Genomic DNA, 455052 nt, shown 5'->3' with positions numbered 1-455052 from the left:
GGCGCAGGATGCAGCACAGTCAATGGCGCTGCTGGCCCAGCACTACGCAGCGCATCCGGCATTCGGCGGCTGGTACATCACCGATGAGCCCGCGCAGGTGCCGGCCGATCGTGTGTCCTTCTACCGCGCGATCGTCTCAACACTGAAAGCGGCGACGCCGTCCAGGCCGGTGATGGTGGCGCCCTATCTGGCGTCGTCCAGCGTCGACCCGGCCAGTGTGGCCAGCGCTGCAGCGCGGTTCCGCACCGCCACGGGGGTCGACGTGCAGATCTGGCAGGACGGCATCGGCGCGGCGTCGCACGCGAAACTGTTCCAGTGGGATCGACCGGGCTACTCCACCGAGCAGTACTACCAGGCGTTGTCGGCGCAGCTGGGCGCCAGCGCCGTGTGGGCCGACATCGAGCTGTTCAACCATGGCAGCCCGCTGTTCCTGGACACCGGCAACGGCCTGTCCGGTGCATACCGGTCGGCGTCGGTGCAGCGCATCAACCAGCAGTTGTGGAGTGCGCGTTCGGCTGGCAAGCGCGTTGCCTGGCTCAACCAGTACCACATGTCCGAAGTGGTCGGCCCCGGCCAGGGCTACGGCGAGGCGCCGCGGATGATGAACACCTATCGCGGGTTGTACGGGTTGGGTGCCTCGTACCTCGTCGATCCGGTGCAGACCACCTATCGCTACAGCGTGGCGCCGGCAGCCAGCTATCCCGACAGCAGCGGCCATGAGTTGTTCGACCGCCGTGTAGGCGACCCGCGCAATCCGATGGACGCGGGCTGGGTAGGCGTGCACGGCAACGTCAGCATCACCATCGACCTCGGCCAGCGCCGACGGGTCGACTGGATCGGCCTGCACACGATGACCCGCCAGGCCTGGGGCATCGTCACGCCGACGTCGGTGCAGGTGATGTGCGCCGAGCCGGGAACTGCCGCCGTCCCGATCGGCACGCTGTCGGCACCCTTCACCCAGTCCGGCGTGATGGGCTCGACCGAGGAGGAGTACGTGCTCGGCAATGCAGTTCCCCTGGCCGCGCAGTGCCGCACGCTGGAGCTGCGCGTGGCCAACGGCAGCTGGACCTTCCTCAGCGAGATCGAGATGGCCGCAGAGCAGTAGCGCTTCAGCGACGGCGGGCGTCCTGCAGGCGCTGTGCGAAGGGCCGTTGTTCGAGCGCCACCAGTGCTTCGCGCAGCACCTGCTCCAGCGACTGGCCCAGATCGGCATCGAGGCTGCGTGCCGCCACTGCGGTGGCCTGCCATTGCGCCTGCAGCACAGGCGTCGCGCGCTGCGCGCGTGGGCTCAACTGCAGGATGCGTTCGCGCCCGTCGTCACCGTTGGCAGTGTGCAGCCAACCATCGCGCACCATCGCCGCCACGGTCTGGCTGAGCGCAGAATGGCTGAGCCCGCAGGCCAGCGCGAGGTCCTTGATCCGGCAGGGGCCCTGCGCCATCAGCGTGCGCAGCACCGGCGTGTAGCGCGGCCGGTAGTCCAGGCGCAGGTCCTGGTAGGCCTGCTCGACGGCCGGGTCCAGCTGGTCGAGCAGGGCGCGCAGCAGGGTACCCAGCGTGGCGTGTTGGAGATCCATGACCGGGATGATATATAAGCACTTATATATCTTCAATGCGGGGTGGATGATGGCGGTCTCCTGGATGCTCGGCGCGTTGCTGGCGGCGGCCTGCCCCGCGCAGGACGGGGTCCTGCAGGCGGCCGCCAGCGCCGTGCAGGCGCAGTACCTGGACGAGGCGCAGGGCGCCCGCATCGCCGACGCCCTGCGCAGCTGGTCGACGCAGCAGCGCTATGCGGACAGCTGCTCGGATCCTGCTGCGTTCAGCGCACGCCTGAACCAGGACCTGGACATGTTCGATGGCCACTTCCACGTTGAACGCGTGGACGCGGCGGCCGGCCAGGACGACTGGTTGATGGCCTGGCGCGCCGATGCCCGCAGCAACGGCGCCGGCGTGCGCGAGGTGCGGGTGCTGGAGGGCAACGTTGGCTACCTGCGGTTGAGTACCTTCTATCCGCTGGATCTGGCGCGGCCGAAGCTTGCTGCGGCCTTCATGCTGCTGGCCGACACCGATGGCCTGGTGCTGGACCTGCGCCAGAACGGCGGCGGCGACGATGCAAGTGCCGATCTGCTGGTACGGACGCTGCTGGACGCGAAGATCGGCACGGTGCAGCAGCTGGACCAGCGCGGCCGGCGCACGCCGGTACCGCTGCCGCCGGCGAGCCTGCCCGCCTACCTGAAACCGCTGGTGGTGCTGATCGACCGCCGCACCGGTTCGGCCGCCGAGTTCGTCGCCTACTCGCTGCAGGCCTTGGGTCGCGCGCGGATTGTCGGCACGCGCAGTGGCGGCGCAGCGCATATGTTTGGTGATCCTGTGCTGCTGCCCGATGGCTATCAGATCAGCATTCCCGACCGGCAACCCATCAATCTGCGCACCGGTGGCAACTGGGAAGGCACCGGCGTGAGGCCTGATGTGGCCGGCGGCGACGATCCGCTGTTCATCGCGCGGCAACTGCTGGCGCCTGCGAAGTCGTCAAGATGAACGCACGATTGCATGGCTGTCCTATCGCAGATGCGCGAATGCATGCCTAGAATCGAGGCATCCCGGTAGTTCCCGGGCGCTTCGAGTGAATGGACTCAATGAAGATTCTGTTGACCGGCAGTTCCGGGCGCATCGGGCGCGCGATCTTCGGTGCATTGGCGGCCGCCCACGAAGTGGTGGGGCTGGACCGCAGCCCGTTCGCCACCACGCGCATCATTGCCGATGTCACCGACCGCCAGGCCGTCGCACGCGCGGTAAAGGGCGTGGACGCGGTCATCCATACCGCGGCCCTGCATGCCCCGCATGTTGGCCTGGTGCCGGACGCGGTGTTCCAGCAGATCAACGTGGAGGCAACCGCGCACCTGCTGCAGGCCGCACGCGAAGCCGGCGCACGGCGTTTCGTGCTGACCAGCACCACGGCGCTGTACGGCCATGCCGTGGTAGCCGGTGGCTGCCGCTGGATCGACGAAGACACCGAGCCGCTGCCGCGCACGATCTACCACCGCACCAAGCTGCAGGCCGAGACCCTGGCTGAAGCTGCCGCCACGCCGGGCTTCAGCGTTCGCGTGCTGCGCATGGGCCGGTGCTTCCCGGAACCGCCCGAACGGATGGCGATGTTCCGCCTGCATCGCGGCATCGACGCCCGCGATGTGGCCAGCGCACATGCTGCACTGCTGCTCGACGAAGGCGCCCGTTTCGCCCGCTACCTCGCCTGCGCGCCGACGCCGTTCCGGCGCGAGGACTGCCTGGAACTGGCCACCCACCCGCGCAGCGTGCTGGCCCGCCGCGCGCCGCAGCTGCTGGCCGAGTTCGAACGCCGTGGCTGGCCGCTGCCATTGAGCATCGACCGTGTCTACGACAGTGCCCGCCTGCGCAGCGAGCTGGGCTGGCAACCGTGCTTCGGGCCGGACGACGTGCTGCAGCAGTACGCCGTCGGCAGCATCGAGGTGCTGCCGCGCGCGCAGTGGATCAAGGACCGCGTGGCCGAGTGAGGGCATCGCGACGGGCGGGTAGCTGAGTCGACCCTGAGCAGATTCAGGAATGTGCAGGCCGGTCGCCTCAACCTCGTTGGCGGGCGGCCGCTAACCCGGTGCGCTTCCAGCGCCGGGCCCGCCCGGCGGCCGGTGGCCTGCGCGACGGATCGCGCGCCTGCACGGTGCCTTCGTGGTGCCGGTCGTCCTGAACTGCCTTGCGGACCCTCCCATGTCTTCTTCCCGCTCCGCCGCTGCCCGTCGTCCGGGCAGCATCGCCCACAAGCTGATGCTGGGCACCGCCGCGATCGCGCTGCTGTGCTTCGGCCTGACCGCGTTCCTGATCTACCGACAGGCCAGCGCCAGCCTGATCAGCGCCTCGCGCCAGACCATGACCAGCGAGGCCACCGCCGAAGCACGCCAGGTCTCGGCCGATCTGGGCACTGCCTTCGCCAGCAATGACGCCATGGTCGAGACCGTGCTGGCCCAGCGCGCCCGTGGCGATGTGCCCGATCGCGCCAGCCTGGCCGCCGTACTGGGTGAGCAGCTGCGCACCCATCCGGAATGGCTGGGCAAGAGCACCATGTGGGAGGCTGACGCCTTCGACGGCAAGGATGCGGCGTTCGTCAACACCGAAGCGCACGACGCCACCGGCCGCTACATGAGCTACTGGGCCTGGCATGACGGCAAGCCGCAGCAGTCGCAGATGACCGACTACACCGAGACTGCCAGTGGTTCCGGTGACTGGTACATCGTGCCCAGCCGCGACAAGCTTCCCAAGGTCAGCGAGCCCTATGCCTATGACATCGCCGGGCAGCAGGTGCTGATGAGTACGCTGAGCACGCCGATCATCGAGAACGACAAGTTCCTCGGTGTATTCACCGTCGACTTCTCGCTGGCGGCACTGCAGAAGCACCTGGCCACGCTGAAGCCGATGGGGGCCGGCCGGATCGAACTGCTGTCGCCGAAGGGCGTGGTGCTGGCCTCGGCCAACGCCGCCGAAATCGGCAAGCCGCGTAACGATGCACTGACCCGCAGCATGCTGACCGAGATCGCCGCCGACCGCCCGTTCGAGGCCTTCAGCCCCGATGCGGCCGGCAACGTGCGCGTGTATGTGCCGCTGCGCGTGGGCGATGCCCCGCAGCGCTTCGCGCTGGGCGTGGTGATGCCGCATGCGGTGATCGTGGCCGAAGCGCGCCAGCTGCTGTGGCTGACCCTGCTGGTCGGCGTGATCGCCGCGCTGACCCTCAGCGCCGGTGTCTATGTACTGCTGCGCCGCCTGGCGATCCGCCCGCTGGCCGAAGCGGTGCGCGTGGCCGGCGACGTCGCCGCCGGCAAGCTGGACAGCACGTTGCCGGCGCGCAGCAATGACGAAGTGGGGCGCCTGCTGGACGCGATGCAGGGCATGCGCGGCCAGCTGCAAGCGGTGATGGCCGCGCAGGCCGAAATGGCGCGCCGCCACGATGCCGGTGAACTCAGCTACCGCATGGATGCCGCGGCGTTCCCGGGCGAGTACGGCCGCATGGTGGCCGACAGCAACCAGCTGGTGGCGTCCAGCAATGCGGTCACCCAGCGCCTGGTTGAAGTGATGCAGCGTTATGCCGTGGGCGACCTCAGCGTGGACATGGAAGCGCTGCCGGGCGAGAAGGCGGTGTTCACCGCCGCGATGGCGACCACCAAGAGCAACCTGGCCGCGATCAACGAGCAGATCCAGCAGCTGGCCGCCGCTGCCGCCGCCGGTGATTTCGCCGTGCGCGGTGATGCACTGCGCTTCGACCACGATTTCCGCCGCATGGTGGAGACCCTGAACACGATGATGCAGGTCAGCGACCACAACCTGGCGGCGCTGTCGACGCTGCTGCGCGCGATCGCCGCCGGTGACCTCAGCGCCCGCATGCAGGGCGACTTCCACGGGGTGTTCGCAGTGATGCGCGACGATGCCAACAGCACCGTGCAGCAGCTGACCCAGATCGTCGGCCAGATCCAGCAGTCGGCGGCCAGCATCCGCCTGGCCGCCGGCGAGATCGCCGCCGGCAACAGCGATCTGTCGCGGCGCACCGAACAGCAGGCCGCCAACCTGGAAGAAACGGCCGCGTCGATGGAAGAGCTGACGTCCACCGTGCGCCAGAATGCCGATCACGCGCTGCAGGCCAACACGCTGGCCGGTTCCGCGGCGGGCGTGGCCAGCGAAGGTGGCCAGGTGGTCAGCCAGGTGGTGCACACCATGGAGCAGATCGAAGCGTCGTCGCAGCGCATCGCCGAGATCATCTCGGTGATCGATGGCATCGCCTTCCAGACCAATATCCTTGCGCTGAACGCGGCAGTGGAAGCGGCGCGCGCCGGTGAGCAGGGCCGCGGCTTCGCCGTGGTCGCCAGCGAAGTGCGCGCACTGGCGCAGCGCTCGGCCGGTGCGGCCAAGGAGATCAAGGAGCTGATCGACGCCTCGGTGGCGCAGGTGGGTGCCGGTGCGCAGCTGGTGCACGGCGCGGGCCGCACCATGCAGGAAATCGTCGGCCAGGTCGGCCGGGTCAACGAGATCATGGCCGAGATCTCGGCGGCCTCGCGCGAGCAGTCGGCCGGCATCGAGCAGGTCAACCAGACCGTGGTGCAGATGGACGAAACCACCCAGCAGAACGCCGCGCTGGTGGAGGAAGCCAGCGCCGCCGCGCGGGCGATGGAAGAGCAGGCCGAGCAGCTGGCGGTGGCGGTATCGCGCTTCCGCCTGCAGGCCGAGCCGCAGGTGCCGTCACGCCGCGCAGCCTGAGGCACTGCATGAACGATGACGCCCGGCCAAGGCCGGGCGTCATCGTTGCTCTCGCTGGTGCACCGGACCGCGTCCGGTGACTGCGGTGGCTTAGAACATGCCTTCGAACGGGTTCCAGCTGGCCTTGCCCTTCACCTGCTCCAGGTAGTAGCTGTAGTTGGTGCTGGAGGCGACCAGGAAGTTCATGGCGATGAACAATGCGCGGGCGATGATCTCCGGCAGGAACAGGGTGACGATGACCAGCACGATGTTGATGCCGATCACCACCAGCGCCTTGCGCCACATGCCCAGGATGAACAGGTAGATGGCGCCGAAGAAGAAGGCGAAGAAGTTGATGTTGACCTTCAGGCGGTCGCCGAAGGACAGCGCCTTCCAGGCCTGCTTGAAACCCGGCTCCTTGGGAGCGCCGTGCTGCTGGAAGAAGTTGAAGCGGAACTGCCACTTCGGGCTGAAGCGGGAGAGGTCGACTGCGTTCATTGACGAATACGTCCTTGTAGGAAAACGGTTACATGATACGGGGCGATCGGTTCAGGAAACCAGCCTCGGGCGTCAAAAATGTGACGGGTGGGCCGGTGTGGGGCTGCGGCAGGGCGCCGCACCGTCACCCACCCGCCTTGTTTTTAGGATAGGGTGCGCAGTTCCGCTGCCGCCCCGGCTGGACCCGTGCGGCGGCGGGATGTCCATGGAGGTTGCATGACCACACCTGCTACACCGGAAAACGCACCGGGACCGGTGCTCCTGCCGACACCTGAAGTGGTGCAGGCACAACAACTGCTCGCACGCCAGCAACTGGCGGTGGCGATGGACCGTGCACGCACGGCCGCCACGCGGGATGCGGCACCGGCCGCGCTGGAAAGCGAGTAACCCGCAACACCGTCGATCGCGCTGGCATGTCGCCAGCGCGATCACGGCGCGCGCCGCCGGTCAGAACCGTGCGGTCATGCTCAGGAAGTAGCTGCGCCCGGCCACGAAGTAGTCGGTGGAGCCTTCGGCATACAGCTTCTTGTCCGCCAGGTTGCTGACGCCACCGCGCAGGGTCAGTACCTCGTTGACGTTCCATGCAGCGGTCAGGTCATACAGCGTGTAGGCCTTGAGGAAGGTCGTGGCGGTGCCGGTCTGCTTGCCGGTGTACTGCGCCGACAGGCTGCTGGAGAACACCGTGTTCGGCGTCCAGTCCAGCGACGAATAGCCTGAGAATTCCGGCGTATCGATCAGGTTGCGGCCGGTGGTCAGGTTCTTGGCTTCCTTCATCCACGTGGCCGAGGTGCGCCAGCGCCACTGCTCGCCGAAGCGGACATTGAAGTTGCCTTCCATGCCGCTGGTGCGCGCGCGCTGCACGTTGCTCATGCGCGTCCACCAGATGCCGTTGAAACGGCCCAGCGGCGCGTACTCGATCTTGTTCCGGAAGTCGGTATGGAAGTAGGTCACGCCGACATCGATCAGGTCATTGTCGAAGCTGATGCCGATCTCGCGGTTGGTGCTGGTTTCCGGATCCAGGTCCGGGTTGCCGGCCATGTAGCAGCCGCCGCGGGTATAGCCCAGCGGGATCAGCGAGGTGCAGCCGCGGCCGCCGGACTGGGTGGCCGCGGTGGCCGAATTCTCGGTCAGGCTGGGCGCCCGGAAGCCCTTGGAGACGCCACCGCGGATCGTCCACTGTTCGGCCGGATGCCAGACCAGGTACGCACGCGGGCTGACGTGGCCGCCGAACTTCTCATGGTGGTCCAGGCGCGCGCCCACGGTCAGGGCCAGGGTACGGTGCAGCTTCAGTTCGTCTTCGACGAACAGCGCCCACGTATCCACTTCCAGGTTGGAGCCGCTGACGGCGTTGCCGGCGTAGTCGATCGGCGCGCGGCCGATGGTGTCGGTGTTGGTCAGCTCCTGGCGCTTCCATTGCCCACCCACGGCGAACTGGTGTTCAACGCCCAGCGTGAACGGCGTGGTCAGGCTGCCTTCGATGATCGTGTCGGTGGCCTCGGAACGTCCGGTGGCGCCGATGTCGTTCTTGTATTCGGTCCAGTACGCGCTGAGCTTGGAGGTGCCGAAGCTCCACGTGCCATCATGGTTGAGCGCCAGCGAACTGCGCTTGAGCTCACTGGCACCCCAGGCGCCTTCGTCCTGCTTTTCCAGCGACGCATCGATGAAGGCCTGCTGCACGCCATGGCCGGCTTCCAGCGACAGTTCCTGTGCATCGCTCAGCTTCCACTGCAGCAGCGCATCGACATTGCGGTCCTTCTCGCCGGCGTAGGCATTGCCGTAGACACCGTTGTTGGACTGGTCCGAATCACGGCGCATGCTGTTGGCACCGATGCGCAGGCCGAAGCGTTCGCCCAGCGGGCCGGAGATGGTGGCGCCGATCTGCTGGGTATCGCCGCGCTTGCCATCACCGGGACGGGTATAGCTGTGGGTGGCGCTGCCATTCCATTCGTCGCCGATGCGCCGGGTAATGATGTTGATCACGCCGCCCATCGCGTCAGAGCCGTACAGCGACGACATCGGGCCGCGCACCACTTCGATGCGTTCGATCTGGTCGGGCGAGATCCAGTTCAGGTCCTGGCGGCCGAGGTCGGGGCGATAGTTGGTCGCGGCCGAGCTGCCCATGCGCTTGCCGTCCACCAGCACCAGCGTGTAGTTGGACGGCATGCCACGCAGCTTGATCTTGGACTGTTCGCCGACGGCGCTGAGGCCGCCGGTCACGCCCGGCACGCGGCTGAGCAGGGTGGCCAGGTCGGGCACCGGCTGGCGCTCGATGTCCTCACGGCTGATCACACTGATGCTGGCCGGGGCATCCTTGATCCATTGCTGGCTGCCCGAGGCGGTGACCACCACGGTATCCAGGTCCTTGGTGGAGGCATCGGCGCTGGCCTCTGCAGCGGCCAGGCCGGGCAGGGCGAGCAGGCAGGCGGTGGCCAGAGCGCTGGCCAGGCGGGTGCGCGGCAGGCGCGCGGAACGGGAACGGGACGACGGGGACATGACGGCTTCCATGGGAGGTGGGGTGACCCTGTGGAAGCAGCAGGCGCAGGCAGACAGCAGGCAGCCCCCCCTTCCGTGGGTCGTCGGGCGCGCGGTGTGGACCGGCGCAGCTGGGTGGGTCGCGGCCGTGCGGAAGACGGTGACCTGCCTGGTTAATGAAATGATAACCGTTCGCGTTTGTTACGATCCAGTACCGGGGGCGATGTAATGACATCTGGCCAATCCCCGGCATGATCGCCTGCTATTTGCTGAATGGGGATAAATCCCGGCGTAGACCTTCGCGCTCGGCTTACATTCGGCGCCCTAGACTGGGCCGCATTTTCGATTCCGCCCCGTTGGAGATCGTGTGGGTTCCGGTAGTGACAGACATCGACTGTGCGGCCTGAGGCCGACACAGCCAGGACAAGTGCGGGCGCCGGGAAAGCGCGCCGGGAACCATGGTGCATGCAGCCCGGCCGGGATGGCCGGCCGTGCCGACGGCGCGGAGTAGGCGGCGATGGGGGTGCAGACCATCCATGCGGAAGCAGAAACGCCCCGGCTCGATGCCGGCTGGGCGCTGCTGCCCGCTGAATCTCCCTTGCAGATGCCCGAACAGACCTTGCGCGAAGGCGCGCTGAAGGTCCGGCGGCACCGCACGTCGCCGCGCCTGATCGGCCTGCGCCGGCTGTACATTTTCGGTGGCACGCTCGGCATGACCGCCGTGGCCACGCGGATGATGTGGCGGGTGCTGTCGGCCAATGGCATCAGCGTGCTTGAAGCCTGTCTGCTGGTACTGTTCGTCGGCCTGTTTGCCTGGATCGCGCTGTCTTTCGCCAGCGCCCTGGCCGGCTTCCTGACCGCCGTGTTCGACCGTGGCTACCGCCTCGGCATCGACCCGGACAAGCCGCTGCCGACCGTGCACAGCCGCACCGCACTGCTGATGCCGACCTACAACGAAGATCCGCGCCGCCTGCTGGCGGGCCTGCAGGCGATCTACGAGTCGGTGGCGGCCACCGGCCAGCTCGACCGCTTCGATTTCTTCGTGCTCAGCGATACCCGTCGCGAGGATATCGCCGCTGCCGAGGAGCAGGTGTTCGCCGAGCTGCGCGAGCGGGTGCCGGACGGGCAGACCCGCCTGTTCTACCGTCGCCGTGGTGACAACAGCGGGCGCAAGGCCGGCAACATCGCCGACTGGGTCCGCCGCTTCGGCGGTGCCTACCCGCAGATGCTGATCCTCGACGCCGACAGCCTGATGACCGGCGACAGCATCGTGCGCCTGGTGGCCGGCATGGAGCACAACGCCGACGTCGGCCTGATCCAGACCCTGCCGTCGGTGATCGGCGGCCGTACCCTGTTCGCGCGCATGCAGCAGTTCGGCGGCCGCGTGTACGGGCCGGTGATCGCCCGCGGCGTGGCCTGGTGGCATGGCGCCGAGAGCAACTACTGGGGCCACAACGCCATCATCCGCACCCGCGCCTTCGCCGACCACGCCGGCCTGCCGGCGCTGCCGGGGCGCAAGCCGTTCGGCGGCCACGTGCTCAGCCATGACTTCGTCGAAGCGGCGTTGATGCGGCGTGGCGGCTGGGCCGCGCACATGGTGCCCTACCTCGGTGGCAGCTATGAAGAGGGCCCGCCGACCCTGACCGACCTGCTGGTGCGCGACCGTCGCTGGTGCCAGGGCAACCTGCAGCACGGCAAGGTGGTCGGCAGCCGCGGCCTGCACTGGATCAGCCGCACGCACATGCTGATCGGCATCGGCCACTATTTCACCGCGCCGATGTGGGCAATGCTGATGCTGATCGGCATCGCCATCCCGCTGTTCCAGGAGGGCATCGATTTCAACGCCCTGCTGCACCTGTCGCCCAGCGTCTACTGGCGCGCACAGGACGAAGAGCAGGTGGTGCGCCTGTTCGCCGCCACCATGGCGGTGCTGCTGCTGCCCAAGGTGCTCGGCTACCTGGCGATGCTGCTGGACCCGGTCGACCGCCGTGGCTGCGGCGGTGCGATCCGTGCCTTCGTGTCGATGCTGGTGGAAACCGTGTTGGCCGCACTGATGGCGCCGGTGGTGATGTACGTGCAGTCGCGGGGCGTGGCCGAAGTGTTGTCCGGCCGCGATTCCGGCTGGGACGCGCAGCAGCGTGACGACGGTGGCATCTCGTGGCTGGCACTGATCCGCGGCTACGGTGGCCTGGGTGTGTTCGGCGCCTTCATGGGCGTGCTGGCCTGGGCGGTGTCGCCATCGCTGGCGGCGTGGATGGCGCCGGTGGTGATCGGCATGGTGCTGGCGGTCCCGGTGGTGGCGTTGACGTCCTCGCGTGGCCCCGGCGCCTTCCTGCACCGTCTTGGCCTGCTCGATATCCCCGAGGAGAACATCCCGCCGCCGGTGCTGGTACGCGCCGCGCAGCTGCGCCGGGAAGCGGCCGCGCAACCGCCGCTGTACTGATTGCCCCGCGCCAGCGGCATAATGCGGCTCGAACTTGAAGGAGCCGCATCATGCTGCAAACGGTGGAACAGGAAACCGGCGCCTCGCCGCAGTGGTCGGTGATCTGGCTGCACGGCCTCGGCGCCGATGGCCATGATTTCGCGCCGATCGTGCCGGAGCTGGTGCGGCCGCATTGGCCGGCGCTGCGCTTCGTGTTCCCGCACGCACCGGTGCGGCCGATCACGATCAACAACGGCGTGCCGATGCGCGGCTGGTACGACATCGTCGGCATGGACTTCCGTTCGCGCGCCGACATGGCCGGCGTGCAGGAATCGGTGGCGCAGCTGGACGCGCTGATCGCGCGTGAGATCGAGCGCGGCATTCCGGCGGAGAAGATCTTCCTGGCCGGCTTCTCGCAGGGTGGCGCGATCATCCTGACCGCTGCGCTGTCGCGCACCGCGCCGCTGGCCGGCCTGATCGCGCTGTCCACCTACCTGCCCGAAGCTGAAAGCGCCACGCGTGTTGACGGTGCCGTGCAGGTGCCGGTGTTCATGGCCCATGGCAGCAGCGACCCGGTGATTCCGCAGGCGGTGGCCGTACACAGCGCGCAGGCGCTGCAGGCGCTGGGCCTGGAGGTGGAATGGCACAGCTACCCGATGGCCCACCAGGTCTGTGCCGAAGAGATCCAGGCACTGGGTGACTGGCTGCAGGAACGCCTGGGCGCGGGCTGAGCCATGTCCCCGGCCAGCACACCGCCATGGATGCCGGAACTGTGCCGCCTGCCGCGGCTGGCGGCGATGCTGGGCCTGGCCGAACTGGTGGTGGTGGTGCTGGCCCTGGCCCCGGATGGCAGCCGCCACTGGACCTTCGGCGAACTGCTGTCGGCCAGTGGATTCGCGCTATGGCTGGCGTTGGCGGTGACCGCCTGCCTGTGCCTGCTGCGGCAGGCGCTATCCAGGCTGCCGCAGGTGCTGGGGGCGGTCGCCGCCATCGCACTGGCGACCCTGATCGCGGTGGTCTGTGCCGGCATCGTGCACGCCTTGTACGCGGTGCTGGGTGACAGCTTCGCCAGCGGCATCAGCTTCTGGCGCTTCACCCTTGGGAGTGCAGCAACCACGGCGCTGATCACCGCGCTGGCGCTGCGCTACTTCTATGTCAGCGACCGCTGGGCCGCGCAGGTGCAGGCCAATGCACGCGCCCAGGCCGACGCGCTGCAGGCGCGGATCCGCCCGCACTTCCTGTTCAACAGCATGAACCTGATCGCCAGCCTGCTGCATCGCGATCCCGCGGTGGCCGAACGTGCGGTGCTCGATCTGTCCGATCTGTTCCGTGCTGCGCTCGGTGCAGGCGAGGGCGATTCCACCCTGCGCGACGAATGCGAACTGGCCGAGCGCTACCTGTCGATCGAATCGCTGCGCCTGGGCGAACGCCTGCAGGTGCGCTGGCAGCGCGACGAGCCGCTGCCGTGGGACCTGCCATTGCCGAGGCTGGTACTGCAGCCGCTGGTGGAAAACGCCGTGCTGCACGGCATCTCGCGCCTGCCCGACGGCGGCACCATCGAGCTGCAGCTGCTGTGCGAGGGCAACGAGCTGCAGATCCGCGTGCGCAATCCCGCGCCTGATCCGCAGGCGCCCGGGCTGGCCTTGGCGCGGGGGGCCGGCCATGCCCAGCACAGCATCGGCCATCGGCTGGCCTGGCGCTTCGGCAGCGCCGCGCGGATGACGGCTGGCTGGAGCGAAGGCTACTATGCCTGCCAGGTGACAGTGCCGATCCAGTGAGGGAACGATCGTGAGGGTAGTCATCGCCGATGACGAACCACTGGCGCGCGAGCGCCTGCGCAGCCTGTTGGCGGCGCAGGACGGCGTGGACGTGGTGGCCGAGGCCGGCAACGGCGAGCAGGCCCTGCACGCGTGCGCGGAGCTGCAGCCCGACCTGGTCCTGCTGGACATTGCAATGCCTGGGCTGGACGGCCTGGAAGCAGCCCGCCACCTGGCCAGCTTCGAACCGCGGCCGGCGGTGGTGTTCTGCACTGCCTACGATGCGCATGCGCTGTCGGCGTTCGAGGCCGCAGCGATCGACTACCTGATGAAGCCAGTGCGCGCCGAACGACTGGCAGCGGCGATTGCACGTGCACGCACATTCCTGGCCGGCCGCGATGGCCAGCCGCAGGAACATGGCGGGCAGCAGGCACGCAGCGTGCTGTGCGCACGCCTGCGCGGCAGCCTGCGGCTGATTCCGCTGGACGACATCCACTACCTGCAGGCCGAAGAGAAGTACGTGGTAGTGCACCACGCGCGCGGCGAGGACCTGATCGAGGAATCGCTGAAGTCGCTGGAAGAAGAGTTCGCCAGCCGTTTCATCCGCATCCATCGCAACTGCCTGGTGGCGCGCCACGAGCTGGTGGAACTGCGCCGCGGCTCGGGTGGGCAGGTGCAGGCGGTGCTGCGGCATGGCAGGCAGCCGCTGGAAGTCAGCCGCCGCTGCGTGGCGACGCTGAAGCAGGAACTGCGGCATCTGTGAGTGTTCCGCGCGGCCTGCGGCCGCGACTGCTTACAGATCAACATCAAGATCAACAGCAGGTTGGTCGGCTCATTGTTCTTACGTGCTGGGTCGGGTCGGGGTGGGGTGACGGGACACGCCGTAAACCCATCCATGGGGGCTCGATGGCGCCATCCATGGCGCCAACTGATCTGGCCCCCCGTCCGCGGACGCCAAGAGGCGATACTTTGATCGCACTTGGAGGTCCCCTTATGTCCCGTATCACCCGTCGTAGCTACACCGATGAGTTCAAGCACCAAGCCGTGGAGTTGGCCGAGTCGCTCGGGCCTGCCGCAGCGGCCCGTCAGCTGGAGATGTCGGTCAAGACGCTGGCAAATTGGATTGACGCGGTCCGTGCTGGCCGGTCGTTGACCTCTGAGGCCCGCAGGCCGGCCACTGACCTGGAAAGCGAGATCAGCCGCCTTCGGGCCGAGAACGCCAATCTGAAGATGGAGCGGGAAATCCTAAAAAAAGCGGCGGCGTTCTTTGCCAGAGAGTCCAAGTGAGGTACGCCTTCGTCGCCAGTCAAAGGACTCGCTACCCGACCAGGTTGCTGTGTCGGCTTTTTGGGGTTTCTGTCTCTGGATTCCATGACTACCTGCGCCGCCAGTGTGCCCAAACGTGCGATGTCGATTCGGCCCTCCGTACCGAGCTTCGGGCCATCCATGTGGCCAGCAAACGCAGTTATGGGCGGCGTCGGCTGGTCAGGGCCTTACGAGCCAGGAATCATCCAGTTGGCCACAAGCGCGTGGCACGGTTAATGGCCGAGGAGCGAATCCAGGGCAAGACCAAAGGCCGATTCCGGCCCAAATCCTCCGGCGGCTCATCTCAGCTCGCCCCCAACCTGCTGGATCGGCAATTTGCCCCCGGAACCGGACCGACGGCGTGGGTCGGAGATATCACGTATGTCCCCACCCGCCAGGGATGGCTGCATCTGGCCGTGGTCATCAGCGTCCAGACCCGGCAGGTGCTGGGCTACAGCGTTTCCAGGCGCCTGACTGAAGAACTGGTAGTGAAAGCATTCGCCAATGCCTGGGCTCTGCATCCACAACGACCTGGCCTGATCTTCCATTCCGATCGTGGCGGGCAGTACTGGGGGAACGAGTTTCGCCAGCTGCTGCAGTCCCATGACGTGGTCCAAAGCATGAGCCGGCCTGGCAATTGCTGGGACAACGCCGTGGTCGAGAGCTTCTTTGCGACGCTCAAGACAGAAGAGGCTGCCGAGCCTTACGCCAGTAAGGAACAAGCCAGCCAGTCCATCGCTGCTTACATCCACGGCTTCTACAATCCAGCCCGGCTACACTCGGCGCTGGGCTACCACTCGCCTAACAACTACGCCCGGCAGCTCCGGGCTGCCGCCTGAAACGGCTTCATGGCGTCCGTTTTCAGGGGGCCAGATCAAACGGTCCCGTCACCCCACCCCGGCCCAACCCTCTCGTTCTTCACTGCATCGGACAGCAAGAGCATTGGTGTTATCGGCTTGGAAAGAGGGGTCAGATCCCTTTTCCTGCGGAAAAGGGATCTGACCCCGGAAGCCGTCGGCTGTTGCTTTTGCTTCTGCTTTTTTTTCTTTTGATCTTCCGTGGCTGACGCGCACGGAAACTGTCAGAGGCCGGGGCGGTGGGGGCAGGCGGGGTGTCCGCGGCATGGATGCCGCGGCCAAGCCCCCAAGGACGGGTTTACGGCGTCCCCGCGTGACCCCACCGCCCCGGCCAAGCGCCATAGATCCAGCCGATGCAGCAGCCACGAGGGGCTCCGCCGTTGGCCGTATCCGCGCCGAAGGCGCGATAATGACCGGATGGAAACCGTCCGCATCGCCACCCGCAAGAGCCCGCTCGCCCTCTGGCAGAGCGAACACGTCGCCGACCGCCTGCGCCAGGCCCATCCCGGCCTGCATGTGGAACTGGTGCCGATGAGCACCCGCGGTGACGAGGTGCTGGACCGCTCGCTGGCCGCCATCGGTGGCAAGGGCCTGTTCCTGAAGGAGCTGGAGCTGGCCATGCTGCGCGGTGAGGCCGACTGCGCCGTGCACTCGCTGAAGGATGTGCCGATGGAACTGGATGAACCCTTCGCGCTGCCGGCGATGCTGACCCGCCACGATCCGGCCGATGGTTTCGTCTCCAACCTGTACGCCTCGCTGGACGCGCTGCCGATCGGTGCGCGGGTCGGCACCTCGTCGCTGCGCCGCCAGGCCCAGCTGCGCGCGCTGCGCCCGGATCTGGAATTGCTGGAGCTGCGCGGCAACGTCAACACCCGCCTGGCCAAGCTCGACAATGGTGGCTACGACGCCATCGTGCTGGCCGTGGCCGGCCTGGAGCGTCTGGGCCTGGGCGAGCGCATCGTCGCGCGCCTGCAACCGCCGCAGTGGCTGCCGGCACCGGCGCAGGGCGCGGTGGCGGTGGAGTGCGACGGTGGCAATACGCGCCTGATGGCGCTGTTCGCCACGCTTGATGACGCAGCTACGCGCGCCTGCGTGGAAGCCGAGCGGGCGATGAACCGTGCGCTGCACGGCAGCTGCCACGTGCCGGTGGCGGCGATCGCGCAGTGGCAGGGCGACGACCTGCACCTGCAGGGCCTGGTCGGCAGTGCCAGCGATGGTCGTGCGGTGCGCGCCGAGGCGGTGGGCCCGGCCCGGGATCCGGAGGCGCTGGGCCAGCGCGTGGCGAAGATGCTGCTGGACGCCGGTGCCGGCGAACTGCTGAACGTCTGATCCATCGCAGGTAGTGCCGGCCATCGGCCGGCAACCTCGTGCCCCAGTTGAATGCAGTTGCCGGCCAGCGGCCGGCACTACCGGAAGCAGAACGGGCGCCCTCGGCGCCCGTTCTGCTTATTTGAACTTGTAGACCACGTTCATCGTGGTCAGCGTATCGGTCTTGCGCTTGTCCACAGCAACGTCACTGTTGTAACGCGCCTGCCAGCCGGCCTTCAGTGCCAGGTGCTCGTTCATGCTGACAGAGACACCGAAGTCGTTCTGGCCGAAGGTGTTGTACGAACCGGATTCGACCAGCAGCGTGTTGACCAGGTCGGTGTTGTCGGTCAGCGAGTACTTCATGTCGAACAGGCCACGGCCGATCAGGCCGGTGCGGGTGCGGTCGTCCTCGGTGCTGTGGGTACGGCGCACACCGGGGCCGATCTGCGCGTCGAACGAGAAGCGCTCGGTGTTCCACAGGCGGGTGCCGTAACCCAGACCGAACGAGCTCTGGCGGTCGTAGGTGGCGAAGTCGTCGCGCTCGGTACGCACCGTGGCGGTCAGCTGGCGGTGCTCGCCCAGCTGCAGCGCGCTGCCGGCACTGCCCGTGTAGCGGTTGGCGGTGGTGTTGTTGCGGCGGGTGGTGGTGCCGTCGTCGTTGGTCTCGGTCACCTTGGAGCTGGAGCGCAGGCCGAACAGGTCCATGCTGTGCACCCAGTCGCCGTCGGTGTAGCGCAGGCGAAGGCGGCCGTTGAAGCTCTCGGTGCTGCTGTTGCCGCGTGCCGAGGCAAAGCCGAGCTCGCCACCACTGCCGCTCCACGGCGAGGACATCGCCGCCAGCTCGGAGGCATCCTGTGCGTATGCGAGCGGCGCACACAGCAGCAGGGGGATCAGCAGGGACACGCGCAGGGACATCGAGGCTTCTCCGAAACGGTTAACAGCCGGTGATGATACTGGAAGCGTGATGGCGGTCCGAATCGATCCAATGCGCGCTTCAGCGAACGTTGCCGCGATCGCCTATTCAGGGCAGATCGACACGCAGTGCGGGGTCGTTGAAGCGCGAATAGCGCAGGCGCAGCTGGAAGCTGCGGCCATTGCTGCTGCCGCTGCGCACGATCTGGCGTGGCAGGCCCTGGGTATCCACCCAGTACTCCAGGCGTTCGCCGGGCTGCGCATCACGCAGCCGGTAGTGCCGGGTCTCGACCCCGTCCAGCGCCTGGCTGCCGAGGTCTTCGGCCTTCAGGTCGGCGGGCAGGGCATCGGCCGGCAGCGGGTTGCGCCACTGCTCGAGCAGGCCGGGCGGGGTCGGCACCTGGCGGATCGCGCCGTCGGCCTGCAGGAACATGGTGTCGCCGATGATGGTCTGCGGCCCCGCCGGCGTCTCCACCCGGAAACGATCGGGCGCGACGAAGTCCATGGCGCTGCGCACCGGCTGCGGTGCGCCCAGCACCTCCAGTTCGGCGTGGAAGCTGCGCAGGGCCGCGAAACGCTGGCTGGCGCCCAGCACCGCCTGCGCCGGATCGGCGACGGGTACCGGGGTCCCGGTGCTGGCCGGCGCCGGCGCGCGATCACAGGCGGCCAGCAGCAGGCAGGCCAGCAGGGACAGGGCAGGCAACCGGCGCATCGGGTATTCCATGGGGGTGGGGGCGACCACGATAGCCCAAACGTCCCACACAAGACCCGCGACTCGGACATAATCGGGGGTATGGACCGATACGAACGCATCACCGCCCTGCATCGTCTGCTCAAGTCCGCGCGCTATCCGGTGACGGTGGCGACCCTGCAGGACAAGCTCGGTTGTTCCCGCGCCACCGTCTACCGCGACCTGGCCTTCCTGCGCGATGCGCTGATGGCACCGATCGAGGGCGACGGCGAGGCGGGCTTCCGCTACCAGGCTGACGAGAGCGACCGTTTCGAGCTGCCCGGCCTGTGGCTCAGCTCGGAGGAGCTGCATGCCCTGCTGGCCTCGCAGCACCTGCTGGCGCGGACCGGCGGTGGTGTGCTGTCGTCGGTGCTGGCACCGCTGCAGCAACGCATCGAGAGCCTGCTGGCGGCCCAGGCCGGCGTGTCCAGCTGGCCGGTCGACCGCGTGCGGGTGATTCCGCACCGAGGCCGCAAGTTCGACGAAGGCAGCTTCCGCAGCGTCGCGTCGGCCGTGCTGGAGCGCCGCCAGCTGGCGTTCGAGTACCGCGCCCGTTCCACCGACGAGCCGACCAAGCGCACCGTCTCACCGCAGCGCCTGACCCACTATCGCGACAACTGGTACCTGGATGCCTGGGACCATGACCGCGACGCCCTGCGCAGTTTCGCGGTGGACCGCATCCACAAGGCGCGGGTGGTCGACAGCACCGCGCGCGATGTCGCCGACAGCGAGCTGGACGAGCAGCTCGGCGCCAGCTACGGCATCTTCTCTGGCGCGCCGAAGGGGTGGGCGACCATCCTGTTCAGCGCCAAGGCCGCGCGCTGGGTGGCCGACGAGCACTGGCATTCCAAGCAGCAGGGCCGCTTCCTGGCCGACGGCCGCTATGAGCTGAAGGTGCCGTACAGCGTCTCGCGCGAGCTGCTGATGGATGTGCTGCATTACGGCTCGGATGCCGAGATCGTCGAGCCGATGATGCTGCGCGAGCAGGCCAAGGCGTTGCTTGAGCTGGCCCTGAGCAACTACGAAAAATCCTGACATTCCCCCCGAGAATCCAATCCCCCATGAAGAAGACCCTGTTGCTGCCCCTGCTCGCCGCTGCGCTGGCCCTGACCGCCTGCGGCAAGTCCGGCGAGCCCTCGCAGAAGCTGGTGGTGGCCGCCACGGCCGTGCCGCATGCCGAGATCCTCGAGGTGGTCAAGCCGATCCTCAAGCAGGAAGGCGTGGACCTGGACGTGCGCGTGTTCAATGACTACGTGCAGCCCAACGACCAGCTGGTGCAGAAGCAGGTGGATGCCAACTACTTCCAGACCGAGCCGTACCTGGATGCCTACAACCGTGACCGCAAGACCGACCTGGTGAAGGTGATCGGCGTGCACATCGAGCCGTTCGGTGCGTACTCGCGCAAGGTCAAGTCGCTGGCCGAGCTGCGCGAAGGCGCCGACGTGGTGATCCCGAACGACCCCAGCAACAACAGCCGCGCGCTGATCCTGCTGCACAAGGCCGGCGTGATCGAGCTGAAGGACCCGACCAACGCACTGTCGACCCAGCGCGACATCATCGCCAACCCGAAGAACCTGAAGTTCCGCGAGCTGGACTCGGCGATGCTGCCGCGCGTGCTGGACCAGGTCGATCTGGCCCTGATCAATACCAACTACGCGCTGGATGCCGGCCTCAACCCGACCAAGGATGCGCTGGCGATCGAGAGCAAGGACTCGCCGTACGTGAACTTCCTGGTCGCGCGCCCGGACAACAAGGACGACGCCCGCGTGCAGAAGCTGGCGAAGGCCCTGACCAGCCCGCAGGTGAAGGCCTTCATCGAGACCAAGTACAAGGGCGCTGTGCTGCCGGCGTTCTGACCATGTGGTAGTGCCGGCCGCTGGCCGGCAATCTGCAAACGCCCCGATGATCATGGGGTGCCGGCCAGCGGCCGGCACTACCCTCAATCGACGTGGAAGGCGAGGGTGGCGGCCACCGCCTGCTGCCATCCCGCATACAGCTTCTCGCGCCGGGCCACCTCCATCTGTGGCTCGAAACGCCGGTCCAGGCCCCACTGCGCGGCGATCTGTTCGCGGCTGGTCCAGAACCCCACCGCCAGACCGGCCAGGTAGGCCGCACCCAGCGCGGTGGTCTCGGTCAGTCGCGGCCGCAGCAGCGGCACACCGAGGATGTCGGCCTGGAAACCGGCCAGGAAGTCATTGCCGATCGCACCGCCATCGGCGCGCAGCTCGGTCAGCGCGATACCGGCATCGGACTGCATCGCATCAAGCACGTCCCGGGTCTGGTAGGCCATCGCTTCCAGCGCGGCGCGCACGAAGTGCGCCTTGCGGGTGCCGCGGGTCAACCCGAACATCGCACCGCGTACGTCACTGCGCCAATAGGGCGCGCCGAGGCCGACGAACGCCGGTACCAGGTAAGCGCCGCCACTGTCGGGCACCTGCGCAGCCAGTGCCTGGCTGTCACTTGCACGTTCGATCATGCGCAGCCCATCGCGCAGCCATTGCACCACCGAGCCGGCGATGAAGATCGAGCCTTCCAGCGCGTACTCCACGCGTCCGTCCAGGCCCCAGGCAATGGTGGTCAGCAGGCCGTTGCGCGACCGCACCGCCTGCGCACCGGTATGCATCAGCATGAAACAGCCGGTGCCATAGGTGTTCTTGACCATGCCCGGCTGGAAGCAGGCCTGGCCGAACAGCGCCGCCTGCTGGTCACCGGCGATGCCGGCGATCGGGATCGGGTGGTCGAAGAAGAACTGCGGCCGGGTATGCGCGTATACCGCGCTGGAGTCGCGTACCTGCGGCAGCATCGCGCGTGGGATGTCGAGCAGGGCCAGCAGCTCGTCATCCCAGTCCAGCGTGTGGATGTTGAACAACAGCGTTCGCGCAGCATTGCTGTAGTCGGTCACATGCGCCTGGCCACCGCTCAGGTTCCACACCAGCCAGCTGTCGATGGTGCCGAACAGGAGCTCGCCACGTTCGGCGCGCTGCTGCGCACCTTCCACGTGGTCGAGGATCCAGCGCACCTTGGTGGCGGAGAAATAGGCATCGATCAGCAGGCCGGTCCGTTCGCGGATCAGCGCTTCATGCCCGTCGGACTTCAGCCGCTCGCAGATGGCGTGGCTCTGCCGCGATTGCCAGACGATGGCATTGTGGATCGGCTGGCCGGTGGCACGGTCCCAGACCACGGTGGTTTCGCGCTGGTTGGTGATGCCCAGTGCGGCGATATGACGCGGGTCGATCTGCCCGCGGCTGAGCAGTTCGGTCAACGTGGCATAGACGCTGGTAAGGATCTCGCGCGGGTCATGCTCGACCCAGCCGGGGTGCGGGAAGATCTGCGCGAACTCGCGCTGCGCGCTGCCGACGATGTCGCCGGCACGATCGAACAGGATCGCGCGGGAACTGGTGGTGCCCTGGTCGATGGCCAGCACGTAGCGGGGCGTCATGCAGCGTCTCCGGTAGCGATGGGGAAATCCTAATGCATCGGTCGCGTCGCTCGCGGCCGCCCAGGTAGCTGCCAACCTTGGTTGGCACACGTTGAAACACTGGGGTCAGAGCCCATTCCGTGGGAAAGGGATCCGACCTCGCATCCACGCCTGTAGCCGTGCCACCTGTGCAGCATCCAGCCGCAACCCCAGCTTGCTCCGGTGCCACAGGATATCGTCGCTGTCGCACGCCCACTCGCGTTCGCGCAGGAAGTCCACTTCGCGCGCATGCAGGCCGCCGCCAAAGTCCTCGCCCAGATCGTGCAGGCCCTGTACACCCTGCAGCAGTTCCGCGCTGCGACTGCCATAGGCCCCGGCCCAGCGTCGCGCGATACCGGCGGGCAACCAGGGTGCCAGCGCCAGCAGGTGCGAGCCTGCCTGTGCGGCGTCGCCCCAGTCGCTGCCCGGCAGCGGGTCTCCGCGCGCCGTCCAGGCCGGTCCCATCTGTGGCAGGGCAGGGCGCAGCAGGTCCAGTGCCTCCTCGGCCAGCACCCGGTAGGTGGTCAGCTTGCCGCCCAGTACGTGCAGCGCTGGTGCCGGGTCCACCTGCACCTGAAGGCGGTAGTCGCGGCTCAGCTTCGCTGCGCGTGGATCCGGGTCAGCCAGCAATGGACGGACACCGGCGAACGCCCAGACCACCTCCTCCGGGGCGATGGGGTCACGCAGGTAGCGATTGGCCGCTTCGCACAGGTAGGTCACCTCGGAGGGCAGCACGCTGCAGCGCGCCGGGTCACCGCGATAGTCGGTATCGGTGGTGCCCACCAGCAGGTGGTCGTGGGCGAAGGGCAGCAGGAACACCACGCGTCCGTCGGGCTGCTGCAGCAGGCAGGCGCTGTCATCGGGCCAGGGCCGGCGCAGCACGATGTGGCTGCCCTGCACCAGGCGCAGCGCGGGGCCGCCGCTGCGCGCCTGCATCCGTTCCAGCAGGCCCCCGGCCCACGGGCCCGCCGCGTTGACCACGGCGCGTGCATTCACGGGGTGCGGCTGGCCATCGGCGGATTCCACAACGGCCCGCCACCGGCCCTGCACGGGGTGCAGGTCGGTGCAGCGGCTGCGCACCCGCACCTGTGCGCCCCGCTGCGCGGCATCCAGGGCGTTGAGCAGTACCAGTCGCGCGTCATCGACCTGCGCATCGGCGTAGCTGAAGGCCTGCCGCAGCGTTGGGGAGAGCCACTGGCCGAGCGGATCGCGTTGCAGTTCCAGTGCGCGTGACGCGGGGAAGGCGGGGCCGCGCCGGCCCAGATGGTCGTACAGCCACAGCCCCACGCGCAGCATCCAGCGCGGGCGCAGGTGCGGTTCCCACGGCAGCACGAAGCGCAGCGGATGGACCAGATGGGGGGCCTGCCGGCGGACCACCTCACGTTCGCCCAGCGCCTTGCGCACCAGGCCGAACTCGCCCTGTTCCAGGTAGCGCAGGCCGCCGTGGATCAGTTTGCTGCTGGCACTGGAGGTGTGCGCGGCCAGGTCGTGCTGTTCGCACAGCAGCACGCGCAGGCCACGGCCACTGGCGTCACGGGCGATGCCGGCGCCATTGATGCCGCCACCGATCACCAGCAGGTCGACATCGTCCATCGTGTCTCCGCGCCCCGTGTCTGTACAGTCGAGCATGGCTCGACCCTACAAAGGGCAGTCGAGCAAGCTCGACTCTACAGAACGCAGGTGACGGAAACGACGACGGGCCCCGAAGGGCCCGTCGCGTTGCATCAGTGAAGCGGTGCTGCCTGGATCAGAAGCGGGCGCCGATGCCGAAGCCGACGGTCCACGGATCCATCTTGGCTTCGCCGATCTTCTCGCCGCCAACCTTGATGTCCGGGCGGGCGCGCATGTAGCGGGCGTCAGCACGGGCGAACCAGGTGGAGTTGATGTTCATGTCGACGCCGACGGTGCCGATCACGCCCTTGGCATCCTTGAAGCGGATGTCGGTGTCAGCGCCGTTGCCCAGCTTCTCGTTGCTGAAGCTCGACTGGTAGTAGCCGACGCCCACGAACGGGCGGAACACGTTGTCAGCCTGGCCGAAGTGGTACTGGCCGCTCAGCGCGACCGGCTGCTGCTCGACCGAACCCAGGCGGGCGTTGTTCGGGCCCTTGAACTTGTTGTCGAACTTGTCGGCAGCGCCCCACAGCTCAACGGCCCAGTTGTCGTTGATGTAGTAGCTGAAGCTGACGGTCGGCGCCGGGCCACCGTCGGTCTTCTTCACGCCGGTGATCGGGTCGTTCTTCGGCTGCAGCAGCGAGATGCCGCCAACAACGGCAAAATGCTTGCCCGAAGCGGTATCGGTGGTGCTGCTGTCCTGGGCGAAAGCGGCCGGCGCGAAGGCGGCGGAGGTCAGCAGGGCGAGACTCAGGATACGGATGGAGCGCATGGGGGTATCTCCTAATGTTTCTTGTTTTGGGCCCCCGGTTGCGGGGCGAGCACACCGTAGTCGCCCCAACATGAATCGAATCCGACGCACGTTAAAAAATAGTTTTCCTTGTTCAGCGACGGGTGCGGAATGCCTGTATTCATGGGGTTTTTGGCCGTCGCTGACATTCATGCAGTTGGAGAAGATGTGAGCACAGCAACGTTGTGCATTGGCCTGCAAGCGCAGGTGAACGTGGCATGCCGGGTACTGCTGCTGGGCTCGATGCCAGGCGTGGCATCCCTGCAGGAGCAGCGCTACTACGCGCATCCGCGCAACCGCTTCTGGCCGCTGATGGCCGATATCTGCGGTTTCGACGCGGGTCTGCCCTATGCGCAACGGCTGCAGGCGTTGAACGCCGCGGGCATCGGCCTGTGGGATGTGATCGGGCGCTGCGAGCGACGCGGCAGCCTGGATGCCGACATCGTGCGTGGTACGGAAGTGGCCAATGCACTGCCAGAACTGATCGCCACGCTGCCTGAGCTGACGCTGATCGGCTGCAATGGCGGTGCGTCACTGCAGGCATTCCAGCGCTGGGTGCTGCCGCGGCTGGAGGCCCCGCCGAAGGTGCTCGCGTTGCCGTCGACCAGCCCGGCCAATGCGGCGTGGTCGTTGCCGCGCCTGCGCCAGGCGTGGCAGCCGGTGGCCGACGCGCGGGCGACATGAAGCGGACATCGTCCGGACAATACGCTACCGACTGGTCGCAGCCACGACCCATGGGCAACAGCCTGTCCCGGCTGCGTGCGTACTGAAAACACCTGTAACGGTTGGCGCTGGACCCCGCTGGCCGCACAATAGACGTTTCCCTACACCAGATTGCCGGAGTTATCCCCATGGCCGAAATCAAGGAAGCACTTGTCCCCGATATCGGTGACTACAGCGATATCCCGGTAATCGAGGTGCTTGTCGCCGTCGGCGACACGGTCAAGAAGGACCAGGGCCTGGTGACGCTGGAAAGCGACAAGGCGACCATGGAAGTGCCGTCCTCGGTGGCCGGCGTGGTCAAGGAGCTCAAGGTCAAGGTGGGCGACAGCCTGTCCGAAGGCAAGGTCGTGGCACTGATCGAAGTGGCCGAAGGCGAAGCCGAAGCTGCCAAGCCGGCCGCTGCCGCACCGGCACCGGCCAAGGCCGCTGCACCGGCTGCCGCCACCCAGAGCGCGCCGGCCCCGGCCGCAGCTGCACCGGCCGCCCCGGCTGCCAGCGGTGGCGCGGTTGAAGCGCTGGTGCCGGACATCGGCGACTACGCCGGCATTCCGGTCATCGAAGTGCTGGTCGCCGTGGGCGACACGGTCAAGAAGGACCAGGGCCTGGTCACGCTGGAAAGCGACAAGGCCACCATGGAAGTGCCGTCCTCGGTGGCCGGCGTGGTCAAGGAGATCAAGGTCAAGGTCGGCGACAACCTGTCGCAGGGCAACGTGGTTGCCATCATCGAAGCCGAGGGCGCTGCCGCGCCGGCACCGGCCAAGGCCGCTGCGCCCGCTCCGGCGGTTGCAACGCAGGCCCCGCAGGCCGCTGCTCCGGTTGCCGCCGCCGCTCCGGTTGCTGCCGCGCCGTCGGCCGGTACGCCGAGCAGCCCGCCGGTGCAGTTCAACGCCGATGGCGTGCTGCCGGCCAAGGTGCCGTACGCCACCCCGGCGGTGCGCGTGTTCGCCCGCGAGCTGGGCGTGGACCTGCTGCAGATCAACGGCACCGAGAAGGGGGGCCGCATCACCAAGGGTGACGTGCAGAAGTTCGTCAAGGCCGCGCTCAGCGGTGGCGTGCCGGCAGCTGCCGGTGGCGCCGTCGCCGCCGGTGGTGGCCTGAACCTGCTGCCGTGGCCGAAGGTCGACTTCAGCAAGTTCGGCGAGACCGAAGTCCAGCCGCTGTCGCGCATCAAGAAGATCTCGGGTGCGAACCTGGCCCGCAACTGGGCCATGATCCCGCACGTCACCCAGTTCGAGCAGGCCGACATCACCGACCTGGAAGGCCTGCGCGTGGCGCTGAACAAGGAGAACGAGAAGGCCGGCATCAAGCTGACCATGCTTGCCTTCCTGATCAAGGCCAGCGCCGCGGCGCTGAAGAAGTTCCCGGAATTCAACGCCTCGCTCGATGCCAGCGGTGAAAACCTGACCCTGAAGAAGTACTTCCACATCGGCTTTGCCGCCGACACGCCGAACGGTCTGGTCGTGCCGGTCATCCGCGACGTGGACAAGAAGGGCGTGGTGCAGATCGCGCAGGAAACCGGCGAACTGGCCAAGAAGGCACGCGACGGCAAGCTGGGCCCGGCCGACATGAGCGGCGGCTGCTTCTCGATCAGCTCGCTGGGCGGCATCGGCGGCACCGCGTTCACCCCGATCGTCAACGCACCGGAAGTGGCCATCCTCGGCGTCTCCAAGTCGTCCATCCAGCCGGTCTGGAACGGCAAGGAATTCGCACCGAAGCTGATGCTGCCGCTGTCGCTGAGCTACGACCACCGCGTCATCGACGGCGCCCTGGCCGCACGCTTCACCACGTACCTGTCGCAGGTACTGGCCGACATGCGCCGCGTGCTGCTGTAAGGCACCGCTTCGCCCCCACCGTGCGGCCGCAGCCACTGGCGCGGCCGCGTGAACAGATGCAGTGACAGCCCACCGGCACCGCCGGGCGGGCACGAGGAAAACCCACCATGGCCACGATTGAAGTCAAGGTTCCCGACATCGGCGATTACAGCGATGTGCCGGTGATCGAAGTGTTGGTCGCCGTCGGCGATACGGTGAAGAAGGATCAGGGTCTGGTGACCCTGGAGTCGGACAAGGCCACCCTGGAAGTGCCGTCCTCGGCCGCCGGTGTGGTCAAGGAAATCAAGGTCAAGCTGGGCGACACCCTGTCCGAAGGCGCCGTGGTCGTGGTGCTGGACGCCGAAGGCGCCGCCGAAGCCCCGGCCAAGAGCGCCGCGCCGGCTCCCGCTGCGGCCGCCCCGGCCAGCAAGCCGCCGGTGACCCCGTCGCACCGCGCCCCGGCCGAACCGGCGGCGCCGAAGCCGGCGCTGTCCAGCGGCAAGCCGGCCGACATCGAATGCGAAATGGTCGTGCTGGGCTCCGGCCCGGGCGGCTACACCGCCGCCTTCCGCGCCGCCGACGTCGGCCTGGATACGGTGCTGGTCGAGCGCTACGCCAGCCTCGGCGGCGTCTGTCTCAATGTTGGCTGCATTCCGTCCAAGGCGCTGCTGCACGCCGCCGCGGTCATCGACGAAGTGGCCCATGCCGGTGATTTCGGCGTGGAGTTCGGCAAGCCGACCATCACCCTGGACAAGCTGCGCCAGTACAAGGAAAAGGTCGTCAACCAGCTGACCAAGGGCCTGGCCGGCATGGCCAAGCAGCGCAAGGTCCGCAGCGTGCAGGGCGTCGGCAAGTTCGTTTCGGCCAACGAGCTGGAAATCACCGCGACTGACGGCAGCACCCAGCTGCTGCGCTTCCAGAAGTGCATCATCGCCGCCGGTTCGCAGGCGGTGAAGCTGCCGAACTTCCCGTGGGACGACAAGCGCGTGATGGATTCCACCGACGCGCTGGAGCTGGCCGAAGTGCCGGGCTCGCTGCTGGTCGTCGGCGGCGGCATCATCGGCCTGGAAATGGCCACCGTTTACGGTGCGCTGGGCAGCAAGGTCACCGTGGTCGAGTTCATGGACCAGCTGATGCCGGGCGCCGACAAGGACCTGGTCAAGCCGCTGGCCGACCGCCTGAAGAAGCAGGGCATCGACGTGCACCTGAAGACCAAGGCCTCGGGCGTCACCGCCGATGCCAAGGGCATCACCGTGACCTTCGAAGCCGCCGAGGAAGGCCAGGCGCCTGCGCTGGCGCAGGGCACCTTCGACCGCGTGCTGGTGGCCGTGGGCCGCTCGCCGAACGGCAAGAAGATTGATGCAGAAAAGGCCGGCGTGCAGGTCACCGAGCGTGGCTTCATCCCGGTCGATCGCCAGATGCGCACCAACGTGCCGCACATCTTTGCCATCGGCGACATCGTCGGCAACCCGATGCTGGCGCACAAGGCCACGCACGAAGGCAAGCTGGCTGCTGAAGTGGCCGCTGGCCACAAGAAGGAATGGGTTGCCCGTGTGATTCCGTCGGTGGCCTACACCAACCCGGAAATCGCCTGGGTCGGTGTGACCGAGACCGAAGCCAAGGCCAAGGGCCTGAAGGTCGGCGTGGCCAAGTTCCCGTGGGCCGCCAGTGGACGCGCGATCGGCATCGGCCGCACCGAGGGCTTCACCAAGCTGATCTTCGACGAAGAGACCCACCGCATCATCGGTGGTGCGATCGTCGGCGTGCATGCCGGTGACCTGCTGGCCGAGATCGGCCTGGCGATCGAGATGGGTGCGGAAGCCGAGGACATCGGCCACACCATCCACGCCCACCCGACGCTGAGCGAATCGGTGGCGATGGCCTCGGAAATCTACGACGGCACGATCACCGATCTGTACATGCCGAAGAAGAAGTAAGGCGCCCGCGCCGTTCCGAACGAAAAGCCCTGGCCTCTGCCGGGGCTTTTTTTCTTCGATCAGTGCTGCAGCAAAGGGTGGGGCCGCTGCGCGGGTGGCAGGCATTTCGACAAATGTCCCCGTCGCCCGCCTGCGGCGGTCGCCTCCTCCTTTACTTTGTCCAAACGCCTGCCACCCGCGCAGCGGCTCGGCTTGCGGACAGTCGAGAGCCAGTACCAAAGCCGCCCGGATGCCTGACACGCGGGGTGAGAGGGGCTTGTGTGCGAAGTAAAGGAGGAGGCGTCGGCCGCAGGCCGGCGCCGGGGGACATTCGCACGCAAGCCCCTCTCTCCCCGCGCTCGACCAACCTGCTTCTCTGCTCGACGATGCAACAAAAAACGCGGCCCCGATGTTCCGGAGGCCGCGCCAGGAGAGAGGATGCCGTGGAAGGGGCGGGGGATCAGAACACGAAGCTGATACCGGCCACCGGGCCCTTGAATTCCTGCTTCAGGCCGACAGTGCCGTCGCTGCCCTTCTTGTCCACGTCCAGCTTGAACCAGTCGTAGCCGGCGAACACACCGAAGTTCTTGGTGAAGCGGTAATCGACGATGGCATTGGCGCGGCTCAGGTCGCCCTTGTAGTCATCGAAGCTGCCCCAACGCGTGTTCAGGTACTGGCCCTGCAGCGTGATCATCCAGCGCTCGCCCGGGGTGAAGGTCATGCGCGCACCCACCACCGGCGCGATGCCGTCAGCCTTCTCGTTGAGGAACTGGCCTTCGTAGACGGTGCCCAGGTCGGCGTAGCCCTTGGTGCTGACCTTGGCGTACTCGCCACCGATCTGCAGGCCGAGGTCGAAGGTGTCGGTATCGACGACCGAGTAATCGTAGACCAGGCTGGCCACCTGGTACTTCAGTTCACCCTTCACGAAGCTGCCGGCCGGCACGTTCTCACCGCCGAAGGAAATGCCCTGGTCGCGGGTCTCGCGGCGGTCCTTGTCGTACTTGAAGTAGTTGAACAGCAGGCGCTGGCGATTGCTGATGCGGAACATGCCATCGATGCGCGGCTCCCATTCCTTGCCCCCCAGCTTGAAGTCCTGGTTCAGGGAGACATCCTGGCCAGCCACATTGGTCTTGCCGCGGATCGTGTTGTCCGAATCGATGTTCATCGCACCCAGGCGGATGGCGAAGCGGTCATCGCCTTCGGCGGCATGGGCGGCAGTGGCGAACGAAGCACCGGCGGCGAGCAGGGAGAGGGCGAGCAGGGTGGGTACGGAGCGCATCGAAGAGTCCTTGCAGTGGTTCATCAGAATGAAAACCACTGTGCCGGACAGGCACGTCCACCATCCGTGAACGTATGGTCCACGAGGTGTGCACGGTTCAGCGCTGTCGCGACGATGCAAAAAGATGGCCCCGGAGCCGGGCTTCGGGGCCATCGTGGGACCTGCGGGGCGGAGCGTCGACGAGGTTGCTGCAGGCAGGTCGCAAGATCGGACCGGCGCATCCGGCGAAAGTTCCGCGCCTGCGACCAAAGTTCAATACTGCGGTGCAGCATCACGCGGACGTCATTGTCCCCTGGGTGGCACGCAAAAATGTAACCGTTACCGCAACTTGCGGCTTCCCGGGATGAACAGGCAGCGGTTGTCTCGCAAATTGTCCCATTGCTATAATTTGGCGGCTCGATGAGGCCCCCCTGCTGTAGCCGCCTCAGCCCTCCACTTGCAACCACGCGGGACGTCCTGTGCTGAACTCCGTTGATGCGGGTCGGCGACTGATGCTGCGCGCCGCGGTCTACCCGCTGGCCGCGGTCGCTGTCCTGGCCCTGGCCTTCCTGCTGGTGGGTCCGAAATATGCCCTCGGCGCGCTGGCGTCCGGTGTGGCCATTTCGGCCGGTGGCTGGGTTGCGGCACGGATGGCACTGGGTGGTGGTGCGGTGGCCGCAGGATCGGCGATGGCTCGCCTGATCATTGCGATCGTAGCCAAGTGGGTCGTGGTTTTCGGCGTCCTGCTGGTGGGGTTCCTGGTCTTCAAGCTGCCTGCATTGGCGCTGTTGGCCGGTATCGCCGTCGGCTTGATGTTCCAGGTCCTGGCCATGGCCAGGCGTTGACAGAATTCAATTAACTGAAGGTTCCGGACACATGGCGGGCGAGGCTCTAACCCCTACCAGCTACATCCAGCATCACCTGCACAACCTGACCGCACCGGTCGGCAAGGGTGAGGGTATGTTCTGGCATATCCACGTCGATACCTTCCTCACCGCTGTCCTGATGGGCCTGGTGATCGTTGTCGCGTTCTGGCTGGGGACCCGCAAGGCCACTGCTGGCGTGCCGGGCAAGTGGCAGGCCTTCGTCGAGATCTGCCTGGAGTTCGTCGACCGCCAGGCCAAGGACACCTACCACGGCAAGAGCAAGCTGGTCACGCCGATCGCCATCACGATCTTCTTCTGGATCCTGTTGATGAATCTGCTGAAGATGATCCCGGCTGATTTCATCGCCAAGCCGCTGGAATGGGTGGGCGTTCACTACTGGAAGCCGGTCCCGACCGCTGACGTCAACGCCACCCTCGGCATGGCCATCAGCGTGTTCTTCCTGATGCTGTTCTTCGCGCTCAAGTCCAAGGGCCTGGTCGGCTTCGTCAAGGAATTCCTGACGGCCCCGTTCGGCAAGTGGATGATGCCGTTCAACCTGATCCTCAACATCGTCGAGTGGCTGAGCAAGCCGATCTCGCTGGCGATGCGACTGTTCGGCAACATGTTCGGCGGCGAAATCGTGTTCCTGCTGATCTGGGTGCTGGGTGGTGCCGGTTTCTTCGGTGCCATCGCAGGTGGTGTGTTCGGCCTTGGCTGGATGCTGTTCCACCTGCTGGTGATCCCGCTGCAGGCCTTCATCTTCATGATGCTGTCGATCGTGTACCTGAGCCTGTCGGAAGACGCTCACTGAGTTTCAAGCTTCAACGCGTTTCAACCTTCATCCGTTTCATCACCCTTAGCAACTTAAGTTCCTGGAGATAACCATGTACTTCGCCGTCCTGACCAACTTCGCGCAGATTCAGAGCTCCACCGCCCTTGCCGTCGGCATCATGATCGGCCTGGCCGCGCTGGGCGCCGGTCTGGGTCTGGCCATCATGGCTGGTAAGTTCCTGGAGTCGGCCGCCCGCCAGCCGGAACTGATCCCGGTCCTGCAGGTCCGCATGTTCATCACCGCCGGCCTGATCGACGCCGCGTTCATCATCTCGGTCGCCGTTGGCCTGCTGCTGGCCTTCGCCAACCCGCTGTCGGCTGCCTTTGCTGGCGCCGTCACCAAGGCTCTGGCCGGCTGATACAGCGGTTTGAGACGACCGGGTGCTGATGCACCCGGTTTCGGATGAAGGCCGGATGCGCCGCTACGGCGGCGCGTCCACCCCGAAACCAGCGATCGAGCTAACCATGAATATCAATTTCACCCTTCTTGCGCAGGCGCTGGCCTTCGCTGGTCTGATCTGGATCATCGCGACCAAGATCTGGCCGCCGCTGATGAACGCGATCGAAGAGCGCCAGCAGAAGATTGCTGAAGGCCTCGCTGCTGCTGACCGCAGCCAGAAAGATCTGGCCCAGGCGCAGGAGAAGGTCAACGAAGCGCTGAAGGAAGCCCGCACCAAGGCTAACGAGATCATCGATCAGGCCCACGCGCGTGCCAACCAGATCGTTGATGCTGCCCGTAACGAAGCGATCACCGAAGCCACCCGTCAGAAGGAACTGGCCCAGGCTGAAATCGACGCCGCCGCCAACCGTGCCCGTGAAGATCTGCGCAAGCAGGTGTCCGCGCTGGCCGTGACCGGTGCCGAAAAGCTGCTCAAGCGCGAAATCGACGCCAACGCCCACAAGGCGCTGCTCGACGAGCTGGCCTCGGAGATCTAAGGATGAGCCAGGCCCTCACGCTTGCCCGCCCGTACGCCCGCGCCGCGTTCGCGACCGCGCGCGACGAAGGCGCGTTCGCGCCGTGGTCGGACGCCCTGGCGTTCTCCGCCCACGTCGCCGCCGACCCGCGCGTGGCGGCCCTGCTCGCCAACCCGGAGCTGGGTCGTGACGACGCCGTCGCCCTGCTGGCGCCGGTGTCCCACGGCGAGACCTACTCGCGCTTCCTGGCCATCCTGGCCGAATCGCATCGTCTGCCGCTGCTGCCGGAAATCTCCGGCATGTTCGACGCCCTGCGCGCCGAAGCCGAGCACGTGGTCAAGGCCACGGTGACCTCGGCTTCCGAGCTGTCGGCCGGCGAGCTGGACGCGATCAAGGTTGCGCTGCGCAAGCGCTTCAACCGCGAGGTCGACGTGACCACCGCGGTCGATGCTTCGCTGATCGGCGGCGCCGTGATCGACGCCGGCGACGTGGTCATCGATGGTTCGCTGAAGGGCAAGCTGGCCCGTCTGCAGACCGCGCTCGCTAACTGAATTCATTTAACGTCCGGCCCCGCTGCCGGCACTAGGACTTGACGATGGCAACCACGCTCAACCCCTCCGAAATCAGCGAACTGATCAAGAACCGCATCGAGAAGGTCAAGCTGGCCGCGGAATCGCGCAACGAAGGCACCGTGACCAGCGTGTCCGACGGCATCGTGCGCATCTTCGGTCTGGCCGACGTGATGCAGGGCGAAATGATCGAACTGCCGAACAACACCTTCGCACTTGCCCTGAACCTGGAGCGCGACTCGGTCGGCGCCGTGGTCCTGGGTGACTACGAGAACCTGCGCGAAGGCGACGTCGCCAAGACCACCGGCCGCATCCTGGAAGTGCCGGTCGGTCCGGAACTGCTGGGCCGCGTCGTGAACGCGCTGGGCGAGCCGATCGACGGCAAGGGCCCGCTGGGCACCGACCTGACCGCTCCGGTGGAGCGCGTTGCTCCGGGCGTGATCTGGCGCAAGTCGGTCGACCAGCCGGTGCAGACCGGTTACAAGTCGGTCGACTCGATGATCCCGATCGGCCGTGGCCAGCGCGAGCTGATCATCGGTGACCGCCAGACCGGCAAGACCGCCATGGCGATCGATGCGGTGATCAACCAGAAGGGCACCGGCATCAAGTGCGTGTACGTTGCGATTGGCCAGAAGGCCTCGACCATCGCCAACATCGTGCGCAAGCTGGAAGAGAACGGCGCGCTGGCCCACACCATCGTGGTGGCCGCGACCGCTTCCGAATCGGCTGCCATGCAGTACATCAGCGCCTACTCGGGCTGCACCATGGGTGAGTACTTCATGGACCGCGGCGAAGACGCGCTGATCGTGTACGACGATCTGTCCAAGCAGGCCGTCGCCTACCGCCAGATCTCGCTGTTGCTGAAGCGTCCGCCGGGCCGTGAAGCCTACCCGGGTGACGTGTTCTACCTGCACTCGCGTCTGCTGGAACGCGCTGCCCGCGTGTCCGAGGAATACGTCGAGAAGTTCACCGAAGGCAAGGTCACCGGCAAGACCGGTTCGCTGACCGCGCTGCCGATCATCGAAACCCAGGCCGGCGACGTGTCCGCCTTCGTTCCGACCAACGTGATCTCGATCACCGACGGCCAGATCTTCCTGGAAACCGACCTGTTCAACGCCGGCATCCGCCCGGCCGTGAACGCCGGTATCTCGGTGTCGCGCGTCGGTGGCTCGGCCCAGACCAAGATCATCAAGAAGCTGTCGGGCGGCATCCGTATCTCGCTGGCCCAGTACCGCGAGCTGGCTGCGTTCGCGCAGTTCGCCTCGGACCTGGACGAAGCGACCCGCAAGCAGCTGGAGCGTGGCCAGCGCGTCACCGAGCTGATGAAGCAGAAGCAGTACGCGCCGATGTCGATCGCCAACCAGGCGCTGTCGATCTACGCCGTCAACGAGGGTTACCTCGACGACGTGCCGGTCAACAAGCTGCTGGCGTTCGAAGAAGGCCTGCACGCCCACTTCGCCAACACCCAGGGCGAGCTGATCAGCAAGGTCAACGCCACCGGCGGTTGGGACAACGACATCGAAGGTGCCTTCAAGAAGGGCATCGCCGAGTTCAAGACCACCGGCAGCTGGTAATCCAGCGCTCGTAGAGCGGGGCTCGCCCCGCTCAAACGGTTGAACAACGCGGGGCATCAGCCCCGCGCCACGGGAAACAAGAGATGGCAAGCGGACGCGAAATCAAAACCAAGATCAAGAGCGTGCAGAACACCCGCAAGGTGACGCGCGCCCTGGAAATGGTCTCGGCCTCCAAGATCCGCAAGGCGCAGGATCGGATGAAGACCTCGCGTCCGTACGCGCAGGCGATGAAGCAGGTGATCGGCCACCTGGCCCAGGCCAGTACCGATTACCAGCATCCGTTCCTGGTCGAGCGCGAACAGGTCAAGCGGGTCGGTTTCATCGTGATCTCCTCCGATCGCGGCCTGGCCGGCGGCCTGAACAACAACCTGTTCCGCAAGATGCTGGGCGAAGCCAAGGCATGGCAGGACAAGGGTGCCGAAGTGGACCTGGTGACCATCGGCCAGAAGGCTTCGACCTTCTTCCGCCGCGTGAAGGTCAACATGGTCGGCAGCGTGACCCACATCGGCGACGTGCCGAAGCTGGAATCGCTGATCGGTGTGATCAAGGTCATGCTCGACGCCTTCACCGAAGGCAAGATCGACCGCGTGTACCTGGTCTACAACCGCTTCGTGAACACCATGGTGCAGAAGGCCAGCTTCGATCAGCTGCTGCCGCTGCCGCCGGCTGAGAAGCAGGTCGCTCACCACGACTGGGACTACCTGTACGAACCCGATGCCGCGACCGTGCTCGAGCACGTGATGACGCGTTACATCGAGTCGCTGGTGTACCAGGCACTGCTGGAAAACGTCGCCTCCGAGCATGCGGCACGCATGGTTGCGATGAAGGCGGCGAGCGACAACGCCAACAAGCTGATCGGCACCCTGCAGCTCGTCTACAACAAGGCGCGCCAGGCAGCGATCACCCAGGAAATCTCCGAAATCGTCGGCGGCGCGGCAGCAGTCTGACCGCGTTCGTTCAAAGCACACATTTAGAGGATGCAGCAATGAGTCAGGGCAAGATCGTTCAGATCATCGGCGCGGTCGTCGACGTCGAATTCCCGCGTGAGTCGGTGCCGAAGGTGTACGACGCACTGAAGGTCGACAACACCGAAATCACCCTCGAAGTCCAGCAGCAGCTGGGCGACGGCGTGGTGCGTACCATCGCCCTCGGTTCCACCGACGGCCTGAAGCGCAACCTGGTTGCCACCAACACCAACCGCGGCATCTCCGTGCCGGTCGGTGCTGGCACCCTGGGCCGCATCATGGACGTGCTCGGCCGTCCGATCGACGAAGCCGGCCCGGTGGCGGCCAGCGACAGCTGGGAAATCCACCGTGCGGCCCCGTCGTACGAAGACCAGTCCCCGGCCACCGAGCTGCTGGAAACCGGCATCAAGGTCATCGACCTGATGTGCCCGTTCGCCAAGGGCGGCAAGGTCGGCCTGTTCGGCGGCGCCGGCGTCGGCAAGACCGTCAACATGATGGAACTGATCAACAACATCGCCAAGGCGCACAGCGGTCTGTCCGTGTTCGCCGGCGTGGGTGAGCGTACCCGTGAGGGCAACGACTTCTACCACGAAATGAAGGACTCCAACGTCCTGGACAAGGTGGCGATGGTGTACGGCCAGATGAACGAGCCGCCGGGCAACCGTCTGCGCGTCGCCCTGACCGGCCTGACCATGGCCGAGTACTTCCGCGACGAGAAGGACGAAAACGGCAAGGGTAAGGACGTCCTGCTGTTCGTCGACAACATCTACCGCTACACCCTGGCCGGTACCGAAGTGTCGGCACTGCTGGGCCGCATGCCGTCCGCCGTGGGTTACCAGCCGACCCTGGCCGAGGAAATGGGCGTTCTGCAGGAGCGCATCACCTCGACCAAGAACGGTTCGATCACCTCGATCCAGGCCGTCTACGTTCCCGCGGACGACCTGACCGACCCGTCGCCGGCGACCACCTTCGCCCACCTGGACTCGACCGTGACCCTGTCGCGTTCGATCGCCTCGCTGGGTATCTACCCGGCCGTCGATCCGCTGGACTCCACCAGCCGCCAGATGGACCCGCTGGTCATCGGCCACGAGCACTACGACACCGCCCAGCGCGTCCAGCAGACCCTGCAGAAGTACAAGGAACTGAAGGACATCATCGCGATCCTGGGCATGGACGAGCTGTCCGAAGAGGACAAGCAGGCCGTGTCGCGCGCCCGTAAGATCGAGCGCTTCTTCAGCCAGCCGTTCCACGTGGCCGAAGTGTTCACCGGTTCGCCGGGCAAGTACGTGCCGCTGAAGGACACCATCCGTGGCTTCAAGGCCATCGTCGATGGCGAGTACGACCACCTGCCGGAGCAGGCGTTCTACATGGTCGGCGGCATCGAAGAAGCGGTCGAGAAGGCCAAGAAGATGGCCGAGAAGGCCTGATCCGGGACGGGCGGGAGCGATCCTGCCCGACCTGACGCCGGCGCCGGGCAACCGCCCGCGCCGGTGGACCCCCACGGTGGCATTGCGCCGCCGCGAACAGCGAAGAGATTTGCATGAGCACGATCCGTTGCGACATCGTCAGCGCCGAGCAGGAAATCTTCCGTGGCGAAGCGACCCTGGTCGTGGCCACCGGTGAGCTGGGCGAACTGGGCATCGCGCCCAAGCACGCGCCGCTGATCACCCGCCTGAAGCCGGGCAAGGTGGTGGTGACCACGCCGAACGGCGAGCAGCTGGATTTCGCCATTTCCGGCGGTATCCTGGAAGTGCAGCCGCAGGTAGTGACCGTGCTGGCCGACACCGCGATCCGCGCGCAGGACATCGACGAAGCCTCGGTCCGCAAGGCCAAGGAAGAAGCCGAGCGCATCCTGGCCAACCGCGGCGAAGCGATGGAAGTGGCCGAAGCCCAGCAGAAGCTGGCTGAAGCCGTCGTCCAGCTGCAGGCGCTGGAGCGCCTGCGCAAGAATCTCAAGCACTGAGGTTCGCGCTGCACCCACGAGAACGCCGGCCCTGTGCCGGCGTTTTTGTTTGGGGAGTGTGGCTGGGCCGATCGGGTAGCGTCGACTGTCAGCCGACGCTACCGATCCCGACGTCGTTTCAGCGATACACCACGTAGCGCATCAACAGGAACGACACGCACGCCAGCCCGCCTTCCACCAGCGGCTTGGCCAGCCAGGTGTACTGCAGGCCCAGCGCGTGGTCGACCAGGCTCACCAGCAATGTGCTTGCCGCGGTCAGCAGCAGCCACAGCCCGAAGAAGCGTGCGAAACGCCTCCAGCCCAGCTTGTGCGTGCCGGCCTCGGCAAAGGTGTAGCGGCCGTTGAGCCAGAAGCCCAGCAGCATGCCGGCCAGGCGTCCGGCGACGTTGGCCGGTGCGACCGGCATGCCCAGCGCGGTGGCGACCACGAACACCAGCCAATCGACCAGCAGCTGCACGAGCCCGATCACGAGGTAGGCGCTTCCCTGGCGGACGAGGCTCATCGGGATGGTGAAGGAGGAGGGATGCCCATGTTAACGGCCCACGCTCTAGAATCACCGGCAACGAATCACGGACTGCCGCTCCCATGACCCAAGCCCTGCACGTCATCATCCTCGCCGCCGGCGCCGGCAAGCGCATGAAGTCGGTGCTGCCGAAGGTGCTGCAGCCGATCGCCGGCCAACCGATGCTGGCGCACGTGATCGATGCGGCCCGCGAGCTGCAGCCGGCGGCCATCCACGTGGTTTACGGCCATGGTGGCGAGGCGGTGCGTCAGTACTTCGCCGACCAGCCCGATCTGCAATGGGCCGCGCAGGCACAGCAGCTCGGTACCGGGCACGCCGTCGCACAGGCGATGCCGCAGGTTCCCGATGCTGCGCAGGTACTGGTGCTGTACGGCGATGTGCCGCTGATCCGCGCGCGGACCCTGCGCGACCTGCTGGCGCAGCCGGGGCGATTGGCGGTGCTGGTGGCCGACGTCGATGACCCGACCGGTTACGGCCGCGTGCTGCGTGATGCGGAGGGCAAGGTGGGCTCGATCGTCGAGCAGAAGGACGCCACCGATGACCAGCTGCGCGTGCGCACGATCAACACCGGCATCATCGCCGCAGAATCGACCGCGCTGCGCCGCTGGCTGTCGCAGCTCTCCAACAGCAACGCGCAGGGCGAGTACTACCTCACCGATGTGTTCGCGTTCGCCGCGCACGAGTACACCCCGGCCGAGATGGCGCTGGTGGCCGACGCGCAGGAAGCCGAGGGGGCAAACGATCCCTGGCAGCTGTCGCAGCTGGAGCGCGCCTGGCAGCGCCGTGCGGTGCGTGCGCTGTGCGCACAGGGCGCACGCGTGCGCGACCCGGCACGACTGGATATCCGTGGCACCGTTACCGTGGGCAGCGACGTGCTGATCGATGTCGATGTCGTCCTTGAAGGCAACATCGTGCTCGGTGACGGCGTCACCATTGGTCCGTTCAACCGGCTGAAGGACGTCACTCTCGGCGCGGGCACCGAAGTACGCGCGCATTGTGATCTGGAAGGCGTGGTCACCGAAGGCGCGGCACTGGTCGGTCCGTTCGCGCGCCTGCGCCCAGGTACCGTGCTGGCCGATGGCGTGCACGTCGGCAACTTCGTCGAGACCAAGAAGGTCACCCTCGGTGTCGGCAGCAAGGCCAATCACCTCACCTATCTGGGTGATGCGGTGATCGGCAGCAGGGTGAACATCGGTGCCGGCACCATCACCTGCAACTACGACGGCGTGAACAAGTCGACCACCACCATCGGCGACAACGCGTTCATCGGCTCCAACAGCTCGCTGGTGGCACCGCTGACGATCGGCGAGGGCGCGACCATCGCCGCCGGCTCGGTCATCACCCGCACCGCTCCGGACGGCAAGTTGACACTGGCACGTGCACGACAGGAAACCATCGATGGCTGGAAGCGCCCGGTCAAGAAGCCCTGAACCACGCCTTCCGCACGCCGACGAGCTTGGCGTGCTGCCGGCGATCGAACAGCGTGCCGGTGAGCTGCTGAAGGGCCACGAAGCCTATCCGGTGTTCGCCGGCCACGGCCTGGACCTGCTGACCCTGCAGGACGGCCTTCAGCGTGGCCAGCTGTGGGTAGTCGATGCCGCTGATGGTGGCGTTGCGGGTTACCTGCTGGCTGGCGAACTGTGCGGTGAGTTCCATGTGCTGCAGATGGACGTGGACCCGGCGCATGCGCGTCGTGGCCACGGCCGTGCATTGCTGCGCCATGCCTTGGCGCAGGCCAGGGCTGCCGGCTTTGCTGCAGCGGTGCTGACCACCTTGAGCGATGTGCCGTGGAATGCAGCCTTCTATGCCAGCGAAGGGTTCGACGTAGTGCCTGAGGCGGAGTGGAACGACGGTCTGCGCGCAGTCATGGCCGAAGAGGCCGCGCTCGGCTTTCCGATGCACCTGCGGGTAGTGATGCGGCGCGTCTGGTAGGTGCCGACCTTGGTCGGCACAGCCACGCATGGCGTGGCTCTACCCGATCGGCCCGCTCAGCCCACCGGCAACAGGATCGACACGCACAACCCGCCATCACCGCGGTTCTGCAGCGACACGCGGCCACCGTGCGCTTCCACGATCTCGCGGGTCAGTGCCAGTCCCAGGCCGGTGCCATTGCGCTTGGTCGAATAGAACGGCATCAGTGCGTTCTGCAGCACCTGCTCGTTCATGCCCTTGCCGCGGTCCAGTACATCCAGGCGCAGCCACTGCGGCAGCCGCGTCAGTTGCACCTGCACGTCATCGTTGGGCGGATCGGCCTCGGCGCAGGCTTCATGCGCGTTCTTCAGAAGATTCAGCAGTGCCTGCCCGAACTGCGCGATGTCGATGCGGCTGCTCAGTTCCTCGTCCGGTTCGCGATCCATGGTGAACGGGATCTGCTGGCGCAGGCTGGACAGGAAGGGTGCCCAGTGCACGGTCTGCAGTTGCGGCTGCGGCAGCTTGGCAAAGCGCGCATAGCCACGGATGAAGCCTTCCAGGTGGCGTGCGCGGTCTTCGATGGTGGTGAAGATCTCGGGCAGCCGATCGAAGCGCTCGCGCTGCACCAGCACGCCACCGGAGTGGGCCAGCGAGGCGATCGGCGCCAGTGAGTTGTTGAGCTCGTGGCTGATCACCCGGATCACCTTCTTCCACGTCTGCACTTCCTGGCGGCGCAGTTCGGCGGTGAGCAGGCGTACCAGCAGCAGGTCGTGCGGACGGCCGTTGAGCTGGAAGGCGCGGCGCGACAGGTGATAGACCTGCTCGTCATCCTCGTCGCCGTCCTCGCCCTCGGCATGCACCGCGAACAGGCTGTCGCCGCCACGGGCGATGGCATCGCGCAGCTCCACCGGCACCTGTTCCAGCACCTCTTCCAGGCGCTGGCCCTCCAGCTTCCAGCCACCATGCAGCAGCTTGCGTGCGGCCAGGTTGGAGAACACCACGCGGGCGATGCCATCGCCGCCGGAAGCAATCAGCAGCATCGCCACCGGTGTGTTCTGCACCATGGTGTCCAGCAGCAGTTCGCGCTGCACCAGGCCCTGCCGCTGCTCGCGCAGTACATCGCCCAGTTCGCGGTGCGCCTGCACCAGGTCGCCCAGTTCGTCGTTGCCCGGCCAGTACACGCCGAAGTTGTACTCGCCGTCGCGGTAGCTGCTGGTGGTGCCGGACAGTGCACGCATCAGCGAGCGCACCGGTGCGGTGGCGCGGAGCAGGGTCCACCACATCAGTGACAGCAGGATCACCGCCGACACCGTGGTCACCACCCAGCCATGGTCCATCCAGTACGCCAGCAGCCACGGCAACGCGGCGGCCAGCGCCAGCACCGGCAGCAGGCGCAGGAACAGGCGGAAGGTGAACGAGCGCCGCTTCATTCGCGTGGGATGCCGTGCCGGTCCATGCGCCGGTACAGCGCCTGGCGGCTCAGGCCGAGTTCGGCGGCGGCCTGGGCGATGACGCCGTGGTTGCGCGCCAGCACATCCTCGATGCGCGCACGGTCTGGATCATTGCCGGCGCTCGGTGCCGGGCGCGGTGCAGGTGAAGCACGCGGCAGGTTCAGATCGGCCACTTCGATGTGGTTGCCGGTCGCCAGCAGCTCGGCACGCTGGATCACGTTGCGCAGTTCGCGCACGTTGCCCGGCCACGGGTGCCGTTGCAGGGCCGCGGTTGCAGCATTGGAAAGTGGCTTGCCGGCCGTCAGGAAGCGCTCGGCCAGCGGCACGATGTCGCCCGGGCGCTCGGCCAACGGTGGCAGTACCAGTTCCACCGTATTGAGGCGGTAATACAGGTCTTCGCGGAAGGTGCCGTCGCGGATCATCGCCGGCAGGTCGGCATTGGTCGCGCTGACCACGCGGACTTTGACCTGGCGTTCGCGATTGGAGCCCAGGCGCTCGAAACGACCGGTTTCCAGCACGCGCAACAGCTTCATCTGACCGCCCAGCGACAGGTTGCCGATCTCATCCAGGAACAGCGTGCCTCCGTCGGCAGCTTCGAATTTGCCCTCGCGCGCCTTGCTGGCGCCGGTATACGCGCCTGCTTCGGCACCGAACAGTTCGGCCTCGATCAGTTCCGAGGGCAGGGCGCCACAATTGACTGTGATGAACGAACCCTTGGCCACCAGCGAGTTGGCCTGGATGATCTGCGCGATCTTCTCCTTGCCAGCACCGTTGGGGCCGGTGATCAGCACCGGCAGTTCGGAGCGCGCGACCTGGCAGGCGAGTGCGATGACGCGCTCGCTGGCCGGATCGGCGAACACCGCACCGCACAGCTCGTACTTCTCTTCCAGCGCATTGCGCTGGCGCAGCTCGCGGCTGCGTCGGCGGTCCAGTTCGCGCCGTGCCTCGGACAACTCCAGCAGGTTGTTGACCGTGGTCAGCAGCTTGCGGTCGTCCCAGGGCTTGGCCAGGTAGTCGGCGGCACCGGCCTTGACCAGGTCCACCGCGCTGCTCAGGTGCGTCCAGGCGGTCAGCAGGATCACCGGCAGGTCCGGGTGGCGCGCACGGATCTGTGCGAAGAGGACTTCGCCTTCCTCGCCGGAGGTGGTGTCCTCGCTGAAGTTCATGTCCTGGATCACCAGGTCGACCGGCTGCGACTCGAGCAGGGCCAGCCCCTCGGCCGGGCTCTGCGCCTGCAGGGTGTCGATATCGTGCAGGGAGAACAGCACGTCCAGCGCGGTACCCACACTGGCGTTGTCGTCGATGATCAGGATCGAAGGCATCAAGCGGTTCTGCAGAAAGGGATGGGCGGCGCCGATGGAGCCGTGTTCGTGTCCATACGCCGGGAGAGCCCGGCGCCACCCACCAAGCATAGCCAAACCCGTGGCGGCGCAGGGGCCGCCCTCGGGGGGGGAGTCTTGTAAGCCGGGCCGGCAGCGCGGCCCGGCCGGGACGGGCGTGGCCTCAGCTGCCCCGCGTGGCGACAGCTGGCGGCACCGCGGCGGCGCGGCGGGCTGGGCCGAACACCGCAATCTGGCCCAGTGCCCACAGCAGCAGCGCGCCCAGCGGCAGGTACAGCAGCGGCATGCGCGGTAGCTCGTACATGTTCATCAACGCCAGGTTGATCGCATAGGCGGCGAGCATGCCCAGCACGATACCCAGCGTGGCCAGCAGGAAGTTCTCGGTCTGGAAGTAGCGCAGGATCTGCCCGCGGGTGGCACCGAGTGCGCGGCGGATGCCGATCTGCTTGCTGCGCTGCTGTACCCAGAAGCTGGCCAGGCCGATGATGCCCAGTGCCGTGACCACCAGCAGCGAGATGCACACGGTGATCAGCAGTCCGACCATGGCCCTGTCGTTCTTGAAGTAGTCATTGCGCTGCGCCTCATAGGTCAGCTTTTCACGCACCAGCCGGTTGGGGTCGTTGCGTTCAAGCGCGGCGATCGCACCCTTGAGCACTTCCTCGCGCCGTTCCGGAGCGGTGCGCAGGACGTACGGACCCTGGGTGAAGTCAGTCCGCACAGGCAGCACGATCGACAGCGTGGTGTTGTTGTTGTAATCGGTGGGGGTGGCCAATGAAGCGACGATGCCCACCACGTGCAGTGGCTGCTTGCCCATGTAGAACGTTTTCCCCAGCGCATTCTCACCGGGGTACAGCTTGTCGGCGAGCGTGCGACTGATGATCACCGAGGAGGCGGTGTTGGTTGAAGCGTTTTTCTGTGCGTCCTCGAAGTTGCTGTATTCACTGGACTGGAAGTCACGGCCGGCGGTCAGCTGCAGCCCGAGCGTGGGCAGTCCGCCTTCGCCAAACATGTACATGGTGACGAAGGCGGTCGGGCGTTCCTGCTCCTGCTTCAGCGAAACACTGGTATTGGAGGAGTTTGGGCGGAACGGAAGCTGGTTGACCTTGGCCGCAGCGGTCACCCCGGAAACTGCGCGCAGGGCGGACAGGTCTTCCTGGGTGCGGGCCTGGCCATTGGTCTGCTTGCCGATGCCGCTGACGCGGACGAACACCAGCTCGCTTTCGGCCAGGCCGCTGGTCTGGCTGATCCGTTCAACGCGCTGGGTGACCAGGAACAGGGCATTGCAGACGATGGCGCAGGTCAGGGCGACTTCCAGCACGATCAGGGCGGCGGCCGTCTTGTGACGGCGCAGGGTGCTGAGGATGGGGCGGATATCCATGGGAGGTCCTCGTACTCGTGCTTACTGCGACTTGAGCTGGATGGCCGGGGTAACCTGCATCGCGCGCCAGGCGGGCAGGAAACCGGCGGCGAGGCTGGCGCACAGGGTCAGGCCGATGGCCAGCAGAAGCATGCTGCCGTCCAGGTGGGCCAGGTTCGCGTAGTCCACGGGTTGCTGGCGTACCGCATACAGGCCGAGCAGGGCCAGGCCGATGCCGAGCACGCCGCCGGCAGCGCCGACCGCACCGGCTTCAACCAGGCATTGCAGGAAGATCTGCCCACGGCTGGCACCGAGGGCACGGCGCACGCCGATCTCGCCACTGCGACGCAGGAACTTCGCCAGCAGCAGGCCCACCGTGTTGACCAGGCAGACGCCGAGGAAGCCCAATGCCAGCCACATCTGCAGGCGCACGTCGCTGGGCACGGCGTTCTTGAACGTCAACCACTCCATCACCGGGCGCAGCCGCACGTTGGTGGGACGCTCGAAACGGCCCGCCGCGCGCTGCTGGTCCGAGTAGTTGACCAGGTAGCTGCGATAGTCCTCGACCTTGGCCGGGTCAAGTTCCACCCAATACTGGATCCAGCTGCAGGGTGCGCTGATCGAGTTGCTGCTGCCATCCGGATTCTCGCCGAAGCAGTTCATGTTGCCGTTGCTGCCGAACTCCAGGTCCATCGCAGTGGAGAACGGCACCAGCAGGTCTTCATCCTTGCCGTAGTTGCCGGTGGTCAGATCGAAGAAGTGGGGTTCGGGGTTCCACTTCTTCATCACGCCGATCACCCGCAGAGAGTGGCCACTCAGGCGGATCTCGCGACCCGTGCTGTCCGCACCCTGGAACAGCTTGTCGTTGATCGCTTTCGACAGCACCACCACGCGGCTGCGGCTGTCATCGTCGCTGCTGCTCCAGGCGCGCCCGTACTGCATCGGCACGTCGAACATCGGGAAGAAATCAGCCGACGTCCAGCGCGTATCCACCGAGAACGGCTTGAGCGTGCTGAGCTCCGGTTCCACCGTGCCGCCGCCCGCACTCATCATCGCCTGGCGGACGCCGCGCTTCTCGCGCAGCAGGGTCTCGGCATCGCGCCGGGTCATCTGTTCCTCAGGCTCCTCACCCGGGGTGTAGCCGCCACGCGGGCGCGGCTCGACCTGCACATAGAACAGCTGGTCGCTCTTGCCGGGAATCGGGTCGCCGGACAGGACGTGGAACACCGTCAGCGTGGTCATCGAGGCGCCGATGCCCAGCGCGATGGCGACCACCATCAGCGCGGTCAGGATCTTGTTGCGGCGGAAGCTGCGTACCGCCAATCGGGCGTAGTAGGCGAACATGGGAGTGACCTCACTCGTTGACGGCGACGATGTGGCGCGGCGTGGCCAGCACCGGCTCGCGCACCAGGTCGGTAACCTGGCCGTCGACGATGTGTACGTTGCGCTGCGCGCGCGCGGCCAGTTCCGGGTCGTGGGTGACCATCACGATGGTGGTGCCAGCGGCATTGATCTCCTCCAGCAGTTCCATCACGCCGCGCGCCATCTGCGTATCCAGGTTGCCGGTCGGTTCGTCGGCCAGCAGCAGGCGCGGGCTGCCGGCCAGCGCACGCGCGATCGCCGCACGCTGCTGCTGGCCGCCCGACAGTTCATTCGGATAGTGCTTCATGCGCGAGCCCAGGCCGACCTGGGTCAGCGCCTTCTCGATGCGTTCGCGGCGCTCGTTGGCGCTCATCTTCCGATAGCGCAGCGGCACGTCGACGTTGTCGAACAGGTTCAGGTCGGGGATCAGGTTGAAGCCCTGGAAGATGAAGCCGATCTTCTGGTTGCGCAGGCGGCTGCGGGCGTCATCGCCCAGCGTGCTCACGTCCTGGCCGTCAAGCATGTAGGTGCCGCTGGTGAAGGTTTCCAGCAGGCCGGCGATGTTGAGGAAGGTGGTCTTGCCGGAGCCGGACGGACCGGTGACGGCGACGAACTCGCCTTCCTTGACCTGCAGTTCCAGTGAGCGCAACGCGTGGGTTTCCACCTGTTCGGTGCGGAAGACCTTGGCGACCGAACGCATTTCGAGCATGTACATGGGGTGTCCTCTCTCCAGGATTCAGGTATCAGGTATCAGTTGACGGAGACGCGTTCGGCGTCCTTGAACAGGTCGCTGCCGGAGACCACGATGCGGTCGCCTGGCTGCACACCCGACTTGATTTCCACTTCGCCCAGGCTGCTGACGCCCAGTTCCACCGGACGTCGCACTGCGGTGCGTCCATCCATCACGTAGGCGATGCCGTTGCCCTGTTCGACGAACGGGCCGCGCTCGACCTTCAGCACGTCCTTGCGGGTATCGAGCAGCACGCGCACCGACATCCGCTGGCTCTGGCGCAGGCCCTCCGGCTGCTCACTGGCGAAGCGCACGCGGGCATTGACCTCGCCGTTGACCACTTCCGGCGACACCGCGCTGATCTCGCCCGGGAACGGCTTGCCGTTGCCGCCGGTCAGCTGCGCCGGCATGCCGATCGCCAGGTCACGGGCGAAGCTTTCCGGCACCTTGATCTCGACCTCGAACTTGGACAGGTCGACCACGCCCAGCACCGGCGCATTGGCGGCCAGGTTGGTGGACTGGATGGCCTGCACCTGGCCGACCTGGCCGTCGAAGGGGGCGCGCAGGGTCAGTGCATCGACCTGGCGCTGTACTTCAGCCACCACGGCCTTCTGGCGGTCGGCCAGCAGGCGCTTGTTGCGGGCATCCAGGTCCGCGCCCTGGCTCTGCAGTCGCGCATCGGTGGTGGCGTTGACCAGAGTGATGTCGGCCTTCTTCAGGGAGTCCTTGGCCTTGGCCAGGTCGATCTGCGGCACCGCACCGCCGTCGTAGCCGCGCTGGTAGCGCTGCAGGTCGCGGTCGGCGGCCTGCCGTTCGATCGTGGCCTGGTCGGTTTCCTTGCGCGACTTGGCCCGGGCCAGGGTGGCATCCAGCGCGGCACGGCTGGCCTCGGCTTCCAGGCCGGCCAGGGTGGCCTGTTCCTGGGCCAGCTTGCTGCGCAGTTCCGGGCTGTCGATGATCGCCAGTTCCTGGCCCTTCTTGACCACGTCACCGGCGACCACCTTCAGGTCCACGGTACCGGCCGAGATGGCGTACAGGATCGGGCTGTTGGCGGCGATCACCCGGCCGTCGGCGGCGATGTCACGGACCAGGTCGCCACGCTTCACTTCGGCGATGCGCACGCGGCTGCTGTCGAAGGAGCGGCTGGCGTTGGACCACGCGTGCACGGCCCAGCCGATGCCGGCCAGCAGCACGATGGCGCCCACTGCCGGCCAGCGGTAACGCTGCCAGTTGGCGCGGGTGGCGCCGGCCGGGGCGGAGGAAACGATCTGGTCCTGTGCGGAAGTGTCGCGGATCATCGGGTGCGTGCCTGACGGTGGTAGTTATTACCAAGCATGTAGCGTGCCAACTTTATTTCCTTTCAGGTCAATGGGTTGGGTGGGGCGCTCAAGTGTCCGGGTGTCCGCGGACACCTTTCCGGACACTTTCATTAAGCGGACAGGAGGGGGAAGCCGGACACGCGGGCTAGAATGCGCCGATCGTCTTCAAGGAAACGCGTGACATGTGTGGAATCGTGGGTGCAATCGCCGATCGCGACGTAGTGCCGGTGCTGATCGAGGGCCTGAAGCGGCTTGAGTACCGTGGTTACGACTCCTCGGGCATCGCGGTGATCGACCATGCCGAGCGCCCCGAAGTACGTCGCGTCCGTCGTACCGGCCGCGTATCGGAAATGGCGATGGCAGCCGAAGCCGAAGGCTTCAATGCGGTGCTGGGCATTGGCCATACCCGCTGGGCCACCCATGGGGGCGTCACCGAGGCCAACGCGCATCCGCACATCAGCCAGGGCGTTGCGCTGGTGCACAACGGCATCATCGAGAACCACGAAGAGCAGCGCGAGAAGCTGCGTGCGATGGGCTACACCTTCGAGTCGCAGACCGATACCGAAGTCATCGCGCACCTGATCCACCATCACCTGAAGGGCGGCGACGACCTGCTGGTGGCGCTGCAGCACACGGTGAAGGAGCTGACCGGCGCCTACGCGCTGGCCGTGGTCAGCCGCGCCGAGCCGGAGCGCTTCGTCTGCGCGCGCATGGGCTGCCCGCTGCTGATCGGCCTGGGCGAGGGCGAGAACTTCGTCGCTTCCGACGTCTCGGCGGTGATCTCGGCCACCCGCAAGGTGATCTTCCTGGAAGAGGGCGACACCGCCGAGATCCGTCGCGATGGCGTGCGCATCTTCGACGAGCATGACCAGCCGATCGAGCGCGACGTGCATCTGTCCGATGTGTCGCTGGCTTCGCTGGAGCTGGGTCCGTACCGCCACTTCATGCAGAAGGAAATCCACGAGCAGCCGCGCGCGCTGGGCGATACCATCGAGGCGGCGATCGACGCCGGTGGCTTCCCGGCCGAACTGTTCGGCAAGAACGCCGAAGCGGTGCTGTCGGGCATCGAGGGCGTGCAGATCATTGCCTGTGGTACCAGCTATTACTCCGGTCTGACCGCGCGCTACTGGATCGAAGCCATCGCCGGCCTGCCGTGCAGTGTGGAAATCGCCAGTGAGTACCGCTACCGCGCCGCGTATGCCAACCCGAAGCACCTGATCGTCACCATTTCCCAGTCCGGCGAAACGCTGGATACGATGGAAGCGTTGAAGTACGCCAAGTCGCTTGGCCACAAGCACACGCTGTCGATCTGCAACGTGCCGGAAAGCGCGATTCCGCGCGCCAGCGAGCTGGTCTGCTACACCCGTGCCGGCGCCGAGATCGGCGTGGCGTCGACCAAGGCCTTCACCACCCAGCTGGCCGCACTGTTCCAGCTGACCGTGGTGCTGGGCAAGCTGCATGGCCGCATCGACGCGACGCAGGAAGCGGACTACCTGGAGCAGCTGCGCTTCCTGCCGGGCAGCGTGCAGCACGCACTGAACATGGAACCGCAGATCGCCGCCTGGGCCGAGCGTTTCGCGCGCAAGAGCAGCGCGCTGTTCCTCGGTCGTGGCCTGCATTACCCGATCGCGCTGGAAGGCTCGCTCAAGCTCAAGGAGATCTCCTACATCCACGCCGAGGCCTACCCGGCGGGTGAGCTGAAGCACGGCCCGCTGGCGCTGGTGGACGAGGACATGCCGGTGGTGGTGATCGCCCCCAACGACAGCCTGCTGGAGAAGGTGAAGTCGAACATGCAGGAAGTGCGCGCCCGTGGTGGCGAGCTGTTCGTGTTTGCCGACCAGGACAGCAACTTCAACGAGTCCGAAGGCGTGCACGTGATCCGCACGCCGCGCCATGCCGGCGTGCTCAGCCCGATCGTGCACACCATTCCGGTGCAGCTGCTGGCCTACCACACCGCGCTGGCGCGCGGCACCGACGTGGACAAGCCGCGTAACCTGGCCAAGAGCGTGACGGTGGAGTAAGACGCCACGCGGGCATCGGCAACTGCGCAGGCTTCCAGGAGCCTGCGCAGGTACAGGGTGGAAGCCGGCCACGGTGATCAATGAAGGCACGGTGCGGGCGACAGCGTCTTCACTGCTTGTTGCGCCTCAGAAGCCGCCAGTGGCAACGGCGGGTGCTACCGAGGATGCGCGTCGCGCGGGCGACCATACCGCCAGCTGGCCGATAAGCAGCAGCAGCGCCGCGCCGACGGGAAGATAGAGCGCGGGCAGGCGATCCAGCTCGTAGTGGCTCATCAGCACCTGGTTGATTCCGTAGGCGCCAATCATGCCCAGCGCGATGCCGATGCTCACCAACAGGAAATTTTCCAGCTGGAAGTAGCGCAGGATCTGTCTGCGGGTTGCACCGAGCGCGCGCCGGATGCCGATGCTGCGGGTCCGTTGCGAGACCCAGAAACTGGCGATTCCAAACAGCCCCAGCGCGGTGATCGCCAACAGCCCCATCATGAGTATGGCCAGCAGCCACGCCATGTCACGATCCTTCTGGTAGTACTGCCGCATCACGTCGGTGAAGGCGGCGTGCTCCATGATGACGCGACGGTTGCTGCTGCGTTCGAGCGCTGCGATCGCGGCCTTCTCGACCGCCTCACGCTGTGACGGATCGGTCCGGAGCGCGAACCGGCCCATCGTCAGATCCTTCATCGGTAGCAACAGCGAGAAGCCGGCGTTCTCGATGCCGCCATTGTCGTTTGGCCGGATCAGGCGTTCGACCACGCCGACAATGCGGTGTGGAGAATTGTCAGGGTTCCACGCGTAGATTTCCTTGCCAATGGCACTCTGCCCCGGAAACAGCCTCTCCGCCACGTCCCGGGTGATGATGGCCGATGGCACCCGCAGCGCCGGGCCACCGCTATTGAACTGTTCCCAGTCGACGTATTCGGAGGGAGAGAAATCCCGTCCTTCCACCAGCGTGAGTCCAAGGGTATCGAGCAGATCCTTGCCCAGGTACATGGCGACGTTGAGGCTGGGGCCGCGCTGGTTTCGATCCAGCCGAACCGATCCATTCCAGGCGGAATTGTCGAACGGAACATGATTCAGGCTGGTGGCGGCCTTGACGCCGGCGATCGAGCGCAACTCCGCCAGATCCTGCCGCACCTGCGCTCCGGGGTTCTCACTCTCGCCAATACCCGCGACGTTGATCCTCACGACCTGGTCGTCGGCCAAGCCGGTCGCCCGCTCCATGCGCTCCAACCGCTGGCTGATCATGAAGGTCGCATTGGAGACGATCGCACAGCTGAGCGCGATCTCGAGAATGATCAGAACCGCTTGGATCTTGTTGCGTTTGAGACTGGAGAGGATGGGGCCGATACTCATGGAATCTCCGGAACAGAAGGGTGCGACGTTACGGCTGGATGCAGCAGGCGGTTCATGGTGCAGGCGCGGGCACGCACCGCCGCGGTTCTCCTATTGCAGCTTTGCCTGCACCGAAGGACTTACCTGCATTGCTCGCCATGCGGGAAAAATGCCTGCGGCCAGACTGGCAGAAACCGAAAGTACGAACGTTGCAAGCAGCATCGACATGCCCATGTGCACTTCCGATGCATAGCTGTGGGACTGATGGCGAACCGCCCACAGGCCGATGTTGGCGAGCAGCAGCCCGACGCCACCGCCAACCAGACCGATGGTCCCGGCCTCGACCAGGAATTGCCGGAATATGTCCCGACGAGAAGCGCCCAGTGCACGGCGGACGCCGATTTCAGGCGCGCGTCGCATGAACATCGCCATCAGCAGGCCCACCGTGTTGAGCAGGCATACGAGCAGGAAGCCCAGGGCCACCCAGAGCTGCAGCCGCACATCGGCAGGCACCGCACCGCGCTGGTCCAGCCAGTCCATGACGTTGTGCAACCTGACGTTGCTGGGGCGCTGGAATCGCCCGGCCGCCCGTTGTTGCTCGGAGTAGCTCTGCAGGTACCTTTGATAGGCCTGTGCGCGCTCAACGGTCGGAAGCTCGACCCAGTACTGGAGCCAGGAACATGGCGCATTGAGGGCCTGCGCGCCTTCTGGATCCGCGCTGACGTCGCCCCAGCAGTTCATGCTGCCCTGGATGCCCAGTTTCAGCGAAAGCGCGGTCCAGAACGGCACGAAGACCTGTTCCACGTCGCTGAAGCGATCGTTGGTCATGTCGTAGAACTTCGGCATCGGCCGCCATTGGTCAAGAACGCCGATGATCTGGAACCGGCGACCGGCAACCAGAAGGCTCTTGCCGGTGCTGTCGGAACCGCTGAACAGTTTTTCGTTCAGCGCCTTCGAGATGACCGCAACCTGCGCCCGGCCCTGGTCTTCGGTGGCGCTCCAGCCCCCGCCATATCGGAAGGGTGCCTCGAACATGGGGAAGAAGTCTGCCGAGGTGTACCGTGCGTCGACAATGAATGGCCGGATATGGGATGCCTCCGGTTCAACGGCCACACTGCCGCCAACCATCACCGCCTGGCGGTCAGCCTTGCGATCGCGGAGTAGGGCTTCTGCATCGAACCGGGTCAATTGTTCGGCCGGCTCCCCATCAGCGGCCTGATCGCTCTTTGGGCGAGGATCGAGCTGTGGATAGAACAGGCGCTCGCTTTTGGCGGGAATGGGGTTTCCCGACAGGGCGGAGAAGACCGTCAGCGCCGTCATTGAGCCGCCGATACCCACTCCGATGGCCGCAATCATCAACATCGTCAGGCCCTTGTTACGCTTGAAGCTGCGTAGGGCCAGATTCACATAGTAGGCAAGCACACATCGTCTCCAAGTGTCGCACCTGGGCCTGACCATGCAGCCAGGCCCGTCCGTTGGGTCGCTTCCAAGAGTCAGCTTGCCGGCATCGTCGAGAGCATCGCATCTTGGTCCATTGCCGGTGCTGCGCGTTCCCTTTCAAACTCGTCGGTGAATCCATCCAGCAGGCTCTGCAGCATGCGCGAGGACTCCGTTGGGTGATGGCAATCACCCCGGGTGGAGTACCAGGTGCAGATCAGTCGGATCTTCTCCAGCCCGATCCCTGAATCGGTATAGCTGATGCTTGCACGTTTGGGCGGTGCGGCGTTGACCAGTAGCATCGGGATCTTCCGGGAGCTGGTGGGTTCCACCGAAAGTTGCCAGTCGGTCGCGCTCTCATCAACCCGATCAAGGTTGTCCAGCATGTGATAGGCGCGCCGCGTTCCATCCTTGCAGGGAGCACACTTGCCGCAGGAGTTCTGGTGATAGAACCTGGCGAGGTCGCGTGCGACACCCACCATCGAGGTTCTATCGGACAGTACGATGATGACCCCGCTGCCCAGGCTGCCGCCGATGCCGGCCAGGCTGTCATAGTCCAGTTGCAGGTCCGCGTGTTCCGCTCCGACCGCGGTTCCACTCGTGCCGCCAACAAGTGCTGCCTTCAGGGACCCGTTCCCGGAGATGCCACCGGCGTGTTCATGGATGAGGGAGCCGAGCGCAGTGCCCAGCGGAAGCTCATATAGTCCCGGGCGGGCCACATCCCCGACAACACTGAAGATGGTGGTTCCACTGGCGTACCGGCTGCCGACTGCACGGAACTGCTCGGGACCGAGCCGGATGGCCAGCAGGGCCTGCAGAACGGTCTCGAGATTGTTCACTACCGTGGGTTGCTTCTGGAAACCGCTGCGGGTCGGCATCGCTGGCTTGCCACGTGGACGGCCTGGTCGGCCCTCAAGCAGTTCCAGCAGTGCGGTTTCTTCCCCCGCCAGATAGCCACTTTCAGACCGCTCGATTCGGATGTCACAGGCTGCAGGGTCCAGGAGCTTCTGCATGCGCGCCTCCTGCACAGCAGCCTCCAGTAGTTGCTGCTCATGCTCAAGCGACTGCCCGAGGTGGATGAAGGCGACCTGCGCGCCCACGATACTTGCTGCAAGTGCAACAGCCTCGATGACGGCGTGCGGATTCAGCCTGATCAGTGCGGATTCCTTGCCGCCGCCCAGTTGGCCGGTATTGGCATTGCAGACGAAGAAGCGCGCTGCTGCGCTGTTGTCACGGACCTGCTTCCACTTCACTGCGGTGGGAAAGCCACCGCCCGCCCGTCCGCGCAGGCCGGACGCAGCCAGGCGTGCCAATGCATCTGCAGCGCCCCCTCGCATTGCCTGGGCCAGGGTATCGTAGCCGCCGACGCTGAGGTAGCCGGCGAGGCCCCCGCGGCCGCTTCCACGCAGTTCGCCCAGCAGCGGTCCTTCGACGATGATGTCCTGCGTCGAGTGACTGCTCATGCTTTCAAGTGCATTCGATCCCATGGAATCCGTCCTGTCTGATGATGAACTTCTCTGATGCAGGCATGAGCAGATGTGCGGCGGAGAGAGTTCCTCATGTTCCGCTGCGTCAACGGCTGCCTCCGCTACTTGCGTGCAACCTCTCGCATGGGCCAGTCGTACGGCATGCCGGGGTTGTCGCCATAGGCGACTACGGCACGCTTTCCACGCAGGGCGAACGTCCTGTCCACGCTGACCCACGCCACGCTTTCCCCGGAAGTCAGCAGGGGGGACTGGCTGGTCAGGACAAAAGCCTCACCGTCGGCATTGAATCGAAGCGTCTGGTTCTCAATACGCCCGTGCGCCTGGGCCCCGGGGAACGTACTGGTCGAAAGCGTGATCAGGCCGAACTGCGGGACATAGACAAAGAGGTACCCGATCTCGGTTCTGGAGATGGAAAAATGGCTGGCGATCGCGGCGTTGCCACGATAGAGCGTGCCATCGGTGATCGAGAATCCGGCCGAGGGCGTGAATGTTGAATGGGGCGCTGCCGAGGCACTCATGGCTGCCACGGCAAAGACGATTCCCATCAGGTGAACATGGCGTTTCATGCGATGTCCCTAGTGGAATTTTCTGGTGCGTTGTCAGGATCCCCCCTTGAGCATTGGCTCAAGGGGGGATTTTCAGCCGGCTTTACAGCTGCTGCATCGAGTCATCGCCGCTGCCGCTGCCACCACCCGCACCGCCGCCGCTGCATGCACAGCCGCAACCACATGCGCCTGCAGCTGCCTGCAGGTCCTGCGTACCGGTAAACACCTGAGGATTGAACATGCTGTTTTCTCCTTCGTTGTGTACAACCATGAGCCGTGCACATGCACGGCCCGCCTTTAACCGCAACACGGGCTCACGGCACTACGCACAGACACCTTCCGTGGCGTGAAGCGGCAACTCGCAGTTTGCCCACATGCGGTCGACGGCAAGCTTCTCGAGATGCCTGCAGTAGAGTTCGTTGTGCTTTTCGAACTCACCATAGACATTGAAGGCGGTAGACCTGCACCCGCCGTTGCAGAAGTACTTGACGTCGCAATGCCTGCAGACATCCAGATTGTCGACAACCGCCGTCCTGACGCGACGCATGACGGGCGATGTGTCATAGATCTCCTTGATATCCAGTTCCCTGACGTTTCCGCAGATGAACTGGTCGAAATGCATCGTCTGGCACGGGTATACGAATCCCGCCGGATCAACACTGAACTCACCTTCGCCCACGCCACAGTGGTTGCGCGGCACGACGGGGGATGGGGGCGCGGTCTTCACCGGTTGCGGCGTACGGCCTCGCAGATAGTCCCGGGTACGGTTCTGGGCGAGTCCCCATTCGGCCAGGGTGGGGATCTGCTGGATGCTCAGCTCCTGGTGATCGCCGGCCTGGAACAGGATCGGAGCGAGGCCGTCAACACCGAGATCATCGAGCGCGAACTCGTAGATCTCCTTCATGAACCCGATGTTCTTGTCAGTCAGCGCGGGCACCAGCGAGATGCGTGGGCCGGGCTTGCCGCGCCGCTTGCGAACCTCAACCAGCTTGCGGATGCCGCGGATCGTTGGTGCGAACGTGTTGCGTCCCCGGTAGCGCTCATGCATGTGCCGTTCATGCCCATCCAGGCTGATGGTCACCATGTTGACGAACTCGCAGAGCTTCTCGGCGACCGCATCCTTGATCAGGATGCCATTGGTCAGCACCTCGATCTTGAGCGTGCTGCTCAGGGATCGGGCGTGCTCGAACAGTTCCAGCGCGTCTGGTCTCATCAGTGGCTCGCCACCGGTGAAGACCAGGTGCTTGACGCCGTTCTCGACCAGTCGGGTTATCAGCGCCTTGCTCTCGTCGGTGGTCAGGATCGAAGCGATCCTGCCCTGCTTCTCCATCTTGATCTTGTACTCCCGATCACTCTTGTTGTAGCAGTACGGGCACTTGAGGTTGCAGTTGTTGGTGAGGTGCATGTACACCGTGTGTGCGAAGGCACGAGGACCAAAGGTCGGGCGTTCGCCTTCGTCGTACTCGTCGTGGTGCAGGAAGCCGACGCTGGAAAGATCGTCAACGAACTGATGCACTGCCGTGCGCGCAATGTCCTCGGTCATGCCGAAGCGCTCGACGATTTCGCTGACGATGTCCTCGGTGGTCCGGTACAGCTGCAACCGGGTCAGGATGAAGTGGCCGGAATCGTTCACCCGCACCCATTTGAAGTTGTGCGGGTCGAAGTAGAGGTACCAGCCATCCCGATTCCACATGCGGACGCGGGGGGGGAGCATCACCATGTTCATTGTCGATCCTCTCAGGTCGTTTCCATTCCGATGGGGTCTTTCCCGTGGACGTGCTGCGACTGGAACTGTTGCAGGAACAAGCGAGCGTATGCCCCCTGCGAGGCGATGAGTTCTTCGTGGGTCCCCTCTTCGACCAGCACGCCCTTCTCGATGAGGACGATCCTGTCGGCCAGCATCAGGGTCGACAGGCGGTGGGCGATGATGATGGTTGTCCTGCCCCGGCATAGCGACTGCAGGCTTCGCTGGATGGCTTCCTCCGACTGCGAATCCAGCGCCGATACCGCCTCATCGAGGATGAGGATCCGGGGGTCACGCAGGAACATGCGGGCGAGTGCGATCCGCTGGCACTCGCCGCCCGACAGGGTGAGCCCACGCTCACCTACGCATGTCTCGTAACCTTGAGGGAGGCTGCTGATGAAGTGGTGGGCATTGGCATTGCGGGCAGCGGCGACCACTTCTTCCTGCGTTGCCATCGGCCGTCCGAGGCGGATGTTGTCCAGGATGCTTCCGGTGAACAGGAACGCTTGCTGCTCGACAATACCGATGGCCGCCCGGAGATCTGGAAGCGCGACACTGCGGATGTCGGATCCATCGATCAGTATCTGTCCTGCCTGGATCTCATTGAGTCTTGGCAGCAGGCGGACCAGCGAGCTTTTCCCCGCGCCCGAATGGCCGACCAGGGCGATCGTTTCGCGCCCAGCGATGGTCAGGCTGAAATCCTGGAATACCTTGGATTCGGGTTTGTAGGCGAAGTCGATGGCGCGGAATTCGACCCGTCCCTGGGAGAGCCTGAAGGTCTCTCCATGAGCGTGCTCGGGTTCTTCGTCGAGGAATTCATAGATCCGCTGCACCGCAGAGGCCGCCTGCTGGATGCCGATGTTGGCGGCAACCAACGCGTTGACCGGGGCATACAGGAAGTTCATCAGCGAAAGAATGCCGACGACCTGGCCGAGCGACATCTCACCCTGTGTTACCAGGTGCAGTCCGTACCACAGCACGAAAGCTGTGCTGAGCGAGGTGACCAGGCTGGTGCCGATGCCGCTGACGACGCCGAACCAGTTGGTCCGCACGTAGACGCCTTTGAGTGTTTCCAGTCGCTGCGTCATCAGTTCGGCCTGGCTGTTCTCCTGGCCGAGCGATTTGATGGTGGCCACACCGGCCAGGCGCTCGCTGATCGCTGCGGATGTGGCCGCCTGTTGTTCCTGCATGTCCGCGCTGAGCGAGCGCATGCGCTGGTTGGTGAAAAGACGAATGCAGCCGAATGGGATGATGGTGAGCAGCAGCACCGCGCCCATTCGGGGCTGCAGGTAAAGGATGATCGCGGCGCCGACGACGAAGGTCAGGGCATTGACCGCGATGGTCACGAAGTTCCTGACCAGCGCGCCTTCGACGGCGCGCGCATCGTTCATGAGGCGGGACTGCAGGTAGGTCGAGTGCTTGTTGGTGAAGAACTTGAGCGGGAGTGACTGCAGGTGCCGGAACAGCGTCGATTGCGCGTCGACGATGATCGACTCCTTCAGCGTCAGCGTTACGCTTTCATTGATGTAGGAGAACGCGTGGCGAAGCAGGATGAGCGCAACCAGTGCCATTCCCAGCTGGTTGACGATGCTGAAAGCGCGCTTTTCGACAACGACATCGATGATGTGCATCGTCAGCAGCGGAACGGGCAACTGGAGCAGCACCGACAGGACCATCAGGCTGGCCGCCAGCGTTACGGATGCCTTCCGGTGCCCGATGAAATCCCGCCAGAAGCGCCTGAGCAAAACCGACAGCGCGCTTTGCGAAGCGCGGGGGGCTACATCGGCGTTATGCCGGTTCTTGTCCAATTCCATATGTATGGCTCATGAACATCCTGTTATGAGCGTTAAGTACCTGTGCCATGTAAGGCTGTCAAGGCAGGGTGCGCAATTCTTTTCCTTGTGGATGCGCGAGGAGCGCTGCGGCGCGAGAGCCGATCTGCCCGGATCGGTTGCCGTGCCTCCCTTTCACGCCCATCAGGCTGGGCGCTCACGGCGGAAGTGGTACGCGGTCGGATGATTTTGTCCGGCCTGTCGGCGGGGAGCACGGGATCTTGAGTGCGCAGATCTCGACGCATTCAGCGTCGGTTTCAACCACGGTGCCATTCTCTGGATCGTCAGTAGGTTCCCACGACGAACTGTCCTATCGATGCCGGTAGTGACCGATGGTCGCAGTCGTAGAATCGATTTGACCGAGGTCCGGGTTGAGCGGTTGAGCCCACCTCGTTCGCGTTGCAGCACGTCGTCTGCCGATCCATTCCAAGCGGCAGAGGGGTGCGCCAGACGTGCGCTGAAAGGTCTGTTCCCGGGGAGGGGGCGTATCGGAAGAGCACACTTTTTTGACTTCAGTGACCTGCACCAGGAAACAAGAATGAACGTCCGCGAACTCCTGCAATCCAAGAAAGAAGCTGTCATCACCATCGACGCCGAAGACACCATCGGTGCCGCCGCCCACAAGATGAGCGCGAACAAGATCGCTGCGCTGGTGGTGATGAAGGACGATGCCCCGGTGGGCATCATTTCCGAAAAGGACATCGTGCGTACCCTGGCCGACGACGGCCCGCAGGCCGGCCGTCGGGTGATTTCCAGCCTGCCGTCCACCGGCCTGGAAGGCATTGCGCCGGAAGCGACCCTGAAGCAGGCCATGTCGTTGATGACGTACTCGCGGCGCCGTCATCTGATGGTCACTGAAGGCGCCCGCCTGGTCGGCATCCTCAGCCTGGGCGATATCGTGAAGAACCTGTTGGGCGAGCTGGAACTGGAAAAGGCCGTGCTTCAGGACATCTACATGGCCGCCCACTGAGGCTGCGGCACTGGAAGCAGAGAAGCCGGGCATTGCCCGGCTTCTTCGTTCACGGCATCGGTGAAATCAGAAAGTGACCTTCACCGAGTCGGCGCTGTAGTTCGCCGGGCCGTGGTAGACCACTTCGATGTTGTTGCCATCCGGATCGAGCACGAAGGCACCGTAGTAGCCCGGATGGTAGGGGCGTTCGCCTGGCGCGCCATTGTCGGTGCCGCCGGCAGCGATTGCGGCGGCATGGAAGGCATCGACGGTGGCGCTGTCGCGCGCCTGGAAGGCCAGGTGGTGGCGGCCGGTCAGCTGGCCGGCGGCGGCCTCGCTGCTGGCGCTGGAAATGAACAGCTCGTCGGCCCAGAAGTAATCATCGCCTTCGCCGGCGATCGGGATGCCGATCGTATCGAACACCGCCTGGTAGAAGCGGCGGCTGGCGGCGAGGTCGCGTACGACCAGCTGGATGTGGTCGATCAGGCGGCCGCGGTGCAGTTCCATCGTTTCCATACGAACCTCGCAAAAAAGGGGACGGAGGGGATTAAGTCGCTTCCGGCCCAATAGTGCCAGAAACGACTTAATCCCCTCCGTCCCCTTTTTGTCAGTTGGCGATGATCTCGACCCAGTAGCCGTCCGGGTCCTTGATGAAGGCCAGGTTCTTCATGCGGCCGTCGGTCAGGCGCTTCTGGAAGGTCACGCCGAGGTCTTCGAAGCGCTGGCAGGCGGCTTCGATGTCCGGCACCGACACGCAGATGTGGCCGAAGCCGCGCGGGTCGCTGTTGCCGTCGTGGTAGACCGCGCCGTCCTGGCTCTCGGTACCGTGGTTGTGGGTCAGTTCCAGCACGCCCGGCAGGCCGGCCATCCACGCGCGGCGCTGGGCATCGTCTTCCGGTACCACCGCGCCGGCCGGCACGTAGGCCAGGAAGTACAGGCTGAACTGGGCGTCCGGGAAGTCGCGCTTGTCGATCAGCTGGTAGCCGAGCACGCGGGTGTAGAAGTCCAGCGAGGCGGTGATGTCCTTCACCCGCAGCATGGTGTGGTTGAACACGAAGCCGCTGGTTTCGGCCGGGGCCTGGGCGGCGACGCCGGGGATATCGCGCAGGGCGGGAATGGTCATGGGGGAGGTCCTTCAGACGGGGCCGTTGCCGGCCGGATGGCTTCATTCTACCGGCCCGCACCTGACGGCACCGCGACGTACAATGGGCGGATCGCACCGTTCCGTCCTGATAACGATTGCCCGCCATGTCGCAGCGTGAATGGGTGGCCGCCGCCATCCGCAAGATCGAAGCCGATTTCAACCGTTCCGCCGATACCCACCTAATCCCGCTGGCGCTGCCCGGGTTCGAGGGCATCGATCTGTACCTGAAGGACGAGTCGAGCCATCCCACCGGCAGCCTCAAGCACCGGCTGGCGCGCTCGCTGTTCCTGTATGCGTTGACCAACGGCTGGTTGCGCGAGGGGCGGCCGGTGATCGAGGCCTCCAGTGGATCGACCGCCGTCTCTGAAGCCTATTTCGCGCGCCTGCTGGGCCTGCCGTTCATTGCGGTGATCCCGGCGACCACCTCGCCGGAAAAGATCGCCGCGATCGAGTTCCACGGGGGCCGCTGCCACCTGGTCGAGCGTGCCTGCGACCTCAACTGTGATTCGGAAAAGCTGGCCCGCGAAACCGGCGGCCACTTCATGGACCAGTTCACCTATGCCGAGCGCGCTACCGACTGGCGCGCCAACAACAACATTGCCGAATCCATCTTCAAGCAGATGGCCGAGGAGCCCAGCCCGGTTCCGGAGTGGATCGTGTGCAGCCCCGGCACCGGCGGTACCGCCGCCACGCTGGGGCGTTATGTCAGCTATCGCCGGCATGACACCCGCATCCTGTGCGCGGACCCGGAAGTGTCGGTGTTCTTCGACGGCTACAAGGCTGCCGTGGCCGGTGAACAGGACTGGCGCGGACTGACCTGCAGCGGTGGCTCGCGCGTGGAAGGCATCGGCCGGCCACGGGTGGAGCCGAGTTTCATCCCGACCAGCGTCGATGCGATGGTGAAGGTGCCCGACGCGCTGAGCCTGGCCGCGATGCGCCATGTCAGCCGCCAGCTCGGACGCCGTGTCGGTGGCTCCACTGGCACCAATTTCATCGGCGTGCTGCAGGCGGCGCAATGGATGCGCGAGGCGGGCCACCAGGGCAGCATCGTCAGCATCCTGTGCGACAGCGGCGAGCGCTACGCGCAAAGCTATTACGATCCGTCGTGGTACGCGCGGCAGGGCATCGATGTCGACGGCGCCGATGCACAGTTGGCCGCAGCGGTGGCCGGGCAGGGGTTGCCGGAACTGCCGTGGTGCAGCCTGGAAGCGTTGTAGCGCCCTTGTAACGTCGAGCCATGCTCGACTCCGGGAAAGAGCCGTCGAGCATGGCTCGACGCTACAGATTCAATACCCCGCTGCGGTGAACGCATCCAGCACCGCGTCGCGCAGCGCATCTGGCAAGGCCTCGATGTCCATCGCTCGGTCATCCAGGTGCAGGCTGGGGTCCAGGATGCTGGCGCGGCCCTGGGCCAATGCCTGCAGCCACAGCAGCACGCAGATCACGAACTCGCGCTCGTGACCCAGCTGCAGCTGGCTGGCGCCGCGCTCGACCACTTCGAACGGGTACCACTCCTGGGCGTCGTTGAAGGTGCCGCCCTGCTGCAGCACCGCCTGCAGCTGCTGCAGGTGGCGCGGGGCGTCATCGCCGGCATCGCACAGCGCGGCGATCCAGGTCAGTTCGGCCGGGCTGGCGGACAGCGCCAGCGATCGCGCCGGTGAGGTGGATGCAACTGCAGCCAGACCTTCCATGTGGGGCCTCGTTCGGTACCTACCGCTGCGGACTCCCCCGCAGCCAGAGCTTCGGTGCGTGACCGTAAGGCCGATGTGAATGCCGCGCCCCCTTGTCAGCCACGCCTGCCAGCGCCATATCTACCGGGCTGCCCGCCTGCCGGGCCCGTTTCCTGGAGATCTGCCGTGACCGTTGCCAACCCCCTGCTTGATGTTTCCGGCCTGCCGCGCTTCGAGGCGATCCGCCCCGAGCACGTCGCACCGGCGCTGGATGTGCTGCTGGCTGAGGCCGAAGCCGCCGTCAGCAAGGCCGAGCAGGTGCAGCCGGTGCGCTGGGAGACCTTCGTCGCCCCGCTGGACGATGCCACCGAGCGCCTGTGGCGCGCCTGGGGCCTGGTCGGCCACCTGCAGGGCGTGGTCAACACCCCGGAACTGCGTGAGGCCTACAACAGCAACCTGCCGCGGGTGACCCGCTTCGCCAGCGCGCTGGGCCAGAACCTGGCGCTGTACCGCCAGTACCAGGCACTGGCCGCCAGCCCGGAGGCCGCGCACTTCGACGAGGCCCAGCGCAAGGTGCTGGACAACACGCTGCGTGATTTCCGCCTGGGGGGGGCCGAGCTGGCGCCCGAGGCGCAGCAGCGCTTTGCTGCGATCAAGGAAGAGCTGTCGGCGCTGTCGGCGAAGTTCTCGCAGAACGTGCTCGATGCCACCGATGCGTGGTCGCTGATCATCGAGGACGAAGCGCGACTGAACGGCCTGCCGGAAGACGTGAAGGCCGCCGCGCACGCTGCGGCGGAAAAGGAGGGCAAGACCGGCTGGAAGCTGACCCTGCAGATGCCGTGCTACCTGCCGGTGCAGACCTGGGCCGAAGACCGCGACCTGCGCGAGATCCTGTACCGCGCCAGCGCGCAGCGTGCATCCGAATTCGGCGATGACGCACTGGACAACAGCAGCAACATCGACCGCATCCTCGCCCTGCGCGCGGAGCTGGCCGCACTGCTCGGCTTCGCTTCGTACGGCGATTATTCGGTGGCGACCAAGATGGCGCAGGATCCGGCCGAAGTGCTGGGTTTCCTGCGCGACCTGGCCGCGCGCGCCAAGCCGTTCGCCGCCAGGGACCGCGCCGAACTGGAGCAGTTCGCACGCGAACAGCTCGGCATTGACAGCCTGCAGGCCTGGGACCTGGCATTCGCCGCCGACCGCCTGAAGCAGGCGCGCTACAGCTATTCAGAGCAGGAAGTGAAGCAATATTTCACCGAACCGAAGGTGCTGGGCGGCCTGTTCTCGGTGATCGAGCAGCTGTATGGCCTGCGCGTGCAGGAGGACAGTGCGCCGGTCTGGCATGAAGACGTGCGCTTCTTCCGCCTGGTCGATGCGCAGGGCGCGCTGGTGGGCCAGTTCTACCTGGACCTGTACGCACGCGAAGGCAAGCGCGGCGGTGCGTGGATGGACGATTGCCGCAACCGCCGCGAGCGTGCCGACGGCAGCGTGCAGACCCCGCTGGTCTACCTGGTGTGCAACTTTGGCCGTGGTGCCAACGGCAAGCCGGCGACCTTCAGCCACAACGAAGTAACCACGTTGTTCCATGAGATGGGCCACGGCCTGCACCAGCTGCTGACCCGCATCGGCGAACTGGGTGTGGCCGGCATCAACGGCGTGGAATGGGACGCGGTGGAGCTGCCCAGCCAGTTCATGGAGAACTTCTGCTGGGAATGGGACCACCTGCAGGGCATGACCGCGCATGTTGAAACGGGTGAGCCACTGCCGCGCGCGCTGTACGAGCGCATGCTGGCCGCGCGCAATTTCCACAGCGGCATGGCCACGGTGCGCCAGCTGGAATTCGGCCTGTTCGACATGCTGCTGCACAGCCAGTTCGAACCGGCGCAGGACAGCGTGCTGGCACTGCTGGACCGCGTGCGCGCGGAAGTGGCCGTGAACCACCCGCCGGTCTGGAATCGCTTCCCGCACCAGTTCAGCCATATCTTCGCCGGTGGTTACGCCGCGGGTTACTACAGCTACAAGTGGGCCGAAGTGCTCAGCGCCGATGCCTACGCCGCGTTCGAGGAAGCGCCGCAGGCACTGGCTGAAACCGGTGCACGCTTCCGCGATGAGATCCTGTCGCGTGGTGGCAGCCGCCCGGCGGCGGAGAACTTCAAGGCCTTCCGCGGCCGCGCACCGCAGATCGACGCGCTGCTGCGCCACTCGGGCATGGCGTAAGCCGTTGTGGTGGGTGCCAACCTGGGTTGGCACGTTACCGCTATCCACGCATGGCGTGGATCTACCGGAATGTTCGGACATGGCGTAACGCTTTGGTAGGCGCCAACCTTGGTTGGCGAAAAGCCCAGGCCAACCAAGGTTGGCCTCTACCTGGCGTCCCGGCTTGTGATCATTCGGCGTAGATCATCTTCCGGGTCATGCCGCCGTCGACGATGAAATCCTGGCCGGTGCTGAAGCCGGACAGTGATGACAGCAGGTACACCGCCAGCGCGCCGATGTCCTCGGGGCGGCCGACCCGGCCGACCGGGTGCTGTGCCTGGTCGATGGCCGAGTACTCCGGCGCGTGTCGTCGCGAGGGGGCCTGCCAGGCGGTGGTGCCGACCCAGCCCGGACTGATGCTGTTGACCCGCACCGTTGGGCCGGCACTGATCGCCAGCGCATGGGTGAACGCCACCAGCCCACCTTTGGCCGCAGCGTAGGCCTCGCTGTGCGCTTCGGATTGCCAGGCGCGGGTCGAGGCGATGTTGATGATCGCGCCGGCAGCACTGGCCGTCAGCGCCGGTAGTGCGTGCTTGCTGCACAGGAAGGCACCGTGCAGCGAGGACAGCCGGCGCTGCCACTCGTCCCAGTCCATGTCCTGCAGCAGCGTGCCATGCGGTCCGGCGATGCCCGCGTTGTTGACCAGCCCGTCGATGCGGCCGAAACGCTGCAAGGCGACGGCGATGAAGTCGCGCACGCTGGCTTCGTCGGTGATGTCCAGGCGCTGGAATGCGGTGTCGTCACCGCGCTGCCATTCCGCCAGACACGCATCGCCGGCCTCCACGTCCAGGTCGCCGATCAGCACGCGTCCGCCGGCACCGAGCACCGCCTGGGCGATGCCACGGCCGATGCCGTTGGCGCCGCCGGTGACCAGCACCACCTTGCCCGACAGCGGCGCGGCCGGCCATGCGGCAATCGGCGGCACCGTGCTCACGTCAGGTCTTCGCCACGCAGGCGGCGATGCCAGCCGTCCACGCCGATGCGGTCCAGGGTCTGGATGTTGCGCTCGACGATCACGTCCGGGTCCGGATAGACATCCACCGCGCGCGCCACGCTGTCTTCGCGCAGCAGGTGCAGGGTGGGGAAGGGCGCGCGATTGGTATAGTTGCTGGCGTCGTCCGCGGCCACGCCGTCGAACTGGTAGTCCGGGTGGAAGCTGGCCACCTGCAGGATGCCCTGCAGGTCCAGTGCCTCGATCGCGGCGTCGGCGTTGTCGAGGAAATCGTTGTAGTCGAGGAAATCGGTCAGCACCTGCGGATGCACGATCAACGTGGTGTCGATCTGTTCGGCCGGCGTATCGCGCAGCAGCACCAGTTCCTCGGCCAGCTGCTCAACCAGGGCTTCTGGCGTGGTCGCATCGCTGAGCACGATGCGGACCTGGTCCTTCACATACACCGCCTTGGCGAACGGACACAGGTTCAGGCCGATGACGATGCGCTCCAGCCACAGGCGGGTGGCGGCGATCGGGTCATCGGTGGGCAGGTGGGAATCGGTCATGGCGGGCACGTCGGCTGGCGGGGCCGCCATTGTAGGCGCGTCGCTGGCAACGCGCCGTCGTACCTGCCGCTGGCAGCGCCGGGGCGTGCCCGGCGGATGCCTCAGTCGCGGAAGTTGTTGAACTGCAGCGGCAGCTCGAACTTGCCGGCCTTGAGCACGGCGATGGCGTCCTGCAGGTCGTCGCGCTTCTTGCCCTGCACGCGCAGCTTGTCGCCGTTGATCTGGCTTTCCACCTTCAGCTTGGCATCCTTCAGCGCCGCCGCGATCTTCTTGGCGATCTTCTGCTCGATGCCCTGCTTGACGGTGATCTTTTGCCGGGCCTGGGCCAGGTTGGTCTCGATGTCGCCGAACTCCAGGCTGAGCACGTCGATGCCGCGTGCGGCCAGGCGTGCGCGCAGGATGTCGTTCATCTGCTTGAGCTGGAACTCGGTCGGCGCGGTCTGGTTGATCACATCGCCATCGCGCTCGAACTTGGCGTCCACGCCCTTGAAGTCGAAGCGGGTGCTCAGTTCGCGGTTGGCCTGGTCGATGGCGTTGGTCAGCTCGTGGGTGTCGACTTCGGACACGACGTCGAAGGAAGGCATGGGCGATGCTCCGCAGGATTCAGTGGTGGCCATTCTATCGCGAGGGCCCGCATGACTGCCTTCTGTAGAGTCGAGCCATGCTCGACCGCTGTGTGAAGAACAGTCGAGCATGGCTCGACTCTACAGAAGGGCGGCAGTTGAGCATGGCTCGACTCTACAAGCCGGTGTGGTCGGCGATAATGGGCCATGAACGTGCAACGCTCCCCCTCGCGTGCGGTGGCCTGGATGGTCGCTGCGGTCGCCTGTTTCTCGCTGATGGACGCTGGCATGAAGCAGCTGTCGGCCAGCTATCCGACCCTGGAAGTGACCTTCCTGCGCGGCGCGGCCTCGTTGCCGTTCGTGCTGGTCTGGGTGCTGGCCAGCGCCGGGCCGCGCTCGCTGGTGCCGCGTCGCTGGGGCCTGCACCTGCTGCGTGGCGCGCTGGGCATGGCGATGATCGGCTGCTTCGTGTTCGCCCTGCGCGACCTGCCGCTGTCCACCGCCTACACCATCTATTTCGTCGCCCCGCTGCTGATCGCCGCACTGTCGGTGCCGCTGCTGGGCGAACGGGTCGGGCCGCGGCGTTGGGTCGCCATCGGCATTGGCCTGGTCGGCGTGCTGGTGGTGCTGCGACCGGGCGTCGACGGTTTCATCTCGGTGCCCGGCCTGATGGTGCTGGCCGCCGCCACCGCCTATGCCGTGGCGGCGATCACGGTCAGCCTGCTGACCCGCACCGATACCTCGCAGTCGATGGTGGTCTGGTTCCTGGTGATCATGGCCATCGGCGCCGGCCTGCTGTCCCTTCCCGGCTGGGTGCCGCTGCAGCTGGCGCATGCGCCGCTGATCGCCGGCATGGGCCTGGCCGGGGCGCTGGGCCAGATCGCCCTGACCAAGGCGTTCCAGCTGGGCGAGGCTTCGATGATCGCGCCCCTGGAATACAGCGGGCTGGTCTGGGTGATCGGCTGGGACCTGGCCTTCTGGGGCCAGCTGCCCGATGGCTATACCTGGGTGGGTGCGGCGATCATCGTCGCTTCCGGCCTGTACCTGCTGCACCGCGAGCGGGTGAACCGGCAGGAACCGCCGAAGCCGCTGGATCATCCCTGAGTCGGCTGGGCCAGGGAATGGGGTCAGAGCCCCTGCGGGGATCCGACCCCGGGGTCGGATCCCCGCAGGGGCTCTGACCCCAGCCAACGCGCCGGTGCGGGTGCCTTAGAACCAAAAGGAATAACATTCTGGCCCATGGCGCGGGCGCGCGACCGCCTGCGCTGGTAGGCTGCACGCCCCCTTCCGTCACCCAGCCGGTGAGCCACGCCCGTGATCGAGTTCCAGCGCCTGCACAAATCCTATGCCGTTGCCGGCCGCGAAGTCAGCGCGCTGCAACCGCTGGACCTGACCATCGAGGCCGGTGAGGTATTCGGCATCATCGGCCATTCCGGCGCTGGCAAGTCGACCCTGATCCGCATGATCAACCGCCTGGAAGAACCCAGCGGCGGACGGCTGCTGATCGGTGGCGAGGATGTCACCGCACTGGACGCGGATGGCCTGCGCACGCTGCGCCGGCGCATCGGCATGATCTTCCAGCACTTCAACCTGCTGTCGTCGCGCACGGTGGCCGGCAATGTCGCCTTCCCGCTGGAGCTGGCCGGCACGCCGAAGGCGGAGATCGACGCGCGCGTGGCCGAGCTGCTGCAGACCGTGGGCCTGGAAGCGCATGCGCAGAAGTACCCCGCACAGCTGTCCGGTGGCCAGAAGCAGCGCGTCGGCATCGCCCGTGCGCTGGCGACCCGCCCGCAGATCCTGCTGTGCGACGAGGCCACCAGCGCGCTGGATCCGCAGACCACGGCCTCGGTGCTGTCGCTGCTGTCGAAGATCAACCGCGAGCTGGGCCTGACCATCGTGCTGATCACCCACGAGATGGACGTGATCCGCCGTGTCTGCGACCGCGTTGCCGTCCTCGACGCCGGCCAGATGGTCGAGACCGGACCGGTTACCCGGGTGTTCCTGCATCCGCAGCACCCGACCACGCGCCGGTTCGTCAGCGAATCGGAGCACGTGGACGAAGGGGCGTTGCACCGCGATTTCGACGTGGTGGGCGGGCGCATCGTGCGCCTGACCTTCCTCGGCGGCGATACCTACGAACCCCTGCTCGGCAGCGTCGCGCGCCAGACCGGGGTCGACTACAACATCCTGTCCGGCCGCATCGACCGGATCAAGGACACCCCCTATGGCCAGCTGGTGGTCGCCCTGGTGGGCGGTGACCAGTCCGCCGCGCAGGCCGCCTTCGTGGCTGCCGGCGTGCATGTCGAGGAGCTGCGTCGATGATCATCGCCACTGCCGGCGGTTTCTTCCGCCACCTGGATGCGGGCAAGTGGGCCGACATCGGCCAGGCCACCATCGACACCCTGCTGATGCTGCTCGGTTCGCTGCCGCTGACCGTGGCCATCGGCCTGCCGCTGGGCGTGCTGCTGTACCTGTTCGGTGCGCCGCAGATGAAGCGCCGTCCGTTCGCCTATGGCGTGCTGGCGCTGGTGGTGAACCTGCTGCGCTCGGTGCCTTTCATCATCCTGATGATCGTGCTGATTCCGGTCACGCTGTTCCTGATGGGAACGTCGCTGGGCGTGCGCGGCGCGATCGTGCCGCTGGTGATCGGCGCGGCGCCCTTCTATGCGCGCCTGGTCGAGACCGCGTTGCGCGAAGTGGACCGTGGCGTGATCGAGGCGACCCAGGCGATGGGCGCCACCACCTGGCAGCTGGTCACCCGGGTGCTGCTGCCGGAAGCGCGGCCGGGCCTGATCGCCGGTGCGACGGTCACCACCGTGGCCCTGATCGGCTTCACCGCGATGGGCGGTGCGATCGGTTCCGGCGGCCTTGGTGACCTGGCGTTCCGCGATGGCTACCAGCGTTCGCACACCGACGTGGCCCTGGTTACCGTGGTCCTGCTGCTGGTGCTGGTGCAGCTGCTGCAGATGCTCGGCGACCGCCTGGTCGCGCATTACAGCCGCAAGTAACGGGCGCCGGGCATCGTTCGGGTAGTGCCGGCCGTTGGCCGGCAGCCTGTAGCCTGCAGAGTGTCGATATTGTGCCTGTCATAGCGCCAGGCTCTGGAAGCCGCCACGCCCATCAGGAATCGATATCGCCAGACTGGGACTGGCAGCACATCGCGTTCCTTGGTATGTTCCGTTAAACGTAATACGTTTTGCGGAATGATCCGTTCATTCCGCTGCAAGCAGACCCGCGCCCTGTTTGAAGGAACCTGCCCACGCGCCTGGCGCCAGATCCGGCGAGTGGCGGAACGCAAACTGCAGCTGCTCGACTCGGCACAGACGTTGGCCTTCCTGCGCAGCCCGCCCGGGAATCGTCTTGAGGCGCTGTCAGGCGATCGAAGAGGGCAGTACAGCCTTCGCATCAGCAATCAATGGCGGCTCTGCTTTACCTGGACCGACGGCGGCGCCGATGCCGTGGAAATTGTTGACTATCACTGAGGTGCCCGCCATGAAGCGTCCCCACAACGGCATGCGCGCCATCCATCCTGGCGAGATCCTGCGCGAAGAGTTCCTGCTGCCCCTGGCGCTGAGCGTGAATGCGCTGGCGAAGGCCCTGGATGTGCCCGCAACGCGACTGCACGCCATCGTGCACGGCCAACGCAGCATTTCGGCGGACACTGCAGCGCGGCTGGCGCGGCATTTTGGTGGGGATGCCGCGTCCTGGCTCGCGATGCAGGCGGCCTACGATCTCAAGACATTGCCAACGCGCAGCGAAATCGAACGCCGGGTGCAGCCACGCGCGGCGTGACGTCCGGGCGCACGGACCCGGTTCCGCACCCGCGATCCGATCAACGCGCGTTCGGTACTTCGTAGCCCAGCTTGCCGACCTGTTCCGGATGCTGCGGCACGCGCTTGAGCTTGTCGGTGTTCACGCCGTACTCGTCGCGCAGGCGCTCGGCCAGCTCCTTGTACAGGGCTTTGTCCATGTCCGGCTTGCGCGCGAAGATCCAGGCCATCTCGCGGCCCGGATAACCGATCAGTGCCCACGAGTAGTCGGGGGCGACTTCCAGCACCCGCGAATGGGTCGGCACCACGCGATAGAACCAGGTTCGCCAGCCGTGGTTGCCGCTGTCCGGATCGACGCTGGCACGTGCGCGTATCTCCTGCAGCGGTTCGCCGAAGCCATCACGGTAGCGGTAGGTGATGCCGACCTTGTGCTCGTCGCGCAGCTCGTACTCGTTGACGCTGGCGACATGCCCGCGTTCGATGAAGTTCGGCACGCGGCCGATCACATACCAGGTGCCCATGAAGCGCTTCAGGTCGATCGGCGCCCCCGGGTCGGCCGCGTCGGTGGCGCTGGCGCGGGGCGACGGCGGCTCACTGGCGGCCATGGCAGGACCTGCCAGGGACAGAGCCAGCAGCACGGCGCAGAACGGGCGGATCGAAGTCATGCGGGAGCGGGCTCCAGTGGGCTTGCACGCGCATGGTCGACTGTGTGCACGCGATCCGTCAATGGTGTCGCATCCTGTGAGAAGGGGCTTGCCCAAGCTGTGTTGCATTGTCTACCGGAGAAGCCCCATGAATGCTCGTTCCGTCCGTCGCCCTGCAACTGAACGCGTCATCGAACGCGCCGACCCGCGCCTGCTGCGCGGCGTGCAACAGCTGGCCCTGGCCGGACTGGCGCTGGTACTGGTCTGGCCGGCGGCACGTGGCAGCAGCGCATGGCTGGGCTGGCTGCCGATGTGGCTGGTGGGCATGCCGCTCACGGCCTGGTGGGCGCTGCTGCGCTTTCCGCTGCCGCGCCTGTCATGGCGGCGGCTGGCGCGGCGTACCGGTGGACAGGCGCGCCGTCGGCCGGCTCCCGCCGCACGCGGCCGGCGCAGTCCGGCGGCCACGGCCTGACCTTCGACACGGGGGAGGCTGCGACATTCCGTGCTAGCGTTCCACGGCTTATGACTGCCTGGAGCTGCAATGTCACGACTCGCTTCCGCCTGCCTGTTGGCCGGCATGATGACCGCTGCCTCGGTGGGGACCGCCGTGGCCGCTGAAGACACCGATCGCTACGCCTGGCTGGAGGACGTCACCGGCGACAAGCCACTGTCCTGGGTCAAGGAACAGAATGCCAAGTCCGAGGCGCGCCTGGCGCAGACTCCGGCCTTCAAGCAGATGGAGACCAGCATCCGCGAGGTGCTCGACTCCGATGCCAAGATCCCCGGCGTGCAGAAGATCGGCGACTACTACTACAACTTCTGGAAGGACCAGCAGCACGAGCGCGGCCTGTGGCGCCGCACCACCCTGGCCGAGTACCGCAAGGCCTCGCCGCAGTGGGAAACCGTGCTCGACCTGGATGCGCTGAACAAGGCCGAGGGTGAGAACTGGGTCTGGCACGGCGCCGATTGCCTGCGCCCGGATTACAGCCGCTGCCTGATCGCGCTGTCGCGCGGCGGCGCCGACGCCGACGTCACCCGTGAGTTCGACCTGGCCAACAAGACCTGGATCAAGGACGGCTTCTTCCGTCCGGAGTCGAAGGGTGGCCTCAACTGGGTCGACCGCGACACCGTGTTCGTCTACACCGACTTCGGTGCCGGCACGATGACCACGTCCGGCTATCCGCGCGTGGCCAAGCTGTGGAAGCGCGGCACGCCGATGGCCTCGGCCACCGTGGTGTACGAAGGCAAGCCGGAAGACATGTACATCGCGGCGATGCACGATGACACCCCGGGCTTCGAGCGCAACCTGGTCAGCCGCACGCTGGCGTTCTACAACAACGAGCTCTACCTGCGTGGCGACGACGGCACGCTGACCAAGATCGACGCGCCGAACTCTGCCGAGAAGGGCCTGCACAAGCAGTGGCTGACCCTGGAACTGCGCGATCCGTGGACCGTGGGCGGCAAAACCTACGCGTCCGGTTCGCTGCTGGCGACGAAGCTGGACGACTTCCTGGCCGGCAAGCGCGACTTCGAGGTGCTGTTCACCCCGACCGCGACCACCTCGCTGGCCAGCGCCACCTGGACCAAAAGCCACCTGGTGCTGAACGTGCTGGACGACGTCAAGAACCGCCTGTCAGTGCTGACCCCGGGCGCAGATGGCTGGAAGACCAGCCGCTTCGTCGGCGCGCCGGCCTTCGGCACGCTGGCCGTGGGCGCGGTGGACAGCAATGACAGCGACGCGGTGTGGCTGACCGCCACCGATTACCTGACCCCGACGACGCTGGCGCTGGCCGAGATCGGCCAGGCACCGGAAACGCTGAAGACCATGCCGGCCTTCTTCGATGCCAAGGGCAAGGTGATCGAGCAGCACTTCGCCACCAGCAAGGACGGCACCCGCGTGCCGTACTTCGTGGTGCACGACAGGGCGATGAAGCTCGATGGCTCCAATCCGACCCTGCTGTACGGCTACGGTGGTTTCGAGATCTCGCTGACCCCGAGCTATTCCGGTGGCATGGGTCGCGCCTGGCTGGAGAAGGGCGGCGTGTACGTGGTCGCCAACATCCGTGGCGGCGGCGAGTACGGCCCGCGCTGGCACCAGGCGGCGCTGAAGCAGAACCGCCACAAGGCCTATGAAGACATGGCCGCGGTGGCGCGCGATCTGGTCAAGCGCAAGATCACCACCGCCAAGCACCTGGGCGTGCAGGGTGGCAGCAACGGAGGCCTGCTGACCGGCAACATGCTGACCCAGTACCCGGAACTGTTCGGTGCGGTGGTGGTGCAGGTACCGCTGCTGGACATGAAGCGCTACAGCCACCTGTTGGCCGGCGCCTCGTGGATGGCCGAGTACGGCAACCCGGACACCAGCGACTGGGAGTTCATCAAGACCTTCTCGCCGTACCACCTGTTCAACGCGAAGAAGAACTACCCGCCGGTGCTGTTCACCACCTCCACCCGCGATGACCGCGTGCACCCGGGCCACGCCCGCAAGATGGCGGCGAAGATGATCGACGCCGGCAAGGACGTGACCTACTACGAGAACATCGAAGGTGGCCACGGCGGCGCAGCCAACAACGCGCAGGCCGCGCACATGTCGGCGCTGGCCTACAGCTTCCTGTGGGAGCGGTTGGGCGGCAAGTAAGCAGAACGGAAAACGCCGCCTTCGGGCGGCGTTTTTCTTTGGGTTCCACCTATCCACGCCATGCGTGGATGCCGCTCGCGCGGACGATCAGCCGCTCCAGCGCTTCAACCCACGCGCGATGCGCGCCACCGCCTCCTGCAACCGCGGTACTTCCTGGGTGTACGCCAGCCGCACATGCTGGTTGGCGCGGTGGAAGCCGAAGTCCAGGCCCGGGGTGAACGCCACGTGCTCGGTTTCCAGGAAGTGCGCGCAGAACGCCTGCGCGTCGTCGGTGAAGGCGCTGACATCGGCGTACAGGTAGAACGCGCCCTGCGGCTCGACCTCGATGCGGAAGCCCAGCTCACGCAGTGCGGGCAGCAGGAAGTCACGGCGCTGCCGGAACGCCTCGCGGCGCTGTTCGAAGATCGCCATCGATTCCTCGCTGAAGCAGGCCAGCGCGGCATGCTGGGCAATGCTCGATGCGCTGATGTACAGGTTCTGCGCCAGCTTCTCCAGATCGGGTACCGCTGACGGCGGTGCCACCAGCCAGCCCAGCCGCCAGCCGGTCATGCCGAAGTACTTGGAGAAACTGTTCAGCACGAACGCGCTGTCGTCCACCTGCAGCACGCTGGGTGCATCCAGGCCGTAGGTCAGGCCGTGATAGATCTCGTCCACCACCAGGTGGCCGCCGCGCGCGTGCAGGGTCTGCGACAGGGCGGCCAGTTCGTCGGCGGACAGCACGGTGCCGGTCGGATTGGCCGGTGAGGCGACCAGCGCGCCGACGCTGTCGGCATTCCAGTGCTGTTCCACCAGCGACGGGGTCAGCTGGTAGGCGGTGTCCGGGCCGACCGGCACCAGCTGTGCGCCGCCTTCGACGAGGCGCAGGAAGTGGCGGTTGCAGGGGTAGCCGGGGTCGGCCAGCAGCCAGTGGCGTCCGGGATCGACCAGCAGGCTGCTGGCCAGCAGCAGCGCACCGGACCCGCCCGGGGTGACCAGGATGCGTTCGGGATCGATGTCCAGCCCATAGTGGCTGCGATAGAAGCCGCTGATCGCCTGGCGCAGTGCCGGCAGGCCACGCGCGGCGGTGTAGCGGGTGTGGCCGGCGGCCAGTGCGGCCTGGCCGGCACGCACGACGGGTTCGGCAGTGGTGAAGTCCGGTTCGCCGATTTCCAGGTGGATCACATCGTGGCCGGCCTGCTCCAGCGCCTGTGCGCGGGCCAGCAGGGACATCACGTGGAACGGGGCGATTTCATGGCTGCGCCGGCTGTAGCCCGGCGTGTGGGGCAGGGTACTCATGGAGCCCATGGTACGCCGGCCGGCATGGCCCATGACGATCCGCAGGGTTGCCGCTTGGCCGCGATTGGGGTCAGATCCCTTTTCGGGAAAAGGGATCTGACCCCGCCGAAGACCATTGCATTGATGCGCCTGGAACCTTATCTCATGAAATCCACCCTCTGCCTGTTACTCGCCAGCCTGATGACCACCACTGCTACCGCCGCCACGCCGCCCGTTCCGCCGGATGCCGCCAAGCATCCGCATGTGGTCAAGGCGCCGTTCGGCGCGACCCGCAACGATGACTATTACTGGCTGCGCGACGACAAGCGCGAGAACAAGGAGATGCTGGCCTACCTGCAGGCCGAGAATGCCTACGCCGACCAGCTGCTGGCACCACTGAAGCCGCTGGAAGACACCCTGTACAAGGAGATCGTCGGCCGCATCAAGCAGGACGATTCCAGCGTGCCGGCGCGCGAGCGCGGCTACTGGTACTACAGCCGCTTCGAGACCGGCCAGGACTACCCCATCCACGCGCGCCGCAAGGGCAGCATGGAGGCGGCCGAGGAAATCCTGCTGGACGTCAACGCGATGGCCGCCGGCAAGGGCTACTTCAGCGTCGGCTCGATGGAAGTGAGCCAGGACAACCAGCTGCTGGCCTGGGCCGATGACGATGTCGGCCGCCGCCAGTACACGATCCGCTTCAAGGACCTGGCCACCGGCCAGGTGCTGCCCGATGTGATCACCGGCAGTTCCGGCGACCTGGTCTGGGCCGACGACAACCGCACCGTGCTGTACGTCGAGAACGATCCGGAAACGCTGTTGACCGTGCGCGTCAAGAAGCACGTGCTGGGCACCCCGGCCAGCACCGACACCGTCGTCTACGAAGAGAAGGACGACAGCTTCTACATGGGCATCGGCCGCACCCGCGACGATCGCTTCATCACCATCGGCGTGCACAGCACCGTGTCCTCGGAAGAGCGCTACGCGCCGGCCAGCGACCCGACCACCTTCACCGTGCTGGCGCCGCGCCAGCGTGATGTCGAGTACGACGCCGACCACTACGACGGCCGCTGGGTGATCCGCACCAACGACGGTGCGAAGAATTTCAAGCTGGTCACCGCACCGACCGATGCCACCTCGCGCGCGCAGTGGAAGGACTGGATCGCGCACGACGATGCGGTGTTCATCGAAGGCTTCGAGCTGTTCGACAGCTACACCGCCATCGCCGAACGGTCCGAGGGCCTGGAGCGCATCCGCCTGCTGTTCAAGGATGGCCGCAGCGACTACGTGAAGGCCGATGAGCCGGCGTATTCGATGGGCTTGGGCGACAACACCGAGGCCGATACGCCGTGGCTGCGCTACGTCTACACCTCGATGACCACCCCGACCACCGTGTTCGAGCTGAATACCGCCACCGGCGAGCGTCGCCAGCTGAAGCAGCAGCCGGTGATTGGCTATGACGCCTCGAAGTACGAGACCGACCGCGTCTGGATCACCGCTCGCGATGGCGTGAAGGTGCCGGTGTCGCTGGTCTACCGCAAGGGCTACCAGAAGGACGGCAAGGGTGCGCTGTTCCAGTACGCCTACGGCAGCTACGGCATGTCGATGGACCCGTACTTCAACCAGACCGCGGTGAGCCTGCTCGATCGTGGCGTGGTGTATGCCATCGCCCACATCCGCGGCGGCCAGGAGATGGGGCGCGACTGGTACGAGAACGGCAAGCTGCTGCACAAGCAGAACACCTTCAACGACTTCGTCGACGTCACCCGTGGCCTGGTGGCGCAGGGCTGGGCGGCGAAGGATCGCGTGGCCGCGTCCGGCGGCAGCGCCGGTGGCCTGCTGATGGGTGCCGTGGCCAACCAGGCTCCGCAGGATTACCGGGTGATGGTGGCGCAGGTGCCGTTCGTCGACGTGGTCACCACCATGCTCGACCCGACCATTCCGCTGACCACCAACGAATACGACGAGTGGGGCAACCCGGAGCAGAAGCCGTACTACGATTACATGCTGTCCTACTCGCCCTACGACAACGTGAAGCCGCAGGCCTACCCGGCGCTGTTCGTGGGCACCGGCCTGTGGGATTCGCAGGTGCAGTACTGGGAGCCGGCCAAGTGGGTGGCCAAGCTGCGTGACGACAACACCGGCCACTACCCGATCCTGTTCCGCACCAACATGGAAGCCGGCCACGGCGGCAAGTCGGGGCGCTTCCAGCGCTATCGGGAGCTGTCCGAGTCGTATGCGTTCGTGCTGCAGCAGCTGGGCATCGCCCAGCCGTAACGGCAGAGGGGTGCCGGGCGCTGCCGGGCACCCCGAACCGGTATCCTTGCGGCCATGAGCCTGCCCGAGCCATCTGTACCCCGCGATACCGCCACGCCGCCGCGCGTGGTGCGTTTCCGTTGGGCGTGGTGGCTGCTGGCCTACGTCAGCCTCGGCACCGGCATCGTCGGCATCTTCGTTCCGGGCCTGCCGACCACCGTATTCATCCTGATCTCGGCCTGGGCTGCATCACGTGGGTCCGAACGCCTGCACACCTGGCTGCTGCAGCATCCGCGTTTCGGCCCGGCCATCGCCAACTGGCAGGCGCACGGTGCGGTCAGCCGCTACGGCAAGTGGATGGCCACGATCACCATGGCGGTGTGCGCCGCCATCATGCTGTGGTGCGTGCCGATTGCCTGGGTGAAGTGGTTCTCGATCGGCAGCATGACCGTCGTGGCGATCTGGCTGTGGACGCGGCCGCTACCACCGCCCGCGGATTGAGCACCTGCGGGAGTGCCGGCCGCTGGCCGGCAACCCGATCCCCTGCACGAACCGCTCAGCCGCCAATGGCTATACTCGGGGCATGAAGATCCCCCATCGAAACGCCATCCTGATTCCGCTGGCAGCGGCCTCGCTGCTGCTCCTCGCCGCCTGCGGCAACAAGGGCCCGCTGGTACTGCCGCAGAAGCCGGTGCCGGTGGAAGAAACCGTCGAACCCGCAGCCGAGCCCGCCACCGAGGCGACCCCGGCGGAGACCCAGGGAACCGCTACCCCGGCCACGACCGTGGACCCGGCTGCACCGGCCACCCAGCCGGCACCCGCGCCAGCGAAGAAGGCGGGCAGCGGGAATGAGTAAGGCCGGTTCCAAGGCCCTGCGCTTCAGCAAGATGCACGGCGCGGGCAATGATTTCGTAGTGATCGACCTGCGTGACGGCACTGCGCCGCCCACGCCTGAACTGGCCGCGCGCCTGGCCGACCGCCACACCGGCGTCGGCTGCGACCAGATCCTGACCATCGAGGCGCCGCGTGCGGACGGTTCGGTGGCCTCGTACCGCATCTGGAATGCCGACGGTTCCAACTCCGAACAGTGCGGCAACGGGGCGCGCTGCATCGCCGCCTGGCTGGTGCGCGAGGGCAGTGCGCAGGGCGATGCATTCGTCATCGACAGTCCGCTGGCCAGCCATGAAGTGAAGGTGCTCGGTGATGGGCAGTTCGCGGTGACGATGGGCGTGCCCGCCTTCGAGCCGGCCAACGTGCCGCTGATGGGGTTTGCACACCCGCGCGAGGAATATCTGCTGCCGCTGCAGGGCGAGAGCGTACGCTTCGCCGCGGTGTCGATGGGCAACCCGCATGCGGTGATCGAAGTGGGCCTGATCGATGCCGCACCGGTCGAGCGCGTCGGTGCGCTGCTGCAGCAGCATGCATCGTTCCCGCGCTCGGTGAACGTGGGCTTCGCCCAGGTGATGAGCCCGGCGCATGCCCGCCTGCGCGTGTTCGAGCGCGGCGTCGGCGAGACCCTGGCCTGCGGCAGTGGTGCCTGTGCCGCCGCGGTGACCCTGATGCAGCGTGGCCGCCTGCAGCGCGATGCGCGCATCAGCCTGCCCGGTGGCGACCTGCGCATCCAGTGGCCGGGCGATGGCCAGCCGGTGGTGATGGCCGGCCCGACTGCATTCGTCTTCGAAGGGGAGTGGATCGCATGACCGAAACCGTCGACAAGCTCGGGGCCCATGAAGTCGCTGCCTGGTTGCGGCGTCATCCCGGCTTCCTCAAGCAGTTCCCGGACCTGGCCCTGACCCTGGTGGTGCCGCGCGACGACGGCCCGACCGCGTCGCTGGCCAGCTACCAGCTGGAAGTGTTGCGCGAGAAGAACCGCGAGCTGGCACGACGGTTGGCCGATCTGGGCGCGACCGCCCAGGTCAATGAACGCCTGGCGGTGCGCACGCACCAGCTGACCCTGGCGCTGATGAAGCAGGACAACGCCGCTGACACCCTGCGTGCGATGGCCGCATCGCTGCAGGAAGACTTCGCCGGTGACCTGGTGCGGCTGGTGGTGCACGCGCCGGTGGCCGGGCTGGAGCAGGCCGACTGGCTGCAGGTGATTGCCGCGGACGATCCGCAGCTGGGCCCGTTCCGCGATTGCCTGAACGACGGTGAGCCGATCTGCGGCCGCCTGCAGCCGGAAAAGAATGCCGTGCTGTACGGCGTGCGCAGTGAGGAAGTGCAGACCACCGCATTGCTGCCGCTGCCGGGCGTGGGCCTGATCGCGGTCGGCAGCCACGACCCGAACCGCTTCTATCCGGGCATGGGGACGCTGTTCCTGCGAATGATGGGCGACGCGCTGGTCACCGGCCTGAAGCGCTTCCCCGGCTGAGCAGGGCACGTCGACGATGAGCGCGGTACAGGCCTTCCTGCAGCACCTGCAGGTGGAGCGGCGGATGTCGGCACATACGCTCGACGCCTACCGCCGCGACCTGGACGCGCTGTCGGCCTGGGCCGAGCCGCGTGGCATGGCAGTGGAGGCACTGGATGCCGACGCGGTGCGCCAGTTCGTCGCCGACGAGCACCGGCGCGGCCTGTCGGCCAAGAGCCTGCAACGCCGCTTGTCGGCCTGCCGCAGTTTCTACGCCTGGCTGCTCAAGCACGGGCGTATCGAGGTCAGTCCGGCAGCGACGCTGAAGGCGCCGCGCGCGCCGCGCCGCTTGCCCCAGGTGCTCGACGCCGATGAAGCCGTGCAGCTGGTCGAGCTGGAGCCGCAAGGTGAACTCGGCCGCCGTGACCGCGCGCTGCTGGAACTTTTCTATTCCTCCGGCCTGCGCCTGAGCGAAGTCTGCGCGCTGACCTGGCGTGACCTGGATTTCGACAGCGGCCTGGTCAACGTGCTGGGCAAGGGCAACCGCCAGCGCCGGGTGCCGTTCGGCCGGCCCGCACGCGAGGCGCTGCAGGCATGGCGTGCGGAAAGTGGCGGCGGTCCGGCCTCGCCGGTGTTCCCCGGCCGCAACGGACCGATCAGCCAGCGCGCGGTGCAGATCCGCATCCGCCAGCTGGCGCAGCGCCAGGGCCTGTTCAAGCACGTGCACCCGCACATGCTGCGGCACAGTTTCGCCAGCCATATCCTGGAATCGTCCGGCGACCTGCGCGGTGTGCAGGAGCTGCTCGGCCATGCCGACATCGCCACGACGCAGATCTACACCCACCTCGATTTCCAGCACCTGGCCAAGGTCTACGACGCCGCGCATCCGCGCGCCAAGCGCCGCAGCAGGGACGACAAGGCTGAATAGCCTGCCCTTGATCTGGATCAGGGCAGGTCGGATGCAACCGGCGCACCGTGGCCGCAGGCCACGAGGACACCGCCGCCATGGCGAAGCCCATACCGTTGCATCCCAGACACCCCGAGCGCATCTGCTGGGGCTGCGACCGTTACTGCGCCGCTGAAGCGCTGGCCTGCGGCAATGGCTCCGGCCGCACCCAGCATCCGATCGAGACGCAGGGTGAAGACTGGTACCTCGCCTGGGGCATCGAGCCGAATCCGGACCGGCCTTCGCAGGCCAAGCGCTGAACGGCAGGCGTTCCACGTTCGGGCGGCGGGGTCCGCGCGCATTGCGATGCGCTCGTTAAAAGGGCGCCCTCTTCCCATGGGGCGCCACCAAGCTCTGAACGGCAGCCATCCGCGCAGGCTTGATCGCACCCGGCGCTGTCCCCATGTCCCGTGAACAGCTATCGGAGGCCGCATGGACCCCAGTCAGAACCCCAACGTTTTCCACGCCACCACCATCGTCTGCGTCCGTCGCGGCGAGCACGTGGCCATTGCCGGCGACGGCCAGGTCACGCTGGGCCACACCGTGATGAAGGGCAATGCGCGCAAGGTGCGCCGCCTCGGTCGTGACGGCCAGGTGCTGGCCGGCTTCGCCGGTGCCGCCGCCGATGCCTTCACCCTGTTCGAACTGTTCGAGGCCAAGCTGGAAAAGCATGGCCAGCTGCAGCGCGCTGCGGTCGAGCTGGCCAAGGATTGGCGCACCGAGCGCCGCCTCGGCAAGCTTGAGGCCCTGCTGGCGGTGGCCGACAAGGAAACCTCGCTGATCATCAGCGGCACCGGTGATGTGATCGAGCCGGAGGACGGCATCATCGCCATCGGTTCCGGTGGTTCCTACGCACTCTCGGCCGCGCGCGCACTGATGGCGCACACCGAACTGGATGCGCGCACCATCGCCAGCGAAGCGATCGGCATCGCCGGCGACATCTGCATCTACACCAACCGCAACGTGGTGGTCGAGGAGCTGTGAGGGTTGTGCCGGCCGATGGCCGGCAACCTCATGAGCCCGGACACACGTGCCTGGTTGCCGGCCAGCGGCCGGCACGACCGACAACGCATTCGTGAGCACATCCATGTCGAAGATCGAAGTTTCCTCCGCCACCATGACCCCGCGCGAGATCGTGCAGGAACTGGACCGGCACATCGTCGGCCAGCACGACGCCAAGCGCGCCGTGGCGATCGCCCTGCGCAACCGCTGGCGCCGCATGCAGCTGGTGCCTGAGCTGCGCAATGAAGTGATGCCGAAGAACATCCTGATGATCGGCCCGACCGGCGTCGGCAAGACCGAGATCGCACGTCGCCTGGCCACCCTGGCCAACGCGCCGTTCGTGAAGGTCGAAGCGACCCGCTTCACCGAAGTCGGCTACGTCGGCAAGGACGTCGAGCAGATCATCCGCGACCTGGCCGATACCGCGGTCAAGCTGTACCGCGAACAGGCCAAGGTGCGCGTGCGTACCCAGGCCGAAGAGCGTGCCGAAGACCGTATCCTCGATGCGCTGCTGCCGCGCCGCAGCGGTGGCATCGGTTTTGATCCGGAAGTCGCCCGCAACGAACCGTCGGCGCAGGACAACGAGACCCGCATCAAGTTCCGCAAGATGCTGCGCAATGGTGAGCTGGACGAACGCGAGATCGAACTCGACCTGGCTGCCAACGTCAGCATGGACATCATGACCCCGCCGGGCATGGAGGAAATGGGCCAGCAGCTGAAGTCGATGTTCGCCAACCTTGGCGGCGGCGCCAAGGCGCACAAGCGCACGCTGACCATCAAGGCTGCACGTCCGCTGCTGATCGAGGAAGAAGCCGGCAAGCTGGTCAACGAGGACGACATCCGCACTGCCGCGATCGAGGCCTGCGAGCAGCACGGCATCGTCTTCATCGACGAGATCGACAAGGTCGCCAAGCGTGGTGACAACGTGGGCGGTGGCGACGTGTCCCGCGAAGGCGTGCAGCGCGACCTGCTGCCGCTGGTGGAAGGCTCCAACGTGTCGACCAAGTACGGCACGATCAAGACCGACCACATCCTGTTCATTGCTTCGGGCGCGTTCCACCTGGCCAAGCCCAGCGATCTGATTCCGGAGCTGCAGGGCCGCTTCCCGATCCGCGTTGAACTGGGAGCGCTGAGCAAGGGTGATTTCGTGCGCATCCTGACCGAGCCGAAGGCCGCGCTGACCAAGCAGTACGAAGCACTGCTGGCCACCGAAGGCGTCAAGGTCAGCTTCACCGCCGACGCCATCGATCGCCTGGCCGAGATCGCCTTCCAGGTGAATGAGCGCCAGGAAAACATCGGTGCGCGTCGCCTGCATACGGTGCTGGAGCGCCTGCTGGATTCACTCAGCTACGAAGCGCCGGACCGCGACGGCGAAACCCTGGCCATCGACAGCGCCTACGTCGATGCCCACCTGGGTGAGCTGGTGCAGGACCCGGACCTGAGCCGCTACATCCTGTAACGCCCGATGGGGTCGGATCCCTCGCCGTGGCGAGGGCTCTGACCCGCTCGCTGCAACAGAAAAGGCCGCCGCAAGGCGGCCTTTTTCCTGTGCGGTCAGCGTGATTGCCGCGCGCGGTAGGCCTGCAGCACCTGGTCGATCACCGCACTGGTGCGGGCGGCGCTGATGCCGTTCGAGGGCGAGCGCCCGTTGCCGCGCAGTTCGTCCACGAGGGAGGCAATCAACGGTTGCTGGATCGACGGCGGGTTGGGGATGTCGAACGTCTGCACGCCGGCTTCGGTTTCCAGCTCCATCGGAACGTCCTCGAAGGTGGCAAAGCGCAGCTGCCCACGGTCGCCGGTGATCTCGATCTCATCCTGGCGGCGGAACGCGCAGAAGCTCCATTGCGCGATGCCGTGAGCACCCGTCCCGGTGCGGAAGCACATCGAGACGCTGTCCTCGGCGGCGTAGGCGCCGGTCAACGAACTGGCCAGGCCACGCACATCGCTCAGCGGCCCCAGCAGATGATCCAGCAGGTCCAGGGTGTGCGAGCCCAGGTCGACGAACAGGCCGCCGCCGGCGATCGCCGGATTGGTCCGCCAGAAGTCAGGCGATGCGGCATTCGCCGAATGCGGCCGATGCAGGGTCGCGCGCACGCTGCGCGGCGTGCCGATCGCGCCGCTGTCCAGCAACTGCTTCACCTGTGCGAAGCGGGGCAGGGCGCGGCGGTAGTAGGCGACGAACACCGGCACGCCGCTGCGGGCGCTGGCTTCAATGATGCGCTGGCACTCGTCGTGGTCCATGGCCATCGGCTTTTCGATGTAGACCGGCTTGCCCGCAGCTATCGCCTGCAATGCGTAGTGCATGTGCGTGGAGGGCGGCGTCGCAACGTAGATCGCGTTCACTTCCGGGTCGGCGATGAGTGCATCGGCGTCCGCGTACCAGCGGGGAATCGCATGGCGCCGCGCATAATCCTCGGCCAACGCCGCATTGCGGCGCATGACCGCGGCCACCCGTGAGCCCGGCGTGTTGGCCAGGGCCGGCCCGCTCTTCTTCTCGGTGACGCTGCCACAGCCGATGAAGCCCCACACCACGTTGTCCAGGATCATCAGGATGCGTCCAGAAAAGGGAAGGTCCGCCGGGTTCAACCCAACAGTGAGCGTAATCGATCACCGGCAGAGGCGGAGACATCAGCACCGGTGGGCAGGAAGCAACGAAGCTGCCACTGCCGGGTCCGGATCGCGTCCTTTGCGGTCGGCGTGCTCCACGGCGGATAGACACGGAGGGCGCGCTTTCCGCCCTCGCCATCGCGCGACATCACGCCGCGCTCGATCAGCAGGTCACGACTGAAGATGAACTGCCCGCGCTGTGTTCCGTCGAAGACCGCGATCACCACGAAGTGCACAGCATCGGCTGCATCCAATGGAGCGATATCAGAACCGGGGGCGGGGCGCTTCCACAGGGTTACGAACTGGCCGGTCTTGGTGGGGGTGATCTTCGCGACGCGGAACACGATGCTGTGACCCTCAAGGGCAAAGCGGCAGGCACCGTACTCTGCGCTTTCCGCTTCCGCCACGATCGGTCCGGTCAACTGCAGCCCTGCGGGCAGGTAGAGATCGTGCAGTGCCGCGATGGCGGCAGCAACGCCGCTCATGCTTCCGGCAACGGCTCGGGCACCGTTCCGGGAACGAACACGCCATCCTTCACGTAGGCGGCCAGGGTCATGTCCAGCGCGAGCATGCCATCGCGCTTGAGGTCCATCAGTTCCGGTTCGACCATCGCGCCATGCAGTACGCCCAGCACGGTAGCGTGCAGCATGCGCGCGGCGATCTTGGGGTCGGCGCCTTCGCGCAGCTGGCCCAGATCGCGGGCGCGGCGCAGGGCGCGCTCCATCCGGTCCAGCGCATCGCGGAATCCGGCCTGCTGCATTTCGGTCAGCACCTTGGTGTCCGCCGAGGCGTCGCTGCGCAGCATGATCTCCATGGTCTTGCGCAGGCGCTCGTCCTCGGACAGCTCGATGAACGAGTGGATCATCACCGCGCGCAGGTCGTGCACCGGGGTGTCGCGCTGGTCGGTGGAGGTGCGCTCCAGTTCCTGCATGAAGGGCAGGTGCACGCGCTCGACGATCGCAGCCAGCACCTCGCTCTTGTTCTTGAAGTGCCAGTAGACCGCGCCACGGGTGTAGCCGGCGCGGGCACCGATCATCTCCAGCGTGGTACGGGCCACGCCGTGTTCATGGAAGCAGGCTTCGGCGGCGTCAAGGATGCCTTCCCGGGTTGCCTGGGTGTCCTCTTTGGTCTTGCGGGCCATGGGTGTGGGTACGAGTGCGGGTGAAACGTGGCTGAATTGTACCGGTTTACAAACAAACAAGCATGTATGTATATTTCGCACCCATCATTCCCGTCGTGTGCGTGGCAGGCCGGTCCGGCTCCCACTCCACCCGGGTGGGCGCGATCTGCGGGGCTTTCACCGGAACAAGGGGAAGCCCACTGGTATCAGCTCCCTCTGAGATTCCTTCCTCCAAGAGCCTTTCCGTCATGTTGCTGAGCCGAATCCGACCCTTTGCACTGTCGCTGGCAATCGCCGCGACCGTGGCTGCCTGCGGCGGCCAACCCCAGGCCCCCGAACAGGGCCCGGGTGACGTCACCGTGGTCACGCTGAAGTCCGAGACCGTGGGCCTGACCCGCGAACTGCCGGGCCGTACCAATGCCTTCCTGGTCGCCGAAGTGCGCCCGCAGGTCAACGGCATCGTCGCCAAGCGCTTGTTCACCGAGGGCGGCATGGTCAAGGCAGGCGAGCCGCTGTACCAACTCGACGACGCCAGCTACCGGGCCCAGGCCAACAACGCCCGCGCCCAGCTGGCCCGCGCCGAAGCCACCGCCAATGCCGCCCGCCTGAGTGCCAAGCGCATCACCGAGCTGGCCAAGGTCGATGCGGTCAGCCAGCAGGACCTGGAAAATGCCGTGGCCGCACAGAAGCAGGCCGAGGCCGACGTCGGTGCCGCCAAGGCCTCGCTGGATGCGGCCAACGTCACCCTGGGCTACGCCCGCATCACCGCGCCGATCAGCGGCCGCATCGGCAAGTCCAGCGTCACCCAGGGTGCGCTGGTCAGCGCCGGCCAGGCCAATGCGCTGGCCACCGTGCAGCAGCTGGACCCGATCTATGTCGACCTGACCCAGTCCTCGGCCGAGCTGCTACAGCTGCGCCGCGAACTGGCCGCCGGCCGCCTGCAGGACAACCAGACCCTGCCGGTCAGCATCCTGATGGAAGACGGCAGCACCTTCGAGCACAAGGGCACGCTGGAGTTCTCTGAAGTCAGCGTCGATCCGACCACCGGCAGCTTCGGCCTGCGCGTGAAGGTGGACAACCCGGACGGCCTGCTGATGCCGGGCATGTACGTGCGTGCGGGGATCGGCGGCGGCGTGCGCAGCGACGCGGTGCTGGTGCCGATGCAGGGCATCGCCCGCGATCCGAAGGGCGACACCACGGCGATGGTGGTCGACAAGGACAACAAGGTCGAAGTGCGCCCGGTCAAGGTCAGCCGCACGGTCGGCGACAAGTGGCTGGTCGAGGACGGTCTGAAGGCTGGTGACAAGGTCATCGTCGAAGGCCTGCAGAAGATCGGCCCCGGCATGCCGGTCAAGGCCACCGAGAAGGGCGCTGCGCCGGCCAAGCCGGCAGCGGCCGCCCAGCCTGCCGCCCCGGCCGGCGACGCGAAGTAAGCGGAGAACCCCATGGCACGCTTTTTCATCGATCGACCCATCTTCGCGTGGGTGATCGCCATCATCATCATGCTCGCCGGCGGCCTGGCCCTGTTCAAGCTGCCGGTCTCGATGTACCCCAACGTCGCACCGCCGGCGGTGGAAATCAGCGCCACCTACCCGGGTGCATCGGCCAAGGTGGTCGAGGACTCGGTGACGCAGATCATCGAGCAGAACATGAAGGGCCTTGATGGCCTGATCTACTTCTCCTCCAACAGCTCGTCCAACGGCCAGGCCACCATCACCCTGACCTTCGAGAGCGGCACCAACCCGGACATCGCCCAGGTGCAGGTGCAGAACAAGCTGCAGCTGGCCATGCCGCTGCTGCCGCAGGAAGTGCAGCGGCAGGGCATCAACGTGGCCAAGTCCAGCTCGGGCTTCCTGAACGTCATCGCGTTCGTGTCCGAGAACGGCAGCATGGATGCCAACGACATCGCCGACTACGTCGGTTCCAATGTCGTCGACCGTCTCAGCCGTGTGCCGGGCGTGGGCAACATCCAGGTGTTCGGTGGCAAGTACGCCATGCGCATCTGGCTGGACCCGAACAAGCTGCACACCTATGGCCTGTCGGTGCCGGAAGTGACCGCCGCGATCAAGGCGCAGAACGCCCAGGTGGCCATCGGTCAGCTCGGCGGTGCGCCGTCGGTGAAGGGCCAGCAGCTCAACGCCACGATCAACGCGCAGTCGCGCCTGCAGACCCCGGAACAGTTCCGCAACATCATCGTGCGCGGTGCGCAGGACGGTGCCGAACTGCGCCTGGGCGATGTCGCCCGCGTCGAGCTGGGTGCCGAGTCCTACGACTTCGTCACCCGCTACAACGGCCAGCCGGCCAGCGGCCTGGCGGTCACCCTGGCCACCGGCGCCAACGCGCTTGATACCGCAGCCGGCGTGGATGCCGCGCTGCAGGACATGAAGAGCTTCTTCCCGGCCGGCCTGAAGGCCGAGATCCCGTACGACACCACCCCGTTCGTGCGCGTGTCGATCAAGGGCGTGGTGCAGACCCTGATCGAAGCGATCGTGCTGGTGTTCGTGGTGATGTACCTGTTCCTGCAGAACTTCCGCGCCACCCTGATCCCGACCATCGCCGTGCCGGTGGTGCTGCTGGGTACCTTCGGCGTGCTGGCGATGCTGGGCTTCTCGGTGAACATGCTGACCATGTTCGCGATGGTGCTGGCGATCGGCCTGCTGGTGGACGATGCCATCGTGGTGGTGGAGAACGTCGAGCGCATCATGTCCGAGGAAGGGCTGTCGCCGCTCGAAGCGACCCGCAAGTCGATGGGCCAGATCACCGGCGCACTGGTGGGTATCGGCCTGGTGCTGTCGGCGGTGTTCGTGCCGATGGCTTTCATGAGCGGCTCCACCGGTGTGATCTATCGCCAGTTCTCGGCCACGATTGTCTCTGCGATGGCGTTGTCGGTGCTGGTGGCGATCGTGCTGACGCCTGCGCTGTGCGCGACCATGCTCAAGCCGCTGAAGAAGGGTGAGCACCACGTCGCCCACCGCGGCCTGGCCGGTCGTTTCTTCAACGGCTTCAACCGCGGCTTCGACCGCACCAGCGAAAGCTACCAGCGCGGCGTGCGCGGCATCATCCACCGTCCGTGGCGCTTCATGGGCATCGTGGCGGCGCTGTTCGTGCTGATGGGCGTGCTGTTCGTGCGCCTGCCCAGCTCGTTCCTGCCCAACGAAGACCAGGGTGTGCTGATGGCGCTGGTGCAGGCCCCGGTCGGCGCCACCCAGGAACGTACGCTGGAATCGATCGCGGCACTGGAAAACCACTTCCTGCAGAACGAGAAGGATGCGGTGGACTCGGTGTTCTCGGTGCAGGGCTTCAGCTTCGCCGGCATGGGCCAGAACGCCGGCATGGCATTCGTCAAGCTGAAGGACTGGAGCGAGCGTGACGCCAACAATGGCGTGATGCCGATCACCGGTCGTGCGATGGCGGCACTGGGCCAGATCAAGGATGCCTTCATCTTCGCCTTCCCGCCGCCGGCCATTCCGGAACTGGGTACCGCTTCGGGCTACACCTTCTTCCTGAAGGACAACAGCGGCCAGGGCCACGAGGCACTGGTGGCCGCGCGCAACCAGCTGCTCGGCCTCGCCGCCGGCAGCAAGAAGCTGGCCAACGTGCGCCCGAACGGCCAGGAAGACACGCCGCAGTTCCGCATCGACATCGACGCGGCCAAGGCGACCTCGCTGGGGCTGTCGATCGACCAGATCAACGGCACGCTGGCCGCGGCGTGGGGCAGCTCGTACATCGATGACTTCGTCGATCGCGGCCGCGTCAAGCGTGTGTTCGTGCAGGCCGACCAGGCGTTCCGCATGGTGCCGGAGGACTTCGATCTCTGGTCCGTGAAGAACGACAAGGGCGAGATGGTGCCGTTCAGTGCCTTCGCCACCAAGCACTGGGACTACGGCTCGCCGCGCCTGGAGCGCTACAACGGCGTGTCGGCGATGGAAATCCAGGGTGAACCGGCCCCGGGTGTGGCCTCCGGTGATGCCATGGCCGAGATCGAACAGCTGGCCAAGCAGCTGCCGCAGGGCTTCGGCATCGAGTGGACGGCGATGTCCTACCAGGAACGTCAGGCCGGCTCGCAGACGCCGCTGCTGTACACGCTGTCGCTGATGATCGTGTTCCTGTGCCTGGCCGCGATGTACGAAAGCTGGAGCGTGCCGACCGCGGTGCTGCTGGCGGCTCCGCTGGGTATCCTCGGCGCGGTGCTGGCCAACACCTTCAAGGGCCTGGAGCGCGACATCTACTTCCAGGTGGCGATGCTGACCACGGTGGGCCTGACCAGCAAGAACGCGATCCTGATCGTCGAGTTCGCCAAGGAAAACCTGGAGAAGGGCGCCAGCCTGATCGAGTCGATCATGCACGCCGTGCGTGACCGCCTGCGCCCGATCGTGATGACCTCGCTGGCCTTCGGCATGGGCGTGGTACCGCTGGCGATCTCCACCGGTGCCGGCTCCGGCGCCAAGCAGGCGATCGGCACCGGCGTGCTCGGCGGCATGATCGTCGGCACCGTGCTCGGCGTGTTCTTCGTACCGCTGTTCTTCGTGGTGGTGCAGCGCCTGTTCAAGCGCAAATCCTCGACGTAAGCGAAACGGTCGTGCCGGCCGCTGGCCGGCACGACCTCCTGCCATCCGGCAGTACCGATGGAAGTCATTCCCATGAAAAGTGCATCCCTGTTCCTTTCCGTTGCCGCCGCGCTCGCGCTGGGCGGCTGCTCCACCCTGGCACCGAAGGACACCGCCGTCGCTCCGGCCATTCCGGCGCAGTGGCCGGCCGAGGCCACGCAGGGCCAGGTGGCCGATGTTGCCGCCGTTGGCTGGCGCGACTTCTTCACCGATGCGCGCCTGCAGCAGGTGATCGACCAGTCGCTGCAGAACAACCGCGACCTGCGCGTGGCCGTGCTCAATGTTGAACGCGCGCGCGGCCAGTACCGCGTGCAGCGCGCCGACCGCGTGCCCGGCGTGGCCGTCACCGGCCAGATGCAGCGCCAGGGCACCGACGCCGGTGTCACCGAGCAGTTCACCGCCGGTGTCGGCGTGGCCGAGTTCGAGCTCGACCTGTTCGGTCGCGTGCGCAACCTCAGCGAGGCGGCACTGCAGCAGTACTTCGCCGTGGCTGCCAACCGCCGCAACGCGCAGCTGAGCCTGGTGGCCGAGACCGCGACGGCGTGGCTGACCTATGGCGCCGATGCGCAGCGGCTGAAGATCGCCGACGCCACGCTGAAGACCTACGAGGACTCGCTGCGCCTGGCCGAAGCCCGCCACGAGCGTGGTGGCAGTTCGGCGCTGGAGCTGACCCAGACCCGTACCCTGGTCGAGACCGCGCGCACCGATGCCGCGCGCCTGCGCGGGCAGCTGGCCCAGGACCGCAACGCACTGGCGCTGCTGGCCGGTGGCCAGCTGGATCCGGCGCTGCTGCCGGACAGCATCGAACCGCAGCTGCTGGCGCTGGCACCGCCGCCGGCCGGCCTGCCCAGCGACGTGCTGCTGCAGCGCCCGGACATCATGGCCGCCGAACACCAGCTGCTGGCGGCCAACGCCAACATCGGCGCGGCACGTGCGGCGTTCTTCCCGAGCATCTCGCTGACCGGCAGCATCGGCAGCGGCTCGAGCGAACTGTCCAACCTGTTCGACAGCGGCACCCGCGTGTGGAGCTTCCTGCCGAAGATCACCCTGCCGATCTTCCAGGGTGGCAAGCTGCGCGCCAACCTGGCCATCGCCAACGCGGACCGTGACATCGCGCTGGCGCAGTACGAGAAGTCGATCCAGGTGGGCTTCCGCGAAACCGCCGATGCGCTGGCATTGAATGTCAGCCTGGATGAGCAGGTGAGTTCACAGCAGCGCCTGGTGGAAGCGGCCGAACAGGCCAACCGCCTGTCGCAGGCGCGCTACGACGCTGGCCTGGACAGCTTCGTGACCCTGCTTGATGCGCGGCGTACCGCCTACAACGCGCAGCAGACCCAGCTGCAGGCGCAGCTGGCGCAGCAGGCCAACCGCATCACCCTGTACAAGGTGCTGGGCGGCGGCTGGCACGAGCGCGGGTGAGAGAAAGCCGGCCAGCGGCCGGCTCTCCCTTGATGATCGATGGTAGTGCCGGCCGCTGGCCGGCATTGTCATTTCAGGGGGCCGCTACACCGCCTCATCGTCGCGCCGCGCCACATGGCAGGCGCGCACCCGCGCCAGCGCGTCGCCGGCTTCGCGGGCCATCTGCTCGTACTCGCGGCGGATCTCTTCCAGCCGCTCTTCGTCCAGTTCTTCCAGATCCAACAGTTCGTTGTTGGCCTCTGCGGTGGCACGGATCAGCTCGTCGAGCTTGATCTGCATCGCGGCGGTATCCGCGTTCTGTGTGTGCTGGATCAGGAACACCATCAGGAAGGTGATGATGGTGGTACCGGTGTTGATCACCAGCTGCCAGGTGTCGTTGAAACCGAACACCGGACCGCTGATGCCCCAGATCACCACGATCGCTACCGCAGCCAGGAAGGTCCACGGCGAACCGGTGGCGGCCGCGGCCTTCTTGGCGATCGTATTGAACAGATTGCGTGCTTTCATCGTCGTCGTCCCACTCAGGTGACGAGGATGATCGGCAGTGGCTCGTGCAGGGGCCGTGCAGCCGTCGCGAGGCAGCTCAGGCGCGCAGGCGCGGCGCGTCCTGCAGGCGCACCGGGCTGGTCTGGTAGACGTGCTGCCAGCAACGGTCGACGAATTCGCGGGCCTGGGCTTCGCTCAGGCGCGGCATGATCTGCAGTGCGTACTGGGTCTGGAACATCTCGTCGCGCTGCGCATTGCTGGCGCGCGGCTGGGTGATCAGCGAATCGCAGGCAAACTTGATCCATGGCACGTACGAGCCGAACGAGTTGTGCGGCAGTGCGCCGTCGGCATGCTGGCGGCGCCAGTGGTCAAGTTCGGCGTCAACGTTGATGACCGGGGGAATGGTGGGGACTTCGGCGTGCATGTCGATCCAATCGGTTGAAGTGGATGGGAGTGGGGGTTCATCGCAGTGTGGCGTATGCGCCGGTGCAAGCCGTGTCAGCGCGGCGTGGAGCCGGCGTTGCGATTGCCTATCAATTGCGCGTGCTCGACCGCACCGAGGTCTTCGGCGATGTCGGCCATCGCGTTGCACAGGCGCTCATGGTCGAGCGGATGGCCACGTACCAGTTCCAGCTGCAGGCCCTGGTAGGCGGTCCAGAACAGCGCGCCGCGCTGGTGCAGCGCGTACTGCTGCTGCAGGCGTTCGCGGATGGCATCGAGAACCGGGTCGGGCGTAGGGCGAACGGCGTGCGCGCACATGGCTGGCTCCGCCGGGGGGAGAAGGCCCCGGTAACCCCACCCTAGGCGCGTTGCCCGGGTGGGGTGTTACCGCTGTGTATGCAGGCCTGGCAGCTGACTGTGCACGGGTTCACGGCAATGGCCGCAAACGCTGCCGGCACAAGGGTGTGCTGGCACTGAAGCGTTCATTAAGCGGGTTCAACAGTATGCTGCGTGGTGCTCATTCACCGATGTCTTCGTTCCAGATATCCGGATGACGGCTGATGAAATCGCCGAGCAGGTCGACGCATTCCTGGTTGTCCAGGTCGATCACGTTGACGCCGTTCTCGCGCAGCCAGTCGATGCCGCCCTGGAAGGTGCGCGATTCGCCCACCACCACGGTGCCGATGTTGAACTGGCGGACCAGGCCCGAGCAGTACCAGCACGGGGCCAGGGTGGTGACCATGATGGTGTCCTGGTAGCGGCGCTGGCGGCCGGCCTTGCGGAAGGCGTCGGTCTCGCCATGCACGGAGGGGTCGCCTTCCTGCACGCGGCGGTTGTGGCCACAGCCGAGCAGGCGGCCGTCGTTGTGGTACAGCGCCGCGCCGATCGGCACGCCGCCCTCGGCCAGGCCCTGGCGGGCTTCGGCGATGGCGGTCTGCAGCAGGGCCTGGTAGTCGGGCGTGGTGATCATGCGGGGGCTCCGGTAAGTCGTGGCCCGCCATGATACGGGCAGGGGGTGCCGCTGGCCCCCGGCGGTGCGATAATCGGGGCCATGAGCGAATCCCCCTACAAAGCCGGTACCACCCATTTCGGGTTCCGCGACGTCGCCGCCAAGGACAAGCAGAAGCTGGTCGGCCAGGTGTTCACCTCGGTCGCGCGCAACTACGACCTGATGAACGACCTGATGAGCCTGGGCGTGCACCGGGCGTGGAAGCGCTACTACGTGGCGACCGCGCAGGTGAAGCCGGGCGACCGCGTGCTCGACCTGGCCGGCGGCACCGGCGACATCGCCGCCCTGCTGAAGGAGCGCGTTGGCGCCGAGGGCTCGGTGGTGCTGGGCGACATCAACGCCGGCATGCTGTCGGTCGGCCGTGACCGCCTGACCAACCGCGGCCTGGTGCTCGGCCTGGACTACGTGCAGTGCAACGCCGAAGCCCTGCCGTTCCCGGACAACAGCTTCGACCTGGTCACCATCGCCTTCGGCCTGCGCAACGTGACCGACAAGGACGCTGGCCTGCGCGAGATGTACCGCGTGCTGAAGGTGGGCGGCCAGGCCCGCGTGCTGGAGTTCTCCGAAGTCACCGCGGACTGGTTCAAGCCGATCTACGACTTCCACTCGTTCAGGATCCTGCCCAAGCTGGGCAAGCTGTTCGCCAACGATTCGGACAGCTACCAGTACCTGGCCGAAAGCATCCGCAAGCACCCGCCGCAGGACGAACTGAAGGCGATGATGGGGCAGGCCGGTTTCGAGCGCTGCCACTACAAGAACCTGACCGGCGGCATCGTTTCGATCCACTCCGGCTACAAGCTGTAAAGCGTGTGGGGCCGCCGGGCATGGCCCGGCGCTACCTGTTCTGGTAGGTGCCAACCTTGGTTGGCACACGCTTGCACCGGGCGCTGACACATCCGTGCCAACCAAGGTTGGCACCTACCTGTGGATGCCGACCTTGGTTGGCATGTGCGGGAGGCGCAGGATCAGCCCCGCCCGCCATTACCCCGCACCGCGCAACGCCTGCGGGGCCGCAGGGAGGTACCATTGGGGGTCTGATCCCCGTAACGGTCCCGATTCATGCGTAATCCGCTGATGCTCCTTCCGCTGGCCGTGGCCCTGGCCGCCGGCTGCTCCCAGGAGGCGGCCGCGCCCGCCGCCGCCCCGACTGCCGCAAAGGCTCCCGCCGCCCCCGTGAACGCCGAGAACCGCAGCCACGACGAAAGCTCGTACGCCGAGCCGGACAAGGTCGTCATCAAGGACATCGCGCTGGATCTGAAGCTGGACTTCGACCAGAAGCAGATCGGCGGCACCGCCACCTACACCCTGGAATGGAAGCAGAAGGATGCCAAGCAGCTGGTGCTCGACACCCGCGAGCTGACCGTGTCCAAGGTCGAGGCCGTCGCCGCCGATGGCGCGCGCAGCGCGCTGAAGTTCGAGCTGGCCCCGGTCGACAAGGTGTTCGGCAGCAAGCTGACCATCGAGGCCCCGGAACAGCCGGCCAAGGTGGAAGTGACCTACCACACCGCACCGACCGCTTCGGGCCTGCAGTGGCTGGCGCCGTCGATGACCGAGGGCAAGAAGCTGCCCTTCATGTTCAGCCAGTCGCAGGCGATCCACGCCCGTTCCTGGGTGCCGCTGCAGGACACCCCGAGCGTGCGCTTCACCTACAGCGCGCACGTGGTCTCGCGCCCGGACGTGATGGTGCTGATGAGCGCCGACAACGATCCGAAGGCCGCGCGTGACGGTGACTACACCTTCAAGATGCCGCAGCCGATTCCGTCGTACCTGCTGGCCATCGCCGCCGGTGACCTGGTGTTCGAGCCGATCTCCGGCCGCTCCGGCGTCTGGGCCGAGCCGACCATGGTCAACAAGGCCGCCAAGGAATTCGAAGACACCGAGAAGATGATCGGTGCCGCCGAGAAGCTGTACGGCGAATACCGCTGGGGCCGCTACGACATGCTGGTGCTGCCGCCGTCGTTCCCGTTCGGCGGCATGGAGAACCCGCGCCTGACCTTCGCCACCCCGACCGTGATCGTCGGTGACAAGTCGCTGGTCTCGCTGGTCGCACACGAACTGGCGCACAGCTGGTCGGGCAACCTGGTGACCAACGCCAGCTGGAAGGACATCTGGCTCAATGAAGGCTTCACCACCTACGTCCAGGGCCGCATCACCGAAGCCCTGTACGGCAAGGAGATGGCCGAGATGGAGAAGCAGATCGACCAGACCGACCTGCTGGCCGAAGTGAAGGACATGAGCCCGGCCGACCAGGCGCTGGCGCTGCCGCCGCTGAACGAGCGTGACCCCGACGAAGCCCTCAGCCAGGTGGCCTATGTCAAGGGCTCGTGGTTCCTGGAATTCCTGGAACAGCGCTTCGGCCGCGAGACCTTCGATCCGTTCCTGCGCGGTTGGTTCGATGACCACGCATTCCAGAGCGCGAACACCGACCAGTTCGTCGAGTACATGAAGAAGAACCTGCTGCCGAAGAATCCGTCGGCAGTGACCGAGGCCGAACTGAAGGCATGGCTGGACGAGCCGGGCATTCCGGCGTTCGCGGCCAAGGCGCAGTCGCGCAACTTCAGCAGTGTCGATACCGCGCGCATTGCCTTTGCCAGCGCCGGCACCGTGCCGAGCAGCCAGGTCATCGCCGACTGGAGCACGCAGGAATGGGTGCGCTTCATCGACGGCCTGGGCGCGACCCAGCCGCTGGACAAGCTGGCCACGCTGGACAAGGCGTTCCACTTCACCGGCACCCCGAATGGCGAGATCGCCATGCGCTGGTACCCGCTGGCGATCCGCAGCGGTTACGAGCAGGCCAATGAAGGTGCAGCCGCGTTCATCGAGCGCGTCGGTCGTCGCAAGCTGATCATGCCGATCTACGCCGAACTGGTGAAGACGCCGAAGGGTCTGGAGCTGGCCAAGCAGGCCTTCGAAAAGGCCAAGCCGGGCTACCACCCGATCACCACCGCCTCGGTCCAGGACATGCTGGCCAAGGCCGAAGCCAAGTAAGAAGACGCGCCGGGTATCCCCCGGCGCTTTTCTTTGTAGAGTCGAGCCATGCTCGACTGGCTCTTCAACAGCAGTCGAGCATGGCTCGACTCTACAAGAATGCGAAAACACCAAGGACCTCCGCCATGAAACGACTGATCCTGCTCACCGCCTGTGCCCTGGCCCTGGCCGCCTGCAGCAACCCCGAGGAAGAGCGCAAGGCGCAGGAAGCCGCCGCGGCCGCCGTGCAGGCGCAGAAGGAGGCCAAGGCCGAAGACGTGGCCAAGCAGTACGACATGGCCGTGGCCGCGCAGGACTGGGAACGCGCGCGCCTGCATGGCGCCTCGCTGCTGGACCAGTACAAGGACACCGCCGCCGCCGAGCGCATCGCCGCAGGCTTCGACGAGGTCAAGGCCAAGGGCGATGCCGCGCGCGACCTGCGCCGCATGCAGGCGCTGTGGCAGTACAACCAGATCCCGGTAGGCAGCAAGGGCAACCAGGTTTCGGCGCAGATCTACAGCAAGGAACGAGTGGACGTGGATGGCAGCGGCGCCAAGCCGGTGCAGCTGGTGTTCCGCGATCATCCGGAGTGGAAGCGGCATGCCTACCTGGTGCTGCAGGCCGGCGATTTCCGCTGCCCGCAGTGCACGGTGAAGGTGACCGTGGACGACGGCAAGCCGATTTCCATGGCGGCGTGGCGGCCGAAGACCGATGAAGCCATTGCCCTGTTCATCACCGACCAGAAGGCGCTGTGGAAGCTGGCGCGCAAGGGCAAGTCGATCAGCATCGAGTTCCCGGTCAAGGCTGGCGGCACGCGCACGGCCGTGTTCGAAACCGGCGGTGTCGACGCCAGCCGCATGCCGCAGTGGTGGCAGTGATGATCGCGACGGGCAGCGCAGTGCACGCGTTGTCCGCGATCCGGCACTGGGTGTTCGACATGGACGGCACGCTGACGGTGGCCGTGCATGATTTCGCCGCGATCCGCCGCGCGCTGCAGATTGCCGCGGAGGAAGACATCCTCGACCATATCGCAGCGCTGCCGGATGCACCGGCCCAGGCCAAGCGTGAGTGGCTGCTGGATCACGAACGCGCGCTGGCCGAGGACGCACTGCCGGCGCCGGGTGCGGTGAAGCTGCTGCGTGCGCTGGCAGCCGACGGTTGCCGGCTGGGCATCCTGACCCGCAACGATCATGCGCTGGCGAAGCTGACGCTGGACGCGATCGGGGTTGGGGAACTGTTCGACGATGCCGACATCATCGGCCGCGATGAAGCCGTGCCCAAGCCCTCACCGGATGGGCTGCAGCAGCACCTGCGGCATTGGGGCATCGCAGCGTCGGAGGCGGTGATGGTCGGTGACCACGCCTACGACCTCGAGTGTGGCCGCGCCGCGGGCACGCACACCGTGCTGGTCAACCTGCCGGAAAATCCGTGGCCGGGCCGTGCCGACTGGCATTTCGCCGATTGCCGCGACCTGTTGGCCGCTTGGCAGCAGAAGGGGTAGTGCCGGCCGCTGGCCGACAGTGTCGACCAGGGTCGACACCTACCAACAGCATTCCCGATAGCGCATCGGGTGGAAAGCCCCCTTGTTGTTCAAGGGGGCGCGCCGAAGGCGCGGGGATAAGGTGGAATGCGCGAGCAATCTGGTTACGCGCTAAGCGCGTAGCCAAATTGCTGTTTGAACTGCTCGTTGAACTCATCAAAGGTGAAGCGCTGGTTCTGCGTGCCCGGGTGCTCGACCTTCAGCGCGCCCATCAGGTTGCCCATGCGGCCGATGGTCAGCCAGTCGTAGCCCTTCTGGATGCCGTAGATCAGGCCGGCGCGGAAGGCGTCGCCACAGCCGGTCGGGTCGACCACGCGGCGCTCGTGTGCCGGCGGGATGTCGTAGCTCTTTTCCGGGGTGTGGATGACCGCGCCCTTCGGGCCGCGGGTGGTGATGTAGGCCTTCACCCGGCTGACGATCTCCTTCTCGTCCCAGCCGGTGCGTTCCTGCAGCAGGTTCGACTCGTAGTCGTTGACCACCACGTAGTCGGCCTGCTCGATGAAGGCGCGCAGCTCCGGGCCGTTGAACAGCGGCATGGCCTGGCCCGGGTCGAAGATGAACGGAATGCCGTCTTCGTGGAATTCCTGCGCGTTCTGGATCATGCCTTCGCGGCCGTCCGGGCCGACCAGGCCCAGGGTCACGCCCGGCACGCCACGCACGTGGTTCTCGTAGGAACGCATCATCGCGCCCGGGTGGAAGGCGGTGATCTGGTTGTTGTCGTGATCGGTGGTGATGAACGCCTGCGGGGTGAACAGCTCATCGATCACGCGCACGCGCGACAGGTCGATGCCCAGGCCGTCGAAGTATTCGCGGTACGGGCCGAAGTCCGAACCCACGGTGCCCATCGGGATCGGCTGGCCGCCCAGCAGGTGCAGGTTGTAGGCGATGTTGCCGGCGCAGCCGCCGAACTCGCGGCGCATGCGCGGCACCAGGAAGGACACGTTCAGGATGTGCACCTTGTCCGGCAGGATGTGATTCTTGAACTGGTCCGGGAACACCATGATGGTGTCGAAGGCAAGAGAACCACAGATCAGAGCGGACATCGATGTAAGCCTATGCGGTGAATTTTGGGGTGGGCCGGCCCGGTTCAGCGGGCAAGCAAACGGCGCCCTTGGGCGCCCGACGGCGCAAAGGTTACCCGCTGGTGCCGCTCAGGGCCAGAACCGGGTGAGACCCGATCAGGCCGAAAGCCTGTGAAGACGCGGGTTCAGCTAGTTTTTTCCTTGCTCGGCGGCAGGCGGGTTGCTAGGCTTGTCGGCCTCGAATTCTGCCCATTTTTTCGCCATCCCGCGGCGGGCACGACACCCCTCAGGACTCCTTCCTCAGATGTTCAAGAAACTCCGTGGCATGTTCTCCAACGACCTGTCCATCGACCTGGGCACGGCCAACACCCTCATCTACGTGCGCGGGCAGGGGATCGTGCTGAACGAGCCGTCGGTCGTGGCCGTGCGCCAGGACCGTGCCATCGGTGGCACCCGCTCGGTGGCAGCCGTGGGCGCCGAAGCCAAGCAGATGCTGGGCCGTACCCCGGGCCACATCACCACCATCCGCCCGATGAAGGACGGCGTCATCGCCGACTTCACCTACACCGAGGCGATGCTCAAGCACTTCATCAAGAAGGTGCACAAGTCGCGCGTGCTGCGCCCGAGCCCGCGCGTGCTGGTCTGCGTGCCGGCCGGCTCGACCCAGGTCGAGCGCCGCGCGATCAAGGAATCGGCCGAGGAAGCCGGTGCCCGTGACGTGTTCCTGATCGAAGAGCCGATGGCCGCCGCGATCGGCGCCGGCATGCCGGTCACCGAAGCCCGTGGCTCGATGGTCATCGACATCGGCGGCGGCACCACCGAAGTGGCGGTGATCTCGCTCAACGGCATCGTCTATTCGGCCTCGGTCCGCATCGGCGGCGACCGCTTCGACGAGTCGATCACCAACTACGTGCGCCGCAACCACGGCATGCTGATCGGTGAAGCCACCGCCGAGCGCATCAAGGTCGAGCTGGGCTGCGCCTACCCGCAGGCGGAAGTGATCGAGATGGAAATCTCCGGCCGCAACCTCGCCGAGGGCGTGCCGAAGATGATCAAGATCAGCTCCAACGAGGTGCTTGAAGCCCTGCACGAGCCGCTGTCGGGCATCGTCAGCGCGGTCAAGCTGGCGCTGGAGCAGACCCCGCCGGAACTGTGCGCCGACGTCGCCGAGCGCGGCATCGTGCTGACCGGTGGTGGCGCTCTGCTGCGCGACCTGGACCGCCTGATCTCCGAGGAAACCGGCCTGCACGTGCAGGTGGCCGACGATCCGCTGACCTGCGTGGCCCGCGGTGGCGGCCGTGCGCTGGAGCTGGTGGACATGCACGGCAACGAGTTCTTTGCGCCGGAATAAGCCGTCCCGGCCGTTCCTGCCCGCCGCGCCCTTCCGGGGTGCGGCCCGCCGCGATGGCGGGCCGGCACCGGCGGGGCGCCCGCGTGTTTCCCTTCCGCCTTCTGCCAGTTGAATCGTTGCCGTGCCGCCCTACGCCGGTCCTCCCGTTGCCTCCCGATCCGGTGATGCCGCCAGCCCCCTGAGGTTGCTGGCTTACCTCGCATTGGCCATCACCCTGATCGTGCTCGACGACCAGGCCGGCTGGCTGGCGCGCCTGCGCGAGCAGGCCAACAGCCTGGTGCAACCGGTATGGGCGCTGGCTGGCCTGCCCGGCAAGCTCGGCAACCAGGTCAAGGATTCCGCCGCCAGCCACACCCAGCTGGTGACCGAGAACCGCGAACTGCGCAACCAGCTGCTGCTGGCCAACGCGCGCCTGACCCGCCTGCAGACCGCCGCGCTGGACAACGCCCAGCTGCGCGAACTGCTGAACGTGGCCGAGCGCAGTGGCCTGGACGTGCAGCTGGCGCCGATCCTGGACATCGACCTGGACCCGGTGAAGCAGCGGCTGGTGCTTGATGCCGGCACCCGCGAGGGCGTGCATGTCGGCCAAGCGGTGATCGACGCCGGCGGCTTGATGGGGCAGGTGATCAGCGTCACCGGCGGCACCTCCACCGTGCTGCTGCTGACCGACCCCGACCACGCGGTGCCGGTCACCGTGGCCCGCAACGGCGTGCGCCTGATCGTCTACGGCCGCGGCGACAAGCTGGAGCTGCGCGACATTCCGCTCAGCGCCGGCGTGGAGGTGGGCGATGAGATCGTCACCTCCGGCCTCGGCGGGCGCTTCCCGGCTGGCTTCCCGGTCGGCACCATCACCGGCCTGCGCCCGGACGACACCCACGCCTTCCTGGTCGGCGAACTGAAGCCCGCGGCCCAGCTCGACCGCGGCCGCGACGTGCTGTTGCTGCGCCCGGGCGCTGCGATCCGGATTCCGCCGGAACTGCGCCTGCAACTGGAAGCCACCGCGCCGGGCGGCCCGGCCAGCGCCGCTGCCGCGCCGGCAATGCCTGCACCGGCCGTGGGCCGGTCACCGGCTCCGTCTGCGACGCCGACGGTTGTCCCCGCATCCTCCCTTACCCCCGCGCCGTCGGCGCGCCCCCCTCAACAAGAGGGGGGCTCTCCCCCGGCCAGCTCCACGGTAGTGCCGGCCGCTGGCCGGCAACCGACCACGCCGGAGGCCCAGCGATGAGCCGTCTGCGAGACAACCCGTGGGTGCTGCCGGCCAGCCTGGTGGTGGCGCTGCTGCTGGGCCTGCTGCCGTTGCCGGCGCTGCTGCAGCCGCTACGCCCGTACTGGCTGGCGCTGGTGCTGGCGTACTGGGTCATCGAGGCGCCCGAGCGTGTCGGCCTGGGCATCGCCTTCGCCAGCGGCGTGGTCGCCGACCTGCTGTACGGCGGCGTGCTGGGCGAACAGGCGCTGCGGCTGGTGATGCTGGCCTTCATCCTGCAGCGCTTCCGCGCCCGCATCCGCTTCTTCCCGATGTCGCAGCAGATGCTGGCCATCGGCGGCCTGCTGTTCAACGACCGCATCGTCAGCGCGCTGGTCCACATCGTGGTGGATGAGCCGACCCTGCCGTGGTCGTACTGGTGGGCACCGCTGCTGGGCATGGGCCTGTGGCCGCTGGTGTTCGTGCTGCTGGACGCGGTGCGCTTCGGCAAGCGCGGGCGCTGAGCCATGATCCCGCGCCGCCAGGTCAAGAACCCGCACGCCGAAGCCGAACAGTTCCGCCGCCGTGCGGCGCTGGGCTTCCTGGGCGTGCTGGTCTGCCTGCTGGGCCTGGGGGGCTGGTACTTCAAGCTGCAGGTGCTGGACCACGACGTCTACGCCACGCGCTCGGAAGCCAACCGCATCAAGCCGCGGCCGGTGGTGCCCGGGCGCGGCATGATCTACGACCGCAACGGCCGCCTGCTGGCCGAGAACGTGCCGGCGTTCCGCCTGGACGTGACGCCGGACAAGGTCAAGGACATGGACGCCACCCTGGAAGGGTTGGCGAAGATCATCAACATCAGCCCGGAAGAGCTGGAAGCGTTCAACAAGTCGCGCAAGGCGCGCCGCAAGTTCCTGCCGGTCACGCTGAAGCTGCGCATGAGCGACGAGGAGATGGCGCGCTTCGCGGTCGACCGCTGGCGCTTCCCCGGCGTCGAGCTGGAGCCCTACCTGACCCGCCGCTATCCCTACGGCGATCTGTTCGCGCACATCATCGGCTACGTCGGCCGCGTCGATGACAAGGACCTGGAGATCCTCGGCGAAGGCAACGCTGCGCTGACCCACATCGGCAAGTCCGGCCTGGAGCGCTATTACGAGCAGCAGCTGCGCGGCAAGGTCGGCTACGAGCAGGTCGAGACCAACGTGCAGGGGCGTGCGATCCGCACCATCGGCCGCGTCGCCGCGCAGTCCGGCGCCGACCTGCGGCTGTCGATCGACGCCGACCTGCAGCGCGCCATGGTGGCTGCCTTCGGCGACCAGGAAGGTTCGGCGGTGGCGATGGACCCGCGCACCGGCGAAGTGCTGGCGATGGTCAGCCTGCCATCCTACGACCCCAACCTGTTCGTCAACGGCATCTCGCATGCCGACTTCAAGGCGCTGAACGAAAACCCGTCGCGGCCGCAGTTCAACCGCCTGGTGCTCGGTGGCGTCGCCCCCGGTTCCACGCTGAAGCCGCTGATCGGCCTGGCCGGCCTCGATTCGGGCGTGCGCCGCCCGGAAGACAAGGTGCTGTCCACCGGCATGTTCTACCTGCCGGGCACCTCGCGCGGCTGGGGTGACGCCCACCGTGGCGGCCACGGCTGGACAGACCTGCGCAAGTCCATCGCCGAATCGGTCAACACCTATTACTACAAGCTGGCGCTGGATCTGGGCATCGAGCGCTTCGACCATTACATGGAGTACTACGGCTTCGGCCAGCCGACCGGCATCGACCTCACCGGCGAGATCGGCGGCATCCTGCCGTCGCCGGCCTACAAGCGGAAGAGCCGCAAGGAAGCCTGGTACCCCGGCGATACGGTCAACATCAGCATCGGCCAGGGCGACTGGAAGGTCACCCCGCTGCAGCTGGCGCGCGGCGTCAGCGCACTGGCTGACGGCCAGCTGCGCACCCCGCACCTGGTGATCCAGCAGCGCGACGGTTTCGACAGCGACTGGTCGGCGATGCCGGCTGGCGAGAGCAAGCCGGTCAGCCCCAACCCCAACAACGTGCAGGCCGTGCGCGAGGGCATGATGGCGACCATGCGGCCCGGTGGCAGTGGCTGGCGCGTGGCCGTCGGTGCTCCGTACGTGATGGCCGGCAAGACCGGTACCGCGCAGGTCATCAGCCGCAAGGGCACCGCCGCCGTGAATCCGAAGAGCCTGCCGATGCATCTGCGCCACCGCGCGCTGTTCGTCGGCTTTGCGCCGGCGGACAACCCGGTGATCGCGATCGCGGTGGCCGTGGAAGGCGGTGGCTATGGTGGTTCGGCCGCCGCGCCGATCGCCCGCAAGGTGTTCGACGCCTACCTGCTGGGCAAGATGCCCGAAGGCATGCAGCCACTGGACAGCGAGCGCGGCACCACTGCCATCGGCGCCACCGCGTTCGACAACGAAGACGCCGGCGCGCGCCAGGCCGGCGACCTTGCCGCTGTGCAGCTGGGTGAACATCCGGTACTGATCGGTGTACCCGCACCGGAACCGGCGCCTGTACCGCAGCCGGGTACGCCGGCCGCGGCCGCGCTGCCCGCCACGCCGCGCCCGACCCCCGCGGAGCCCGCACGATGAGAGTGTTCCTGCGCTGGGCCGGCGACATGCTGCGCCGCTTCTTCAGCACGCTGGACTGGGTGCTGTGCCTGGCCCTGGGCGCGCTGATGGTGATTGGACTGGCCACCCTGAAGAGCGCCGGTGGCGACGGCCTGGTGATGGCCCAGGGCGCACGTTTCGCGGTGGGCATGGCCGCGCTGTGGGGCATCTCGCGGGTGCCGATCCTGCGCATCCGCTCGGCCACGCCGATGATCTACGCGATCTCGATGATCCCGTTGCTGGCTGTGTTCGTGCTGGGCACCGGTAAATATGGCCGGCAGTGGCTGGACCTGAAGTTCTTCTACCTGCAGCCGGCCGAACTGCTGAAGGTCAGCCTGCCGATGATGGTGGCCTGGTACCTGCACAAGATGCCGCTGCCGCCGCGCTTCAGCACCGTGCTGACCGCGCTGGTCATCATCGGCGTGCCCACCGGCCTGGTGATGCTGCAGCCGGACTTCGGTACCGGCGTGCTGATTGCCGCCAGCGGCGTGTTCGTACTGCTGCTGGCGGGCCTGCCGTGGTGGTGGGTCGGCCTGGGCGTGGGTGGCGTGGCCGCGGTCGCGCCGGTGGCCTGGTTCTGGTTGCTGCGGCCGTACCAGAAGGACCGCATCATGATGTTCCTGGACCCGGAGATGGATGCACTGGGGGCCGGCTGGAACATCATCCAGTCGAAGATCGCGATCGGTTCCGGCGGCTTCGATGGCAAGGGCTGGGGCGAGGGCTCGCAGTCGCACCTGAACTTCATTCCCGAACAGACCACCGACTTCGCGTTCTCGGTGTTGAGCGAGGAGTTCGGCTGGATCGGCGTGGCCACCGTGCTGGCGCTGTACCTGGTGGTGATCGGTCGCTGCCTGTGGATCGCCAGCCAGTCGCGCGATTCCTATTCACGCCTGCTGGCCGGCGCCACCGGCCTGGCGTTCTTCGTCTATGTGCTGGTGAATGGCGGGATGATTTCCGGGCTGCTGCCGGTGGTCGGCGTGCCGATGCCGCTGATCAGCTACGGTGGTACCTCGGCGGTCTCGCTGCTGGCCGGTTTCGGCCTGGTGATGGCGGTGCGCAGCCACAATCCGGTGCATGGCGGCTACGGTTGAGTCCGGCGTCGGGGTCAGATCCCTTTTCCCACAGGAAAAGGGATCTGACCCCAGAGCTCGGCTACGGAGAGCAGGGGCGTCCTGACAGCTTCACGCAAGCGCCCGTTGCTACCGTGGCCAGCGTGGAATGGAAACGACTGCTTGGCGGCTGCCGTGAGGTGGTGCGCACCATCGATCTGCCGTTGCTGGCTGCCTTGTTGATCCTGATGGGCGCGGGCCTGGCGGTGCTGCACAGTGTGTCCGGGCCGGTGGGTGGCCAGGCAGCGCGCTTTGCCGGTGGGCTGCTGGCCATGTGGCTGCTGTCGCGCGTGTCGCTGCTGCGCCTGCGTGCATGGACACCGGCGTTGTATGCGCTGTCGATGTTGCCGCTGATGGCGGTGTACGTGATCGGCACCGGCAAGTACGGGCAGCGCTGGCTCAACCTGGGCGTGTTCTACCTGCAGCCGTCCGAGCTGCTCAAGCTGAGCCTGCCGTTGATGATGGCGTGGTACCTGCACCGGCAACCGCTGCCGCCGTCGCCGCGCACGGTACTGACCGCCGCAGTGCTGATCGGCGTGCCGGCGGTATTGATCCTGATGCAGCCCAATCTCGGCACCGCCACCTTGGTCACCGCCAGCGGCGTGTTTGCGTTGTTGCTGGCTGGACTGCACTGGGGCTGGGTGGCGACGGGTGCGGCAGGGCTGGCGGTGGCTGCACCCCTGGCCTGGTTCGGCCTGTTGCGGCAGTACCAGAAGGATCGCGTGCTGACTTTCCTCGACCCGGCGGCAGACCCGCTCGGCACCGGCTGGAACATCCTGCAGTCGCGCATCGCGATCGGTTCCGGTGGCTGGGAGGGGCGTGGCTGGGGGCAGGGCACCCAGGCCACGCTGGATTTCCTGCCCGAGTACACCACCGACTTCGCGTTTTCGGTGCTGGCCGAGGAGTTCGGCTGGATCGGCGTGGCGACGCTGTTTGCGCTGTACCTGTTCGTGGTCGGGCGTTGCCTGTGGATTGCAGTGCACGCGCGCGATACGCATGCGCGGTTGCTGGCCGGCAGCCTGGGGCTGGCGTTCTTCGTCTACGTGCTGGTGAACGGCGGAATGATTTCCGGCCTGCTGCCGGTGGTGGGCATTCCGATGCCGCTGATCAGCTACGGCGGGACCTCGGCGGTTTCGCTGTTGGCCGGCATCGGGTTGGTGATGGCGGTACGCGGGCACCGGCCCGTGCACGGGGGATAGGGTTTCCAGCCAACGGCGCAGCCCCTCGTGGGTGGTCGCGCAAAGCAGTTCATGGGTGGGGCCGGGTAGATGGGCTGCGCAGGGGACGCTGCAAGTACGTCCATGTAAGCTCGGTCGCCGCATCCATGCGGCTCACGCCCCTGCGCAGCCCATCTACCCGGCCACGGACAGGTTCCGTGCGCGTCTACCCACGGAGAAGAAAGAGAAGATCAAAAGCGGGTCGCGGCGCTGCGCTTGCTCGTGAGCCGAGCATGGCTATGCCGGTCGTCCTGACCGGCACCCTTCGGGCCGTCGCCATGGGCGACGTTGGCAGCGGCTCCTGCCGCTGCCTTCGGCTCTACAGGAAGCAATGAAGCGGGCGGCCAAGCTGGTTTTGCTTTTGATCTTCTTTTTCTTTTCCGTGGGTGGACGAACACGGAATCTGCCAGCGGCCGGGTGGGTGGGCAGTGCGGGGTGTCTGCGGCATGGATGCCGCGGCCAAGCCCCCATGGATGGGTTCACGGCGTCCCCGCAGTGCCCACCCACCCGGCCAGCCCTCAGCAATCCGGCTTTCAGCGACCAATTCCACCCACGAGGGGCTGCGCCGTTGGCTGGAAACTTCCTGACTCTGCGCAATGCCCGTTGTGGAATCGTTCTCACAACGACGCACAGCAGCACGCGCTCTGACCAATTTCCAGAAAAAATGTTAGCTGGTTCACACTTTTACAGCGCGTTGATCTTGATCAATGGACTTGTCGTAATCGGCCTGCACAATGGCGGCCCGTTCGGCACGGCGCGCCGTCAATCGATGCAGCGCGAGGGGGCGTCGGGCGGGAAGCAGTACTGATCCAACGGGTACAGGGAGCGCGGGGTACTGCCACTGGGGAGCGGCAGCCGCGCAGGTACCGACCGGATCCGGTCGCCGGTTGCGTCTGCGGGGATGGGGACGCAACCGGCAACCTCTATCTGAATGGGGCAGGGTGATCACGACGTCTTCACATTTCCCGCTGAACACGGGCAAATCGTTGTGATTCATGGTGTTAGGGGTTTTAATTCATCCATGACCTGCTAACCTGCGACGATGATTCGACGCACTCTGGCCTGCATGCTCACCCTCGGCCTGGTCGCCTGTGCGACCCAGCCGAAGTCCCCACCGTCTTCGCCCCAGGCCAGCAGTACGCCGCGCCAACCCGCCGCCAAGGCCCATGGCCCGGCCGAGGCTGCGCCCGAAGCCACCGCTGCCACCGCGCCGCCGGTCGATCTGACTCCGGTGCCGTTCGAGGTCGCGCGGGCCCGCTTCATTGCCGATACCGCCAAGCGCTATGGCCTGAAGCCGGAGCAGATCAGCAGCGTGCTCGACCAGGCGCAGGTGCGCCAGCCGATCATCGCCGCGATGTCGCGCCCGGCCGAGCGGGTGAAGCCGTGGAACGAATACCGGCCGATGTTCATCAGCAAGGCGCGCATCGATGGCGGCCGCGCGTTCCTGGCCCAGCACCGTGCCGAACTGGATCGCGTGCAGCAGCGCACCGGCGTGCCGGCCGAAGTGATCGTGGCGATCATCGGCGTGGAAACCAGCTACGGCAAGAATGCTGGCAGCCATCGCGTGCTCGATGCGCTGTACACGCTGGCGTTCTATTACCCGCGCAGCGGCGACCCGGCCAAGCTGGAACGCGAAGTGCGCCGCGAGCTGTTCTTCCGCGATGAGCTGGCCAAGCTGTTCGAGCTGGGCCGCGAAGAGAACCTGGACATCACCACGCTCAAGGGCAGCTATGCCGGCGCGATGGGCATGGGCCAGTTCATGCCGTCCAGCTATCTGGATTACGCCGTGGACGGAAACGGTGATGGCCGCCGCGACCTGTTCACCAGCTACGACGACGTGTTCTCGTCCATCGCCAACTACTTCGTGAAGAAGGGCGGCTGGGTGCGTGGCGGACAGGTGGCCGTGCCGGCCACGCTGGCGCCGGGACGCGAGGAGTTCAATCCGACCGAATGGATGCCGACCTGGTCGATGGCCGACCTGGCGCAGCGCGGCTACCAGCCGAGCGCGTCGGTGCAGCCGGGCGCCACCGCCACCCCGATCACGCTTGAAGGCAGCACCGGCAAGCAGTACTGGCTGGGCTTCCAGAACTACTACGCGATCACCCGCTACAACCTCTCGAAGATGTACGCGATGGCCGTGTTCCAGTTGTCCCAGGCCATCGCCGGACAGGAGCTGCCCCCGGCATGAACATCAGATGGCTGGTCCCAGGCTTGATCGTCCTCGCGTTGGCTGCCTGCAGCAGCGCGCCGAAGAAGCCGGCCACGGCCGGCCATGGTGGCAAGTCGGGTGGCACCCTGGTGCAGGGGCGCGGCTCGCGCCCGGCACACTGTCCGGAAGGGTCGCCGTACGCGGCGGCCAAGGAAGACCTGAGTACCCGCGGCAACTACACCGCCGGTGGCCTGTACAAGCCGGGCGTGCGCGACAGCACGCCGGATTACATTCCCAACGTGGCCTGCATTCCCGAGCCGGAAGTGACCGCCGAGGAGCGCTCGGCGATCGGCAACAAGTCGCCGTACGTGGTGCTGGGCAAGTCGTACAAGGTGCTCGACGATACCCATGACTATGTCGAGCGCGGCACCGCGTCGTACTACGGCGCCAAGTTCCATGGTCGCCTGACCTCCAACCGCGAGGTCTACGACATGTACCAGTTCACCGCCGCGCACAAGACGCTGCCGCTGCCCAGCTTCGCCCGCGTGACCAACCTCGACAACGGCGAGTCGGTGATCGTGCGCGTCAACGATCGCGGCCCGTTCCACGATGGCCGCGTGGTCGATCTCAGTTATGCCGCCGCGGTGCGCCTGGGCATCACCCAGCGCGGCACCGGCAACGTCGAAGTGCGCGCGCTGCAGCCGGGCGAGAGCAACCTGCTGGCGCAGAAACCGTCGCGCCGCGAGCGTCGTGCCGCCGAAGCGGCAGCCGCGGTGGCCAGTGCGCGCCCGGCACCGACCGCGCGCGCAACCGCCGACAGCGATATCGATCGCCTGGTCAAGGGTCTGCCGGCCGATGGCATGCCGGCGCGTGGCCAGCCGGCCACCACCCAGGGTGTGGCCAGCACCGTGCCAGATGTGGCGGTCAGCAGCCTGCCGCCGAGTGCGCCGCTGGTGCGCAGCACTGCACCGGCACCGGTTGCAGTCGCCAGCGCTGCGCCGCGCGCCGTCGCGCCGGCACCGGTGCGCACCGTCGCCGCTACGCCGGCGGCACCCAGCCTGTCGCAGCAGGTGGTGGGCGCGGTGATGGTGCAGGTCGCCAGCTTCTCCAGCCGAGACAACGCCAACCGCGCGATGGGCCAGCTCAATGCCGCCGGCATCGTCGGTGCGACCATCAGCGACATCGCCGCCGGTGGCCGCACGCTGTTCCGCCTGCGCGTTCCCGCCAACGACCATGCCAGTGCGGCGGAACTTGTCGGCCGCATCGCCGGTCTGGGCCTGGGTTCGCCGCAGATCGTCAAGGATTGATCCGCCCGGGCCGGTGCTGCCGGCCCATGCTCCCCCGGCCTTACAATGGCCGTTACGTTCCACCCTCCATTCCCGGCCGTCCCCTGGAGCCTGCTGTCCAATGAATTTCCGTTCCGCCGCCACCGCCCTGGCCGCCACCCTGGTGGTGGGCCTGGCTTCCGCCCAGACGCCGCTGCCGACCCCGGCCACGCCGGCGCCTGCCGCCGCCGCTGCTGCCCCGGCCACCGTCGCCACTCCGCCGGCCCCGGCGCCGAGCGTGTCCAAGGCCTGGGTCCTGATGGATTACGCCACCGGCCAGGTGCTGGCTGGCGAGAACATCCACGAGCAGCTGGCCCCGGCCAGCATCACCAAGGTGATGACGTCCTACGTGATCGCCGCCGAGGTCAAGAACGGCAAGGTCCGTGCGGATGACCAGGTGATGATGAGCGAGCGCGCCTGGCGCGAGGGTGGCGCCGGCACCGATGGCAGCTACAGCGGCTTCCCGGTCAACCAGACCGCACGCCTGGAAGACATGGAAAAGGGCATGGCGATCCAGTCCGGCAATGACGCCGCGATCGCCCTGGCCGAGCACGTGGCCGGCAGCGAAGAAGCCTTTGCGTCGCTGATGAACAGCTACGCCGCCAAGATCGGCATGAAGGACTCGCACTTCGTCAACGCCCATGGCCTGACCGCACAGGGCCACCACAGCACCGCCTACGACCTGGCGCTGCTGGGCCGCGCAATGGTGCGTGATTACCCGGAAACCTACGCGTACAACAAGATCAAGGAATTCCAGGTCGGCAACATCAAGCAGCCGAACCGCAACCTGCTGTTGTGGCGCGATGGCAGCGTGGACGGCATCAAGACCGGCCACACTTCCGAAGCCGGCTACTGCCTGATGAGCTCGGCCCAGCGTGGTGACCAGCGCCTGATCGCCGTGGTGCTGGGTGGTTCGTCGGAGAAGCAGCGTGCCGACGACAGCCTGGCCCTGCTGAACTGGGGCTTCCGCTTCTTCGAGACCCACCGCCTGTACGAGCCGGGCAAGGCCGTGGCCGAGCACAAGGTCTGGAAGGGCACCACCGACAAGGTGCAGCTGGGCGTGGCCCAGCCGATGCTGGTGAGCGTGCCGCGCGGCCGCTACAACGACCTGAAGCCGAGCATCGACGTGCCCAAGACCCTGGAAGCACCATTCACCGCCGGCCAGCAGATCGGCACCGTGAAGGTCACCCTGGATGGCAAGGTCATCGCCGAGGCACCGCTGGTGGCCGTGGCCGCCGTCGAGCAGGCCGGCTTCTTCAAGCGCCTGTGGGACAGCTTCTGGATGTGGTGGGAATCGGAATGATCCACGCCCCGGCGTGGTGAACGAAAAGGCCGGCGAAAGCCGGCCTTTTCTGTTCTGGGATGCCGCTTGCGCATGAATCCTGCCGGATGTGGGTAGTGCCGGCCGCTGGCCGGCTCCTCATGAACCCATCCGGATGTGGGTAGTGCCGGCCGCTGGCCGGCTCCTCATGAACCCATCCGGATGTGGGTAGTGCCGGCCGCTGGCCGGCACCCCATGAACCCATCCGGATGTGCCAACAGCCGGCCAGCGGCCGGCACTACCTCAGCCCCTCGCTTACAGCGAGCGGCTGATGGTGAAGCTGCCGAACACCGGCGACTGGCGCTGGCCATCGAATTCGCGGGTGCTGTGGTAACGCGCGACTGCGAATTTCCAGCGCCCACGCATCACCGCGATGCCGTAGCCGCCCTGGGCCACCACGTGGCGCTTGTCCACACTGTGGCTGCTGCGGAACGTGTTGCCGTCCAGGGTGATGTCGCGGATCATCCACGCCGCGTCGGTGGTCACGAACAGGTGCCATGACCAGCCGTTGGGACGACCACCACGGGTCGGTGCCGTGTTCTCGCCGGCCGGACGCAACGGTGTGCTGCCGAAATCATCGGGCAGCTTCCAGCCGAAACGCACTTCGCCACCGGCATTGGCCTTGGTTTCCAGGTTGCCGATCGCACCACCGTAGTGGCTGATCGCATCCCAGCCCCAGCCGCCGGCATTGACGCTGGCATCGGCCGGCCAGCGGCGCATGCGCTCGTGGGTCAGCATGAACACCGGTTCGTTGTGCAGCTGGTTGTCCCAGCCCTCGAACTTCTTGTCGCCCAGGAGGTTGTGCACCGCGTCCTGCACCTGCTTGCCCTGAGCCCACGGACCGACCACGCCCAGCGTCAGCTGGGTGGTCTGCAGGCGGTCGCCGCTGCGCGCGTTGAAGCCGAAGCTGGCGATCAGCACGCCGGCATACGGGCGGTCATCCTTGATCAGATCGCGGCGGGCCGGGTCGGTCGGGGTGAAGATGCCCTGGCCGATGCTGAAGATCATGTTCTGCTGTTCGAACCTGCCGGGGTGCAGCCCTTCCAGGTACTGGTTCACCCAGCGCGCCATGCGCGGCAGGCAGGGGTCGTCGGTGTAGTCGACCAGGTTCGGCGAGACCAGGGTCAGCTGCGCGCCGTTGGTGTAGCCCTGGTCCTGGTGGCGGCCACCGAACAGGTCGTTGTCGACGCGGAAATTGATCTGCGGCGGGTGGTCGCGCATGGCGTCCGGGCCACACTGTTCGGCCGCCTGGGCGGCAAGGGGAAGGGTAGCGGCCAGCAGGCCGGCCAGCCCGAGGGCTGCGACACTACGCATGGATGGAATGCTCATGGGGAAGGGGGCGGTTTTCTGTCGTTTTCTGCAACGCCACGGTACTCGCGCCCGCGCGTCGGAACGAGCGCGTTGGGATCACTTGTCTGTTCCGAAAACAACATTGTCCGACGGACACAATTTGTTACCCGATCAGGCGCCGGTACCGTTCCACGCAGGCGCCGCAGCTCGCCCTGGGGGTGCTGTGGCCCGGCCGCAGCGGGGGATTGCAGTCAGCTGCGGTTGGGCCTTCGGCCCGGGCGCCGGGGCCGTCTGCAACGCAGCAGGCCGCCCGTGCCGTCTTTGACGTTGATGAATACTCTTGGGTTTGTCGCCCTGCGGCCCGATAATGGGGCCATGGAAATCAAGTCCGACAACCCCGACCACGGCTTCCAGTTCCCCGGCCAGTTCGAGCTCAGCGCCATGGGCCCGGCCAACCGCGGCCTGGAGCATGAGCTTCCCCGTCTGCTGCTGGCTGCCGGCATCGATGTGGTGAACGAACGCATCAGCTGGAAGCATTCGTCCAACGGCAAGTACGTGTCCGTCCGTATCGTGTTCAAGGCCGAGAGCCGCGAGCAGTACGACCTGGCGCACCAGGCACTGCGCGACCACCCGGAAGTGAAGTGGACGCTGTAGCCGACAGCTGCCCGGCCGAAGCCGCCCCGGAAGACCGCGCGCCGCGTCCGGCGGTGGTCCGTGACCTCGGCCGCCAGGCCTATGAACCGGTGTGGCGCGCCATGCAGCGCTTCACCGACCAGCGCAGCGACGCCGACGCCGACGAGCTGTGGGTAGTCGAGCACGATCCGGTGTTCACCCTGGGCCAGGCCGGCAAGGATGAGCATGTGCTGGCGCCGGGCGATATCCCCGTGCTGCACGTGGACCGTGGCGGCCAGGTGACCTATCACGGCCCCGGCCAGATCGTGGTCTATCCATTGCTGCGCCTGCCGCGGCTGGGCATCGGCGTGCGCGACTACGTGTGCCGCATCGAGCAGGCGCTCATCGATACCCTGGCCGAGTGGAACATCGGCGCCGAACGCCGCGAGGGCGCCCCGGGCGTCTACGTCGGTGGCGCTAAGATCGCCGCGCTCGGCATCCGCGTGCGCCGCGGCTGCACCTTCCATGGCCTGGCCTTCAACGTGGCCATGGACCTGGAACCCTTCCACCGCATCAACCCCTGTGGCTATCAAGGGTTGCAGGTGACCTCGGTGGTAGACTTGGGCGGCCCCTCCGGGATGGATGCCGTCAAGCCGGTGCTGCTGGACCACCTGGCCCGCCAGTTCGGCCTGCTGCTGCAGCACACGCCGGAACTGCCCGATCTTTCTGCGGCCGCCTGACCGCCCCCCGGAACTGCCATGACTGAAACCACCGCCCGTTCCATTCCCCTGCAGATCGTGCAGGGCGACTCTCCGTCCGCCGCGCCGTTGCAGGCCGGGGTCAAGCAGCTGGGCGGTGACAAGATCAACCGTTCGCCGGTGCAGTTCGCCGACGCGCCGGTGCTGCGCAAGCCGTCCTGGATCCGCGTGCGCATTCCCTCGGGCAATGCCGTGCAGAACCTGAAGGCCAAGCTGCGCGAGAACCGCCTCGTGACGGTGTGCGAGGAAGCCAGCTGCCCGAACATCCACGAGTGCTTCGGCCATGGCACCGCCACCTTCATGATCCTCGGCGAGGTCTGCACCCGCCGCTGCTCGTTCTGCGACGTGGCCCACGGCCGCCCGAAGCCGCCGGATGCCAACGAGCCGGCCAGCCTCGGCCAGACCGTGGCCGACATGGGCCTGAAGTACGTGGTGGTGACCAGCGTCGACCGCGATGACCTGCGCGATGGCGGTGCCCAGCACTTCGTCGACTGCATCACCGCCATCCGCGCGAAGTCGCCGGGTACCCGCATCGAAGTGCTGACCCCGGACTTCCGTGGCAAGGGCCGCATGGAGCGCGCGCTGGAGATCCTGGCGCAGAACCCGCCGGACGTGTTCAACCACAACATCGAGACCGTGCCGGACCTGTACCGCAACGTGCGCCCGGGTGCGGACTACCAGTGGTCGCTGAACCTGCTGAAGAACTTCAAGGCGCAGCACCCGGACGTGCCGACCAAGAGCGGCATCATGCTGGGCCTGGGCGAAGAGTTCGAACAGATCAAGGCCACCATGCGCGACCTGCGCGCGCATGACGTGGACATGATCACCATCGGCCAGTACCTGCAGCCGACCGCGCACCACCACCCGGTACTGAAGTACTGGACCCCCGAGGACTACAAGGCGCTGGAAGACTACGGCTACGAGCTGGGCTTCAGCCACGTGGCCTCCGGCCCGATGGTGCGCTCGTCGTACCACGCCGACGTGCAAGCCAAGGGCGCGGGCGTCCGGTAAGCGGTTGCCGCCGGGCCACGGCCCGGCGCTGCCAATGGGTGCCACCACCAGCATGGTGGGTGCGGACCGTTGGTCCGCACGCCTTTGCCTGCATTCACAATTTGCTACACCGGCCCCGCTAGGCTGGTTTTCCACCGAGCGCGGCCGGGTGACAAACCCGGCAACTTTCGGCACTGTCGTGGTGTCTGAACACCCTGCAGTCTCCCCCTTGGCAAGGCGCCTTCGAGCACGTCAATGAAATTCAAAGCCCCCGCATTCCTGATGGCCCTGGCGCTGGTCGCGCCGCTGGCGCTGGCGGCCAAGGCCGACTCGCCCGCATTGCCCGCGGCGGCCACCGCCGATCAGGTGACCACCTCCAAGCTGGTGTACGGCCTGTTGTCCGACAGCCGTTACGCCTACCGCCCGCGTGCGCTGGACGAGGCCACCTCCAAGGACGTGTTCAAGCGCTATCTGGAGACCCTGGACGGCGGCAAGCAGTACTTCACCCAGGCCGACGTGGCGCGCTTCGCGCCGTTCGAAGCCAATATCTCCTCGGCCATCCGTGGCGGCGAGCTGGAGCCGGCGTTCCAGGTGTTCGCGGTCTACAAGCAGCGCGTCGGCGAGCGCGTGGCCTATGCGCGCAAGCTGCTCAAGCAGGAACCGGACTTCACCACCGACGAGCGCTTCGAATACGACCGCAAGAAGGTGCCGTGGGCGGCCAGCAGTGCCGAGCTGGATGAGCTGTGGCGCAAGTCGGTGAAGAACGACTGGCTGCGCCTGAAGCTGGCCGGCAAGAAGCCGGACGACATCCGCAAGACGCTGGACAAGCGCTACGCGACGCTGGAGAAGTCGGTCAACGAACTGAAGGGCGAAGACGTCTTCCAGTTCTTCATGAACTCGTACACCAGCGCGGTTGATCCGCACACCGATTACTTCACCCCGCGCACCGCCGAGAACTTCAACCAGGCGATGTCGCTGTCGCTGGAAGGTATCGGTGCGCAGCTGCAGCGCCAGGACGATGTGGTGGTGATCCGCGAGATCATCGCCGGCGGTCCGGCCGCAGTGGACGGCACGCTGAAGCCGGGTGACCGCATCGTCGGCGTTGGCCAGGGCAAGTCCGGCCTGGTCGAGGATGTGATCGGCTGGCGCATCGACGATGTCGTGGCCAAGATCCGCGGCGCCAAGGACACCCAGGTCAAGCTGGAATTCATTCCAGCTGCCGAAGGTGCCGACGGCAAGCACCACACCCTGGTGCTGACCCGGCAGAAGGTGCGCCTGGCCGAACAGGCCGCCAAGGGCGAGACCATGACCATTCCGGCCGCCAACGGCGAGCCGGCACGGAAGATCGGCGTGATCAAGCTGCCGACCTTCTACCAGGACTTCGAAGGCCGCCGCCGCAATGCCGCCGACTATGCCTCGGCCACCCGCGACGTGGCCAAGCTGCTGGCCGGTTTCAAGAACGACAAGCTGGACGGCGTGGTGCTGGACCTGCGCAACAACGGCGGTGGTTCGCTGGATGAAGCGATCGAACTGACCGGCCTGTTCATCGAGCAGGGCCCGGTGGTGCAGGTGCGCGAGTCCGGTGGCCGCGTCACCGTCAACAGCGACCGCAACCAGGGTGTGGCGTGGGACGGCCCGCTGGCGGTGCTGATCAACCGTGGTTCGGCCTCGGCCTCGGAGATCTTCGCCGGTGCCATCCAGGACTACGGTCGTGGCCTGGTGATCGGTGAAACCAGCTTCGGCAAGGGCACGGTGCAGAACATCGTCGACCTCGACCGTTGGCCGAGCGGCGAGACCCAGCGCTTCGGCCAGGTCAAGCTGACCATCGCCCAGTTCTTCCGCATCAGCGGCAGCAGCACCCAGCACAAGGGGGTAGTGCCGGACCTGGCCTTCCCGGCCAGCGTCGATGCCACCGAATTCGGCGAAAGCACCTACGACAACGCGCTGCCGTGGACCCGCATCGCCGCCGTGCCGCACACCCAGTACGGCAACTTCGCGCCGCTGCTGCCGAAGCTGGAGACCCGTCACGACGCGCGTATCGCCACTGACAAGGAATTCCAGTGGTGGAACGAGGACGTGCAGCAGTTCCGCACTGAAGCGGCGAAGAAGTACATCTCGTTGAACGAAGCGACCCGTCGCGCCGAGCGCGAGCGCCAGGACGCCCAGCGCAAGGAGCGCCAGGTGCAGCGCAAGGAACTGGGCCTGGCCCTGGACCCGCTGGCCGACGACAGCAGCGACGATGGCCTGACCGGCAACGAGCGTGACATCGTGAAGGATGCCGCGCGCGAGAAGGCGGCGGAAAAGCGCCCGGACCCGCTGCTGCGCGAGTCGGCCTCGATCCTCGCCGACGCGGTGAACCTGCTGGCCAACGACCGCCCGCTGTCCGCACAGGTGCTGCCGCAGTCCACCGGCGCGGGGCGTTGGGCGGACTGAGCCGGAGACGGCATGTGATACCCGAGGGGCCGGCATTGCCGGCCCCTTTCTGTTTGGGGACCTCGTTCACGGTAGCGCCGGGCCATGCCCGGCGAGCGAACTGCCACAAACGACTTAATCCCCTCCGTCCCCTTTTTCGTGCATGAACCGGGAGCAACGTGGGGGGGCATGTCGACCTGCCGCACACGGGGGCGGGACTACCCTTGGTGCTTCCGTTCTCGCAGGAGTACCCATGCGGGCCTCCCGTCTTTCCAGCGCTGCCGTGGCGCTTACCAGCGCCCTGATCCTCTCGGCCTGTGGGGGCCGTGCCGCCGACAGCACCGTGCTGCGCGAATCCTTCGATTCCGGCGATACCTTCTCGCGCACGGTCGATGGGCGCCCGGGCGACGCCTGCGAGGCGGCGCGCCGCACCCTGCTCAGCCAGGGCTATGCCATCGCACGTTCCGATGATGCACAGGTGGAGGGCAACAAGAATTTCCAGCCGCGCGAGGATGACCATGAGCAGCTGGTGCTACGGATCTCCTGCGCCCCGCGTGGCAGCCAGACGCTGGTGTTCGTCAGCGCAGTGCAGGATCGCTACGCGCTGAAGAAGAGCCCGACTTCGGCCAGTGTCGGTGTGGGCGCGCTGGGCTCGGTGTCGCTGCCGTTCGGCAGCAACGACGACTCGCTGGTGAAGGTGGCCAGCAGCACGGTCACCGACGCCGAGTTCTATCGTCGCTTCTTCCAGCGCCTGGAGCAGTACCTGCCGGCTGCGGCGGGCAAATCTGCGCCATCGCCATCGCCATCGCCATCGCCGGCAGCGGCGCCGGAGCCCGCACCGGCGGTCACGGACCAGGGCTGAGCGTGCGCGGCAAGTGGCTGGGTATGGCCCTGCTGCTGGTGCCAGCGTGGGGCGCCACGGCGTCATCCCTGGACTGTGCGCAGGGCCTGCTGCAGCGGCTGGGGTGGCGCTTCGAAGACGCGGATCTCCGTGCGCCGCAGGTACTCAAGGGGCCGGTGTGTACGCGTGCCTCGCTCGCCGCGGCGCAGGCAGCGGGTGATCTGCGCGTACGCTGGCCGACGGATCTGCCTGCGGGCGAACGACAGGCACTGCTGCAGCAGCTGCTGGAAGACCCTGCCACGGTCTGTGCCTATGCCTTCGAGCTGGGGGCGGCCACGCGGCGCGCGACCTCGGCATTGCAGGGCAATGCCACGTTCCGTTTCTCCGGCCCGCAGCTGGGCTGGATCGGCTTTGGTCTGGGTGGCGCGCCGGCACAAGGCTGGCAGCGTACGCGCAGTTTTGGTCGCGGCTTCGTGCCCAGTGCGGGCAACAGCCATGCGCTGCAGGCGTTCTACAGCGGTAGCGTGCGTGCCGAATGCGGTGTCGGCCGCCAGGTCGCGCAGCTGGCCACCCAGCGCGAGCTGTATGGCGATACCGCGTTCGATACGGAGTTCGCAGCGGATGAACTGTCGATCGGCACCTTCCTCGCGCTGCACGATACCGACAGCATCCTGCTCGGCGCGCATGCTGGCGATTTCTTCGCCGACGGCAAGGCGGTGCGCACGTCGGCGATGGGGCGGCAGGCGTTCGTCGGCGTGCCCGGTTTCATCGAACATGTGTACGACAAGGGCATGCTGGACGACCTGAGCAACCAGGCCGAGAACTTCGTGGTGGTCGAGGTGGGCGAGGGTGCTGCGCAGGCGTTGCAGCTGCACGGCGGCCTGGCCTGGTACGACCAGCGCAATGCCGAGCTGTGGAAACTGGCGCAGGACATCCCGCGCATCGGCCAGCGCTACTTCGAGCGCCTGCTGTTCGACCGCGATCCACACCTGCGCGCACGGCTGGCGCCGCGCTACCACGACACGCTGGCACGCATGGACCAGCTGCTGGACGATCCGTTCTACCAGCAGTTCGTGATCTATGTGCATCCGCGCGGTATACGTCCCATCGGCTACCACATCGCCCGCCTGCTCGATCGTAATCCGCGCACGCCGTTTTCGATCGACCTGGCGGTGCACAATCTGCATACCACGCTCTACCGGCGTTGGCGCGAGGCGCAGCTGCGCCACTGCGCGGCTACCGGCAGGCCAGGCAGCCTGACCCTAGACCCCAACTGAAGGTGAAACAATGGACATTGCAATGATCGGCCTCGGCCGCATGGGCGCCAACATGGCCCAGCGCCTGCATCGCGGCGGCCACCGCGTGGTCGGCTACGACCCGGGCGAAGGCGCCCGCCAGCGCGCCGCGGAGGCCGGCCTGGAGGTGGTTGATTCGCTGGCCGCCGCCGTGGCCGCGCTGCCGGTACCGCGCGTGGTGTGGCTGATGGTGCCGGCCGGCGAAACCGTCGACCAGACGCTGGGCCAGCTGACCCCACACCTGGCCGAGGGGGACATCGTCATCGACGGCGGCAACTCCAACTACCAGGACTCGATCCGCCGCGCCAAGGCGCTGTCCGAGGACGACCTGGGCTACGTCGACTGCGGCACCAGCGGTGGCGTGTGGGGCCTGCAGGAAGGCTACAGCCTGATGGTCGGTGGCGAAGCGTCCGTGGTGGAGCAGATCGCACCGCTGCTGCGCACGCTGGCCCCGGCCGAAGACCGCGGCTGGGCGCGTGTCGGCCCGTCCGGCGCCGGCCACTTCACCAAGATGGTCCACAACGGCATCGAGTACGGAATGATGCAGGCCTATGCCGAAGGTTTCGCGCTGATGGAGCGCAAGCAGGAGATGGAGCTGGACCTGGCGCAGGTGGCCGAGGTGTGGCGCCACGGCAGCGTGGTGCGTTCCTGGCTGCTGGACCTGAGCACCGAAGCCCTCAAGCGCAATCCCTCGCTGGATGGCATCGCACCGTACGTGGAAGACTCCGGTGAAGGCCGCTGGACCGTCGCCGAAGCCATCGCGCTGGACGTGCCGGCGCCGGTGATCACGCTGTCGCTGCTCGAACGCCTGCGTTCGCGTGAATCGAATTCGTTCACCGATCGCCTGCTGTCGGCGATGCGCAATGAATTCGGCGGCCACGCCATCAAGAAGTCGTAAGCACTAAGCCGGGGTCGGATCCCTTTCCGCAGGAAAGGGCTCTGACCCCATGCAGCCAGTCGAGCATGGCTCGACTCTACAAAAGCCTTCTCCGATCGTTGCCACGTCATCCGTGCATGGCGTGGATGTGTCGACCAAGGTCGACACCTACCGTCGGGCGCGGGAATCTGTCGAAGGCGGGGTGGGTCCGGTTGCGGGGACGTGAGCGCCATGGGCCCGAGGCATGCCTCGGGCGGGTTGGGCAGGACGCCCAACCCCGGTCTTGCCGTGTGCGCAGGACAGCGCACACGAGCAAGGCGCGACCGAGCCTACAGGGACGTATTTACGGCGTCCCCCGCAACCGGACCCACCCCGCCATCTCACGGACAGCTTGCTTTTGACGTTGACGTTGCCGTCGATTCGGCAGGTGCAGGGCGCAGCCCTGCCGGTCATCCCAACTGCACCCGCCGCCCTTCGCGCGCGCTGTCCATGCCGGCCTGCAGCAACCGCATCAGCTGCAGCGCCTGCACCGGGCTGACCGTGGCTTCGCCATCGCCGTGCATCGCCGCCGCGAACTGCGCATACAACCGCCGGTAGTCGCCCGGCAGGTTGTCGACCGTCGTGCGCTGCACGTTGTCCTCGGCGTCGCAGCGCAGCAGCTCGCCATGCCGCGGATCAATGCCCCAGCCCGGCGCGCCCGGTGCCACGCCACGGCGCAGCTGCGCTTCCTGCACATCCAGTCCGTGCTTGATCCAGCTGCCATCGCGGCCATGCACTGCGAAGTGCGGCGTGGGCGCCGCTACCAGCGAACCGGCATGCACGATCGCGCGATGCCGCGGGTAGTGCAGTACCGCGTGGAAGTAATCGATGCCGCTGCCGCCTTCGCGCTGCACGGCCAGATCGGCATCGATCGCCTCGGGCCAGCCGAACAGCACCAGCATCTGGTCGAGCAGGTGCGGGCCGAGGTCGTACCACAGGCCACTACCCGGCCCGTCCTGCTCGCGCCAGCGGTCGCGCACCTGCGGGCGGTAACGGTCGAAGTGTGCATGGCACTCGGCCACGTCACCGAGTGTGCCTTCGCCCAGCAGCGCCTGCAGCGTGAGGAAGTCGGCATCGAAGCGCCGGTTCTGGAACACGGTCGCGATGCGTCCGGCATCGCGCGCCGCAGCCAGCACCGTTTCCGCTTCGGCCACATCCAGCGCGAACGGCTTGTCGACCAGCACGTGCTTGCCCGCCGCCAGCGCGGCGATCGCCAGCGGCGCGTGCTGTTCGTTCGGTGTGGCGATCACCACCGCATCCACTGCTGGATCGTCGAACACCTCCTGCGGCGTGGCGCGCACGTGCACGTCGCTGAACGCGCGCAGCAGGGTGTCGCGTTGCGAACTGACGATGCTGTGCAGCACCAGCCCGGGCGTGTGCTGGATCAGTGGCGCATGGAAGACGCGGCCGGCGAGGCCGTAGCCGATCAGGGCCAGTTGCAGGTCGGGGCGCATGGCAGGGCTCCGGCAGTGGGAAGGGCAGGGTAAACGACGGGTGCTGGCCGTCCAAAACTGAACCGTTGCCGTTGGAAACGTTTCGATTCACGGCGGCATGACCGCAACGCCACGCCTGCTCTACGGCGGCTTGTCCAGACTGGCAGCACATCCCGAAGGAGTACGACACGATGAGCAATACCACCCGCACGCTGATTGCTTCCGCCCTGACCCTGGGCCTGGCGCTGTCCTCCTCGGCTGCATTCGCCAAGGATCCGGCCGCGAAGAGCCCGCCGGCCAGCACCCATCCGACGACCCATGCCGATCGCCATGACTCCAACGAGCCGGTGACCGATACCTGGATCACCACCAAGGTGAAGGCCGATCTGCTGGCCAGCAGCAACGTTCCGGGCACTGAAATCAAGGTGGAAACCGTGAATGGCGTGGTCAGCCTGAGCGGTGCCGTGGCCACCCAGGCCGAGAAGGACAAGGCGGTCACCACCGCCAAGGGCATCAAGGGCGTGACCCGCGTCGATGCCGCCGCATTGAAGGTCAGCGCCGCTGCCAAGCGCTGACCCCGGTGGGCGCCCCGGCATGGGGCGCCCGCTCCTGTGTAGCGCCGAGCGTGGGCTCGGCGCTACAGCATCGGATTCCGAACCCGTTCAGGCAACGCCGCTGGAAACTCCAGAGTTGTGACCGCCTGCGCTATATTGCCGGTTCCGCCGCAGCCGGGCTCGCCCCGGACCACGCTTCGCGGCTGTGCTGACGAGGAACTATGGCGCTGGTTTTCAGTGACGACATCTGGGACCGCTGGCGGTTGCCGGCCCTGGCGCTGGCCGCTGCCGCGATCATCGTGGTGCCGTGGTTGACCCTGCGCAAACTGCAGCAGGACAGCGAACAGGCGATGGCCTGGGTCAACCATACCCAGGCCGTTGGCGTGGCGCTGCAACAGCTGCAGGCCGACGTGCGCGATGTCGAATCGGCGGCATTGACCCTGTCCAAGGGCGTGGATGCCCCCGGCCTGCGCGAGCGCATGGCCAAGGCCAACGAGATCCCCGGGCGCCTGGCCGAACTGGGCCGGATGACCCGCGACAATCCGGATCAGCTGATCCGCATTGGCCGCATCGAATCGATGCTGGACGGTCGCTTGGCCGTGGCCCGCGAGCTGGCCCGGTCCGAACCGAACAGCGATCAGCGTGAGCTGGTGCAGGACCTGAGCACGCGTTACCCGATCCGGGGCCTGGTGGAAGAGCTGCAGGCCAGCGAGCAGAAGCTGCTGGCGCTGCGCGCCGAGCAGGCCGCGCGCCAGCGCAAGCAGACTGAACTGGTGTCGTGGAGTTCGCTGGTGATCCAGCTGGCGCTGCTCGGCCTGGTGCTGTGGCTGCTGCAGCGGCAGATCGGCCGCCGCCTGCATGCGGAGCGGCAATCGCTGCGCTCGGCTGCACGCGCGGCGTCGGTGCTGCAGACCGTGCGCGAACCGATCGTGCTGCTCGACCGCGACCTGCGCGTGCAGCTGCACAACCCGGCATTCGCTGAGCTGTACGGCCTGCAGGACGAACGTGCCGACGGCCTGCTGCTGGAAACCGTGGGCGACAACGCCTGGCAGGACCCGGTGGTCCGGCAGCGCCTGGCTGACGTGCTGTCGCGCGGTCGCGAACTCTGGGACTTCGAGCACGAGCAGCGCACCGCCGACGGCATGGTGCGCTACATGCTGCTCAACGCGCGGCGCATGCCGTTGCCCGACACCGACGACGAAGTGGTGCTGCTGACCATCAGCGACGTCACCATGCAGCGCGCAGTGCAGCTGCGCGTGGAAGAGCTGAACCGCCAGCTGGAAGGCAAGGTTGCGCAGGTATCCGAGGTCAACCGCGAGCTGGAGGCCTTCAGCTACTCGGTTTCGCATGACCTGCGTGCGCCGCTTCGCCACGTGGCCGGATTCTCCGACAAGCTGTCGCGCCACCTCGGCGAGGCCGCCGATGACAAGAGCCGCCATTACCTGGAAGTGATCTCCAGTTCGGCCCGGCGCATGGCGGCGCTGATCGACGACCTGCTGGTCTACTCGCGGCTGGGCCGCGCGGCGATGCGCCAGCAGGCGGTGGACATGCAGTCGCTGGTGGCCGATACCCGCGCCATGCTCGATTCCAACCTGCAGGCCGAAGCAGAGAACAGCGGCCATGCGCACCACGTGGAGTGGAGCATCGCGCCGCTGCCGATCGTGGTGGGCGATGAGAACATGATCCGCCAAGTCTGGCTGAACCTGCTCGGCAACGCGGTGAAGTACTCGGGCAACCGCGAGCCGGCGAAGATCCGCGTGGATTACCAGCCGCAGCCCGATGGCGGCCATCAGTTCACGGTCAGCGACAATGGTGCAGGCTTTGACATGGCCTACGCCGGCAAGCTGTTTGGTGTGTTCCAACGCCTGCACAAGGCCAGTGACTACCCGGGTACCGGCATCGGCCTGGCCAGCGTGCGTCGCGTGCTGACCCGTCATGGCGGCCGTATCTGGGCCGAGGCTGAACCGGACGTCGGCGCCACCTTCCACTTCTATCTGCCTCCCGCGATCGACGCGGACAAACAAGGGCCTTCTGCATGACCACTCTGCGCACCATTCTTCTCGCCGAAGACAGCCCGGCTGATGCCGAAATGGCGATCGACGCCCTGGAAGAGGCGCGTCTGGCCAATCCCATCGTGCACGTCGAAGACGGCGTGGAAGTGATGGACTACCTGCTGCGCCGCGGCGCCTTCGCCAATCGCGAGGAAGGCCTGCCGGCGGTGCTGCTGCTGGACATCAAGATGCCGCGCATGGATGGCCTGGAAGTGCTGCGGCAGATCCGTGAGCACGAAGAACTCAAGCGCCTGCCGGTGGTGATCCTGTCGTCCTCGCGCGAGGAAAGCGATCTGGCCCGCAGCTGGGACATGGGCGTGAACGCCTACGTGGTCAAGCCGGTGGACGTGGACCAGTTCTTCGGCGCGGTGCAGACCCTGGGCAAGTTCTGGGCGTTGATCAACCAGGCACCGGAACTCGAGTGAGCCCATGCCCCTGACCGGTCCCGCCCTGGGGGCGCTGCGCATCCTGCTGGTGGAAGACTCACCGGAAGATGCCGAGCTGATGTCCGAACAGATGCTCGACGCGGGCCTGGAAGCCCGCTTCGAGCGTGTCGAGAGTGAGGCGGAACTGCGCCAGGCACTGGCTGCGTTCCAGCCGGACATCGTGCTGTCCGACCTGAGCATGCCGGGGTTCTCCGGTGATGACGCGCTGCGCATCGTGCGCGAGACCTCACCGGAAGTGCCCTTCATCTTCGTCTCCGGCACCATGGGTGAGGAGAACGCGGTGGCGGCGCTGCAGAAGGGCGCCAATGACTACATCATCAAGCATCTGCCGGCGCGTCTGCCGTCGGCGGTGGCGCGTGCGATCCGCGATGCACGCAGCGCGGTGGAGCGTGCACGGGTGGAAACCGAACTGATGCGCGCGCAGCGCCTGGAAAGCCTGTCGCTGCTTGCCGCCGGCCTCAGCCACGACCTGCGCAACATCCTGCAGCCGTTGCTGATCATGCCGGACCTGCTGAAGGCGCGCACCGACGATCCGCAGCTGCACCACCTGGCCGACGTCATCGCCGAGTGCGGCCGCCGTGGCCACGAGATGGCCGAATCGATGCTGTCGTTCGTGCGCGGTTCGCGCAAGCCGAGCGAGCGCATCGAGATCGATGGCCTGTTCGATGCGGTGGCACTGCTGTTGCGCAGCAACGTGCCCGATGCCGTGCGCCTGGAACTGCAGGTGCAGGACGAAGGCCTGGTGGTCGACGCCAACTACACCGAGCTGCAGCAGGTGATGTTGAACCTGGCGCTCAACGCGATCCAGGCGATGCCCAACGGTGGCCGCCTGAGCCTGACCGCCAGCCATGCCGGCGAGCGCGATGGCGTGGACTGGATGCAGATCTGCGTGGCCGATGAAGGCATCGGCATGGATGCGGACACGCTGTCGCACCTGTTCAATCCGTTCTTCACCACCAAGGCCGATGGCACCGGCCTGGGCCTGATTTCCTGCAAGCGCATCGTCGAAGGTGCCGGCGGCAGCATCCATGTCAGCAGCCAGCCGGGGCAGGGCACCTGCTTCGAACTGCGCTTGCCGATGCACGAAGCCAGCGACGGCAGTGAGCCGATCGAGCAACTGGTGGCCCTGGGCAGTGGCCAGTCGATCCTGGTGGTCGATGGCGAGGCCACGCGCCTGTCGCTGCTTGGCAATGCGCTGTCCAGCCAGGGGTATCAGCTGCAACTGGCCTCCGATGGCCCGGCAGCGCTGCGCTGGATGCAGCAGGAGGCGTTGCCGGCACTGGTGATCGCCGATGCCGGTTCCAAGCTGCTGCCGGCCAGCCAGCTGCTGGGCGAGATGGCCACGCTGGGCTATCGCGGTCCGGCGCTGGTGCTGGAGGATGCGGCGATAGCGGTGCCCGCCGACGCGTTCCCTGCCGGTGTTGAGGTGCATGTGCTGCGCAAGCCGCTGCAGATGCAGCAGGTGTTTCGCGCAGTGGCCGAAGCGCTGGGCTGATGCCGCGGTAGTGCCGGCCGCTGGCCGGCATCCGCGTGCGGTGGGATCACTGCGGTTGCCGGCCAGCGGCCGGCACTACCGTTCGGCGGTTTCCCACGGAAAGCGCGGCAGGGCGTCCACCGCCTGTTCCAGCCGCCGTGACCAGTTCTGGTGGATGTCCGCATACAGCGCTGAATCCGCGCCCAGCCGCAGCTGCTGGCCGATGCGCAGTTCACCGTCGCGCAGCAGCGCGAGGTCGATCGGCAGGCCCACCGACAGGTTGGAACGGATGGTGGAGTCCAACGAGACGATGGCGGTGCGCGCCGCATCTTCCAGGTGCGTGGCCGGGCTGAGGATGCGGTCGAGGATCGGCTTGCCGTACTTGGATTCACCGATCTGCAGGTACGGCGTCTCCGGCGAGGCGGCGATGGCGTTGCCGAGCGGATAGATCATGTACAGCCCGGGGCGCTCGCCGGCGATCTGGCCGCCGAAGATCAGCGTGGCCTGGGTGTTGACCCCATCGTGGCCATGTTCGCTGTGGTTGCTGTGCACCTGGCTGTCCACCAGCAGCTGGCCGACGTACTCGGCGGCTTCGAACAGGTGGGCCATGTCGCGCAGGTTGGGCGCGCGCCGTTCGTCGGCATCGCGCCCCAGGCGCGACACCAGCAGCTGGGTGGTGGCCAGGTTGCCAGCCGCCATCAGCACGTAGGCTGCCTGGCCGGGATACTCGAACACGTGCAGCTTGCGGTGCACGCGCACATCGTCCAGCGAGGCATTGGTCCGGGTGTCGGCAGCGAAGACCAGGCCTTCGTCCACCTCGATTCCAACGCAATAGGTCATGTCGGTGCCCTATCATGTGCGTCCCGGATTGTAGGCAGGCCGCCGTGACGACGGCATGTCCACGCCCCCCAAGTGCCGTCACCTGAACCGCATGACCACCGTGCTCCTGAGCCTGGGCAGCAACGTCCAGCCCCGTCGCTACCTCCACGCCGCGGTGGCGGCCCTGCGCGAGCGCTTCGGCGCGCTGCAGGTGTCGCCCGCCTACCGTACCGCCGCGGTCGGCTTCGATGGCCCTGCCTTCCTCAACAATGCGGTGGCGATCGAAACCGACCTGCCGCTGCAGGAACTGGACGACTGGCTGCATGCGCTGGAAGACGCACACGGCCGCGATCGTAGCGGGCCGCGCTTCTCCGACCGGACCCTGGACATCGACGTGGTGTTCTACGGCGACCTGGTGGTGGAAGGCCCCGGCCACCTGCGCATTCCGCGCCCGGAGCTGAAGCATGCCTTCGTGCTGAAGCCGCTGGCCGACATCGCGCCGGGCTTCATCGACCCGGTCAGCGGGCAGGACCTGGCCACGCTGTGGCGTGCGCACAGACAGTTTGGCGAGGCGTTCGAGGTGGTGGACCTGGAATGATGGTGGGTGACGGGGTCAGATCCCTTTTCCCGGCGGGAAAAGGGATCTGACCCCATTGTGGATCCCGGCAACATTTCAACTGACTGTACGCCCGCCATCCACGCGCAGGGTATGGCCAGTGACGAAGCTGGCTTCGGCCACCAGCCAGTAAACCGCTTCGGCAATCTCCTCGACAGTACCGATCCGCGCCAAAGGCGTGCGCGCCAGCAGCGCCTCGCGGGCGAAATCGTCCTTGCCCTGTTCCGGCCACAGGATCGCACCGGGCGCCACCGCATTGACCCGCACCTTCGGCGCCAGCTCCAGCGCCAGCGAGCGGGTGGCCATCTCCAGCGCGGCCTTGGCCATGGTGTAGGCGATGTGGTCGCGCATCGGGTCGGTGCCGTGCAGGTCGGTCAGGTTGACGATGCAGCCCTGCTGGCGGCGCAGGTAGGGCGCCGCCGCCTGGGACAGCAGCAGCGGCGCGCGTGCATTGACCGCATACAGCTCGTCCATCGCCTCGGCGGTGACCTGGCCGAGCGGGGTGGGGAAGAAGTTGGAGGCGTTGTTGACCAGCGCATCCAGCCGGCCGAAGTGGGTGACGGCCTGTTCCACCAGGTCGGCCAGAGCATCGGCGTCACGCAGGTCGGCCTGCAGGGCCAGCACGCTGCCCGGGCGTACGTTGTCGAAATCGAACGCGGCCTGCTGCAGCTCGGCGCTGGAGGTGTTGGCATGCAGCACCACCGACCAGCCGCAAGCGTGGAACTGGCGGGCGATGGCCGCACCGATCCGGCGCGCGCTGCCGGTGATCAGGACCACGGGGTGGGTGTCGCTCATCGAGGGTCCTCCAAGGCTCGGCTATCCTGTGCACCATTGTCACCGCATTCGAAGACGCCATGCAGCCCACCTTCCCCCTGCCCGAAGCCGATGCCCTGGCCCACAGCGACCAGCTGGCGGCCGCCCTGCGCGCCGAAATCCTTGCGCAGGGCGGGGCAATGCCGTTCTCGCGCTTCATGGAGCTGTGCCTGTACACCCCCGGCTGGGGCTATTACAGCGCCGGCGCCAGCAAGTTTGGTGGCAGTGGTGACTTCACCACCGCGCCCGAGCTCGGCAGCCTGTTCGCCGGCAGTGTGGCCAATGCGCTGGCGCCGGTGTTCGCCCAGCTGGGTGCGCAGGCGCGCATGCTGGAACTGGGCGGCGGTACCGGCGCCTTCGCCGAGGCGGTACTGCTGCGCCTGGCCGAGCTGGACGCGCTGCCGTCGCGCTACGCGATCCTGGAACCCAGCGCCGACCTGCGCGAGCGCCAGCAGCAGCGCCTGCAGCAGAACCTGCCGGCGGAGTTGGCCGCGCGGGTGGACTGGGTCGACCGCCCGTTCGAAGAGGACTGGGAAGGTGTGGTGTTCGCCAACGAGGTGATCGACGCGCTGCCGACCCCGCGCTTCCTGATCCGGGACGGCGAGGTCTACGAGGAAACCGTCGAGCTGGACGCCGAGGGCAACTTCATCCGGGGTGCGCAGCCGGCCGACATCCTGCTCAACGGTGCGGTGCGCCATATCGAGCGTTACCTGGAAAAGCCCTTCGCCGAGGGCTACCGTTCCGAGGTGCTGCCGCAGCTGCCGTACTGGCTGCAGGCGGTGGCTGGCGGCCTGCAGCGCGGCGCGATGCTGTTCGTCGATTACGGCTACAACCGCGGCGAGTTCTACCAGCACGACCGCGACGATGGCACCGTGCGCGCGTTCTACCGCCACCATGTGCACAACGACGTGCATCGTTGGCCTGGCCTGCAGGACATCACCGCGTCAGTGGATTTCACCGCGATGGCGGAGGCGGGCCTGCACGGTGGCTTCGAGCTGGCCGGCTACTGCAGCCAAGCCAGTTTCCTGCTCGGCAACGGCCTGGACCAGGTGCTGCTGCTGGCCGAGGAACGCACCGACGAGGTCGGCCGCATCCAGCTGCGCGACCAGGTGAAGAAGCTGACCCTGCCGACCGAGATGGGCGAGCGCTTCCAGGCGATCGGCCTGCAGCGTGGCGTCGACTTCGAGCCGGCCTTCGAGCTGGGTGACCTGAGCTGGCGCCTGTGAGCCACGCGTTGCCGGTGATCAAGCCGCTGCGGCGGCCACGGTTGTGGACCGCACTGTGGGTGACGGCGGTGCTGCTGGTGATCGTGGTCTGCCTGATCCCGCCACCGCCGATTCCGCTGCCGGAAAACAGCGACAAGGGCGAGCACTTTCTTGCTTACTTCATTCTGGCGGGCAGTGCGGTACAGCTGTTCCGGCGCGGACGTCCGCTGCTATGGGTAGGCGTGGGCCTGGTGCTGATGGGGATCGGCATCGAGTTCGCGCAGGGCGCGCTGACCAGCAACCGCACTGCTGACCCGATGGATGCGCTGGCCAATACGATCGGGGTGCTGGCCGGCATGGCTACGGCACTGACCCCGCTGCGTGACCTGCTGCTGCGCTGGCGCGGGTAAAGGCGTGCCAACCAAGGTTGGCACCTACCGGTAGATCCACGCCATGCGTGGATGGAATCAGTAGATCCACGCCGCGCGTGGATGGAATTTCAGTAGATCCACGCCATGCGTGGATGGACTGCCCGGGGTGCCGACCAAGGTCGGCACCCACCAGGACAGAACCGCCGTCATTTCCCCAGCGTGACCTCATCCAGCACCCACATCGCCGGGCGCGTATCGCCGGTGAAGTTGATGCACAGGTCGCCGTTACCCTGGGTGCCCTTCGGCAGCGTCGCACGCAGGGTCACGAAGCCATCGGCATCCGGCTTGGCCGGCAGCGGCACTTCGGCCAGCACCTTGCCGCTGCAGTCGCCGCGACGCACCAGCATCTCGCCATGCGCGCGCTTGGCCTTCTCAAAGCGACGCTTGGGTTCGTCGTGGGCCAGCTGGAAGTAGTACGGGATGCGACCTGCACGCACTTCCACGCTGCCGATGCCGTCCAGCTGCACCTGCGGCCAGCGCCAGCACGGCTGGAAGATGTCCACGTTGAACACTGCACGGGCGCCCTCGCGTGGGCCATCGTCTTCCAGGCGCAGCACCAGCCCCTTCTTGCCTACGCAGCTGAGCAGTTCATCACTGCGGCGGCTGAGCAGCGATTGCGCAGTGAAGTCTGCGACCGTCGGCTTCGCGGCCAGCATCTGGCCCTGGTAGAACGCGGCGGCCCGCACGGTCGCGGGCAGCTGCGCCGTCAGCGGCTGCTGGTACAGCGGCGACTGCGCGGTCACCGGCTGGCCATCGGTGCTGTAGCGCACTTCATAACCCAGCGGATTGGCCAGCGAAACGCTCACGGTGTTCTTCGCGCGATCATCGGTGTAGTCCACGCCTACTTCGAACGGGGTCTGCGCATAGGCCAGGCCCCAGGCACGGTAGCGCTGCAGCTGCGCCGGCAGGCGTGCGAGGAAATCGCGGAAATCGCGGTGTTCCGGCGTGCTCCAGCCGGTCTCGGCCACGGCGGCCAGGCGCGGGAACAGGTTGTGCTGCAGGCGTGCATAGCTGCGCGTGTGTTCGGTGAACATGTTGGCCTGCAGGCCGAGGATGTGCCCGCGCTTGTCGGCGGCCAGTTCGGCCGGCACCGGCTCGAAGTTGTAGAGCTTGCCGAGATTGACCTGGGTCGGACGGCCCGGCGGTTCGTTCGGTGAGGCCGTCTGCAGGTAGTCCAGGTACAGGTAGCCGACCGGCGACATGATCACGTCATGCCCGGCACTGGCCGCAGCCAGGCCACCTTCGGTGCCCTGCCACGACATCACCGTGGCCTGTGGCGGCAGACCGCCTTCGAGGATTTCATCCCAGCCGATCAGGCGCCGGTCGTGTTCCTCCAGGAACGTCTCCAGGCGCTTGATGATGTGGCTCTGCATGGCCATCTCATCCTTGATGCCCAGTGCACGCATGCGCTGCTGTACCTGCTTCGAGGCTTCCCACTGGTCCTTGACCGCCTCGTCGCCACCCACGTGCACGTACCTGGCCGGGAACAGTTCGATCACTTCCTCCAGCACGTTCTCGAGGAAGGTGAGGGTGCTGTCTTCCACGTTGAACAGGTTCGGGAACACGCCCCATTCGCTGATCGGCTTCAGCGGGGTATTGATCGAACCCAGTTCCGGATACGCGGCGATCGCTGCGGTCGCGTGCCCCGGCACATCGATTTCCGGAATCACCTGGATATGCAGCTTCGCGGCATAGGCGATCACTTCGCGGATCTGGTCCTGCGTGTAGAAGCCGCAGTACGGATGCTCCTGGCCGCTGGCCGGATCGATGCCGCCGTCGCCGGCCGGCAGGCGGCAGCTGCCCACTTCGGTCAGCTTCGGGTAGCGCTTGATCTCCATGCGCCAGCCCTGGTCATCGGTGAGGTGCCAGTGGAAGGTATTGAGCTTGTGCGCGGCCATTGCGTCGAGCACGCGCTTGATCTCGTCCAGGCTCTGGAAATGCCGTGCCGAGTCGAGCATGAAACCGCGCCAGCTGAAGCGTGGCGCATCCTGGATCTGCACCGCTGGCAGCACTCCGTTACCGCCGCCGGTAGCGAGCTGGGCGAGCGTGGTCGCGCCATAGAACAGGCCGGTTTCGTTGCCGGCCTGCACCAGCACGCCCTGCGCGGTGCTTTCCAGCGTATAGCCTTCGCCGCTGTCGCGGAAGGTCGGGACGATCTGGAAGCGGATGCTGCCGGTCTTGGCTGCGGCCTTGCCCTTGGCCAGTGCCAGTCGCGGGCCACCGCTGCGGGCCAGTAGATCGGCGAACTGGCTGGCGACGCGCTGCGCGGCTTCGCCTTCGGCCTGCAGCACGGTATCGGCGCGCACGGTGATGCCGCTGCCCTGGCCGGGCCGCACCGTGGCCGGAGCGGGAATCAGCATCAGGCTGCCGGCACGCAGCTGCGGACCCGGTGCTTCAGCAGCCGGCGTGGGATCGGCGGCGAGTGCCGGCAGTGCCGGCAACATCGCGAGCAGGCTGCCCAGCAGCAGTGCGCTGCGCATCCGGGCGCGGGAAGGCTTGACCATCGGAACGACTCCTTGGAACGGTGCGATGAACGCTATACATGAAAAACGCCGGGCCCGGAATGACCCAGGCCCGGCGTGCGTGCACGACTCGGCGATGTTGCCGCCGCTGGATCAGTACTTGAAGCGGAAGTTGAGGTAGTACTGGCGACCGTTGCTGTAGAACGAGGTCGGGATGGCCGCGGTCTGGTAGTACTTGTAGGTCGGGTTGTTGAGGTTCAGGCCATCCAGGGTGATGCTCAGCCAGTCGGTGGCCTTGTAGCTCAGCGAAGCCGACAGCGTGCCGAAGTCATCCTGGTAGTACGGGTTGGTGCCCGACAGGCTGATCAGGAACGAGGAACGGCGGGTATAGCTGACGCGGGCGCCAAAGCGCTCGTTCTCGAAGTAGGCACCCACGTTGTAGGTGTTCTTCGAGGTGCCCAGCAGGTTGTGCGAGCCGTCCGACCAGGTGTGCGAGGTGGTGCCGTTGGCGTAGGTGTAGTTTGCATTGACGCCGAAGTACTCGCCGATCGGCTGTTCGTAGGCCACTTCCACGCCGGTGACCTTGCCGTCGGCATTGATCGGAGTGGAGATCTGGTAGGTCTCAAGCTGGTTGGTCAGTTCGCTGTACAGCTGGCGCGAGACCACGTCGAAGGCGATGTAGTCCTTCAGGTTCATGTGGTACGCGCCCACCGACAGCAGGCCGCGCGGCATGAAGTACCACTCCAGGTTGGCATCCAGATTGGTCGACAGGGTCGGCTTGAGGTTCGGATTGCCACCGCCGCCGGTGCGGTTCAGGTCCGAACCGTACGAGGAGGCACCCAGTGCCGAGTAGTCCGGCAGGGTCTGGGTCTGCGAGGCGGCGACGCGCAGCACCAGCGAGTCATCCAGGTCGAACTTGATGTTGGCGCTGGGCAGTACACGGTTGCGCTTGTTCTGGAAGGCCAGGCGCTCCCACATGCCGAACAGGCTGCTGACATCGGCGTCGGCGGCCTTGCTGACGGCGTTGTAGGTGTCGATGTCCTGCTTGATGTTGACGTAGCGCAGGCCGACGTTGCCGCTCCACCAGTCGCCGCGGAAGTTGGCCTGCACGTAGCCGGCGAAGTTCTTCTCCTTCACCTTCCACTCGGCGCCATAGTTATGGCGACCGGTCGGGCCATCATTCCCGGCCAGCCAGGTGGAGTTGTTGGTCACCGCGTCCTTCAGCGCGCCCGGGGTGAAGTACCAGAGGTTGCGCGGGAAGGTGCCGCCGATGTCACCGGCAAAGCCACTCGGATAGTTGGCCGTGGCACCGTTCTTCAGCGCGCTCCAGATGTCACCCGGGGTTGCACCTTCCGGCGACAGCGCTTCGCGCTTGTGGTCGGCGAAACGCAGGCCGAAGTCGATCGAGCTCAGCACGCCGCCATCATTGAAGTACTGGTTGAAGTCGAGCGTGGCCCACTTCTCCTTGTCTTCAGCCGTGACCTGCTGGTTGCCCCAGGTGCCGAAGCTGGTCACGCCGTTGGGCGAGAGGTCGCCGCCGACATTCCAGTCGATCGGCGAGCCATTGCCGTGGGTGGCCCAGCTGGCGCCGCCGCCGTTGGCCAGGGTGACCTCGGCGATGTACTGGCGCGGCGTCTCGCCGGTGCCCTTGGTGCTGCCGGCCTGGAACTTGGCGGTCAGGCTGTCGCTGATCTGCCAGTCGGCATCGAAGGTGACATAGCTGGACTTGGCCTTCGACTCGCGGTAGATCATGTCGTACACCGCATAGTTGGTGCCCGGCACGCCCTTGTAGTTGGCGTTGGTCAGCACGCCGTCCTTGACCACATAGCCCGGATCCGGCGCCTGCGACTTGGCGAAGCTGTTGCCGAACATCATGAAGTTGCGGTTGTAGTTGTTCGCCTTCAGCTCGGAGCTGAAACCATTCAGGCCCAGGGTGAGGCTGTCGCTCGGCTTGAACTGCAGCGAGACCAGGCCACCCTTGCGCTCACGGGTCTGTTCGAACAGGGTCGAACCCAGCAGGCCCGGGACGTTGACGCCGATCAGGTCCGGATTGGTCTTGGCGACCGGATCGTCCGCGCCGATCTTGAAGAAGCCACCCGGGATTTCCTGCGCTTCACGGCGCAGTTCGCGCTTCTGGCTGAAGCCCTGCACCATCACGCCGAAGGTGCCTTCGTCGTTCTTGTAGTTGAACAGTGCCGAGTACTGCGGGTCGTTCGACTTGGCCTGGTCCGAACGGACCATGCCGATCGAGCCTTCAGCGGTGAACTGCTTGGAGAATTCCAGCGGCTTGCGGGTGATGATGTTGACGGTACCGGTGGTGCCGCCGTCCTGCAGCTTGGCCTGCGAGGACTTGTTCACTTCCACCGAGCTGACCAGTTCCGACGGCAGCAGCGAGTAGCTGACGCTGCGGCCGACGTTGTTGCCCTGGCTGAGCACGAACCAGTCGGCCGAGCCGACGGTGTGGCCGTTGATCAGGGTCTGGGTCAGGCTCGGGCTGGTGCCGCGCAGGCTGACACGGTCGGCTTCGTCGAAGCCGCCTTCATCGGCGCTGGACGAGCTGATGTTGACGCCCGGCAGGCGCTGCAGGGTGTCGGCGACGTTGTGCGCCGGCAGCTTGCCCACGTCCTCGGCGGTGACCACTTCCACGCGCGCATTGGCTTCGCGCTTGGTGTCCAGCGACTTTTCCATCGAGCCACGGATACCGGTAACCGTCACGGTGTCCAGGTCGGTGGCGGTCGGGGCGGCCTGCTGCGCGTGCGCACTGAAGGCGATGCAGCTGACGATGGCGGCCGAAAGCAGGGTCTTGCGGGTGTTCATGATGTCTCTCCTCATCACTCGATTGGATGCCGGCGGCGGTGTTCGGTTACGGTTGCGAAGACATGCGCGGGGCGGCGGCGAAGTCCCGTGCGTTGGCGTGCCACGTACAGCGTGCTGCGATTGCGTTGAAGCCTGTTGCGGTGTCAGGCGGCCGACTGCTGCAGGTACCAGCTGGCAGCGCCGACCACGCCCAGCTGGCCGTGCTCGACGACCTTCACCGGGATGCGTGCCAGCGCTTCGCCCATCGGCCCCTTCTGCAGGTAGCGTTCGACGAAGGTGCTGGCGTGCAGGTATTCGCGGATCTGCGGCAGGATGCCGCCGGCCAGGTAGACGCCACCGTGGGCACCGTAGAACAGCGCCATGTCGCCGATGGTGCTGCCGAGCAGGCCGCAGAACACATCCAGCGCCTGGCGCGCATGCGCATCGGTATCGGCCATGGCCGCGGCGGTGACCGCATCGGGGCTGGCCAGCGTCGGTGCCTGCCCCTGCAGCGCGCACACCGCACGGTACAGGTTCATCAGGCCTGGGCCTGAGATCGCATGCTCGATCGACACATGGGCGCGGTCGCGCTGCATGTGGCGGACGATGGCCATTTCCAGTTCGGTGCTGGCCGCCAGGGTCGGCTGGCCGGCTTCGGTCGGCAGGACCACCGGGCCATGCGCGGTGGGGATCCACAGCGCGGCGCCGAGGCCGGTGCCGGGGCCGACCACCAGGGTCGGGCCACGCGCGGCGGTGTCCGGCCCGCACAGGTGCAGCACGCCGCTGGCGTCCACCTGTGCGGCGGCATAGGCCACTGCTTCGAAGTCGTTGACGATGTAGACCCGCTGCAGGCCGACATCGGCCTCCACCTGGCGTGCCGACAGCGGCCACGGCAGGTTGGCGGTGATCACCGTGCCGTCCTCGCGGGCGTAGCCGGCGCTGGCGACCACGCAATGCGTGGGCCGCGGGCCCTCGCCGAGGAAGTCGGACAGGATTGCGCTGAGGCCGGCATGGTCGGCGTTGCGGTACTTGCGGTATTCCAGCACCTGCACCGGATGGGCGGCATCACCGCTGGCCTGGACCCGGGCCACGCGCACATGGGTGCCACCGACGTCGGCGGCCAGGAACGAGGGCGCGACGCGGGACAGGACATGCGAGGGGGCGGGGTGGCTGGCGGTCACGCGGGCTCCTGCTGCAGGTGGGGCCGGCCCCGGGATTGGGGGCGGCGATTGGGGCGGAGTCTGTAACCCCGCTGACAACGATGTCAACGAGTTCGTGACACTTTCGTTGCTGCGCCGCAACGAATGCGGCATGCGGTAAACGTTTACATGGCGTGAGTGCTGGATTCACATGGGAACCGTTGCAGCACGGGGCTCAAGGCCCGCAGCGCATTCAGCGCGGTGCACGGCAATCGGCTTGCGCAGTGCAGCACGAGGTTCACGGGGGCGTGCAGGGAAGTTGACAAACCGCTGTTGTCCATCGAAAGAATGTGACAACGTTGTTCCCAGCCACTCTCCGACGCCGCGTTCTGCGGCCGTCGCCGCAGGAGCCCTCCTGATGTCCGCCGTCCCCGCTGCAAGCGCGCGCCCGAACGTGGCCACCTCCATCGCCATCGTTGGCGTGTTGTTCTTCCTGATCGGCTTCTTCACCTGGCTCAACGGCCCGCTGATCACCTTCGTCAAGTTGGCCTTCGAACTCAGCGAGGTCGGCGCCTTCCTGGTGCTGATGGTGTTCTACCTGTCCTACTTCTTCCTGGCCCTGCCAGCGTCGTGGATCCTGCGCCGCACCGGCATGAAGAAGGGCCTCAGCCTGAGCCTGCTGGTGATGGCCGGTGGTGCTGCGTTGTTCGGTGAATTCGCCACCCAGCGCTGGTATCCGGGGGCGCTCGGCGGCCTGTTCGTGATCGGTAGCGGCCTGGCGCTGCTGCAGACCGCGATCAACCCCTACATCTCCATCCTCGGCCCGATCGAGACGGCGGCACGCCGCATCGCGCTGATGGGCATCTGCAACAAGATCGCCGGCATGCTGGCGCCGGTGCTGATCGGCACCGTGGTGCTGCATGGCATCGGTGATCTCTCGGCCACGGTGGCCGCTGCGGATGAAGCCACCAAAGCGCAGTTGTTGAACGAATTCGCTGCCAAGATCCACACGCCGTATCTGGCCATGGCGGGTCTGCTGGTGGTGCTGGCAGTGGCCGTGCTGTTCTCACCGCTGCCGGAAATCAAGTCGTCCGAAGCCAACGCCACGCCGGTCGCGGCCGGTGCCGCCGAGCGCCGCAGCATCTTCCAGTTCCCGCATCTGTGGCTGGGTGTGCTGTGCCTGTTCGTCTACGTGGGCGTGGAGGTGATGGCCGGTGATGCGATCGGTACCTACGGCCATGGTTTCGACCTGCCGCTGGACCAGACCAAGATGTTCACCTCGCTCACTCTGGGCGCGATGCTGGTCGGCTACGTGGTCGGCCTGCTGGTGATTCCCACCGTGGTGTCGCAGTCGCGCTACCTGACCTTCTCGGCGGTGTTGGGCGTGGTGTTCTGCCTCGGCGCCTGGGCTACCCACGGCTACGTATCGGTGGCCTTCGTGGCCCTGCTGGGCTTCGCCAACGCCATGATGTGGCCGGCGATCTTCCCGCTGGCCATCCGCGGCCTTGGCCGCTTCACCGAGACCGGCTCGGCCCTGCTGGTGATGGGTATTGCCGGCGGCGCGATCATTCCGCAGCTGTTCGCCGTGCTCAAGCAGCACATCGACTTCCAGCTGGTGTTCGTGCTGCTGATGGTGCCCTGCTACCTGTACATCCTGTTCTACTCGGTGATCGGCCATCGCGCCGGCCTGCCGCAGGACAAGGCCTGATCGGCGATGATGGACGGCAGCCAACCCCAGGGAAAACCCATGCGCAGAGCGACCATCAAGGACGTTGCGGAGAAGGCCAAGGTCTCGCTGAAGACGGTCTCGCGGGTGATCAACAACGAGCCCTCGGTGATGCAGGCCACCCGTGCGCGGGTGCTGCGTGCCATCGCCGAACTCGATTACGAGCCCGATCCGTCCGCGCGCAACCTGCGCAGCGGCACCACCTTCGTGATCGGGCTGGTCTACGACAACCCGAACCCGTACCACATCATCGGCGTGCAGAACGGCGTGCTGGCCGCCTGCCGCGAGACCGGCTTCGGCCTGCAGATCCATCCCTGCGATTCCAGCTCGCCGCTGCTGGCCGATGAACTGGCCGACTGGGTGCAGCGTTCGCGCCTGGCCGGACTGGTGCTGACCGCGCCGATGTCCGAGCGCCGCGACCTGATCCAGGCGTTGACCGCGCGTGGCATCAAGCTGGTGCGCATCATCGCCGCCACCGAAGACCCGGCTGACGGTGCCTGCGTGTTCGTCGACGACCGCGAGGCCGCTTACGAGATCACCGAGCACCTGATCCAGCTGGGGCACCAGCGCATCGGCTTCCTCTGGGGCGGCATCTCGCACCGTTCCTCGGGCGAGCGCTATGCCGGTTACGAAGCCGCGCTGAAGGACTACGGCATGACCGTGGACAAGCACCTGGTGGTGCAGGGCGACTACACCTTCGACGATGGCTTCCGCGGCGCGCGCCGCCTGCTGGCGCTGCGCGAGCCGCCCACCGCCATCTTCGGTTCCAACGACGAAATCGCCGCCGGTGTGCTGGCCGCCGCGAAGTCGGCCGGCATGAACGTGCCGTACGACCTGTCCATCGCCGGTTTCGAGGACAGTCCGTTCTCGCGCCAGTCGTGGCCGCCGCTGACCACCGCCAAGCAGGCCACCGAAGACATCGCTCGCCATGCCGCGCGCCTGCTGATCGCGCAGCTGCGCAGCGACGCCTATGACGATGCGCCCGCGCCGCTGCACAACCAGGGCTTCGTGCCGCAGCTGGTGGTGCGCGGTTCGACCGCGCCGATGCGCCCGGCCGGCGCACGCCCCCTTCCTTCCGATCCTGCCTGAGCCTGCCATGTCGCTGTCAGACCCCACGTCCACCCTGATGTTCGCCGAAGCCGCTGAAGCGGCCGACGTGGTCGCGCGCCAGTTCTCGCGCAACCACGCCACCATGGAAACCCTGGCCGCCAGCCTGCGCGCCGCGCCGCCGCCGTTCGTGGTCACCTGCGCACGCGGCAGCTCCGACCATGCCGCCACCTATGGCAAATACCTGCTGGAAACCCAGCTGGGCCTGGTGGTCGCATCGGCTTCGCCGTCGGTGGGGTCGGTCTATGCTGCGCCGCTGCAGTTGCGCGGTGCGCTGTTCATCGTCATTTCGCAGTCGGGCAAGAGCCCGGACCTGCTACGCAACGCGGAAGCTGCCAAGGCCGCCGGTGCGCGCGTGATCGCGCTGGTCAACGTCGAGGATTCGCCGCTGGCGCAGCTGGCCGACACGGTCATTCCGCTGCATGCCGGTGCTGAAAAGAGCGTGGCGGCCACCAAGAGCTACCTGGCCTCGTTGGCGGCATTGCTGCAGCTGGCCGCGTACTGGAAGCAGGACAGCAGCCTGCGCGCCGCGCTGGATCTGTTGCCGGATGCGATGCGCGAGGCCTGGCAGTGCGACTGGAGCGTGGTGACCGAGGGCCTGGTCGATGCCACCAACCTGTTCGTGCTCGGCCGTGGCCTGGGCCTGGGTGCGGCGCAGGAAGCGGCGCTGAAGTTCAAGGAAACCTGCAGCCTGCACGCCGAAGCCTACAGCTCGGCCGAGGTCAAGCACGGCCCGATGGCGCTGGTCGGTCGTGGCTTCCCGGTGCTGGCCTTCGCTCAGCCGGATGAGACCGGAGCCGGTACCCGCGCGGTGGTCGATGAGTTCACTGCACGTGGCGCGCAGGTGTGGATGGCCGGTGCCGGTGGCAACCTGCCGGTGGCCGCCGCGCCGCACCCGCTGTGCGCACCGCTGCTGACCGTGCAGAGCTTCTATCGCGCGATCAACGCGTTGGCGCTGCGTCGTGGCTTCAACCCGGATCTGCCGCCGCACCTGAACAAGGTTACGGAGACGGTGTGATGGCAACGGTGCTGCGCAACGCCCGCATTCTCGCCGGCGATGAGTTCCGCGACGATCTGGCGGTCGTGATCGAGGATGGCCGCATCAGCGCGCTGCTGCCTGACGCTGCACCGCAGCTGGGCCAGGCCGCCGAGCAGGTGGACCTGGGCGGGGGCTGGCTGCTGCCCGGTTTCATTGATGTGCAGGTCAACGGTGGCGGCGGTGCGCTGTTCAACAACACGCCGGACGTGGCGGCACTGCGTACCATCGCGCAGGCGCACCGTCGTTTCGGTACCACCGCGATGCTGCCGACGCTGATCAGCGATGACGTGGGCGTGATGCGCGAGGCCATCGGTGCGCTGCGCGAGGCCATCGCGCAGGGGGTGCCGGGCGTGATCGGCATCCATCTGGAAGGCCCGTACATCGCGCCGGCGCGCAAGGGCACGCACGATGCCAGCAAGTTCCGCGTGCCGGACGAAGAAGAGATCGCGCTGGCCGCATCGCTCGACAACGGCGTGACCCTGCTGACGCTGGCACCGGAACGCGTGCCGCTGGAGACCATCCGTGCGCTGGTCGAGCGCGGCGTGATCGTTGCCGCCGGCCACACGGCAGGCACCTACGAGGAGATCCGCGAGGGTCTGGATGCCGGCGTGCGCGGCTTCACCCACCTGTACAACGCGATGTCGCCGCTGCAGGGCCGTGAGCCCGGCGCGGTGGGCGCTGCGCTGGAAGACCGCGACAGCTGGATCGGCATCATCGTCGATGGCGTGCATGTGCATCCGGCCAGCCTGCGCGTGGCGCTGGCGGCCAAGCCGCGCGGCCGCCTGCTGCTGGTGACCGATGCAATGCCGCCGGTCGGTGCGGATGATCCCAGCTACGTGCTGTATGGCGAAACCATCACCGCCATCGATGGCGTGGTGCGCAATGCCGCCGGTTCGCTGGCCGGTTCTGCACTGGACATGGCCACCGCCGTGCGCAATACCGTGCAGCTGCTGGGCCAACCGCTGGCCGAAGCGGCGCGCATGGCCTCGACCTATCCGGCGCAGTTCCTCAACGTCGACGACCGCCTCGGCCACATCGCCGAGGGCTACCAGGCCGACCTGGTCCTGCTGGATGACGCCCTGCAGGTGCGTGGCACCTGGATTGCCGGACAGTACGAGGCCGCCTGATGGCCGATCCCTTGAAGGGAAGTATGCCGCCGCGCCGCCTGGGCTCGGTCGATGCCCTGCGCGGCATCACCGTGGCGGCGATGCTGCTGGTCAACAACCCGGGTGACTGGAGTGCGGTGTTCGCACCGCTGCGCCATTCGGAATGGCATGGCTGCACGCCCACCGACCTGGTGTTCCCGTTCTTCCTGTTCCTGGTAGGCGTGTCGATGGCCTTCAGCGTGGCACCGCGCGCGCTGGATGCCGCTGCACGTCCAGCGCTGGCGCGTGGCGTGCTGGAGCGCGCGCTGCGCATCCTGCTAGCGGGTGTGTTACTGCACCTGTTGATCTGGTGGGCACTGCATACCCATCACTTCCGCATCTGGGGCGTGCTGCAGCGAATCGCGGTATGTGCGGCGCTGGTGGGGGTGTTGGCCGTGTATGCCCGTCCGCGCGCACAGGCGGCCGTACTGGTCAGTCTGCTGGTGGGGTATACCGTGCTGCTGCTGGGCGTCGGCGATCTGGCGCCGTGGACCAATCCGGCCAGCCGCCTGGATACCACGCTGTTCGCACCGTGGATCTACCAGTGGCATGCCGATACCGGGCTCGGACATGACCCGGAAGGATTGCTGAGTACGCTGGGCGCGCTGGCCAGCACGGTGCTCGGCCTGATTGCCGGTGGCCTGCTGCGCAACGGGCGTTCGGCGGCATTGGCCGGCCTGGGTGTGGCAACCGGCGTGCTGGGCCTGCTGCTGGCTACGGTGCTGCCGCTGAACAAGCAGCTGTGGACGCCCAGCTATGTGCTGTGGACCGGCGGCCTGGCCGCGCTGGCGCTGTGGCTGGGTCACGTGCTGATCGACCAGAAGAGCTGGCCGGCGCTGGGCCGGCGCTTCGGGGTCAACGCGATCACCGCGTACCTGGGGGCATCGGTGATGTCGGTGGTGCTGATGGCAACCGGCGCCTGGGGCTGGATCTGGCAGCAGCTGGCCAACGCGATGCCGCAGTCGCTGGAACTGGCGTCGATGCTGCAGGCGCTGGTGTTCGTCGCGCTGTGGTGGGGCGTGGCGTGGTGGCTGGACCGGCGGAAGATCTATCTGAAGATCTGACGGCACGGAGTCGGATCCCTTTCCGCAGGAAGGGGGTCTGACCCTTCCCGGGAGGGCACCTCATCCACGCATGGCGTGGATCTACTGTGTGCTGTGTTTCCTCGGTGCATGGGGTGGATCAACCCGGTGTGTCGGCGGTCTCATCCACGCATGGCGTGGATCTACTGTGCGATGTGTTTCATCGGTGAATGGGGTGGATCTACCGGGCGAGGGGCGAACGCGATGGAGGCGGAATGGTCAGTAGATCCACGCCATGCGTGGACGCTCTCCGCGGGCTTGCGATCGCCGCCTTGATGAACGGTTTCAGCCACGTAGAGTCGAGGTGATGCCCGATCAAGTTCGCATCTGAACTGTGATAACTGGCACTCAATTTCACCTATCGAAACCATTCACCACACGGCAGACTGCCTTCGCAGTACCGCATCCCCGCAGTTCCTGATCCCCTGTCCAGGAGTGCTGTATGTCCCGTGCCGTCCCGCGCGCTTTCCGCCCGCGCCGCCTCACTGTTTCCGTGTGGCAGGCCCTGGCTGTCCCGTCCGTCATGCTGCTGACCGCCAGTGTCGCCTGGGCCGGCTGTGACAATGCCACCCCGACCGCAGGCCAGACGGTCACCTGCGATGCCAACGCGCCGAATCCGCAGACCGTCCCCGTCGCTGCCACTGGTGCGGCCGGCATCACCGTCAATGTCGCCAGCACGGCACAACTGCAACAGAGCAGTGGTGGCAGCGCGATTTCGCTGGTCGGGGCCGGCGGGCACCTGCTGTCCAACCTCGGCGCGATCAGTTCGGTGGGTGGCGTGGCGGTCCAGCTTGGCGGTGGCAGCCGCGTCGAAAATACCGGCAGCATCAGCACCGGCAACAACACGGCCCTGCAGTTCGTTGGCGCCGGCGACAGCGTGCTGGTCAACAGCGGAACGATCAGCGGGCGCACCGGCGTACAGTTCGATGCGGGCAACGATCGCCTGGAAATGCAGGCCGGCAGCATCACCGGCGGTGTCCTGCAGGGGGAGGGCAATGATGTGCTGCTGCTGAGCAATGGCACCATCGACAGCGTCGACCAGGGCAGCGGCGATGACCAGATGACCGTCACTGGCGGCACCGTCACCGGTGTGGTGGCGCAGGGCAGTGGCCGCGACGATTTCGTCATGAGTGGCGGCACGATCGGCGCGCTGCAGCAGGGCGACAACATCGATACGTTCCGCATGAGCGGTGGCCGCATCATCGGCGCGTTCGAGGATGGCGACCAGGCGTGGATGACCGGTGGCCGCATCGGCCGCGTCAACATGAAGCTGGACAAGAACCTGTGGGACCAGTCCGGCGGCACCGTGGACGGCAACGTGGTGACCGGCTTCGATACCGACACCATCATCATCTCGGGTACGGCCTACATCGGTGGCAACATCAGCGTCAGCGGCGGCAATGACAGCGTGACCATCACCGACGGCACCGTGCGTGGCCAGGTGCTGCTCAGTACCGGCAACGACACCTTCAACTGGAATGGTGGCGGCATCGTCTACGGCGCGATCGACATGGGCCCGGACAATGACGTGGCCAACCTCAGCAACCTCAACCAGGGCAACCTCGGTGCGATACCGCTGTTCGATGGTGGCAGTGGCATCGACCAGCTCAACCTGAGCAACGTCAAGACCGCGGGCGTAGGGCGTTTCCAGAACTGGGAGACGATCCGCCTGGCCAACAGCACCGAGCTGAGCTTCGATGGTGATCTGGTGCTGGGCGACAGCGGCACCGGCACCGGCACGCTCACGGTGGATGACACCAGTACCGTCTACGCGGGCAGTGGGGGGCATGCCATCCGCCCGTTCAACAGTGGTGCACTGGTGGAGATGGTCAATGCCGGACGCATCGACCTGACCGGTGCCGGCGCCGGGGATGTGTTCACCGTGCGCGGCAACTATCGCGGTGACGGTGGTGGCCTGTACCTGCGCACCGTGCTGGGCGCGGACAATTCCACCAGCGACCGCCTGGTGGTTGATGGCGGTACTGCCACCGGTACCACCGGCATCGGCGTGCTCAATGCCGGCGGCAGCGGCGCGGCCACGCTGGCCGATGGCATCCTGGTGGTGCAGGCCTTGAATGGTGGCCGTACCGCGCCGGGCGCGTTCTCGCTGTTCGCACCGGTCGCGGCCGGTGCCTACGAGTACTTCCTGTTCAAGGGCGGTGTCAGTGCCGGTACCAGCGAAAACTGGTACCTGCGCTCGACGCTGGTGACCGGGCCGACGCCGGCACCCAATGGCGGCGGCAGTGCCACGCCACCGCCACTGACGCCGCCGGTGGCGCCGCCACCGCCGATCACCCCGGCGCCGCCACCGCCGCCCGAAGGCGCTACCGATCCGGACCTGACCGCGGGCGAGACCGCGCCGCCACCGCCGCCACCGGAACCGGCGCCGGTGGCACCGCCCAGCGATCCGGCGGTGCCGGACGTGCCGGTGGCCGGTGGTGCATTGCCCGGTACCGGTGCGCCGCCGACGCCGGGTGCACGCCCCGCCGAGGGCGCAGTGGTGCCGCTGTACCGCGTGGAGACCGCCACCTACGCCGTGGTGCCGCCGCTGCTGCGCGAGACCTCGCTGGCCAGCCTCGGCACGTTCCACGAACGGCAGGGCGAGCAGCGCCTGCTGTACAACCAGGGCGCATTCCGCACTGCCTGGGGCCGGTTGGTGGGGCAGAGCAGCGAGATCCACTGGAAGGGTGATGCGCAGCCGGGCTTCGATGGCGATGTGATGGGCCTGCAGGCCGGTCTGGATGTGTGGGCCGCAGCGTCTGACAATCATCGCAACCAGATCGGTGTATTCGTCGGCCGCACCCGCGCGCAGGGCAAGACCACCGGCCTGGCACTGGGCTGGGAGAACGTGCAGGTGGGCCAGAACCGGCTGGACGACAAGCACGTGGGCCTGTACTGGACGTTCACCGACAGCAGCGGCGGCTATATCGACGCCGTGGCGATGCAGAGCCGCTACGACGGCCGCGTACGTTCCTCGCGCGGGCTTGGCTTCGGCATCAAGGGCGATGGCACCAGCGTATCGGTGGAAGCCGGCAAGCCGCTGCTGCACTTCGGTCAGTCCGCTTGGTGGCTGGAACCGCAGGTGCAGGTGATCTGGCAGCGCACCGCGCTGGACGACCGCCGCGATGAGGTGTCGAGCGTGCGTTTCGACAACGACAATGCCTGGACGGGCCGTGTCGGACTGCGCCTGGCCGGCGATTACCAGTTGGCCGACAACGGCTGGCAGCCGTATTTCAAGCTCAATTACTGGCATGGCCGTTCCGGCGAGGATCGCATCGGCTTCGACGATAACGTGATCGTCAATTCGCAGCGCTCGCGCGCACTGGAAGCCGGCGTGGGTGTGGTCGGGCGCTTCAACCGGACCATCAGCGCCTATGCCGTGGCCGATTACACGCACGAGTTGGGTGGCGACCGCAACGAGAAGCGCCGCATCATCGAAGGCAACATCGGCCTGCGCGCGGACTGGTAGCGCGCGGTACGGATGTCATGACCCGCTCTGGTGGGTGTCGACCTTGGTCGACACGATGCCCTCCGCTGCCATGACGTTGCTCTGGTAGGTGCCGACCTTGGTCGGCACAGAACCTCACCGACACCGCGACCTCCGCGCAGCCGAGCAAAGGCTCGGCTCTACAGCGGCGGTGCGCACGCATCCGGTTCCACCAACGCCCCGGCATGATCAGCCAGCACCACCACCGCATGCAGCAAGCCTTCCTCCACCTGCGGCGGGCACTGCGCCGTCGCATCGTCCATCTCGCGTGCCGACTGTGCGGCCAGCAACACCCCCCCACACGCAGACAACGCCGCCAGACAGCGCGTGGCCTCGGCCAGTTCCCGACCACGCGCCTCGCTGAGTTGCCGCTCGCGCCACGGCTGCCCATCGGCCGCGTGGTTGTGCGCGATACCACGCAACCGCGCGAAGAATGCCGATGGCGGCGCCTGTTCGTGGACTTCGGCGAGCGCATCTTCCAATGCTTCGGCGGCGGTAGTGGACAGCTGCAGGCCGGGTAAGGCTGCGCCGAGCAGTGCCTGCAGGCGTGGATAGGTGGGGAAGGACGTGTTCATGGCGGCAACCTCACAGGGCAAGGCCACCTGCGGGATGCAAGGTGGCGGGCGGTGCGGGTTGGCGTGCCGGTGAAGCTCTTCACGAGGAATGACGCCGGCGGATCCGGGGATCCCCACGCACCGCCCGCCGCAGAACGACGGACGGTGCATTGTTCGGGCCGGCAACGACGTTGCAAGCCCGCTCGTGAAAAGCTTCATTCAGGACGCCAATCCCGGCCAGCGCAGGAAGCGCCGACGGGGCCACCTTGGCGCGTTGTATGCCGCGATGACATGGGCAAAGTTGCAATGTTGTGATCGCCTGGCGCCTGCTTTGCTGCAGGTCGCGGCAGGGTCAGATACGACAGTTCGCGCGTGGCGCAAGCGATCATGCCCCGGTTATGCTGCGGTCCTGATTCAACGACAAGGAAGCGTCGCATGCAGGTTCGCAAGGGAGTGCGTCGCATCGGCGCGCTGATGTTCGTGTTGCTGGCGACCGGCGCCATGGCCGATACGCCAGGCGCGGTCGAGGTACCCTCGCCGGAGGCCCAGGCCGAGATCCTCAACCTGCTTGAACGCCAGGCGCTGTATCGCGACCGGGTGGACTGGCCTGCCACCCGCGTACGCCTGCAATCGGTGCAGGGCGACCCCGTGCGACGGCTGGCCGTTCTGCGCGAAGTCATTGCGCTCAGCACCGGCCACCATGGTGCATGGACCACGACCCAGCGCCAGCGCGAATCCCTTGCACGTGCGCAGCAGGCCGGTGCCGCCGCCGTGGACCGGGCCAGGGCCGCCGATGCGGTGGATGCGCGCATCGGCTGGGTGGTCATCGAGGGCTATGCCTCCATGCCGGGCGCGACGCCGCAGGAAAAGTTCCGCCAGGACATCCAGCGTGCCGCGCGGTGGCAGCAGGTCATCCGCAGCAAGGACGACGGCGCGCGCTGTAGCTGGATCGTTGACCTGCGGGACAACGGCGGTGGCGCCATGTGGCCGATGCTGCTGGGCATGGCCCCGCTGCTGCGCACCTCGATGGTGAACAACGAGGACGTGGGCTCGTTCGAAACCGCGCACGGGCCGCAGCGCTGGACGTTGACGGCGACCGCCGTGCAGCTGGCAGGCAAGCCATTGCTGGATTTCGGCCAGTCCGGTTATGTGCTGCGGCAGCCTGGCGCGCCGGTGGCGGTGCTGTTCGGGCCCCGCACCGGCAGTTCGGGCGAGGCCGCGGTGCTGGCGTGGCGTGGCCGCCCGCAGGCGCGGAGTTTCGGCCAGCCGACCGCGGGTGTCTCCACCGGCAATGTCGCGCACACCCTTGCCGATGGCAGTCGCCTGCTGCTGACCACCAGCGTGATGCGGGACCGCAATGATCGTGGCGATGGGTTGAGGATCGAACCCGACCAGCGCGTCGAGGGTGATGCCGCCACTGTGGCCGCCGCCCAAGCCTGGCTGCTGGCCCAGCCCGCCTGCCAGGGCAACCGGACATGATCCTGATCGGCCAACAGGAACGGGTGCTGATCGTCGGCCCCACCGAAGCGCACCACTGCCTGCGCTGCCAGACGGAAACCGAGTTCGCGCCGCAGCTGCGCTACAAGATGGCGCGCATCGACCTGCTGTTCGGCTTCACCTACCAGCGCCGCTACGAACTGGCCTGCACCCGGTGCGAGCACGGCTGGGTGCTGGATACCGAGACCATGGACCAGCAGCTGGGCGGGGTACCGATCCCGTGGCGGCACCGCTTCGGCCTGCCGTTGATGCTGGTGGGGGTCGCCGCGCTGGCGGTGGCCGGATGGCTGTGGCGGCACGGATACATCGGTTGAGGACCGGGCCTGTTAAAGTCTGCCCTGCAATCACGTACCGGAACCGACCATGGACCACGACACCCCGTTCGAACCCCTCAACGACCTCGAGGTGCGCCTGCTGCAGGCCCAGGACGGCACGCTGACCGCAGCGCAGTTCCTCGACGGCCTGCTGACCTCGACGGCGTTCGTGCTGCTGGACAAGGCCATTGGTGAAGATGGCGCCTGGGACGAGAGCATCTCGCCGCTGGTGCTGACCAGCGAGAGCGGTGAGCCGATGTTCGCGGTGTTCACCGCCCCCGAGCGCGCGGGCCTGTGGCACGAGCAGCTGCCGCAGTTTGCCCATGCCATGCCGATCGCGGTGCACGCGCTGCTGGCCGGAATCGGCGACGGCGTCGGCCTGGTGCTGAACCCGGGCCTGGACGTGGGCATGGAGATGATTCCCGATGCCGTGGCCCAGCTGAAGCAGCGTGCGGCGGCGATCACCCGCGGCATGGCGCACTGAATCCACGGATTGTCTGGTTGCCGGCCAGCGGCCGGCACTACCCATAGCAGTGCGCGTGGCCGTTGCGGATCAGCGGGCGGCGGCAATAGCCCTCACACGCGCCTTGGCCAGTGCTTCACCGATGGCCGGGCCATTCAGATGCGTGGTATCCAGATCCCGCGCCTGCACTGACAGCGCCGCCTGATGCAGGCGCTTGAGCGTTTCGCCCTGTGGGTAGTCGGCGTCCTCGAAGCCGAGCCGGCCGCGCTTGTCGGCCTCGCAGCACAGTGCGATACGGGCCACGCGTTCCGGCCGGCGCAGCGCATCGCAGCGGCCCAGCAGTTCCAGCACGGTGGCATCGCGCAGTTCGTCGATGCGGTGCACGTTCAAGTGCTCGCGGCACACCGCTTCGGCCAGCTGCTGGTGCTCGGAGGGAATCTTCAACCGCGCGCACAAAGTCTTCAGGGGTTTGATGCCGCGCTGCTCATGCATGATGTGGCGCGGCCATTCCTCCGGCGGGGTCAGGCCCTTGCCGAGATCGTGGGTGAGGGCCGCGAAGCCGACCAGGTCATCACCCGGCGCCAGTTTCGCGGCCATGTCGCTGACCATTTCCTGGTGGATGCCGGTATCGACTTCCGGGTGGAATTCGGCACGCTGCGGCACGCCATACAGCGCTTCCAGCTCGGGCAGTATCGGGCCCAGGGCCTGCGCATCGTGCAGCGTGCGCAGGAAGGCGGAGGGCCGTTCACTGACCAGAGCCTTGCGCAGTTCCTGCCAGACGCGTTCCGGCACCAGCGCGTCCAGCTCGCCACTGGCGGCGACCTCGCGCATCAGCGCCATGGTCTCTTCGGCGACGGTGAAGCCCAGTGGCGCGAAGCGCGCCATGAAGCGCGCCGCGCGCAGCACGCGCAGTGGGTCTTCCACGAACGCAGGGCCGACGTGGCGCAACACGCGCTGCTCAAGATCGCGAACGCCACCGTAAGGATCGACCAGCGTGCCGGTCTCCTCATCGCAGGCGATCGCGTTGATGGTGAAGTCGCGCCGCTGCAGGTCTTCTTCCAGCGTCACCGCTGGATCAGCATCGACCACGAAGCCGCGATAGCCACGGCCGGATTTGCGCTCGGTGCGCGCCAGCGCGTATTCCTCGCCGGTCTTCGGGTGCAGGAATACCGGGAAATCGCGGCCGACGGCGGTGTAGCCCTGCGCTTCCATCTGCGCGGGCGTGGCACCGACCACCACCCAGTCGCGGTCGCCGGCAGGGCGCTGCAGCAGGCGGTCGCGTACGGCGCCGCCGACAAGATAGATCTTCATGGGGGGATGATCGCATGGCAGGCGCAGATGTTCCGGCACGACCGATGCAGCGGCATCACGGCAGGCCGCGCCACTCCGGCACGAACAGGCCGGCCACGAACCAAAGCCCGTAGACGATCCACAGGCAGAGGAAATACAGCTTGATCTGCGCTTCGTCCCACAGGCTGCCCCAGCTGTCGATGAAGGCCAGCGACTTCCAGCCTTCCATCCAGGCCGCGCCACCCCAGCGCAGCACCCAGGTGGCGAGCAGGCTCCAGGCGGCGAATATCCCGATCCAGGCCAGCAGGCTCATTGTCTTCCCCTCCCCGGGAGTGGATACCGGATCGTGCCGGCCAGCGGCCGGCACGACCGTGTTGCGATCAATCGCCGCCCTGGTCGGCGTTGGCGGCGCAGCTGAAGCTCTTGCGCTTGTCCACCAGGCGGCCCATCAGGCGGTCGCTCAGCGGCAGCGCATCGCCGTTGAGGCGCCAGTCGTAGATCACGCTGAAGGCCAGCACGCGGGCGACGTACTCGCGGGTTTCCTTGTAGCTGATGGTCTCGATCCACAGGTCCGGATCAAAGCCCGGGCGCTGGCCCTGCCAACGCGCGGTCGGGGCCGGGCCGGCGTTGTAGGCGGCGATGGTCACGTACGGCAGACCGTCGTACTTGTTCATCAGCTGGCGCAGGTAGGCGGTACCGATGGCGATGTTGGTGTCCGGGTCGTACAGGCTGTCGGCACCGCCGTAGCCGGTCAGGCCGATCGACTTGGCCACGCCGGCACCGGTGGCCGGCAGCACCTGCATCAGGCCCATGGCGTTGGCAGGCGAGCGCGCGCGCGGGGTGAAGGTGCTCTCGGCGCGGATCTCCGCGGCCACCCAGGCCGGATCGATCGCGTTGCGCGCCGATTCGCGGCGGATGGTGGCGTCGTGGTGCAGCGGGAAGCGCAGGTCGTACAGGCGCTGCTCCTGCGGCTGCTTGCCGAGCGCGAACACGGCGCGGTCGAACCAGCCGTTGTCCTGCGCCACGCGCACGGCGAGGCGGCGCTGGGTGTCATCGAAGCGGGACAGCGCGCTGTTCCATTCGGCCACGGCCCAGCCGGCGCGATCGATCTGGTACAGCGCCATCGCACGCTGGATGGCCGGATCGCGCGCGATCACCGCCTGTGCCTGCGCGCTGTCGTTCGGCTTCCAAGGGCACAGGGTATAGCCCTGCTGCAGCTTGTCGGCGGCCAGGAAACCGTGGAAGGTCGGTGCACGCGCGGCCTCGCGGAACAGCGGCTGCGCCTGCTGGGCCTGGCCGGTCTTCTCCAGCATGCGGCCTTCGAAGTAGCGCCAGCGCGGATCGCTGCGCTGCTTGCTGCCCATCTTGCGGATCGCGGCCAGCGCCGCTGGCCAGTCGCCGCGCGACATCGCTTCGCGCACGCGCCATTCGTGCAGGCGCTCGTCATACGCCGATTCGGGCACCGCGTTGAGGCGGCGCGCCGAATCCGGAAGGTAGGACGCCACCGTCCACAGTGCGATCTGGTAGAGCACCTGGCCCTGCTGGTCGGCACTCAGGCCCAGTGCCTGCGCATACTGCGGCAGCTGCTGTTCGGTGGCGCCGGGATCGGCCTTGGCCAGCTTGGCCAGGCCATCGGTGGCGATGCGCCGGCTGCGCTCGTTGCGCGGCCAGTTCAACGCGCTGGCGTTGGGCTTGTCGACAAAGGCAGCGTAGTTGTTGGCCAGTGCCAGGTCGGTGGCGGGCAGGCCGCGTGCGGCGCTGCGCATCACTGCCGGCTGTTGCGCGTCGGCGGCGGCATCGATGCGTTCCCAGCGCAGGGCGTCGCTCAGCCCACCCTGGGCCTGCAGCACGGCGAAAACGGCATCACAGCCGTCCGGCAGCGACTTGCCGTTCTTGCGCCACAGATCCTGCGCTTCACTGATCCACTGCGGATCAACCTTGCCGGTCACCTGCCGTGCGGTCAGCTGCGCACAGCGCAGGCCGGCGTTGTCGGTGGGCACCCAGTTGGCGAGCAGGGTCGGCCAGTCCTGGCGGCGTGCGACCGAGGGAAGCCACACGCCGCGGAAGGTGGTAGCCACGGCCTGGCCGTCGTAGCGCTTGAGGAAGGCCTGCGCCTGCGCGGTATCGACAGTGTCGATGTTGCGGCGCAGGTTGGCGTACTCCAGCCAGCCGTAAGCCGGATGGCGGCTGAGTGCAGCGGCCTGGCCGGGATCGAACTGGCCGCGCTCGGCGGCTGCGATCGCGGCCTTGAGCTGCGCGTTCTGGGCATCGAGGGACTGGGCATTGGCGCAGCCGATCAGCAGCGTGGTGGCCAAGGGCAGCAGGGACAGGGCGGTCGAAGAGCGTCGGGTCATGGCGGGCAGCATAGCGGGCAATGGCTGAATTCAGTTTCGCATTGCGTGCACGCCGGGCGTCGGCAACGACAGCTGAATGAACCCGCGCAGGCCACTGCCGCAGGTGATCGCAGGCGTCGTAACGTCGGTCTTGGGCGAACGGCCCGGCTGCAGGGAGCGGCACATGGCGTTCAGTAGCGCAGGAAGAAGCGGCCCGCTGGCGGACATCAATGTCACGCCACTGGTGGATGTGATGCTGGTGCTGTTGATCATCTTCATCGTGACCGCGCCGATCGTGGCCCGGCCGATTGCCGTGCAGTTGCCACAGGCCACCGATCGCACGATCGATCGCCCCGAACCGCCGCCGCCGATCGAGCTGCGCCTGGATGCGTCGAACCAGCTGAGCTGGGATGGCCAGCCGATGGCCATCGGCGATCTGCAGGCGCGCCTGCAGGCGCAGGCCGGCGAGCATGCCGGCAACCTGCCGGAGCTGCGCATCGCCACCGATCCGTCGGCCGAGTACGAAGGCATGGCGCGGATCCTGGCTGCGGCCGAGGCCACCGGCATGGAGCGCATCGCCTTCGTGCGGTGAGTTTCATGCGGTGAATCCCGCAACGGGCGGCCTGCCATCGGCGGGCCGCTCTTCCTGCGAGGGAACGTGGCATGCGATACGGGACACAGCGCGCGACCTCACTGATGGCCACCCCCAATCTGGCACCGCTGGTGGATGTGTTGCTGGTGCTGCTGGCATTGGTGGTCACCACGCTGCCGATGGCGCAGGCGACCGGCCTGCTGGCGTTCCAGCAGCGCACCTCGTGCCCACCCTGGCCGGCGTCCTCGCCCCAGCCGATCAACCTGCGCATCGACGCAGCGGGCGCGGTGTTCTGGAATGGCCAGCCGCTGGATGCCCCCGCATTGCAGCAGTACCTTGCGCAGGCGCAACAGATGCCGCAGCAGCATCGCCCCTGGGTGCACCTGGCGACCGCCGACGACACCGACTACGGAGACATGGCGCGCGTGCTGCTGGCCGTGAGCCAGCATGGGCTACGCGTCGACGCGCCCGGCCACTAGCGCCTGCACCGACAAGTCCCCTTGATGAGCTGTGGCGGATCTCGGCGCGCGCTGTCGCAGCCGGCATCAACGTGGAGGGCGGTGAACAGTACCGTCCGGTTCTAAACGGCCCTCATCTGTCGCAAATGGCCGTCAATTGCGTCAATTCCGCGTGAAAGAGTGTCGATCATCACGCCGTGATTTTTACCGCTTGTTTACAAAGGAGACGCTGCCGCCATGCAGGGGGGAGCGCGGCAGCCCATGTCCCGACATTCCTTTGGAGAGAGAGCGAATGAAGCACCTGCACCACCGCCCGTTGGCGGTTGCCGTCACGCTGTGCGTGATGGCCCTGGCACCCTTGGGTGCCGCTGCACAATCCACCACCAACCTCGACGCGGTGGAAGTCACCGGTACCCGCATCAAGCGCGCTGAGGTCGAGGGCCAGGTCCCGATCCAGACGCTGACCCGCGGCGACATCGAACGCACCGGCCTGAACTCGATCAGCGAGGTGCTGCAGCAGCTCACCGGTTCCGGTTCGGCGCTCAATGCCAAGTTCAATTCATCCGGCAACTTCGGCTTCCCGCCGGATGGCAGCGGCGTGGGTGCTGGTTCGGCACAGGTCGACCTGCGCCACCTCGGTGCCAAGCGCGTGCTGGTGCTGGTCGACGGCATCCGCTGGGTCAATGAGTCGTCGGCATCGGGCGTGGGCGCGGCTACCGACCTCAACACCATTCCGCTGGCCATCGTCGAGCGTATCGAGGTGCTGGAAGACGGTGCATCGTCGCTGTATGGCTCCGACGCCATCGCCGGCGTGGTCAACATCATCACCCGCCGCGACTTCGATGGCGGCCAGGTGACCCTGAACTACGGCGAATACAGCAAGGGCGACGGCACGCAGAAGGGCGTGGACCTGGCGTGGGGCAAGAGTGGCGATCGCTACAGCCTGTTCCTGGGCGCCAGCTGGACCAAGCAGGACCCGGTGTTCGCCCGCGACCGCGAGCAGTCGCGCTTCCCGATTCCGGGCACCGGCCTGGCCTTTGGCAGCGGCGGCATTCCGCAGGGCCGCTTCGCCTTCGTCGACCCCAATACCGGCGCCGAGCAGGACATCGTGCCCAATACCGGTGTGAGCAGCCCACGCTACGACGGCAGCGCCGGCTGCAACCGCACCGACGACTACCACTGCTTCACCAGCGCCGACCGCTTCAACTTCGCCGAATACAACATGGTGTTGACCCCGTCCGAGCGTAAGGGCCTGTTCGGCCAGTTCCGCTTCGACATCACCGACAACGTGCAGTGGTACATCAAGGCGCTGGGCAACCGCCGCGAGTCGACCAACCAGGCCGGCCCCGAGCCGCTGTTCTTCGGCCCCGATGGTGCCACCGGCAACCCGCTGGCCGACAACATCGTGGTCTCGCGCCTGAACCCGTACAACCCGTTCGGCTTCGACCTGGTGTCCTCGGGCAACATGAGCCTGATCGGCCGCCGTCCGGTCGAAGGTGGCGCGCGCGTGTTCAAGCAGGAGGTCAACACGACCTACGTGGCCACCGGCCTGGTCGGCAACTTCCATGCCGCCGACCGCAGCTGGTACTGGGATGTCAACGGCATGTACAGCAAGAACAAGGCCGAACAGACCAATTACGGCAGCTACAACATTTACAACGTCAACATGGCGCTGGGTGATCCGGCGGTGTGCGCGGCGACGCCGGGCTGCGTGCCGCTGAACATCTTCGGCGGCGTCGGCTCGATCACCCCGGACATGCTGAAGTGGATCCAGCCGGTGGTGCGTGATCGCAGCCAGAATGAGCTGAGCCTGTTCACCGCCAACCTGTCCAGCGACCTGTTCACCCTGCCGGCCGGTCCGGTGTCGTTCGCCAGCGGCTACGAGTACCGCAAGTACAAGGGCTGGTACCAGCCTGATCCGCTGACGGTGATCGGCCACTACAACGGCGTGCCGTCGCAGCCGACGTCTGGTTCGTATGACGTCAACGAAGCGTACCTGGAGTTGAGCGTCCCGATCTTCGCCGACTCGCCGCTGGGCAAGAAGCTGGACCTGAGCCTGGCTGGCCGCTACTCGGACTACTCCACTTTCGGCGGCGAGTTCACGCCCAAGTACGGCCTGCGCTGGCAGGTGACCGACGACTTCGTGCTGCGCACCACCTATGCTGAGGGCTTCCGTGCGCCGTCGATCGGCGAACTGTACGGCTCGGCCGCGCGCGCCGACCTGCAGCTGTTCGACCCGTGCTCGGTGGGCCTGGGCGGTACGCCGCCGCGTGGTAGCGCCGGCAACTGTGCCGCGCTGGGCGTACCGGCTGGCTTCCAGCAGGCCAATTCGCAGATCTCGGTGACCACCGGCGGTAACCGCGAGCTGGAACCGGAGCGCTCGCGCAGCTTCAGCACCGGCTTCGTGTGGAGCCCGTGGTTCGGTAACAACGCATCGTGGTCAGAGCGCTTCGACGTGGAAGTGACCTTCTACCGCCATGCCATCGACGGTGCGATCCAGGCCATCAACGCGCAGACCCAGCTGGACCTGTGCGTGGACACGCTCGACCCGGTGTACTGCGATGGCATCACCCGCGCCAGCACCGGCGCGGTCAGCAGCTTCAACAACCGCCTCACCAACCTGGGCTCGATCAAGACCGACGGCTGGGACGTGGATCTGTTCTGGACGTTGCCGCAGAGCTCCATCGGCCAGTTCAAGCTGGCCTGGAAGAACACCTTCGTCGGACGTTACGAAGCCACCGGCGCGGCGGGGCAGAAGCAGCCGCAGAAGCCGGGCGTGGAAGTGGCCGACAGCTCCATCCCGGAGTGGACCAGCAACGCCAGCATCGCCTGGACGATGGACCGCTGGAGTGCGAACTGGACGGTGCGGCACATCTCCGAGCTGACCGAGAACTGCGGCGATGCCGTTGCATTCCCGGTGTGCAGCAACCAGGCCGCCGGCACCAACACGCTCTCGGCCACCACCTTCCACGACATGCAGGTGGGCTACAAGATCGACTGGATGAAGGGGCTGCAGCTGACCGCGGGCCTGAACAACGTGTTCGACAAGGATCCGCCGATCTGCCTGTCGTGCTCGTTGAACGGCTACGACGCCTCGACCTACGACATCCCGCGTGGCCGTTACTGGTACCTGCGCGCGGACCTGCGCTTCTGATGCAAGCGGCCGGTGCCGGGATGTTCCCGGCACCGGTCATCATCGGCGGTCAATCCGGAGTGTCCTGGTCCGGAGCCTCCTGTTCGACACTGTCATGCTGGGGCGCCACGCGGCGAAACGCGGTGCGGGCCCAACCCAGCCCAATCACGATCATCATCGGACCGACTGCGAACCCTGGCAGTGACGGAACGCGGAAGTGCGGCCGGGATTCGATCAACAGGTTGTACAGGATCCAGATCACCAGGATCAGGCCGATTCCCGCGCACGACAGCCCGAACAGCACCTGCGGAACGCCCATTGCCAGGCCCAGCGCCCGCTCAGTGCGGCTGGGTGTGGGGAGGGCCCGCAGTTCCCGGCCGAGGTCGAACCAGAACAGGATCGCGGCAGGCAGGCCGATCAACAGCAGCAGGATGAAATAGCCATTGCCCGTGATGATCATCAGGGGCAGCGACAGGAGCAGTGCCGTGAGCGAGAGACCGAGTTTCGTGCCGGTACGCATGGCCGGTCGTCCTTGAGAGTGGAAGCGCATCATGTGTCCGCATGGCACGGGGCAGGACTGCTGGCCACCGTGTGCGCGAAGCTACACCTGCAAGGTCGCCGCCGCAACGCGATGGCGCCGGGGCAGGCCCGGCGCCATTTCCATCAGAACGCCCAGGTGAACGTCAGCGAGCCATTGCGGCCATCGCCGTACGCACCGTAGCCGTTGATCTGCGACAGGTACTTCTTGTCCAGCAGGTTGTTGAGGTTGGCCTGCACGCTGAACTCCGGCGAGATGCGGTAGCGCACGAAGGCGCTGACCAGTGCGTAGCCGCTCTGCTCGATGCGGCCGTAGGCCGGTACCGGGTAGTAGATGCGGTTCTGCCAGTTGGCACCGCCACCGACGGTCAGTTCCTGCAGCGACTGCGGGGTGTAGCTGGTGAACAGCTTCAGTGCGGTCTGGGGCAGGTTGGTGTTGATGTCGGCGCCGTTGATGTCCTTGGCCACATAGCGCGAAGCACCGAAAGTCGCGTTCCAGCCGGGTGCCAGCTCGCCGTTCAGCTCGAACTCGAAGCCACGGCTGACCGTGCCACGCGCGGCGCGATAGGCGAACTCGTTCTGACTGCCCTGCACGGGTTCACCGGTGGCCTGGCCGACGTTGTCCTGTTCGATGCGGAACACGGCCAGCGAGGCGTTCAGGCGATTGTCGAACCATGCGCCCTTGACGCCCACTTCGTAGCTCTTGCCATCGACCGGATCGAGGTAGCTGCCGTTGCGGTCCTTCAGCGTCTGCGGCTGGAAGATCTCGGTGTAGCTGGCATAGGTGGAGTACGTACCGTTGATGTCGAACACCAGGCCGGCGTAGGGCGTGGTGACCTTGTGCGCGCGGTCGGCGCCTTCGCCCTCGCTCTTCCAGTCGGTGTAGCGGGCGCCGATGATCAGCTTCAGGGGGGCGGCCAGTGACAGGCGGGCGGCCGCGTAGCCGGCCTTCTGGGTGATGGTGCCCTCGCTGGCCAGTGCCAGCGGGTTCCAGTTCGGTTCGCTGATGTTGCCCGTCCAGTTCAGATAGCTGGCGAACGGGTCCCAGGTCTGGCCGGCGCCACCGACCTGGTAGTCGCCGTAGTTGGCGTACTCGCGCTTGTTGTAGCTCAGGCCGGCCATGAACTGGTGCTCGCGGCCGAACAGCTGGAACGGACCATCAACGTAGCCGTCGACGCCGGTGACCTTGCGCTCGGTGTTGTAGAAGCCCGCGGACGGCGAGATGCCTGTGCCGGTGGCCTTGTCGAAGTTCGATGCGCCCGTGGTCCAGTCGTTGTAGGCCGGGTAGAACAGCTTGTCGTCGGCCTTGGTCTCATCGTGCGTGGCACCCACCTTGAACTTCCAGCCGTTGCTGAAGGCGTGCTGCAGGGTGGCGAAGGCGCGCTTGCTGGTGGTATCCCAGTAGGTCCAGTTCGGGCTGGCGTTGAACGATTCGTCGTAGCCCGTGCGCGAGCCATCGGAGTACAGCATCGGGAAGCCGCCCCAGGTCGCGCCATTGGCGCGCTTCTGCTGGTAGTCGTAGCCCACGCTCAACTGCGTATCCGGGGTCAGGTCGGCGTCGATGACGGCGTAGCCCAGCGTCTTGCGCTGGTTGTAGCGGTCCATCTGGCCGTCGGTGTCCAGGTAGCTGCCGATCACGCGGCCGCGCACCGTGCCACTGGCGTTCAGTGCGCTGCCCACGTCCACCGTGGTGCGGGTGCGGCCCCAGCTGCCCACGTTTACCGATACGCTGCCGGCCAGCTCGGCGCTGTCGGCGTGCTTGCGCACCAGGTTCACCGATGCCGACGGGTTGCCGGCGCCGCTGAGCAGGCCGGTGGCACCGCGCACCACTTCCACGCGGTCGTACAGGGCCAGATCGAGGCCGGAGTCACCATAGCTCCAGTTCTGCACCATCTGCGTGGGCAGGCCATCGAACTGGTAGGCGTCGATGTAGAACCCGCGCGCGTAGAACTCGGTGCGCTCGCTGTCGGACTGGGTGCTGGTCACGCCGGTGGTGTTGGCCAGCACGTCGATGATGTCGTCCAGCTTCTGATCTTCGATGCGCTGGTGGCTGATGATGCTGACCGACTGCGGGATCTCGCGCGGCGCCAGGTCGAAGCGGGTACCGGCCGAGGTGCGGCGCACCGAATAGCCTTCGGCGCGTTCGCCCTTGACCACCACCTTGTCGAGCGTGGTCGGGTCGGCGGCGGTGTCGGCGAAGGCGGCCGGGGCCAGGGTGCAGAGTGCAACGAGCACGGCGACGGACAGCCGCTGCGGCTGCGGGGTACGGATGGCGGAACGGGTCATGGGGGTCCTGGACGAGCACGCGCGCTCGGCCGGCATCCAGAAGGCGAGGCGCTACGGGTGGGAAACGGGCGGGTAGGCCGTCCTGGCACCACCGGAAACGAAAGAAATGGTAATACGAACTATTCCTATTTACAAATCGTGAACGAATGGGCCCGCTGCCCCGTGGTATCGAGCTGGCTTGGCGCTACAAACCGGGTTCAGCGCAGCAGCGGCAGTGGATCGCGGGCGCCATCGGCGCCGTAGATGCCCCAGTGCAGGTGCGGCGGCGTGCCCCTGGCATTGCCGCTGTCGCCGACGTGGCCGAGAAGGTCGCCGGCCTGGACCACCTGGCCGCGCGCCAGGCCCTCGGCCCAGTCGTCCAGATGGGCGTAGTAGTAGCGCTCGCGCCCGGGCCCGATCACCCACACCTGGCGGCCACCGAGCCCGCGCTCGCTGACATCCGCGATGACGCCGGCGGTGGCACTGCGTACCGGGGTACCGCGCTTGGCGAAGATGTCGATGCCGGCGTGGGAGCGGTCACGGCCACGCGGTGCGCCGAAGGTATCGGCGATCTGGCGGGGGCGCACACCCTCCACCGGCACCGGAAGTTCGGTGGCCGGAGGCATCCGTGAGAGTGTCCACAGCAGCTTCGGTGCAGCGGCCCACGGGCTGTTCCACAGCATCAACGCGGCGACGATGGCGATGGCCAGCCATAGGCCACGCAGCAGCCAGCGGCGCAGGCGACGGGCAGGGGAGGGCGATGTGTTCATGATCTCCGACGCTACGGAACCGGTAGTAGCGGCACTTCGAAACTGCGCTTCAACGTACCCAGCGCGACCGACGTACGGAAGCGCTCGATGTTGTCATCGCCGCCGAACAACCGCTCTGTGATCGCCTCGTACTCTTCCATCGATGCCGCCGAAAGCAGCAGCAGGAAATCGCCGTCACCGGTGATCGAGTAGCACTGCTGCACGGCAGGATCGTCCTGCACGCGGCGCTTGAACGGCGCCACGCGCTCGCGCTGCTCGCTGACCACGCGCACCTCGACGATGATGGTCAGCGGCCGGCCGATCTTTGCGGCATCGATCACTGCCACATTGGCCGCGATCACGCCGCTGTCCTGCAGCCGCTTGATGCGGCGTTGCACGGCCGGGGGGGACAGGTGCACGGCCTCGGCGATTTCGCGCTGCGGCAGGGTGTTGTCCCGCTGCAGCAGGTCGAGGATGGCGCGGTCGAAGCTGTCGAGCACGGGGGCGGTGGCCATGGCGAGCAGAAGTTGCACGAACGGGCTGTCAATTGAGCCAAGTGCTCGGCGCTGGCGCAATAGACTTTGCCCATGCAGACCTCACGACTTGCGCCGATGTTGCCGGCGCTGGCGGTGCTTGGCTCGGTCACCTCGCTGGCCATCGGCACCTCCTACGCAAAACACCTGTTCCCGCTGATCGGCGCCCAGGGCACCAGCGCGCTGCGCGTGGGCTTCTCGGCGCTGTTGCTGCTGCTGTTCTGGCGGCCGTGGCGCTGGAAGACCAGCCGCGTGGATGCGATCACGATCCTGCGCTACGGGCTCACCCTGGGCCTGATGAACCTGCTGTTCTACATGGCCCTGCGCACGATTCCCTTCGGCATCGCGGTGGCCATCGAGTTCACCGGGCCGCTGACGGTGGCGATGCTGTCATCACGACGACCGATCGACTTCCTCTGGGTGGGCTGTGCGGCGGTGGGGTTGCTGTTGTTGCTGCCGATCGGCGGCGGCCCGGCGCTGGATCCGGCCGGCGTGCTGTATGCGATGGGCGCAGCGGCGTGCTGGGGCCTGTACATCGTGTTCGGCAAGCGTGCCGGCCACCTGCACGCCGGCCATTCGGTGTCGCTGGGGTTGCTGGCGGCCTCGCTGGTGGTGGTGCCGGTGGGCGTGGTGCATGCCGGTGCCGCGCTGCTCGATCCGAAGATCCTGGCGGCCGGCCTGCTGGTGGCGCTGGTGTCCAGCGCGATCCCGATGTCGCTGGAGATGATGGCGCTCAAGCGCCTGCCGAAGGAGACCTTCGGCATCCTGATCAGCATGGAGCCGGCGGTGGCCGCGCTGTGGGCGATGCTGCTGCTGCACGAGCACCTGCACGGGTTGCAGTGGCTGGCGATCGGCTGCACGGTGCTGGCCTCGGTGGGCAGCACGATGACCGCGCGGCGGTTGAAGGTACCGGTGGTGCAGGCCGGGTAGCGCCGGGCCATGCCCGGCGGAGAGCGTGCCAACCAAGGTTGGCACCCACCAGGAATGGTCAGCGCAGGGCGTTGGCCGGGACGTCGATCTGCATCGCCAGCGCGAGGTGATCGGAGAACGCGGCCGGTACGGCTTCCACGGTGCGGGTCTGCAGGCCGCTGCTGACCAGGATATGGTCGATGGCGCGGTCGGGGCGCCAGCTGGGGAAGGTCGGCACGATGCAGCCGGGGGGCTGCAGCCGGGTCTTCTGGTACAGCACCTGCATTTCCGGGCGTTCGGCCAGGCAGTTGAAGTCGCCCATCAACACGGCGTTGGGATGGTCGGACAGCAGCTCGGCGATGAAACCCAGCTGCGACATCCGCGATCCCGCGCCCAGCGACAGATGGGCCACCGCCACCGCCAGGCCATCGGCACCGTCGCCGAACTTGGCCAGCAGCACGCCACGCCCGCCGATGCGGCCGGGCAGGGCGTGGTCCTGCACTTCCACCGGTTCCAGCTTGCTCAGCAGGCCATTGGCGCTGGAGGCGACCCCGCCCATGCGCCGGTTCGGCTGGTGACTCCAGTAGTTGAAGCCGGCGCGCTGGGCGAGGTAGTGAGTCTGGTTGGTGAAGCCCGAGCGCAGGCTGCCCGGGTCGGCCTCCTGCAGGCCGACGATGTCATGTTCGCGCGCCAGGGTGGCGATCGCGTCCAGGCTGCTGCGCTTGCGACCCGCCGGCAGCGCATGTGACCAGCTGCGGGTCACATAGTCGCTGTAGCGGCGGGTACTTGAGCCGGCCTGGATGTTGGCCGTCAGCAAGCGCAGGGTCCGTGTACGGGGGGAATTCACGGCCGGGAAACGCTTCTCTTGGATCAGTGAGCCTGGGCCGCACCGCGTTCGCGGGCGATCAGGTGGTCGGCGATGCGCAGCATGTCCGGGAAGCTCTTGCCCTTCACCAGGTACTTGCCGTTGACGATGATCGACGGGGTGCCGCTGATCTGGCTGCGCTGGGCGAACTGCTTGGCCGAGTTGGTCTTGGCATTCACTGCGAAGCTGCCCATGGTGGCGGCGAACTGCTTCGGATCCACGCCGTAGGCGGTGTAGAACTTGGCGATGTCTTCCACCGAGTCACGGCCGCGCTCGCCCTTCAGGGTCTTCTGCGAGTGGATGGCGGCGTACAGCGCTTCGTGGGTCTTCTCCTGCACGCCCAGGGTCTGCGCGGCGTAGAAGGCACGGGCGTAGTCATCCCAGGTGCCGCCGAACATGGCCGGCACGTAGACGAAGTTCACGTCGCTCGGCAGGCCGGCCTTCCACGGGCCGACCAGCGGCTGGAACGCGGCGCAGGCCGGGCAGACGTAGCCGAAGATCTCGGTTACTTCGATCTTGCCGGCAGCCGGCTGGAACGGCTGGCCGTTCGGGATCACCTGGTAATCGGCGCCTTCCACCGGGGCCGGGCCGGTCAGCGCGGCGGTGGTCGGGGCCGGCGCCGCGGCGGGGGCGGCTTCGGCCGGGGCCTTCTCGCCTTCGGCGGCAGCCGGAGCGGCGCCTTCGCTGCCCGCGGCCGGTGCAGCAGCCGGTTCAGTGGTGGCGGCCGGGGCGGCTGCCGGTTCGGCCGGGGCCGCGGTGGTGTTGGTGCTGCCGTCGTCGGCCTTGCAGGCGGCCAGGATCGGCAGCAGCGCTGCGAGGGCGAGGGCGTAACGGATCTTCATGGAAACGTCTCCAGCATCTGGAATGGTGGGGCCGGCGGCAGGCGCCGGCCAGAGGGAAATGATGACACGCGGCGGCGACAGCGCCGTGTCGGTGGTGGGGCTGGGTTCAGCGGCCGCGGGCAGCGCGGGCCTGGGCGATCAGCGCCGAGGCGATGCGCAGCTGGTCGTCGAAGCTGTTGCCGCGCACCAGGTACTGGCCGTTGATGATGATGGCCGGGGTGCCCGGAATCTTGGTGCGCTGGGCGAACGCGCGCGCGGCCTCGACCTTCTTCTGCACGGCATCGCCGCGCAGGGCGTGGATGTAGCGGTCCGGGGTCACGCCGTAAGCCTTGTAGAAGGTGGCGAGCTCATCGGCCGAGACGTTCTGCATCGGCAGCGAACCCTGTTCGTGCAGGGCCTTGAACACGGCGGCATGGCTGCGCTTGGCCACGCCGACTTCGTCTGCGGCGTAGTAGGCCAGTGCCCAGGCATCCCAGGCACCACCGAAGGCGGCCGGGACCGGGGTGAAGCGCACGTCGGCCGGCAGCTTGGCCGCCCAGGCTTCCAGCTGCGGTTCGAAATGGGCGCAGTGCGGGCAGGTGTAGCCGAAGACCTCGACCACCTCGATCTTGCCGGCCAGCGGCTGGAACGGGCCCGGCTGGGCGATGCGCTCGTAGTCTTTGCCCTCGACCAGCGGGGCATTGGCGGGGGTGGCGGCGTAGGCTGCCAGCGGCAGCAGCACCAGCACGGACAACAGCAGGCGGGAAATCAACCTCATCGACACGCATCTCCGTTGAAAAAAGCAACGCCGGCGCAGCCGCCGGCGTGAAGGAAACATACCGCAGCCGTGGGCCGACGTGGCGGCCCGGGCCGACCAGTGGTGGTCAGGGGGCGGCAGCCGGTTGCACCGGCGGGGTGGCCGCGGCTACGTCATCGGCCTTGTTGTGCAGGCCCTGCAGGTAGCTCGACAGCGCCTGCACCTCCTGCTCGCTGAGCTTCTGGGCAACCGTGGCCATGATCTGGAAGTGCGCCTTGTCGGTCTCGTTGGTCTGGCCGGCCTGGTACTCCTGCAGGCGGCGCGCGACATAGCTGGCGTGCTGCCCACCGAGGTGCGGATAGGCCGGGCCGGGATTGCCGGCACCGCTGGGGCCGTGGCAGGCCATGCAGGCCGGCAGGCCGCGCTTGGCATCGCCGCCGCGGTACAACTGCTGGCCGATCTCGTAGAACTTCATGCCCTTGTAGGGGCCATCGGTCACCGCCGTGTCATCGGCGATGCCGGCGGTGGCCTTCTGCGTGGCGAAGAACGCGCCGATGTCGCGCATGTCCTGCGGGGTGAGGTTCTGCACGAACGGCACCATCGCCACCGCCGCGCCCGAGCTGCGCTGGCCGTTGGCGATCAGGGCCATCTGCTGGGCCACGTAGCGTTCGCTCTGGCCGGCGATGGACGGGTACATCTCCACCGTGGAATTGCCGTCGGCACCATGACAGGCGGCGCAGGCCGTCGCCTTGGTCTGGCCGGCCTTGGCATCGCCCCAGTGGGTCTTGCTGAAATCCACCTCCAGCGAGGCGGTACGGATCGGCCCGTTGTCGGGTAGCGGGGTCAACGTGGTCTGCGCGAACGCAGCAGCGGCAACGACTACAGCAGTGGCAAGGGCGGATACGGCAAGAACGCGAGCGTGGCGCATGCTAAAGCTCCGTATGGACCGGGCCGGGCGGTGGCCGCCGGCATCGCCCGGATTATCAACGCCGTTTCCGCGCACGGTCAACGCAGCAGTGCAGCAAAATGGCCGCAGCGGCCGCCGGCACGGGCGCGCGGCGCCGCAACATGCGATCCTAGGCACATGTCATTGCTCATCGAACGCGCCCGTTACCACCTTTCGGCCCACAACGTGCGGCAGCTGCCGCCCGATGAAGGGGCCGAAGTGGCCTTTGCCGGCCGCTCCAACGCCGGCAAGTCCAGTGCGCTCAACGCGCTGACCCGCCAGAACGCCCTGGCCCGTGTCTCCAAGACCCCCGGCCGCACCCAGCAGCTGGTGTTCTTCCAGGTCACCCCGGAAGCCCATCTGGTCGATCTGCCCGGTTACGGCTACGCCAAGGTGCCGCTGGACCTGCAGGCGCATTGGCAGGCCTTCATCGACAAGTACTTCCGCACCCGCGAGGCCCTGAAGGGGCTGGTGGTGGTGATGGACATCCGCCATCCGCTGAAGGATTACGACCGGCAGATGCTGTCCTACGCCGTGCAGCGTGGCCTGCCGGCGCACGCGCTGCTGACCAAGGCCGACAAGCTCAGCCGCAGCCAGCAGATGCAGTCCCTGCAGAAGGTGCGCAAGGAACTGCACTCGGCCTATGGCGACAGCGTGAGCGTGCAGGTGTTCTCCGGCGAGGACCGCACCGGCGTGGACGAAGCCCGCGGCGTGATCGGCGGCTGGCTGGGGCTGGAATAAGGCCTTTCCGGTCGCCCGGCTGGCAGCCGGGCGCTACCCGATCGGGTGGGTGCCGACCTGGGTCGGCACACCCTCACAACGGCGAATACTCCGCCGGCACCCAGGCATAGGCCTGGCCCTCGCCACGCACATGGCCGAGGCCGGGGAACGGCAGATGCGCACCGGCCACCCACCAACCGTTGGCGGTGGCCTGCTGCAGCAGCCCGCGACGGCTGGCGATGGCCGCCTTGCGGTCCGAATCGGCTTCGAACGCGGCCTCCGGGTGGGCGAACTGCACCGCATGGAAGTGCAGCACATCACCCCATACCAGCAGCGACTGGCCCTGGCTGTCGAACCGGTAGGAGACATGGCCGGGGGTATGGCCATGGGTGTCCATCGCCACCGCGCCACCGGGCAGCGCATCGCCGGGGCTGAAAGTGCGCAGGTGGCCGCTGGCCTGGTACGGCGCGACCGCGTTGCGCGCCAGCGGGAAGGCGAAGCGCACGCCCTTCGGCGCCGTGGCCTCGCTGGCCGGGTTGAGCCAGTAGTCGGCATCGGCCTTGGACAGCCACACGGTGGCATTCGGGTAGGCCGGCTTGCCCTGCGCGTCGAGCACCCCGCACAGATGGTCCGGATGGGCGTGGGTCAGCAGCACCTCGTCCACCTCGGCCGGGTCCACGCCGGAGGCACGCAGGTTGCCGAGCACCTGGCCCAGGCCGGGGCCGAAGCACTGCGCGGTGCCGGTATCGACCAGGGTCAGGTGGTTGCCCTGGCGCACCAGGAAGGCGTTGATCGCGGTCTGCAGGCCCTTCTTGTCTTCGGGTACGTAGCGGCCTTCCAACAGGCGGCTGACCAGCGTTGGCGGCACGTCGACCACTTCCTGCCGGCCCAATGCGACCACGCCATCGAACAGGGCGGTGACCTGCAGCGCACCGACGCGCTGGTGGTAGACACCGGGCACCTGCTGGGTGGGAGCGGGCGAGGTGGCTTCGGCCAGTGCGGCCAGCGGCAGGGACGACAGGGCCAGCAGCAGGGCGCCGCGCAGCGGCAGGTAACGCAGGGTCATGGCGGTTCTCGGTGGATGACGGGCGGTTCCGTTGTGCCCAGCGTGCCGTGGCCGGCGTGTGCACGGCGCTCAAACCACTACGCGGAATGCTCAGGGAGGGGGGGGCTGCAGGGCTGCGCCCTGCACCCGCTACGAGCCAGAGCAACAGCCGAAGCAACAGCGGCTATCCGTGGGATGGCGGGGTGGGTCCGGTTGCGGGAGACGCCGTAAACCCCGCTCCGCGGTCCGGCCCAGCCGCTGGCGGCTGTGCGTTCGGGCGCTTGCGAAGCAGTGCTTCGCAAGCAAAGCGCCCTCACCCATGGGGGCTTGGCCGCGGCATCCATGCCGCGGACACTCCCGCAACCGGACCCACCCCGCCTTCGACAGTTTTCCGCGATCTGTTGGAAATGCTCTTGGGGTCAGATCCGTTTTCCGGAGGAAAACGGATCTGACCCGGGAATTTCATTCGATATCTGACAGATGTGTCGACCAAGGTCGACACCTACCAACAGCCGCCGGAATCTGTCGAAGGCGGGGCACTGTGGGTTTGCGGGGTGTGAGCGGCATGGATGCCGCGACCAAGCCCCCATGGACGGGTTTACGGCGTCCCCGCAAACCCACAGTGCCCCGCCATCCCACGGCATGCACGCTGTTGCTGTTGCTGTTGCTCCGGCTCTTGCACTCGCTTCTGCGGGTGCAGGGCGCAGCCCTGCCGAACCCCCTCAAATGTCTGTGGGAGCCAGCCCGTACTGCTCGGCGAAGCGCTTGCTGAAACTGGCCGCAGACCGGTAGCCCGCGCGTGCGGCGACGGTCTTCAACGGCAGGTCGGTGGTGTAGAGCAGCTGCATGCCATGCGCCAGCCGGGCCTCGGTGAGCAGCTGGCGCAGGCTGGTGTCCTCGGCCGCCAGGCGACGGCGCAGGGTCGCACCGCTCAGCGCGAACTGTTCTTCCACATCACGCGATTGCCAGTCGCGGGCTGGTTCGGCGGCGATGCGATCGCGGATCTGTTCGCCCAGGCTCGGCGCCTGCGGCAGCAGCAGGTTGCCGTGGCCCTGCCGGCACAGGGTCAACACCAGCGAGGCCAGGGCCAGCCGCGCGTCGCTGTAACGACCGTCCTGCAGCGCTTGGCGCCACTGGCGCAGCACCGCGCCATGGTCGATCAGCGGCAGTCGTGCCATCGCCTGGCCAGGGGCGGGGAGTTCCTCGCTCCACAGCGTGCGTGCGGCCGCCAGCACTTCGGCACACAGCGGCACGATCGCGCTGAGGTAGCGGCCACTGCGCGGATCGGGGCTGTTGACCACATCGATGCGGCAGCGCTGGGTCAGCAGCAGGATGTCGCCGGGGAAGAATTCCAGTGACTGGTGTGCGGTGCGCACCTGCTTGCGGCCTTCCAGCAGGATCGCGAACTGCGGCTGCGGAATCTCCACCGAACTGGCGCCATGTTCCCGGCGAGCGGTGATGCACGCATAGCCCTCGGCGCGTGCGCAGCCAGCCAGGCTGGCCATCTCGGCCAGCAGTGCGGTGGCCGGGGGCAGCATGCCGGTCACGAGACGTGGGCACCGAGCAGGCGACCGACGCCTGCGGCCGCGGCCATCGCCAACGCGCCCCAGAACATCACCCGGATTGCGCCGCGAACAGGCGGGGCGCCGCCGGCCTGCGCCGCCATCGCGCCGGTCAGGCACAGGCCGAGCAGGGTACTGGCGGTGGTCATCATCGCGACCTTGTCGACCGGCGCGAGCAGGGCGGTCAGCACCGGCAGCGCCGCGCCACAGGTGAACGCACCGGCCGAGGCCAGCGCCGCCTGCAACGGGCGCGCGCGCAGGGTATCGGTGATGCCGAGTTCGTCGCGGGCATGGGCGCCCAGCGCGTCGTGGGCGGTGAGCTGTTCGGCCACCTGCCGTGCCAGGGCAGGCTCCAGGCCGCGGTGGCGGTAGATCGCGGCCAGCTCTTCCAGCTCGCTGTGCGGGTCTTCGTGCAGTTCGCGCTTTTCCATCGCCAGGTCGGCGTCTTCGGTGTCGGCCTGGGTCTGCACCGAGACATACTCGCCGGCGGCCATCGACATCGCGCCGGCCACGGTGCCAGCCACGCCGGTGGCCAGGATGGTCGTAGCGGAGGCGCCGCTGGCGGCCACGCCGACCACCAGGCCGGCCACCGAGACGATGCCATCGTTTGCCCCCAGCACGGCGGCACGCAGCCAGCCGACGCGCTCGGAGCGGTGCAGTTCGGGGTGTCGTGAATGACGGCTCATGGCTCTGAGTGTACGAGGGTCAAGTGGGCGTCGGTAGGATGCTGAAACCTGCCACCGTCGCATGACGCAACGGGTCGCCACGCTATAGTGCGCCCTTGCGATGGAAGGCCCCGGGCCCCACATCCCCCGCCACTGTCCAGCGAGCCTTCCCCTTGTCGAGCCCCAGCCACGTCGCCGATACCCCCATTACCGACCGCTCGCAGCTGGTGGAGGTGATCGCCTCCGGCGAGAAGCCCCGCGCGCAGTGGCGCATCGGTACCGAGCACGAGAAGTTCGGGTTCCGCCTGGATGACCTGCGCCCACCGACCTTCGAGGGCGAGCGCGGCATCGAAGCCCTGCTCAACGGCCTGGTCCGCTTCGGCTGGGAGCCGGTGCAGGAAAACGGCAACACGATCGCCCTGCTGCGCGATGGCGCCTCGGTGACGCTGGAACCGGCCGGTCAGTTGGAACTGTCCGGAGCTGCGCTGGAGACCATCCACCAGACCTGCGTGGAGACTGGCACCCACCTCAATGAAGTGGCCCAGGTGGCCGGCGAACTGCAGCTGGGTTTCCTCGGCATGGGTTTCCAGCCGAAGTGGAAGCGCGATGAGATGCCGTGGATGCCGAAGGGCCGCTACAAGATCATGCGCGCGTACATGCCCAAGGTCGGCTCGCTCGGCCTGGACATGATGACCCGCACCTGCACGGTGCAGGTGAACCTGGACTACGCCACCGAAGCGGACATGGTGAAGAAGTTCCGCGTGTCGCTGGCGCTGCAGCCGATCGCCACCGCGCTGTTCGCCGATTCGCCGTTCACCGAAGGCAAGCCGAACGGCTACCTGAGCTACCGCTCGCACATCTGGACCGACACCGACGCCGACCGCACCGGCATGCTCGACTTCGTGTTCGAGGATGGCTTCGGTTACGAGCGCTATGTCGACTACCTGCTCGACGTGCCGATGTATTTCTCCTACCGCGATGGCATCTACCACGACGCCAGCGGGCAGAGCTTCCGCGATTTCATGCAGGCCAGGCTGCCGGTGCTGCCCGGTGCGCTGCCCACGCTGCGCGACTGGTCGGACCACATGACCACCGCGTTCCCGGAAGTGCGCCTGAAGAAGTACCTGGAGATGCGTGGCGCCGACGGTGGCCCGTGGAGCCGCCTGTGTGCGCTGCCGGCATTCTGGGTGGGCCTGCTGTACGACGACACCGCACTGGATGCCGCCTGGGACCTGGTGCGGGACTTCACCCTGGCCGAGCGTCATGCACTGCGCGATGGCGTGCCGAAGCATGCGATGAACCTGCCGTTCCGTAATGGCAGCGTGCGCGACCTGGCCCGCGAAGCGGTGAAGATTTCCGTCGAAGGCCTCAAGCGCCGCGCGGCGCGCAACGCCGACGGCCAGGACGAGAGCAAGTTCCTGGACGTGCTGCAGGAGATCGTCGAGTCCGGCCTGACCCCGGCCGAGCGCAAGCTGGCGCTGTTCCATGGCCGCTGGCACGGCGATGTGGATCCGGTGTTCCGCGAGTTCGCGTACTGACCGCGATGCGGGGTTGCCCGCCAGCGACCGGCACTACCAGAAGAAAAACCCCGGCATTGCCGGGGTTTTTCGTTTCCACATCTACCTTGGATCAGGCGGCGTTCTTCATCGTCGCCATGTCGATCACGAAGCGGTAGCGAACATCGTTCTTTGCCATGCGTTCCCAGGCCTCGTTGACGTTCTTGATGTCGATCATCTCGACGTCGCTGACGATGCCGTGCTCGGCACAGAAGTCCATCATTTCCTGGGTCTCGGCCATGCCGCCGATTGCCGAGCCGGTCAGGTGCTTGCGGCCGAAGATCACGCTGCCGCCGGTCAGCGGCGGGTCCAGTTCGGTCAGTACGCCGACCAGGCACATGGTGGCCTCGCGCTTGAGCAGGCCCATGTACGGGTTGGTGTCATGGCCAACCGGGATGGTGTTGAGCAGGAAGTCGAAGCTGCCGGCGTGCGCCTTCATCTGCGCGGCGTCGCGCGAGACCAGCACTTCGTCGGCGCCCAGGCGCTTGGCGTCGGCACCCTTTTCCGGCGTGGTGGTGATCATCACCACGTGCGCGCCGAGTGCCTTGGCGAACTTCACGCCCATGTGGCCGAGGCCACCGAGGCCGATCACGCCGACCTTCTGGCCCGGGCCGACCTTCCAGTGGCGCAGCGGCGACCAGGTGGTGATGCCGGCGCACAGCAGCGGCGCGGCCGCCTTCAGGTCGAGGGTGTCGGACACCTTCACCACGAAGCGCTGCTCGACCACCACGTGGTCGGAATAGCCGCCGTAGGTCGGCGCACCGCTTTCGCGTTCACGGCCGTTGTAGGTCCAGGTCGCGCCTTCGGCGCAGTACTGCTCCAGATCGTGCTCGCAGGCGTCGCAGTGGCGGCAGGAGTCGACCATGCAGCCGACGCCGGCGTGGTCGCCGACCTTGAAGCGGGTGACGTTGCTGCCGACCTCGGTCACGCGGCCGATGATCTCGTGGCCCGGCACCATCGGGTAGATCGAGCCACCCCAGTCGTCGCGGGCCTGGTGCAGGTCGGAGTGGCAGATGCCGCTGTAGAGGATCTCGATACGCACATCGTCCGGGCCGACCGCGCGGCGTTCGAACTCGTACGGGATCAGTGGGTCGGTATGTGAATGGGCGGCGTAACCACGGGCGAGGGACATGGGGAATCCTTGGCAGGGTTTGTCGAAAGGCGTTTTACAATACGCCCCGTGCCCAGCCGCAAGAAGCCCGGATATCGGCATGATTCATCAAGTGAAATTGCACAATCATGGCCACTGACAACCTCTCCCACCTGGCCGCGTTCGCGGCGGTCGCCCGCCACCGCAGCTTCCGCCGCGCCGGCGCCGAGCTGGCGCTGTCGACCTCGGCGGTGAGCTATGCGATCCGCGCGCTGGAAGAACGCCTGGGCGTAGGCCTGTTCCATCGCACCACCCGCAGCGTGGCCCTGACCGAGGCCGGACAGCGCCTGCTCGAGCGCCTGCAACCGGCACTGGGGCAGGTGCATGACGCGCTGGAAGAGATGAACCAGTTCCGCGCCGCTCCGGCGGGCCTGCTGCGCATCAACGCCACCCGTGCGGCGGTGGCGACCCAGCTGGGGCCGCGGCTGGCGCGCTTCCTGCACGCCCATCCCGACGTGCGGGTGGAGCTGACCGAGAACGATGGCCTGGTCGACATCGTCGCCGAGGGTTACGACGCCGGCGTGCGCCTGCATGAGTTCATCCCCGAGGACATGGTGGCGGTGCCGATGGGGCCGCCGTTGCGTGGGCTGATCGTCGGCTCGCCGGACTACCTGCGCAGACGCTCGGCGCCGCAGCATCCACGCGACCTGGCCACGCACGAGTGCATCCGCTTCCGCTTCGCCAGCGGCCATCTGTACAAGTGGCAGTTCGAACGCGAGGGGCAGGCGCTGGAGATCGACGTGCCGGGGCGGTTGACCCTGGGCGAGCAGGGCACCGTGGTCAGTGCCGTGCTCGATGGCATCGGCCTGGCCTATGTGCTGGAAGACACGGCAAGGCCGTACATCGAATCCGGGCAGATGGTGGCGGTGCTGGAAGACTGGAACGAACCGTTCGCCGGTTTCGCCCTGTACTACCCGAAGCAGCGGCAGATGCCCGGTGCGCTGCGTGCGTTCGTGGACATGCTGCGCGAGTGAGTTGCTGCAGGAGTGCCGACCAACGGTCGGCACCCACCGGGGCAGGCCATTGCCGACCGACGAATCGGGATCGGCCGGTAGATCCACGCCATGCGTGGATGGCACCACGCTACGGCCCCTGCAGCACCGGCGCCAACAACACCAGGCAATCACGCAGGTGCACCTCCACCGGCGCATCCTCGGCCACCACGCCGATCACGCGTTCGCGCAGCGGCTCGGCCACGGCCATCGCCAGGATCAGCCGCGCCATGCACGCGGCATCTCCCTTCCGCAGCAGCCCACGCTGCTGCTGCCGCGCCAGCCAGTCGGCCAGCAGCGAACGGCCGCGTTCGATGCCGTTGTCCAGATAGGCCTGCAGCAGCGCGTCCTTGCCGGGAAAGTCGGTGGCCAGCAGCCGGAACACCTGCACCGCCTGCGCCGACAGCGCCTGTGCGCACACCGCTTGCAGGATCGCCTGCAGCAGCGGCAGCACTTCGTCGGCGTTGCGGGCATCACGCTGCAGTTGTGGCGCGAAGCCGTCGGTCCACTCGCGCACCGCCAATCCGACCAGTTCCTCGCGGTTGCTGGCATGGCGGTACACGGTCTTCTTCGCCACCCCGGCGTGCGCCGCCACCGCTTCGATGGTGGTGGCCTCGTAACCCTGTGACAGCAACAGCGCCAGCGTGGCCTGCAGCACCGCGTGGCGGACTTCGGCTTCCGGTCGCGCAGGGCGGCCGCGGCGGCGGGTCGGCGTTGTGGGCTCGGGCAGGGCGGTGCTGTTCATTGCGCCCATCTTACCGCATTGGGTTAATTGCGAAACGTTGAACGTTTCCGTATTGTCAGGCCTCCCAACCCCGCAGGAAACCCCCGATGGATACCGCTGTGAACGCCCGCGCCTGGCTGGACCACCACGATCTGCTGGACCCAGCGCCGATGCACCTGGAAACCGGCATCCAGCGCCGCGAAGACGGCACGCTGCTGGTGGCGGTGCGCACCGATCTGCACGGCTGCAAGGGCCGCATGCTGGACTGGTGGTTCACCTTCTTCGAGACCACCCAGCACATCCGCTGGTGGCATCCGGTCGACCATGTCGAGCATCGCGGCTGGGACGCGGCCTGGCAGCGCGGGCGCAGCTACCACGGCGCTAGCATCCACGCGGTGGAATCGCTCGCTGACATTCCGCCGGTGGCGGCGCGGCTGAAGTTCCATGACCCGCGCACGCTGCTGGTGCCCGAGCGCCTGCAGGTGGCACAGGATGCCGGTGATGTGTCGGCAGTGATCGCCGCACGCATCGGCTTCGGCGATCACGTGCGCCTGGATGCGCACGGTGACCCTTGCGACGGGCAGATGCTGCATGTCGCACGCGATACGCCGTTTGGCTGCGTGCTGCGCAGCCGCTTCGTACTCGGCCTGGACAGCGCCGATCCGCAGCGCGATGCCGGCGATGCAGTCGGCCTGGGCCTGCTCAGGCACTGCTACACGGAGTTCAGTTTCCTGTCGCGCCTGCTGCCGTCGCTGTACTACGGCGAGCGTGCCAACGGCGAAGCAGTGCCGTTGCCGTGGTGAACGGCGCGCCGGTCAGTCAACCAGCGCGTCGTAGCCTTCGCCACTGAACTGGATCAGGCAGAAGCCATGCCCGAACGGATCGGCCAGCACGGCGATGCGGCCCCAGCGACGCTCGCGCACAGGCTGTTCGAGCGTCGCCCCGGCCGCAACCGCACGTGCCAGTGCGGCCTCGATGTCATCCACCACCCAGTCCAGGTGCAGCGGGGTCCAGTGGCGCTCGTAGTCGCGCACGTCGCCATCCTCGGTGGCGGCGCTGCCGGCCTCGTTCTGCAGCAGGTAGAGCGGGGTTGGCCCACCGAGCAGCTCCACGGCGCCCGGGCCGAGGCGGCGGCCGATGCGCAGGCCGAAGGCTGTGGTGTAGAAGGCTTCGGCTGCGGCGAGATCGGGGACGTCGAGGTTGACGATGAATGATGCGGTGGGCGTATCCATGGGCAGATCCGCTGGATGCGGGTGGGCAGTGTACGCCCGCATCCACGCAGGGCGTGGGTCTACTGCGCGCGCGGGTAGTCGAGGTAGCCCGCTTCGCCGCCACCGTAGTAGCTGCTGCGGTCCGGAGTGGCCAGCGCGATGTCGCGCTGCAGGCGCTCGACCAGATCCGGGTTGGCGATGAACGGCTGGCCGAACGCGGCCAGGTCGATGGTGCCGGCCTCGACCAGCTGCAGGGCGCGCTCGCGGGTCATGCCACCGGCCAGGATCACGTTGCCACCGTAGGCCCGCTTGAACTGCTGCAGGAACGTTTCGCCCAGCACCGACTGCCCCGCCTGCAGGTTGTCGTTGAGATGCACATAGGCCAGCCCGCGCTTGCCCAGTTCCTCGGCCAGGTACAGATAGGTGGCCTCGTTGTCGGGGTAGTACGGCATGTCGAAGGTGAGGTTGTTCGGCGCCAGGCGCACGCCGATGCGGTGGGCGCCGATGCGCTCGGCCATCGCATCGACCGTCTCCAGGATCAACCGCGCACGGTTCGGCAATGAGCCGCCGTAGCGGTCCTCGCGTTCGTTGATGAGCGGGTTGAGGAACTGCTCGAACAGGTAGCCGTTGGCGGCATGCAGTTCGATGCCATCGAAACCGGCGGCGATCGCGTTGTCGGCGCCGCGTGCGAAGTCGGCAATGATGCCGGGGATCTCTTCGGTGGCCAGCGCACGCGCCGGGGTGGGATCGGCATGGCCGCGGCTGCCGTCTTCCAGATAGACGAACGAGGTGTTCTTCGCTGCGCTGGCGACCGGCCGGGTACCGGCGCTGACCGGTTGCCCACCCCCGGGCTGCAGCGAGGAATGCGACATGCGGCCGACGTGCCAGAGCTGGGCGAAGATCGTGCCCTGCGCGGCATGCACCGCCTCGGTGACCAGCTTCCACCCGGCCACCTGCTCGGCCGACCAGATGCCCGGCACGTCGATGTAGCCCTGGCCCTGCGGCGAGACCGGCGTGCCTTCGCTGATGATCAGGCCGGCGCTGGCGCGCTGCCGGTAGTACTGCGCGGTGAGCTCATTGGCGACCGAGCCGGGGTTGCGGGCACGGGTCATCGGGGCCATCGCGATGCGGTTGCGCAGGGCGATGCCTGTCAGGTCGAACGGACGGAACAGGGCGGCGGTCATGTTGGTCATCTCGGTGCGGGGAAGAGCGCCAGCGGCGCGATGCACACAGGATGGAGTTGACATGCGGGCGCATAAAGCGCTTCGATCTCCCTTGGTGCGGGACTATTTGTCCCCAATGTGGGATGAGATGATGCTGCCGCTGGAATCGTTGAATGGCCTGGTGACCTTCGTCACCACGGCCCGCTCGGGCAGCTTCACCGAGGCTGCCGACGCGCTGGGCATCTCGCGCTCGGCGGTGGGCAAGGCCATCGCCCGGCTGGAAGCGCGGCTGGGCGTGCGCCTGTTCCACCGCACCACGCGGCGCATCGCGCTGACCACCGATGGCGAGGCGTACTACGCGTCGTGTGCGGCGGCACTGGAAGAAATCTCCGCGGCCGAGGCCTGCCTGGGGTCGGCTGGCCTGCCCAGCGGGCGGCTGCGCATCGACATGCCGTCCTCGTTCGGGCGGCTGGTGGTGCTGCCGGTGCTGTTGCGCCTGTGCCGGCAGTACCCGGACCTGCAGCTGACGATGACCTTCACCGATCACTTCGTCGATCCGGTCGAAGAGGGCATCGACCTGCTGATCCGCTTCGGCGGATTGCACCAGGCCGAGCATCTGGTCGCGCGCCGGCTGGGTCGCCAGCGCCTGGTCACCTGCGCATCGCCGGAGTACCTGCAGGCGCACGGCGTGCCGGCGACCGTCGAGGACCTGGCGCAGCACCGCAGCATCGTTGGTTTCCGCCACGGGCAGCCGGTGGCGTGGCGGGTCGGCAGCGACGATGCCGAGGCCACCTTCATTCCGAACGCGGCCTACCAGCTCAACGACGGCGACGCGGTCATCGAAGGCGCCATCGCCGGGCTGGGCATCTGCCAGATGCCCATTTCACTGGTGCGCCGCCATCTGGATTCCGGCGCGCTGCAATCGGTGCTGGACGAACACATGCAGCGGCACATCGACATCCATGCCCTGTGGCCGCCAACCCGGCACCTGCGGCCGAAAGTTCGCTATGTGGTGGATGAGCTGGCGCGGCTGGCGGGCGAGGGATTGTTCGATTGAGCCGGCCGGGATTGAGTCCGTGACCGTGGCTTGTATACTATCCCCCAGTATAGTTCCGAGGTGGCCCCGGCATGCCGCACTCCCCCGAAGAGAAGAAGAAGGTCCTGGCCCGCGTGCGCCGCATCCGCGGCCAGTGCGATGCGCTGGACCGCGCGCTGGAAGCCGGTGCCGACTGCGGGCCGGTGCTGCAGCAGATCGCCGCCATCCGCGGCGCGGTCAATGGCCTGATGTCCGAGGTGATGGAGGCCCATCTGCGCGAGGAGTTCGGGCAACCCGCAGCCTCCGACGAACAACGCGCCGAGCGCGTGCGCGACATGAGCGCGTTGATCCGCTCGTACCTGAAATAAACGACGGCGCAACATTGCGCTGATCACGCTGTACCCCATTCCCGCCTGATCCTGGAGAAGCCACCATGAAGTCCCGTGCCGCCGTCGCCTTTGGTCCCGGCCAGCCGCTGCAGATCGTCGAGATCGACGTCGCCCCGCCGAAGAAGGGCGAAGTGCTGGTGAAGATCACCCATACCGGTGTCTGCCACACCGATGCGTTCACCCTGTCCGGCGATGATCCGGAAGGCCTGTTCCCGGTGGTGCTGGGCCATGAAGGAGCCGGCATCGTGATGGAAGTGGGCGAGGGCGTGACCAGCGTCAAGCCGGGCGACCACGTGATTCCGCTGTACACCGCCGAGTGCGGCGAGTGCCTGTTCTGCAAGAGCGGCAAGACCAACCTGTGCGTGTCGGTGCGCGCTACCCAGGGCAAGGGCGTGATGCCCGACGGCACCAGCCGCTTCAGCTACAACGGCGAGCCGCTGTACCACTACATGGGTTGCTCGACCTTCAGCGAGTACACCGTGGTGGCCGAAGTCTCGCTGGCCAAGATCAATCCGGAAGCGAACCCGGAGCACGTCTGCCTGCTCGGTTGCGGCGTCACCACCGGCATCGGCGCGGTACACAACACCGCCAAGGTGCAGGAAGGTGACAGCGTGGCGGTGTTCGGCCTCGGTGGCATCGGTCTGGCGGTGATCCAGGGCGCGCGCCAGGCCAAGGCCGGCCGCATCATCGCGGTGGACACCAATCCGTCCAAGTTCGAGCTGGCCCGCGAATTCGGCGCCACCGACTGCATCAATCCGAAGGATTTCGACAAGCCCATCCAGCAGGTCATCGTGGAAATGACCACCTGGGGCGTGGACCACAGCTTCGAGTGCATCGGCAACGTCAACGTGATGCGTGCGGCGCTGGAATGCGCGCATCGTGGCTGGGGCCAGAGCGTGGTGATCGGCGTGGCCGGTTCGGGCCAGGAGATCTCCACCCGTCCGTTCCAGCTGGTGACTGGCCGCAAGTGGATGGGCACCGCCTTCGGTGGCGTGAAGGGCCGCAGCCAGCTGCCCGGCATGGTCGAGGATGCGATGAAGGGCGATATCGAACTGGCACCGTTCGTCACCCACACCATGGACCTGGACAAGATCAACGAAGCCTTCGACCTGATGCATGAAGGCAAGTCGATCCGTTCGGTGGTTCACTACTGAGCCGCGGCATGGGCTGGTTCGATGCCCTGCGCAGGCCGCGTGCGGACGATCCGCGCGCGGCCCTGGTCGATCCGATCGAGCAGGCCCTGCGTGCGCTGGGCTGGGTCGAGGGTGTGGTCGGGCCGCCGCGCGCGGTGGATTCCGCCTTCGGCATCGACGAGATGCCGTTCGAGCACTGGCTGGCGCAGGTGTTCCTGCCGCGCCTGCACGAAGCCCGCGCGGATGGCCAATGGCCGCCACACAGCAACGTGGCGGTGGCGGCATATCGCAACCTGGACGGCCAGCCCGGTGTCGAACCCCTGCTGCGCCTGTTGTCGCAGCTGGATGAACTGATCAATACACGCGCCGGCTGAGGCCGGTACGCAGGAGAGCCCCATGGAACGCATTGAACACCGCGCCTGTTTCGGCGGCTGGCAGGACGTCTACCGCCATCATTCGACCACGCTGGGCTGCGACATGCAGTTCGCCGTGTACCTGCCACCGCAGGCGGAAACGCAGAAGCTGCCGGTGCTGTACTGGCTGAGCGGCCTGACCTGCACCGAGCAGAATTTCATCACCAAGGCCGGCGCGCAGCGCTATGCGGCCGAGCACGGTGTGATCATCGTCGCGCCCGACACCAGCCCGCGCGGTGATGACGTGGCCGATGCCGAAGGCTACGACCTGGGCAAGGGGGCAGGCTTCTACCTCAATGCCACCCGCGCACCGTGGGCGAAGCACTACCGCATGCACGACTACGTGGCGCAGGAACTGCCGGCGCTGATCGAGGCGAACTTCGCGGTGACCGATGCACGCGCGATCAGTGGCCATTCGATGGGCGGCCATGGCGCGCTGGTGATCGCGCTGCGCAACCCGGGGCGCTACCGCAGCGTGTCGGCGTTCTCGCCGATCGTCGCGCCCAGCCATGTGCCGTGGGGGCAGAAGGCGTTCCATGCCTACCTGGGGGACAACCCGGCCGACTGGGCGCAGTGGGATGCCTGCGAGCTGATCGCGACGGCCAGTGAGCGCCTGCCGCTGCTGGTCGACCAGGGCGAGGCCGACGAGTTCCTGCAGACCCAGCTGCAGCCGCAGCGCCTGCAGGAGGCCTGCGCAGCCGCCGGCCACCCGCTGACCCTGCGCCTGCAGCCCGGTTACGACCACAGCTACTACTTCATTGGCAGTTTCATCGGCGAGCACATCGCGCACCACGCCCGCGCCCTGCACGGCTGACGCCCCCGAAAAAAGGGGACGGAGGGGATTAAGTCGCTTTTGCCGCCGTGCCGCAAACGACTTAATCCCCTCCGTCCCCTTTTTTTACGTGGCCGTGGCGCGGGCGGGGCTATGGTGCGCGCGTACGGCCTTGTGGATCGGGGGATGCATGCCGGTAGTGCTGGCGCTGCTGTATGTGCTGTGCCATGGCCTGGTGCTGACCCTGTGGCCGGGCCCCGCCGGGGTGGGATCGTTCGTGTTCCTGACCGGTGCACCGTTGCTGGCGGCGGCCGCCTGCCTGTGGCGGGCGCGCCGCGACCAGGCGGCCCTGGGCTGGCGCGCCACCGCGCTGGCGCTGCTGCTGTGGGCGGGCGGCATGGCCTTCAACATGATCGATGCGCTGGGGGCCGGCCGTGCCGATATCACCCCGCAGGCAAGCCTGCTCCTGTACGTGCTGTACGGCGTGCCGCTGGTATTCATCCTTGCCCGCGCGCGGCGCGAGCGGCTCAGCATCAGCCTGATCGATGCGGCGATGGCGGCGCTGCTGGGCGTGCTGTTCTTCGTGCACACGCAGTCCTTCGCCGACCGGGTGGAGGTCGACCCGATGGCGATGGTCAGCATGCAGCGCATGTTCGACATCCAGAACCTGTGCATTGCCGGCTTTGCGGTGGTGCGATGGCTGGCCGGCGATGTGCCCGAGCGGCGCAGCGTGTTCCGCGCGCTGGCGCTGTACGCGCTGGCGTACCTGGTGGTGGCGTTCTACATCAACCACTACACCTCGGGGGATGCATTCGGCGCCTACAACGACCTGCTGATCGACCTGCCATTCCTGCTGCTGGCGTTGCTGGCGCTGAGCCAGGCGCCCGCGCCGGTGTTCGTGCCGCACCCGCGGATGGCGCGCACCGTGCAGGCGGCGGGCCCGATGATCCTGCCGTTGCTGCTGTTGGTGGTCGGCACCCTGGTGGTCGACCATGCACGCCCCCTGGCGGTGGCCGGATTCGTGGTGGCGACGCTTGGTTTCGGCCTGCGCAGCATCCTGCTGCAGACCGACCTGCTGGAACGGCAGGCGGCGCTGGATCAGCTGGCGCGACGGGACGGTCTGACCGGGGTGGCCAACCGCCGCGAGTTCGATGCCCTGCTGTTGGCCGAGTGGAACCGTGCACGGCGCAGTGGTACCGAGCTGGGCCTGCTGCTGCTGGATATCGATCATTTCAAGGTCTTCAACGACCGCTACGGTCATCCCGCCGGCGACCGCTGCCTGCAGGCCGTGGCTGCGGTGCTGAAGGCGAGTGCCGGCCGCGCCGGTGACAGTGTTGCGCGCTATGGCGGCGAGGAATTCGCGGTGATCGTGCCCGGAAGCGCGCTGTCGGGCGTGCTGGCGTTGGCCGAGCGCCTGCGCGAGGCGGTGGAAGCGCTGCCGTTGCCGGAAGGATCAGTCAGCATCAGCATCGGCGTCGGCTACCTGCATCCGCCGGCCCTGGCCAGTGCCGATCAGTTGCTGGCCGACGCCGATGCCGCCCTGTATGCCGCCAAGCGTGCCGGCCGCAACCAGGTGATCCTGCATGCCCATGTGCTGGATGACGAGGGCAGTGCGCACGGAAGGATGGATTGCTGACCTCGTTCTGTGTCCCGCCCCGGTATGCGATGGCGCGGTCGCACAGCGGTTGGCTCATCGCTGCCGCACCCAGCCGCCGGGATCGAGCAGCCTCAGCCCGACCGGTGACAACGAGCGCTGCCGCAGCGGCAGGTGTGCCGCCTGCACGGCGCTGGCGCAGCGGGCCAGCTGTTGGCGCAGCGCTGCCAGCGGTTGATCTTCGCGAGGCCGTGCATGCCGCCATTGCGCGATGCGCAGCAGGCAGACCAGCAGGTCCAGTTCGCTGGCGGCAATGAACGGCGAGCCGGCCGGCAGCAGGTCGATGGGGGCGGCGGGCGTGGCCAGCAGCGGCAGCAGGCCGATGAAGGCGTCGCAGCCCGCCGCATCGAGCCCGAGCGCGCTCAGCTGGGCGAGGCCGTCAGGCTGCAGATCGGGATCGCGCAGCTGGCGGATCGCGCTCAGCAGTGCCTGTTCGCCGCGGCCGAACTGGCGGCCGAAGGCGCGGTAGCTGACCCGGGTAGGAAACAACGGGGAACGTGGGGCCATGGGGGCTAGGGGTGTGGGTCGCGGGTTTCCACCAGAACGGGGCAGGGCGCGTGGTCGATGGTCCATTGCCCGATCGAGGGTTCGAACAGGCGTTCCAGCCGGGACAGGTGGCGATGGCCGATGACAATCAGGTCGCACTTCAGGCGCCGCGCCTGTTCGCTGATCACTTCGCCGGGGTCGCCGGTGGGAATCTGTGCGATGGCATCGACGCCGCGCTCGCGCAGCTCGGCCAGGGCGTCAGCCAGCACCGCCTCAGCCTGCGAGCGCTGCCGCGCGGCTTCCGGGTACTCGAGGCGGTCGGCGTCGCTGGCGTCGGCCGCCAGCGCGAATTCGGGGTCCAGCACGCACAGCAGATGCAGGCGGCTGCGCGGGCCGGCGATGGCCGCGGCCAGGTCCAGCACGCGTGCGTGCTGGGGGCCGCCGTCCAGGGCGACCAGCAAGGTGTTGAACATGGGTGTCTCCTTGGCAGGCCGGGGATGGTCGCCGATGTCGCCGCGCGCACCCATGCCGTGCGCGGCAGTCAATGAGTGCGTATAACGCAATCCACGGTGGTTACACGTGCCGTAGAGTCATTTGATTTACTGGAGACTGTCATGCCCCTGCCGGACCTGAACCTGTTGCTGGCACTGGACGTGCTGATCGACGAATGCAGCGTGGCCGCCGCCGCACGGCGGATGAACCTGAGCGCGCCGGCGATGAGCCGTACCCTGGGCCGGATCCGCGTGGCGCTGGGCGACCCGGTGCTGGTGCGTGCCGGTCGTGGGTTGGCGCCCACGCCGCGCGCCCTGCAGCTGCGCGAGCAGGTGCGCGACGTCATCGAACAGGCCCACCGGGTTTTTCATGCGGGCCGCGAGATCGACGTGGGTACCCTGGAGCGCACCTTCAACGTGCGTGCCAACGATGTCTTCATCGGTGGCTTTGGCGGTCGCCTGCGCGAGATATTCCGCCAGCAGGCGCCGCGCGCGGTACTGCGCTTCGTGCCCGAAGGCGATACCGATGACGATGCGATGGCGCAGGGCCGGATCGATCTATACATCAGTACCGCCGGCAAGCACGCACCCGACACCAAGGTGCAGAACCTGTTCAGTACCTCCTTCATGGGCGCCGCGCGTGAGGACCATCCGCTGTTCGATGAGGAGATCAGCGCCGAGCGCTTTGCCGCCTGCGACCATATTGCGGTGTCGCGGCGGGGGCTGCCACGCGGACCGATCGATGACGACCTGGCCACGCTGGGCCTGCAGCGGCGGGTGGCACTGATCAGCCCGACCTTCCACGGTGCGATCTTCGCGGCGGCCGAATCGGACCTGATCCTGCCGCAGATGCCGAGCGTGATGCTGGAGCGCATCGTCAGCATGCGCCTGCCGCTGCGGCTGTTCCCGCTGCCGATCCCGGTGCGCACCGCCGCCATCGTCCAGGCCTGGCACCCGCGGCTGGACAACGATGCTGCGCACCAGTGGCTGCGCCGCTCGATCAAGACCATGTGCGAGCGCGTCGAGGACACCTACCGCTGATACCTGCAGGCGTGCGCCCGACGCACGCCTGGGATGCCGGTGGCACCATTTTTCGCAGGGTACCGGCTCCCTAGACTGCGCTCCCCGGAGTTTCACTGAGCGCATTCCAATGACCCCCAACATGCCGTGCCCTGCACGGATCGGTGCCCGGCGATGAGCATGCCGGCCGCCGCTGTCCCAGCCGCCGCAGCGCCCCGTCCTGCCGCCGCCCCCGGGCTCGACCGCCGCATTCTGGTCGGCCTGTGTGGCGTGCTGCTGGCGGTGCTGGTGTCGGGCTTCAACGAGAACGTCACCAAGGTCGCCCTGGCCGACATCCGCGGTGCGATGGGTTTCAGCGTCGATGACGGCAGCTGGATCGTCGCCCTCTACAGCGCGATGTCGGTCAGCGCGATGGCGTTCGCGCCGTGGTGCGCCGCCACCTTCTCGCTGCGCCGCTTCGCGCTGGTGATGATCGGTGGCTTCATGGTGCTGGGCGTGCTCTGCCCGCTTGCCCCCAACCTGCAGGTGTTCCTGCTGCTGCGCGCGCTGCAGGGCCTGTGCGGTGGTGCGCTGCCGCCGCTGCTGATGAGCGTGGCGCTGCGCTTCCTGCCGCCGGGCATCAAGCTGTATGGCCTGGCCGGCTACGCGCTGACGGCGACGTTCGGCCCGAGCATGGGCACGCCGCTGGCCGCGTTCTGGGTCGAGCAGGTGGGCTGGCACTGGGCGTTCTGGCAGATCGTGCCGTACTGCCTGGCCGCGATGGCGATGGTCAGCTGGGGCCTGCCGCAGGACCCGCTGCGGCTGGAACGGTTTGCCCAGTTCGATGGCGTCGGCCTGCTGCTGGGCCTGCCCGCGCTGGTGCTGCTGGTGCTGGGCCTGGTGCAGGGCCCGCGGCTGAACTGGTTCGACTCGCCGATGATCGCGCTGATGATCGGTGGCGGTGCCGGACTGATGGTGCTGTTCATGATCAATGAATGGTTCCACCCGCTGCCGTTCTTCAAGCTGCAGCTGCTGGCCAACCGCAACCTCAGCTATTCGCTGGTGACGCTGGGCGGCGTGCTGTTCGTGCTGCTGGCGGTGATCTCGATCCCGTCCGGCTTCCTGGCCAGCGTGCAGGGCTACCGGCCGCTGCAGACCGCGCCGATGCTGCTGTGGGTGGCGTTGCCGCAGGTGATCGCGCTGCCGCTGGTGGCGGCGTTGTTGAACATCCGCGCGGTGGACTGCCGCTGGGTGCAGGCCACCGGTCTGGCGATGCTGGCGCTGGCCTGCTGGCTGGGCTCACACCTGGATGTGGCCTGGATCCGCGACAACTTCCTGTGGGTGCAGTTGCTGCAGGTGTTCGCCCAGCCGATGGCGGTGCTGCCGTTGCTGATGCTGGCGACCAACGGCCTGCCGCCGCAGGACGGCCCGTTTGCCTCGGCGTGGTTCAACACGGTCAAGGGCTTCGCTGCCGTGCTCGCCAGTGGCGTGCTGGATGCCGTCGCCCAGGGCCGCCGTCATTTTCATTCCACCGTGCTGGTCGACCGCCTCGGCGAGCAGCCGTGGCTGGCCGAGGGCCCGCAGCTGGGCGCGCGCCTGCATGCACAGGTGCAGGCGCTGACTTCATCCGACCTGTACTGGATGGTCGCGCTGGTGGCGCTGGCCTTCATTCCCCTCATTGCCTGGATGCCCACCCGCATCCATCCGCCACGTGCCGTGGCCTGAACCTTTCGCAGGAATTCCCTCATGACGATCAATCGAACCACTCTCAACACCGGGCTGGGGCTGGGCGTGCTGGCGCTGGCCATCGGCGCCTGGCTGCTGTTGCGCGATGGCAGCCACCAGAGCACCAACAATGCGTACGTGGTGGCCGACTACACGCTGGTGGCGCCGAAGATTCCTGGCTTCGTCAGTGCCGTGGAAGTAGAGGACAACCAGTCGGTGAAGGCCGGCGACGTGCTCGCCCGCATCGACGACCGCGACTATCAGGTCGCCCTGCAGGCGGCGCGTGCCGACCTCGCCAATGCCCGTGCACAGCTGGCCAACGCACAGGCTGCACTGGCCCAGCAGGACTCGCTGATCGAGCAGGCCAGGGCCAGTGTCGATGTCAGCCGGTCCGAACTGACCCTGGCCAGCGCCGACCAGCAGCGTTACCGCGAACTGGCCCGAGATGGCGCCGGCACCGTGCAGAACGCACAGCAGGCGCAATCGAAGCAGGCCGTGGCCAGTGCACATCTGCAGCAGGGCCAGGCCGCGCTGTCGACCGCACGCCAGCGCACCGACATCCTCAACGCTGGCGTGCAGGCCGCGCAGGCGGCGGTGCAGCGTGCAGAAGCAGCGCAGGCACGTGCCGAACTGGATCTGTCGCACACCGTGCTGCGCGCGCCGATCGACGGCATGGTCGGCCGCCGTGCAGTACGCGTGGGTGCCTACCTGACCCCGGGGACGCCGGTGGCCGCGGTGGTGCCGCTGAAGCGCGCCTTCGTGGTCGCCAACTTCCAGGAAACGCAGATGACCCGCATGCAGGCCGGCCAGCGGGTCGAGCTGAAGGTGGACGTGTTCCCGGGCACGCCGCTGCGCGGGCACATCGACAGCATCGCACCGGCCACCGGCGTCACTTTTGCCGCCGTCGCGCCGGAAAACGCCACCGGCAACTTCACCAAGGTGGTGCAGCGCATCCCGGTGAAGATCGTGCTGGAGCCGGGCCAGCCACTGCTGGACCAGCTGCGTGCCGGCATGTCGGTGGAAGCCAGTGTTGACCTGGGCAGCCGCGCGCGCGTGCAGAGCGCGCAACACGAACCGGGTCACAAGGGCGGGGAGGGCGCATGAGCGCCGTCACCGTGTTCCGCACCTTCGTTGCGGCCACCCTGTGCACGGCCCTGGCTGCCTGCACGATGGGTCCGGACTTCGTACGCCCGCAGGTGGAACTGCCCGGCCACTGGCAGGGCGAGGCTGTCGCCGGCAACGCCATCGATCAGGACGCTGCCTGGTGGGCCGGGTTCGACGATCCGCTGCTGGGCCAACTGGCCAGCCAGGTGCTGGCGGCCAACCTGGATCTGCAGTTGGCCGCCAACCGCGTGCAGCAGAGCCGCGCCGCGCGTGGCATCAGTGCGGCCGATCGCCTGCCCAGTGTCAGTGCAAGTGCCAGTGGCGTGCGTGCACGCAACAGCGAAGTGGGCCTGAACGATCCGTCCGGCAACGGTGGCCGTGACGACTACGGGCTGTTCCAGGCCGGCATTGGCCTGAGCTGGGAACTGGATCTGTGGGGCCGCGTGCGCCGCCAGGTGGAAGCGGCCGATGCACGCGTGCAGATGGCCGAGGAAGATGCACACGCGGTGCGCATCGCGCTGCTGGCGGAAATCGCGCGAGATTACCTGCAGCTGCGCGCGACCCGGCAGCTGCGGGCGATCACCGAGGACAACCTCAGCATCGCGCATGACATCAAGCGCCTGACCGAGGCGCGCCAGCGCCAGGGCGTGGCCAGCACGCTGCAGGTGTCCAGTGCGGCCGCGCAGGTGGCTTCGTTGCAGGCGCGCATCGCGCCGCTGCAGCATCGCGAATCGCAGCTGCGCAATGCGCTGGCGTTCCTGCTGGCACAGCCGCCGCAGGCGCTGGATGCGCAGCTGCAGGGCGTGCGCCGTGACTGGCCGGCGTTGCCGGCCGTGGCGGTAGGTCTGCCCAGCGAACTGGCCGAGCGTCGCCCGGATATCCGTCGTGCCGAAGCGGCACTGCATGCGGCAACGGCCGGCATCGGCGTGGCCAAGGCCAGTTTCCTGCCGCGCATCACCTTGAATGGCGACGCTGGTTTCCAGGCCAAGCAGCTGGATGATCTGGACGGTTGGAACGCACATCGCTTCAGCATCGGGCCGTCGATCAGCCTGCCGATCTTCCAGGGTGGCCGGTTGAAGGCCAATCTGGCGCTGAGCCGGCTGCAGCAGCAACAATCGGCGCTGCAGTTCCGCCGCACCGTGCTGCAGGCGTGGCATGAAGTGGACGACGCCATCGATGGCTACGCGGCGGAGCAGCAGCGCACCGTGCAGCTGCACGTGGCGGTGGACGAGAGCGAGACCGCACTGGGTGCCGCGCGCCGGCAGTACCAGGCCGGTGTGGTCGACATGCTGGATGTGCTGAGTACCCAGCGCATTGCGCTGGACAACCAGGCCGCGCTGGCCAACAGCCAGGCCACGGCCGCGATCGCACGGGTGGAGCTGTACCGCGCGCTGGGTGGCGGCTGGTAGGGAATCGTTGGGGTAGTGCCGGCCGCTGGCCGGCACCGTCATGGCTGCTGCAGTTGCCGGCCAGCGGCCGGCACTACCAGGGCCTGGCCTCAACGCACGTCGCGCAGTTCCCAGTGGTGGCCGGCCAGCAGGCGCAGGCGCTGCTTGAACACGTCACTGTCGATGCGGGTGATGGCGACCAGGTTGATGCGCAGGTCCTTCTGCTCGCCGGTCACGATGGCATCCGGGTCGGTCACGCCCCACTGCGGTTCCACCGCATCCGGGTCGGGCTGCTTGGCCTTCCAGCGCTCGAACAGCGTGCCGCTGCGCAGGGCGTCCTGCAGCTCCTCGGCGAAACCGGCGGCGCCCTGCGAATGGAAGGACAGGTCGGGGTCGTTGCCGCGGGCCTTGGACGGGTCGGGCAGGCTGATGTGGTACTGCGCAGGCATGGAGTTCTCCTTGAAGTGCGGCAAGGCTGGCACAACTGCGGTGGAATCGATGTGCAGATTCCGGCCGTGGCCAGCGCTCATTCGAACCGATGCGGCCCATCGGCAAAGCCCACGGTGACCGCGCCCTTGCCGACGTTGACCATGCCGGTCAGGCTCATCACCGATTCGTACACGGTCACGCCGTGGCCGGCGCAGACCTCCTTCATCTGTGCATAGCCGGGCAGGGTACGCAGCTCGTCCAGTTCGCCGCCGTAGCTGACGCACACCGTCGGCGTCATCAGCCCGGCACGCACGCGCTGGCTGACCACCGCGAACAGCTTCTGCACGGCGCTGTCGAAACCCTTGATCTTGGCCACCGGCCCGGTCTCGCCCCGGTAGCCGTGCAGCACCGGCTTGATGTCCAGCGCGCTGCCCAGCGCCGCGCTGAGCAGGCCGACACTGCGGTCACCCTTGTGCCGAGCGCGTGCGCGCATGTAGTACAGGTCGCGGGTGATCATGTAGCCGTGCACGTTGCCGGCCAGTTCTTCCAGCCGTTCGCGGATCTGCTGCACGCTGGCGCCGCTGTCGCGCAGGCGCACCGCCTCCACCGCGGTCACGGCCTGCGCGGCGAACAGGTTCTGGGTATCGAGCACGCGCAGCGCGAATGGCGAGTTGTAGCCCGCTGCCTGCCGCACCGGTTTGTAATCATTGAGGATGGCGAAGCTGGCCTGCAGCGCATTGTCGTGGATGGGGCTGCGGGTCTTGGTGATGGTCATGCAGAACACGTGGTCGTAATCGATCACCAGCTGCTGCAGGAACAGGTCGCGGATCTGGTTGACGCTGAAGGGGATGGTCTCCGCTTCAGCGCCATGTTCGGCCACATGCGCGTGCAGGAAGCTCAGGGTGGCCTGCTCATCGCGATGATCGGCCAGCACGGCTTCACCGATCCGTACGGTGATCGGCAGCAGCACGATGTTGTGCTCGGCAATGAAGTCCTGCGGCAGGTCGCAGGCCGAGTCGACGACGATTCCGATGCGCATCCGCGGCTCCCCCTCCAGGGCGGTTGTAGGTTCGGAAACGTGAAATCTATCTCAAATCCTGGCGTGGCGCGCGAGGGAAACGCGCCACGCCCTGTTCAGCGACTGCGCTGCACCGCTACCGGCAGGCTGGCCAGGCGCTGCCATTCGGGTTGCTGCAGCAGGCCTGGATCGGCCAGCACCGCCGCCATCAGCGGGTGGGCGTCGTTGCCCCAGAACAGTTCGTCATCGATGGCCAGGGTCGGCACGCCGAACACGCCGGCAGCAATGGCGGCCTCGGTGTTGCGCCGCAGCTGCTCCTTGACCGCCGGGTCGGCGATGGCGCTGGCGACATCCTCGATCCCCAGTCGCGCAGCTGGTTCGCGCAGGGCCTCGGCGCTGTCGGCGGCATTGCCGTCGCGCCAGATCCAGTCGAACAGCATGTCCACCGCCTGCACGCTGCCACCGGCGGCCAGGCACAGGCGCAGGGCGGACAGCGGATTGAACGGGTGGCCCGGCGGGAACCGCAGCGGTGTGCCTTCGGCCTGCGCAGTCCACTGCAGCTGGCGGTAGATGAAGCGGCGCTTGGCCGGAATCTCGGCCGGCCCGAGGTTGCCCAGGTGGTGCAGCACGGCACCGAAGGCAATCGGCACGGTCTGGATCTGGGCAAACTGTGGCAACCGCTTCAGCTTCTGCCAGTGCAGGTAGGAGTAGGGCGAGACGAAGTCGAAGTACCAGCGCAGCGTGGCCATTGGCGGTTCCTTGCAAAAAGTCAGGGCTGCGCGTTGCGCAGCAGGTAGCGGTCGCGCAGTTCGGTCTGGCGCGAGCGCATCGGCATCGCCCGGCCCCCCAGCCAGACCTGTTCGGCATAGTGCGCCACGTCGAGCGGGTCACCCTCCCACAGCACCAGGTCGGCGCGCTTGCCCGGTTCGATGCTGCCGATCTGGTCGCCCACGCCGAACGCCTGCGCCGGCACCCGGGTCAGGCCGGCCAGGCCGTCGGCCCACGGCAGGCCATTGGCCACGGCATTGCCCGCCAGCTGGCGCATCTTGCGTGCATTGTGCGAGGCGTCGCCACGTTGCACGAACGAGACCGCCACGCCGGAACGTTGCAGGCGTGCGGCATTTTCCAGCGTGGCACCGATCTGGTCGAAGCTGGCCGGCAGGTTGGACAGCACATCGACGAACACCGGCACCTGCGCGGCCGCCAGCTCCGGCGCCAGCTGCCAGGCTTCGCTGCCACCGGCAATGGCGATCTTCACCTTCTCGCGGGCGGCCCAGCGCAGCAGCTGGCGTATGTCCGCCGCGCGGTCCACCTCCACCACGATGCGGCCCTGGCCTGCCAGGTAGCGGCTCAGCGTGCGGCGCCCGGCCGGCGTCAGCAGTGCATGCGGTGAGTCTGCGGCGACCTGGCCGCGCGCCTCGTCCACCATCTGCTGCAGCAGCATCCATTGCGCCGCACGCGAATGCCCGGTCAGCTCCACTGCGGCCGACCCCAGGCGCAGGAACAGCGCGCGCGGCCCGAGGGGATCGGCGCTGCCGTCCAGCCGCATCACGCCGCCCTGGCCTGCAACGAAGCCGCCACCGGTGGCCGCCCCCAGGGCGGTGAAGCCGATGCCGTCCAGGCGCGCCACCGGGATCAGCACCGAGGCCGGGTTGTAGGCCAGGGTGACATCGAATTCGGGGCGCAACGGCTGTTCGCCGATCTTCAACGTGCTGTCGACCGTACTCGCTTCGCCGGAGACTTCTTCGATGCCGATCTCGGTGATGCCGCCGAACAGCGCCGGTGTCAGCGGGCGACCATCGGCCTCGACCACGCTGGCCCCGGCCGGTGCGGACAGCCCGCTGCCGACTGCGCGGATGATGCCGCCCTGCACCAGCACATCGGTGTGCTGCAGGCTGCCGCGCGCGCCGGCGGTATGCACGGTGGCGTTGCGCACCAGCAGGTCCTGCGCCTGTGCGGATGCGGAGATGCAGGCCAGCACCATGAGCGTAGCGCCAAGCCATGCCCGGCGACGCTTGTTCAACGCGCCCATCAGTGCACCTCCTGGCCAAGCTGGAAATCGGAACGTGGTGTCGCCGCCGGTGCGCGGCGGTCGTACAACTTGCGGCCATCGATGAAGACCTGCTCGGCCAGTGCGTAGGAACTGAAGGGGTTGCCATTCCACACCACGACATCGGCCATCTTGCCGGCTTCCAGGGTGCCGGTCTGGCCTTCAATGCCCAGCGCCTTGGCGGCGTTGGCGGTCATCCAGGTGATGGCGTGTTCGGGGCTGATCTCCGGCATGTGCGCGCGGCGCGCAGCGGCGATCACCTTGGCCGCTTCCTGGTTCAGGCGCTGGATGCCTTCGGGGGAATCGGAATGGACGATGGCGCAGCTGTTCTTCGGCCGGTCGACCAGTGCGATGTTCTCCGGAATGCCGTCGAAGGCTTCCATCTTGAAGCCCCACCAGTCAGCCCACAGCGCACCGCAGACGCCGTCGGCGGCCAGCCGGTCGGCCAGCTTGTAGGCCTCCACGCCGTGGTGGAACGCGGCCACCTTGAAGCCGAATTCCTTGGCCAGGTCGAGCATGGTGGCCATCTCGTCGGCACGGTAGCAGTGGATATGCACGCGGATGTCGCCTTCGATCGCGCCGGCCAGCGTGTCCAGCTTGAGATCGCGCTTGCCGCCGGCATCACCGGCGCTGTCGCCCTTGTCGCTGCCGAACCAGCCCGTGCGCTTGGCCGGCTTGGGTTTGTTCTTGGCGATGTAGTCGGCGGCATCGATGAAGGCGGCGCGATAGCCGGCGACGTTGCCCATCCGCGTGGCCGGGGCGACGCCCTTGCCTTCGCCGTAGACCCGTTTCGGGTTTTCGCCGCAGGCCATCTTCAGCCCCCACGGAGCACCCGGGAATTTCATCGCCTGGTAGGTGATGGCCGGTACGTTCTTCAGGGTCACGCCACGGCCACCGACCAGGTTGGCCGAGCCCGGCAGCACCTGCATGCTGGTCACGCCGCCGGCCAATGCGGTGGCGAAGCCCGGGTCCTGCGGCCACACCGAGTGCTCGGCCCAGACGTTGGCGGTGACCGGTGCGGTCATCTCGTTGCCGTCGCTGTGCGCGCCGACGCCCGGGCTGGGGTACACGCCCAGGTGCGAATGCACGTCGATCAGGCCCGGGGTGACCCACTTGCCCTGCGCATCGATGCGGGTGACGCCGGCATCGGCCTGCAGCTGGCGGCCCACGGCGACGATGCGGCCCTCGCGCAGCAGCACGTCGGCGTTGTCCAGGCGCTGGCCGGTGCCGGTCAGCACGGTGGCGTTCTGGATCAGTACCGGCGCATCGGGATGGGCCTGGTAGGTACTGGGGTAGGGATCAGCCACGAAGCGCGAGGCGCCTACTGCGGGCGCGGTGCTCAATGAAAGCAGCGCCAGTGTTACTCCGGCGCGCAACAACGTCGATGCCATGCAGTTCCCCTCGCAGCGTAGTCCAGCCGCCGACGCTAGCCGGACGGCGGCGTGCTTGCCAAGTGACCTTCTTCACACGCGTGCCGGCAATGCCTCGACGGGGCCGCCCGGCTGGCTGAAAATAGCCGGTCCCCACGCCGTACACCGGACCACCGCCCATGAAGAGCAAGCAGGAAATCGTCGACAACTGGCTGCCGCGCTACACCGGCGTGCCCCTCGACCAGTTCGGCCAGCACATCCTGCTGACCAACTTCGGGGGCTACCTGCATACCTTTTCCGAGCTGACCGGCGCCCCCGTCATCGGCCTGGACCGGCCGATGGCCAGTGCCACCATCGACGGCATCACCATGATCAACTTCGGCATGGGCAGCCCCAATGCCGCGATCATCATGGACCTGCTGTCGGCGGTGATGCCCAAGGCGGTGCTGTTCCTGGGCAAGTGTGGTGGCCTGAAGCGCAAGAACCAGCTGGGTGACCTGGTGCTGCCGATCGCGGCGATCCGCGGCGAGGGCACCTCGGGCGACTACCTGCCGCCGGAAGTGCCGGCCTTGCCGGCGTTCGCGCTGCAGCGTGCGGTCTCGACCATGATCCGCGACCTCGGCCACGACTATTGGACCGGCACCGTCTACACCACCAACCGCCGGGTCTGGGAGCACGACGAGGCGTTCAAGGAGCGGCTGCGGGCGATGCGCTGCATGGCCATCGACATGGAAACCGCCACCGTGTTCGCCGCCGGCTTCGCCAACCACATCCCCAGCGGTGCGCTGCTGCTGGTGTCGGACCAGCCGATGATCCCCGACGGGGTCAAGACCGAGGCCTCCGATGCCAAGGTCAGCTCCCAGTTCGTGGAAAACCATATCCAGATCGGTATCGAGGCGCTTAAGCTTATCCGGCGCAACGGCAAGTCGGTCCGCCACCTGCGCTTCGACGAATGATGATGATGGCCTGGCGCGGCGCGCCGGCCCTGGGGAGTAGGTGATGGACGTTGCCGCGCAAGTGGTGGAATTCTGGAAGGAGGCGGGCCCTGCGAAGTGGTTCGCCCGCGACGATGCGTTCGACGCGCAGTTCCGCCAGTTGTTCCTGGATGAGCATTTCGCAGCCGCTTCGCGCGCGCGCGAACACTGGCTGGCCAGTGCCGAGGGCGCACTGGCGCTGATGCTGCTGCTGGACCAGTTCCCGCGCAACTGCTTCCGCGGTAGCGCCCATTCCTATGCCACCGACGGCCTGGCCCGGCACTACGCCATGCGCGCCATCGAGGAAGGCCTGGACCTGCAGCTGGTACCCAAGCTGCGCGCCTTCATCTACCTGCCGTTCGAGCACTCCGAGGATCCGCTGGACCAGGACCGCTCGGTAGCGATGTTCGATGTGCTGGGCGACAAGGAATACCTGCAGTACGCCGAGCTGCACCGCGACATCATCCGCCGCTTCGGTCGCTTCCCGCACCGTAACGCCGTGCTGGGCCGCATTCCTTCGCCGGAAGAGCTGGACTACCTGGCCGAAGGCGGGTTTGCGGGGTAGATCCACGCCGTGCGTGGATGCAAAAAAAACGCCGGCGTTCGCCGGCGTTTTTCGCAGGTTTCAACCGCTGCCGATCAGTACTTCGGCACGCCGTTGTCGACGTCTTCCGACCAGGCGTTGATGCCGCCGGTGACGTTGAACACCTTGGTGAAGCCCAGGGCGCGGAACTGCTCGGCGGCCTGCGCGCTGCGGCCACCGTGGTGGCACATGAAGGCCAGCGCGGTGTCCTTGGGCAGGGCTTCCAGCGCGGCGCGGCCGGTGCCGTCAAAGGTCTTGAACGGCACGCCCACGGCGGCGATTTCACGCTCGTCGGCCGGGCGCACGTCCACCAGGGTGATGTTGCCGGCACGCACCAGGTCGTCGGCATCACGCACGCTGATTTCCTGCACCGGCTTGGGCGCATTCGGGTTGTCGATGGCCAGGCCCTTGCCGCGGATGTCGTCCACCCAGTCGATGGTGATGCCGTTGGCGCGACGGGCGCTGGCCAGGTCGAACTGCACGCGCAGGCCGTTGGACTCGGCGGCGATGGCGCCTTCGTCGTGCGGGGCCAGCTGGAAGTTCGGCTGGAAACCGGCGTCGATGGACAGCTGCAGGGCAGCGCCCGGGGCATCGGCCAGCGCGCCCTTGAGCATTTCCACGGCTGCCGGGGTGACGGTGATGCTCGGCGGGGTACGGTCCGGCGCGGCCAGGCCCAGCACGCTGCTCAGCTCGCCGCTGGCAGCCATCTGCAGCACGATGTCGCTGCCGCCGACCAGTTCGCCGTCGATGTACAGCTGCGGGATGGTCGGCCAGTCGCCATAGGCCTTGATGCCTTCACGGATTTCCTGGTCGGCCAGCACGTTGACGTGGGCGAACTCGACGCCGAGGTCCTGCAGGGCGCCCACGGCCTTGGCCGAGAAACCACACTGCGGCATCGACGGCTGGCCCTTCATGAACAGCACGACGCGGTTGGCGTTGAGGATGGATTCGATGCGCGAACGCAGGGCGGGATCGAGGGACATGGACGTCGGGGTTCCGGGAATTCGAATCATCAATTCTAACCCTCATGGCATCATGGGGGATGAGCAACGCAGGAACATTGCATCGCATCCCGACCCGGCCCTGGCGCTGGCTGCCCTGGCTGGTGGCGTCGCAGCTGGCCGTGATCCTGGCCTGGGCGTTGGCCGGCTGGCACTGGGGGCTGCCGCTGATGGTGGCCAGCCACGCACTGTTCATGGTGCCGGTGTTCCTGCCCAACAGCCGCTTCTACGCGCCGGTGCTGAGCCGGATGCCGGAGGCCGGGGACAGCGTCTGGTTGACCATCGATGACGGTCCTGGCCCGGAAACCCGTGCCGTGCTCGACCTGCTGGACCGCCACCAGGCCCGTGCCACCTTCTTCCTGGTGGGCGAGCGCGCGCTGGCGCAGCCGGAACTGGTGCAGGAGATCCTGCGCCGCGGCCACGACCTGGGCAACCACAGCCACAGCCATCCGCAGGCGCGCTTCTGGCGGCTGGGCCCGGCGGCGATGCGCGCCGAGATCGAGGGCTGCCAGCATGCCCTGCAGGCGGTGAGCGGCCGCCCGGTGCGCTGGTACCGTTCGGTGGTGGGCATGACCAATCCGTTCGTGGCACCGGTGCTGCAGCGGCTGGGCCTGGTCCGGGTCGGCTGGAGCGCGCGCGGCTTCGACGGTATCGGCTGCACGGCGCAGGGGGTGCTCGACCGCCTGCTGCCGGACCTGCGCCCGGGCGCCATCGTGCTGCTGCATGAAGGGGCCGCCCACGGCCACAACCTGGCGATCATCGAGCGCGTGCTGCAGGCGCTGGACGAGCGTGGCCTGAAGGCGCAGCTGCCGGCCCTGTGACCCAGGGTTCTGGTCGCTTGGGGCAGCCGAGCATGGGCTCGGCTCTACAGCACAAGGCGTTCGGCCACCAGCAACCAGCTGTTGAACGGGGTGCGCCCATGCAGCGGCCGGGGCGCCGTCACCTGCAATCCGGCCTCGATCAATGTCGCCTGCAGCACCTGCGGGTCGGGGTAATGACGCGGCCGCGTGCCCATCCAGCCGACCAGCCAGGCCAGCCGGTCCGCCACCCGCGTGGTGCGGTCGCGGCCATCGCCGGTGGCCAGTGGCGTGCGCAGCAGCAGGCGGCCGCCGGGAGCGACCCGTGCACTGGCCGCGCGCAGCAGTGCCTGCTGTGGGCCCGCATCCAGGTACTGCAGTACATCCAGCAGCAGCACGTGCCCGACCTGCGCCGGCAGCGGTGCCTGCACGTCCAGGCAGTCGAAGCGCACATCGTGCAGGCCGGTGGCGGCACGCTGGGCGCGGGTGATCTTGCCGGCATCCACGTCCACGCCCAGGTAGCGCTGGGTACGGCCGCGCTGGCGCAGCACATGGGCGAACAGGCCCAGCCCGCAGCCCAGGTCCAGCAGTGGATGCCCGTCGTCAGGCAGATGCTGCAGCACGCCGTCGTACAACGGGTCGCTGCCGAGTTTGCCGCGGGTGTAGTAGTAGTCGCGGCGGCTGCCCCAGGCCTGTACCGGGCGGAACGCCTCGGCGATCGCGCGGGCCTGCGCGGCGCTCAGGGGTGTGCAGGGCAGGGGCGGGCCGTTCCGTGGCGTGCCATCCATCGCCTCAGTCCGTTCCGCCGAGCAGGTGTGCGGCGACCGGCAGCGCGCGCGCGCTCCACAGCGCGTACATCCGCGCCGAAGGGTGCAGGCCGTCTTCGGCGATCATCGCCGGGTCGTCACCGTGGTCACGGCTGATGTCGGTGATGTCGACGAAGGCCACGCCCTGCTGGGTGCTGATCACCTCGGCGGCCGCATTGAATTCGTCGGTTTCGATCTCGATGGTGGCCAGGTCCCGGCCACTGCCCGTGCCAAACGGGGTCGCGCCCCAGTCGGGGAAGGACAGCACCAGCACCCGCCCGGGGCGGCCGCCGGCGAAGCCGATCGCTCGCCGCAGCAGGGCCTCGAACTGGACGCGGTACTCGTCCAGCGGACGGCCGCGGTACTGGTTGTTGACGCCGATCAGCAGGCTGACGAAATCGAACGGGCCCTGTGGTGCGGCCGCATCGATGGCGGCGTCCAGCTCGTCGGTGGTCCAGCCGGTGGTGGCGATGGTCTGCGGGTTTGCCAGCGCCACGTCCTGCGCACGCAGCGCGGCGGCCAGCTGGTGCGGCCAGCGGCCTTCGACTGCAATCGCTTCACCGATGGTGTACGAGTCGCCCAGCGCCAGGTAGGTCAGCGCCACGGCTCAGGCCACCGAACGGCGCGGCTTCAGCGGCACGACCTTGGTGGCGTCCTCGGCACGGCGGGCCAGCACGCGGTCGATGCGGGCGAACACATCGCGCATCACCGAAGCTTCCGGCAGCAGCGTCACGCGGAAATGATGGCGGTAGGGCACGTTGAAGCTGGAGCCCGGTACCACCAGCACGCCTTCGTTGTTCATCAGGTCCAGCGCGAAGTCGTGGTCGTCAAAGCCCTTGGCGGCGGCACCGACCACGGCCGGGAACGCGTACAGCGCACCGGCCGGCGCAACCAGCGACAGGTGCTCGCTGGCTTCGCAGGCTTCGATCACCGCGCGGCGGGTTTCATACAGGCGGCCACCCGGGGTGCACAGTTCGGAGATGGTGTCCGGGCCGTTCACTGCGGCCTCGATGGCGTACTGGCCCGGCACGTTGGCGCACAGGCGCAGCGCGCCGAGCAGGTCCAGCGCGGCGCGGAAGTCGCCCAGGCGCGCGTCGTCGCCGCTGAGGTGGGCCCAGCCCACGCGCCAGCCGCAGGCACGGTGCACCTTGCTCAGGCCGCTGAAGGTCAGGCACGGGTGGTCGCCGGCCAGCGGCGCGACCGGCTGGAACACCGCATCGTCGTACAGGATCTGGTCGTAGATCTCATCGACCAGCAGCAGCAGGTTGTGGCGGCGTGCGATCTCGACCACGCGCTCCAGCAGTTCGCGCGGGTAGCTGGCGCCGCTGGGGTTGTTCGGGTTGATCAGCACGATGGCGCGGGTGCGCGAGGACACCAGCGTCTCGATCTCGCTCGGGTCCGGCTGGAAGCCGTTCTCGGCGGCGCAGCGGTAGTACACCGGGCGGCCATCGTTGAGGATGGTCGAGGCCGACCACAGCGGGTAGTCCGGGGAGGGCACCAGGACTTCGTCGCCCGGGTTGAGCAATGCGCGCAGCGACAGGTCGATCAGTTCGCTGACGCCGTTGCCGACGAACACACGGTCGGGGTGCGCATCCGGTGCGCCACGGCGGGCGTAGTACGCCGCGATGGCTTCGCGTGCGACCGGCAGGCCCTGCTGGTGGGTGTATGGGTCGGTGCGGCCCATGTCGTCGGCGATCGCGCGCTGCAGGTGCTCGGGCGCGCGGAAACCGAAGTTGCCCGGGTTGCCGATGTTGAGCTTGATCAGCTTGCGGCCCTGCGCCTCCAGCTCCCGGGCTCGCCGCGCCAGTTCTCCGCGGATTTCGTAGCGCACTTCGGAAAGGCGCTCGCGGATGGCCAGGGGCTTGGGCGAGAGGGTGGACATGGGGGCTGGGCCGTCAAAAGGCATGGGGATTCCATCCTACCGGAATTGCTGCAGTGCATGGCAAGGGCTCCGGGCTTGTCATTGCTGGGCTGGCAGGGCGCCGGCGCAGGTAGAATGGCGGCGATGACCCAGACCCCCGATTTCATCGCCCTGCAGACCATCGGCTGGCCCTGGCCGGGCCCGGCGCAGCAGGCCGACTGGCAGGCCGTGATGGCCGCGCACCCGCAGGCCCGCCCGGCGCGGGTGATCGAACAGCATCGAACGCACTATGTCGTGGCCGATGGCCCGGATGCGGCGATCAAGGCCGAGTCGCTGCCGGAATGGCAGCGCCCGCGCTTCCCCAGCCATGAGCGGCCGGCCGTGGGTGATTGGGTGCTGCTGGACGGCATCCGCATCGTCGCGCTGCTGCCGCGTCGCACCGCGATCAAGCGTGGCGCCGCCGGTGAGCACTACCACCAGCAGGTGATCGCGGCCAACATCGATACGGTGTTCATCGTCTGCGGCCTGGATGCCGACTTCAATCCGCGCCGCATCGAACGCTACCTGCTGCTGGTCGGCGGTGGCGGTGCCGAACCGGTGGTGGTGCTGACCAAGGCCGACCAGACCGAGTACAGCGAGGATGCGCTGGCGGTGCTGGAAGAGCTGGAGATGCAGGGCATCGCGCTGCATGCGATCAACGGCCTGGACGCCGACAGCGTGGCGGTGCTGCAACCGTGGCTGGGTCCTGGTCGCACGGTGGTGCTGGTCGGTTCCTCCGGTGCCGGCAAGTCCACATTGACCAACACCCTGCTCGGCGAGCAGCGGATGAAGACCAACGCGGTGCGTGCCAATGATTCGCGCGGCCGCCACACCACCACCCATCGCGCGCTGATGCCGCTGCCGACCGGCGCCTGCCTGATCGACACCCCCGGCATGCGCGAGCTGAAGCCGACCGGCGAAGAAACGCTGTCCGAAGGTGGCTTCGCCGACATCGAAGCGCTGGCCGCACAGTGCCGTTTCAACGACTGCAAGCACCAGCAGGAACCGGGCTGTGCCGTACGTGCGGCGATCGAGGCGGGTGAGATCGAAGAAAGCCGGCTGCTGAACTACTTCAAACTGAAGGAAGAAGTGGCCGCCGCTGCCGCCAAGCTGGCAGTACGCCAGGCCGAGACCGCGCAGGAGCGCGGCGGCAAGAAGGGCAAGGGCCAGCAGTTCCGTCCGGCAGGCAAGCCGCGCCGGCGCTGATTGGTATCGCGGGGTCGGATCCCATTGCACCGCAATGGGCTCTGACCCCTGCAATGAACTCGCGTCTGCCTGCTTCGGGTGGGTGCTAACTGCCCGCTCATGGTAGGTGCCAACCTTGGTTGGCACGAATGTGTCCGAAGCCTGCCTTTGCCTGCTCATGGTAGGTGCCAACCAAGGCTGGCAGCTGCCCGATGCTCCGCCCGTCCCAAAGCAAGAGCAGAGCGCTATAGTCCGCGCATGGAACCGACCGCGACGCTGGACCGTGAGGTGGCCCACCATGCAGCGCTCGATGCGCGCCTGGTCGAGGCCGTGGGAGGAATCCGGCTGCTGGGCCTGACCAGTTGGCCGGCCACGCTGCAGGCACCGTTCCTGGACAGCGTGGCGCGTGGCCAGCCGGTGCTGCCGAAGGTGGATTACCCCCGGCTCGACTTCAGCGAAGAACGCCGCGCGCTGGCCGCGATCGCTGCCGACTGCGATGACAGCCATCCGCTGGGCCACTACGTGCGACAGTCGGCGCAGAGCTGGGACCTGGCCGCGCAGCTGCTTGAGGGGCTGGGCACCGCCGCCGTCGATACCTGTTCGGTGCAGCTGTTCGGCGCCCCCGAGCAACCATTGCCGGGCAATGGCCCGAGCACGCGCGAAGCGGCGCGGCACTTCATCCAGATCGCCGCCGAGCTGGACCACGAACTGCTGGCACCGGAAGAGCAGGTGCCGGTCTCGGCCATTGCGTTGCAGCTGCAGCTGCAGAACGATCTGGACGCCTTCTTCGAATCACGCATCATCCAGGTGCAGCTCGATCCGGAACTGGTGTCCAAGGCCGCTGCCGGCCCGACCCGCATCCGCCTGCGCACCAGTGCGCGCTTCAGCGCCTACGACCGCGCGCAGCTGTTCCACCATGAAGCGCTGGTGCATTCGCTGACCGCGTTGAACGGGCGCGAACAGCCGGTGCTGCCGAGCCTGGCATTGTCCTCGCCGCGGGTGACGGCAACCCAGGAAGGGTTGGCCACCTTCGCCGAGCAGATCACCGGCAGCATCGACATCGAACGCCTGAAGCGCATCAGCCTGCGTACCGAAGCGATTGCGATGGCACGCGAAGGCGCTGATTTCATCGAAGTGTTCCGCTATTTCTGCGATGCCGGGCAGAACACGGAAGAGAGCTTCGCCTCGGCACAGCGCGTGTTCCGCGGCGTGCCGCCGAGTGGCGGCCTGGCGTTCACCAAGGACACGGTGTACCTGCGCGGCCTGGTGTCGGTGCACACCTTCTTCCGCCACATGCTGGCCGAGGATCGCCTGCAGGTCTGCCGCTGGTTGTTCGCGGGCAAGATGAGCCTGACCGATGCGATCGCGTTCGCGCCGCTGTTCGAGGCGGGTGTACTGAAGCCACCGCGCTGGCTGCCGCACTGGGTGAGCCGGGCGAACGGCCTGGCCGGCATGCTGGCGTTCTCGCTGTTCGCCAACCGGATACGGATGGACCAGCTGGCGCCGGAATGAAATGCGTTGGCGGCTTGTGGCGTCTCGATTGATATCGGGGAGAGCGGGGGGCATGCGCTGGCCAGGACGCGCCGCAAGTACGTCCCTGTAGGCTCGGCCACGGCATCCATGCCGTGGACGGTCCTGGCCAGCGCAAGCCCCCCGCTCCAGACAATTTCCCGCGAGACGGCCAGCAATCCACCAGAGGGATTGCGCTTGAAGAGCTTGAAAAGCAAAGAGCCGGGCAATGCCCGGCTCTTTGCTTTTGCTCTTGCTTTTCATTGCCTCCGCGCCGGCGCGGGGAACTGTCCAGCGTGGGTAGGCAGGCCCATGCAGGACCGTGAGGCGCATGGATGCGCCGATCGAGCCCCCATGGATGGATTTACGGCGTGTCCTGCATGGGCCTGCCTACCCACGCCATGCAGGAACAATCAACGCGCCGCAGCGCCCGCTTTCGATTTAGAACTCCGCCGCCACCGTCATGAACAGCTGCCGCGGTGCACTCGCATGGATCGCATAGCGCGTGCCCTTCGGATCAGTCGGTGCGAACGAGCTCAGCTGGCCGGCGTAGCGCTTGTTGGTCAGGTTGGTCGCGTTCAACGACACCCGCACGTTGCGCAGGCCCAGGCCCGGGCCGAAGTCGTAGCCTGCACCCGCGTCGAAGGTGGTCACGCCCGGCACCGACTGGTCGTTGGTGTAGGTGTAGTAGCGCTTGCCGGTGTACTTGGCACGCAGGCTGGCGAAGAAACCGTCGCGGTTCCAGCTGATTTCGCTGGAGGCCATGCGCTGCGGCGTATCCACCGTGATCTTGCCGGCCACCGGAACGATCGCGCCGCCCGAGGTGTAGTCATCCTCGTAGGTGGTCTTGTTCCAGGACAACGCGTTGTACCACTGCAGGCCGTCGATCGGCTTGAAGATGAAGGTCAGTTCCGCACCGTAGCTCTTCACCGAACCGACGTTGATGAAGCGCGTCACGCACTCCGGGCGCGTGCCCACTTCGATGCTCGAGCACGGGTTCAGCGACAGCAGGCGGTTGTCGAACTTCACGTTGTAGGCGGCGATCGAGGCCTGGTACTTCTCGCCGAAGGTACGGAAGCCGGCTTCCAGGCTCTTGGACTTCTCCGGTTCCAGGCCGGCGCTGGCCGCGAACGATTCCGGCGACACCTGCAGCGGGCCGCCGCTGCCACCGCCGACGAAGGCAGCGATGTTCTCGGCATACGAGGCGAACAGCTCGTTGTTGGCGTTGAGCTTGAAGCCCACGCCCACCTGCGGCAGCACTGATTCCTTGGCGGTCAGCGTGCCCGAGGCGATGCTGGTTTCCACGCCCGGCTTGGCAGTGGCGCGCATGCGGGTGTTGGGGCTCTTGATGCCCACGTCCACGGTCAGGCGCTGATCCAGGAAGCGCATGCGGTCCTGCACGTAGAACTGGCGCGTGCGGATGTCGAAGTCCTGGTTGAACAGCAGGCGGTCCGGGTTCTTCAGGTACAGGTCGTCCAGGAACGGGCCGCTGATGTAGTAGAAGTTGCGCGAGACGTTGTGGTCGTTCTGCTCGTACCACAGGCCGGCTTCCAGTTCGTGGATGCCCACCGTCCACGACAGCGCGGCGGTCAGGCCATCGCGGTTGATCGTGTAGTTGGTGCTGCGGATCGAGATCGGCAGCATCTTGTCGGTGCCCGGGTAGGACGGCTGGCCCGGTGCCCACCAGTGGCCCTGGCCACGGTTGTCGTGATGGTAGGCCAGCAGCTTCAGGCGGCCCTGTTCGCCCAGGCGCAGGTCGGCATCCACCGAATACAGGTTGTCGTCACGCAGCGCACGGCTCTGGTAGTACGCATCGTCGATGCTGTTGACGCCGCCGCTGAACGCGCAGCGTGCCTTGTTGTAGGTGCCCGGCGCGCAGTACGCGGCAGCGACGGCGCGATCCCAGTCCGGTGCGTAGATGTTCCAGTCATAGCCCAGGCCGCGGGCCAGCATGTCCTTGGACAGGTAGGCGTAGTTGGCCTGGCTGGCGCGCGAGGTGGCCACGAACGCACCGAAGCGGTGGTCGCCGACATTCCACACCGCCTTGGCGTTGAACTGGCGGGTGGTCTGGTTCTGGTACGGCGCGGCCCACATGTCCTGGTCCTGGTGCACGCCGGACACATAGGCCGAGAAGCCGTTGATGTCGCCGGTATCTACGCGCAGGTAGCCACGGCGCTGGTTGTTGTCGCCGACGGTGACGCTGGCGCGACCACCGAATTCGGTGGACGGGTCCATCGAGAAGTACTGGATGGTGCCGCCCAGGTTGCTGGTCGAGGCCACGCCCAGCGAACCGATGCCCTGCGACAGCTCGGCACCGGCCAGGTTCTCGGCGATGATCGCGCGGGCGATGCTCAGGCCGTTGTAGTTGCCGTAGCTGTTGTCGCCCAGCGGGATGCCGTCCAGCGTGTAGCCGAGGCGGCTCTTGTCGAAGCCACGCAGGCTGATGGTCTGCGATTCCTCGTTGGCGCCGAAGGCATCGTTGGACTGCACCGACACGCCCGGCAGGCGATCGAGGATCTTCTGGCCGCTGGTGCCCGGCGGCAGCACCTGCTTGTCGACGGCGGTGATGCGCTGCACCTGGCGGGTCTCGCCCTGGCCGATCACGGAGACGGTATCCAGCGTCTGCGCGCTCAGCGCGGCCTCGGTGCTGGCGCCGGTATCGGCGGCGTTGGCGGCATGGGCGCTGGCGGCGGCGGAGAGCGCGATCGCCACGGCGATCGTCAGGTGTCGGGTCTGCATGGTGGTCCGTTGCATTGGGGGTGGTCACCGGCACGCGTGCGCGGTGCATGGCCACTATGCGAACGGAACATGAAACCTTCTTTACGAAAAACCAACGAATGGTGCAGGGCTCCCGCGCATGTCCCGCCGCCGAATGAAAAAGGGGCCGGATCCCCCTCGCAAGCGAAGGTTCACCGGCCCCCGCGCACTCCGTGGGGGAGGCGCTCCACGCGTCGCGTGGAGGAGGGCTCAACCCATGTACAGGCCACCGTTGACCGGATAGTCGGCGCCGGTCACGTACGAGGCTTCGTCCGAGGCCAGCCACGCGCACAGGCCGGCTACTTCCTCGGGGCGGCCGAGGCGACGCACCGGCACCGAAGCGGCCAGCCGGTCCAGCACATCCGGCGGGAAGCTGCTGATCGCCTGGCTGGCGATGTAGCCCGGCGACAGCGTGTTGACGGTGACGCCGCGCGAGGCAACTTCCGCGGCCAGTGCACGGCTGAAGCCATGCATCGCGGCCTTGGCGGTGGCGTAGTTCACCTGTCCGATCTGGCCCTTGTGCGCACTGACCGAACCGATGTTGATGATGCGGCCCCAGCCCCGCGTGGCCATGCCGTCGACCACCTGCTTGGTCAGGTTGAACAGCGCATTGAGGTTGGAGGCGATCACCGCGTTCCAGTCCTCCACCGTCATCTGCCGGAACAGCAGGTCGCGGCTGCCGCCAGAATTGTTGACCAGTACATCCACTTCACCGACTTCGGCGCGCACCTTGGCAAACGCGGCGCTGGTCGAGGCCCAGTCGGTCGCGTTGCCTTCGGAGGCGATGAAGTCGAAGCCCTGTTCGCGCTGCTCGCGCAGCCAGTTGGCCTTGCGCGGCGAGTTCGGTGCGCAACCGGCGACCACGGTGTGGCCGCTGCGGGCCAGGCTCTGGCAGATGGCAGTACCGACACTGCCCATTCCACTGGTGACGTAAGCGATTCGAAGCGTCATTGCAGAAGGCTCCTTGGCAAAGGGTCAGGCGGCTAGGGGGTACAGGCCGAACAGCAGGCTGCCGACCATCAGCAGCATCGAGATGGCGATGGCCCACTTCAGGGTGAACTTCTGGTGGTCGGCGAACTCGACCTTGGCCAGGCCCACCAGCAGGTAGGTGGACGGCACCAGCGGGCTGAGCAGGTGCACCGGCTGGCCGGCCAGCGAGGCGCGCGCCATTTCCACCGGGGTGATGCCGTAGTTGCCGGCGGCCTCGGACAGGATCGGCAGCACGCCGAAGTAGAACGCGTCGTTGGACATGAAGAAGGTGAACGGCATCGATGCCACGGCCGTGATCACCGCCAGGTACGGGCCCCACGATTCCGGAATCACCGCCAGGAAGCTGTGCGACATCGCTTCGACCATGCCGGTGTTGTTGAGGATGCCGGTGAAGATGCCTGCAGCGAAGATCAGCGACACCACCGACAGTACGTTGCCGGCATGGTTGACCACGCGGCGGCGCTGCTCGGCCAGGTTCGGGTAGTTGATCACCAGGGCGATGGCGAAGCCGACCATGAACAGCACCGGCATCGGCAGCACGCCGATGATCAGCGCGGTCATCAGCGCCACGGTCAGGGCCAGGTTGACCCACAGCAGCTTCGGACGCTTGATGTCCTCGGCGTCTTCCACGGTCGGCAGCGGGTTGCTGTCGTCGGACACGCTGTTGTCCATCCAGCTGCCGCCCTTGGGCAGGGTCACCACGCCGAGGCGACGGCGTTCCTTAAGGCCCAGGTACCAGGCCAGCAGCAGCACGCCGGCACAGGCGATCACCATCGACGGGATCAGCGGCACGAACACATCGGCCGGGTCCACGTGCAGCGCGGTGGCCGCGCGTGCGGTCGGGCCGCCCCACGGGGTCAGGTTCATCACGCCGCCGGCGAGGATGGTCACGCAGGTCATGTTCAGCGCGTTCATGCCGAGGCGCTGGTACAGCGGCAGCATCGCCGAGACGGTGATCATGTAGGTGGTCGAGCCATCGCCGTCGAGCGAGATCAGCATCGCCAGCACCGCGGTGCCGAGCACGATCTTCATCGGATCACCCTTGACGAAGCGCAGGATCACCCGCACCAGCGGATCGAACAGGCCGGCGTCGATCATCACGCCGAAGTAGAGGATGGCGAACATCAGCATCACGCCGGTCGGCGCGATCTTCTTGATGCCCTCCAGCATCATCTCGTCGATGCCGGCGCCGAAGCCACCGATCAGCGCGAACAGGATGGGGATGGTGATCAGGGCGACGAGCGGCGACAGGCGTTTGCTCATGATCAAGTACATGAACGTAATGACCATGCCAAAGCCGAGGATGCTCAGCATCATCTGCGGACTCCTTGCGAAAACAGGACGTGGGGGAGTGGAAGGGGCCCGGGCGGCGTGCCCGGGATGCCGGGCTTAGAAGTCGTACTGCAGGCGGCCGGTGACCGCGCGCGTGCGGTCCACCGTGACCCCGGCCAGGCGGTCGCGGTTGCGGCTTTCGATCACGTTGAGCATGAAGCGCAGGTTGTCGCGCAGGTACCAGTTGCCGCCCAGCGTCCACGCTTCGGTGCTGCCGCGGCGCAGGTCGGGTGCACCGTCGAGGTGCTGTGCGCCCCACATCTGGTCGTAGCGCAGCGCCACTTCGAAGGCACCGGCCTTGTGGCGGATGTCCTTCACCCGCGCGAAGCGGCCGGTCTTGCGGTCGTAGGCGCGGCTTTCGCCGGTGACGAACCAGCTGAGCATGCCGTAGGCCGCCATCACGTCGCCACGCTGGGCGCCGTCATCGAAGGTGGCGCCACTGAATTCGCCCTGCCACGACAGCGGGCCGCGCACCTGCGCGTATTCCAGCGACCACTTGTTGACGTCGGTATCGCGGCCGGCGGAGAAGTTGACCAGGGTCAGGCGGCTTTCATCGGACAGATGGCCGGCCGGGCGCGGGCGGATGCTCAGGCCCGGGGTGCCGTTGGCGCCGGGGTTGTCATAGGCCTCGCGGGCCAGCGACAGGCCCAGGTGCAGCACGTCGCCCTCGCTGGGCGAAGGTGCCCAGGTGACGCGGCCACCGGCGGCGCGGCCCTTCACCTGCCAGGCGTCGATGCTCTCCAGGCTGTAGAGGCTGGCGGCCCAGGTGAAGTCCCCCGGGTTGGCCTGCCACGACGCACCCAGGCGGTACAGCGGCGCCAGCGTGGTGCCGGCGTTGCCGCGCTCCAGGAAGCTGCCGTAGTTGGAGCTCGTGCGGTCATCCAGCGAGAAGTACTGCTTGAACTGGCCGACGGTCAGCTTGCCGGCCTTGCCGAAGCTGCGTGCCAGGTACACGTCCTTGGCCTCGACGCGGTCGCCGGAGAAGTCGGCTTCCAGCTTGTAGTCGACCACGAAGAACTTGCCGGACACATCGACCCAGGCACGGCGGATCTCGGTGTCGTCCTTGTTCGGCGTGCCGCGGTTGTCGTTGTCGAAGGTGGCGAAGTCCAGGTGCAGGCGGCCACCGAGGGTGGCGGTGACCGGACGGTCGTCTTCGGCGGCGAAGGCCGGCGCCGACAGGGCAGCCAGAGCCATCATGGCGGCAGGACGCCGCCAGGCAAACGTGAATTCCACAAACCCTCCCAGGTGCGCGCCAGGCGCGCGGCAATCGTGGGCACCGGACGGTGCGCGGCCGCAGTCTGGGTCGGGCAAGCTGTCATCGTCCTGTCAACGGTTTGTGCGGTGCAGCGTAAAACCGGCCGCTGCGCTCACGGGGCCACGCCCGGCAAGGTCAGCGGCGGCATGCGGTAGCATTCGTTTCCCCTCCCACCCGTGTGCCCATGCGCCTGCTGCTGGTCGAAGACAACCCGGATCTGGCCGATGCGATCATCCGTCGCATGCGCCGCAGCGGGCATGCCGTGGACTGGCAGGCCGATGGCCTGGCCGCCGCCAGCGTGCTGCGCTACCAGAGCTTCGACCTGGTGGTGCTGGATATCGGCCTGCCCAAGCTCGATGGCCTGCGCGTGCTGGCCGGCATGCGCGAGCGCGGCGACAGCACGCCGGTGCTGATGCTGACCGCGCGCGATGGCATCGAAGATCGCGTGCAGGCGCTGGACGTCGGCGCCGACGACTACCTGGGCAAGCCGTTCGATTTCCGCGAGTTCGAAGCGCGCTGCCGCGTGCTGCTGCGGCGTGCGCGCGGCCAGGCCAGCGAAGTGGTGCAGATCGGCGGCTTCCAGTTCGACAATGCTGCGCACCGGGTCAGCCTCGACGGGGAGCCGATCGAACTGCCCAACCGCGAATACCGCCTGCTGGAGATCCTGGTCGGCCGCCTTGGCCAGGTGGTCGGCAAGGACGAGATCGGCAACGGCCTGTTCGGCTTCGATGACGAAGCGGGCCCGAATGCCATCGAGTTGTACGTTGGCCGCCTGAGAAAGAAGCTGGCCGGCGCACCGCTGCGTATCACTACGGTGCGTGGCGTGGGCTATCTGCTGGAAGCCAGCGACGCCAGTGCCGACGCCGATGGCTGACATGCGCGCTGCAACGGCCGCGCCGGGCTCGCTGCGGCGCACGCTGCTGCTCTACCTCGGTGTGCTGCTGGCGGTGTTCGCAGTGGCCCTGCTGTTCGCCGCGCGCGATTACGGCCAGCGCGCCGCCAATCGATCCTACGATCACCTGCTGGTGTCCTCGGCGCTGTCCATTGCCGATTCGGTGGCCCTGGTCGATGGCCAGTGGCAGGTCGATCTGCCGTATGCGGCGTTGGACCTGCTGGCGATGGCGCCGGAAGACCGCGTGTTCTATCGGGTGGCCGACAACCGCGGCAACCTGATCACCGGCTACGGCGATCTGCCGGCACCGCCGCGCCGGCCCGGCACGCAACCGCAGCTGTTTGACGCCCCCTACAGCGGCGAGACCGTGCGCTTCGTGGTGGTCGGCCGCAGTTTCGCCGCCGCGTCGGCGCAGGGCGAGGTACAGGTCCAGGTTGGCCAGACCCGGCGTGCACGGGAAGCCGTCGCGCAGGACATGGTCAATCGCGCGCTGTTGGCGATCGGCGTGCTGTCCGGCCTGCTGCTGGCGCTGGTGGCCTTCGGCGTGCATCGCGCATTCCGTCCGCTGGTGCGGGTGGAACGCGAGCTGTCGCGACGGGAGCCTTCCGACCTGAAGCCGCTGGATGCCCGCGTGCCGCGTGAGATGGACCAGATGGTGGCCGCGTTGAACCGCTTCATGGAGCGCCTGTCCAGCAGCAACGAGACACTGCGCGCGTTCATGGCCGAGGCCGCACACCAGATGCGTACGCCACTGGCGGCATTGCGTGCACAGGCGCAGTTGGCGCTGGACGACGACGATCCTGAGGACATGCGGCGCAGCCTGCAGGCGATCGAGCGCAACGCCACCCACATGAGCCGGCTGCTCAACCAGCTGCTCAGCGATGCCAGCGTGATCCATCGTTCGCACCTGCAGCGCTTTGCTGCAGTGGACCTGGCCGAGACCGTGCACCAGGCCCTGCATGAAGCGCTGCCGCAGGCCGCCCCTGCGCCTCGTGTGCAACTGGCGATGACCGCCGAACCCGTACAGGTGCACGGCGATGCACTGCTGCTGCGCGAGGCGATCAAGAACCTGGTCGACAACGCATTGAAGTATGGCGGCGAGGGCCCGTTGCAGATCGCGCTGACCGTGGAAGGCGGGCAGGCCGTGCTGACCATCGCCGACCATGGCGCAGGCATCGCGGCCGCCGATGCCGAACGCGTGTTCGAACGCTTCGCGCGTGGCGAAGGCGCGCCGTCCGGCGGTGCCGGGCTAGGCCTGGCCATCGTCAAGCGCGTGGTCGACAGCCATGGCGGCCGCATCGACCTCAGCAACCGCCCGCAGGGCGGGCTGATCGCCACCATCCGCCTGCCCCGGAGCAGTTCATGATCCGCCTGTTCGCCACGGCCGTTGCCCTGCTGCTGGCCCTGCCGGTGCTGGCCGCACCGGGCGATGTGCGCCGTTTCCCTGCGCAGGGAGCCGCCACCGCGCAGCTGCGCATCCACGGCACCACCGACATCGAAGTGTTCGCGGTGGTCATCGCCGACTACCAGCGCCTGCACCCGGGCACCGAGGTGGTGTACGAGGACATCATCACCCAGGACCTGTACGCGCGGTACCTGCACGACCGCGTCGGGCCGGCATCGCCGGACCTGCTGATCTCCAGTGGCATGGACCTGCAGACCAAGCTGGTCAACGATGGCCACGCGCTGCCGCACCGTTCGGCGCAGACCGCTGCGTTGCCGGCCTGGGCACAGTGGCGCAACGAGGCGTTCGGCATCAGCTACGAGCCGGTGGTGATGGTCTACAACACCCGTGCACTGCCGTCGGCGAAGGTGCCGCACACGCGCCGCCAGTTGCTGGACCGGCTGCGTGCCGAGGGCGCGCCGCTGCGCGGGAAGGTCGGCACCTATGACATCGAGCGCAGCAGTGTCGGCTACCTGCTGGCGACCCAGGATGCGCAGCGTGGCAGCATCGCCGGCGCGTTGCTGGGTGCGCTCGGCGACAACGACGTGGTCCGCGAGGAGCGCACCGGCGTACTGCTGGACAAGGTGGCCAGCGGCCAGCTGTCGCTGGTCTACAACGTGCTCGGCTCCTATGCGCAGGCACGCGTCGATGCCGGCGCGCCGCTGGCCATTGTCGAGCCCGAGGACTACACGCTGGTGGTGCTGCGCACAGCGTTGATCCCACGCACCGGCCCACACCCGGAAGAAGCCCGGCGCTTCCTCGATTACCTGCTGTCACCGCGTGGTCAGCAGGTGCTGTCGCGCGAGGCGCGGCTGATGCCGATCGTGACCGGCAACGCACGTGGCGACGATGCGCCCGGCCGCAGCCGTCGTCCGATCCAGCTCGGCCCGGGCCTGCTGGTGTACCTGGACGCGCTCAAGCGCCGCCAGTTCCTGGATGCCTGGCGCAGCAGCGTGGAGCCGGCAGGGCGCTGACGCGGCGGCCTGCCCGTACAATGGCGGCATGAGCGAATACACCATCCTGATCGCCGACGACCACCCGCTGCTGCGTTCGGCGGTGGTGCAGTCGCTGCGGCAGAGCCTGCCGCTGGCGCAGGTACGCGAGGTCGCCAGCGCTGAGGCATTGGCTGAGGCGCTCGACGCGCAGCCGGATGTGGACCTGGTGCTGCTCGACCTGACCATGCCCGGTGCACATGGTTTTTCCGCGCTGCTGCACGTGCGTGGCTCGCATCCGGACATTCCGGTGGTGATCCTCTCGTCCAATGACCATCCGCGGGTGATCCGCCGCGCGCAGCAGTTCGGCGCGGCCGGTTTCATCCCGAAGTCTGCCCCGGCGGAGACCATCGGCGAGGCCGTGCAGACGGTGCTGGATGGTGGCCTGTGGTTCCCGGCGATGGCCGCCGAACGCTCGGAGGCCGACGCACTGCTGGCCAGCCGCCTAGCCCAGCTGACCCCGCAGCAGTTCCGCGTGCTGCTGTGCCTGGCCGATGGCCTGCTCAACAAGCAGATCGCCTACACGCTGGGGCTGGCCGAGAACACGGTGAAGGTGCACGTCACCGCGATCCTGAAGAAGCTCGAGTGCCATAGCCGAACGCAGGCGGCAGTGCTGGTGAAGGCGCTGGAGCCCGAGGGCGACGCCGGCATCGGGTTGTAGTTTCCAGCCAACGGCGAAGCCCCTCGTGGGTGGACACGTAGAGTAGTTCATGAGTGAGGCCGGGCAGGTGGACTGCGCAGGGGCCGCTGCAAGTACGTCCATGTAAGCTCGGTCGCCGCATCCATGCGGCTCACGCCCCTGCGCAGCCCACCTGCCCGGCCATGGACAGGTTCCGTGCGCATCCATCCACGGAAGAGAAAGGAAGATCAAAAGCAAAGGCAGCCTGGCAGGCTGCCTTTTGTAGAGCCGAGCCCACGCTCGGCTGCTTTGCGGCCGGTCCGCGAAGCCGAGCATGGGCTCGGCTTTACACGAGCAAGCGCAGCGCGCGATCCGCTTTTGATCTTCTTTTTCTTCTCCGTGGGTGGCAGGCCACCGAAATCTGTCAGAGGCCGGTCGGGTTGGGTTCGCGGGGGTGTCAGCCGCATGGATGCGGCTGCCAAGCCTCCAGGGATGGATTCACGGCGTCCCCCGCGCACCCAACCCGACCGGCCCACCCACGGCTTTTGCTTTTCACGAGCAACCAGACACCACCCACGAGGGGCTGTGCCGTTGGCTGGAATCACCCGCGATGCCGGACCAGCAACTGACTCATCAGCGCCCGCAGCGCCGGCGGCTTCACTGGCTTGGCCATCATTCCCCAGCCACGCTCGGCGGCCATCTCACGCAATCCCGCATCGCGTTCGGCGGTGACCAGCACCACTGGCGGGCGTGCCTGCCACAGCTCCGCCAACGTCTCGTACAGCACCGGGCCGTGGTGATCGCCCATGCGCACATCCAGCAGCACCAGCTCCGGCACGGTCGTGGTACTGGCCAGCTGCAGCGCGGCCTGCGGGCCATCGGCCAGCATCACCTCGCAGCCCCAGCGCTCCAGCAACGCGCGGCTGGCTGCGCAGACGTGGGGATCGTCGTCGATCACCCACACCCGGCGCCCGCGCAGCGGATTGTCCGCGGCCGGTTCCTGCACCAGTACCGGCGCGGGTGCAGAAGCGGGAATCGCGCTGGCTTCACCGAATGGCACGCCTACGGCGAACACGCTGCCGTGGCCCAGCTGCGAGCGCAGCCGGATCGGATGTCCCAGCAGGCGGCCGATGCGGTCGACAATGGCCAGGCCAAGGCCGGCGCCGCGCTGCTGCCCGTCGTGCAGGCGGCGGAACTCCTCGAAGATCTCGCTCTGCAACGCGTCGGGAATGCCGGGACCCTGATCGTGCACTTCGATCCACAGCATGCCTTCGCGGCGACGGCAGCCGAGCAGCACGCGGCCGCGTTCGCTGTAGCGCAGTGCATTGGACAGGAAATTCTGCAGGATGCGCCGCAGCAGTGCTTCGTCGCTGACCACCACCGCATCGGTATCGATCCAGTCGACCACCAAGCCGCGTGAGTGCGCGGCGATACCGAACTCGCGCGCCAGCGTCTGCAGCAAAGGTCCGAGCCGGAACGCCTGCACACGGGTCGGCAGGCTGCCCGATTCCAGCCGCGCAATGTCGAGCAGGCTGTTGAGAATCGCGTCCTGCGCGGCCAATGCAGCGTCGATGTGATCGCTGGTCTGCTGCTGCGCAGGGTCGCTCAGCTTGCCGCGCAGCACCGAGACGAACATGCGCGCCGCATTGAGCGGTTGCAGCAGGTCGTGCACCGCCGAGGCCACGAAGCGGGTCTTGTAGCGGTTGGCCTGTTCGGCTTCGCGGCGTGCTTCGTCCAGATCGTGGGTGCGTTCGGCAATACGGTGTTCCAGTGCATCGGCCAGCGAGCGCAGTTCGCGCGCAGCGTTCTTGTAGCTGGTGATGTCGGCGTAGCTGGTGACGAAGCCGCCATCGGGCAGGGGATTGCCGCGGATCTCCAGCACCGTGCCGTCGTCCTTCTCGCTTTCGCGCATGTGCGGGCGGCCGCTGCGCAGGTGGTTCAGGCGGCGCTCGATGGCCTCGTCCACCGGGCCGGGACCGAGCAGGCCACGGCGTGCATTGAAGCGGAACAGGTCTTCGATCGGCCGGCCCACGCGTACCAGGTCCAACGGGAAGCGGAACAGTTCCAGATAGCGCGAATTCCACGCGACCAGGCGCAGTTCGCGGTCGATCACCACCACGCCCTGGGGCAGGTGTTCGAGGCTGCGGCTGAGGCCGCTGTCGGCATCGGTGGCGGCCTGCAGCAGGCCATCCTGCGCGGTGCGCAGTTCCTGTGCATGCTGCTTGAGCAGGGTTTCCAGCTCGCGGCGGCTGCGCAGGCGATGCTTGGCCAGGCGCCGGCGCTGCTGCACGAACAGCACCAGGAAGCCCAACGCCAGCCATGCGGCACCACCGGTGAGTGCCGCGGCGCGGCCGGCAGCGGTGGCGGCGCTGGCGTCATGCAGCAGGTGCAGGTTCCAGCCTTCGGCGGGCAGCGGCAGGCTTTGCCACAGCATTGGCTGCGGAAGCGCAGGGTCCAGCAGGCGCACCATGCGGCCGCCGTCGGCCAGCACGTCTTCTGTGCGTGCGCGCAGCGGCTGCAATGTGCGGTCGGCGTACTGGCGGGCGTCCAGCATCTCGCGGCGCTCATCGGCGCCCAGCGGGCGCAGCAGCCGGTAACGCCAGCTGTCACGGTTGGCCAGGAACACCACGTCGTGGTCGTCGCTGGCCAGCACCACGTCGGGGCTGCTCAACCATTCCTGTTCCAGCGCGGACAGCTCGACCTTGATCACCACCACGCCCAGCCGCTTTCCGTCTTCTTCGATGGCCTGCGAAAGGTAGTAGCCGGGCACGCCGGTAGTCATGCCGATGCCGTAGAAGCGGCCACGGCCCTGCGCCAGCGCCTGGCGATAGTAGGGGCGGTAGCTGTAGTTCTCGCCGACATTGGTGGTCGGCTGGTCCCAGTTGCTGGCCGCCACCGCCACGCCGTCATGGCCGACCAGGGTCAGCGTCGAAGCACGGGTGACTTCATTGGCGCGTTGCAGCTTGAGGTTCAGCCGCTGCCGTTCGGTGGGCGAGGGCGGCACGCGCAGTGCGTGCAGAAGATCCGGGTCCAGCGCCAGCACCTGCGGCAAGGTGCCGAAGCGGTCGATGCGCTGCTGCAGGCCCTGGCCGTACAACTGCAGCTGGCGCTGCACCTGGCTGCTTTCCTCGCCAAGCGCGCGCCGCCAGGCGTAGTGGCCAGCGGCGACCGCGCACAGCACGGTGCCACCGACCATCACCAGGATCGTCAGCAACAGCATCCGATGGCGGCTGAGCCAGTACATGGCGGCAGTCTACGCAGGGCCGGCGGGCGTGGCGTGCACGCCCGCCGGGGTCTGACGTGGAAGGGGTCAGAAGTGCATCTGCGCGCGCAGCTCGAAGATCTCCGGCGTGCTGTGCACACCACGACGGCTGGCGTCGACCTTCACGTAGTTGGCCTGGAACTTGAAGTGGCTGGTCAGGTACCAGTTCGCACCCAGGGTGAGGTCATGCTGGCGGCCACCGAGGATGTCGCCGTCATCGAGATCCAGGCGGCTGTAGCGTGCCACCAGTTCGACTGCGCCGTAGTTGTGCGCCGGCTTGATGTTGGCCACCGCGCCGGCGTTGTACGGGCGCGATTCGCCGGTCAGCACCCAGCTGGCCATCGCGTACTGGCCACTGCCGGTGTAGTCGGGCTTGCCGTCATGACGGGTGACCGTGGCGCGCAGCGCTTCGGCCTGCAGCGAGAACGGGCCGCGGATCCAGATGCCTTCCAGGCCGGTGCGGCGGATCTGGTCGGCGGTGACCAGCGCACCGGAATCGACGTAGCGGATGTCGGTCAGGCCGGCTTCCGGGCGCGCGCGCAGGCGGGCGCTGGCCTCGTGGTGCACGTCGCGGCCATCGCTGTAGCCACGCGGGTTTTCCTGCGAGTAGGCCAGGCCCAGGTGGATCACATCACCCGGTGCCTTCACCGGCGTCCACACCGCACGCACGGCCTGGGTGGTGCCGGGGTTGTCGCCCTGCAGGTCCTTGCCGCCATAGGCGCCGGCCTGCAGCAGGTACTGCGGGCGCTCCAGCACCCACTCCACACCGGTGCGGCGGCCTTCGTAGAAGGCCTGCACCGGCAGCGAGGTTTCCAGGAAGCTGCCGGCACGCGAAGAGGTGTTCGCATCCAGACCGACCGGGGTCTTCATGTAGCCGAAGCGGAAGCGGCCGACGTCACGGCCGAAGAAGGCTTTGCTCTCGAAGCGCACGAACACGTCCAGCCAGGTATCGGCCTGGAAGTCGTAGTAGACCATCGCATCGTAGACGCCCTTCTTTTTCAGCGTCGCGCCGAATTCCTTGCGGCGCACGGCATCGTCGTCCTCGAGGCCACTGGCCGAGGAGAAGTCGTTGTAGTCGTAGGCGATGTTGGCGGTGGCCGCCAGCTCGGTGCCATCACCGAAGGTGTACTTGGTCGGCCAGTTGTCGAAATCGGCGGCCGAGGCGAAGGCGGGAAGGGCGGCCAGCGACAGGGCCAGCAAGGTGGGATTCGGGCGCATGTTGGGTGCGGCTCTCTCAGATTGCGTGTGGACAGGACATCAACGGCCGCGAGGGCCGGAACTTTCGCAAAGACTCGCCCAGCCGTTCAGCCCGGGCCACCAGCCTCCCCAGGATCGGGCGGTGCGGCGCCAGTGTAGGCACCTGTGCCACCTGAACCGGGGGGCTAGTACCAATAGGTTATCTGCGCCGGCGTGCCTGGCGCGTACAAAGGCGTCCATTGGTCGCACCCCCTGTGCGTGCTGCACAGGGCCTGCGAGCAGTTTCCACGGTAACGGTTCCCGTGCAGTCCCGGGGCCGTACGTGCCTGAAAACGCCCCTTCCGGAGTCCGCCATGCACATCCCGACCGCAGCACCGGTGCCTGCAAAGCCGTTGCCGATCTATCGCCAGCTGTACTTCCAGGTGATCGTGGCGATCGTCCTGGGCGCCATCCTCGGCCACTACGAGCCGCTGATCGGCGAGAAGATGAAGCCGCTCGGCGATGCCTTCATCAACCTGGTGAAGATGATCATCGCGCCGGTGATCTTCCTGACCATCGTCACCGGCATCGCCAGCATGACCCACCTGCGCACGGTGGGCCGGGTGTTCGCCAAGGCGATGGCGTACTTCCTGTTCTTCTCCACGCTGGCGCTGATCGTCGGCATGATCGTGGCGCACGTGGTGCAGCCCGGCGCCGGCATGAACATCAACCCGGCCGAGCTGGACCAGACCGCGGTGCACAGCTACGTCGAGAAGTCGCACGACCTGACCCTGGTCGGCTTCCTGATGGACATCATCCCGAAGACGCTGCTCAGCGCCTTCGTCGATGGCAACATCCTGCAGGTGCTGTTCGTGGCCGTGCTGTTCGGCATCGCGCTGGCGATGGTGGGCGAGAAGGGCAAGCCGGTGCTGAACTTCCTGGAGGCGCTGGTCGCCCCGGTGTTCAAGCTGGTGCACATCCTGATGAAGGCCGCCCCGATCGGTGCCTTCGGTGCGATCGCCTTCACCATCGGCAAGTACGGCGTAGGTTCGCTGATCAACCTGGCCTGGCTGGTGGGCTCGTTCTACCTCACCGCGTTCCTGTTCGTCGCGGTGATCCTGGGCCTGGTCTGCCGCCTGTGCGGTTTCTCGGTGTTCAAGCTGGCGCGCTACCTGAAGGCCGAACTGCTGCTGGTGCTCGGCACCTCCTCGTCGGAGTCGGCGCTGCCGTCGCTGATGGAGAAGATGGAACGCGCCGGCTGCAGCAAGTCGGTGGTGGGCCTGGTGGTCCCGACCGGCTACTCGTTCAACCTGGACGGCACCAACATCTACATGACCCTGGCGGCGCTGTTCATCGCCCAGGCCACCAACACCGAACTGACCCTGGGCCACCAGATCGCCCTGCTGCTGGTCGCCATGCTCAGCTCCAAGGGCGCGGCCGGCGTCACCGGTGCCGGCTTCATCACCCTGGCCGCCACCCTGGCCGTGGTGCCGGAAGTGCCGGTGGCCGGCATGGCGCTGATCCTGGGCGTGGACCGCTTCATGAGCGAGTGCCGCTCGCTGACCAACTTCATCGGCAATGCCGTGGCCACCGTGGTGGTCTCGCGCTGGGAAGGCGCGCTGGACCGCAACCGCCTGAAGCTGGCGCTGGATGGCCGCGAAAGCGAACTGCCGCCGCCGGTCGATGCGCTGCCCGAGGCACTGCCGGCCAAGGGCTGATCCAGGTGTGTGGTACCGCGGGGCCGGTCACGACAGTGGTACGGCCCCGCGGCGTTTCAGGGCGTCCCATGGCTGTCATGGGCAGCGCCGAAGCTGGTGTCGCGGTACCGTCGCATACGGCACGGAATTGTGCGGTCGCAGCATGCCTGCGACAGGATAGCGACAGGTCCAGACGCTCCAACGGGGGTATCATCCCCTGTCCCTTCTGCCCATTCATGTAACCCACATCGATGTCCAACGAAGATTTCAAACAGGCCGCCCTCGATTACCACCGGATGTCCCCGCCGGGAAAGATCAAGGTTTCCGCTACCAAGCCCATGCTGACCCAGCGCGACCTGTCGCTGGCGTATTCGCCGGGCGTGGCGTACGCCTGTGAAGCGATCAAGGCCGACCCGCAGCAGGCCAGCGAGCTGACCGCCCGCGGCAACCTGGTGGCGGTGATCTCCAACGGCACCGCGGTGCTGGGCCTGGGCAACATCGGCGCGCTGGCCGGCAAGCCGGTGATGGAAGGCAAGGGCGTGCTGTTCCAGAAGTTCGCCGGCATCGATGTGTTCGACATCGAAGTCGATGAGACCGACCCGGACAAGCTGGTCGACATCATCGCCTCGCTGGAGCCGACCTTCGGCGGCATCAACCTTGAAGACATCAAGGCGCCGGAATGCTTCGTGGTCGAGCGCAAGCTGCGCGAGCGCATGAAGATCCCGGTGTTCCATGACGACCAGCACGGCACGGCGATCATCGTCGGCGCGGCGGTGCTCAACGCCATGGCGATCACCGGCAAGAAGATCGAGGAAGTGAAGCTGGCGACCACGGGCATGGGCGCGGCCGGCATTTCCTGCGTGAACATGCTGGTGCAGCTGGGCCTGAAGCCGGAGAACATCCTGGCCTTCGACCGCGAGGGCGTGATCCACACCGGTCGTACCGACCTGGACCCGGAAAAGCAGCGCTATGCGCGCGACACCGACAAGCGCACCCTGGCCGAGATCGTCGACGGCGCGGACATCTTCCTGGGCCTGTCGGCGCCGGGCATCCTGACTGCCGACATGGTCAAGACCATGGCGCCGGATCCGGTGATCTTCGCGCTGGCCAACCCGACCCCGGAAATCATGCCGGAACTGGCGCGCGCCGCGCGTCCGGACGCGATCATCGGCACCGGCCGTTCGGACTACCCGAACCAGGTCAACAACGTGCTGTGCTTCCCGTACCTGTTCCGTGGTGCGCTGGACGTGGGCGCCACCGCGATCAACGAGGAAATGAAGATCGCCTGCGTGCGTGCCATCGCTGCACTGGCCCGCCGCGCCGCCACCGACATGGGCTCGGCCTACGGCGGCGACACCCCGAGCTTCGGCCGTGAATACCTGATCCCGCGTCCGTTCGACCGCCGCCTGCTGGTGGAGCTGTCGGCCGCCGTGGCCCAGGCCGCGATGGACTCGGGCGTGGCCTCGCGCCCGATCGAGGACATGGGCGCCTACCGCGACAAGCTGGCCCAGTTCGTCTACCGCACCAGCCTGATGATGAAGCCGGTCTACGACCGCGCGCGCAGCGACAAGCAGCGCGTGGTGTACGCCGAAGGCGAAGAGGAAGTGGTGCTGCAGGCGGTGCAGAACGTGGTCGATGACGGCCTGGCGCACCCGATCCTGATCGGCCGCCCGGAAGTGATCGAATCGCGCATCGAGCGCCTCGGCCTGCGCCTGAAGATCGGCGAGAACGTTGAAGTCACCAACATCAACGACGACCCGCGCTTCAACGAGTACTGGCAGTACTACCACGGCCTGACCGGCCGTCGTGGCGTGACCGTGGCCGCGGCGAAGAACCTGATGCGTTCGCGCCCGACCCTGATCGCGGCGGTGATGGTGGCGCGTGGCGAAGCCGATGCGATGCTGACCGGCATCGTCGGCCGCTTCCACAAGAAGCTGGGCTACGTGCGCAGCGTGCTGCCGCTGGAGCCGAAGGTCACCTCGACCTCGGCGATGACCGGCGTGATCAACCAGCAGGGCGTGTTCTTCTTCGTCGATACCCACGTGCAGGAAGACCCGACCGCCGAGCAGCTGTGCGAAGCGACCCTGCAGGCGGCCTACCGCATGAAGCTGTTCGGCATCGAGCCGAAGGTCGCGCTGCTGTCGCACTCCAACTTCGGCAGCCATGATTCGAAGGACGCGCTGAAGATGCGCCAGGTGCGCGAGCTGCTGCTCAAGCGCAACCCGCGTCTGAACGTGGATGGCGAAATGCAGGGCGACACCGCGTGGGATGAAGCGCTGCGCCAGAAGCTGCTGCCGGGCTCGACCCTGCAGGGCCGCGCCAACCTGTTCGTGCTGCCGAACCTGGAAGCGGCCAACATCGCCTACAACCTGGTGCGCGTGTTCACCGACGGCGTGGCGATCGGCCCGATCCTGATGGGCGTGAACAAGCCGGTGCACATCCTGACCACCAGCGCGACCTCGCGCCGGATCCTGAACATGACCGCGATTGCCGCGGTCGATGCGCAGATCCGCAAGCAGCTGGAAGCGGAAAAGAAGGCGTAAGCCTTCTTTCCGATTCCAGCTGCAGAAGCGCGCCCCTCGGGGCGCGCTTCTGTTTCCGCGCAGCGGAAACCGGTAGTGCCGGCCGCTGGCCGGCAACCCCGATGATGTCCAGGCGCACAACGGCAGCCGGCCAGCGGCCGGCTCTACCTCCGGGCTGTGCCACACGCGCTACGCAGCCCGGTCATTTCCCTGAAACGCCATTGCGGCCCAATACGCACACGCGGCCCGGCCGTGGGAAGGGACCGGACCGGCCTTCCCACCCTGGGCCCGACCACCTCCCCATCGGCGAAAGTGTCATGCGCAATCGAGTGACCCGGCGGTATTTCCAGCAGCTGTTCGCGCTGTACGCAGGTTTCGTGCAGTCGCGCTGAGGCAGCGATGCGGTAGCGCCGGGCAATGCCCGGCGAACGTGTGGTGCGTAGGTGTCAGTGCCGTTTGCCGCGGCGTGCCGGGGCCGGCGGCGGTGCGTCGGAACGCGGCTTGGCGTACTGCGCCCACAGTGCCGGCAGTGCCTTGCCGGTGTGCTTCTGCCACAGCGCCGGTGCATAGCGGCCGTCGCGCAGGGCCTTGTCCAGCGCCAGCACCAGGCCCGGGTGTTCGGCGTCGGCCCACTTCAGGAACGCGCCGGTGACACGGTAGCCGCTGTCGAAGTTCTGCCCCTTCTCGACCTTGCCCGGCAGTGCCCAACCGGCTGCGGCATTGTCCATGCCGTAGCGGTCGCGTGCGTAGTCGGCGATGCCTTCCACCAGCCAGCCCGGCACCCGTGCGTCGCCATAGCCCGGATAGCCCTGCACGATGTGCATGGCCTCATGGGTGACCAGGTCGATGTCATTCGGGTGCTGCGCCAGCCAACCCGGGTTGATGGTGATCGTCGCCGCCTGGTCCTTGTCGCCGACGAATGCGATCCCGGTGTAGGCCGGATCGATCACGATGCGCACCATCGACGGCGCGGCCGGGTGGAAGTCCGCACGTTCGCGCAGGTAGGCGAAGTAGAACGTATCGATCACCCGCTTGCGCTGCGGCGCGGCCAGGGCGCCACGGGCGTCCTGGTAGTTCAGCGTCACGCCGTCGCGGGTCAGCTGCGCATCAAAGGCCTGGGTCTGGCCGAAGCTGGAGAAGGAAAGGGCAACGAGGGCCAGAGGCAACAGACGGTAGCGCATAGGGCTCATTGTACGGCGCTGGGCGCCAACAGTTCGATCTCCGCCAGCGGCAGCCGGCCCGGTGCGGCCAGGCGCAGCCGGTACTCGCTGTAACGACCGGGTTTGGCGATGCGGAACGGACGGGTCTGGCGGGCGGATTCGAAGGCTTCGCCGCTGCGCTGGTCGAGCACGGCCCAGCGGCCGCTGCCGTTGCGCGCTTCCAGCGCCCACTCACCGCCCTGGATGCGGCCGTCACCGCTGGTCAGCGTGTACATCGTCGGCGTGCCGTCACTCAGGCCGGTCAGCGCGATGGTTGCACCGTCGCCCAGGCCGACGCTGGTGGCCGCGTCGTCATCGACCAGCGCCGGCAGGGCGCGGCCATCGGCCAGCGTTGCCTTCGCGCCGCTGCCGAGCAGGTCGTGCAGCAGTTGCGGGCGCTGGCCACGCGCGGTCAGCGAGCGCGGCACGTCATCCACGCCGCTGCCCCAGCGCGACGGCTGCGGCCCCATCACGAAGTCCAGCGTCGCACCCTTGGCAATCAGCGCGTGCGGCACCCAGGTCTTCGTCCAGGGCTGGCCGTTGATCTTCAGCGACTGCACGTAGACGTTCTGACGCGAGTTGTTGGCCGCGTTCACGGTCAGCACCGCGCCGCCCTGCAGTTCCACCCGTGCGTGCCGGAAGGCGGGCGAACCGATCACGTACTCCGGCGCGCCCATGCGCAGCGGATACAGGCCCAGCGAGGCCAGCACGTACCACGCCGAGGTCTCGCCGTTGTCCTCGTCGCCTGGATAACCCTGACCGATCTCGCTGCCGACGTACAGCCGCGCCAGGATCTCGCGCACATGCTGCTGGGTCTTCCACGGCTGCCCGGCGTACAGGTACATCCACGGGATGTGATGCGCCGGCTGGTTGCTGTGCGCGTACATGCCCATGCGCACGTCGCGCGCTTCGGTCATCTCGTGGATGGTGCCGCCGTAGGAGCCGGCCAGTGCCGGGTCCGCGGTTTCCGGCGTGGCGAAGAACGCATCCAGCTTCGCCGCCAGCTTGTCGCGGCCACCGTACAGTGCGGCCAGGCCTTCGCCATCGTGGGCGGCGGTGAAGGCGAAGGTCCAGCCATTGGATTCGGTGTAGTCGTGGCCCCACACGCGCGGGTCGTAGTCCTTTGCGTCCACGCGCCAATGGCCATCGGCAGTGCGGCCCTGGAAGAAGCCGGCGGCCGGATCGAACATCGTCGCGTAGCTGGCGGCGCGGTAGCGGAAGTAGTCGGCCTCGGTGCTGTAGCGCTCGCGTGCAGCCGGCGTTGCGGCGCGCCTGGCCAGCGCATCGGCCATGTTGGCGATGCCGAAGTCATTGAGTGCGCCTTCCATCGTCCACGACATGCCTTCGTGCACGTCCGCGCTGGCGTAGCCACGGAAGGTCGAACGGTCCATGCCCTTGCGGCCGACATGGCGGTCGGGCGGGACCACGGTCGCGTTCTTCAGCGCGGCGGCATAGGCCTCGGCCGGATCGAAGCCGCCGATGCCCTTCAGCCACGCATCGGCGAAGGCCACGTCCGAGCTGGTGCCGACCATCAGGTCGGCGTAACCCGGCGACGACCAGCGCGCGATCCAGCCACCGGCGCGGTACTGTTCGATGAAGCCCTGCACCATCTGCCCGGCATCGTCGGGCGTGAACAGTGCATAGGCCGGCCAGGTGGTGCGGAAGGTGTCCCAGAAGCCGTTGTTGACGAACACCCTGCCATCGCGCACGCCGGTGAAGCTGCGGCTCGCACTGCCTTCGGTGTTGTCATCGCTGGCGCTGGCCTGGTTGGCGTAGCGCCAGTCCGGTGCGGCCGCGCTGCCCGCGTTCTCGTGGCCGGAATTGGGGTACAGGTACAGCCGGTACAGGCTGGAGTACAGCGTGGTCTTCTGGTCGTCGCTGGCATCGCCGATGTCGAAGCGGGCCAGGCGCGCGTCCCATGCATCCTGCGCGCGGCCGGCCACGCTCTCCAGCGTATCGGTGGCGGCGATCTCCAGTGCCAGGTTGTGCCGCGCCTGCTCCAGCGAGATCAGCGAGGTGGCGATGCGCATCGTCACCCGCCGGTCGCTGCCGGCGTCGAACTTGATGTAGCCGGTCGGGCGCCCGGTGTCGAGACGGCCGCTGCTGCGCCAGGGCTTGTCGAAGCTGGCCACCACGTACATGCGGCTGGCGCCGTTGGACAGGCCGCTGCGCGTATCGGTGTAGCCGGACAGCGTCTGCGTGGCGGCGTCCAGGGTCAGGCCGCCACGCGCATCGACGTTGTCGAACAACAGGTTGGCGTCACCGTCCTCGGGGAAGTCGAAGCGGAACAACGCGGCATGATCGGTCGGCGCGATGGCGGCGGCGATGCCAGTGTCGAAGCGCACGTCGTAGCGGTAGGGGCGCGCGCTTTCATGGCTGCGGTCGAACGACAACGCGCGCTTGCGGCGGTCGGCGTCCGGCGCGCCACGGCTGGACGAGGGCATCACCTGGAAGGTCTGGCGGTCGCCCATCCACGGGCTGGGCTGGTGGCTCAGCGCAAGCGCCTGCAGCTGCGGACGGTTCTGCGCATCGTTCTGCTCGTTCCAGCGGTACAGCCAGTTCAGTGCGCCGGCATCGGTCACCGGGGTCCAGAAGTTGAACCCGTGCGGCACCGCCGTGGCCGGGAAATTGTTGCCGCGCGAGAAGGTGCCGTTGGCCTGGGTGCCGCGGGTGGTCAGCACCCAGTCGGAGACGCGCTGTGGCTGCTGCCTCGGCTGTGCGTCCAGGCGCACATCGTCGATCCAACCAGAGACCGGCGCGCCCTCGGCACTGGCCACCTCCAGTTCGATCGCCACCACGCGGCGACCCCTCAGCGTGGGTACGTCGCCCAGCCGCACCGCCTTGCGTGCCCACTGCTGCGGGTACAGCGTCTTCGACTCGCCCTGCGCGCGTGCGCCGATCGCCACGCCATGCTGGTCCCGCGCCGCACCGGCCGAAACGCGGCTGCCATCGTCCAGCAGCAGGTCCAGCGAGACATAGGTCGAGGCGACGGTGTCCTTGCCGACGATCTCCGGCAGCACGAGCCAGGACAGGGTGGTATCGGCCTCGATGGGCAGGTCGGCCTTGAACAGTTCGCGCCGCGCGCTGCCGCCCTCGCTGCTGTAGTGCAGTGCATGCAGGCCGCTGTAGCCGGCGTTGCGCTTGGCGGTGTAGGGGGCGGCCGGTCCATTGCCGATCGTGACCTGAAGTGCACCCGCGGCCTGCGTCGGGGCAGGTTCGCCCGGTTCGAACGAGGTCTGCAGCCCCTGTGCCAGCACCGGCATCGCAGTGGTCGCACAGGCCAGGGCCAGGGCGAGTGGAAGCAGGGCGCGGCGCGGATCGGACAGGGTCATGCAAGGGTCTCCCGGAAGGGCTGGCGGCGGGCAGAACCCGCATCGGCGGACACCACGGACAGCATCGCTCCGCCCGCCAGGCTGGCAGTGGAAGAGGCGATGCCGGTCCGGTGGGGGCGGGCCATGCGATCGGGTCGGATTGGAGGGGTCGGGGTGCGACCTGGCCCGATCCTGCAACAGCCGCCGCGCGCTGACAAGTGCCATTTAGTTCGATCCAAATGCGGGAAATATCGCTGGAGGCGATTCCGGCGAGCGAACCTGCCGGAACCACCGCGAAATCCCGCTTGGCGCCGCCGCCCGGCGTGCGGCGGGGCGGTGTGCGGCATCGACGGGTGCATGCGAAGACCCGTTGCGGCGCAATGTCGGTGCGGCCCAGATGCTAGAATCACAGGCCTCGCAACCCGTTCACCGACATCCGCCATGAGCCATACCGCCACCGCGCCCGCCAACGCCGAGAAGCGCTACACCGTGCACCGCAGCGATCTGCCGCTGAGCTGCCCGACCCCGGAAATGGCGCTGTGGAACTCGCATCCGCGCGTGTACCTGCCGATCGAAGACGAGCCCAACGGCGAAGCGCAGTGCCCGTACTGCGGTTCCGTGTTCGTGCTGGCCGACTAAACGGCGGCCCCTTCGATGCGCCGATTGACCGTGGTGCAGTTGCTGCCGGCGCTGCACTCCGGCGGTGTCGAGCGCTCGACCCTTGAAATTGCTGCGGCCCTGGTTGCCGCCGGCCATCGCGCGCTGGTCGTATCCGCGGGCGGCCGCCTGGTGCAGCCGCTGCTGGACAGCGGTGCCGAGCACCTCACCCTGGACATTGGCCGCAAGTCGCTGCTGACCCTGCGCCACCTGCCGACCCTGCGCCGGCTGTTTGCCGAGGTTGGCGCGGACATCGTGCATGCCCGTTCGCGGCTGCCGGCCTGGCTGGGCCTGTACGCGATCCGCGCCATGCCCGCCGCACAGCGCCCGCATTGGGTGACCACCGTGCACGGGTTGAATTCGCCCAGCCGCTACAGCGCGGTGATGACCAGCGGCGAACGCGTGATCTGCGTGTCCAATACCGTGCGCGCCTACGTGCAACGCCACTACCCGACGGTGCCGGAAGAGAAACTGCAGGTCATTCCCCGTGGTGTCGATGTCGGCCAGTTCCCACGCGTAGCGCGTGCCGACCGTCGCCCGCGGCTGGCCCTGGCGGCCGATTACCCCTGGCTGGCCCAGGTTGAAGGCCCGCTGCTGCTGCTGCCCGGGCGCGGCACCCGGCTGAAGGGCCACGCCCACGCGCTGCAGCTGCTGGCCGACGTGCGTGCCGCCGGCGTGCCTGCGCAGCTGTGGATGCTGGGCACCGACGAACCCGGGCGCGAGGCCTATGTGGCTGAGCTGCGCCGCCAGGCTGCGGCATTGGGCGTGGCCGAGGCCGTACAGATCAGCACGCCGACCGCACGCATCGCCCAGGCTTACGCCGCCAGCGATCTGGTGCTGCAGCTGTCGGACAAGCCGGAAGCCTTTGGCCGCACCGTGGTCGAGGCGCTGTCGGTCGGCCGCCCGGTGCTGGGCTGGGACCACGGTGGCGTCGGCGAACTGCTGCAGCAGCTGCAGCCCAGCGGCGCGGTACCGCTCGGTGATGCGCGCGCGCTGGGTGAACGTGCGCTGGCCCTGCTGGCGCAGCCGCCGTCCTTGCCGACCCGCATCCCGCTTACCCTGCAGGCCATGCAGCGCGATACCCTCCGCCTCTATGCCGATCTCGCCGGCTGACCCCGCTGCCATCGTGCGCGACGACCGTGCCGGGCGCTGGGCGCCGTGGTGGGTGCTGGCGTACGTGACGATGTGGCCGTTGCCGGGCATCGCCGAAACCGTGCTGGGCCTTGGCGCGCTCTATGCCGCCGCGCGCATGGTCATGCGCCGGCTGCAGCGCCGCCCGCACCTGTTGAGCACGGCAGCCTGGGCGCTGACCTCGATCCTGTTCCTTGGCTACTGGCTGCCGCAGGCGTTCTCGGCCATCGATGCCATCGATCCGTCGGCCTCGTGGACCAAGGCCGCTGCCGGACTGCGCTACCTGCCCTTCATGTGGCTGGTGGCGATCGCGGTGGCCACACCGGAACGGCGGCGGCTGACCTTCGGTGGCCTGGCACTGATCACCGGCGCGTGGACGCTGGACGCACTGGTGCAGGCGCTGGCCGGCACCAGCCCATGGTTCTGGTCGTTGGAACAACTGAAGCTGGCCGTGAGTGGCCACGCGCTGTGCCCGGCCGACGAAGGCGCGCTGGCCGACCGCCTCAGCGGCGCGCTCGGGCCGTGCAACCTGAAATTCGGCCAGGTGCTGGCCAGCCTGTCACCGTTCCTGCTGCTGCCGATGGCGCGGCGGTTCGGCAGCGCGGGGTGGCTGCTGGCCGCTGCCGCACTGGGATGCGTGTTGCTGTTGGCCGGTTCGCGCGCCTCGTGGATCACCTTTGCACTGGTGCTGGCCTACAGCGGCGTGCGCCAGTTCGGCTGGAAGCGGCTGCTCCTGCTTGCCCTGGTGGCAGCGCTGGGCACGGCCGCACTGACAGTGGGCGTGCCGCAGCTGCGCGAGCGTGTTGCGCGCACGGCCCAGGCATGGAACGAAGACGGGCAGGGCGTTGACGAAGCGCTTTCGGGACGCGCGCGGATCTGGACCGCGGCCGTGTGCATGATCGAGGAGCATCCGGTCAACGGTGTCGGTGCGCGCGGCTTCCGCGATGCGTATCCGGCCTGCGTGGCCGACGAAGGCCCCGCCGTGTGGGGCAACCAACCGGCATTGCACGCCCACCAGATCGTGCTGGAAATCCTTGCCGAGACCGGCGTGCTGGGCCTGCTGCTGTGGTTGGCGGCAGTGGCGCAGGCCTGGCGGGCCTGGCGCTATGCTCCGCCGGCCGCGCGTGACCGCGCCCGACCGGCGATGCTGGCGCTGGCGGTCACGGTGTTCCCGCTCAATACACACCTGGCGTTCTATTCCGCGTTCTGGGGTGGCCTGACCGTGCTGCTGGCGGCCATGTTCGCCGGCAGCCTGCTGGCCCGCGACGCAGATGATTCCCCGCCGCTGAAGTGACCGCGCACCCGCGCATGGCAGGGATCAACCATGGCGCCGATCAGTAGATCCACGCCATGCGTGGATGGGGCTTTCCCGACCCGAACACGGCGACATCTCCACTATCGGTGTCCCCACCGGTCGCGCACGCTGGAGGCATGGCCAGCCCCAGACTCCGCTACGGTCGATTTTCCCGATCCGGGAACGTGTATTCACTGACCACAGCAACCCTCGGCCGCGAACCGCTCTTCGCCGACGCCGCCAACGTGGCGATCCTGGTTGACTGTCTGCGCTTCGTTGAGCGCCGCGGTATCAGCCACAGCCTCGCCTGGGTGGTGATGCCCGACCATCTGCACTGGCTGATGGAGCTGCGCAGCGAAACCCTGGCCGAGTGCATGGCCCTGCTGAAGTCGCGCAGCAGTCGGCTGCTGAACCGGCGATTGGAGCGGCGAGGGGCGCTGTGGCAGCACGGGTACCACGATCACGCCGTACGCAGTGATGAATCCCTTCATGAGAAGGCGATGTACATCCTGGCCAATCCGGTCCGTGCGGGCCTGGCCAGCGCGTTGGGTGAGTACCCGCACGCATGGTGCCGTTGGCCGTTGTAGGTGCCGGTACCCGAATGTAGAGCATCCACGCATGGCGTGGATCTACTTGTAGAAATCGCTCCGGCCGCCGGGCTGGCGCTTGAAACGGCGGTGGATCCACAGGTACTGGTCGGGGGCCTCGCGCACCATCTCCTCGATGGCCTGGTTGACCCGCGTGGTATCGGCTTCCACATCCTCGCTGGGGAAATTCTCCAGCGGCGCACCAATCTTCAGGATGTACTTCCCGCCTTCGCGGCGGTGGAAGTACGGAATCACCGCACAACCGGTCATCCGCGCCAGCTGGTGGGTCGCGGTGATGGTCGACGCGGTGTGGCCGAAGAACGGCACGAACACGGTGTCCTTGCCACGCATGTCCTGGTCCGGCGCGTACCAGAGGAAACCACCCTTCTTCAGATGGCGCACGGTCGCGCGGATGTCCTCGTTGGCGAACATCGCCTTGGCATAGCGCAGGCGGCCGAACTTCACCGCCCACTCGTACACCGGGTTCTTGTGCTTGCGGTACATGCCGGACAGGTCGACGTAGTCGCACAGCAGGCGTCCGCACATTTCCAGGGTCATGAAGTGGCCGGAGACCAGCAGCACGCCGCGGCCTTCGGCCTGCATCTGCCGCAGGTGTTCCAGGCCTTCGATCCGTACCTGCGGGCGGATGCGGTCAATGCTGCCCCACCAGGCACGGATGCACTCGAACACGCCGACGCCCAGCGCATCGAAACTGTCGCGCACCAGGCGCTGGCGCCAGGCTTCGTCCTTCTCGGGGAAACACAGCTGCAGGTTGACCTCGGCGGCGCGGCGGCGGCTGCCGAGCAGGCGCCAGGTGATCCAGCCGACGCCCCGGCCCAGCGCGCGCTGCAGCATCCACGGCAGGCGGGCGATGGCGAAGGCGCCGAACATGGCGGCGAACATCGGCCAGTTGCGCGGATCGCGCAGCGATGGGCGGACGGCGGTGGAGGCATCTGACATGGGTCCATTCTACCAAGGCGGCCGCGTGTCTTTCCCCGGGGGCTCCCGTATCCTTGCCGCATGCGTAAAGACCCTGTCGAATGGATCCTGCGCGGCCTGTATTCGGTCGTGCTCTACATCCTGCTGCCGATCACCGTGTACCACCTGGTCTGGCGCGGCTTCCGGGTCCGTGAATACTTCCGGCGCTGGGATGAACGCTACGCCTCCTATCCGCAGCCGACCGGCCAGCCGCGGGTCTGGCTGCATGCGGTCTCGGTAGGCGAGGTCAATGCCGCCGCACCGCTGGTCAATGCCCTGCGCCAGCAGCGCCCGGACATCCGCTGGGTGATCACCACCATCACCCCGACCGGCTCCGAGCGGGTGCGTGCGCTGTGGGGCGACGCCCTGGACCACGTCTACCTGCCGTACGACGTGCCGGGCAGCGTCAACCGTTTCCTCGGCCATTTCCAGCCCAGCCTGGCGCTGATCCTGGAAACCGAGCTGTGGCCGAACATGCTGTTCGGCTGCCGTGACCGCGGTATTCCGGTCTACATCCTCAATGCCCGGTTGTCGGCGCGTTCGCTGCGCGGCTACCGGTTGCTGGCCGCACTGATCCGCCGCGCGCTGCGCACCGTCACCTGCGTGGCCGCGCAGTCGCAGGACGATGCCGAGCGCTTCGTGCAGCTGGGGGCGGAGCCTGGCCAGGTGCAGGCGCTGGGCAACCTGAAGTTCGACATCGCCACGCCGGATGTGCAGGGCTTCGTCGAACAGTTCCATGCGCGGGTACCGGCCGCTCGCCCGGTATGGATCGCCGCCAGTACCCATGACGGCGAGGAGCAGGCGGTGATCGACCTGCACCGGCGCCTGCGCCAGCAGCATCCGGACCTGCTGCTGCTGTGGGCACCGCGACATCCCGAGCGTTTCCCGAAGGTGGAAGCGTTGGCGCGCGAACAGGGCTGGAGCGTGGCGACCCGCCGCGTGGACCAGTGGCCGCACGCGGCCACCGATGTGTTCGTCATCGATACCCTCGGCGAGCTGATGCCGTTCTATGCCTGCGCCCAGGTCGCCTTCGTCGGCGGCAGCCTGCAGGCCATCGGCGGCCACAACCTGCTGGAGCCGGCCGCGATGGGAACGGCGGCGGTGACCGGTCCGCACCTGCACAACTTTGCGGAAATCTCCCGGCGCATGCGCGAGGCCGGTGCGCTGCTGATCGGCGAGGATGCGCAGGCGGTGGGCGATCTGCTGCAGCACCTGCTCGACGATGCCCAGGCCCGCGAGGACATGGCACGCGCCGGTTGTACGCTGGTCAGCAATGGCCGCGGCGCGCTGCAGCGCACGCTTGCCCTGGTCGCGCCGCACCTGCCACCGCCGCGCGAGTGATCGCGGCAGCGCGGCGTCAGCGGCGCTGTCGAGCATTGTCGTGATCAACTTCATCAATTCTGCTTAGCGACCATTTTTCTGTCGTTGCTGGACCGACCCTGCCACTGGCAGCGTGCCTGCCATCACATCGTGGCGCACACGGCACCGATTCTGATTCCGCAGGGCGACGCAGGCTGCCAGCCTGCTGTCGACCGCGCTTGGGCGGATATCAAGGGAACTTGCGATGGACGGCGACAGGGGCAGGGACGGCACCGGTGGGGCCCGGCTGGGCATGGACCATCTGGCGGTGGTGGCGCTGACGCTGCTGGTGGGCGGCAGCGTGATCGCGCTGGTGGGCCAGCAAACGGCGGCGCAGGCCGGCCCGGCCATCGTGCTGAGCCTGCTGCTGGCCGCACTGGGGGCTGGCCTGGTGCTGTGCTGCCTGCAGGATCTGGTGCTGCAGCTGCCTGCGGCAGAGGGCCTGCACGGGCTGCTGGCCACCAGCTGGGGGCCGCGGGTGGCTGGCGTGTTGGGCGTGGCCCTGCTGCTGGAGCTGGTGGCGACCACGGCGGGCGTGGCGCAGTCCATGGCCCACCATGTACACGCGGTGCTGGCCGCGGGAGGCCTCCAGGCCAGCGACTGGCTGCCGGAACAGGTGACGGCGGTGGTGGGTCTGCTGGTGCTGGGCGCGCTGGCGTTGCTGCCGCCTCGGCGTGCGGTGCTGGTGGCCTGTGCCCTGCTGACGGTGAAGATCGGTGTCGGGGTATTGCTGCTGGCGCTGGCGGCACGTCATGTGCACTACGCGCACTGGATTCCCTGGCTGCCACCGGCGACCGCGCCGTATCGCTTCGGGCTGGGCGGTGTGCTGGCGGCTGCGGTGCCGCTGCTGGGGGTATTTGCCAGCGTCGGCTTGGCACTGGGATTTCCTGCGCTGCGCCGCCAGGGTGCGATGTGGCAGCCGGCCGTGCTGGCGCTGGTCTCGTTGCTGGCGATGTTGCTGCTGATCGTGCTGGCAGCATTGCAGGCCGGGCTGGTCGAGTTTTCCGCGCTGGCCAGTACCCGGCCCCTGTCCGTGGCGCTGCAGATGCATCCGCAGTTGCAGTGGATGCTGCCGTTGTTGCCCCTGGCTGGGGCAGCGGGCCTGGCCGCCCTGCAGCTGGTGCTGCTGATGCTGGCCGTGCGGCTGGCAACGTCGCTATGGCCGGGGGAGAGGGAAGCAGTGGGACGTTCCCGCGGCCTGATCGCGGCGGGGGTCGGGCTGCCGGCGGTGATGCTGGTGCTGTGGCTGCCGTTGGGCAGCCTGCCGGCGCTGCCGGGTCCGGCAACCCTGTTGGTGATGGCGGCGCTGTGCCTGGCGGTGCTGCGGCGGCGGAGTGGCACGGGGCAGGGTGCAATCGGTCGCGAACTGGTGCTGCCGATGCTGGCGCCCGTGGCGGCCGCGCTATGCCTGCTTGCGGCGCTGGAGCGACTGCGGGCATGGCCGGGCTGACGGTTCGCGGGGCCACCCAACGGGTCGGTGCGTGTGGATGCACCGCCTGCAAAAAAGCCACCCTTGCGGGTGGCTTCTTCGTTGCCGGCAGGGCGACGGATCAGTGCGTGGTCGTTGCCGGGTTGCCCGCGTCCTGGGTCAGCAGGCGGTTGACGTCCTGCAGTTCGGCCACGTCCAGCGCACCCAGCGACTGGCTCAGCAGCAGGCGGTTCTGCAGGAAGGTGTAGCGGGCCTGGGCGTAGTCCAGCTGCGCCGAGAACAGGATGCGCTGGTTCTGGATCACGTCCAGCACGGTACGGGTACCGACTTCCAGGCCGACCTGCGAGGCGTCGTATGCGCTCTGCGCCGAGACTACCGCCAGGCGGCGTGCCTCCACTTCGCTGATGCCCTGAACCAGGGTCTGGTAGGCATTGCGGGTGTTGCGGTCCAGGGCGCGCTTCTGCTGCTCGTAGCCGTCCTGGGCGATGTCACGCTGGGCCAGCGCCTGGCGCACGCCGGACTGGGTGGCACCACCGGAGAAGATCGGCACGCTCAGGGTCAGGCCGATGCTGTTGGTGCGTGCATCCGGCGACAACGATCCGGCGCCGGTACTGTCACCCCAGGTCGCGCTCTTGCCCCAGCTGCCGCCCAGCGACAGGGTCGGGTAATGGCCGCCACGGGCAGCCTGCACGCCGGCTTCGGCGGCGCTGACCTTCAGTTCCTGCGCCTTCAGCGCCGGATTCTGGTTGGTGGCCTGGTGCACCAGCTCATCGATGTTGCCGCGGTTGGCCGGCACTTCCGGACGGAAGTCGGCCGGCAGGCCGCGCAGGTTGACCACCGGCTGGCCGGTCAGTTCGGTCAGGGCCTGGTAGTTATCGGCCAGGGTGTTCTGCGCAACGATGGTGTTGGCGCGCGCCTGGTCGTACTGGGCGCGTGCTTCGTGCACGTCGGTGATCGGCGCCAGGCCCACTTCCAGGCGCTTGTCGGCGAAGTCGAACTGCTTCTTCGCGGCCGCTTCATTGGTCTGTGCGGCGTTCAGCGATTCGATCGCCACCAGCACGTTGAAGTAGGCCGCCGAGGTGCGCACGATCAGGCTGTCGTTGGCCGAATCGAGGGTGAAGTCCGCCGCCTTGCTCAGCTCACGCTGCGAGCGCAGGTTGTTGATCTGGGTCCAGTTGAACAGCGTCTGGCTGCCGTCGATCGTGTAGGTGCGGCGCTTGCTGGTGAACGAGCCGGAGTTGGCGTCGGCATTGGGCTCGCTGCGCGTGCGGTTCAGCTGGGCCTGGCCGTTGATCTGCGGCAGCAGGGCAGCGCGGGCCTGCACGGCGCCTTCCTTGTCGTACAGCCGGGTCGATTCGGCGGCGGACAGCTGCGGATCGCCATTGCGCGCCATTTCGTAGACCTGCAGCAGGTCGGCGGCATGGGCGGACAACGGCAGCAGGGCAGTGGCCAGCGCAACAGCGAGGGATCGGCGGATCATTGCGGCTTCCTTGGACTCAGAGGTGGAACTGGGGGGCCGGGGCGGCACCACGCAGGTAATCGATATCGGTCTCGAACAGGGACTCGCTGCTTCCGTCGGCCTTGACCAGCAGGGCCTCCATCGCCGGCGAACGGCCATGGATCACGAACAGGCGACCACCCGGACGCAGCCACGAAGCGAACTGTGACGGCACCACGTCGACCGCACCAGTGACACAGATCACGTCAAAGCGGCGTTCGGTCTGCCAGGACAGGGCGTCGGCCACTTCCACGCGGACGTTGGTGCCCAGGCCGGAGGCGTCCAGGCGGGCGCGCGCGGCGGCGGCCAGTTCCGGGTCGATTTCCAGGCTCAGCACGTCGCGTGCCAGCGCGCCGATGCAGGCCGACAGGAAGCCGCTGCCGGTGCCGATTTCCAGCACTTCGTCACCCGGCTGCAGGTCCAGCGCCTGCAGGGTACGGCCCTCGATGACCGGCTTCATCATCTTCTGGCCATGGCCGATCGGCAGTTCGACATCGGCGTAGGCCAGTGCCCGGTGTGCATCGGCGACAAAGGCCTCGCGCGGCAGGCGGGCCAGGACGTCGAGCACCTTGATGTCCAGCACGTCCCAGGGACGGATCTGCTGTTCCACCATCAGTTCGCGGGCGTGGGCGTAATCAATCGTCATGAGGTTCAAATCCAGCGCAGTGGGCCGGCCATTTTACCGGTGCCGGAGGCCGGCGGCGCGCCCAGAGCATCAGCTGCCGGGGGGCCGGGGTCGCAGTGCCGGAAGTCATCGCGACCTCCGGTTCGTTCAGTTTTGGTTATTCAGCCGTCCCGGCCCCTCGCGGCGCATAGGCGCGCAGGAAGAAGTCGATGCTGGCGGTCACGTGGGTGAGAGGGTCGCACTCCACCGGTGACAGTGGCATGCCGCACATCATATGCATGTGCACTTCGCCCTTGACCAGGGTCAGGAACTGCTGGCCAGCCAGGTAATAGTCGGGGATCTCCAGCTCGCCGCGTTCGCCGCGGGCGCGCAGGAAGTCGGCCAGGGCCTCGCAGGTACGCTCCGGGCCGGCCTGCCAGAACAGCTCGCGCAGGCGTTCGTCGGTCTCCGGCGCCATCATCATGCGCTGGATCGAGATCGCCGCGTCGGAGGTGATCAGCTCGAAGAAGGCCAGGCCGATGCCGATCAGCTGGTCGCGCAGCGGACCGTCCGCGTCGGCCACGAACAGCGCGTCGGGCAGCATTTCGATGCACTTTGACTGCACGGCCTCGGAGAACAGGGTCTCCTTGTCGCCGAAGTGGCTGTACACAGTCAGCTTCGAGACGCCGGCCTGAGCGGCGATGGTGTCCATGCTCACGCCGGTATAGCCCTGTTCGATGAACAGTGCCTTGGCTGCTTCAAGGATCGCCGCGCGCTTGCCGAGGTCCTTGGGGCGCCCGGGTCCGGCGGCCTTGGCAGCGGGCTTGGCCGACGGCTTGCGGGAAGTGTGAGAACTCATCACGACAATACTAGACCAAGCGGTTCGATATTTATACTATACCGGCCGGTTTATTAAATTGGGCCGGCAGTCGCGGCTCCTCCCTTAGTTGCAACCCTGCGTTTTCAGGACGTTGACCGATGAAGATCGTGCGCTGGATGGGCGGTATGGTGTGGATGGCTGCGCTGGCAGCCTGTTCGGGACAGGAACAGGCGCCCCAGGCGGCCGTGCCGGTGCTGGTGGTTCACCCCGGCGAGCAGGCCGGGCAGGCGCCGGCGGCGTTCCCGGGGACGGTGCGTGCGCGGCAGGAAAGTCCGCTGTCGTTCCGCGTCGGCGGCAACCTGGTCAAGCGCCACGTCGATGCCGGGCAACGGGTGAAGAAGGGCGACGTGCTGGCCGAACTGGACGTGGCCGACTTCGCGCTGCAGGCGCGCGCCTCGCAGGCGCAGCTGGCGGCGGCCGAAGCCGATCTGGTGCGTGCCCGCGATGACCTCAAGCGCTACCAGGTGCTGGCCGACCAGCAACTGGTCAGCCGCTCGCAGCTGGACCAGCAGTCCGCCGCGTTCAAGGCCGCGCAGGGGCAGGCCAACGCGGCCCGCGCCAACCTCGATGTGCTGCGCAACCAGGCCGAATACGCACAGCTGCGCGCGCCGGCCGACGGCGTGATCGCCAGCCGCGAGGCCGAAGCCGGGCAGGTGGTGTCCGCCGGCCAGACCATCTTCAACCTGGCCGCCGACGGTGCGCGCGAAGTGCTGATCGACCTGCCCGAGGCCACCATCCGCGACTATGCGGTGGGCCAGCCGGTCGAGGTGGAGCTGTGGAACCGCCCCGGCCAGCGCCTGCCGGGCACGATCCGCGAGATCGCTGCCGCCGCCGATCCGCAGGCACGTACCTATGCAACCCGGGTCAGCCTGCCCGCCGATGCGCTGGCCGATGTCGAACTGGGCCAGAGCGCGCGCGTCTACAGCAGCGCCGGCCGCCACGGCACCCTGCAGCTGCCGCTCGGCGCGCTGCAGCGCGGTGCCAACGGTGCCGCCAGCGTATGGGTGGTCGATCCGGCCAACAGCACGCTGAAGGCCGCAGCAGTCACCACCGGTGCCTACGGCAGTGAGACGGTGCCGGTGCTGTCCGGCGTGGGTGCCGCTGACTGGGTGGTCGCTGCCGGCGGACACCTGTTGCGCGCCGGCCAGCCGGTGATCGCCGTGGACCGCCAGAACCGCCCGGTGCTGAAGCCGGCCACGCCGGCCGCTGCCGCCAAGGCCAAGGAGTAAGCCGGTGCGCCGCTTCAATCTTTCCGAGTGGGCGTTGTCCAACCGTCCGCTGGTGCTGTTCGCGATGCTTGCCTTCGCGCTGATCGGCGCATGGTCGTACAAGCATCTGGGCCAGTCCGAGGATCCGCCATTCACCTTCAAGGCGATGGTGGTGCGCACGCTGTGGCCGGGCGCCACCGCCGAACAGGTCTCGCGGCAGGTGACCGAGCCGATCGAGAAGGCGCTGATGAACACCGGCGAGTACGAGTTCATCCGCTCGTATTCGCGCCCCGGCGAATCGCAGGTCATCTTCATGGCGCGCGACAGCCTGCGTTCCAGGCAGATCCCGGACCTGTGGTACCAGGTACGCAAGCGCGTGGGCGACATCCGTGCGACGCTGCCGCGCGAGATTGTCGGCCCGTTCTTCAACGATGAGTTCGGCGACACCTACGGCAACATCTATGCGTTGACCGGCAAGGGCTTCGACTACGCGGTGATGCGCGACTACGCCGATCGCATCCAGCTGGAACTGCAGCGCGTGCCCGACGTCGGCAAGATCGACCTGGTCGGCCTGCAGGACGAGAAGGTGTGGATCGAGCTGTCCAACACCCGGCTGGCGACGCTGGGTGTGTCGATGCAGCAGGTACAGCAGGCGCTGGCCGACCAGAATGCGATCACCGGCACCAGTTTCTTCGAGACCGCCACCGATCGCGTGCAGCTGCGCGTGACCGGCCAGTTCAACGACATCGACGCCATCCGCCAGTTCCCGATCCGTGCTGGCGACCGCACCGTGCACCTGGGCGACATCGCCGAGGTCAAGCGTGGCTTCGCCGACCCGGCGTCGCCGAAGATGCGCTTCATGGGCGAGGAGGCGATCGGCCTGGCGGTGGCGATGAAGGACGGCGGTGACATCCTCAAGCTGGGCGCCAACCTCGATGCCGAGTTCGAGCGGCTGCAGAAGACCCTGCCGGCCGGCATGCAGCTGCGCAAGGTGTCCGACCAGCCGCAGTCGGTGGAGGAGTCGGTCGGCGAGTTCGTGCAGGTGCTGACCGAAGCGGTGGTGATCGTGCTGCTGGTCAGTTTCTTCTCGCTGGGCCTGCGTACCGGCCTGGTGGTGGGCGTGACCATTCCGCTGGTGCTGGCGATGACCTTCTTCGTCATGCACTACTTCGACATCGGCCTGCACAAGATCTCGCTGGGCGCGCTGGTGCTGGCGCTGGGCCTGCTGGTGGACGATGCGATCATCGCGGTGGAGATGATGGCCACCAAGATGGAGCAGGGCTTCGATCGCCTGCGCGCGGCCAGTTTCGCCTGGGAATCGACCGCATTCCCGATGCTGACCGGCACATTGATCACGGCGGCCGGCTTCCTGCCGATCGCCACGGCGGCATCAAGCACCGGTGAATACACCCGTTCGCTGTTCCAGGTGGTGACCATCGCGCTGGTGGTGTCGTGGATCGCAGCGGTGCTGTTCATCCCGTACCTGGGCGACAAGATGCTGCCGGACCTGTTCAATCCGCAGCCGCCGAAGCCGGGCAGCCTGTCCGCGCGCTGGCTGGCCAGGCGCCAGCAGTGGGCCGACCGCTATCCGGCGCTGGCCAACCTGATCGCACCGCCGCAGCACGGGCACGACCACGATCCCTACCAGCGCCCGTTCTACCGCAGCTTCCGGCGCTTCCTCGACGCCTGCCTGCGCCGCCGCTGGTGGGTGATCGCCGCGACCATCGCGCTGTTCGTGTTCTCGCTGATGATGTTCCGCTTCGTGCCGCAGCAGTTCTTCCCGGACTCGACCCGGCCGGAACTGATGGTGGACATCGAGCTGGCCGAGGGGGCGTCGCTGCGCTCGACCCAGGCCCAGGCCGAGAAGCTGGAGAAGCTGCTGTCCAGCCGCGAGGGCATCGCCAACTACGTGTCCTACGTGGGCACCGGTTCGCCGCGCTTCTACCTGCCGCTGGACCAGCAGCTGCCGGCGACCAACTTCGCCCAGTTCGTGGTGTTGGCCAAGGACATCAAATCGCGCGAAAGCACCCGTGACTGGCTGCTGCACGAGGTGATCCCGAAGTTCCCGGACGTGCAGATGCGCGTGACCCGCCTGGAGAACGGCCCGCCTGTCGGTTATCCGGTGCAGATGCGCATCTCCGGCGAGCACATCGAGAAGGTGCAGGCGATCGCGCGCCAGGTCGAGGCCAAGGTGCGTGAGAACCCGCACGTGATGAACGTCAACCTGGACTGGAGTGAGCCGAGCAAGGTGGTGCGGCTGGTGATCGACCAGGAGCGTGCCCGCGCGCTGGGCGTGAGCAGCGCCCAGGTCAGCCAGTTCCTGGCCAGTTCGCTGGCCGGCCAGTCGGTGAGCGTGTATCGCGAAGGCAACCGCCAGATCGAGATGCTGCTGCGTGGACCGGCCGATGAACGCAACCAGCTGGAGCTGCTGTCCAGCCTGTCGATGCCGACCGCCAACGGCGGCAGCATCACGCTGTCGCAGGTGGCGACGATGGAGTACGGCTTCGAGGACGGCATCATCTGGCACCGCAACCGGTTGCCGACCGTGACCGTGCGCGCCGACATCAGCGATGGCATGCAGGCGCTGGACGTGGTGCACCAGATCGTGCCCACGCTGGATGACATCCGTGCCGAGCTGCCCAGCGGCTATCTGCTGGAGACCGGCGGCACCGTGGAGGATTCGGCGCGTGGGCAGAACTCGATCAAGGCCGGCATGCCGCTGTTCCTGGTGGTGGTGGCCACGCTGCTGATGCTGCAGCTGCGCAGCTTCTCGCGTGCGGCGATGGTGCTGGTGACCGCGCCGCTGGGCATCATCGGTGCGACCCTGTTCCTGCTGCTGTTCCGCGCGCCGTTCGGCTTCGTCGCGCTGCTGGGCACGATCGCACTGGCCGGCATGATCATGCGCAACTCGGTGATCCTGATCGACCAGATCCAGCAGGACATCGATGCCGGGCATGACCGCTGGCATTCGATCATCGATGCCACCGTGCGCCGTTTCCGCCCGATCGTGCTGACCGCGCTGGCGGCCGTGCTGGCGATGATTCCGCTGTCGCGCAGTGCGTTCTACGGCTCGATGGCGATCTCGATCATGGGTGGCCTGATCGTGGGCACGGTACTGACCCTGGTGTTCCTGCCGGCGCTGTACGCGGCGTGGTTCCGGGTCAAGCCGGATGAATCCGGGGCTTGATGCCCCGGGTTTTCAGGCCCGGGTCAGAGCCCTTTCCCGCTGGGAAAGGGCTCTGACCCCATCCACGTTGTGCACATCCACGCATGGCGTGGATCTACCGCGGTGGGCCTGGTAGGTGCCAACCTTGGTTGGCACTGATGCGTGCATCCATGCATGGCGTGGATCTACTGATCTGCGCGGCGTGCATCCACGCATGGTGTGGATCTACTGCAGCTGCAGGCCGCTCCGCAGCACTGGCAGCAACCATTCGATGAACACCTGCACGCGTTGCGCGCGGTGCTGCCGATGCGGTTGCAACAGGGTCACCGGCAGCGGTTGCGCCACGTGCTGTGGCATCACTTCAACCAGCGCACCGGATTGCAGTTCGGCCTGCACGTCGTAGCGCGGAATCTGCAGCAGGCCGAGCCCCGCCACGCAGCACGCGATCGAGGCCTCGGCGCTGTTCACCCGTACCCAGCCAGGCATCGGCAGCGTGCGCAGCTGGCCACTGTCCTGCCATTCCCACGGTTCCACCCGCGCCGTGGTCGGCGATGCGTAGTTCACCGCGCGGTGCTGCTGCAGGTCGGCAGGATGCTGCGGTACGCCGTGCTCGCGAAGGTAGGCCGGCGCGGCGACGTTGACGAAGTCGAGCTGTCCCAGCATGCGCGCGACCAGGCTGGAATCACCCAGCTGTCCGACCCGCAGCACCGCGTCACAGCCGTCTTCGATCAGGTTCACCGCGCGGTCGGTCATGCCCAGGTCCACTTCCACCTGCGGATGGCGCGCGAAGAAGTCGGGCAGCGCCGGGGCGAGGATGCGGCGGCCGATGCGGCTGGGCACATCGATCTTCAGCAGGCCCACCGGCTGCGCGTCGTCCTGCCGGAACAGCGATTCGGCGTCTTCAACTTCGGCGATCAGGCGCAGGCAGCGGGCATGGAACACGTCGCCGTCGTGGGTGGTGGAGACCCGCCGGGTCGAGCGCTGCAGCAGGCGGGTACCGAGCCGCTGCTCGAGCTCAGCCACCGCCGCGGAAACGGTGGAGCGGGGCAGGCCGAGCTGGTCGGCGGCGCGGGTGAAGCTGGCGCATTCCACCACCCGGGTGAAGATGCGGAAGCGATCGATCCGGTCCATTGTTCGCTTGCTCTGGAAAGTTAAGTCAATGTGGCGGGCTTTATCCGCATTTTCTGCACGATATCGTCGGCAGGGCAGGGTTGCCACCCCGGGCAGCCCCCTCCCGAGACAGACGCCATGACCGACCATTCCCTCAAGGGCAAGACCGTGCTGATCGCCGGTGGCGCCAAGAACCTGGGCGGCCTGCTGGCCCGCGACTTCGCCAGCCAGGGCGCCAAAGCCATCGTCATCCACTACAACAGCGCCGCCACCCAGGCCGATGCAGAGGCGACCGTTGCCGCCGTGCAGGCCGCCGGCAGCACGGCCGTTGCCTTTCAGGGTGACCTGACGTCGGCCGCAGCGATGGAGCGCCTGTTCGCCGATGCCGTGGCAGCGGTCGGTCGCCCTGACATCGCCATCAACACGGTCGGCAAGGTACTGAAGAAGCCGCTGCTGGAGATCAGCGAAGCGGAGTACGACGAAATGAGTGCGGTCAACGCCAAGGCTGCCTTCTTCTTCCTGAAGGAGTCCGGCCGCCACGTCAACGACGGTGGCCGCATCTGCACCCTGGTCACCTCACTGCTGGGCGCGTTCACGCCGTTCTATTCAAGCTACGCCGGCACCAAGGCACCGGTCGAGCACTTCACCCGTGCGGCGTCGAAGGAGTTCGGCGAACGCGGTATCTCGGTGACCGCGATCGGCCCCGGTCCGATGGATACGCCGTTCTTCTATCCGGCCGAGAGCGCCGATGCGCAGGCGTATCACAAGACCGCGGCGGCACTGTCGGCGTTCACCCGCACCGGCCTGACCGACATCGCCGACATCGTGCCGTGGATCCGCTTCCTGGTCACCGATGGCTGGTGGATGACCGGGCAGACCATCCTGGTCAATGGCGGTTACACCACCAAATAACGCAGCCACGCATGGGCGTGGCTCTACTGTGGTGGTGGGTGCCAACCTTGGTTGGCACGGATGGCTGCATCCACCCGTGGCGTGGATCTACAGTAGAGCCACCCCACGGGTGGCTGCGCACAATGTCCAAAGGGAGAGGCGCCACGCATGGCGTGGCGCTATCGGATCAGTTGAGTCTGGCCAGCACCGCATCCGTGGCGGCGGCGGTGCTCACCGCGTGGCCCTTTGCCGCCAGGTCGGCGGTGAACACGCCGTCGTCCAGCACGGCGTGCACGGCGGCTTCCACCGCGGCGGCTTCCGCTTCCAGCCCCAGCGAATGGCGCAGCAGCATCGCCGCGCTGAAGATCGTCGCGTACGGATTGGCGATGCCCTTGCCGGCGATGTCCGGGGCCGAACCATGGATCGGCTCGTAGATGCCGACCGCACCGGGTTCGCCCAGCGAGGCCGACGGCAGCAGGCCCAGCGAGCCGGCCAGCATCGACGCCTCATCGGTGAGGATGTCGCCGAACATGTTCTCGGTGACGATCACGTCGTACTCGCGCGGCTTGGCCAGCAGGTGCATCGCCATCGAATCGACCAGCTGGTGTTCCAGTGCCACGTCCGGGAACTCCTCGCGGCCGATGCGTGCCGCCACGTCACGCCACAGGCGCGAGGTTTCCAGCACGTTGGCCTTGTCCACCGAGGTGACCTTGCCGCGACGCTGTTGCGCCAGACGGAACGCACTGCGCAGCACGCGCTCGATCTCGGCCACGGTGTAGCGGCACAGGTCGCTGGCGCTGTCGGCATCGCGGGTCTTGTCGCCGAAGTAGATGCCGCCGGTCAGTTCACGCACCACCACGAAGTCCACCCCCTGCAGCAGCTCCGCCTTGATCGGCGAAGCGTGCAGGGCGGCTTCATGGGTACGCACCGGGCGCAGGTTGGCATACAGGCCCAGCGCCTTGCGGATCGCCAGCAGGCCCTGCTCCGGGCGCACCTTGGCGTTCGGGTCGGACCACTTCGGGCCGCCGACCGCGCCCAGCAGCACCGCATTCGCGGCCTGGCAAGCCGCCAGGGTCGACGCCGGCAGCGGCTCGCCGTGGCGGTCGATGGCGATGCCACCGATGTCGTGCTCGCTGAAGGTGAAGGTGTGGTTGAAGCGTTCGGCGACCGCCTTCAGGACGGCCACTGCCGCGGCGGCCACTTCCGGGCCGATGCCATCACCGGGCAGGACAACAATTTCAGCGTGCATGCTCACTCTCGTAGCGTTCGATTTCAGGGACACGGCCCAACAGATACCCCAACTGGTCGACGCCTTCCAGCAGGCAGGTCTGCGAGAAGCCATCCAGCGGGAAGGAATAGACGCGGCCATCCGGGGTGCGCAGTTCGCGCGAGGCCACGTCGATGGTCAGCTCATCATCCGGGCGCTGCATCAGCGCCTGCACGTCGGCCTCGTCCAGCACGATCGGCAGCAGGCCGTTCTTCAGCGAGTTGCCGCGGAAGATGTCGGCGATCTCGCTGCTGACGATGGCGCGCAGGCCCAGGTCGGTCAGTGCCCACGGCGCATGCTCGCGCGAGGAGCCGCAGCCGAAGTTGCGGCCGGCCAGCAGGATACTGCGGCCGGCGTTGTGCGGCTGGTTGAAGGCGAAGTCGGCCACCGGTGCGCCGTCGGCCTGCCAGCGCCAGTCATTGAACGCATTGCGGCCCAGGCCGGCGCGCTCGGTGGTGGACAGGAACCGCGCCGGAATGATCTGGTCGGTGTCGATGTTGGTCTGGCGCAGCACCACGCTGGCCGAGGTCAGGGTACGGAAGCCGGCCATCACGCCACCTCCTGTGCGAACAGTTCGCGGGTATCGGCAACGTGCCCGTTCACCGCGGCCCATGCCGCGCTCATCGGCGAGGCCAGCAGCGTGCGCGAACCGGGGCCCTGGCGGCCTTCGAAATTGCGGTTGCTGGTGCTCACGGCCAGCTGGCCGGGCGCAACCAGATCGCCGTTCATGGCGATGCACATCGAACAGCCCGGCTCGCGCCACTCGGCACCGGCCGCGCGCACGATCTCGTGGATGCCTTCGGCCTCGGCCTCGCGCTTGACGATCTCCGAGCCCGGTACCACCAGCATGCGTACCCGCTCGGCGACGCGACGGCCGCGCAGCACCTGAGCCACTTCGCGCATGTCGCTCAGGCGGCCATTGGTGCACGAGCCGACGAACACCACGTCCACCGGCGTGCCCGCCAGCGCCCTGCCGGCCTGGAAGTGCATGTAGTCCAGGCCCTTCTGTGCGGCGGCATCGTTGGCCGCCGGAATCGGCGCATCCACTGCGATGGCGGTGCCCGGATGGGTGCCCCAGGTCAGGGTCGGACGGATATCAGCGGCGTCGATGTGCACTTCGCTGTCGAAGCGTGCGCCCTCATCGCTGCGCAGCTGCTGCCAGCGCGCCACTGCGGCGTCGAAGTCGGCGCCCTTGGGACCACGCGGGGTCGCGGCGACGAAGTCGAAGGTGACCTGGTCCGGCGCCACCATGCCGGCGCGTGCGCCGGCCTCGATCGACATGTTGCACAGGGTCATGCGCTGTTCCATGTCCATCGCTTCGATGGTGCTGCCTCGGAACTCGATCACGTGGCCGGTGCCACCGTTGACGCCGATCACGCCGATGATGTGCAGGACCACGTCCTTGGCGCCGACGCCTGGCGCCAGTGGGCCATCGACGGTGATGGCGAACGTCTTGGCCTTGCGCTGCAGCAGGCACTGCGTGGCCAGCACGTGGCCGACTTCACTGGTGCCGATGCCGAACGCCAGCGAGCCGAACGCACCATGGGTGGAGGTGTGGCTGTCGCCACAGACGATGGTCATGCCGGGTTGGGTAAAGCCCTGTTCCGGCGCGATCACGTGGACGATGCCGCGGTTGTCCGAGGCCATGTCGAACAGTTCGATGCCGTGCTCGGCGCAATTGCGCGCCAGCGTGGCGACCTGCGCCTCGGAGGCGGCGCTGGCGTAGGGCAGCGTGCCGTCCGCGGCGGCCGGCAGGGTCGGCGTGGAGTGGTCCATCGTCGCCTTGGTGCGGTCCGGCCTGCGCGGTGACAGGCCGCGTTCGCGCAGCTCGGTGAACGCCTGCGGCGAGGTCACCTCGTGGATCAGGTGCAGGTCGATGTACAGCACGGCGGGCGCGCTGTCGGATTCAGGGACAACCACGTGGGCGTCCCACAGTTTGTCGTACAGGGTGCGGGGTGCGGAGGTCATGCGTGTGCCTGGCAGAAGTACGAAGGTGCGGACATCGGGAAAGATAACGAATGGATCATGTCAGCGGCGACGGGCGAGTACCCGCAGCCGCACGTAGTCGGCCAGCGGCTGGCCAGCAGCATTGCGCGGCAGATCGGCCAGCAGTGCGGTGGCGGCCTCGCGCACGGTGGCGCGTGCCTCGGCCGGCAGGTCGTCCAGCAGCGGTGCGGCGAACACGCGCAGCCAGCCGGCCACGCCGGTCGGCAGTGCGGTCGGGCGCGGCGTGCACTCGATCAGCTGCACCTGGAAGCCATGCTGGCGCAGGCGATCGGCGTAGGCATCGGCAGTGGGGAAGTACCACTGGAAGGCGCTGGCACCATGGCCGTGGGCCACTCGCGCGGCCTGCACCGCCGCGATGATCGTGGCCACGTTGCCATGGCCACCGAACTCGGCGACGAAGCGGCCGCCGGTGCGCAGCGCGCGGCGCACACCTTCCAGCACGCGGTCCGGGGTGCCCATCCAGTGCAGTGCCGCATTGCTGAACACCGCATCGAACTCAGCGTTGAAGGTCAGTGCGTGGCCATCCATCACCTGCGCATCGACGCCGCGCGCACGCGCGGCGATCACCAGTTCCGGTGAGGCATCCACACCGTGGATGTGCGCGCCGCTGAGCGCCAGCTCGGTGCTGAGCACGCCATCGCCACAGCCCAGGTCGAGGATGCGTTCACCGGCGCGCGGGTCGAGCAGGCGCGATACCGCGCCGCCGAGCAGCGGCACGAAGCCGGCGTCGATCGCATAATCCTGGGCGTTCCACTGCTGGCCAGCGGCGCTGGTCGGGGTGGGGGTGTCGAAGGCGCTCATGTCGGGTTCCTCAGGCGGTGGCGGGGGTGGGAACGTCGGTGCTGCTGTGGGTGGTGGCCTGGCGCTGGCGCAGCAGGCGGTTGGCCACATCCAGCCAGGCCAGCGCGGAGGCTTCGATGATGTCCTTGCTGGTGCCGGTGCCGTCGTACTCCACGCCCTCGTGGCGCACGCTCAGGTTGGCTTCGCCGCGCGCATCGGCGCCGATGCCGACGCTGTGCACGTGGTAGCTGTCCAGCATCAGCTGCACGCCGGTGGCAGCCGACAGCGCGCCGAACAGCGCATCGACCGGGCCGTCGCCCTGCGCGGTCTCGGCCACGCGGTTGCCGTCCGGGTCGGACAGTTCGACCAGTGCATTGGCGCGGCTGCCGACGTCGCTGATGGTCATCGACGCCAGGCGATAGCCCTGCGCGTTGGAGCCGCCCTGCATCAAGGTTTGCAGGTCGGCATCGGTGACCACGCGCTGCTGTTCGCACAGGCCCTTGAACTGCTCGAACACCAGCTTCAGTTCGTCTTCGTCCAGCCAGAAGCCCAGCGCACGCAGGCGCGCTTCGACGGCGGCGCGGCCACTGTGGCGGCCCAGCACCATCTGCGAATCCTCCCAGCCCACGTCTTCCGGACGCATGATTTCGTAGGTGCCGCGATGACGCAGCATGCCGTGCTGGTGGATGCCCGATTCGTGGGCGAACGCGTTGGCACCGACGATGGCCTTGTTGCGCTGTACCGGCATGCCGACCAGGCGCTGCAGCAGCTGCGAGGTGCCGACGATGCGCGGGGTGTTGATCGAGCTGTCCTGCTCGTAGAAGGCCTGGCGTACCTTCAGCACCATCGCGATCTCTTCCAGCGAGCAGTTGCCGGCGCGCTCGCCGATGCCGTTGACGGTGCACTCGACCTGGCGTGCACCGCCTTCGATGGCGGCCAGCGAGTTGGCCACCGCCAGGCCCAGGTCGTTGTGGCAGTGCGCGCTGAAGATCACATTGGCGGCATTGGGCACGTCGGCGACGCCGGCGATGACCTGCTGGAACATCGCGCGGATCTCTTCCGGCGTGGTGAAGCCGACGGTGTCGGGCAGGTTGATGGTGGTGGCGCCGGCGGCAATGGCCACGCGCGAAACCTCGATCAGGTAGTCCAGCTCGGTACGGGTGGCATCCTCGGCCGAGAACTCGACGTCGTCGATGTAGGAGCGGGCCAGCGAGACGTGCTTGCGTACCGACTCCAGTACCTGCTCGCGGGTCATCCGCAGCTTGTGCTCGCGGTGCAGCGGGCTGGTCGACAGGAACACGTGCAGGCGCGGGTTGGCTGCGGCCTCCAGCGCACGTGCGGAGGTCTCGATGTCGGCCTGCAGGCAGCGCGACAGCACCGCCAGGCTCAGGCTCGGGCGGCGCAGTTCGCGGCCGATCAGTGCCATCGCCTCACGGTCGGACTGCGAGCTGGCCGGGAAGCCGGTCTCGATGATGTCCACGCCCAGTTCGTCCAGCGCACGCGCCATCACCAGCTTCTGCGGCGGGCTCATGCTGCAGCCGGGGGACTGCTCGCCGTCACGCAGGGTGGTGTCGAAGATGCGGATGCGCGGGGTGGTAATTCGTTCGATGGTGGTCACAGGGAAATCTCCTCGACAGCGGGTGCGACGGCTTGCAGGGGGGAAGGGGAAGACGTGGGGGATGCGGGAGCGCTGGCCTTGGCCGGCGAGCGCGGGGTTTCACTGCGCCGTCGCCGCGGTTTGCGTGGCGGGCGCGGACGGATGTCGGTGAGCAGGCCGGCCAGGACACCGGCATCGATGTTGCCGCCGGAGACCACCGCGCACTTGCGGCGACCGGCGACGCGGCGGCCGGCCGCCAGCGCCAACGCACCCGCGCCCTCGGCGATGATGTGTTCCTCCAGCGCCAGCCGGACCAGGGTTTCGCGCAGTTCGGCCTCGCGCACGATCACCACATCGTCCAGCAGCGAGGTGCACAGGCGGCGGGTCAGGAAGCCGGGAATCTTCACCCGCACGCCATCGGCCAGCGAGGCGACGGGGGCGATCTCGCGCACGTCGCCACGGATCGCACGCGCCATCGAATCCACGCCCTCCACCTGCGCGCCGACCACGCGCACGCCCTGTGACTTCAACGCCAGAGCAACGCCGGAGGCCAGGCCGCCGCCGCCGATCGGCACGATCACCACATCCGGCGCGTGCGCGGCCAGCTCGATGCCGACCGTGCCCTGGCCGGCGATCACGTCGGCATCGTCGAACGCGGACAGGAAGCGGTAGCCGTGGCGTTGTGCCAGTTCAACCGCGAAGGCGTAGGCCTCGTCATAGCTGGTGCCGTGCTGGCGCACGGTCGCGCCCCAGTGGGCGACGCCGGCGATCTTGGTGGCGGGCGCGCCGTGCGGCATCACGGTGATGGCCGGCACGTCCAGGCGGTAGGCCGCCCACGCCACGCCCTGGGCATGGTTGCCGGCCGAGGCGCAGATCACCGGCCGGGTATCGCCGCGCTCGCGGCCGGCCAGCAGCGCATTCAATGCGCCGCGTACCTTGTAGGAACCGGTGCGCTGCAGGTTCTCCAGCTTCAGCCAGGTGCCGAAGCGCTCGGCATGGTGCAGCGGGGTGGGTGGCAGGAAGCGGCGCAGCCGGGCCTGCGCCGCCAGTACGTCGGCGACGCTTACGTCGCCGACATCGCTTTCCTGGCTGGCATCAGCGGCCGGCATGGGCCACCAGCGGGGTGCAGGCGACCGCCGCATGCGGGCACGGGCGGCGAAGAAGACGCCTCCGTACCGGCACCGTGGTCACTACGGTACGGGTGTTCATACGGATGCTCCTTCCACGGCGGTGACCTGCACGGACACGCAGTCGTAGATCTTCTCGATCTGCCGGCACAGCGTTTCCGCCGGGCGCTGGCCATCCACCACCAGCTGCAGGTGCCAGCGGCCATCGTCGGCGGCCACCGGCGCACCGCTGATCGCACGCGGTGCGAAGCCACGGCGTTCGGCCATGCCGATCACGCGCAGCAGCGCGCCTTCGGCCGGGTGCAGCACCAGGTCAAGCCGGTATTGCATTGGGGGTCTCCTGGCGGGCATGGGCAGGGTTGCTTTCCAGCATCGTGCTGTTGGCGGTGTTCGGCGGCACCAGCGGCCACACGTTGGCGCGTGCATCGATGGCCACGTGCAGCAGCGCGGGGCCGGGCTCGGCCAGCAGCGCGGCCAGCCCACCCTCGACGTCATCGCGTGCATCGATGCGGGTCGCGGCAATGCCGAACACCTGCGCCAGCGCCACGAAGTCCGGGTTGTCGGACAGGTCGATCTCGCTGTAACGCTCGGCGAAGAACAGCTCCTGCCACTGCCGCACCATGCCCAGCGAACTGTTGTCCAGCAGCACGATCTTCACCGGCAGGCGGCAACGCGCGATGGTCGCCAGCTCCTGCACGTTCATCATGAAGCTGCCGTCGCCGGACACCAGCACCACGGTGCGATCGGGGCAGGCGAACTGCGCACCCATCGCTGCCGGCAGGCCGAAGCCCATGGTGCCCAGCGCGCCACTGGTCAGGTGGTTGCGCGGGTGGTTGAAGCGGCAGTGCTGCGCCACCCACATCTGGTGCTGGCCGACATCGCAGGCGATCACCGCATCGGCCGGTGCCAGCTCGCTCAGGCGCTTCAGCAGCGCCGGGGCGTAGATGTGCTGGCCCGGTGCGTCGTAGCGCGCTGCGAAACGATCGCGATGCTGTGCACAGCGCCTGCGCCATGCGTCCTGGTGGGCCTTGGGGGAGGGGAAGGCCGCACGCAGGGCGCGGATGGCATGGCCGACATTGCCGGGCACGGCGACATCGGCGCTGCGCAGCTTGGAGATCTCGTAGGCGTCGGCATCGATGTGGACGACACGGGCGAACGGTGCGAACTCCGCCAGCTTGCCGGTGGCGCGGTCATCGAAACGCGCCCCCAGCACCAGCAGCAGGTCGCTTTCCTGCACCGCCATGTTGGCTGCGCGGGTGCCGTGCATGCCCAGCATCCCCAGCGACTGCGGGTGGTTGGCCGGCAGCGCGCCCAGCCCGCGCAGGGTCATCACGGTGGGGATGGCGCTGGCTTCGACGAAAGCGCGCAGGTCCTGCACCGCATCGCCCAGCGCGATGCCGCCACCGGCGTAGACCACCGGCTTTTCGGCGGCCGCCAGTGCGGCGATGGCTTCGGCGATGGCCGCTTCGGCCGGCGCAGGCGGCGGCTCGACGCTGCTCGGCACGTGCGCCGGCAGATGACTGGCATCGGCCAGCTGCACGTCCTTGGGCAGGTCGATCAGCACCGGGCCGGGCCGGCCCTCGCGGGCGATGCGGAACGCATCGGCGACCACGCGCGGCAGGTCGTCGACACTGCGCACCAGCCAGCTGTGCTTGACGATCGGCAGGGTCAGGCCGAACACATCCAGTTCCTGGAAGGCGTCAGTGCCCAGCAGCGGCGTGGCGACCTGGCCGGTGATGCAGACCATCGGCACCGAATCCAGCATCGCGTCGGCGATGCCGGTGACCAGGTTGGAGGCGCCCGGGCCGGAGGTGGCCACGCAGACGCCCACCTGGTTGCTGGCGCGGGCAAAGCCATTGGCGGCCAGTGCCGCGCCCTGCTCATGGCGCACCAGGACGTGCTTCAGCGACGAATCCACCAGCGCGTCGTAGAACGGCATGATGGTGCCGCCGGGATAGCCGAACAGCGTGTGGACGCCCTCGGCCTCCAGCGCCTGGGTCAGCCAGCGCGCGCCGTTGGGCGGCGCGCTGCGATGTGTGGAAGAGTTCATGGGGGAACCTTGCAAAGCGGGTGGGGGAGGCCGCGCGGTTACGCGGCCTGTCCTTGCAACCAGACCATCTTGGCGCGCAGTTCCTTGCCCACCTTTTCGATCGGGTGCTCCAGGTCGGCCTGCTTGAACTTGTTGTAGTTCGGCAGGCCCGCTTCGTACTCGGCCACCCAGTTCTTGGTGAAGGTGCCGTCCTGGATGTCCTTCAAGACCTCCTTCATGCGCGCCTTGGTGCCGGCGTCGATCACCCGCGGGCCACTGACGTAGTCGCCGTACTGCGCGGTCTCGGAGATGAACTCCAGCATGCGCGAGATACCGCCTTCATAGAACAGGTCGACGATCAGCTTCAGCTCGTGCAGTACTTCGTAATAGGCGATCTCCGGCTGATAGCCGGCTTCGACCAGGGTTTCGAAACCGGCCTGCACCAGTGCCGAGGCACCGCCGCACAGCACCGCCTGCTCGCCGAACAGATCGGTCTCTGTCTCTTCCTTGAAGGTGGTCTGGATCAGGTTGGCGCGGGCGCCACCCAGTCCGGCCGCATAGGCCAGGGCGTACTCGGCCGCCTTGCCGCTCTTGTCCTGATAGACCGCCCAGATGCACGGCACGCCACGGCCGATTTCATACTCGCGGCGCACCAGCGCACCCGGGCCCTTCGGCGCGACCAGTACGACATCCAGGTCCTCGCGCGGCTTGATCATGTCGAAGTGCACGTTCAGGCCGTGCGCGAACAACAGCACCGCACCCTGTTTCATGTTCGCGGCCAACACATCGTCGTAGAGCTTCTTCTGCACCATGTCCGGGGTCAGCACGGCAACCAGATCGGCATCCTTCACCGCGTCGGCCGGTGCTTTCACGGTGAAGCCATCGGCCTGTGCCTTGACCTCGGTCGGGCCACCCGGACGCAGGCCTACCACCACGTCGAAGCCGGATTCGCGCAGGTTCAGTGCGTGGGCGCGGCCCTGGCTGCCGTAGCCGATGACGGCGATCTTGGTCTGGGGCAGGTCGTTGGTGCTCATGGGGGAGGTTCCTTGCGGTGGGAAGAAAAAAGAACGGCCGGTCGTCGGGGTGACGTGCCGGCCGGTCAGGGGAAAGCGGTGGAGGAGGCGCCGTGCATCGCACAGGCACAGCCACCACGAGGCATCGTGGTGGTGTGGGTCTGGGTTTTGCGTTGGGCGTTGTGCATGGTGGTTGCGTCTGAAACCAGGTCCTGAAATGAAAAAACCCGCACCGGGGCGGGTGCGGGTTTTTGAAGAGTTCCGGTGTGTTTGTTGCTTACACGCTGGCTCGTCCCGCACCTGTTGGTTGGGTAATAAGTACGAGCACAAGAATCGAACGCAGCGAGGCGGGGCCGGTGTCGGCGGCTTCGATGTGGGTTCGCGGTGGCGTGTTGTGATGCAACATGTGATCGAGAGAAACACAGCCGTTTCGGCGATGTCAACCCTCGCGACGGAATTCTTGTCGGTTTCCGCTGCATCCAGCGTAATCGCTTGTGGCACAAGGATGGTTGCCGCTGAAAATGTTTCGGTGAACCCGAATTCACTCCTTTCAGTCCGGTTTTTGCGCGGAATCCGGCGGGTTTTCGCCTTGGCGGGTGCGGACCTTCCGCACCCACCCCGGGATCAACGTCCATGACCTCTGCCCGATACCGCATGAAGGCCGCAGCGGCGAAGATCGAGGGACCACTCTTCCATCGGAACCCGACCGTGTCCCGACGCCTTGCCCGTTCCCTGCTGGCCGCTGCTCTACTGGCCGCTGTGCCTGCACTGTCTTCTGCCGCCGACCGCATCACCGGCCACACCTTTGCCACCCGTTCGGAGGTGATCGCCCCGCATGCGATGGCCGCCACCTCGCAGCCGCTGGCCACCCAGATCGCGCTGGACGTGATGAAGGGCGGTGGCTCGGCGGTGGACGCGGCGATTGCCGCCAATGCCGCGCTTGGCCTGATGGAGCCCACCGGCAACGGCATCGGCGGCGACCTGTTCGCCATCGTCTGGGACCCGAAGACGCAGAAGCTCTATGGCTACAACGGTTCGGGCCGTTCGCCGAAGTCGTTGACCCTGGCCGAGTTCCAGCGCCGTGGCCTGAAGGACATCCCGGCAACCGGCCCGCTGCCGGTCTCCGTGCCCGGCGCAGTCGACGGCTGGTTCGCGCTGCACGACCGCTTCGGCCGCAAGCCGATGGCCGACAACCTGGCGCCGGCCATCCGTTACGCCCGCGAGGGCCATCCGGTAGCCGAGGTGATCGCCTACTACTGGGACCGCTCGGTGCCCAAGCTGTCGCAGTACCCGGGTTTCAAGGAACAGTTCACGATCAACGGCCACGCCCCGCGCAAGGGCGAGATGTGGAAAAACCCGAATCTGGCCAGCACGCTGCAGAAGATCGCCGACGGCGGCCGCGATGCCTTCTACAAGGGCGATATCGCCCGCACCATCGGCGACTACTTCAAGGCCAACGGTGGCTACCTGAGCTACCAGGACATGGCCGACCACCACGGTGAGTGGGTCGAACCGGTCAGCAGCAATTACCGTGGCTACGACGTGTGGGAGTTGCCGCCGAACAGCCAGGGCATCGCTGCGCTGCAGATCCTCAACGTGCTGGAAGGCTACGACTTCTCGAAGATCCCGTTCGGATCACCGGAACACGTGCACCTGTTCGTCGAAGCGAAGAAGCTTGCCTTCGCCGACCGTGCGCGCTTCTACGCCGACATGGCGTTCCAGCCGGCGCCGGTGCAGAAGCTGATCTCCAAGGAGTACGCCGCACAGCGCCGCGCGCTGATCTCGATGGACAAGGCGCTGAAGGAAGTGCAGCCGGGCACGCCGAAGCAGCTGGAAGAGGGCGACACCATCTACATGACCGTGGCCGACGCCGACGGCATGATGGTGTCGCTGATCCAGTCCAATTACCGCGGCATGGGCAGCGGCATGGCGCCGCCGGGGCTGGGCTTCATCCTGCAGGACCGTGGCGAGATGTTCGTGCTGCAGAAGAATCATCCCAACGGCTATGCACCGGGCAAGCGGCCGTTCCAGACGATCATCCCGGCGTTCATCACCAAGAGCGGCAAGCCGTACGCCAGCTTCGGCGTGATGGGCGGCGCGATGCAGCCGCAGGGCCACGCGCAGATCGTGATGAACCTGGTGGACTTCGGCATGAACCTGCAGGAGGCCGGTGATGCACCGCGCATCCAGCATGAGGGCTCGACCGAACCGACCGGGCAGGCCACGGCGATGACCGACGGTGGTGAGGTGAATCTGGAAACCGGCTTCCCGTATGAAACGGTGCGTGCGTTGATGCGCAAGGGACATCGCATCGTGTTCGCCGATGGTCCTTATGGCGGATACCAGGCGATCATGCGTGATCCCGAGACCGGGGTTTACTACGGTGCTTCGGAGAGCCGCAAGGATGGGCAGGCGGCGGGGTATTGAGGTTTTCCGGCGGGCGCAGCCCCCTCTGCGGTGGTGATTCAGCGATGCTTGGCTTGGCCGGGCGGGTGGGCTGGTCGGGGGACGCCGTGAATCCGTCCCTGGAGGCTTGGCCGCGGCATCCATGCCGCGGACACCCCCGCCCAGCCCACCCGCCCGGCCCCTGACCGTTTCCGTGGCCATCACCGCAGGAAGAGAAAGAAGAAGATCAACAGCAACAGCAAGAGCAACAGCAACAGCCGCGTGCTGTGAGTTGGGGTCGGATCCGTTTTCCAAAGGAAAACGGATCCGACCCCTTCCTGTTTTCCGATACACCTCATCCACGCATGGCGTGGAAAACCCACCGTCACACGGAAACTGTCGGGGGTGGGTCGGTGTGGGCTGGCAGGACCGTTGGCGCCATGGATGGCGCCATCGAGCCCCCAGGGACGGGTTTACGGCGTGTCCTGCCAACCCACACCGCCCCGCCCAACCAGCAGAAACCCAGAGCCGCTTTGGCTCCTGCACTTGCACTTGCCTGAAAGAAGCGGTGCAGCCGCAGGCTGCAAAACACTCTCAATCCGAATCCTGCGCGCGTGCGGCCTCCGCCTGCGTCTCTTCCTGCGCCGCCATCTCGCGTGCGATCCACGCATCGATCATGTGCCGCTGGCGCTGCGCCTGCCGCCGCTCACGCGTGTACTCCTGGTCCAGCACCCGGTACAGCGACACCATCACCAGCACCATCAGCAGCGCGAATGGCAACGCCGCAATCGTGATCATGCCCTGCAGTGCATCCAGGCCACCGGCCAGCAGCAACGCCGCTGCGATCAACGCCACCGCGATGCCCCAGGCCAGCTTGCGCTTCAACGGAGGATCGCCTGCTTCGTCAGTGGACATGCTGGCCAGCACCAGCACCGCCGAGTCGGCCGAGGTCACGAAGAAGATCATCAGCAGTACCAGCGCAATGCACGACAGCAGCAGCGGCAGCGGCATGCTGTCGAACAGCGTGAACAGCACTGTCTCGTAGCCATTGCCCAGCGCCTGCACCAGGTCGGCATGGCCGAAGATCTGCGCCCACAGCGCGGTGCCACCGAATACCGCGAACCAGAAGAAGCCCAGCAGAGTCGGCGCGAGCACTACGCCGATAACGAACTCGCGCACGCTGCGGCCGCGCGAGATGCGTGCGATGAACGACCCCACGAACGGTGCCCACGAGATCCACCAGGCCCAGTAGAAGATCGTCCAGTCCGCCACCCAGGTGCTGCCGGAGAACGGTGACATGCGCAGGCTCATCGTCACCAGCTGGTTGAGGTAGGAGCCCAGCGTGGTGGTGAACGTATCGAAGATGAAGCCGGTCGGCCCCAGCACCAGCAGGATGGCTGCCAGCAGGGCAGCCAATGCCAGGTTGAAGTTGGACAGCCACTTCACACCTCGCTCCACGCCACTGGCGGTGGATGCCATGTACAGCACGAAGGCGACCGCAATGATGGTCATCTGCACTGCGACGGTCGCCTGCACGCCGAACACGCGCTCGATGCCGGCGGCGATCTGGATGGTGCCGAAGCCCAGCGTAGTGGCGACACCGATCGCCGTGGCGACCACTGCAGCGATGTTGACCACGCGCCCGATCCATCCACGATGGTGGCGGCCGATGATCGGCTGCAGCATGTCGCTGACCAGGCCGCGGCCGTTGCGGTTGAACTGGAACCAGGCCATCGCCAGGCCGATCAGCGCGTAGATGGCCCACGGATGCAGGCCCCAGTGGAAGAATGCATAGCGCATCGAGGCGCGTGCCGCATCCAGGCTCTGCGGAGCAAGCCCTTCCGGTGGCTTGCTGAAGTGCGAGATGGGCTCGGCGGCGCCCCAGAACACCAGGCCGATGCCCATGCCGGCGGCGAACAGCATCGACATCCAGCTGGCCCGCGAGAACTCGGGCTCGGCGTCTTCGCCACCGATGCGCAGGTTGCCGAAGCGGCCGAAGGCCAGGTACATCAGGAACACCAGGGCCAGGAACACCACCAGCAGGTACAGCCAGCCGACGCTGCGGATGACTTCTGCCAGCATCGACTGCACCACGGCATTGAAGGGGCCCGGTGCAATACCGGCAAGCAGCACCAGCAGCAGAACCAGTGCGATGGAAACGCGAAACACCATGAAGGAGCTTCTCCGATCAAGGGATTGAGGGGAGCGAGCAGAGCTTGCAGCGAAGGGCCGGTGGCATGCATCGCGAACCGGGCAGGGGCCGCGAAGGCGGCGAAGGACGCATCGGTCGCTGGAACGCGACGGACGTGCACGTTACTGAATGCAATGTCACGGTTCTGTTAATACAGAAACTGCGGATCCACGCGATGCGCGGCTGCAACCGCCATGAGCTGCAGTGCTTTCTATGCTCTAATGCACGCCAAGAAGCGGGGGTACCGCGGCCAGGTGGCCACGGTTGAGACAGTCCCTTGGAACCTGATCCGGCTCATACCGGCGTAGGGAAGCTTTGCAGTGCAGCCGTGCCCGGACTCCGCCCAAGGACCGTCCGCGCGCGGGCGCAGTGCGCCGCCGCTTCGTCCCTGACCTTCCTGGACGATGCCCGATGAACGCACAGCTCTCCGCCCTGCAGCAACAGGCCCAGCAACTCTCCGAATCCGTGACCCGGCCGATTCCCGGTTCGCGCAAGATCCACGTACCCGGTTCGCGTCCGGATCTGCAGGTGCCGATGCGCGAGATCGCGTTGACCCGCACGCCGACGTTGTTCGGCGGCGAAGAGAATGCACCGGTCACGGTCTACGATACGTCGGGCCCCTACACCGATCCGGATGTGCGTATCGATCTGTCGGCGGGCCTGCCGGCGCTGCGTCGTGGCTGGGTGGAGGAGCGCGGCGATACCGAACAGCTCGACGGCCTGAGTTCGTCGTTCGGCCGCGACCGCGAGCATGATCCGAAGCTCGATGCCGTGCGTTTCCCTGCGCGCAGCCTGCCGCGGCGTGCACGCGCAGGCGCGAACGTCACTCAGATGCACTACGCGCGCCGCGGCATCATCACGCCGGAAATGGAATTCGTCGCCATCCGCGAGAACCAGCGGATGGAAGCGATCCGTGATGCCGGCCTGTTGCAGCAGCACCCGGGCGAGGCATTTGGGGCTTCGATCCAGAAGATCATCACACCGGAGTTCGTGCGCGATGAAATCGCGCGCGGCCGCGCGGTGCTGCCCAACAACATCAACCATCCGGAAAGCGAGCCGATGATCATCGGCCGAAATTTCCTGACCAAGATCAATGCCAACATCGGCAACAGCGCCGTGTCCTCGGGCATTGCCGAGGAAGTGGAGAAACTGGTGTGGGCGATCCGCTGGGGCGGTGACACGGTGATGGACCTGTCCACCGGCAAGCACATCCACGAAACCCGCGAGTGGATCATCCGCAATTCGCCGGTGGCGATCGGTACCGTGCCGATCTACCAGGCGCTGGAGAAGGTCGATGGCCGTGCCGAAGCACTCACCTGGGAGATCTTCCGCGACACGCTGATCGAGCAGGCCGAACAGGGCGTGGACTACTTCACCATCCACGCCGGCGTGCTGCTGCGCTATGTGCCGCTCACCGCCAAGCGGGTCACCGGCATCGTCAGCCGCGGTGGCTCGATCATGGCCAAGTGGTGCCTGGCGCACCACAAGGAGAACTTCCTCTACACGCACTTCGAAGAGATCTGCGAGATCATGAAGGCCTACGACGTGACCTTCTCGCTGGGTGACGGCCTGCGCCCGGGCTGCATCGCCGATGCCAACGACGCGGCGCAGTTCGGTGAGCTGGAGACGCTGGGTGAGCTGACGAAGATCGCCTGGAAGCATGATGTGCAGACCATGATCGAAGGCCCCGGCCACGTGCCGATGCAGCTGATCAAGGAGAACATGGAAAAGCAGCTGCGCGAGTGTGGCGAAGCACCGTTCTATACGCTGGGGCCGCTGACCACCGATATCGCACCGGGCTACGACCACATCACCAGCGCGATCGGTGCGGCGATGATCGGCTGGTTCGGCACGGCGATGCTCTGCTACGTGACGCCGAAGGAGCACCTCGGCCTGCCCAATCGCCAGGACGTGCGTGACGGCATCATGGCCTACCGCATCGCCGCGCACGCCGCTGATCTGGCCAAGGGCCATCCAGGTGCGCAGGTGCGCGACAACGCGCTGAGCAAGGCGCGCTTCGAGTTCCGCTGGGAGGACCAGTTCCACCTTGGCCTGGATCCGGAGAAGGCCAAGGAGTTCCACGACGAGACGCTGCCGAAGGATGCGCACAAGCTGGCGCACTTCTGCTCGATGTGCGGCCCGCACTTCTGTTCGATGAAGATCACCCAGGACGTGCGTGATTACGCCGAGGCCGGCATGAAGGAGAAGTCGGAGGAGTTCCGCGCCGCCGGCGCCGAGGTCTACCACCAGGGCTGATGCGGAAACGGTCGTGCCGGCCAACGGCCGGCACGACCGTTCATCACGCCGTGCCCGGCTATGCTGCGTCCATCGCCCAGGGGGAAAGGACGCCATGCCCGTTGCCATGACCACCCGTTGGCTGGCCATCGCCCGCCGTCATCCTTCGGCCTGGTTGCTGGGCGCGCAGCTGCTGGCGGTGCTGCTGTATCCCGCGCTGGATGACACCGCTGCGGGCCGCGCCGCACTGGGCATGTTCGGCATGGCGGTACTCGGCCTGGCGCTGTGGGTGGTCCAGCGCAGCCCGCTGGGCACCTGGCTGGCGCTGGTGCTGGCCATTCCCTCGGTGGTGTTCTCGTTGGCAGGCGCATTGCTCGACCGCACCGGATTGCTGACCACCGCGCAGCTGCTGGAGAGCCTGCTGTACTTCTATACGGCCGGCGCCCTGATCGCCTACATGCTCCAGGACCACAAGGTCACCCGCGACGAACTGTTCGCCGCAGGCGCAACCTTCACCCTGCTGGCGTGGGCTTTCGCCTTCGCGTTCGCGGTGTGCCAGCAGTGGTATCCGGGCAGCTTCCAGGGTACTGGCGGGGGTGCGCAGCGCAGCTGGATGGAGTTGCTTTATCTCAGCTTCAGCTTGCTGTCTGGAGTGGGCTTGAGTGACGTCGTACCCCTGCATCCACAGGCACGCGCATTGGTCATGCTGGAGCAGTTTTCCGGCGTGATGTACGTGGCTTTGGTGGTTTCGCGTCTGGTCGGATTGACCATGTTGCGGCGCATGTGAAAATGAACGCCAGATAAAAATTTCGCGCCCAAGAGGGCGCGAATGGTGTCGCGAATTATGTGAATGCGTCGGCGAGAGAGAGCCTGATGTCGACCACGCGATAGGCGAGGTAACTTGCATAGGCTAGTATTCGCGCGCTCGATTGTTTTTGCGGTATGCGCCGATGCTTTGTGCGGAGTCTGGCTTTTCGCTGTTCCCAGGACGGGACCGTAACGAAGGCAAACACTGCCCGGGACCTGTCTCTACTGTGTAGCAGAAAATGAACAGCAGCGAAATACAGCCACCCGTATCCGATCGGATACGGATAGGAGAGTGCATCGTCACTCTGTCCTCGCGCGAAGTCGAGGTCGTCGGTGCGCGTCGCCCGCGCCGGCTGACGCCGAAGGCGTTGGGCGTGCTGCGCGTGCTGCTGCGGCAGCCGGGCCGCGTTGTCACCCGCGACGAGTTGTTCGCCGAGGTGTGGCCGGACACGCTGCCGACCAACGATGTGCTGACCCAGGCCGTCACCCAGCTGCGCAAGGCGTTCAGCAACGACGACGACAACGGCCAGGCCTACATCGAAACCATCGCCAAGACCGGTTATCGGCTTCTGGTACCGGTACAGGCGCTGGACGATGCGGAGCCAACGGCTGCGGGCTTGCCTGACGATGAAGGTGTGGAAGTGCAGCCGGCACCCGCCGACGCCGCGGTGCTGCCCGCGCGCGCGCAGGAATCGCGCCGCCGCTGGCGCCATGTCCGCCGCCGCGTGCTGCTGGCGCTGGGCGTATTGATGCTGGCCACGCTGCTGGTGATGACCACGCTGCTGCTGCGCCGTGCACCGGCCAGCAGTTCACCGGTGGAGGCCGCCGTGGAGAACGGCACGCGGGTGATCGGCAGCCCGCAGCGTCCCTATCGGTTGATCACCGCGACCAGCGGCTTTGAAACCTATCCCACGCTGTCACCGGATGGTTCGCTGGTCGCCTATGAAGGCGCCAACGAAGATGGCAACGGCGGTGGTGCGATCAAGGTGCAGACCTCCGGCAACGCGCCGGCGCGCCAGTTGCTGGTGCCACCGGCCGGCGCGGTCGATCGATTCCCGAACTGGTCGCCGGATGGTCGCGAGATCGCCTTCGCACGGTTTTCCGCCGACGGTGGCTGCCAGGTGCTGATCGCCAGCGCCACCGGCGGCGCACTGCGCCAGGCCACGCGCTGCGATGGCACCGAACTGCTCAGTTTTGACTGGACACCCGATGGTCGCGGCCTGGTGTTCGGCAGCATGGTCGGGCGTTACGCCCACCGTGGCATCCGCGTGCTGGACCTGGCCAGCGGCGAGTGGCGCGCGCTGGCCTACAGCGTCGACCAGGATGACTTCGACTACGCACCGCGTTATTCGCCCGACGGGCAATGGCTGGTGTTCGTGCGCAACCCGCAGCTGGGCGATCTGTGGCGGGTGCCGGCCACGGGCGGTACGCCCGAGCAGTTGACCAACGAAGCGGCAGAGCTGCGCGGCTGGGCCTGGCTGGACGATGGCCGCACCATCGTGTTCGGCCGCCGCGTCGACAGCGAGGCGCGGCTCTATTATCTGGACGTTGAGCGGCACACGCTGCGCGATGCCGGCCTGGATGATGCGCAATGGCCCGCCGTGTCGCGACGCGGTGGCATGCTGGCCTTCGTCCACCGACGCGCACAGTTCGGCGTGTTCAAGGTGCCGATGCAGGGCAACGGTGCGCCCGAGCGACTGTTTGCCTCCAGTGGCCGCGATGGGCAGCCGATGGCAGCGCCGGATGGCCGCCAGCTGGTCTTCACCTCGGATCGCTCCGGCAGCTTCGCCCTGTGGTGGGCGGACATGCAGCGGCCGGATTCGCTGCGCCCCATTGAAGGGCTGCGGCCGGAAGCGCGGCAGGCACCGGACTGGTCGGCCGACAGCCGTCAGCTGCTCGTGGTCGGCCGCGACGCGCATGGGCGCACGGTGGTCTACGAGATCGCGCCACGCGATGAACGACTGCAACCTTTGCCGATCCCGGCCGAACAGCCGCTGCAGGCGCTGTATGGCGCGTCGCCGGAGCAGTTGTTTGTGGTCGAACGCGATGCCGACCAGCGCACCAGGTTGAGCCTGTTCGACCGCAGCACCCAGCCCTGGCGCCGGTTGGCCAGCATCGATGGGGTGTCGCAGGCGCGCTTCGACCGCAGCAGTGGCCGCGTGTTGTTCACCCGCCTGGCCGCTGGTGGCCTGTGGTCGGCCGATGCCACGTTGTCGTCGGGCAGCGTGCAGCAGATCAGCGATGACCGGCCCAGCCGCTGGCGATACCGGGCCTGGACCGTGGCCGGCAACAGTGGCATCGGTTACCTCGGCACCTCGACCACGTGTGGCACCACCTTCGTGCGCATCCTGCCCGGCCGCGAGGAGCCGGAACGCTGCCTGGACGCAGAACGGCTCAGCGCCGGCAACGGACTCAGCGCCAGCGCTGACGGACATGACCTGTTCGTGGCGATGGCGGTCAGCGATGGTGCCGACATCGGCGTGATGCGGTTGCCCGAACGCCCGCCCGCGCTGTTCCCGGCGTTCTCCAAGTTGTTGTTGTTCAAGGGAAATGGCCCTTCGTAATTTCTTCGTCGGGATCTCGTCGCGAATTCGTGGCGATCTCGTCGGACTTTCCTGACGCGGTGCCACCTGATTAGGCAAAACGGAGTCCTGTACTAGGCAAATCCGTGGTGCCCCCATGCGTCAACTCTCGCTGGCCGATCGCGGCCAAACCGTCTCCCTGGACCGGTCGCTCGACGATGTCGCGCCGACCTGCCTGGGCGTGGCCCGGCTGGGCAGCCTGCAGACCGCCGGCTCCAGCTTCACCGTCTGGATGCAGGTGCGTGGCAGTTCGTGGGTGGAGGCCAAGGAAGGGCGCTTCCGCCTGCGCCAGGGCGAGTGGATCGCCTTCGAGAAGGAATCGCGGCCGTTGGTGCAGGCTGGTCGCAACGGGTTGTGCGTCGGCCTGAACCTGAACGTCGAAGCGCTTCGTGTGCTGACCGAGATGGCCGACTGCGGCCTGTATGCCGGTCGTGGCCGCATGAACCGCAGTGACGCCCGCGTGGCGCTGCGCCTGTGGCGCGATGCGCTGGCCAGCGGCCAGCCGGCCCAGGCCCTGCGTCCGCTGTTGCTGCACCTGGCTGGCCTGCAGCGTGGCCTGGCCGACAACGTACAGCGCTGCCCGGGCCGCTCGCGCAGCCGCAAGCGCCAGGTGTTCGGCCGCATGCAGCGCGCGCGCCTCTATCTGGAAGGCAACAGCCACCGGGTGGTGCGCATCGGCGAACTGGCCGAGCTGACCAACTTCTCCAGCTGGTACCTCTCCAAGACCTTCCAGAGCCTGTACGAGGAAAGCCCGCAGTCGCTTTCGGCACGACTGCGCCTCGAACGCGCTGCTGACCTGCTGCGCGACACCGACATGATGGTGGGCGAGGTCGCCGCCGCCAGTGGCTTCGACAACTGCTGCAGCTTCGCGCGTGCGTTCCGCGCCCGCTACGGCCAGTCCGCATCGCGCTTCAGGGAGAACGGTGGCTTGCTCCCGCCACAATCCGCAAAGTCTCCGGTTGGTTCGCGCAAATACAGCACTGCAACGCAATCGTAACGTGCTGGGGTGTTTTAACACGCTGCTAACACGTACCTTGGAGAGATAGATGAACGTTCGTAATCCCGCAGTGCGGTTCGGCTTGCTGCCGGCCGGCATTGCGCTGGCGCTGGCGCCGGCCTTTGCTTCGGCTCAGGAAGCAAAGGGCACCACCGACCTGGACCGCATTTCGGTCACCGGCTCGCGCATCCGCGGCGCCTCGGTGGAGACCCAGCAGCCGATCCTGACGATGACCCGCGAATCCCTGGAAAAGCAGGGCTTCTCGAGCGTCGCCGACGTGCTGAACAACCTGACCTCGGCCGGCTCCCCGGCCATTTCGCGCTCGGAATCGCTGGCTTCGGGCGAGAACGTGGGCGGCTACTACGTCGACATCCGTAACCTGGGCGCCCAGCGCACCCTGGTGCTGATGAACGGCAAGCGCCTGGGCGCAACTACCGCCGGTTACCAGGATCTCAGCCAGATCCCGATGTCGGCCGTTGAGCGCATCGAAATCCTGAAGGACGGCGCGTCCTCGATCTACGGTTCCGACGCCATCGCCGGCGTGGTCAACGTGATCACCCGCAAGAACTTCGACGGCGGCGAAGCCAATGTCTACGTCGGCCAGTACGGCAAGGGCGACGGCGACACCGAAACCTATTCGATGACCCTCGGTGCCCGCGGCGAGCGCGGCAGCCTGACCCTGTCGGCCGAGTACTCGAAGCAGGATCCGGTGTGGGCCAAGGACCGCTGGTACAGCCGTGATGGCTCGCTGGGTCCGAACTCGACCTCGGCCACCTGGAGCCCGATCAGCCAGAACGGCAGCTGGTGCAACCCGACCCAGGTCGATTGCAGCGACTCCAAGAAGGCAGTCTGGAAGACCCTGAACGCCGGCGGCAACCCGAAGAACCCGAATGACTACCACGTCATTACGGCGGACGAATTCGCCAACTCCAACGAGCAGATGACCCTGCTCACCGGTGTGAAGCGCAAGTCGGTCTACATCAACGGCACCTACGACTTCACCGACTCGATCAGCCTGAACACCGACGTGCTCTACAACGAGCGCCAGACGTTCCAGCAGATCGCCGGCTACCCGTTCCAGTCGAACTCCTTCGGCACCCCGCTGGAGGGCTCGAGCGCCTTCAACCCGGTCGGCCAGGACGTCAGCTTCCGCCGTCGCCTGTGGGAAGTGCCGCGTACCACTGACAGCCAGCTGAAGACCCTGCGCTTCGCTCCGACCCTGACCGGCTTCTTCGAGCTGGGCGGCAAGACCTTCGACTGGGATGTCGGCGCGCTGTGGAACCGCAACGAGTCGATCAAGACCAACCGTGGTGACATGAGCCTGATCGCTGCAGGCCAGGCCCTGGGCCCGTCGTTCATCGATGCCGGCGGCGTTGCCCGCTGCGGCACCTCGGCCAAGCCGATCCTGGGCGACTGCCGCCCGTGGAACCCGCTGCTGCCGTACGGCGTTGATGGCCAGGGTTCGCTGGCGAACCAGGAGCTGCAGGACTTCCTGTTCCCGACCTTCACCACCCGTGGCGTGACCAAGACCACCAGCTTCACCGCCAACCTGTCGGGTTCCATCGTGACCCTGCCGGCCGGCGACCTGGGCTTCGCCCTGGGTGTCGAGCACCGCAAGGAAGAAGGCAACTACGTGCCGGACGCCTTCGCGCAGTCGGGCCAGTCCACCGGCCTGGGCCAGAAGCCGACCCGCGGCCAGTACGATCTGAACGAGGTCTACCTCGAACTGAACGTGCCGCTGCTGGCCGACATGGCCTTCGCCAAGGAACTGACCCTGAACGTTGCCAGCCGTTACTCGGACTACAGCAACTTCGGTGGCACCACCAACAGCAAGTTCGGCCTGACCTGGCGTCCGCTGGATGAACTGCTGGTCCGCGGCACCTACGCCCAGGGCTTCCGTGCTCCGACCATCAGCGACCTGTACGGTGGCCTGAGCTCGAGCTTCGAGTCGTACATCGATCCGTGCGGCGTGAAGGCTCCGGGCAGCGTTGCCGGCAATGCCGCGTGCACCGCCGCTGGCGCTCCGGCCAACTACGTGCAGCTGGGCCAGGGCAACCTGCCGTGCTCGACCCTGCCGTGCCAGTCGGGTGACCAGTTCGTCTCGGGTGCCAACCCGAACCTGAAGCCGGAAACCTCCAAGAGCACCACCTTCGGCCTGGTGTGGAGCCCGCGTTGGGTGCAGGGCCTGGACCTGTCGCTGGATTGGTACAAGTACGAAATCAGCGACATGATCATCGCTGACAGCGTCGACCGCATCCTGCGTGACTGCTACGTGCTGGGCAACTCCGAGCGTTGCTCGAGCGTGACCCGTGCGGCTGACGGCCACGTCAGTGCGATCACCTACGGCACCGCCAACCTCGGCAAGATGAAGACCGAAGGTTACGACCTGGGCGTCAAGTACCGCCTGCCGGAACTGGCCATCGGTCAGTTCAGCATCGACTGGCAGACCAGCTACACCGCCAAGTACGACGAGCAGGGCCAGAACAGCGCAGGCGACAACATCATGATCGGCCGCGTTGGCGAGCCGGGCCTGTTCCGCGTGCGTTCGAACCTGGGCGTCAACTGGCAGTACGGCGATTTCGGTGTGAACTACACCGCGCGCTACTACTCGGGCATGAAGGAAAGCTGCATCTCGCTGGCTGACGGCTGGTGCGATGCTCCGAACCACATGGCCAACGGTGAGACCGATCCGCTGCGTCACACCGGTTCCAACACCTTCCACGACCTGCAGGTCAGCTGGAAGGCACCGTGGGATGCGACGATCGCCCTGGGCGCGAACAACGTGTTCGACCACAAGGGTCCGCTGCAGTACTCGGCTCCGAACTCGGCGTTCGCCTACTACGGCGGCTTCGACGTGGGTCGCTTCCTGTACATGAAGTACACCCAGCGCTTCTGATCCATCGAAGTGCGGTAGCAACAGAAGGAGGGCGGACCGCAAGGTCCGCCCTTTTTTTTGTAGGGGAATTCCGGAAACTGTTGGAAGGTGAGCGCAGTCACGGTCCCGTCGTGTCGTAATCAACACAGTCAGGAGGTCCACTACCGGACGCTTGCATGTGGAGAGGGATATGAGGAACACGTTGTTGCGCCAGGCATCTGCCGCTGCATTGATCTATGCAACGCTGGTGGGCGCGGTGTTCGCGCAGGGTCTCGGGGTCTGCGGTGGCGGGCTCTATTGCGAAGAGTTCCGCCAGCAGTGCCTGGCCAGTGGCAAGTCAGCGGTCATCTGCGAGTCGCAGTACCGTCGTTGCGTGCAGGACGCCTGCGGTACCCGCTGACGTAGAAAGGGCGCACCTTGCGGGTGCGCCCCCTGTCATCCGGAAATCATGCAACGCGCTCAGGCGTCGCTGGGCACCAGACCCATCAGTGCATTGGCGTGCTCGCGCCATTGCGGCAGTTTGTTCAGCACGCCTGCGCGCTGCAGGTAGTCCTCGTCCACCGGATCGCCATTGACCAGCGCCAGGGCCACGTGCACCGCGCCTGTCACCCAGAAGCTGCGGGTGTTGGCGCGCTGTGGCTGCAGGTGGAATGCCACCGCTTCGATGATCGGCATCGGCAGGCCCCACAGGCCCAGCAGGTAGGCGCCGGCCTCGGCATGGCCGGGGCGGGTGTCACCGGCCAGCGAAGGCTCGCTGCGCTCGTTGCGCACACCTGGCAGCAGCAGGCCGATGTCGGCCAGCAGCGCAGCGGTCGCTCCCAGTTCGGCACTGGATTCGGGCAGCAGGCGTGCGGCCAGCCGCGAGGCGAGCAGTGCGCGCTGTTGCAGCGAGTTGCGCTCGGCGGCCGACAGCGTCGGTGCGGAGAACACTTCGCTGGCCAGCACCAGGTCACGCAGCGTGGCCAGGCCCAGCCGGGTCACTGCGGTGCGCAGGTCGGCAATGGTGCGGCCCTGGCTGAAGAAGGCCGAGTTCGACAGTTGCAGCACCTTGGCAGCGATCGCCGGATCGGCGGCGACCAGCTTGGCTACATCGGCACTGTCGGCGTCGTCATCATGTTCCAGGGCCTGGGTCAGGCTCAGGTACAGGTGCGGCGGCGAGGGCAGTTTCTCGATACGGCCGATGGCATCGCGCAGGCGCGGGCTGTCCAGCACTTCGCGCAGTTCTTCCAGGCTGGTCAGCGCCTCCAGCAGCACTTCCGGTGCCAGCGGCAGCGGCAGGAAGCGGTGGGCGACACCGATCAGGCGCGCCGGCGGCGGGCGGTTGCCATGCTGTGCATCGACCAGCGCGATGCGGATGGTCTCCGGGCGCAACGTCCGGATCTGCCCCAGCAGCGTGGTGGCATTGAGATCTGGCAATTGCGGGCAGACGATCACCGCATCCACGCCCTGCGTGGCCACCGCGGTCATCGCGGCCTGGCCATCGGTGGCGGTCAACGGCTGCCAGTCTTCCCCAAGATCGGCAATGAATTCGGTCAGCTCGGCCGGCAGGCTGGCTGCATCCCCAACAAGCAGAATACGCACGACACATTCCCCTGGCTGTCTCGACGATGGATGTCGATGACGTGTGAAGTGACGCAATTTACCTAATACGGCAGCAAGAGTGATGTGCCGTCGTCATGAAACGTGACCCGCATCGCTCCGGCAGGGTACCGCCGGAGCGATCCGGTTCAGGCTCAGGCCTTGCTGTCGAGATGGCGCTGATGCGCCTCGATCAGGATCTGCTTGGCCTCAGCGGCGCCGCCCCAACCGTCCAGCTTGACCCACTTGCCCTTCTCCAGGTCCTTGTAGTGCTCGAAGAAGTGGCCGATGCGCTCCAGCCAGTGGCTCGAGACCTGGGCGATGTCTTCGACGTGGGCATAGCCGCTGAAGATCTTCGAGACCGGCACGGCCAGGATCTTCTCGTCGCTGCCCGCCTCATCGCTCATCTTCAGCACGCCGACCGGGCGGCAGCGCACGACAGAGCCCGGCACCAGCGGCAGCGGCAGCACCACCAGCACGTCGGCCGGATCGCCGTCGCCACACAGGGTGCTCGGCACGTAGCCGTAGTTGCACGGGTAGCGCATCGGGGTGGAGAGGATGCGGTCGACGAAGATCGCGCCGGTTTCCTTGTCCACTTCGTACTTCACCGGCTCCGAGTCCTTCGGGATCTCGATGATGACGTTGATTTCTTCCGGCGGGTTCTTGCCGGGCGAGACGAGTTCCAGACCCATGGTGTGCTCCAGGTGGGGGATGTAGACGGATAGCTCACCATTTTATGCCTTTGCCGGGCGCTGTGCAGGGGGAGGGCACCGACCTGCTGGCGCGGCAAGGCCTGACGGGTCGCACCGGCCTTGGCCGATGGGGCCGCGAGGTGTGCCGGCGCAGGCTGGACGCCCATTCCCAAGGAGTACTGCCGATGTCCTGGTATGCCCGATGCATGGCAGCCGTGCTGTTGCTGGCGTCCCTGCCTGTCTTCGCCCGCGGCCTGCACGTGGACCTGATCGATTACCCCCGGCCCGAGGCCAATTGGGAGCGTGGCTACGGGCTGAAGGCCGCCTTGGCCAGGGAGTTCGACCGGCTTTGTGCCGATACCTGGTGCGAAGGTGAGTACAGCAACTACCGGGTGATGGAGTTCCGCTGCGCGGTGCTGGCTCATCGCGGAACGGTGCAGCGATGCGCCTGGGTGGTGGTGGCCAGCGAGCTGGCCGTGCAGGGCGATACGGGGGAGGTGCAGGTCGACAATGGCCGCTGGGCCTGTCCGGTGGAGCTGGGGCCGGGCGTGGCTGTAGAAGCCTTCCACGCTTCGCTGGAAGCGCCTGATGGTCTGACCGCCGCCCTGCCTGGCCTCGACCATGGCCTGTTCGACGCGCTGCCTGACTGCATCCGGAAGACCGGGAGGGTGGGCTGATGCGCATCTTCCCGGCACGATGGCTGGCCTGCGGGCTGCTGATGGCAAGCGGCGCCCAGGCGACCCCTCAATTTGTCGATGCCCGTGACCATCCCGATCCGGCGGCCGGCCGTGAGCGCTTCCTTGCCGCTGAGCGCCTGTTGGTGCGCGGCTTCGACGATATCTGCGGCGATACCTTCTGCGAAGGGCAGTACTACAACCTCCGGCCCATGCGCCTGCGCTGTTCGGTGCATCGAGCCTCCGGCGTCGTGGGTAGCTGCATCTGGACCTTCGCTGGAAGCTATACCCAGGTGCAACAGACCGGGCAGATCGACGTCGACCATGGGACCTATGCCTGCGTGCTCCCGCTTGCACCTGGAACCCGTCTGGCCGAGCTGCTGGGTGTGTGGGATGCAGCAACCGGGTACGACGCCCTGCATGCGACGCTGCCGGGCACCCGGACCCATGTCTATGACGGATTGACTGAATGCCTATGATCCTGAGGATGATGCGAACGTGACTGATTCGCATTAACGGAGTAGCATGCGCGGCGCCCCCGTCTGTCGTCCCGGCTCCGCGCATGTCCTCCAATGCTGCCTCCCTCACCGAACTGCTGATCCGCGAGCGGCCAGCACTGCTGCGCCGGGTGCAACGCATCCTGGGGGGCGACAGCGGCGCCGAGGACGTGATCCAGGCGGTGTGGTTCAAGGCCCGCAGGGTCGATGACAGCCAGGCCATCGACAATCCGCGCGCCTATCTGTACCGGCTGGCCGTCAACCTGGCCACCGACCATGGCCGCGAGTCGACCCGGCGCAACCGCCTGTTGGCCGATCACTACCTGTGGGGGCCGGACGAGGTGATCTCGACCGAGGAGCAGGCCATGGCGCAGGACGAGCTGCAGCGGGTACTCGACGCGGCTGGCCATCTGCCGGAGCCGACCCGCACCATCTTCCGGCTCAACCGCCTTCAGGGCCTGACCCAGGCCGAGATCGCGCGTCGCCTTGGGGTATCGGTGACCACGGTGGAGAATCACGTACGCACCGCGCTGCAACGCCTGGCCTGGGCCCGCAGCGGTCGATGATCGCGCCAGCTTGGGGCTGGCCTTCGCGCAAACGTCTTGATCACTGGACCGTGGATGCGGTCTAGTTCCCCCGCCCGCGCTTGAATGCGCCTGTCCGCCAGCCGATGAGCCCGCCGAACATGCTGCCCGCCGCCAATGACGATGCCCTGGCCGAACAGGCCCGGGGCTGGATCGCGTGGCTGGCCTCGGGCGATATCAGCGACGCGCGCATGCAGGCGTTCGAACACTGGCTGCAACAGCCGGGGCACCGCAGGGCGTTCGAACACGAGCGCGCGCTGTGGCGCAGCGTCGGGCCGCGCGCGCAGCCCGCGCGCGTGGATCGTCGACGCGCGCGCCGACTGCGTTGGGCCATGGCTGCGGCAGCAATGCTGGCGATGCTGGTGGCATGGCCGGAGGCGTGGCTGCGCCTGCAGTCCGATCACCGCAGCACGCATCAGGTGCAGAACGTGCTGCTGCCCGATGGCAGCCGTGCGGCGCTGGATGCCGACAGTGCGATTGCGGTGCGCTTTGATGCGAACGCCCGCCAGGTCGAGCTGCTGCGCGGGCGTGCCTGGTTCGAGGTCAGTCCGGATGCGCAGCGACGTTTCAGCGTGCGCGCCGGCAATGGCGTGGTCGAGGACATCTCGACCGCCTTCACCGTGGCGCGGGGCCATGACCAGGTGGAAACCCAGGTCGGGCAGGGCAGGGTACGGGTGGCCAGCCCGGTTGACGGTGGCTGGACCTACCTGCAGCAGGGCCAGCGTGCGGCCTACGGTGAACACAGCGGTGTGAAGCGATTGGCGGACGTGGCGGCCGACAGCGTCGGCGCCTGGCGTCAGGGCGAGCTGCTGCTGGAACAGGCCCGCGTCGCCGACGCGGTGCAGTGGGTGGGGCGCTATCGGGCTGGCCCGACCTTCGTGCGTGGTGATCTGTCGCACCTGCCGGCGGTCAGTGCGGCATTGCGCATCGACCGCCCGGAACAGGCGCTGGATGCGCTGGCCGCGACGGCCGGATTGCAGGTGACCCGGCTGCCGCTCGGCGTCGCCATCGTCCATCGGTAGATCGACGCCATTCTCCCTGTGCCGGCCAACGGTCGGCACCCACCACTGCAAGCAGCCGAGCAACCGTAGGTACCTGCCGCGACTGCAAATCCCCTTGGGGTTGCCACGCTTTCATCCGTCTTACTCCGCGAACGTACCCGCCGCCGCCACGTACGTCGCCGTGTCCGCCCGTGTTGCGGATGACGCCGCGTTCGCGGCACCGATTACCTGACAGGTTTCCCCATGTTCGACTCCCATCGTCCGGGCCGCGCGCTGCGCCCGTCCCGCCTGTGCATCGCGTTGCTGGCGGCCGGCCTGGCCAGTGCTGCGCCGTCCGTACTGGCGCAGAGCGCCAGCGGCGACCACGCTGCCGTGCAACGCTTCGATATTCCGGCGCAACCGCTGGATGACGCGCTGCGCAGCTACATGCGCCAGTCCGGCGTGCAGGTGGTGTACCCCGCATCGCTGGCGCGTGGCGTAACCTCGCGCGCGGTCAGCGGCAGCCTGTCGGCCAACGAGGCGTTGCAGCACCTGCTGCAGGGCAGTGGCCTGGCGGTGCGCCAGGTCAGTGCCGATGCGGTCACTCTGGAAGCGGCGACGTCGGCGCAGGCCGGGGACGGCGTGATTGTCACCGACACGCTGAGCGTGGCCGGCGACCGCGTCGACAGCGGTGCGACCAGTGATGAAGCGCGCCTGCTCGACAGCTACCGCAGCGTGGGCTCCACCACCACGCTCAACCGCACGCACCTGGAGCGTTTCCGTGGTACCTCCAACGGCGACATCGTCAAGGGCGTGGCCGGTGTCACGGCTGGTGATCCGCGCGTGGGCAACGGCTTCGACGTCAACATCCGTGGCATCCAGGGCCAGGGCCGCGTGCCGGTGATCATCGACGGTGGCCAGTCCAGCATGGATACCTACCGTGGCTATGCCGGCCAGTCACAGCGCACCTACCTCGACCCGGACCTGATCTCCAGCCTGACCATCACCAAGGGCCCGAGCCTGCAGGCCAATGCCTCCGGCGGCATCGGCGGCGTGGTCGAGATGGAAACGCTGAAGATCGGTGACGTGCTGCGCGAGGGCCGCGACTTCGGCGTGCGCGTGCGCGGTGGCCTGGCCAATGGCAGCGCCAACAACCTGCCGTCCTACAGTGCCGCGCCACGTACCGATCGCAGTGCCACCGGCAGCCAGTTCTTCAACGTGGCCGCCGCAGGTCACTGGGACCGCTTCGATCTGGTCGCTGCCTACGCCTACCGCGACAACGGCAACTACTTCTCCGGCCGCCATGGCTACGACGACTTCCCGCAGGACCGACGCACGCTGGCACCGCTGAATCCGCCGCGTACCGAGGTGTTCAATACCTCCTCGCGCTCGAAGTCGGCGCTGCTCAAGGGCACCTGGCGCATCGACGACGCGCAGACGTTGGAGGCCGGCTACCGCCGCTACGAAGGTACCGCTGGCGAGATCATGGCCTCGCAGATCATCCGCGTGGATCGTGACCGCATTCCGCAATGGGATCCGGGCCATGTCGACATGGACAGCTACAGCCTGCGCTACCGCTTCAACCCGGACAGCGAACTGATCGACCTGCGCGTCAATGCCGCGTACACCGACACCGACAGCGTGATGTACAACAGCCTGACCGGCATCACGCCGTGGTACTTCGACCGCCGCACCGAGTGGTATGACGCGCCCAGCTTCAGCGGTGACCCCGGCTACAAGGATGCCTACCGCAATCCGCTGCGGCAGAAGCGCTTCGGCCTGGATGCCAGCAACACGTCCAGGTTTGATACCCGTGCCGGTGCGTTCACGCTCGACTACGGCCTGTCCTACAGTGACGAAGACATCGCGCCGGGCAGTTCGGGGCCGGTCATGCACGACGACCTGGTCAACAACCGTTTCCTGCGCAACGCCGAGCGCAAGGAATACAGTGCCGTGGCCTCGCTGAAGTGGCAGCCCGACGAGCACTGGGAGCTGCTGGCCGGTGGTCGCTGGAACCGCGTGGATGTGCATGACCGCAACCGCCTGGCCACGCCCGATGCCTACGAGGTGCAGGGCCAGTACCGCTACACCGAACTGCTCAATGGCAACCCGGCGCTGCCGTCGTGGCGCGCCAAGCGCATCGCGCTGCTGAACTGGTATCCGGATGCCAACGGCAACTTCACCCAGGCCTCGCTGCTGGCCTCGCCGTACAAGAAGGGCACAGTGGGCGACATCGCCGGCTGGAACTTCTACGACGCCGGCAAGCCGCAGGACCTGGAAGTGCCGGTCAGCTGGAGCTGGTCGCAACCGATCCGCCGTCGCGACAGCGCGTTCTCGCCGACCGCCAGCGTGGCCTACCGCTTCAACGAAGACACCATGGTCTACGTGAAGTACGCCGAAGGCACCAAGCTGCCGAGCCTGTTCGAGACCACGCTGGGCCTGTTCACCGCCGCCAAACCGGTGGGCGAGCTGAAGCCGGAGCGCGCGCGCAGCTGGGAAATCGGCGCCAGCACCATCCGCTATGACCTGTTCACCGCCGGCGACCGCCTGGCGCTGAAGCTGGCGTATTTCGATACCCGCATCGACGACCTGATCACCCGTGACTACCGCACGCTGTCGGCCGGCCTGATCCGCAACGTCGACCAGTTCAAGGTCTCGGGCATGGAGTTCCAGTCCAGCTATGACAGCGGCAAGGTGTTTGCCGATCTGTCCGCGCACTATTACTTCAAGGCCAAGACCTGTGCGCCGGACATCGCCGCCGAGCGCCGCGCCTATGGGGCGCAGCGCAAGAATGGCGAGCTGGCCAACACGCCCAACTGCGTGGACGGCGGCTTCGAGGGTTCGTACACCAATACCCAGAATCCGCCGCGCTATATGGTCAACCTGACCCTGGGCTCGCGCCTGTTCGACGAGCGCCTGACCTTCGGCACCCGCGTGGTCCACAACGCCGGTCCGATCAGCAAGCTGGACAAGGACTGGAACGTGGGCCTGTCGGCGATCCAGCAGCTGTACCGGCCGAACACCCTGGTCGACCTGTTCGCCAGCTGGAGCTTCAACGACCAGCTCTCGGTGGAAGCGGGCGTGGACAACCTGACCGACCGCTATTACCTGGACCCGCTGGCCCTGGGCGTGATGCCGGCCCCGGGCCGTACCGCACGGTTGGCGTTGACCTGGAAGTACTGATCGTCGGGGTCGGATCCCTTTCCTTGGGGAAAGGGCTCTGACCCCAGCGGGAGACAACGGTAGCGCCGGGCCATGCCCGGCGCCTTCCTCCAGGCAGTTACAGCCCGGTCGCCGCCTTCACCGCATCTTCGTGCAGCGACTCGTTCAGCTCATCCACCACCGTGGTCCATGCCGCATCGGCTTGCAGCGACTCGGACAGGAACTGGCGCTGGGCATCGTTCCAGTACGGTGCCTCGACCACTTCCACATCGGTGGCCAGCTGGTGCTCGCGGATGAAGCGGGCGATGCCCTCGGCGCTGGCGTCCAGGCCCAGCTGCAGGAACAGGTTGGTCATGCGCGGTTCGGTGGTGATCATCGTCGGTTCCTGCGGGAAGAAGGGATGCGCCATTATCGGTGCACATGGCCTTGGGGAAAGCCCCATGGCGAACGTCTACAGCAGGACGACCCCCTTGGCATCCCCCGTGAACGCACACATCGCCCCTGAAGACAGCCGCAGCCTGCGGCTCAAGGCCGCCACCCGCGACAGCCATGGCGCGCTGGACAAGCGCATCATGGCCGGCGACATCTTCGCCGACCGCAGCAACTTCGCCCGTTTCCTGCGCGTGCAGTACCGCTTCCATCGCAGCATCGATGCGCTGTATGCCAACCCTGCGCTGGATGCACTGCTGCCGGACCTGGGCGAGCGCCGCCGCCTGACCCAGGTCGCGCGCGACCTGCAGGACCTGGAGCAGACCCTGCCGGCGGCCGACATCGCACCGTTGCCGTCCGATCTTGAGCTGCCCGCCGCATTGGGATGGCTGTATGTGGCTGAAGGCTCCAACCTGGGCGGCACCATTCTGTACAAGATGGCTGCCAAGCTCGGCCTGGATCGTGATTTCGGCGCCCGCCACCTGGCCGCGCACCCCGATGGCGCCGCGCGCCACTGGCGTGAGTTCACCGCCGCGCTGGACGCGGTACCGCTGAGTGCCGAGCAGGAGCAGCAGGTGATCGACGCCGCCGACGCCGCGTTCCGCAGCGTGCACGGCCACGTCGAAGTGGAATTCGCTTGATGCACCGCGCCCGCCCGCAGGCGCAACGCTGATGCGCTGGCTCTGGTTCGCGCTGGGCTGGCTGATGGTCGGCCTCGGGGTGATCGGCGCGCTGCTGCCGGTGATGCCGACCACCATTTTCCTGATCCTTGCCGTGGGCTGCTTCGCGCGCAGTTCGCCGAAGTTCGAGCAGCGCCTGCTGGCGCATCCGCGCTACGGCCCGTCGCTGCGGCTGTGGCGCGAACAGGGCGCGGTGTCGCGCAAGGGCAAGGCGTTCGCCAGCGCCGGCATGGCAGTGGGCTTCGCGCTGTTCTGCTGGGGCGCGCACCCGTCGTGGCGCCTGCTGCTGGGCGTGGGCCTGTTCTTCGCGGTCAGTGCCGGCTACGTGCTCAGTCGGCCCGCACCGCGGCTGGAGCCCAATCCGGTCGTGGAAGTGGACGACGCCAATGATCCGCGCGCGGCCCGTCGTCGCGCCGCGCCCCCTGATGCTGATGGAAACCGAGACGATGCTGCCTGCTGACCTGGCCCCCGTGGCTGCTCCTGCACTGACCCCGTGGGGCATGTACCTGGCCGCCGACGTGGTGGTGAAGACGGTGATGATCGCGCTGGCACTTGCCTCGCTGGCCACCTGGACCGTGCTGCTGGCCAAGGGCTGGGAGCTGGCCCGGCAGGGTCGGCAGCTGCGTGCAGCGCGCGCGCTGTTGCTGCAGGCGCCAAGCCTGCCCGGCGGGAGCGCGGAGGCCAGCCTGCAGCAGGGCACCGCACTCGCCATGCTGGACGCGACGCGAACCGAGCTGCGCCTGTCGCAGGAGCTGGATGGTCGCGACGGCATCAAGGAACGCGTTGCCTCGCGCCTGGACCGCATCGAACTGGAAACCGCGCGCGTGCAACGGCGCGGCATCGGCGTGCTGGCCAGCATCGGCGCGGTGGCGCCGTTCGTCGGCCTGTTCGGCACGGTGTGGGGCATCATGAACAGTTTCATCGGCATCGCCCACAGCAACACCACCAACCTGGCGGTGGTCGCGCCCGGCATCGCCGAGGCCCTGCTGGCGACCGCGCTGGGCCTGGTCGCGGCGATTCCCGCAGTGCTGGTCTACAACCATTTCAGCCGCGTGCTGGCTGGCCTGCGTGGGCTGCTCGGCGATCTGTCGGCGGCCGTGCAGCAGCTGGTCTCGCGTGATCTCGATCGTGCCGTGCCGCGTACCGCAGCGGCACCGCTGCGTGCGGTGCACTGAGGCACGACGATGGCGATCAGGACCGCGTCCGACCGTGACGATGCACCGGAAGAAGCGCACGAAATCAACGTCACGCCCTTCATCGACGTGATGCTGGTGCTGCTGATCATCTTCATGGTGGCCGCACCGCTGGCCACCGTGTCGGTACCGGTGCAGCTGCCGGCCAGTAGTGCCAGCGCCACGCCGCCGGAACAGGCGCCGGTGTACGTGACCGTGCAGGCCGATCTGTCGGTGCGCGTTGGCGAGCAGCCGGTGGCGCGCGACGGGCTGGCCGCTGCTTTGCAGGCAGCCACGCATGGCGATAGTGCGCAGCGCATCTTCCTGCGTGCCGATACCCGTGTGCCCTATGGCGAACTGATGGCTACCCTGGACGCGCTGCGTGCAGCGGGCTACCTGAAGGTGGCGCTGGTTGGCCTGGAGCAGGGCGCACGATGAGTGGACTGCGGCGCTGGGCGACCAGCCTGGCGATCGTGCTGCTGGTGCATGCGCTGTTGATCGGCGCGGCCTGCTGGTGGGCGGCGCGCGCACCGGCGCTGGCTGCGACGGCCCCACCTGCGGCGCTGATGCTGGAACTGGCGCCGATGGCACAGGCACCGCCGGTGCCGCCGCGCGAGGTCGCGACCGGGCCGCTGCAGCAGCAACAGCAGCGGCAGGCGCCGACGCCAGCCGTGCGTGAACAGCCCAAGGCGCCGGTGCAGCCGCAGGGTGACCTGCCACCACCGCGTACACCGGAGCCAACGCCGTCGCCGGATACCGCCGAGGCCAATGTCGCGCAGACCAGCGCACCGCCGCAGGTGGCTGCTGACGCGGCCGCACGCTACACCGCACCGCAGACCACGGCGGGCGAGCGCAGTCGTGCCGAGGCGACCTGGGAAGGGCGCCTGCTCGGGCACCTGCAGAAGCACCGGCGCTATCCGCGCCAGGCCGAGCGGCTGCGCCAGCAGGGCGTGGTCTACGTGCGCTTTGCTGTGGCCCGCGATGGCGCGGTCTCCGCACTGACGCTGGGCCGCAGCAGTGGCTTCGCGCTGCTCGACCAGGAGACTCTGGATACCGTTCAGCGGGCCAGCCCGGTACCGGCGCCGCCGGCCGAAGTGGCCGGCGACCCGGTGGAAGTGGTGGTGCCGGTGTCGTTCTTCCTGCGCGGGCGTTGACCAGCCGTGGGGTCGGATCCCTTTCCGCAGGAAAGGGCTCTGACCCCATCGGGCATCCCATCCACGCATGGCGTGGATCTACAACAGCGGCACCAGCAGCAGCGCCACGATGTTGATGATCTTGATCAGCGGATTGATTGCCGGGCCGGCGGTGTCCTTGTACGGGTCACCGACGGTATCGCCGGTCACCGCGGCCTTGTGCGCTTCGCTGCCCTTGCCGCCGAAGTGCCCATCCTCGATGTACTTCTTGGCGTTGTCCCAGGCGCCGCCACCGGTGGTCATCGAGATGGCCACGAACAGGCCGGTCACGATCGTGCCGATCAGCAGCCCGCCCAGTGCCCGCGGCCCCAGCAGCAGGCCGACCACCACCGGTACCGCCACCGGCAGCAGCGACGGCACGATCATTTCGCGGATCGCCGAGCGGGTCAGCATGTCTACCGCCTTGTCGTACTGCGGCTTGCCGGTGCCCTGCATGATGCCGGGGATCTCGCGGAACTGGCGCCGCACCTCTTCCACCACTGCACCCGCCGCGCGGCCGACCGCTTCCATCGCCATCGCACCGAACAGGTAGGGGATCAGGCCGCCGATCAGCAGGCCGATGATCACCGTGTGGTCGCTGAGGTCGAAGCGGAACTCCTGGCCGGGATTGGCCGCCTGCAGGTTGTGGGTGTAGTCGGCGAACAGCACCAGTGCGGCCAGCGCCGCCGAGCCGATTGCATAGCCCTTGGTCACTGCCTTGGTGGTGTTGCCCACCGCATCCAGTGGATCGGTGATGTCGCGGATCTCCGAGGGCAGCTCGGCCATTTCGGCGATGCCGCCGGCGTTGTCGGTGATCGGTCCATAGGCATCAAGGGCAACGATCATTCCCGCCATCGACAGCATCGCGGTGGCGGCGATGGCGATACCGTACAGGCCGGCCAGCGCGAACGCACCCCAGATCGCCGCACACACGGCCACCACCGGCAGCGCGGTCGACTTCATCGAAATGCCGAGGCCGGCGATGATGTTGGTGCCGTGGCCGGTGGTCGATGCCTGTGCCACGTGCTGCACCGGCTTGTACTGCGTGCCGGTGTAGTACTCGGTGATCCAGACGATCAGGCCGGTCAGCACCAGCCCGATCAACGCGCAGCCGTACAGCGCCATCGGCCCATGCACGTTGTCACTCATCAACCCGGTGGTGATCGGGTAGAACGCAATGGCGGCCAGCACGCCGGAGACGATCACGCCCTTGTACAGCGCGCCCATGATCGAACCGCCCGGCTTCACCTTGACGAACAGCGCACCGATGATCGAGGCGATGATCGAGACGCCGCCCAGCACCAGCGGATACAGCACCGCATTGGCGCCTGCCTCGGCCAGCATCAGGCTGCCCAGCAGCATGGTGGCGATCACGGTCACCGCATAGGTTTCGAACAGGTCGGCGGCCATGCCGGCGCAGTCGCCGACGTTGTCACCGACGTTGTCGGCGATCACCGCCGGATTGCGCGGATCGTCCTCGGGAATGCCGGCTTCGACCTTGCCGACCAGATCGGCGCCGACGTCGGCGCCCTTGGTGAAGATGCCGCCGCCCAGGCGCGCGAAGATCGAGATCAGCGAGGAGCCGAAGGCCAGGCCGACCAGCGCGTGCAACGCCTGTTCCATCGGCAGGCCCATCCGCAGCAGCACCGCGTAGTAGCCGGCCACGCCCAGCAGGCCCAGCCCGACCACCAGCATGCCAGTGATGGCGCCGCCGCGGAAGGCGACGTCCATCGCCGCGCTGATGCCGTGACGCGCCGCCTCTGCGGTGCGCACGTTGGCGCGTACCGACACGTTCATGCCGATGTAGCCGGCGGCGCCGGAAAGCACCGCGCCGATCGCGAAACCCATCGCGGTGTACCAGCTGAGGAAGATGCCGACCAGCACGAACAGCACCACGCCGGCGATGCCGATGGTCAGGTACTGGCGGTTGAGGTAGGCACGCGCACCTTCCTGGATCGCGGTGGCGATCGCGATCATGCGCTCATTGCCGGTGGGTTGGCGCAGGATCCAGCGCGCCGAGACGATTCCGAACAGGATCGCGAGAATGGCGCAGCCCAGCGCCAGTGACAGCCCGTGACGTTCCAGCATTAGACCCCTCCGCAGAATGGATGTAGGCATCCAGTGGCGATGAACGGCACCACGAGGGGGACGACGGGCTGCAGCCTGGAACCAACCCGTACCGACCTTGGTGGTCGTCCGACGTATGGCGGTGTTCAGCATTCCCTGGTGCCCGCAGTATGCGTGCACCTGCGCCCGGATGGTAGCGCCGGGCCATGCCCGGCGAGCGCGGTGGCTGCTCGATAGATGCGCCTTTGCACCCCGTTAAGCCAGCCTCTGCAAGCCTGCGCACAGCCCCGTAGGAGATCCCCCATGCGCCTGTCCCTGTTGATGCTCGCCGCCCTGGTCCCGGCTGTGCCGGCACTCGCCGCAGAAACCCCGGAACTCCAGCGCGCAGTGGGCGCCCCCCAGGCCGTGGGCGCGGTGCATACGCTGCGGCAGATTCCCGAGGCCTGCGCGCGGCTGGAAGGTGCGTTCACCGGCGATGCCGCTGCGCCGTACCGCTTCTCCGCCGTGCGTACCAGCGAGCAGTGCCAGCCACGTGCACGCTTTGTCGACTACACCAAGGCCCAGCCGAGTGCCGACAAGGGCTGGAAGCTCAATGATGTGATCCGCGTGCCCAACGCCGCGTGCCCGGCGCAGCAGGCGGTGGTACGGGTGTGGCGCCTGCCGTCGAGCAACAAGGTCGAGCTGGATGGGCAGGGCCAGTCGCGCATCTATCTGGAAGAGGCGAAGAAGCAGGCGGCGGCCGGCCAGATTCCGCAGGTGACGATGTTCGCCGCGGAGCTGCAGATGGAAGGCAAGGCCTGCAATTGAGGCCGTCCAGTAGCGCGCATCCACGCATGGCGTGGATCTACTTCGCTGCGCATCGGTAGTGCCGGGCCATGCCCGGCGGGCAACCTGGTAGTGCCGGCCGCTGGCCGGCAACCCTGCCATCATCACTCCGCCAGCTTTGCCCCACGCGCCACCAGCAGCTCGCGCAATGCCCTGCGGTGGCAGTGCGCTTCATCCTCGCAGTAGCACCCCACGCTGATGTCGCTGTGCTGCGACATCGCGGCCAGAAGGTCCAGCGCGTGGGCGGCATCGGGCGCCTTCATCTCGGCCTTGTAGTGGCGGAAGAAAGCAGTCCAGTCGGCGGCGGTCTTCGCTTCATGCGCCCGCTTCACCAGCTCCGCGCTGGGTGACAGGGTCGGAAACCAGACGTCGTACCAGTCCTGTCGGGCGAACTCGCTGCGTGGCACGCCGCGCGGCGGGCGCCTGACGGTGCCGATACGCAGTCCCTCGCCGGGTTGGCGCGGCGTACCCAGTCGAACAACACGCAGTGCCATGATGATCTCCAGGCGGGGCATCCATCATCCTGCGATGCACGTGCGCCAAGCGTGAACCGCTGCGGGAATGAAAAGGCCCGGGCACCTGCGCACCCGGGCCTTCGCTCAAGCCGGCAGCGGTCAGTTGCCGCGGCAGTCCTTCAGCCACAGCACGCGGCCGATCTGGTCGTAATTGTCGACCACGCCGGTCAGCGTGACTTTCTCGCGCGGGCGCAGGGCCAGCGCATACGCGGCCTGGTTGGCTGCGAACGAGCAGGAAATGGCCACGCGCTCAAAGTCGATGCTGCCATCGCTGGGCAGGTCGAAGCTGGTGTTGTAGGTGCCGCCACTGCGCAGCACGGTGGTGATGCGACCGGTGATGGCGTAGGTCTTGCCCTTGTAGCGTGGCTCGATCGCGGCCGGGTTGTCCTTGTTCTGGTTGCGCAGCTGGAAGCCGAAACGGTCGGCGGCAATGGTCACCACCGACGCCTGCGGAGTGGCCTTGGCCGCCTGTTCGCCAGCCTTGCCCGGCTTGATCTGGTTGAGCAGCTTGCACATTTCTTCGCGCACGCCGTCGGCGGGGGCGATGGCGCCCTTGTTGACCTTCACCACCATGCCGACGGTGCCCTGGCCGCCTTCGGAGGTGGCGCTGATGATCATCGGAATCGGCTTGTGGGCCATGGATTCCGGCTCTTCGATCAGCATCGAGCCGCCTTCCACGTCCTCGCTGAGGACGTCCATGTTGGCGTTCTTGGCGATCACCCGCATCTGGCCGATGGCACTGGCCACGGTCAGGTCCGGATGGGTGACCGATGAAGTGAAGGTCGTGCCGACGAAGGGATTGCCCTTCTTCTGGAAGTTGCTTTCGCAGGTCGCAGCGAAGGCCGGCGTGGCAGCACCGCACAGCAGCGCGGCGATCAGGATCGGGTGCTTCATGGTTACAGTCCTTGTGGAATGGCAGCACAGGCCCTGGCCTTGCAGGCCGGGCGGCGTCGAATCTGGCTTGCGTCGGCCCCTTTGCCCCGGGCCGGAGCCCGATTGTGGGGTGCTTCGGCGGTCGCCGCAATGCGCCCCGTGCTCCGCACAGGGCGCAGGTGCACCTCAGCCTTCGAAGGCCGGCAGCTTCTGCTTCACCGCCACGTTCTTCAGGGTGACGTACTTCGGCAGGCCATCGGCGCCATAGGGAAGCGGTGCCTCGCCCTTGATCAGCGGCGACAGGTAGGCGCGTGCCTTGGCGGTGATGCCGAAGCCATCGCGGCGGATGAAGCCGGCCGGCATTTTCTTCTCGTGGTTGGCGATCTTCGACAGCGGCGCCGCTTCGATCTTCCAGCGATAGGGCGCATCGCTGCTGCGCACGATCACCGGCATCACGCCGTTCTGGCCCTTCAACGCCAGCTGCACGGCGGCCTTGCCGACTGCCTGCGCCTGCTCCCAGTCGGTCTTGCTGGCCAGGTGGCGGGCCGAGCGCTGCAGGTAGTCGGGCAGGGCCCAATGCACCTTCAGGCCCAGCTGGTCCTTGACCCGTGCGGCCAGGTGGGCAGCCACGCCGCCCAGCTGCGAATGGCCGAATGAGTCCTTGCCGCCACCGGCGTCGGCGACGAAGCGGCCATCGGCGGTCGCGATACCTTCCGACGCCACCACCACGCAGTAGCCGACGCGCTCGACCACGGCCTTCACCCTGGCCAGGAACGCGGCCTCGTCGTAGGCGCGCTCGGGCAGCAGGATGATGTGCGGCGCTTCGTCATCACCGTTGCCCGCCAGGCCGGCGGCCGCGGCCAGCCAGCCGGCGTGGCGGCCCATCGCCTCGTAGATGAAGACGCGGGTGGAGGTCTCGGCCATCGCCGCCACGTCCAGCGCCGCCTCGCGCACCGAGACGGCGGTGTACTTGGCCGCCGAGCCGAAGCCGGGGCAGGTGTCGGTCACCGCCAGGTCGTTGTCGATGGTCTTGGGCACGCCGATGCAGGTCAGGTCGTAGCCGGAGGCCTTGGCCAGCTGCGAGACCTTCAGCGCGGTATCGGCCGAATCGTTGCCACCGTTGTAGAGGAACCAGCGCACGTCGTGCGCGCGCAGCACCTCCAGCAGGCGGTCGTAGCGGGCGCGGTCGGCGTCCAGCGACTTCAGCTTGACCCGGCACGAGCCGAAGGCGCCGCCCGGGGTGTGGGCCAGCGCGCGGATGGCCGCGGCGCTCTCCTTGCTGGTGTCGATCAGCTCCTCGCGCAGGGCGCCGAGGATGCCGTTGCGGGCGGCCAGGACCTTGATGCCCTTGGCCCGCGCCTGCTCGATCACCGCTGCCGCCGTGGCATTGATGACGGCGGTGACACCGCCGGACTGGGCATAAAGGAGAGTACCGTTGCGCATGCTGCTACCTGCTCGGGGGAGGGGACATTGCAGGGACATTACCCGGATGCGGTAAAGTGGCGCTATTGCGGTGCAGCGATACCGGACCGTCCGGGACGCGAACCTTCTTTGTTTTCAACACGTTGGAGTCAGGTCAATGCGATTGGTTCTGTTGGGACCGCCCGGTTCGGGCAAGGGGACACAGGCGACGCGCCTGAAGGAAAAGCTGGGGATCGCCCACATTTCGACCGGTGACATGCTGCGCGCGGAAATCGCCGCCGGCACGGAGCTGGGCAAGCAGGCCAAGACGGTGATGGATGCCGGCAACCTGGTGTCGGACGACATCCTGCTGGGCATGCTGGAGTCGCGCCTGACCCAGGCTGATGTCGCCAAGGGCTTCATCCTCGATGGCTACCCGCGCAATGTGGCCCAGGCCAATGCGATGGACGGCCTGCTGGCCAAGATCGGCCAGCCGCTGGATGCCGTGGTGCAGCTGGACGTGGCCACCGAGCTGCTGGTCGACCGCATCGCTGGTCGTGCCAAGGAGCAGGGCCGCGCCGATGACAATCCGGAAGCGGTGCGCCAGCGCCTGCAGGTCTACAACGACCAGACCGCCCCGGTGGTCGATTTCTACGCCGGCCGTGGCACCCTGGCCCGCGTCGATGGCGTCGGTGAGCTGGACGAGATCGAAGCCCGCATCCTGGCGGCGATCAAGGCCTGATCCGGCTGGGCCGGCGCGAACTGCCGGCTCATCGGGCGCAAAAAAACACAGGCCTGGTCCGCGAGGATCAGGCCTGTGTCGTTTGATAGGCGCCAGCGAAGGGCTTGCTCAGGGCCCCGCAGCATGAGCTCCCTTGGGGATGGCCTCTTGGGGAGTAGGACCGGTTCGGGTACTGCGGCTGGCAGTTCGAATTGTGTCCGGGTTCACAGAACATCGCTATCGGGAATTCCCTGACAGCTGATTGGAGTTTTCTCACATCCCGTGTAGGGGTTGTCTTACCCGGGATCGGACATTGGCCCTATACAGCAGTCATCGGTCACAATCCTCGGTCATGAGCAGCGTACATATCCTTGCAATCGCCGGCACCTTCATGGGCGGCGTGGCCGCCCTGGCGCGGGAACTGGGCCACTCGGTCAGCGGCAGCGACCAGGCCATCTACCCACCGATGTCGACCCAGCTCGAACAGCTGGGCATCACCCTGGACCAGGGCTACCGCGCCGACAGCGTGCCGGCCGGCACCGACGAGGTGGTGATCGGCAACGCGCTGTCGCGCGGCAATGCCGCGGTCGAGGCCGTGCTCGATGCCGGCCAACGCTACATTTCCGGCGCCCAGTGGCTGTCCGAGCAGGTGCTGCCGGGGCGCGACACGCTGGCCGTGGCCGGCACCCACGGCAAGACCACCACCACCACCATCCTTACCTGGCTGCTGGAAAGCGCCGGGCGATCACCGGGCTTCCTGATCGGCGGCGTCGCCGAGGATTTCGGTGTCTCCGCCCGCGTGGGCCAGGGCCGCGAGTTCGTGGTCGAGGCCGATGAGTACGACACTGCCTTCTTCGACAAGCGCAGCAAGTTCGTGCACTACCGGCCGCTGGTGGCCATCCTCAACAATCTTGAATACGACCACGCCGACATCTTCCCGGACGTGGCGGCGATCCAGCGCCAGTTTCACCACCTTGTGCGTACGGTGCCGGCGCGTGGCCGCCTGATCGTCAACGGCGAGGATCAGCATCTGGCCGAAGTGCTGGCGATGGGCTGCTGGACCCCGGTCGAGCGCTTCGGATTCGATCCGTCGCTGGAATGGCATGCCGAACTGCTGGTCGCCGATGGCAGCGCGTTCCGCGTGCACCATCGTGGGCAGGCGCTGGGCGACGTGCAGTGGTCGCTGCTGGGCCGCCACAACGTGCTCAACGGGCTCGCCGCGCTGGCCGCCGCGCATGCAGTGGGCGTGGCGCCGGCCGAGGTGATTCCGGCGCTGGCGCGCTTCCGCAGCGTCAAGCGCCGCATGGAAGTGATCGGCAGCCATGACGGCATCACCGTCTACGACGATTTCGCCCATCACCCGACCGCAATCGCCACCACGCTGGAAGGCCTGCGTGCCAAGGTGGGCGATGCGCGCATCGTGGTCGCGATGGAACCGCGCAGCAACTCGATGCGGCTGGGCGCGCATGCGCAGGCGCTGGCACCGTCGCTGGCGTTGGCCGATGAAGTCGTCTTCCTGCATCGCCCGGAACTGGCTTGGGATGCCGCTGCGGTGATCGCCGCGGTGCGCGGTGAGGCGCACGCAGTGCCGGACACCGGCGCATTGCTGGCGCAGCTGCAGTCCAGCGTGCGCAGCGGCGACCACGTGGTGTTCATGTCCAACGGTGGCTTCGACGGCGCCCCGCGCCGCTTCCTCGCCGCGCTGCAGGCCCGATGAGCGTCGACAGCCTGCTGCCGCTGTTTCCGCTGCACACCACGCTGGTACCGGGTGCGGCGGTGGGCCTGCGCGTATTCGAGCGGCGCTATCTGGACCTGGTCCGCGACAGCGGCCGCAGTGGTGAGGGGTTTGGTGTCTGCCTGATCCTCGATGGCGAGGAAGTCGGCGCACCAGCGACACCGGCGGCCTATGGCGTGCAGGTGCGCATCGAAGACTTCGATGTCGGCGCCGATGGCGTGCTGCAGCTGCGCCTGCGCGGAACCCGCCGTTTCCACGTCGAGCATACCCGCGTGCGCGACAACGGCCTGGTGGTGGCCGACGTGCGCTGGTGCGAGGAAGACCCCGACGACGAACTGCGGCCGCAGCACGCGCTGCTGGCCACGGTGCTGGGGCACATCATCGAACAGGCCGGCGAGGCCTATGCGCCGGCCAACCCGGCGTTGCTGGACCAGGCCAGCTGGGTCGGCTGGCGGCTGGCCGAGCTGTTGCCGCTGAGCGAGCAGCAGCGCCTGCAGCTGCTGCAGATGGACGACCCGCACCAGCGCCTGCAGCAGTTGCTGGGCTGGATGCCGTAGCAGGTAAACGCCAACCAAGGTTGGCCACTACCAGAGCGCAGCGGAACCGGTAGATGCCAACCTTGGTTGGCAGCTTTCATCCGAAGCGCCAACCAAGGTTGGCGGCTACCAGAGGAGCGCCGGCTCCATCACCGCATGGTCTTCAACCGCAGCACCGGCAACCCGGTTTCGCTGTGCACATCCTCGCGCTGCGGCAGGTCCTGCACGGCGTCCTTCACCGCGTTCAGCGCCGGATCGACGCCACGCAGCGGGTGCCACATGCCGATCCACTCGAAATGACGCTCGTAGCGCAGGGTCTGCGCGCTGCCCAGCCATAGCGGCGTGTTGCCCGGTTGCAGCTGGGCCGGCGCCGGCCACAGGCGCAGCACATAGCGCTCATCCGGCTTCGCACCCTGGCGCACCATCAGCAGCGCTTCCACGCGCGTTTCCAGCGTGGCCGGCAGCACCGGCAGTTCGTCGGCACCGGTGTTCTTGTCCAGCATCAGCAGCGCCTCCTGCCAGCCGGCCTGTTCCTGCCGCTTCCAGCCGCGTGCTTCCAGCTGCGCCTGCAGCGGCGCCAGCGGGCCCGCCACCTGCACGTCCAGCGGCCAGCGCTGGTCGTCGTCGAACTCGTTGCGGCGCGCCGGCAGCTTCGCCCAGTCGTGCTGCCACCAGGCCTGCATGTCCATCGCCTGCGGGGCCGGCAGGGTCGGCTCGAAGCGTTCCAGCTTCACCGGAATATGGCGCGGTGCGTACCACATCGCGGCGACGGCGAAGACGCCGTAGAACAGCCAGGCCACCGGCTTCACCCAGAACGAGCGGTTGAAGCGGCGGCGGTAGGCGATGCCCAGTACCAGCAGCCAGAACGTGCCGAACAGCATGCCGCCGATCACATCGCTGAGCCAATGCGCGCCCAGGTACAGGCGCGAGAAACCGATCAGGCTGACCACGATGCCCGACACCAGGTACGGCCAGACGCGGGTGCGGCCCGGCATCTCGCGGGCGATCAGCACCGCGAAGAAGCCGAAGGTGATGGTGGCCATGGTCACCGACACCGACGGGAAGCCGAAGCCACTGCTGGCATCGATCGGTCGCACCACATCAACGGTGGCACCGAGCAGCATGGTCAATGCCAGGCCGAAGGCGAGGGCGGCCAGCCAGTGCGCGGCCGCCATCCAGCGCCGGCGCCAGATCAGGTAGCCCATCGCCGCCGCGGTGGCCGGCAGCAGTACCTGCCAGGCGCCCAGCGACGCCAGCGCGGCCATCGGGTAATCGGCCAGCGGATTCCGCAGCGCCAGCATGGCCTGGTGCACCAGCAGGTCGATCGCCAGCGGTTCACCGTGCGCGACCACCACGGTCAGCAGTGCGAACCAGCCCCAGCCCAGCACCAGCAGCATCAATGCCAGCATCGCCAGCGGCACCGACTCGCGGCGCTTCGGGTCCAGCACACCGACGGTATAGCGGCCCAGTGTCGGGTGGCGGTTGGACCAGTCCAGCAGGCGCGCCAGCCAGTTGTCCATGCGCGCGGCCGACCAGCGGTAGCCGTACAGCACGATGGCCCAGACCAGGCCGAGAATCACCGCCAGCAGGCCCACCACCACCACCAGTCGCCCGGCCACCGCAGCCACCGCGTCGTAGGCCTCGCCAAGCACCCAGCCCGGTGCCAGGAACAGCACCGCCCACGAAATGCTGGCGATACCACTGGCCTGCATGTAGCGGCTGGCGGGCATCTTCATCATGCCGGCGATGGCCGGCACGAACGGGCGGATGGCGCCGACGTAGCGTGCGATCAGGATGCTCTTGAAGGCATTGCGGCGGAACAGGTTCTCGCCGCGGTCGAGCAGCTGCGGGTAGCGGCTGAACGGCCACACGCCACGCAGGCGGTCGCCCCAGCGGCGGCCGATCCAGTAGCTGATGCCATCACCAGCGAACGCACCCAGTGCCGCCGCCGCCACCGCATACGGCCCGGAGATCTGGCCCAGGCCGATGAACACGCCCACTGCGAACAACAGCGGCAGGGCCGGCACGATGGCACCGAGAATGATCACCGCATCGCAGAAGGCGATGAGGAAGATAACGGCACCCGCCAGCACGGGGTGAGCGGCAATCCACGCGAGGGTGGCGTCGATCCATGAAGAGTCCATTGCCCGATTATAGGGGCGTGAAGGTGACTGGTTCCCAGCCGCTTCGTGACCGTTTGCAACGGGCGCCATCGCCTAGAATGGGCACATGCCGCATTCGCCAGACACGCCCTCGCACGCCCTGAAGGCCGACAGCTTCGGTCGCATCCTCCTTGTGGAAGGGCCTGCCGGCCCCTTCGTACGCCGTGATCTGGGCGCGACGCCGCTGTGGTTGCGGCTGCCGGCCTGGTGGTTGGCCCGCCGCGAAGCACGCGCGCTGCGCCACATCCACGGCATGCCCGATGTGCCGCAGCTGCTGGCGTGGGATGGCCGTCATCTCGACCGCAGCTTCATGGCCGGCGATGCCATGTACCAGCGTCCGCCACGCGGTGACCTGGCCTGGTTCCGCGCCGCGCGTCGCCTGCTGCAGCAGCTGCATCGCAATGGCGTGGCACACAATGATCTGGCCAAGGAAGCCAACTGGCTGGTCACCGACGATGGCCGCCCGGCATTGATCGACTTCCAACTGGCGGTGATCGGCAACCCGCGCTCGCGCTGGATGCGCCTGCTCGCCCGCGAGGACCTGCGCCATCTCCTCAAGCACAAGCGCATGTATTGCCGCGAGTCGCTCACCCCGGTGGAAAAGCGCGTACTCAAGCGCACCTCGTGGGTGCGCGAACTGTGGTTCGCCACCGGCAAGCCGGTCTACCGCTTCGTCACCCGCCGCATCCTGCATTGGGAAGACAACGAGGGGCAGGGGCCGAAGCCGTGAGCCCTGCGCAGGTGGTGACCGGCCCGCCGAGCGCGGGCAGCGTCCTGCGCCCACAGCTGGCCGGCGCCGACTTCGTGCACGCCTGCCAGGCGACGACCCGTCGCGATGGGCGCTCGGCCTTGCAGGCCTATCGCGACATGGCAGCGACCATTCCCGGCTGGTTCGACGGATTGATGGCGCTGCGCAACCACGGCATGCGCCTGCTCGGCATGAAGCACCTGGGCTCGTTGCGAGCGGTGCAGGATGTTGAGGATCCTCAACCGGGCCAGCGGCTGGGCATTTTCACCCTGCAGTCGCTGGACGATGATGCCATCGTGCTGGAAGACGACGACCGCCATCTGCGTGTGCAGCTGGCCCTGCAGTGGCAGGGCGACGTGCTGGAGGTGGCGACGGTGGTGCATACGCACAACGCGTTCGGGCGCGTGTACATGCTGCCGGTCGCACCCGTGCATCGGCTGATCGTGCCGCATCTTCTGGAGAAGCAGGTGCGGTTGTACCGGTAGATCCACGCCATGCGTGGATGCTGTTCGCAATTCAATGGTTGTGCACAGACGCCGGATAATTGGCGCTGAAAACACCTTTCATCTGCTTGTGGCACTCACCTAGAATCGAGAGCGAGGGAGTCGCATGGAAGCGTCGTCACGCCGCCCTTGCGCGGGCTCGCATGCGGACGCGAGGGGAATGCTGTGAGTCGAATTTCTACTTGGCAGTACCGCGCAGTTGCGGTGCTGGTGCTGTGTGTGGGTGCGGGAACGGTCTCGGCGGTCCAGCCGTATCAGGAGTATCGCAAGCTCATCGAGTCCGCACAGAATCTGACCGCGCTGAAGGACGATCTCTTTGGTGAGAGTGTCAGCCTCTACAACGGCAAGACCGAATTTCCGTGACCGATGTCAGCGTTCCCGGCAACAACGCACTGCCTGTGCAGATGCGGCGTCGCTTCAGCGTCGAGGTGGATCTGGTGGGGATTGGAAGCTTCAACGCCAACATCGAGGGAGCCGCCGGAAAGATGAGATGATGATTGATTTTGATGAATTGGCTGATGTGGCGAAAACTATTGCTTGGTACAAGAGCAATTTCTTCGAAGGCTGTGAAGAGGACTTTGTTGCAGACTTTATGGTTTTTTGTTGGCAGGCAGTTGATCCCGGTCGCGTTGCTTCGCTGGATTTAGATGACGAAACTGTAGACGCATGCGCCGACATGCTCTCTGAGTTGAAGCTCTTTGTTGATGAGAGGTGCGGGGAATGGGGGGGGCGCCTGCTTTCTGGAGGCGCTATATCGATTGGGCGGATTACGCCGCGGATTTTCCGCTTGATGAGTGCAAGCGATTCATGCGAGAGACTGTTGGTTATCTTGAGCCTTCATTTTTCGTATTTACGACCACCGGTGGCGCCGAGATGAGGTCTGAGGCAATGGCGATTTTTGCCGAGTACTCACAGTCCGGCAAAGCGCGTGCTACCTATGTTAGATCGGTAATTGAAAGCCGGTTGGCGACTGAATCATTCTATCGACGATCCCTTTGATTCTCTCCGTCGCGAAATATGAGGTACTGCCGCTCTGGTCGTCGTTCGGCTTTTGGTCAGGGGAAAGCCAATATCCATGGTCCGCTCGGTCGATGTCGCCGGGCATGGCCCGGCGATCACAGCATCGCGACGCTCAACGCTTTACGGCGTTGCCGGCACCACCTGCTGGCCGATGAAGTTGCGCTTGGCATCGAAGTCGTAGGCGATCTGCAGCTGGCCCACATCCGGGCAGGCGTGGCAGTCGCGCAGCGGCGTGCGGTACAGCAGGCGGATGCCGCCGTCCTCCAGTGGCGTGGCCCCGGCCGACTGCGCCGGTGCGAACGGCGTGGCCTGCGGGTTGGCCTTCAGCAGTTCCTGCACGCCCGGGTCGGCGCGCAGCGTGTCATCCAACTGCACGGCATCCACATCGATGCGCTTGCCGGTGGCGTCGACCAGGCGGGTGCCCTCGTTGGTGTTGGCGCGGAACGGGTATTCGACCGTGGCCACGCCCAGGCCCTCGTTCTCGTGCCAGGCGGTCACATAGGCCAGCTCGCCGCCGGTGGACAACTGTTCGGCGGCGGTGATCGCATCGGCGCTGGCGCCACCGGCGCGCATCGCATCGCGCAGGCACTCGCGGGTGGCCGCATTCTCGCCCTGGCGGCAGGCGTTGAGGTCGCCATCCCACACCACTGCCTCGCTCCAGCGCAGCTTGCCGTCGGCGGCGGCCTTCTCTGCGCTGGGCGCGTCACCGGCAGGCGGCTCCTTGCCGGGTTCCGGCGAACGGCCCTGGCAGGCGGTCAGCAGGGCAAGCCCCAGGGCAGGCAGCAGCAGGCGGGAACGGCGCATGGCGTGGACCTCGTGCGTTGACTGGAGGCCCGAGTATCGTCAAGGCCGGGTGAACTCCGCGTCGGCGCGGCATACTAGCGGCTCATTGCATACGCTGGAGTGTGGAACGTGGGCAGTCTGCAGGGCAAAACCCTTTTCATCACCGGTGCCTCGCGCGGCATCGGCCTGGCCATCGCACTGCGCGCTGCGCGCGACGGGGCCAACGTGGCGATCGCGGCCAAGTCGTCGGTGCCGAACCCGAAGCTGCCGGGCACCATCCACACCGCGGCCGAGGCCGTTACCGCCGCCGGTGGCCAGGGGCTGGCGCTGAAGTGCGACATCCGCGAGGAGGAGCAGGTACAGGCCGCAGTTGCGGCCACGGTCGACACCTTCGGTGGCATCGACATCCTGATCAACAACGCCAGCGCGATCTGGCTGCGTGGCACGCTGGATACGCCGATGAAGCGCTTCGACCTGATGCAGCAGGTCAATTCGCGTGGCAGCTTCCTGTGTGCGCAGGCCTGCCTGCCGTACCTGCTGCAGGCGCCGAACCCGCACATCCTCACCCTGGCGCCGCCGCCGAGCCTGGAGCCCAAGTGGTGGGGCGCGCATACCGGCTACACGCTGGCGAAGATGGGCATGAGCTTCGTCACGCTCGGCCTGGCCGCGGAATTCGGCCCGCAGGGGTTGGCGGTGAACGCGCTATGGCCGCGCACGGTGATCGCCACGGATGCGATCAACATGATTCCGGGCGTGGATGCGGCCGGCTGCCGTACGCCGCAGATCATGGCCGACGCCGCGCACGCGGTGCTGGTGCGTGAAGCGGCCGGCTTCCATGGCCAGTTCCTGATCGACGATGAAGTGTTGGCGCAGGCCGGTGTCACCGATCTGTCCGGCTATGCAGTGGATCCGTCGCGGCCGTTGCTGCCGGATCTGTTCCTGGATTGAGCGCGCGCCGCGGGATGAGGCCGAGGGCTGCGACCCTCGGCCTGCTGCGCTAGAATGCGCGGCTGTAATCGTTTTCAACAGGGATGTGAGCTCATGTCACGCACTCTTTCCGTCGCGGCGCTGGCCGCTTCGCTGTCGTTGATCCTGACCGCCTGCGGTGGCAAGGCCCCCGCAGCTGCGGGCGCCGCCGCTGCCTCCGGCACGCCGGACGCCAGCGCGGCGCCGTCTGACGCACAACAGCAGTTGACCGCAAAGCTCAACGCTTACATCGGTTGCTTCAACGCGCTGGATTCGAAAACCCATGGCAGCATCCAGTCCTACACGCGCTGGATCAAGGACGTGGAGGCCGGCCCGACCGGTCGCGAGACGCATGTGTACGGGCCGTTCGAGATCAGCGACTACGACATGAAGCAGTGCGACGCCCCGGTGACCGAGGCGATTGCTGCCAAGCCGGCGTTGGCCGATCTCGATGCCGCTGCCAGCCATTACCAGCAGGTGCTGAAGGCGCTGGTGCCGCTCAGCAAGGACGCCCACGACTACTACGATCGCCAGGACTACGAAGACGACCAGTTTGCCAAGGGCAAGCAGCTGCACGCGCCCTTGATGGCCGCCTTCAAGGATTTCGTGGTTGCCAGCGAAACGTTCAATGCCGAGCTGGAGCGCCAGAACGATGCTGCCCAGCGCGAGCAGCTCAAGGCGCTGGAGCAGGCCGAGGGGCGCACGCGCGAGTACTACCGTCTGGCAATGATGCTGGAAGCCAAGGCCATCGTGGAGCTGATGACCGAGGACGCGTTTGATCAGGCCAAGGCCCGCGAGCGCCTGGATGCCTTCAACCGCATTTCCGATGAAGCGCACGCCAAGGTTGCCGACCAGGAACCGGGCAAGTCGGACTGGGAAGGCTTCGAACGTGGGGCCGAGAATTTCCGACGCGAGGGCAAGGAGCGGCTGCAGCGCGTCAGTGAGAAAAAGCCTTACAGCGATTTCGAACGACGCATGCTTGATTCGCCGTCGATGGCGCCGCGCGGCTCTGCCAACAAGCTGATGCAGGAATACAACACGCTCGTTTTCCAGAGCAACCGCCAGTAAGCGGAGTGTTCAGCGAATCATTTTTGTCGCAATCGAGCAGGTTGATTGCGGCATGACGCATCGCGTGGCCCTGAATGCCAGCACCTTGGCGAGGTGCTGGAGCGCGTTCTTGCGCCATGCATGACGATGCCTGCAGTTTTCACTTGTGCAAGGAACTGATTTGAACGCATCCACACGCCTGATTCCTGTCCTCCTGCTCGGCGCGCTGGCCGGCTGCAACAACCCGGCAGGCCTGGCTGTTGCCGATCCGGGGTTGGAAAAGATCAACGCCTACATCGAGTGCTACAACGGCGTCGAACAGCCCATCCACGAAGGTTTCCAGACCTACACGGGCTGGATGAAGGACCCCAAGGCGGGGCCGACCGGCAAGGAAGCGCAGCCGCGCTCACCTGGCAAGGTGTTGTCGCACCGCGTCGAGTACTGCGGCCAGCCGCTGACCGATGCGCTGGCAAAGACGCCTGCTACCTCGCTGGATGCGCCCGCGCGGCAGTACCAGCAGGCGTTCCAGGCACTGAACACCCTGGTCGAGCGCGCTGATGGCTATTTCACCCGCGAAGATTATCGTCGCGATGGTGGTGAAGGGATGCGCAGCCAGCATGCCCCGCTGATGCAGGCCTATGCTGATTTCTTCAAGGCCAGCGAAGCGATGGATGCGGCGCTGGAAAAGAACGAGAACGATCGTCGCGCCGCGCAGCTGAAGCAGATCGAGGAACGCGAGGGCCGCTCGCTGGCGTATTACCATCTGCGCCTTGTCGGTGACGGCAAGCAGCTGGCGATGGCGTTCCAGGGCGACGCACCGGATGTGGCGGCATTGCGCGGCCAGCTGGCCGACTATCAGGCGCTGGTGACGGAAATCCAGAATGGTGGTGTCGGCAAGGACGACCCGATGTGGGGCCATGTGCAGCGCTCGGCTGACAAGCTGGTACGCACGGCCGGGCGCGGTCTCGAGCGCCTGGAGCAGGGCAAGCCGATCACCGCCGATGCGCTGGCGGCCGAGCGCAAGGCATCGGGCAGCTGGCTCACCACCGATCCTGAGGGGGCGCAGTCGACGATTCTGGATGCCTACAACGACCTGGTGACCACCAGCAACCGCATGCGTTGAGGAGGATCCACGCATGGCGTGGATCTACCGAGGGTAGTGCCGGCCGCTGGCCGGCATCTGCCTCAATGGCTGAACGCATCCGGCAGCTCACCCCCGCACTTGCGGCAGTGGCGCGCATCCGGTTCATGCCCTTCCAGCCCGCAGTGCGGGCAGCCGCGGGAATCCCGACGTGCGGCCAGCTCGGCTTCGCGCATGGTGCTGGCCAGTTCGGCGGTGTAGATGCCGGTGGGCACGGCGATGATGCTGTAGCCGATCAGGATCAGCACCGAGGTGACGAAGCGGCCGAGCACGGTCTGCGGCACGATGTCGCCAAAGCCGACCGTGGCCATGGTCACCACTGCCCAGTACATGCTGGCCGGGATGTTGGTGAAGCCGTGTTCGGGGCCCTCGATCACGTACATCAGTGCGCCGGCAATGATGGTGATGGTGATCACCGTGAACAGGAACACCAGCACCTTGCGCCGGCTGCGCCACAGCGACGTCATCAACACGCCGCTTTCCTCGATGTAGCGGGTCAGCTTGAGGATGCGGAACACGCGCAGGATGCGCAGCGCGCGCACCACCAGCAGGCTCTGCGCGCCGGGGATGAACATCGACAGGTAGGCGGGCAGGATCGACAGCAGGTCGATGATGCCCCAGATGCTCACCGCGTAACGCAGCGGGCGCTTGACCACCGCCAGCCGCAGCAGGTACTCGGCGGTGAAGATGATCGTGAAGGCCCATTCCAGGATGTACAGGCCGGTGGACCATTCGGCGTGCAGGTGCTGCACGCTGTCGATCATCACCACCAGGATGCTGGCGATGATCGCCACCACCAGGATCAGGTCGAAATTGCGCGAGGGCCGCGAGTCGTGGCGGTAGATGATGTCGAACCACCGGCGGCGCCAGCCGGTCTCGGTGGCGGGGTTCAGCTGGGGGGCAGAAAACGGTCGCATGGGCGCATTGTGCCGCAGGGGTTCCGGCGCGAGAATGGGGATTCCTGAACCCTGCCGACTGCCATGACCGCCGCTACCGATCCGCTGATCTCCCTTTCGCACTACTACCTGCCGGTCTACAAGCCCCGCCAGGTGGTTCTGGAGCGAGGCCAGGGCGCCCGCGTGTGGGACAGCCAGGGCCGTGAGTTCATCGACCTGGCCGCCGGCATCGCCGTGTGTGGCCTGGGTCACAACGATCCGGACCTGGTGGCCGCACTGGTCGAGCAGGCCGGCAAGCTCTGGCACACCAGCAACGTGTTCTACAGCGCGCCGCCGCTGCACCTGGCCGAGGAGCTGGTGAAGGCCAGCCGCTTCGCCGAGCGCGTGTTCCTGTGCAATTCCGGCGCCGAAGCCAACGAAGTGGCGATCAAGATGGTCCGCAAGTGGGCCTCCAGCCAGGGCCGCCCGGCCGACAAGCGGGTGATCATCACCTTCCGTGGCAGCTTCCACGGCCGCACCATGGGCGCGGTGACCGCTACCGCCCAGCCGAAGTACCAGGAAGGCTACGAGCCGCTGCCCGGTGGCTTCCGCTACATCGATTTCAACGATGAGGTGCAGCTGGAAACCGCGATGGCCGCCGGCGACGTGGCGGCGGTGATGCTGGAGCCGATCCAGGGCGAGGGCGGCGTGATGCCGGCCAAGTCCGGCTTCCTCAAGCGCGTGCGCGAACTGTGCGACCAGCACAACGCACTGCTGGTGCTGGACGAGATCCAGGCCGGCATGGGCCGCACCGGCACGCTGTTCGCGCACTGGCAGGACGACGTGGTGCCGGACATGGTCACCCTGGCCAAGGCACTCGGTGGCGGCTTCCCGATCGGTGCGATGCTGGCCGGCCCGAAGGTGGCCGAGACCATGCAGTTCGGCGCGCATGGCACCACCTTTGGTGGCAACCCGCTGGCTGCTGCGGTGGCCCGCGTGGCACTGCGCAAGCTGGCCTCGGCGGAGATCGCCGCCAATGTCAGCCGCCAGTCGAAGGCGCTGCGTGATGGCTTTGCCCGCATCAACGACGAGTTCGGCATGTTCAGTGACGTGCGCGGCCGTGGCCTGATGTTGGGCGCGGTGCTGAGCAAGGACTTCGCCGGCCAGGCCGGTGCGATCCTTGACCATGCCGCCGAGCAGGGCCTGCTGACCCTGCAGGCCGGCCCGGACGTGCTGCGCTTCGTGCCGTCGCTGAACATCACCGACGAAGAAGTGGCCGAAGGCCTGAAGCGCCTGCGCGCGGCAATTGCCGCGTTCATCGCTGCGCGCTGAAGCCATGGCGCTTGGGTCGGAGCCCTCTCCTGCGGAGGGGGCTCCGACCCCGATCAGCCCACCGCGTAACGCTTCAACACCTTGCCCAACCCACGGCCATCGCGCACGGTTTCCGCGTGCAGGCCGGCAGCGCGTGCGCCACGCACATTGGCGAACAGATCATCGATGAACAGCGTGCGCGAAGGCGCCACGCCCAGTACGTCGAGTGTGCGCAGGAATACCGCGGGCGCCGGTTTGCGCAGGCCGAAATCCGCGCTGCAGAACACGCGGCCCTGCAGCGCAGGGAACAGTTGCGGCAACAGAGTGGGCAAGGCCTGCTGCATCAGTGCGCCATTGTTGGTCAGCACCGCGATTGGCAGTTGCAGGGCCTGCAGTCGCTGCAGCACCGCGTGCTGCGGATGGCTGGCGGCCTGGCGCGCGGTGGTCCATGTTGTCACATCGACGGGTCTGCCCAGCAGCGCGCCCAGCCGTGCGAGGTAGGCTGGACCGTCCAGCGTGCCATTGTCGTGCGCGGCTTCCAGCCCGCTGTCGTACAGCGCGGCCTGCACGGCCGGCGTAGGAACCTCCAGTGCCTGCGCCAGGTGCAGCACGCGCTGCGCGCGCTGGTACTGCACCAGCACGCCATCCACATCCAGCAGCAACAGGTCGATCCGCATCGGCCGAGCATGCCATTGCAGTGAATGCGTGGGAAACCCTGGAGTTGGCATGCGACAGACGGTCGCAGACGGCGCCGCAGGGGCCTGCCTAGAATGGCGCTTGAATCCGCAGGAGATGCAGCAATGAAGGCTTGGATGGTGGCAGTGGGACTGGGTGCGCTGATGCTGGCGCCGTCGGCGATGGCACGGGTGTGTGCGGTGAGCATCGACAGCACCGACCAGATGAGCTTCAGCAGCCGCGAGATCAAGATTGCTGCCGATTGCAGTGCGGTGGACCTGACCCTGCGCCACACCGGCAAGCTGGCCGCCACCGCGATGGGCCATAACTGGGTGCTGACCCGCACCGCCGATTACCAGCCGGTGGCCATGGCGGGCATGCGCATGACCCTGGCCGACAGCTACCTGCCGAAGGCTGACAAGCGCGTGCTGGCGCACACCAAGGTGATCGGCGGCGGCGAGACCACGCGCGTGCGCTTCTCTACCCAGGGCTTGCAGAAGGGGGGCGATTACACCTTCTTCTGCTCGTTCCCCGGCCACTTCGCGATGATGAAGGGCAAATTCGTCTTCGGTTGAGCAGCCACGCATGGCGTGGCTCTACCAGTAGATCCACGCCATGCGTGGATGAAAAAGGGGACGGAGGGGATTAAGTCGTTTGTGCACTTACGACTTAATCCCCTCCGTCCCCTTTTTGCGATCAGCCCTTGGCGGCCTTGAACGCCATGCGTGCAGCGGCCAGCGTCGCTTCGATCACCGCATCGTCATGCGCGCTGGACAGGAAGCCGGCTTCGTACGCCGACGGCGCCAGGAACACGCCCTGGTCCAGCATCGCGTGGAAGAAGCGGTTGAACGCCGGGATGTCACAGGCGGTGGCCTGCGCATAGGTCTCCACCTTCTCACTGGTGAAGAACAGGCCGAACATCGCGCCCACGCGGGTGGTGGTCACGGCCACGCCGGCTTCGGCAGCGGCCGTTTCCAGGCCGGCACACAGGCGCGCGGTGCGCTCGGCGAGGTCGGCGTGGAAGCCCGGCTGCTGGATCAGCTCCAGCATCGCCAGGCCGGCGGCCATCGCCACCGGGTTGCCGCTCAGCGTACCGGCCTGGTAGATCGGGCCGGCCGGCGCGATCTGCTGCATCAGTTCGCGACGACCGCCGTAGGCACCCACCGGCATGCCGCCGCCGATGATCTTGCCGAAGGTGGTCAGGTCCGGGGTGATGCCGTAGTGCGCCTGCGCTCCGCCGAGGGCCACGCGGAAGCCGGTCATCACTTCGTCGAAGATCAGCAGCGCGCCGTGCTTCGTGCACAGTTCGCGCAGGTGCTGCAGGTAGCCCTCGCGCGGCGGGATGCAGTTGGCGTTGCCGACCACCGGCTCGATGATCAGGCCGGCGATGTCGTCACCCTGCTGCTCGAACAGGGCGGTGGCCGCTTCGAAGTCGTTGTAGGGCAGGGTCAGGGTCAGTTCGCTCAGGCCGGCCGGCACGCCCGGCGAGGTCGGCACGCCCAGGGTCAGCATGCCGCTGCCGGCCTTGACCAGGAACGAGTCGCCATGGCCGTGGTAGCAGCCTTCGAATTTCACGATGCGGTTGCGGCCGGTGGCACCACGCGCCAGGCGGATCGCCGACAGCGTGGCCTCGGTGCCGGAGTTGACCATGCGCACCATCTCGCACGACGGCACCAGGCGGGTGATGGTCTCGGCCATGGTCACTTCAGCCGCGCACGGCGCGCCGAAGGACAGGCCGTTGTCGATCGCCTTCTTCACCGCCTGGCGCACGGCCGGGTGGTTGTGGCCGACGATCATCGGGCCCCAGGAACCGACGTAGTCGATGTAGCGGTTGCCGTCGACGTCGTACAGGTAGGCGCCGTCGGCGCGCTCGACGAAGAACGGCTCGCCACCGACCGACTTGAACGCGCGTACCGGCGAATTGACGCCGCCCGGCAGCAGCTGCTGGGCGCGGGAGAACAGGGCGTGGGACTGGTCGTGGTTCATGCGGATTTCCTGAGCGTTACGCGAACTGGGCGAGGTAGGCGCGCTGGACCGCAACCGGGTCTTCGGCGGCGAACACGCTGCTGACCACGGCGACCAGATCGGCGCCGGCGTCGATGATGGGACCGACATTGTCCGGCGTCAGGCCGCCGATCGCCACCCGCGGCACGCCCAGTGCGGCGCTTTGCCGCAGCAGGTCGGTATGGGCGCGGCTGGTGGTGATCTTGGTGGTGGTCGGGAAGAACGCGCCGAAGGCCACGTAGCTGGCGCCGGCGGCCACGGCCTTTTCGGCATTGGCCAGCTGGTCGTAGCAGGAGGCGCCGATGATGGCGTCCGCGCCGAGCAGGGCGCGCGCGCTGGGGATGTCGCCGTCGGTGCCGCCCAGGTGCACGCCGGCCGCGCCGACCGTCTTGGCCAGCGCCGGGTCGTCGTTGACGATCAGCGGCACGCCGTGTTCCGCGCACAGTGCCTGCAGGGCGGTGGCCTGGTCGCGCCGCAGCGCGTCACTGGCGGTCTTGTTGCGGTACTGCAGCCAGGTGGCGCCCGCGGCCAGCAGCGGCGCGGTACGGGCCAGCAGGCGTGCGGTATCGGGCTCGTCCGGGGTGATCAGGTAGACGCCGCGGGGCGCCGGGGAAGCAGAAGTCATCGATGGCTACCGGTGAGTGGACCGCGATGGGACAATGGCGGCCCGTGAATCCAGCCCCGATTATCCGATGAGCGATGCCACCCCCACCACCTTGCGCACCTGGATGTGCGTGGTCTGCGGCTTCCTTTACAGCGAAGCGGAAGGCTTGCCGGAGGAGGGCATCGCGCCGGGGACGCGCTGGGAGGACATTCCCGAGACCTGGACCTGCCCGGACTGTGGCGTGACCAAGGCCGATTTCGAGATGGTCGAGGTCGATTGATCGCAATGGCCGCCGGGCATGGCCCGGCGCTAGCGGTGGGTGCGGACCGTTGGTCCGCACACCTGACAGAATCAATGCAGCCGTGGCACCGGCCCGCCGAGGTCGATCAGCTTCTCGCGCAGCCACTGCGCATCGCTGGCTTCCGGGTTGCGCTTCAGGTACTGCCCCAGATCGTGGCGGGCACCGGCCAGGTACTCCAGCTGCAGGTAGGCCAGGCCGCGGTCACGCAGCGCATCGTCCTGCTCCGGGGCGAGCTTCAGCAGGCGGTCGGCACTGCGCGCGGCGCGGTCCCATTCGCCGGCCTCGGCATACACGCCGTGCAGGTTGCGCAGCATGCGCATCAGGATCGCGCGTGCTGGCGCCGGGTCGAGGATCTGCGCCAGCACCTGGTCGTCGGGCATCTGCCCGCCCAGGTGTGACTTGGCCCGCTCGCGCAGTTCGTCCACGTCCAGCGGGCGGCCGCCATTGAACGGGTCCATCACCAGCACGCCGTCGTCCACCGGCAGGCGCACCAGGAAATGGCCGGGGAAGGACACGCCGTCGAGCGGAATGCCCAGCCGGCGCGCGACTTCCATCTGCACCAGTGCCAGCGAGATCGGGTTGCCCAGGCGGCGCTCGAATACCTGGTTGAGGTAGCTGTTGCGCGGGTCGTAGTACTCGTCGTGGTCGCCGCTGTAGCCCAGCTCGTCGAACAGGTGGCGGTTGATCGCCGCCATCTTCAGCGGGCTGTTGTCGATGCTGTCCACTTCCGAACGGAGGTGCTCGACATGGCTCTGGATCAGCGCGTCGTAGGTCGACGGCTGCAGATCGGGGTATTCATCGCGCGCGATCAGCAGCGCGGTCGGCAACAGTGGCAGTGCCTCGTCTTCGAGGTCGGCCAGTGCATCCCAGTCGGGGAGTGTGATCCGGTCCTGCATGGACACAGACTGGCGTCATTCGCAGGCGGTTTCAAGCGGTGCCGCGTGAAAAAGTCAGGGGTCAGATCCCTTTCGCGTGCGAAAGGGATCTGACCCCCGCAGGGTTGCCGGCCAGCGGCCGGCACTACAGCGGTTGCCGGCCGCTGGCCGGCCGCATCGTTTACTACTCGATGCCCGGGCCGAAGGTCAGCTGAGTGCCGTCCTTCAGCTGCAGCTTCTCGGCCTGGCCGGCGTTGAGCTCCAGCACGTAGCGCGCCGGGCCACCGCTGGGATAGGGCGGGCACATGTCGCCGGCCGAGCACGGCGGCACATCGCGCTGCTGGCTGACCAGCTTGCGCTGGCTGTCGAAGTACAGGATGTCCAGCGCGATCTTGGTGTTCTTCATCCAGTACGCCTGCATTTCTTCGCGGTCGTGGATGAACAGCATGCCGTGGTCGGCCGACATCTGGTCGCGGAACATCAGCCCGCGCGCGCGGGTTTCATCGTTGGTGGCCAGCTCCACCTGGTAGCGGGCGCCATCCAGCTCGACCCAATGGCGGGCCGCGTCGGTGGCACAGCCGGCCAGAGCCAGCAGCGGAAGCATCAGCAGCGAACGCAACAGCGACATCGTCAGGATCCTTCGGAAGGGTCAGAGCACGATCGGCGGCTCGCCGCCGACGATCACCACGTCGGCGCGACGGCGCGCGAACAGGCCGACGCAGACCACGCCCGGCAGCTGGTTGAGCTCGCGCTCCAGCTTTTCCGGATCGGTGATCTGCAGGTTGTGGATGTCCAGGATCTGGTTGCCGTTGTCGGTGACCACGCCTTCGCGCCAGGTCGGCTGGCCGCCGGTCATGTCGCGGATCTGGCGGGCGACCAGGCTGCGCGCCATCGGGATCACTTCCACCGGCAGCGGGAACTTGCCCAGCACCGGCACCTGCTTGCTCGGGTCGACGATGCAGATGAAGCGCTCGCTGGCCTCGGCGATGATCTTCTCGCGGGTCAGTGCGGCGCCGCCGCCCTTGATCAGGCACTTGTTGGCATCGCACTCGTCGGCGCCGTCCACGTACAGCGACAGATTGCCGCTGTGGTTCAGCTCGATCACCTCGATGCCGTGCTGCTTCAGGCGCGCGGTGCTCTGCTCGGAGCTGGACACGGCACCCTTGATGCGGTGCTGGATGCGGGCCAGGGCATCGATGAAATAGGCCACGGTGGAACCGGTGCCGACACCGACGATCATGCCGTCTTCGACGTACTCGATGGCTTTCTCGGCGGCCAGGCGCTTGGCTTCGGACATGGGAGAACTCTCAGGCAGGGAATCAGGATTTTTTTTCCAGCGACAGCAGCAGCTTCCACTGCGCGGCGGTCACCGGGAACACCGACAGGCGGTTGCCCTTGGCAACCAGCGGGAAGCCTTCGCCGAGCGCTTCGGCGTGCAGCTTGATCTCGTCCAGCGCGATCACCTGCTTGAGCTTGCGGTCGAAGGCCACGTCCACCAGCATCCAGCGCGGGTTCTCGCGCGTGCTCTTGGGGTCGTGGTAGTCGGATTCGGGGTCGAACTGGGTGTCATCCGGATAGGCTGGGCTGGCGACGGTGGCCAGGCCGACGATGCCGGGGACCTTGGTATTGGAGTGGTAGAACAGGATGCCGTCGCCCACCTGCATGCCATCGCGCATGAAGTTGCGCGCCTGGTAGTTGCGCACCCCGTTCCAGGGTTCGACCTTGACCTTGGCCAGGTCATCGATGGAGAAGGCGTCCGGTTCGGACTTCATCAGCCAGTAGCGCTTGCGGGCGGTCATGCGTTCACGGGGGCAGCGGAGGGGAACAGGGTGCCGTCTTCGGTGCAGATCGCATCCACCGGCACGTCCCACGACGCCACCGGCAAGGACTCGACCTGCTGCACCGCGAACGCAGCACCGACCAGCCAGGGCGGCGCCGGCCGGTCGTGGCGGAAGGCGAAGCTGCGATCATACCAGCCGCCCCCCATGCCCAGCCGCCGGCACTGTGTGTCGAAGCCCACCAGCGGGGTCACCACCAGCGCCATCTGCGCCGGTTCCAGGGTGTCTTCCATGGCCACGTCCGGCTCGGGAATGCCATAGCGGTTGCTGGTCAGTGCTTGCCCCGGCCGCCACGGTGCGAAGCGCAGCACGTCGCCGGCCAGCACCGGCAGGCAGTAGGTGAGTCCTTCGGGCAGCTGCAGCTGCCAGCGGTGCAGGGCGATTTCGCCATCCAGCGCCCAGTAGCCGGCCACGGCGCCTTCGCGCGGGGCGAACGGCAGGGCCAGCAGGGCATCGGCAAGCGATTCGGCGGCGGCGATGCGCTCACCGGCGGAAAGGTCCCGGCGGCGTTGCCGCAGGTCGTGGCGCAGGGCCTGGCGCGGGTCGGTCATGGCAGCGTGCGGCAAGGATCAGCTGCCATTGTGCCGGAAAGAACAAGGGCGACGCCCGAAGACGCCGCCCTTGCTGGAATATTGCATTCTCCGCAATGTCGATGCATGCGAAACGACCTTGAACCCGGGGGCTCAAGTGGGAACGCTGGAGAACCATCGGGCTTCCCGCTACAAGGCGGACCTGCACTCCCGGCGCTGTCGCGCTCCCGGTGTCGTTCTTAAGGGACAAGGCGAATGTTTGCACATGCCGTCGAGTACCGCAGAGAACGCATGGCCATTATAGCCAGCGCGCAGGATCTGGATAGGCCGTTCGTCGGCAACAGTCCGTGCCAATTCAGATACGCGAAAAGGGGACGGAGGGAATCAAGGCGTTTCCAGCACGGAAGGGGCGAATGCGCCTTGATTCCCTCCGTCCCCTTTTTCTATGGGGTGCCGTCGATCGCGCGGTCCAGGCGCCGGTTCAGGTCGGCCAGCGTCTGCTGCAGGGCCACGGCCTGGCGGGCGTTCTCGTCGCGCAGCAGCTGCAGTTCGTGGGCCAGGTTCAGTGCGGCCAGCACGGCGACGCGGTCGACGGCGGCCATGCGGTTGCTGCCGCGGATCTCGCGCATGCGTGCATCGAGCAGGCGCGCGGCGGCCATCAGGCTGTCGCGTTCGTCGCCGCCGACACCCACGGTGTATTCACGATCGAGGATGCGGACACTGACCGGTTCGGCGCTCATGTGTGCTGCTCCAGGGATTTGAGCCGGCTGATCATTGCTTCCACCCGCGAGCGTGCCTGCTCGTTCTTGGCCAGCAGCGTGGAACGCTCGGCCACCAGCTGTTCCTGCTGGTGGCGCAGGCTGCGGTTCTCCTCGGCCAGGCGCTGGTTGCGTTCAAGCAACGCTTCCACGCGGGCGGCGAAGTCCTGCAGCTGGGCAAGGGGATCGGCGGGTTCCATGCGGGCACGATAGGCAAGCCGGGTAAGGGTGGTCAAGCGTTGTCGCAGCAAGGCCTGACGGCCGCAGAGAGGATGCCGTGGGGTTGCTACACTACGGGGTCTCACGGGCGCGCGCGTGCGCGCCCCGGGTTTCCTTCTCCGAACGAGCCGCACGATGACCGAACTTCCCTCCGTCGACGACGTTACCCGCGCCAGCCAGGAACTGGGCCTGGGCGCCACCGCTGCCGAGCTGCACGGCGCGCTGTGTGGCTGGCTGGCCGCCGGCGGCGCCCCCGGCAACGATTGGCCGGCGCGCGTGCTGGCCGACGACAACCTGCCACCGGTGGCCGCCGACAGCGTGCTGGGGCAGCTGCTGCAGGCGACCATCAAGCAGCTGGAAGACCGCGACTTCGCCTTCGAACTGCTGCTGACCGATGGCGACGACGTATCCGCGCAGGCCGATGCCATGTTCAGCTGGACCCGCTCGTTCCTGGGCGGCTTCGGCCTGGGCAGCGGTGGTCGCCGCCCGACCCTGTCCGAAGAGGGCGAAGAAGCGCTGACCGACATGGCCAGCCTGGCCCGTGCCTCCAGCGAGGATTTCGAGGCTGGCGGCGATGACGATGACGAAGCCCTGTCGGAGATCGAGGAATTCATCCGCGTGGCGGTGCTGCTGCTGCACGGTGACGTGGTGCTGGCCTCGCGCCATCGGCAGCGCCTGAACTGATGGATATCAAGCAGCGCACCGGCATCGCGGCCGGCGAATACAAGCGTCGGCGCCTCCAGCTGATGGACATGGCTGGCGAGGACGCGATCCTGGTGCTGCCGGCCGCGGCCGAGAAGGTGCGCAGCCTCGATACCCATTACCCGTTCCGGCAGGATTCGGACTTCCAGTACCTGAGCGGCTTCCCGGAGCCGGAAGCGGTGCTGGTGCTGATCCCGGGGCGACGCCACGGCGAGGCCATCCTGTTCTGCCGCGAGCGTGATGCCGAGCGCGAGGCCTGGGACGGCAGCCGCGCCGGCCAGGAAGGCGCGGTGGCGCAGTACGGCATGGACGATGCGTACCCGATCGACGATCTGGACGACATCCTGCCGGGCCTGCTGGAAGGGCGTTCGCGCGTCTACTACCACTTCGGCCGCGACGCCGATTTCGACCTGAAGCTGATCGGCTGGGTCAACCGTGTTCGCTCGCAGGTGCGCCACGGCGCGCAGCCGCCGCATGAGTTCCTGGAGCTGGGCCACCTGCTGCACGAGCAGCGCCTGTTCAAGTCCGGCGCCGAAGTGGCGTTGATGCACCACGCCGCGCAGATCAGCGTGCGTGCGCATCTGGCGGCGATGAAGGCAGCCAAGGCCGGTATCCACGAGTACGAACTGCAGGCGGAGCTGGAGCGCGTGTTCCGCGCCAACGATGCTGTGCCGGCCTACTGCAGCATCGTCGGTGCGGGCCGCAACGGCTGCATCCTGCATTACCGCGACAACAACGCACGTTCGCGCGACGGCGAGCTGGTGCTGATCGATGCCGGCGCGGAATATCGCGGCTATGCCAGCGACATCACCCGCACGTTCCCAGTGAATGGCCGCTTCAGCGCCGAGCAGCGCGCGCTGCACGACCTGGTCGGCGATGCGCAGGCTGCGGCGCTGGCCCAGGCCAAGCCGGGCGTGCCGTACGAGGCCGGCCACCTGGCGGCGGTGCAGACCCTGACCGAGGGCCTGCTGCGGCTGGGCCTGCTGAAGGGCACGCTGGAAAAGAACCTGTCCGAAGGCCAGTACCAGCGTTTCTACCGGCACAAGACCGGGCACTGGATCGGGCTGGACGTGCACGATGTGGGCGATTACCGCCTGGCGGGTGATTCGCGCCTGCTGGAGCCGGGCATGGCGTTCACCATCGAGCCGGGGCTGTATGTCGGCGTGGACGATACGACGGTGGAACCGCGCTGGCGCGGTATCGGCATCCGTACCGAGGATGACGTGCTGATCACCGATGACGGCCATCGCGTGCTGACCGAAGGCCTGGCGCGCAGCGCCGACGAGATCGAAGCGGTGATGGCGGGGTAAGGGGCTTTTCTGCAGGGCTTGCAGCCCTGCACCTGCTACACGCCAGAGCAACAGCAACAGCGGGCATTCCGTGAGACGGCGGGGCACTGTGGGTTTGCGGGGACGCCGTAAACCCGTCCATGGGGGCTTGGTCGCGGCATCCATGCCGCTCACACCCCGCAAGCCCACAGTGCCCCGCCTTCGACAGGTTCACGCGGCTGTTGGTGGGTGCCGACCGTTGGTCGGCACATCTGTCAGATATCGAATGAATCATCCACGCATGGCGTGGATCTACTGGCTGCTGCGGCTGTTGGTAGGTGTCGACCTTGGTCGACACAGAGCGAGCGCAGCGAGCGACCCGCTTTTGCTTTTCCTTTTTCTTTTCCGTGGTTGGACGCGCGCAGGAAACTGTCAAAGGTGGGGCGGGTGGGCCATGCAGGGGCGTTGGCGCCATGGATGGCGCCATCGAGCTTACAGGGACGTACTTGCAGCGTCCCCTGCATGGCCCACCCGCACCGCCAAGCGCGGCTTTTGCTCTAAGCCTCAAACCACGAGGGGCTCAGCCGTTCGCCGCCGCAAACTCCGGCCGCGTCAGGTTGTCCGCTTCGCCCTCGGTGCACAGCACTTCGTCTTCGATGCGGATGCCGCCATACGGACGGAAGAAGTCCACGCGGTCCCAGTTGATCGCATCGCCATGGCCGGCGTCCTTCACTTCGTTCAACAGCATGTCGATGAAGTACAGGCCCGGTTCGATGGTCACCACCATGCCCGGTTCCAGTACGCGGGTCAGGCGCAGGTATGGATGGCCCGCCGGGCGCTCGATGCGGCCACCCTCGTCGCTGGCTGCGAAACCCGCCACGTCGTGCACCTGCAGGCCGATCAGGTGGCCGATGCCGTGCGGGAAGAATGCGGCGCTGACACCGGTCTCCACTGCCGTCTGCGGCGAGACCTTGATCACGCCGAAGTCCTTCAGCACGCCCATCAGCGAAAGATGCGCGTCCACGTGCAGCTGCTTGTAGTCGAAGCCCGGGCGCACCGCTGCGCACATCTGCTGCTGGGCGGCGTCGACGGCGGCGATCATCGCAGCGAATTCGTCGTGGCCCTGCGCGGCGTAGGTGCGGGTGATGTCGCTGGCATAGCCGTGCGCGCTGGCGCCGGCATCGATCAGGAAGCTGCGCAGCGGCTGCGGTGCCTTGCGGCCCAGCTCGGTGTAATGCAGCACGGCGGCATGTTCGTTCAGCGCCACGATGTTGCCGTAGGGCAGCTCGTTGGCGTCCTGGCCCACCGCCTGGCAGTACGCCATGTGGATGTTGAACTCGTCGGCGCCGTTGCGGAACGCGGCTTCGGCGGCGCGGTGGCCGCGCACGCCCAGCACCTGCGCCTGGCGCATCAGCGCGATTTCATACGGCGTCTTGCTGCCGCGGTGCCATTCCAGGTAGTTCACCACCGGTGCCGGGTTGTTCGGCACGTAGCTGCCCAGCGCGCTCTGCGGCTCGCCGAGGATCGCGCAGCGCGACGGGTCGGCCGGCAGCAGGGCCAGCGCGTCTTCGGGTTTGCGGATGATGTGGATGTCGAAGTGGTCCACCCACCAGCCGCTCGGCGCATCCGGCACCACGTGCCAGTAGTCGAAGGGCTGGTGGAAGATCACCGCCGGGCGCTTGCCGGGGGTGAACACGATCCAGCTGTTGGGCACGCGGGTCAGCGGCAGCCAGGCCTTGAACTGCGGATTGACCGCATACGGGTAGTCGCGATCGTCGAACACCTGGTAATGCAGGGTGCCGCTGGGCACCACCAGGTGATCGAAGCCGCCGCGGGCCAGCGCCTGTTCGGCACGTCGGCACAGCACGGCCAGGTGGTCGGGATACAAGGCGCCGGGGTCTTGCTGGATCATTGCGGTGGCTCGACACGGAAAACGGCCCTAGATTCTGCCGCATACCGGGAAAAACCGCTGTGCTGGAACCGGCACTCAGGCCGTCGAAACCGGCCCCTCGTCGCTGTCTTCGCCTACCCACTGGCGCAGCAGCTGCCGATGCTCACGTGACAGGGTGAGGAAACGGAAGCCGGTCCAGCTCTGGCCCGGCGCATGCGCCGGTTCGCTCCACAGCAGGTGCACGCCCACGTCGATGGCCTCGTGGCGGCCGTCGCCCATCGGCAACGGGAAGCGGAACTGGTACAGCGCATCCTCGCGCAGCGGCGTGCTGGCCAGCATCAGCATGCCGGTCTCGGAGACATTGCCGAGCCGGCCCACCACGCTTTCGCGCATCTGGTCGGTGACCGGCACCAGGTCCGAGACCTGGCGGCGCGGCGCGCGGCGGGTGTCCTGCGGCGGTTGCGTGTTCAAGCGGACGTCTCCCTGGAACGACTGCCGGCCAGCGCACGCAGCGCGCCGAGGCTGGCCTGCCATGCGCGATCGACCAGCCGGCCATTGTCTTCGGTGACCAGCTGCGCGCGCCCGGCGCTGATCTGCCGGGCCAGCGTGTCGAGGTCGGTATCGGCGATCTTCTGCCCGCGCGGATTGACGAACAGGGCGTGGCCGGTCAGCAGGCTGTACCAGGACAGGCGCTGGCGGCGCAGGGTGCCGTCACCGTTGTCGATGTCGAACCAGCTGCCGAAGGGCAGGGTGGCCAGCTGCTGGTAGGCGGCCTCTTCGGCACTGCTGCGCGGTGCCAGCGACGCATTGCCGCCGCCGCTGGCGGCATGTTCGCCCAACCGTGCACGCGCCTTCAGCCGGGCACTGAGTTCAGTGCGCGAGGTGCTTTCGTCCTCGCCACCGGGCGTGGCCAGGCGGCGGGCAACGGCGGCCGCTTCTTCGGCGTGATAGCCGACCTGCACCAGTGCGGACTCCACATCGCTGGCCAGCGAGGTATCGGTACCACCGGGCGCGTCGACGGCCTGCGCGGTCACCGCAGCGATGCGCTCGGTCTGGTGCAGGCGCTCCTGCCATTGCGGTGAATCGTCGCCATGGCGCAGGCGGGTGAGGGTGAGTGCATCGGCCCAGGCCTGGCGCAGCAGGGTCTGCACGAAGCGCGGCGGCTCCTGTGCGTCGCAGCACTGGTCGATCTGCGCATTGGCCTGGCGACGTGCCAGTTCCAGTCGTTCCTTGCCGCGCGCGGCCTCGACGTGGCGGCGCTCGGCCAATTCGGCGCGATGGGCCGCCGCGCGCTGGTGCTGCTGCACGTCTTCGTTGGCGGTGGCGAAGGCCTCGGGCGAGCGCGCGTCCTGGCCGAGCAGGCCCTGCACGCTCTGCGCCATGCGTTGCAGCAGCTGGGGGTCCACATCATCGTCGCCCAGCCAGTTGGCGCCGACTTCGGCAATCTGGTTGAGCAGTTCGCGTGCGGGGTGTTCGTCGCGCACGAAGAAGCCAGGGTCGGCCATCGCCGCACGCGCCAGCGGTACCTGCAGGCGCGCCAGCAGGGCGGCAGGCACCGGATCGGGGCGCTGCTGTTGCTGCACCTGCTGCATCAGCATGCGCAGCAGGTCGAGGTTGTCGCGGTCGTGGCTGCCCAGCTGGGCCTGCGCGCCGTGCTCGCTGCGCAGCTGGGCGACCACCGCAGCCTGCAGGTCGGCGACGCCGGTGGCCGCGCTGGACTGGGCCTGCAGCCGTGCGAGGACCGCATCGACGGCCGCACTGGGCACGGCAGCGGCATCCGCGGGGGGCGCCGTGGCGTGGCGGGCCTGTTGCAGCAGTTCATGCAGCGCACTGCCGGTGGACGTGGTCACGCCCGGGGCTGCGGCACCCGGGGCGACCGCATCGTTGAAGGCGTCCTGCACCAGGTTCGACCAGGAACCGGCGGGAGCGGAGCCGTTCCAGCCGGTCAACGGGGCGGCCGCACGCTTGGCAGGCTGGGTTGCGCGGCCGCCCCCCACTGACTGGGTGATGATCCGCCGGGTGCTCGACGAGCGTGCCAGGTAGGGGGTGTAGACCAGGCCCGGCAGCACGCCGTGCTGGGCCAGCAGCGCGTTGGCGCGGTCCAGGATGTCACCCAGGCGCTCCAGTACCTGCCGCTCGAAGCTGCGGTACAGCGCAAGCTGCACATCCACGCCGAGGGTGTCCTGTTCGGCGATCCGGCGCACCATCGCGCACAGGGCCTGCGGTGCCAGTGGCAGGGTGTCGGCCTCGAACGCCGGCGCCGCTGCAAGCACGCCCAGGCGCTGGCCCAGCAGGTTCAGCGTATTGGTTGAACGCAGCGTCTCGCGCCGGATCATCTCGGTCAGCAGCAGGTCGCGATCCACCTCATGCTCATCGACCAGTGACAGGCCGAGCATGCCCGGCAGCGGCGGCGGCGAAGCATGGGCCGCCGCGGCGGTGGACGGCGCGCGCAGGCCCACCAGCGCCTCGGCCACGGCATCAAGCATGCGGTCGGCGAAGTGGCCGGCGAAGGCGTGCAGCTGGCCGCGCTGGGCCATCAGGTCCGCCTGCTGCATCGGATTGCGTGCGCGGTCGGCGTCGTGCAGCAGCGTCTGCTCCAGCGCTTCGACGGTCAGGATCAGGGGCGCGGCCAGCGTTTGCCGGCACAGGCCGATCAACGCACCCAGCAGCTCACGCACCCGCGGTGGCAGGTCGCTGGCGGCCAGGCGGGCTTTGTCGGCAGAGGTGATGGAAAAGACAGCTGACATCGGCGAGCGGTACCCGGATTCCCGCGGATCGATCCTGTGAATCTACCGTGTCGGCCGCAGTCGGCGCTACTTTAGGGTGAACGTGTCTCACGTTCGCTGGGCAGCGCCGACGGATGAACGGTAGTGCCCGCTGCTGGCCGGCAGCGCTGTCTTCACTGTAATGCCGGCCAGCGGCCGGCACTACCGGCTACGGCGGAAGCCTTATTCCTCCAGGAACAGGCTCACCACATCGTTGGTGAAACGGCGGCCCAGCTCGGTCGGCTGCACATGGCCATCCGTCACGTCCAGCCAGCCGCGCTGAACGGCCTCGGCCAGGGGGGCATCCAGCACGCTGCGTGGCAGCCCGGTGCGCGACTCGAAATCGCGCAGGCCGAAACCTTCGTGCAGGCGCAGCAGGTTGAGCATGTACTCGAACGGCAGGCGCTCTGCTGCGATCACGTCGTCACCACCGAACGAGGCCGGAGTGCCGGCGCTGTCCAGGTAGGCCTGCGGGTGCTTCAGCTTCCAGCGGCGCAGAACGTGTTCCTCGGCGCCCGAGCTGATCTTGCCGTGTGCGCCGGCACCGATGCCCAGGTAATCGCCGAAACGCCAGTAGTTCAGGTTGTGCGCGCTCTGCCGGCCGGGGCGCGCATAGGCGCTGACCTCGTACTGGCCGAAGCCGGCCTGCGCCAGCAGCGCCTGGCAGTGTTCCTGCATGTCCCAGGCGTTGTCTTCGTCGGGAATACCCTGCGGCGGCCGCGCGAAGAACACCGTGTTCGGTTCCAGGGTCAGCTGGTAGTGCGAGATATGCGCCGGCTGCAGCGCGAACGCACGTTCCAGATCAGCCTCGGCACCGGCCAGGGTCTGTTCCGGCAGCGCGTACATCAGGTCGATGTTGAAGTTGTCGTAGCCCGCGTCCTGCGCCATCTTCACCGCGCGCTCGGCCTCGCCGCTGTCGTGGATGCGGCCCAGGCGCTTGAGCATGGCGTCGTCGAAACTCTGGATGCCGAAGCTGAGGCGGTTCACGCCGGCCGCGCGGTAGCGGTCGAAACGGCCATGCTCGGCGGTGCCCGGGTTGGTTTCCAGGGTGATTTCTGCGTTGGGTGCGAAGCGCAGGCGTGCGCTGGCCTGCTGCAGGAAGCGGTCGATCGCTTCCGGCGGGAACAGGCTGGGGGTACCGCCACCGAAGAACACGCTGTGCACCACCCGGCCCCAGACCAGCGGCAGGTCCTGGTCGAGGTCGCGCAGCAGGGCATCGATGTAGGCATCGAACGGCAGTTCGCCCTTGGCCTGGTGCGAATTGAAATCGCAGTACGGGCATTTGCGCACGCACCACGGCAGGTGCACGTACAACGACAGCGGTGGTGGCACCAGTCGCGGCGGGCTGTCGTGGTCAGCGGAGCAGGCTTCGCCGGGCAGGTGGTTGCAGTGGTCGTGGGCGTGCGGCATGGGCTTCTTCGGTAGTGCCGGCCGCTGGCCGGCTTCCCTGGTTCGATCGGGTGGCGTCAGTACAGCGTCGCCAGCTGCTGCTTGAGCTGCTGCAGGGCAATGGCACGGTGGCTGATGGCGTTCTTCAGGGCCGGCTCCATCTCCGCGGCGGTCAGGCCGTGGGTGGTGTCCAGGAACACCGGGTTGTAGCCGAAACCATTCGTGCCGCGCAGTTCGCGGATGATCTGCCCTTCCCAGCGGCCTTCGCAGATCAGAGGCTGCGGGTCGGTGGCGTGGCGCAGCAGCACGATCACCGCATAGAAGCGGGCGCCGCGCTGGCCATCGGGAATGTCGGCCATCGCTTCCAGCAGCTTGGCATTGTTGGCTGCGGCGTTGGTCGGGTGGCCGGCATAACGCGCGCTGTACAGGCCCGGTGCACCGCCGAGGGCATCGACGATCAGGCCCGAATCATCGGCCAGCGCCGGCAGGCCGGTCGCTTCGCAGGCCGCGCGCGCCTTCAGCAGCGCGTTCTCGACGAAGGTCAGGCCGGTCTCTTCCACGTCGCCCAGGCCCAGCTCGGCGGCCGAGGTGATCTGCAGCGGCAGGTCGGCGAGGATCTCCTGCATCTCCACCAGCTTGCCGGCATTGTGGCTGGCCAGTACCAGTTTCTTCATTGACGGGGCTCCAGCAGGTCCCAGGTGTTGCCATACAGGTCGCGGAACACCGCGACCGTTGCATAGGGTTCTTCGCGCGGCGCTTCCAGGAACTCGACCCCGGCGGCCAGCATCGCCGCGTGGTCGCGGTGGAAGTCGTCGGTGTTGAGGAAGAAGGCGACGCGGCCACCGGTCTGGTTGCCGATGCGGCTGCGCTGTTCCTCGTCGCTGGCACGGGCCAGCAGCAGGGCGGCAGCGCTGCCGTCGGTCGGCCCCACCACCACCCAGCGCTTGTGGCCCTGGTCGATGTCCTCCAGCAGCGCGAAGCCGAGCTTTCCGGTGTACCAGGCGATGGCTTCGTCATAGTCGGCTACCACCAGGGTGGTCAGGGCGATGCGCCGGTTCATGCCGACAGCGCCGCCTGCTGTGCGTCCAGCAGTTCGCGCACGCCCTTTTCGGCCAGACCCAGCAGCGCGTCCAGCTCGTCGCGACGGAAGGCATGGCCTTCGGCGGTGCCCTGCAGTTCGATGAAGCCACCACCGTCGTTCATCACCACGTTCATGTCGGTGTCGCAGTCGCTGTCTTCGGCGTAGTCCAGGTCCAGCACCGGGGTGCTGCGGTACACGCCCACCGACACGGCGGCCACTGCGCCCAGGATCGGGTTGCGCTTGATGTCGCCACGCTTCATCAGCACGTTCACCGCATCGACCAGGGCCACGTAGGCGCCGGTGATGGCGGCGGTGCGGGTGCCACCGTCGGCCTGCAGTACGTCGCAGTCGAGGGTGATGGTGCGCTCGCCCAGCGCGTTGCGGTCCACGCAGGCACGCAGGCTGCGGCCGATCAGGCGCTGGATCTCCAGCGTGCGGCCGCCCTGCTTGCCACGGGCCGCTTCGCGGTCGCTGCGGGTGTGGGTGGCGCGCGGCAGCATGCCGTACTCGGCGGTCACCCAGCCTTCGCCCTTGCCGCGCAGGAAGCCCGGCACGCGGTTCTCGACGCTGGCGGTGCACAGCACGCGGGTTTCACCGAAGCAGACCAGTACCGAACCTTCGGCGTGGCGGGTGAAGCCGCGTTGGATGACGACCGGGCGGAGCTGGTCGGGCTGGCGGCCGCTGGGGCGGGAATCGGACATGGTGCGGGTTCCGTAATGGCGAGGGAGTACGCCGCCACGCCCGCGGCCTTCACGGGGCGGGCAAGGGGGCTCTGGTGAGGGCGCTAGGGTACCATTCCCCCTTTGCACGCACCGGACACAATCCATGATTCGAAGCATGACCGCCTACGCCGGCGGCGAGCGGGTCACCCCGTGGGGCACGCTGGGCTGCGAGCTGCGCTCGGTCAACCACCGCTTCCTGGAGGTCGGCACCCGCCTGCCCGAGGAACTGCGGGCGCTCGAACCGCAGCTGCGCGAGCGTATCGCCGCGCGCCTGAGCCGCGGCAAGCTGGATCTGGTGATGCGCCTGCGCGCGCCGGAAGCGGCGGCCAACCTGCAGGTCGACGAGGCCCTGCTGGGCCAGCTGGGGCGCCTGGCGCACCGCCTGACCTCCGATTTCCCCAACCTGCAGGTCAGCTTCACCGACCTGCTGCAGCTGCCGGGCGTGACCCGTGGCGAGGCGACCGACGCCGCCGCCCTGCAGGTCGAGGCACTGGCCCTGCTGGACCAGGTGCTGGACGGCTTCGTCGAGGCCCGTGAGCGCGAAGGCGGCAAGTTGTCGGCTGCCATCAGCGAACGCGTGGACGGTATCGAACGCATCGCTACCGAAGTGCGCACCTTGATTCCGGCCATTCGCGACGGCCAGCGCGCCAAGCTGGCCGCACGCCTGGCTGACCTGCCGCACCCGGTCGACCCCGGCCGCGCCGAGCAGGAGCTGGTGCTGTGGCTGCAGAAGCTGGACGTGGATGAAGAGCTGGACCGCCTCGGCAGCCACATCGTCGAGATCCGCCGCGTGCTCAAGCAACGCGAGCCGGTCGGCCGCCGCCTGGACTTCCTGCTGCAGGAGTTCAACCGCGAAGCCAATACGCTGGGGTCGAAGTCGGTGGACAGCCGTACGTCCAATGCCGCGGTGGAGCTGAAGGTGCTGATCGACCAGATCCGCGAACAGGTGCAGAACATCGAGTGATGTTGCATCCAGCGATACAGCAAGGGCGCCTTCGGGCGCCCTTGTCGTTTCAGTGCATCAGCGCACGCTGACGCCCGGCGCTCCTTCGCCCAAACGCCCCACCACGGCCGCCTGGCCGAACCCGGCGTCGTGGAAGCAGGCCAGCACCGCATCCACCGCTTCCGGGGCACAGGACACCAGCAGGCCGCCGCTGGTCTGCGGGTCGGTCAGCAGCGGCTGCCAGTGGGCGGCCAAGCCCTCGTCGAAGCGCACCTCGGCGCCATACGAGGCCCAGTTGCGGTTCGAGGCGCCAGTCACGCAGCCGCGTTGCAGCAGGTCCAGCGCCTGTGGCAGCAGCGGCACCTGTGCACTGTCCACCTCGGCAGCGACACCACTGGCGCGGCACACTTCCAGCAGGTGGCCGAGCAGGCCGAAGCCGGTGACGTCGGTCATCGCATGCACGCCCTCCAGCGCGGCAAGGGGCACGCCCACGCTGTTCAGGCGGGTGGTCGACTCGATCATCTGCCGGTAGCCGTCGGTGTCCAGCACTTCCTTCTTCAACGCCGACGAATACACGCCCACGCCCAGCGGCTTGCCCAGCACCAGCACATCGCCGGCGCGGGCATCGGCATTGCGCTTGAGCCGCTGCGGATCGAGCACGCCGATCGCGGCCAGGCCGTAGATGGGTTCCACCGAATCGATGCTGTGGCCACCAGCCACCACGATGCCGGCATCGGCGCAGGCGCGTTCGCCGCCCTGCAGGATGCCGCGGATGGTGTCCTGCGGCAGCGTATTGATCGGCATGCCGACGATGGCCAGTGCGAACAGCGGGCGTGCGCCCATCGCGTACAGGTCCGACAAGGCATTGGTGGCGGCGATGCGGCCGAAGTCGAACGGATCGTCGACGATCGGCATGAAGAAATCGGTGGTGGCGACGATCGCCTGTCGGTCATCGAGGCGGTACACCGCCGCGTCGTCGCTGGTCTCACGGCCGACCAGCAGTTCGGCCGGTGCCGGAAGCGCTGGAACGCCGCGCAGCAGTTCGGAAAGCACGCCCGGGGCGATCTTGCAGCCGCAGCCGCCACCGTGGGCCAGCGAGGTCAGTCGTTGCGGGGCATCGGCCGTTGAAGGAGCGGGGGACTGCGCGTGCGTGGCCATGCCGACATCTCCTGCGGAAACACGAATGGCGGAAGGCAGCAGGAGTCGAACCTACCAGGGAACGATCGACGCCCCCTACTGGGTTTGAAGCCCAGCCGCATGCCCGGATGCGCATGCCTTCCGAAAGTACGGCGGTACCGGTGGGCTCAGTCGCGCGCTGCGTTCCACTGCAGGTCGCCGCGCGGACGATGCTGGTCACCGACGCGTCGAGTGTAGCCAACGCGATTGAAGAACTCCAAGATCTGGATGCTGCGTTTGCGGCCCAGGCCGATGGCATCGCGGAAGGCCGCCGCATCCACCGTGCCGGTGGCCTGTGACAGCTGCGCGACGATCGCGGCGAGCTCGGTGATGCGGGCCGGTGCATAGAACAGGTCAGGCACCACCTGGAACAGGTCGCCGCGGGCTGCGGCCCGGCGCAGGATCGCGCGGACCTCGTCTTCGGCCAGGCCGAAGTCGGCGGCCAGGGTGCGCACCCACGGCGGATCGAAACCACCGGCGTGCAGCTGCGGAAGCACACGTTCCAGCAGAAGACGTTCGCGCTCCGGTGGCGCATGGTCATGGCCGGGCAGGCGCCACCAGGCGCCCACGCGCTGCAGCGTGCCATCGGCCAGCAGGTCCTGCAGCAGGGCATTCCACAGGTTGCTCGCCAGTGCGGGCAGGGTGCTGCGCTGCAGGCGGCCGCTGTCGACACCGGGTTCGTCCGGGCGTCGCTCGTGCCAGTCGCGCAGCGAGGCAATCACCTGCTCGCGCAATGCCTGCCAGTGCGAGGCGAGGATGATCACCGTGTCATCGCGGGTGACGATACGCTGTGCGTCCGCAGGCAGATCGATCTGACCGGCGGCGCGCCGGCAGTAACGCTGCAACGCGGCCATCGCAATGCCGAAGGGAGCCTGCTGCAACGGCGGGCCGATTCCCGCACCTGCGGCCAGCTGCTCCAGCGCCCCAAGCCATGCGAGCCGTGCCGGGCTGCGCCGACGCCGCTGTGGCGGGTCCGGGTCGAGCACGACGCCACCGCCCAGCGTGTGGGTCGCGGCGGAATCGCGGGCGATGAAGCGATCACCACACATCGCACAGACCGGCGCCTCGAACACCAGCTGCACGAGCTGCCCATTGCCGTGATCGTCGTCCTCCAGCAGAACCACATGAGCCTGCCGGTGCATCGTGCCCCAATGGATGTGCAGGGGTGCCCAGTCGCGCAGTGGAGCTGCCCGTGGGGACAGCCGAAGGCGCACATCGATGCGGGTGGTGGCCAGCAGCGCGCGCGGGTCGGCAATCCAGTCGCCACGATGAATCTCGTCGCGGGCGATGGCGGCCAGGTTCAACGCGCAGCGCTGCCCGGCCATGGCGTGTTCGCTGGGCTGGTTCTGCGCGTGGATGCTGCGCACGCGGACATCGGTGGCGGCGGGCATCAGTTGCAGGTGCTCGCCCACTGTGGCGACGCCGCCATGCACCGCGCCGGTCACCAATGTGCCGTGGCCCGCCAACGAGAACACGCGGTCCACCGGCATGCGGAACAGCTCGCCGCGTAGCGTGGCCTGGCGCGCGTTGGCATCGCCCGCGGCCCATGCGTGCAGGTGGGCGCGCAAGGCGTTGATGCCTGCGTCATCGGCTGAAGTGCTGTTGCAGGCGAATACGGGGGAATCCTGCAGCGGCGTCGCGGCCAGCAGCGCGGCGATCTCGATCTCGACCCGGGCGATGCGCGCGGCGTCCACGCGGTCGATCTTGGTCAGCGCCACCGCGCCGCGATCCACGCCCAGCAACTGCAGGATCGCCAGATGCTCGCGGGTCTGCGGCATCACGCCGTCGTCGGCGGCGATCACCAGCAGGGCGACATCGATGCCGGTGGCGCCGGCCACCATCGTGTGCACGAAACGCTCATGGCCCGGCACATCGACGAAACCCAGCGTCGCGGCGGGGCCTGTGCCGTCCGAGCTTTCCACCGGGACATAGGCATAGCCCAGTTCGATCGATATGCCGCGCGTGCGCTCTTCCTGCAGGCGATCGGTTTCGATGCCGGTCAGTGCCCGCACCAGGCTTGTCTTGCCATGGTCGATATGCCCGGCGGTGCCGACGATCATGCCTGCAGCGTGCTCCATTGGGCGAGGAAGTCCGCTTCGTCGGCCGGTTCCAGGCAGCGCAGGTCCAGCCACAGCGCGTCATCGGCGATGCGTCCCAGCACGGGGCGCGGCAGCTGACGCAAGCGCTTGGCCAGGCGATCCAGTCCGCCACGGTGCGCAGTGGTGATGCGCAGCCCGGCACTGGCCAGCTGCGCCTGTGGCTGTGCACCGCTGCCGATCTGGCTGTGCATCGATGCCCGTTCAAGACCGTAGTCGGCGGCGAGCGCGGACCGCATCGGCGGCAGCAGGCGCTGGGCCTGCACATCCATGTCATCCTGCGTGCGCGACAGGGTGCGCAGGGTCGGCAGCCGTTTCGCCAGCAGCTCCGCTTCGCGGTACAGCGCCAGCACCGCTTCCAGCGCGGCCAGGCCCATCTTGTCCATGCGCAGCGCGCGCTTGAGCGGGTTGCGGTTGATACGTGCAATCAGGTCGGCGCGGCCGGCGATGATGCCGGCCTGAGGCCCGCCCAGCAGCTTGTCGCCGCTGAATGAGACCAGATCGGCGCCGGCCGCCAGTGTTTCCTGCACGGTCGGCTCGTGTGGCAGGCCGAATGCCGCCAGGTCACACAGGCTGCCGCTGCCCAGGTCCACCACCAACGGCAGGCCATGGTCGTGCGCGATGGCAGCCATTGCCGCCGTGTCGACCTTGGCGGTGAAGCCGGTGATCGCGTAGTTGCTGGCATGCACTTCCATCAGCAGTGCGGTGCGCGCGCCGATGGCATGGGCGAAGTCGGCCGGATGAGTGCGGTTGGTGGTACCCACTTCCAGCAGCCGCGCGCCGGCACTGCGCATCACATCGGGAATACGGAAGGCACCGCCGATCTCCACCAGTTCGCCGCGCGATACCACCACCTCGCGGCGGTTGGCCAGGCTGTTGAGCAGCAGCAGCACCGCCGCGGCATTGTTGTTGACCACGGTGGCGGCTTCGGCGCCGGTCAGCTCGCAGACCAGCGCCTGGACCCGTGCATCGCGGTCGCCGCGGCGGCCGCGGGTGATGTCGAATTCCAGATCGACCGGCGCGGTCATCGCGCGGGTGACCGCCTGCACGGCAGCATCGGGCAACAGCGCGCGGCCAAGATTGGTATGCAGCACGGTGCCGGTCAGGTTGAACATCGGCTGCAGGTCCAGCCGTGCATCGGCGGCAAGGGCGGCGTCGAGCGCCGCGACCAGAGCCGGGCCTTCAATGGCCTGATGCAACTGCTCGGCCGAGAGCTGCGCGGCACTGATGCGCTCACGCAGCGCCTGCAGGTGCGAACGCAGCAGCAGGGTGACGCGGCTGCGACCGTGATCTTCGATCAGTGCCGACAGCGCCGGCAGGCGCAGCAGCTTGTCCAGCGAAGGCAGGGCGGCGGCCGATGCCGGGGTGCGGGGCGTGCGTGGCATCGGTCAGTCGCTGTCGGATTGCCACAGCAGTGGATTCTGGCTGGCACGCGCGTAGCCTTCCTCGCCCAGCAGCAGGTCCAGCGCCAGTGTGCCGAGGTCATCAGCCACCGGTTCCAGTGACGGGTCCTTTTCCAGATACAGGATCTTGCGGTAGCTGTGGCAGTGGTCGCAGGTTTCCGCGCGCACCGCGCTCTCGCGCACGGCCTGGCCGGTATCGCCGTCGGCATCGGCCAGGGCGCGGTAGGCGATGTCCTTGCCGGCGGCACCACACTGGCTGCACTGCACGCGCACGTAGTGCCACTGGCAGGCGCACAGCGAGCACGACAGGTAGCGGTAGGAGGCGTAGGGCGGACGAGCCTGCACCACGCTGGTCACCGGCAACGTGCCGCACAGCGGGCATAGCCCCGGCGCATCGGCCAGCGGCTTCAGGTCGGTGGGGCGGAAGCTGGCCGCCAGCACTGTCCAGTACACCTGCAATGCATTCATCACCAGCAGCGCAGCGACTGCGTCGACCGCGGGCGCGTCATCGCGTTCCAGCACGGCGTGGGCCTGTGCATCCAACCAGGCATCCTCGGCGGCGGCGACGCGCAGGAGTTCGTGCCGGGTTTCCGCCGGCAGCCTGGCCTCGTCGGCGCAGTGCCGGCACAGCGTGCGCAGCCAGTCGCGCCAACGCCCATCCAGCTGAAGCGTATTGGCAGGTCGCAACGGCATGCCGGCGCCGGCCGCCGCACTCGACTGCTGCGTCCGCGCCTGCGCCTGAAGTTCCTCGCGCTGCTGCGGTGTCAGATCCTCCAGCAGCGCCTGCTGCGCATCGGCCAGTGCCGCCAGCAGCTGCAGGTAACCGCCGATGGCGCTGTTTCCCGCCAGGCTGCGCAGCCGGTCCGCGCGCGCGGCGAACAGCGACTCGGTATCGGGCAGGATGATGCGCGGCACGTCGCGCGAGGCTAGCGTCTCGATCTCACCGGGTTCAAGGATGCGTTGCGCCATGCAGGGCCAGCCAGAAGAACCAGCCTCCATCCTCGCCGTTGTCGTCGCTGGCGTCCAGCGTGTTCCAGGTAAAGCAGTCGAGCATGGCTCGACTCTACAAAAAACGGATTCGGTTGTTGCCGTGTTCATCGTGTCGACCAAGGTCGACACCCACCAACAGCAGCGGGAAACTGTCGAAGGCGGGGTGGGTCCGGTTGCGGGGGTGTCCGCGGCATGGATGCCGCGGCCAAGCCCCCATGGACGGGTTTACGGCGTCCCCCGCAACCGGACCCACCCCGCCATCTCGCAGGAGACCTGTCTTTGACGTTGACGTTGACGTTGACGTTGCTTCTGCGGGTGCAGGGCCGCAGGCCCTGCCGCTACCCCTGTTCCCGCCGTCCGCGCAGGATGTCCCGGAACCACTGCCGGTGGTGCTTGTACGCCCACCCGTAGGTCACCTTGCCCTGGGTCATCGCCCGCACCGAGCCCTTGATCCAGATCGCTGCATAGATGTGCACCACGATCGCGCACACCAGCACCCAGCCGAACAACGCATGGGCGAGCACCGAGAAGCGGATCACCCCGATCGGGAAGAAGTGGCTGAAGTACTGCCGCCAGATCACGAAGCCGGTCAGCAGCAGCGCCGACAGGCAACCAATGATGGCCCAGAACAGCAGTTTCTGGCCGGCATTGAAGCGGCCCACCGGCGGCAGCTTCTCATCCTCGTTGCGCAGCACATCGCGCATGCCGCGCATCCACTTGCCATCGTCGGCGGTCGGCAGATTGTCGCGCCACATACGGAAAGCCAGCAGCGCAAAACCCACCACCATGGCCAGGCCGATGAACGGATGCAGGATGCGCGTCCATGGTCCGCCGCCGAACAGCTGGGTCAACGGGAACAGGGCAGGGTGGAACAACGCCAACCCGGACAGTGCCGTCAGCACGAAGCAGATCGCCACGATCCAATGATTGATGCGGGTCGGCGCGCGGTAGCGGATGATCTGCCGCGGGTGCGGGGCGTACTTCATGGCCGCTGCTCCTCTTCGATCTTCTTCGCCTCGTGCTCGGCTTCCTCTTCTTCCTCGTCATTGACCGTGTTGCGGCCGATGCCGATGTAATGCAGGAAGCCGGCGAAGGCGGTAGCGGCAATTGCAAGCACGCCCAGCGGCTTGGCCACGCCCTTCCAGACTTCCACCATCGGGCTGATACGCGGGTCCTTGGGCAGGTCGGCGTACAGCTCGGGCTTGTCCACATGCTGCAGCACGTACATCACGTGGGTGCCGCCCACACCCTGCGGGTCATACAGGCCGGCGTTCTCGTAGCCACGCGATTTCAGGTCCTCCACGCGGCCGGCGGCATGCTCGGTCATCGCCTGCTTGCTGCCGAAGGTGATCGCACCGGTCGGGCAGGTCTTCACGCAGGCCGGTTCCTGGCCCACCGCCACCCGGTCCGAACACAGCGTGCACTTGTAGGCCTTGTGGTCCTTCTTGGAGATGCGCGGCACGTCGAACGGGCAGCCGGTCACGCAGTAGCCGCAGCCGATGCAGTTCTCTTCCTGGAAGTCGACGATGCCGTTGGCGTACTGGATGATCGCGCCCGGCGACGGGCAGGCCTTCAGGCAGCCCGGGTCGCTGCAGTGCATGCAGCCTTCCTTGCGGATCAGCCACTCCAGCTTGCCCTTCTCGTCCTCGTACTCGCGGAACTTCATCACCGTCCACGACTGTTCGCTCAGGTCGGGCGGGTTGTCATAGCTGCCGACGCAGCTGCCGACCTCGTCGCGCAGGTCGTTCCATTCCATGCAGGCGACCTGGCAGGCCTTGCAGCCGATGCACTTGCTCACATCGATCAGCTTGGCGACCTGGCCGGTGTGCGCACCGCGCGCCTCCGGCGAGGGCGTGGTGGTGGCCGAGCGGCGGATGATGTCCAGGGATTGCAGTGACATGGCGTGTCTCCTACACCTTCTCGACCTTGACCAGGATGCACTTCGATTCGGGGGTCTGCGAGTTGCCGTCACCGATGGCGTTGGTCAGCGTATTGGCGATGTATCCGGGCTTGGCCGCACCCAGGAAGCCCCAGTGGATCGGCACGCCCACCTGGTGCACGGTCCGGCCATCGATCTGCAGGGCCTTGATGCGCTTGGTCACCATCGCCACCGCTTCGATATGCCCGCGCTTGGAACTGACCCGCACGCGGCTGCCGTTGTTGATGCCCAGCTCGTCGGCCAGGGCCGCGCCGATCTCGACGAACTGCTCGGGCTGGATGATCGCGTTGAGCTTGCCGTGCTTGGTCCAGAAGTGGAAATGCTCGGTCAGGCGGTAGGTGGTGGCCACATGCGGGAACTCGTCCGGGGAGCCGATCTGTGCGCGATCGCTGGCGAACACGCGTGCCGCCGGGTTGTTCAGCGTCAGTGCCTGCCCCGGGCTGAGCGGGTTGCTGCGCAGCGGGGTGTCGAACGGTTCGTAGTGCTCCGGGAACGGTCCCTCGGCCATGCCGGCCTTGGCGAAGAAGCGGGCGATGCCTTCCGGATTCATGATGAACGGGCCCATGCCGCCGGCGGGATCTTCGTCGGCCTTGAAGTCCGGCACGTCCACGCTGCCCCAGTTCTTGCCGTTCCAGGCCAGCAGCGTGCGGCGCGGATCGAATGGTTGGCCAGCCACGTCGCACGACGCGCGGTTGTACATCACGCGGCGGTTGGCCGGCCACGCCCAGGCCCAGCCCAGCGTGTTGCCGATGCCGGTGGGGTCGCTGTTGTCACGCCGCGCCATCATGTTGCCGGTCGGGCCCCAGGCGCCGATGTAGATCCAGCAGCCGGAGGACGTGCTGCCGTCGTCGCGCAGGTCGCCGAATGCGGCCAGCTGCTCGCCAGCCTTGCGCACCAGCTTGGTCGGGTCCTTCGGATCGAACACGTCGGCCAGCGCCTTGCCGTTGTATTCCATCGCCAGTTCTTCCGGCGTCGGCAGTTCCGGGTTGGAGTACTTCCAGGCCAGGTCGCGCACCGGCTCCCACCATGCACCGCCATCCTTCTCGTACATCGCCTTGATGCGATGGAACAGCTCGGACATGATCTCGATGTCGCTGCGCGCTTCACCCGGCGGATTGGCCCCCTTCCAGTGCCACTGCAGCCAGCGCGAGGAATTCACCACCGCGCCGTTCTCCTCGGCGAAGGAGGTGGTCGGCAGGCGGAATACTTCGGTCTGGATCGTGCTCGGGTCGACGTCGTTCAGCGCGCCATGGTTCTGCCAGAAGGCAATCGTCTCGGTTTCCAGCGGGTCCATGCTGACCATGAACTTCAGCTTGGAGAACGCACTGATCAGCTTGCCCTTGTTCGGCGCCGAAGCCAGCGGGTTGAAACCCTGGCAGATGTAGCCATGGATCTTCCCCTCGTTCATCAGCTCGTACGCCTGCAGCATGTCGTACGGCTTGTCGAGCTTGGGCAGGTGGTCGAAGCACCAGTTGTTGTCGGCGGTGGCGGCGTCGCCCCACCACGACTTCATCAGGCTGACGTGGAACTTCGGGTAGTTCTGCCAGAACGACATCTGGTTGGCGCGCAGCGGCTTCTGCGTGCGCTTGGCGATGTAGGCGTCGTAGTCCTGCTCGTCCTGTTTCGGCAGGGTCAGGTAGCCGGGCAGCAGGTCCGACATCAGGCCGATGTCGGTCAGGCCCTGGATGTTGGAATGCCCGCGCAGCGCGTTCATGCCACCACCGGCCACGCCGATGTTGCCCAGCAGCAGCTGCACCATGGTGCCGGCGCGCACGTTCTGTGCGCCGATCGAGTGCTGCGTCCAGCCCAGCGCGTACAGGATGGTCATCGCCTTGTCCTTGCCGGCGGTGGACGCGATCATCTCCCACACCTGTCGGATGCTGTTGGCCGGCGTGCCGCAGATGCGTTCGACCATCTCCACGGTGTAGCGCGCGTAGTGCTGCTTGAGCAGGTTGTAGACGCAGCGCGGGTCCTTCAGCGTCGGGTCGCTGCGCACGAAGCCATCGTCACCGTACGCGTAGTCCCAGCTGGAGCGGTCGTAGCTGCGCTTCTCCTCGTTGTAGCCCGAATACAGGCCGTCCTTGAAGGCGAATTCGTCCTTCACCAGGAACGACATGTCGGTGTAGTTCAGCACGTACTCGTGCTGGATGCGGTCCTCGGTCAACAGGTAGTTGATCAGGCCGCCCAGGAACACGATGTCGGTGCCGGTACGGATCGGCGCGTACACGTCGGCCACGGCGGCCGAGCGGTTGAAGCGCGGATCGACCACGATCAGCCGGGCCTTGTTGTGTGCCTTGGCCTCGGTCACCCATTTGAACCCGCACGGATGCGCCTCGGCGGCATTGCCACCCATGATCAGGATCAGGTCGGCATTCTTGATGTCGACCCAGTGATTCGTCATCGCACCACGGCCTAGCGTCGGGGCAAGACCTGCCACCGTCGGGCCGTGTCAGACACGTGCCTGGTTGTCGAATGCCAACATGCCAAGGGAGCGCACGACCTTGTGGGTCAGCACCGCGGTTTCATTGCTGGTGGCCGAGGCGGCCAGCATGCCGGTGGTCAGCCAGCGGTTGACCGTCTGCCCGGCCTCGTTCTTCTGCACGAAGTTGGCATCGCGGTCTTCCTTCATCAGCCGCGCGATGCGGTCCAGCGCATCGTCCCAGCTCAGCCGCTTCCACTCGTTCGAGCCCGGTGCGCGGTACTCGGGGTAGAGCAGGCGCGACTTGCTGTGGATGATGTCGGCCAGGCCGGCACCCTTCGGGCACAGCGTGCCGCGGTTGACCGGGTGGTCCGGGTCGCCCTCGATATGGAAGATGCTCGGCTCGGCATTCTTGGCACCGTCGCCGAGGCTGTACATCAGGATGCCGCAGGCCACCGAACAGTACGTACAGGTGTTGCGGGTCTCGGTCGCGCGGGTCAGCTTGTACTGCCTGACCTCCGCGAGCGCGATGCCGGGCGCGAAGCCCATCAATGCCAGGCTGGAGCCGACCAGGGTTGTCCCGGTCACTTTCAGGAACTGGCGGCGGCTCATCGATGGCATGCCGTTCTCCTGGGATGGCGGGGAGGCGCAGGCCTCCGGGCTGTCGTTGGGTACGGCCCGGTTATAGCACAGGCCCCCGGATGCCCATGTGGCACAAGGCCCGGCGCCTGCCGGACGGGCGCGCAACCGGGCCGCTCTGGTAAAGTTGCGTGCCCGCCCCCCGGGGAAGCGTCTGCCGGGCCTGGTTCCAGGATGTTCCGCGCAGCCCCCGCCGTCCTGGCGCGATCCTCCGCGCCGGATCTGGAACATCGAGGAAAAATCTTGCGAAATCAACCCGTTGGATCCCCCGCATGAGCGCCCCGTCGAAGCCGTCGGACGCCGTTGCGCGCGGCACGCTGTACATCGTCGCCGCCCCGTCCGGTGCCGGCAAGAGCAGCATCGTCAATGCCACCCTGGCGCGTGACCCGCAGATCGCCCTGTCGATCTCCTTCACCTCGCGCGCGATGCGCCCGGGTGAGGTGAACGGCCAGCACTACCATTTCGTCTCTGCGGAAAAGTTCGAGGAAATGATCGCCGCTGGCGACTTCTTCGAGCATGCCTGGGTGCACGGCGACTGGAAGGGCACCGCCCGCCAGTCGGTGGAACCGCAGCTGGCCGCCGGCCAGGACGTGCTGCTGGAGATCGACTGGCAGGGCGCGCAGCAGGTGCGCCAGCTGGTGCCGGGCACGGTCACCGTGTTCATCCTGCCGCCGTCCAAGCAGGCCCTGCAGGACCGCATGCGCAAGCGCGGCCAGGACAGCGAGGCGGTCATCGCCCAGCGCCTGGGCGCGGCCCGCGATGAGATGCTGCACTTCAACGAGTTCGACTACGTCATCGTCAACGAGGTGTTCGACACCGCGGTGGACGAGCTGTGCGCCATCTTCACCGCCAGCCGCCTGCGCCGGGAGGCCCAGAAGGTCCGCCACGCCGGCCTGATCCAGGCCCTGCTGACCCCCGATCCGGGCGCAACTGACTGATTCCAAAAGAATCGGGTAGGGGTTGGCTTGATTTTGTCCAGCCCCTGCCAGTACACTCCGTCCCCTTTCCCTCATTCGACTGAGCGGCCGACCGGTCGCCGGGAGCCCGTATGGCCCGCATCACCGTAGAAGATTGCCTGGAAGTCGTTAACAACCGTTTCGAACTGGTCATGATGGCTTCCAAGCGTGCCCGCCAGCTCGCCAACGGCGTGCAGGCCACGCTGGACAACAGCGAGACCGAGGACAAGCCGACCGTGCTGGCGCTGCGCGAAATCGCCGCCCGCAAGATCGACAACGCGCTGATCGACGAAGTCGAGAAGGCCGAGCGTGAGCGCGCCGAGCGCGAAGCGCTGGAGTGGGCCGCCGCGGAAGTGGTCGCCGACGAAGACATGTCCAAGAACGACGATTGATCGCATCGATCAACGTAATCGTTGGATGTGCCGAACAGCCCGCCCCGTGCGGGCTGTTTCGCATTCAGGATTTGCCGTAAACGTCGCGCTGGAATAGGCTGCGGGCATGAACCCAGGCCCCACTGCCAAGGTCGCCGCAGCCCCCACTGCCGCCGTACCCGACTACGTCCTCCAGCTTGAACGCGCCGCCCATTACCTGCCGCCGGAACAGCTGCCGCTGTTGCGCCGTGCCTGGGAAGTCGGAGCCTCCGCGCACGCTGGGCAGACGCGCAAGTCGGGCGAGCCCTATATCACCCATCCGGTGGCCGTGGCCCAGGTGCTGGCCGAGCTCGGCCTGGACGTGGAAGCGCTGATCGCCGCGATCCTGCACGACACCATCGAAGACACCCCGCTGACCCGTGAGGCGCTGGCCGCCGAGTTCGGCGAAGCCGTGGCCGAACTGGTCGACGGCGTCACCAAGCTGGACAAGCTGAAGTTCCGCGATCGCCAGGAGGCTGCCGCCGAGAGCTTCCGCAAGATGCTGCTGGCGATGTCGCGCGACCTGCGCGTGATCATGATCAAGCTGGCCGATCGCCTGCACAACATGCGCACGCTGGGCGCGCAGAGCCGCGAAGCACGCGGCCGCATCGCCCGCGAAACGCTGGAGATATACGCGCCCATCGCCCAGCGCCTGGGCATGAGCCTGGTCAAGAGCGAGCTGCAGAATCTGGGATTCAAGGCGCTGTACCCGTGGCGCCACGCCATCATCGAAAAACACATCCGCAGCCAGCCGGTGGTGCGCCGCGAAGCGATGGCGCAGGTGGAGGTGCAGCTGTCGCAGCGCCTGGCCAAGGAGGGGATCGAGCATCGGCTGATCAGCCGCATCAAGACCCCGTGGAGCATCTACAACAAGATGCGCGACGAGAACAAATCCTTCGACCAGGTGATGGACGTGTTCGGCTTCCGCCTGGTCGTGCGCAGCGTGCCCAGCTGCTACCACGCGCTGGGTTCGGTGCACGCCACCTTCAAGCCGCTGGATGGGCGCTTCCGCGATTTCATCGCCATTCCCAAGGCCAACGGCTACCAGTCGCTGCACACCGTGCTGTTCGGGCCGTATGGCTCGCCGATCGAAGTGCAGATCCGTACCGAGGAAATGGACCTGATCGCCGAACGCGGCGTGGCCGCGCACTGGACCTACAAGTTCGGTGGCGATTCGCCCAACAGTGCACAGAGCCGCGCCCACGCCTGGATCGTCGAGCTGATCGACTCGCAGCGCGCCGCCGGTTCCTCGCTTGAGTTCCTCGACAACGTCAAGGTCGACCTGTTCCCGGACGAGGTCTACCTGTTCACCCCGAAGGGCAAGATCCTCGCCCTGCCGCGCAACTCCACCGCGCTGGACTTCGCCTACGCCGTGCACACCGACGTCGGCAACATGGCGGTGGCTTCGCGCGTGGACAAGAAACTGGTGCCGCTGCGCACCAAGCTGGTGTCGGGCCAGTCGGTGGAGATCATCACCGCGCGCTCGGCCACGCCGAAACCGCAGTGGCTGGAATTCGTGGTCACCAGCAAGGCACGCACCGCCATCCGCCACCAGCTCAAGCAGCTGGAGCATGAAGACGCCGTGCAGCTGGGCCACCGCATGCTCGACCGTGCGCTGGAAGCGATGGATTCGTCGCTGGAGCGGCTGCCGAAGGGGCGCCTGGATGCGTTCCTGGCCGAACACCGCTTCCCGCGCCTGGAGGCGCTGCTGGCCGAGGTCGCACTGGGCAACTGGATGCCGACCCAGGCCGCGCAGGCGCTGATGGCCTACGCCGAACTGCGTGGCGGCCCGCACTCGCGCCACCATTCGCAGGAAAAGATCCTGATCAACGGCAGCGAGCGCGGCGTGGTGACCTTCGCCGGCTGCTGCCAGCCTATTCCGGGCGACGAGATCATGGGCTACCACACCGCCGGCAAGGGCATCGTGGTGCACCGCATGGACTGCCCGAACCTGGCCGAACTGCGCAAGTCGCCCGAGCGCTGGGTGCCGATCGGTTGGGACACCACCGTCTCCGGCGACTACGACACCTCGCTGGTGGTGGAAGTGGAGAACGGCACCGGCGTGCTGGCGCAGCTGGCCGCCGCCATCGCGCAAAGCCACTCCAACATCGAGCGCGTGGACTACCTGGACCGCGACTTCAACGCCGCCGTGCTGGCGTTCAACATCCAGGTCCGCGACCGCAACCACCTGGCCGAAGTGATGCGCCGCCTGCGCCGCCTGTCGGTCGTGCAGTCGGTACGCCGCCAGTAGATCCACGCCATGCGTGGATGATTGCGTGCTCGCCGGGAATGGCCCGTCGTTACCGGTTGCATCGCAGTAGATCCACGCCATGCGTGGATGTTCCCGGTAGTGCCGGCCGCTGGCCGGCAACCTCGCGATGTCGGCAAACGTTCATGGAGTTGCCGGCCAACGGCCGGCACTACCATCACCGTGCGGGGGCAGAGCCGTTTCCCGCCGGGAAACGGATCCGACCCCAGCCGATACCGCCCCCACCCGGTACAATCACCGCTCTGTTTTCCCCCAAGCACCGGAGCGACCCATGTCCCGCCAGATCATCAACACCGAAAAGGCACCCGCCGCCATCGGCCCGTACTCGCAGGCCGTGCGCGCCGGCAACACCGTGTACTTCTCCGGCCAGATCCCGCTCGACCCGGCCACCGGCGACATCGTCGGCGCCGGCGACGTCGAAGCGCAGGCCCGTCGCGCCTTCGACAACCTCAAGGCCGTGGCCGAAGCCGCCGGCGGCTCGCTGGACAAGGTCGTGCGCCTGGGCCTGTACCTGACCGACCTGGGCGAGTTCGCCAAGGTCAACGCGGTCATGCAGGACTACTTCCAGGCCCCGTACCCGGCCCGTTCCACCATCGAAGTCTCCGGCCTGCCGAAGGGCGCCAACTTCGAGGTCGACGCGGTGATGGTCATCGACTGACCGCCACGTGGCACGCAAGGCGGCGGTCACCCCGGTCCTGTCACCGTCCGGCGAAGCATCCCTGGCGATGCTTGCGGGCGTGGGCCCGGCCGTGGCCGCCAAACTGCAGGCGCGTGGCCTGGCCACCCTGCAGGATCTCTGGCTTCATCTGCCGCTGCGCTATGAAGACCGGACCCGGCTGACCCGCATCGAAGACCTGCGCAACGGCGTGCCGGCGCAGGTGGAAGGGCGGGTGGTCGCGGTCGAGCGCGGCATGCGCTACCGGCCGATGCTGAAAGTGGCGATGGAAGACGAAGGGCAGGGCACCCTGGTGCTGCGCTTCTTCCATTTCCGCCAGCAGCAGGTCGGCCAGTTCGCGGTCGGCAACCGGCTGCGCTGCTTCGGCACCCCCAAACCCGGCCATCTCGGCCTGGAAATCGTCCATCCCAGCTACCAGGTGCTGGGCCGCAACGACGATCCCGAACTCGGCGACCGCCTCGACCCGGTGTATCCCACCGTCGAAGGCGTGGGCCTGATGACGATGCGCAAGCTGATCGGCCAGGCCCTGGATCGCCTGCCCGAGGAAAGCACGCTGGAACTGCTGCCCAGCGGCTGGCTGGATGGCCTCGGCCTGCCGTCGCTGCGCAGCGCGCTGCTGACCGTGCACCGGCCACCGCCGGATGCCGATCTGGCCGCCTTGGCAGCAGGTACCCACCCGGCGCAGCGTCGCCTGGCGATGGAAGAACTGCTGGCCCATCACCTCAGCCTGCGTCGCCAGCGCATTGCCTTGCAGGCGCACCATGCGCCGCCGCTGGCCGGCCCCGGCAAGCTGGCCAGGGCGCTGCTGAAGCAGCTGCCGTTCGCCCTGACCGGCGCACAGGCGCGCGTGTTCAAGCAGATCCGTGAAGACCTCGCGCGCCCCAGCCCGATGCTGCGGCTGGTGCAGGGCGATGTCGGCTCCGGCAAGACCGTGGTGGCCGCACTGGCCGCGATGCTGGCGGTGGAGCAGGGCAAGCAGGTCGCATTGGCCGCCCCCACCGAACTGCTGGCCGAGCAGCATCTCAACAATCTGCGCGGCTGGCTGGAACCGCTCGGCGTGCGTATCGCCTGGCTGGCCGGCAAGGTCACCGGCAAGGCGCGCGCCAAGGTGATGGAACAGGTCGCCAACGGCGAAGCGCAGGTGGTGGTCGGTACCCACGCGCTGATGCAGGAGGCGGTGGTGTTCCAGGATCTGGCCCTGGCCATCGTCGACGAACAGCACCGCTTCGGCGTGCACCAGCGCTTGGCGCTGCGCGACAAGGGCGCGGGCGGCAACAGCGTGCCGCACCAGCTGGTGATGACCGCCACGCCGATTCCGCGCACGCTGGCGATGTCCGAGTACGCCGACCTGGATGTCTCGGCCATCGACGAACTGCCGCCAGGTCGCACCCCGGTGCAGACCGTGGCACTCAACAACGACCGCCGTCCCGAACTGATCGAGCGCATCGCGCTGGCCTGCCAGGAAGGGCGGCAGGTGTACTGGGTGTGCACGCTCATCGAGGAAAGCGAAGAGCTCGACGCCACCCCGGCACAGGCCACCTACGAGTCGCTGCAGGCGCTGCTGCCGGGCGTGCGCGTCGGGCTGGTGCATGGCCGCCTGAAGGCCGCCGAGAAGCTGGCGACGATGGTGGCGTTCAAGGCCGGTGAGATCGACCTGCTGGTGGCGACCACCGTGATTGAAGTGGGCGTGGACGTACCGAATGCCTCGCTGATGGTGATCGAGAACGCCGAACGCCTCGGCCTGGCGCAGCTGCACCAGCTGCGTGGCCGCGTGGGCCGTGGTTCGGCCGTGTCGCGCTGCGTGCTGCTGTACCAGGCACCGCTCTCGCAGATGGCGCGCGAGCGCCTGCAGACCATGCGCGAAACCAACGATGGTTTCGTCATCGCCGAGAAGGATCTGGAGCTGCGTGGCCCGGGTGAACTGCTGGGCACCCGCCAGACCGGCCTGGCCGGTTTCCGCATTGCTGATCTCGCGCGCGACGCCGGCCTGCTGCCTGGCGTGCATGACCTGGCCGAGCGCCTGCTGGACCAGCAGCCCGCGCTGGCCGACCGCGTGGTGCAGCGCTGGATCGGCACCGCCGTGCGCTACGCCTCGGCGTAAGCGGCGGGGTCAGAGCCCTTTGCACAGCAAAGGGCTCCGACCCCATCCCCGGGACGCTCATCCACGCATGGCGTGGATCTACTGCACGCTGCGCGCGTGAGTCGAGCATGGCTCGACTCTACAGAGAGCCGATTCGATCAATCCGTGGATGTGTCGACCAAGGTCGACACCTACCAGAGCAGAACGCCGTTCCGACAGGCCGCGGGAAATTGTCGAAGGCGGGGTGGGTCCGGTGGCGGGGGCGTGAGCGCCATGGATGGCGCGACCGAGGCTACATGGACGTATTCACGCCGTCCCCCGCCATCGGGCCCACCCCGCCATCCCACGGATAGCCAGCTTTTGCTCTTGCCGTTGCTCCTGCCTCGGCGGGTGCAGGGCGCAGCCCTGCCAGAACCCCCACACCCGTACTTGCAACGGTCATCATCCCGGTCCACACTTCGTTGCCGATCTGAAGACGGCAACGATGACCCACAAGATCCCCCTGTTGATCGACACCGACCCCGGTGTGGACGACGCCCTGGCCCTGCTGATGGCCTTTGCCGATGAACGGCATGACGTGGTCGCCCTGACCATCGCCGCCGGCAATGTCGGCCTGCAGTACACCGTCCGCAACGCCCTCAAGCTCTGCGACATCGTCGGCCGCGCCGACGTGCCGGTGTTTGCCGGAAGCCCGGATCCGCTGCTGCATCCCTCCGTCGACGCTGCCCATGTGCACGGCCGTGATGGTTACGGCGACGTGGACCTGCCGCCGCCGAGCCGCCAGGCTGAGGCCGAGCACGCTGCGCTGGCCATCCTGCGCCTGTCGCACGAGCATGCCGGCGAACTGATGCTGGTGATGCTTGGCCCGCTGACCAACCTGGCGCTGGCATTGAAGCTGGACCCGACCCTGCCCCAGCGCATCAAGCGCATCGTGGTGATGGGCGGGGCGGTCACCTGCCACGGCAACATCACCCCGGCGGCCGAATTCAACATCGCCTTCGATCCGGAAGCGGCGCATGTGGTGTTTACCTCGTTCAAGCACCTGCTGGTGTCGGACTGGGAGGCCACCGTCGCCCACGGCCTGCCGCTGGAAGAAGCCGAGAAGTGGCTGCAGGCCGACTCCGATCGCGCCCGCTTCTACGAGCTGATCTCGCGCAAGACCCGTGGCCTGTCCGAAGACAGCAAGGGCGGCCGCTGGTACACCGCCGATGCGGTCGCCATGGCCTGGGCGCTGAACCCGGAAGGGCAGCTGCAGGTCGAATCGCGGCCGCTGAACGTGGAGCTGAACGGCACGTTCAGCCGCGGCGCCACCATCGTCGACTGGAACCGCCAGACCGGCCAGCCGGACAACTGCGATCTGCTGATGGCCTACGACCAGCAGCGTTTCGAGGCCCTGGTGCGCCAGGCCCTGGGCGCGGACTGAAGCCGATTGACCGGCACCGGTTGCCCCCGGCGGCAACCGGTGCTTATAATGCCGCTCTTGACCACCAGCCCATTTACGGTGTGAGCCCATGAAGGCCGATATCCATCCGAACTACCGCGACGTCGTCTTTCATGACGTCACCTCCGATTTCAAGATCCTGACCCGCTCGACCATGGCGACGAAGGAAACCATCAAGTGGGAAGACGGCAACGACTACCCGCTGGTGAAGGTTGAAATTTCCTCTGCTTCGCACCCGTTCTACACGGGCAAGCACAAGGTCATCGACACCTCGGGCCGTATCGACAAGTTCCAGAAGCGCTACGCGCGCTGATCTGTCGATCCAGCTTCGAACCGACGGCCGCGCTCTGCGCGGCCGTTTGTTTTTCCCCAACGCCTACCCAACGGGCGTTTGGATGGACGGAACACTGCGTTCGTGTGACAACGCTTTTGCCGATCCGGGCCGCTTGCTGGCCGGGTTCTGGCCGCCTGCCGTCTACGACTTCTGTCTAGCGCCGGGCAAATGCTGCTGTGCGATAATGGCGTGATCCCCGGCACAGGCCGAGGACGTCATTCACGTGCCTGACCAATGCGCTTGGGCAGGCGCCTTCCCATGAAGGAGCGCACACAGTGTCCGATCTTGATCAGGTCACGCTCAACGCCGGCGATAAGTCCGTCGTTCTGCCCGTCATCAAACCCACCCTTGGCAACGACTGCGTCGACATCGCGAAGCTGACCAAGGAAACGGGGTTCTTCACCTACGATTCCGGCTTCACCGCGACGGCCAGCTGCAAGTCCGCCATCACTTACATCGACGGCGACAAGGGCGTGCTGCTGTACCGCGGCTACCCGATCGAACAGTTGTCGGAAAAGTCGAGCTACGTCGAAGTGGCCTACCTGCTGATCAACGGCGAGCGCCCGAGCGCCGAGCAGCTGAAGGCCTTCACCGATGAGCTGACCGCCGAAGCCAACGTCGATGATTCGATCAACACGCTGATCGGCAGCTTCGCCAAGGATGCCCACCCGATGGCCATCCTGGCAGCCGCGATCGCGCAGCTGTCGGCCATCTACCACGACTCGCTGGACCTGTCCGACGCCGAACAGCGCCGCCAGGCCGCCGTGCGCCTGATCGCCAAGGTGCCGACCCTGTCGGCGCTGATCTACCGCCACGGCAAGGGCCTGCCGGCCAACAAGCCGGACACCTCGCTGGACTACGTCAGCCGCTTCCTGAAGCAGACCTTCGAGTCGGCTGACGGCCAGTACGATCTGAACCCGGACGTGGTCAAGGCGCTGGACCTGCTGTTCATCCTGCACGCCGACCACGAGCAGAACGCCTCGACCTCGACCGTGCGCCTGGTCGGTTCGACCGGTGCCAACCCGTACGCGTCGGTCGCCGCCGGCGTCACCGCGCTGTGGGGTCCGGCCCACGGCGGTGCCAACGAAGCCGTGCTGAAGATGCTGGAAGAGATCGGCACCGCCGACAACGTCGAGTCCGCCGTGGTCAAGGCCAAGGACAAGACCTCCGGCTTCCGCCTGATGGGCTTCGGCCACCGCGTCTACAAGAACTTCGATCCGCGCGCCAAGGTCATCGGCGAGATGACCAGCAAGGTGCTCAAGCAGCTGGGCGTGCAGGATCCGCTGCTGGACGTGGCCGTGAAGCTGGAACAGGCCGCGCTGCAGGACGAGTACTTCGTCGCCCGCAAGCTGTACCCGAACGTCGATTTCTACAGCGGCATCATCTACAAGGCGCTGCAGATCCCGACCGAAATGTTCACCGTCATGTTCGCCCTGGGCCGTACCTCCGGCTGGGTCTCGCATTGGCTGGAACAGCAGGTTGACCCGGAAATGAAGATCGGCCGTCCGCGCCAGGTCTACACCGGCAGCGACGTGCGCGACTACCAGGGCTGATCGCCCGCGTAGGTTGTGCCGAGAACGCCCCGCATCCGCGGGGCGTTTTTTTTTGCTTCGGCTCTGTTGGCTGCCAACCTTGGTTGGCACGCTTTCGACACTCGCGAAAAACCATCGGTAGGTGCCAACCTTGGTTGGCACGCTCTTCACCGCGGCAAGACCGCGTGATTCAAGGGTCTCGCCAGCTTCACAAGCGCTCGCGCAGCCTCAGGACGCTAGCTGCATCCGCAGCATCTGATCCGGAGCGTCCGTCCCATGAGTACCCGATTCGACCCACCCGAGCGCGGCCCGCTCGGCCCAGACGTCGCCACTGTTGTCACCGCCCCTGTCGTCGCCCCTCCCAGCGAAAGCGCCGTGTCCTGGGGCGCGATCTTTGCCGGTGCCGCCGCCGCCGCTGCACTCTCCCTCATCCTGCTGATTCTCGGCGTGGGCCTGGGGCTCTCCTCAGTGTCGCCGTGGTCGTTCGAAGGCGTCAGCAAGGAAACCTTCGGTTGGTCCAGCATCATCTGGCTCACCTTCACCGCGCTGGCGGCTTCGGGTCTGGGGGGCTATCTGGCCGGTCGCCTGCGTACCAAGTGGACGCAGATCCACGGCGATGAAACCTACTTCCGCGATACCGCGCATGGCTTCGTGTCGTGGGCGGTGGCCACGCTGCTCACCGCCGGTCTGCTCACGTCGGCCATCGGTGGGGTGCTGGGCACGGGCGCGAAGGTGGCAGGTGCCACGGCTGGTGCTGCAGTATCCACCGCCGGCGTTGCCGCAGCGGGCGCCGGTAGCGTTGCGGCGGCTGCGCCGGAAGGCGACCTCAACTACTGGGTGGACTCGCTGTTCCGCAGCGCCACCAGCGCAGGGCCGTCTGATCCTGCAACGCCGCCTCCGCCGGGTGCGCCGATGGATCCGAATGCCGCCCCGCCACCGCCGGTCGCAAGCGTCGACCCGCGCGACGCGCGCATGGCCGCACCGCCGCGTCCGATGCCGGGCAATGGCCCGGTGGCTGACCGCCGTGAAGTGCGTGCCGAGGTGAATCGCATCATCGTCAACAGTCTGCAGGGGGACGGCCTGGACCCGGCCGACACCCAGTACCTGTCCCAGCTGATCGCGCGCGAGACCGGCATGAGTCAGGCCGAAGCGCAGGCGCGCGTGACCGAGGTGCAGACGCGCATGCGTGCTGCACTGGAAAAAGCCAAGAACACCGCAAAGCAAGCGGCCGACGACGCCCGCAAGGCAGCAGCGTATGCCGCGCTGTGGCTGTTCATCACCCTGCTGATCGGCGCGTTCTTCGCCAGCCTCAGCGCCACCTGGGGCGGCCGCCGTCGCGACCTGTAACCCCCGTTCCATGCAAGGAGACCTGCCGTGAAAATGATTCTGCTCTGGTTGTTGGGCGTGCCGATTCCGCTGCTGATCCTGTACGCGATCTTCTTCTGATCGCGCGCCAATGCGAGGTCCACGCATGCGTGGATGGCTATTTGTAGAGTCGAGCGGTGCTCGACTCCCGCGTGCAGCGCGGACAGCAGCCGAGCACAGGCTCGAATCTACAAAACCTTGCTTCAGGATCTGAACGAATTCTGACACTGAGTGTCGCTTTCACATCTTTTCGGATCTATTGCATAGGCGTCACATCCGGGGCGATAGAACCTGAGGGTACCTACCCAGCCATGGAGAACACCCATGAACCGACTGCTTGCCATTGCCCTCATTGCCACACCGTTGGCCCTGCTGAGCCCACAGGCCTTCGCGCAGTACACCGGTCCAGGTGCAGGAAGCGCTGCAAGTACCGTCGCCGATGCGCGCGCCCAGCGCGACGACCACCCGGTGGTGCTGCGAGGCACCCTGGTTGCCAAGCTTGGCCACGAGCGTTACCAGTTCCGCGACGCCAGTGGCCAGATCGAAGTGGAGATCGACGACGAAGACCTGCCGCCGCAGGCCATCGGTGCCGATACCGTGGTCGAGCTGCGTGGCAAGGTCGACACGCATCGGTTCAAGCCGACCGACATTGATGTTGATCACGTCACCGTGGCGCCCGCCGGTTGAGGATCGCTCGCAATTGCGACATGTAGAGTCGAGCCATGCTCGACTCACGCATGCAGCGCGAACCGCAGTCGAGCACGGCTCGACTCTACAAAAGCAAAGCAATGAGGTTTTTTGCATTTACCGGATGAGGGAAATTGCATAACCCTCAAACATTGAACGCCTTCAAGGATTCTCCTTAACGTTCAATGTTTTAGGAAAGCTTGAATGGCCTGCACAGCAAGGGATTTCTAACATTCTCTCCGTCGCCCGCACCCATCCCCGCGGGCGGCGCTTCCCTCCCTTTTCTCCTTGGGGAGGGGAGCTTTCATATTCCCCCTTGTCCGAGAGAGACAACCCATGCACGCCACTATCAAGAAGGCCGCGCTCGCTGCAGCGCTGGCCACGGCTTCGCTGTCCGCGCACGCCGTGGAAACCAAGATCTCCGTCTACGCCGACGTCGACCCGACCCTGGCCCTGCTGCGTGATGATGGCAGCGCGCTGCCCGATCTGATCACTCTGACTCATGACCCGATGCGCGGCCTGATTCCGGACACTCAGCGCGTTCGCATCCATACCAACGATCAGGACGCCGATATCGAAGCCAAGATCGGCGGCGCATTCGTGCTCGCCAATGGTGACGGCAAGGTCACCGTGCCGATGACGGTCAGCCTCAACGGTCGCGATCTGGGCCTCACCCCGATTGAGTACGCTGCAGCCGATCTGTTCACCGGTGCCGGCTCCACCCCGGGTGCGTCGATCTCGATGCCGCTGGTCATCTCACAGACCACCCCGGCCCCGATCGCCACCAAGGGTGCGTATACCGGCGTCGTCAACATCGTGTTGAACCAGAAGGCCACCACGCCGTAATTCCCGCGCCGGCCCGTACGCCGGGCCGGCTGCCTTACCCGCGGTACCCCCATGACATCACACGCCCCCGCCGTCACCCGGCTGGCGGTCGCGCTCGCCCTGGCGCTGGCAACGCCGCTGGTGGCCGCGCGCGGCGTCCCGCCCGGCTTCGAGGATCTGGTCGAAGGCCAGACCGAGCAACTCGATATCCAGCTGTTCGGCCGCTCGGCCGGGCTGTCGCCGGTGCGCGTGACCCTGGACCACGTGCAGCTGGAAGATCCAGCAAGCGTGCTGCAGTCGCTCGACCTCCCGGCCGAGGCGCAGGCCGCACTGCTGCCCGCGTTGTCGCAGCCCATGCCGCGCAACAGCCATCTGGCCTGCCGCTTCGGTGGCGCCACCGCCGGCTGCGGCTATCTCGATCCGCCGGAAGACCCCGCCGCCGTGCGCGCGCTGTACGACGAAGGCGAGGGCGCAGTGCGCCTGTTCGTTGCCCGCCAGTGGATTCCCGGCAAGCCGGCCGCCGAGCGCTTCCACACCGTCAGCGCCAACGCCGAAAACGCGTTCCTGCACCAGCAGGTGATCAATGTGAGTGGCAGCCGCGACTACCAGACGCTGTCCGCGCGTGGCACCGGCGTGCTGGGCCTGTTCGATCGCGGGCATGTTTCCGCCGAATGGAACTTCAACCAGCAGCGCTATCGCAGCCGCGGCAGTGACAGCGCGTTCCAGTTCGACAACGTCTATTACCGCCATGACCTGGGGCAGGCGCACTACCTGCAGGCCGGGCGCATGGACCGCCGCAACCTGTCCAGCCCGCAGGGCGGCACTTTCAGTTTCAGCATGCTGCCGCTGGACCGCCTGCAGGGCCTGCGCGTGGGCACCACACAGGCCTATGTCGATTCCGACGCCGCCGTGCAGGCCACGCCGCTGACCGTGCTGCTGGCGCGCGATGCACGCGTGGATGCCTACGACGGCACGCGGCTGCTGCAGACCTCCTACCTGCAGGCCGGCATCAACCAGATCGACACCCGTAACTTCCCGTTCGGCAACTACACCATCACCCTGCGCATCTACGAAGACGGCGTGCTGGTGCGCAGCGAAGATGCGCCATTCGACAAGGGCGGGGACTGGACCAACAGCCAGTGGCAATGGTTCGTGCAGGGCGGCAAGCGCAACGAGCGCCGCAGTGACCGCTTCGATGGCGAACGCGTGGCCGTGGCCGGCATGCGCGTGCCGCTGGGCCGCGACGTGGCGATGGTGGCCGGCGCCGCCGACCTCGGCGGCTTCCGCTACGGCGAGCTGCGCGTGGACCTGCGCCGCGTGTACGCCACCCAGGAACTGCGCGCCAGTTTCGGCGGCATGCGCGGCAACGATGGCAGCACCGGCCAGCAGCACCAGCTGTCGTACCGCCGCACCGCGTCCTGGAACATCTACCAGCAGCGCATGCGCGGCAAGGCCTGCCAGTTCGAGGCCGACGCCCGCGACCAGCTGGGCTGCACCAACTCGCTCAGCGCTTCGATGGCGCTGCCGCTGGCTGGTGGCAGTGCCTATGTGGGCTACACGCGGCGCCAGACCTGGCGCGCAGGACGCATCCTGCCGGGCGCAGAAGACGATCCGCTGGCGGGGCTGGACCCGCTGCTGCCACCGCGGCCGCCATGGCAACCGCGCCGCGAGCCGCAGCTCAGTCGTACCTGGCAGGCCAGCTTCAGCCGCAGCCATCGCTGGCAGGATTTCAGTGTCTCCACCCGCGTGGGCGTGTGGCAGCAGCGCGCCAGCGACAGCCTGCGCGGCAGTGACCAGCGCGATCGTGGCATCTACTTCAACCTGAGTCTGACCCGCCTGCCGCGCGGCACCGCCGGCAGCGGCCAGCGCCGCTACAGCGTGGACGTGCGCCAGCCGCAGCACCAGCGCCCGGACATCAACTACAGCGTCGGCCACAGCCTGCGCCAGGACGTGGATGCGCAGTACCGCGAGCTGTCGGCCGAACTGCGCGCCAACAACAGTGACCGCTACAGCGCCACGCTCAGCGGCCAGCTTCAGAACAGCCTCGGCCAGAGTGGCGCCACGCTGGCGCACTACCAGCAGCGTGGCCGCAGCGAGACCGCCTACAGCGGCATGCACAGCTCCGGCTTCGCACTGGGCAAGCGCGGTTTCTATTGGAGCGGCAGCAACGGCGCCGACGCCGGCCTGGCCGTGCAGGTGGCCGACACCGACGACGTCGACCTGCGTGGCGTGGCGGCCGAACTGCAGGTGGGCGGCTTGCGCAGGCAACGCCTGCAGATTGGTGAGCGCCGGTTGCTGCCGCTGTCGTCGTATCAGTCGCACCGCGCCGAAGTACAGGACGCCAGCACGCTGGACAGCATCGCCGCCATCCGCGTGACCGGCGTGGGTGGCGCACGGCCGATGTTCCTCAGTCCTGGGCGGCTGATGCGCATGCCGGTGCCGATCGAGGTGACCTACACCTTCATCGGCAACGCCAAGGATCTTGCCGGAGCGCCGCTGGGTGGCGCCCGCATTCTCAATGCGCCGGTGCCCGGCACCAGCGCCAACGGCGGCTTCGTCGCCGATTTCCCGCGTCGCGAATCAACGCTGTACCTGCTGCAGGACGACCGCCTGCTGCATTGCCCGCTGCAGGTGCGCGAGCGCCGCCAGGTGGTGCTGCTGGTCGGCGCGGTGCATTGCGAGCCGCTGGCCGTGGCCCAGCTGCCGGCGGAGATCCGCCAGCAGGCCCGCGTGACCCGCCTGCTGCAGGAACGCGCGCGTTGATTGCCGCCACGCCCCAGACCGCTGCTGCAGGAGGAACGCCATGAACCGGCGTGTGTTGTTGGTGTTGATGCTGGTGTGTGCGCTGGTCGTGCTGGCGCCGAGGGCGTGGGCGCAGTGGCCGCCGGAGACGCATCCGGTGGATCAGAGCCGGGACATCGTGATGACCTGGGATCGCTCGGCGATGCCGGGTGATGTGGAGCTTTGGGCGCCGCGGACGGTGTTGGGATTCAGTCACGACCTGGCGATGAAGTATGGGCAGATCCATGTGGTTTGTGGGTCTGCTTCTGATAGTGAGTTTGGGAAGTGCCCTGTCGATGGTGAGCCGGGAGTGTCGCTTGGTAGTAGCAATGTCGATCTGCTGTTCGTGGAGCAGAGGACTGGCCTGCGCAGTGAACTTCGGGCTCAGGGATATTTGCAGAGAGTCATGTCGGATTGGATTTGCGCTGTCGACTACTGGGACACACTCAGAAGGCAGTTGAATGCGTCCTTTTGGTACATATGCAGTTCGGGTCAGCCAGTTGGCACAGGGGTGCATCTGGAGCTCCCAGCAACCGAGCTTTCCAGACTCGTTGCAGGCCACTGGAAGGCAACGATGCGCCTGAACATCAAAGCCGACCCAGCCGCAGCTCCGGCAGCCACCGCCGTCTTCAACTTCGACTTCACCGTCACCGACTACGACGCCATTTCGATTTACTTCCCCGGTTTCGACGGCGTTGCACCCCTGGTCAATATGGACCTGCGCTACGACCCCATCCGCAAGGTCGTCGCCGGGCGCAAGGACGTGGACATGTGCCTGTACGACGGCGTGGGTTCGCAGAGCGAGTTCCTCGGCGTCACCGTGCGCGACAGCGGGCCACGCCCACCGCCTGGGCGGGACTTCGCGGTCTGGAATCAGGACGGCGGCAGCGACGATACCCAGCGCCTCGACTACCAGGTCGGCCTGAACTACGGCGGCAACCTGCTGGCCATGAAGCACGGTGAGGAACAGCTGCTGCGCGGCATCGACAGCGCACAGCTGCGCATGGTGCTGCTGCCCGGCATCAGCCAACCGGTGTACTGCGTGCCCACGCCACTGACGCTGGAAACACCGCCCACGCCCATCGCCAGCCAGCGCCCCGGTCTCTACGAGGGCGAGCTGACGGTAGAGCTGCGCGTGCCGACCGCCAAACCCTGATCCCCACCGAGGCTCATCATGAAGAAGCTGTTGTTCTGCCTGTTGCCGTTGAGCGCACTGCTGGCCCCGCCGGCACAAGCCAATCTGTCCATTCATCCGATGCGTGCAGCGGTGGACGCCAAGCACGGTACGAAGATCCGCGTGTACTCGCAATCCACCCAGCCGCAGTATGTGCAGGCACGCCTGCTGCGCATCAGCAACCCGGCACAGGTGGGTGAAGAAGAGATTGAAGTGGAGGCCGCCGATGCTGCGATTGCCATCACGCCTGGCAAGTTCGCACTCAGCGGTGGAGGCAATCGCCTGATCCGGGTGATTCCGCTGCAGACGGTGGAGAAAGAGGCGGCCTACCGCATCTACTTCGAAGGGGTGAAGGGCCCCGACGGCACCATTCTGGAAGGCGATGAGCAGGCGGCGCAGGCCAACGTCGGTGTCAGCTTGGTCTGGGGCGCGCTGGTGAACGTAGTGCCCGCCAAGGGCAGCGTGGATCTGCAACTGCAGGGCAACATCCTGCGGAACACCGGGACGCTGCGTGTGGGCATCACCGGTGCTGCTGAGTGCAGCGCCGGTGGCGTGTGCACGCCACTTGAGCTGTCCAGAAGTCTCTACCCCGACGCTGCGCTGACCTTGCCGTTCCAGCTCCAGCCGGGAAGCACTCTGCAGCTGCAGTACCGACTGTCGAACGACAGCTATCGCGATCACGTAACGACCCTGGCGCCAAGCGCCTGACCTTCATCGCCCCGCGCAAGCGCGGGGCTTCATTTCCCTTGTCCTGTTAAGGAAAAAAATGAATCACATCTATCGTCGTATCTGGAATCACGCCAAGCAATGCTGGGTGGTTGGTAGTGAACTGAGTTCTGCGCGCGGAAAACGGGCGAGTGGTCGAGCCACCGCGCATGGGTTGATTGTGCTGTCGGTGATTGGTCTGGTGCCAGCGGGCGTTGCTGCCAGTGAGGTGCAGGAACAGGTGGAAGAGCGGGAATACGCGAAATCACTAGGCCTCCGTAACACGGAAGCCAAGGATATCGTCAGCGTAGCCGTTCCTTTCTCTAGCGCGCTCGGCACTATGTCCGTCTCGCCGCTTTCAGCACAGATGTCCTCACAATACCTTCAGCTCGCCATTGTTTCCGATACCAACTATCGCGATTCGACTATAAGTGGAAACCACATGCTGGTCCTTGGTTCTCGCTCTTCGCTACGAGGGAACTACTCCGTGGGTTACGGAAGCGCGATAAGTACCAGCGGTGAATACAATACTGCGGTTGGCTACAATGCCGTGATAGGCAATGGCTACAGTACAGCGATTGGTGCTCGGGCCCAGACGAGCGGGATCGGCGCTACTGCGCTGGGTAACAACGCACTCGCCATGCAAACCAATTCAGTGGCGATTGGCAGCGGCTCCTACGCTAGTTCGTCCAATTCGATTGCTATCGGTGCCAATTCTGTTGCCGATAGTAGCTATACCGTCTCGGTGGGGAACAGCACTACAAAGCGAAAGATCGTGAATGTCGCCGCAGGCAATACTTCATATGGAAGCTCTGATGCGGTAACCGGTGGGCAGCTATACGAAACCAATCAAGCCGTTAGCTCGGTGAGGAATACTGCGAATTCGGCCTACTCAACCGCAAGTACGGCCCAGACTACGGCCAATTCGGCCAGGACCAATGCCGATAGCGCGCTGAGCAAGGCGAACACGCTGGGTGGATTGCTGAGCCAAACATCTGTGTCTGGGAATGTCCGCCTGGGCGGCGGCAACAGCGGTGCCGTTCTGGACGTCCGCAACAGCGCTAACGCCAACCGCAAGATCACCGGCGTGGCTGATGCCACGCTCAGCGCCACAAGCACTGAGGCCGTTTCGGGCAAGCAGCTCAACGCCACCAACAGCAACCTCACGGCCGCACGATCCGTCGCTGACTCCGCGAAGGTCAACGCGGATAGTGCGTTGTCGAAAGCCAACACGCTCACTGGGCTGCTGAGTCAGGCGTCCGCCTCGGGCAACGTCCGTGTGGGTGCAAGCAATAGCGGCACCGTACTGGACGTCCGCAACAATGCAAACGCCAGCCGCAAGATTACGGGCGTGGCAGATGCCGTGCTCAGTGCCACAAGCACTGAGGCCGTATCTGGCAAGCAGCTCAATGCTACCAACAGCAATGTCACGACCGCCCGATCCGTTGCTGACACCGCGAAGACCAATGCAGACAGTGCGCTGACCAAAGCCAACACTCTCTCCGGGCTTCTGAGCCAGACCTCTGCCTCGGGCAATGTCCGGCTGGGCGAGAAAAACAGCGGCACCGTACTGGACGTGCGGAACAGCGCCAATGCGAGCCGCAAGATCACCGGTGTTGTCGATGCTGCGTTGTCCAGCACCAGCACCGATGCGGTGACGGGCCGGCAGCTCAATGCCACCAACAGCAACGTCAGCACCGCACTGAGTGACGCCAGCGCAGCCAAGACTACTGCGAACACCGCTCTGACCCAGGTGGGAACACTCAACGGGCTGCTCAGCCAGGGCAGTGCCAGCGGTAATGTCCGGATCGGTGAGAAGAACAGCGGCACCGTTCTGGATGTGCGCAACAGCGCAAGCGTGAATCGGAAGCTGACTGGCGTGGCTGATGGAGTGGTCAGCGCCAGCAGCTATGAGGCCGTCAATGGTAGGCAGCTCAATGCCACCAATGACAAGGTGGCGATGGTGGAGGGCATTGCCAAGTCTGCGGGAGCGGAAGCTGCCGCGGCGAAGACGGATGCAGCCAAGGCGCTGGCCGAGACAGCAGTGCTGGGCGGGCTGGTGGCGCAGGTGTCTGCGTCTGGCAGCGTGCGTCTGGGTGAGAAGAACAGCGGTACGACGTTGGATGTGCGCAACAGCGTCAATGCCAATAGGAAGATTAGTGGTGTGGCGGATGGATTGTTGAACGCAAGCAGCAATCAAGCTGTGTCTGGGAAGCAGCTGTACTCAACCAATTCGCGAGTATTGGCTCTGGAGGGCGTAAGTCAATTTGTGAGTATTGGTGTGGCCCCCTCCAGCGAACGTGCTGATGCCGGGCCAGTTGGCGTTGCCTTAGGTAATTCGGCTAAAACGGGGAGCGAAGGTGGGACCGCAGTGGGAACGCACGCGAAGTCACTGGGCAGGAATTCGGTGGCAGTTGGGCGTGCTTCAACCGTGCATGAAGGTTCCGAAAATGGCTTCGCCCTCGGGGTTGGGGCCGAGGTTGGCATTGCGGAAGGTGGTGCGAGGGGAGGGGTTGCGATTGGCGCTGGAGCCAAGGTTGGGAAAGGGGCAGATGGCTCACTGGCGATTGGTGAAGGCTCGCAAGCCAATGAGGCTGGAGTTGCATCATTTGGAAGTGCAACTGCTTATCGCCGCCTAGTGAACGTTGCTCGAGGCACCGCCGACCACAATGCCACCACTGTCTCCCAGCTCAAGGATTCCCTCGCCACCCTTGGCGGCGGTGCCGGTCTGGACGGCAACGGAAGCATCATCGCCCCGACCTACGCGGTGCAGGGCGGAACGCAGAACACTGTCGAAGATGCGCTGATGGCACTCGATGGCGCCGTCATCACCGCCGGCCGCCGTGCAGACAAGGTAGAAAGTCAGCTCAGCTCGATCTTCCAGGATTCACCCTCGGCCCGTGCCGACGGCATGAGCCAGATCGCGCTGAATGGCGTGAACGGCATGGTGCTGACCAATCTTGCCGACGGCCGAGTGGCGCCAGGAAGCCGTGATGCGGTCAACGGTGGCCAGCTGCATTCGATGCAGCAGCAGCTCAACGGCCGCATGGATGGGCTGGAGCAGCGCATCGACGATGCCCCGCCGCCGCGTGCACTGGCGTCGTCCTCGGTACCGAAGCCACAGGCCGAAGACACCCCTGTGGTACCGGAAGGCAAGGACTCCCAGCAGGTCGCCTCGGTAGGCGAGGGTGACAAGCCCACACCGCAGCCGAAGGCCAACAAGGACGACTCACCCAAGCCGCAGGTGGACACCGCCGAGCTGGAGAAGATGCTGGCTCGCGCCAACGAGTACACCGATGGAGCGATCAGCAACTTCGAGCGCCGCCTGGACAAGATGGACAAGCGCTTCAACCGCATGGCGGCGATGAGCAGTGCACAGACGGCGATGGCGATGAACACTGCCGGCCTGGCCACCTACAACCGCCTCGGTGCGGGCGTGGGCTACAGCGAGGGTGAGTCGGCCATGGCGGTGGGCTACCAGCGTGTGCTCAACGAGAAGGGCTCAGCCACCTTCAGCCTCAATGGGGCGTTCACCAACAGCGGTGAGCGCAGCATGGGCGTGGGTGTGGGCATCGGCTGGTAAGCCATGGAGCCCTGGCGTGACGCGCGTAATCCACCCCGTCGCGCCGGGGTCCTTGCCGAGGAGATGGCAATGTATGGTTGGGTAAGCAGATTCATCAGCTACCGCACGTTCTATCTGTGGCGGGCGCGGTACTTCTACTACACCCGCAATCTTGACAGCTGGGTGCTGTTCACCCTGCTGTGCCTGACCGGCATGGTGCTGGTGCTCTGGTACCACTGGCGGGTGGTGAGCGTCCCGCCGCCGCGCGTGCACCCGGAGGTGGCAGCGCTGCGCGTGGAGAACATCACCGGCGAGGCGATCCATCGCATCGTGCTGGTGCAGCATGGCGGCACCACACCCGGCGAGCCGTTCACCACGCCGGAAGAAGTCCGGGCCGGTACGCTGCGCACGATGCGGGTACGGGAGCTGCTGGACAGTGGGATGGTGTGGCAGCTGAAAGCCCATATGCTGGCCGACATGGCGGCGTACATCGAGGCCACGGGAAGCTGCTTCCCGTACCCGTGCTGGCAGCTGAAGCATCGGCTGTCACTGCTCCGCGCAGCACAGACGGAAAACACGGCCATCAACGAGGCGCTGGCGCCGGTGCTGGAGGTACCGCTGGACAGGATGCCCAACCTCAACGGGGGGGAGCGCGCGCGGATACAGACGGCCTGGTCCGACACGTTCGGCGACGTCTACAACCAGACCTGGCTGTTGGCTGATCTGCAGGACATGCACGCCCGGATGATGGTGGAGTACCCACGGCGCGCGGGTGCGCCGTGGCTGGCACGCTTGCTGACTGGCGATGCAAAGGAGCCCCATGAGCTCCGGTAGGCAGCGCAAGCGCGTGTACCTGTAGAGTCGAGCGATGCTCGACTGCTCTTCGGTCAGGTATCCGGACGCCTGAAGCGCCGTGCGGACCAACGGTCCGCACCTACCAAAGGAGAGGCCATGCTCTCTGTAGAGTCGAGCCGCGCCGAAGGATCTGTGGGCGCACTCCTGATGAACGCATCGCCATGCGCGCGGAACCTGCCGCTGGGCCCAGGGCATGATTTGCGCTCGACTGCTCTGCGGCCAGGTATCCGGACGCCTGAAGCACCGTGCGGACCAACGGTCCGCACCTACCAAAGGCGAGCGCGGACCAACGGTCCGCACCCACCAAAAGACCGGAGCTACCGTCATCCGCCGATGTACGCGGTGATCTCCGCCTCGGCCAGCACCTGCCGCAGCTGCGCCACGGACGCGCGCCGCATCGGCTTCTCATCCACCGGTGACAGCGGCGCCTGGCGCAGGGCGTCATACGGCAGCACGGCCAGGTCGAAGGTCAGCTCTTCGGCACTGAACACCCACACCGGCACGTCCAGGCAGCGTTCGCGGTCCATGCGCAGGCGGCGCGTCCGCGATTCGGCGGGAATGCCGTGTTCGTCCAGGAAGCGGTGCACGGCCTCCGGGTCGTCGCTGTGCAGGTGCAGCTGCACGGGGCTGTTGGCGTCGGCGGTGCCGTCCAGTACGGGACCGGCCAGGCGCGGGGCGAAGCCGTGCAGGAACTCCAGAGCACGCATGGCGGCTTCGCGCCGGCGCTGCAGTTCGTTGCCGTGCTGGGGCCCGGAGAACAGCCGCTGGTACTCGCGCAGGGCGTCCTCGATCTCGGTATTGCGGGGCAGGGAGGCATCATCGTGGATGCCGAGCCGGCTGGCGGCCTTCAACTTGGCCTGGTGGTAGTCGCGGATGCCGCCTTCGGCCATCAGGCGGGCGGCTTCGTGGGCGAGGCGGTGGCGCCGCTCGCGGGTCTGGCTGGCAGCATGCTGACGGGCGCGATGCATGCGATGACTCCCTGTTGCGACCTGGCTACAGACTAGCGCACGGATGTGACATCTGCGTGGGTATGGCGCGGAGATGCCGCTGCGCTCGCCGGGCATGGCCCGGCGCTACCCGGCAAGACCGTGCCGTTGATCCTGTAGAGCCGAGCCCATGCTCGGCTCAGGGGCGTGCGGTAAAGCAGCCGAGCATGGGCTCGGCTCTACAAAGGCGTGGATGCATCGGTGCCAACCCGCGGTTGGCACCCATCGCACCCTTCCTCAGAAGATATCGAACGCGGCGGCGTCGGCCTGCGGCGTATTGAGGTTCAGGTCGTAGTCGGTCAGGCGATCCATGTCTTCCACCTTCACCCACTCGGTCGCGCCGTTGAGGGTGGCCTGGACCATGCCGCTGGGCGGGTCGTTCTGCGCGATCGGGGTGTCCTTCAGCGCGGTGCGCATGTAGTCGATCCAGATCGGCAGGGCGGCCTTGCCACCGTATTCGCGGTAACCCAGCGAGCGGAAGTCGTCGCGGCCCACCCACACGGTGGTCACGTACGGCCCGCCGAAGCCGGAGAACCAGGCGTCGCGGTGGTCGTTGGTGGAGCCGGTCTTGCCGCCCACGTCCTCACGGCCGAGCACCTTGGCCTGCACGCCGGTACCGCGCTGGACCACGTCGCGCATCATCGACACCAGCTGGTAGGCGGTACGGGCGTCGATCGCGCGCGGGGCAGTGCGGGCATCCGGGTTGACCGGCGCGGCCGGGGTTTCGGTCTTGGCTTCGGCCTTGGCCGCGGCGGCCGGGTCCACCTTCGGGGCCGGAGCGCCGAAGTTGAAGCCGTCCACCACCTGGTTGACCGGCTGGTCGCTGCTGCCGGCGCAGTCGCGGCAGGCCAGCGCCGGGTTTTCCTTGAACACCAGGTTGCCGTCGCGGTCGTTGACCTGGTCGATCAGCCAGGTGTCCACGCGCGAGCCGCCGTTGGCGAACACGGCGTAGCCACGCGCCACCGACAGCGGGGTCAGCGAGGCGGTGCCCAGCGACATCGACAGGTTCGGCGGCAGCTCCGATTCGGCAAAGCCAAACTCGCTGATGTACTTGCGTGCGTAGTCCACGCCCATGCCATCCAGCAGGCGCACCGAGACCAGGTTGCGCGACTGCACCAGCGCTTCGCGCAGGCGCATCGGGCCGCGGAAACCACCGCCGTCGTTCTGCGGGGCCCAGGTCTTGCCGCGGCGGTCGCGGAACACGACCGGGGCGTCGAGCACGATCGAGGCCGGGTTGTAGCCCTTGTCGAAGGCGGCTGCGTACACGAACGGCTTGAAGCTCGAACCCGGCTGGCGACGGGCCTGGGTGGCGCGGTTGAACTTGTTGCCGGAGAAGCTGAAGCCACCCACCAGCGCCTTCAACGCGCCGTTGTGGGCATCCAGCGAGACCAGTGCCGACTGGCCACGCGGAATCTGGTCCAGCAGCCACTCACCTTCCTTGGCGCCGGCGCGCACGCGCACGATGTCACCGCGCTGCACCAGCTTGCCCGGGGTCTTGTTGGTCCACTTGGCGGCACCGGCCGGCAGCACGATCTCGGTACGGTTGGCCAGCACCACAGTAGCGCTGCCGTCGGCACCGGTGCTGGCGACGATCGCCGGCAGCAGGCCGGCCTGGCCGAACATGCCACGCAGGTGCTCGGCGAGGGCGGCGGTGTCGTCACCGGCACCCAGCTGCACCTGCTTCTCCACGCCGTGCCAGCCGTGGCGGTGGTCGTACAGCAGGAGGCCGTCGCGCACCGACTGGTTCGCGGCGGTCTGCAGGGTGGAGTCGATCGTGGTGGTGACGTGATAACCCTTGTTGACCACGTCGCCGCCGAAGCGGGCGATCATTTCCTGGCGGACCAGCTCGGCCACGTAGGGCGCATCGACCTGCACCGGCGGCTCATGCGCGGTGGCGTGCATCGGCACGGCCTTGGCCGCGTCGGCCTCGGCCTGGCTGACGAACTTCAGGTCGGCCATGCGCTGCAGCACGTAGTTGTCGCGGCGCTGGCGGGCACGTTCCGGGTTGGAGATCGGGTTGCCCGACGAGGGGAACTTGGGGATGCCGGCCAGCGAGGCCATCTCGTCCAGGTCCAGCTCGTTCAGCTTCTTGCCGTAATAGAACTCGGCGGCAGCGGCCACGCCGTAGGCGCGGTTGCCGAAGAAACTCTTGTTCAGGTACAGCTCGAAGATCTCGTCCTTGCTCAGCTCGGACTCGATCTTCCGCGCCAGCAGGATCTCGGCCAGCTTGCGGGTGTAGCTGTACTCGGAACTGAGGAAGAACTGGCGGGCGACCTGCTGGGTGATGGTGGAACCACCCGGCACGCGCTTGTCGTTGGTGGTGGCCAGCAGCCAGACCGCACGGCCGATGCCCATGTAGTCCACGCCGCCGTGCTCGTAGAAGCGGGCGTCCTCGGTCGCCAGGAAGGCCTGCTTCAGCTTTTCCGGCACGTCCTTCATGGTGATCGGGGTACGCCGGGTCTCGCCGAACACCGCCATCAGCTTGCCGTCGGCAGCATAGACGTACATCGGCTCCTGCATTTCCACGTCGCGCAGGGTCTGCACGTCGGGAAGCTTGGAGGAAACGGCATAGTACAGACCGCCCACGGCGGCCGCGCCGATCAGCGCCAGGACCAGGACAATCAGGAAGATCCAGCGCAGCCAGCGGCGGAGTCGAGTCATCGGGTTCAGATTCCGATTGCGAATTTCGTGGTCGCAGAGTATAGATTACGCAAGGTGGCGGCTGGGGTCGGCACCGGGGAGCGCAAGGGGAACAGTCAGGGGCTGCATGGTGAATCCGTGAGGGATTTCACAGCAGGGCCGTTGCCATTTGCTAAGAATACGTTATTAATGCTCGGACGCAGGTCTTGCGTCCAAGTGCCCGTCGGCAGGGGAGAAACCGTGGGGCTCATCCCAAAAAGTCAGTCGCCGCTTGTAGGCGTCGACATCAGTTCGACTGCGGTAAAGCTTTTGCAGCTGTCCCGCAGCGGCAATCGTTTCCGCGTGGAACATTACGCTGTGGAACCTCTTCCGCCGAATGCGGTGGTGGAGAAGAACATCGTCGAAGTGGAGGCCGTCGGTGAGGCCATCCGCCGGGCGATGAACCGTTCAGGCAGCAAGGCCAAGTTGGCCGCTGCCGCCGTCGCGGGGTCGGCGGTGATCACCAAGGTGATCCCGATGCCGGCCGATCTCGACGAAAACGACATGGAAGCCCAGATCGAGCTGGAAGCGGTCAACTACATTCCGTATCCGATCGAGGAAGTGAACCTGGACTTCGAGGTGATCGGGTCGATCCCGAACAACCCGGAGATGGTCCAGGTGCTGCTGGCCGCGTCGCGTTCGGAGAATGTCGAGCTTCGCCAGTCCGCACTGGAACTCGGTGGCCTGCAGGCCAAGGTGATGGACGTGGAGGCCTTCGCGGTCGAGAACGCCTACGCTCTGGTCGCCAGCGAGCTGCCGGTGTCCATCGACGGCGTGGTCGCGCTGGTCGACATCGGCGCCACCATGACCACCCTCAATGTCCTGCGCGGCGGCCGTAGCCTCTACAGCCGTGAGCAGGTGTTCGGTGGCAAGCAGCTGACCGACGAGATCATGCGCCGCTACGGCCTGAGCTACGAGGAAGCCGGGCTGGCCAAGCGCCAGGGCGGCCTGCCGGAAAGCTACGAGATGGAAGTGCTGGAGCCGTTCAAGGAAGCCACGGTCCAGCAGATCAGCCGCCTGCTGCAGTTCTTCTATGCAGGCAGCGAATTCAACCGCGTCGATCACATCGTGCTGGCCGGCGGTTGCGCTGTGCTGGGCGGCCTGCCGGAGATGGTCGAGGAGCAGCTGGGTGTGCCGACCGTGGTCGCCAACCCGCTGGCGCAGATGACCCTGGGGCCGAAGGTGAACGCGCATGCGTTGGCCCAGGATGCCCCCGCGCTGATGATCGCGACCGGTCTGGCGCTGAGGAGCTTTGACTGATGGCACGCATCAATCTATTGCCCTGGCGCGCCGAGCGGCGCAAGCAACGCCAGCGCGAGTTCTACGCGATGCTGGGCATGGCCGCTGTCGGTGGCCTGCTGCTGTCGCTGATGATCTGGTTCTATTACGACCGCCAGGTGAGCGGCCAGATGGACCGCAACGCCTATCTGGAAGCCGAGATCGAGAAGGTCAAGGAACAGAACAAGGAGATTGATCGTCTCGACGCGCAGAAGGAACGCCTGCTGGCCCGCAAGAAGGTGATCGAGGAACTGCAGGCCAAGCGCTCGCAGATGGTCCACCTGTTCGACGCGCTGGTGCGCACCATCCCCGACGGCGTGGTGCTGACCGCGCTGAAGCAGGAAGGGGATGTGCTGACGCTGGAAGGCCGCACCCAGTCCAACGCCCGCGTTTCGGCCTACATGCGCAATCTGGAGACGTCCGGCTGGATGACCAACCCGGAGCTGTCGATCATCGAAGCGCGTGACCCGGAGAAGGACAAGGACGGCAAGGCCGGCCCGCTGGCCGACATCAAGGCGCTGCCCTACGTGTTCGTGGTCAAGGTGAAGCTGCCGGCACAGAGCGAAGAGGTTTCGGCGACGCCGGGCCTGAACGCCGATGGCTCGGTGGCGACGGCTGCGCCGGCACCGGTGGCTCCGTTGGCCGCAGGTCCGGATGCCGCGACGCCTGCGGCTCCGGCAGCGGGCCAGCCGGCAGCGGCTCCCGCCGCATCGGCCACTGCACCGTCGGCCACTCCGGCCACTCCGGCCAAGCCCAACCAGCCGGCCGCTCCGGCCGCCGCGCCGGCCCCGGCACCTGCCCCGAAGCCTGAGGGCAGCCGCCTGGCGCAGCCGCCGCAGGCCTTCAATGCGCTGCTGCAGGGGGACCGCGCATGAGCCAGAAGATCGACATCAAGAACCTGGATTTCAACGACATCGGCAACTGGCCGCAGAAGGCCAAGATCGTCTTCTGCTCGTTGCTGGCACTGGTCATCATGTTCGTGGCGTGGATGCTGCTGATCAGCGGCAAGCGCGAGGAACTGGCCGGCCTGGAATCGAAGGAAGTCGAGCTGCGCACCGAGTTCACCAAGCAGCAGGAACGCGCGGTGAACCTGGGGCCGCTGAAGCAGCAGCTGGCGCAGATGGAGCAGGTGCTGCAGCAGATGCTGCGGCAGCTGCCGAGCAAGACCGAAATGCCCGACCTGATCATCGACATCTCGCAGACCGCGCTGTCCAGCGGCCTGACCAACGAGCTGTTCGAGCCGGAGCAGGAGCAGATCAAGGAGTTCTACGCCGAGAAGCCGATCAAGCTGCGCATGGTGGGCAGTTACCACCAGTTCGGCGCGTTCGTCAGTGGCGTGGCTTCGCTGCCGCGGGTGGTGATCCTGACCATGCATGACATCAACCTCAAGCCCAAGGAAAAGACCGGCGGCAACGTCCGCAGCGGTGCACTGGAACTGTCCGGTACGGTCAAGACCTACCGCTACCTGGACGAGACCGAGGTGCAGGCGCAGCAGGCGGCCGACGCTGGCAAGGAGGGCAAGAAGTGATGCGCGCGCAGACCGTACGTGGTGCGATGGTGCTGGCTGTGCTGCTGCTGGCCGGTTGCGGCCGTGGCGTGACCAGCACGCCCGGCGACGCACCGAACCTTGAGAAGTGGGTGGAAGGCGAGCGTGCGCGACCGGCGCAGCCGCTGGAGCCGCTGCCGGTGATGCAGCAGTTCGAGACCTTTGAATACTCCGCGCAGGGCATGCGCGATCCGTTCACCGATGCCTGGACCAATCCGCAGCAGGGGAATGGCGGATTGCGACCGGACCCGAACCGGCGCAAGGAGCCGTTGGAAGGCTTCCCGCTGGATGCGCTGGACATGGTCGGCACCATCGGCACCGGTGCAGGCACCGTGGCGCTGGTGATGGGGCCGGACAAGGTCACCTACCGGGTTCGCCCGGGTGGTTACCTGGGGCAGAGCGACGGGCGGGTCACGGCGGTCTTCGAAGACCGCGTGGAGCTGATCGAACTGGTGCCGGATGGCGCGGGCGGCTGGCTGGAACGGCCGGCAACGCTCTCGCTTGAAGATCAATGATCGTTTACTGGGGATAGCACGATGACCTTTCACCAAGCCAAGGGGCTGCGTCCCATCCGGCGCTCTACCTTGAACCGTGTCAGCGCGCTGGGAGTCGCGCTGATGCTGGCCTGCGCTCCGGCGCTGGCTGCCGCACCGGCGGAAAAGCCGGTGGGCGCCACCGTGGCACCGGCCGCCGCGCCGGCTGGCCTGTCGGTGGCCAAGATCGATTTCAAGCGTGGCGATGACGGCGCCGGGCGCCTGATCGTGCAGTTCGACGGGCAGGGCGCGATTCCTGACCTGCGCACGCAGGGCAACAGCGTGGTGGTCGACGTCGGCAATGCCCGACTGCCGGCCAACCTGCAGAAGCCGATGAACGTCACCGACTTCGCCACGCCGGTGCAGCGCATCGACGCCAAGCCGTCCGGTGCCGGCACCCAGCTGGTGCTGAGCACTGGTGGCGCCGTGGAATCGCTGGCCTACCAGAGCGGCAACGAGTACGTGGTCGAGATCAGCCCGCGGCAGGCCCAGGCCGCCGTCGGCGCGGTCACCGCCGGCAGCGTCACCCAGGCGGCCAAGGCCGTCGGCCAGCGCGGCTTCACCGGCAAGCCGGTGACCTTCAACTTCCAGGACGTGCCGGTGCGCACCGTGCTGCAGTTGATCGCCGAGGAGTCCAACCTGAACGTGGTTGCGTCCGACTCGGTGCAGGGCAATGTGACCCTGCGCCTGGTCAATGTGCCGTGGGACCAGGCGCTGGACATCGTTCTGCGCGCGAAGGGCCTGGACAAGCGTCGCGATGGCAGTGTGATCTGGGTGGCGCCGCAGGCTGAACTGGCCAAGTTCGAGCAGGAGAAGGAAGACGCGCGCATCGCCATCGAGAACCGCGAAGACCTGCAGACCGACTACATCCAGATCAACTACCACAGCGCCACGCAGATCTTCAAAGCGCTGACCGAGGCCAAGGGCATCGGCGGCAGTGGTGGTGGTGGCAGTGGCGGCGGTGGTGGTGGTTCCTCGCAGGAAGACAGTGGCTTCCTGTCCTCGCGCGGCCGCATCGTGGCCGACGAGCGCACCAACACGCTGATGATCAGCGACATTCCGAAGAAGATCGCGCGCATGCGCGAGCTGATCAACGTGATCGACCGCCCGGTCGACCAGGTGCTGATCGAAAGCCGCATCGTCATCGCCACCGATACCTTCGCCCGTGAACTGGGCGCGAAGTTCGGTGTCAGCGGCAGCCGTGACAACGTGTACTTCAGCGGCAGCCTGGATGCCAATGCCAAGACCCGCGAGTCGCAGGTCACGACCGACCTGGCCAATGCCAAGGCCGAGCGTGACTGGGAAGCCGGTGGCCGGGTCGGCCCGCCGCCGGTGAAATCCGGCTCGGCGATCACCCGTGGCCTGAACTGGAACCTGCCGGTGGCCGCCGCCAGCAACCCGGGTTCGCTGGCACTGTCGATCCTCAATGCCGGTTACCTGCTGGACGTGGAGCTTTCGGCCATGCAGCAGGAGTCGCGAGGCGAGGTGATCTCCAACCCGCGTGTGGTCACCACCAATCAGCGCGAAGCGATGATCAAGCAGGGCAAGGAAATCGGCTATGTCACCATCAGCGGTGGTACCGCTGGCGGCGTGGCGACGCCGAACGTGCAGTTCAAGGAAGTGGTGCTGGAGCTGAAGGTCACCCCGACCATCACCAACGACAACCGCGTGTTCCTCAACATGCAGGTGAAGAAGGACGAAGTCGACCAGCTGATCCAGCTGGAGGGCTACGGCACCGTGCCGTCGATCAACCGCCGCGAAGTCAACACCGCGGTGCTGGTCGAGGATGGGCAGACCGTGGTGATCGGTGGCGTCTACGAGTTCACCGATCGCAACAGCATCAGCAAGGTGCCGTTCCTGGGCGACGTGCCCTTCCTGGGCAACCTGTTCAAGAAGCGCGGCCGCAACAAGGACAAGGCCGAGCTGCTGGTGTTCGTCACCCCGAAGGTGCTGCGCGTGGCCAAGCAGAACTGAGCCCGCGCCACCCGCGAAACGAAGAAGGGCCGCCATGCGCGGCCCTTCTTCGTTTCCACAAGTAGATCCACGCCATGCGTGGATGGGCCGTTCAGCCGTTCTTGATGCCAATCGCAAGGCACCCTGCGATGATGTCGGGAACCCGTGCCGTCCTGCGCCGGTCAAAGGCCCCCATGAACCTGCCACCGCCGATGCCCGAAACTGTCTCGCCGCCGCCCGCGCCGGCAACCTCCCGCCTGCATGCGGCATTCACCCAGTTGCGCGATGCGTTGTCGGCCGAGATCGTCGGCCAGGCGGCACTGGTCGAACGCCTGCTGATCGCGCTGCTGGCCGACGGCCACCTGCTGGTGGAGGGCGCGCCGGGCCTGGCCAAGACCACGGCGATCCGTGCACTGGCCTCGCGCCTGGAAGCGGACTTCGCCCGCGTGCAGTTCACCCCGGACCTGCTGCCGGCCGATCTGACCGGCACCGAGATCTGGCGCCCGCAGGAGGGCCGCTTCGAGTTCGTGCCCGGCCCGATCTTCCACCCGATCCTGCTGGCCGACGAGATCAACCGCGCGCCGGCCAAGGTGCAGTCGGCGCTGCTGGAAGCCATGGGCGAGCGCCAGGTCACCGTTGGCCGCCATACCTATGCGCTGCCGCCGCTGTTCCTGGTGATGGCCACGCAGAACCCGATCGAGCAGGAAGGCACCTTCCCGCTGCCGGAAGCGCAGCTGGACCGCTTCCTGATGCATGTGCGCATCGGCTACCCGGACCAGGCGGCCGAATCGGAAATCCTGCGGCTGGCCCGCGAGCGCGCCCGTGGCGCGTTGGGCGAGGCCGCGCCGGCGCCCGAAAAGATGCCGATGCAGGACGTGTTCGACGCCCGCCGCGAAGTGCTGGACCTGCACATGGCGCCGGCGCTGGAGCGCTACCTGATCGAACTGGTGCTGGCCTCGCGCGATCCATCGCGCTACGACGCCGGCCTCGGCCGCCGCATCGCCTGGGGGGCCAGCCCGCGTGGCTCCATCGCACTGGAACGCTGCGCACGTGCGCGCGCCTGGCTGGCCGGCCGCGACTTCGTCACCCCCGATGATGTGCGTGCGGTGGCCGCCGACGTACTGCGCCATCGCGTGCTGCCCAGCTATGAAGCCACCGCCGAGGGCTGGGACGGCGAGCGCCTGGTGCAGGAGCTGCTGGCCCGGGTGCCGGCACCCTGAGCCTGCGCATGACCGATCCATCCCTGGAACACGCACCGTCTGCGCTCGAAGGTGACGGGCTGCGCCCGCAGCTGGCCGAGCTGGTCGCGCTGCGCCGGCTGGCGCAGCGGCCACCGCCGCCGCGACGTGGACGCACCGGCAATGCAGGGCAGGCGCCGTCCCCGCTGCGCGGCCGCGGCATGGAGTACGCCGAGTCGCGCGAGTACGTGGCCGGCGACGACGCGCGCCACATCGACTGGCGCGTGACCGCACGCACTGGCCGGGCCCACACCAAACTGTTCCAGGCCGAACGCGAGCGGGTCAGCCTGATCGTGGCCGATACCTCGCCGGCGCTGTACTTCGGCACCCGCGTGCGCTTCAAATCAGTGCAGGCCGCACGCGCCGGTGCTGTTGCCGCATGGTCGGCGCAGCGCCGTGGCGACCGTGTGGGCGCGCTGCGTGGCAGCGACCGCGAAGCGCCGATCGCGCCTGCAGGTGGGCCACGCGGCGTATTGCGCGTGCTCGACGCGCTGACCCGCTGGTATGCACAGCCGCCGGCCGATGATCTGGGCCTGGAGCGCGCGCTGGATCATGCCGGTCGTGTGCTGCGCCCCGGGGCACGCATGCTGGTGCTGGCCGATCCGCAGCAGGCCATCCGCATTCCACCTGCGCGCTGGAGCGCGCTGGCCCAGCATCACGACCTCAGCCTGGTGCTGCTGGTCGATCCGCTGGAACTGCATCCTCCCTCGGCGGCGCTGCAGTTCCAGACTGCACAGCAGCGTATCGGTCTCGACCTGCGTCGCAGCGAGGTGCAGGCACATTGGCAGGCGCATTTTGTCGAGCCGCTGCAGGAACTGCGACGCCAGCTCGGCGCGCGCCGCGTCGACGTGCAGGTGCTGTCCTCCGATGCGCCCAGCGACGCCTGGCTGGCGCCGTCGCCGACCGAGGTGCCGGCATGAGCGCGGCTCTGCCGCTGCGCGATGTGCAGCTGCCACCGGCGCCGTCATGGTGGCCGCCCGCCCCCGGTTACCTGATGATCGGCGCGGTGGTCGTGCTGGTGCTGCTGGTGATCGCCGTGGTGATGTGGCGACGTCGCCGCCGTCGCCAGCACTGGTTGCAGCAATTCGATCAGGAACTGGCAACTACCAGCGACGCCGCGGCCGAACTGGCGGCCATTGCGGGGCTGCTGCGCCGTGCCGCACGCCATGCGAAGCCGGGCAGCGAATCGTTGCGCGATGATGCCTGGTGGCAACGCCTGGACCCGCAGGGCACCTTGCCCGATGCGCGCCGCAGTCTGCTTGCCGAAGGCGCCTATCGCCCGCACGTCGACAGCAACGACGTGGCCGCTGTGCGCAGCTGGGCCCGCGAACGCTATCTGGCGATGCTGCTGGAGCGTCGTCGATGAACCTGTGGACGACCTATTGGCCATGGCCGGACCTGCAGCTGGCATGGCCGCTGGCTTTGCTGGCGCTGCCGTTGCCGCTGCTGATGCATTGGTGGAAGCGCCGTGCAGAACCGGGCGCCGCACTGCGTGTGCCTTATGCGGCTGCCGAACTGGAAGCGCTGTCTGGTGGCGGCCGTGTTGACGTGTCGTGGCTGCGCACGTTGCTGCTGTGGCTGGGCTGGTGTGCACTGTGCATCGCGCTGTCGCGACCGCAGCAGCTGGGCGAAGCGATCACGCCGCCGCAGCAGGGGCGGCAGATGATGCTGGCGATGGATGTGTCCGGCAGCATGGGCGAGGGCGACATGGTGCTGGGCGGCCAGGCGGTCGATCGCCTCACCGCGGCCAAGGCCGTGCTGGCCGACTTCCTTGATCGTCGTGCCGGCGACCGCGTCGGCCTGCTGATCTTCGGCGACCGCGCCTACACGCTCACGCCGCTGACCGCAGACTTGGCCAGCGTGCGCGACCAGCTGCGCGACAGCGTGGTCGGCCTGGCCGGGCGCGAGACCGCCATCGGTGATGCCATCGGCCTGGCAGTGAAGCGCCTGCGCAGCCAGCCGGAGGGGCAGCGCGTATTGATCCTGTTGACCGATGGTGTCAGCAATGCCGGTGTGCTGGAGCCGTTGCGCGCTGCGGAAGTGGCGCGCGCCGAGGGCGTGCGCATCCACACGGTCGCGTTTGGCGGCGATGGCAGCATGCGGTTGTTCGGCATTCCGATTTCCACCGACCAGGATCCGGTCGATGAGGCCACCCTGAAGAAGATCGCCAGCATGACCGGTGGCCAGTTCTTCCGTGCGCGGGACACCGCGCAGCTGGCCGGCATCTATGCCGAGCTCGATCGCCTGGAGCCAGTGGCCGCAAAGGGCCCGAGCCTGCGCCCGCGCGAGGAACGCTATGCGTGGCCGTTGGGCCTGGCATTGCTGCTGGGCGCATTGGCATGGCTGTGGCCGGAGCGTCGCCGATGATCGCGTTTGCTTCGAATCTTCCCGATTGGAACGCGCTGCACTTCCTGCGGCCCGAGTGGTTGTGGGCACTGCTGGCGCTGCCACTGATCATCGCGTTGGCGCTGTACCGGCAACGGCGCAGTGATGTGTGGCGGCAGGCGGTGGACGCGCACCTGTTGCCGCACCTGCTGGCCGCCGGTGCAAGGCGGCGGGCACGTTTGCCCTGGGTGTTGCTGCTCGGCTGGACACTGGCGTCGCTGGCCATGGCCGGGCCGAGCTGGCGCCAGCAGGCACAGCCGATGTTCCAGGCCAGCGCACCGTTGCTGGTGGTGCTGGACCTGTCCAGCCGGATCACCGCAACCGATCTGCCACCGTCGCGCCTGCTGCAGGCGCGGGCGAAAGTGGGCGAGCTGCTGCGCGCGCGCCAGGGCGGGCAGGTGGGGCTGGTGGTGTATGCCGATGATGCCTACACGGTGGCACCGCTGACCGACGACGGCAGCAACGTCGCGCTGTATCTGGATGCGCTGTCGCCGGACGTGATGCCGCGCGATGGCCAGCGTGCCGACCGCGGCATCGACTGGGCAACACGCTTGATGCGGCAGATCGGTGCGCTGCAGGGGCAGATCCTGCTGGTCAGCGATCAGGCGGATAGCGAAGCTGCACTGGCGGCGGCACAGGCGCGCGGCCTGGGCTTGCAGGTGTCGGTGCTGGGACTGGGCACGCCTGCCGGTGCGGCCTACCGCGATGGCAGTGGGCAGATCCGCCAGGCTGCGCTGGATGAGGGCAGCCTGCGTGCGGTAGCCACTGCAGGTGGCGGCCGCTATGCACGCATCTCCGCCGATGACAGTGATCTTCGTGCGCTCGGTGTACTCGACGCGCGCGAAGGCACGGCGGCGCAGCGGCCGGGCGAAGGCAAGCAGTGGCGTGACGAAGGCTTCTGGCTGCTGCCGCCGGTGATGCTGCTGGCATTGCTGGCCTTCCGTCGTCGCGCGGTGCTGGCCGCGGTGCTCGCGGTCGGCCTGCTGCCATGGATGAATGACGCGCAGGCGCAGGCCCCTGCGACGCCTGCCTCGCAGCCGGTGCAGGGCACGCTGTGGAAGCGAAGCGACCAGGTGCAGCACCAGCGCCTGACCGAGGGGGTTCAGGCTTACCGCAAGGGCGACTTCGCCACTGCACGCAAACAGTTCGAAGGCATCGACAACGATGCCGGTTGGTACAACCTGGCCAACACACTGGCACGCGAAGGCAACTACGACGACGCGATTGCTGCCTACGACCGTGCGCTGGCACTGCATCCGGGCATGGCCGATGCGGTGGCCAACCGTGCCGTGGTCGATGCCGCACGCAAGCGCAAGCAATCCGGTGGCGGCCAGGGCCAGGATCAGCAGAAGCCGCCGCAGAACGGGCAGCAGAAGCAACCACAGAGCCCGCAGCGCCAGCAGAACCCACAGGGGCAGCCGCAGCAGGGCCAGCAGAATCCCAGCCAGGGCCAGCCGTCGTCGGGCCCGCAGGACCCGCCCAAGGCGGGTGACAACAACGCGCAGTCGAAGCCTCAGCCTGGCGAGCGTGGCCGCGATGGCCAGCAGGCACCGCCACAGGTGGAGGATGCCAAGGCGCAGGCGCAGGCCGATGAGCAGCAGCGCCAGCGCATGCAGCAGGCAATGCAGCAGGCACGTGAGGGCAAGGGCGAGCAGGAGGGCAAGCCCGTGCCAGGCAGCGAGGGCGCCACCCCGCGCCAGCGCGAGGAGCAACAGGCCGTGGAGGCGTGGATGCGACGTGTGCCGGATGATCCGGGCGCATTGCTGCGGGCCAAGTTCCAGCTGGAAAACGAACGCAGGAAGAGGGAAGGGCGATGACGCGGGCGATCAAGATGCACGGGCGCTGGCCACTACAGGTACTGGCGGCACTGCTGCTGTGGCTGCCGCTCCTCGCCTGGGCGCAGCCGCGCGCGTGGCTGGACCGCGACCGCATCGCGATGGGCGATACGGTGACCCTCAATGTCGAGAGCGATCAGGGCGCGCCGGATTTCACGCCATTGCGTACCGACTTCGATCTGAGCGGGCAGACCAGCAGCCGCCAGGTGGAGTGGAGCAATGGCAGCATGCAGCAGCGCAACCTGTATGGCGTGGCGCTGACGCCACGGCGCAGTGGTGCGCTGGTGGTGCCGGGCCTGCAGGTGGGCAGTGTGCGCACCGCGCCGCTGACGCTGCAGGTCGATGCGGCCGCCGTGGCGGGGCCCGACAGCAATGCGATGGCCTTCATCGAAACCGTTGTCGATGACGATACGCCGTATGTGCAGCAGAGCGTGGGCGTGGTGGTGCGCCTGTACTTCGCCTCGCAGCTTGCCTCCGGCGAACTGGTGCTGGATACCCCGGCGGGCGCGTCGTTGCAGCGCGTGGGCGACGACCGCACCGATGTGCGCCAGGTCAACGGGCGCCGCTACAACGTGGTCGAACGGCGTTTCCTGCTGATCCCCGAGCGCAGTGGCGCGTTGAAGCTGGCCGGTGCGCGTTTCAGTGGCCGCAGCGCCGGTGGCTTCTTCGATGATTTCTTCGGCGGTGGCGACGGTCGCATGAATGCCACCAGCGCCGACCGCACGCTGCAGGTGCAGGCACAGCCGGCGCAGGCCCCGCAGCCGTGGCTGCCCCTGCAGAGCCTGCAGCTGCGCTACACCAGTGCGCCGACCAGTGCCCGCACCGGTGAGGCGGCCAACGTGGTGGTCGAAGCGGTTGCCGAAGGCGCGACGCGTGCGCAGTTCACCGACCTGCCGGTGCCGGATGTCGGCGCCAATGCGCAGGTGTTCGCCGAACCGGCACAGTACGAAGAGACCTTCAACGGCAGCACGCCGCGCCTGAAGATCACCCGCCGCTATTCGATCGTGCCGCGCCAGCCGGGCGCGCTGGTGGTGCCGGGGCCGCGCCTGCCCTGGTGGGATGTGCGTAACGGCAAGGCGCAGGAGGCGAAGCTGCCGGACCTGACGCTTGCCGTCGCGGCCGGCACGGGTACTGGCACTGCCTCACCGCCACCGTTGCCACCGATCGACACCGACGCCGCGCTGCCGGGCGCCGATGGCCAGGACAGCCGCATCGCGGCGACCGATCCGCGTGCCAGCGGCCTGTCCGAGCGTCCGTGGCCGTGGATGGCGGCGGCCATCGGCCTGGCGTTGCTGTGGCTGCTGACCCTGCTGTGGGGCTGGCAGCGCGGTCGCCGCCCGCGTACGGCGGCACCTGCAGCCGGCAAACCCTCTGTGCCGACTGTGGCGAGCGGGCGTGCCGGCTTGGCCGAACTGCGCCGCGCGCTGGATGGCGAGGGCTTCGACCAGGTGGAAGCACAGCTGTGTGCGATGGCCGGCGTTGAACGCATCGAGCAGGTCATCGCGCGGCTTGGGGATGCAGCCCAGCGCCAGGTGCTGCAGGACCTGCAGCAGGCACGCTGGGGCGGGCAGGGTGATCTGGCGCCGCTGCGTGCGCGCCTGCGCGAGGTCTTCCGTGACGGACCGCACTGGTCGGCGGCCGCAGGCACCGCCGACACTGGCCTGGCGCCGCTGTATCCACCGCGGCGAACCTGAACCGGCGCCGCTTGCGCGCTTTGTTAGAGTGCATTCATTTTTCGAGGAAACCCGCGTATGACAGCAGCTGCTGCCGACAAGAAGAAGTTGCCCCTGCATTGGAAGATGGGCATCGGCTTTGCGATCGGCCTGGTCCTGGGACTGATCGTGCACGCCCTGGGCGGCAGCGTCGATGGTCTGCAGGCCGGTGCCAAGTGGGTAATGGACTACGTCACCACCCCGGCGTCGGGCCTGTTCCTCAACCTGATCTTCATGCTGATCGTGCCGCTGATCTTCTCGGCGCTGATCATGGGCGTGTCGGAGATGGGCGACATCCGCGCCCTCGGCCGCATCGGCTGGAAGACGCTGGCCTACACCGTGCTGCTGTCCGGCATCGCGGTGGGCATCGGCCTGGTGCTGGTCAACGTGCTCAAGCCGGGCGCCGGTGTCGACCCGCAGGTCGCCGCGATGATGCTGTCGGAGAACGCCGAGCGCAGCAAGGAGATCGTCGCGGGCATCCATGGCACGCCGAAGGGCATGGACATGTTGCTGTCGATCGTGCCGAGCAACGTGCTGCAGGCGGCCTCGGACAACGGCGCGATCCTGTCGCTGATGTTCTTCGCGCTGATGTTCGGCATCGGCATGGTGCTGACCGACAACGAGAAGGTCGCCCCGCTGCGCCGCGCCATCGAAGGCGTGTTCGAAATCTCGATGACCCTGATCAACCTGGTCATCCGCCTGGCCCCGTATGCGGTGGCCTGCTTCATGTTCAACCTGGCTGCACTGTTCGGCTTCGAGCTGATCATCCGCCTCGGTGCCTACGTGGGCGTGGTGGTGCTGGCGCTGGGCCTGCACATGATCGTGACCTACGGTACCGCGGTGTGGCTGTCCGGTCGCTCGCCGCTGTCGTTCTTCCGCGATACCCAGGAAGCGACGGTGATGGCGTTCTCCACCGCCTCCAGCAATGCCACCCTGCCGACCGCACTGCGCGTGGCCGACCAGATGGGCCTGCCGCAGCGCGTGTCGCGCTTCGTGCTGACCGTGGGCGCCACCGCCAACCAGAACGGCACCGCGCTGTTCGAGGGCGTGACGGTGATCTTCCTGGCCCAGTTCTTTGGTGTGGACCTGAGCATTGGCCAGCAGATCATGGTGATGGCGGTCTGCATCCTCGGTGGCATCGGCACCGCCGGCGTACCGTCGGGCTCGCTGCCGGTGGTGGCGATGATCTGCGCGATGGTCGGCGTGAACCCGCTGGGCATCGGCCTGATCCTGGGCGTGAACCACTTCCTGGACATGTGCCGCACGGCGTTGAACGTGACCGGCGACCTGGCCCTGACCACGCTGGTGGCCAAGGGCGAGTCCCACGACGGCCCGGCGCTGGGCCCACAGCAGGACTGAGTCCGGGGCCACTGCTGGCGACCTGATCGGGGTCGGATTCCTTTCCGCAGGGAAAGGGCTCTGACCCCTTTTCACATGCGGAATCCGGCGGAGATCATGAAGTGCCGGCCAGCGACCGGCACGACCAGGCAAGGTGAACCGACCCCCCGCCCGGCGACTATGGGACAATAGGCCGCCCGCACGTCCGCGGCCGCCTCCCGATTCCGACAGAACCATGACGCAGCCTACCCGTCGCCAGTTGGCCAACGCCATCCGCTTCCTTGCCGCCGATGCGGTTGAAACCGCAAAGTCCGGCCACCCCGGCATGCCCATGGGCATGGCCGACATCGCCGAAGTCCTCTGGAACGACTATCTCCGCCATAACCCGAGCAATCCGCACTGGTTCAACCGCGACCGTTTCGTGCTGTCCAACGGCCACGGTTCGATGCTGCAGTACGCGCTGCTGCACCTGAGCGGTTACGACCTGCCGATCGAGCAGCTGAAGCTGTTCCGCCAGCTGGGCAGCCACACCGCCGGTCACCCGGAACGCCACGAGACCCCGGGCGTGGAAACCACCACGGGCCCGCTGGGCCAGGGTTTCGCCAACGCCGTGGGCTTCGCTCTGGCCGAGAAGCTGCTGGCACAGCGCTTCAACCGCCCGGAGCTGGAAGTGGTCGACCACCGCACCTGGGTGTTCATGGGCGATGGCTGCCTGATGGAAGGCGTGTCGCATGAAGCGGCCTCGCTGGCTGGCACCTGGGGCCTGCACAAGCTGGTCTGCTTCTGGGACAACAACCACATCTCCATCGACGGCAACGTCGAGGGCTGGTTCACCGACAACACCCCGGAGCGTTTCGAGGCCTACGGCTGGAACGTGGTCCGCGACGTCGATGGCCACGACCCGGAAAGCATCAAGGCCGGCATCGAGGCCGCGCTGTCGCAGAGCGACAAGCCGACCCTGATCTGCTGCCGCACCACCATTGGTTTTGGTTCGCCGAACAAGGCGGGCAAGGAATCCAGCCACGGCGCACCGCTGGGCAAGGACGAGCTGGAAGCCACCCGCAAGCAGCTGGGCTGGGAATACGGTCCGTTCGAGATCCCGCAGGCGATCTACGATGGCTGGCGCGCCAATGGCGCCGGCACCCTGCGCCAGGCCGAGTGGGAACAGCTGTTCGACAAGTACGCCAGCCAGTACCCGGCTGAAGCGTCCGAGCTGACCCGCCGTTCGCACGGCGAGCTGCCGGCCGACTTTGTTGCCAAGGCCGATGCCTACATCGCCCAGGTGGCCGCTGAAGGCCCGACGATCGCCTCGCGCAAGGCCTCGCAGCTGGCCATCGAAGCTTATGCCCCGCTGCTGCCGGAAATCGTCGGCGGCTCGGCCGACCTGGCGCATTCCAACCTGACCCTGTGGAAGGGCAGCAAGTCGGTCGCCAGCGACGACGCCAACGCCAACTACGTGTACTACGGCGTGCGCGAGTTCGGCATGACCGCGATTGCCAATGGCCTGGCCCTGCACGGTGGTTTCATTCCGTTCGACGCCACCTTCCTGGTGTTCAGCGATTACGCCCGCAATGGCGTGCGCATGAGCGCCCTGATCCCGGCCCACGCCATCCACGTGTACACCCACGACTCGATCGGCCTGGGCGAAGACGGCCCGACCCACCAGCCGGTGGAGCACCTGGCCTCGCTGCGCTACATCCCGAACAACGACGTGTGGCGTCCGTGCGATGCGGTCGAGTCGGCGGTGAGCTGGAAGGCCGCGATCACCCGCCAGGACGGCCCGAGCTGCCTGGTGTTCAGCCGCCAGAACCTGCCGCACCAGCCGCGCAACGCCGAGCAGATCGCCCAGATCGAGCGCGGTGGCTACGTGCTGGCCGATGCCGCCGGTACCCCGGACGTGATCCTGATCGCCACCGGTTCGGAAGTCTCGCTGGCCACCGAAGCCAAGGCCCAGCTGGACGCGGCCGGTATCAAGACCCGCGTGGTCTCGATGCCGTCCACCGACGTGTTCCTGCGACAGGATGCGGCCTACCGTGAATCGGTGCTGCCGAACGCCGTGCGCAAGCGCGTGGCCGTGGAAGCCGGCGTCACCGGTTTCTGGCGCCAGTTCGTTGGCCTGGACGGTGCGGTGATCGGTATCGACACCTTCGGTGCCTCGGCCCCGGCCGACCAGCTGTACAAGCACTTCGGCATCACCACTGCCCACGTGGTGGAAGCCGCCAAGGCGCTGTAAGCAGCCTCTCGGCGCAACAAAGGAAAGGCCGGCGCAAGCCGGCCTTTCTCGTTCTCCTGAGTAGAGAAAAAGGGGACGGAGGGGATTAAGTCGTTTGTGCACATGCGACTTAATCCCCTCCGTCCCCTTTTCCTTTGCCCGGAATGCTCCACCCGGCGGCACCAGTGTCGCGTTGGCCTCTTCATCTGACCTGCATTCCTTGCGAAAAGAAGGACCTGCCGAGGGACCCTCAGAAGTGGTCATGGACAAGAAGAGCGGCGCAGAAACCCATGGTGGATTTGCGGGGTGTAAGGTGATGCCTTACACTGGCGCCGCATGATCGTCAGCTTCAGGCATAAGGGCCTGAAGGCGCTCTATGAGCGGGGCGACATTTCCGGAGTCCGTGCCGATCATGTGGCCCGGTTGCGGCGTTTGCTTCTGCAGCTGGATCAGGCCCGCGTGCCTGGGGACATGGGGCTGCCCGGAAATCGCCTGCACCCCCTGCGCGGGAGCTATAGCGGCTACTGGGCTGTAAGTGTCTCGGCGAGTTGGCGACTGGTGTTCCGCTTTCGTGGGCTCGACGTCGAATTGGTTGATTACCTTGATTACCACTAGGAGTCTGCTCGATGCCGTTGCATGATCCGCCGCATCCCGGGGAATCGCTGCGCGAAGACATCCTGCCAGCAATCCGTATGTCGATCAGTGCGCTGGCGCAGCATCTTGGCTACTCGCGCGGACAGCTGTCGACGATCATCAACGGGCACGCCGGCATCTCCGCGGAACTCGCATTCCGCCTTGAGCTTGCAGGTCTGGGCAATGCCCGCATGTGGCTGGCGATGCAGGCGGCATACGACCTGTGGCAGGTCGAGCATCGAGCGCATCCACCGATTGCCCGTCTGTATCTTGAGGATGCAGTGAGGATAGAGCGGTAGATCCACGCCATGCGTGGATGAAAAAGAGGGGACGGAGGGATCAAGTCGTTTGTGCACAAACGACTTGATCCCTCCGTCCCCTTTCTTTCAGGCGGTGCGTGCCAGTGCCAGCCGCAGCAGGCGTGCGTCCAGGCGTTCGGCGAAATCCTTCGGTGCCTGCAGGCCCATGCGCTGCAGGTACACCGCATCGCCATCGCCGGCGGGTTGGCGCAGCGCTGCCCAGACCGTGCGCAGCTTGTCGCCGCGGGTCTGCGTGTTGGCCTTCAGCCAGCCCAGCGCCTTCACCAGCACCTGCTCGATCTCGTTGAAATCGCTGCCCAGCGGATAGTCCGGCAGGCTGCCATCAGCGCGGAACGGCGCCAGTGCCGCGGCCAGCGCCTGCGGCGTGTTGCGCTGCTGGCGCTGCGGATCCGGTTGCGTGGCCGCCAGCAGCTTGCGCGAGGCGTGTGCCTGCTGCAGCAGGCCGCCCTGGAACGGGGCCTCGGTGATCGCGGTCATTGCATGCACGCAGTCCTCGTCGGTCAGGCCGCGCAGATCGGCGATGCCGTATTCGTTGAGGTAGATGTCGCGCAGATGGCGCGGAATGGTGGTGTGGCCGTAGTTCCAGCGCACATTGGATTCGCGCCGGCCCTTGTCATCGCGCGCGGCGCGGAACATCAGCACACTGCGGGCTTCCGGCAGCGCATGCGCCATCGCCACGAAGTTGTACTGGCCGCCCACGCCGGATACCACGCGTCCATCATCCAGCGCGTCCGACACCGCCGCGCCCAGCGCGGTGGCCATCATGCAGGAGTTGAAGAAGCGCGCATGGCGGCGCTGCAGGCGCTCCAGTGTTTCGTTGCCGCCGTACAGCTGGTTGATCTCGCTGATCCGGCGCATGCCGATCGCACGGCACTCGTCTTCCGGCAGCGTGCGCAGCCATTCGTAGAATTCCGGCGAACCCAGGTAGAACGCGCCGTGGAGGTACTCGCCTTCGGCAGCCAGGGTGGCGTGGTCGATCGACAGCGTGCTGCCATTCTCGATGCGCTGCATCAGCGCCAGGTCGTCGTGCACCTTGCGCCTGATCACCCCGGTCTGCACCAGCCTGCGGAAGCCTTCGTTGAGCATCTCGCTGCAGCCGTACAGTCCCACTTCGAACGGGTCCACACCACCGATTTCCTGCACCAGCGGATGGCTGGCCAGCTGCGGATCCAGCGCATGCAGCACGCGGCGGTAGCGCGCGTTGTCGGTGTGGCGCAGCACCAGCGCATGGCTGAGTGCATCAGCCAACGTGCCGATGCCGATCTGCAGGGTGCCGCCGTCGCGCACCAGCGTGCTGGCGTACAGGCCGATGGCGTAGTCGGCATCGCCGACCGGCTGCCGCGGCAGCCCGAACAGCGCCGGGTACGGCGGAGGCGGGGTGATCACCAGATCGAAGAACGACACATCGACCGTCGCCGAGCCGCCCAGATAGGGTAGCTGCGGATCGATCTCGGCGATCATCAATGGGCGCGGCAGGCTACGCGCGGTCATCGCATCCAGCGTGTCCTGGGTGATGTCGTTGTTGCACGACAGCGAGAGCCGGCGGTCATCCGGGCGCATCGCCACTTTCTGCACGATCACCTGCGGTGCGCGCTGCGCCACCGCATCGGCGGCGTGGGTGTAGTTCAGGCTGGTATAGCTGGACTGCGCCTGGCGCGAACCGAGCAGGGCGCCGGACTGCATGTAGAACTCTTCCACCTGCACATGCGCTGGCAACGCGTCGCGCGCGATCGCATCGGCATAGGCCAGGCGCGGGAAATCGTCGCCGAAGTGACGCTGCGCGAACGGGGCCATGAAGCGTGCTTCCAGGCCGTTGCCGCGCGCCTTCGGTGGATTCAGTGACAACGCGGTATACAGCTGCAGCGGCCGCGAAGGGTCGTGCTCGACACGTGCGTAGAGGGCATTGAGCAACCGATGCGGCTTGCCCAGTGCCAGCGGTGCCCCGATCCGCAGCGGCCCGTCCACGCGCGCAAACAACCAGTCGACGGCGGCGTCCAGGTCGGTGAGGTGTTCGGTCATGCGCGGCGGTCCTGCGTCTGGGGGAGTGCGGGCATTACAGCATGTCGGGCTTGAACCGCCGTCGACGCGAGACTTCCGCGCCGGACACCATGAACTGCCCATCGCCGCGGTAATGCACCGTGCGCGGCAGCTTCGGCCGGGGCGCAACATGGGCGCGCACGATTTCCCAGATGAACAGGTTGCTCGACGCCACCTGGCTGTCGTCGTACAAGCGGCATTCGAAGCTCGAATGGCATTGGCCGACCAGCGGCGCGCCGACCTCGCGCGCGGGCAGCGCGTCGAGCTTGAAACGGGCGAACTTGTCGACCTCGCGGCCACTGCAGTTGCCGATGTCCACCACCGTATCGAGCAGCTCCACGCCGGGCACGTTGATCACGCACTCGCCGCTGCCACGGGCCAGCGCGTGGCTGTGGTTCGCGTCCCACAGGTAGGTGGCGACCAGTGAAGGCGAGAAGCCCATCACCATGTGCCAGCCCATCGTCATCAGGTTGCGCTGGCCGCGCCAGGCGGTGCTGACCAGCACGATCGGGCCGGGTTCGAGGAAGCGACGGGCCTGCTCGACCGGGAACTCCTTCTTGGGCAGCGCCTTCATCCGATGCCTGGGGCGGGAGGAATCGATGCTCGCGCAGCCGGGATGAACCCGGAGTCGAGGGGCTTGACAGGAGATTTGATTACGCGCGTAATCGAAACGTCGATTACGGATGTAAACAATGACCCCGATCAGCGAAGCCGAAGCCGTTGTGATGGAGGTGCTGTGGCAGCAGGCACCGCGCAGCGCCGATGACGTGGTGGCCGCGCTGGCCCATCGTGACTGGGCCGAGCCGACCATCAAGACCCTGCTCAACCGCCTGCTGACCAAGGGCGCGATCGCCGCCGAGCGCGATGGCCGACGCTACCTGTACCGGCCGCTGCTGCAGCGCCAGGCGTGGGTGGAGGCGCAGAGCCAGGACTTCATTGGTCGTGTGTTCGAAGGACGCGTGGCGCCGTTGGTGGCGCACTTCAGCGAGCGCGGCCAGTTGAGCGCGCAGGACATCGCCGAACTGAAGAAGCTTATCCAGGAGCTGGACCATGACTGAGCTGCTCGACGGACTGTGGCAGGCCAGCCTGTGGCTGGCAGTGGGGGTGGTCCTGCTGGCGATGCTGCGGCCATTGCTGGTGCAGATGGGGGGCGCTGGGTTGGCCTACCGCAGCTGGTGGCTGCTGCCGATGCTGCTGGTGGCACTGATGCTGCCGTTGCCACAGGTTGCGTTGTTGCAGCAGGTACCCACGCTGCCGCTGAAAGTGATGCCGGGGGCCACCGACGGTGGAGCGGGTGGGTCGGTGCCTGGGGCTGGACTGTTGCTGCTGGCCTGGGCGCTGGGCATGGGCCTCTGCCTGCTGCGCGACCTGCGCGCGCAGCGTCGTTTCGAACGATGCATGGGCCCACTGAAGCCGCGCACCGATGGCAGCTGGCAGGCCAGCGGCGATCCTGGCCTGCCCGCGCTGGTTGGCCTGTGGCGCCCACGGATCGTGGTCGGTCCCGACTTCGACCAGCAGTTCACTGCGCAGGAACAGGGCCTGATCCTGCAGCACGAGCACAGCCACCGGCGCAATGGCGATCACTGGGCCAATGGGGCGCTGCTGCTGGTGCGCGCGGTGTTCTGGTTCCACCCGCTTCTGCCGTGGGCTGCGGGCCGCTTCCTGCGCGACCAGGAACTGGCCTGCGACGCCCGCACCATGGCCCCGCAGCCGGCGCTGCGCGGCCTCTACGCCAGCACGCTGCTGAAGGCGCAGCTGGTCCATCCGGTTGCGCCCGCGGTCTGCCATTGGCGCAGCCAACCCGTGTTGAAGGAGCGTATTGCCATGTTGAAGCAGTCCAAGCGGAAGGCATTGCCGTGGGTGTCCGGGCAGGTGCTGGTGGTCGGGTTGTGCGTGGGCATGGGAGCGGTGGCGTGGGCGAGCCAGGGCGGCACGGCCGGGAGTCCGAGGATCGGTGTCGAGCCGTACGCGACTGCGGAAGAAGATGCGGCCAAGGCTGGACTGGATCGTCCGATCCAGGTCGACAAGATGCCACCGCCGTCCTATCCGAAGTCTGCGGTCGAGCAGCGCCAGGTGGGCGTGGTGAACCTGCGCGTGGAAGTGGACGCCAAGGGCCATCCCACTGACGTCCAGGTGCTCAGCGCTACCAATCCCGGCGTGTTCGATGCGGTGTCGGTGGCTGCTGCGCGCAGCTGGACGTATCGTCCGGCAATGAAGAACGGCAAGCCGGTGGCAGGCGCAGTGAAGATTCCGATCACTTTTGCCATGGACGACACCGAGGACGCGAAGTGAAGTGTGCGCCGCTGCTCATGACGGTGGCGCTGTTGGCAGGATGCGCGAGCCAGGAGCGGCTGACCATGGTGGATACCCGCAGTGAGAATGTCGGCCATCAGCGCCTGCAGCCACAGGCGGGCGGTGGCAGTGGACAGTTGCAGGTGTATTCGCTGGGTGCGACCGAGGGCTACCGGATGCCACAGCTGTACGCGGCACCGGACCCGGAGGTCGGCGATCGTGACCCGCGCGCGGAACTGGCGCCGACCACCATCTGCCTGCAGGTGGTGGTTGATGCGCAGGGCAGCGTCGAACGCAGCATGCCGCTGACCGATCGCCAGGACTGCGCCGCAGGGGCTGCACGCGAGAATGCGCCTCTGCTGCAAGCTGCTCAGGAGGCGGTGGCGATGTGGAAGTACTCGTCCGCAGCGGTCTGCCACTTCGCGGCTGGCAAGGTGCCTGCCAACCGCGGCGACTGTCGCGGCGCCGAACGGGTCGAGCCGGTGGCGGTGACCCTGCAGTACGCCTTCACCTTCGAGATCGTGAAGGGCCGGCATGTGGTGCGGACGCAGGGAAAATGATCGCTCACGGTCCGTGATGGAAACCGATGGCGCCGGGCTCTGCCCGGCGTACCTCAGGCCCCGCCCTGGATGTTGGCCTTCACCGCCGGTTGCATCAGCTTGGGTTCTTCCAACGTGGCATCGCGTGCCTGGCGCACGCTGACGAACTCCGCCTCGGCCACGCCGTCATGCACGTGGATGTTGTGCGCGCGCTGTTCGCCGACGGTGGTTTCGTTGGCGAAATCACGGCCGCCTGGGCCGTAGTCGTGGCAGACGAACACGCGGGTGGCATCGGGCAGCGCCAGCAGACGCTGGATCGAGCGGTACAGCTGTGCGGCATCACCGCCCGGGAAGTCGCAGCGGGCAGTGCCGCCGTCGGGCATGAACAGCGAGTCGCCGGTGAACAGCGCATCGCCGATCAGGTAGGCGATGCTGTCGCTGGTGTGGCCGGGCACGGCGATCACCTGGCCGCGCAGTTCGCCAAGCGCAAAGGTCTCGCCATCGCTGAACAGATGATCGAAGATCTCATCTGCACCTGGAAGCTGCAGGCCATAGCGTGGCGCGAAGGTCGCCTGCACCGCGCGGATGCCCTCACCGATGGCCAGCGTGGCTTGCGGAAAGCGCTGCTTGAGCCGGCGCCCGGCCGACACATGGTCGGCGTGGGCATGCGTCTCCAGCAGCCAGCGCAGCTGCAGGCCCTGTTGCTCGATGGCCTGCAATGCCGCGCGCAGCGGTGATTCGCTGCTGGCGTCGGTATCCGGGTCGTAGTCCAGGACCGGGTCGATCAGCGCCGCCTCGCCGCTGGCCGGGTCGCTGACCAGGTAGCTGAAGGTATTGCTGTCACGGTGGAAGAACGACTGCACCTGGACCGGCATCGGAACCCTCCTCAGCGCGTGCCGAGCACGCGGTTCAGCAACTGCGCCAGGTTTTCACCGGCCAGTCGCAGCTGCGCTTCGGCCAGCGGCCGGTAGCGCTCGGTATATTCGTCACCGATTTTATGCGAGGCCGGATAAACGCCAGCTTGCATGGAGATGCGGCAGCTGGCTTCGGCCCACGTCTGCGGGTCGCGCTGCGGGTTGGACTGGCGCGCCAGCTTCGGTGCGCGCTGGCTCTGCAGAAGCGGCAGGTAGCCGGCATCGTCCAGCTTGCGGGTGTTGAGCATGCCGCTGTCCCACAGTGAATGCAGGTTGGTACCACGGTTGCCGAACTGCAGCTGGAAATCGTTGCCGCCCTTGTCGTGGGCATAACCGGCGTGCATCGGCTGGTGGATATCGCCGACCAGATGCACGACGAACTTCAGTGCCTGCAGGCGCTCGCCATCGGTCAGGCTGCGATCGCCGAGGATCGCGCTCTGTGCCTTCAGGGCCTCGACGATGCAGTTGCCATTCTTGCAGTGCTTCGGTGCTTCGTAATGGCAGTTGTCTTCGGCGATGTTGACGTAGTGCCAGCCGGCCGAGCGACGGCCCAGGCCCGGATCCTTTGCACGCAGCTGGTCGGCCCACGGCGCGATGCTGGCCAGGGTGGCATCCGGTTCGATGGCCAGCAGGCGGTCCACTTCGGCGCGGGCGGTGGGGGTGAGTCGGGCGTCTGCGACTTCGGCGACAAGGCGGTGGCCTTGCGCGCCCCAGGCATGGGCGGGGGCGGAGACGGACAGCAGGGCCGGCGCCAGGGCGGCGGCGAGGAAGAGGGAGTGCAGGGCTTTCATGCGCACATTCTAGCGGGGTAGGTGGATTGAGGAGCGGCGCGTTCCTGTTCCGAAGTGGGAGCACAGCGGGAGGGGCAGCGTGTCCCGGCTCTGCTCCCCGCCTCGCCCCAGCTCCGGAACCGCTTCAGTCCCAGCAACAAAAAAAAGCCCCGGCAATCACCGGGGCAACATGCTGCGAGGGTTTTGCTGGTAGCGGGGGAGCGGGGGCGAAGCCCCCGCACTCAACACACCGCTTAGAACTTGAAGACGTAGGACGCGCCGTAGACCAGCGGATCGATGTTGACCGTACCGATCTTCTCGCCGTTCAACTTCACCTTGCTGTCGATGTCGATCCAGCGCATGTCCACGCGCAGTGCGCCCTTCTCGCCGATCGCGAAGTCCACGCCGGCGTGTGCGGCCAGGCCCCACGAATCCTGCAGCTTCAGCTTGCTGCCAGCCAGCGCACCGGTGGTGTCTTCGCTGAAGAAGGTCGTGTAGTTCACGCCCGCGCCGACGAACGGCGACACCTTGCCCTTGCTGTTGAAGTGGTACTGCAGGGTCACCACCGGCGGCAGCTGCTTGGTGCTGCCCACGCGGCCCAGGCCGTTGATGTTGATGTCGTGCTTGAACGGCAGCGCGGCCAGCACTTCGATACCCAGGTTGTCGGCGATGAAGTACTCACCGGTGATGGTCGGCTTGACGTCGTTGTCGACGTCGACCTTGAGGGTGCCGCCGGCCAGCCAGCCGTTGTTCGACTTCGGCGCCACCTGGTGGACGCCGGCCGAGACGGTCCAGTCGCCCTTGGACTGGGCCATGGCCGGGGCGGCGGCGAGCGACAGGGCGGCGGCCAGGCTGGCCACGATCAGGGGGGAGCTCTTGCGCATGGGGGTGTTCTCGTTGCTGGGTGGATGGGGCCAGTGTCGGCCTCACGCCGCGCTAACGCTTTGATCCGGATCAAATCCTGTCCGCCGGCCTGCTGCCGGCCCCGGCCGGCCCACGGTGGCCAGCCCCGGTTTGCTAGACTTGTGGGCCCTATCCATCCCGCCGCACCTGTCGCGGCCGCAGGAGCTTGAGAACATGGCAATCAAGGTTGGTATCAACGGTTTCGGTCGCATCGGGCGTAACGTCCTGCGCTCGGCGGTGCTGAACTTCGGCGACGACATCGAAATCGTGGCCATCAACGATCTGCTGGAGCCGGACTATCTGGCGTACATGCTCAAGTACGACTCCGTGCACGGCCGCTTCAAGGCCGACGTGGCGGTGCAGGGCAACGATCTGCTGGTCAATGGCAAGAAGATCCGCCTGACCCAGGAACGCGACCCGGCCAACCTGAAGTGGGACGAAGTCGGCGCCGACGTGGTGCTGGAAGCCACCGGCCTGTTCCTGACCAAGGAAACCGCGCAGAAGCACATCGATGCCGGTGCCAAGAAGGTCATCATGTCGGCCCCGTCGAAGGACGACACGCCGATGTTCGTGTTCGGCGTGAACGACAAGACCTACGCCGGCCAGGCGATCATCTCCAACGCCTCGTGCACCACCAACTGCCTGGCCCCGCTGGCCAAGGTCATCAACGACAAGTGGGGCATCAAGCGTGGCCTGATGACCACCGTGCATGCGGCCACCGCCACCCAGAAGACCGTCGATGGCCCGTCCAACAAGGACTGGCGCGGCGGCCGTGGCATCCTGGAAAACATCATTCCCTCGTCCACCGGTGCGGCCAAGGCCGTCGGCGTGGTCATCCCGGAACTGAACAAGAAGCTGACCGGCATGAGCTTCCGCGTCCCGACCTCGGACGTGTCGGTGGTCGACCTGACCGTCGAGCTGGAAAAGGAAGCTACCTACGCCGAGATCTGCGCTGAAGTGAAGGCACAGAGCGAAGGCCCGCTGAAGGGCATCCTGGGCTACACCGAAGACAAGGTCGTGGCCACCGATTTCCGCGGCGAAACCTGCACCTCGGTGTTCGACGCCGATGCCGGCATCGCTCTGGATGGTACCTTCGTCAAGCTGGTGACCTGGTACGACAACGAGTGGGGCTACTCGAACAAGTGCCTGGAAATGGCCAAGGTCATCGCCGCCAAGTAAGGCCGGCGCAGATCGTAGACGGACCCCGGCCTGGCCGGGGTTCGTCGTTTATGGGACCCACCCTGTCGTAGCATGGGGCGGTCGACCGCTGCCGCTGGGGCGCGGGAACGCAATGGAAGCACGCAATGGAAGCACTGATCGCCCTGGTCGTACTGGTCCTGTTGGCCATCCCGCTGCTGCTGGTCGTGGCGCTGGTGATGATTTCCGGCCTGCGCCGCCGCGTCGCGGCGCTGGAAAGCGCCATGGCCGCCGCGCCTGCCACCGCCAGGCCGGCCGCTACCGCGCCCGCGCCTGAACGGCCTGTGGCCACGCCTGCGGCCGGCGCCGATCCACCGTTCCTGCGGCCGGTCGCCGCTGCTGCGCCGCAACCCCCGCAGCCACCGGTGCGCGACGCAGCGCCGACCGAGGCGCCTGTTCCCCGACCTGCTGCGCCACCGCCGGTACCACCCGTTCCGGTGCAGCCGCCGCTGCCTTCCGAACCGGCACTGCCCAACGCCATCGAGCGCGGCATCGGTGCGGTCAAGCGCTGGTTTACCGAAGGCAACGTGCCGGTCAAGATCGGCATGCTGGTGCTGCTGGCCGGTGTCGCGGCACTGCTGAAGTACGTCAGCGACCAAGGCTGGCTGGTGTTGCCGATCGAGCTGCGCCTGGCCGGCATCACCGTGGGTGCGCTGGGCCTGCTGGCCTTCGGCTGGCACCAGCGCGAGCGCCGGCGCCTGTTTGCGCTGGCGTTGCAGGGCGGTGCCATCGGCGTGCTGCTGCTGACCATCTTCGCGGCATTCAAGCGCTTCGACCTGATTCCCCCGGGCTTTGCCTTCGTCAGCTCCATTGCACTGGTGGCCGGGCTGTGCGTGCTGGCGGTGGTGCAGAACTCGCGCACGCTGGCCGTGCTGGGCATCCTGGCCGGCTTCATGGCACCGCTGTGGCTGTCCACCGGCAGTGGCAACCACGTGGGGCTGTTCAGCTATTACGCCGTGCTCAATGCGGGCATCTTCGCCATCGCCTGGTTCCGCCCATGGCGCGCGCTGAACCTGCTGGGCTTCGCCTTCACCTTCGGCATCGGCACGTTCTGGGGCGTGCTGCAGTACGCACCGGACAAGTTCAGCAGCACCGAGCCGTTCCTGGTGCTGTTCTTCGTGTTCTACCTGCTGATACCGCTGCTGTACGCGCGCCGCCAGCCGGCCGGCCGGCGCGACCTGATCGATGGCAGCCTGGTGTTCGGCACGCCGCTGGTCGCGTTCTCGCTGCAGGCGGGCATGCTGCACGAGCAGCCGATGACGCTGGCACTGTGCGCGCTGGGCCTGGCCGCGATCTACGCGGTGCTGGCGCGTGCGCTGATCGCGCGTGCGTCGTACACCGTGCTGGCGCAGTCGCATGCGGTGCTGGCGGTGGGCTTCGCCACGCTGGCGGTGCCGCTGGCATTGTCGGCGCGCGCCACCGGTGCCGTGTTTGCACTGGAAGGTGCAGGCCTGGCCTGGTTGGGGCTGCGCCAGAAGCGCTGGCTGCCGCAGGTGTCCGGAGCGTTGCTGCAGATCGGCGCCGCGTTCGCCTTCGTTGCCGGCGGTGACCACTGGCACGAAGACCTGCGCTTCCTGATCAACCCGACCGCCATTGGCGCGCTGTTGCTGGCCCTGGCCGGCTTCGCGTCGGCGTGGAGCTATCAGCGCAGGCCGCGTCATGAGGTCGCACTGGTGTATTACCTGTGGGGCCTGCTGTGGTGGTTGGGCGGCCTGGTCCATGAGATCACCCGCTTCTTCCCCTACCGCACCGAAGTGGACGCGTTGCTGGTGCTGGCTGCGGTCACTGCCTGGCTGGCCGCCGAAGTGCAGCGTCGCCAGCCGGCGCGTGCGCTGGGCGTGACCGCACTGGCCATGCTCGCGCTGGGCTTCCCGCTGGCGCTGATGCAGAGCGATGCGCACCACCAGCCGTTCGCCGGCTACGGCGCGCTGGCCTGGGCGGTGTTCGCGGTGCTGGGCGTGCGTACCCTGCTGTGCCTGCGCAAGGGCGGTGACACCGTGGCCCGCATCGCGCAGTTCCTGTGGTGGCTGCTGTGGCCGTCGCTGCTTTCGCTGCTGGCCCTGTGGGGCGGTGGCGAAGCCGATCTGGCGCAGGGCTGGACCACCCTGCTGGTGACCTTGCCGTGGCTGCTGATGGCGGCGCTGTCGCTGTGGCGCTGGAACGCGCTGCGCTGGCCGCTGGGGCAGGCCTTCGACAGCGTGCGCGTGCCGCTGCAATGCGTGCTGTTCGGCCTGTTGTCGATCGGATGGTTGTTCGGCCAGCTGCTGCCGGGCGACGCCGCGCCGCTGTTGTGGCTGCCGGTGCTGAATCCGGCCGAGATCGGCCAGTGGTTGAGCCTGCTTCTGCTGGCGCGCTGGCTGTACGGCGATCAGCGACCACAGGCGCCGCAGGCATTGCTGAACATCCGCATGCCGCTGCTGGCACTGGCGGCCTTCGTCGCACTGACCAGCCTGGTGCTGCATGGCGTGCACCAGTGGGGGGGGCTGACCTGGAACGCGTCGATGATGCGCTTCAGCCTGGCGCAGACCAGCCTGACCGTGTTGTGGAGCGTGCTGGGCGTGATTGCCTGGGTGTGGGGTTCGCGTCGTGGCCAGCGTGTGTTGTGGATGGTCGGTGCCGTGCTGATGGGCGTGGTGCTGGCCAAGCTGGTTGTTGTCGATCGCCAGCACCTGGGCAATCTGCTGGGCATCGCATCGTTCATCGCCTATGGCCTGCTGTGCACGGTTGTGGGTTATCTGGCACCGGCACCGCCGAGCGCGGCGCCGTCCGTGGAGGAAAAGCAATGAGGAAGTGGAGCAGGGCGCTGCTGCCGGCGATGTTCGGCATGCTGGCCGCCGTCGTGGTGCAGGCGGCCGACTACCGCACGCAATATGCCGAGCAATGGCCGCTGACGTTGTCCAGCGCGCAGTCCGGTGCTTACCGCATCGTGCTGGAGCCGGCGATCTACCGCCGAGCCGTGAGCCCCGACCTCAGCGATCTGCAGGTGTTCAACGCGGCCAGCCAGTTGTTGCCGTCGGCACTGCTGGCACCGGACCAGCCGCTGGCGCAACCGCCGGTGCAGCGTGAACTGCCGTGGTTCGCGTTGCCGCCGCTGGCCGATGCCCAGCGCAACGACCTGCAGCTGCTTACCGAACGCGATACCGATGGCCGCGTGCGCCGGGTCGAGGCACGGGTGAGTGGCGGGACGGTGGCGAACGGGCAGGGTGGTTGGCTGATCGACGCCAGCATGCTCGACCAGCAGCCGCTGGCAGCGCTGGTGCTGGACTGGGCCGACAGCGGGCAGCCACTGCAGGCACAGGTGCAGCTGGACGCCAGCGACGACCTGCAGCACTGGCGCTCGATTGGCAGCGACGTGCCCCTGGTGGATCTGCAGCGCGCCGGCAAGCGCCTGCTGCAGCGCCGCCTGCAGGTGGACGGCACTGCACGCTACCTGCGCATCCTGGCGCAGGGCGATTCGCGCCTGCCGACCCTGCGTGGCGTACTGGCGGAATTGCCGCCAGCGCCGGCGACGCTGCCGTGGGAATGGCTGTCGCTGGAGCCGACGTCGAAGGGCAAGGGCGAGTACACCTTCGAGATGGATGGCCGGTTCCCGGTGGCGCGCGCCGATGTGGCCAGCACCGACAACAGCCTGGTGCAATGGACGCTGTTCAGCCGCGATGATGAGAGTGCGGAGTGGCAGCGCCGCAGCGCGCCGTGGATCGCGTACCAGGTGCAGCAGGGCACGCAGGGCCAGCGCCAGCAGTCGGCGGCGCAGCCGCTGGGCGGCGTGCACCGCGACCGCTACTGGAAGCTGGTGGCGAATCCGGCGGAAACCGCCACCGCGCCGACACTGCGCCTGGGCTACCAGCCGGAAGTGCTGGTGTTCCTGAGCCAGGGGGCAGCGCCCTACGCACTGGCGGTGGGTAGCGCGACCGCACACCGCACGGACGCGCCGATCGGGGTGCTGATCGAAGAGCTGCGGCAGCGCAATGATCCGTCGTGGCAGCCGACGCTGGCGCGACTGGAAGGCAGCCCGGAGCCGCTGGCGGGCGATGCGGCGCTGAAGCCGCAGCACGATTGGAAGGCGTGGTTGCTGTGGGCGTTGTTGGGGCTGGGTGTGCTGGTGGTGGGTGGCCTGGCGCTCAGCCTGCTTCGGCAGAAGCCTGCGCCTTCGGAATAGGTTCCAGCGAACGGCGCAGCCCCTCGTGGGTGGCCGTGTAAAGCAAAAGCAAAAGCCGCGTTTGGCCGGGCGGGGTGGGTTCGCGGGGGACGCCGCGAACCCACCCCGCCCGGCCTCTGACAGTTTCCGTGTGCGTCCATCCACGGAAGAGAAGGAGGAAGAGCAAGAGCGGAAGCGGGTCGCTTCGCTCGACGGCCCTCGGGGTCAGATCCGTTTTCCGCAGGAAAACGGATCTGACCCCTTCCTTTTCCAACCGACATCAGAAACCGCTTCTGCCTTTGCCATCCGCTCCGCCACATGAACCTGTCGAGGCCGGGGTGGTGTGGGCTGGCAGGGGTGTCAGCCGCATGGATGCGGCTGCCAAGCCTCCAAGGACGGATTCACGGCGTCCCCTGCCAGCCCACACCGCCTCGGCCCACCCAAAGCATCGCAAGGCGCCAGCGCCTTGGCTTTGGCCGTTGCCGTTGCTGTTGCTGTTGCCCTGCGCCTCTGCCTGCCGCAGGCATCGGCCCTCCCACCACCCGCGATACAATGGCCGTCTGCCGTACCCGGCATCCCGTCCCTGAGCCAAAGAGTTGCCCATGTCCATCGTCCGCATGACCGACCTCGACCTCTCCGGCAAGCGCGTGCTGATCCGCCAGGATCTGAACGTGCCGATCGAGAATGGCCGCATCACCTCCGAACAGCGCATCACCGCTTCGCTGCCGACGCTCAAGCGCGCGCTGGAGCAGGGTGCGGCGGTGATGGTCACCTCGCACCTGGGGCGCCCGAAGGAAGGCGTGTGGAGCGAGGCCGACTCGCTGGCGCCGGTCGCGCAGCGCCTGTCCGAGCTGCTGGGCCGCGAGGTTCCGCTGGTGCGTGACTGGGTTGACGGTGTCGACGTGCAGCCGGGCCAGTTGGTGCTGCTGGAAAACTGCCGCATGAATGTCGGCGAGGGCAAGGACGACGAAGCCCTGTCGAAGAAGTACGCCGCCCTGTGCGATGTGTTCGTGATGGATGCCTTCGGTACCGCACACCGCGCGCAGGCCTCGACCCATGGCGTCATCCGCTTCGCCCCGGTGGCGGCCGGTGGCCCGCTGCTGATGGCCGAGCTGGACGCGCTGGCGCAGGCGTTGGACGCACCGGCCAAGCCGCTGCTGGCCATCGTCGCCGGCAGCAAGGTCAGCACCAAGCTGGAACTGCTGGCCAACCTGGTCGGCAAGGTCGACCAGCTGATCGTCGGTGGTGGCATCGCCAACACCTTCATCGCTGCCGCCGGCTACAAGGTCGGCAAGTCGCTGTACGAGCCGGACCTGCTGGACACCGCGAAGAAGATCGTGGCCGACGCCAAGGCGCGTGGCGCCGATATCCCGCTGCCGGTCGACGTGGTCACCGCCAAGCAGTTCATGCCGGATGCTGTTGCCGAAGTGAAGGCGGTCGACGCCGTCGCCGAGGACGATCTGATCCTGGACATCGGCCCGCAGACCGCTGCGCAGTACGCGCAGCTGATCGGGAAGGCCGGCACCGTGGTCTGGAACGGCCCGGTCGGCGTGTTCGAGTTCGAAGCCTTCAGCAAGGGCACCGAAGCGCTGGCCCGCGCCATCGCCAGCTCGCCGGCATTCTCCATCGCCGGCGGTGGTGACACCCTGGCGGCGGTGGACAAGTTCGATATCGCCAAGCAGGTCAGCTACATCTCCACCGGCGGTGGTGCGTTCCTGGAGTTCCTGGAAGGCAAGACCCTGCCGGCCGTCGCCGCGCTCGACGCGCGCGGCGCATGAGTGCCGACCGCAGCAAGGATGTCCTGTTCTTCGACCTCGACGGCACGCTGATCGATTCGCAGGTGGGCATCACCGCCTGCATCGCCTATGCGCTGCAGAAGATGGACCATCCGGTGCCGCCGCAGGAAACGCTGCTGGGCTGGATCGGTCCATCGCTGCGCACCACCTTCGCGCCGCTGTTCGTCGAACCGGCGCGGGTGGAACAGGCGGTGGGCTACTACCGTGAACGCTTCGACGCCGAAGGCTGGCGCGAGCACACGGTGTACCCGCAGGTGGAAGACACCCTGCGCACGTTGCATGGCCGTGGCCACCGCCTGGCGGTGGTCACCGCCAAGAACGAGCCGCACGCGCGCCGCATCCTCGCCCACCTGCCGTTCGGCGGGCTGTTTGAGGAGATCGTTGGTTCGACCCTGGATGGCTCGCGCAGCCACAAGCCGGAACTGGTCGGCGAAGCATTGCGTCGGTTGCAGGTGCAGCCTGCGCAGTGCTGGATGATCGGCGACCGCCGCATGGACATCGAAGGCGCGCGCCATCACGGCCTGCGCAGCGTCGGCGTGCTGTGGGGCTTTGGTGGTGAGGAGGAACTCACTGCCGCCGGTGCTGGCCAGCTCGCCCGTGAGCCGGTACAGCTGGAAACGCTGCTGGCCTAGTCCCCTGTAGAGCCGAGCATGGGCTCGGCTCTACCGAACTCCCTGCGCCAGCGTATGTCCGGACCATGTCCGTTCCATGACCCGCGGAGTCAGGCAGCACAAGGCTGTAACCGTATACATGCGGCGTGAAGGATGTGCTAATTTCCGTTCTTTAACGGGAGAGGCCCATCCACCATGTTCGAGCGTCAGCGTCGCACCAAGATCCTTGCCACCCTCGGTCCGGCCACTGATCCGCCGGGCGTGCTGGAGGATCTGTTCCGCGCCGGCGTCAATGTGGTGCGCCTGAACTTCAGCCATGGCGATCCGTCCGGCCAGGCCAAGCGTGCCGCCGAAGTGCGTGCTGCTGCGGCACGCGTGGGCGTGGAAGTGGGCATCCTGGCCGACCTGCCGGGCCCGAAGATCCGCATCGAGCGCTTCGCCGAAGGCAAGGTGCAACTGAAGGCGGGCGACCGCTTCGACCTGATCGCCAGCGAGAACGCCGGCCCGGGCACGGCCAACCAGGTCGGCGTGAGCTACCTCGGCCTGCCGCAGGACGTGGGCCCGGGTGATGTGCTGCTGCTCGACGACGGCCTGATGCAGTTGCAGGTGGTGGAAGTGCAGGGCGACCGCATCGTCAACACCGTGCTCAACGATGGCGTGCTGTCCGATCGCAAGGGCCTGAACAAGCAGGGCGGTGGCCTGTCGCTGGGCGCGCTGACCGAGCGCGACAAGGAACTGATCGGCATCGTTGCCAAGATCGGCGTCGACTTCATTGCCGTGTCGTTCTGCCGCAACGCGCAGGACATGAACGACGCGCGTGACATCGCCCGTTCGCACGGCTGCGATGCCGCGCTGGTGTCGAAGATCGAGCGTACCGAAGCGATCGAGAACCTGGACGAAATCGTCGAGGCCAGCGACGTGGTGATGGTCGCCCGTGGCGACCTCGGCGTGGAAATCGGCGATGCCGAGCTGCCGGGCCTGCAGAAGAAGATCATCAAGGCCTCGCTGGCGCAGAACAAGGTGGTGATCACCGCCACCCAGATGCTGCAGTCGATGGTGGAAAGCCCGATCCCGACCCGTGCCGAAGTGCTGGACGTGGCCAACTCGGTCATCGACGGCACCGATGCGGTGATGCTGTCGGCGGAAACCGCCGCTGGCGCCTATCCGGTCAAGGCCGTGGAAGCGATGGCGCGCATCTGCCTGGGTGCCGAGCGCCAGTTCCAGACCGAGACCGACTTCAACGCCTCGCCGCGCAACCTGGAACGTGCCGACCAGGCGATTGCCATGGCCACCATGTTCCTGTCGCAGCACGTGGGTGTGCGTGCGATCGTGGCGATGACCGAATCCGGCGGCACCGCGCGCTACCTGTCGCGTTTCCGCGCCAAGGCGCCGGTGTTCGCGGTGACCCGCCATGACGGCGCGCGTCGCCAGATGGCGCTGATGCGCGATGTCTACCCGATCAACTTCGACAGCCGCGGCCTGACCCCGCGCGAAGCCGCGCGCGGCAGCATCCGCCTGCTGGTCGAATCCGAGCTGCTGCAGGCCGGTGACCGTGTCGTGTTCACCAGCGGCGAGCACATGGAGACCCTGGGTGCAACCAACACCCTGCGCCTGCTGGAAGTGGGCGAAGATGGCCGCGCCAGCGGCCTGGGCGATCTGTAAGTAGTGTTGGCCCGGGGTCGGAGCCGCGTTGCGGGTCCGACCCCAGGGTCAGATCCCCGCAGGGGCTCCGGCCCCATGCCGCAGGACAACTTTTGTCCTGCGCCAGCGTGGAAGCGTTTCCATCCTGTCCTCCACGGCGAGGCAACGGGCAGCGGGGCTATACTTACGTTTTTCCCGCACCCGCCACAGGAAATACATGAGCATCGAACAGCTGGCTGAAACCGCCCAGGCTATGGTCGCCCCGGGCAAGGGCATCATCGCGATCGACGAATCCACCGCTACCATCGCCAAGCGTTTCGCCGGCGTCGGTATCGAGAACACCGAGGAGAACCGTCGCGCCTACCGCGAGCTGCTGCTGACCACGCCGAAGCTCAACGAGCACATTTCCGGCGCCATCCTGTACGACGAAACCATCCGCCAGTCGACCAAGGACGGCGTGCCGTTCGCCAAGTACATGGCTGACCACGGCATGATTCCGGGCATCAAGGTGGACAAGGGTGCGCACCCGCTGGCCGGCTGCCCGGGCGAGCTGGTGACCGAAGGCCTCGACGGCCTGCGCGAGCGCCTGCAGGAGTACTACAAGCTGGGTGCGCGCTTCGCCAAGTGGCGTGCGGTCATCAACATCGGCGAGAGCATCCCGTCGGGTACCTGCATCGAGTCCAACGCCCACGCGCTGGCCCGCTATGCGGCGCTGTGCCAGGAATGCGGCCTGGTGCCGATGGTCGAGCCGGAAGTGATCATGGACGGCGACCACGACATCGAAACCTGCTACGAAGTCACCGAAGCCACCCTGCGTTCGCTGTTCGACGCCCTGTACCAGCAGAACGTGTTGCTGGAAGGCACCATCCTGAAGGCGTCGATGGTCATCTCCGGCAAGGGCTGCGATGAGCAGGCCGACGTCGAGGAAGTGGCCGAGTCGACCGTGATGTGCCTGAAGAGCACCGTGCCGGCGATCCTGCCGGGCGTGGTGTTCCTGTCCGGTGGCCAGAGCGACGAGCAGTCCACCGAGCACCTGAACGCGATGAACCAGCTGGGCAACCTGCCGTGGCCGCTGAGCTTCTCCTACGGCCGCGCCATGCAGCAGGCCGCGCTGAAGCTGTGGGCCAAGGACATGAAGGGCAACTACGCTGCCGCCCAGAAGACCGTGTACGAGCGCGCCAAGGACAACGGCCTGGCCGCGCTGGGCAAGTGGAACGGTTGATCCGTTCCCTTGCAGGATGAACAGGGCAACGCCGGCTTTACGCCGGCGTTTGCTTTTGCGGGTATCTTTTCCGCCCCCGCGTGCCCGGCCGGCATGCGGGAACCACATGGAAGGCCAAGGAGAAACAACATGCGTTTGGCAGCAATCACACTGGCCGTTGCCACGGTCCTGGTCGCCGGCGGTTGCAACCGCATCGGCGGCGGCGCGGATGCGGGCAAGGCCGCGTCACTCGATTTCGACAAGCCGGTGTCCGGCGAGATCACCTCGCGCAGCGGCATCAACTACAACGACGGCAGCCACCACCAGCTCTACCAGATCAAGCTGGAAGACAAGCAGCTGGTCGGGCTGAAGCTGACCGGTTCGCTGAGCGGCTCGATCGCCGTGTTCAACAACGGCAGCCTGGTGGCCAGCAGCAACACCGGCTACGAGCGCGAAGGCGATGTCTCGCTGGCCTTCCGTGCCAACGGTGGCGGCACCTATCAGGTGGCGGTCAACGCCAACGGCTCGACCGATTACGGTCCGTACCGCCTGCGCGCCGAGAAGCTGGTGCCGTATGACGGCAGGCCGCTGGCGGGTGGTGGCGAGATCGTCGACATGCTGGCCGGTGGTTCCCAGGACTACACCCTGCAGGTGGACAAGGCCGGCCTGTACGAGATCCGCCTGGTGTCGGACGTCTTCGATCCGGTGCTGAAGCTGTCGGGCCAGGGCGTGGATGCCGAGAATGACGACGGTGGCGACAGCACCAACTCGCGCCTGACCCTGTCGCTGAAGCCGGGCAAGTACACCCTGACCGCGCGTGGCCTCGGCGACGGTGTCACGGGCATGTTCACCCTGTCGGCCAACCGCATCGAGCTGCCCGGTAATCTGGTCGAGCGCGATGGCACGGCGCTGCAGAAGTCGGGCAGTGTGTACACGATGCTCGACAACGATGGCCGCCGCCGCTTCCTGCTGTCGCTGGACCGCCCGGCCGATGTGCGCCTGGATGCGATCTCCAGCCAGGTCGATACCGTGCTGCGCGTGGTCGGTGGCGATGTCGAACTGACCGATGATGACGGTGGCAACGGTACCAATTCGCGCCTGGAAGAGACCCTGCCGGCCGGTCACTACACGGTCGACGTGTCCAGCCTGAACAATGGTGCGGGCATGGTGGAAGTGCGCGTGCAGGTGGATGGCGCCAGCGCCGATGGGGCTGCGGCCTCCGCGGCACGTGCGGCTGCCGACGCGGCCGCCGTGGCCGATGACGCCGCCGCGGTGGAAGCCGCCAGCCGTTGAGCGTGATCCACGCCGCGCGTGGATGAGGACAATGGTGCAACGGAAAAGGCCGGGCAATGCCCGGCCTTTTCTTTTGCTCGCATCGCTGATTCAGTGCGCGGCGGCAAAGCCTGCATCACCCAGGGGCGGCAGCATCGACACGCGCGGTTCGCTGTCCGCGCTTTGCCCGGCGGCGCTCAACGCCTGCTGGTAGGCCTTGGCCGTAGCGGTATTGAACGCCACCAGCACGATGCGCGTCGGTTGTGCGTGGCTGCGCTGCCACGCCAGTGTTTCCGTCACTGCGATCTGCGCCGCCTGGTACAGCGGATAGCCATACACGCCGCAGCTGATCGCGGGGAATGCGATCGACTGCACGCCCAGCGATTCGGCCAGCTGCAGCGATTTCCAGTAGCAGTTGGCCAGCAAGGCCGGTTCGTCGCGCTGGCCGTCGTGCCAGACCGGGCCCACCGTGTGCAGCACATGGCGCGCCGGCAACGCGTGGGCGGCGGTGGCGCGCACTTCGCCGGTCGGGCAACGCACGCCAGGGCGCAGCTCCGGCAACTGCTCGCACTCGGCCAGCAGTGCGGGGCCGGCTGCGCGATGGATCGCGCCGTCGACACCGCCGCCACCGAGCAGTGTTTCATTGGCCGCGTTGACGATCGCATCCACCGCCAGGGTCGTGATGTCGCCCTGCCAAACCTCGATCTTCATGCGTCCGTCTCCTGCCTGTGAGGTGATCCGCGCAGCATCTGCGCCGGCTGTTCCCACGGTAGGGGACAGGGCATCGATACTGCGTCATGACCGTCTCACGCGCTGCGATCCGACGGCCTTCACGCACGATGGCGGGCGGCGCCTTCACGCAGGCTGAAGCAGAAAAGGGTCAGAGCCTTTTCCACGTGGAGAAGGATCCGACCCTGCACATCACGGCAGGCCGGCCAGCCAGTCGTCGTCGGACCCTTCGTTCACATCGGCAAACAGCGGTGTGGAGAAATAGCGTTCACCCGTGTCCGGCAGCATCGCCAGGATCACCGAGCCTGGTTCAGCGCGGGCGGCGACGTCCAGTGCGCTGGCCACGGTGGCACCGGCGGAGATGCCGACGAAGATGCCTTCCTCGGCAGCCAGGCGGCGCGCGGTGGCGATCGCGCGGTCATCTTCGACCGAGACCAGTTCGTCCACCACATCGCGGTTGAGCACATCCGGCACGAAGTCCGGGGTCCAGCCCTGGATCTTGTGCGGCTTCCAGTCATCGCCCTTGAGCAGGGCGGCGCCGGCCGGCTCGGTGGCGATGATGCGGGTCTGTGGGCGTGCGACCTTCAGCACTTCGCCAACACCGGTGAGCGTGCCGCCGGTGCCCCAGCCGCTGACGAAATAGTCCAGCCGCTTGCCGGCGAAGTCGCGCAGGATTTCCGCGGCGGTGGTGTTGCGGTGATACGCCGGGTTGGCCGGGTTGGCGAACTGGCTGGCCAGGAACCAGCCGTGCTGTTCGGCCAGCTCGGCTGCCTTGCGCACCATGCCGCTGCCGCGCTCGGCGGCCGGGGTCAGGATCACCTTGGCACCATAGGCACGCATCAGCTTGCGGCGCTCGACCGAGAAGGTCTCGACCATGGTCGCCACGAACTTGTAGCCGCGCGCGGCGGCGACCATCGCCAGGGCCACGCCGGTGTTGCCCGAGGTGGCCTCCACGATGGTGTCGCCCGGCTTGAGCAGGCCACGCGCTTCGGCGTCGAGGATGATCGCCAGCGCCAGGCGGTCCTTCACCGAGCCGCCCGGATTGAACGACTCGACCTTGGCGTAGACGCTGACCTGCGGCGGTGCCAGACGCTGCAGCTTGACGATGGGGGTGTTGCCGACGGTATCGAGGATGGAGTCGTACAGGGCCATGGAAGCGCTCCGGAAACGGGGCCGCGCCGGGCTTCGGCGGGCGAAGGGGGAGGGCTGGCTGTTCAGGCCAGCGGCTGCCGGCTGACCGTAGCGCCGGCATATGACGCCCGGAAATGACCAGATACCTTTCTTAAACAACCTTTGGTTATAAGCTGGTGACGGCAATTGACCCTAGAGTGGACCTCCGCCCCACGCCGCCTGCCTGCCCATGACGCTGACCCAGCTGCGCTACCTGGTTGCCATCGCCGACGCCGAGCTGAACATCACGCTGGCCGCCTCGCGCGTGCACGCCACCCAGCCCGGCCTGTCCAAGCAGCTCAAGCAGCTGGAGGACGAGCTGGGTTTCCTGTTGTTCGTGCGCAAGGGCCGCAGCCTGGAGTCGGTCACCCCGGCCGGCACCGAGGTCATCGCCCGCGCCCGCGCGGTGCTGGCCGAGGCCAACAACATCCGCACCTACGCGGCCAACCAGCGGCGCGAGAGCCAGGGCCAGCTGATCCTGACCACCACCCACACCCAGGCGCGCTTCGTGCTGCCGCCGGCGGTGGCGGCGATCAAGCAGGCGTATCCGCAGGTGAGCGTGCACCTGCAGCAGGCCGGTGAAGCCGACGCGCTGGATCGCTTGAACCAGGGTGATGCCGACATTGCGATCATCAGCACCGCTGGCGGTGAGCCCACCGATGGCATTGCCGTGCCGCTGTTCCGCTGGCGGCGGCTGGTGGTGGTACCCAAGGGCCACCCGCTGGATCGCGCCGGACGCGCACCGGACCTGGCCGCGTTGGCCCGGCAACCATTGATCAGCTACGAATCCTCGACCCGCCCGAATTCGTCGTTGCAGCGCGCCTTCGCCGCCAATGGGCTGGTGCCGGATCTGGCACTGACCGCGCTTGATGCCGATCTGATCAAGACCTATGTGCGTACCGGCCTGGGTGTGGGCCTGCTGGCCGAAATGGCGGTCAGTTCCAACGACGAAGACCTGAGATCGTGGCCGGCGCCGGACCCGATCAGCGAGTGCATTGCATGGGCAGTGCTGCCGCGCGACCGCGTGCTGCGTGATTACGCGTTGGAGCTGGTGCATGTGCTGGCACCGCAGATTGATCCGCGCGACCTGCGGCGGGTGCTGGATGGCAACCAGGTGGCCGCGTGGCCGGTGCCACCGACCTGGGAGTCGCTGACCCAGACCATCACGGTGTGAGGTGGGTCGAGCAGGGCTTGCAGCCCTGCACCTGCTGCAAACCGGAGCAACAGCAACAGCAACGTCAAAAGCTCGCTATCCGTGGGATGGCGGGGCGGTGTCGGAGTGCGGGGACGCCGTAAACCCATCCCTGGGGGCTTGGCCGCGGCATCCATGCCGCGGACACCCCGCACTCCGACACCGCCCCACCTCTGACAGATTCCGATGGCTGTTGGTAGGTGTCGACCTTGGTCGACACGGTAGATCCACGCCATGCCGTGGATGAAGCTGTCAGATATCGAAATACATCTGGGGTCAGATCCGTTTTCCGAAGGAAAACGGATCTGACCCCAAGAGCCGTTCCAACAGACCGCAGGAATCTGTCGAAGGCGGGGTGGGTCCGGTTGCGGGGGCGTGAGCGCCATGGATGGCGCGACCGAGCCTACATGGACGTATTTACGGCGTCCCCCGCAACCGGCCCCCCCCCCGCCATCCCACGGATTGTCCGCTTTTGACGTTGACGTTGATTCGGCAGGTGCAGGGCGCAGCCCTGCCGAACACCCCCGCGACGGGGTGTCGTAAATGCCTGCGACGGTTCGTCGCACGGGTAACCCTGGACCCGGCTCTACACTAGCGGGGTGACCCGCCTGTCCCGCCCGCAGCGCCTTCTGCTCCAGCTCGCCGTCCTGGCGACGCTGCTGATGGTGCTTGCGCCGCTGGTCAGCCGCGCGCTGCAGGCGTCGCCGATGGACCACGCCGCGATGGCCGGCATGGACCACGCTGCCATGGGCCATGACATGCACGACATGGCCATTGCCGGGCACGATCAGCACGGCAGCGCCCCGGCAGAGCGCAACCGCCCGGTCGATCCCCACGCCATGCACGGCGAAGCCTGCGAATACTGCGTGCTGGCCATGCGCCTGCTGCCGTGGCTGGCGGTGCTGGTGCTGCTGTTGCCGCTGCTGTGGCGGCCGCGGCTGGCATTCCCGTGGTCACAGCAGGTACTGCCCGCGCTGCGCTGGCCGGCGCATGCCGCGCGCGGGCCGCCGCGTTTCTCCATCGTTCGCTGATGTCCCTATCGAATCTGCCGCACGACGCCTGACCGGGCGCCGTGCGCGCGTGCGTAACTTGGAGCTGTTCCAATGAAAATGACTTCCCGCCCCGCGGGCGCCTGTGCGCGCCTGCCGGTTGCCCTCGGCCTGGCCGTGGCCGCATCAGTGGCCCACGCCGCGCCCGCCGAAGAGGCGCGCACCCTCGACACGCTGGTGGTGACCGCCGCCGCACCGTCCTCGCCGCTGCACTGGGTGACCGACCCGCGCCTGCCGCGGCAGCCGGTACCCGCCAGCGACGGCGCCGATTACCTGAAGACCGTTCCCGGTTTCTCCGCCATCCGCAACGGCGGCACCAACGGCGACCCGGTGCTGCGCGGCATGTTCGGTTCGCGCCTGAACATCCTCAGCAATGATGGCAACCTGATCGGCGCCTGCCCGTCGCGCATGGACAATCCGCTGTCCTACATCTCACCCGAAAGCTTCGACCGGCTGACCATCATCAAGGGCCCGCAGAGCGTGCGCTGGGGCGCCGGTGCCTCGGCCGGCACCGTGCGCTTCGAGCGCGATACACCGCGCTTCGAGGAACCGGGCCTGCGTGCCGATGCCAGTGCGCTGGTCGGTTCGCGCAACCGCAACGACCAGGTGCTGGACCTGACCCTGGGCAACCCGACCGGTTACGTGCGTGCCAGTGGCAACCGTTCCGAAGCCGATGACTACAAGGACGGCCACGGCGATGTGGTGCCATCGAAGTGGCGCAAGTGGAACGGTGACGTGGCGATCGGCTGGACGCCGGATGCCGACACGCTGCTGGAAATCTCCGCCGGTGCCGGTGATGCCATCGCACGCTACGCGGGACGCGGCATGGACGGGGCTGCGTTCGAGCGCACCAGCTATGCCGCGCGCTTCGAGAAGCGCAACCTGCCGGGGGCGTGGGACACGGTGCAGGCCAATGTGTACTACAACGAGGCCGATCACGTGATGGACAACTACACGCTGCGCACGCCGAACCCGAACAGCATGATGCCGATGCCGATGGCCTCGAACGTGGACCGCCGTACCCAGGGCGGCCGGGTCAGTTCCGAGTGGCGCTGGCAGGACGTGCAACTGGTGGCGGGTGTGGATGGCGAAGACAGCCGCCATCGTGGCCGCATGGGCATGGGCCGCGGCACCTATCGCCAGGCGGCCTGGGAGACCGATGCCAACTTCCGTCGCTATGGCGTGTTCACCGAGTTGACCCTCGGTGCCGGCACCGATCAGCGCTGGATCAGCGGCCTGCGCATCGACCGTGCCAGCGTGCGCGACGAGCGGCAGTCGATCCGCGGGATGATGGGCAACATGCCCAATCCGACCGCAGGACAGCGCCGCAAGGAATGGCTCGGCAGTGGTTTCCTGCGCTACGAGCAGGACCTGGCCGACGGCCTGACCTGGTATGCCGGCCTCGGCCACAGTGAACGCATGCCCGACTACTGGGAGCTGTTCTCGCCCGACCACGGCCCGACCGGTGCGGTGAACGCGTTTGCCGGTATCCAGCCCGAGCGCACCACCCAGCTCGACGTCGGCCTGCAGTACAAGGGACCGCGCGTGCAGGCCTGGGTCTCGGCGTATGCCGGGCAGATCCAGGACTACATCCTGTTCACCTACCACGGCAGCGGCATGATGGGCATGAGCCAGGCCAGCAATGTCGACGCGCGCATTGCCGGTGCCGAGGCGGGGCTGGAAGTGAGCGTGGCCGAACAGTGGAAGCTGGGTGGCACGCTGGCCTATGCCTGGGGCGAGAACCGCGACCAGCAGCGCCCGTTGCCGCAGATGCCGCCGCTGGAAGCGCGCCTGAGTGCCAACTGGGAAGGCCAGCGCTGGAGTGCCGGTGCGCTGCTGCGCGCGGTGACCCACCAGCATCGTGTCGCAGATGGCCAGGGCAATGTCGTCGCGCAGGACCTTGGACCGAGCGCTGGCTTTGCCACCTTCGCGCTCAATGCCGCGTACCGTTTCAGTTCGCAGTTGCAGCTCAGCGCGGGTGTCGACAACCTGTTCGACCGCGCCTACAGCGAGCACCTGAATCTGGCCGGCAGCGCTGACTTCGGCTTCCCCGCCGATCCGGTGCGCATCAATGAGCCGGGGCGCAGCGTCTGGATGAAGCTGAATTACCGGTATTGAGGCAACGGGCAAAAAAACGGGGCCGGATCCCCGCCAGGATCCGTCCCCGCCCGACGCCCTCCGTCGGGCAGATTCGACTCTACGATGACGGCCCGGGCGGTGCACGGCTGGATACACCCCGACACACGCCGACACCGCCCGTGGCAGCCTTGCACGGAACGGGTTCAAGGCGCTATCGCGGCCTTGGTTCCACGCCGGTAAACGCTTGGCACATACCGCTTTCAGGGGCACTTGCCTACACTCGGCGGCCGTGGATCAATCAGGACCGTTCATGTTGGCTCGTATCGCTTCGACCCTGGCCCTTGGCCTCAGCCTGGCCGTGCTGGCCGGGTGCGCAGGCAAACAGGAGGCCGCCGCACGTCGGCAGGGAGAAGCGGTGCCGGTCACCGCGCAGGTCGTGCAGTCCCGCCAGTGGAGCGACACCCTGCAGGCGCTGGGCACGGCCAAGGCGCGCGAGTCGATCAGCGTGACCGCCAAGGTCAGCGAGATCGTCGAGAAAGTGCATTTCGAAAGCGGCCAGCACATTGCGGCCGGCGCGCCGATCGTGACCCTGCGCGGCCAGGCCCAGGAGGCCGCGCTGGTGCAGGCGCAGGCCACGTTCCACGAGGCCGACCAGCTGTACAAGCGCCAGCGTGAGTTGGCCACGCAGCGGCTGGTGTCGAGTGCCACGCTGGATACGCAGAAGTCGATCCGCGATGCCGCCGAAGCGCGCGTGGCGCAGATGCAGTCGGACATCGGTGACCGCCGCGTGCGTGCGCCGTTCGCCGGTGTGCTCGGCATCCGCCAGGTCAGCCCGGGCACGCTGCTGACGCCGACCACGGTGATCGCCACGCTCGACGATATCGAGCACATGCATATCGATTTCCAGGTGCCGGAAGTGGAGCTGGCCGCGCTGGGCGTCGGTGACAAGGTCAGTGCCACCAGCGTGGCGTGGCCCGGCCGCACCTTCGAGGGCGTGGTCAGCACCATCGATGCGCGCATCGATCCGGCCACCCGTGCAGTGACGGTGCGCGCCGATTTCGCCAACGGCGACCATGCGCTGCGCCCGGGCATGCTGCTGGACGTGCGCCTGTTCCGCCCCGAGCGCCCGGCGCTGGTGATTCCGGAAATCGCCGTGGTGCAGGTCGGCCGCGATACCTACGTGTATCGCATCACCGCAGACGACAGCGTCGAGCGCGTGGACGTGGTGACCGGCGCGCGCCGTGCCGGCGTGGTCGAGATCAGGCAGGGCCTGGAAGCGGGCCAGCGCATCGTGGTCGATGGCACCGGCAAGCTGCGTCCCGGCCTGAAGGTTGCGGCGAAGGACGCGGCACCGGCCAGTGGTGCAAAGCCCGCTGATGCACCGGCACCGGTCGCGGCCGAGGGCCACGGCGGATGAAGCTGTCCGACATCTCCATCCAGCGGCCGGTGTTCGCCGTGGTGATGAGCCTGTTGCTGCTGGTGCTGGGCGTGATGTCCTTCACCCGCCTGACCCTGCGCGAACTGCCGGCCATCGACCCGCCGATCGTGTCGGTGTCGGTGGACTACACCGGCGCCTCGGCGGCGGTCATCGAAAGCCGCATAACCCAGGTGCTGGAAGACGCGCTGGCCGGCATCGAAGGCATCGATACGATCAACGCGCGCAGCACCAACGGCCGTTCGCAGGTCAGCATCGAGTTCACCTCGAACCGCGATATCGAAGCGGCGGCCAACGACGTGCGCGACGCGGTCAGCCGTGTTGCCGACCGCATGCCGGAAGAGGCGCGGCCGCCGGAAATCGCCAAGGTCGAGAGCGATGCCGACCCCATCATCTGGTTCAACATGGTCTCCTCGACCATGGACACGCTGGAGCTGAGCGACTACGCCGACCGTTACGTGGTCGATCGCTTTTCCAGCCTCGATGGCGTGGCCCAGGTCCGCATCGGCGGCCGCCAGCGCTATGCGATGCGCATCTGGCTGGACCGTGACCAGCTGGCCGCACGCGGCCTGACCACCGGCGACGTGGAAACCGCGCTGCGCAACGAGAACGTGGAACTGCCGGCTGGCCGCATTGAGTCGACCGACCGCGATTTCACCCTGCGCGTGGAGCGCAACTACATCAAGCCCGAAGACTTCGCGACCATCCCGCTGGGCAAGGGCCGCGATGGCTACGTAGTGCGCATGGGCGACGTGGCGAAGATCGAGCTGGCCTCGGCCGAACGCCGCGCGTACTACCGCAGCAACGGCGAGCCGGGCATCGGCCTGGGCATCGTCAAGACCTCCACCGCCAACTCGCTGGACGTGGCGCGTACCGCGCGCGCTGAAGCCGAGCGGGTGGCGCTGACCCTGCCCAAGGGCACGCAGATCTTCGTCGCCTTCGACAACACCACCTTCATCGAAGCGGCGGTGGACCGCGTCTACGCCACGCTGGTGGAGGCGATGATCCTGGTGCTGGCGGTGATCTGGCTGTTCCTCGGCAGTTTCCGCGCCGCATTGATTCCGGCGGTGACGGTGCCGGTCTGCCTGGTCGCGGCGTTCATCGCGCTGTATGCGTTCGACTTCTCGATCAACCTGCTGACCCTGCTGGCGTTGGTGCTGTGCATCGGCCTGGTGGTGGACGATGCGATCGTGGTGGTGGAAAACGTACAGCGCCGCATCGACCTGGGCGAACCCCCGCTGGTGGCGTCCAAGCGCGGTACCGCGCAGGTCGCCTTCGCGGTGATCGCCACCACCGCCGTGCTGGTGGCAGTGTTCCTGCCGGTCGGCTTCCTGGAAGGCAACACCGGGCGCCTGTTCCGCGAACTGGCAGTGGCGCTGGCCGCCGCCGTGGCGCTGTCCGCGTTCGTGGCACTGACGCTGACGCCAATGATGGCCTCCAAGCTGCTCAAGCCGCACACCGGGCAAGCGCCACGTGGCCTGCACGGCTTCGTCAACCGCAACCTGGAACGCCTGGCGGGCGCCTATGGTCGCGTGCTGCAGCACCATGTCGACCGCACCTGGATCTACCTGCTGGTGATGGTGGCTGCGCTGGCCGCGAGCTGGGGCCTGCTCAAGCTGCTGCCGTCGGAGCTGGCACCGGCCGAAGACCGCGGTTCGTTCCAGATCATGATCGACGGCCCGGAAGGCGCCGGCTACGACTACACCGTGCAGCAGGTGCAGCAGGTGGAAGCGCTGCTGGCCCCGCATGTGGGCCCGGACAAGCCGATCGTGCGCGCCAACCCGCGCGTGCCCGGTGGCTTCGGTGCCAGCGAGGAAATGCACACCGGCCGCGTCAGCATCTTCCTGCAGCCGTGGCGCCAGCGCAGCGAGGGCACGCCGGAGGTGGCCAATGAGCTGCAGAAGGAACTGGACACCATCCGTGGCGTGCGCGTGCGTACCCAGGTCGGTGGCGGCCTGGTGCGTAGTGGCGGGCAGCCGTTCCAGATCGTGCTGGGCGGGCCGGAATACGCGGAGATCGCGCAGTGGCGCGACCGCATCCTGCTGCGCATGGCCGACAACCCCGGCCTGGTCGGCCCGGACTCGGACTACAAGGAAACCCGGCCGCAGATGCGGGTGAACATCGACCGCCAGCGTGCGGCCGATCTCGGCGTGCCGGTCACTGCGATCGGTTCGGCGCTGGAAACCATGATGGGCTCGCGTCGCGTCACCACCTTCGTCGACAACGGCGAGGAGTACGACGTGCTGGTGCAGGCCGGACGTGACGGCCGCGCCAGCCCGGCCGACCTGGCCGCGATCCGCGTGCGCGCCACGTCCGGCGAGCTGGTGCCGCTGTCCAACCTGGTCACGCTGAGTGAAGTGGCCGAGGCCGGCACCTTGAACCGCTTCAACCGCCTGCGCTCGATCACCATCAGTGCCGGCCTGGCGCCGGGCTATCCGCTGGGCGAGGCCATTGCCTGGGCACAGAACGTGGCCCAGGAAGAACTGCCGCAGTACGCGCAGGTGAACTGGAAGGGCGAATCGCGCGAGTACCAGAGCGCCGGTGGCGCCGTGCTGCTCACCTTCGCCATGGCCCTGCTGGTGGTGTACCTGGTGCTGGCTGCGCAGTTCGAGAGCTTCATCCATCCGCTGACCATCATGCTGACCGTGCCGCTGGGCGTGCTCGGTGCGCTGGTCGGGTTGTGGGTGAGTGGCGGTACCGTGAACCTGTTCAGCCAGATCGGCATCGTGATGCTGGTCGGCCTGGCCGCAAAGAACGGCATCCTCATCGTCGAATTCGCCAACCAGCTGCGCGACGACGGCCGCAGCGTGCGCGAGGCGATCATCGAATCGGCGGTGGTGCGACTGCGCCCGATCCTGATGACTTCGATCGCCACCGTGGTCGGCGCCATTCCGCTGGTGGTGGCCGGTGGCCCCGGTTCGGCCAGCCGTGGCACGATCGGCATCGTGATCATCTTCGGCGTGACCCTCTCGACCTTCCTGTCGCTGTTCGTGGTGCCGGCGTTCTACGCGCGGTTGGCGCCGTATACCCGCTCGCCGGAAGCGGTGAAGCGCGAGCTGGAGAAGCAGGAAGCGGAATCGCCGTCGGTGGGCGGTCATGCCTGACCGGCCTGCCGACGGGGTCGGACCAGGGGTCGGATCCCTTTCCGGAACGGAAAGGGCTCTGACCCCGCCACTACAGGGTGAAGGTTTCCTCCTGCGCCCCTGGCGCCCGGACGATCTGGAATCCCTGCTGCACCACGCCAACGACGCCGAGGTGTCGCGCGGCCTGCGCGACCGCTTCCCGTACCCGTACACGCGCGAGGATGGCGAGGCCTTCCTCGCCGGCCGCGTGCTGGCCCCGGGCACCCTGAACCTGGCCATCGAGATCGACGGCCAGGCCTGCGGCAGCGTCGGTGCCCAGCAGGGCGTGGCCGAGCGCGGACACATGGCCGAGCTGGGCTACTGGTTGGGCCAGGCCTACTGGGGCCAAGGAGTGATGACCCGGGTGGTCGGCCTGTTCGCACCCTGGGTGATGGACGAACTTCGCCTGTTCAGGCTGCAGGCCGGGGTGGTCGACTTCAATCTCGGCTCGGCCCGGGTGCTGGAAAAGAACGGCTTCCAGGAGGAGGGCGTGGACCGCTGTGCGGTCTACAAGCGCGGCGTGCTGCACGACCTGCGCCGTTTTGCCCGGGTACGCACGCAGCTGCCTTGAACGGCCCGGGGTCAGATCCCTTTTCCAGTGGAAAAGGGATCTGACCCCTTCTCCGCTCTCCGGGTATGGCCCGGCGCGACCAATGGCGCTACCGCAGCGGCCTTCGATCAGGGAGAATCGGTCAGGTCCCTTCCAGCCGACGGGACGTCCTTACAACCCGCCGACTGGAGAGAGCGCGCGTGGAAGCAACCGTACACTTCATCAACAGCATCATCTGGAGCAAGGCACTGATCTTCGTGTGCCTGGGCGCCGGCCTGTTCTTCAGCCTGCGCACGCGCTTCATGCAGATCCGGGGTTTCCTCGAAATGTGCCGCCTCACCGTCAAGGGTGAGAAATCCGACGCCGGCGTGTCTTCCTTCCAGGCCCTGGCCATGTCGATGGCCGGCCGCATGGGCATCGGCAACATCGCCGGCGTGGCCACCGCCATCGCCTTCGGCGGCCCCGGTGCGATCTTCTGGATGTGGGTGATGGGCTTCCTCGGCGCGTCCACCTCGTACGTGGAATGCACCCTGGCGCAGATCTACAAGACCAAGGATGCCGAAGGCCGTTACCGCGGTGGCCCGGCGTACTACATCGAAAAAGCCATGGGCCTGAAGTGGTACGCGCTGGCCTTCGCCTTTGCCACGATCATCGCCGCCGGCTTCCTGATGCCGGGCGTGCAGGCCAACGCCATCGCCGACAGCATCATCAACGCCTGCCGTGGCACCGCACTGTGCGGCCCGCTCGATGGCCAGGCCTTCGGCATGGAGTCGGTGCAGGCGCTGAAGCTGGGCATCGGCATCGTGGTGGCGCTGCTGCTGGGCGTGGTGATCTTCGGTGGCGTCAAGCGCATCGCCAATTTCGCCGAAGTGGTGGTGCCGTTCATGGCAGCCGGCTTCATCCTGATGGCCATCGTCATCATGATCATCAACTACGACCGCGTGCCGGAGATGTTCAACATCATCTTCAGCAGCGCCTTCGGCACTCACGCCGCGTTCGGCGCGATGATGGGCCTGGCGGTGGAGTGGGGTATCAAGCGCGGCATCTACGCCAACGAAGCTGGCCAGGGCTCGGGCCCGCACGCGGCAGCCGCCTCGGAAGTCTCGCACCCGGCCAAGCAGGGCTATGTGCAGGCCTTCGCCATCTACTTCGACACCATGATGGTGTGCACCGCCACCGCGTTCCTGATCCTGGCCAGCGGCACCTACAACGTATATTCGGCGGCAGGCGCCAGTGCCCCGCCGATCTTCCAGGGCCTGGCCGGTATTCCGGAAGGTGCTGGCTACGCGCAGGCTGGTGTGGAAGCCGTGTTGCCGGGCTGGGGCTCGGCGTTCGTGTCCATCGCCATTTTCTTCTTCGCTTTCACCACCATCATGGCGTACTACTACATGGCCGAGACCAACCTCAGCTATGTGAACCACAACAAGAAGCGCCCGCTGACCGTGCTGGTGCTGCGCCTGGGCATCATCGCCATGGTGGTGTTCGGCGCGTTCCATAATGCGACCCTGGCCTGGGCGCTGGGTGACATCGGCGTGGGCCTGATGGCCTGGCTGAACATCATTGCCATCCTCATCATCCAGAGGCCGGCGATGCTGGCCCTGCGTGACTACGAACGACAGAAGAAGCTGGGCCTGGATCCGGTGTTCGACCCTGATGCCCTGGGCATCAAGAACGCCGATTTCTGGCGCCAGCGCAAGCAGGAGAGTGTGTAAGTGAACAACCCTTGGAACAACCGCCGCCCGTCCGCCCGTCCGCCGCGCGCAACGCCGTTGCCGCGCCCGGAGGCGCCGGCTACGGGCGGTGGTGGGCGCGGTGGCAGCGACGAGCTGCGCCTGTACGGTTTGAATGCCGTGCTGGCCGCGTTCGAAGCGCGGCCGCAGGCGCTGCGCAAGCTGTACCTGCTGGAGGCGCGCATTCCGCGCCTGCAGCCGCTGCTGAAGTGGTGCGTGGCCAACCGTGTGGGGTACCGCGTGGTTGAAGACGGCGATCTGAACAAGCTCGCCGGTACCACCCATCACGAAGGCGTGGTGGCCGATGTGCTGCGTGCTCCGGCACTGCCGCTGGCGCAGTGGCTGGAGCAGGTCGGCGACGGCCCGGCGCTGGCGTTGTGGCTGGATGGCGTGGGCAACCCGCATAACCTCGGTGCGATCCTGCGCTCGGCCGCACACTTCGGCGCCAAGGCGCTGCTGCTGCCGGCCGGCAGCACGCTGGCGCTGTCCGGTGCCGCCGCGCGCGTTGCAGAAGGCGGTGCGGAAGCGGTGCCGCTGGTGCAACTGCCGGATACAGCCCAGGCGATGGCGCAGCTGCGTGCGGCCGGCTTCGGCCTGGCGGCGACCCTGGTGGAGGGCGGTGACGACGTGTTCCGCACTTCGCTGCCGGCCCGCCTGGTGTATGTGATGGGCGCCGAAGGCGAGGGCATGGACCGCAGCCTGGCGGGTGCATGCGACCTGCAGGTCTCGATTCCCGGCAGCGGTGCAGTGGAGAGCCTGAACGTGGCCTCGGCCACGGCGGTGCTGCTGGCGCAGTGGGCGAGCCGTCGCGCCGATTGACGCGGCTGTTTCATCGCGTGGTGACCTGGAACCCGGCCCTCGTGGCCGGGTTTTTTGCGCGGATTCCGCAATACTCGGCGTGATCGTGCGGATCGCACGCGGGATGCCACCTGCAAAGCATGCTGATTGCGACCGATCACGATGCATCAAGCATGCTTGATGCATGAGTACGCGCTTTTAGAATTTGTCTCATTGTTGAGCCGCATCCTGCATCGCACGGTGGACGTCCATCCAACGTCGAACAGGAGTGGTTCCCATGCATCGAATCCAACCCAACGCGATGCGCGCATCCCTGCTGCTGGTGCTGTGCGCGCTTGCAGCCCCCGCGGTGCAGGCCGAAGAGCGCAGCATGGACGGGGTCAATTTCACCGGGCCGTTGATCACCCCCAATCCGGCCGGCCTGCCGCAGGGCAACTGGTACATCGAACCCTATCTGGTGCGGGTCGACAGTCGCGACCACTACGACAACAACGGTGATCGCCGCCGCAGTGCCGAGCACAGCGGCGCATGGGCGACCGTGGTGCCGATCATCTATGGCTTCAGCGACCGCGTGATGGGACAGGTCAATCTCAGCGCCTCGCGCTCGGAGTCCGGTAGTGCGCGCAGCAGCGGCTTCCGCGCCGGTGACACCACCGCGCGGCTGCAGTACCTGCTGCAGGCGCCGAATGCCGATGGCACCCGTCCGGCCATCTCGGTCGCGCTGGTGCAGCGTTTCAGCACCGGCAGCCACGATCGCATCACCGGCAATCCGCTCGATGCGCAGGGCGATGGCGTGCAGCGCACCACCGCAGCGCTGGGCGTGCAGCAGGTCGTGTGGCTGGGCAATGACCGCCCCGTGCGCTGGCGTGCCCAGCTCAGTGCCGGGCCGGCACCGTCGCGCACCGCCATTTCCGGCACCAGCGTCTACGGCACCGATGACAGCTTCCAGGGGCATATCTCCCGCGGGTCGGTGCTGGGCCTGTCGGTCGGCGCCGAGTACAGCTTCAATTCGCGCTGGGTGGGCGTGATGGAGGTGGCCGCCAGCCGCGAGACAGGCCAGCGCCTGAGTGGCTTCGCACGCAACAGCAGCGGTGCGATCGAACGGATCGAAGAGCATCGCCCGGCCAGCCGCAGCGTCACCCTGGCGCCGGCCGTGGAGTACCACTTCAGCCCGTCACTGGGCCTGATCGCGGGCGTGGAGTTCAGCGTGGCCGGCCGCAACACCGGCCGCATCATCAGCCCCCAGGTCGCCCTGGGCATGTTCTTCTGAGGGGCTATCGATGAACATCGAATCCATCGTCAACGCGATCCTCGGCGTCGTCTGGAGCCCCTATCTGGTGGTGCTGTGCCTGCTCACCGGCCTGTACTTCAGCGTGCGCACGCGCTTCATCCAGTTGCGGGCATTGCCTGACATGCTGCGCCTGATGTTCCGCCATGAGCGTTCCGACGCCGGCGTCTCGCCGTTCCAGGCGTTGTCGCTTTCGCTGTCCAGCCGTGTGGGCGTCGGCAACATTGCCGGCGTCGCCATGGCCATCGCCTTCGGCGGTCCTGGTGCGATCTTCTGGATGTGGATCGTTGCCTTCCTCGGTGCGTCCAGTGCCTTCATCGAATCCACGCTTGCGCAGATCTACAAGGATCGCGATGCCAAGGGGCAGTACCGCGGCGGCCCGGCCTACTACATCGAAAAAGGCCTCGGCCAGCGCTGGTATGCGGTGCTGTTCGCACTGGTGACGGTGCTGGCGGGCGCGATGCTGGCCGGCACGCAGTCCAACGCGATCATCAGTGCGGTGAACGAAGCCTGGAACGTGCCGGTGATGACCACTACTGCGGTATTGCTGCTGGTGCTGGGCGCCATCCTCATCGGCGGCGTGCGGCGCATCGCGCGCGTGGCCGAATGGGTGGTGCCGCTGATGGCGGTGGCCTACCTGCTGGTCGCGGCGCTGGTGATGGTGCTCAACGCGGAGAAGGTACCGGAGGTGATCATGCTGGTGCTGCGCAGTGCCTTCGGCGTGGATGCGGCGTTCGGCGCAATGATCGGTACCGCCATCCAGTGGGGCGTGCGTCGTGGCGTGCTGTCCAACGAGGCCGGCATGGGCAGTGGCGCGCATCCGGCCGCCGCCGCCGAAGTCTCGCATCCGGTCAAGCAGGGCCTGGTGCAGTCGTTCTCGGTCTACATCGACACCATGGTGGTGTGCAGCGCCACCGCCTTCCTGATCCTGTCCACCGGCCTGTACAACGTCTACGACCCGGCGGTGAACGGCATTCCGGATGAGGCGCGCCTGCTGCTGGGCAACCTGCCTGGCGTCGAGGCTGGGCCACGCTTCGTGCAGCATGCGGTGGAATCCGCGCTGCCGGGCTTCGGCCGTTCGTTCGTAGCGCTGGCGATCCTGCCGTTCGCGTTCACCACCATCCTGGCGCTGTACTACATGGCCGAGACCAACGTCAGCTACCTGTGCCGTGATCGTCCCGCGCCGTGGGTGATGGGCGGGTTCCAGCTGCTGTTCCTGGCCGCGACCGGCTACTCGGCGGTGAACAGTGCAACGATCGCGTGGTCGTTGGGCGATATCGGCGTCGGTCTGATGAGCTGGTTGAACATCATTGCCATCCTGCTGCTGCAGAAACCGGCGTTGGCGGCGCTGCGCGACTACGAGCAGCATCGCCAGGCCGGCAAGGATCCGCTGTACAACCCGAAGCTGCTGGGTGTGCGCAACACCAGCGTGTGGGAAGGCTGACAGGATCGGGGTCGGATCCCTCGCCAAGGCGAGGGATCTGACCCGCGCCATTGCCCGGTGGGTGCGAACCTCGGTTCGCACCGCTCTTTCCGCTGCGCTCGCCGGGCATGGCCCGGCACCAGCGCATCATTCGTTCGGCGGCGTGGTCGCCTTGGCCTCGCTACCGAAGCTGCCGTCGGCTTCCGCCGCCAGGTACGCGAACACCGTGTACGCGGCCACGTTCTGTGCCAGCGCCTTCGGGTCGATCTTGTCCAGCGTGTCGTCGGCGGTGTGGTGCAGGTGGAAGTAGTCCGAGCCATCCTGCGCCAGCCACGCCCACGCACCGCCCTTGGCGGCCAGCGGGCCGACGTCCGGGCCCGGGCCACCCTTGTCGGCCTGGTACTCGATGCCCAGCGGCTTCATCACTTCGGCAATCTGCTTCGTCGCTTCACGTGAGCCTTCCGGATTCGGCGAACCGGTGTTGAAGGCATAGATGCGGCCGGCACCGAAGTCGCTCTCGGCGGCCAACTGGTGCAGGGCCACGTCCTTGGCGTGTGCCTCGGCATAGGCCTTGCCGCCGTAGAGGCCCTGTTCCTCGTTGGCGAAGGCGATCACGCGGATGGTGCGCTTCGGCGCCTGCTTCAGCTGGCCGATCAGGTGGCCGGCAGCCATGGTGATGCCCACGCCCGCGCCGTCATCCACTGCGCCGGTGCCCAGGTCCCACGAATCCAGGTGACCGCCGATCACCACCACTTCCTTCGGCAGGCTGCGGCCGGTGATCTCGCCGATCACGTTGTACGAGGTGGCGGTGCCGTCCCAGCCGCAATCCAGCGCCACCTTCACCGTGGTGCTGCCACGCGCCAGCAGGCGGGCCAGCTGGTCGGCATCGGGCACCGACAGCGCCGCCGACGGCACCGGCGTCAGGCCGTCGTCGAAGCGGGTGATGCCGGTGTGCGGCACGCGGTGCGAGTCGGTGCCGGCCGAGCGCATCAGGAAGCCGACCGCGCCCTTGCGGATCGCCTCGGACGGGCCCTTGCTGCGGATCGCGCCGCCACGGCCGTAGTCGCGGCCATCGCGGAAGGGCAGCATCTGGTAATCGACGAAGGCGATCTTGCCCTTCAGCGAACCCGCCGGTGCGGCCTGCAGCGCGGCCAGGTCGGCGAAGCGCACCACCTCGGCTTCCACGGTGCCGCCCGGGCTGCCGCCCAATGCGGTGATCTGCAGCGGCTGCGGATTCTTGCCGGTCACGGCGGCGTGTTCACTGCGGCGCTCCCACTTCGGGAAGGTCACCGGCTCCTTCCACACCTTGTCGAAGCCCAGGGCCTTGAACTTGGCTTCGGCCCAAGCCACGGCGCGGGCGTCGGCTTCGCCGCCGGCGATGCGCGGGCCGATCTCGGTGGTGAGCGATTCGACCACCTTCCAGCCGGTGTCATCGGCCAGCGCTTGGTCGCGCAGCTGTGCGGCGGTGGCCAGCGATGCCGGGGGCAGGGTGGTGGTGTGCGGCGCCGCGAAGGCCGGGGCGGCCAGCAGGGCGAGGGAGGATGCGATGGCAAGGATGCGGCGACGCATGGACAACTCCGGGAAGGGACCTAAGTCTTGGAGCTTAACAGTCGTTCAGCCCGGCGCATGGGTGGGAGGTCATGGCTGGCGCGAACGCTGTTTTCCGCCATGTCCGGCAAAGCGAAAGCCCCGCCGGGGCGGGGCTTTCACATGCTTCCATGGCGCCCGAGGGAATTACCTGGCTGCGGTATCTAGCTTCATGATGTAGCTGGCCACACCGTTGCCGGCGTTGTTGATGTAGTCGTTCAGGAACTGCTTGTCGAGCGACAACAGTGGCGAACCCTTCAGCGAATCGTAGGTGGCATCGACTGTCAGCAGCCCAAAGCGCTTCGCCAGCGCAGTCACTGCTTCATGGCGGGCCTTTGGCGAATCGCCGGCCTTCTGCAGATCGGTGGCGATCTGGTACTCGGCACTCTTGGCTTCCAGCGCCTCGTTCAGCACGCCGGCCATTGCAAACAGAGACTCGCGGGTCAGCGTCGGATCGAGGCCGCGCGCTTTCATCTGTGCCTCGATCGGCTGCGCGGCCGCCAGCAGCAGGTCGGCGTGGCTGTAGCCGTCCAGCGGCGCGGCTACGCCCTTGGGCAGTGCCATCCCCGGCTTGTAGGGCAGGTAATGGCCCTTGCCATCGGTGACAGAGATATCGCGCGCCTGCGCGGTGCCGGCCACGCACATGCAGGCAGACAGTAGCAGGGGTATGGCGAGTGCGCCCATGCGCGGGGTGGGGGTATTCAAGCGGTGCCTCCTGGCATCCACCGCAAAGGGCGGTGGTTTCGTGCTTCCCGCGCGGTGCGAGGGCACCGCGCGGGCGCACGAGGATAACAGCAACACCGCATGGGCAGCGTCGCAGACACGCAGATGGAAAGGGCGCCCGCAGGAGCCCGTTCCGTTATCTTTTCAGGCTGTCGCGGATCTCGCGGAGCAGCACTACTTCCTCGGTCGGTGCCGCCGGCGCGGCTTCCTTCTTGCGCGACAGGCGGTTGATCACCTTGATGACCAGGAAGATGGCGAAGGCCACGATCACGAACTGGATGAGCGTGTTGATGAAATCGCCGTAGCCGATCACCACCGCCGGGATCTCCTTGCCATCGGCGCCGACGCTGGCCGGTGACAACGTCCAGGCCAGCTGCGAGAAATCCACCTTGCCGATCAGCATGCCCAGCGGCGGCATGATGATCTTCTCGACCAGTGCGGTCACGATCTTGCCGAAGGCCGCGCCGATCACCACGCCGACGGCGAGGTCGATGACGTTGCCGCGCATCGCGAATTCCTTGAACTCGGTGAGCATTCCCATTGTTGTTTTTCTCCGGTGGGGGAAGTGGACAGCGCGCAGGGTAGCGCAGGTGATGTCAGCCGGCGATCACGCCGTGGCGCTCGGCCACGTTTTCCAGGCGGGCACTGAAGCGGTCGCCGGGCTTCAGTGCAGCCACCCCGGACGGGGTACCCATGAACACCAGGTCGCCGGCGCGCAGCTGCCACAGCTTGGACAGCTCATGCAGGATCTCCGGCACGTTCCAGATCATCTGGTCGAGCAGCGCCTGCTGGCGCACCTCGCCGTTGACTTCCAGCGACAGGTTCAGCGCGGCCAGGTCGCCGACTTCCTCGGCGTGGACGATTTCGCTGATCGGCGCGGAGGCATCGAAGCCCTTGGCCGCATCCCATGGGTGGCCCTTGTCCTTGGCGGCGGCCTGAAGGTCGCGGCGGGTCAGGTCCAGGCCGACGGCGTAGCCATAGACCAGTGCGTCGGCATCGGCCACCGCCAGCTCGCCGGCGGGCGCATCGCGGCCGATCGCCACCACCAGTTCCACTTCGTGGTGCAGGTTGGCGGTCGCCGGCGGGTAGGGGATGGCATCGTCGTGGCCGACCACGATCGCATCGGCCGGCTTGCTGAAGAACATCGGGCGGCCGCGGTCATCGGCTGCCGGCACCGCCGCGCCCATTTCGCGGGCGTGGTCGGCGAAGTTGCGGCCGACGCAGTAGATGCGGTGCACGGGGAAACTGCCGCCACCGGCTACCGGCACACGCGGCAGGGCAACGGCAGGGATCACATCGGAGACATCGGACATGCGGGCATCCAGGAAGGGCGTGCCCGCAGTCTAGAACGCATGGCGCCCGCCGTCAGCGGGCTCGCAACAGGTGGATCAGCGCGAGGCCGGCAACACCGGCTTGCGCACCACGCGGTACTCGCCTTCGACCACGGTCGGGTCGACCGGACGGGCGACGCCCGGCTTGCGCGAGGCCAGCAGCTTCCACGCCAGGCCGACCAGGATCATCGCCGCACCGACGAACACACCGATGAACACCATTGCCGCCAGGATCGCCAGGCCAAGCAGGCCCACGGCAACGCGCACCAGCGGGTGGCGCGGCTTGCGCGGCGCGAACAGGGTGCGGAACTGGTTGAAGGCGGATGCGCGATTGAACATGGCGGCTCGATAGGCTGGGATCAGCGAAACCAGAGTATCGGGACGCGCCACTGTCATTGAGTGAAAAACTCGTTAAATATAGCCTGTGCTTATTACGGATCAATGACTTGTGTTCATGTCGCAGCCAGTCACCTGAGTGGGCGTGCGACAATGCGGGTTTACTGTCCGAGCCTTCGCCATGACTGCCGCTGCTGCCTTGATCGCCCTTGATGCCATTGCCGATGGCGCGTTTGCCGAGGTCGAAGCGGTGGTTGATGGCGATGCCGAATCGCTGGTGCTGTACCGCGATGGCGCGCAGGTGCGCGCGTTCCTGAACATCTGCCCGCACGCCGGCCGCCGCCTGGACTGGGCCCCGGGCCAGTTCCTGAAGAGTCGCGAGGGCCACCTGGTATGCGCCGCTCACGGCGCCTCGTTCGCGCTGGACAGTGGCGACTGCATCGCCGGCCCGTGCAAGGGCGATCGCCTGCGCGCAGTGCCGGTGGACGTGCGCGACGGGCAGGTCTACCTGGCTTGAGGCCGGGCCAGGGGGCGGATCCGTTTTCCGCAGGAAAGCGGCTCTGACCCCATCAGGCCAGAAGCAGTCGAGCATGGCTCGACTCTACAAAAGCATCCACGCATGGCGTGAATCTATCGTGTCGACCAAGGTCGACACCTACCAAAGCGGTTCACGACGCCAGCGGTGCACGACGCCGTTCTGGCAGATCGCGGCAATCTGTCGAAGGCGGGGTGGGTCCGGTTGCGGGGGCGTGAGCCGCATGGATGCGGCGACCGAGCTTACATGGACGTACTTGCAGCGTCCCCCGCAACCGGACCCGCCCCGCCATCCCACGGAATGCACGCTTTTGCCGTTGCCGTTGCTTTGGCCTCTGCAGGTGCAGGGCGCAGCCCTGCCAACAAACCCCAACCTCAGAACATCAGGTTGATCATCAACACCACCACGCAGGTGTAGATCAGCGACAACGGTCCGCCGACCCGCCACATCTCGCGCGGGGTGTAGTTGGCCGGCCCCGTGATCATCGAGATCACCGGATTCGAGGCCGTCATCAGGTTGTTGGACGCCGACAGCGCCACGATCAGCGCGAACGCGGTCGGGTTGCCACCGGCCGCCAACGCCAGGTTCACCGCGATCGGCACCATCACGATGGTCGCGCCCACATGGCTGATCACCAGCGAGAACGCCGTGGTCAGCAGCGCCAGCGCCACCTCCAGCACCCATACCGGAATGCCGGTCGGCAGCTTGTCGATGGTGTGGCCGGCCACCCACGCCGCCGCGCCACTGGAGTCCATCGCCCAGCCGAGCGGAATCAGCCCGGCCATCATGAATACCGTCTTCCAGTTGATCGAGGCATAGGCCTCGTCCATGCGCAGCACGCCGGCCAGCAGCATGCCGGCCACGCCGGTCATCAGCGTCAGCGCCACCGGCAGCTTGCTGGTCAGCGCAATCAGGATGGTCAGCGCGAAGATCGCCATCGCGATCTTGAACTTGTGCGGGCGCTGCTCGCCGGTCGGGTAGTCGGTCACCACCACGAAGTCGCGGCTGCGGGCGGCCTGCGCCAGGTCGGTCCAGATGCTGTGGAACACCAGCATGTCACCGGCGCGCAGCTGCACGTCGCGCACGTCCTCGCGGATCACCTGCTTGTCGCGGTTGATCGCCAGCAGGCTGATGCCGCGCTCCTTGCGCAGGCGCAGGTCGGCCGCGCTCTTGCCGATCACGTTCGAGGTCGGCGGCACCACCGCCTCGGAAATGCCGGCGCGGCTCGGGTTGAACAGGTCACCCAGATGCTTCAGGCGCGAGGACATGCGCAGGAACTGGTTCTGCGCGAAGTCGCTGATCTGCTCGCGCGGGCCCATCGCACCGAGCACGCTGCCGACCCAGATGCGCATCTCCGCCGGTGGTGCCAGGCGGGTGTCGTTGCCGGTCTTCAGGGCCAGCAGCAGCGGCGCGTCGTGCAGGGTCTCGGCCTCGCCCAGGGTCATGCCCACCAGCGGGCTTTCGGCGGTCACCACCAGCTCGAACACATCGCCTTCGATGCCGTAGGTCTTGGCGAAGTAGCTCTCGGTGCGCGCCGGGGTGACCCCGTCGTTGACCAGACTTTCCTCTTCGATCAGCTTGCGGTCGCCGTAGTAGCGGAAGTACAGCAGCGAGGCGATCAGCAGCGCCACGCCGATCGGCAACGGCGCGAACATGCGCAGCGGCTCGATCGTGGCCAGGCCGGAGGGAAGGTTGTTGTTGGCCGAGGCCAGCAGATCGTTCAGCAGGATCAGCGGCGAATTGCCGACCATGGTCAGCGCGCCGCCCATCACGATTGCCGCCGAGATCGGCAGCAGCAGCCGCTGCATCGTCAGCCCGGTGCGCGCCGCCAGTCGCGAGGCGACCGGCAGGTACAACGCCATCACTGACGGGTTCTGCATGAAGGACGAGTTCAGGCCGGCAATGGCCGTGGTCATCATCAGCAGCCGCTGCTCGACACCATGGCCGCGCCGCAGCAGCCAGGCGGCCAGCCGGTTCAGCGCCCCGGTGCGGTCCAGGCCCGCACCGAGGATGGTGGTGGCGATGATGCTCATCACCGCGTTACCGGAGAAACCGCCGAAGATCTCCTCCGGCGCGATCAGGCCGGTGACACCGAGCACCACCAGCACCACCAGCGCGACCACGTCGGCGCGGATGCGCTCGAACAGGAACATCGCCATCGTGAAGCCGACCAGCCCGAGCACGAGCTTCATGTCGTTGGTCAGCGTCAGCGCGGTATCCATGTGGGGCGCGGTGTCCTCAGGCGATCGTCAGGTGCGGTCGTACAGCAGGTCCCAGACGCCGTGGCCGAGCTTCTGGCCGCGGGTCTCGAAGTGGGTCTGCGGGCGCCAGTCCGGGCGCGGCACGCTGCCACGCGGGCCGGCGCGGTTGACCAGGCCGGCGGTGGCATCGAGCACGTCCCACATCTGCTCGGCGTAGTCTTCCCAGTCGGTCGCGCAGTGCAGACGGCCACCCGGGCGCAGCTTGCGCACCAGCAGGTCGGCGAACGCCGGCTGCAGCAGGCGGCGCTTGTTGTGGCGCTTCTTGTGCCACGGGTCCGGGAAGTAGATGCGCACTTCATCGAGCGCGCCGTCGGCGATCTCGTTCTGCAGCACTTCCACCGCATCGTGGTGGTACAGGCGCACGTGGTCGGCGTTGTCGTCGGCCAGCGCATTCAGCAGCCGGCCCACGCCGGGCGCGTGCACTTCGATGCCGATGTAGTCGCGCGACGGGTCGTGCTGGGCGGCGAAGCGCAGCGCGGCACCATTGCCGAAGCCGATTTCCAGCACCTTGTGTGCCGGGCGGCCGAAGGTGGCGTCCAGGTCACGCGGCTGGCCGTTGTAGTCGATGCCGAAGCGCGGCCAGCGTTCGTCGAACGCGCGCTGCTGGGCAGGGGTGAAACGGCCCTGGCGCAGCACAAAGCTGCGTACTTCGCGGCGGCCTTCGCTGACGGTGAAGGGCTTGGGCGGGGCCTTGGAACCGGCGCTGTCAAAAGGATTGGTCATCAGCCGATCAGCCCATCCACCGGGGAGGAGGCGCTGGCGTAGCGCTTGCGCGGAATGCGCCCGGCCAGGAAGGCCTCGCGGCCGGCCTCGACCGCCTTGCGCATCGCGCTGGCCATCAGCACCGGGCTGCGTGCGCCGGCGATGGCGGTGTTCATCAGCACGCCGTCGCAGCCCAGCTCCATCGCGATCGCCGCGTCCGACGCGGTGCCGACGCCGGCGTCGACGATGATCGGCACCTTGGCGTCTTCGATGATCTGCAGCAGGTTGTACTTGTTCTGGATGCCCAGGCCCGAGCCGATCGGCGCGGCCAGCGGCATCACCGCAGCACAGCCGATCTCTTCCAGGCGCTTGGCCAGGATCGGGTCGTCGGAGGTGTAGACCATCACCTCGAAGCCGTCCTTGACCAGCTGTTCGGCGGCCTTGAGGGTCTGCATCACGTCCGGGTACAGGGTCTTCTGGTCGCCCAGTACTTCCAGCTTGGTCAGGTTGTGGCCGTCCAGCAGCTCACGGGCCAGGCGGCAGGTGCGCACCGCGTCCTCGGCGGTGTAGCAGCCGGCGGTGTTGGGCAGGATGGTGAAGCGCTCCGGCGGCAGCACGTCCAGCAGGTTCGGCTCGCCCGGGTTCTGCCCGATGTTGGTGCGGCGGATGGCCACGGTGACGATCTGGGCGCCAGCGGCCTCGGTGGCCAGGCGGGTTTCTTCCAGGTCCTTGAACTTGCCGGTGCCGGTCAGCAGCCGCGAGCCATAGGTCTTGCCGGCGATCACCAGCGAATCGGGGGAGACATGAACGTTCATGGCGCGATTATCGCTTATCCGCCTGAAGATGGGGTCACGCAGAGGGCGGAGTCGAGCGTGGGGTCAGATCCCTTTGCCACCGGCAAACGGATCTGACCCCTGAACACCCGCGCAGGCGTCAGCCCCCACCCAGCGCGTGCACGATCTCCACCACGTCGCCTTCGGCCAGGACGTGCTCGCCATGGCGGCTGCGGCTGACGATCTCGCCGTTGACCTCCACCGCCACCCGGCGCTGCAGCAGCTGCTCGGCCAGCAGCAGGTCGTGGAGGGTCGCCGAAGCGGGCAGGGTACGGGGTTCGCCATTGAGCTGGATGTTCATCCGGTCATTGTCGCTGATAGCCCGCCGGGATCGGAACGTTTGCAATTTGAACCGGGCGCCAGCTCTGGCACAGCGTGTTTTCACGTGGTCAGGCGACAATCCATGCGGCGGCGCAGCGTGAGCAAAACGCGGCGCAGTGAAACCATTCACCGTGCGCCGGCGTACGTCCGCCGGGTCCTCAACGATTTCCCCACAGGAGTTTCTTACATGCTGCTCAGCAAACGCCCGATCCGCTCCCTGATGGCGGCCGCGATCGCGCTGGCCGCGCTTCCGGCCATGGCAGGCGAATCCCCGTATTCCAAGGCCGTGTTCTTCGGTGACAGCCTCACCGATGCCGGCTATTTCCGCCCGCTGCTGCCGGCCGGCGTGCAGCCGGTCACCGGCCAGTTCACCACCAACCCGGGCTGGGTGTGGTCGCAGCAGGTCGCCAACTACTACGGCGTCAACGGCGGCGCCAACGGCAACGGCCAGAGCGGTGACAACTATGCGGTCGGCGGCGCACGCGTCGGCGTGGACGTGCCGAGCGCGATGGGCACCATCCCGTCGCTGAAGTCGCAGGCGGCCCGTTACCTGGCCGCGAATGGCGGCAAGGCTGACGCCAACGTCCTGTACACGGTGTGGGGCGGTGCCAACGACCTGTTTGCAGCCGCTGCTGCGCCGGCGCAGGCACAGGCCATCATCGGCGCGGCCGTCACCGACCAGATCGCCCTGGTGGGCGCGCTGAAGCAGGCCGGTGCCGAATACGTGCTGGTGCCGAACCTGCCCAACGTCGGCCTGACCCCGGCCTTCCGCGGCCCCAATGCCGCCACCGCCACCGCGCTGTCGGCCGGTTACAACAAGGCCCTGTACGGCGGCCTGAAGCAGGCCGGCATCGAGTTCATCCCGCTCGATACCTTCACCGTGCTGGGCGAAGTCGCAGCCAACCCGGGCATGTACGGCTTCACCAACGTCACCAGCACCGGCTGCAAGATCGATCCGGCCAACTCGACGCAGAGCATCCTGACCTGCAACCCGACCAGCTACGTCAGCCCGGATGCGGCCAACACCTACCTGTTCGCCGATGGCGTGCACCCGACCACCGCCGGCCATCAGCTGCTGGGCCAGTACGCGGTCTCGGTGCTGGAAGCGCCGCGCCTGCAGCAGGTGCTGAGCCACTCGGCACAGACCATCGGCCGCTCGCGTGCCGACCAGGTCAGCATGCACCTGGGCGGTCGTCCGGCTGACGGCCTGTCCTGGTGGGGTGGCGTGCGTGGCGACCTGCAGCGCTACGACCACGCCGACCTGTACGACGGCCTGGCCCCGGCCGGCCTGTTCGGTATCGACTGGGCGCGCGATGGCATGGTGTTCGGCGGCTTCGCCGGCTTCGGCCGCCTCAATGCCGACTTCGGCAACAGCCGTGGCGACTTCACCCAGAAGGACACCACCGCCGGTCTGTTCGCCGGCTGGTATGGGGACCGCATCTGGGTGAACGGCCAGGTCAGCTACACCTGGCTGTCCTATGACGTGAACCGCAAGGTCCAGCTGGGCCCGGCCACCCGCGAGCACGGCGGTTCGCCGGACGGCAGCAACCTGACTGCCGCCCTGAACGCCGGTTACGAGTTCGGCACCGAAGGCGGCTTCCGCCACGGCCCGATCGCCTCGGTGATCTGGCAGAAGGTGAAGATCGACGGATACACCGAAAGCGCCGCGGCCGGCACCCTGGCCACCGCGCTGGGCTACGACCGCCAGAACGTCGATTCGACCGTCGGCCGCATCGGCTGGCAGGCCCGTTTCGATGGCGGCACCGTCAAGCCGTACGCGCAGGTGACCTACGATCATGAGTTCGAGGACACCAAGCAGGCCAGCGCCTGGCTGCAGACCCTGCCGGAACTGGGCAACTACCGCGTGCCGGGCCTGAACTTCGACAAGAACTACGCCACCGTCGTGCTGGGTGCCCGTACCGAACTGTTCGGCCTGCAGAGCAACTTCGGCCTGAGCGCATCGACCGGCCAGAAGCGCGCGCAGGACGCCACCCTGTTCGCCAACTTCAGCGGCACGTTCTAAGCAGCAACCGCCGGGGTCGGATCCCTTTCCGCAAGGAAAGGGCTCTGACCCCTCGCGGATGCAGTGGCCACCATTGCGCTGCACCGGCCCCACCGCATAGACTTTCATCCGCGCTGCGGGCGTAGCTCAATGGTAGAGCTGTAGCTTCCCAAGCGTGCGACACGAGCCGTGCCGCACGTTCAACCGACCAGGCGGTTTCCTGGCCACAGCTGTACAGATCTCGGTCTGACAGCAAAACGTCCCCCAGCAACACGGTGGACGATACGTTGAACGGTAGGAGTACATCCCTACTGGCACGGCGAAGGCTGTGCATGCAATTGTTGGTCGTCCACCCTGCCAAGGGTTGTCGAACCAACCCGGTGTTCAGCCACCGGTAGCCAAGGAGTGGTGCGGGAGAAGTAATTCTCCGGTGCTAAGCTCTCCGTTAATGTAGCCATCCTCACGGATACGATTCTCCCGTGAGGGAGGACTCGTGACCTCGGTAGTCGTAACCGAGTAGGCGCTAGGCTGAGTATCAAGGATCAGTACAAACGAATCGCCATATAAACGTCGTCAAGCTAGACGGGCCAACTGCGACTGGGCCCTACCCAAAACGGGACGAGGTCGGATGTTTCTCTGCTTGGTAGAGACACGCTGACAATTGCACCTCCGGCGAAAAGGCGAGATCCTAGGTACTCTGTTGCATGTACGGAACGTGGTAAGCCCAACTGGTTGTCGCCTCGGCGACTAGGTTCTCCGCAAGGAGAAACGATGACCAAGTGGGTATAGGATGGTGGAGTAAGCGAATGCCTCTCTGTAATCGAGGGGATAGGGGATGAAAAGATCGCCCCAACCCGAAAGGGTGCTGACTTCCACCGGGTGGTCTGTCGCTAGACAGGCTTCGCAAACTCACACCCAACGGGGAACGACTCCCCTTTGGGGCGTCTATCCCCTGACGGGCTCTGGGCGGGTGTAGCTCAATGGTAGAGCTGTTGCTTCCCAAGCAACTGACGAGGGTTCGATTCCCTTCACCCGCTCCACTCCAGGAGGTAGATATGGACGCCATCATCGATGGTGATGTCGCCTCCTCACACCTCAGCAACTGGCACTCCATCAACTGGAAAGCCACAAGCTGCGCTGTGTCGAGGATGCAGGCAAGAATAGCGAAGGCAGCTAAGGATAAGCAGTGGCGTAGGGTCACACGCCTACAGAAACTACTTGTCCGCTCAACTGCAGCCAAAGCAACGGCTGTACGTCGAGTCACGGAGAACCAAGGCCGTCGTACCCCGGGTGTAGACCGTGCAACGTGGTCGACACCTGCGGCAAAGTGGAATGCCATCAACTCCCTGCAACGCAAGGGATACAAGGCAAAACCGCTTCGCCGAATCCACATCCCCAAGGCCCGAGGTGGCACCCGCCCTCTCGGTATACCGACGATGAAAGATCGAGCAATGCAGGCGCTGTATCTGTTTGCGCTCGACCCCGTCGCCGAAGCATATGGGGACATTCACTCATACGGGTTCCGTAATTTCAGGTCGACAGCTGACGCTGCCGCCCACCTGAAGACCTGTCTGAGCACGAAGACCAGCTCACGCTGGGTGATGGAAGGGGATATCAAAGGCTGCTTCGACAACATCAGTCACGACTGGCTGATGAAACACGTACCAATTGACCGGCATGTGCTGTCGCAGTGGCTGAAAGCAGGCTTCATGGAAGACCGTAAGTTGTTTCCGACGGACGCGGGTACACCACAGGGCGGAATCATTTCCCCCGTGCTCGCAAACATTGTCCTTGACGGATTGGGCCGGCTCATCGATGCGCTCCCACGCCGCAACAAGTGCAACTTCGTCCGCTACGCAGACGACTTTGTCATCACAGGAGCCTCTGCGGAGATCCTGGAACGCAAGGTCAAGCCGATCGTCGTCAAGTTCCTCGCAGAAAGAGGGCTCACGCTCTCCGAAAGCAAGACGAAGATCACACACATGGACGAAGGCTTCGACTTCTTGGGATGGAACTTCCGGAAATTTGGAAATCTCCTCCTTAGAAGGCCGTCGAAACAAAACACCAACGCCTTCATGGCTAAGATCCGCAGCCAGCTCCGGCTACTGCGGGGATCCACCCAAGACGACGTACTGCACGTCCTTAACCCGATCATTCGGGGGTGGGGCATGTATCACCAAGTCGTGAACGCTTCAGAACCGTTCGCAAGATTGGATCACCTTATCCACCACGCGGTCTGGTGTTGGGCCAAACGCCGTCACCCCACCAAAGGTCTCCGCTGGATCAAACGTCGGTACTTCCGGCGCGACAAGTCCCGCGACTGGATCTTCGGTGTTGGTAAACACACTCTGATGCGCCTGTCGTCCCTCAAGGTCGGCGAGTACATCAAGGTGCGGTCTGACGTTAGCCCCTACGACCCCAAAGACGAGAGCTACTTTAATCAGCGGTTGCAGTACCGCATGAAGCGCTCGCTGACCGGGAAAAGGAAACTGCTATGGCTTTGGACAAAGCAAGAGGCCAAGTGCGCCTGCTGTGGGCGGAAACTGACCAGCACCAGCTGGCACATCCACCACAAGGTTTTCAGGGTGTACGGGGGGTCTGACCGCCTCTCCAACCTTGTTTTGCTCCACACCACCTGTCACGAGCAGCTTCACGCCCGTGCCAGGCTACGGCTGTCGCCCCCTCCCATAGAAGAAGGGGGTTCGTGACTGCTTGAGCCGTGTGAAGGGTAACTTTCACGCACGGTTCTGAGGGGGGAGGGTGGCCGCGAGGCCACCTTCCCACCCGACTACTGACGTGGGTTCGATTCCCATCGCCCGCTCCACTTCAATCTCCCAGTTCGCAACGAATTGACCGGATTGAAGATTCAGGCCGATTGATGATTCCGCGCTCATCCGGCGGATATGCGCGCTTCCTTGTTCCCACCGATCTTCGAGTCCTGAGCGACTCGCGTTGCCTCGTGCGCTCGAGGGGGAATCGCCGTGGGACCACGTCCGGCGTGCCCCCGCCGATCAAGACTCAGCTCTTGCGCTTATCCGGCACCGAGGCCAGCACCACCGTCAACAGCAGGGGTTGGCCATCCCCGGCCGCTTCACTGCCTTCCTGGCTGGCCTGTTCGAGTTCGCCTATCAGCGCGTTGATGCGCGCCAACTGGGCAGCGTCGGCACGGAAAGCGAGATGGCGCACGGTGCAGTTGCGCTGGCTTCCCTCGAAGCACGCCGCCGCCTGCGTGGCGGCCGCCGCGAACGCGCGCAGGCTGGCGCCCACCACGCTGCTGGCCACCTTGATCAGGTTCCTGCGCCCACCCGGCGTACGCAGCGCGTCGGCCGAAGACAGCTGCCGCGATACCACGGCATAGACCGCTTCGGGCCGGCGGCCGGTGCTGCGCCGTTCAACCACCTGCACCAGGCCCGCCGCTTCCAGCCGCTCCAGGTGGTGATAGAGCGCGGTGATCGGGCGCCCCAGGCGCTCGCTCAGCTCGCGCGCGGTGGCCTGGCCGTCGACATCCAGGCGCTGCAGGATCGCCAACCGCGGCGAAGACGCCATGGCGCCCAGCTGGTCCGGGGTCAGCTTCAGTGCGCGCGGGGCAGGGGGGCTTGCTGGGGGTCTGCTCATAATTCAAACTATAGATCAAAATTGAATAAATGGCGGCCTGGACATGCGTACTGGATACCTGTGGATCCTTGTCAGCGGCCTTGCTGCCGCTGTCGTCACTTGCGGCGGCGCCTCGGCCTCGCCCCCGATGGCGTCCAGACCTGCCGGCGGCAGTGGCATTCATGCCACCGCCATCGACCCCGCCATGGCACGGCGCATCGATGCCGACATGCAGCAGGTCATGCAGCGCTTCCATGTGCCTGGTGCGGCCATCGCGGTGACCGTTGACGGCAAGCCTGTCTATTCCAGCGCCTACGGCCTGCGCGATCGCGAGCGCGCGCTGCCGGCGCGTACCGATACACCGTTCGAGATCGGCTCGATCACCAAACAGTTCACCGCCGCAGCCATCGTGCAGCTGCAGGAAGCGGGCAAGCTGCAGCTGGACGACCCGCTGGCACGCTATCTGCCGCATGCGCCGCACGCCAGCGAGGTGACCCTGCGCCAGTTGTTGACCCATACCAGCGGGCTGCACGACTACTTCGACGGGCCGGATGCGGAAGTCGACGCTCTGGTGACCCAACCCATCGACTTCGACCACCTGATCGCGCGCATTGCCGACCAGCCGCTGGACTTTGCGCCGGGCACGCGCTGGTCGTACTCCAATACCGGCTACGCACTGCTCGGCAAGGTGATCGAAACCGTATCGGGCGAGCGCTACCGTGACTACCTGCAGCAGCACCTGCTCGCGCCGCTGGGAATGACGCACACCTTTACCCTGGCCGACACCGACCGCCTGGCCGGCATGGCCGTTGGCTACCGGCATGAGCAAGGCACGCTGCAGCGCGCGCCGTACTTCCACCCGGACTGGAGCGGCGCGGCCGGCTTCCTGGTCAGTACCCTGGACGACCTGGCGCGCTGGGACGCTGGCCTGGGCAGTGGCAAGGTGGTGTCCGCAGCCGGCTATGCGCAGATGAAGACCTCCTTCGCCACCGCCGATGGCAAGCCCGTGGGCTACGGCCTCGGCCTGTTCGTGGATTCGGTGTACGGGCAGGCGCGGGTCGGACACACCGGCGGCACGCAGGGCTTCACCACCGCCGACATGTACTTCCCGGATCTGGGCCTGCGCATCGTGGCCTTCAGCAATCTGGGCGACAAGAAACCCGAGGCCGGCATCACCATGACCAACCTGGTGTTCGCCGCACTGCATCCCGACATCGTCGCGGCCTGGGAACGGCCTGTTGCCGGCGAGGTTGCCGCCATTGGCGAAAGCGCGAAGGCATCGTTCCGCCAGCTGCAGGACGGCACCGATTACAGCGCCTTCAGCGACGACCTGCGTGGCAAGCTGGTGGCCGGCATCGGTGCCGGCATGATGCGTTCCCTGGGCCCCTACGGCGCACCGACCGCCATGGTGTTCAAGGGAACACGCCAGGGCGAAAAAGGAACGATGTACAGCTATGTGGCCGAGTTCGGCCCGGGGGCGTTCATCGGTTACACGGTACGGCTGGACGAGAAAGGCCGTGTTGCGGGATTCGCGATCGAATGACAGGGCCCTGTGCACAGACGTTTGGCGTGCCCAGCAAGGCCACTCATCTGCGGCCTTCTTCATTTCTGATTAGTTTCATATCCACGGCCATCCGCGCCCGGTTAGCGTTGCCGCATTTTCTACACGGGAAGCAGCGCATGGAAACGAAGGACGACGTCGTCGGCAGTATTCACGAGATCTACAAGAACTCCGGTGCCGGCACCTCCCGGCAGCTGGAAGCGCTGCGTGCATTGGGTCGCGCCGGTGGGCCGAAGGCCGCGCAGCTGCTGTGGCAGATCTACAAGAGCACCTCGGCCGGATCGGCTACGCAGATGACCTGCATCGCGGCGCTGGGTGAATCCGCGCGCGGGTTCTGAGTTGACATCATGGCGGATTTGGACAGGGTCGAATGGCTGTCCATTGGAATATCGATCTGAACCGCCTTGTACTCCGAGCAACCTGAAGCAGGGACTGGTTTGCTGTTGGAATTCCATCTCCATCGCTCGCCCTGGCATGCGGTTCACGGCCATGCCGGGGCATCTTGATTGATACTCTGAACGCTTGATTGCCGAATCATTCCGGAAGAACTTCTCCGGATACATATGCGTGCGGCACGCCCTCATGCTGCTGACGTTGACACCAATTTTCTGCTCTGCCACGCTCGCCGGTCGCTGGGGAGCCGCGAGTGTGGACGGGGAGTCCGCGCGGCTGCGACTGGACCTTCTCAGGCTGAATTTGAAAGGTCGGATCGTGCGATCCGAACGACGCCCTCTTCTGCGCACTAGCAAGGTGAACGCTGGCGTTGGAAATCCACGCTGAGTCAATCAGGACGTAACAATCGCTAAAGGAAGGTAGGCAATGGCGTCAAAGATCAATGGCTTCAACTTCGAGTACGACGGAAGCTCGATTACCTTGACCTATAAGCATGGGGAGCTAGGAGGGAAGGCCACATTCGATGTGGAAGGGGCGTCTGCCTCCGTGAGCCACGGCAGAGGATCAGTTGGGGCTTCCTCTGATTATGCCTACTCGACCGATAGCGGATTTGTCGTCTCTGGGCAGGCTGTAACGCTGGGGCTACGGACGCCAAGTGGCGCTGAGATCGGCTTGAAGTTGACTCCCAATGGCGAGTTCAGGCCTCACCCCACGGATCCGTTTGCTCCGCCGATTCCTTCCGCCCAGGTCGATCTGACTTTGGACGGGAAGATGCTCGGCAGTTACGACATCCCGCTTTACGAAGATTTCACGATGGATGATCTTTTCGATCCGGAGCTTGGGGGCCTCGGGTCGCACGGGTTGCTTGGCGACGCGTACGGCTTCCTGCGTCATCGCGATCGCGAGATCAATGACCAATATCGGGATGCGACGGGTGAGAATTTCCAGGATGCCAAGGGCTGGACCCGCCCGGTTGATCCACTGGTCCTGGATCTCGATGGCGATGGTATCGAGACCGTTGCGGCGAATGGTCGTGTGCTGTTTGACCACGAAGGCAACGCGGTGCGTGAGGGTACGGGTTGGATCAGTGCAGACGACGGCATGCTGGTGCTAGATCGCAATGGAAATGGCACGATTGACGATGGTTCTGAGCTTTTCGGTGATCACACGCCGGGAGCTGGGCTCGCACCGGGACAGAGTTCATCGCGATCTGCAGGGCTGCGCGCGCTGGCGACGCTGGATCAGAATGGTGATGGCCGAGTGGATGAATCCGACGAAGCCTTCGCATCGCTTCAGGTTTGGCGGGACTTAAACCAGGATGGTGTAAGTCAGGCGAATGAGCTGTTCTCATTGCGGGATCTCGGCATCCGCAGTATTTCGGTTGACGCTACTTCAACGCAGAACCAGAGTCTTGGAAACGGCAACACAGTTGACAGCTATGGCAGTTTCGAACGTATCGATGGTACCTCGGGGATTACCGCGGATCTGTTGTTGGCGTCTAATAATTTTCATCGCGACTTCTTGGAAAAGGTACCGCTGAGCGATCTTTCACAGCGGGTAGCCAATCTTCAAGGGTCTGGCATGGTGCGCGATCTGCGGGAGGCCGTCAGTCTCAACCCGGGCATCTTTGATCTCATCAGCAAGATCGATTCCACATATTCTCGCAGCCAGGCTCTGCATGCGTTGGACGAGGTGCTGCTGGCTTGGTCCAGCACGTCAAGCATGAAGTCAAGCCTCGAATATCAGCAGGCCGGTGTCGATCGTCCTAGGTTGACTGTAAAGGGCCTTCTTTTGGATTGGGGGACCGCGGACATCTCACAGATTCTCTCTATTCTTGAGAAGTTCAATGGTGAACTGTTCTTTGAGGTGCGTGACGAAGGGCTGTTCACAAAGAACAGGTCGTGGCAGCCGGTTAAGATTGATGGGGAATGGCGTTTTGATGTCGATCTCTCGCAGCCTCAGACTACTCATCTGCTGAAAAGCTATGAGGCACTGAAGATGGGCTTGTATACGGCCATCATGCTCGACACGCGCTTGCGCGACTATGCCCAGGATCTCAGGTTTGGACTCAATGAGGATCTTGAAGTGGTCGTGGACACGGGCGCGGCGGTTAAGCGCCTGATGGATAAGCTGCGGGTGGAAGGTTCCGCGGCGGCGGTGGAGGATTTGCTTGATCTCCGCAGCCTTGCCGCATACATGCCACTGGATTGGAACTGGGTGGATGTACTCGAGGGGATGGGCGCGCGCGCGCCCGATGCGGATGAATTCACCGCGGTTGCAAACCGGCTCCTCGGTGTGCTGAATGGTATTGCTGCTGTGGGAGGTGCCGCCGACGACGTCATTCTAGGCACGTCTGGGGACGATGTGCTTGATGGTGGCGATGGTAATGACGAAATTCGGGGCGGAGCAGGGAATGACTTGATCGAAGGCGGGAAAGGTAGCAACACCCTGTATGGGGGGGCTGGAAATGACACGTTGAGTGTCCACTTTGGAGCTGACAAGAATTTCCTGGCCGGCGGTGCTGGCGATGATGTTCTGATTGGCAGCGCGAAGAGTGATACCTACCTGTTCAATAAGGGGGATGGTCACGACACGATCGTGGAAACAGCCCAATACAGTGTCATTTCGATTGACACACTCGTTTTTGGCGTTGGTCTGAGGGTTCAGGATCTCAAGGTTCTGCGTGAGGGGCGCGATATCCTTCTCGTGTTCGGAGAAGGAGAGGACTCAGTTCGGTTGAAGGATTGGTTGACCGAAAGCCTGCAGGAGGCGCGCTATGCTGGAATTGAGCGATTCCTCTTTGCAGACGGAACTGAATGGTCCCCCGAACTCATCAGGGCGCAGGTGACTACGCTGGGGTCGGATGGTGATGACGTCATTGATGGTTGGTTGGGCAACGATTTGATTCGCGGTGGCGCTGGCAATGACCTGATCGATGGTGGCGGCGGTACCAATGAGCTTTACGGTGAAGCGGGTAATGACACGCTGAAGGTTCACTTCCTTGCCGACAAGAACATTCTGGCCGGTGGCGTCGGCAACGATACGTTGATCGGCAGCAGCAAGAGCGATACGTACCTGTTCAACAAGGGCGATGGTCACGACACGATCGTGGAAACCAGCCAGTACGCCAGCGACTCGGTTGATACGCTGGTGCTGGGCGAAGGCCTGTCCGCCACCGATGTGCGGGTTCTGCGCGAAGGACGTGATGTGGTGCTGAGCTTTGGCGGCGGCAGTGACACGGTGCGGCTGAAGGACTGGCTGACCAGTTCACTGGGCGAGAACACGTCGGCCAGCATCGAGAAGCTGGTGTTTGCCGATGGTACCCAGTGGACGGCAGCCAACATCCGAGCTCGGTTGACGAGCCATGTCGGTGACACTGGTGGTGCGTTTACAGGATGGCAGGGTGATGACCTGATCCTGGGCGGAGAAGGCGACGATGTCATTGACGGTGGGCTGGGCAGCAACGAGCTGCACGGCGGCGCCGGCAATGACACGCTGAGTGTGGCTGCGACGTCCGACCTCAACATTCTGGCCGGAGGCATCGGCAATGACACGTTGATCGGTAGCCTCAAGAGCGATACCTACCTGTTCAACAAGGGCGATGGCCACGACACGATCGTGGAAACTGGCCAGTACGCCAGCGACTCGGTTGATACGCTGGTGCTGGGCGAAGGCCTGTCCGCCACCGATGTGCGTGTCTTGCGCGAAGGGCGTGATGTGGTGCTGAGCTTCGCCGGCGGCAGTGACACGGTCCGACTGAAGGACTGGCTGACCAGTTCGCTGGGTGAGAACACGTCGGCAAGCATCGAGAAGCTGGTGTTTGCCGACGGTACCCAGTGGACGGCGGCCAACATCCGGGCGCAGCTGACCACGCTGGGCACCTCCGGGGATGACAAGATCGTGGGTTGGAACGGCAACGACCTGATCCTGGGCGGAGAAGGCGACGATGTCATTGAGGGTGGGCTGGGCAGCAACGAGCTGCACGGCGGCGCCGGCAATGACACGCTGAGTGTGGCTGCGACGTCCGACCTCAACATTCTGGCCGGAGGCATCGGCAATGACACGTTGATCGGTAGCCTCAAGAGCGATACCTACCTGTTCAACAAGGGCGATGGCCACGACACGATCGTGGAAACTGGCCAGTACGCCAGCGACTCGATTGATACGCTGGTGCTGGGCGAAGGCCTGTCCGCCACCGATGTGCGGGTTCTGCGCGAAGGACGTGATGTGGTGCTGAGCTTTGGCGGCGGCAGTGACACGGTCCGACTGAAGGATTGGCTGACCAGTTCGCTGGGTGAGAACACGTCGGCAAGCATCGAGAAGCTGGTGTTTGCCGACGGTACCCAGTGGACGGCGGCCAACATCCGGGCGCAGCTGACCACGCTGGGCACCTCCGGGGATGACAAGATCGTGGGCTGGAACGGCAACGACCTGATCCTGGGCGGAGAAGGCGACGATGTCATTGAGGGTGGGCTGGGCAGCAACGAGCTGCACGGCGGCGCCGGCAATGACACGCTGAGTGTGGCTGCGACGTCCGACCACAACATTCTGGCCGGAGGCATCGGCAACGATACGTTGATCGGCAGCAGCAAGAGCGATACCTACCTGTTCAACAAGGGCGATGGTCACGACACGATCGTGGAAACCAGCCAGTACGCCAGCGACTCGGTTGATACGCTGGTGCTGGGCGAAGGCCTGTCCGCCACCGATGTGCGGGTTCTGCGCGAAGGACGTGATGTGGTGCTGAGCTTTGGCGGCGGCAGTGACACGGTCCGACTGAAGGATTGGCTGACCAGTTCGCTGGGTGAGAACACGTCGGCAAGCATCGAGAAGCTGGTGTTTGCCGACGGTACCCAGTGGACGGCGGCCAACATCCGGGCGCAGCTGACCACGCTGGGCACCTCCGGGGATGACAAGATCGTGGGCTGGAACGGCAACGACCTGATCCTGGGCGGAGAAGGCGACGATGTCATTGAGGGTGGGCTGGGCAGCAACGAGCTGCACGGCGGCGCCGGCAATGACACGCTGAGTGTGGCTGCGACGTCCGACCTCAACATTCTGGCCGGAGGCATCGGCAATGACACGTTGATCGGTAGCCTCAAGAGCGATACCTACCTGTTCAACAAGGGCGATGGCCACGACACGATCGTGGAAACTGGCCAGTACGCCAGCGACTCGATTGATACGCTGGTGCTGGGCGAAGGCCTGTCCGCCACCGATGTGCGGGTTCTGCGCGAAGGACGTGATGTGGTGCTGAGCTTTGGCGGCGGCAGTGACACGGTCCGACTGAAGGATTGGCTGACCAGTTCGCTGGGTGAGAACACGTCGGCAAGCATCGAGAAGCTGGTGTTTGCCGACGGTACCCAGTGGACGGCGGCCAACATCCGGGCGCAGCTGACCACGCTGGGCACCTCCGGGGATGACAAGATCGTGGGCTGGAACGGCAACGACCTGATCCTGGGCGGAGAAGGCGACGATGTCATTGAGGGTGGACTGGGCAGCAACGAGCTGCACGGCGGCGCCGGCAATGACACGCTGAGTGTGGCTGCGACGTCCGACCTCAACATTCTGGCCGGAGGCATCGGCAATGACACGTTGATCGGTAGCCTCAAGAGCGATACCTACCTGTTCAACAAGGGCGATGGCCACGACACGATCGTGGAAACTGGCCAGTACGCCAGCGACTCGATTGATACGCTGGTGCTGGGCGAAGGCCTGTCCGCCACCGATGTGCGTGTCTTGCGCGAAGGGCGTGATGTGGTGCTGAGCTTCGCCGGCGGCAGTGACACGGTCCGACTGAAGGACTGGCTGACCAGTTCGCTGGGTGAGAACACGTCGGCAAGCATCGAGAAGCTGGTGTTTGCCGACGGTACCCAGTGGACGGCGGCCAACATCCGGGCGCAGCTGACCACGCTGGGCACCTCCGGGGATGACAAGATCGTGGGTTGGAACGGCAACGACCTGATCCTGGGCGGAGAAGGCGACGATGTCATTGAGGGTGGGCTGGGCAGCAACGAGCTGCACGGCGGCGCCGGCAATGACACGCTGAGTGTGGCTGCGACGTCCGACCTCAACATTCTGGCCGGAGGCATCGGCAATGACACGTTGATCGGTAGCCTCAAGAGCGATACCTACCTGTTCAACAAGGGCGATGGCCACGACACGATCGTGGAAACTGGCCAGTACGCCAGCGACTCGATTGATACGCTGGTGTTGGGCGAGGGTCTGCAATCAGGCGAGGCACGCTTCCTCAGGCAGGGTAATGATCTTCAGCTGAGCTTCGCTGAAGAGACTGACTCGGTTACTTTCAGGGGGTGGTTCGGATCCACCGGTGCACAGATCGAGGTCCTGAGTTTTGCAGATGGCCGGAATGTAGGTAACGTCGAGTTGAATAGTCTGATTGCGGCAATGGCGCAGAGTGGGTCCGCCGCAGCACTCACGCCATTGACTATTGAGCAAACGCAGAGCGTGAATCTGATTGCGTCGATGTGATGAACTGAAGGTTGCGGAGTTCCCCTGTTGAAAAAAGTCCCCGGGTGTCGATTGGCACCCGGGGCTCGAATGGTAGATATGGCGTCGGGGCGTACTGCCCATTTTGCAGCAGGCATGTGGCGGCTCTCTTTGGGGGGCTGAATAGGGATAGGTGGCGCACCTACGAGGAGACCCCGGGTTAGTTGGGTCCATCCTTGCTGGCATCATCCACCCGCCACACGCCCGCGCTATGCTGCGCGCCTGCCGACCGATCCCACTGCGATGAAGCTCGCCATCCTGTCCCGCAACAGCTCCCTGTATTCCACCCGTCGGCTGGTCGAGGCGGCGCGCGCGCGCGGCCATACCGTGCGCATCCTGGACCCGTTGCGCTGCTACATGCGCATCGCCGCCGATGGCTTTTCCATGCACTACAAGGGCCGGCCGATGACCGGCGTGGACATGGTCATCCCGCGCATCGGTGCCTCGATCACCCGCTACGGCACCGCGGTGCTGCGCCAGTTCGAGCTGATGGGCGCGCGCACGCCCAATCCGTCCGATGCCATCCTGCGTTCGCGCGACAAGCTGCGCGCGCACCAGCTACTGGCGGCCAAGGGCATCGACATGCCGGTCACCGTGTTCGGCGACAACCCCGACGACACCGTCGATCTGCTGTCCATGCTCGGCCCGCCGCCGCACGTGGTGAAGCTCAATGAAGGCACCCAGGGGCGCGGCGTGATCCTGACCGAGAAGGCCAGTGCCTCGCGCGGCATCGTCGAAGCGCTGCGCGGCCTGTACGCCAACTTCCTGATGCAGGAATTCATCGGCGAAGCCAAGGGCGCCGACCTGCGCTGCTTTGTGGTGGGCGACCAGGTGGTGGCGTCGATGCAGCGGCAGGCACCGGAGGGCGACTTCCGCTCCAACCTGCACGCCGGCGGTACCGCCGTGGCCGCCAAGGCCAGCCGCGCCGAGCAGCAGGTGGCGGTGCGTTCGGCCAAGGCGCTGGGCCTGTCGGTGTGCGGCGTGGACCTGATCCGCTCCGCGCGCGGCCCGCTGGTGCTGGAGGTCAACTCCACGCCCGGGCTGGAAGGCATCGAAGCGGCCTGCGGGGTCGACGTGGCCACACGCATCATCGAGCATGTGGAAAAGATCAAAAAACCTTGATTATTCATTGTGTTATGAATCTCATTGGCAAATGATCCACGGCTTTAACGAGGCTTTAATCGGCCCCGGCGTAGGCTTCAGCGAACCGCAGCTCTGCCTCTCAGCAGGATCGGTATCGGGATACGACTTCAGGCCCAGGCGGGTGCACCGTCTGGGCCTTTTTTATGCCTGTCGGCCCTGTGCCCAAGGTCTCTTGTGGACGCCGCGTGACGGTCGTAGAGTTGGCCCTTCGTTCCGGGATGGATCGGGAGGTTGGCGATGTACCGCATCATGACGATCGCGTTGCTGCTGGGCCTGTCTGGCGCTGTTGCCGCCAAGCCGGAGAAGGTCGCTGTACAGATGGACCGGCAAGGGTCGGTCGCCGAGCAGGTGCGCCAGGTGGAAACCGCCCTGGCCGCCCCCGACTATGCCGAACTGTCTGCCGAGGATCGCGGCCAGGTACAGCAGTCGCTGTTGCGTATCCGCCAGCACATGGGCGAACGCCAGACCGTGCAGGAGCTGCCGCCGCAGCTGCAGGCCGAGGTCTTCAACGAGCAGGAACGCATCAACACCCTGTTGGCGCGTGGCCATGAAGACAGCCGCCAGATCTGCAAGTACGAACGCACCACCGGCAGCAACATGCCCAAGAGCCGCTGCCTGACCGTGGCCGAACGGCGCCGGATCGAAGAGAAAGGCAAGGCGCTGATCAACGACCAGCGCAGCTACAACACGCTCAGCCCACCGCCCGCCGGGCGTTGACCGCACTGCCTTTCGGTCCACCGAGCGTGCGGTCATGGCGTATCGGTGGCACCGCAGGGTCGATGTTCCACTCATGGAAGAACCTGGAGGTAACGATGCAGCGCATGACCCCCGTCGCCCTGATGCTGGGCCTGGCACTGGCCACCACCGTCCACGCCAAGCCCGAGAAAGGGCAGGTGAAGTTCGACGCCAACGCCCCGGTGGCCGAACAGATCCGCAGCGTTGAAGCGGCGATCAACACCGAGGACTACAGCGAGATCGGGCTGGAAGACAAAAGCCGCGTGCAGCAGGCGCTGGGCCGCATCAAGATCAAGATGGGCGACCACGAACGCGTGGAGCAGGTCAGTCCGCAGGACCGCACCGAGATCTTCAACGACCAGGAAGTGATCAACACGATCATGACCCGCGCCCACGCCGACAGCCGCATGGTCTGCCGCCGCGAACGCACCACCGGCAGCAACATGCCGCAGAGCGTCTGCCTGACCGTGGCCCAGCGCCGCAAGGCGCAGGAAGACAGCCGCAAGGCGCTCAACGACAACCAGCGCTTCAACAACTACAAGCCCTGATCGCTGCCGGACCGATCGCATGCCGCCATCGGTCACCCTGCCGTGCGTCCCTTGTGGACGCATCGGCGGAATCGTAAAGTCGAGACCCTATTCATGGACGAACATGGAGCTCGTCATGTACCGCAAGACCACTCTCGCCCTGATGCTGTCGCTGGGCCTGGTTGCCACCGTGCAGGCCAAGGCGCAGAAGGAGACCGTGCAGATGGATTCCTTCACCCCGGTGTCCGAACAGATCCGCCGCGTTGAAACGGCCATGGGCAGCGAGGACTACAGCGAGATCGGGCTGGAGGACAAGAGCCGCGTGCAGCAGGCCTTGAACCGGATCAGGGTCAAGATGAATGGCCGTGAGAAGGTGGACGAACTGGCGCCGCAGGAGCGCAACGACCTGTTCAACGAGCAGGAGATCGTCAACACCATCATGACCCGTGCCCAGGCCGACAGCCGCATGATCTGCCGCCGCGAGCGCCTCACCGGCAGCAACATGCCGACCAGCGTCTGCCTGACGGTCGCCCAGCGTCGCAAGGCCCAGGAAGAAAGCCGCCAGGCGCTGACGGACCAGCAGCGCATCAGCCGCTGAACCGGCTGACGCGGGGGCTTTTGCCGGTGTCGCCCCTTCGGTACGAAATGTTAAGAATGGAACCTGTATCGTTCAGCAGGTAGACGTCGCGTCCACTCGCACAGGGGCATCCTGAGCGGGTGGGCCTGGCCCCCCGACGACCCTTCAAGAACCAGAGGTCCCAGTGCGCATTCTCGTAATCGAAGACAACAGCGACATCGCCGCCAACCTTGGCGACTACCTTGAGGATCGTGGCCACACCGTGGACTTCGCCGCCGACGGCGTGACCGGCCTGCACCTGGCCGTGGTCCACGAGTTCGACGCCATCGTGCTGGACCTGAACCTGCCAGGCATGGACGGCATCGAAGTGTGTCGCAAGCTGCGCAACGAAGCGCGCAAGCAGACTCCGGTGCTGATGCTGACCGCCCGCGACTCGCTGGACAACAAGCTGGCCGGTTTCGATTCCGGCGCCGATGACTACCTGATCAAGCCGTTCGCGCTGCAGGAAGTAGAGGTGCGCTTGAACGCGCTGTCGCGCCGCGGCAAGGGCGTGCAGACCCGCGTGCTGGAAACCGGCGACCTGGAGTACAACCTGGACACGCTGGAAGTGCGCCGCCAGGGCAAGCTGCTGCAGCTCAACCCGACCGCGCTGAAGATCCTGCAGGCCCTGATGGAGGCCGCGCCGGCCGTGGTGACCCGCCAGGAGCTGGAAACCCGCGTCTGGGGCGAAGAGCTGCCCGACTCGGATTCGCTGCGCGTCCACATCCACGGCCTGCGTGCGGTGGTCGACAAGCCGTTTGAAGTGCCGCTGATCCAGACCCGCCATGGCATCGGATACCGCATCGCCACCCCGGAAGCCTGATTCCGTGGCAACCAAGGGGGAGCGCCGGCGTTCGCCGTATCGGCGGCGCCTGCGCAGCCGCATCATCGTCTCGTTCGTGTTGTTGGGCTTCTGCCTGACAACACTGTTCGCGTTCGCCACCAACTGGGCCCGCATGCGCGTGGAAAACCAGCTGGTGGAAGACGTGATGAACCGCAACATCAACGAGTACGTGCGGCGGTTCTACGAGAGCCCGGATCGCAACCCCGACCTGCCCGTGCAGCAGATGCGTGCGCGCCTCGTCAAACCCGACAAGTTCGATGCGCTGCGCGAGGAAGAGCCTGATTGGGCAGCGTTGCCTGATGGCAACCACAATATCTCGGGCACTGACGAACGTGGGCAGCCGTACGCCTACAAGCTGGCCGTGCGCAAGACGCCCGACGCCTGGGCATTCCTGGCCTACGACATGACCGACAGCGTGCGCGGTGGGCAGCAGCTCAACCGCGCACTGGTGCTGTCGGTGCTGGTGTTCAGCCTGTTGTCGCTGGTGCTGGGCTGGTGGTCGGCGTCGAAGGTGATGAAGCCGGTCTCGGACCTGGCCGCGCGGCTGCGTGCCTATCGCGGCGGCACCAGTGACCCCGAGCCGCTGGCGCCGCGCTTCCCCGATGACGAAGTGGGGCAGCTGGCACAGGCGCTGGATGATTACTCATCGCGGCTGACCGAAGTCGTGCAGCGCGACCGTGAGTTCAATGCCGACGTCAGTCACGAGCTGCGCACGCCGCTGGCGGTGATCCGTGGCGCCACCGAACTGCTGCTGACCCGGCCCGGCCTGGATGAGAAGGTGTTGCAGCGTCTGCAGCGCATCCAGCGTGCCGAACAACAGTGCAGCGACCTGATCGGCGCACTGCTGCTGCTGTCGCGCAACGAGCGCGGGCAGGGCACCAGCAACGTCGCCCGCGTGGCCGAACAGCTGCTGGACGCGCACCGCGCCCAGTTGGGTGGCAAGCCGCTGGAGCTGGCGCTGGAAGGCGAGCGCAACCTGGTGATCGATGCGCCCGAGGCGGCCTTGTCGGTGGCGCTGGGCAACCTGATCGGCAACGCGGTGAAGTACTCGCAGGATGGCGAAGTGCGTGTCTTTGTCGGCAGCAATTCGGTGTCGGTGACTGACAGTGGCCCGGGCCTGAGCGAAGAAGACGCCGCCAAGCTGTTCCAGCGCGGCTATCGCGGCACCCACGCCGGCCATTCGCAGGGCGGCGGCATCGGCCTGTCGATCGTCAGTCGCCTGTGCGATCTGTACGGCTGGCAGGTGAGCGTGCGCCCCGGCGGCGAGCGCGGCGTGATCGCCACCCTGACGTTCTCGCCGAAGCCGTTGTAAGAGCCCCTGCATTGGTGGGTGCCGACCTTGGTCGGCACGAACCCTGCCGACCTTGCATCGCGCCCTGTGTCGCTTGTGCCACCGCATCACCCTCGCAGGAATGATCGGCCAGAAGCCCAACACGACATCACCGTGATCGCCGCCACGCCGCGTGCGTGCCCGCATGCACGCATTCGTGCACCCAACTGCGGCTTGAGAATTTCCTTACAGATCACGCTGCTGTGTGATGGCCAGATGGGGCGGCTGGGGCAGGTGCCCTGGCCGGGATTGGCGTCCTGAAAAAAACCAACATTCAGCAATCTTCGACGGCCCCTCGGTCCGTCGTTGAAAATGCACCGCGTGCCTTGCTTCGGCGGGCGGTGCGTGGGGATTCATCAGAATCCGCTGGAGTCTTTTTGCTGAATGTCGGATCTCCGGTACGCCAACCCGCACCGTCCGCCACCTTGCATCCGCAGGTGGCCTGCCGACTGCGAGGAGCCTCACCATGTCCGCACGCCCAGTGTTCCCCCAACTGCACGCCCTGATCGGCGAAGCCGCCGCCCTGCTGCCGGCCGACGTCGCCGAGCGCATCGAAACCCTGCTCGATGATCCCAAGGATCTGCTGCCTGCGCTGCTTGCCCGCATGGACGGCCGCGATGCAGCCGACGGCCGGCGACTGGAAGCGCAGGGCCTCAGTCCGGCACAGGCGGCCACCATGGCCGGCCTCAGCCGCACCCTGGCCGGCTTGAATGCACTCATGCAGGTCCTGCACGCCGCCGAAGCCGCCCGCGAGCAGGGCGGTGCCCACCAGCAGCTCAGCCCGGATGTCGTCGATGGATTGCTGCTTGGCGCCCGAGAACTGGCCCACTATGCCCGCCTGCAGCTGGAGTAGGTTCACGCCATGCGCGGATGCGCGATCCGGTAGTGCCGGCCGCTGGCCGGCAACCCGGCCTCAACCCCCAGCCAACTCCAGATACCGCGCATGCAGCGCTTCCACCTGCGCCTGCAGGTCCTCGGGATGGCCATCGTTGACCACCACATCATCGGCCAGTGCCAACCGCTGCGTGCGGCTGGCCTGGGCGGCGATCATCCTGTCGGCCAGCGCGGCGTCGATGCCGTCGCGCTGCATCAGCCGGGCGTGCTGCACGGCTTCGGGCGCATCCACCAGCAGTACCCGGTCCAACCACGGGTAGGCCTGCCGCCCACCGACCTCGGTCAGCAGCGGAATGGCGGCAATCGCATAGGGGCTGGTGGCCTGCTCGCACTGCTGTTGCATCAGCAGGCGGATGGCCGGGTGGGTGATCGCTTCCAATGCCGTCCGTTCGGCCGGATCGGCGAACACGTGGGCCCGCAGGCGCGCCCGGTCCAGGCTGCCGTCCGCCTGCAGCATGTGGGCGCCGAACCGCTCGGCGATTCGGCCCAGGGCGGGGCTGCCGGCGGCGACCACCGCGCGGGCGGCCAGATCGGCGTCGGCCACCACGATGCCCAGCGCCTCGAAGCGCCGGGTCACCTCGCTCTTGCCGGCGGCAATACCGCCGGTCAGGCCAACCACATACCGGCTCATGGGGATTCCCCTCAGCGCAGTCCGCTCAACACCAGGTACTGCTCCACCACGGGCGCGCCCCACATGAAGTACAGCCAACCCGCGATGGCCAGGTAGGGGCCGAATGGGATCGGCGTGGCGCGGTCACGGCCCCGGGTGTAGAGCCAGATCGAGCCGATGATGGCCCCGAGCACCGACGACAGCAGGATGATCGGCAGGATGCCCTTCAGTCCGCACCAGGCGCCGAGGGCGGCCAGCAGCTTGAAATCGCCGTGGCCCATGCCTTCCTTGCCGGTCAGCTGCTTGAACAGCCACCAGACCATCCACAGCGACAGGTAGCCCACCGCCGCGCCGACCAGGGCAGGCTTGGCCGGCATGTACAGGTTGTCGATGTTGCCTATCAGGCCCAGCCACATCAGTGGCAGGGTCAACTGGTCGGGCAGCAGCTGGGTGCGCAGGTCGATGCCGGACAAGGCGATCAGGAAGCAGGTCAGTACGATGGCGCCGAAGCCCTGCCAGCCGAAGCCGAACTGCCAGACACAGGCTAGTACCAGTACCGAGGTCAGGGCCTCGACCAGCGGGTACTGCAGCGAGATCGGCGCTTTGCAGTGGCGGCACTTGCCGCCCTGGATGATCCAGCTGAACAGCGGGATGTTCTCGTACCAGCTCAGCTTATGCTTGCAGTGCGGGCAGTGCGAGGGCTCGACCACGATCCCCGGTGGCGGGGGCTCGTAGAAGTCCGGTTCTTCCAGGACCTCGCGCGCATCGCGCTTCCACTGCCACTCCAGCCGCTTGGGCAGGCGCAGGATGACGACGTTGAGGAAACTGCCCAGCAGCAGCCCCAGGGCGGCCGCGGCGGGGTAGCCGAGGCCGGGATGCTGGTCGAGAAATGCCATTGATACCTTTAGCCGACGACGGCGCCAAGTTTGAAGATGGGCAGGTACATGCCGACAACAATACCGCCGACGATGGTGCCAATGAATACCATGATCATCGGTTCCAGCAGGCTGCTCAAGGCATCGACCGCATTGCTGACTTCCTGTTCATAATACTCCGCCACCTTGAACAGCATGGCGTCCAGGGCGCCCGCCTCTTCACCGATGCCGGTCATCTGGATGACCATGTGCGGGAACAGACTGGTTTGTTTCATGGCCATGTTGACCGGGTAGCCCACCGAAACGTCGTCACGCATACGAAGCACGGACTCTTCGTAGAGCTTGTTGCCTGTTGCACCTGCGACGATGCCTAGAGCTTCAACCAGTGGGACACCGGCCTTGAAGGTCACAGCCGTGGTGCGGGCAAAGCGTGCGATGGCGCTGTTATGCATGATCTGGCCGATCACCGGCACTTTCAGGATCAACTTGTCCAACGTGTGACGCATGTTGGGAGAGCGCTTATAGGCCGCGGTGAACCCCACGATGGTGCCGACAAGGGCAAGCAGTATGAGCCACCACCAAGACACCATGAAGCGGGACAGGTTGACGATCATCTGGGTGAAGGCAGGCAACTCGGCACCAAAGCCCTTAAATACGTCCTCGAACTGAGGCACGACCCATACGAGCAGAATTCCGCTGACGGCCATTGCCACTGCCATAACCATCACCGGGTAGAACAGGGCCTTCTTGATCTTGCCCTTGAGCGACTCGATGTTCTCTTTATATGTTGCGATGGTGTCAAGAACGGTTTCCAACACGCCAGCGCCTTCGCCAGCACGAACCAGATTTCGATACAGATCGTCGAACTGGACCGGATGCCTGCTGACGGCTTCGTACAGAGAAGAACCACCTTCAATATCGGTGCGGATCGTATCCACCATCTTCTTCATGCGCGGGTTCTTATGCCCACTCGCGATGATATCCAGAGCTCCTACAATCGGGACGCCTGACTTCATCATGGTGGCCATCTGCCGACTGAAGAAGGCGATGTCCTTGGGCTTCACGGCACTGCCGGCAGCACCAAACAAGGGCTTCGGCTTGGGTTTGACTTGCCCAGGGCTGATGCCCTGACGGCGCAACTCAGCTCGCAGCAGATTGGCATTCTTGGCCATCTGCTCGCCCTTCATCTTCACGCCGCGCTTGTCCGTCCCCTCCCAGACAAACGGCTGCAATTCCATGGTGCTACGCGCCACGGGTTCCTTCTTGATCGCACTGCGACTGACAGACATGTGGACTCCCCAAGACCCGCCATCCCCAGGCGGGCGTCTAGCCGCCGATGGTAGCGGGTTCATGCCCGTCTGGGCAGTCGCTGGAGTGCTCATCTTGCGAATTCGTGTCGGGTGCCGACCAAAGGTGACGCACTGCGTCACATTGCCGCGTCCATCGCAGATTCGCATTCAGGGGGTTCCCATCCGTGAAATAGCTGCCATCATGGGTGCGGGGAAATCCAGGGGGAGGCGTGCCGGGGTTGGCACGCAACCTGCGTTGATCCACCCGCAGGGGGCAGGACCCGCTCAGCTGACCGTTGGTCAGACCGATCCTGTGCTCTGAATTCAACCACCACAATCTTGGGGATGTACCAAATGAAGAACCAGAAGGGCTTCACCCTTATCGAACTGATGATCGTCGTTGCGATCATCGCCATCCTGGCCGCCATTGCTCTGCCGGCCTATCAGGATTATGTCGTCAAGTCGCGCGTTTCTGAAGCGATGGTGCTGGCCGATGGCCTGAAGGCTGTCGTTGCTGACAATGCCGCGCAGGGCGAATCTGATCTGGGCAAGGGTGCCACTCTTACCAAGGCTGCTGACGGTTCGCCGAACGTGACGTCGACCGCAATTGATGCGACTTCGGGCGCGATTACTGTTACCACGACCAGCAAGGCTGGTAATGGCGACGTCATCCTGACTCCGAAGGCTGGTGGCGCAGCACTGGCCGCTGGTACCCCGCCGGAGGGCACCATCGTCTGGACCTGCACCTCTACCAAGATCAAGCAGAAGTACCTGCCGGCTACCTGCACCAGCTCGGCCAAGTAATCTGCGCTTCCAGCGCTGAGTCTGATAAAAGCCCTCGGATGTTCGGGGGCTTTTTTCTTGGATGCTTAGAGTGTTCGAATCAAATCAAACATCGCATGGGGGGGTGTCTGGTGAGCAAGAAGCATGAAAATGGATTCACACTGATCGAATTGATGATTGTCGTGGCGATTGTTGCGATTCTCGCGGCAATTGCGATACCTGCGTATCAGAACTACGTGATCAGAGCGAGAGTCTCCGAAGCATTGGTGCTGGCGAGTGGATTGAAGCAAGTAGTGATCGCCAATGCATCAAGCAACGCGCCGGACTTGGGGGCGGGCGCGACGTTGACGTCGGCGGCGGACAAATCTCCAAACGTCACGTCCACCAGCGTTGATGCCAATTCGGGTGCCATTACAGCCGTAACTACATCAAAAGCCGGTGGCGGGAATATTGTCCTGACTCCCTACGGTGCGGCGGAATCGCCTCTCGTGGCCGGGCAATCTCCAGAAGGTAACATCGTTTGGCGGTGCACTTCGACGATTCCACAGCGGTTCCTGCCTTCCGGCTGCACGGGAACTTGATCTGCAAAAGTGCTGGCCATGCAGGCTGAGTGCCGAAGATGCCTTGACGGTTAACCAGCGAGGCCTGTGACCCAGCCGTTGACGGGGCTATCATCCCCGGGGGAGTCAGGATCGTGCCTGCCGGGCTGGGAGTGCCGGGCGTGGCAGTCATGCTGAAGGATTGGCGTCGTCGTCGGCCATCGGGTCGCGGCAGGTTCTGCTGCCCTGTGCGGTGCCCCTGGAAGGCGCGCCGCACTGCCTGACCCATGATGAGCCAAGGATTCATATGAACGCCGTAACCACCGCCAATCTCGTCGGCATCACCGGCCTGGCTCGTCGCCTGGTCCAGGATGGTGCGCTGGACGAGGCTTCCGCCCGCGACGCGATGGCCAAGGCCACCGTGGCCCGTCAGCCGCTGCCGACCTGGTTCGCGCAGAACAAGGTGGTTGGGGCGGCCCAGCTGGCGGCCGCCAATGCGGTCGAGTTCGGCATGCCGCTGTTCGACGTGTCCACGTTCGACGCCAGCCAGAACGCTATGAGCCTGGTCAGCGAGGAGCTGCTGCGCAAGCACAACGTGCTGCCGCTGTTCAAACGCGGCGGCAAACTGTTCGTGGGCACCAGCAACCCGACCCATTCGCTGGACGAGATCAAGTTCCACACCAATCTGGTGGTGGAGCCGATCCTGGTGGACGAGGACCAGATCCGCCGCACATTCGAGCAGTGGCATGCCAGCCACGACACGCTGGGCGACGCCCTGGGCGGTGACGACGATGGCATGGGCAACCTGGACGTTGCGGCCGGAGACGAGGATCTCGGCACCGGCGGCGACTCCGGTATCGATGCCAAGGGCGATGACACCCCAGTGGTGAAGTTCGTCAACAAGGTGCTGGTGGACGCGATCCGCAAGGGCGCCTCGGACATCCACTTCGAGCCCTATGAAGATGATTACCGCGTGCGCCTGCGCATCGACGGCCTGCTGAAGATGGTCGCGCGCGCGCCAGTGAAGCTGAACCAGCGCATCGCCGCACGCCTGAAGGTGATGGCGCAGCTGGATATCGCCGAAAAGCGCGTGCCGCAGGACGGGCGCATCAAGCTCAACCTGTCCAAGACCAAGCAGATCGACTTCCGCGTGAGCACGCTGCCGACCCTGTTCGGCGAGAAGGTGGTGCTGCGTATCCTGGACGGCAGCGCGGCCAAGCTGGGCATCGACAAGCTGGGTTACGAGCCGGACCAGCAGAAGCTGTTCCTGGAAGCCATCCACAAGCCCTACGGCATGGTGCTGGTGACCGGCCCGACCGGTTCGGGCAAGACGGTGTCGCTGTATACGGCGCTGGGCATCCTCAACGACGAGACCCGCAACATCTCCACCGCCGAAGACCCGGTGGAAATCCGCCTGCCCGGCGTCAACCAGGTGCAGCAGAACAACAAGCGCGGCATGACCTTCGCCGCAGCGTTGCGCTCGTTCCTGCGACAGGATCCGGACATCATCATGGTCGGCGAAATCCGCGACCTGGAGACGGCCGAGATCGCGATCAAGGCGGCGCAGACCGGCCACATGGTGCTGTCCACGCTGCATACCAACGATGCACCGCAGACCATCGCGCGCCTGATGAACATGGGCATCGCGCCGTACAACATCACCAGTTCGGTGACCCTGGTGATCGCCCAGCGCCTGGCGCGCCGGCTGTGCAACAACTGCAAGCGCCCGTCCAACCTGCCCGAGCATGCGCTGCTGGCCGAGGGCTTCACCCAGGCGCAGCTGGATGCCGGTATCGAACTGTACGAGGCAGTGGGCTGCGATGAGTGCACCGAGGGCTACAAGGGCCGTACCGGTCTGTACCAGGTGATGCCGATGACCGATGAGATCGCCACGATTGTGCTGGCCGGTGGCAATGCGTTGCAGATTGCCGAGGCCGCACAGCAGATCGGGGTGAACGATCTGCGCCAGTCGGCGTTGAAGAAGGCGGCTGCGGGTGTCACCAGCCTGGCCGAGATCAATCGCGTTACCAAGGATTAATGCGGATAAAGCTACACCATGGTTGGATGGTGCAAACCATCCGCCAACCTTAGGTTGGCGGCTACCGGTAGAGCCCCCCCGTGCGTGGCTGACATCTGGCCGAGCCCCGTCATTCAATCGTGAGTAGGTACATATTGACTGCTGTCTGCTTCGTACCGTTATCTGCGTAGATGATCGTCAGCATCACCGGGTCACCCTTGTTGCAGGACCAGGGTGGGGTTGAGGTCTTCGACACGGTGGCCTTGCCGTCTTGTGTGAAGGTGAGGCAGCCCTTCGGCATGTACGTCAGCTTGTTCGATCCGGTGATGTCGGTAGCAACGCCACTGGGGTCGATCAGCTTGACCCGGAACTGCATGGTTGATCCCGCCTTCACCCGTGTGGCGGCGAGTGCCGCTGCTTTGACGTTCGCGCCGTCACCGGTGATCGGCGCTTTGGAAAGCTCCCATTCGCCGACAAGCTCTCTACCCTGGAGGGAGGTCTTTAATGACCACGTAGGGCGCTGGTCGTACTGGGCCATGGCCCCGAAGCTGCCCAAAACGAGGCTGAGGCAGGTGAGTGAGGTCAGTGTCCAACGTCGCATACAGGTCCCTTGAGTTTGTCGTTGATGTGTCTGGCTGGCCATGCGCGGATGGCGAAAAGGCCCGCCATCCAGTAGATCCATGCCATGCATGAATGGGGTGGCCCGCGCCGGGTCAGAGCCCTTTCCTGCGGAAAGGGATCCGACCCTGTCCTTACTCCATCCCCAGCTTCTTCAGCTTATAGCGCAGCGCGCGGAAGGTGATGCCCAGCTGCGCGGCGGTGCGGGTCTTGTTCCAGCGGTTTTCTTCCAGCGCGCGCTGGATGGCGCTGCGTTCGAGCTGTTCGATGTACGAGGGCAGGGCGGCGCTGCCGGGCTGCAGGTCCACCACGGCTTCGGCATGTGCTGCGCTGCCGGGCGTGCGCGGGGCATGCTGCGGCAGGCGCAGGTCGTCGGCACCGATGCGGTCTTCTTCGGCCAGGGCCAGCGCGCGTTCCAGGATGTTCTCCAGTTCGCGCACGTTGCCGGGGAAGGCGTACTGGGCCAGCGCGTCCAGTGCCGACGGGGCCAGCAGCGGCGTCGGGTGGCCGTGGCTGCGGGCCAGCCGTGCCAGCACCGACGCGGCCAGTTCCGGCAGGTCCTGGCGACGCTCGCGCAGCGGCGGCACCTTCAGTTCGATCACGTTGATGCGGTAGTAGAGGTCGTGGCGGAAGCGCCCGTCCTCGACCAGCTCGGCCAGGTCCTTGTGGGTGGCCGAGAGGATGCGCACGTCCACCGGTTCCTCGTTGGCGGCGCCGACCGCGCGCACCGATTTTTCCTGGATCGCGCGTAGCAGCTTCACCTGCATCTGCAGCGGCAGCTCGGCCACTTCGTCGAGGAACAGGGTGCCGCCATGCGCGGCCTGGAACAGCCCGGGCTTGTCGGCGTGGGCGCCGCTGAAGCTGCCCTTGCGGTGGCCGAAGAACTCGCTCTCCATCAGCTCGCCGGGAATGGCGCCGCAGTTGACCGGCACGAACGGGCCGGCCGCGCGGGCGCCCTGGGCGTGGATGGTGCGTGCGACCAGCTCCTTGCCCACGCCGGATTCACCGAGGATGTAGACCGGCGCCTGGCTGCGCGCGACCTTGCCGATGGTGGTGCGCAGCACGTCCATGGCCGGCGAGTCGCCAAGCAGGCGCGCGCCCTGTTCGGCGGCGGGGCCGGGCGCGGGGCGTTCGGTGTTGTTGAGCTCCAGCGCATGCTTGACCAGGCCACGCAGCACGGCGATGTCCACCGGCTTGCTGACGAAGTCGAAGGCACCGGCCTTCAGCGCTTCCACGGCCAGGTCCATGCTGCCGAAGGCGGTGATCATCGCTACCGGCGTGCGCGGGTAGTGCTGGGCGATCTCGCTGACCAGCTCGATGCCATTGCCGTCCGGCAGGCGCATGTCGGTGATGCACAGGTCGTACGGATTGCTGGCCAGCAGTTCGCGCGCTTCGGCAAGGTTGGCTGCCGTACTGATGCGCAGCCCCATGCGGCCGAGCGTCAGTACCAGCAGTTCGCGGATGTCGCGTTCGTCGTCGACGACGAGGGCGCTGCGGGTTTCGTTCATGGGCGTGAAAGATAAACGAGGGGGCTGGAAGCGACAAATGTTTGACGCACGGAGTCGAGATCAGGTGGGCAACAGCGTATGCGGGCCGGGCAGCACCAGGCGGAAGCAGGAGCCACCGGCGGGCACCGGGATGTAGTCGAGCCGCGCCTGGTTGGCCCGGCACAGCTCGCGGGCGATGTACAGGCCCAGTCCGGTGCCATGCTCGGACGTGGTGAAGAACGGCCGGAACAACTGCGCGGCCACGCTTTCGGGAATGCCGGGGCCACGGTCCATCACGTCGATGACCGCACTGCGCTCGTGCTGGGCCACGCGCAGGCGCACCCGTGCCGGTTGCTGGCCGATGCGGCCGTACTTGAGTGCGTTGTGCACCAGCACGGTCAGCACCTGGTAGAGGTGCTTGGTGTCGACCTGGGCCAGCACCGAGGTGTCGTTGATGATCGGCTCGATGCTGTCGGTCTCCAGCGTCTGCCCCTGCTTGTACTCCAGCACGAAGCGGCGCACGAAGGCGGCCAGGTCGACGTTCTCGGGCGTGGCGCGCTCGCGCCGGGCCAGGCCCAGCACGCTTTCGACGATGCCGTTGGTGCGCTGGCACTGCTGGCGGATGATCTGCAGCAGGCGGCGGTCGCTTTCGTTGAAGCCGGTGCCTTCTTCCAGCAGCTGCACCGCGTAGTTGATCGCGGCCAGCGGATTGCGGATCTCGTGGGCGAGGCTGGCCGAGAAGCGCCCCATGGCTGACAAGGTGAGCGACTCGGCGCGGCGCGAGACCACGCTGGAGTCGTCCAGGAACACCAGGGCCAGCTCGCTGCCGGCCAGCAGGCGTGCGAAGCGCGGCTGCACTTCAGGCTGGTCGGGATTGAGCTGCAGCGGCAGTTCGTCCTGCGCCCAGCCATTGCGCCAGCGCTGCAGGCGACGGGCGAGTTCCGGGGCGGCGCTGGCCAGGTCCAGGCGGCCGCTTTCGCCGCTCCCATCGCTGTCGCCGAGCAGCATCGAGGCGGCCTCGTTGGCCAGGGTGACGCGGTTGTCGGCGTCGACCACAAGCACGCCGGTACGCATGCGGCGGATGATCAACTCGTTGATCTGGAACAGGTTGGCCACTTCGTCGCCGCGCTGGTTGGCCAGCTGCTGGTTGCGGCGCGCGCGGCTGCCGACCTGGTAACTGATGAAGGCCAGTGCCAGGTAGCTGGTGGCGAACATCGCCAGCTCGGCCAGGGTACGGGTGGGGTCGCCGCCTTCCAGCAGTTTCCAGGTGTATTCGACGCCGGTGGCGAGGCTGGCGGCCAGCGCCAGGCCCAGCCCCAGGCTGAGCGGCAGCAGGGTGGCGGCGGCGGCGATGTTGAACAGCAGTGACATCGAGATGCCGGCGCTGGCACCCGGCAGGGCATGCGACAACAGGGTGGCGGCGACGATGTCCACCAGCACGCCGCTGACCACGATCGGGCGCAGCCAGCGTTCGTTGCGGCCGATCACCAGGGCCAGCAGCGAGAGCACCAGGTAGATGGCGGCGACGGTGTCAGCCAGCCGCGGGTGGTGGGCTTCGCCGACCATGGCCGACAGCGGACTGTAGAGCAGGGCGGCGATGACCGAGGCGATCAGCACCCGGTACAGCGCGAAGAAATACAGCTCACGCCGCGGAATCGATTCGATGCGGTCGATCAATGAAGCACTGGGTGACACGCCGGAACTCCCCTTCTGGCTGCCTGGGTCTGGAATCTGCGGCGGGCCTGCCCGGCGTCCCCTGAAGCCGGGCGGGCACGACGCTTCGATGTGGCCTGCGGTGGAAGCCGTCGAGCTGGCTCGACTCTACACACCTTGGTTGACCAGTATAGGGCGCCCGGCCCGGCGCCGCCGGAGCGGCCCGGATCGCGCATTTGGCCCGGGATGGATACCGGTGTCCAGTGCGCCCCCGGGCGCAACTGTCTGAATGGCGGCGGAAATCTGGCCGGGCCTGGCGTTTTGTACAGACTTCTTTGCGCCCCGGCGCTGGCTCGGCCACAATAGTGGGCCCGCCGCGGTCCATGCCGGCGCCCCGCCGGGGCCCTGAGGAATTGCGTGCGGTCGTTCCTATTCCCACGGTGACGCATGAATTTCCACGAATACCAGTCAAAACAACTGCTTGCCGAGTACGGCATCCCGGTCCCGGCCGGCAAGGTCGCTGCGACCCCGGACGAAGCGGTTGCCGCTGCCAACTCCCTGGGCCAGGGCCCCTGGATGGTCAAGGCGCAGATCCACGCTGGCGGCCGCGGCAAGGCTGGCGGCGTCAAGTTCTGCAAGACCACCGACGACGTGAAGGCCGCTGCGGCCAAGATGCTCGGCACCAAGATGGCCACCTACCAGACCGCTGGCGTTGAACTGCCGGTCAACCTGGTGCTGGTGACCACCGCCGGCGAGATCGTCAAGGAACTGTACCTGTCGGTGCTGGTCGACCGTGGCACCAAGACCATCACCTACATCGCCTCTTCGGAAGGCGGCGTGGAAATCGAGCAGGTCGCTGCTGAAACCCCGGAGCTGATCCACTCGCTGAACGTCGACTTCGTCGAAGGCGTGCAGGGTTACCACGGCCGTGATTTCGGCTTCAAGCTGGGCCTGACCGCCAAGCAGGCCGGCCAGTTCGCCAGCATCATGGTGAACCTGTACCGCCTGTTCAACGAAAAGGACCTGGCCCTGGTTGAAATCAACCCGCTGGCCATCCTGGACGACGGCAACCTGTACGCGCTGGACGGCAAGTTCGACAGCGACGACAACGCCGCGTTCCGCCAGAAGGCCCTGGTCGCCATGCGCGACAAGACCCAGGAAGATCCGACCGAAGTGATCGCTTCGGAGCTGGACATCAACTACGTCACCATGGACGGCAACATCGGCTGCATGGTGAACGGCGCCGGCCTGGCCATGGCCACCATGGACGTCATCAAGCTCAACGGCGGCGAGCCGGCGAACTTCCTGGACGTGGGCGGCGGTGCCAACAAGCAGCGCGTCATCGAAGCGTTCAAGCTGATCCTGTCCTCGGACAAGGTTGAAGGCATCTTCGTCAACATCTTCGGCGGCATCGTCCGCTGCGACATGATTGCCGAAGGCATCATCGCCGCCGTGAAGGAAGTGGGCGTCAAGGTTCCGGTCGTGGTGCGCCTGGAAGGCACCAACGTGGAAGAAGGCAAGCAGCTGCTGCGCGACAGCGGCATGGCCATCATCCCGGCTGACAACATCAACGATGGCGCCAAGAAGATCGTTGAAGCTGTCAAGAACGCTGCCTGATTCGACACCAAGGAATTCCCATGTCTGTTTTGATTAACAAGAACACCAAGGTGATCGTGCAGGGCTTCACCGGCCAGCAGGGCACCTTCCACGCCACTCAGATGATCGAGTACGGCACCCAGGTTGTTGGCGGCGTGACCCCGGGCAAGGGTGGCACCACCCACATCGACCTGCCGGTCTTCAACACCGTTGCCGACGCCGTGCAGAGCACCGGCGCCAACGCTTCGGTCATCTACGTGCCGCCGCCGTACGCGGCCGACGCGATCCTGGAAGCCGCTGCTGCCGGCATCAAGGTCATCGTCTGCATCACCGAAGGCATCCCGGTGCTGGACATGCTGCGCGTCAAGAACGTGCTGACCCGTTCGCATCCGGACACCGTGCTGATCGGGCCGAACTGCCCGGGCGTCATCACCCCGGGTGAGTGCAAGATCGGCATCATGCCGGGCCACATCCACCAGCCGGGCAAGATCGGCATCGTGTCGCGTTCGGGCACCCTGACCTATGAAGCGGTCAAGCAGACCACCGAAGTTGGCCTGGGCCAGTCCACCTGCATCGGCATCGGTGGTGACCCGATCAACGGCCTGAACTTCGTTGACTGCCTGAAGCTGTTCAACGAAGACCCGCAGACCGAAGGCATCATCATGGTTGGCGAAATCGGCGGTGACGCTGAAGAAGCCGGCGCCGAGTACATCAAGAACCACGTGAAGAAGCCGGTCGTCGGTTTCATCGCCGGTGCGTCGGCTCCGGCCGGCAAGCGCATGGGCCACGCCGGTGCGATTGCTTCGGGCGGCAAGGGCACCGCGGAAGGCAAGTTCGCCGCGATGGAAGCCGCTGGCGTCGTCACCGTCCGTTCGCCGGGCGACCTGGGCGCTGCCATCGCCAAGCTGGTGAAATAAGATCGACTGCCTCTGGCAGACGATGCTGTAGAGCCGGCCGCTGGCCGGCTGCTGAAACAGAAAGGCCGCCTCCGGGCGGCCTTTCTGCGTCTGGTGCGGGGTCAGATCCCTTTCGCGCAGCAAAAGGGATCTGAGCCCAGGTACCCGGCGCGCGCATGGCGCGGCGCTACAATGGCGGCATTGCAACCACAGGCTGGATTCCCATGGCTTCGATCCGCATCGCGATGGCGCAGTTCGACTTCCCGGTCGGCGATGTCGCCGGCAACACCGAGCGCATCATCGAGATGATCGGCCAGGCGCGCGACGAGTACGGCGCCGAGCTGGTGATGTTCCCCGAGCTGGCGGTGAGCGGCTACCCGCCGGAGGACCTGCTGCTGCGCCCGGGCTTCCTGTACGAGTGCGAGCAGGCGATGGCCCGCATCGCCGCCGCCTGCCGTGGCATCACCGCCGTGGTCGGTTGGCCGCAGGCCGCCGGCGCGGTGGTCTACAACGCCGCGAGCGTGCTGCGTGACGGCCTGGTCGAGCAGACCTACCGCAAGCGCGAGCTGCCCAACTACGCCGTGTTCGACGAGCGCCGCTACTTCGATGTCGATCCGGACGGCGGCAGCTGCGTGTTCGAGGTCAATGGCATTCCGGTCGGCCTGCTGATCTGCGAGGACCTGTGGTTTGCCGAGCCGTTGGCCGACACCATGCGCGCCGGTGCGCAGCTGGTGGTGGTGCCGAATGCTTCGCCGTACGAGCGTGGCAAGCACGCCCAGCGCGACGCGGTGCTGGCCGCGCGTACCCGCGAAAGCGGGGCTGCGATCGCCTATCTCAACGTGGTCGGTGGCCAGGATGCGCTGGTGTTTGACGGCGCCTCGGTGGTGGCCGACGGCGACGGCACGGTGCACCCGGCCGCCGCCGCCTTCGTCGACCAGTGGCTGGTGGTGGAGTACGACGGTGAAACCCGCCGCTTCATGCCGCACGTGTGGATGGACGACGGCGACGAGAGCATGGACGCGCTGGCCTGGCGCGCCGTGACCCGTGGCATCCAGGATTACTGCCGCAAGAACGGCTTCAAGAAGGTGTGGCTGGGCCTGTCCGGCGGCATCGACTCGGCGATCGTGCTGGCCATGGCGGTGGACGCGATGGGTGCGGAGAACGTGACCGCCGTGCGCCTGCCCTCGCGCTACACCGCAGGCCTGTCCAACGATCTGGCGGCCGAGCAGTGCCAGGCGCTGGGCGTGAAGCTGGAGGCAGTGTCGATCGAGCCGGCATTCAAGGGCCTGATGGAAGCGTTGGCGCCGATGTTCGAGGGCACCGCGCCGGACGTGACCGAAGAGAACCTGCAGTCGCGCAGCCGTGGCGTGATCCTGATGGCGCTGGCCAACAAGTTCGGCGGCCTGCTGCTGACCACCGGCAACAAGAGCGAGTATGCGGTCGGCTACGCCACCATCTACGGCGACATGTGCGGTGGCTATGCGCCGCTGAAGGACCTGTACAAGACCGAGGTGTTCGGCCTGTCCAAGTGGCGCAACACGGTGGGCGGCGCGCCGGTGATCCCGCCGGCGGTGATCAGCCGCCCGCCGTCGGCCGAGCTGCGCGAGAACCAGCTGGACCAGGACTCGCTGCCGGCTTATGACGTGCTGGACGGCATCCTGTACCGCTACATCGACCAGGAGCAGTCGCGCACGGAGATCGTGGCGGCCGGTTATGACGCGGCCGTGGTCGACCGCGTGCTGCGCCTGGTGCGCATCAGCGAGTGGAAGCGGCACCAGGCCGCGCCGGGGCCGAAGGTCTCGCGCCGCGCCTTCGGCCGCGAGCGTCGTTACCCGATCAGCAACGGCTACAAGGGCTGAGGCAGCGGTTGGCGGTAGTGCCGGCCGCTGGCCGGCAACCCGTACACCGCGTATCCACGCATGGCGTGGATCTACCGGGATCGGTAGTGTCGGCCGCTGGCCGGCAACCCCGTACACCGCGTATCCACGCATGGCGTGGATCTACCGGGATCGGTAGTGCCGGCCGCTGGCCGGCAACCCCGTACACCGCGTATCCGCGCATGGCGTGGATCTACCGGGATCGGTAGTGCCGGCCGCTGGCCGGCAATCCCGTACACCGCGTATCCACGCATGGCGTGGATCTACCGGGATCGGTAGTGCCGGCCGCTGGCCGGCAACCCGTACACCGTGTATCCACGCATGGCGTGGATCTACCGAACGTCGTCGAGCAGTTGTTCGAGGCCGGCGGTTTCGGCAGCTTCATCGAACTGGCCGTCCCCCAGTCGTGCACGCACGAACGCCAGGCCATCGGCCGCTGCTGCGTCCAGCGTGCCGCGATGGTCGACCGGGTAGCGCTGGAACGCGACCGGCTCGCCACGCAGGGCCAGGCCTGCGGCATACAGCAGGGTGGTCAGATAGGGCACATCGCGATCCTCGCTGCCATGGCCGAGCATCAGCGGTTGGCCGAAGCCGCGGCGCGGTACGCCGAGATAGTCGTACAGCACCGCCCAGATGCTTGGCACGCTGGTCAGCGGTGCGGTGAACATGCTGCCGGTATCCGCGCCGTCCAGGGTGGCAGCCAGTTCGCCCAGGCACTGCTCGCGTGCCACTGCCACGCGGGCGCGGCCTGTGTCGCTGAGGACGCGATCGATCTGCGGTGCGACCTGCAGCAGCCCGTCGAGCAGATACGCGTGATACGCATTGAGTGCGCCAGGATTGGCGGTGCGGTTGTCCGGCGTCATCACCAATGCGGTCAATTCAACCGCCGTGGGCGTGCCGGTGGTGAAGCTGCCACGGTACTGCAACGACGGCCCACCGTAGCTGGACGCCAGATGCCCGGCCGTGAGCGCGGCGGCACCGCCCTGCGAATGGCCGACCGAGACCCAGCGCGGCGACAGTGCTGCGTTGCCCAGGTACTGGCGGCTGGCCTTGACCAGATCGATGGCGTTGCGTGCCGCCGTGCGGACATGCAGATAGGCATGGTTGCCCGGACTTCCTAGCCCCTGGTAGTCGGCGGCGACCACGGCATAGCCCTGGGCCAGGAACTGATCGAGGAAACGCCCATCGCGTTCGGGCTGGTAGGGGCCGGACACCGAGGGCGCACAGCGATCCGCAATGCCCTGGGTGCCATGTGCCCAGGACACCACCGGCCACCCACCTGCAGGCGCCGCGCCGGCGGGCAGGTACAGCAGGCCCGTGCCTTCGGCCAGCTGGCCGCGATGATCCGGGGTGCGGTAGTGCAGCTTGTAGGCCTGCGCGGCCTGGGTCGGAACCCATGACGCGCGATAGGGAGAGGCAGACAGGAGGTCGCCCGGTGCGACCGGTGCAGCTGTCAGGGGGCCCGAGGACAGCGCCAGCAGGGCGGTGGCGAGGACGGACGAGAGAGGCCGGAAACGCAGGGGCAGTCGGGACATGGGCGCTCCTTGACGGCCGGGATGACCGTTGCGCCGCAGTGTGGAGGGCCTCGCCCGGGCGGGCTGCGACCGGCGTCGCATCCGCCGGGGATTCGTAGAACTCCTAGTGTCGTGGTCCATCTGCGCCCGAACCATCCACGCATGGCGTGGATCTACCGATAAAGAAAAGGCCCCTTTCGGGGCCCTCTCTTACTTCTTTTCCAGTCGCGCGTTGCGCTGGCCGGTGCTGGCGGACTTCTCGCCGGCGAACGGGTTCAGCTTGCGGACCATCCACGGGTACTTCGGCCACTTGCCTTCCAGCCACGGGTGGTCCGGCTGGTTCAGCTGCAGGACGCGACGGGCGTCGTCGGCCAGGGTCTTGTTGCCCAGGTGGGTGTAGGAATCGGCCAGCACGGCCACGGCGTCGTACTGGAAGGCGCTCTGCGGGTAGGTTTCCAGCAGGTAGTTGGCGCGACCCACGGCCGAGACCCAGGCGCCGCGGCGCATGTAGTACAGGGCGTTGTCCAGCTCGTGCTGGGCGAACACGTCGCGCAGCTCCAGCATGCGCTGGCGCGCATCGGCGGCGTAGCGGCTGTTCGGGTAGCGATCAACCACGATGTTGAAGTCCGAGTACGCCTGGTGCGGCGTGGACAGATCGCGGCGGCTGGCGTCCAGCGACCATACGCGGCGCAGGAAAACCGTACTGCGGTTGGAGTTGGCCAGGCCGCGCAGGTAGTACAGGTAGGCGATGTTGCGGTGCGTCGGGTAGGTACGGATGAAGCGGTCGATGCTGGACACCGCGTCATCGTGCTTGCCGGCCTTGTACTGGGCGTAGGCGGTTTCGATCATCGCCTGCTCGGTGTAGGGGCCGTAGGGGTACTGGGCCACCAGGCGGCGGAAGCTGGCTTCGGCGCCGCTCCAGTTGCCGCCCTGCATCAGCTTGTGGCTTTTCTCGTACAGCTGTTCGACCGGCGTCCCTTCATCGGGGCGATCACCCTTCTTGGCGCCGCGATGGCAGCCGGTTGCGGCGATGACCAGCACCAGCAGCAGGGCGGTGAGGCGGACGGGCGCGGAGAGCATGGCGGAGCGTCGGATCATGGGGTCGAGGCGGGACGCGGCTGGAATACGAAGGGTCGATGATAGCCTAGTGTCCTGTCCAGCGACTGAAACCGGCCGCCGGGACCCCAAAATTTCAAAGAATGCCCCCTGCCATGTCTGAACAACCCTCTGAATCGGCCCGCCAGGCCATCGTCCCCGACACCGCTGCCGGCCGTCGTTTCGACGCCGTCGTGGCCGAACTGTTCCCCGAATACTCGCGTTCACGCCTGACCGAGTGGATCAAGTCCGGTGACGTCCTGCTGGACGGTGCCCAGGTGCGCCCGCGCGATCCGCTGCGCGGCGGCGAGGTGGTGACCCTCCATGTGGTGCTGGAAACCCAGACCGACGCCCAGCCGGAGGACATTCCGCTGGACGTGCTGTTCGAGGACGAGCACGTGCTGGTGATCAACAAGCCGGTCGGCCTGGTGGTCCACCCCGGTGCCGGCAACCACAGCGGCACCCTGGTCAACGCCCTGCTGTTCCGCGACCCGTCGGTGGCGGTGCTGCCGCGCGCGGGCATCGTGCACCGCCTGGACAAGGACACCAGCGGCGTGATGGTGGTGGCCAAGACCCTGGAAGCGCAGACCGCACTGGTCGAGCAGCTGGCGGCCCGTGACGTGCACCGCCAGTACCTGGCCATCGTGATGGGCGCGCTGGTGGCGGGCGGTACCGCCGATGCCCCGATCGATCGCCACCCGCGCGACCGCCTGAAGATGGCGGTGCGTGAAGACGGTAAGGAAGCGGTGACCCATTACCGCCTGCGCGAGCGCTTCCGTGCGCACACCGCGCTGGAGTGCCGCCTGGAAACCGGCCGTACTCACCAGATCCGCGTGCACATGGCGCACGTGCGCCACCCGATCATCGGCGACCCGCTGTACGGCGGTGCGCTGAAGCTGCCCAAGGGCGCCAGCGACGAGCTGGTGGCCGCGCTGCGCGGCTTCAAGCGCCAGGCCCTGCACGCCGAGACCCTGGAGTTCATGCACCCGATCACCGGTGAGCCGGTGCGCAATACCGCGCCGGTGCCGGAGGACATGCTGCACCTGATGAAGGTACTGCGCGAAGACAGCGAAGCCTTCGCCGCCCGCGAGCGGGACCGCTGGTGATGGCGGCCGCGCTGCCGTTGCTGCAGGCGGACTGGCCGGCGCCCGCAGGCGTCCATGCGCTGACCACGCGTCGGCATGGCGCGGGCATCTCGCCGGCACCGTTCGCGCAGTTCAACCTGGGCAACCGGCACGCGGCCGATGGTGATACCCCGGCCAACGTGGAGCACAACCGCCAGCAGCTGCAGCAGGGGCTGGCGCTGCCCTCGGCACCGCACTGGCTGCGCCAGGTGCACAGCAGCACCGTGCTGCGCTTCACCGCGCCGCCGGTGGCCGGCGCCAGCGAACCGGTGGCCGACGCCGCTGTGACTTCGGTGCCGGGCGTGGTGCTGGCGATCCTGACCGCCGACTGCCTGCCGGTGGTGTTCGCCGCGGCCGATGGCAGCGAGGTGGGCGCGGCCCATGCCGGCTGGCGTGGGCTGGCCGACGGCATGTTGGAGGCCACGGTGGCCGCGATGCAGACGCCGCCTGCGCAGCTGCGCGCGTGGCTGGGGCCGGCCGCCGGGCCGGCCGACTACGAGATCGGCGAGGAGGTCTACCACGCCTTCGTCGGCCATGATCCGGCCGCCGAGGCGGCGTTCGTGGCCACCCGCGCCGGCCACTGGAAGGTGGACCTGTTCGCGCTGGCGCGGCAGCGCTTGCAGGCGGCGGGAATGGACCCGGCGCAGGTGTATGGCGGCACGGTGTCGACCATGGCCGATCCGGACCTGTATTCGCACCGGCGCGACCGTCGTACCGGGCGCATGGCGACCCTGGCCTGGATCGCGCCCTGACGCCGCCGCTGTTCGCGCGGGTGCTGGGGCCGGCCTTCGCCACCCTGGCAGCGCCGGTGCAGGCGCTGCATGCCACACCGTTGCCCTGCCGCTACGTGGGGCAGGCGCGCATCGAGCGTGGGCGGCACTGGCTGGTGCCGCTGCTGGCCGCGCTGGCGCGGTTGCCGAAAGACGGTGACGCGCTGCCCACCGAAGTGGCGTTCAGTGCATGCGGGCAGGGCGAGCAATGGGCGCGGCGGTTTGGCCGCTGGCCGATGGTGTCGCGGCTGTGGGCGCACGAAGGGTATCTGCGCGAGCAACTGAGTGCAGTGCGCTTCGAGTTCGACCTGCAGGCCCGCGACGGTGGCATCGACTGGTCGGTGCGGCGGGTCTGGGCCTTCGGGCTGCTGCCGCTGCCGACGCGCTGGTTTGGCGGTGTGTGCTGCCGTGAAGCCTGGCAGGGCGAGCGTTACACTTTCCTGGTCGATGTGACGCTGCCCTGGGCCGGAGCCCTGATCCGCTATGAAGGCTGGCTCGAACCACAGTGACGGCGCCGCTGAAGCGGGCAGTGCGGTGATCGTGTTCGATGGCGTGTGTGCACTGTGCAACCGCTGGGTGCGCTTCCTGCTGCGTTTCGACCGCGAGGGGCGCTACCGATTTGCGGCGATGCAGGGGCAGCAGGGCAGCGCGATGCTGCGCGCGCATGGGCTTGACCCGCAGGACCCAATGTCGTTCCTGCTGCTGGACGCACAGGGCGCCTGGACCGATACCGATGCCATCCTGCGCGTACTGGCTCGGCTGGGTGGCGTCTGGCGCCTGAGCGCTGTGCTCCGGATGGTTCCGCGTCGCTGGCGTGATGCGGCGTATCGGACGCTGGCGCGCAATCGCTATCGCTGGTTCGGGCGGCATGACGCCTGCCATCTGCCTGCACCGGAGCAGGCTGCGCGGTTCCTGGATTGAAGAAAAGGGGACGGAGGGGATCAAGTCGTTTGTGCACAAACGACTTGATCCCCTCCGTCCCCTTTTTCCCTCAGCCTTCCAGCGCGTCCAGGTAGCTGCGTCGCCAGTGGTTGATGTCGTAGGTGCGCAGGTGCTCCATCATCGCGTGCCAGCGTTCCTTGCGCCGGCGCAGCGACATTGTTGCCGCGGTGGCGATGGCGTCGGCCACGCCATCCAGGTCGTGCGGGTTCACCAGCAGCGCCTGCTTCAGTTCATCGGCGGCGCCGGCCAGCAGCGAGAGCACCAGCACGCCGGGATCTTCCGGGTCCTGTGAGGCCACGTATTCCTTGGCCACCAGGTTCATGCCATCGCGCAGCGGCGTGACCAGGCCGACTGCCGCCGCACGGTAGAAACCGGTGAGGGTGGCATGGGTGAAGTTCTGGTTGACGTAGCGCAGCGGCGTCCAGTCCGGCTCGGCGTGGCCACCGTTGATGTGGCCGGCGATCTGCTCCAGCTGGCTGCGCAGCTGCCGGTACTCGGTGACATCGCCGCGCGAGACCGGGGCGATCTGCAGGTAGGTCAGCGAGCCGCGCTGGTCGGGATGGCGCTCAAGATACCGTTCGAAGCCGAGGAAGCGCTCGGGCAGGCCCTTGGAATAATCCAGGCGGTCCACGCCGATCGCCAGCTGGCGATCACGCAGGCTGGCGCGCAGGTTCTTTACGGCGGCCTTGGTGGCGGCGGTACCGGCCTGGCGCGCGATCAGCTCGGTGTCGATGCCGATCGGGAACGCCGCTGCGCGGAAACGGCGCCCACCTGGGGCTTCCAGTTCGCCGTTGTCGAGTACGCGACCGCCGCCGAACAGGCGCAGGTAGGTCTGGAAGCGATCCGCATCGCGCTGGGTCTGGAAGCCGACGAGGTCGTAGGCGTACAGCGCCGAGAACAACCGCAGGTGGTCGGGCATGGCCTGCAGCAGGTCGGCCGACGGCATTGGGATATGCAGGAAGAAGCCGATGCGGCAGCCGATACCACGCTCGCGCAGCAGCGCGCCGAGCGGGATCAGGTGGTAGTCGTGGATCCAGACGATGTCATCTTCGCGCAGCAGCGGCGCGAGCTTGTCGGCGAACAGCGCGTTGACCTTGTGGTAGGTCTCGCGGGTGCCCCGGTCGTAGTCGACCAGATCGAGGCGGAAGTGCAGCAGTGGCCACAGCGTGCGGTTGGCGAAGCCGTTGTAGTAGCCATCGACCTCGCGCTTGCTCAGGTCCAGGGTGACGAACTCGATGTCGCCGTCCTTCTGCGTGTGCAGCGTGCCACTGCCGTCGCGCACGCTCTTGCCGCTCCAGCCGAACCACATGCCGCCGCGTTCCTTCAACGCGGCCAGCAGGCCCACCGCCAGGCCACCGGCACGGTTCTCGCCCGGCACGGCCACGCGGTTTGAAACCACGACCAGACGACTCACGATGCCTCCTGCCAGGACCGCGACAGGCGCATCGCGGCGGTGATCAGGCCGACGTGCGAATAGGTCTGCGGGAAGTTGCCCCAGGCTTCGCCGCTGTCGAAGGCCAGATCCTCCGACAGCAGGCCCAGATGGTTGCGCTGCTTCAACAGCAGTTCGAACATCCCGCGTGCCTCGTCGAGGCGCCCGATGGCGGCCAGCGCATCGATGTACCAGAAGGTGCAGATAGTGAAGCTGGTTTCTGGCTCACCGAAGTCATCTGGTGCGACATAGCGGTACAACGAATTGCCATGCTTGAGGTCGCGGCCGATGGCTTCGACGGTGGCGATGAAGCGCGCGTCCAGCGCATCGATGAAGCCGATGTCGGCCAGCAGCAGCAGCGAAGCGTCCAGGCGATGGCCGCCGAAGGTATCGGTGAAGTGGCCCAGTTCTTCGCTCCAGGACTCGGCCATGATGCGCGCGTGGATGGTGTCGGCGCGCTCGCGCCAGTAATGGGCGCGGTCATCGCGCTTCAGGCGCACGGCGATCTTGCACAAGCGGTCGCACGCCGCCCAGCACATCGCGCTGGTGTAGGTATGCACTTCGGTGCGGCCGCGGAATTCCCACAGGCCGGCATCGGGTACGTCGTGCAGGGCGAATGCCTGCTCGCCCAAGGGTTCGAGGCGGGCGAAGGTATGCGCGTCCCCCGGGTCCTGCAGGCGGCGGTCGAAGAACAGCTGGGTGGAGGCCAACACCACGCTGCCGTAGACATCGTGCTGGCGCTGCACCCAGGCCAGGTTGCCGCGCCGCACCGGGCCCATGCCGCGATAGCCGGACAGGCTGGGGACTTCGTCTTCGTCCAGCTTGGCCTCGAAGCCGATGCCATACAGCGGCTGCAGCGTGCCGTCGGTGGTGGCCAGGTTGAAGATGTAGCCGAGGAACTGTTCCATCGTGCGCGTTGCACCGAGGCGGTTCAGCGCACGCACCACGAACGCCGCATCACGCAGCCAGCAGTAGCGGTAGTCCCAGTTGCGCACGCTGCCGGGGGCTTCCGGAATGGAGGTGGTCATCGCCGCGATGATCGCGCCGCTGTCCTCGTACTGGCACAGCTTCAGGGTGATCGCACTGCGGATCACCGCGTCCTGCCATTCCAGCGGAATGGACAGGTAGCGCACCCATTCACGCCAGTAGTCGCGGGTGCGCTGGAAGGCTTCCTGCACATAGCCGCTGATCGAGCGGTTGAGCGACTCATCCACGCCCAGGATCAGGTGGATGGGATGGTTGAGCACGAACGGCAGGCCATCGCGGATGAAGCGCACCGGCACATCGGTGGTCAGCCGCAGCACGTGCTCGGGCAGGATCCAGCGCACGTGATTGCTGCCCCAGGTGGACTCGGGCACGCGCGCGCCCCAGTCCGCCAGCGGCCGTGCGCGCACGGTGATGCGTGGGCTGCCGGCCAGCGGGCGCACCTGGCGGATCAGGCTGACCGGGCGGTAGAAGCGGTCGTTCTGCCGCCAGCGCGGGGCGAAATCGAGGATTTCCAGTTCACCGCCGTGCGCGTCGCGCAGCACGGTGCGCAGGATTGCGGTGTTGGTCAGGTATTCCTGCTCGCTGCTGGCGAAGTCCTCCAGCTCGATGGCGAAGTCGCCACCGCTCTGCTGGTTGGGGCCGAGCAGGGCACAGAAGGTGGGGTCGCCGTCGAAGGTGGGCAGGCAGCTCCAGACAACGCGGGCACGTTTGTCGACCAGGGCGCCGAAGCTGCCGTTGCCGACTACGCCCAGATCAAGATCGGGTTGGGTCATCACGCGGTACATCTCGGTTGCGGCCGTGGGGGTTGGCCGGGTCAATAGGCATTCTCACGCAGCCAGGCGTGCACGCTGCGTATGTCGGGCAGCGCGAACACCGCCTTGCTGGGTTCACGTTCGCCCACCAGCACGCTCCAGCCATGCTGGCCGTTGGCGGCGTCGAAGCCGAATTCATCGGTGAGGTCGTCACCGAGGAACACGGGCAGGCGGCCGCGGAAGGGCAGGTACTGCATCATCCGCCGCACGGCGCGGCCCTTGTCGGTGCCGACGGGAACGAATTCAACGACGTGGTCACCCGGTTGCAGGCGGTAGCTGGCACGGCCACGGACGTGGCGGTCGGCGAAGGCGCGCACATCACTTGCCGCGTGCGGCGCACCGCGCCAATGCAGGGCCAGGCCGACGCCCTTGTCTTCCACCAGTACGCCGGGATGGCCGTGGGCAAAGCGCATCGCCTGCTGGTGCAGTGCGTGCAGCC

The 455052-nt window shown here is 66.8% G+C and carries 397 protein-coding genes, 2 tRNA genes, 1 other RNA gene, 2 pseudogenes and 1 riboswitch (2 of these 403 only partly in view); of the genes and pseudogenes, 237 read left to right on the top strand and 165 right to left on the bottom strand.

The window, feature by feature from the left end; genetic code table 11:
* Positions 1 to 1105, top strand: partial view of a DUF4434 domain-containing protein gene (locus tag ACZK1G_RS19500; RefSeq protein ID WP_101766131.1) — the 3' portion only. 380 nt of this gene lie to the left of the window's left edge; 1105 of the gene's 1485 nt are visible here — the last part of the coding sequence; its start codon lies off the left edge, out of view; it ends in the stop codon at positions 1103 to 1105.
* A 4-nt stretch (positions 1106 to 1109) separates the two neighbouring features.
* On the opposite strand, the gene ACZK1G_RS19495 is transcribed toward ACZK1G_RS19500, so the two are convergent.
* On the bottom strand, positions 1110 to 1574 hold the full coding sequence (locus ACZK1G_RS19495) for a MarR family winged helix-turn-helix transcriptional regulator (protein WP_101766130.1): 465 nt from the start codon (positions 1572 to 1574) through the stop codon (positions 1110 to 1112).
* 49 nt (positions 1575 to 1623) lie between these two features.
* On the opposite strand from ACZK1G_RS19495, the gene ACZK1G_RS19490 reads away from it, so the two are divergent.
* From ACZK1G_RS19490 to ACZK1G_RS19480, 3 genes are all read left to right on the top strand, one after another.
* Positions 1624 to 2535: a S41 family peptidase gene (locus ACZK1G_RS19490; RefSeq protein ID WP_049443330.1), complete on the top strand. Its 912-nt coding sequence runs from the start codon at positions 1624 to 1626 to the stop codon at positions 2533 to 2535.
* A 98-nt stretch (positions 2536 to 2633) separates the two neighbouring features.
* Positions 2634 to 3527: an NAD-dependent epimerase/dehydratase family protein gene (locus ACZK1G_RS19485; protein ID WP_014038589.1), complete on the top strand. Its 894-nt coding sequence runs from the start codon at positions 2634 to 2636 to the stop codon at positions 3525 to 3527.
* 211 nt (positions 3528 to 3738) lie between these two features.
* A complete protein-coding gene (locus ACZK1G_RS19480) occupies positions 3739 to 6270 on the top strand; it encodes a methyl-accepting chemotaxis protein (RefSeq protein ID WP_101766129.1) in 2532 nt (843 codons plus the stop codon).
* A gap of 90 nt (positions 6271 to 6360) precedes the next feature.
* Here ACZK1G_RS19480 and ACZK1G_RS19475 read toward each other — a convergent pair whose 3' ends face one another.
* Entirely contained in the window at positions 6361 to 6747 is a 387-nt protein-coding gene (locus ACZK1G_RS19475) for a DUF2628 domain-containing protein (protein WP_049443308.1), read from the bottom strand.
* A gap of 216 nt (positions 6748 to 6963) precedes the next feature.
* On the opposite strand from ACZK1G_RS19475, the gene ACZK1G_RS19470 reads away from it, so the two are divergent.
* The gene (locus ACZK1G_RS19470; protein WP_005419553.1) at positions 6964 to 7134 is read left to right on the top strand and encodes a hypothetical protein; all 171 of its coding nucleotides are present in this window, start codon (positions 6964 to 6966) and stop codon (positions 7132 to 7134) included.
* Positions 7135 to 7194: 60 nt separating this feature from the next.
* Here the strand turns inward: ACZK1G_RS19470 and ACZK1G_RS19465 are convergent, their stop codons facing one another.
* The gene (locus ACZK1G_RS19465) at positions 7195 to 9240 is read right to left on the bottom strand and encodes a TonB-dependent receptor domain-containing protein (RefSeq protein WP_101766128.1); all 2046 of its coding nucleotides are present in this window, start codon (positions 9238 to 9240) and stop codon (positions 7195 to 7197) included.
* A gap of 496 nt (positions 9241 to 9736) precedes the next feature.
* Here ACZK1G_RS19465 and mdoH point away from each other — a divergent pair, with 496 nt between their 5' ends.
* The 7 genes from mdoH to hemC all read left to right on the top strand — a co-directional run bounded on the left by mdoH (position 9737) and on the right by hemC (position 16889).
* Complete coding sequence (gene mdoH / locus ACZK1G_RS19460) at positions 9737 to 11662, top strand: glucans biosynthesis glucosyltransferase MdoH (RefSeq protein ID WP_049443309.1); 1926 nt, start codon at positions 9737 to 9739, stop codon at positions 11660 to 11662.
* Positions 11663 to 11712: 50 nt separating this feature from the next.
* Complete coding sequence (locus ACZK1G_RS19455) at positions 11713 to 12372, top strand: alpha/beta hydrolase (RefSeq protein ID WP_101766126.1); 660 nt, start codon at positions 11713 to 11715, stop codon at positions 12370 to 12372.
* 3 nt (positions 12373 to 12375) lie between these two features.
* Entirely contained in the window at positions 12376 to 13419 is a 1044-nt protein-coding gene (locus ACZK1G_RS19450) for a sensor histidine kinase (RefSeq protein WP_049443311.1), read from the top strand.
* 10 nt (positions 13420 to 13429) lie between these two features.
* Entirely contained in the window at positions 13430 to 14161 is a 732-nt protein-coding gene (locus ACZK1G_RS19445; RefSeq protein WP_049443312.1) for a LytR/AlgR family response regulator transcription factor, read from the top strand.
* Positions 14162 to 14391: 230 nt separating this feature from the next.
* Positions 14392 to 14685, top strand: coding sequence for a transposase (locus ACZK1G_RS19440; RefSeq protein ID WP_087921478.1), 294 nt, complete (start codon positions 14392 to 14394; stop codon positions 14683 to 14685).
* On the top strand, positions 14682 to 15542 hold the full coding sequence (locus ACZK1G_RS19435; RefSeq protein ID WP_101764920.1) for an IS3 family transposase: 861 nt from the start codon (positions 14682 to 14684) through the stop codon (positions 15540 to 15542). Before ACZK1G_RS19440 ends, ACZK1G_RS19435 begins: the two co-directional genes overlap by 4 nt.
* A gap of 435 nt (positions 15543 to 15977) precedes the next feature.
* Positions 15978 to 16889: a hydroxymethylbilane synthase gene (gene hemC / locus ACZK1G_RS19430; protein ID WP_478447790.1), complete on the top strand. Its 912-nt coding sequence runs from the start codon at positions 15978 to 15980 to the stop codon at positions 16887 to 16889.
* Between the two features lie 117 nt (positions 16890 to 17006).
* Here the strand turns inward: hemC and ACZK1G_RS19425 are convergent, their stop codons facing one another.
* Positions 17007 to 17783 carry a DUF481 domain-containing protein gene (locus ACZK1G_RS19425; protein WP_049445907.1) on the bottom strand — a complete coding sequence of 259 codons (777 nt, stop codon included), beginning with the start codon at positions 17781 to 17783 and terminating at the stop codon, positions 17007 to 17009.
* 106 nt (positions 17784 to 17889) lie between these two features.
* Positions 17890 to 18492, bottom strand: a complete 603-nt coding sequence (locus tag ACZK1G_RS19420; protein WP_049445987.1) for a LolA family protein — start codon at positions 18490 to 18492, stop codon at positions 17890 to 17892.
* Positions 18493 to 18573: 81 nt separating this feature from the next.
* Here ACZK1G_RS19420 and ACZK1G_RS19415 point away from each other — a divergent pair, with 81 nt between their 5' ends.
* A complete protein-coding gene (locus tag ACZK1G_RS19415) occupies positions 18574 to 19545 on the top strand; it encodes a helix-turn-helix transcriptional regulator (protein ID WP_014038578.1) in 972 nt (323 codons plus the stop codon).
* A 26-nt stretch (positions 19546 to 19571) separates the two neighbouring features.
* Positions 19572 to 20366 (top strand): MetQ/NlpA family ABC transporter substrate-binding protein, encoded by a 795-nt coding sequence (locus tag ACZK1G_RS19410; RefSeq protein ID WP_014038577.1) that lies wholly within the window; start codon positions 19572 to 19574, stop codon positions 20364 to 20366.
* 83 nt (positions 20367 to 20449) lie between these two features.
* Here ACZK1G_RS19410 and glpK read toward each other — a convergent pair whose 3' ends face one another.
* From glpK to ACZK1G_RS19395, 3 genes are all read right to left on the bottom strand, one after another.
* Positions 20450 to 21949: a glycerol kinase GlpK gene (gene glpK, locus ACZK1G_RS19405; protein WP_101766124.1), complete on the bottom strand. Its 1500-nt coding sequence runs from the start codon at positions 21947 to 21949 to the stop codon at positions 20450 to 20452.
* A 105-nt stretch (positions 21950 to 22054) separates the two neighbouring features.
* Positions 22055 to 23560: a glycerol-3-phosphate dehydrogenase gene (gene glpD, locus ACZK1G_RS19400; protein WP_101766123.1), complete on the bottom strand. Its 1506-nt coding sequence runs from the start codon at positions 23558 to 23560 to the stop codon at positions 22055 to 22057.
* A 154-nt stretch (positions 23561 to 23714) separates the two neighbouring features.
* Complete coding sequence (locus ACZK1G_RS19395) at positions 23715 to 24350, bottom strand: OmpW/AlkL family protein (RefSeq protein WP_014038574.1); 636 nt, start codon at positions 24348 to 24350, stop codon at positions 23715 to 23717.
* A 186-nt stretch (positions 24351 to 24536) separates the two neighbouring features.
* Here ACZK1G_RS19395 and ACZK1G_RS19390 point away from each other — a divergent pair, with 186 nt between their 5' ends.
* From ACZK1G_RS19390 to lpdA, 3 genes are all read left to right on the top strand, one after another.
* Positions 24537 to 25052, top strand: a complete 516-nt coding sequence (locus ACZK1G_RS19390; RefSeq protein WP_101766122.1) for a DNA-deoxyinosine glycosylase — start codon at positions 24537 to 24539, stop codon at positions 25050 to 25052.
* A gap of 167 nt (positions 25053 to 25219) precedes the next feature.
* Positions 25220 to 26923, top strand: coding sequence for a dihydrolipoyllysine-residue acetyltransferase (gene aceF / locus ACZK1G_RS19385; protein ID WP_101766121.1), 1704 nt, complete (start codon positions 25220 to 25222; stop codon positions 26921 to 26923).
* A gap of 107 nt (positions 26924 to 27030) precedes the next feature.
* Complete coding sequence (gene lpdA / locus ACZK1G_RS19380; protein ID WP_049445918.1) at positions 27031 to 28839, top strand: dihydrolipoyl dehydrogenase; 1809 nt, start codon at positions 27031 to 27033, stop codon at positions 28837 to 28839.
* A 439-nt stretch (positions 28840 to 29278) separates the two neighbouring features.
* Here lpdA and ACZK1G_RS19375 read toward each other — a convergent pair whose 3' ends face one another.
* Complete coding sequence (locus tag ACZK1G_RS19375; RefSeq protein ID WP_101766120.1) at positions 29279 to 30097, bottom strand: hypothetical protein; 819 nt, start codon at positions 30095 to 30097, stop codon at positions 29279 to 29281.
* A gap of 458 nt (positions 30098 to 30555) precedes the next feature.
* On the opposite strand from ACZK1G_RS19375, the gene ACZK1G_RS19370 reads away from it, so the two are divergent.
* The 9 genes from ACZK1G_RS19370 (at position 30556) to ACZK1G_RS19330 (ending at position 37759) form a co-directional block, all read left to right on the top strand.
* A complete protein-coding gene (locus tag ACZK1G_RS19370; protein ID WP_014648497.1) occupies positions 30556 to 30921 on the top strand; it encodes a hypothetical protein in 366 nt (121 codons plus the stop codon).
* A gap of 31 nt (positions 30922 to 30952) precedes the next feature.
* Positions 30953 to 31753 carry a F0F1 ATP synthase subunit A gene (gene atpB, locus ACZK1G_RS19365; protein ID WP_014038569.1) on the top strand — a complete coding sequence of 267 codons (801 nt, stop codon included), beginning with the start codon at positions 30953 to 30955 and terminating at the stop codon, positions 31751 to 31753.
* Positions 31754 to 31826: 73 nt separating this feature from the next.
* A complete protein-coding gene (gene atpE / locus ACZK1G_RS19360; RefSeq protein WP_005411133.1) occupies positions 31827 to 32132 on the top strand; it encodes a F0F1 ATP synthase subunit C in 306 nt (101 codons plus the stop codon).
* Positions 32133 to 32238: 106 nt separating this feature from the next.
* A complete protein-coding gene (locus ACZK1G_RS19355) occupies positions 32239 to 32709 on the top strand; it encodes a F0F1 ATP synthase subunit B (RefSeq protein ID WP_005419512.1) in 471 nt (156 codons plus the stop codon).
* A gap of 2 nt (positions 32710 to 32711) precedes the next feature.
* Complete coding sequence (locus tag ACZK1G_RS19350) at positions 32712 to 33239, top strand: F0F1 ATP synthase subunit delta (protein ID WP_032129048.1); 528 nt, start codon at positions 32712 to 32714, stop codon at positions 33237 to 33239.
* A gap of 44 nt (positions 33240 to 33283) precedes the next feature.
* Positions 33284 to 34831: a F0F1 ATP synthase subunit alpha gene (gene atpA, locus ACZK1G_RS19345; RefSeq protein WP_014038567.1), complete on the top strand. Its 1548-nt coding sequence runs from the start codon at positions 33284 to 33286 to the stop codon at positions 34829 to 34831.
* A gap of 83 nt (positions 34832 to 34914) precedes the next feature.
* Positions 34915 to 35778 carry a F0F1 ATP synthase subunit gamma gene (gene atpG, locus ACZK1G_RS19340; protein WP_005411129.1) on the top strand — a complete coding sequence of 288 codons (864 nt, stop codon included), beginning with the start codon at positions 34915 to 34917 and terminating at the stop codon, positions 35776 to 35778.
* A 38-nt stretch (positions 35779 to 35816) separates the two neighbouring features.
* On the top strand, positions 35817 to 37223 hold the full coding sequence (atpD, locus tag ACZK1G_RS19335) for a F0F1 ATP synthase subunit beta (protein ID WP_010481327.1): 1407 nt from the start codon (positions 35817 to 35819) through the stop codon (positions 37221 to 37223).
* Positions 37224 to 37336: 113 nt separating this feature from the next.
* Positions 37337 to 37759 carry a F0F1 ATP synthase subunit epsilon gene (locus ACZK1G_RS19330; protein WP_005419509.1) on the top strand — a complete coding sequence of 141 codons (423 nt, stop codon included), beginning with the start codon at positions 37337 to 37339 and terminating at the stop codon, positions 37757 to 37759.
* A 118-nt stretch (positions 37760 to 37877) separates the two neighbouring features.
* Here ACZK1G_RS19330 and ACZK1G_RS19325 read toward each other — a convergent pair whose 3' ends face one another.
* Positions 37878 to 38261, bottom strand: coding sequence for a GtrA family protein (locus ACZK1G_RS19325; RefSeq protein WP_101766119.1), 384 nt, complete (start codon positions 38259 to 38261; stop codon positions 37878 to 37880).
* A gap of 83 nt (positions 38262 to 38344) precedes the next feature.
* Between ACZK1G_RS19325 and glmU the strand changes: the two genes are divergently transcribed.
* Together glmU and ACZK1G_RS19315 are read left to right on the top strand one after the other, a co-directional pair.
* Entirely contained in the window at positions 38345 to 39712 is a 1368-nt protein-coding gene (gene glmU, locus ACZK1G_RS19320) for a bifunctional UDP-N-acetylglucosamine diphosphorylase/glucosamine-1-phosphate N-acetyltransferase GlmU (RefSeq protein ID WP_101766118.1), read from the top strand.
* Positions 39681 to 40214, top strand: coding sequence for a GNAT family N-acetyltransferase (locus tag ACZK1G_RS19315; protein WP_049445926.1), 534 nt, complete (start codon positions 39681 to 39683; stop codon positions 40212 to 40214). The genes glmU and ACZK1G_RS19315 overlap by 32 nt, the downstream gene beginning before the upstream one ends.
* A gap of 56 nt (positions 40215 to 40270) precedes the next feature.
* Here the strand turns inward: ACZK1G_RS19315 and ACZK1G_RS19310 are convergent, their stop codons facing one another.
* The 6 genes from ACZK1G_RS19310 to ACZK1G_RS19285 form a co-directional block, all read right to left on the bottom strand.
* Positions 40271 to 41623, bottom strand: coding sequence for a sensor histidine kinase (locus ACZK1G_RS19310; protein WP_049445927.1), 1353 nt, complete (start codon positions 41621 to 41623; stop codon positions 40271 to 40273).
* A complete protein-coding gene (locus ACZK1G_RS19305) occupies positions 41620 to 42966 on the bottom strand; it encodes a sigma-54-dependent transcriptional regulator (RefSeq protein ID WP_101766117.1) in 1347 nt (448 codons plus the stop codon). The genes ACZK1G_RS19310 and ACZK1G_RS19305 overlap by 4 nt, the downstream gene beginning before the upstream one ends.
* A 181-nt stretch (positions 42967 to 43147) precedes the next feature.
* Complete coding sequence (locus ACZK1G_RS19300; protein ID WP_101766116.1) at positions 43148 to 44362, bottom strand: ABC transporter permease; 1215 nt, start codon at positions 44360 to 44362, stop codon at positions 43148 to 43150.
* Between the two features lie 21 nt (positions 44363 to 44383).
* Positions 44384 to 45685, bottom strand: coding sequence for an ABC transporter permease (locus tag ACZK1G_RS19295; RefSeq protein ID WP_049445932.1), 1302 nt, complete (start codon positions 45683 to 45685; stop codon positions 44384 to 44386).
* A 10-nt stretch (positions 45686 to 45695) separates the two neighbouring features.
* Entirely contained in the window at positions 45696 to 46418 is a 723-nt protein-coding gene (locus ACZK1G_RS19290; RefSeq protein ID WP_005419487.1) for an ABC transporter ATP-binding protein, read from the bottom strand.
* A 35-nt stretch (positions 46419 to 46453) separates the two neighbouring features.
* A complete protein-coding gene (locus tag ACZK1G_RS19285) occupies positions 46454 to 47731 on the bottom strand; it encodes an efflux RND transporter periplasmic adaptor subunit (protein WP_101766115.1) in 1278 nt (425 codons plus the stop codon).
* 203 nt (positions 47732 to 47934) lie between these two features.
* On the opposite strand from ACZK1G_RS19285, the gene glmS reads away from it, so the two are divergent.
* Positions 47935 to 49773: a glutamine--fructose-6-phosphate transaminase (isomerizing) gene (gene glmS / locus ACZK1G_RS19280; RefSeq protein ID WP_101766114.1), complete on the top strand. Its 1839-nt coding sequence runs from the start codon at positions 47935 to 47937 to the stop codon at positions 49771 to 49773.
* A 126-nt stretch (positions 49774 to 49899) separates the two neighbouring features.
* On the opposite strand, the gene ACZK1G_RS19275 is transcribed toward glmS, so the two are convergent.
* The 7 genes from ACZK1G_RS19275 to ACZK1G_RS19245 all read right to left on the bottom strand — a co-directional run bounded on the left by ACZK1G_RS19275 (position 49900) and on the right by ACZK1G_RS19245 (position 58129).
* Positions 49900 to 51123, bottom strand: coding sequence for an ABC transporter permease (locus ACZK1G_RS19275; RefSeq protein WP_049445938.1), 1224 nt, complete (start codon positions 51121 to 51123; stop codon positions 49900 to 49902).
* Between the two features lie 90 nt (positions 51124 to 51213).
* Positions 51214 to 52524 (bottom strand): ABC transporter permease, encoded by a 1311-nt coding sequence (locus ACZK1G_RS19270; RefSeq protein ID WP_101766113.1) that lies wholly within the window; start codon positions 52522 to 52524, stop codon positions 51214 to 51216.
* Positions 52525 to 52595: 71 nt separating this feature from the next.
* Entirely contained in the window at positions 52596 to 54002 is a 1407-nt protein-coding gene (locus tag ACZK1G_RS19265) for an NADH-ubiquinone oxidoreductase-F iron-sulfur binding region domain-containing protein (RefSeq protein ID WP_049445943.1), read from the bottom strand.
* A gap of 125 nt (positions 54003 to 54127) precedes the next feature.
* Positions 54128 to 54592: a hypothetical protein gene (locus ACZK1G_RS19260; protein WP_158298011.1), complete on the bottom strand. Its 465-nt coding sequence runs from the start codon at positions 54590 to 54592 to the stop codon at positions 54128 to 54130.
* Between the two features lie 82 nt (positions 54593 to 54674).
* Positions 54675 to 54812, bottom strand: a complete 138-nt coding sequence (locus ACZK1G_RS19255; protein ID WP_157804500.1) for a hypothetical protein — start codon at positions 54810 to 54812, stop codon at positions 54675 to 54677.
* An 81-nt stretch (positions 54813 to 54893) separates the two neighbouring features.
* Positions 54894 to 56297 carry a PqqD family peptide modification chaperone gene (locus ACZK1G_RS19250; RefSeq protein WP_158298010.1) on the bottom strand — a complete coding sequence of 468 codons (1404 nt, stop codon included), beginning with the start codon at positions 56295 to 56297 and terminating at the stop codon, positions 54894 to 54896.
* Between the two features lie 11 nt (positions 56298 to 56308).
* Positions 56309 to 58129 (bottom strand): ABC transporter ATP-binding protein, encoded by a 1821-nt coding sequence (locus ACZK1G_RS19245; RefSeq protein ID WP_101766110.1) that lies wholly within the window; start codon positions 58127 to 58129, stop codon positions 56309 to 56311.
* A gap of 556 nt (positions 58130 to 58685) precedes the next feature.
* Between ACZK1G_RS19245 and ACZK1G_RS19240 the strand changes: the two genes are divergently transcribed.
* A complete protein-coding gene (locus tag ACZK1G_RS19240; RefSeq protein WP_049421412.1) occupies positions 58686 to 59117 on the top strand; it encodes a CBS domain-containing protein in 432 nt (143 codons plus the stop codon).
* A gap of 66 nt (positions 59118 to 59183) precedes the next feature.
* On the opposite strand, the gene ACZK1G_RS19235 is transcribed toward ACZK1G_RS19240, so the two are convergent.
* Positions 59184 to 59612, bottom strand: coding sequence for a VOC family protein (locus tag ACZK1G_RS19235; RefSeq protein WP_101766109.1), 429 nt, complete (start codon positions 59610 to 59612; stop codon positions 59184 to 59186).
* A gap of 91 nt (positions 59613 to 59703) precedes the next feature.
* On the bottom strand, positions 59704 to 60219 hold the full coding sequence (gloA, locus tag ACZK1G_RS19230) for a lactoylglutathione lyase (RefSeq protein WP_101766108.1): 516 nt from the start codon (positions 60217 to 60219) through the stop codon (positions 59704 to 59706).
* Between the two features lie 125 nt (positions 60220 to 60344).
* On the opposite strand from gloA, the gene ACZK1G_RS19225 reads away from it, so the two are divergent.
* Positions 60345 to 61457 carry a PLP-dependent cysteine synthase family protein gene (locus ACZK1G_RS19225; protein WP_049444934.1) on the top strand — a complete coding sequence of 371 codons (1113 nt, stop codon included), beginning with the start codon at positions 60345 to 60347 and terminating at the stop codon, positions 61455 to 61457.
* Positions 61458 to 61526: 69 nt separating this feature from the next.
* Here the strand turns inward: ACZK1G_RS19225 and ACZK1G_RS19220 are convergent, their stop codons facing one another.
* Positions 61527 to 61931: a hypothetical protein gene (locus ACZK1G_RS19220; RefSeq protein WP_014038551.1), complete on the bottom strand. Its 405-nt coding sequence runs from the start codon at positions 61929 to 61931 to the stop codon at positions 61527 to 61529.
* Positions 61932 to 62096: 165 nt separating this feature from the next.
* On the opposite strand from ACZK1G_RS19220, the gene ACZK1G_RS19215 reads away from it, so the two are divergent.
* Positions 62097 to 64127, top strand: coding sequence for a M3 family metallopeptidase (locus tag ACZK1G_RS19215; RefSeq protein WP_101766107.1), 2031 nt, complete (start codon positions 62097 to 62099; stop codon positions 64125 to 64127).
* Positions 64128 to 64296: 169 nt separating this feature from the next.
* On the opposite strand, the gene ACZK1G_RS19210 is transcribed toward ACZK1G_RS19215, so the two are convergent.
* The 3 genes from ACZK1G_RS19210 to ACZK1G_RS19200 all read right to left on the bottom strand — a co-directional run bounded on the left by ACZK1G_RS19210 (position 64297) and on the right by ACZK1G_RS19200 (position 66247).
* Complete coding sequence (locus ACZK1G_RS19210; RefSeq protein WP_049444936.1) at positions 64297 to 65100, bottom strand: SDR family oxidoreductase; 804 nt, start codon at positions 65098 to 65100, stop codon at positions 64297 to 64299.
* On the bottom strand, positions 65097 to 65663 hold the full coding sequence (locus tag ACZK1G_RS19205) for a DUF1415 domain-containing protein (protein WP_032129027.1): 567 nt from the start codon (positions 65661 to 65663) through the stop codon (positions 65097 to 65099). Before ACZK1G_RS19205 ends, ACZK1G_RS19210 begins: the two co-directional genes overlap by 4 nt.
* Positions 65664 to 65764: 101 nt before the next feature.
* Entirely contained in the window at positions 65765 to 66247 is a 483-nt protein-coding gene (locus ACZK1G_RS19200) for a YajQ family cyclic di-GMP-binding protein (RefSeq protein ID WP_014038547.1), read from the bottom strand.
* A gap of 186 nt (positions 66248 to 66433) precedes the next feature.
* Between ACZK1G_RS19200 and ACZK1G_RS19195 the strand changes: the two genes are divergently transcribed.
* The 5 genes from ACZK1G_RS19195 (at position 66434) to ACZK1G_RS19175 (ending at position 70018) form a co-directional block, all read left to right on the top strand.
* Positions 66434 to 67330 carry a DMT family transporter gene (locus ACZK1G_RS19195; protein ID WP_049444938.1) on the top strand — a complete coding sequence of 299 codons (897 nt, stop codon included), beginning with the start codon at positions 66434 to 66436 and terminating at the stop codon, positions 67328 to 67330.
* A gap of 210 nt (positions 67331 to 67540) precedes the next feature.
* Entirely contained in the window at positions 67541 to 68548 is a 1008-nt protein-coding gene (locus ACZK1G_RS19190; protein ID WP_014038545.1) for a methionine ABC transporter ATP-binding protein, read from the top strand.
* Positions 68545 to 69234: a methionine ABC transporter permease gene (locus ACZK1G_RS19185; protein ID WP_478447779.1), complete on the top strand. Its 690-nt coding sequence runs from the start codon at positions 68545 to 68547 to the stop codon at positions 69232 to 69234. Before ACZK1G_RS19190 ends, ACZK1G_RS19185 begins: the two co-directional genes overlap by 4 nt.
* A 195-nt stretch (positions 69235 to 69429) precedes the next feature.
* Positions 69430 to 69708, top strand: a complete 279-nt coding sequence (locus tag ACZK1G_RS19180) for a type II toxin-antitoxin system RelE/ParE family toxin (protein WP_049444941.1) — start codon at positions 69430 to 69432, stop codon at positions 69706 to 69708.
* 10 nt (positions 69709 to 69718) lie between these two features.
* A complete protein-coding gene (locus ACZK1G_RS19175; RefSeq protein WP_006471116.1) occupies positions 69719 to 70018 on the top strand; it encodes a HigA family addiction module antitoxin in 300 nt (99 codons plus the stop codon).
* Between the two features lie 40 nt (positions 70019 to 70058).
* Here ACZK1G_RS19175 and ACZK1G_RS19170 read toward each other — a convergent pair whose 3' ends face one another.
* On the bottom strand, positions 70059 to 70661 hold the full coding sequence (locus ACZK1G_RS19170) for a lipocalin family protein (RefSeq protein ID WP_014038542.1): 603 nt from the start codon (positions 70659 to 70661) through the stop codon (positions 70059 to 70061).
* Positions 70662 to 70788: 127 nt separating this feature from the next.
* Here ACZK1G_RS19170 and ACZK1G_RS19165 point away from each other — a divergent pair, with 127 nt between their 5' ends.
* Positions 70789 to 71112 (top strand): hypothetical protein, encoded by a 324-nt coding sequence (locus ACZK1G_RS19165; RefSeq protein ID WP_049444946.1) that lies wholly within the window; start codon positions 70789 to 70791, stop codon positions 71110 to 71112.
* Positions 71113 to 71181: 69 nt separating this feature from the next.
* A complete protein-coding gene (locus ACZK1G_RS19160) occupies positions 71182 to 73278 on the top strand; it encodes a prolyl oligopeptidase family serine peptidase (protein ID WP_101766106.1) in 2097 nt (698 codons plus the stop codon).
* Between the two features lie 87 nt (positions 73279 to 73365).
* On the opposite strand, the gene ACZK1G_RS19155 is transcribed toward ACZK1G_RS19160, so the two are convergent.
* Positions 73366 to 74553 (bottom strand): pyridoxal phosphate-dependent aminotransferase, encoded by a 1188-nt coding sequence (locus ACZK1G_RS19155; RefSeq protein ID WP_049445499.1) that lies wholly within the window; start codon positions 74551 to 74553, stop codon positions 73366 to 73368.
* A 144-nt stretch (positions 74554 to 74697) separates the two neighbouring features.
* On the opposite strand from ACZK1G_RS19155, the gene ACZK1G_RS19150 reads away from it, so the two are divergent.
* The 9 genes from ACZK1G_RS19150 to hslU all read left to right on the top strand — a co-directional run bounded on the left by ACZK1G_RS19150 (position 74698) and on the right by hslU (position 82545).
* The gene (locus ACZK1G_RS19150; RefSeq protein ID WP_101766105.1) at positions 74698 to 76809 is read left to right on the top strand and encodes a S9 family peptidase; all 2112 of its coding nucleotides are present in this window, start codon (positions 74698 to 74700) and stop codon (positions 76807 to 76809) included.
* A gap of 54 nt (positions 76810 to 76863) precedes the next feature.
* On the top strand, positions 76864 to 77289 hold the full coding sequence (locus ACZK1G_RS19145; protein WP_101766104.1) for a YbaN family protein: 426 nt from the start codon (positions 76864 to 76866) through the stop codon (positions 77287 to 77289).
* Positions 77290 to 77371: 82 nt separating this feature from the next.
* Positions 77372 to 77644, top strand: coding sequence for an LPS translocon maturation chaperone LptM (gene lptM, locus ACZK1G_RS19140; protein ID WP_049443713.1), 273 nt, complete (start codon positions 77372 to 77374; stop codon positions 77642 to 77644).
* Positions 77637 to 78488 carry a diaminopimelate epimerase gene (gene dapF, locus ACZK1G_RS19135; protein ID WP_101766103.1) on the top strand — a complete coding sequence of 284 codons (852 nt, stop codon included), beginning with the start codon at positions 77637 to 77639 and terminating at the stop codon, positions 78486 to 78488. Before lptM ends, dapF begins: the two co-directional genes overlap by 8 nt.
* The gene (locus ACZK1G_RS19130; protein ID WP_049443709.1) at positions 78485 to 79159 is read left to right on the top strand and encodes a DUF484 family protein; all 675 of its coding nucleotides are present in this window, start codon (positions 78485 to 78487) and stop codon (positions 79157 to 79159) included. Before dapF ends, ACZK1G_RS19130 begins: the two co-directional genes overlap by 4 nt.
* Before the next feature lie 16 nt (positions 79160 to 79175).
* On the top strand, positions 79176 to 80066 hold the full coding sequence (xerC, locus tag ACZK1G_RS19125; protein WP_101766102.1) for a tyrosine recombinase XerC: 891 nt from the start codon (positions 79176 to 79178) through the stop codon (positions 80064 to 80066).
* Positions 80067 to 80143: 77 nt separating this feature from the next.
* On the top strand, positions 80144 to 80344 hold the full coding sequence (locus ACZK1G_RS19120; protein ID WP_049443881.1) for a DUF3079 domain-containing protein: 201 nt from the start codon (positions 80144 to 80146) through the stop codon (positions 80342 to 80344).
* Positions 80345 to 80516: 172 nt separating this feature from the next.
* The gene (gene hslV / locus ACZK1G_RS19115; RefSeq protein ID WP_005411093.1) at positions 80517 to 81068 is read left to right on the top strand and encodes an ATP-dependent protease subunit HslV; all 552 of its coding nucleotides are present in this window, start codon (positions 80517 to 80519) and stop codon (positions 81066 to 81068) included.
* Between the two features lie 103 nt (positions 81069 to 81171).
* Positions 81172 to 82545 carry an ATP-dependent protease ATPase subunit HslU gene (hslU, locus tag ACZK1G_RS19110; RefSeq protein WP_014038532.1) on the top strand — a complete coding sequence of 458 codons (1374 nt, stop codon included), beginning with the start codon at positions 81172 to 81174 and terminating at the stop codon, positions 82543 to 82545.
* Positions 82546 to 82640: 95 nt separating this feature from the next.
* Here the strand turns inward: hslU and ACZK1G_RS19105 are convergent, their stop codons facing one another.
* Genes ACZK1G_RS19105 through smeT form a run of 3 tightly spaced genes read right to left on the bottom strand, consistent with a single transcriptional unit; the run spans position 82641 to position 84834 of the window.
* Complete coding sequence (locus ACZK1G_RS19105; RefSeq protein ID WP_101766101.1) at positions 82641 to 83633, bottom strand: Gfo/Idh/MocA family protein; 993 nt, start codon at positions 83631 to 83633, stop codon at positions 82641 to 82643.
* 35 nt (positions 83634 to 83668) lie between these two features.
* Positions 83669 to 84178, bottom strand: a complete 510-nt coding sequence (locus ACZK1G_RS19100) for a MepB family protein (protein WP_101766100.1) — start codon at positions 84176 to 84178, stop codon at positions 83669 to 83671.
* Positions 84175 to 84834 carry an efflux transporter SmeDEF transcriptional repressor SmeT gene (gene smeT / locus ACZK1G_RS19095; RefSeq protein WP_005419430.1) on the bottom strand — a complete coding sequence of 220 codons (660 nt, stop codon included), beginning with the start codon at positions 84832 to 84834 and terminating at the stop codon, positions 84175 to 84177. Before smeT ends, ACZK1G_RS19100 begins: the two co-directional genes overlap by 4 nt.
* 227 nt (positions 84835 to 85061) lie before the next feature.
* Between smeT and smeD the strand changes: the two genes are divergently transcribed.
* Genes smeD through smeF form a run of 3 tightly spaced genes read left to right on the top strand, consistent with a single transcriptional unit; the run spans position 85062 to position 90839 of the window.
* Positions 85062 to 86246, top strand: a complete 1185-nt coding sequence (gene smeD, locus ACZK1G_RS19090) for a multidrug efflux RND transporter periplasmic adaptor subunit SmeD (protein WP_101766099.1) — start codon at positions 85062 to 85064, stop codon at positions 86244 to 86246.
* A 12-nt stretch (positions 86247 to 86258) separates the two neighbouring features.
* Complete coding sequence (smeE, locus tag ACZK1G_RS19085; protein WP_101766098.1) at positions 86259 to 89381, top strand: multidrug efflux RND transporter permease subunit SmeE; 3123 nt, start codon at positions 86259 to 86261, stop codon at positions 89379 to 89381.
* Between the two features lie 57 nt (positions 89382 to 89438).
* A complete protein-coding gene (gene smeF, locus ACZK1G_RS19080; RefSeq protein WP_158298009.1) occupies positions 89439 to 90839 on the top strand; it encodes a multidrug efflux RND transporter outer membrane subunit SmeF in 1401 nt (466 codons plus the stop codon).
* Between the two features lie 84 nt (positions 90840 to 90923).
* Here the strand turns inward: smeF and ACZK1G_RS19075 are convergent, their stop codons facing one another.
* The 4 genes from ACZK1G_RS19075 to ACZK1G_RS19060 all read right to left on the bottom strand — a co-directional run bounded on the left by ACZK1G_RS19075 (position 90924) and on the right by ACZK1G_RS19060 (position 92736).
* Entirely contained in the window at positions 90924 to 91346 is a 423-nt protein-coding gene (locus ACZK1G_RS19075; RefSeq protein ID WP_014038527.1) for a low affinity iron permease family protein, read from the bottom strand.
* 76 nt (positions 91347 to 91422) lie between these two features.
* On the bottom strand, positions 91423 to 91749 hold the full coding sequence (locus ACZK1G_RS19070) for a hypothetical protein (RefSeq protein WP_014038526.1): 327 nt from the start codon (positions 91747 to 91749) through the stop codon (positions 91423 to 91425).
* A 74-nt stretch (positions 91750 to 91823) separates the two neighbouring features.
* On the bottom strand, positions 91824 to 92084 hold the full coding sequence (locus ACZK1G_RS19065) for a hypothetical protein (protein ID WP_014038525.1): 261 nt from the start codon (positions 92082 to 92084) through the stop codon (positions 91824 to 91826).
* 199 nt (positions 92085 to 92283) lie between these two features.
* On the bottom strand, positions 92284 to 92736 hold the full coding sequence (locus tag ACZK1G_RS19060; RefSeq protein WP_005419409.1) for a nucleoside deaminase: 453 nt from the start codon (positions 92734 to 92736) through the stop codon (positions 92284 to 92286).
* An 81-nt stretch (positions 92737 to 92817) separates the two neighbouring features.
* Between ACZK1G_RS19060 and ubiE the strand changes: the two genes are divergently transcribed.
* The 4 genes from ubiE to ACZK1G_RS19040 all read left to right on the top strand — a co-directional run bounded on the left by ubiE (position 92818) and on the right by ACZK1G_RS19040 (position 97243).
* Positions 92818 to 93579, top strand: coding sequence for a bifunctional demethylmenaquinone methyltransferase/2-methoxy-6-polyprenyl-1,4-benzoquinol methylase UbiE (gene ubiE / locus ACZK1G_RS19055; RefSeq protein ID WP_006471026.1), 762 nt, complete (start codon positions 92818 to 92820; stop codon positions 93577 to 93579).
* A 255-nt stretch (positions 93580 to 93834) separates the two neighbouring features.
* On the top strand, positions 93835 to 95763 hold the full coding sequence (locus ACZK1G_RS19050) for a M1 family metallopeptidase (protein WP_014038524.1): 1929 nt from the start codon (positions 93835 to 93837) through the stop codon (positions 95761 to 95763).
* Between the two features lie 125 nt (positions 95764 to 95888).
* The gene (locus ACZK1G_RS19045; protein WP_049443690.1) at positions 95889 to 96620 is read left to right on the top strand and encodes a hypothetical protein; all 732 of its coding nucleotides are present in this window, start codon (positions 95889 to 95891) and stop codon (positions 96618 to 96620) included.
* On the top strand, positions 96620 to 97243 hold the full coding sequence (locus tag ACZK1G_RS19040) for an HAD family hydrolase (RefSeq protein ID WP_049443688.1): 624 nt from the start codon (positions 96620 to 96622) through the stop codon (positions 97241 to 97243). The genes ACZK1G_RS19045 and ACZK1G_RS19040 overlap by 1 nt, the downstream gene beginning before the upstream one ends.
* Positions 97244 to 97386: 143 nt before the next feature.
* On the opposite strand, the gene ACZK1G_RS19035 is transcribed toward ACZK1G_RS19040, so the two are convergent.
* Positions 97387 to 98325 carry a carbohydrate kinase family protein gene (locus ACZK1G_RS19035; RefSeq protein WP_049443686.1) on the bottom strand — a complete coding sequence of 313 codons (939 nt, stop codon included), beginning with the start codon at positions 98323 to 98325 and terminating at the stop codon, positions 97387 to 97389.
* 283 nt (positions 98326 to 98608) lie between these two features.
* Between ACZK1G_RS19035 and ACZK1G_RS19030 the strand changes: the two genes are divergently transcribed.
* The 9 genes from ACZK1G_RS19030 (at position 98609) to ACZK1G_RS18990 (ending at position 110562) form a co-directional block, all read left to right on the top strand.
* Complete coding sequence (locus ACZK1G_RS19030) at positions 98609 to 99655, top strand: rod shape-determining protein (protein ID WP_005419402.1); 1047 nt, start codon at positions 98609 to 98611, stop codon at positions 99653 to 99655.
* A 121-nt stretch (positions 99656 to 99776) separates the two neighbouring features.
* Entirely contained in the window at positions 99777 to 100880 is a 1104-nt protein-coding gene (mreC, locus tag ACZK1G_RS19025; RefSeq protein ID WP_101766096.1) for a rod shape-determining protein MreC, read from the top strand.
* Positions 100877 to 101362: a rod shape-determining protein MreD gene (gene mreD / locus ACZK1G_RS19020; RefSeq protein ID WP_005419400.1), complete on the top strand. Its 486-nt coding sequence runs from the start codon at positions 100877 to 100879 to the stop codon at positions 101360 to 101362. Before mreC ends, mreD begins: the two co-directional genes overlap by 4 nt.
* A gap of 3 nt (positions 101363 to 101365) precedes the next feature.
* Complete coding sequence (gene mrdA, locus ACZK1G_RS19015; RefSeq protein WP_101766095.1) at positions 101366 to 103441, top strand: penicillin-binding protein 2; 2076 nt, start codon at positions 101366 to 101368, stop codon at positions 103439 to 103441.
* A complete protein-coding gene (gene rodA / locus ACZK1G_RS19010; RefSeq protein WP_014038519.1) occupies positions 103438 to 104550 on the top strand; it encodes a rod shape-determining protein RodA in 1113 nt (370 codons plus the stop codon). The genes mrdA and rodA (ACZK1G_RS19010) overlap by 4 nt, the downstream gene beginning before the upstream one ends.
* Positions 104551 to 104672: 122 nt before the next feature.
* Positions 104673 to 105767, top strand: coding sequence for a rod shape-determining protein RodA (gene rodA / locus ACZK1G_RS19005; RefSeq protein ID WP_170871752.1), 1095 nt, complete (start codon positions 104673 to 104675; stop codon positions 105765 to 105767).
* 1060 nt (positions 105768 to 106827) lie between these two features.
* Complete coding sequence (gene mltB, locus ACZK1G_RS19000; protein WP_101766094.1) at positions 106828 to 107973, top strand: lytic murein transglycosylase B; 1146 nt, start codon at positions 106828 to 106830, stop codon at positions 107971 to 107973.
* Positions 107970 to 109241 carry a septal ring lytic transglycosylase RlpA family protein gene (locus ACZK1G_RS18995; RefSeq protein WP_049443676.1) on the top strand — a complete coding sequence of 424 codons (1272 nt, stop codon included), beginning with the start codon at positions 107970 to 107972 and terminating at the stop codon, positions 109239 to 109241. Before mltB ends, ACZK1G_RS18995 begins: the two co-directional genes overlap by 4 nt.
* A gap of 100 nt (positions 109242 to 109341) precedes the next feature.
* On the top strand, positions 109342 to 110562 hold the full coding sequence (locus ACZK1G_RS18990) for a D-alanyl-D-alanine carboxypeptidase family protein (protein WP_101766093.1): 1221 nt from the start codon (positions 109342 to 109344) through the stop codon (positions 110560 to 110562).
* Positions 110563 to 110835: 273 nt separating this feature from the next.
* Here the strand turns inward: ACZK1G_RS18990 and ACZK1G_RS18985 are convergent, their stop codons facing one another.
* Positions 110836 to 111894 carry a lipid A deacylase LpxR family protein gene (locus ACZK1G_RS18985; RefSeq protein WP_197622230.1) on the bottom strand — a complete coding sequence of 353 codons (1059 nt, stop codon included), beginning with the start codon at positions 111892 to 111894 and terminating at the stop codon, positions 110836 to 110838.
* 351 nt (positions 111895 to 112245) lie between these two features.
* On the opposite strand from ACZK1G_RS18985, the gene ACZK1G_RS18980 reads away from it, so the two are divergent.
* From ACZK1G_RS18980 to gnd, 7 genes are all read left to right on the top strand, one after another.
* Positions 112246 to 112524, top strand: a complete 279-nt coding sequence (locus ACZK1G_RS18980; RefSeq protein ID WP_005411067.1) for a YbeD family protein — start codon at positions 112246 to 112248, stop codon at positions 112522 to 112524.
* Positions 112512 to 113222 carry a lipoyl(octanoyl) transferase LipB gene (lipB, locus tag ACZK1G_RS18975; RefSeq protein WP_014038512.1) on the top strand — a complete coding sequence of 237 codons (711 nt, stop codon included), beginning with the start codon at positions 112512 to 112514 and terminating at the stop codon, positions 113220 to 113222. Before ACZK1G_RS18980 ends, lipB begins: the two co-directional genes overlap by 13 nt.
* An 18-nt stretch (positions 113223 to 113240) precedes the next feature.
* Complete coding sequence (gene lipA, locus ACZK1G_RS18970) at positions 113241 to 114251, top strand: lipoyl synthase (protein WP_049442836.1); 1011 nt, start codon at positions 113241 to 113243, stop codon at positions 114249 to 114251.
* A gap of 234 nt (positions 114252 to 114485) precedes the next feature.
* Positions 114486 to 116663 (top strand): carboxy terminal-processing peptidase, encoded by a 2178-nt coding sequence (locus ACZK1G_RS18965; RefSeq protein ID WP_049442837.1) that lies wholly within the window; start codon positions 114486 to 114488, stop codon positions 116661 to 116663.
* Between the two features lie 232 nt (positions 116664 to 116895).
* Positions 116896 to 117504 (top strand): DUF2242 domain-containing protein, encoded by a 609-nt coding sequence (locus tag ACZK1G_RS18960; protein WP_049442838.1) that lies wholly within the window; start codon positions 116896 to 116898, stop codon positions 117502 to 117504.
* Between the two features lie 23 nt (positions 117505 to 117527).
* Complete coding sequence (locus ACZK1G_RS18955; RefSeq protein WP_182474397.1) at positions 117528 to 118760, top strand: hypothetical protein; 1233 nt, start codon at positions 117528 to 117530, stop codon at positions 118758 to 118760.
* Between the two features lie 10 nt (positions 118761 to 118770).
* Positions 118771 to 119676: a phosphogluconate dehydrogenase (NAD(+)-dependent, decarboxylating) gene (gnd, locus tag ACZK1G_RS18950; RefSeq protein ID WP_049442839.1), complete on the top strand. Its 906-nt coding sequence runs from the start codon at positions 118771 to 118773 to the stop codon at positions 119674 to 119676.
* A 428-nt stretch (positions 119677 to 120104) separates the two neighbouring features.
* Here the strand turns inward: gnd and ACZK1G_RS18945 are convergent, their stop codons facing one another.
* The gene (locus ACZK1G_RS18945) at positions 120105 to 121148 is read right to left on the bottom strand and encodes an oxidoreductase (RefSeq protein ID WP_101766090.1); all 1044 of its coding nucleotides are present in this window, start codon (positions 121146 to 121148) and stop codon (positions 120105 to 120107) included.
* A 170-nt stretch (positions 121149 to 121318) separates the two neighbouring features.
* Between ACZK1G_RS18945 and ACZK1G_RS18940 the strand changes: the two genes are divergently transcribed.
* From ACZK1G_RS18940 to ACZK1G_RS18925, 4 genes are all read left to right on the top strand, one after another.
* The gene (locus ACZK1G_RS18940; protein WP_049442841.1) at positions 121319 to 121702 is read left to right on the top strand and encodes a BON domain-containing protein; all 384 of its coding nucleotides are present in this window, start codon (positions 121319 to 121321) and stop codon (positions 121700 to 121702) included.
* Positions 121703 to 121902: 200 nt separating this feature from the next.
* Complete coding sequence (locus ACZK1G_RS18935) at positions 121903 to 123720, top strand: sensor histidine kinase (protein ID WP_101766089.1); 1818 nt, start codon at positions 121903 to 121905, stop codon at positions 123718 to 123720.
* On the top strand, positions 123717 to 124157 hold the full coding sequence (locus tag ACZK1G_RS18930) for a response regulator (protein ID WP_005411057.1): 441 nt from the start codon (positions 123717 to 123719) through the stop codon (positions 124155 to 124157). The genes ACZK1G_RS18935 and ACZK1G_RS18930 overlap by 4 nt, the downstream gene beginning before the upstream one ends.
* Positions 124158 to 124161: 4 nt before the next feature.
* Complete coding sequence (locus ACZK1G_RS18925) at positions 124162 to 125673, top strand: ATP-binding response regulator (protein ID WP_101766088.1); 1512 nt, start codon at positions 124162 to 124164, stop codon at positions 125671 to 125673.
* Positions 125674 to 125748: 75 nt separating this feature from the next.
* Here ACZK1G_RS18925 and ACZK1G_RS18920 read toward each other — a convergent pair whose 3' ends face one another.
* Positions 125749 to 126492 (bottom strand): proteasome-type protease, encoded by a 744-nt coding sequence (locus ACZK1G_RS18920; protein ID WP_049442844.1) that lies wholly within the window; start codon positions 126490 to 126492, stop codon positions 125749 to 125751.
* Between the two features lie 91 nt (positions 126493 to 126583).
* On the opposite strand from ACZK1G_RS18920, the gene folK reads away from it, so the two are divergent.
* A complete protein-coding gene (folK, locus tag ACZK1G_RS18915) occupies positions 126584 to 127069 on the top strand; it encodes a 2-amino-4-hydroxy-6-hydroxymethyldihydropteridine diphosphokinase (RefSeq protein ID WP_032130416.1) in 486 nt (161 codons plus the stop codon).
* Positions 127070 to 127144: 75 nt separating this feature from the next.
* Here the strand turns inward: folK and ACZK1G_RS18910 are convergent, their stop codons facing one another.
* Positions 127145 to 127882: a pteridine reductase gene (locus ACZK1G_RS18910; protein ID WP_024957037.1), complete on the bottom strand. Its 738-nt coding sequence runs from the start codon at positions 127880 to 127882 to the stop codon at positions 127145 to 127147.
* A 59-nt stretch (positions 127883 to 127941) separates the two neighbouring features.
* Between ACZK1G_RS18910 and ACZK1G_RS18905 the strand changes: the two genes are divergently transcribed.
* Both ACZK1G_RS18905 and ACZK1G_RS18900 read left to right on the top strand, forming a co-directional pair.
* Complete coding sequence (locus ACZK1G_RS18905; RefSeq protein WP_014038501.1) at positions 127942 to 129126, top strand: class I SAM-dependent methyltransferase; 1185 nt, start codon at positions 127942 to 127944, stop codon at positions 129124 to 129126.
* Entirely contained in the window at positions 129123 to 129515 is a 393-nt protein-coding gene (locus ACZK1G_RS18900) for a VanZ family protein (protein ID WP_101766087.1), read from the top strand. The genes ACZK1G_RS18905 and ACZK1G_RS18900 overlap by 4 nt, the downstream gene beginning before the upstream one ends.
* A gap of 167 nt (positions 129516 to 129682) precedes the next feature.
* On the opposite strand, the gene ACZK1G_RS18895 is transcribed toward ACZK1G_RS18900, so the two are convergent.
* The 3 genes from ACZK1G_RS18895 to ACZK1G_RS18885 all read right to left on the bottom strand — a co-directional run bounded on the left by ACZK1G_RS18895 (position 129683) and on the right by ACZK1G_RS18885 (position 135975).
* Positions 129683 to 132040 carry a beta-N-acetylhexosaminidase gene (locus ACZK1G_RS18895; RefSeq protein ID WP_101766086.1) on the bottom strand — a complete coding sequence of 786 codons (2358 nt, stop codon included), beginning with the start codon at positions 132038 to 132040 and terminating at the stop codon, positions 129683 to 129685.
* Positions 132041 to 132151: 111 nt separating this feature from the next.
* Entirely contained in the window at positions 132152 to 134815 is a 2664-nt protein-coding gene (locus ACZK1G_RS18890) for a TonB-dependent receptor (protein WP_049442848.1), read from the bottom strand.
* A gap of 143 nt (positions 134816 to 134958) precedes the next feature.
* Positions 134959 to 135975 carry a glucokinase family protein gene (locus ACZK1G_RS18885; RefSeq protein WP_101766085.1) on the bottom strand — a complete coding sequence of 339 codons (1017 nt, stop codon included), beginning with the start codon at positions 135973 to 135975 and terminating at the stop codon, positions 134959 to 134961.
* Positions 135976 to 136351: 376 nt separating this feature from the next.
* Here ACZK1G_RS18885 and ACZK1G_RS18880 point away from each other — a divergent pair, with 376 nt between their 5' ends.
* The 6 genes from ACZK1G_RS18880 to ACZK1G_RS18855 all read left to right on the top strand — a co-directional run bounded on the left by ACZK1G_RS18880 (position 136352) and on the right by ACZK1G_RS18855 (position 145501).
* Entirely contained in the window at positions 136352 to 137641 is a 1290-nt protein-coding gene (locus ACZK1G_RS18880; protein WP_049442850.1) for a sugar MFS transporter, read from the top strand.
* A 39-nt stretch (positions 137642 to 137680) separates the two neighbouring features.
* A complete protein-coding gene (locus ACZK1G_RS18875; RefSeq protein WP_006391719.1) occupies positions 137681 to 138748 on the top strand; it encodes a LacI family DNA-binding transcriptional regulator in 1068 nt (355 codons plus the stop codon).
* Positions 138749 to 138755: 7 nt separating this feature from the next.
* The gene (locus ACZK1G_RS18870) at positions 138756 to 139784 is read left to right on the top strand and encodes an SIS domain-containing protein (RefSeq protein WP_049442851.1); all 1029 of its coding nucleotides are present in this window, start codon (positions 138756 to 138758) and stop codon (positions 139782 to 139784) included.
* On the top strand, positions 139784 to 140932 hold the full coding sequence (gene nagA / locus ACZK1G_RS18865; RefSeq protein WP_101766084.1) for an N-acetylglucosamine-6-phosphate deacetylase: 1149 nt from the start codon (positions 139784 to 139786) through the stop codon (positions 140930 to 140932). Before ACZK1G_RS18870 ends, nagA begins: the two co-directional genes overlap by 1 nt.
* On the top strand, positions 140932 to 142014 hold the full coding sequence (locus tag ACZK1G_RS18860; protein WP_233490801.1) for an acyltransferase family protein: 1083 nt from the start codon (positions 140932 to 140934) through the stop codon (positions 142012 to 142014). The genes nagA and ACZK1G_RS18860 overlap by 1 nt, the downstream gene beginning before the upstream one ends.
* Before the next feature lie 460 nt (positions 142015 to 142474).
* Positions 142475 to 145501 carry an autotransporter family protein gene (locus ACZK1G_RS18855; RefSeq protein ID WP_197659416.1) on the top strand — a complete coding sequence of 1009 codons (3027 nt, stop codon included), beginning with the start codon at positions 142475 to 142477 and terminating at the stop codon, positions 145499 to 145501.
* Between the two features lie 158 nt (positions 145502 to 145659).
* On the opposite strand, the gene ACZK1G_RS18850 is transcribed toward ACZK1G_RS18855, so the two are convergent.
* Positions 145660 to 146094 (bottom strand): hypothetical protein, encoded by a 435-nt coding sequence (locus ACZK1G_RS18850; protein ID WP_101766081.1) that lies wholly within the window; start codon positions 146092 to 146094, stop codon positions 145660 to 145662.
* 414 nt (positions 146095 to 146508) lie between these two features.
* Here ACZK1G_RS18850 and ACZK1G_RS18845 point away from each other — a divergent pair, with 414 nt between their 5' ends.
* From ACZK1G_RS18845 to ACZK1G_RS18835, 3 genes are read left to right on the top strand one after another with little or no spacing between them, the layout of a single operon-like run.
* Positions 146509 to 147552 (top strand): S41 family peptidase, encoded by a 1044-nt coding sequence (locus ACZK1G_RS18845; protein WP_101766080.1) that lies wholly within the window; start codon positions 146509 to 146511, stop codon positions 147550 to 147552.
* Complete coding sequence (locus tag ACZK1G_RS18840) at positions 147549 to 147884, top strand: hypothetical protein (protein WP_101766079.1); 336 nt, start codon at positions 147549 to 147551, stop codon at positions 147882 to 147884. Before ACZK1G_RS18845 ends, ACZK1G_RS18840 begins: the two co-directional genes overlap by 4 nt.
* A 49-nt stretch (positions 147885 to 147933) precedes the next feature.
* Positions 147934 to 148368 (top strand): SseB family protein, encoded by a 435-nt coding sequence (locus tag ACZK1G_RS18835; RefSeq protein WP_005419309.1) that lies wholly within the window; start codon positions 147934 to 147936, stop codon positions 148366 to 148368.
* Positions 148369 to 148437: 69 nt separating this feature from the next.
* On the opposite strand, the gene ACZK1G_RS18830 is transcribed toward ACZK1G_RS18835, so the two are convergent.
* The 3 genes from ACZK1G_RS18830 to ACZK1G_RS18820 form a co-directional block, all read right to left on the bottom strand.
* Positions 148438 to 149658 carry a multifunctional CCA addition/repair protein gene (locus tag ACZK1G_RS18830; protein WP_101766078.1) on the bottom strand — a complete coding sequence of 407 codons (1221 nt, stop codon included), beginning with the start codon at positions 149656 to 149658 and terminating at the stop codon, positions 148438 to 148440.
* A 55-nt stretch (positions 149659 to 149713) separates the two neighbouring features.
* Positions 149714 to 149950: a hypothetical protein gene (locus ACZK1G_RS18825; protein WP_101766077.1), complete on the bottom strand. Its 237-nt coding sequence runs from the start codon at positions 149948 to 149950 to the stop codon at positions 149714 to 149716.
* Between the two features lie 67 nt (positions 149951 to 150017).
* On the bottom strand, positions 150018 to 152003 hold the full coding sequence (locus ACZK1G_RS18820) for a transglycosylase SLT domain-containing protein (protein ID WP_101766076.1): 1986 nt from the start codon (positions 152001 to 152003) through the stop codon (positions 150018 to 150020).
* A gap of 151 nt (positions 152004 to 152154) precedes the next feature.
* On the opposite strand from ACZK1G_RS18820, the gene ACZK1G_RS18815 reads away from it, so the two are divergent.
* The 3 genes from ACZK1G_RS18815 (at position 152155) to ACZK1G_RS18805 (ending at position 156174) form a co-directional block, all read left to right on the top strand.
* The gene (locus ACZK1G_RS18815) at positions 152155 to 152562 is read left to right on the top strand and encodes an ExbD/TolR family protein (RefSeq protein ID WP_014038483.1); all 408 of its coding nucleotides are present in this window, start codon (positions 152155 to 152157) and stop codon (positions 152560 to 152562) included.
* Positions 152563 to 152666: 104 nt separating this feature from the next.
* Complete coding sequence (locus tag ACZK1G_RS18810) at positions 152667 to 153041, top strand: ExbD/TolR family protein (protein ID WP_233490800.1); 375 nt, start codon at positions 152667 to 152669, stop codon at positions 153039 to 153041.
* A 271-nt stretch (positions 153042 to 153312) separates the two neighbouring features.
* Positions 153313 to 156174, top strand: a complete 2862-nt coding sequence (locus ACZK1G_RS18805) for a TonB-dependent receptor (protein WP_101766075.1) — start codon at positions 153313 to 153315, stop codon at positions 156172 to 156174.
* A gap of 49 nt (positions 156175 to 156223) precedes the next feature.
* Here the strand turns inward: ACZK1G_RS18805 and ACZK1G_RS18800 are convergent, their stop codons facing one another.
* From ACZK1G_RS18800 to ACZK1G_RS18785, 4 genes are all read right to left on the bottom strand, one after another.
* On the bottom strand, positions 156224 to 156673 hold the full coding sequence (locus ACZK1G_RS18800) for a hypothetical protein (protein ID WP_101766074.1): 450 nt from the start codon (positions 156671 to 156673) through the stop codon (positions 156224 to 156226).
* A gap of 143 nt (positions 156674 to 156816) precedes the next feature.
* Positions 156817 to 158976, bottom strand: a complete 2160-nt coding sequence (fhuE, locus tag ACZK1G_RS18795; protein ID WP_101766073.1) for a ferric-rhodotorulic acid/ferric-coprogen receptor FhuE — start codon at positions 158974 to 158976, stop codon at positions 156817 to 156819.
* Positions 158977 to 159173: 197 nt separating this feature from the next.
* A complete protein-coding gene (locus ACZK1G_RS18790; protein ID WP_049442867.1) occupies positions 159174 to 159725 on the bottom strand; it encodes a M23 family metallopeptidase in 552 nt (183 codons plus the stop codon).
* A gap of 11 nt (positions 159726 to 159736) precedes the next feature.
* Positions 159737 to 160219: an Lrp/AsnC family transcriptional regulator gene (locus tag ACZK1G_RS18785; RefSeq protein WP_049442868.1), complete on the bottom strand. Its 483-nt coding sequence runs from the start codon at positions 160217 to 160219 to the stop codon at positions 159737 to 159739.
* Between the two features lie 72 nt (positions 160220 to 160291).
* On the opposite strand from ACZK1G_RS18785, the gene ACZK1G_RS18780 reads away from it, so the two are divergent.
* A complete protein-coding gene (locus ACZK1G_RS18780) occupies positions 160292 to 161167 on the top strand; it encodes an EamA family transporter (RefSeq protein ID WP_032128972.1) in 876 nt (291 codons plus the stop codon).
* A 58-nt stretch (positions 161168 to 161225) separates the two neighbouring features.
* Here the strand turns inward: ACZK1G_RS18780 and ACZK1G_RS18775 are convergent, their stop codons facing one another.
* The 4 genes from ACZK1G_RS18775 to ACZK1G_RS18760 all read right to left on the bottom strand — a co-directional run bounded on the left by ACZK1G_RS18775 (position 161226) and on the right by ACZK1G_RS18760 (position 164517).
* Positions 161226 to 161963, bottom strand: coding sequence for an endonuclease/exonuclease/phosphatase family protein (locus ACZK1G_RS18775; RefSeq protein ID WP_182474396.1), 738 nt, complete (start codon positions 161961 to 161963; stop codon positions 161226 to 161228).
* Positions 161964 to 162016: 53 nt separating this feature from the next.
* On the bottom strand, positions 162017 to 162853 hold the full coding sequence (locus ACZK1G_RS18770) for a thiol:disulfide interchange protein DsbA/DsbL (RefSeq protein ID WP_101766072.1): 837 nt from the start codon (positions 162851 to 162853) through the stop codon (positions 162017 to 162019).
* A 106-nt stretch (positions 162854 to 162959) separates the two neighbouring features.
* Positions 162960 to 163610, bottom strand: coding sequence for a thiol:disulfide interchange protein DsbA/DsbL (locus ACZK1G_RS18765; protein ID WP_101766071.1), 651 nt, complete (start codon positions 163608 to 163610; stop codon positions 162960 to 162962).
* 106 nt (positions 163611 to 163716) lie between these two features.
* On the bottom strand, positions 163717 to 164517 hold the full coding sequence (locus ACZK1G_RS18760) for a c-type cytochrome (RefSeq protein ID WP_101766070.1): 801 nt from the start codon (positions 164515 to 164517) through the stop codon (positions 163717 to 163719).
* A 156-nt stretch (positions 164518 to 164673) separates the two neighbouring features.
* On the opposite strand from ACZK1G_RS18760, the gene yihA reads away from it, so the two are divergent.
* Positions 164674 to 165276, top strand: a complete 603-nt coding sequence (gene yihA, locus ACZK1G_RS18755; RefSeq protein WP_049442873.1) for a ribosome biogenesis GTP-binding protein YihA/YsxC — start codon at positions 164674 to 164676, stop codon at positions 165274 to 165276.
* Between the two features lie 73 nt (positions 165277 to 165349).
* On the opposite strand, the gene ACZK1G_RS18750 is transcribed toward yihA, so the two are convergent.
* The 3 genes from ACZK1G_RS18750 to ACZK1G_RS18740 form a co-directional block, all read right to left on the bottom strand.
* Positions 165350 to 166321 (bottom strand): MBL fold metallo-hydrolase, encoded by a 972-nt coding sequence (locus tag ACZK1G_RS18750; protein ID WP_101766069.1) that lies wholly within the window; start codon positions 166319 to 166321, stop codon positions 165350 to 165352.
* 701 nt (positions 166322 to 167022) lie between these two features.
* Positions 167023 to 167847 (bottom strand): helix-turn-helix transcriptional regulator, encoded by an 825-nt coding sequence (locus ACZK1G_RS18745; RefSeq protein WP_080347445.1) that lies wholly within the window; start codon positions 167845 to 167847, stop codon positions 167023 to 167025.
* The gene (locus tag ACZK1G_RS18740) at positions 167844 to 168548 is read right to left on the bottom strand and encodes a VIT1/CCC1 transporter family protein (protein ID WP_049442874.1); all 705 of its coding nucleotides are present in this window, start codon (positions 168546 to 168548) and stop codon (positions 167844 to 167846) included. Before ACZK1G_RS18740 ends, ACZK1G_RS18745 begins: the two co-directional genes overlap by 4 nt.
* 152 nt (positions 168549 to 168700) lie before the next feature.
* On the opposite strand from ACZK1G_RS18740, the gene ACZK1G_RS18735 reads away from it, so the two are divergent.
* Positions 168701 to 170065: a glutamate--cysteine ligase gene (locus ACZK1G_RS18735; protein ID WP_014038468.1), complete on the top strand. Its 1365-nt coding sequence runs from the start codon at positions 168701 to 168703 to the stop codon at positions 170063 to 170065.
* 91 nt (positions 170066 to 170156) lie between these two features.
* On the opposite strand, the gene ACZK1G_RS18730 is transcribed toward ACZK1G_RS18735, so the two are convergent.
* Positions 170157 to 171215: an NAD(P)-dependent alcohol dehydrogenase gene (locus ACZK1G_RS18730; RefSeq protein WP_005419275.1), complete on the bottom strand. Its 1059-nt coding sequence runs from the start codon at positions 171213 to 171215 to the stop codon at positions 170157 to 170159.
* Between the two features lie 107 nt (positions 171216 to 171322).
* On the opposite strand from ACZK1G_RS18730, the gene ACZK1G_RS18725 reads away from it, so the two are divergent.
* Positions 171323 to 172207, top strand: a complete 885-nt coding sequence (locus ACZK1G_RS18725; protein WP_101766068.1) for a LysR family transcriptional regulator — start codon at positions 171323 to 171325, stop codon at positions 172205 to 172207.
* A 109-nt stretch (positions 172208 to 172316) separates the two neighbouring features.
* Here the strand turns inward: ACZK1G_RS18725 and ACZK1G_RS18720 are convergent, their stop codons facing one another.
* Positions 172317 to 172979 (bottom strand): TetR/AcrR family transcriptional regulator, encoded by a 663-nt coding sequence (locus ACZK1G_RS18720; protein ID WP_101766067.1) that lies wholly within the window; start codon positions 172977 to 172979, stop codon positions 172317 to 172319.
* A 77-nt stretch (positions 172980 to 173056) separates the two neighbouring features.
* Here ACZK1G_RS18720 and ACZK1G_RS18715 point away from each other — a divergent pair, with 77 nt between their 5' ends.
* On the top strand, positions 173057 to 173752 hold the full coding sequence (locus tag ACZK1G_RS18715; RefSeq protein ID WP_101766066.1) for a DAPG hydrolase family protein: 696 nt from the start codon (positions 173057 to 173059) through the stop codon (positions 173750 to 173752).
* Between the two features lie 12 nt (positions 173753 to 173764).
* On the opposite strand, the gene ACZK1G_RS18710 is transcribed toward ACZK1G_RS18715, so the two are convergent.
* Complete coding sequence (locus ACZK1G_RS18710; protein ID WP_049442878.1) at positions 173765 to 174181, bottom strand: VOC family protein; 417 nt, start codon at positions 174179 to 174181, stop codon at positions 173765 to 173767.
* A 59-nt stretch (positions 174182 to 174240) separates the two neighbouring features.
* Positions 174241 to 175344 carry an alkene reductase gene (locus tag ACZK1G_RS18705; RefSeq protein WP_049442932.1) on the bottom strand — a complete coding sequence of 368 codons (1104 nt, stop codon included), beginning with the start codon at positions 175342 to 175344 and terminating at the stop codon, positions 174241 to 174243.
* A 130-nt stretch (positions 175345 to 175474) separates the two neighbouring features.
* On the opposite strand from ACZK1G_RS18705, the gene ACZK1G_RS18700 reads away from it, so the two are divergent.
* From ACZK1G_RS18700 to ACZK1G_RS18675, 6 genes are all read left to right on the top strand, one after another.
* Positions 175475 to 176380, top strand: coding sequence for a LysR family transcriptional regulator (locus tag ACZK1G_RS18700; protein WP_049442933.1), 906 nt, complete (start codon positions 175475 to 175477; stop codon positions 176378 to 176380).
* A gap of 71 nt (positions 176381 to 176451) precedes the next feature.
* Positions 176452 to 176727: a formaldehyde-responsive transcriptional repressor FrmR gene (gene frmR, locus ACZK1G_RS18695; protein ID WP_005411009.1), complete on the top strand. Its 276-nt coding sequence runs from the start codon at positions 176452 to 176454 to the stop codon at positions 176725 to 176727.
* Between the two features lie 65 nt (positions 176728 to 176792).
* Entirely contained in the window at positions 176793 to 177902 is a 1110-nt protein-coding gene (locus tag ACZK1G_RS18690) for an S-(hydroxymethyl)glutathione dehydrogenase/class III alcohol dehydrogenase (RefSeq protein WP_101766065.1), read from the top strand.
* An 8-nt stretch (positions 177903 to 177910) separates the two neighbouring features.
* Complete coding sequence (locus ACZK1G_RS18685) at positions 177911 to 178255, top strand: YqcC family protein (RefSeq protein WP_014038458.1); 345 nt, start codon at positions 177911 to 177913, stop codon at positions 178253 to 178255.
* Between the two features lie 22 nt (positions 178256 to 178277).
* Positions 178278 to 179108, top strand: coding sequence for an S-formylglutathione hydrolase (gene fghA, locus ACZK1G_RS18680; protein ID WP_101766064.1), 831 nt, complete (start codon positions 178278 to 178280; stop codon positions 179106 to 179108).
* Between the two features lie 148 nt (positions 179109 to 179256).
* The gene (locus tag ACZK1G_RS18675) at positions 179257 to 180702 is read left to right on the top strand and encodes a GGDEF domain-containing protein (RefSeq protein ID WP_101766063.1); all 1446 of its coding nucleotides are present in this window, start codon (positions 179257 to 179259) and stop codon (positions 180700 to 180702) included.
* Positions 180703 to 180756: 54 nt separating this feature from the next.
* On the opposite strand, the gene ACZK1G_RS18670 is transcribed toward ACZK1G_RS18675, so the two are convergent.
* Positions 180757 to 181227: a hypothetical protein gene (locus tag ACZK1G_RS18670; protein WP_101766062.1), complete on the bottom strand. Its 471-nt coding sequence runs from the start codon at positions 181225 to 181227 to the stop codon at positions 180757 to 180759.
* Between the two features lie 5 nt (positions 181228 to 181232).
* The gene (locus ACZK1G_RS18665) at positions 181233 to 181679 is read right to left on the bottom strand and encodes a universal stress protein (RefSeq protein ID WP_101766061.1); all 447 of its coding nucleotides are present in this window, start codon (positions 181677 to 181679) and stop codon (positions 181233 to 181235) included.
* A gap of 141 nt (positions 181680 to 181820) precedes the next feature.
* Between ACZK1G_RS18665 and ACZK1G_RS18660 the strand changes: the two genes are divergently transcribed.
* From ACZK1G_RS18660 to ACZK1G_RS18645, 4 genes are all read left to right on the top strand, one after another.
* On the top strand, positions 181821 to 182738 hold the full coding sequence (locus ACZK1G_RS18660) for a LysR family transcriptional regulator (protein WP_101766060.1): 918 nt from the start codon (positions 181821 to 181823) through the stop codon (positions 182736 to 182738).
* A gap of 153 nt (positions 182739 to 182891) precedes the next feature.
* Complete coding sequence (locus tag ACZK1G_RS18655; RefSeq protein WP_101766059.1) at positions 182892 to 184421, top strand: MFS transporter; 1530 nt, start codon at positions 182892 to 182894, stop codon at positions 184419 to 184421.
* A 21-nt stretch (positions 184422 to 184442) separates the two neighbouring features.
* Positions 184443 to 185525 (top strand): HlyD family secretion protein, encoded by a 1083-nt coding sequence (locus tag ACZK1G_RS18650; protein WP_101766058.1) that lies wholly within the window; start codon positions 184443 to 184445, stop codon positions 185523 to 185525.
* Positions 185522 to 186934, top strand: a complete 1413-nt coding sequence (locus tag ACZK1G_RS18645) for an efflux transporter outer membrane subunit (RefSeq protein ID WP_101766057.1) — start codon at positions 185522 to 185524, stop codon at positions 186932 to 186934. The genes ACZK1G_RS18650 and ACZK1G_RS18645 overlap by 4 nt, the downstream gene beginning before the upstream one ends.
* Positions 186935 to 187023: 89 nt before the next feature.
* On the opposite strand, the gene ACZK1G_RS18640 is transcribed toward ACZK1G_RS18645, so the two are convergent.
* The 5 genes from ACZK1G_RS18640 to ACZK1G_RS18620 all read right to left on the bottom strand — a co-directional run bounded on the left by ACZK1G_RS18640 (position 187024) and on the right by ACZK1G_RS18620 (position 191801).
* Positions 187024 to 187362: a hypothetical protein gene (locus ACZK1G_RS18640; RefSeq protein WP_049442934.1), complete on the bottom strand. Its 339-nt coding sequence runs from the start codon at positions 187360 to 187362 to the stop codon at positions 187024 to 187026.
* 77 nt (positions 187363 to 187439) lie between these two features.
* Positions 187440 to 188381: a DegV family protein gene (locus tag ACZK1G_RS18635; RefSeq protein ID WP_101766056.1), complete on the bottom strand. Its 942-nt coding sequence runs from the start codon at positions 188379 to 188381 to the stop codon at positions 187440 to 187442.
* A 95-nt stretch (positions 188382 to 188476) separates the two neighbouring features.
* Positions 188477 to 189109 (bottom strand): 2-hydroxychromene-2-carboxylate isomerase, encoded by a 633-nt coding sequence (locus ACZK1G_RS18630; protein ID WP_075676275.1) that lies wholly within the window; start codon positions 189107 to 189109, stop codon positions 188477 to 188479.
* A gap of 20 nt (positions 189110 to 189129) precedes the next feature.
* Positions 189130 to 190392: an amidohydrolase family protein gene (locus ACZK1G_RS18625; RefSeq protein ID WP_101766055.1), complete on the bottom strand. Its 1263-nt coding sequence runs from the start codon at positions 190390 to 190392 to the stop codon at positions 189130 to 189132.
* The gene (locus ACZK1G_RS18620) at positions 190392 to 191801 is read right to left on the bottom strand and encodes an amidohydrolase (protein ID WP_197622082.1); all 1410 of its coding nucleotides are present in this window, start codon (positions 191799 to 191801) and stop codon (positions 190392 to 190394) included. The genes ACZK1G_RS18625 and ACZK1G_RS18620 overlap by 1 nt, the downstream gene beginning before the upstream one ends.
* Before the next feature lie 158 nt (positions 191802 to 191959).
* Here ACZK1G_RS18620 and ACZK1G_RS18615 point away from each other — a divergent pair, with 158 nt between their 5' ends.
* Both ACZK1G_RS18615 and ACZK1G_RS18610 read left to right on the top strand, forming a co-directional pair.
* The gene (locus ACZK1G_RS18615; protein ID WP_005414446.1) at positions 191960 to 192736 is read left to right on the top strand and encodes an AMP nucleosidase; all 777 of its coding nucleotides are present in this window, start codon (positions 191960 to 191962) and stop codon (positions 192734 to 192736) included.
* Between the two features lie 43 nt (positions 192737 to 192779).
* Complete coding sequence (locus tag ACZK1G_RS18610; RefSeq protein WP_049442892.1) at positions 192780 to 193319, top strand: DUF924 family protein; 540 nt, start codon at positions 192780 to 192782, stop codon at positions 193317 to 193319.
* 74 nt (positions 193320 to 193393) lie between these two features.
* Here the strand turns inward: ACZK1G_RS18610 and grxD are convergent, their stop codons facing one another.
* Positions 193394 to 194320, bottom strand: a complete 927-nt coding sequence (gene grxD, locus ACZK1G_RS18605) for a Grx4 family monothiol glutaredoxin (protein WP_042358958.1) — start codon at positions 194318 to 194320, stop codon at positions 193394 to 193396.
* A 59-nt stretch (positions 194321 to 194379) separates the two neighbouring features.
* On the opposite strand from grxD, the gene ACZK1G_RS18600 reads away from it, so the two are divergent.
* Positions 194380 to 195159 (top strand): polysaccharide deacetylase family protein, encoded by a 780-nt coding sequence (locus ACZK1G_RS18600; RefSeq protein ID WP_049442893.1) that lies wholly within the window; start codon positions 194380 to 194382, stop codon positions 195157 to 195159.
* Positions 195160 to 195203: 44 nt separating this feature from the next.
* Here the strand turns inward: ACZK1G_RS18600 and ACZK1G_RS18595 are convergent, their stop codons facing one another.
* Genes ACZK1G_RS18595 through ACZK1G_RS18585 form a run of 3 tightly spaced genes read right to left on the bottom strand, consistent with a single transcriptional unit; the run spans position 195204 to position 197823 of the window.
* Complete coding sequence (locus tag ACZK1G_RS18595) at positions 195204 to 195923, bottom strand: class I SAM-dependent methyltransferase (RefSeq protein ID WP_101766053.1); 720 nt, start codon at positions 195921 to 195923, stop codon at positions 195204 to 195206.
* A gap of 4 nt (positions 195924 to 195927) precedes the next feature.
* Complete coding sequence (locus ACZK1G_RS18590; protein WP_101766052.1) at positions 195928 to 196545, bottom strand: SGNH/GDSL hydrolase family protein; 618 nt, start codon at positions 196543 to 196545, stop codon at positions 195928 to 195930.
* A 3-nt stretch (positions 196546 to 196548) separates the two neighbouring features.
* On the bottom strand, positions 196549 to 197823 hold the full coding sequence (locus ACZK1G_RS18585) for a pyridoxal phosphate-dependent aminotransferase (RefSeq protein ID WP_049442896.1): 1275 nt from the start codon (positions 197821 to 197823) through the stop codon (positions 196549 to 196551).
* A gap of 114 nt (positions 197824 to 197937) precedes the next feature.
* Between ACZK1G_RS18585 and rsgA the strand changes: the two genes are divergently transcribed.
* Entirely contained in the window at positions 197938 to 199047 is a 1110-nt protein-coding gene (gene rsgA, locus ACZK1G_RS18580) for a ribosome small subunit-dependent GTPase A (RefSeq protein WP_049442897.1), read from the top strand.
* Positions 199048 to 199284: 237 nt separating this feature from the next.
* Positions 199285 to 200538, top strand: a complete 1254-nt coding sequence (locus ACZK1G_RS18575; RefSeq protein WP_049442898.1) for a flavohemoglobin expression-modulating QEGLA motif protein — start codon at positions 199285 to 199287, stop codon at positions 200536 to 200538.
* Between the two features lie 438 nt (positions 200539 to 200976).
* Here the strand turns inward: ACZK1G_RS18575 and ACZK1G_RS18570 are convergent, their stop codons facing one another.
* From ACZK1G_RS18570 to ACZK1G_RS18555, 4 genes are all read right to left on the bottom strand, one after another.
* Complete coding sequence (locus tag ACZK1G_RS18570) at positions 200977 to 203274, bottom strand: TonB-dependent receptor (RefSeq protein ID WP_101766051.1); 2298 nt, start codon at positions 203272 to 203274, stop codon at positions 200977 to 200979.
* Positions 203275 to 203502: 228 nt separating this feature from the next.
* Positions 203503 to 204243 (bottom strand): acetoacetyl-CoA reductase, encoded by a 741-nt coding sequence (phbB, locus tag ACZK1G_RS18565; protein WP_005419193.1) that lies wholly within the window; start codon positions 204241 to 204243, stop codon positions 203503 to 203505.
* Between the two features lie 24 nt (positions 204244 to 204267).
* Positions 204268 to 205596, bottom strand: a complete 1329-nt coding sequence (locus ACZK1G_RS18560; protein WP_012481220.1) for a CitMHS family transporter — start codon at positions 205594 to 205596, stop codon at positions 204268 to 204270.
* A gap of 75 nt (positions 205597 to 205671) precedes the next feature.
* Entirely contained in the window at positions 205672 to 206811 is a 1140-nt protein-coding gene (locus ACZK1G_RS18555) for an OprO/OprP family phosphate-selective porin (RefSeq protein ID WP_101766050.1), read from the bottom strand.
* A 242-nt stretch (positions 206812 to 207053) separates the two neighbouring features.
* Between ACZK1G_RS18555 and ACZK1G_RS18550 the strand changes: the two genes are divergently transcribed.
* Genes ACZK1G_RS18550 through ACZK1G_RS18535 form a run of 4 tightly spaced genes read left to right on the top strand, consistent with a single transcriptional unit; the run spans position 207054 to position 210858 of the window.
* Entirely contained in the window at positions 207054 to 207743 is a 690-nt protein-coding gene (locus ACZK1G_RS18550; protein WP_014038433.1) for a response regulator transcription factor, read from the top strand.
* The gene (locus ACZK1G_RS18545; protein WP_101766049.1) at positions 207736 to 209127 is read left to right on the top strand and encodes a sensor histidine kinase; all 1392 of its coding nucleotides are present in this window, start codon (positions 207736 to 207738) and stop codon (positions 209125 to 209127) included. The genes ACZK1G_RS18550 and ACZK1G_RS18545 overlap by 8 nt, the downstream gene beginning before the upstream one ends.
* Positions 209124 to 210179 (top strand): ABC transporter substrate-binding protein, encoded by a 1056-nt coding sequence (locus tag ACZK1G_RS18540; RefSeq protein WP_101766048.1) that lies wholly within the window; start codon positions 209124 to 209126, stop codon positions 210177 to 210179. Before ACZK1G_RS18545 ends, ACZK1G_RS18540 begins: the two co-directional genes overlap by 4 nt.
* Before the next feature lie 28 nt (positions 210180 to 210207).
* The gene (locus ACZK1G_RS18535; RefSeq protein WP_049442935.1) at positions 210208 to 210858 is read left to right on the top strand and encodes a response regulator; all 651 of its coding nucleotides are present in this window, start codon (positions 210208 to 210210) and stop codon (positions 210856 to 210858) included.
* Between the two features lie 559 nt (positions 210859 to 211417).
* Here the strand turns inward: ACZK1G_RS18535 and ACZK1G_RS18530 are convergent.
* Together ACZK1G_RS18530 and ACZK1G_RS18525 are read right to left on the bottom strand one after the other, a co-directional pair.
* Entirely contained in the window at positions 211418 to 214060 is a 2643-nt protein-coding gene (locus ACZK1G_RS18530) for a hybrid sensor histidine kinase/response regulator (protein WP_101766047.1), read from the bottom strand.
* Positions 214061 to 214126: 66 nt separating this feature from the next.
* Complete coding sequence (locus ACZK1G_RS18525; RefSeq protein ID WP_075676289.1) at positions 214127 to 215296, bottom strand: OprO/OprP family phosphate-selective porin; 1170 nt, start codon at positions 215294 to 215296, stop codon at positions 214127 to 214129.
* 332 nt (positions 215297 to 215628) lie between these two features.
* On the opposite strand from ACZK1G_RS18525, the gene ACZK1G_RS18520 reads away from it, so the two are divergent.
* Both ACZK1G_RS18520 and ACZK1G_RS18515 read left to right on the top strand, forming a co-directional pair.
* Positions 215629 to 216972 carry a dicarboxylate/amino acid:cation symporter gene (locus ACZK1G_RS18520; protein ID WP_014038427.1) on the top strand — a complete coding sequence of 448 codons (1344 nt, stop codon included), beginning with the start codon at positions 215629 to 215631 and terminating at the stop codon, positions 216970 to 216972.
* A 230-nt stretch (positions 216973 to 217202) separates the two neighbouring features.
* Positions 217203 to 219494, top strand: coding sequence for an NADP-dependent malic enzyme (locus ACZK1G_RS18515; protein WP_087923578.1), 2292 nt, complete (start codon positions 217203 to 217205; stop codon positions 219492 to 219494).
* A gap of 425 nt (positions 219495 to 219919) precedes the next feature.
* On the opposite strand, the gene ACZK1G_RS18510 is transcribed toward ACZK1G_RS18515, so the two are convergent.
* Positions 219920 to 220663 (bottom strand): basic secretory protein-like protein, encoded by a 744-nt coding sequence (locus ACZK1G_RS18510; protein WP_014038425.1) that lies wholly within the window; start codon positions 220661 to 220663, stop codon positions 219920 to 219922.
* Entirely contained in the window at positions 220660 to 224004 is a 3345-nt protein-coding gene (locus ACZK1G_RS18505; RefSeq protein WP_101766046.1) for a GH92 family glycosyl hydrolase, read from the bottom strand. Before ACZK1G_RS18505 ends, ACZK1G_RS18510 begins: the two co-directional genes overlap by 4 nt.
* Before the next feature lie 420 nt (positions 224005 to 224424).
* Here ACZK1G_RS18505 and ACZK1G_RS18500 point away from each other — a divergent pair, with 420 nt between their 5' ends.
* From ACZK1G_RS18500 to ACZK1G_RS18485, 4 genes are all read left to right on the top strand, one after another.
* The gene (locus ACZK1G_RS18500) at positions 224425 to 224622 is read left to right on the top strand and encodes a zinc-finger domain-containing protein (RefSeq protein ID WP_005410967.1); all 198 of its coding nucleotides are present in this window, start codon (positions 224425 to 224427) and stop codon (positions 224620 to 224622) included.
* 15 nt (positions 224623 to 224637) lie between these two features.
* Entirely contained in the window at positions 224638 to 225753 is a 1116-nt protein-coding gene (locus ACZK1G_RS18495) for a glycosyltransferase (RefSeq protein WP_049442909.1), read from the top strand.
* Positions 225734 to 227065, top strand: coding sequence for an O-antigen ligase family protein (locus ACZK1G_RS18490; protein WP_101766045.1), 1332 nt, complete (start codon positions 225734 to 225736; stop codon positions 227063 to 227065). Before ACZK1G_RS18495 ends, ACZK1G_RS18490 begins: the two co-directional genes overlap by 20 nt.
* 137 nt (positions 227066 to 227202) lie before the next feature.
* Positions 227203 to 227652, top strand: a complete 450-nt coding sequence (locus ACZK1G_RS18485) for an REP-associated tyrosine transposase (protein ID WP_049442911.1) — start codon at positions 227203 to 227205, stop codon at positions 227650 to 227652.
* A gap of 42 nt (positions 227653 to 227694) precedes the next feature.
* Here the strand turns inward: ACZK1G_RS18485 and ACZK1G_RS18480 are convergent, their stop codons facing one another.
* A complete protein-coding gene (locus tag ACZK1G_RS18480; protein WP_049442912.1) occupies positions 227695 to 228612 on the bottom strand; it encodes an LpxL/LpxP family Kdo(2)-lipid IV(A) lauroyl/palmitoleoyl acyltransferase in 918 nt (305 codons plus the stop codon).
* 60 nt (positions 228613 to 228672) lie between these two features.
* On the opposite strand from ACZK1G_RS18480, the gene waaA reads away from it, so the two are divergent.
* Positions 228673 to 229971, top strand: a complete 1299-nt coding sequence (waaA, locus tag ACZK1G_RS18475; protein WP_049442913.1) for a lipid IV(A) 3-deoxy-D-manno-octulosonic acid transferase — start codon at positions 228673 to 228675, stop codon at positions 229969 to 229971.
* Positions 229972 to 230194: 223 nt separating this feature from the next.
* On the top strand, positions 230195 to 231439 hold the full coding sequence (locus ACZK1G_RS18470) for an amino acid transporter (protein WP_101766044.1): 1245 nt from the start codon (positions 230195 to 230197) through the stop codon (positions 231437 to 231439).
* A gap of 100 nt (positions 231440 to 231539) precedes the next feature.
* Here ACZK1G_RS18470 and ACZK1G_RS18465 read toward each other — a convergent pair whose 3' ends face one another.
* The 3 genes from ACZK1G_RS18465 to ACZK1G_RS18455 all read right to left on the bottom strand — a co-directional run bounded on the left by ACZK1G_RS18465 (position 231540) and on the right by ACZK1G_RS18455 (position 234379).
* Entirely contained in the window at positions 231540 to 232898 is a 1359-nt protein-coding gene (locus tag ACZK1G_RS18465; RefSeq protein ID WP_049442915.1) for a TolC family outer membrane protein, read from the bottom strand.
* Between the two features lie 16 nt (positions 232899 to 232914).
* A complete protein-coding gene (locus tag ACZK1G_RS18460) occupies positions 232915 to 233562 on the bottom strand; it encodes a protein-L-isoaspartate O-methyltransferase family protein (protein WP_014648346.1) in 648 nt (215 codons plus the stop codon).
* A 136-nt stretch (positions 233563 to 233698) separates the two neighbouring features.
* Positions 233699 to 234379, bottom strand: a complete 681-nt coding sequence (locus ACZK1G_RS18455) for a TetR/AcrR family transcriptional regulator (RefSeq protein ID WP_014038415.1) — start codon at positions 234377 to 234379, stop codon at positions 233699 to 233701.
* 119 nt (positions 234380 to 234498) lie between these two features.
* Between ACZK1G_RS18455 and ACZK1G_RS18450 the strand changes: the two genes are divergently transcribed.
* Together ACZK1G_RS18450 and ACZK1G_RS18445 are read left to right on the top strand one after the other, a co-directional pair.
* Entirely contained in the window at positions 234499 to 235629 is a 1131-nt protein-coding gene (locus tag ACZK1G_RS18450; protein WP_101766043.1) for an efflux RND transporter periplasmic adaptor subunit, read from the top strand.
* Between the two features lie 4 nt (positions 235630 to 235633).
* A complete protein-coding gene (locus ACZK1G_RS18445; protein WP_101766042.1) occupies positions 235634 to 238795 on the top strand; it encodes an efflux RND transporter permease subunit in 3162 nt (1053 codons plus the stop codon).
* 204 nt (positions 238796 to 238999) lie between these two features.
* Here the strand turns inward: ACZK1G_RS18445 and ACZK1G_RS18440 are convergent, their stop codons facing one another.
* A complete protein-coding gene (locus tag ACZK1G_RS18440; RefSeq protein ID WP_049442919.1) occupies positions 239000 to 239905 on the bottom strand; it encodes a LysR family transcriptional regulator in 906 nt (301 codons plus the stop codon).
* Positions 239906 to 240022: 117 nt separating this feature from the next.
* Here ACZK1G_RS18440 and ACZK1G_RS18435 point away from each other — a divergent pair, with 117 nt between their 5' ends.
* Positions 240023 to 240796, top strand: coding sequence for an SDR family oxidoreductase (locus tag ACZK1G_RS18435; protein WP_101766041.1), 774 nt, complete (start codon positions 240023 to 240025; stop codon positions 240794 to 240796).
* A 166-nt stretch (positions 240797 to 240962) separates the two neighbouring features.
* On the opposite strand, the gene leuB is transcribed toward ACZK1G_RS18435, so the two are convergent.
* The 9 genes from leuB to ilvC all read right to left on the bottom strand — a co-directional run bounded on the left by leuB (position 240963) and on the right by ilvC (position 250616).
* Entirely contained in the window at positions 240963 to 242024 is a 1062-nt protein-coding gene (gene leuB / locus ACZK1G_RS18430; RefSeq protein WP_049442921.1) for a 3-isopropylmalate dehydrogenase, read from the bottom strand.
* A complete protein-coding gene (leuD, locus tag ACZK1G_RS18425) occupies positions 242014 to 242592 on the bottom strand; it encodes a 3-isopropylmalate dehydratase small subunit (RefSeq protein WP_049442922.1) in 579 nt (192 codons plus the stop codon). The genes leuB and leuD overlap by 11 nt, the downstream gene beginning before the upstream one ends.
* Positions 242592 to 244010 carry a 3-isopropylmalate dehydratase large subunit gene (gene leuC, locus ACZK1G_RS18420; RefSeq protein WP_049442923.1) on the bottom strand — a complete coding sequence of 473 codons (1419 nt, stop codon included), beginning with the start codon at positions 244008 to 244010 and terminating at the stop codon, positions 242592 to 242594. Before leuC ends, leuD begins: the two co-directional genes overlap by 1 nt.
* A 60-nt stretch (positions 244011 to 244070) precedes the next feature.
* Entirely contained in the window at positions 244071 to 244850 is a 780-nt protein-coding gene (locus ACZK1G_RS18415; protein ID WP_049442924.1) for a class I SAM-dependent methyltransferase, read from the bottom strand.
* A 10-nt stretch (positions 244851 to 244860) separates the two neighbouring features.
* A complete protein-coding gene (locus ACZK1G_RS18410; RefSeq protein ID WP_049442925.1) occupies positions 244861 to 246447 on the bottom strand; it encodes a 2-isopropylmalate synthase in 1587 nt (528 codons plus the stop codon).
* Positions 246444 to 247535: a threonine dehydratase gene (locus ACZK1G_RS18405; protein ID WP_049442926.1), complete on the bottom strand. Its 1092-nt coding sequence runs from the start codon at positions 247533 to 247535 to the stop codon at positions 246444 to 246446. Before ACZK1G_RS18405 ends, ACZK1G_RS18410 begins: the two co-directional genes overlap by 4 nt.
* Positions 247536 to 247631: 96 nt before the next feature.
* Positions 247632 to 247883 carry an ACT domain-containing protein gene (locus ACZK1G_RS18400; RefSeq protein WP_014038403.1) on the bottom strand — a complete coding sequence of 84 codons (252 nt, stop codon included), beginning with the start codon at positions 247881 to 247883 and terminating at the stop codon, positions 247632 to 247634.
* A complete protein-coding gene (ilvG, locus tag ACZK1G_RS18395) occupies positions 247867 to 249603 on the bottom strand; it encodes an acetolactate synthase 2 catalytic subunit (protein ID WP_049442927.1) in 1737 nt (578 codons plus the stop codon). Before ilvG ends, ACZK1G_RS18400 begins: the two co-directional genes overlap by 17 nt.
* A gap of 38 nt (positions 249604 to 249641) precedes the next feature.
* The gene (ilvC, locus tag ACZK1G_RS18390; protein ID WP_049442928.1) at positions 249642 to 250616 is read right to left on the bottom strand and encodes a ketol-acid reductoisomerase; all 975 of its coding nucleotides are present in this window, start codon (positions 250614 to 250616) and stop codon (positions 249642 to 249644) included.
* A 612-nt stretch (positions 250617 to 251228) separates the two neighbouring features.
* Between ilvC and ggt the strand changes: the two genes are divergently transcribed.
* Positions 251229 to 253022 (top strand): gamma-glutamyltransferase, encoded by a 1794-nt coding sequence (gene ggt, locus ACZK1G_RS18385; RefSeq protein WP_233490799.1) that lies wholly within the window; start codon positions 251229 to 251231, stop codon positions 253020 to 253022.
* Between the two features lie 552 nt (positions 253023 to 253574).
* Here ggt and ACZK1G_RS18380 read toward each other — a convergent pair.
* The gene (locus tag ACZK1G_RS18380; protein ID WP_014038399.1) at positions 253575 to 255152 is read right to left on the bottom strand and encodes a BCCT family transporter; all 1578 of its coding nucleotides are present in this window, start codon (positions 255150 to 255152) and stop codon (positions 253575 to 253577) included.
* A 246-nt stretch (positions 255153 to 255398) separates the two neighbouring features.
* Positions 255399 to 255500, top strand: a riboswitch (TPP riboswitch).
* 82 nt (positions 255501 to 255582) lie between these two features.
* Between ACZK1G_RS18380 and thiC the strand changes: the two genes are divergently transcribed.
* From thiC to ACZK1G_RS18350, 6 genes are all read left to right on the top strand, one after another.
* Positions 255583 to 257427: a phosphomethylpyrimidine synthase ThiC gene (gene thiC, locus ACZK1G_RS18375; protein ID WP_101766040.1), complete on the top strand. Its 1845-nt coding sequence runs from the start codon at positions 255583 to 255585 to the stop codon at positions 257425 to 257427.
* A 94-nt stretch (positions 257428 to 257521) separates the two neighbouring features.
* Positions 257522 to 258193 carry an ion channel gene (locus ACZK1G_RS18370; protein ID WP_101766039.1) on the top strand — a complete coding sequence of 224 codons (672 nt, stop codon included), beginning with the start codon at positions 257522 to 257524 and terminating at the stop codon, positions 258191 to 258193.
* Between the two features lie 259 nt (positions 258194 to 258452).
* Positions 258453 to 260777, top strand: coding sequence for a winged helix-turn-helix domain-containing protein (locus tag ACZK1G_RS18365; protein WP_101766038.1), 2325 nt, complete (start codon positions 258453 to 258455; stop codon positions 260775 to 260777).
* A gap of 115 nt (positions 260778 to 260892) precedes the next feature.
* Positions 260893 to 261792, top strand: coding sequence for a helix-turn-helix transcriptional regulator (locus ACZK1G_RS18360; protein WP_101766037.1), 900 nt, complete (start codon positions 260893 to 260895; stop codon positions 261790 to 261792).
* Between the two features lie 49 nt (positions 261793 to 261841).
* Positions 261842 to 264688 carry a TonB-dependent receptor gene (locus tag ACZK1G_RS18355; protein ID WP_049446608.1) on the top strand — a complete coding sequence of 949 codons (2847 nt, stop codon included), beginning with the start codon at positions 261842 to 261844 and terminating at the stop codon, positions 264686 to 264688.
* Positions 264689 to 264857: 169 nt separating this feature from the next.
* Positions 264858 to 265067 (top strand): hypothetical protein, encoded by a 210-nt coding sequence (locus ACZK1G_RS18350; RefSeq protein ID WP_049446606.1) that lies wholly within the window; start codon positions 264858 to 264860, stop codon positions 265065 to 265067.
* A gap of 59 nt (positions 265068 to 265126) precedes the next feature.
* Here the strand turns inward: ACZK1G_RS18350 and ACZK1G_RS18345 are convergent, their stop codons facing one another.
* A complete protein-coding gene (locus ACZK1G_RS18345) occupies positions 265127 to 266248 on the bottom strand; it encodes an HDOD domain-containing protein (protein WP_014038392.1) in 1122 nt (373 codons plus the stop codon).
* Positions 266249 to 266400: 152 nt separating this feature from the next.
* Positions 266401 to 266937, bottom strand: a complete 537-nt coding sequence (ppa, locus tag ACZK1G_RS18340; RefSeq protein ID WP_005410935.1) for an inorganic diphosphatase — start codon at positions 266935 to 266937, stop codon at positions 266401 to 266403.
* Between the two features lie 185 nt (positions 266938 to 267122).
* Here ppa and ACZK1G_RS18335 point away from each other — a divergent pair, with 185 nt between their 5' ends.
* The 5 genes from ACZK1G_RS18335 to ACZK1G_RS18315 all read left to right on the top strand — a co-directional run bounded on the left by ACZK1G_RS18335 (position 267123) and on the right by ACZK1G_RS18315 (position 272855).
* Complete coding sequence (locus ACZK1G_RS18335) at positions 267123 to 267614, top strand: hypothetical protein (RefSeq protein WP_049446604.1); 492 nt, start codon at positions 267123 to 267125, stop codon at positions 267612 to 267614.
* Complete coding sequence (locus tag ACZK1G_RS18330) at positions 267614 to 268090, top strand: hypothetical protein (RefSeq protein WP_101766036.1); 477 nt, start codon at positions 267614 to 267616, stop codon at positions 268088 to 268090. The genes ACZK1G_RS18335 and ACZK1G_RS18330 overlap by 1 nt, the downstream gene beginning before the upstream one ends.
* A gap of 83 nt (positions 268091 to 268173) precedes the next feature.
* Positions 268174 to 268674, top strand: coding sequence for an RNA polymerase sigma factor (locus tag ACZK1G_RS18325; RefSeq protein ID WP_101766035.1), 501 nt, complete (start codon positions 268174 to 268176; stop codon positions 268672 to 268674).
* Positions 268675 to 268778: 104 nt separating this feature from the next.
* Positions 268779 to 269714, top strand: coding sequence for a FecR family protein (locus ACZK1G_RS18320; RefSeq protein ID WP_101766034.1), 936 nt, complete (start codon positions 268779 to 268781; stop codon positions 269712 to 269714).
* 222 nt (positions 269715 to 269936) lie between these two features.
* Positions 269937 to 272855 carry a TonB-dependent receptor gene (locus ACZK1G_RS18315; RefSeq protein ID WP_101766033.1) on the top strand — a complete coding sequence of 973 codons (2919 nt, stop codon included), beginning with the start codon at positions 269937 to 269939 and terminating at the stop codon, positions 272853 to 272855.
* 97 nt (positions 272856 to 272952) lie between these two features.
* On the opposite strand, the gene ACZK1G_RS18310 is transcribed toward ACZK1G_RS18315, so the two are convergent.
* Positions 272953 to 273210 carry a DUF2789 domain-containing protein gene (locus tag ACZK1G_RS18310; RefSeq protein ID WP_006390068.1) on the bottom strand — a complete coding sequence of 86 codons (258 nt, stop codon included), beginning with the start codon at positions 273208 to 273210 and terminating at the stop codon, positions 272953 to 272955.
* 106 nt (positions 273211 to 273316) lie between these two features.
* Between ACZK1G_RS18310 and ACZK1G_RS18305 the strand changes: the two genes are divergently transcribed.
* From ACZK1G_RS18305 to ACZK1G_RS18285, 5 genes are read left to right on the top strand one after another with little or no spacing between them, the layout of a single operon-like run.
* Positions 273317 to 273904, top strand: a complete 588-nt coding sequence (locus ACZK1G_RS18305; RefSeq protein ID WP_101766032.1) for a biliverdin-producing heme oxygenase — start codon at positions 273317 to 273319, stop codon at positions 273902 to 273904.
* Positions 273905 to 273935: 31 nt separating this feature from the next.
* A complete protein-coding gene (locus ACZK1G_RS18300) occupies positions 273936 to 274403 on the top strand; it encodes a YbaN family protein (protein WP_101766031.1) in 468 nt (155 codons plus the stop codon).
* Positions 274390 to 275118 (top strand): tonB-system energizer ExbB, encoded by a 729-nt coding sequence (gene exbB, locus ACZK1G_RS18295; protein ID WP_101766447.1) that lies wholly within the window; start codon positions 274390 to 274392, stop codon positions 275116 to 275118. The genes ACZK1G_RS18300 and exbB overlap by 14 nt, the downstream gene beginning before the upstream one ends.
* Positions 275119 to 275127: 9 nt before the next feature.
* Entirely contained in the window at positions 275128 to 275553 is a 426-nt protein-coding gene (gene exbD / locus ACZK1G_RS18290; protein WP_101766030.1) for a TonB system transport protein ExbD, read from the top strand.
* Positions 275550 to 276269: an energy transducer TonB gene (locus tag ACZK1G_RS18285; RefSeq protein ID WP_101766029.1), complete on the top strand. Its 720-nt coding sequence runs from the start codon at positions 275550 to 275552 to the stop codon at positions 276267 to 276269. The genes exbD and ACZK1G_RS18285 overlap by 4 nt, the downstream gene beginning before the upstream one ends.
* Positions 276270 to 276347: 78 nt before the next feature.
* Here ACZK1G_RS18285 and ACZK1G_RS18280 read toward each other — a convergent pair whose 3' ends face one another.
* A complete protein-coding gene (locus ACZK1G_RS18280; RefSeq protein WP_049446588.1) occupies positions 276348 to 278375 on the bottom strand; it encodes a sodium-translocating pyrophosphatase in 2028 nt (675 codons plus the stop codon).
* 282 nt (positions 278376 to 278657) lie between these two features.
* Here ACZK1G_RS18280 and ACZK1G_RS18275 point away from each other — a divergent pair, with 282 nt between their 5' ends.
* Complete coding sequence (locus tag ACZK1G_RS18275) at positions 278658 to 279161, top strand: hypothetical protein (RefSeq protein ID WP_049446586.1); 504 nt, start codon at positions 278658 to 278660, stop codon at positions 279159 to 279161.
* A gap of 122 nt (positions 279162 to 279283) precedes the next feature.
* Here the strand turns inward: ACZK1G_RS18275 and ACZK1G_RS18270 are convergent, their stop codons facing one another.
* The 3 genes from ACZK1G_RS18270 to ACZK1G_RS18260 all read right to left on the bottom strand — a co-directional run bounded on the left by ACZK1G_RS18270 (position 279284) and on the right by ACZK1G_RS18260 (position 282010).
* On the bottom strand, positions 279284 to 279673 hold the full coding sequence (locus ACZK1G_RS18270) for a DUF488 domain-containing protein (RefSeq protein WP_049446624.1): 390 nt from the start codon (positions 279671 to 279673) through the stop codon (positions 279284 to 279286).
* Positions 279674 to 279793: 120 nt separating this feature from the next.
* Positions 279794 to 280588, bottom strand: a complete 795-nt coding sequence (locus ACZK1G_RS18265) for a hypothetical protein (protein WP_049446584.1) — start codon at positions 280586 to 280588, stop codon at positions 279794 to 279796.
* 165 nt (positions 280589 to 280753) lie between these two features.
* Complete coding sequence (locus ACZK1G_RS18260) at positions 280754 to 282010, bottom strand: 6-phosphofructokinase (protein WP_049446582.1); 1257 nt, start codon at positions 282008 to 282010, stop codon at positions 280754 to 280756.
* Between the two features lie 136 nt (positions 282011 to 282146).
* Here ACZK1G_RS18260 and ACZK1G_RS18255 point away from each other — a divergent pair, with 136 nt between their 5' ends.
* The 3 genes from ACZK1G_RS18255 (at position 282147) to ACZK1G_RS18245 (ending at position 284981) form a co-directional block, all read left to right on the top strand.
* Positions 282147 to 282710 (top strand): adenylate kinase, encoded by a 564-nt coding sequence (locus tag ACZK1G_RS18255; RefSeq protein ID WP_014038375.1) that lies wholly within the window; start codon positions 282147 to 282149, stop codon positions 282708 to 282710.
* A 331-nt stretch (positions 282711 to 283041) separates the two neighbouring features.
* Positions 283042 to 284406 carry a UDP-N-acetylmuramate:L-alanyl-gamma-D-glutamyl-meso-diaminopimelate ligase gene (gene mpl / locus ACZK1G_RS18250; RefSeq protein WP_049446580.1) on the top strand — a complete coding sequence of 455 codons (1365 nt, stop codon included), beginning with the start codon at positions 283042 to 283044 and terminating at the stop codon, positions 284404 to 284406.
* Positions 284403 to 284981, top strand: a complete 579-nt coding sequence (locus ACZK1G_RS18245) for an LON peptidase substrate-binding domain-containing protein (protein ID WP_049446578.1) — start codon at positions 284403 to 284405, stop codon at positions 284979 to 284981. The genes mpl and ACZK1G_RS18245 overlap by 4 nt, the downstream gene beginning before the upstream one ends.
* A 128-nt stretch (positions 284982 to 285109) precedes the next feature.
* Here the strand turns inward: ACZK1G_RS18245 and ACZK1G_RS18240 are convergent, their stop codons facing one another.
* Entirely contained in the window at positions 285110 to 287104 is a 1995-nt protein-coding gene (locus ACZK1G_RS18240) for a bifunctional DedA family/phosphatase PAP2 family protein (protein WP_049446576.1), read from the bottom strand.
* Between the two features lie 85 nt (positions 287105 to 287189).
* Between ACZK1G_RS18240 and ACZK1G_RS18235 the strand changes: the two genes are divergently transcribed.
* The 5 genes from ACZK1G_RS18235 (at position 287190) to ACZK1G_RS18215 (ending at position 289250) form a co-directional block, all read left to right on the top strand.
* The gene (locus ACZK1G_RS18235) at positions 287190 to 287852 is read left to right on the top strand and encodes a serine/threonine-protein kinase (protein WP_049446575.1); all 663 of its coding nucleotides are present in this window, start codon (positions 287190 to 287192) and stop codon (positions 287850 to 287852) included.
* Positions 287849 to 288355, top strand: coding sequence for a DUF2867 domain-containing protein (locus tag ACZK1G_RS18230; RefSeq protein WP_101766028.1), 507 nt, complete (start codon positions 287849 to 287851; stop codon positions 288353 to 288355). The genes ACZK1G_RS18235 and ACZK1G_RS18230 overlap by 4 nt, the downstream gene beginning before the upstream one ends.
* A 183-nt stretch (positions 288356 to 288538) precedes the next feature.
* Positions 288539 to 288736, top strand: coding sequence for a hypothetical protein (locus ACZK1G_RS18225; RefSeq protein ID WP_014038369.1), 198 nt, complete (start codon positions 288539 to 288541; stop codon positions 288734 to 288736).
* Entirely contained in the window at positions 288733 to 288867 is a 135-nt protein-coding gene (locus ACZK1G_RS18220; protein ID WP_259337410.1) for a hypothetical protein, read from the top strand. The genes ACZK1G_RS18225 and ACZK1G_RS18220 overlap by 4 nt, the downstream gene beginning before the upstream one ends.
* Positions 288867 to 289250, top strand: coding sequence for a hypothetical protein (locus ACZK1G_RS18215; RefSeq protein ID WP_478447746.1), 384 nt, complete (start codon positions 288867 to 288869; stop codon positions 289248 to 289250). Before ACZK1G_RS18220 ends, ACZK1G_RS18215 begins: the two co-directional genes overlap by 1 nt.
* Positions 289251 to 289513: 263 nt before the next feature.
* On the opposite strand, the gene ACZK1G_RS18210 is transcribed toward ACZK1G_RS18215, so the two are convergent.
* Positions 289514 to 290197, bottom strand: a complete 684-nt coding sequence (locus ACZK1G_RS18210) for a hypothetical protein (protein WP_049446569.1) — start codon at positions 290195 to 290197, stop codon at positions 289514 to 289516.
* Between the two features lie 108 nt (positions 290198 to 290305).
* On the opposite strand from ACZK1G_RS18210, the gene ACZK1G_RS18205 reads away from it, so the two are divergent.
* The 3 genes from ACZK1G_RS18205 (at position 290306) to ACZK1G_RS18195 (ending at position 293312) form a co-directional block, all read left to right on the top strand.
* Positions 290306 to 291124, top strand: a complete 819-nt coding sequence (locus ACZK1G_RS18205; protein ID WP_049446621.1) for an SDR family oxidoreductase — start codon at positions 290306 to 290308, stop codon at positions 291122 to 291124.
* Between the two features lie 93 nt (positions 291125 to 291217).
* Positions 291218 to 292210 (top strand): YiiG family protein, encoded by a 993-nt coding sequence (locus ACZK1G_RS18200; protein ID WP_049446568.1) that lies wholly within the window; start codon positions 291218 to 291220, stop codon positions 292208 to 292210.
* A gap of 160 nt (positions 292211 to 292370) precedes the next feature.
* Positions 292371 to 293312, top strand: a complete 942-nt coding sequence (locus ACZK1G_RS18195; RefSeq protein WP_014038364.1) for a YiiG family protein — start codon at positions 292371 to 292373, stop codon at positions 293310 to 293312.
* A 62-nt stretch (positions 293313 to 293374) separates the two neighbouring features.
* Here the strand turns inward: ACZK1G_RS18195 and ACZK1G_RS18190 are convergent, their stop codons facing one another.
* On the bottom strand, positions 293375 to 294247 hold the full coding sequence (locus ACZK1G_RS18190) for an ion transporter (protein ID WP_014038363.1): 873 nt from the start codon (positions 294245 to 294247) through the stop codon (positions 293375 to 293377).
* Positions 294248 to 294310: 63 nt separating this feature from the next.
* On the opposite strand from ACZK1G_RS18190, the gene ACZK1G_RS18185 reads away from it, so the two are divergent.
* Positions 294311 to 295537, top strand: a complete 1227-nt coding sequence (locus tag ACZK1G_RS18185) for an acetylornithine transaminase (protein WP_049446564.1) — start codon at positions 294311 to 294313, stop codon at positions 295535 to 295537.
* 53 nt (positions 295538 to 295590) lie between these two features.
* Here the strand turns inward: ACZK1G_RS18185 and ACZK1G_RS18180 are convergent, their stop codons facing one another.
* Positions 295591 to 296193 carry an HAD-IA family hydrolase gene (locus ACZK1G_RS18180; RefSeq protein WP_049446562.1) on the bottom strand — a complete coding sequence of 201 codons (603 nt, stop codon included), beginning with the start codon at positions 296191 to 296193 and terminating at the stop codon, positions 295591 to 295593.
* 123 nt (positions 296194 to 296316) lie between these two features.
* Here ACZK1G_RS18180 and azu point away from each other — a divergent pair, with 123 nt between their 5' ends.
* Entirely contained in the window at positions 296317 to 296766 is a 450-nt protein-coding gene (azu, locus tag ACZK1G_RS18175; RefSeq protein ID WP_049446560.1) for an azurin, read from the top strand.
* 121 nt (positions 296767 to 296887) lie between these two features.
* Here azu and hemL read toward each other — a convergent pair whose 3' ends face one another.
* Together hemL and thiE are read right to left on the bottom strand one after the other, a co-directional pair.
* A complete protein-coding gene (hemL, locus tag ACZK1G_RS18170) occupies positions 296888 to 298177 on the bottom strand; it encodes a glutamate-1-semialdehyde 2,1-aminomutase (protein ID WP_049446559.1) in 1290 nt (429 codons plus the stop codon).
* 16 nt (positions 298178 to 298193) lie between these two features.
* Positions 298194 to 298820 (bottom strand): thiamine phosphate synthase, encoded by a 627-nt coding sequence (gene thiE / locus ACZK1G_RS18165; protein WP_101766025.1) that lies wholly within the window; start codon positions 298818 to 298820, stop codon positions 298194 to 298196.
* Positions 298821 to 298854: 34 nt separating this feature from the next.
* Between thiE and ACZK1G_RS18160 the strand changes: the two genes are divergently transcribed.
* On the top strand, positions 298855 to 299079 hold the full coding sequence (locus ACZK1G_RS18160; RefSeq protein ID WP_014038358.1) for a rubredoxin: 225 nt from the start codon (positions 298855 to 298857) through the stop codon (positions 299077 to 299079).
* A 71-nt stretch (positions 299080 to 299150) separates the two neighbouring features.
* Here ACZK1G_RS18160 and ACZK1G_RS18155 read toward each other — a convergent pair whose 3' ends face one another.
* The 8 genes from ACZK1G_RS18155 to ACZK1G_RS18120 all read right to left on the bottom strand — a co-directional run bounded on the left by ACZK1G_RS18155 (position 299151) and on the right by ACZK1G_RS18120 (position 303301).
* Positions 299151 to 299996 carry a SirB1 family protein gene (locus ACZK1G_RS18155; protein ID WP_049446553.1) on the bottom strand — a complete coding sequence of 282 codons (846 nt, stop codon included), beginning with the start codon at positions 299994 to 299996 and terminating at the stop codon, positions 299151 to 299153.
* A gap of 163 nt (positions 299997 to 300159) precedes the next feature.
* Complete coding sequence (locus tag ACZK1G_RS18150) at positions 300160 to 300603, bottom strand: DUF192 domain-containing protein (protein WP_014038356.1); 444 nt, start codon at positions 300601 to 300603, stop codon at positions 300160 to 300162.
* Positions 300604 to 300624: 21 nt separating this feature from the next.
* A complete protein-coding gene (rpiA, locus tag ACZK1G_RS18145) occupies positions 300625 to 301272 on the bottom strand; it encodes a ribose-5-phosphate isomerase RpiA (protein ID WP_014038355.1) in 648 nt (215 codons plus the stop codon).
* A gap of 22 nt (positions 301273 to 301294) precedes the next feature.
* Positions 301295 to 301774, bottom strand: coding sequence for an EVE domain-containing protein (locus ACZK1G_RS18140; protein ID WP_101766024.1), 480 nt, complete (start codon positions 301772 to 301774; stop codon positions 301295 to 301297).
* Positions 301771 to 302364, bottom strand: a complete 594-nt coding sequence (locus ACZK1G_RS18135) for a 5-formyltetrahydrofolate cyclo-ligase (RefSeq protein ID WP_101766023.1) — start codon at positions 302362 to 302364, stop codon at positions 301771 to 301773. Before ACZK1G_RS18135 ends, ACZK1G_RS18140 begins: the two co-directional genes overlap by 4 nt.
* A gap of 83 nt (positions 302365 to 302447) precedes the next feature.
* Positions 302448 to 302633: non-coding RNA, 6S RNA (ssrS, locus tag ACZK1G_RS18130), on the bottom strand.
* Positions 302634 to 302786: 153 nt separating this feature from the next.
* Positions 302787 to 303083 carry a cell division protein ZapA gene (locus tag ACZK1G_RS18125; RefSeq protein ID WP_005410899.1) on the bottom strand — a complete coding sequence of 99 codons (297 nt, stop codon included), beginning with the start codon at positions 303081 to 303083 and terminating at the stop codon, positions 302787 to 302789.
* Complete coding sequence (locus ACZK1G_RS18120; RefSeq protein WP_005410898.1) at positions 303080 to 303301, bottom strand: TIGR02449 family protein; 222 nt, start codon at positions 303299 to 303301, stop codon at positions 303080 to 303082. The genes ACZK1G_RS18125 and ACZK1G_RS18120 overlap by 4 nt, the downstream gene beginning before the upstream one ends.
* Positions 303302 to 303455: 154 nt before the next feature.
* Here ACZK1G_RS18120 and ACZK1G_RS18115 point away from each other — a divergent pair, with 154 nt between their 5' ends.
* Together ACZK1G_RS18115 and ACZK1G_RS18110 are read left to right on the top strand one after the other, a co-directional pair.
* Positions 303456 to 304004: a YecA/YgfB family protein gene (locus ACZK1G_RS18115; protein WP_014648288.1), complete on the top strand. Its 549-nt coding sequence runs from the start codon at positions 303456 to 303458 to the stop codon at positions 304002 to 304004.
* Between the two features lie 5 nt (positions 304005 to 304009).
* Complete coding sequence (locus ACZK1G_RS18110) at positions 304010 to 305332, top strand: aminopeptidase P N-terminal domain-containing protein (RefSeq protein ID WP_478448398.1); 1323 nt, start codon at positions 304010 to 304012, stop codon at positions 305330 to 305332.
* A gap of 538 nt (positions 305333 to 305870) precedes the next feature.
* Here ACZK1G_RS18110 and pepQ read toward each other — a convergent pair.
* From pepQ to rph, 7 genes are all read right to left on the bottom strand, one after another.
* Positions 305871 to 307202, bottom strand: coding sequence for a Xaa-Pro dipeptidase (pepQ, locus tag ACZK1G_RS18105; RefSeq protein ID WP_049446546.1), 1332 nt, complete (start codon positions 307200 to 307202; stop codon positions 305871 to 305873).
* Between the two features lie 75 nt (positions 307203 to 307277).
* On the bottom strand, positions 307278 to 307652 hold the full coding sequence (locus ACZK1G_RS18100; RefSeq protein WP_014038349.1) for a PilZ domain-containing protein: 375 nt from the start codon (positions 307650 to 307652) through the stop codon (positions 307278 to 307280).
* The gene (locus ACZK1G_RS18095; RefSeq protein WP_101766022.1) at positions 307649 to 309928 is read right to left on the bottom strand and encodes a DUF1631 family protein; all 2280 of its coding nucleotides are present in this window, start codon (positions 309926 to 309928) and stop codon (positions 307649 to 307651) included. The genes ACZK1G_RS18100 and ACZK1G_RS18095 overlap by 4 nt, the downstream gene beginning before the upstream one ends.
* Positions 309929 to 310129: 201 nt before the next feature.
* Entirely contained in the window at positions 310130 to 311356 is a 1227-nt protein-coding gene (hemW, locus tag ACZK1G_RS18090; protein ID WP_049446544.1) for a radical SAM family heme chaperone HemW, read from the bottom strand.
* A gap of 56 nt (positions 311357 to 311412) precedes the next feature.
* Positions 311413 to 312009: an RdgB/HAM1 family non-canonical purine NTP pyrophosphatase gene (gene rdgB, locus ACZK1G_RS18085; RefSeq protein WP_049446541.1), complete on the bottom strand. Its 597-nt coding sequence runs from the start codon at positions 312007 to 312009 to the stop codon at positions 311413 to 311415.
* On the bottom strand, positions 312006 to 312395 hold the full coding sequence (locus ACZK1G_RS18080) for a VOC family protein (protein ID WP_032956062.1): 390 nt from the start codon (positions 312393 to 312395) through the stop codon (positions 312006 to 312008). Before ACZK1G_RS18080 ends, rdgB begins: the two co-directional genes overlap by 4 nt.
* Positions 312392 to 313117, bottom strand: a complete 726-nt coding sequence (rph, locus tag ACZK1G_RS18075) for a ribonuclease PH (protein ID WP_101766021.1) — start codon at positions 313115 to 313117, stop codon at positions 312392 to 312394. Before rph ends, ACZK1G_RS18080 begins: the two co-directional genes overlap by 4 nt.
* Before the next feature lie 124 nt (positions 313118 to 313241).
* Here rph and ACZK1G_RS18070 point away from each other — a divergent pair, with 124 nt between their 5' ends.
* Positions 313242 to 314102, top strand: a complete 861-nt coding sequence (locus tag ACZK1G_RS18070) for a YicC/YloC family endoribonuclease (protein WP_019661992.1) — start codon at positions 313242 to 313244, stop codon at positions 314100 to 314102.
* Positions 314103 to 314159: 57 nt separating this feature from the next.
* Here the strand turns inward: ACZK1G_RS18070 and selD are convergent, their stop codons facing one another.
* The 8 genes from selD to fdnG all read right to left on the bottom strand — a co-directional run bounded on the left by selD (position 314160) and on the right by fdnG (position 324725).
* Positions 314160 to 315239, bottom strand: a complete 1080-nt coding sequence (gene selD / locus ACZK1G_RS18065) for a selenide, water dikinase SelD (protein ID WP_101766020.1) — start codon at positions 315237 to 315239, stop codon at positions 314160 to 314162.
* Between the two features lie 26 nt (positions 315240 to 315265).
* Positions 315266 to 315361: transfer RNA gene (locus ACZK1G_RS18060), tRNA-Sec, on the bottom strand.
* Between the two features lie 24 nt (positions 315362 to 315385).
* Positions 315386 to 317317, bottom strand: coding sequence for a selenocysteine-specific translation elongation factor (gene selB, locus ACZK1G_RS18055; protein ID WP_101766444.1), 1932 nt, complete (start codon positions 317315 to 317317; stop codon positions 315386 to 315388).
* Positions 317314 to 318738 carry an L-seryl-tRNA(Sec) selenium transferase gene (gene selA / locus ACZK1G_RS18050; protein WP_101766019.1) on the bottom strand — a complete coding sequence of 475 codons (1425 nt, stop codon included), beginning with the start codon at positions 318736 to 318738 and terminating at the stop codon, positions 317314 to 317316. Before selA ends, selB begins: the two co-directional genes overlap by 4 nt.
* A 3-nt stretch (positions 318739 to 318741) precedes the next feature.
* The gene (fdhE, locus tag ACZK1G_RS18045; RefSeq protein WP_049446530.1) at positions 318742 to 319725 is read right to left on the bottom strand and encodes a formate dehydrogenase accessory protein FdhE; all 984 of its coding nucleotides are present in this window, start codon (positions 319723 to 319725) and stop codon (positions 318742 to 318744) included.
* A 359-nt stretch (positions 319726 to 320084) separates the two neighbouring features.
* Positions 320085 to 320732, bottom strand: coding sequence for a formate dehydrogenase subunit gamma (locus tag ACZK1G_RS18040; protein WP_014038337.1), 648 nt, complete (start codon positions 320730 to 320732; stop codon positions 320085 to 320087).
* Entirely contained in the window at positions 320729 to 321646 is a 918-nt protein-coding gene (gene fdxH, locus ACZK1G_RS18035) for a formate dehydrogenase subunit beta (protein WP_012481154.1), read from the bottom strand. The genes ACZK1G_RS18040 and fdxH overlap by 4 nt, the downstream gene beginning before the upstream one ends.
* A gap of 10 nt (positions 321647 to 321656) precedes the next feature.
* The gene (gene fdnG, locus ACZK1G_RS18030; protein ID WP_147416415.1) at positions 321657 to 324725 is read right to left on the bottom strand and encodes a formate dehydrogenase-N subunit alpha; all 3069 of its coding nucleotides are present in this window, start codon (positions 324723 to 324725) and stop codon (positions 321657 to 321659) included.
* 290 nt (positions 324726 to 325015) lie between these two features.
* On the opposite strand from fdnG, the gene gmk reads away from it, so the two are divergent.
* The 16 genes and pseudogenes from gmk (at position 325016) to ACZK1G_RS17950 (ending at position 346374) form a co-directional block, all read left to right on the top strand.
* Positions 325016 to 325681, top strand: coding sequence for a guanylate kinase (gene gmk / locus ACZK1G_RS18025; protein ID WP_014038334.1), 666 nt, complete (start codon positions 325016 to 325018; stop codon positions 325679 to 325681).
* 110 nt (positions 325682 to 325791) lie between these two features.
* A complete protein-coding gene (rpoZ, locus tag ACZK1G_RS18020; protein WP_005410877.1) occupies positions 325792 to 326091 on the top strand; it encodes a DNA-directed RNA polymerase subunit omega in 300 nt (99 codons plus the stop codon).
* Positions 326092 to 326197: 106 nt separating this feature from the next.
* Complete coding sequence (locus ACZK1G_RS18015; RefSeq protein ID WP_005418955.1) at positions 326198 to 328360, top strand: RelA/SpoT family protein; 2163 nt, start codon at positions 326198 to 326200, stop codon at positions 328358 to 328360.
* Positions 328361 to 328649: 289 nt separating this feature from the next.
* Positions 328650 to 329036, top strand: a complete 387-nt coding sequence (locus tag ACZK1G_RS18010; protein ID WP_005410875.1) for a RidA family protein — start codon at positions 328650 to 328652, stop codon at positions 329034 to 329036.
* Between the two features lie 7 nt (positions 329037 to 329043).
* The gene (gene recG, locus ACZK1G_RS18005; protein WP_197622064.1) at positions 329044 to 331155 is read left to right on the top strand and encodes an ATP-dependent DNA helicase RecG; all 2112 of its coding nucleotides are present in this window, start codon (positions 329044 to 329046) and stop codon (positions 331153 to 331155) included.
* 463 nt (positions 331156 to 331618) lie between these two features.
* The gene (locus tag ACZK1G_RS18000; protein WP_049442726.1) at positions 331619 to 332557 is read left to right on the top strand and encodes a nucleoside hydrolase; all 939 of its coding nucleotides are present in this window, start codon (positions 331619 to 331621) and stop codon (positions 332555 to 332557) included.
* Positions 332558 to 332645: 88 nt separating this feature from the next.
* Positions 332646 to 332888, top strand: a complete 243-nt coding sequence (locus tag ACZK1G_RS17995; RefSeq protein ID WP_010484049.1) for a type B 50S ribosomal protein L31 — start codon at positions 332646 to 332648, stop codon at positions 332886 to 332888.
* Positions 332889 to 333184: 296 nt separating this feature from the next.
* Complete coding sequence (locus ACZK1G_RS17990) at positions 333185 to 334462, top strand: citrate synthase (RefSeq protein ID WP_053461289.1); 1278 nt, start codon at positions 333185 to 333187, stop codon at positions 334460 to 334462.
* Between the two features lie 255 nt (positions 334463 to 334717).
* The gene (locus ACZK1G_RS17985; RefSeq protein ID WP_101766017.1) at positions 334718 to 335788 is read left to right on the top strand and encodes a hypothetical protein; all 1071 of its coding nucleotides are present in this window, start codon (positions 334718 to 334720) and stop codon (positions 335786 to 335788) included.
* 342 nt (positions 335789 to 336130) lie between these two features.
* On the top strand, positions 336131 to 336493 hold the full coding sequence (locus tag ACZK1G_RS17980; protein WP_101766016.1) for a NirD/YgiW/YdeI family stress tolerance protein: 363 nt from the start codon (positions 336131 to 336133) through the stop codon (positions 336491 to 336493).
* A gap of 336 nt (positions 336494 to 336829) precedes the next feature.
* On the top strand, positions 336830 to 337339 hold the full coding sequence (locus ACZK1G_RS17975) for a CS1 type fimbrial major subunit (RefSeq protein ID WP_101766015.1): 510 nt from the start codon (positions 336830 to 336832) through the stop codon (positions 337337 to 337339).
* Between the two features lie 51 nt (positions 337340 to 337390).
* Positions 337391 to 340125, top strand: a pseudogene (locus ACZK1G_RS17970) (TcfC E-set like domain-containing protein).
* Positions 340122 to 341255 (top strand): CfaE/CblD family pilus tip adhesin, encoded by a 1134-nt coding sequence (locus tag ACZK1G_RS17965; protein WP_101766013.1) that lies wholly within the window; start codon positions 340122 to 340124, stop codon positions 341253 to 341255. The pseudogene ACZK1G_RS17970 and the gene ACZK1G_RS17965 overlap by 4 nt, the downstream one beginning before the upstream one ends.
* 18 nt (positions 341256 to 341273) lie before the next feature.
* On the top strand, positions 341274 to 341981 hold the full coding sequence (locus ACZK1G_RS17960) for a pilus assembly protein (RefSeq protein WP_101766012.1): 708 nt from the start codon (positions 341274 to 341276) through the stop codon (positions 341979 to 341981).
* A gap of 58 nt (positions 341982 to 342039) precedes the next feature.
* Entirely contained in the window at positions 342040 to 345561 is a 3522-nt protein-coding gene (locus tag ACZK1G_RS17955) for an ESPR-type extended signal peptide-containing protein (RefSeq protein ID WP_197622063.1), read from the top strand.
* A 69-nt stretch (positions 345562 to 345630) separates the two neighbouring features.
* Positions 345631 to 346374 (top strand): hypothetical protein, encoded by a 744-nt coding sequence (locus ACZK1G_RS17950; protein WP_101766011.1) that lies wholly within the window; start codon positions 345631 to 345633, stop codon positions 346372 to 346374.
* Positions 346375 to 346718: 344 nt separating this feature from the next.
* On the opposite strand, the gene ACZK1G_RS17945 is transcribed toward ACZK1G_RS17950, so the two are convergent.
* Together ACZK1G_RS17945 and ACZK1G_RS17940 are read right to left on the bottom strand one after the other, a co-directional pair.
* The gene (locus ACZK1G_RS17945) at positions 346719 to 347363 is read right to left on the bottom strand and encodes a hypothetical protein (protein ID WP_012511978.1); all 645 of its coding nucleotides are present in this window, start codon (positions 347361 to 347363) and stop codon (positions 346719 to 346721) included.
* A 255-nt stretch (positions 347364 to 347618) separates the two neighbouring features.
* Entirely contained in the window at positions 347619 to 350042 is a 2424-nt protein-coding gene (locus ACZK1G_RS17940; protein ID WP_101766010.1) for a penicillin-binding protein 1A, read from the bottom strand.
* A 219-nt stretch (positions 350043 to 350261) separates the two neighbouring features.
* On the opposite strand from ACZK1G_RS17940, the gene ACZK1G_RS17935 reads away from it, so the two are divergent.
* The 15 genes from ACZK1G_RS17935 to ACZK1G_RS17865 all read left to right on the top strand — a co-directional run bounded on the left by ACZK1G_RS17935 (position 350262) and on the right by ACZK1G_RS17865 (position 367022).
* On the top strand, positions 350262 to 351320 hold the full coding sequence (locus ACZK1G_RS17935; protein ID WP_014038321.1) for a pilus assembly protein PilM: 1059 nt from the start codon (positions 350262 to 350264) through the stop codon (positions 351318 to 351320).
* Complete coding sequence (locus ACZK1G_RS17930; RefSeq protein WP_101766009.1) at positions 351320 to 352213, top strand: PilN domain-containing protein; 894 nt, start codon at positions 351320 to 351322, stop codon at positions 352211 to 352213. The genes ACZK1G_RS17935 and ACZK1G_RS17930 overlap by 1 nt, the downstream gene beginning before the upstream one ends.
* A complete protein-coding gene (locus ACZK1G_RS17925) occupies positions 352210 to 352866 on the top strand; it encodes a type IV pilus inner membrane component PilO (protein ID WP_005418916.1) in 657 nt (218 codons plus the stop codon). The genes ACZK1G_RS17930 and ACZK1G_RS17925 overlap by 4 nt, the downstream gene beginning before the upstream one ends.
* Positions 352866 to 353399: a pilus assembly protein PilP gene (locus tag ACZK1G_RS17920; RefSeq protein ID WP_005418914.1), complete on the top strand. Its 534-nt coding sequence runs from the start codon at positions 352866 to 352868 to the stop codon at positions 353397 to 353399. Before ACZK1G_RS17925 ends, ACZK1G_RS17920 begins: the two co-directional genes overlap by 1 nt.
* Before the next feature lie 21 nt (positions 353400 to 353420).
* Entirely contained in the window at positions 353421 to 355391 is a 1971-nt protein-coding gene (locus ACZK1G_RS17915; RefSeq protein ID WP_049442715.1) for a type IV pilus secretin PilQ, read from the top strand.
* Between the two features lie 173 nt (positions 355392 to 355564).
* On the top strand, positions 355565 to 356590 hold the full coding sequence (locus ACZK1G_RS17910; protein WP_049442714.1) for an AAA family ATPase: 1026 nt from the start codon (positions 355565 to 355567) through the stop codon (positions 356588 to 356590).
* 8 nt (positions 356591 to 356598) lie between these two features.
* Positions 356599 to 357528, top strand: coding sequence for a DUF58 domain-containing protein (locus tag ACZK1G_RS17905; RefSeq protein ID WP_049442713.1), 930 nt, complete (start codon positions 356599 to 356601; stop codon positions 357526 to 357528).
* Positions 357525 to 357974: a DUF4381 family protein gene (locus tag ACZK1G_RS17900; RefSeq protein ID WP_049442712.1), complete on the top strand. Its 450-nt coding sequence runs from the start codon at positions 357525 to 357527 to the stop codon at positions 357972 to 357974. The genes ACZK1G_RS17905 and ACZK1G_RS17900 overlap by 4 nt, the downstream gene beginning before the upstream one ends.
* Positions 357971 to 358975, top strand: a complete 1005-nt coding sequence (locus ACZK1G_RS17895; RefSeq protein WP_049442711.1) for a vWA domain-containing protein — start codon at positions 357971 to 357973, stop codon at positions 358973 to 358975. The genes ACZK1G_RS17900 and ACZK1G_RS17895 overlap by 4 nt, the downstream gene beginning before the upstream one ends.
* Positions 358972 to 360810: a VWA domain-containing protein gene (locus ACZK1G_RS17890; RefSeq protein WP_101766008.1), complete on the top strand. Its 1839-nt coding sequence runs from the start codon at positions 358972 to 358974 to the stop codon at positions 360808 to 360810. Before ACZK1G_RS17895 ends, ACZK1G_RS17890 begins: the two co-directional genes overlap by 4 nt.
* Complete coding sequence (locus ACZK1G_RS17885; RefSeq protein ID WP_049442710.1) at positions 360807 to 362522, top strand: BatD family protein; 1716 nt, start codon at positions 360807 to 360809, stop codon at positions 362520 to 362522. The genes ACZK1G_RS17890 and ACZK1G_RS17885 overlap by 4 nt, the downstream gene beginning before the upstream one ends.
* Positions 362523 to 362579: 57 nt before the next feature.
* A complete protein-coding gene (locus ACZK1G_RS17880; protein WP_014038312.1) occupies positions 362580 to 363899 on the top strand; it encodes a dicarboxylate/amino acid:cation symporter in 1320 nt (439 codons plus the stop codon).
* 214 nt (positions 363900 to 364113) lie between these two features.
* A complete protein-coding gene (gene tkt, locus ACZK1G_RS17875) occupies positions 364114 to 366111 on the top strand; it encodes a transketolase (RefSeq protein WP_049442708.1) in 1998 nt (665 codons plus the stop codon).
* Positions 366112 to 366426: 315 nt separating this feature from the next.
* Positions 366427 to 366705 carry a type II toxin-antitoxin system RelE/ParE family toxin gene (locus tag ACZK1G_RS17870; RefSeq protein WP_093999576.1) on the top strand — a complete coding sequence of 93 codons (279 nt, stop codon included), beginning with the start codon at positions 366427 to 366429 and terminating at the stop codon, positions 366703 to 366705.
* Between the two features lie 11 nt (positions 366706 to 366716).
* Positions 366717 to 367022, top strand: coding sequence for a HigA family addiction module antitoxin (locus ACZK1G_RS17865; RefSeq protein ID WP_049442706.1), 306 nt, complete (start codon positions 366717 to 366719; stop codon positions 367020 to 367022).
* Between the two features lie 87 nt (positions 367023 to 367109).
* On the opposite strand, the gene ACZK1G_RS17860 is transcribed toward ACZK1G_RS17865, so the two are convergent.
* On the bottom strand, positions 367110 to 369062 hold the full coding sequence (locus tag ACZK1G_RS17860; RefSeq protein ID WP_101766007.1) for an acetyl-CoA hydrolase/transferase C-terminal domain-containing protein: 1953 nt from the start codon (positions 369060 to 369062) through the stop codon (positions 367110 to 367112).
* 34 nt (positions 369063 to 369096) lie between these two features.
* A complete protein-coding gene (locus ACZK1G_RS17855) occupies positions 369097 to 369654 on the bottom strand; it encodes a flavin reductase family protein (protein ID WP_101766006.1) in 558 nt (185 codons plus the stop codon).
* A 118-nt stretch (positions 369655 to 369772) separates the two neighbouring features.
* Here ACZK1G_RS17855 and ACZK1G_RS17850 point away from each other — a divergent pair, with 118 nt between their 5' ends.
* Genes ACZK1G_RS17850 through ACZK1G_RS17840 form a run of 3 tightly spaced genes read left to right on the top strand, consistent with a single transcriptional unit; the run spans position 369773 to position 371932 of the window.
* Positions 369773 to 370138, top strand: a complete 366-nt coding sequence (locus ACZK1G_RS17850) for a BlaI/MecI/CopY family transcriptional regulator (RefSeq protein WP_010484077.1) — start codon at positions 369773 to 369775, stop codon at positions 370136 to 370138.
* The gene (locus ACZK1G_RS17845) at positions 370131 to 371372 is read left to right on the top strand and encodes a M56 family metallopeptidase (RefSeq protein WP_101766005.1); all 1242 of its coding nucleotides are present in this window, start codon (positions 370131 to 370133) and stop codon (positions 371370 to 371372) included. The genes ACZK1G_RS17850 and ACZK1G_RS17845 overlap by 8 nt, the downstream gene beginning before the upstream one ends.
* Positions 371369 to 371932, top strand: a complete 564-nt coding sequence (locus tag ACZK1G_RS17840; protein WP_049442702.1) for a hypothetical protein — start codon at positions 371369 to 371371, stop codon at positions 371930 to 371932. Before ACZK1G_RS17845 ends, ACZK1G_RS17840 begins: the two co-directional genes overlap by 4 nt.
* Positions 371933 to 371985: 53 nt before the next feature.
* On the opposite strand, the gene ACZK1G_RS17835 is transcribed toward ACZK1G_RS17840, so the two are convergent.
* From ACZK1G_RS17835 to ACZK1G_RS17825, 3 genes are all read right to left on the bottom strand, one after another.
* On the bottom strand, positions 371986 to 372786 hold the full coding sequence (locus ACZK1G_RS17835) for an MBL fold metallo-hydrolase (RefSeq protein ID WP_049442701.1): 801 nt from the start codon (positions 372784 to 372786) through the stop codon (positions 371986 to 371988).
* A gap of 11 nt (positions 372787 to 372797) precedes the next feature.
* Positions 372798 to 373616, bottom strand: a complete 819-nt coding sequence (locus ACZK1G_RS17830; protein ID WP_101766004.1) for a S1/P1 nuclease — start codon at positions 373614 to 373616, stop codon at positions 372798 to 372800.
* Positions 373617 to 373849: 233 nt separating this feature from the next.
* On the bottom strand, positions 373850 to 374479 hold the full coding sequence (locus ACZK1G_RS17825) for an OmpW/AlkL family protein (protein WP_049442699.1): 630 nt from the start codon (positions 374477 to 374479) through the stop codon (positions 373850 to 373852).
* A 193-nt stretch (positions 374480 to 374672) separates the two neighbouring features.
* Between ACZK1G_RS17825 and gap the strand changes: the two genes are divergently transcribed.
* From gap to ACZK1G_RS17785, 8 genes are all read left to right on the top strand, one after another.
* Positions 374673 to 375677, top strand: a complete 1005-nt coding sequence (gap, locus tag ACZK1G_RS17820; RefSeq protein WP_049465610.1) for a type I glyceraldehyde-3-phosphate dehydrogenase — start codon at positions 374673 to 374675, stop codon at positions 375675 to 375677.
* A gap of 125 nt (positions 375678 to 375802) precedes the next feature.
* Entirely contained in the window at positions 375803 to 378481 is a 2679-nt protein-coding gene (locus ACZK1G_RS17815; protein ID WP_197622275.1) for a DUF2339 domain-containing protein, read from the top strand.
* On the top strand, positions 378478 to 379854 hold the full coding sequence (locus tag ACZK1G_RS17810; protein WP_101766002.1) for a DUF3999 domain-containing protein: 1377 nt from the start codon (positions 378478 to 378480) through the stop codon (positions 379852 to 379854). Before ACZK1G_RS17815 ends, ACZK1G_RS17810 begins: the two co-directional genes overlap by 4 nt.
* A gap of 581 nt (positions 379855 to 380435) precedes the next feature.
* The gene (locus tag ACZK1G_RS17805; protein ID WP_049442696.1) at positions 380436 to 381611 is read left to right on the top strand and encodes a phosphoglycerate kinase; all 1176 of its coding nucleotides are present in this window, start codon (positions 380436 to 380438) and stop codon (positions 381609 to 381611) included.
* Positions 381608 to 382261 carry an HAD hydrolase-like protein gene (locus ACZK1G_RS17800; RefSeq protein ID WP_014038298.1) on the top strand — a complete coding sequence of 218 codons (654 nt, stop codon included), beginning with the start codon at positions 381608 to 381610 and terminating at the stop codon, positions 382259 to 382261. The genes ACZK1G_RS17805 and ACZK1G_RS17800 overlap by 4 nt, the downstream gene beginning before the upstream one ends.
* Positions 382262 to 382435: 174 nt before the next feature.
* Positions 382436 to 383902 (top strand): pyruvate kinase, encoded by a 1467-nt coding sequence (gene pyk, locus ACZK1G_RS17795; RefSeq protein WP_101766001.1) that lies wholly within the window; start codon positions 382436 to 382438, stop codon positions 383900 to 383902.
* Between the two features lie 196 nt (positions 383903 to 384098).
* On the top strand, positions 384099 to 385103 hold the full coding sequence (locus ACZK1G_RS17790) for a class I fructose-bisphosphate aldolase (RefSeq protein WP_006465625.1): 1005 nt from the start codon (positions 384099 to 384101) through the stop codon (positions 385101 to 385103).
* Between the two features lie 129 nt (positions 385104 to 385232).
* Positions 385233 to 386375 carry an ABC transporter substrate-binding protein gene (locus ACZK1G_RS17785; RefSeq protein ID WP_101766000.1) on the top strand — a complete coding sequence of 381 codons (1143 nt, stop codon included), beginning with the start codon at positions 385233 to 385235 and terminating at the stop codon, positions 386373 to 386375.
* A gap of 90 nt (positions 386376 to 386465) precedes the next feature.
* Here ACZK1G_RS17785 and ACZK1G_RS17780 read toward each other — a convergent pair whose 3' ends face one another.
* Complete coding sequence (locus tag ACZK1G_RS17780; RefSeq protein ID WP_197622254.1) at positions 386466 to 387065, bottom strand: O-acetyl-ADP-ribose deacetylase; 600 nt, start codon at positions 387063 to 387065, stop codon at positions 386466 to 386468.
* A 210-nt stretch (positions 387066 to 387275) separates the two neighbouring features.
* Positions 387276 to 388235 carry a cysteine synthase A gene (cysK, locus tag ACZK1G_RS17775; protein WP_046432270.1) on the bottom strand — a complete coding sequence of 320 codons (960 nt, stop codon included), beginning with the start codon at positions 388233 to 388235 and terminating at the stop codon, positions 387276 to 387278.
* A 208-nt stretch (positions 388236 to 388443) separates the two neighbouring features.
* Between cysK and ACZK1G_RS17770 the strand changes: the two genes are divergently transcribed.
* From ACZK1G_RS17770 to ACZK1G_RS17725, 10 genes are all read left to right on the top strand, one after another.
* Entirely contained in the window at positions 388444 to 389427 is a 984-nt protein-coding gene (locus ACZK1G_RS17770; RefSeq protein ID WP_101765999.1) for a LysR family transcriptional regulator, read from the top strand.
* A 617-nt stretch (positions 389428 to 390044) separates the two neighbouring features.
* Complete coding sequence (locus ACZK1G_RS17765; protein ID WP_101765998.1) at positions 390045 to 390476, top strand: DUF2946 domain-containing protein; 432 nt, start codon at positions 390045 to 390047, stop codon at positions 390474 to 390476.
* A gap of 72 nt (positions 390477 to 390548) precedes the next feature.
* Positions 390549 to 392612 carry a TonB-dependent copper receptor gene (locus ACZK1G_RS17760; protein WP_101765997.1) on the top strand — a complete coding sequence of 688 codons (2064 nt, stop codon included), beginning with the start codon at positions 390549 to 390551 and terminating at the stop codon, positions 392610 to 392612.
* A 271-nt stretch (positions 392613 to 392883) separates the two neighbouring features.
* The gene (locus ACZK1G_RS17755; protein ID WP_014038290.1) at positions 392884 to 393990 is read left to right on the top strand and encodes an efflux RND transporter periplasmic adaptor subunit; all 1107 of its coding nucleotides are present in this window, start codon (positions 392884 to 392886) and stop codon (positions 393988 to 393990) included.
* A complete protein-coding gene (locus ACZK1G_RS17750; protein WP_101765996.1) occupies positions 393987 to 397112 on the top strand; it encodes an efflux RND transporter permease subunit in 3126 nt (1041 codons plus the stop codon). The genes ACZK1G_RS17755 and ACZK1G_RS17750 overlap by 4 nt, the downstream gene beginning before the upstream one ends.
* Positions 397105 to 397701 (top strand): GNAT family N-acetyltransferase, encoded by a 597-nt coding sequence (locus ACZK1G_RS17745; protein ID WP_101765995.1) that lies wholly within the window; start codon positions 397105 to 397107, stop codon positions 397699 to 397701. Before ACZK1G_RS17750 ends, ACZK1G_RS17745 begins: the two co-directional genes overlap by 8 nt.
* 179 nt (positions 397702 to 397880) lie before the next feature.
* Complete coding sequence (locus tag ACZK1G_RS17740; RefSeq protein WP_049442688.1) at positions 397881 to 399392, top strand: alanine/glycine:cation symporter family protein; 1512 nt, start codon at positions 397881 to 397883, stop codon at positions 399390 to 399392.
* Complete coding sequence (locus ACZK1G_RS17735) at positions 399393 to 400229, top strand: TrmH family RNA methyltransferase (RefSeq protein WP_101765994.1); 837 nt, start codon at positions 399393 to 399395, stop codon at positions 400227 to 400229.
* 256 nt (positions 400230 to 400485) lie between these two features.
* Positions 400486 to 401478, top strand: coding sequence for a hypothetical protein (locus tag ACZK1G_RS17730; RefSeq protein WP_101765993.1), 993 nt, complete (start codon positions 400486 to 400488; stop codon positions 401476 to 401478).
* 10 nt (positions 401479 to 401488) lie between these two features.
* Entirely contained in the window at positions 401489 to 402940 is a 1452-nt protein-coding gene (locus tag ACZK1G_RS17725; protein WP_101765992.1) for an alanine/glycine:cation symporter family protein, read from the top strand.
* Positions 402941 to 403066: 126 nt separating this feature from the next.
* On the opposite strand, the gene ACZK1G_RS17720 is transcribed toward ACZK1G_RS17725, so the two are convergent.
* The 5 genes from ACZK1G_RS17720 to ACZK1G_RS17700 all read right to left on the bottom strand — a co-directional run bounded on the left by ACZK1G_RS17720 (position 403067) and on the right by ACZK1G_RS17700 (position 406899).
* Positions 403067 to 404488 carry a M28 family peptidase gene (locus ACZK1G_RS17720; protein WP_049442684.1) on the bottom strand — a complete coding sequence of 474 codons (1422 nt, stop codon included), beginning with the start codon at positions 404486 to 404488 and terminating at the stop codon, positions 403067 to 403069.
* Positions 404489 to 404653: 165 nt separating this feature from the next.
* A complete protein-coding gene (locus tag ACZK1G_RS17715) occupies positions 404654 to 405211 on the bottom strand; it encodes a hypothetical protein (RefSeq protein ID WP_152682111.1) in 558 nt (185 codons plus the stop codon).
* 154 nt (positions 405212 to 405365) lie between these two features.
* Positions 405366 to 405770, bottom strand: coding sequence for a large-conductance mechanosensitive channel protein MscL (gene mscL / locus ACZK1G_RS17710; RefSeq protein WP_049442682.1), 405 nt, complete (start codon positions 405768 to 405770; stop codon positions 405366 to 405368).
* 55 nt (positions 405771 to 405825) lie between these two features.
* On the bottom strand, positions 405826 to 406542 hold the full coding sequence (locus tag ACZK1G_RS17705) for a fumarylacetoacetate hydrolase family protein (protein WP_019660190.1): 717 nt from the start codon (positions 406540 to 406542) through the stop codon (positions 405826 to 405828).
* Between the two features lie 75 nt (positions 406543 to 406617).
* Positions 406618 to 406899, bottom strand: a complete 282-nt coding sequence (locus ACZK1G_RS17700; RefSeq protein WP_005410817.1) for a hypothetical protein — start codon at positions 406897 to 406899, stop codon at positions 406618 to 406620.
* A gap of 178 nt (positions 406900 to 407077) precedes the next feature.
* Between ACZK1G_RS17700 and ACZK1G_RS17695 the strand changes: the two genes are divergently transcribed.
* Positions 407078 to 407413 carry a Rieske (2Fe-2S) protein gene (locus ACZK1G_RS17695; protein WP_012511947.1) on the top strand — a complete coding sequence of 112 codons (336 nt, stop codon included), beginning with the start codon at positions 407078 to 407080 and terminating at the stop codon, positions 407411 to 407413.
* Between the two features lie 392 nt (positions 407414 to 407805).
* On the opposite strand, the gene ACZK1G_RS17690 is transcribed toward ACZK1G_RS17695, so the two are convergent.
* The 4 genes from ACZK1G_RS17690 to thiS form a co-directional block, all read right to left on the bottom strand.
* A complete protein-coding gene (locus tag ACZK1G_RS17690) occupies positions 407806 to 409653 on the bottom strand; it encodes an SLC13 family permease (RefSeq protein WP_101765990.1) in 1848 nt (615 codons plus the stop codon).
* 27 nt (positions 409654 to 409680) lie between these two features.
* Complete coding sequence (trmB, locus tag ACZK1G_RS17685) at positions 409681 to 410415, bottom strand: tRNA (guanosine(46)-N7)-methyltransferase TrmB (protein WP_008268324.1); 735 nt, start codon at positions 410413 to 410415, stop codon at positions 409681 to 409683.
* A complete protein-coding gene (locus ACZK1G_RS17680) occupies positions 410415 to 411209 on the bottom strand; it encodes a thiazole synthase (protein WP_005418798.1) in 795 nt (264 codons plus the stop codon). Before ACZK1G_RS17680 ends, trmB begins: the two co-directional genes overlap by 1 nt.
* Positions 411210 to 411327: 118 nt before the next feature.
* Positions 411328 to 411528, bottom strand: a complete 201-nt coding sequence (gene thiS / locus ACZK1G_RS17675) for a sulfur carrier protein ThiS (RefSeq protein WP_014038278.1) — start codon at positions 411526 to 411528, stop codon at positions 411328 to 411330.
* A gap of 207 nt (positions 411529 to 411735) precedes the next feature.
* Here thiS and ACZK1G_RS17670 point away from each other — a divergent pair, with 207 nt between their 5' ends.
* The 4 genes and pseudogenes from ACZK1G_RS17670 to ACZK1G_RS17655 form a co-directional block, all read left to right on the top strand.
* Positions 411736 to 413571 carry an autotransporter domain-containing esterase gene (locus tag ACZK1G_RS17670; RefSeq protein ID WP_049442679.1) on the top strand — a complete coding sequence of 612 codons (1836 nt, stop codon included), beginning with the start codon at positions 411736 to 411738 and terminating at the stop codon, positions 413569 to 413571.
* 945 nt (positions 413572 to 414516) lie between these two features.
* A tRNA-Gly gene (locus ACZK1G_RS17665) sits at positions 414517 to 414590 on the top strand.
* Positions 414591 to 414605: 15 nt separating this feature from the next.
* Positions 414606 to 416258 carry a group II intron reverse transcriptase/maturase gene (gene ltrA, locus ACZK1G_RS17660; RefSeq protein ID WP_164106453.1) on the top strand — a complete coding sequence of 551 codons (1653 nt, stop codon included), beginning with the start codon at positions 414606 to 414608 and terminating at the stop codon, positions 416256 to 416258.
* 170 nt (positions 416259 to 416428) lie between these two features.
* Positions 416429 to 416583 (top strand): annotated as a pseudogene (locus ACZK1G_RS17655) (integrase); the annotation flags it as partial.
* Here ACZK1G_RS17655 and ACZK1G_RS17650 read toward each other — a convergent pair.
* Positions 416569 to 417096, bottom strand: coding sequence for an ArsR/SmtB family transcription factor (locus ACZK1G_RS17650; RefSeq protein WP_233490876.1), 528 nt, complete (start codon positions 417094 to 417096; stop codon positions 416569 to 416571). The pseudogene ACZK1G_RS17655 and the gene ACZK1G_RS17650 sit on opposite strands and share 15 nt — an antisense overlap.
* 253 nt (positions 417097 to 417349) lie before the next feature.
* On the opposite strand from ACZK1G_RS17650, the gene ACZK1G_RS17645 reads away from it, so the two are divergent.
* The 10 genes from ACZK1G_RS17645 (at position 417350) to ACZK1G_RS17600 (ending at position 431656) form a co-directional block, all read left to right on the top strand.
* A complete protein-coding gene (locus ACZK1G_RS17645) occupies positions 417350 to 418687 on the top strand; it encodes a serine hydrolase domain-containing protein (protein ID WP_158298008.1) in 1338 nt (445 codons plus the stop codon).
* Between the two features lie 137 nt (positions 418688 to 418824).
* Positions 418825 to 419043, top strand: a complete 219-nt coding sequence (locus ACZK1G_RS17640; RefSeq protein ID WP_041863763.1) for a hypothetical protein — start codon at positions 418825 to 418827, stop codon at positions 419041 to 419043.
* A gap of 481 nt (positions 419044 to 419524) precedes the next feature.
* Complete coding sequence (locus ACZK1G_RS17635) at positions 419525 to 425590, top strand: calcium-binding protein (RefSeq protein ID WP_478447726.1); 6066 nt, start codon at positions 419525 to 419527, stop codon at positions 425588 to 425590.
* Positions 425591 to 425851: 261 nt separating this feature from the next.
* Complete coding sequence (gene rimK, locus ACZK1G_RS17630) at positions 425852 to 426730, top strand: 30S ribosomal protein S6--L-glutamate ligase (RefSeq protein ID WP_005418651.1); 879 nt, start codon at positions 425852 to 425854, stop codon at positions 426728 to 426730.
* 258 nt (positions 426731 to 426988) lie between these two features.
* Complete coding sequence (locus tag ACZK1G_RS17625; RefSeq protein WP_049442673.1) at positions 426989 to 427468, top strand: hypothetical protein; 480 nt, start codon at positions 426989 to 426991, stop codon at positions 427466 to 427468.
* Between the two features lie 95 nt (positions 427469 to 427563).
* On the top strand, positions 427564 to 428034 hold the full coding sequence (locus ACZK1G_RS17620) for a hypothetical protein (protein ID WP_049442672.1): 471 nt from the start codon (positions 427564 to 427566) through the stop codon (positions 428032 to 428034).
* A 115-nt stretch (positions 428035 to 428149) separates the two neighbouring features.
* Positions 428150 to 428611: a hypothetical protein gene (locus tag ACZK1G_RS17615; protein WP_049442760.1), complete on the top strand. Its 462-nt coding sequence runs from the start codon at positions 428150 to 428152 to the stop codon at positions 428609 to 428611.
* A gap of 163 nt (positions 428612 to 428774) precedes the next feature.
* Positions 428775 to 429452, top strand: coding sequence for a response regulator transcription factor (locus ACZK1G_RS17610; protein ID WP_005410804.1), 678 nt, complete (start codon positions 428775 to 428777; stop codon positions 429450 to 429452).
* Positions 429415 to 430785 (top strand): sensor histidine kinase, encoded by a 1371-nt coding sequence (locus ACZK1G_RS17605; RefSeq protein WP_075676409.1) that lies wholly within the window; start codon positions 429415 to 429417, stop codon positions 430783 to 430785. Before ACZK1G_RS17610 ends, ACZK1G_RS17605 begins: the two co-directional genes overlap by 38 nt.
* 484 nt (positions 430786 to 431269) lie before the next feature.
* Positions 431270 to 431656 carry a hypothetical protein gene (locus ACZK1G_RS17600; protein WP_101765985.1) on the top strand — a complete coding sequence of 129 codons (387 nt, stop codon included), beginning with the start codon at positions 431270 to 431272 and terminating at the stop codon, positions 431654 to 431656.
* 60 nt (positions 431657 to 431716) lie between these two features.
* Here the strand turns inward: ACZK1G_RS17600 and coaE are convergent, their stop codons facing one another.
* Genes coaE through ACZK1G_RS17585 form a run of 3 tightly spaced genes read right to left on the bottom strand, consistent with a single transcriptional unit; the run spans position 431717 to position 434471 of the window.
* Positions 431717 to 432328: a dephospho-CoA kinase gene (coaE, locus tag ACZK1G_RS17595; protein ID WP_101765984.1), complete on the bottom strand. Its 612-nt coding sequence runs from the start codon at positions 432326 to 432328 to the stop codon at positions 431717 to 431719.
* 11 nt (positions 432329 to 432339) lie between these two features.
* Positions 432340 to 433203, bottom strand: coding sequence for a prepilin peptidase (locus ACZK1G_RS17590; protein WP_005418626.1), 864 nt, complete (start codon positions 433201 to 433203; stop codon positions 432340 to 432342).
* An 8-nt stretch (positions 433204 to 433211) separates the two neighbouring features.
* On the bottom strand, positions 433212 to 434471 hold the full coding sequence (locus ACZK1G_RS17585; protein WP_049442651.1) for a type II secretion system F family protein: 1260 nt from the start codon (positions 434469 to 434471) through the stop codon (positions 433212 to 433214).
* A 354-nt stretch (positions 434472 to 434825) separates the two neighbouring features.
* On the opposite strand from ACZK1G_RS17585, the gene ACZK1G_RS17580 reads away from it, so the two are divergent.
* From ACZK1G_RS17580 to pilB, 3 genes are all read left to right on the top strand, one after another.
* Complete coding sequence (locus ACZK1G_RS17580) at positions 434826 to 435275, top strand: pilin (RefSeq protein ID WP_049442650.1); 450 nt, start codon at positions 434826 to 434828, stop codon at positions 435273 to 435275.
* Positions 435276 to 435385: 110 nt separating this feature from the next.
* Positions 435386 to 435835: a pilin gene (locus ACZK1G_RS17575; protein ID WP_080347436.1), complete on the top strand. Its 450-nt coding sequence runs from the start codon at positions 435386 to 435388 to the stop codon at positions 435833 to 435835.
* A gap of 265 nt (positions 435836 to 436100) precedes the next feature.
* Positions 436101 to 437831: a type IV-A pilus assembly ATPase PilB gene (gene pilB, locus ACZK1G_RS17570; protein ID WP_101765982.1), complete on the top strand. Its 1731-nt coding sequence runs from the start codon at positions 436101 to 436103 to the stop codon at positions 437829 to 437831.
* 109 nt (positions 437832 to 437940) lie between these two features.
* Here the strand turns inward: pilB and ACZK1G_RS17565 are convergent, their stop codons facing one another.
* The 3 genes from ACZK1G_RS17565 to ACZK1G_RS17555 form a co-directional block, all read right to left on the bottom strand.
* The gene (locus ACZK1G_RS17565; protein WP_158298006.1) at positions 437941 to 438348 is read right to left on the bottom strand and encodes a hypothetical protein; all 408 of its coding nucleotides are present in this window, start codon (positions 438346 to 438348) and stop codon (positions 437941 to 437943) included.
* Between the two features lie 214 nt (positions 438349 to 438562).
* Entirely contained in the window at positions 438563 to 439936 is a 1374-nt protein-coding gene (locus ACZK1G_RS17560; RefSeq protein WP_101765981.1) for a sigma-54-dependent transcriptional regulator, read from the bottom strand.
* A gap of 60 nt (positions 439937 to 439996) precedes the next feature.
* Positions 439997 to 441610 (bottom strand): sensor histidine kinase, encoded by a 1614-nt coding sequence (locus ACZK1G_RS17555; RefSeq protein WP_087923443.1) that lies wholly within the window; start codon positions 441608 to 441610, stop codon positions 439997 to 439999.
* 405 nt (positions 441611 to 442015) lie between these two features.
* On the opposite strand from ACZK1G_RS17555, the gene sucC reads away from it, so the two are divergent.
* From sucC to ACZK1G_RS17540, 3 genes are all read left to right on the top strand, one after another.
* On the top strand, positions 442016 to 443185 hold the full coding sequence (sucC, locus tag ACZK1G_RS17550; protein WP_004154430.1) for an ADP-forming succinate--CoA ligase subunit beta: 1170 nt from the start codon (positions 442016 to 442018) through the stop codon (positions 443183 to 443185).
* A gap of 20 nt (positions 443186 to 443205) precedes the next feature.
* Complete coding sequence (sucD, locus tag ACZK1G_RS17545; RefSeq protein ID WP_005410793.1) at positions 443206 to 444081, top strand: succinate--CoA ligase subunit alpha; 876 nt, start codon at positions 443206 to 443208, stop codon at positions 444079 to 444081.
* A gap of 203 nt (positions 444082 to 444284) precedes the next feature.
* Positions 444285 to 445919, top strand: a complete 1635-nt coding sequence (locus ACZK1G_RS17540; RefSeq protein WP_101766443.1) for an NAD+ synthase — start codon at positions 444285 to 444287, stop codon at positions 445917 to 445919.
* 350 nt (positions 445920 to 446269) lie between these two features.
* On the opposite strand, the gene ACZK1G_RS17535 is transcribed toward ACZK1G_RS17540, so the two are convergent.
* Together ACZK1G_RS17535 and ACZK1G_RS17530 are read right to left on the bottom strand one after the other, a co-directional pair.
* Positions 446270 to 447472, bottom strand: a complete 1203-nt coding sequence (locus ACZK1G_RS17535; protein ID WP_101765980.1) for a lipase family protein — start codon at positions 447470 to 447472, stop codon at positions 446270 to 446272.
* A gap of 189 nt (positions 447473 to 447661) precedes the next feature.
* A complete protein-coding gene (locus tag ACZK1G_RS17530; protein WP_101765979.1) occupies positions 447662 to 448549 on the bottom strand; it encodes an outer membrane protein assembly factor BamD in 888 nt (295 codons plus the stop codon).
* A 113-nt stretch (positions 448550 to 448662) separates the two neighbouring features.
* On the opposite strand from ACZK1G_RS17530, the gene rluD reads away from it, so the two are divergent.
* From rluD to ACZK1G_RS17510, 4 genes are read left to right on the top strand one after another with little or no spacing between them, the layout of a single operon-like run.
* Positions 448663 to 449652, top strand: a complete 990-nt coding sequence (gene rluD / locus ACZK1G_RS17525) for a 23S rRNA pseudouridine(1911/1915/1917) synthase RluD (protein ID WP_014038257.1) — start codon at positions 448663 to 448665, stop codon at positions 449650 to 449652.
* Positions 449652 to 450422, top strand: coding sequence for a peptidoglycan editing factor PgeF (gene pgeF, locus ACZK1G_RS17520; RefSeq protein WP_101765978.1), 771 nt, complete (start codon positions 449652 to 449654; stop codon positions 450420 to 450422). The genes rluD and pgeF overlap by 1 nt, the downstream gene beginning before the upstream one ends.
* Positions 450423 to 450442: 20 nt before the next feature.
* Positions 450443 to 450949 carry a DUF4166 domain-containing protein gene (locus ACZK1G_RS17515; protein ID WP_101765977.1) on the top strand — a complete coding sequence of 169 codons (507 nt, stop codon included), beginning with the start codon at positions 450443 to 450445 and terminating at the stop codon, positions 450947 to 450949.
* Positions 450924 to 451361 carry a thiol-disulfide oxidoreductase DCC family protein gene (locus ACZK1G_RS17510; RefSeq protein ID WP_101765976.1) on the top strand — a complete coding sequence of 146 codons (438 nt, stop codon included), beginning with the start codon at positions 450924 to 450926 and terminating at the stop codon, positions 451359 to 451361. Before ACZK1G_RS17515 ends, ACZK1G_RS17510 begins: the two co-directional genes overlap by 26 nt.
* A 70-nt stretch (positions 451362 to 451431) precedes the next feature.
* Here ACZK1G_RS17510 and otsA read toward each other — a convergent pair whose 3' ends face one another.
* The 3 genes in view from otsA to otsB are tightly spaced (at most 41 nt apart) and all read right to left on the bottom strand, a layout consistent with a single transcriptional unit that may run on beyond the window.
* Complete coding sequence (gene otsA / locus ACZK1G_RS17505) at positions 451432 to 452796, bottom strand: alpha,alpha-trehalose-phosphate synthase (UDP-forming) (protein ID WP_014038253.1); 1365 nt, start codon at positions 452794 to 452796, stop codon at positions 451432 to 451434.
* On the bottom strand, positions 452793 to 454574 hold the full coding sequence (locus tag ACZK1G_RS17500; protein ID WP_101766442.1) for a glycoside hydrolase family 15 protein: 1782 nt from the start codon (positions 454572 to 454574) through the stop codon (positions 452793 to 452795). Before ACZK1G_RS17500 ends, otsA begins: the two co-directional genes overlap by 4 nt.
* A gap of 41 nt (positions 454575 to 454615) precedes the next feature.
* Positions 454616 to 455052, bottom strand: the 3' portion of a protein-coding gene (gene otsB, locus ACZK1G_RS17495; protein WP_101765975.1) for a trehalose-phosphatase. 322 nt of this gene lie beyond the right edge of the window; 437 of the gene's 759 nt are visible here — the last part of the coding sequence; the start codon falls outside the window, past its right edge; its stop codon occupies positions 454616 to 454618.

Source organism: Stenotrophomonas sp. 109824_Sma (assembly GCF_056480025.1).
The sequence above is the reverse complement of the archived record's forward strand: the minus strand, read 5'-3'. Positions and strand labels throughout refer to the sequence as shown.

Excerpts from the sequence above, each read along its gene's own strand:
- ACZK1G_RS18535 (WP_049442935.1), top strand. The coding sequence starts at position 210,208 with ATGAGCGAATACACCATCCTGATCGCCGACGACCACCCGCTGCTGCGT.
- rph (WP_101766021.1), bottom strand. The coding sequence starts at position 313,117 with ATGTCCGATTCCCGCCCCAGCGGCCGCCAGCCCGACCAGCTCCGCCCG.
- glmS (WP_101766114.1), top strand. The coding sequence starts at position 47,935 with ATGTGTGGAATCGTGGGTGCAATCGCCGATCGCGACGTAGTGCCGGTG.
- ACZK1G_RS17770 (WP_101765999.1), top strand. The coding sequence starts at position 388,444 with ATGACGCTGACCCAGCTGCGCTACCTGGTTGCCATCGCCGACGCCGAG.
- ACZK1G_RS19285 (WP_101766115.1), bottom strand. The coding sequence starts at position 47,731 with ATGATCCGCGACACTTCCGCACAGGACCAGATCGTTTCCTCCGCCCCG.
- ACZK1G_RS18200 (WP_049446568.1), top strand. The coding sequence starts at position 291,218 with ATGTCACGCACTCTTTCCGTCGCGGCGCTGGCCGCTTCGCTGTCGTTG.
- ACZK1G_RS19040 (WP_049443688.1), top strand. The coding sequence starts at position 96,620 with ATGATCGCGACGGGCAGCGCAGTGCACGCGTTGTCCGCGATCCGGCAC.
- ACZK1G_RS17645 (WP_158298008.1), top strand. The coding sequence starts at position 417,350 with ATGGCACGGCGCATCGATGCCGACATGCAGCAGGTCATGCAGCGCTTC.
- ACZK1G_RS18455 (WP_014038415.1), bottom strand. The coding sequence starts at position 234,379 with ATGAGTTCTCACACTTCCCGCAAGCCGTCGGCCAAGCCCGCTGCCAAG.
- ACZK1G_RS18120 (WP_005410898.1), bottom strand. The coding sequence starts at position 303,301 with ATGGAACCCGCCGATCCCCTTGCCCAGCTGCAGGACTTCGCCGCCCGC.
- ACZK1G_RS18585 (WP_049442896.1), bottom strand. The coding sequence starts at position 197,823 with ATGTCCACCCTCTCGCCCAAGCCCCTGGCCATCCGCGAGCGCCTTTCC.
- selB (WP_101766444.1), bottom strand. The coding sequence starts at position 317,317 with ATGATCGTCGGCACCGCCGGGCATATCGACCATGGCAAGACAAGCCTG.
- cysK (WP_046432270.1), bottom strand. The coding sequence starts at position 388,235 with ATGGCCCTGTACGACTCCATCCTCGATACCGTCGGCAACACCCCCATC.
- trmB (WP_008268324.1), bottom strand. The coding sequence starts at position 410,415 with ATGACCAATCCTTTTGACAGCGCCGGTTCCAAGGCCCCGCCCAAGCCC.
- ACZK1G_RS18575 (WP_049442898.1), top strand. The coding sequence starts at position 199,285 with ATGGAACCGACCGCGACGCTGGACCGTGAGGTGGCCCACCATGCAGCG.
- ACZK1G_RS18835 (WP_005419309.1), top strand. The coding sequence starts at position 147,934 with ATGGACCACGACACCCCGTTCGAACCCCTCAACGACCTCGAGGTGCGC.
- ACZK1G_RS17695 (WP_012511947.1), top strand. The coding sequence starts at position 407,078 with ATGACTGCCGCTGCTGCCTTGATCGCCCTTGATGCCATTGCCGATGGC.
- ACZK1G_RS18370 (WP_101766039.1), top strand. The coding sequence starts at position 257,522 with ATGCCCGTTGCCATGACCACCCGTTGGCTGGCCATCGCCCGCCGTCAT.
- ACZK1G_RS18235 (WP_049446575.1), top strand. The coding sequence starts at position 287,190 with ATGCCGCATTCGCCAGACACGCCCTCGCACGCCCTGAAGGCCGACAGC.
- ACZK1G_RS17690 (WP_101765990.1), bottom strand. The coding sequence starts at position 409,653 with ATGGATACCGCGCTGACGCTGACCAACGACATGAAGCTCGTGCTCGGG.
- ACZK1G_RS19060 (WP_005419409.1), bottom strand. The coding sequence starts at position 92,736 with ATGATCACCACGCCCGACTACCAGGCCCTGCTGCAGACCGCCATCGCC.
- ACZK1G_RS17810 (WP_101766002.1), top strand. The coding sequence starts at position 378,478 with ATGAGGAAGTGGAGCAGGGCGCTGCTGCCGGCGATGTTCGGCATGCTG.
- ACZK1G_RS19130 (WP_049443709.1), top strand. The coding sequence starts at position 78,485 with ATGACCGAAACCGTCGACAAGCTCGGGGCCCATGAAGTCGCTGCCTGG.
- ACZK1G_RS17750 (WP_101765996.1), top strand. The coding sequence starts at position 393,987 with ATGAAGCTGTCCGACATCTCCATCCAGCGGCCGGTGTTCGCCGTGGTG.
- ACZK1G_RS18550 (WP_014038433.1), top strand. The coding sequence starts at position 207,054 with ATGCGCCTGCTGCTGGTCGAAGACAACCCGGATCTGGCCGATGCGATC.
- pilB (WP_101765982.1), top strand. The coding sequence starts at position 436,101 with ATGAACGCCGTAACCACCGCCAATCTCGTCGGCATCACCGGCCTGGCT.
- ACZK1G_RS18280 (WP_049446588.1), bottom strand. The coding sequence starts at position 278,375 with ATGCTGGAACGTCACGGGCTGTCACTGGCGCTGGGCTGCGCCATTCTC.
- ACZK1G_RS19240 (WP_049421412.1), top strand. The coding sequence starts at position 58,686 with ATGAACGTCCGCGAACTCCTGCAATCCAAGAAAGAAGCTGTCATCACC.
- ACZK1G_RS18155 (WP_049446553.1), bottom strand. The coding sequence starts at position 299,996 with ATGCAGGACCGGATCACACTCCCCGACTGGGATGCACTGGCCGACCTC.
- ACZK1G_RS18515 (WP_087923578.1), top strand. The coding sequence starts at position 217,203 with ATGTCCAACGAAGATTTCAAACAGGCCGCCCTCGATTACCACCGGATG.
- atpE (WP_005411133.1), top strand. The coding sequence starts at position 31,827 with ATGTACTTCGCCGTCCTGACCAACTTCGCGCAGATTCAGAGCTCCACC.
- ACZK1G_RS18765 (WP_101766071.1), bottom strand. The coding sequence starts at position 163,610 with ATGAGGTTGATTTCCCGCCTGCTGTTGTCCGTGCTGGTGCTGCTGCCG.
- ACZK1G_RS19495 (WP_101766130.1), bottom strand. The coding sequence starts at position 1,574 with ATGGATCTCCAACACGCCACGCTGGGTACCCTGCTGCGCGCCCTGCTC.
- ACZK1G_RS18730 (WP_005419275.1), bottom strand. The coding sequence starts at position 171,215 with ATGTCCCTCGCCCGTGGTTACGCCGCCCATTCACATACCGACCCACTG.
- ACZK1G_RS19120 (WP_049443881.1), top strand. The coding sequence starts at position 80,144 with ATGGCGAAGCCCATACCGTTGCATCCCAGACACCCCGAGCGCATCTGC.
- ACZK1G_RS18750 (WP_101766069.1), bottom strand. The coding sequence starts at position 166,321 with ATGACCCTGCGTTACCTGCCGCTGCGCGGCGCCCTGCTGCTGGCCCTG.
- ACZK1G_RS18820 (WP_101766076.1), bottom strand. The coding sequence starts at position 152,003 with ATGCTGCCCGCCATGACCCGACGCTCTTCGACCGCCCTGTCCCTGCTG.
- ACZK1G_RS18275 (WP_049446586.1), top strand. The coding sequence starts at position 278,658 with ATGCGCCTGTCCCTGTTGATGCTCGCCGCCCTGGTCCCGGCTGTGCCG.
- ACZK1G_RS18960 (WP_049442838.1), top strand. The coding sequence starts at position 116,896 with ATGCGGGCCTCCCGTCTTTCCAGCGCTGCCGTGGCGCTTACCAGCGCC.
- ACZK1G_RS19105 (WP_101766101.1), bottom strand. The coding sequence starts at position 83,633 with ATGATCCTGGACAACGTGGTGTGGGGCTTCATCGGCTGTGGCAGCGTC.
- thiE (WP_101766025.1), bottom strand. The coding sequence starts at position 298,820 with ATGACTTCTGCTTCCCCGGCGCCCCGCGGCGTCTACCTGATCACCCCG.
- glmU (WP_101766118.1), top strand. The coding sequence starts at position 38,345 with ATGACCCAAGCCCTGCACGTCATCATCCTCGCCGCCGGCGCCGGCAAG.
- ACZK1G_RS19075 (WP_014038527.1), bottom strand. The coding sequence starts at position 91,346 with ATGAAAGCACGCAATCTGTTCAATACGATCGCCAAGAAGGCCGCGGCC.
- ACZK1G_RS17845 (WP_101766005.1), top strand. The coding sequence starts at position 370,131 with ATGACTGAGCTGCTCGACGGACTGTGGCAGGCCAGCCTGTGGCTGGCA.
- ACZK1G_RS19465 (WP_101766128.1), bottom strand. The coding sequence starts at position 9,240 with ATGTCCCCGTCGTCCCGTTCCCGTTCCGCGCGCCTGCCGCGCACCCGC.
- ACZK1G_RS17500 (WP_101766442.1), bottom strand. The coding sequence starts at position 454,574 with ATGACCCAACCCGATCTTGATCTGGGCGTAGTCGGCAACGGCAGCTTC.
- hslV (WP_005411093.1), top strand. The coding sequence starts at position 80,517 with ATGGACCCCAGTCAGAACCCCAACGTTTTCCACGCCACCACCATCGTC.
- ACZK1G_RS17780 (WP_197622254.1), bottom strand. The coding sequence starts at position 387,065 with ATGAAGATCGAGGTTTGGCAGGGCGACATCACGACCCTGGCGGTGGAT.
- ACZK1G_RS17800 (WP_014038298.1), top strand. The coding sequence starts at position 381,608 with ATGAGTGCCGACCGCAGCAAGGATGTCCTGTTCTTCGACCTCGACGGC.
- ACZK1G_RS19415 (WP_014038578.1), top strand. The coding sequence starts at position 18,574 with ATGGACCGATACGAACGCATCACCGCCCTGCATCGTCTGCTCAAGTCC.
- ACZK1G_RS19315 (WP_049445926.1), top strand. The coding sequence starts at position 39,681 with ATGGCTGGAAGCGCCCGGTCAAGAAGCCCTGAACCACGCCTTCCGCAC.
- ACZK1G_RS19485 (WP_014038589.1), top strand. The coding sequence starts at position 2,634 with ATGAAGATTCTGTTGACCGGCAGTTCCGGGCGCATCGGGCGCGCGATC.
- ACZK1G_RS19145 (WP_101766104.1), top strand. The coding sequence starts at position 76,864 with ATGAGCCTGCCCGAGCCATCTGTACCCCGCGATACCGCCACGCCGCCG.
- ACZK1G_RS18540 (WP_101766048.1), top strand. The coding sequence starts at position 209,124 with ATGATCCGCCTGTTCGCCACGGCCGTTGCCCTGCTGCTGGCCCTGCCG.
- ACZK1G_RS17860 (WP_101766007.1), bottom strand. The coding sequence starts at position 369,062 with ATGACCGAACACCTCACCGACCTGGACGCCGCCGTCGACTGGTTGTTT.
- hemC (WP_478447790.1), top strand. The coding sequence starts at position 15,978 with ATGGAAACCGTCCGCATCGCCACCCGCAAGAGCCCGCTCGCCCTCTGG.
- ACZK1G_RS18660 (WP_101766060.1), top strand. The coding sequence starts at position 181,821 with ATGCCCCTGCCGGACCTGAACCTGTTGCTGGCACTGGACGTGCTGATC.
- ACZK1G_RS18000 (WP_049442726.1), top strand. The coding sequence starts at position 331,619 with ATGACCCACAAGATCCCCCTGTTGATCGACACCGACCCCGGTGTGGAC.
- ACZK1G_RS17560 (WP_101765981.1), bottom strand. The coding sequence starts at position 439,936 with ATGAACGAAACCCGCAGCGCCCTCGTCGTCGACGACGAACGCGACATC.
- ACZK1G_RS19375 (WP_101766120.1), bottom strand. The coding sequence starts at position 30,097 with ATGCGCTCCGTACCCACCCTGCTCGCCCTCTCCCTGCTCGCCGCCGGT.
- ACZK1G_RS17725 (WP_101765992.1), top strand. The coding sequence starts at position 401,489 with ATGAACATCGAATCCATCGTCAACGCGATCCTCGGCGTCGTCTGGAGC.
- leuC (WP_049442923.1), bottom strand. The coding sequence starts at position 244,010 with ATGACCTCCGCACCCCGCACCCTGTACGACAAACTGTGGGACGCCCAC.
- ACZK1G_RS19180 (WP_049444941.1), top strand. The coding sequence starts at position 69,430 with ATGATCCGTTCATTCCGCTGCAAGCAGACCCGCGCCCTGTTTGAAGGA.
- ACZK1G_RS17580 (WP_049442650.1), top strand. The coding sequence starts at position 434,826 with ATGAAGAACCAGAAGGGCTTCACCCTTATCGAACTGATGATCGTCGTT.
- ACZK1G_RS17870 (WP_093999576.1), top strand. The coding sequence starts at position 366,427 with ATGATCGTCAGCTTCAGGCATAAGGGCCTGAAGGCGCTCTATGAGCGG.
- ACZK1G_RS17975 (WP_101766015.1), top strand. The coding sequence starts at position 336,830 with ATGCACGCCACTATCAAGAAGGCCGCGCTCGCTGCAGCGCTGGCCACG.
- ACZK1G_RS17530 (WP_101765979.1), bottom strand. The coding sequence starts at position 448,549 with ATGATCCGACGCTCCGCCATGCTCTCCGCGCCCGTCCGCCTCACCGCC.
- ACZK1G_RS19255 (WP_157804500.1), bottom strand. The coding sequence starts at position 54,812 with ATGTTCAATCCTCAGGTGTTTACCGGTACGCAGGACCTGCAGGCAGCT.
- ACZK1G_RS18465 (WP_049442915.1), bottom strand. The coding sequence starts at position 232,898 with ATGATCCGCCGATCCCTCGCTGTTGCGCTGGCCACTGCCCTGCTGCCG.
- ACZK1G_RS17985 (WP_101766017.1), top strand. The coding sequence starts at position 334,718 with ATGAGTACCCGATTCGACCCACCCGAGCGCGGCCCGCTCGGCCCAGAC.
- ACZK1G_RS19350 (WP_032129048.1), top strand. The coding sequence starts at position 32,712 with ATGAGCCAGGCCCTCACGCTTGCCCGCCCGTACGCCCGCGCCGCGTTC.
- ACZK1G_RS18210 (WP_049446569.1), bottom strand. The coding sequence starts at position 290,197 with ATGCGCCGTTCCCGCCTGCTGCTGCCTGCCCTGGGGCTTGCCCTGCTG.
- gap (WP_049465610.1), top strand. The coding sequence starts at position 374,673 with ATGGCAATCAAGGTTGGTATCAACGGTTTCGGTCGCATCGGGCGTAAC.
- ACZK1G_RS18625 (WP_101766055.1), bottom strand. The coding sequence starts at position 190,392 with ATGGGCGCGTTGAACAAGCGTCGCCGGGCATGGCTTGGCGCTACGCTC.
- ACZK1G_RS17920 (WP_005418914.1), top strand. The coding sequence starts at position 352,866 with ATGCGCGCGCAGACCGTACGTGGTGCGATGGTGCTGGCTGTGCTGCTG.
- ACZK1G_RS17785 (WP_101766000.1), top strand. The coding sequence starts at position 385,233 with ATGCGTTTGGCAGCAATCACACTGGCCGTTGCCACGGTCCTGGTCGCC.
- ACZK1G_RS17900 (WP_049442712.1), top strand. The coding sequence starts at position 357,525 with ATGAGCGCGGCTCTGCCGCTGCGCGATGTGCAGCTGCCACCGGCGCCG.
- ACZK1G_RS19250 (WP_158298010.1), bottom strand. The coding sequence starts at position 56,297 with ATGAACATGGTGATGCTCCCCCCCCGCGTCCGCATGTGGAATCGGGAT.
- thiC (WP_101766040.1), top strand. The coding sequence starts at position 255,583 with ATGAACGCACAGCTCTCCGCCCTGCAGCAACAGGCCCAGCAACTCTCC.
- ACZK1G_RS18620 (WP_197622082.1), bottom strand. The coding sequence starts at position 191,801 with ATGGCATCGACGTTGTTGCGCGCCGGAGTAACACTGGCGCTGCTTTCA.
- ACZK1G_RS18830 (WP_101766078.1), bottom strand. The coding sequence starts at position 149,658 with ATGAAGATCTATCTTGTCGGCGGCGCCGTACGCGACCGCCTGCTGCAG.
- ACZK1G_RS18325 (WP_101766035.1), top strand. The coding sequence starts at position 268,174 with ATGTCCTCCAATGCTGCCTCCCTCACCGAACTGCTGATCCGCGAGCGG.
- smeF (WP_158298009.1), top strand. The coding sequence starts at position 89,439 with ATGGAAGTCATTCCCATGAAAAGTGCATCCCTGTTCCTTTCCGTTGCC.
- ACZK1G_RS18700 (WP_049442933.1), top strand. The coding sequence starts at position 175,475 with ATGCTGCCGCTGGAATCGTTGAATGGCCTGGTGACCTTCGTCACCACG.
- ACZK1G_RS17585 (WP_049442651.1), bottom strand. The coding sequence starts at position 434,471 with ATGTCTGTCAGTCGCAGTGCGATCAAGAAGGAACCCGTGGCGCGTAGC.
- ACZK1G_RS18190 (WP_014038363.1), bottom strand. The coding sequence starts at position 294,247 with ATGCGACCGTTTTCTGCCCCCCAGCTGAACCCCGCCACCGAGACCGGC.
- ACZK1G_RS17955 (WP_197622063.1), top strand. The coding sequence starts at position 342,040 with ATGAATCACATCTATCGTCGTATCTGGAATCACGCCAAGCAATGCTGG.
- ACZK1G_RS17850 (WP_010484077.1), top strand. The coding sequence starts at position 369,773 with ATGACCCCGATCAGCGAAGCCGAAGCCGTTGTGATGGAGGTGCTGTGG.
- ACZK1G_RS17730 (WP_101765993.1), top strand. The coding sequence starts at position 400,486 with ATGCATCGAATCCAACCCAACGCGATGCGCGCATCCCTGCTGCTGGTG.
- ppa (WP_005410935.1), bottom strand. The coding sequence starts at position 266,937 with ATGGGTCTGGAACTCGTCTCGCCCGGCAAGAACCCGCCGGAAGAAATC.
- ACZK1G_RS18285 (WP_101766029.1), top strand. The coding sequence starts at position 275,550 with ATGAGTGGACTGCGGCGCTGGGCGACCAGCCTGGCGATCGTGCTGCTG.
- ACZK1G_RS19245 (WP_101766110.1), bottom strand. The coding sequence starts at position 58,129 with ATGGAATTGGACAAGAACCGGCATAACGCCGATGTAGCCCCCCGCGCT.
- ACZK1G_RS18710 (WP_049442878.1), bottom strand. The coding sequence starts at position 174,181 with ATGGATACGCCCACCGCATCATTCATCGTCAACCTCGACGTCCCCGAT.
- ACZK1G_RS17910 (WP_049442714.1), top strand. The coding sequence starts at position 355,565 with ATGAACCTGCCACCGCCGATGCCCGAAACTGTCTCGCCGCCGCCCGCG.
- ACZK1G_RS18300 (WP_101766031.1), top strand. The coding sequence starts at position 273,936 with ATGCGCTGGCTCTGGTTCGCGCTGGGCTGGCTGATGGTCGGCCTCGGG.
- ACZK1G_RS17815 (WP_197622275.1), top strand. The coding sequence starts at position 375,803 with ATGGAAGCACTGATCGCCCTGGTCGTACTGGTCCTGTTGGCCATCCCG.
- hemW (WP_049446544.1), bottom strand. The coding sequence starts at position 311,356 with ATGCCGCACGCCCACGACCACTGCAACCACCTGCCCGGCGAAGCCTGC.
- ACZK1G_RS18355 (WP_049446608.1), top strand. The coding sequence starts at position 261,842 with ATGAACGTTCGTAATCCCGCAGTGCGGTTCGGCTTGCTGCCGGCCGGC.
- ACZK1G_RS18070 (WP_019661992.1), top strand. The coding sequence starts at position 313,242 with ATGATTCGAAGCATGACCGCCTACGCCGGCGGCGAGCGGGTCACCCCG.
- glpK (WP_101766124.1), bottom strand. The coding sequence starts at position 21,949 with ATGACGCCCCGCTACGTGCTGGCCATCGACCAGGGCACCACCAGTTCC.
- ACZK1G_RS18685 (WP_014038458.1), top strand. The coding sequence starts at position 177,911 with ATGGGCTGGTTCGATGCCCTGCGCAGGCCGCGTGCGGACGATCCGCGC.
- ACZK1G_RS19225 (WP_049444934.1), top strand. The coding sequence starts at position 60,345 with ATGTCGCAGCGTGAATGGGTGGCCGCCGCCATCCGCAAGATCGAAGCC.
- ACZK1G_RS18845 (WP_101766080.1), top strand. The coding sequence starts at position 146,509 with ATGCAGGTTCGCAAGGGAGTGCGTCGCATCGGCGCGCTGATGTTCGTG.
- ACZK1G_RS18040 (WP_014038337.1), bottom strand. The coding sequence starts at position 320,732 with ATGAAGTACGCCCCGCACCCGCGGCAGATCATCCGCTACCGCGCGCCG.
- ACZK1G_RS18635 (WP_101766056.1), bottom strand. The coding sequence starts at position 188,381 with ATGCGCATCGGAATCGTCGTCGACTCGGCCTGCGACCTGCCGCAGGAC.
- ACZK1G_RS17640 (WP_041863763.1), top strand. The coding sequence starts at position 418,825 with ATGGAAACGAAGGACGACGTCGTCGGCAGTATTCACGAGATCTACAAG.
- selA (WP_101766019.1), bottom strand. The coding sequence starts at position 318,738 with ATGCCACGCACGCCCCGCACCCCGGCATCGGCCGCCGCCCTGCCTTCG.
- ACZK1G_RS17925 (WP_005418916.1), top strand. The coding sequence starts at position 352,210 with ATGAGCCAGAAGATCGACATCAAGAACCTGGATTTCAACGACATCGGC.
- ACZK1G_RS18815 (WP_014038483.1), top strand. The coding sequence starts at position 152,155 with ATGGCGTTCAGTAGCGCAGGAAGAAGCGGCCCGCTGGCGGACATCAAT.
- ACZK1G_RS18450 (WP_101766043.1), top strand. The coding sequence starts at position 234,499 with ATGAAGATCGTGCGCTGGATGGGCGGTATGGTGTGGATGGCTGCGCTG.
- ACZK1G_RS18930 (WP_005411057.1), top strand. The coding sequence starts at position 123,717 with ATGACCACTCTGCGCACCATTCTTCTCGCCGAAGACAGCCCGGCTGAT.
- ACZK1G_RS18655 (WP_101766059.1), top strand. The coding sequence starts at position 182,892 with ATGAGCATGCCGGCCGCCGCTGTCCCAGCCGCCGCAGCGCCCCGTCCT.
- ACZK1G_RS18770 (WP_101766072.1), bottom strand. The coding sequence starts at position 162,853 with ATGAAGATCCGTTACGCCCTCGCCCTCGCAGCGCTGCTGCCGATCCTG.
- ACZK1G_RS17940 (WP_101766010.1), bottom strand. The coding sequence starts at position 350,042 with ATGACTCGACTCCGCCGCTGGCTGCGCTGGATCTTCCTGATTGTCCTG.
- ltrA (WP_164106453.1), top strand. The coding sequence starts at position 414,606 with ATGGACGCCATCATCGATGGTGATGTCGCCTCCTCACACCTCAGCAAC.
- xerC (WP_101766102.1), top strand. The coding sequence starts at position 79,176 with ATGAGCGCGGTACAGGCCTTCCTGCAGCACCTGCAGGTGGAGCGGCGG.
- ACZK1G_RS17760 (WP_101765997.1), top strand. The coding sequence starts at position 390,549 with ATGAAAATGACTTCCCGCCCCGCGGGCGCCTGTGCGCGCCTGCCGGTT.
- ACZK1G_RS18810 (WP_233490800.1), top strand. The coding sequence starts at position 152,667 with ATGGCCACCCCCAATCTGGCACCGCTGGTGGATGTGTTGCTGGTGCTG.
- ACZK1G_RS18875 (WP_006391719.1), top strand. The coding sequence starts at position 137,681 with ATGCGCAGAGCGACCATCAAGGACGTTGCGGAGAAGGCCAAGGTCTCG.
- ACZK1G_RS17805 (WP_049442696.1), top strand. The coding sequence starts at position 380,436 with ATGTCCATCGTCCGCATGACCGACCTCGACCTCTCCGGCAAGCGCGTG.
- lptM (WP_049443713.1), top strand. The coding sequence starts at position 77,372 with ATGAAGATCCCCCATCGAAACGCCATCCTGATTCCGCTGGCAGCGGCC.
- ACZK1G_RS17895 (WP_049442711.1), top strand. The coding sequence starts at position 357,971 with ATGAACCTGTGGACGACCTATTGGCCATGGCCGGACCTGCAGCTGGCA.
- ACZK1G_RS18435 (WP_101766041.1), top strand. The coding sequence starts at position 240,023 with ATGACCGACCATTCCCTCAAGGGCAAGACCGTGCTGATCGCCGGTGGC.
- ACZK1G_RS19205 (WP_032129027.1), bottom strand. The coding sequence starts at position 65,663 with ATGACCGATTCCCACCTGCCCACCGATGACCCGATCGCCGCCACCCGC.
- ACZK1G_RS19050 (WP_014038524.1), top strand. The coding sequence starts at position 93,835 with ATGCGTAATCCGCTGATGCTCCTTCCGCTGGCCGTGGCCCTGGCCGCC.
- ACZK1G_RS17620 (WP_049442672.1), top strand. The coding sequence starts at position 427,564 with ATGCAGCGCATGACCCCCGTCGCCCTGATGCTGGGCCTGGCACTGGCC.
- ACZK1G_RS19100 (WP_101766100.1), bottom strand. The coding sequence starts at position 84,178 with ATGAGCGGCGTTGCTGCCGCCATCGCGGCACTGCACGATCTCTACCTG.
- ggt (WP_233490799.1), top strand. The coding sequence starts at position 251,229 with ATGACCTCTGCCCGATACCGCATGAAGGCCGCAGCGGCGAAGATCGAG.
- ACZK1G_RS19425 (WP_049445907.1), bottom strand. The coding sequence starts at position 17,783 with ATGTCCCTGCGCGTGTCCCTGCTGATCCCCCTGCTGCTGTGTGCGCCG.
- ACZK1G_RS18925 (WP_101766088.1), top strand. The coding sequence starts at position 124,162 with ATGCCCCTGACCGGTCCCGCCCTGGGGGCGCTGCGCATCCTGCTGGTG.
- ACZK1G_RS19150 (WP_101766105.1), top strand. The coding sequence starts at position 74,698 with ATGAAATCCACCCTCTGCCTGTTACTCGCCAGCCTGATGACCACCACT.
- ACZK1G_RS17950 (WP_101766011.1), top strand. The coding sequence starts at position 345,631 with ATGTATGGTTGGGTAAGCAGATTCATCAGCTACCGCACGTTCTATCTG.
- ACZK1G_RS18335 (WP_049446604.1), top strand. The coding sequence starts at position 267,123 with ATGTCCTGGTATGCCCGATGCATGGCAGCCGTGCTGTTGCTGGCGTCC.
- ACZK1G_RS18415 (WP_049442924.1), bottom strand. The coding sequence starts at position 244,850 with ATGAGCGCCTTCGACACCCCCACCCCGACCAGCGCCGCTGGCCAGCAG.
- ACZK1G_RS19065 (WP_014038525.1), bottom strand. The coding sequence starts at position 92,084 with ATGTGCGCGCACGCCGTTCGCCCTACGCCCGACCCGGTTCTCGATGCC.
- pepQ (WP_049446546.1), bottom strand. The coding sequence starts at position 307,202 with ATGATCCAGCAAGACCCCGGCGCCTTGTATCCCGACCACCTGGCCGTG.
- tkt (WP_049442708.1), top strand. The coding sequence starts at position 364,114 with ATGACGCAGCCTACCCGTCGCCAGTTGGCCAACGCCATCCGCTTCCTT.
- smeT (WP_005419430.1), bottom strand. The coding sequence starts at position 84,834 with ATGGCCCGCAAGACCAAAGAGGACACCCAGGCAACCCGGGAAGGCATC.
- ACZK1G_RS19420 (WP_049445987.1), bottom strand. The coding sequence starts at position 18,492 with ATGCGCCGGTTGCCTGCCCTGTCCCTGCTGGCCTGCCTGCTGCTGGCC.
- ACZK1G_RS17600 (WP_101765985.1), top strand. The coding sequence starts at position 431,270 with ATGTCCGCACGCCCAGTGTTCCCCCAACTGCACGCCCTGATCGGCGAA.
- ACZK1G_RS18215 (WP_478447746.1), top strand. The coding sequence starts at position 288,867 with ATGATTGATTTTGATGAATTGGCTGATGTGGCGAAAACTATTGCTTGG.
- exbD (WP_101766030.1), top strand. The coding sequence starts at position 275,128 with ATGGCGATCAGGACCGCGTCCGACCGTGACGATGCACCGGAAGAAGCG.
- ACZK1G_RS18520 (WP_014038427.1), top strand. The coding sequence starts at position 215,629 with ATGCACATCCCGACCGCAGCACCGGTGCCTGCAAAGCCGTTGCCGATC.
- ACZK1G_RS18965 (WP_049442837.1), top strand. The coding sequence starts at position 114,486 with ATGAAATTCAAAGCCCCCGCATTCCTGATGGCCCTGGCGCTGGTCGCG.
- gloA (WP_101766108.1), bottom strand. The coding sequence starts at position 60,219 with ATGACCATTCCCGCCCTGCGCGATATCCCCGGCGTCGCCGCCCAGGCC.
- exbB (WP_101766447.1), top strand. The coding sequence starts at position 274,390 with ATGCTGCCTGCTGACCTGGCCCCCGTGGCTGCTCCTGCACTGACCCCG.
- ACZK1G_RS17625 (WP_049442673.1), top strand. The coding sequence starts at position 426,989 with ATGTACCGCATCATGACGATCGCGTTGCTGCTGGGCCTGTCTGGCGCT.
- ACZK1G_RS18610 (WP_049442892.1), top strand. The coding sequence starts at position 192,780 with ATGGACGTTGCCGCGCAAGTGGTGGAATTCTGGAAGGAGGCGGGCCCT.
- rluD (WP_014038257.1), top strand. The coding sequence starts at position 448,663 with ATGTCTGAACAACCCTCTGAATCGGCCCGCCAGGCCATCGTCCCCGAC.
- ACZK1G_RS17720 (WP_049442684.1), bottom strand. The coding sequence starts at position 404,488 with ATGCGTCGCCGCATCCTTGCCATCGCATCCTCCCTCGCCCTGCTGGCC.
- ACZK1G_RS18440 (WP_049442919.1), bottom strand. The coding sequence starts at position 239,905 with ATGGACCGGATCGATCGCTTCCGCATCTTCACCCGGGTGGTGGAATGC.
- ACZK1G_RS19200 (WP_014038547.1), bottom strand. The coding sequence starts at position 66,247 with ATGCCTTCCTTCGACGTCGTGTCCGAAGTCGACACCCACGAGCTGACC.
- ACZK1G_RS18545 (WP_101766049.1), top strand. The coding sequence starts at position 207,736 with ATGGCTGACATGCGCGCTGCAACGGCCGCGCCGGGCTCGCTGCGGCGC.
- ACZK1G_RS19455 (WP_101766126.1), top strand. The coding sequence starts at position 11,713 with ATGCTGCAAACGGTGGAACAGGAAACCGGCGCCTCGCCGCAGTGGTCG.
- ACZK1G_RS18015 (WP_005418955.1), top strand. The coding sequence starts at position 326,198 with ATGAACCCAGGCCCCACTGCCAAGGTCGCCGCAGCCCCCACTGCCGCC.
- ACZK1G_RS18595 (WP_101766053.1), bottom strand. The coding sequence starts at position 195,923 with ATGGATGGCACGCCACGGAACGGCCCGCCCCTGCCCTGCACACCCCTG.
- ACZK1G_RS18955 (WP_182474397.1), top strand. The coding sequence starts at position 117,528 with ATGGCCCTGCTGCTGGTGCCAGCGTGGGGCGCCACGGCGTCATCCCTG.
- ACZK1G_RS18255 (WP_014038375.1), top strand. The coding sequence starts at position 282,147 with ATGCGATTGGTTCTGTTGGGACCGCCCGGTTCGGGCAAGGGGACACAG.
- ACZK1G_RS18530 (WP_101766047.1), bottom strand. The coding sequence starts at position 214,060 with ATGTACTGGCTCAGCCGCCATCGGATGCTGTTGCTGACGATCCTGGTG.
- gnd (WP_049442839.1), top strand. The coding sequence starts at position 118,771 with ATGGACATTGCAATGATCGGCCTCGGCCGCATGGGCGCCAACATGGCC.
- ACZK1G_RS18910 (WP_024957037.1), bottom strand. The coding sequence starts at position 127,882 with ATGAGCGACACCCACCCCGTGGTCCTGATCACCGGCAGCGCGCGCCGG.
- ACZK1G_RS18245 (WP_049446578.1), top strand. The coding sequence starts at position 284,403 with ATGAGCGTCGACAGCCTGCTGCCGCTGTTTCCGCTGCACACCACGCTG.
- ilvG (WP_049442927.1), bottom strand. The coding sequence starts at position 249,603 with ATGAACTCTTCCACACATCGCAGCGCGCCGCCCAACGGCGCGCGCTGG.
- ACZK1G_RS18995 (WP_049443676.1), top strand. The coding sequence starts at position 107,970 with ATGAACATCAGATGGCTGGTCCCAGGCTTGATCGTCCTCGCGTTGGCT.
- ACZK1G_RS17605 (WP_075676409.1), top strand. The coding sequence starts at position 429,415 with ATGGCATCGGATACCGCATCGCCACCCCGGAAGCCTGATTCCGTGGCA.
- rodA (WP_014038519.1), top strand. The coding sequence starts at position 103,438 with ATGAGAGTGTTCCTGCGCTGGGCCGGCGACATGCTGCGCCGCTTCTTC.
- ACZK1G_RS19170 (WP_014038542.1), bottom strand. The coding sequence starts at position 70,661 with ATGACTTCGATCCGCCCGTTCTGCGCCGTGCTGCTGGCTCTGTCCCTG.
- ACZK1G_RS18615 (WP_005414446.1), top strand. The coding sequence starts at position 191,960 with ATGAAGAGCAAGCAGGAAATCGTCGACAACTGGCTGCCGCGCTACACC.
- sucD (WP_005410793.1), top strand. The coding sequence starts at position 443,206 with ATGTCTGTTTTGATTAACAAGAACACCAAGGTGATCGTGCAGGGCTTC.
- ACZK1G_RS18825 (WP_101766077.1), bottom strand. The coding sequence starts at position 149,950 with ATGAGCCTGCTGGCCTGGATCGGGATATTCGCCGCCTGGAGCCTGCTC.
- ACZK1G_RS18670 (WP_101766062.1), bottom strand. The coding sequence starts at position 181,227 with ATGGCCCCACGTTCCCCGTTGTTTCCTACCCGGGTCAGCTACCGCGCC.
- atpB (WP_014038569.1), top strand. The coding sequence starts at position 30,953 with ATGGCGGGCGAGGCTCTAACCCCTACCAGCTACATCCAGCATCACCTG.
- ACZK1G_RS18650 (WP_101766058.1), top strand. The coding sequence starts at position 184,443 with ATGACGATCAATCGAACCACTCTCAACACCGGGCTGGGGCTGGGCGTG.
- ACZK1G_RS19155 (WP_049445499.1), bottom strand. The coding sequence starts at position 74,553 with ATGAGTACCCTGCCCCACACGCCGGGCTACAGCCGGCGCAGCCATGAA.
- ACZK1G_RS19275 (WP_049445938.1), bottom strand. The coding sequence starts at position 51,123 with ATGAGTATCGGCCCCATCCTCTCCAGTCTCAAACGCAACAAGATCCAA.
- ACZK1G_RS18805 (WP_101766075.1), top strand. The coding sequence starts at position 153,313 with ATGAAGCACCTGCACCACCGCCCGTTGGCGGTTGCCGTCACGCTGTGC.
- ACZK1G_RS18895 (WP_101766086.1), bottom strand. The coding sequence starts at position 132,040 with ATGGTCAAGCCTTCCCGCGCCCGGATGCGCAGCGCACTGCTGCTGGGC.
- ACZK1G_RS18990 (WP_101766093.1), top strand. The coding sequence starts at position 109,342 with ATGAATTTCCGTTCCGCCGCCACCGCCCTGGCCGCCACCCTGGTGGTG.
- rdgB (WP_049446541.1), bottom strand. The coding sequence starts at position 312,009 with ATGAAGAAACTGGTACTGGCCAGCCACAATGCCGGCAAGCTGGTGGAG.
- ACZK1G_RS18890 (WP_049442848.1), bottom strand. The coding sequence starts at position 134,815 with ATGAACACCCGCAAGACCCTGCTTTCGGCCGCCATCGTCAGCTGCATC.
- ACZK1G_RS18860 (WP_233490801.1), top strand. The coding sequence starts at position 140,932 with ATGGCCGATCCCTTGAAGGGAAGTATGCCGCCGCGCCGCCTGGGCTCG.
- ACZK1G_RS18945 (WP_101766090.1), bottom strand. The coding sequence starts at position 121,148 with ATGCGCCCCGACCTGCAACTGGCCCTGATCGGCTACGGCCTCGCCGGC.
- selD (WP_101766020.1), bottom strand. The coding sequence starts at position 315,239 with ATGGCCACGCACGCGCAGTCCCCCGCTCCTTCAACGGCCGATGCCCCG.
- ACZK1G_RS18260 (WP_049446582.1), bottom strand. The coding sequence starts at position 282,010 with ATGCGCAACGGTACTCTCCTTTATGCCCAGTCCGGCGGTGTCACCGCC.
- ACZK1G_RS17755 (WP_014038290.1), top strand. The coding sequence starts at position 392,884 with ATGTTGGCTCGTATCGCTTCGACCCTGGCCCTTGGCCTCAGCCTGGCC.
- ACZK1G_RS17825 (WP_049442699.1), bottom strand. The coding sequence starts at position 374,479 with ATGCGCAAGAGCTCCCCCCTGATCGTGGCCAGCCTGGCCGCCGCCCTG.
- ACZK1G_RS19395 (WP_014038574.1), bottom strand. The coding sequence starts at position 24,350 with ATGCGCTCCATCCGTATCCTGAGTCTCGCCCTGCTGACCTCCGCCGCC.
- ACZK1G_RS18095 (WP_101766022.1), bottom strand. The coding sequence starts at position 309,928 with ATGTCAGCTGTCTTTTCCATCACCTCTGCCGACAAAGCCCGCCTGGCC.
- ACZK1G_RS18760 (WP_101766070.1), bottom strand. The coding sequence starts at position 164,517 with ATGCGCCACGCTCGCGTTCTTGCCGTATCCGCCCTTGCCACTGCTGTA.
- ACZK1G_RS18140 (WP_101766024.1), bottom strand. The coding sequence starts at position 301,774 with ATGACCGCCCGCAAGCGCTACTGGCTGATGAAGTCCGAACCGGACGCC.
- ACZK1G_RS19045 (WP_049443690.1), top strand. The coding sequence starts at position 95,889 with ATGAAACGACTGATCCTGCTCACCGCCTGTGCCCTGGCCCTGGCCGCC.
- ACZK1G_RS17880 (WP_014038312.1), top strand. The coding sequence starts at position 362,580 with ATGACAGCAGCTGCTGCCGACAAGAAGAAGTTGCCCCTGCATTGGAAG.
- ACZK1G_RS18510 (WP_014038425.1), bottom strand. The coding sequence starts at position 220,663 with ATGAGCCCTATGCGCTACCGTCTGTTGCCTCTGGCCCTCGTTGCCCTT.
- ACZK1G_RS18840 (WP_101766079.1), top strand. The coding sequence starts at position 147,549 with ATGATCCTGATCGGCCAACAGGAACGGGTGCTGATCGTCGGCCCCACC.
- pyk (WP_101766001.1), top strand. The coding sequence starts at position 382,436 with ATGTTCGAGCGTCAGCGTCGCACCAAGATCCTTGCCACCCTCGGTCCG.
- ACZK1G_RS18630 (WP_075676275.1), bottom strand. The coding sequence starts at position 189,109 with ATGGCCACGCTGCGCTGGTACTTCGACTTCGTCTCGCCCTACTCCTAC.
- ACZK1G_RS18740 (WP_049442874.1), bottom strand. The coding sequence starts at position 168,548 with ATGAGCCGTCATTCACGACACCCCGAACTGCACCGCTCCGAGCGCGTC.
- ACZK1G_RS17700 (WP_005410817.1), bottom strand. The coding sequence starts at position 406,899 with ATGTTCAATCGCGCATCCGCCTTCAACCAGTTCCGCACCCTGTTCGCG.
- ACZK1G_RS17960 (WP_101766012.1), top strand. The coding sequence starts at position 341,274 with ATGAAGAAGCTGTTGTTCTGCCTGTTGCCGTTGAGCGCACTGCTGGCC.
- ACZK1G_RS17995 (WP_010484049.1), top strand. The coding sequence starts at position 332,646 with ATGAAGGCCGATATCCATCCGAACTACCGCGACGTCGTCTTTCATGAC.
- ACZK1G_RS18785 (WP_049442868.1), bottom strand. The coding sequence starts at position 160,219 with ATGGCCACCGCCCCCGTGCTCGACAGCTTCGACCGCGCCATCCTCGAC.
- ACZK1G_RS17615 (WP_049442760.1), top strand. The coding sequence starts at position 428,150 with ATGTACCGCAAGACCACTCTCGCCCTGATGCTGTCGCTGGGCCTGGTT.
- ACZK1G_RS18315 (WP_101766033.1), top strand. The coding sequence starts at position 269,937 with ATGTTCGACTCCCATCGTCCGGGCCGCGCGCTGCGCCCGTCCCGCCTG.
- ACZK1G_RS19440 (WP_087921478.1), top strand. The coding sequence starts at position 14,392 with ATGTCCCGTATCACCCGTCGTAGCTACACCGATGAGTTCAAGCACCAA.
- ACZK1G_RS18560 (WP_012481220.1), bottom strand. The coding sequence starts at position 205,596 with ATGCTGAGCATCCTCGGCTTTGGCATGGTCATTACGTTCATGTACTTG.
- ACZK1G_RS17915 (WP_049442715.1), top strand. The coding sequence starts at position 353,421 with ATGACCTTTCACCAAGCCAAGGGGCTGCGTCCCATCCGGCGCTCTACC.
- coaE (WP_101765984.1), bottom strand. The coding sequence starts at position 432,328 with ATGAGCCGGTATGTGGTTGGCCTGACCGGCGGTATTGCCGCCGGCAAG.
- ACZK1G_RS17835 (WP_049442701.1), bottom strand. The coding sequence starts at position 372,786 with ATGCCGGTCCAGGTGCAGTCGTTCTTCCACCGTGACAGCAATACCTTC.
- ACZK1G_RS17885 (WP_049442710.1), top strand. The coding sequence starts at position 360,807 with ATGACGCGGGCGATCAAGATGCACGGGCGCTGGCCACTACAGGTACTG.
- nagA (WP_101766084.1), top strand. The coding sequence starts at position 139,784 with ATGGCAACGGTGCTGCGCAACGCCCGCATTCTCGCCGGCGATGAGTTC.
- ACZK1G_RS18600 (WP_049442893.1), top strand. The coding sequence starts at position 194,380 with ATGAGCAACGCAGGAACATTGCATCGCATCCCGACCCGGCCCTGGCGC.
- aceF (WP_101766121.1), top strand. The coding sequence starts at position 25,220 with ATGGCCGAAATCAAGGAAGCACTTGTCCCCGATATCGGTGACTACAGC.
- ACZK1G_RS17510 (WP_101765976.1), top strand. The coding sequence starts at position 450,924 with ATGAAGGCTGGCTCGAACCACAGTGACGGCGCCGCTGAAGCGGGCAGT.
- ACZK1G_RS18310 (WP_006390068.1), bottom strand. The coding sequence starts at position 273,210 with ATGATCACCACCGAACCGCGCATGACCAACCTGTTCCTGCAGCTGGGC.
- hemL (WP_049446559.1), bottom strand. The coding sequence starts at position 298,177 with ATGAACCACGACCAGTCCCACGCCCTGTTCTCCCGCGCCCAGCAGCTG.
- ACZK1G_RS19290 (WP_005419487.1), bottom strand. The coding sequence starts at position 46,418 with ATGTACATGCTCGAAATGCGTTCGGTCGCCAAGGTCTTCCGCACCGAA.
- ACZK1G_RS17980 (WP_101766016.1), top strand. The coding sequence starts at position 336,131 with ATGAACCGACTGCTTGCCATTGCCCTCATTGCCACACCGTTGGCCCTG.
- smeE (WP_101766098.1), top strand. The coding sequence starts at position 86,259 with ATGGCACGCTTTTTCATCGATCGACCCATCTTCGCGTGGGTGATCGCC.
- ACZK1G_RS18665 (WP_101766061.1), bottom strand. The coding sequence starts at position 181,679 with ATGTTCAACACCTTGCTGGTCGCCCTGGACGGCGGCCCCCAGCACGCA.
- ACZK1G_RS18555 (WP_101766050.1), bottom strand. The coding sequence starts at position 206,811 with ATGATGGCTCTGGCTGCCCTGTCGGCGCCGGCCTTCGCCGCCGAAGAC.
- ACZK1G_RS19330 (WP_005419509.1), top strand. The coding sequence starts at position 37,337 with ATGAGCACGATCCGTTGCGACATCGTCAGCGCCGAGCAGGAAATCTTC.
- ACZK1G_RS18400 (WP_014038403.1), bottom strand. The coding sequence starts at position 247,883 with ATGCAATACCGGCTTGACCTGGTGCTGCACCCGGCCGAAGGCGCGCTG.
- ACZK1G_RS17890 (WP_101766008.1), top strand. The coding sequence starts at position 358,972 with ATGATCGCGTTTGCTTCGAATCTTCCCGATTGGAACGCGCTGCACTTC.
- ACZK1G_RS18690 (WP_101766065.1), top strand. The coding sequence starts at position 176,793 with ATGAAGTCCCGTGCCGCCGTCGCCTTTGGTCCCGGCCAGCCGCTGCAG.
- ACZK1G_RS19490 (WP_049443330.1), top strand. The coding sequence starts at position 1,624 with ATGGCGGTCTCCTGGATGCTCGGCGCGTTGCTGGCGGCGGCCTGCCCC.
- ACZK1G_RS18360 (WP_101766037.1), top strand. The coding sequence starts at position 260,893 with ATGCGTCAACTCTCGCTGGCCGATCGCGGCCAAACCGTCTCCCTGGAC.
- ACZK1G_RS18715 (WP_101766066.1), top strand. The coding sequence starts at position 173,057 with ATGGATACCGCTGTGAACGCCCGCGCCTGGCTGGACCACCACGATCTG.
- ACZK1G_RS19160 (WP_101766106.1), top strand. The coding sequence starts at position 71,182 with ATGTCACGACTCGCTTCCGCCTGCCTGTTGGCCGGCATGATGACCGCT.
- ACZK1G_RS17965 (WP_101766013.1), top strand. The coding sequence starts at position 340,122 with ATGAACCGGCGTGTGTTGTTGGTGTTGATGCTGGTGTGTGCGCTGGTC.
- ilvC (WP_049442928.1), bottom strand. The coding sequence starts at position 250,616 with ATGAGCACCAACGACCTGCCCCAGACCAAGATCGCCGTCATCGGCTAC.
- grxD (WP_042358958.1), bottom strand. The coding sequence starts at position 194,320 with ATGTCCCTCGATCCCGCCCTGCGTTCGCGCATCGAATCCATCCTCAAC.
- mscL (WP_049442682.1), bottom strand. The coding sequence starts at position 405,770 with ATGGGAATGCTCACCGAGTTCAAGGAATTCGCGATGCGCGGCAACGTC.
- leuB (WP_049442921.1), bottom strand. The coding sequence starts at position 242,024 with ATGCACGCTGAAATTGTTGTCCTGCCCGGTGATGGCATCGGCCCGGAA.
- ACZK1G_RS18985 (WP_197622230.1), bottom strand. The coding sequence starts at position 111,894 with ATGCGTAGTGTCGCAGCCCTCGGGCTGGCCGGCCTGCTGGCCGCTACC.
- ACZK1G_RS18505 (WP_101766046.1), bottom strand. The coding sequence starts at position 224,004 with ATGACCCTGTCCGATCCGCGCCGCGCCCTGCTTCCACTCGCCCTGGCC.
- ACZK1G_RS17930 (WP_101766009.1), top strand. The coding sequence starts at position 351,320 with ATGGCACGCATCAATCTATTGCCCTGGCGCGCCGAGCGGCGCAAGCAA.
- ACZK1G_RS17830 (WP_101766004.1), bottom strand. The coding sequence starts at position 373,616 with ATGAAAGCCCTGCACTCCCTCTTCCTCGCCGCCGCCCTGGCGCCGGCC.
- ACZK1G_RS17945 (WP_012511978.1), bottom strand. The coding sequence starts at position 347,363 with ATGCATCGCGCCCGTCAGCATGCTGCCAGCCAGACCCGCGAGCGGCGC.
- ACZK1G_RS18180 (WP_049446562.1), bottom strand. The coding sequence starts at position 296,193 with ATGCGGATCGACCTGTTGCTGCTGGATGTGGATGGCGTGCTGGTGCAG.
- ACZK1G_RS18330 (WP_101766036.1), top strand. The coding sequence starts at position 267,614 with ATGCGCATCTTCCCGGCACGATGGCTGGCCTGCGGGCTGCTGATGGCA.
- mltB (WP_101766094.1), top strand. The coding sequence starts at position 106,828 with ATGATTCGACGCACTCTGGCCTGCATGCTCACCCTCGGCCTGGTCGCC.
- mreD (WP_005419400.1), top strand. The coding sequence starts at position 100,877 with ATGAGCCGTCTGCGAGACAACCCGTGGGTGCTGCCGGCCAGCCTGGTG.
- ACZK1G_RS18870 (WP_049442851.1), top strand. The coding sequence starts at position 138,756 with ATGTCGCTGTCAGACCCCACGTCCACCCTGATGTTCGCCGAAGCCGCT.
- ACZK1G_RS18720 (WP_101766067.1), bottom strand. The coding sequence starts at position 172,979 with ATGGGCGCAATGAACAGCACCGCCCTGCCCGAGCCCACAACGCCGACC.
- ACZK1G_RS18495 (WP_049442909.1), top strand. The coding sequence starts at position 224,638 with ATGCGCCGATTGACCGTGGTGCAGTTGCTGCCGGCGCTGCACTCCGGC.
- ACZK1G_RS17745 (WP_101765995.1), top strand. The coding sequence starts at position 397,105 with ATGCCTGACCGGCCTGCCGACGGGGTCGGACCAGGGGTCGGATCCCTT.
- ACZK1G_RS18240 (WP_049446576.1), bottom strand. The coding sequence starts at position 287,104 with ATGGACTCTTCATGGATCGACGCCACCCTCGCGTGGATTGCCGCTCAC.
- ACZK1G_RS19470 (WP_005419553.1), top strand. The coding sequence starts at position 6,964 with ATGACCACACCTGCTACACCGGAAAACGCACCGGGACCGGTGCTCCTG.
- ACZK1G_RS18485 (WP_049442911.1), top strand. The coding sequence starts at position 227,203 with ATGGCCAGCCCCAGACTCCGCTACGGTCGATTTTCCCGATCCGGGAAC.
- ACZK1G_RS17680 (WP_005418798.1), bottom strand. The coding sequence starts at position 411,209 with ATGAACGTTCATGTCTCCCCCGATTCGCTGGTGATCGCCGGCAAGACC.
- ACZK1G_RS18160 (WP_014038358.1), top strand. The coding sequence starts at position 298,855 with ATGGCGGCCCGTGAATCCAGCCCCGATTATCCGATGAGCGATGCCACC.
- smeD (WP_101766099.1), top strand. The coding sequence starts at position 85,062 with ATGTTGCTGAGCCGAATCCGACCCTTTGCACTGTCGCTGGCAATCGCC.
- ACZK1G_RS18645 (WP_101766057.1), top strand. The coding sequence starts at position 185,522 with ATGAGCGCCGTCACCGTGTTCCGCACCTTCGTTGCGGCCACCCTGTGC.
- ACZK1G_RS18185 (WP_049446564.1), top strand. The coding sequence starts at position 294,311 with ATGACCGCCGCTACCGATCCGCTGATCTCCCTTTCGCACTACTACCTG.
- ACZK1G_RS18125 (WP_005410899.1), bottom strand. The coding sequence starts at position 303,083 with ATGAGCGCCGAACCGGTCAGTGTCCGCATCCTCGATCGTGAATACACC.
- rpoZ (WP_005410877.1), top strand. The coding sequence starts at position 325,792 with ATGGCCCGCATCACCGTAGAAGATTGCCTGGAAGTCGTTAACAACCGT.
- fdhE (WP_049446530.1), bottom strand. The coding sequence starts at position 319,725 with ATGGCGCAACGCATCCTTGAACCCGGTGAGATCGAGACGCTAGCCTCG.
- mdoH (WP_049443309.1), top strand. The coding sequence starts at position 9,737 with ATGGGGGTGCAGACCATCCATGCGGAAGCAGAAACGCCCCGGCTCGAT.
- ACZK1G_RS19070 (WP_014038526.1), bottom strand. The coding sequence starts at position 91,749 with ATGCACGCCGAAGTCCCCACCATTCCCCCGGTCATCAACGTTGACGCC.
- ACZK1G_RS18855 (WP_197659416.1), top strand. The coding sequence starts at position 142,475 with ATGTCCCGTGCCGTCCCGCGCGCTTTCCGCCCGCGCCGCCTCACTGTT.
- ACZK1G_RS17670 (WP_049442679.1), top strand. The coding sequence starts at position 411,736 with ATGCTGCTCAGCAAACGCCCGATCCGCTCCCTGATGGCGGCCGCGATC.
- ACZK1G_RS17855 (WP_101766006.1), bottom strand. The coding sequence starts at position 369,654 with ATGAAGGCGCTGCCCAAGAAGGAGTTCCCGGTCGAGCAGGCCCGTCGC.
- ACZK1G_RS19300 (WP_101766116.1), bottom strand. The coding sequence starts at position 44,362 with ATGGATATCCGCCCCATCCTCAGCACCCTGCGCCGTCACAAGACGGCC.
- ACZK1G_RS17905 (WP_049442713.1), top strand. The coding sequence starts at position 356,599 with ATGACCGATCCATCCCTGGAACACGCACCGTCTGCGCTCGAAGGTGAC.
- ACZK1G_RS18525 (WP_075676289.1), bottom strand. The coding sequence starts at position 215,296 with ATGCGCCCGAATCCCACCTTGCTGGCCCTGTCGCTGGCCGCCCTTCCC.
- fdxH (WP_012481154.1), bottom strand. The coding sequence starts at position 321,646 with ATGTCACTGCAATCCCTGGACATCATCCGCCGCTCGGCCACCACCACG.
- ACZK1G_RS19185 (WP_478447779.1), top strand. The coding sequence starts at position 68,545 with ATGATCATCGCCACTGCCGGCGGTTTCTTCCGCCACCTGGATGCGGGC.
- ACZK1G_RS18790 (WP_049442867.1), bottom strand. The coding sequence starts at position 159,725 with ATGAACACATCGCCCTCCCCTGCCCGTCGCCTGCGCCGCTGGCTGCTG.
- thiS (WP_014038278.1), bottom strand. The coding sequence starts at position 411,528 with ATGAACATCCAGCTCAATGGCGAACCCCGTACCCTGCCCGCTTCGGCG.
- azu (WP_049446560.1), top strand. The coding sequence starts at position 296,317 with ATGAAGGCTTGGATGGTGGCAGTGGGACTGGGTGCGCTGATGCTGGCG.
- ACZK1G_RS18080 (WP_032956062.1), bottom strand. The coding sequence starts at position 312,395 with ATGAACCGGCGCATCGCCCTGACCACCCTGGTGGTAGCCGACTATGAC.
- ACZK1G_RS19265 (WP_049445943.1), bottom strand. The coding sequence starts at position 54,002 with ATGAGCAGTCACTCGACGCAGGACATCATCGTCGAAGGACCGCTGCTG.
- ACZK1G_RS18980 (WP_005411067.1), top strand. The coding sequence starts at position 112,246 with ATGGAAATCAAGTCCGACAACCCCGACCACGGCTTCCAGTTCCCCGGC.
- ACZK1G_RS19260 (WP_158298011.1), bottom strand. The coding sequence starts at position 54,592 with ATGAAACGCCATGTTCACCTGATGGGAATCGTCTTTGCCGTGGCAGCC.
- ACZK1G_RS17590 (WP_005418626.1), bottom strand. The coding sequence starts at position 433,203 with ATGGCATTTCTCGACCAGCATCCCGGCCTCGGCTACCCCGCCGCGGCC.
- ACZK1G_RS19475 (WP_049443308.1), bottom strand. The coding sequence starts at position 6,747 with ATGAACGCAGTCGACCTCTCCCGCTTCAGCCCGAAGTGGCAGTTCCGC.
- phbB (WP_005419193.1), bottom strand. The coding sequence starts at position 204,243 with ATGACGCTTCGAATCGCTTACGTCACCAGTGGAATGGGCAGTGTCGGT.
- waaA (WP_049442913.1), top strand. The coding sequence starts at position 228,673 with ATGCGTAAAGACCCTGTCGAATGGATCCTGCGCGGCCTGTATTCGGTC.
- ACZK1G_RS18460 (WP_014648346.1), bottom strand. The coding sequence starts at position 233,562 with ATGACGATTGATTACGCCCACGCCCGCGAACTGATGGTGGAACAGCAG.
- rsgA (WP_049442897.1), top strand. The coding sequence starts at position 197,938 with ATGGCGGCGATGACCCAGACCCCCGATTTCATCGCCCTGCAGACCATC.
- ACZK1G_RS18850 (WP_101766081.1), bottom strand. The coding sequence starts at position 146,094 with ATGAACACGTCCTTCCCCACCTATCCACGCCTGCAGGCACTGCTCGGC.
- ACZK1G_RS19480 (WP_101766129.1), top strand. The coding sequence starts at position 3,739 with ATGTCTTCTTCCCGCTCCGCCGCTGCCCGTCGTCCGGGCAGCATCGCC.
- ACZK1G_RS19195 (WP_049444938.1), top strand. The coding sequence starts at position 66,434 with ATGAACGTGCAACGCTCCCCCTCGCGTGCGGTGGCCTGGATGGTCGCT.
- folK (WP_032130416.1), top strand. The coding sequence starts at position 126,584 with ATGACCACCGTGCTCCTGAGCCTGGGCAGCAACGTCCAGCCCCGTCGC.
- ACZK1G_RS18135 (WP_101766023.1), bottom strand. The coding sequence starts at position 302,364 with ATGACCGACCCGCGCCAGGCCCTGCGCCACGACCTGCGGCAACGCCGC.
- ACZK1G_RS18905 (WP_014038501.1), top strand. The coding sequence starts at position 127,942 with ATGCAGCCCACCTTCCCCCTGCCCGAAGCCGATGCCCTGGCCCACAGC.
- ACZK1G_RS19220 (WP_014038551.1), bottom strand. The coding sequence starts at position 61,931 with ATGGAAGGTCTGGCTGCAGTTGCATCCACCTCACCGGCGCGATCGCTG.
- ACZK1G_RS19450 (WP_049443311.1), top strand. The coding sequence starts at position 12,376 with ATGTCCCCGGCCAGCACACCGCCATGGATGCCGGAACTGTGCCGCCTG.
- ACZK1G_RS18320 (WP_101766034.1), top strand. The coding sequence starts at position 268,779 with ATGAGCCCGCCGAACATGCTGCCCGCCGCCAATGACGATGCCCTGGCC.
- ACZK1G_RS18675 (WP_101766063.1), top strand. The coding sequence starts at position 179,257 with ATGCCGGTAGTGCTGGCGCTGCTGTATGTGCTGTGCCATGGCCTGGTG.
- leuD (WP_049442922.1), bottom strand. The coding sequence starts at position 242,592 with ATGGCCGGCTTCCGTACCCTGACCTCGGCCAGCGTGGTGCTGCGCCAG.
- glpD (WP_101766123.1), bottom strand. The coding sequence starts at position 23,560 with ATGGACGATGTCGACCTGCTGGTGATCGGTGGCGGCATCAATGGCGCC.
- atpG (WP_005411129.1), top strand. The coding sequence starts at position 34,915 with ATGGCAAGCGGACGCGAAATCAAAACCAAGATCAAGAGCGTGCAGAAC.
- ACZK1G_RS18265 (WP_049446584.1), bottom strand. The coding sequence starts at position 280,588 with ATGAAGCACCCGATCCTGATCGCCGCGCTGCTGTGCGGTGCTGCCACG.
- ACZK1G_RS19035 (WP_049443686.1), bottom strand. The coding sequence starts at position 98,325 with ATGTCCGCTCTGATCTGTGGTTCTCTTGCCTTCGACACCATCATGGTG.
- ACZK1G_RS17540 (WP_101766443.1), top strand. The coding sequence starts at position 444,285 with ATGGCTTCGATCCGCATCGCGATGGCGCAGTTCGACTTCCCGGTCGGC.
- frmR (WP_005411009.1), top strand. The coding sequence starts at position 176,452 with ATGCCGCACTCCCCCGAAGAGAAGAAGAAGGTCCTGGCCCGCGTGCGC.
- ACZK1G_RS18480 (WP_049442912.1), bottom strand. The coding sequence starts at position 228,612 with ATGTCAGATGCCTCCACCGCCGTCCGCCCATCGCTGCGCGATCCGCGC.
- ACZK1G_RS18270 (WP_049446624.1), bottom strand. The coding sequence starts at position 279,673 with ATGGCACTGCGTGTTGTTCGACTGGGTACGCCGCGCCAACCCGGCGAG.
- ACZK1G_RS19235 (WP_101766109.1), bottom strand. The coding sequence starts at position 59,612 with ATGGAAACGATGGAACTGCACCGCGGCCGCCTGATCGACCACATCCAG.
- rimK (WP_005418651.1), top strand. The coding sequence starts at position 425,852 with ATGAAGCTCGCCATCCTGTCCCGCAACAGCTCCCTGTATTCCACCCGT.
- sucC (WP_004154430.1), top strand. The coding sequence starts at position 442,016 with ATGAATTTCCACGAATACCAGTCAAAACAACTGCTTGCCGAGTACGGC.
- hslU (WP_014038532.1), top strand. The coding sequence starts at position 81,172 with ATGTCGAAGATCGAAGTTTCCTCCGCCACCATGACCCCGCGCGAGATC.
- ACZK1G_RS18705 (WP_049442932.1), bottom strand. The coding sequence starts at position 175,344 with ATGACCGCCGCCCTGTTCCGTCCGTTCGACCTGACAGGCATCGCCCTG.
- ACZK1G_RS18150 (WP_014038356.1), bottom strand. The coding sequence starts at position 300,603 with ATGTCGCTGTTGCGTTCGCTGCTGATGCTTCCGCTGCTGGCTCTGGCC.
- dapF (WP_101766103.1), top strand. The coding sequence starts at position 77,637 with ATGAGTAAGGCCGGTTCCAAGGCCCTGCGCTTCAGCAAGATGCACGGC.
- atpA (WP_014038567.1), top strand. The coding sequence starts at position 33,284 with ATGGCAACCACGCTCAACCCCTCCGAAATCAGCGAACTGATCAAGAAC.
- ACZK1G_RS17635 (WP_478447726.1), top strand. The coding sequence starts at position 419,525 with ATGGCGTCAAAGATCAATGGCTTCAACTTCGAGTACGACGGAAGCTCG.
- ACZK1G_RS18940 (WP_049442841.1), top strand. The coding sequence starts at position 121,319 with ATGAGCAATACCACCCGCACGCTGATTGCTTCCGCCCTGACCCTGGGC.
- ACZK1G_RS19175 (WP_006471116.1), top strand. The coding sequence starts at position 69,719 with ATGAAGCGTCCCCACAACGGCATGCGCGCCATCCATCCTGGCGAGATC.
- ACZK1G_RS18380 (WP_014038399.1), bottom strand. The coding sequence starts at position 255,152 with ATGGTGTTTCGCGTTTCCATCGCACTGGTTCTGCTGCTGGTGCTGCTT.
- mpl (WP_049446580.1), top strand. The coding sequence starts at position 283,042 with ATGAGCAGCGTACATATCCTTGCAATCGCCGGCACCTTCATGGGCGGC.
- fghA (WP_101766064.1), top strand. The coding sequence starts at position 178,278 with ATGGAACGCATTGAACACCGCGCCTGTTTCGGCGGCTGGCAGGACGTC.
- ACZK1G_RS19355 (WP_005419512.1), top strand. The coding sequence starts at position 32,239 with ATGAATATCAATTTCACCCTTCTTGCGCAGGCGCTGGCCTTCGCTGGT.
- ubiE (WP_006471026.1), top strand. The coding sequence starts at position 92,818 with ATGAGCGAATCCCCCTACAAAGCCGGTACCACCCATTTCGGGTTCCGC.
- yihA (WP_049442873.1), top strand. The coding sequence starts at position 164,674 with ATGTCATTGCTCATCGAACGCGCCCGTTACCACCTTTCGGCCCACAAC.
- ACZK1G_RS18640 (WP_049442934.1), bottom strand. The coding sequence starts at position 187,362 with ATGCCTGCGCAGTACCACATCAGCCTGCCCGACCCGTCCAAGGCCCGC.
- ACZK1G_RS19165 (WP_049444946.1), top strand. The coding sequence starts at position 70,789 with ATGAATGCTCGTTCCGTCCGTCGCCCTGCAACTGAACGCGTCATCGAA.
- ACZK1G_RS18115 (WP_014648288.1), top strand. The coding sequence starts at position 303,456 with ATGACCGAACTTCCCTCCGTCGACGACGTTACCCGCGCCAGCCAGGAA.
- ACZK1G_RS19030 (WP_005419402.1), top strand. The coding sequence starts at position 98,609 with ATGTTCAAGAAACTCCGTGGCATGTTCTCCAACGACCTGTCCATCGAC.
- pgeF (WP_101765978.1), top strand. The coding sequence starts at position 449,652 with ATGGCGGCCGCGCTGCCGTTGCTGCAGGCGGACTGGCCGGCGCCCGCA.
- ACZK1G_RS17650 (WP_233490876.1), bottom strand. The coding sequence starts at position 417,096 with ATGGCGTCTTCGCCGCGGTTGGCGATCCTGCAGCGCCTGGATGTCGAC.
- ACZK1G_RS17535 (WP_101765980.1), bottom strand. The coding sequence starts at position 447,472 with ATGTCCCGACTGCCCCTGCGTTTCCGGCCTCTCTCGTCCGTCCTCGCC.
- ACZK1G_RS18010 (WP_005410875.1), top strand. The coding sequence starts at position 328,650 with ATGTCCCGCCAGATCATCAACACCGAAAAGGCACCCGCCGCCATCGGC.
- ACZK1G_RS17865 (WP_049442706.1), top strand. The coding sequence starts at position 366,717 with ATGCCGTTGCATGATCCGCCGCATCCCGGGGAATCGCTGCGCGAAGAC.
- ACZK1G_RS18780 (WP_032128972.1), top strand. The coding sequence starts at position 160,292 with ATGCAGACCTCACGACTTGCGCCGATGTTGCCGGCGCTGGCGGTGCTT.
- gmk (WP_014038334.1), top strand. The coding sequence starts at position 325,016 with ATGAGCGCCCCGTCGAAGCCGTCGGACGCCGTTGCGCGCGGCACGCTG.
- ACZK1G_RS18725 (WP_101766068.1), top strand. The coding sequence starts at position 171,323 with ATGGCCACTGACAACCTCTCCCACCTGGCCGCGTTCGCGGCGGTCGCC.
- lipA (WP_049442836.1), top strand. The coding sequence starts at position 113,241 with ATGACTGAAACCACCGCCCGTTCCATTCCCCTGCAGATCGTGCAGGGC.
- mrdA (WP_101766095.1), top strand. The coding sequence starts at position 101,366 with ATGATCCCGCGCCGCCAGGTCAAGAACCCGCACGCCGAAGCCGAACAG.
- ACZK1G_RS18800 (WP_101766074.1), bottom strand. The coding sequence starts at position 156,673 with ATGCGTACCGGCACGAAACTCGGTCTCTCGCTCACGGCACTGCTCCTG.
- ACZK1G_RS17790 (WP_006465625.1), top strand. The coding sequence starts at position 384,099 with ATGAGCATCGAACAGCTGGCTGAAACCGCCCAGGCTATGGTCGCCCCG.
- lpdA (WP_049445918.1), top strand. The coding sequence starts at position 27,031 with ATGGCCACGATTGAAGTCAAGGTTCCCGACATCGGCGATTACAGCGAT.
- fhuE (WP_101766073.1), bottom strand. The coding sequence starts at position 158,976 with ATGACCCGTTCCGCCATCCGTACCCCGCAGCCGCAGCGGCTGTCCGTC.
- ACZK1G_RS18920 (WP_049442844.1), bottom strand. The coding sequence starts at position 126,492 with ATGACCTATTGCGTTGGAATCGAGGTGGACGAAGGCCTGGTCTTCGCT.
- atpD (WP_010481327.1), top strand. The coding sequence starts at position 35,817 with ATGAGTCAGGGCAAGATCGTTCAGATCATCGGCGCGGTCGTCGACGTC.
- ACZK1G_RS18500 (WP_005410967.1), top strand. The coding sequence starts at position 224,425 with ATGAGCCATACCGCCACCGCGCCCGCCAACGCCGAGAAGCGCTACACC.
- rpiA (WP_014038355.1), bottom strand. The coding sequence starts at position 301,272 with ATGTCCGAAGCCAAGCGCCTGGCCGCCGAGAAAGCCATCGAGTACGTC.
- ACZK1G_RS18935 (WP_101766089.1), top strand. The coding sequence starts at position 121,903 with ATGGCGCTGGTTTTCAGTGACGACATCTGGGACCGCTGGCGGTTGCCG.
- ACZK1G_RS19325 (WP_101766119.1), bottom strand. The coding sequence starts at position 38,261 with ATGAGCCTCGTCCGCCAGGGAAGCGCCTACCTCGTGATCGGGCTCGTG.
- ACZK1G_RS17705 (WP_019660190.1), bottom strand. The coding sequence starts at position 406,542 with ATGTCCGATGTCTCCGATGTGATCCCTGCCGTTGCCCTGCCGCGTGTG.
- ACZK1G_RS18570 (WP_101766051.1), bottom strand. The coding sequence starts at position 203,274 with ATGCAGACCCGACACCTGACGATCGCCGTGGCGATCGCGCTCTCCGCC.
- ACZK1G_RS18470 (WP_101766044.1), top strand. The coding sequence starts at position 230,195 with ATGGACGGCGACAGGGGCAGGGACGGCACCGGTGGGGCCCGGCTGGGC.
- ACZK1G_RS18405 (WP_049442926.1), bottom strand. The coding sequence starts at position 247,535 with ATGCCGGCCGCTGATGCCAGCCAGGAAAGCGATGTCGGCGACGTAAGC.
- ACZK1G_RS18365 (WP_101766038.1), top strand. The coding sequence starts at position 258,453 with ATGAACAGCAGCGAAATACAGCCACCCGTATCCGATCGGATACGGATA.
- ACZK1G_RS18350 (WP_049446606.1), top strand. The coding sequence starts at position 264,858 with ATGAGGAACACGTTGTTGCGCCAGGCATCTGCCGCTGCATTGATCTAT.
- ACZK1G_RS19305 (WP_101766117.1), bottom strand. The coding sequence starts at position 42,966 with ATGCCTTCGATCCTGATCATCGACGACAACGCCAGTGTGGGTACCGCG.
- ACZK1G_RS18490 (WP_101766045.1), top strand. The coding sequence starts at position 225,734 with ATGCCGATCTCGCCGGCTGACCCCGCTGCCATCGTGCGCGACGACCGT.
- ACZK1G_RS19295 (WP_049445932.1), bottom strand. The coding sequence starts at position 45,685 with ATGTTCGCCTACTACGCCCGATTGGCGGTACGCAGCTTCCGCCGCAAC.
- ACZK1G_RS19410 (WP_014038577.1), top strand. The coding sequence starts at position 19,572 with ATGAAGAAGACCCTGTTGCTGCCCCTGCTCGCCGCTGCGCTGGCCCTG.
- ACZK1G_RS17565 (WP_158298006.1), bottom strand. The coding sequence starts at position 438,348 with ATGGCCCAGTACGACCAGCGCCCTACGTGGTCATTAAAGACCTCCCTC.
- ACZK1G_RS18880 (WP_049442850.1), top strand. The coding sequence starts at position 136,352 with ATGTCCGCCGTCCCCGCTGCAAGCGCGCGCCCGAACGTGGCCACCTCC.
- ACZK1G_RS19310 (WP_049445927.1), bottom strand. The coding sequence starts at position 41,623 with ATGAAGCGGCGCTCGTTCACCTTCCGCCTGTTCCTGCGCCTGCTGCCG.